The organism is Bacteroides sp. BFG-637, from assembly GCF_024793605.1.
Taxonomy (GTDB): Bacteria; Bacteroidota; Bacteroidia; order Bacteroidales; family Bacteroidaceae; genus Bacteroides; species Bacteroides vicugnae.
This window is the reverse complement of record NZ_JANUPD010000002.1, coordinates 4,210,014-4,671,386: the sequence shown is the minus strand read 5'-3', so window position 1 is coordinate 4,671,386 and position 461,373 is coordinate 4,210,014. Positions and strand designations below refer to the sequence as shown.

General features: G+C 41.0%; 331 protein-coding genes, 5 tRNA genes and 50 pseudogenes (2 of these 386 running past the window's edge). 172 read left to right on the top strand and 214 right to left on the bottom strand.

Going from position 1 to position 461,373, the window contains the following annotated elements; translation table 11 throughout:
- Together NXX38_RS18130 and NXX38_RS18125 are read right to left on the bottom strand one after the other, a co-directional pair.
- A protein-coding gene (locus tag NXX38_RS18130; RefSeq protein WP_217722579.1) for a DNA polymerase ligase N-terminal domain-containing protein crosses the window boundary here: on the bottom strand, positions 1–501 show its 5' portion. The gene continues 114 nt to the left of window position 1, outside the view; 501 of the gene's 615 nt are visible here — the first part of the coding sequence; its start codon is at positions 499–501; the stop codon falls past the left edge of the window.
- 186 nt (positions 502–687) lie between these two features.
- Positions 688–1,479 (bottom strand): head GIN domain-containing protein, encoded by a 792-nt coding sequence (locus NXX38_RS18125; protein WP_195650385.1) that lies wholly within the window; start codon positions 1,477–1,479, stop codon positions 688–690.
- A gap of 165 nt (positions 1,480–1,644) precedes the next feature.
- On the opposite strand from NXX38_RS18125, the gene NXX38_RS18120 reads away from it, so the two are divergent.
- From NXX38_RS18120 to NXX38_RS18090, 7 genes and pseudogenes are all read left to right on the top strand, one after another.
- On the top strand, positions 1,645–4,113 hold the full coding sequence (locus NXX38_RS18120) for a glycoside hydrolase family 95 protein (protein ID WP_258981994.1): 2,469 nt from the start codon (positions 1,645–1,647) through the stop codon (positions 4,111–4,113).
- 13 nt (positions 4,114–4,126) lie between these two features.
- The gene (locus tag NXX38_RS18115) at positions 4,127–5,332 is read left to right on the top strand and encodes a glycoside hydrolase family 105 protein (RefSeq protein WP_234132207.1); all 1,206 of its coding nucleotides are present in this window, start codon (positions 4,127–4,129) and stop codon (positions 5,330–5,332) included.
- A gap of 116 nt (positions 5,333–5,448) precedes the next feature.
- A complete protein-coding gene (locus NXX38_RS18110) occupies positions 5,449–6,915 on the top strand; it encodes a glycoside hydrolase family 140 protein (protein ID WP_258980549.1) in 1,467 nt (488 codons plus the stop codon).
- A 118-nt stretch (positions 6,916–7,033) separates the two neighbouring features.
- Positions 7,034–8,890 carry a family 78 glycoside hydrolase catalytic domain gene (locus NXX38_RS18105; RefSeq protein ID WP_258980548.1) on the top strand — a complete coding sequence of 619 codons (1,857 nt, stop codon included), beginning with the start codon at positions 7,034–7,036 and terminating at the stop codon, positions 8,888–8,890.
- Complete coding sequence (locus NXX38_RS18100; protein WP_258980546.1) at positions 8,863–10,485, top strand: exo-alpha-sialidase; 1,623 nt, start codon at positions 8,863–8,865, stop codon at positions 10,483–10,485. The genes NXX38_RS18105 and NXX38_RS18100 overlap by 28 nt, the downstream gene beginning before the upstream one ends.
- On the top strand, positions 10,415–10,900 hold the full coding sequence (locus tag NXX38_RS18095; protein ID WP_258980537.1) for a sialidase family protein: 486 nt from the start codon (positions 10,415–10,417) through the stop codon (positions 10,898–10,900). The genes NXX38_RS18100 and NXX38_RS18095 overlap by 71 nt, the downstream gene beginning before the upstream one ends.
- 112 nt (positions 10,901–11,012) lie before the next feature.
- Positions 11,013–11,901 (top strand): annotated as a pseudogene (locus NXX38_RS18090) (SDR family NAD(P)-dependent oxidoreductase).
- Positions 11,902–11,999: 98 nt separating this feature from the next.
- On the opposite strand, the gene NXX38_RS18085 reads toward NXX38_RS18090, so the two are convergent.
- The 12 genes and pseudogenes from NXX38_RS18085 to NXX38_RS18030 all read right to left on the bottom strand — a co-directional run bounded on the left by NXX38_RS18085 (position 12,000) and on the right by NXX38_RS18030 (position 34,696).
- The gene (locus tag NXX38_RS18085) at positions 12,000–12,779 is read right to left on the bottom strand and encodes a patatin-like phospholipase family protein (RefSeq protein WP_148366775.1); all 780 of its coding nucleotides are present in this window, start codon (positions 12,777–12,779) and stop codon (positions 12,000–12,002) included.
- Positions 12,780–12,986: 207 nt separating this feature from the next.
- Positions 12,987–14,950: pseudogene (locus tag NXX38_RS18080) on the bottom strand (DUF3826 domain-containing protein).
- A gap of 56 nt (positions 14,951–15,006) precedes the next feature.
- A complete protein-coding gene (locus tag NXX38_RS18075) occupies positions 15,007–16,341 on the bottom strand; it encodes a glycoside hydrolase family 28 protein (RefSeq protein ID WP_258980535.1) in 1,335 nt (444 codons plus the stop codon).
- A gap of 94 nt (positions 16,342–16,435) precedes the next feature.
- A complete protein-coding gene (locus NXX38_RS18070; protein ID WP_258980533.1) occupies positions 16,436–19,258 on the bottom strand; it encodes a glycoside hydrolase family 78 protein in 2,823 nt (940 codons plus the stop codon).
- 49 nt (positions 19,259–19,307) lie between these two features.
- Positions 19,308–22,628, bottom strand: coding sequence for an MGH1-like glycoside hydrolase domain-containing protein (locus tag NXX38_RS18065; RefSeq protein WP_258980531.1), 3,321 nt, complete (start codon positions 22,626–22,628; stop codon positions 19,308–19,310).
- A gap of 32 nt (positions 22,629–22,660) precedes the next feature.
- Positions 22,661–23,584: a glycoside hydrolase family 43 protein gene (locus NXX38_RS18060; protein ID WP_167511862.1), complete on the bottom strand. Its 924-nt coding sequence runs from the start codon at positions 23,582–23,584 to the stop codon at positions 22,661–22,663.
- A 205-nt stretch (positions 23,585–23,789) separates the two neighbouring features.
- Entirely contained in the window at positions 23,790–24,458 is a 669-nt protein-coding gene (locus tag NXX38_RS18055) for a DUF3826 domain-containing protein (RefSeq protein WP_148366779.1), read from the bottom strand.
- A gap of 60 nt (positions 24,459–24,518) precedes the next feature.
- Positions 24,519–26,258 (bottom strand): thrombospondin type 3 repeat-containing protein, encoded by a 1,740-nt coding sequence (locus NXX38_RS18050; RefSeq protein ID WP_148366780.1) that lies wholly within the window; start codon positions 26,256–26,258, stop codon positions 24,519–24,521.
- Positions 26,259–26,464: 206 nt separating this feature from the next.
- Positions 26,465–28,679, bottom strand: a pseudogene (locus NXX38_RS18045) (RagB/SusD family nutrient uptake outer membrane protein).
- A gap of 12 nt (positions 28,680–28,691) precedes the next feature.
- Complete coding sequence (locus NXX38_RS18040; protein ID WP_195650373.1) at positions 28,692–32,078, bottom strand: TonB-dependent receptor; 3,387 nt, start codon at positions 32,076–32,078, stop codon at positions 28,692–28,694.
- 30 nt (positions 32,079–32,108) lie between these two features.
- Entirely contained in the window at positions 32,109–33,632 is a 1,524-nt protein-coding gene (locus tag NXX38_RS18035; RefSeq protein ID WP_195650372.1) for a DUF4992 family lipoprotein, read from the bottom strand.
- 176 nt (positions 33,633–33,808) lie between these two features.
- On the bottom strand, positions 33,809–34,696 hold the full coding sequence (locus NXX38_RS18030; protein ID WP_167511867.1) for a sugar phosphate isomerase/epimerase family protein: 888 nt from the start codon (positions 34,694–34,696) through the stop codon (positions 33,809–33,811).
- A 36-nt stretch (positions 34,697–34,732) separates the two neighbouring features.
- Here NXX38_RS18030 and NXX38_RS18025 point away from each other — a divergent pair, with 36 nt between their 5' ends.
- Positions 34,733–34,903, top strand: a complete 171-nt coding sequence (locus tag NXX38_RS18025) for a hypothetical protein (protein ID WP_165860938.1) — start codon at positions 34,733–34,735, stop codon at positions 34,901–34,903.
- Positions 34,904–34,995: 92 nt separating this feature from the next.
- On the opposite strand, the pseudogene NXX38_RS18020 reads toward NXX38_RS18025, so the two are convergent.
- The 13 genes and pseudogenes from NXX38_RS18020 to NXX38_RS17965 form a co-directional block, all read right to left on the bottom strand.
- Positions 34,996–37,270, bottom strand: a pseudogene (locus NXX38_RS18020) (GH92 family glycosyl hydrolase).
- Between the two features lie 7 nt (positions 37,271–37,277).
- Positions 37,278–38,246 carry a 1,4-beta-mannosyl-N-acetylglucosamine phosphorylase gene (locus NXX38_RS18015; protein ID WP_117933585.1) on the bottom strand — a complete coding sequence of 323 codons (969 nt, stop codon included), beginning with the start codon at positions 38,244–38,246 and terminating at the stop codon, positions 37,278–37,280.
- Between the two features lie 20 nt (positions 38,247–38,266).
- Positions 38,267–39,591 (bottom strand): annotated as a pseudogene (locus NXX38_RS18010) (MFS transporter).
- Positions 39,592–39,687: 96 nt separating this feature from the next.
- Positions 39,688–41,871, bottom strand: a complete 2,184-nt coding sequence (locus tag NXX38_RS18005) for a DUF4838 domain-containing protein (RefSeq protein ID WP_258980525.1) — start codon at positions 41,869–41,871, stop codon at positions 39,688–39,690.
- A gap of 158 nt (positions 41,872–42,029) precedes the next feature.
- The gene (locus NXX38_RS18000) at positions 42,030–43,163 is read right to left on the bottom strand and encodes a DUF1735 and LamG domain-containing protein (RefSeq protein WP_258980524.1); all 1,134 of its coding nucleotides are present in this window, start codon (positions 43,161–43,163) and stop codon (positions 42,030–42,032) included.
- 31 nt (positions 43,164–43,194) lie between these two features.
- Positions 43,195–44,331 carry a glycoside hydrolase family 18 gene (locus NXX38_RS17995; protein WP_148366788.1) on the bottom strand — a complete coding sequence of 379 codons (1,137 nt, stop codon included), beginning with the start codon at positions 44,329–44,331 and terminating at the stop codon, positions 43,195–43,197.
- 25 nt (positions 44,332–44,356) lie between these two features.
- A complete protein-coding gene (locus NXX38_RS17990; protein ID WP_148366789.1) occupies positions 44,357–45,928 on the bottom strand; it encodes a SusD/RagB family nutrient-binding outer membrane lipoprotein in 1,572 nt (523 codons plus the stop codon).
- A 14-nt stretch (positions 45,929–45,942) separates the two neighbouring features.
- Positions 45,943–48,708, bottom strand: a complete 2,766-nt coding sequence (locus NXX38_RS17985) for a SusC/RagA family TonB-linked outer membrane protein (protein WP_254883847.1) — start codon at positions 48,706–48,708, stop codon at positions 45,943–45,945.
- 279 nt (positions 48,709–48,987) lie between these two features.
- The gene (locus NXX38_RS17980) at positions 48,988–50,169 is read right to left on the bottom strand and encodes a DUF1735 and LamG domain-containing protein (protein ID WP_234132224.1); all 1,182 of its coding nucleotides are present in this window, start codon (positions 50,167–50,169) and stop codon (positions 48,988–48,990) included.
- A 21-nt stretch (positions 50,170–50,190) separates the two neighbouring features.
- On the bottom strand, positions 50,191–51,321 hold the full coding sequence (locus NXX38_RS17975) for an endo-beta-N-acetylglucosaminidase family protein (protein WP_234132223.1): 1,131 nt from the start codon (positions 51,319–51,321) through the stop codon (positions 50,191–50,193).
- A gap of 42 nt (positions 51,322–51,363) precedes the next feature.
- Complete coding sequence (locus tag NXX38_RS26805) at positions 51,364–52,215, bottom strand: SusD/RagB family nutrient-binding outer membrane lipoprotein (protein WP_309600940.1); 852 nt, start codon at positions 52,213–52,215, stop codon at positions 51,364–51,366.
- Positions 52,196–53,002 (bottom strand): SusD/RagB family nutrient-binding outer membrane lipoprotein, encoded by an 807-nt coding sequence (locus tag NXX38_RS26800; protein WP_309600939.1) that lies wholly within the window; start codon positions 53,000–53,002, stop codon positions 52,196–52,198. Before NXX38_RS26800 ends, NXX38_RS26805 begins: the two co-directional genes overlap by 20 nt.
- Positions 53,003–53,024: 22 nt before the next feature.
- Positions 53,025–56,327 (bottom strand): SusC/RagA family TonB-linked outer membrane protein, encoded by a 3,303-nt coding sequence (locus NXX38_RS17965; protein WP_258980512.1) that lies wholly within the window; start codon positions 56,325–56,327, stop codon positions 53,025–53,027.
- Between the two features lie 379 nt (positions 56,328–56,706).
- On the opposite strand from NXX38_RS17965, the pseudogene NXX38_RS17960 reads away from it, so the two are divergent.
- The 6 genes and pseudogenes from NXX38_RS17960 (at position 56,707) to NXX38_RS17930 (ending at position 66,410) form a co-directional block, all read left to right on the top strand.
- Positions 56,707–57,941 (top strand): annotated as a pseudogene (locus NXX38_RS17960) (phage integrase SAM-like domain-containing protein).
- Positions 57,942–58,702: 761 nt separating this feature from the next.
- Entirely contained in the window at positions 58,703–61,504 is a 2,802-nt protein-coding gene (locus NXX38_RS17955; protein ID WP_229128685.1) for a SusC/RagA family TonB-linked outer membrane protein, read from the top strand.
- Positions 61,505–61,521: 17 nt separating this feature from the next.
- Positions 61,522–63,072: a SusD/RagB family nutrient-binding outer membrane lipoprotein gene (locus NXX38_RS17950; protein ID WP_148366793.1), complete on the top strand. Its 1,551-nt coding sequence runs from the start codon at positions 61,522–61,524 to the stop codon at positions 63,070–63,072.
- Between the two features lie 27 nt (positions 63,073–63,099).
- Positions 63,100–64,234, top strand: a pseudogene (locus tag NXX38_RS17940) (glycoside hydrolase family 18).
- Positions 64,235–64,242: 8 nt separating this feature from the next.
- Positions 64,243–65,433, top strand: coding sequence for a DUF1735 and LamG domain-containing protein (locus NXX38_RS17935; protein ID WP_148366795.1), 1,191 nt, complete (start codon positions 64,243–64,245; stop codon positions 65,431–65,433).
- Between the two features lie 23 nt (positions 65,434–65,456).
- Positions 65,457–66,410, top strand: coding sequence for a DUF4999 domain-containing protein (locus NXX38_RS17930; RefSeq protein WP_258980506.1), 954 nt, complete (start codon positions 65,457–65,459; stop codon positions 66,408–66,410).
- A 1,018-nt stretch (positions 66,411–67,428) separates the two neighbouring features.
- Here the strand turns inward: NXX38_RS17930 and NXX38_RS17925 are convergent.
- Positions 67,429–68,421 carry a FecR family protein gene (locus NXX38_RS17925; protein ID WP_195649723.1) on the bottom strand — a complete coding sequence of 331 codons (993 nt, stop codon included), beginning with the start codon at positions 68,419–68,421 and terminating at the stop codon, positions 67,429–67,431.
- A gap of 160 nt (positions 68,422–68,581) precedes the next feature.
- On the opposite strand from NXX38_RS17925, the gene NXX38_RS17920 reads away from it, so the two are divergent.
- From NXX38_RS17920 to NXX38_RS17890, 7 genes are read left to right on the top strand one after another with little or no spacing between them, the layout of a single operon-like run.
- Positions 68,582–69,190 (top strand): RNA polymerase sigma-70 factor, encoded by a 609-nt coding sequence (locus NXX38_RS17920; protein WP_004300457.1) that lies wholly within the window; start codon positions 68,582–68,584, stop codon positions 69,188–69,190.
- Positions 69,187–69,813 carry a YhcH/YjgK/YiaL family protein gene (locus NXX38_RS17915; RefSeq protein ID WP_148367169.1) on the top strand — a complete coding sequence of 209 codons (627 nt, stop codon included), beginning with the start codon at positions 69,187–69,189 and terminating at the stop codon, positions 69,811–69,813. The genes NXX38_RS17920 and NXX38_RS17915 overlap by 4 nt, the downstream gene beginning before the upstream one ends.
- Before the next feature lie 8 nt (positions 69,814–69,821).
- Positions 69,822–72,992 carry an exodeoxyribonuclease V subunit beta gene (locus NXX38_RS17910; RefSeq protein WP_258980503.1) on the top strand — a complete coding sequence of 1,057 codons (3,171 nt, stop codon included), beginning with the start codon at positions 69,822–69,824 and terminating at the stop codon, positions 72,990–72,992.
- Positions 72,989–73,606, top strand: coding sequence for a radical SAM protein (locus NXX38_RS17905; RefSeq protein ID WP_148367171.1), 618 nt, complete (start codon positions 72,989–72,991; stop codon positions 73,604–73,606). The genes NXX38_RS17910 and NXX38_RS17905 overlap by 4 nt, the downstream gene beginning before the upstream one ends.
- Positions 73,607–73,610: 4 nt before the next feature.
- Complete coding sequence (locus NXX38_RS17900; RefSeq protein WP_148367172.1) at positions 73,611–74,327, top strand: energy transducer TonB; 717 nt, start codon at positions 73,611–73,613, stop codon at positions 74,325–74,327.
- Between the two features lie 27 nt (positions 74,328–74,354).
- Positions 74,355–75,155, top strand: a complete 801-nt coding sequence (locus tag NXX38_RS17895; RefSeq protein WP_409012872.1) for an energy transducer TonB — start codon at positions 74,355–74,357, stop codon at positions 75,153–75,155.
- Positions 75,156–75,184: 29 nt separating this feature from the next.
- On the top strand, positions 75,185–78,064 hold the full coding sequence (locus NXX38_RS17890; protein ID WP_258980502.1) for a PD-(D/E)XK nuclease family protein: 2,880 nt from the start codon (positions 75,185–75,187) through the stop codon (positions 78,062–78,064).
- A gap of 97 nt (positions 78,065–78,161) precedes the next feature.
- On the opposite strand, the gene NXX38_RS17885 is transcribed toward NXX38_RS17890, so the two are convergent.
- The gene (locus tag NXX38_RS17885; protein WP_148367175.1) at positions 78,162–79,295 is read right to left on the bottom strand and encodes a hybrid sensor histidine kinase/response regulator; all 1,134 of its coding nucleotides are present in this window, start codon (positions 79,293–79,295) and stop codon (positions 78,162–78,164) included.
- Between the two features lie 19 nt (positions 79,296–79,314).
- On the bottom strand, positions 79,315–80,244 hold the full coding sequence (locus NXX38_RS17880) for a UDP-glucuronic acid decarboxylase family protein (protein WP_148367176.1): 930 nt from the start codon (positions 80,242–80,244) through the stop codon (positions 79,315–79,317).
- Positions 80,245–80,444: 200 nt separating this feature from the next.
- Here NXX38_RS17880 and NXX38_RS17875 point away from each other — a divergent pair, with 200 nt between their 5' ends.
- Entirely contained in the window at positions 80,445–81,404 is a 960-nt protein-coding gene (locus NXX38_RS17875; protein ID WP_258980501.1) for a hypothetical protein, read from the top strand.
- Between the two features lie 237 nt (positions 81,405–81,641).
- Entirely contained in the window at positions 81,642–82,601 is a 960-nt protein-coding gene (locus NXX38_RS17870; protein WP_195649788.1) for a hypothetical protein, read from the top strand.
- Between the two features lie 95 nt (positions 82,602–82,696).
- On the opposite strand, the gene NXX38_RS17865 is transcribed toward NXX38_RS17870, so the two are convergent.
- From NXX38_RS17865 to NXX38_RS17825, 9 genes and pseudogenes are all read right to left on the bottom strand, one after another.
- Positions 82,697–83,653 carry a FimB/Mfa2 family fimbrial subunit gene (locus NXX38_RS17865; protein WP_258980500.1) on the bottom strand — a complete coding sequence of 319 codons (957 nt, stop codon included), beginning with the start codon at positions 83,651–83,653 and terminating at the stop codon, positions 82,697–82,699.
- 132 nt (positions 83,654–83,785) lie between these two features.
- Positions 83,786–85,432, bottom strand: a complete 1,647-nt coding sequence (locus tag NXX38_RS17860) for an Mfa1 family fimbria major subunit (protein ID WP_148367181.1) — start codon at positions 85,430–85,432, stop codon at positions 83,786–83,788.
- Between the two features lie 38 nt (positions 85,433–85,470).
- Positions 85,471–86,988, bottom strand: coding sequence for a DUF3868 domain-containing protein (locus tag NXX38_RS17855; RefSeq protein ID WP_258981989.1), 1,518 nt, complete (start codon positions 86,986–86,988; stop codon positions 85,471–85,473).
- Between the two features lie 4 nt (positions 86,989–86,992).
- A complete protein-coding gene (locus NXX38_RS17850; protein ID WP_148367183.1) occupies positions 86,993–87,565 on the bottom strand; it encodes a DUF3575 domain-containing protein in 573 nt (190 codons plus the stop codon).
- 11 nt (positions 87,566–87,576) lie between these two features.
- A complete protein-coding gene (locus NXX38_RS17845; RefSeq protein WP_258980498.1) occupies positions 87,577–89,391 on the bottom strand; it encodes a DUF4906 domain-containing protein in 1,815 nt (604 codons plus the stop codon).
- A 425-nt stretch (positions 89,392–89,816) separates the two neighbouring features.
- Positions 89,817–90,359 (bottom strand): ParB/RepB/Spo0J family partition protein, encoded by a 543-nt coding sequence (locus tag NXX38_RS17840; protein WP_148367187.1) that lies wholly within the window; start codon positions 90,357–90,359, stop codon positions 89,817–89,819.
- Positions 90,356–91,659 (bottom strand): annotated as a pseudogene (locus NXX38_RS17835) (DUF3440 domain-containing protein). Before NXX38_RS17835 ends, NXX38_RS17840 begins: the two are co-directional and overlap by 4 nt.
- A 3-nt stretch (positions 91,660–91,662) precedes the next feature.
- Positions 91,663–92,070 (bottom strand): hypothetical protein, encoded by a 408-nt coding sequence (locus NXX38_RS17830; protein WP_148367191.1) that lies wholly within the window; start codon positions 92,068–92,070, stop codon positions 91,663–91,665.
- A 112-nt stretch (positions 92,071–92,182) separates the two neighbouring features.
- Positions 92,183–92,590, bottom strand: a complete 408-nt coding sequence (locus NXX38_RS17825) for a hypothetical protein (RefSeq protein ID WP_148367194.1) — start codon at positions 92,588–92,590, stop codon at positions 92,183–92,185.
- Between the two features lie 232 nt (positions 92,591–92,822).
- Between NXX38_RS17825 and NXX38_RS17820 the strand changes: the two genes are divergently transcribed.
- The 3 genes from NXX38_RS17820 (at position 92,823) to dnaB (ending at position 95,406) form a co-directional block, all read left to right on the top strand.
- On the top strand, positions 92,823–93,125 hold the full coding sequence (locus tag NXX38_RS17820; protein ID WP_148367195.1) for a DUF4248 domain-containing protein: 303 nt from the start codon (positions 92,823–92,825) through the stop codon (positions 93,123–93,125).
- 263 nt (positions 93,126–93,388) lie between these two features.
- Positions 93,389–94,006: a hypothetical protein gene (locus NXX38_RS17815; protein ID WP_148367197.1), complete on the top strand. Its 618-nt coding sequence runs from the start codon at positions 93,389–93,391 to the stop codon at positions 94,004–94,006.
- 8 nt (positions 94,007–94,014) lie between these two features.
- Positions 94,015–95,406 carry a replicative DNA helicase gene (gene dnaB / locus NXX38_RS17810; RefSeq protein WP_258980496.1) on the top strand — a complete coding sequence of 464 codons (1,392 nt, stop codon included), beginning with the start codon at positions 94,015–94,017 and terminating at the stop codon, positions 95,404–95,406.
- A 123-nt stretch (positions 95,407–95,529) separates the two neighbouring features.
- Here dnaB and NXX38_RS17805 read toward each other — a convergent pair whose 3' ends face one another.
- Positions 95,530–95,748, bottom strand: a complete 219-nt coding sequence (locus NXX38_RS17805) for a DUF4248 domain-containing protein (RefSeq protein ID WP_148367201.1) — start codon at positions 95,746–95,748, stop codon at positions 95,530–95,532.
- A gap of 282 nt (positions 95,749–96,030) precedes the next feature.
- On the opposite strand from NXX38_RS17805, the gene NXX38_RS17800 reads away from it, so the two are divergent.
- Positions 96,031–97,035 (top strand): beta-ketoacyl-ACP synthase III, encoded by a 1,005-nt coding sequence (locus NXX38_RS17800; RefSeq protein WP_148367203.1) that lies wholly within the window; start codon positions 96,031–96,033, stop codon positions 97,033–97,035.
- Between the two features lie 73 nt (positions 97,036–97,108).
- Here the strand turns inward: NXX38_RS17800 and NXX38_RS17795 are convergent.
- Positions 97,109–97,182: transfer RNA gene (locus NXX38_RS17795), tRNA-Asp, on the bottom strand.
- A 152-nt stretch (positions 97,183–97,334) separates the two neighbouring features.
- On the opposite strand from NXX38_RS17795, the pseudogene NXX38_RS17790 reads away from it, so the two are divergent.
- Positions 97,335–98,650: pseudogene (locus tag NXX38_RS17790) on the top strand (aminotransferase class I/II-fold pyridoxal phosphate-dependent enzyme).
- Positions 98,651–98,744: 94 nt separating this feature from the next.
- On the top strand, positions 98,745–99,335 hold the full coding sequence (locus NXX38_RS17785) for a YqgE/AlgH family protein (RefSeq protein WP_148367207.1): 591 nt from the start codon (positions 98,745–98,747) through the stop codon (positions 99,333–99,335).
- A gap of 4 nt (positions 99,336–99,339) precedes the next feature.
- Here the strand turns inward: NXX38_RS17785 and NXX38_RS17780 are convergent, their stop codons facing one another.
- From NXX38_RS17780 to recR, 3 genes are read right to left on the bottom strand one after another with little or no spacing between them, the layout of a single operon-like run.
- Positions 99,340–99,876 carry a GNAT family N-acetyltransferase gene (locus NXX38_RS17780; RefSeq protein ID WP_195358045.1) on the bottom strand — a complete coding sequence of 179 codons (537 nt, stop codon included), beginning with the start codon at positions 99,874–99,876 and terminating at the stop codon, positions 99,340–99,342.
- Positions 99,873–100,331 (bottom strand): hypothetical protein, encoded by a 459-nt coding sequence (locus tag NXX38_RS17775; RefSeq protein ID WP_148367211.1) that lies wholly within the window; start codon positions 100,329–100,331, stop codon positions 99,873–99,875. Before NXX38_RS17775 ends, NXX38_RS17780 begins: the two co-directional genes overlap by 4 nt.
- Before the next feature lie 26 nt (positions 100,332–100,357).
- Positions 100,358–100,975: a recombination mediator RecR gene (recR, locus tag NXX38_RS17770; protein ID WP_195649733.1), complete on the bottom strand. Its 618-nt coding sequence runs from the start codon at positions 100,973–100,975 to the stop codon at positions 100,358–100,360.
- A 91-nt stretch (positions 100,976–101,066) separates the two neighbouring features.
- Here recR and NXX38_RS17765 point away from each other — a divergent pair, with 91 nt between their 5' ends.
- From NXX38_RS17765 to NXX38_RS17735, 7 genes and pseudogenes are all read left to right on the top strand, one after another.
- Positions 101,067–102,518 carry a sodium:solute symporter gene (locus NXX38_RS17765; protein WP_195649734.1) on the top strand — a complete coding sequence of 484 codons (1,452 nt, stop codon included), beginning with the start codon at positions 101,067–101,069 and terminating at the stop codon, positions 102,516–102,518.
- Between the two features lie 7 nt (positions 102,519–102,525).
- Complete coding sequence (gene yihA / locus NXX38_RS17760; protein WP_148367218.1) at positions 102,526–103,131, top strand: ribosome biogenesis GTP-binding protein YihA/YsxC; 606 nt, start codon at positions 102,526–102,528, stop codon at positions 103,129–103,131.
- Positions 103,132–103,146: 15 nt separating this feature from the next.
- A complete protein-coding gene (locus NXX38_RS17755; RefSeq protein WP_148367220.1) occupies positions 103,147–103,746 on the top strand; it encodes a DUF4923 family protein in 600 nt (199 codons plus the stop codon).
- A 98-nt stretch (positions 103,747–103,844) separates the two neighbouring features.
- Positions 103,845–104,240: a DUF1573 domain-containing protein gene (locus NXX38_RS17750; RefSeq protein ID WP_004300420.1), complete on the top strand. Its 396-nt coding sequence runs from the start codon at positions 103,845–103,847 to the stop codon at positions 104,238–104,240.
- 104 nt (positions 104,241–104,344) lie between these two features.
- Positions 104,345–106,332: pseudogene (locus NXX38_RS17745) on the top strand (OPT family oligopeptide transporter).
- 6 nt (positions 106,333–106,338) lie between these two features.
- Positions 106,339–107,895: an N-acetylmuramoyl-L-alanine amidase-like domain-containing protein gene (locus tag NXX38_RS17740; protein ID WP_258980483.1), complete on the top strand. Its 1,557-nt coding sequence runs from the start codon at positions 106,339–106,341 to the stop codon at positions 107,893–107,895.
- Between the two features lie 2 nt (positions 107,896–107,897).
- Positions 107,898–108,815, top strand: a complete 918-nt coding sequence (locus tag NXX38_RS17735) for a PorV/PorQ family protein (RefSeq protein WP_258980481.1) — start codon at positions 107,898–107,900, stop codon at positions 108,813–108,815.
- Here the strand turns inward: NXX38_RS17735 and lipB are convergent.
- Positions 108,772–109,455 carry a lipoyl(octanoyl) transferase LipB gene (lipB, locus tag NXX38_RS17730; RefSeq protein WP_074557218.1) on the bottom strand — a complete coding sequence of 228 codons (684 nt, stop codon included), beginning with the start codon at positions 109,453–109,455 and terminating at the stop codon, positions 108,772–108,774. The genes NXX38_RS17735 and lipB overlap by 44 nt on opposite strands.
- 66 nt (positions 109,456–109,521) lie before the next feature.
- Between lipB and NXX38_RS17725 the strand changes: the two genes are divergently transcribed.
- The gene (locus NXX38_RS17725) at positions 109,522–110,361 is read left to right on the top strand and encodes a helix-turn-helix domain-containing protein (RefSeq protein ID WP_195649737.1); all 840 of its coding nucleotides are present in this window, start codon (positions 109,522–109,524) and stop codon (positions 110,359–110,361) included.
- 140 nt (positions 110,362–110,501) lie between these two features.
- Here the strand turns inward: NXX38_RS17725 and NXX38_RS17720 are convergent, their stop codons facing one another.
- From NXX38_RS17720 to NXX38_RS17705, 4 genes are all read right to left on the bottom strand, one after another.
- A complete protein-coding gene (locus tag NXX38_RS17720) occupies positions 110,502–112,673 on the bottom strand; it encodes a heavy metal translocating P-type ATPase (protein ID WP_258981988.1) in 2,172 nt (723 codons plus the stop codon).
- 137 nt (positions 112,674–112,810) lie between these two features.
- Entirely contained in the window at positions 112,811–113,134 is a 324-nt protein-coding gene (locus NXX38_RS17715) for a heavy-metal-associated domain-containing protein (RefSeq protein ID WP_074557212.1), read from the bottom strand.
- 73 nt (positions 113,135–113,207) lie between these two features.
- On the bottom strand, positions 113,208–115,430 hold the full coding sequence (locus NXX38_RS17710) for a TonB-dependent receptor (protein WP_074636526.1): 2,223 nt from the start codon (positions 115,428–115,430) through the stop codon (positions 113,208–113,210).
- Between the two features lie 124 nt (positions 115,431–115,554).
- Complete coding sequence (locus NXX38_RS17705) at positions 115,555–115,953, bottom strand: hypothetical protein (RefSeq protein ID WP_074557273.1); 399 nt, start codon at positions 115,951–115,953, stop codon at positions 115,555–115,557.
- Positions 115,954–116,150: 197 nt separating this feature from the next.
- On the opposite strand from NXX38_RS17705, the gene NXX38_RS17700 reads away from it, so the two are divergent.
- From NXX38_RS17700 to gcvP, 6 genes are all read left to right on the top strand, one after another.
- Positions 116,151–117,236 (top strand): metallophosphoesterase, encoded by a 1,086-nt coding sequence (locus tag NXX38_RS17700; protein WP_234132235.1) that lies wholly within the window; start codon positions 116,151–116,153, stop codon positions 117,234–117,236.
- A 74-nt stretch (positions 117,237–117,310) separates the two neighbouring features.
- On the top strand, positions 117,311–117,544 hold the full coding sequence (locus tag NXX38_RS17695; protein ID WP_074557207.1) for a YecH family metal-binding protein: 234 nt from the start codon (positions 117,311–117,313) through the stop codon (positions 117,542–117,544).
- 144 nt (positions 117,545–117,688) lie between these two features.
- The gene (locus NXX38_RS17690) at positions 117,689–118,540 is read left to right on the top strand and encodes a DUF3298 and DUF4163 domain-containing protein (protein WP_074557205.1); all 852 of its coding nucleotides are present in this window, start codon (positions 117,689–117,691) and stop codon (positions 118,538–118,540) included.
- A gap of 112 nt (positions 118,541–118,652) precedes the next feature.
- Positions 118,653–119,273 carry a 16S rRNA (guanine(527)-N(7))-methyltransferase RsmG gene (gene rsmG / locus NXX38_RS17685; RefSeq protein WP_217722242.1) on the top strand — a complete coding sequence of 207 codons (621 nt, stop codon included), beginning with the start codon at positions 118,653–118,655 and terminating at the stop codon, positions 119,271–119,273.
- Between the two features lie 43 nt (positions 119,274–119,316).
- The gene (locus NXX38_RS17680) at positions 119,317–119,955 is read left to right on the top strand and encodes an MBL fold metallo-hydrolase (RefSeq protein WP_004311627.1); all 639 of its coding nucleotides are present in this window, start codon (positions 119,317–119,319) and stop codon (positions 119,953–119,955) included.
- 108 nt (positions 119,956–120,063) lie between these two features.
- Positions 120,064–122,913 carry an aminomethyl-transferring glycine dehydrogenase gene (gene gcvP / locus NXX38_RS17675; RefSeq protein WP_195649741.1) on the top strand — a complete coding sequence of 950 codons (2,850 nt, stop codon included), beginning with the start codon at positions 120,064–120,066 and terminating at the stop codon, positions 122,911–122,913.
- A gap of 204 nt (positions 122,914–123,117) precedes the next feature.
- Here gcvP and NXX38_RS17670 read toward each other — a convergent pair whose 3' ends face one another.
- The 16 genes from NXX38_RS17670 to NXX38_RS17595 form a co-directional block, all read right to left on the bottom strand.
- Positions 123,118–123,687 carry a nitroreductase gene (locus NXX38_RS17670; protein WP_074636536.1) on the bottom strand — a complete coding sequence of 190 codons (570 nt, stop codon included), beginning with the start codon at positions 123,685–123,687 and terminating at the stop codon, positions 123,118–123,120.
- Between the two features lie 67 nt (positions 123,688–123,754).
- Positions 123,755–124,840, bottom strand: coding sequence for an HpaII family restriction endonuclease (locus NXX38_RS17665; protein WP_258980458.1), 1,086 nt, complete (start codon positions 124,838–124,840; stop codon positions 123,755–123,757).
- A 79-nt stretch (positions 124,841–124,919) separates the two neighbouring features.
- A complete protein-coding gene (locus NXX38_RS17660; RefSeq protein WP_254883833.1) occupies positions 124,920–125,723 on the bottom strand; it encodes a C39 family peptidase in 804 nt (267 codons plus the stop codon).
- Positions 125,724–125,764: 41 nt separating this feature from the next.
- Positions 125,765–126,382, bottom strand: coding sequence for a YigZ family protein (locus NXX38_RS17655; RefSeq protein WP_074636540.1), 618 nt, complete (start codon positions 126,380–126,382; stop codon positions 125,765–125,767).
- A 250-nt stretch (positions 126,383–126,632) separates the two neighbouring features.
- Entirely contained in the window at positions 126,633–127,880 is a 1,248-nt protein-coding gene (locus NXX38_RS17650; RefSeq protein ID WP_148367242.1) for a DUF1015 domain-containing protein, read from the bottom strand.
- A 162-nt stretch (positions 127,881–128,042) separates the two neighbouring features.
- Complete coding sequence (locus NXX38_RS17645; RefSeq protein WP_099145779.1) at positions 128,043–128,963, bottom strand: NAD(P)-dependent oxidoreductase; 921 nt, start codon at positions 128,961–128,963, stop codon at positions 128,043–128,045.
- Positions 128,964–129,061: 98 nt separating this feature from the next.
- Positions 129,062–130,129: a 3-phosphoserine/phosphohydroxythreonine transaminase gene (gene serC / locus NXX38_RS17640; protein WP_099145780.1), complete on the bottom strand. Its 1,068-nt coding sequence runs from the start codon at positions 130,127–130,129 to the stop codon at positions 129,062–129,064.
- A 205-nt stretch (positions 130,130–130,334) separates the two neighbouring features.
- On the bottom strand, positions 130,335–131,663 hold the full coding sequence (locus NXX38_RS17635) for a DEAD/DEAH box helicase (RefSeq protein ID WP_195649742.1): 1,329 nt from the start codon (positions 131,661–131,663) through the stop codon (positions 130,335–130,337).
- Positions 131,664–131,667: 4 nt separating this feature from the next.
- Positions 131,668–131,847 (bottom strand): hypothetical protein, encoded by a 180-nt coding sequence (locus tag NXX38_RS17630; RefSeq protein WP_148367246.1) that lies wholly within the window; start codon positions 131,845–131,847, stop codon positions 131,668–131,670.
- A gap of 247 nt (positions 131,848–132,094) precedes the next feature.
- Positions 132,095–133,369, bottom strand: coding sequence for an NADH:ubiquinone reductase (Na(+)-transporting) subunit F (nqrF, locus tag NXX38_RS17625; protein ID WP_148367248.1), 1,275 nt, complete (start codon positions 133,367–133,369; stop codon positions 132,095–132,097).
- An 18-nt stretch (positions 133,370–133,387) separates the two neighbouring features.
- The gene (gene nqrE / locus NXX38_RS17620) at positions 133,388–134,014 is read right to left on the bottom strand and encodes an NADH:ubiquinone reductase (Na(+)-transporting) subunit E (protein ID WP_148367250.1); all 627 of its coding nucleotides are present in this window, start codon (positions 134,012–134,014) and stop codon (positions 133,388–133,390) included.
- A gap of 30 nt (positions 134,015–134,044) precedes the next feature.
- Positions 134,045–134,686: an NADH:ubiquinone reductase (Na(+)-transporting) subunit D gene (locus NXX38_RS17615; protein ID WP_148367252.1), complete on the bottom strand. Its 642-nt coding sequence runs from the start codon at positions 134,684–134,686 to the stop codon at positions 134,045–134,047.
- Positions 134,687–134,707: 21 nt separating this feature from the next.
- Positions 134,708–135,382 carry a Na(+)-translocating NADH-quinone reductase subunit C gene (locus tag NXX38_RS17610; RefSeq protein ID WP_148367254.1) on the bottom strand — a complete coding sequence of 225 codons (675 nt, stop codon included), beginning with the start codon at positions 135,380–135,382 and terminating at the stop codon, positions 134,708–134,710.
- Positions 135,383–135,395: 13 nt separating this feature from the next.
- A complete protein-coding gene (locus tag NXX38_RS17605) occupies positions 135,396–136,568 on the bottom strand; it encodes an NADH:ubiquinone reductase (Na(+)-transporting) subunit B (RefSeq protein ID WP_004306321.1) in 1,173 nt (390 codons plus the stop codon).
- Between the two features lie 121 nt (positions 136,569–136,689).
- A complete protein-coding gene (locus NXX38_RS17600) occupies positions 136,690–138,039 on the bottom strand; it encodes a Na(+)-translocating NADH-quinone reductase subunit A (protein ID WP_008999400.1) in 1,350 nt (449 codons plus the stop codon).
- Between the two features lie 204 nt (positions 138,040–138,243).
- Positions 138,244–139,644 (bottom strand): C1 family peptidase, encoded by a 1,401-nt coding sequence (locus NXX38_RS17595; RefSeq protein WP_234132242.1) that lies wholly within the window; start codon positions 139,642–139,644, stop codon positions 138,244–138,246.
- Between the two features lie 218 nt (positions 139,645–139,862).
- Between NXX38_RS17595 and NXX38_RS17590 the strand changes: the two genes are divergently transcribed.
- From NXX38_RS17590 to NXX38_RS17560, 7 genes and pseudogenes are all read left to right on the top strand, one after another.
- Positions 139,863–141,092 carry a BamA/TamA family outer membrane protein gene (locus tag NXX38_RS17590; protein WP_217722250.1) on the top strand — a complete coding sequence of 410 codons (1,230 nt, stop codon included), beginning with the start codon at positions 139,863–139,865 and terminating at the stop codon, positions 141,090–141,092.
- A gap of 137 nt (positions 141,093–141,229) precedes the next feature.
- A complete protein-coding gene (locus NXX38_RS17585; RefSeq protein ID WP_148367258.1) occupies positions 141,230–141,976 on the top strand; it encodes a TolC family protein in 747 nt (248 codons plus the stop codon).
- An 11-nt stretch (positions 141,977–141,987) separates the two neighbouring features.
- Entirely contained in the window at positions 141,988–144,213 is a 2,226-nt protein-coding gene (locus NXX38_RS17580) for a hypothetical protein (RefSeq protein ID WP_258980447.1), read from the top strand.
- Complete coding sequence (locus NXX38_RS17575; RefSeq protein WP_258980446.1) at positions 144,203–145,513, top strand: O-antigen ligase; 1,311 nt, start codon at positions 144,203–144,205, stop codon at positions 145,511–145,513. The genes NXX38_RS17580 and NXX38_RS17575 overlap by 11 nt, the downstream gene beginning before the upstream one ends.
- Positions 145,510–146,435: pseudogene (locus tag NXX38_RS17570) on the top strand (glycosyltransferase family 2 protein). Before NXX38_RS17575 ends, NXX38_RS17570 begins: the two are co-directional and overlap by 4 nt.
- Positions 146,436–146,462: 27 nt before the next feature.
- Positions 146,463–147,656, top strand: coding sequence for a glycosyltransferase family 2 protein (locus NXX38_RS17565; RefSeq protein WP_148367266.1), 1,194 nt, complete (start codon positions 146,463–146,465; stop codon positions 147,654–147,656).
- Positions 147,657–147,765: 109 nt separating this feature from the next.
- Positions 147,766–148,908: a glycosyltransferase family 1 protein gene (locus NXX38_RS17560; RefSeq protein WP_258980445.1), complete on the top strand. Its 1,143-nt coding sequence runs from the start codon at positions 147,766–147,768 to the stop codon at positions 148,906–148,908.
- A 94-nt stretch (positions 148,909–149,002) separates the two neighbouring features.
- On the opposite strand, the gene NXX38_RS17555 is transcribed toward NXX38_RS17560, so the two are convergent.
- The 3 genes from NXX38_RS17555 to NXX38_RS17545 are packed head-to-tail and all read right to left on the bottom strand — an operon-like array spanning position 149,003 to position 150,343.
- Complete coding sequence (locus NXX38_RS17555; RefSeq protein WP_258980444.1) at positions 149,003–149,452, bottom strand: N-acetylmuramoyl-L-alanine amidase; 450 nt, start codon at positions 149,450–149,452, stop codon at positions 149,003–149,005.
- Positions 149,453–149,456: 4 nt separating this feature from the next.
- Positions 149,457–149,762, bottom strand: a complete 306-nt coding sequence (locus NXX38_RS17550; protein ID WP_032852146.1) for a hypothetical protein — start codon at positions 149,760–149,762, stop codon at positions 149,457–149,459.
- 56 nt (positions 149,763–149,818) lie between these two features.
- Complete coding sequence (locus NXX38_RS17545) at positions 149,819–150,343, bottom strand: HU family DNA-binding protein (RefSeq protein WP_258980443.1); 525 nt, start codon at positions 150,341–150,343, stop codon at positions 149,819–149,821.
- 293 nt (positions 150,344–150,636) lie between these two features.
- On the opposite strand from NXX38_RS17545, the gene NXX38_RS17540 reads away from it, so the two are divergent.
- Positions 150,637–150,894 carry a DUF4248 domain-containing protein gene (locus NXX38_RS17540; protein ID WP_004311607.1) on the top strand — a complete coding sequence of 86 codons (258 nt, stop codon included), beginning with the start codon at positions 150,637–150,639 and terminating at the stop codon, positions 150,892–150,894.
- A gap of 157 nt (positions 150,895–151,051) precedes the next feature.
- On the opposite strand, the pseudogene NXX38_RS17535 reads toward NXX38_RS17540, so the two are convergent.
- The 3 genes and pseudogenes from NXX38_RS17535 to NXX38_RS17525 all read right to left on the bottom strand — a co-directional run bounded on the left by NXX38_RS17535 (position 151,052) and on the right by NXX38_RS17525 (position 153,983).
- Positions 151,052–152,855, bottom strand: a pseudogene (locus NXX38_RS17535) (toprim domain-containing protein).
- A 19-nt stretch (positions 152,856–152,874) separates the two neighbouring features.
- Entirely contained in the window at positions 152,875–153,027 is a 153-nt protein-coding gene (locus NXX38_RS17530) for a hypothetical protein (protein WP_258980441.1), read from the bottom strand.
- Positions 153,015–153,983 (bottom strand): DUF4373 domain-containing protein, encoded by a 969-nt coding sequence (locus tag NXX38_RS17525; protein WP_258980440.1) that lies wholly within the window; start codon positions 153,981–153,983, stop codon positions 153,015–153,017. The genes NXX38_RS17530 and NXX38_RS17525 overlap by 13 nt, the downstream gene beginning before the upstream one ends.
- A gap of 152 nt (positions 153,984–154,135) precedes the next feature.
- Between NXX38_RS17525 and NXX38_RS17520 the strand changes: the two genes are divergently transcribed.
- From NXX38_RS17520 to NXX38_RS17460, 13 genes and pseudogenes are all read left to right on the top strand, one after another.
- Entirely contained in the window at positions 154,136–154,474 is a 339-nt protein-coding gene (locus tag NXX38_RS17520; protein ID WP_148367282.1) for a hypothetical protein, read from the top strand.
- Positions 154,475–154,549: 75 nt separating this feature from the next.
- Positions 154,550–155,666: pseudogene (locus NXX38_RS17515) on the top strand (glycosyltransferase family 1 protein).
- Between the two features lie 41 nt (positions 155,667–155,707).
- Positions 155,708–156,655 carry a glycosyltransferase gene (locus NXX38_RS17510; RefSeq protein ID WP_148367287.1) on the top strand — a complete coding sequence of 316 codons (948 nt, stop codon included), beginning with the start codon at positions 155,708–155,710 and terminating at the stop codon, positions 156,653–156,655.
- A gap of 14 nt (positions 156,656–156,669) precedes the next feature.
- Positions 156,670–158,122: pseudogene (locus NXX38_RS17505) on the top strand (lipopolysaccharide biosynthesis protein).
- A gap of 43 nt (positions 158,123–158,165) precedes the next feature.
- Positions 158,166–159,290 carry a glycosyltransferase family 4 protein gene (locus NXX38_RS17500; RefSeq protein WP_148367291.1) on the top strand — a complete coding sequence of 375 codons (1,125 nt, stop codon included), beginning with the start codon at positions 158,166–158,168 and terminating at the stop codon, positions 159,288–159,290.
- A 25-nt stretch (positions 159,291–159,315) separates the two neighbouring features.
- Complete coding sequence (locus tag NXX38_RS17495; protein ID WP_148367365.1) at positions 159,316–160,482, top strand: glycosyltransferase family 4 protein; 1,167 nt, start codon at positions 159,316–159,318, stop codon at positions 160,480–160,482.
- Positions 160,479–161,330: a glycosyltransferase family 2 protein gene (locus NXX38_RS17490; protein ID WP_148367293.1), complete on the top strand. Its 852-nt coding sequence runs from the start codon at positions 160,479–160,481 to the stop codon at positions 161,328–161,330. Before NXX38_RS17495 ends, NXX38_RS17490 begins: the two co-directional genes overlap by 4 nt.
- A 4-nt stretch (positions 161,331–161,334) precedes the next feature.
- Positions 161,335–162,240 carry a hypothetical protein gene (locus tag NXX38_RS17485; protein WP_258980434.1) on the top strand — a complete coding sequence of 302 codons (906 nt, stop codon included), beginning with the start codon at positions 161,335–161,337 and terminating at the stop codon, positions 162,238–162,240.
- A 563-nt stretch (positions 162,241–162,803) separates the two neighbouring features.
- Positions 162,804–163,502, top strand: a complete 699-nt coding sequence (locus NXX38_RS17480; protein WP_258980432.1) for a hypothetical protein — start codon at positions 162,804–162,806, stop codon at positions 163,500–163,502.
- Complete coding sequence (locus NXX38_RS17475; RefSeq protein WP_309569320.1) at positions 163,394–164,233, top strand: LTA synthase family protein; 840 nt, start codon at positions 163,394–163,396, stop codon at positions 164,231–164,233. Before NXX38_RS17480 ends, NXX38_RS17475 begins: the two co-directional genes overlap by 109 nt.
- A gap of 8 nt (positions 164,234–164,241) precedes the next feature.
- On the top strand, positions 164,242–165,456 hold the full coding sequence (locus tag NXX38_RS17470) for a glycosyltransferase family 2 protein (RefSeq protein WP_258980431.1): 1,215 nt from the start codon (positions 164,242–164,244) through the stop codon (positions 165,454–165,456).
- Positions 165,457–165,476: 20 nt separating this feature from the next.
- Positions 165,477–168,098, top strand: coding sequence for an ATP-binding protein (locus NXX38_RS17465; RefSeq protein WP_258980429.1), 2,622 nt, complete (start codon positions 165,477–165,479; stop codon positions 168,096–168,098).
- Positions 168,099–168,175: 77 nt separating this feature from the next.
- Positions 168,176–169,276: an endonuclease/exonuclease/phosphatase family protein gene (locus NXX38_RS17460; RefSeq protein ID WP_258980426.1), complete on the top strand. Its 1,101-nt coding sequence runs from the start codon at positions 168,176–168,178 to the stop codon at positions 169,274–169,276.
- 353 nt (positions 169,277–169,629) lie between these two features.
- Here NXX38_RS17460 and NXX38_RS17455 read toward each other — a convergent pair whose 3' ends face one another.
- From NXX38_RS17455 to ettA, 3 genes are all read right to left on the bottom strand, one after another.
- Positions 169,630–171,189: a hypothetical protein gene (locus tag NXX38_RS17455; protein WP_258980425.1), complete on the bottom strand. Its 1,560-nt coding sequence runs from the start codon at positions 171,187–171,189 to the stop codon at positions 169,630–169,632.
- 303 nt (positions 171,190–171,492) lie between these two features.
- Positions 171,493–174,798: a TonB-dependent receptor domain-containing protein gene (locus NXX38_RS17450; RefSeq protein WP_258980424.1), complete on the bottom strand. Its 3,306-nt coding sequence runs from the start codon at positions 174,796–174,798 to the stop codon at positions 171,493–171,495.
- A 216-nt stretch (positions 174,799–175,014) separates the two neighbouring features.
- A complete protein-coding gene (gene ettA, locus NXX38_RS17445; protein WP_148367308.1) occupies positions 175,015–176,706 on the bottom strand; it encodes an energy-dependent translational throttle protein EttA in 1,692 nt (563 codons plus the stop codon).
- A gap of 120 nt (positions 176,707–176,826) precedes the next feature.
- Here ettA and NXX38_RS17440 point away from each other — a divergent pair.
- Positions 176,827–176,899: transfer RNA gene (locus tag NXX38_RS17440), tRNA-Lys, on the top strand.
- 110 nt (positions 176,900–177,009) lie between these two features.
- On the opposite strand, the gene NXX38_RS17435 is transcribed toward NXX38_RS17440, so the two are convergent.
- From NXX38_RS17435 to NXX38_RS17425, 3 genes are all read right to left on the bottom strand, one after another.
- Complete coding sequence (locus NXX38_RS17435) at positions 177,010–177,960, bottom strand: helix-turn-helix domain-containing GNAT family N-acetyltransferase (RefSeq protein WP_217722283.1); 951 nt, start codon at positions 177,958–177,960, stop codon at positions 177,010–177,012.
- A gap of 126 nt (positions 177,961–178,086) precedes the next feature.
- Positions 178,087–179,919, bottom strand: coding sequence for a PAS domain-containing sensor histidine kinase (locus NXX38_RS17430; protein ID WP_258980417.1), 1,833 nt, complete (start codon positions 179,917–179,919; stop codon positions 178,087–178,089).
- A gap of 233 nt (positions 179,920–180,152) precedes the next feature.
- Positions 180,153–181,538, bottom strand: a complete 1,386-nt coding sequence (locus NXX38_RS17425; RefSeq protein WP_258980415.1) for a GDSL-type esterase/lipase family protein — start codon at positions 181,536–181,538, stop codon at positions 180,153–180,155.
- Positions 181,539–181,629: 91 nt separating this feature from the next.
- Here NXX38_RS17425 and NXX38_RS17420 point away from each other — a divergent pair, with 91 nt between their 5' ends.
- From NXX38_RS17420 to mtgA, 3 genes are all read left to right on the top strand, one after another.
- Complete coding sequence (locus NXX38_RS17420) at positions 181,630–182,982, top strand: MATE family efflux transporter (RefSeq protein ID WP_148367312.1); 1,353 nt, start codon at positions 181,630–181,632, stop codon at positions 182,980–182,982.
- 164 nt (positions 182,983–183,146) lie between these two features.
- Positions 183,147–183,863 (top strand): OmpA family protein, encoded by a 717-nt coding sequence (locus NXX38_RS17415; RefSeq protein WP_148367314.1) that lies wholly within the window; start codon positions 183,147–183,149, stop codon positions 183,861–183,863.
- Positions 183,841–184,584 (top strand): monofunctional biosynthetic peptidoglycan transglycosylase, encoded by a 744-nt coding sequence (gene mtgA, locus NXX38_RS17410; RefSeq protein WP_148367316.1) that lies wholly within the window; start codon positions 183,841–183,843, stop codon positions 184,582–184,584. Before NXX38_RS17415 ends, mtgA begins: the two co-directional genes overlap by 23 nt.
- Positions 184,585–184,675: 91 nt before the next feature.
- Here mtgA and NXX38_RS17405 read toward each other — a convergent pair.
- Positions 184,676–185,178 (bottom strand): annotated as a pseudogene (locus NXX38_RS17405) (RNA polymerase sigma factor).
- A 240-nt stretch (positions 185,179–185,418) separates the two neighbouring features.
- Between NXX38_RS17405 and NXX38_RS17400 the strand changes: the two are divergent.
- The 3 genes from NXX38_RS17400 to NXX38_RS17390 all read left to right on the top strand — a co-directional run bounded on the left by NXX38_RS17400 (position 185,419) and on the right by NXX38_RS17390 (position 187,610).
- Positions 185,419–185,979: a LemA family protein gene (locus NXX38_RS17400; protein ID WP_074557147.1), complete on the top strand. Its 561-nt coding sequence runs from the start codon at positions 185,419–185,421 to the stop codon at positions 185,977–185,979.
- A gap of 45 nt (positions 185,980–186,024) precedes the next feature.
- The gene (locus NXX38_RS17395; RefSeq protein WP_258980411.1) at positions 186,025–186,987 is read left to right on the top strand and encodes a M48 family metallopeptidase; all 963 of its coding nucleotides are present in this window, start codon (positions 186,025–186,027) and stop codon (positions 186,985–186,987) included.
- 125 nt (positions 186,988–187,112) lie between these two features.
- Positions 187,113–187,610 (top strand): DUF4251 domain-containing protein, encoded by a 498-nt coding sequence (locus NXX38_RS17390; protein WP_074557144.1) that lies wholly within the window; start codon positions 187,113–187,115, stop codon positions 187,608–187,610.
- An 8-nt stretch (positions 187,611–187,618) separates the two neighbouring features.
- On the opposite strand, the gene NXX38_RS17385 is transcribed toward NXX38_RS17390, so the two are convergent.
- On the bottom strand, positions 187,619–188,242 hold the full coding sequence (locus NXX38_RS17385) for a trimeric intracellular cation channel family protein (protein WP_074557143.1): 624 nt from the start codon (positions 188,240–188,242) through the stop codon (positions 187,619–187,621).
- A 93-nt stretch (positions 188,243–188,335) separates the two neighbouring features.
- On the opposite strand from NXX38_RS17385, the gene wecB reads away from it, so the two are divergent.
- The 4 genes from wecB (at position 188,336) to NXX38_RS17365 (ending at position 194,649) form a co-directional block, all read left to right on the top strand.
- Positions 188,336–189,424, top strand: a complete 1,089-nt coding sequence (gene wecB / locus NXX38_RS17380) for a non-hydrolyzing UDP-N-acetylglucosamine 2-epimerase (RefSeq protein ID WP_074557142.1) — start codon at positions 188,336–188,338, stop codon at positions 189,422–189,424.
- A 316-nt stretch (positions 189,425–189,740) separates the two neighbouring features.
- Positions 189,741–192,317, top strand: coding sequence for a DUF5686 and carboxypeptidase-like regulatory domain-containing protein (locus NXX38_RS17375; RefSeq protein ID WP_195650421.1), 2,577 nt, complete (start codon positions 189,741–189,743; stop codon positions 192,315–192,317).
- A gap of 6 nt (positions 192,318–192,323) precedes the next feature.
- Entirely contained in the window at positions 192,324–193,595 is a 1,272-nt protein-coding gene (locus NXX38_RS17370) for a replication-associated recombination protein A (RefSeq protein WP_074557141.1), read from the top strand.
- Positions 193,596–193,692: 97 nt separating this feature from the next.
- Entirely contained in the window at positions 193,693–194,649 is a 957-nt protein-coding gene (locus NXX38_RS17365; RefSeq protein WP_099145810.1) for a D-2-hydroxyacid dehydrogenase, read from the top strand.
- Positions 194,650–194,817: 168 nt separating this feature from the next.
- Here NXX38_RS17365 and cydB read toward each other — a convergent pair whose 3' ends face one another.
- The 3 genes from cydB to NXX38_RS17350 are packed head-to-tail and all read right to left on the bottom strand — an operon-like array spanning position 194,818 to position 197,802.
- Positions 194,818–195,960 carry a cytochrome d ubiquinol oxidase subunit II gene (cydB, locus tag NXX38_RS17360; protein WP_004300336.1) on the bottom strand — a complete coding sequence of 381 codons (1,143 nt, stop codon included), beginning with the start codon at positions 195,958–195,960 and terminating at the stop codon, positions 194,818–194,820.
- A gap of 37 nt (positions 195,961–195,997) precedes the next feature.
- A complete protein-coding gene (locus NXX38_RS17355) occupies positions 195,998–197,545 on the bottom strand; it encodes a cytochrome ubiquinol oxidase subunit I (RefSeq protein ID WP_074557140.1) in 1,548 nt (515 codons plus the stop codon).
- Between the two features lie 20 nt (positions 197,546–197,565).
- Positions 197,566–197,802, bottom strand: coding sequence for a DUF4492 domain-containing protein (locus tag NXX38_RS17350; RefSeq protein WP_004300334.1), 237 nt, complete (start codon positions 197,800–197,802; stop codon positions 197,566–197,568).
- A gap of 218 nt (positions 197,803–198,020) precedes the next feature.
- Here NXX38_RS17350 and NXX38_RS17345 point away from each other — a divergent pair.
- The 7 genes and pseudogenes from NXX38_RS17345 (at position 198,021) to NXX38_RS17315 (ending at position 205,237) form a co-directional block, all read left to right on the top strand.
- Positions 198,021–199,419: pseudogene (locus tag NXX38_RS17345) on the top strand (TolC family protein).
- Between the two features lie 19 nt (positions 199,420–199,438).
- Positions 199,439–200,657 (top strand): annotated as a pseudogene (locus NXX38_RS17340) (efflux RND transporter periplasmic adaptor subunit).
- Positions 200,658–200,824: 167 nt separating this feature from the next.
- Positions 200,825–201,568, top strand: a complete 744-nt coding sequence (locus NXX38_RS17335) for an ABC transporter ATP-binding protein (RefSeq protein WP_004300330.1) — start codon at positions 200,825–200,827, stop codon at positions 201,566–201,568.
- Positions 201,569–201,688: 120 nt separating this feature from the next.
- Positions 201,689–202,909, top strand: coding sequence for an ABC transporter permease (locus NXX38_RS17330; RefSeq protein ID WP_099145813.1), 1,221 nt, complete (start codon positions 201,689–201,691; stop codon positions 202,907–202,909).
- A 48-nt stretch (positions 202,910–202,957) separates the two neighbouring features.
- On the top strand, positions 202,958–204,019 hold the full coding sequence (locus NXX38_RS17325; RefSeq protein WP_099145814.1) for a sensor histidine kinase: 1,062 nt from the start codon (positions 202,958–202,960) through the stop codon (positions 204,017–204,019).
- 42 nt (positions 204,020–204,061) lie between these two features.
- Positions 204,062–204,760, top strand: a complete 699-nt coding sequence (locus NXX38_RS17320; RefSeq protein ID WP_258980409.1) for a LytTR family DNA-binding domain-containing protein — start codon at positions 204,062–204,064, stop codon at positions 204,758–204,760.
- Positions 204,761–205,024: 264 nt separating this feature from the next.
- On the top strand, positions 205,025–205,237 hold the full coding sequence (locus NXX38_RS17315) for a hypothetical protein (protein ID WP_099145872.1): 213 nt from the start codon (positions 205,025–205,027) through the stop codon (positions 205,235–205,237).
- Positions 205,238–205,259: 22 nt separating this feature from the next.
- Here the strand turns inward: NXX38_RS17315 and NXX38_RS17310 are convergent, their stop codons facing one another.
- The 4 genes from NXX38_RS17310 to gnd all read right to left on the bottom strand — a co-directional run bounded on the left by NXX38_RS17310 (position 205,260) and on the right by gnd (position 210,198).
- On the bottom strand, positions 205,260–206,210 hold the full coding sequence (locus NXX38_RS17310; protein ID WP_148367326.1) for a Dyp-type peroxidase: 951 nt from the start codon (positions 206,208–206,210) through the stop codon (positions 205,260–205,262).
- Positions 206,211–206,254: 44 nt separating this feature from the next.
- Complete coding sequence (gene pgl, locus NXX38_RS17305) at positions 206,255–206,986, bottom strand: 6-phosphogluconolactonase (RefSeq protein WP_167511895.1); 732 nt, start codon at positions 206,984–206,986, stop codon at positions 206,255–206,257.
- Entirely contained in the window at positions 206,983–208,479 is a 1,497-nt protein-coding gene (zwf, locus tag NXX38_RS17300; RefSeq protein WP_148367371.1) for a glucose-6-phosphate dehydrogenase, read from the bottom strand. Before zwf ends, pgl begins: the two co-directional genes overlap by 4 nt.
- A 243-nt stretch (positions 208,480–208,722) precedes the next feature.
- A complete protein-coding gene (gene gnd / locus NXX38_RS17295) occupies positions 208,723–210,198 on the bottom strand; it encodes a decarboxylating NADP(+)-dependent phosphogluconate dehydrogenase (RefSeq protein ID WP_217723604.1) in 1,476 nt (491 codons plus the stop codon).
- Positions 210,199–210,307: 109 nt separating this feature from the next.
- On the opposite strand from gnd, the gene NXX38_RS17290 reads away from it, so the two are divergent.
- The 5 genes from NXX38_RS17290 to NXX38_RS17270 all read left to right on the top strand — a co-directional run bounded on the left by NXX38_RS17290 (position 210,308) and on the right by NXX38_RS17270 (position 216,921).
- Positions 210,308–211,477, top strand: a complete 1,170-nt coding sequence (locus tag NXX38_RS17290) for a dicarboxylate/amino acid:cation symporter (RefSeq protein WP_074559687.1) — start codon at positions 210,308–210,310, stop codon at positions 211,475–211,477.
- A 93-nt stretch (positions 211,478–211,570) separates the two neighbouring features.
- Entirely contained in the window at positions 211,571–212,641 is a 1,071-nt protein-coding gene (gene gmd / locus NXX38_RS17285; protein WP_117933029.1) for a GDP-mannose 4,6-dehydratase, read from the top strand.
- Between the two features lie 100 nt (positions 212,642–212,741).
- A complete protein-coding gene (locus NXX38_RS17280) occupies positions 212,742–213,812 on the top strand; it encodes a GDP-L-fucose synthase (RefSeq protein WP_074559690.1) in 1,071 nt (356 codons plus the stop codon).
- Positions 213,813–214,064: 252 nt separating this feature from the next.
- Positions 214,065–215,723, top strand: coding sequence for an AMP-binding protein (locus tag NXX38_RS17275; protein WP_148367330.1), 1,659 nt, complete (start codon positions 214,065–214,067; stop codon positions 215,721–215,723).
- 49 nt (positions 215,724–215,772) lie between these two features.
- Positions 215,773–216,921, top strand: coding sequence for an LA_2272 family surface repeat-containing protein (locus NXX38_RS17270; RefSeq protein ID WP_074559694.1), 1,149 nt, complete (start codon positions 215,773–215,775; stop codon positions 216,919–216,921).
- 219 nt (positions 216,922–217,140) lie between these two features.
- On the opposite strand, the gene NXX38_RS17265 is transcribed toward NXX38_RS17270, so the two are convergent.
- From NXX38_RS17265 to NXX38_RS17255, 3 genes are all read right to left on the bottom strand, one after another.
- On the bottom strand, positions 217,141–219,135 hold the full coding sequence (locus tag NXX38_RS17265) for a fructose-1,6-bisphosphatase (RefSeq protein WP_148367332.1): 1,995 nt from the start codon (positions 219,133–219,135) through the stop codon (positions 217,141–217,143).
- A 205-nt stretch (positions 219,136–219,340) separates the two neighbouring features.
- Entirely contained in the window at positions 219,341–221,005 is a 1,665-nt protein-coding gene (locus NXX38_RS17260; protein WP_148367334.1) for a putative transporter, read from the bottom strand.
- A gap of 261 nt (positions 221,006–221,266) precedes the next feature.
- Positions 221,267–221,710, bottom strand: a complete 444-nt coding sequence (locus NXX38_RS17255) for a hypothetical protein (protein WP_195650426.1) — start codon at positions 221,708–221,710, stop codon at positions 221,267–221,269.
- A 213-nt stretch (positions 221,711–221,923) separates the two neighbouring features.
- Between NXX38_RS17255 and NXX38_RS17250 the strand changes: the two genes are divergently transcribed.
- The 4 genes from NXX38_RS17250 to NXX38_RS17235 all read left to right on the top strand — a co-directional run bounded on the left by NXX38_RS17250 (position 221,924) and on the right by NXX38_RS17235 (position 225,555).
- Positions 221,924–223,498: an AAA family ATPase gene (locus NXX38_RS17250; protein ID WP_258980398.1), complete on the top strand. Its 1,575-nt coding sequence runs from the start codon at positions 221,924–221,926 to the stop codon at positions 223,496–223,498.
- Entirely contained in the window at positions 223,473–224,900 is a 1,428-nt protein-coding gene (locus NXX38_RS17245; protein WP_175486923.1) for a VWA domain-containing protein, read from the top strand. The genes NXX38_RS17250 and NXX38_RS17245 overlap by 26 nt, the downstream gene beginning before the upstream one ends.
- Before the next feature lie 427 nt (positions 224,901–225,327).
- Positions 225,328–225,414 (top strand) — tRNA-Ser (locus NXX38_RS17240).
- A gap of 66 nt (positions 225,415–225,480) precedes the next feature.
- Positions 225,481–225,555 (top strand) — tRNA-Glu (locus tag NXX38_RS17235).
- A gap of 149 nt (positions 225,556–225,704) precedes the next feature.
- On the opposite strand, the gene NXX38_RS17230 is transcribed toward NXX38_RS17235, so the two are convergent.
- Complete coding sequence (locus NXX38_RS17230) at positions 225,705–226,442, bottom strand: DUF3845 domain-containing protein (RefSeq protein WP_074559704.1); 738 nt, start codon at positions 226,440–226,442, stop codon at positions 225,705–225,707.
- Positions 226,443–226,548: 106 nt separating this feature from the next.
- On the opposite strand from NXX38_RS17230, the gene NXX38_RS17225 reads away from it, so the two are divergent.
- Positions 226,549–227,133, top strand: a complete 585-nt coding sequence (locus tag NXX38_RS17225) for a Crp/Fnr family transcriptional regulator (RefSeq protein WP_074559707.1) — start codon at positions 226,549–226,551, stop codon at positions 227,131–227,133.
- Positions 227,134–227,135: 2 nt separating this feature from the next.
- Here NXX38_RS17225 and NXX38_RS17220 read toward each other — a convergent pair whose 3' ends face one another.
- The 3 genes from NXX38_RS17220 to NXX38_RS17210 form a co-directional block, all read right to left on the bottom strand.
- Entirely contained in the window at positions 227,136–228,038 is a 903-nt protein-coding gene (locus NXX38_RS17220) for a helix-turn-helix domain-containing protein (RefSeq protein ID WP_074559709.1), read from the bottom strand.
- Between the two features lie 92 nt (positions 228,039–228,130).
- Positions 228,131–229,873, bottom strand: coding sequence for a bifunctional UDP-sugar hydrolase/5'-nucleotidase (locus NXX38_RS17215; protein ID WP_258980395.1), 1,743 nt, complete (start codon positions 229,871–229,873; stop codon positions 228,131–228,133).
- The gene (locus NXX38_RS17210; protein WP_074559723.1) at positions 229,870–231,798 is read right to left on the bottom strand and encodes a HAMP domain-containing sensor histidine kinase; all 1,929 of its coding nucleotides are present in this window, start codon (positions 231,796–231,798) and stop codon (positions 229,870–229,872) included. Before NXX38_RS17210 ends, NXX38_RS17215 begins: the two co-directional genes overlap by 4 nt.
- A gap of 118 nt (positions 231,799–231,916) precedes the next feature.
- Between NXX38_RS17210 and NXX38_RS17205 the strand changes: the two genes are divergently transcribed.
- On the top strand, positions 231,917–234,049 hold the full coding sequence (locus NXX38_RS17205) for a Tex family protein (RefSeq protein WP_148367346.1): 2,133 nt from the start codon (positions 231,917–231,919) through the stop codon (positions 234,047–234,049).
- Here the strand turns inward: NXX38_RS17205 and NXX38_RS17200 are convergent.
- Positions 234,021–234,918: pseudogene (locus NXX38_RS17200) on the bottom strand (CPBP family intramembrane glutamic endopeptidase). The gene NXX38_RS17205 and the pseudogene NXX38_RS17200 sit on opposite strands and share 29 nt — an antisense overlap.
- A gap of 103 nt (positions 234,919–235,021) precedes the next feature.
- On the opposite strand from NXX38_RS17200, the gene NXX38_RS17195 reads away from it, so the two are divergent.
- Complete coding sequence (locus NXX38_RS17195; protein ID WP_217723623.1) at positions 235,022–236,071, top strand: leucine-rich repeat domain-containing protein; 1,050 nt, start codon at positions 235,022–235,024, stop codon at positions 236,069–236,071.
- 207 nt (positions 236,072–236,278) lie between these two features.
- On the opposite strand, the gene NXX38_RS17190 is transcribed toward NXX38_RS17195, so the two are convergent.
- From NXX38_RS17190 to NXX38_RS17180, 3 genes are all read right to left on the bottom strand, one after another.
- A complete protein-coding gene (locus NXX38_RS17190; RefSeq protein WP_167511929.1) occupies positions 236,279–236,380 on the bottom strand; it encodes a smalltalk protein in 102 nt (33 codons plus the stop codon).
- 113 nt (positions 236,381–236,493) lie between these two features.
- Positions 236,494–236,970: an N-acetylmuramoyl-L-alanine amidase gene (locus tag NXX38_RS17185; RefSeq protein ID WP_148367953.1), complete on the bottom strand. Its 477-nt coding sequence runs from the start codon at positions 236,968–236,970 to the stop codon at positions 236,494–236,496.
- 53 nt (positions 236,971–237,023) lie between these two features.
- On the bottom strand, positions 237,024–237,539 hold the full coding sequence (locus NXX38_RS17180; RefSeq protein WP_167511927.1) for an HU family DNA-binding protein: 516 nt from the start codon (positions 237,537–237,539) through the stop codon (positions 237,024–237,026).
- A gap of 293 nt (positions 237,540–237,832) precedes the next feature.
- Here NXX38_RS17180 and NXX38_RS17175 point away from each other — a divergent pair, with 293 nt between their 5' ends.
- From NXX38_RS17175 to NXX38_RS17160, 4 genes are all read left to right on the top strand, one after another.
- Entirely contained in the window at positions 237,833–238,078 is a 246-nt protein-coding gene (locus tag NXX38_RS17175) for a DUF4248 domain-containing protein (RefSeq protein ID WP_148367949.1), read from the top strand.
- A gap of 502 nt (positions 238,079–238,580) precedes the next feature.
- Complete coding sequence (locus NXX38_RS17170; protein WP_167511925.1) at positions 238,581–238,817, top strand: hypothetical protein; 237 nt, start codon at positions 238,581–238,583, stop codon at positions 238,815–238,817.
- 128 nt (positions 238,818–238,945) lie between these two features.
- A complete protein-coding gene (locus NXX38_RS17165; RefSeq protein ID WP_258980390.1) occupies positions 238,946–241,138 on the top strand; it encodes a VapE domain-containing protein in 2,193 nt (730 codons plus the stop codon).
- 129 nt (positions 241,139–241,267) lie between these two features.
- Entirely contained in the window at positions 241,268–243,019 is a 1,752-nt protein-coding gene (locus tag NXX38_RS17160; RefSeq protein ID WP_258980389.1) for an ATP-binding protein, read from the top strand.
- A 163-nt stretch (positions 243,020–243,182) separates the two neighbouring features.
- Here the strand turns inward: NXX38_RS17160 and NXX38_RS17155 are convergent, their stop codons facing one another.
- Complete coding sequence (locus NXX38_RS17155; RefSeq protein WP_234132270.1) at positions 243,183–243,740, bottom strand: YdeI family protein; 558 nt, start codon at positions 243,738–243,740, stop codon at positions 243,183–243,185.
- Positions 243,741–243,847: 107 nt separating this feature from the next.
- On the bottom strand, positions 243,848–245,467 hold the full coding sequence (locus NXX38_RS17150) for an ABC-F family ATP-binding cassette domain-containing protein (protein WP_195359096.1): 1,620 nt from the start codon (positions 245,465–245,467) through the stop codon (positions 243,848–243,850).
- A 292-nt stretch (positions 245,468–245,759) separates the two neighbouring features.
- Here NXX38_RS17150 and NXX38_RS17145 point away from each other — a divergent pair.
- From NXX38_RS17145 to NXX38_RS17135, 3 genes and pseudogenes are all read left to right on the top strand, one after another.
- Positions 245,760–246,321 (top strand): annotated as a pseudogene (locus NXX38_RS17145) (nucleotide exchange factor GrpE).
- A 92-nt stretch (positions 246,322–246,413) separates the two neighbouring features.
- Positions 246,414–247,616: a molecular chaperone DnaJ gene (dnaJ, locus tag NXX38_RS17140; protein ID WP_258981983.1), complete on the top strand. Its 1,203-nt coding sequence runs from the start codon at positions 246,414–246,416 to the stop codon at positions 247,614–247,616.
- 330 nt (positions 247,617–247,946) lie between these two features.
- Positions 247,947–249,086, top strand: a complete 1,140-nt coding sequence (locus tag NXX38_RS17135; RefSeq protein WP_008999257.1) for a DNA alkylation repair protein — start codon at positions 247,947–247,949, stop codon at positions 249,084–249,086.
- 120 nt (positions 249,087–249,206) lie between these two features.
- On the opposite strand, the gene NXX38_RS17130 is transcribed toward NXX38_RS17135, so the two are convergent.
- The 8 genes and pseudogenes from NXX38_RS17130 to NXX38_RS17095 form a co-directional block, all read right to left on the bottom strand.
- Positions 249,207–249,599, bottom strand: coding sequence for a type II toxin-antitoxin system HicB family antitoxin (locus NXX38_RS17130; protein WP_004297896.1), 393 nt, complete (start codon positions 249,597–249,599; stop codon positions 249,207–249,209).
- A 36-nt stretch (positions 249,600–249,635) separates the two neighbouring features.
- Positions 249,636–249,824, bottom strand: coding sequence for a type II toxin-antitoxin system HicA family toxin (locus NXX38_RS17125; protein WP_007753884.1), 189 nt, complete (start codon positions 249,822–249,824; stop codon positions 249,636–249,638).
- Positions 249,825–249,911: 87 nt separating this feature from the next.
- Positions 249,912–251,630, bottom strand: a complete 1,719-nt coding sequence (locus tag NXX38_RS17120) for a RagB/SusD family nutrient uptake outer membrane protein (protein WP_309569423.1) — start codon at positions 251,628–251,630, stop codon at positions 249,912–249,914.
- An 11-nt stretch (positions 251,631–251,641) separates the two neighbouring features.
- Positions 251,642–254,386 (bottom strand): SusC/RagA family TonB-linked outer membrane protein, encoded by a 2,745-nt coding sequence (locus tag NXX38_RS17115; RefSeq protein WP_234132272.1) that lies wholly within the window; start codon positions 254,384–254,386, stop codon positions 251,642–251,644.
- Positions 254,387–254,484: 98 nt separating this feature from the next.
- Positions 254,485–256,560 (bottom strand): family 20 glycosylhydrolase, encoded by a 2,076-nt coding sequence (locus tag NXX38_RS17110; RefSeq protein ID WP_148367939.1) that lies wholly within the window; start codon positions 256,558–256,560, stop codon positions 254,485–254,487.
- A pseudogene (locus tag NXX38_RS17105) lies at positions 256,560–258,885 on the bottom strand (family 20 glycosylhydrolase). The gene NXX38_RS17110 and the pseudogene NXX38_RS17105 overlap by 1 nt, the downstream one beginning before the upstream one ends.
- A gap of 34 nt (positions 258,886–258,919) precedes the next feature.
- The gene (locus NXX38_RS17100; RefSeq protein ID WP_258981981.1) at positions 258,920–261,514 is read right to left on the bottom strand and encodes a glycosyl hydrolase 2 galactose-binding domain-containing protein; all 2,595 of its coding nucleotides are present in this window, start codon (positions 261,512–261,514) and stop codon (positions 258,920–258,922) included.
- Positions 261,515–261,667: 153 nt separating this feature from the next.
- A complete protein-coding gene (locus NXX38_RS17095; RefSeq protein WP_234132276.1) occupies positions 261,668–263,302 on the bottom strand; it encodes a sialidase family protein in 1,635 nt (544 codons plus the stop codon).
- An 80-nt stretch (positions 263,303–263,382) separates the two neighbouring features.
- Between NXX38_RS17095 and NXX38_RS17090 the strand changes: the two are divergent.
- The 16 genes and pseudogenes from NXX38_RS17090 to NXX38_RS17015 all read left to right on the top strand — a co-directional run.
- Positions 263,383–263,880 (top strand): annotated as a pseudogene (locus NXX38_RS17090) (MFS transporter); the annotation flags it as partial.
- A gap of 132 nt (positions 263,881–264,012) precedes the next feature.
- A pseudogene (locus NXX38_RS17085) lies at positions 264,013–265,193 on the top strand (AGE family epimerase/isomerase).
- Positions 265,194–265,240: 47 nt separating this feature from the next.
- Entirely contained in the window at positions 265,241–268,240 is a 3,000-nt protein-coding gene (locus NXX38_RS17080; protein WP_309600947.1) for a TonB-dependent receptor, read from the top strand.
- Positions 268,241–268,253: 13 nt separating this feature from the next.
- Positions 268,254–270,140, top strand: a complete 1,887-nt coding sequence (locus NXX38_RS17075) for a RagB/SusD family nutrient uptake outer membrane protein (RefSeq protein ID WP_258977632.1) — start codon at positions 268,254–268,256, stop codon at positions 270,138–270,140.
- A 17-nt stretch (positions 270,141–270,157) separates the two neighbouring features.
- Entirely contained in the window at positions 270,158–272,167 is a 2,010-nt protein-coding gene (locus NXX38_RS17070) for a family 10 glycosylhydrolase (protein WP_258980379.1), read from the top strand.
- A 23-nt stretch (positions 272,168–272,190) separates the two neighbouring features.
- On the top strand, positions 272,191–272,589 hold the full coding sequence (locus tag NXX38_RS17065; protein ID WP_258980377.1) for a hypothetical protein: 399 nt from the start codon (positions 272,191–272,193) through the stop codon (positions 272,587–272,589).
- Positions 272,590–272,617: 28 nt separating this feature from the next.
- A complete protein-coding gene (locus tag NXX38_RS17060; RefSeq protein WP_258980376.1) occupies positions 272,618–273,112 on the top strand; it encodes a hypothetical protein in 495 nt (164 codons plus the stop codon).
- Between the two features lie 343 nt (positions 273,113–273,455).
- Positions 273,456–273,986, top strand: a complete 531-nt coding sequence (locus NXX38_RS17055; protein WP_258980374.1) for a hypothetical protein — start codon at positions 273,456–273,458, stop codon at positions 273,984–273,986.
- Positions 273,987–274,449: 463 nt separating this feature from the next.
- On the top strand, positions 274,450–274,944 hold the full coding sequence (locus tag NXX38_RS17050) for a hypothetical protein (RefSeq protein ID WP_258980372.1): 495 nt from the start codon (positions 274,450–274,452) through the stop codon (positions 274,942–274,944).
- Between the two features lie 15 nt (positions 274,945–274,959).
- Positions 274,960–275,274, top strand: a complete 315-nt coding sequence (locus tag NXX38_RS17045; RefSeq protein ID WP_258980371.1) for a hypothetical protein — start codon at positions 274,960–274,962, stop codon at positions 275,272–275,274.
- A 126-nt stretch (positions 275,275–275,400) separates the two neighbouring features.
- On the top strand, positions 275,401–275,850 hold the full coding sequence (locus tag NXX38_RS17040; RefSeq protein WP_258980368.1) for a hypothetical protein: 450 nt from the start codon (positions 275,401–275,403) through the stop codon (positions 275,848–275,850).
- 28 nt (positions 275,851–275,878) lie between these two features.
- Positions 275,879–277,286, top strand: a pseudogene (locus tag NXX38_RS17035) (DUF5009 domain-containing protein).
- 7 nt (positions 277,287–277,293) lie between these two features.
- Entirely contained in the window at positions 277,294–279,132 is a 1,839-nt protein-coding gene (locus tag NXX38_RS17030; protein WP_258980366.1) for a sialate O-acetylesterase, read from the top strand.
- Between the two features lie 128 nt (positions 279,133–279,260).
- On the top strand, positions 279,261–279,545 hold the full coding sequence (locus NXX38_RS17025; protein WP_258980359.1) for a phosphodiester glycosidase family protein: 285 nt from the start codon (positions 279,261–279,263) through the stop codon (positions 279,543–279,545).
- Positions 279,546–280,313: 768 nt separating this feature from the next.
- Positions 280,314–280,580 (top strand): family 10 glycosylhydrolase, encoded by a 267-nt coding sequence (locus tag NXX38_RS17020; RefSeq protein ID WP_258980358.1) that lies wholly within the window; start codon positions 280,314–280,316, stop codon positions 280,578–280,580.
- Between the two features lie 304 nt (positions 280,581–280,884).
- Positions 280,885–281,999 (top strand): annotated as a pseudogene (locus tag NXX38_RS17015) (SGNH/GDSL hydrolase family protein).
- Positions 282,000–282,661: 662 nt separating this feature from the next.
- Here the strand turns inward: NXX38_RS17015 and NXX38_RS26975 are convergent.
- From NXX38_RS26975 to NXX38_RS16865, 20 genes and pseudogenes are all read right to left on the bottom strand, one after another.
- Positions 282,662–284,077: pseudogene (locus tag NXX38_RS26975) on the bottom strand (DUF5009 domain-containing protein).
- Between the two features lie 224 nt (positions 284,078–284,301).
- Complete coding sequence (locus NXX38_RS26970; RefSeq protein WP_409013810.1) at positions 284,302–284,400, bottom strand: hypothetical protein; 99 nt, start codon at positions 284,398–284,400, stop codon at positions 284,302–284,304.
- A gap of 75 nt (positions 284,401–284,475) precedes the next feature.
- Positions 284,476–284,796 carry a hypothetical protein gene (locus tag NXX38_RS16985; protein ID WP_258980355.1) on the bottom strand — a complete coding sequence of 107 codons (321 nt, stop codon included), beginning with the start codon at positions 284,794–284,796 and terminating at the stop codon, positions 284,476–284,478.
- Positions 284,790–285,224 (bottom strand): hypothetical protein, encoded by a 435-nt coding sequence (locus NXX38_RS16980; RefSeq protein ID WP_258980354.1) that lies wholly within the window; start codon positions 285,222–285,224, stop codon positions 284,790–284,792. Before NXX38_RS16980 ends, NXX38_RS16985 begins: the two co-directional genes overlap by 7 nt.
- Positions 285,225–285,552: 328 nt before the next feature.
- Positions 285,553–285,768: a hypothetical protein gene (locus NXX38_RS16975; RefSeq protein ID WP_258980353.1), complete on the bottom strand. Its 216-nt coding sequence runs from the start codon at positions 285,766–285,768 to the stop codon at positions 285,553–285,555.
- Positions 285,769–286,352: 584 nt separating this feature from the next.
- Positions 286,353–286,616 (bottom strand): hypothetical protein, encoded by a 264-nt coding sequence (locus tag NXX38_RS16970; RefSeq protein WP_258980352.1) that lies wholly within the window; start codon positions 286,614–286,616, stop codon positions 286,353–286,355.
- The gene (locus NXX38_RS16965) at positions 286,613–286,783 is read right to left on the bottom strand and encodes an alpha amylase family protein (protein WP_258980350.1); all 171 of its coding nucleotides are present in this window, start codon (positions 286,781–286,783) and stop codon (positions 286,613–286,615) included. Before NXX38_RS16965 ends, NXX38_RS16970 begins: the two co-directional genes overlap by 4 nt.
- Before the next feature lie 240 nt (positions 286,784–287,023).
- Positions 287,024–287,209, bottom strand: a complete 186-nt coding sequence (locus NXX38_RS16960; protein WP_258980348.1) for a hypothetical protein — start codon at positions 287,207–287,209, stop codon at positions 287,024–287,026.
- A 20-nt stretch (positions 287,210–287,229) separates the two neighbouring features.
- A complete protein-coding gene (locus NXX38_RS16955) occupies positions 287,230–287,655 on the bottom strand; it encodes a hypothetical protein (protein WP_258980347.1) in 426 nt (141 codons plus the stop codon).
- A gap of 498 nt (positions 287,656–288,153) precedes the next feature.
- Positions 288,154–288,231 carry a hypothetical protein gene (locus NXX38_RS16950; protein WP_258981978.1) on the bottom strand — a complete coding sequence of 26 codons (78 nt, stop codon included), beginning with the start codon at positions 288,229–288,231 and terminating at the stop codon, positions 288,154–288,156.
- Positions 288,228–288,449 carry a calcineurin-like phosphoesterase C-terminal domain-containing protein gene (locus tag NXX38_RS16945; RefSeq protein ID WP_258980345.1) on the bottom strand — a complete coding sequence of 74 codons (222 nt, stop codon included), beginning with the start codon at positions 288,447–288,449 and terminating at the stop codon, positions 288,228–288,230. The genes NXX38_RS16950 and NXX38_RS16945 overlap by 4 nt, the downstream gene beginning before the upstream one ends.
- A gap of 5 nt (positions 288,450–288,454) precedes the next feature.
- Positions 288,455–288,727: a hypothetical protein gene (locus NXX38_RS16940; RefSeq protein ID WP_258980344.1), complete on the bottom strand. Its 273-nt coding sequence runs from the start codon at positions 288,725–288,727 to the stop codon at positions 288,455–288,457.
- Between the two features lie 371 nt (positions 288,728–289,098).
- Positions 289,099–289,287 (bottom strand): metallophosphoesterase N-terminal domain-containing protein, encoded by a 189-nt coding sequence (locus NXX38_RS16935; RefSeq protein WP_258980343.1) that lies wholly within the window; start codon positions 289,285–289,287, stop codon positions 289,099–289,101.
- A 135-nt stretch (positions 289,288–289,422) separates the two neighbouring features.
- Positions 289,423–289,782 carry an alpha amylase family protein gene (locus NXX38_RS26795; RefSeq protein ID WP_309600938.1) on the bottom strand — a complete coding sequence of 120 codons (360 nt, stop codon included), beginning with the start codon at positions 289,780–289,782 and terminating at the stop codon, positions 289,423–289,425.
- Between the two features lie 24 nt (positions 289,783–289,806).
- Positions 289,807–290,022 carry a hypothetical protein gene (locus tag NXX38_RS26790; RefSeq protein WP_309600937.1) on the bottom strand — a complete coding sequence of 72 codons (216 nt, stop codon included), beginning with the start codon at positions 290,020–290,022 and terminating at the stop codon, positions 289,807–289,809.
- Positions 290,023–290,034: 12 nt separating this feature from the next.
- On the bottom strand, positions 290,035–290,730 hold the full coding sequence (locus NXX38_RS26785) for a family 10 glycosylhydrolase (protein WP_309600936.1): 696 nt from the start codon (positions 290,728–290,730) through the stop codon (positions 290,035–290,037).
- Between the two features lie 879 nt (positions 290,731–291,609).
- A pseudogene (locus NXX38_RS16925) lies at positions 291,610–292,329 on the bottom strand (DUF5018 domain-containing protein); the annotation flags it as partial.
- A 224-nt stretch (positions 292,330–292,553) separates the two neighbouring features.
- Positions 292,554–294,156: pseudogene (locus NXX38_RS26780) on the bottom strand (RagB/SusD family nutrient uptake outer membrane protein).
- A gap of 40 nt (positions 294,157–294,196) precedes the next feature.
- A pseudogene (locus tag NXX38_RS26965) lies at positions 294,197–297,359 on the bottom strand (SusC/RagA family TonB-linked outer membrane protein); the annotation flags it as partial.
- A 42-nt stretch (positions 297,360–297,401) separates the two neighbouring features.
- A pseudogene (locus NXX38_RS16865) lies at positions 297,402–298,458 on the bottom strand (DUF4434 domain-containing protein).
- A 59-nt stretch (positions 298,459–298,517) separates the two neighbouring features.
- On the opposite strand from NXX38_RS16865, the gene NXX38_RS16860 reads away from it, so the two are divergent.
- From NXX38_RS16860 to NXX38_RS16815, 10 genes are all read left to right on the top strand, one after another.
- The gene (locus tag NXX38_RS16860; RefSeq protein ID WP_258980329.1) at positions 298,518–299,591 is read left to right on the top strand and encodes a DUF4434 domain-containing protein; all 1,074 of its coding nucleotides are present in this window, start codon (positions 298,518–298,520) and stop codon (positions 299,589–299,591) included.
- Positions 299,592–299,629: 38 nt separating this feature from the next.
- Positions 299,630–302,785: a TonB-dependent receptor gene (locus tag NXX38_RS16855; protein WP_258980328.1), complete on the top strand. Its 3,156-nt coding sequence runs from the start codon at positions 299,630–299,632 to the stop codon at positions 302,783–302,785.
- Between the two features lie 12 nt (positions 302,786–302,797).
- Complete coding sequence (locus NXX38_RS16850; protein ID WP_258980327.1) at positions 302,798–304,429, top strand: RagB/SusD family nutrient uptake outer membrane protein; 1,632 nt, start codon at positions 302,798–302,800, stop codon at positions 304,427–304,429.
- Between the two features lie 19 nt (positions 304,430–304,448).
- A complete protein-coding gene (locus NXX38_RS16845) occupies positions 304,449–306,143 on the top strand; it encodes a DUF5018 domain-containing protein (protein ID WP_258980326.1) in 1,695 nt (564 codons plus the stop codon).
- A 70-nt stretch (positions 306,144–306,213) separates the two neighbouring features.
- On the top strand, positions 306,214–307,557 hold the full coding sequence (locus NXX38_RS16840) for an alpha amylase family protein (RefSeq protein WP_258980325.1): 1,344 nt from the start codon (positions 306,214–306,216) through the stop codon (positions 307,555–307,557).
- Between the two features lie 33 nt (positions 307,558–307,590).
- Positions 307,591–308,742, top strand: a complete 1,152-nt coding sequence (locus tag NXX38_RS16835; RefSeq protein ID WP_258980324.1) for a calcineurin-like phosphoesterase family protein — start codon at positions 307,591–307,593, stop codon at positions 308,740–308,742.
- Positions 308,699–309,019 (top strand): calcineurin-like phosphoesterase C-terminal domain-containing protein, encoded by a 321-nt coding sequence (locus NXX38_RS16830; RefSeq protein ID WP_258980323.1) that lies wholly within the window; start codon positions 308,699–308,701, stop codon positions 309,017–309,019. Before NXX38_RS16835 ends, NXX38_RS16830 begins: the two co-directional genes overlap by 44 nt.
- A 10-nt stretch (positions 309,020–309,029) precedes the next feature.
- The gene (locus tag NXX38_RS16825) at positions 309,030–311,627 is read left to right on the top strand and encodes an alpha amylase family protein (protein WP_258980321.1); all 2,598 of its coding nucleotides are present in this window, start codon (positions 309,030–309,032) and stop codon (positions 311,625–311,627) included.
- A gap of 35 nt (positions 311,628–311,662) precedes the next feature.
- Positions 311,663–312,646 (top strand): phosphodiester glycosidase family protein, encoded by a 984-nt coding sequence (locus tag NXX38_RS16820; protein ID WP_258980319.1) that lies wholly within the window; start codon positions 311,663–311,665, stop codon positions 312,644–312,646.
- Positions 312,647–312,858: 212 nt separating this feature from the next.
- Positions 312,859–314,271: a DUF5009 domain-containing protein gene (locus NXX38_RS16815; RefSeq protein ID WP_258980318.1), complete on the top strand. Its 1,413-nt coding sequence runs from the start codon at positions 312,859–312,861 to the stop codon at positions 314,269–314,271.
- A gap of 699 nt (positions 314,272–314,970) precedes the next feature.
- On the opposite strand, the pseudogene NXX38_RS16810 reads toward NXX38_RS16815, so the two are convergent.
- From NXX38_RS16810 to NXX38_RS16725, 18 genes and pseudogenes are all read right to left on the bottom strand, one after another.
- Positions 314,971–316,042, bottom strand: a pseudogene (locus NXX38_RS16810) (SGNH/GDSL hydrolase family protein).
- Positions 316,043–316,047: 5 nt separating this feature from the next.
- Entirely contained in the window at positions 316,048–317,235 is a 1,188-nt protein-coding gene (locus NXX38_RS16805) for a glycoside hydrolase family 10 protein (protein WP_258980317.1), read from the bottom strand.
- Positions 317,236–317,297: 62 nt separating this feature from the next.
- Positions 317,298–319,628: a phosphodiester glycosidase family protein gene (locus NXX38_RS16800; protein WP_258980316.1), complete on the bottom strand. Its 2,331-nt coding sequence runs from the start codon at positions 319,626–319,628 to the stop codon at positions 317,298–317,300.
- 7 nt (positions 319,629–319,635) lie between these two features.
- Positions 319,636–321,040 (bottom strand): annotated as a pseudogene (locus tag NXX38_RS16795) (DUF5009 domain-containing protein).
- A 28-nt stretch (positions 321,041–321,068) separates the two neighbouring features.
- Positions 321,069–321,959 (bottom strand): hypothetical protein, encoded by an 891-nt coding sequence (locus NXX38_RS16790; protein WP_258980315.1) that lies wholly within the window; start codon positions 321,957–321,959, stop codon positions 321,069–321,071.
- Positions 321,960–321,974: 15 nt separating this feature from the next.
- Entirely contained in the window at positions 321,975–322,754 is a 780-nt protein-coding gene (locus tag NXX38_RS16785) for a hypothetical protein (RefSeq protein ID WP_258980314.1), read from the bottom strand.
- Positions 322,755–322,933: 179 nt separating this feature from the next.
- Positions 322,934–324,727 (bottom strand): DUF5018 domain-containing protein, encoded by a 1,794-nt coding sequence (locus NXX38_RS16780; protein WP_258980313.1) that lies wholly within the window; start codon positions 324,725–324,727, stop codon positions 322,934–322,936.
- Positions 324,728–324,760: 33 nt separating this feature from the next.
- Positions 324,761–325,384, bottom strand: coding sequence for a hypothetical protein (locus NXX38_RS16775; RefSeq protein ID WP_258980312.1), 624 nt, complete (start codon positions 325,382–325,384; stop codon positions 324,761–324,763).
- 56 nt (positions 325,385–325,440) lie between these two features.
- Entirely contained in the window at positions 325,441–326,760 is a 1,320-nt protein-coding gene (locus NXX38_RS16770) for a hypothetical protein (RefSeq protein ID WP_258980311.1), read from the bottom strand.
- 17 nt (positions 326,761–326,777) lie between these two features.
- Positions 326,778–328,199, bottom strand: a complete 1,422-nt coding sequence (locus tag NXX38_RS16765) for a RagB/SusD family nutrient uptake outer membrane protein (protein ID WP_258981973.1) — start codon at positions 328,197–328,199, stop codon at positions 326,778–326,780.
- Positions 328,200–328,255: 56 nt separating this feature from the next.
- Positions 328,256–328,663, bottom strand: a complete 408-nt coding sequence (locus tag NXX38_RS16760; protein WP_258980310.1) for a hypothetical protein — start codon at positions 328,661–328,663, stop codon at positions 328,256–328,258.
- Between the two features lie 13 nt (positions 328,664–328,676).
- Positions 328,677–330,449, bottom strand: a complete 1,773-nt coding sequence (locus tag NXX38_RS16755) for a SusC/RagA family TonB-linked outer membrane protein (protein ID WP_258980309.1) — start codon at positions 330,447–330,449, stop codon at positions 328,677–328,679.
- Complete coding sequence (locus NXX38_RS16750; protein WP_258980307.1) at positions 330,376–330,573, bottom strand: hypothetical protein; 198 nt, start codon at positions 330,571–330,573, stop codon at positions 330,376–330,378. The genes NXX38_RS16755 and NXX38_RS16750 overlap by 74 nt, the downstream gene beginning before the upstream one ends.
- Positions 330,560–331,705, bottom strand: a complete 1,146-nt coding sequence (locus NXX38_RS16745; RefSeq protein ID WP_258980305.1) for a SusC/RagA family TonB-linked outer membrane protein — start codon at positions 331,703–331,705, stop codon at positions 330,560–330,562. Before NXX38_RS16745 ends, NXX38_RS16750 begins: the two co-directional genes overlap by 14 nt.
- A gap of 20 nt (positions 331,706–331,725) precedes the next feature.
- Positions 331,726–332,904 (bottom strand): AGE family epimerase/isomerase, encoded by a 1,179-nt coding sequence (locus tag NXX38_RS16740; RefSeq protein ID WP_258981972.1) that lies wholly within the window; start codon positions 332,902–332,904, stop codon positions 331,726–331,728.
- A 131-nt stretch (positions 332,905–333,035) separates the two neighbouring features.
- Positions 333,036–334,440, bottom strand: a pseudogene (locus NXX38_RS16735) (sugar porter family MFS transporter).
- A 5-nt stretch (positions 334,441–334,445) separates the two neighbouring features.
- Positions 334,446–335,544 (bottom strand): annotated as a pseudogene (locus NXX38_RS16730) (DUF4434 domain-containing protein).
- Positions 335,545–335,588: 44 nt separating this feature from the next.
- Complete coding sequence (locus NXX38_RS16725; protein WP_148366358.1) at positions 335,589–337,463, bottom strand: FAD-dependent oxidoreductase; 1,875 nt, start codon at positions 337,461–337,463, stop codon at positions 335,589–335,591.
- Between the two features lie 334 nt (positions 337,464–337,797).
- Between NXX38_RS16725 and NXX38_RS16720 the strand changes: the two are divergent.
- Positions 337,798–339,007 (top strand): annotated as a pseudogene (locus NXX38_RS16720) (ROK family transcriptional regulator).
- Positions 339,008–339,224: 217 nt separating this feature from the next.
- Here NXX38_RS16720 and NXX38_RS16715 read toward each other — a convergent pair.
- A tRNA-Thr gene (locus NXX38_RS16715) sits at positions 339,225–339,297 on the bottom strand.
- 108 nt (positions 339,298–339,405) lie between these two features.
- Positions 339,406–341,448 (bottom strand): annotated as a pseudogene (locus tag NXX38_RS16710) (toxin-antitoxin system YwqK family antitoxin).
- A gap of 104 nt (positions 341,449–341,552) precedes the next feature.
- Between NXX38_RS16710 and NXX38_RS16705 the strand changes: the two are divergent.
- The 7 genes and pseudogenes from NXX38_RS16705 to xpt all read left to right on the top strand — a co-directional run bounded on the left by NXX38_RS16705 (position 341,553) and on the right by xpt (position 348,734).
- Entirely contained in the window at positions 341,553–342,134 is a 582-nt protein-coding gene (locus tag NXX38_RS16705) for an epoxyqueuosine reductase QueH (protein ID WP_258980302.1), read from the top strand.
- 27 nt (positions 342,135–342,161) lie between these two features.
- Positions 342,162–343,039, top strand: a pseudogene (locus NXX38_RS16700) (DNA/RNA non-specific endonuclease).
- A gap of 412 nt (positions 343,040–343,451) precedes the next feature.
- Positions 343,452–344,489, top strand: coding sequence for an endolytic transglycosylase MltG (gene mltG, locus NXX38_RS16695; RefSeq protein ID WP_258980301.1), 1,038 nt, complete (start codon positions 343,452–343,454; stop codon positions 344,487–344,489).
- Between the two features lie 83 nt (positions 344,490–344,572).
- Positions 344,573–346,165, top strand: coding sequence for a thiamine pyrophosphate-dependent enzyme (locus NXX38_RS16690; RefSeq protein WP_217722784.1), 1,593 nt, complete (start codon positions 344,573–344,575; stop codon positions 346,163–346,165).
- A gap of 3 nt (positions 346,166–346,168) precedes the next feature.
- A complete protein-coding gene (locus NXX38_RS16685) occupies positions 346,169–346,750 on the top strand; it encodes an indolepyruvate oxidoreductase subunit beta (protein WP_258980300.1) in 582 nt (193 codons plus the stop codon).
- Positions 346,751–346,764: 14 nt separating this feature from the next.
- Positions 346,765–348,072 (top strand): phenylacetate--CoA ligase, encoded by a 1,308-nt coding sequence (locus tag NXX38_RS16680; RefSeq protein WP_148366349.1) that lies wholly within the window; start codon positions 346,765–346,767, stop codon positions 348,070–348,072.
- 89 nt (positions 348,073–348,161) lie between these two features.
- Complete coding sequence (xpt, locus tag NXX38_RS16675) at positions 348,162–348,734, top strand: xanthine phosphoribosyltransferase (RefSeq protein WP_008999223.1); 573 nt, start codon at positions 348,162–348,164, stop codon at positions 348,732–348,734.
- Here the strand turns inward: xpt and NXX38_RS16670 are convergent.
- From NXX38_RS16670 to NXX38_RS16585, 18 genes and pseudogenes are all read right to left on the bottom strand, one after another.
- Positions 348,721–349,497 carry an EFR1 family ferrodoxin gene (locus NXX38_RS16670; RefSeq protein ID WP_258980299.1) on the bottom strand — a complete coding sequence of 259 codons (777 nt, stop codon included), beginning with the start codon at positions 349,495–349,497 and terminating at the stop codon, positions 348,721–348,723. The two genes, xpt and NXX38_RS16670, sit on opposite strands and share 14 nt — an antisense overlap.
- Positions 349,498–349,855: 358 nt before the next feature.
- The gene (gene rplT / locus NXX38_RS16665) at positions 349,856–350,206 is read right to left on the bottom strand and encodes a 50S ribosomal protein L20 (RefSeq protein ID WP_004297540.1); all 351 of its coding nucleotides are present in this window, start codon (positions 350,204–350,206) and stop codon (positions 349,856–349,858) included.
- Positions 350,207–350,304: 98 nt separating this feature from the next.
- A pseudogene (gene rpmI / locus NXX38_RS16660) lies at positions 350,305–350,501 on the bottom strand (50S ribosomal protein L35).
- 69 nt (positions 350,502–350,570) lie between these two features.
- Positions 350,571–351,182, bottom strand: coding sequence for a translation initiation factor IF-3 (infC, locus tag NXX38_RS16655; RefSeq protein ID WP_004307244.1), 612 nt, complete (start codon positions 351,180–351,182; stop codon positions 350,571–350,573).
- A 72-nt stretch (positions 351,183–351,254) separates the two neighbouring features.
- Positions 351,255–353,195: a threonine--tRNA ligase gene (thrS, locus tag NXX38_RS16650; RefSeq protein WP_195650686.1), complete on the bottom strand. Its 1,941-nt coding sequence runs from the start codon at positions 353,193–353,195 to the stop codon at positions 351,255–351,257.
- A gap of 82 nt (positions 353,196–353,277) precedes the next feature.
- Positions 353,278–355,308 (bottom strand): tetratricopeptide repeat protein, encoded by a 2,031-nt coding sequence (locus NXX38_RS16645; protein ID WP_148366344.1) that lies wholly within the window; start codon positions 355,306–355,308, stop codon positions 353,278–353,280.
- 76 nt (positions 355,309–355,384) lie between these two features.
- Positions 355,385–355,938: pseudogene (def, locus tag NXX38_RS16640) on the bottom strand (peptide deformylase).
- 45 nt (positions 355,939–355,983) lie between these two features.
- Positions 355,984–356,400, bottom strand: coding sequence for a Holliday junction resolvase RuvX (ruvX, locus tag NXX38_RS16635; RefSeq protein ID WP_004307247.1), 417 nt, complete (start codon positions 356,398–356,400; stop codon positions 355,984–355,986).
- 74 nt (positions 356,401–356,474) lie between these two features.
- Positions 356,475–357,615: pseudogene (locus NXX38_RS16630) on the bottom strand (OmpA family protein).
- A 317-nt stretch (positions 357,616–357,932) separates the two neighbouring features.
- Positions 357,933–358,900, bottom strand: a pseudogene (locus NXX38_RS16625) (PCMD domain-containing protein).
- Positions 358,901–358,925: 25 nt separating this feature from the next.
- Positions 358,926–360,032: a sulfotransferase gene (locus NXX38_RS16620; RefSeq protein WP_087318915.1), complete on the bottom strand. Its 1,107-nt coding sequence runs from the start codon at positions 360,030–360,032 to the stop codon at positions 358,926–358,928.
- Positions 360,033–360,114: 82 nt separating this feature from the next.
- On the bottom strand, positions 360,115–361,575 hold the full coding sequence (gene cysN / locus NXX38_RS16615) for a sulfate adenylyltransferase subunit CysN (protein WP_258980294.1): 1,461 nt from the start codon (positions 361,573–361,575) through the stop codon (positions 360,115–360,117).
- 92 nt (positions 361,576–361,667) lie between these two features.
- A complete protein-coding gene (gene cysD, locus NXX38_RS16610) occupies positions 361,668–362,576 on the bottom strand; it encodes a sulfate adenylyltransferase subunit CysD (protein ID WP_004297523.1) in 909 nt (302 codons plus the stop codon).
- Between the two features lie 7 nt (positions 362,577–362,583).
- Positions 362,584–363,192: an adenylyl-sulfate kinase gene (cysC, locus tag NXX38_RS16605; protein ID WP_217722788.1), complete on the bottom strand. Its 609-nt coding sequence runs from the start codon at positions 363,190–363,192 to the stop codon at positions 362,584–362,586.
- Between the two features lie 15 nt (positions 363,193–363,207).
- On the bottom strand, positions 363,208–364,761 hold the full coding sequence (locus tag NXX38_RS16600) for an SLC13 family permease (protein ID WP_148366340.1): 1,554 nt from the start codon (positions 364,759–364,761) through the stop codon (positions 363,208–363,210).
- Between the two features lie 11 nt (positions 364,762–364,772).
- Positions 364,773–365,597, bottom strand: coding sequence for a 3'(2'),5'-bisphosphate nucleotidase CysQ (gene cysQ, locus NXX38_RS16595; RefSeq protein WP_167511825.1), 825 nt, complete (start codon positions 365,595–365,597; stop codon positions 364,773–364,775).
- Between the two features lie 252 nt (positions 365,598–365,849).
- Complete coding sequence (locus tag NXX38_RS16590) at positions 365,850–366,320, bottom strand: SPOR domain-containing protein (protein ID WP_258980293.1); 471 nt, start codon at positions 366,318–366,320, stop codon at positions 365,850–365,852.
- A 140-nt stretch (positions 366,321–366,460) separates the two neighbouring features.
- A pseudogene (locus NXX38_RS16585) lies at positions 366,461–367,230 on the bottom strand (SDR family oxidoreductase).
- A 201-nt stretch (positions 367,231–367,431) separates the two neighbouring features.
- On the opposite strand from NXX38_RS16585, the pseudogene NXX38_RS16580 reads away from it, so the two are divergent.
- From NXX38_RS16580 to NXX38_RS16570, 3 genes and pseudogenes are all read left to right on the top strand, one after another.
- Positions 367,432–367,640, top strand: a pseudogene (locus tag NXX38_RS16580) (YtxH domain-containing protein).
- A 32-nt stretch (positions 367,641–367,672) separates the two neighbouring features.
- Positions 367,673–368,035: a phage holin family protein gene (locus NXX38_RS16575; RefSeq protein ID WP_004297511.1), complete on the top strand. Its 363-nt coding sequence runs from the start codon at positions 367,673–367,675 to the stop codon at positions 368,033–368,035.
- A 3-nt stretch (positions 368,036–368,038) separates the two neighbouring features.
- Positions 368,039–368,295, top strand: a pseudogene (locus NXX38_RS16570) (hypothetical protein).
- Between the two features lie 7 nt (positions 368,296–368,302).
- On the opposite strand, the gene NXX38_RS16565 reads toward NXX38_RS16570, so the two are convergent.
- The 5 genes and pseudogenes from NXX38_RS16565 to NXX38_RS16545 form a co-directional block, all read right to left on the bottom strand.
- Entirely contained in the window at positions 368,303–369,856 is a 1,554-nt protein-coding gene (locus NXX38_RS16565; RefSeq protein WP_258980292.1) for an ATP-binding protein, read from the bottom strand.
- 164 nt (positions 369,857–370,020) lie between these two features.
- Positions 370,021–370,164, bottom strand: coding sequence for a DUF86 domain-containing protein (locus NXX38_RS16560; protein WP_409012871.1), 144 nt, complete (start codon positions 370,162–370,164; stop codon positions 370,021–370,023).
- Between the two features lie 55 nt (positions 370,165–370,219).
- Positions 370,220–370,514: pseudogene (locus tag NXX38_RS16555) on the bottom strand (nucleotidyltransferase family protein).
- Between the two features lie 243 nt (positions 370,515–370,757).
- Positions 370,758–372,248 (bottom strand): group II intron reverse transcriptase/maturase, encoded by a 1,491-nt coding sequence (gene ltrA, locus NXX38_RS16550; RefSeq protein ID WP_258978446.1) that lies wholly within the window; start codon positions 372,246–372,248, stop codon positions 370,758–370,760.
- 198 nt (positions 372,249–372,446) lie between these two features.
- Entirely contained in the window at positions 372,447–372,632 is a 186-nt protein-coding gene (locus NXX38_RS16545) for a hypothetical protein (protein ID WP_258980291.1), read from the bottom strand.
- Positions 372,633–373,252: 620 nt separating this feature from the next.
- On the opposite strand from NXX38_RS16545, the gene tnpB (NXX38_RS16540) reads away from it, so the two are divergent.
- Both tnpB (NXX38_RS16540) and tnpC (NXX38_RS16535) read left to right on the top strand, forming a co-directional pair.
- The gene (gene tnpB / locus NXX38_RS16540) at positions 373,253–373,621 is read left to right on the top strand and encodes an IS66 family insertion sequence element accessory protein TnpB (protein ID WP_167511782.1); all 369 of its coding nucleotides are present in this window, start codon (positions 373,253–373,255) and stop codon (positions 373,619–373,621) included.
- A 73-nt stretch (positions 373,622–373,694) separates the two neighbouring features.
- On the top strand, positions 373,695–375,284 hold the full coding sequence (tnpC, locus tag NXX38_RS16535) for an IS66 family transposase (RefSeq protein WP_195650751.1): 1,590 nt from the start codon (positions 373,695–373,697) through the stop codon (positions 375,282–375,284).
- 542 nt (positions 375,285–375,826) lie between these two features.
- On the opposite strand, the pseudogene rfbB reads toward tnpC (NXX38_RS16535), so the two are convergent.
- The 37 genes and pseudogenes from rfbB to NXX38_RS16350 form a co-directional block, all read right to left on the bottom strand.
- A pseudogene (rfbB, locus tag NXX38_RS16530) lies at positions 375,827–376,951 on the bottom strand (dTDP-glucose 4,6-dehydratase).
- A 57-nt stretch (positions 376,952–377,008) separates the two neighbouring features.
- Positions 377,009–377,743 (bottom strand): WecB/TagA/CpsF family glycosyltransferase, encoded by a 735-nt coding sequence (locus NXX38_RS16525; RefSeq protein ID WP_258980290.1) that lies wholly within the window; start codon positions 377,741–377,743, stop codon positions 377,009–377,011.
- A 20-nt stretch (positions 377,744–377,763) separates the two neighbouring features.
- Positions 377,764–378,318 (bottom strand): glycosyltransferase family 4 protein, encoded by a 555-nt coding sequence (locus tag NXX38_RS16520; protein WP_229128710.1) that lies wholly within the window; start codon positions 378,316–378,318, stop codon positions 377,764–377,766.
- A 2-nt stretch (positions 378,319–378,320) separates the two neighbouring features.
- Complete coding sequence (locus NXX38_RS16515; protein ID WP_258980289.1) at positions 378,321–378,839, bottom strand: glycosyltransferase family 4 protein; 519 nt, start codon at positions 378,837–378,839, stop codon at positions 378,321–378,323.
- Positions 378,840–378,841: 2 nt separating this feature from the next.
- Positions 378,842–379,729 carry a hypothetical protein gene (locus NXX38_RS16510; RefSeq protein WP_258980286.1) on the bottom strand — a complete coding sequence of 296 codons (888 nt, stop codon included), beginning with the start codon at positions 379,727–379,729 and terminating at the stop codon, positions 378,842–378,844.
- Between the two features lie 27 nt (positions 379,730–379,756).
- Positions 379,757–380,584 carry an MBOAT family protein gene (locus NXX38_RS16505; protein ID WP_258981968.1) on the bottom strand — a complete coding sequence of 276 codons (828 nt, stop codon included), beginning with the start codon at positions 380,582–380,584 and terminating at the stop codon, positions 379,757–379,759.
- Positions 380,581–380,838: a hypothetical protein gene (locus tag NXX38_RS16500; protein ID WP_258980283.1), complete on the bottom strand. Its 258-nt coding sequence runs from the start codon at positions 380,836–380,838 to the stop codon at positions 380,581–380,583. The genes NXX38_RS16505 and NXX38_RS16500 overlap by 4 nt, the downstream gene beginning before the upstream one ends.
- A 357-nt stretch (positions 380,839–381,195) precedes the next feature.
- Positions 381,196–382,176 (bottom strand): glycosyltransferase family 2 protein, encoded by a 981-nt coding sequence (locus NXX38_RS16495; protein WP_258980281.1) that lies wholly within the window; start codon positions 382,174–382,176, stop codon positions 381,196–381,198.
- Between the two features lie 216 nt (positions 382,177–382,392).
- Positions 382,393–383,487 (bottom strand): glycosyltransferase family 4 protein, encoded by a 1,095-nt coding sequence (locus NXX38_RS16490; protein ID WP_258980279.1) that lies wholly within the window; start codon positions 383,485–383,487, stop codon positions 382,393–382,395.
- Complete coding sequence (locus tag NXX38_RS16485) at positions 383,484–384,680, bottom strand: glycosyltransferase family 4 protein (RefSeq protein WP_258980278.1); 1,197 nt, start codon at positions 384,678–384,680, stop codon at positions 383,484–383,486. The genes NXX38_RS16490 and NXX38_RS16485 overlap by 4 nt, the downstream gene beginning before the upstream one ends.
- A gap of 12 nt (positions 384,681–384,692) precedes the next feature.
- Positions 384,693–385,592, bottom strand: a complete 900-nt coding sequence (locus tag NXX38_RS16480) for an acyltransferase (protein WP_258980277.1) — start codon at positions 385,590–385,592, stop codon at positions 384,693–384,695.
- Positions 385,593–385,676: 84 nt separating this feature from the next.
- Positions 385,677–386,876: an O-antigen ligase gene (locus tag NXX38_RS16475; protein WP_258980276.1), complete on the bottom strand. Its 1,200-nt coding sequence runs from the start codon at positions 386,874–386,876 to the stop codon at positions 385,677–385,679.
- A gap of 19 nt (positions 386,877–386,895) precedes the next feature.
- Complete coding sequence (glf, locus tag NXX38_RS16470) at positions 386,896–388,032, bottom strand: UDP-galactopyranose mutase (RefSeq protein ID WP_258980275.1); 1,137 nt, start codon at positions 388,030–388,032, stop codon at positions 386,896–386,898.
- A 1,043-nt stretch (positions 388,033–389,075) separates the two neighbouring features.
- Positions 389,076–389,225, bottom strand: a complete 150-nt coding sequence (locus NXX38_RS16465) for an acyl carrier protein (protein WP_258980274.1) — start codon at positions 389,223–389,225, stop codon at positions 389,076–389,078.
- Positions 389,226–389,411: 186 nt separating this feature from the next.
- A pseudogene (gene tnpC / locus NXX38_RS16460) lies at positions 389,412–391,002 on the bottom strand (IS66 family transposase).
- A gap of 73 nt (positions 391,003–391,075) precedes the next feature.
- Positions 391,076–391,444 (bottom strand): IS66 family insertion sequence element accessory protein TnpB, encoded by a 369-nt coding sequence (tnpB, locus tag NXX38_RS16455; RefSeq protein ID WP_167511782.1) that lies wholly within the window; start codon positions 391,442–391,444, stop codon positions 391,076–391,078.
- A complete protein-coding gene (tnpA, locus tag NXX38_RS16450; protein WP_217723764.1) occupies positions 391,428–391,760 on the bottom strand; it encodes an IS66 family insertion sequence element accessory protein TnpA in 333 nt (110 codons plus the stop codon). Before tnpA ends, tnpB (NXX38_RS16455) begins: the two co-directional genes overlap by 17 nt.
- A 262-nt stretch (positions 391,761–392,022) precedes the next feature.
- Complete coding sequence (locus NXX38_RS16445) at positions 392,023–392,736, bottom strand: SDR family NAD(P)-dependent oxidoreductase (protein WP_258980273.1); 714 nt, start codon at positions 392,734–392,736, stop codon at positions 392,023–392,025.
- On the bottom strand, positions 392,733–393,134 hold the full coding sequence (locus NXX38_RS16440; RefSeq protein ID WP_258980272.1) for a MaoC/PaaZ C-terminal domain-containing protein: 402 nt from the start codon (positions 393,132–393,134) through the stop codon (positions 392,733–392,735). The genes NXX38_RS16445 and NXX38_RS16440 overlap by 4 nt, the downstream gene beginning before the upstream one ends.
- A 15-nt stretch (positions 393,135–393,149) precedes the next feature.
- Positions 393,150–394,157 carry an acyltransferase gene (locus NXX38_RS16435; protein ID WP_258980271.1) on the bottom strand — a complete coding sequence of 336 codons (1,008 nt, stop codon included), beginning with the start codon at positions 394,155–394,157 and terminating at the stop codon, positions 393,150–393,152.
- A 1-nt stretch (position 394,158) separates the two neighbouring features.
- Positions 394,159–395,859 carry an HAD family hydrolase gene (locus NXX38_RS16430; protein ID WP_258980267.1) on the bottom strand — a complete coding sequence of 567 codons (1,701 nt, stop codon included), beginning with the start codon at positions 395,857–395,859 and terminating at the stop codon, positions 394,159–394,161.
- Positions 395,860–395,890: 31 nt separating this feature from the next.
- On the bottom strand, positions 395,891–396,604 hold the full coding sequence (locus tag NXX38_RS16425; RefSeq protein ID WP_258980266.1) for a serine acetyltransferase: 714 nt from the start codon (positions 396,602–396,604) through the stop codon (positions 395,891–395,893).
- Positions 396,601–397,160, bottom strand: a pseudogene (locus NXX38_RS26960) (glycosyltransferase). The gene NXX38_RS16425 and the pseudogene NXX38_RS26960 overlap by 4 nt, the downstream one beginning before the upstream one ends.
- A gap of 590 nt (positions 397,161–397,750) precedes the next feature.
- A complete protein-coding gene (locus NXX38_RS16410; protein ID WP_258980264.1) occupies positions 397,751–398,767 on the bottom strand; it encodes a glycosyltransferase family 2 protein in 1,017 nt (338 codons plus the stop codon).
- Positions 398,760–399,833, bottom strand: a complete 1,074-nt coding sequence (locus NXX38_RS16405; protein WP_258980262.1) for a glycosyl transferase — start codon at positions 399,831–399,833, stop codon at positions 398,760–398,762. Before NXX38_RS16405 ends, NXX38_RS16410 begins: the two co-directional genes overlap by 8 nt.
- 42 nt (positions 399,834–399,875) lie before the next feature.
- Positions 399,876–400,811 (bottom strand): acyltransferase family protein, encoded by a 936-nt coding sequence (locus NXX38_RS26955; RefSeq protein WP_409013817.1) that lies wholly within the window; start codon positions 400,809–400,811, stop codon positions 399,876–399,878.
- 70 nt (positions 400,812–400,881) lie between these two features.
- Positions 400,882–401,607: an acyltransferase gene (locus NXX38_RS16400; protein WP_258980261.1), complete on the bottom strand. Its 726-nt coding sequence runs from the start codon at positions 401,605–401,607 to the stop codon at positions 400,882–400,884.
- A 14-nt stretch (positions 401,608–401,621) separates the two neighbouring features.
- Positions 401,622–401,876 (bottom strand): hypothetical protein, encoded by a 255-nt coding sequence (locus NXX38_RS16395; protein WP_258980259.1) that lies wholly within the window; start codon positions 401,874–401,876, stop codon positions 401,622–401,624.
- Positions 401,877–402,081: 205 nt separating this feature from the next.
- The gene (locus NXX38_RS16390) at positions 402,082–403,050 is read right to left on the bottom strand and encodes a hypothetical protein (protein ID WP_258980257.1); all 969 of its coding nucleotides are present in this window, start codon (positions 403,048–403,050) and stop codon (positions 402,082–402,084) included.
- Positions 403,051–403,056: 6 nt separating this feature from the next.
- Entirely contained in the window at positions 403,057–403,965 is a 909-nt protein-coding gene (locus NXX38_RS16385) for an acyltransferase family protein (RefSeq protein WP_258980255.1), read from the bottom strand.
- Between the two features lie 1,018 nt (positions 403,966–404,983).
- Positions 404,984–405,889 carry a glycosyltransferase family A protein gene (locus tag NXX38_RS16380; RefSeq protein WP_258980239.1) on the bottom strand — a complete coding sequence of 302 codons (906 nt, stop codon included), beginning with the start codon at positions 405,887–405,889 and terminating at the stop codon, positions 404,984–404,986.
- Between the two features lie 5 nt (positions 405,890–405,894).
- A complete protein-coding gene (locus NXX38_RS16375) occupies positions 405,895–407,337 on the bottom strand; it encodes a lipopolysaccharide biosynthesis protein (RefSeq protein ID WP_258980231.1) in 1,443 nt (480 codons plus the stop codon).
- Between the two features lie 36 nt (positions 407,338–407,373).
- On the bottom strand, positions 407,374–408,687 hold the full coding sequence (locus NXX38_RS16370) for a UDP-glucose/GDP-mannose dehydrogenase family protein (RefSeq protein ID WP_258980229.1): 1,314 nt from the start codon (positions 408,685–408,687) through the stop codon (positions 407,374–407,376).
- A gap of 36 nt (positions 408,688–408,723) precedes the next feature.
- Complete coding sequence (locus NXX38_RS16365) at positions 408,724–411,150, bottom strand: polysaccharide biosynthesis tyrosine autokinase (protein ID WP_258980227.1); 2,427 nt, start codon at positions 411,148–411,150, stop codon at positions 408,724–408,726.
- A gap of 23 nt (positions 411,151–411,173) precedes the next feature.
- Positions 411,174–411,935: a polysaccharide biosynthesis/export family protein gene (locus NXX38_RS16360; RefSeq protein WP_258980224.1), complete on the bottom strand. Its 762-nt coding sequence runs from the start codon at positions 411,933–411,935 to the stop codon at positions 411,174–411,176.
- Positions 411,936–412,000: 65 nt separating this feature from the next.
- A complete protein-coding gene (locus NXX38_RS16355) occupies positions 412,001–413,407 on the bottom strand; it encodes an undecaprenyl-phosphate glucose phosphotransferase (protein WP_258980219.1) in 1,407 nt (468 codons plus the stop codon).
- A gap of 201 nt (positions 413,408–413,608) precedes the next feature.
- A complete protein-coding gene (locus NXX38_RS16350; RefSeq protein WP_167511822.1) occupies positions 413,609–413,758 on the bottom strand; it encodes a hypothetical protein in 150 nt (49 codons plus the stop codon).
- Positions 413,759–413,919: 161 nt separating this feature from the next.
- Here NXX38_RS16350 and NXX38_RS16345 point away from each other — a divergent pair.
- Positions 413,920–414,550 (top strand): annotated as a pseudogene (locus tag NXX38_RS16345) (BT4734/BF3469 family protein).
- A gap of 28 nt (positions 414,551–414,578) precedes the next feature.
- Positions 414,579–416,411 (top strand): DUF3987 domain-containing protein, encoded by a 1,833-nt coding sequence (locus NXX38_RS16340; RefSeq protein ID WP_258980218.1) that lies wholly within the window; start codon positions 414,579–414,581, stop codon positions 416,409–416,411.
- Between the two features lie 133 nt (positions 416,412–416,544).
- On the opposite strand, the gene NXX38_RS16335 is transcribed toward NXX38_RS16340, so the two are convergent.
- On the bottom strand, positions 416,545–416,763 hold the full coding sequence (locus NXX38_RS16335; protein ID WP_004297475.1) for a DUF4248 domain-containing protein: 219 nt from the start codon (positions 416,761–416,763) through the stop codon (positions 416,545–416,547).
- Positions 416,764–416,983: 220 nt separating this feature from the next.
- Here NXX38_RS16335 and NXX38_RS16330 point away from each other — a divergent pair, with 220 nt between their 5' ends.
- The 3 genes from NXX38_RS16330 (at position 416,984) to NXX38_RS16320 (ending at position 418,130) form a co-directional block, all read left to right on the top strand.
- Positions 416,984–417,472, top strand: a complete 489-nt coding sequence (locus tag NXX38_RS16330) for a DNA-binding protein (protein ID WP_148366283.1) — start codon at positions 416,984–416,986, stop codon at positions 417,470–417,472.
- A 120-nt stretch (positions 417,473–417,592) separates the two neighbouring features.
- Positions 417,593–417,700 carry a smalltalk protein gene (locus NXX38_RS16325; protein WP_004297473.1) on the top strand — a complete coding sequence of 36 codons (108 nt, stop codon included), beginning with the start codon at positions 417,593–417,595 and terminating at the stop codon, positions 417,698–417,700.
- A gap of 4 nt (positions 417,701–417,704) precedes the next feature.
- Positions 417,705–418,130 carry an N-acetylmuramoyl-L-alanine amidase gene (locus tag NXX38_RS16320; protein WP_148366281.1) on the top strand — a complete coding sequence of 142 codons (426 nt, stop codon included), beginning with the start codon at positions 417,705–417,707 and terminating at the stop codon, positions 418,128–418,130.
- Here NXX38_RS16320 and NXX38_RS16315 read toward each other — a convergent pair.
- From NXX38_RS16315 to NXX38_RS16300, 4 genes are all read right to left on the bottom strand, one after another.
- A complete protein-coding gene (locus NXX38_RS16315) occupies positions 418,123–418,872 on the bottom strand; it encodes a polysaccharide biosynthesis/export family protein (RefSeq protein ID WP_234133809.1) in 750 nt (249 codons plus the stop codon). The genes NXX38_RS16320 and NXX38_RS16315 overlap by 8 nt on opposite strands.
- A gap of 32 nt (positions 418,873–418,904) precedes the next feature.
- Positions 418,905–419,483, bottom strand: coding sequence for a UpxY family transcription antiterminator (locus NXX38_RS16310; protein ID WP_148366277.1), 579 nt, complete (start codon positions 419,481–419,483; stop codon positions 418,905–418,907).
- Between the two features lie 336 nt (positions 419,484–419,819).
- Entirely contained in the window at positions 419,820–420,785 is a 966-nt protein-coding gene (locus NXX38_RS16305) for a tyrosine-type DNA invertase cluster 3b (RefSeq protein WP_195650653.1), read from the bottom strand.
- Positions 420,786–420,887: 102 nt separating this feature from the next.
- On the bottom strand, positions 420,888–421,859 hold the full coding sequence (locus NXX38_RS16300) for a type I phosphomannose isomerase catalytic subunit (RefSeq protein ID WP_117515077.1): 972 nt from the start codon (positions 421,857–421,859) through the stop codon (positions 420,888–420,890).
- 259 nt (positions 421,860–422,118) lie between these two features.
- Between NXX38_RS16300 and NXX38_RS16295 the strand changes: the two genes are divergently transcribed.
- Genes NXX38_RS16295 through galK form a run of 3 tightly spaced genes read left to right on the top strand, consistent with a single transcriptional unit; the run spans position 422,119 to position 425,783 of the window.
- Positions 422,119–423,216 carry an aldose epimerase family protein gene (locus NXX38_RS16295; protein ID WP_074556472.1) on the top strand — a complete coding sequence of 366 codons (1,098 nt, stop codon included), beginning with the start codon at positions 422,119–422,121 and terminating at the stop codon, positions 423,214–423,216.
- Between the two features lie 50 nt (positions 423,217–423,266).
- On the top strand, positions 423,267–424,577 hold the full coding sequence (locus NXX38_RS16290) for an MFS transporter (RefSeq protein WP_074556471.1): 1,311 nt from the start codon (positions 423,267–423,269) through the stop codon (positions 424,575–424,577).
- A 51-nt stretch (positions 424,578–424,628) separates the two neighbouring features.
- Positions 424,629–425,783 carry a galactokinase gene (gene galK / locus NXX38_RS16285; protein WP_195650654.1) on the top strand — a complete coding sequence of 385 codons (1,155 nt, stop codon included), beginning with the start codon at positions 424,629–424,631 and terminating at the stop codon, positions 425,781–425,783.
- A gap of 118 nt (positions 425,784–425,901) precedes the next feature.
- On the opposite strand, the gene NXX38_RS16280 is transcribed toward galK, so the two are convergent.
- Positions 425,902–427,884: an alpha-L-arabinofuranosidase C-terminal domain-containing protein gene (locus NXX38_RS16280; RefSeq protein ID WP_258980215.1), complete on the bottom strand. Its 1,983-nt coding sequence runs from the start codon at positions 427,882–427,884 to the stop codon at positions 425,902–425,904.
- 378 nt (positions 427,885–428,262) lie between these two features.
- On the opposite strand from NXX38_RS16280, the gene NXX38_RS16275 reads away from it, so the two are divergent.
- The 10 genes from NXX38_RS16275 to rpiB all read left to right on the top strand — a co-directional run bounded on the left by NXX38_RS16275 (position 428,263) and on the right by rpiB (position 442,441).
- Positions 428,263–429,402, top strand: a complete 1,140-nt coding sequence (locus NXX38_RS16275; protein ID WP_148366267.1) for an aldose epimerase family protein — start codon at positions 428,263–428,265, stop codon at positions 429,400–429,402.
- Positions 429,403–429,427: 25 nt separating this feature from the next.
- Complete coding sequence (locus NXX38_RS16270; protein ID WP_148366266.1) at positions 429,428–431,122, top strand: sodium:solute symporter; 1,695 nt, start codon at positions 429,428–429,430, stop codon at positions 431,120–431,122.
- A gap of 23 nt (positions 431,123–431,145) precedes the next feature.
- Positions 431,146–431,823, top strand: coding sequence for an NrtR DNA-binding winged helix domain-containing protein (locus NXX38_RS16265; protein ID WP_074556461.1), 678 nt, complete (start codon positions 431,146–431,148; stop codon positions 431,821–431,823).
- Positions 431,824–431,828: 5 nt separating this feature from the next.
- Positions 431,829–432,512, top strand: a complete 684-nt coding sequence (locus NXX38_RS16260) for an L-ribulose-5-phosphate 4-epimerase (protein ID WP_074556460.1) — start codon at positions 431,829–431,831, stop codon at positions 432,510–432,512.
- Positions 432,513–432,547: 35 nt separating this feature from the next.
- A complete protein-coding gene (araA, locus tag NXX38_RS16255) occupies positions 432,548–434,077 on the top strand; it encodes an L-arabinose isomerase (protein ID WP_148366378.1) in 1,530 nt (509 codons plus the stop codon).
- Between the two features lie 22 nt (positions 434,078–434,099).
- Positions 434,100–435,695 carry a xylulokinase gene (locus tag NXX38_RS16250; RefSeq protein ID WP_148366264.1) on the top strand — a complete coding sequence of 532 codons (1,596 nt, stop codon included), beginning with the start codon at positions 434,100–434,102 and terminating at the stop codon, positions 435,693–435,695.
- Between the two features lie 146 nt (positions 435,696–435,841).
- Complete coding sequence (locus tag NXX38_RS16245; RefSeq protein ID WP_258980214.1) at positions 435,842–438,244, top strand: glycoside hydrolase family 127 protein; 2,403 nt, start codon at positions 435,842–435,844, stop codon at positions 438,242–438,244.
- A 66-nt stretch (positions 438,245–438,310) separates the two neighbouring features.
- Positions 438,311–439,855, top strand: a complete 1,545-nt coding sequence (locus tag NXX38_RS16240; RefSeq protein WP_148366260.1) for an alpha-N-arabinofuranosidase — start codon at positions 438,311–438,313, stop codon at positions 439,853–439,855.
- A 142-nt stretch (positions 439,856–439,997) separates the two neighbouring features.
- Positions 439,998–442,007, top strand: a complete 2,010-nt coding sequence (locus tag NXX38_RS16235; protein ID WP_258980213.1) for a transketolase — start codon at positions 439,998–440,000, stop codon at positions 442,005–442,007.
- Positions 442,007–442,441, top strand: coding sequence for a ribose 5-phosphate isomerase B (gene rpiB, locus NXX38_RS16230; RefSeq protein WP_004309178.1), 435 nt, complete (start codon positions 442,007–442,009; stop codon positions 442,439–442,441). Before NXX38_RS16235 ends, rpiB begins: the two co-directional genes overlap by 1 nt.
- A gap of 111 nt (positions 442,442–442,552) precedes the next feature.
- On the opposite strand, the gene NXX38_RS16225 is transcribed toward rpiB, so the two are convergent.
- Positions 442,553–443,032 (bottom strand): DUF456 domain-containing protein, encoded by a 480-nt coding sequence (locus NXX38_RS16225; protein WP_074556510.1) that lies wholly within the window; start codon positions 443,030–443,032, stop codon positions 442,553–442,555.
- 256 nt (positions 443,033–443,288) lie between these two features.
- Between NXX38_RS16225 and NXX38_RS16220 the strand changes: the two genes are divergently transcribed.
- From NXX38_RS16220 to NXX38_RS16155, 14 genes and pseudogenes are all read left to right on the top strand, one after another.
- Positions 443,289–443,570 (top strand): tol-pal system YbgF family protein, encoded by a 282-nt coding sequence (locus NXX38_RS16220; protein WP_008999149.1) that lies wholly within the window; start codon positions 443,289–443,291, stop codon positions 443,568–443,570.
- Positions 443,571–443,604: 34 nt separating this feature from the next.
- Entirely contained in the window at positions 443,605–443,832 is a 228-nt protein-coding gene (locus NXX38_RS16215; RefSeq protein ID WP_004297419.1) for a ferredoxin family protein, read from the top strand.
- Between the two features lie 11 nt (positions 443,833–443,843).
- Positions 443,844–444,923, top strand: a complete 1,080-nt coding sequence (locus NXX38_RS16210; protein WP_074556453.1) for a 3-methyl-2-oxobutanoate dehydrogenase subunit VorB — start codon at positions 443,844–443,846, stop codon at positions 444,921–444,923.
- A 101-nt stretch (positions 444,924–445,024) separates the two neighbouring features.
- Positions 445,025–445,198: a hypothetical protein gene (locus NXX38_RS16205; protein WP_008999147.1), complete on the top strand. Its 174-nt coding sequence runs from the start codon at positions 445,025–445,027 to the stop codon at positions 445,196–445,198.
- Positions 445,199–445,210: 12 nt separating this feature from the next.
- Positions 445,211–445,975, top strand: coding sequence for a thiamine pyrophosphate-dependent enzyme (locus NXX38_RS16200; RefSeq protein WP_005677852.1), 765 nt, complete (start codon positions 445,211–445,213; stop codon positions 445,973–445,975).
- A 20-nt stretch (positions 445,976–445,995) separates the two neighbouring features.
- Entirely contained in the window at positions 445,996–446,538 is a 543-nt protein-coding gene (locus NXX38_RS16195; protein WP_074556452.1) for a 2-oxoacid:acceptor oxidoreductase family protein, read from the top strand.
- A gap of 120 nt (positions 446,539–446,658) precedes the next feature.
- Positions 446,659–448,710: a putative porin gene (locus tag NXX38_RS16190; RefSeq protein WP_195649081.1), complete on the top strand. Its 2,052-nt coding sequence runs from the start codon at positions 446,659–446,661 to the stop codon at positions 448,708–448,710.
- Between the two features lie 17 nt (positions 448,711–448,727).
- A pseudogene (locus tag NXX38_RS16185) lies at positions 448,728–449,568 on the top strand (transporter substrate-binding domain-containing protein).
- Positions 449,555–453,790, top strand: a complete 4,236-nt coding sequence (locus NXX38_RS16180; protein ID WP_258980207.1) for a two-component regulator propeller domain-containing protein — start codon at positions 449,555–449,557, stop codon at positions 453,788–453,790. Before NXX38_RS16185 ends, NXX38_RS16180 begins: the two are co-directional and overlap by 14 nt.
- A gap of 166 nt (positions 453,791–453,956) precedes the next feature.
- A pseudogene (locus tag NXX38_RS16175) lies at positions 453,957–455,215 on the top strand (glycoside hydrolase family 88 protein).
- Between the two features lie 64 nt (positions 455,216–455,279).
- Positions 455,280–457,769: a glycoside hydrolase family 2 TIM barrel-domain containing protein gene (locus NXX38_RS16170; RefSeq protein ID WP_258980205.1), complete on the top strand. Its 2,490-nt coding sequence runs from the start codon at positions 455,280–455,282 to the stop codon at positions 457,767–457,769.
- A 35-nt stretch (positions 457,770–457,804) separates the two neighbouring features.
- Entirely contained in the window at positions 457,805–458,974 is a 1,170-nt protein-coding gene (locus tag NXX38_RS16165) for an alginate lyase family protein (RefSeq protein ID WP_258980204.1), read from the top strand.
- A 19-nt stretch (positions 458,975–458,993) separates the two neighbouring features.
- Positions 458,994–460,196, top strand: a complete 1,203-nt coding sequence (locus NXX38_RS16160) for an alginate lyase family protein (protein ID WP_258980203.1) — start codon at positions 458,994–458,996, stop codon at positions 460,194–460,196.
- A 23-nt stretch (positions 460,197–460,219) separates the two neighbouring features.
- A protein-coding gene (locus NXX38_RS16155) for a TonB-dependent receptor (protein WP_258980202.1) crosses the window boundary here: on the top strand, positions 460,220–461,373 show its 5' end (the start). The gene runs 1,963 nt beyond the window's last position; only the first 1,154 of its 3,117 coding nucleotides appear in the window; its start codon is at positions 460,220–460,222; its stop codon lies beyond the right edge, outside the window.

Below are 461,373 nucleotides of genomic sequence, written 5' to 3'. Positions count from 1 at the left end.
CGTATGGATAAGGGTAAACAGGCCTTTGAGCTTATGACCATGTAATTTGAATTCAAGTATTCCGTTTTTAATGGCAGCGGAAATGTTACGATTATTACCGACACAAGCATAGGTTCCGCTATCCCATATTTCCACTGTACCCGCTCCATAGTTGCCTTCGGGGATAACTCCCTCAAAGTGTGCGTAACTCAAAGGGTGATCTTCTACTTGTATAGCCAGTCTTTTATCTTTCGGATTCATGGAAGGGCCTTTAGGAACCACCCAGCTTTTCAACACTCCATCCACTTCCAGACGGAAATCGAAATGAAAATGACTGGCTTCATGCTTTTGGACAACAAAAACAGGTATCCGGCTTGGAGTTTCCACTGTATCCGCCGTCGGTTCGGGAGTCTCACTGAATTGTCTTTTTGCCTGGTACTCTTTGAGGTTGCTGAAAGAGGGATCTGCCTGCTTTTCCACCATTTTTGTACTTTTTCCTTCATCGGGAGAATTCTTTGCCATAATCTGTATTTTTTCAGGTGAATAAAAAACGAATGATTAATTGTCACAACAATCAGCATATCTGTTTGTTGCCGGAATTCATCTATTTTAATGGCTTTAAAACCGTATTTACGTTTGTTTATAGCAAAAAGCGGGTAAATATGTAACATTGCACATATTTACCCGCTTTCTGCAGGATCTAATTTCTTACTTGCCGGAAATTGAGTCTTTCTTACCTTGCTTATTTACAATAGAAGGACTTCCTTTGTATTCAATATCTCCGCTGCCACTGGCTTTTGCGTCCAACTGTTTGGAAGCGTAACAAGATATATCGCCGGAACCTGAAACTGTAGCAACGACATTAGTAGCCGTCAGCTTGTCGGCACTGATATCACCGGAACCATTCACAGTCAGCATAGCCATTTGAGTGGCACCTTTTATTTTCACGTCACCGGAACCGCTAACTATCGTTTTTACAGTAGTGGCCTTCACATTCTTCACGTCAATATCTCCACTACCTTTTACAAAAGCGGAAAGATTGGTGTATTGCAGATTTTCAGCTTCAATATCTCCGGAACCTGTTATATTCAGATTTAAGTCAGCTCCTTTGATAGTACCTTTCAGATATACATCGGCCGAGCCTTTAATATCGACATTATCCAATGAAGGAGAAGAGGCAATCACTTTCAACCGGCGTTCTCCGCTAAGAATCTTAACGCCTTTCTTTATATTTACCTGTAGCACTCCATTTACCGTAGATACTTCCAACAGGTCAACCAGATTATCCGAACCATATATAGAAACTGTTGTTTTAGAACCATTACTCTGACGATACTCAACGTCGGGACTACCCAGAACTCTGATTGAACTGAAATTGCTCACATTATTCAGTTCTTTCGTGATATATTTCTTACTAGGAGTAACGGTCTGTGCCTGTATTCCTGTAAAGCACAAGAACATCAGCACCACTAACATAGATGTAACATTAAAACTTTTCATAATTTTTTCTTATTAAATATTCTACTGACAAATATAGGAAGTATATTTCAAAGTATGGCAACTGAAAGAATAATAAATCATTCCTACTTCTTAGTACCTGCATAGTGGGTACAAAATCCCCCATTAAACGTCCTTTTATAAAAGTATAAAAGCAGTTAGATGGAAATGAATAAAAAAAGATTAATCGGGTACCTGTTTGTACTGATGTCTGTGGGCTGCATTCATGCGCAGGAGACGAATGTGTCTGCACAAGAATATAAACTATGGTATGACTGCCCGGCACAGGTATGGACAGAAGCACTACCTTTGGGAAATGGACGCCTGGGAGCCATGGTTTATGGGACACCAGGGACAGAACAAATACAACTAAACGAAGAAACGATCTGGGCAGGACGCCCCAATAACAACGCCAATCCGGACGCGCTGGAGTATATACACAAAGTGCGTGAACTTGTTTTTGCCGGAAAATACCTGGAAGCACAGACTCTCGCTACAGAAAAGGTGATGGCAAAGACGAATTCCGGAATGCCATATCAAAGTTTCGGTGATTTGCGAATTGCCTTTCCCGGTCATACCCGTTATTCCAACTATTATCGGGAGTTAAGTCTGGATTCAGCCCGTGTGATGGTGCGTTATGAAGTAGACGGAGTGCAATATCAACGCGAAACGATTACTTCATTTACCGATCAGGTAGTAATGGTGCGCCTGACAGCCAATCGTCCCGGACAAATTACATTTAACGCTCAACTGACTTCGCCTCACCAAGACGTAATGATCGCTTCTGAAGCAGGAAACTGCGTAACTCTTTCAGGAGTATCCTCCTTGCATGAGGGGTTGAAAGGGAAAGTGGAATTTCAAGGCAGATTGACTGCTAAAAATAAAGGTGGAGAAATAGCTTGTGCCGATGGGATACTTTCTGTTGAGAAAGCCGACGAAGCAATCATCTATGTATCTATTGCGACTAATTTCAATAATTATCAAGACATTACCGGTAATCAAGTAGAACGGGCAAAAAACTATTTGGAGAAGGCAATGGTTCATCCATTCATCGAATCGAAAAAGAGCCACGTTGATTTCTACCGGCAATACCTGACACGCGTTTCTCTCGATTTAGGAAAAGACCAATATGCAAATGTGCCAACCGATAAGCGTGTGGAAAATTTCAAGAACACCAATGATGCTCATCTGGTTGCCACTTATTTCCAATTCGGACGTTATCTGTTGATCTGTTCTTCCCAACCGGGAGGACAGCCCGCCAACCTGCAAGGAATCTGGAATGATAAATTATTCCCTTCCTGGGACAGTAAATATACCTGTAACATCAATTTGGAAATGAATTACTGGCCTTCGGAAGTAACGAATCTAAGTGAGTTGAATGAACCGTTATTCCGCTTGATAAAAGAGGTTAGCGATACAGGAAAAGAGACGGCTAAGGTTATGTATGGAGCTAACGGATGGGTATTACATCATAACACGGATATATGGCGCATCACAGGGGCGGTTGATAAAGCTCCTTCAGGTATGTGGCCCAGTGGTGGTGCATGGCTTTGCCGGCATCTCTGGGAACGTTATCTATACACCGGAGATATTGAGTTCCTGCGTTCTGTTTACCCGATACTGAAAGAGTCCGGACGTTTCTTTGATGAAATCATGGTGAAAGAGCCGGTACACAACTGGTTGGTAGTCTGCCCCAGTAATTCACCGGAGAATGTACATTCGGGGAGTGACGGAAAAGCCACTACAGCTGCCGGATGCACCATGGACAACCAATTGGTCTTCGATCTTTGGACAGCAATTATATCTGCTTCTCAAATACTGGACACAGATCAGGAATTTGCCACTCACCTGGCCCAACGTCTCAAAGAAATGGCTCCTATGCAAGTAGGACATTGGGGACAATTACAGGAGTGGATGTTCGACTGGGATGACCCGAAAGATGTACACCGCCACATTTCTCATTTATACGGACTATTCCCCAGCAATCAGATTTCTCCTTATCGTACTCCTGAATTATTCGATGCAGCACGTACTTCTCTGATTCATCGCGGCGACCCGTCGACCGGATGGAGCATGGGATGGAAAGTTTGCCTCTGGGCTCGCCTTCTTGATGGTGACCATGCTTACAAACTGATTACAGATCAGTTGACCCTTGTGCGCAATGAAAAGAAAAAAGGAGGTACCTACCCTAACCTGTTCGATGCGCATCCACCATTCCAGATTGATGGAAACTTCGGTTGTGCCGCAGGTATTGCAGAAATGTTGATGCAAAGTTACGATGGTTTTATTTATCTGCTTCCTGCACTTCCTACCGTCTGGCAGGAAGGTTCTATCAAAGGAATCATTGCACGTGGAGGTTTCGAGCTTGATTTGAGCTGGAAAAACGGGAAAGTAAACCGTCTGGTTGTGAAATCTCATAAGGGAGGTAACTGTCGCTTACGTTCACTCAACCCATTAACAGGCAAGGGGCTGAAGCGTGCCAAAGGTGAAAACCCGAATCCTCTTTATGCCGTTCCCACTATTCCCGAACCATTGATTAACGAAAAGGCAAACCTGAATAAGGTGGAAATTGCAGAGACTTATGTCTATGATCTGCCTACCAAAGCAGGACAAGAATATGTATTGATTGGAAAATAATAACTCGACCGATATGAACAAAAACTTATTAAAACTGATGGTGGCTTGTGGAACGGTTTGTTTCCTGGCATGCACAGCACCTCAAAAAGTAGAAACAGAAAAATGGAGTGAACGCATGGCACGTTCCGAAATGAAACGTTTCCCCGAACCCTGGATGATTGAAAAAGCTAAGAAACCACGTTGGGGATATACCCACGGACTAGTAGTGAAATCCATGTTGGAAGAATGGAAACATACCGGAGACAGCACATATTATGATTATGCCAAGATCTATGCGGATAGCTTGATTGATGCCGACGGACGTATCAAAACCATGAAATATCTTTCATTCAATATTGATAACGTCAACGGTGGAAAGATTCTTTTCGATCTTTATGCACAGACCGGAGACGAACGTTATAAAATTGCCATGGATACCTTGCGCAAACAAATGGCAGAGCAGCCCCGCACCAGTGAAGGAGGGTTCTGGCATAAATTGAGATACCCTCATCAAATGTGGCTGGACGGAATCTTTATGGCTTCTCCTTATCTGGTTCAATATGGGGCCACTTTCAACGAACCGGCTTTATTTGACGAAGCAACGAAACAGATTCTTTTAATAAATAGTAAGACTTATGATCCTGCAACAGGATTGTATTATCACGGATGGGATGAAAGCCGGGAACAGAAATGGGCAAATCCAGAAACGGGTTGCTCTCCTAATTTCTGGAGTCGCAGCATCGGATGGTACGGAGCGGCTATCGTAGATGTACTGGACTTCCTGCCACAGGAAACTGCCGGACGCGACAGCATTATACAGATTTTGCAAGGATTGACAAAAACGCTTGTGAAATATCAGGATCCTCAATCCGGAACCTGGTATCAGGTGACCGATCAGGGAGCACGGGAAGGTAATTATCTGGAATCATCTGCTACTGCCTTGTTTGTCTACACTCTCGCCAAAGCTATCAATAAAGGATATCTTGGCAACGAATATATCGAACCGACAAAGAAAGCCTTTGATGGAATGGTAAAGACATTCACCCGTCTTGAAGAAGATGGTAGCTATACAATCACTAACTGCTGTGCAGTGGCAGGATTGGGCGGAGACTCGAAAAGATACCGTGACGGCTCATTTGAATATTATATCAGTGAACCGATCATAGAGAATGATCCGAAATCGGTCGGTTCATTTATTCTGGCTGCCATTGAATATGAGAAAATGACAGAGAAAAAATAATTTTTAGACACGGATTACACGAATTTCACGGCTTTTGAAATATGACTAGCAACAGCGTAATTTGTGTAATCCGTGCCTAATATTCGAAAACAATAAACTAAAAACGATAAAATACAATGAGAAAATTTAAGATTCTTCCTCTCTTATTGCTGTTGCTAACTTTAGTTATCCCGGCAGCGGCACAGAAGAAAACGCAAAAGACGTACATTCCCTGGAACAACGGAAAGCTTGTAGTTTCCGAAGAGGGACGTTACCTGAAACATGAAAACGGTGCTCCTTTCTTTTGGTTAGGCGAAACGGGATGGTTATTACCCGAACGCTTGAACCGGGATGAAGCCGAATATTATCTGGAACAATGTAAACGCCGCGGATATAATGTGATTCAGGTTCAAACATTGAATAATGTTCCGTCTATGAATATCTACGGACAGTATTCGATGATTGACGGATACAACTTCAAAAACATCAATCAAAAAGGTGTATACGGTTACTGGGATCACATGGATTATATTATCCGTACAGCAGCAAAGAAGGGTTTGTATATTGGTATGGTCTGTATTTGGGGAAGTCCTGTGAACCGGGGTGAAATGACTGTTGACCAAGCAAAAGCATACGGTAAGTTTCTGGCAGAACGTTATAAGGACGAACCGAACATTATCTGGTTTATCGGCGGAGACATCCGTGGCGATGTAAAAACCGCCGAATGGGAAGCTCTGGCCACTTCTATCAAAGCTATCGACAAGAATCACCTGATGACATTCCATCCGCGTGGAAGAACAACTTCTGCTACTTGGTTTAACAATGCTCCTTGGTTGGATTTCAATATGTTTCAAAGCGGACACCGCCGCTACGGGCAACGTTTCGGAGACGGTGATTATCCTATTGAAGAAAATACGGAAGAAGATAACTGGCGTTTCGTAGAGCGTAGCTTGGCTATGAAGCCAATGAAACCCGTGATTGACGGTGAACCGATTTACGAAGAAATTCCTCATGGCCTGCATGATGAGAACGAATTGCTCTGGAAAGACTATGATGTACGCCGGTATGCTTACTGGTCGGTATTTGCCGGTTCTTTCGGACATACATACGGTCATAATTCTATCATGCAATTTATCAAACCGGGTGTAGGTGGTGCTTATGGCGCTAAAAAACCTTGGTATGAAGCACTGGATGATCCGGGTTACAATCAAATGAAGTATCTGAAAAACCTGATGTTGACTTTCCCGTTCTTCGAACGTATACCCGATCAGTCTGTCATCGTAGGACAGAATGGAGAACGTTATGACCGAGCTATCGCTACACGTGGTAATGATTATCTGATGGTATACAACTACACCGGACGTCCGATGGAAGTTGATTTCAATAAGATCAGTGGTGCGAAGAAGAACGCTTGGTGGTACACTACGAAAGATGGCAAGCTGGAATATATTGGCGAATTTGATAATGGAGTGCACAAATTTCAACATGACAGTGGTTACTGCAGTGGAAACGATCATATCCTGATTGTAGTGGACAGCAGTAAAAACTATATGGAGAAGGATTGGACAGAATTACCAAATGCACAACAAAAATGGAATAAATAAATAATTATATTATGAGGCACGGATTACACGGATTTCACGGTTGCTTTGCGCAATCATATTTCTAAAAACCGTGTAATCCGTGTAATCCGTGCCTAAATTTATAGATGAAAACCTACTTATGAATAAAAGAATATTTATATTATTCCTATTTTCCCTTCTGCTCTTTACCGGGTCCATATACGCAGCCATAGGTATCACTGACCTGCGAACAGAACAGTTGAAAAATCCGGCAGGTATCGATGTGCGCCAACCTCGATTGAGTTGGCGCATCGAATCGGATGGACAGAATGTGATACAAACTGCGTATCACATTCTTGTTGCATCTTCCCCGGAGCTATTGGAACAAGGGAAAGGGGATATCTGGGATTCAGGAAAGATTGAATCTGACGCTTCCCAATGGATCGCTTATCAAGGAAAAACGCTAAAGCGTAATGCTCCCTACTATTGGAAAGTGAAAATCGACACCAACAAGGGGACAACAGATTGGAGTACTCCGGCTTTCTGGACTACAGGACTGTTTAATGAAGCAGATTGGCAAGGGCAATGGATTGGTTTGGATAAAGCCGCTCCCGGAGACAGCGAAACACAATGGAGCCGCTTGGCAGCCCGCTATCTCCGCAAAGAATTTGCATTGAAGAAAGAAGTGAAACGTGCCACAGTACACATTGCCGGAATGGGATTGTATGAACTGTTTATCAACGGACAACGTATCGGCAATCAAGTTCTGGCTCCTGCTCCTACCGACTATCGGAAAACGATTCTGTACAACACCTATGATGTCACATCGTTGCTTCAAACAGAGAATGCTATTGGAGTAATTCTCGGAAATGGTCGTTTCTATACGATGCGCCAAAACTATAAACCGTATAAGATACCGACTTTCGGCTATCCTAAACTTCGGTTGAATCTGATTGTGGAATATGCAGACGGCAGCAAAGAAACGATTGCTTCAAACACCACTTGGAAATTGACAACTGACGGTCCTATCCGTAGCAATAATGAATACGATGGTGAAGAGTACGACGCCCGTAAAGAGTTAGGAAACTGGACTCAAACCGGGTATGATGACAAAAACTGGATGCCGGCACAACGTGTGAGCATTCCTTCGGGAACATTGCGTGCGCAAATGATGCCCGGTATGAAAGTCACAGAAACGTTGAAACCTGTTTCCATTAAAAAGCTCGGCAATAAATATATCTTGGATATCGGTCAGAATATGGCAGGATGGGTACGTTTCCGAGTTAAAGGACAGGCTGGTGACAGTATCCGCCTCCGTTTCGCAGAAAGTCTGCAAAGCAATGGTGAACTTTACACCAGAAATTTTAGGGATGCCCGTTCTACAGATGTATATGTTGTCAGTGGACGCGAAACAAAAGATGCTACCTGGGCACCTCGTTTTATCTATCATGGATTTCGCTATGTAGAAGTTAGCGGTTATCCGAATGCGAAGGCTGAAGATTTCGTTGCTGAGGTAGTAGAAGATGAAATGGAGCATACCGGAACTTTCAACTGTTCTGACGAGACTCTGAATAAGATTATCCGTAATGCATTCTGGGGAATCCGGAGTAATTATAAAGGTATGCCGGTAGACTGTCCACAACGGAATGAGCGCCAGCCATGGTTGGGCGACCGTACCATGGGGTGTTGGGGAGAGAGTATGCTTTTCGATAATTATGCCATGTACACCAAATGGACGCGTGACATTCGCGAAGCACAACGTGAAGATGGCTGTATTCCTGATGTGGCTCCGGCATACTGGAATTATTACTCGGATAATGTGACTTGGCCTGCCGCTTTACCTATGGCCTGCGACATGCTTTTCACTAACTTTGGAGACAAACGTCCGATCGAGGAGAATTATCCTGCTATCAAAAAATGGGTATCTCATATCCGCGAATACTACATGACAGAGGAATATATCATCACCAAAGATAAATATGGTGACTGGTGTGTTCCCCCGAATCACTGGAGTTGATTCACAGTAAAGACCCATCCCGCAAGACTGATGGAGATTTGATCGCAACCGCTTATTATCTAAAGGTACTGCAACTGATGCACCGCTTTGCAAGTCTGCAAGGACTGGAAGCTGACGCAAAAGAATGGGAAGATTTGGAACATCGCATGAAAGATGCATTCAACGCCCGTTTCCTACACGTAAAAGAAAGCACCTCACTCGTGCCGGGACATGCCTTATATCCGGATAGTATTTTCTATGGCAACAACACGGTTACTGCCAATATTTTGCCACTTGCCTTCGGACTGGTTCCTAAAAATCAGATCAATGCGGTAGCCCAAAATGCCGTGGCTTCTATTATTACGACCAATAAAGGACATATAAGTACCGGAGTAATCGGCGTACAATGGTTATTGCGTGAATTGAGCCGCCGTGGACATGCCGATGTAGCTTATTTACTGGCTACCAATAAAACATATCCTTCTTGGGGATATATGGTTGAAAAAGGTGCTACCACTATTTGGGAATTATGGAATGGTGATACAGCCAATCCTGAAATGAACAGTGGTAATCACGTGATGCTTTTAGGCGATTTATTACCTTGGTGTTTCAATAATCTGGCAGGTATTCGTGCAGACCGCTGGAAGTCCGGTTACAAACATATCGTTTTCCAACCGGCTTTTGAAATCCAGGAGTTAAGCAATGTGGATGCATCATACATGAGCATCTACGGGAAAATAACCAGTCGGTGGGCAAAGACTCCTATTCATCTGGAATGGGACATCGAGCTTCCTGCCAATACAACAGGTGAAGTGCACCTACCGGATGGACGGAAGGAAAAGATCGGATCGGGAAAATATCACTTCAGTGTAGACATCCCTACCCGGAATACGGCTATTCTAAGTGATGAATTCCTGTACGAGAAAGCTTCTTTCCCCGAATGTCACGGAGCTACGATTGTAGAATTGAAGAACGGTGATCTCGTAGCTTCTTTCTTCGGAGGAACCAAAGAACGCAATCCGGATTGTTGCATCTGGGTATGTCGTAAGCCGAAAGGTTCCAAAGAATGGACTGCCCCCAAACTTGCCGCTGACGGTGTGTTCTTGCTCAAAGATTCACAAGCTGCATTGGCTGGAATCGATTCAACTTGTACACCTGTGAAAGATGAGAAAGGAAAACTTATTGCCCGCAGAAAAGCTTGTTGGAATCCGGTTCTTTTCCAGATTCCCGGAGGTGACTTGATTCTGTTCTATAAAATAGGTCTGAAAGTGAGTGACTGGACAGGATGGCTGGTTCGTTCACGTGACGGAGGAAAGACTTGGAGCAAACGCGAACCGCTTCCGGAAGGTTTTCTTGGACCTATTAAGAATAAGCCGGAATATATCAATGGGCGTATCATCTGTCCTTCCAGTACGGAAGGAAGTAACGGATGGCGTATTCACTTCGAGATTTCCGATGATAAAGGCAAGACCTGGAAGATGGTAGGGTCCACTGGATGCCGAGTTATCCGTCCCCACCCAAAACCGCAAAAAAGGTGGCATGAATGTGGACGATCAAGAAGGAGGAGAAGCGATCAGAGGAGAAGGAGCCAAACCTGTTTATGCGATACAACCTAGTATTCTGAAGCATAAAGACGGGAGATTACAGGTACTCTGCCGTACACGTAATGCACAAGTAGCAACTGCATGGAGCAGCGATAATGGTGATACGTGGAGTAAAGTAACGCTGCTGGATGTTCCGAATAATAATTCCGGAACGGATGCTGTGACAATGAAAGACGGCAGACACATACTTATCTACAATAATTTCTCTACATTACCCGGAACTCCGAAAGGTCCGCGTACTCCGCTTTGTGTAGCCGTATCAGAAGATGGCATCAACTGGAAGCCTGTTCTTACATTGGAAGACAGTCCGATCAGCCAATACTCTTATCCTAGTATTATCCAGGGAAAAGACGGAAAACTGCATGCCATTTACACTTGGCGTCGCCAACGAATTAAATATGCAGAGATAGATTCGACGAAGTTTTAAATTGAACCGTCATCTGAATAAAATCGACCGCTCCTTTGTCCGCAAAAGAGCAGTCGATTCTTTGTATTTATCCATTTTATATTTTACATTTGCCAATAAATAAAAAAGAACGATGGCAGATAATTATATAGAAAGACAACAGGAACAATATGGAAGCCAGAAAGGCTGCTTGGAAACAAGCACAGAAATATGGTAAGAAGAAATCTACAACAGTTCATCCGGCTGAATCGGCTTCGTGTACTCCAATGACCTCCAAATCAGCCCCCTCCAAAAGAAGAGTATTTATAACAGGAGGAGCGGAAGGAATAGGCAAGGCAATGGTAGAAGCTTTTTGCCTGTCCGGCAATCAAGTCGCTTTTTGTGATATAAATGAAATAGCGGGACAAGAGACTGCAAAAGCAACAGGATCTATATTCCATAAAGTCGATGTCAGCGATAAGGATGCACTTGAAAGTTGCATGCAACGTATTCTTTCCGATTGGAAGGATATTGATATCATTGTCAACAACGTCGGTATCAGTCAATTTTCGTCGATCACCGAAACGAGCGTAGAGGATTTCGACAAAATTCTTTCTATCAATCTACGCCCTGTATTTATCACCTCCCGCCTGCTTGCCATACATCGTAAAGAGCAGTCCTCTCCTAACCCATACGGCCGGATTATCAATATCTGCTCCACACGTTACCTGATGAGTGAACCGGGAAGTGAAGGTTATGCAGCTTCTAAAGGTGGTATCTATTCTTTAACTCATGCACTGGCTTTATCGTTATCCGAATGGAATATCACCGTCAACTCTATTGCTCCGGGATGGATACAAACTCATGATTATGACCAACTCCGACCGGAAGATCATTCACAGCATCCTTCGCGACGGGTAGGTAAACCGGAAGATATTGCCCGTATGTGTTTGTTTCTCTGTGAAGAAAACAATGATTTCATCAATGGAGAAAATATCACGATTGACGGAGGAATGACGAAAAAGATGATTTATCCGGAGTAACTTGAGATGATATTATTACCTCTGTAACAGATATAATAATATCTATTATTGCCCAATATTATATTTATCAGATACAATGATATGTCTTTATCATATCATTAATCACCATGAGACTCTTGCAACACGCTTCGGGTAACTTCCACTCCTGTCTTCACTATCGAAGCTGCATGATGAAACTCCAACATATCATAGGTATCGCCGGACATCTGAATTAAGATATCCGGCTGACAACGCTCTATCTGGTAACGAGTGATTTGTTGCATCATCATTCTTGAAGATTCTGTCAATAGATTATAAGGAGATATTTTCTTTTTCTTTCCGGAATCGAGGGGTGCATTCACATCGACAGCTATCAGGATATCTCCTTCAATGCGTTTTACATGAGCCAATGGAAGAGGATTCAGAATGCCTCCGTCAATCAGAACCATACCGTCTTTTCTCAACGGACGGAAAAGCATGGGGATGGAAATAGATGCACGGATAGCTTCATGTAAGCTCCCCCTGTCAAACCTCACTTCCTGATCGCGGACAATATCCGTAGCCATTGCTACATAAGGGACAGGCAGGTCTTCAATATTCATGTCCGGAATAATCTGTTTCAGTTCTTTGATAAAACGGTCACCTTTCACCAATCCATCCCGGCTTAAGGTAATATCCGCCAATTCCCACATCTTACGTTTATCCCAACTATATAGCCATTCCTTACATTCTTCCATCTTTCCTGAAGCGTACATCGCCCCCACCATAGCTCCCATCGAGCTTCCTGCAATAGAAGTGATCTCAAAATTGTGACGGAGCAATTCTTCAATTACTCCTATATGTGCTATCCCACGTGCTCCTCCCATAGAAAGGACCAATGCTACTTTTTGCTTATCCATATCATCTACATTTCAAATAGTTATCTACAAAATAACACATTTTCAGCGAAAAAGATGTTTAGTAATCGCGAAGAAATAATTTATAGCAGCGTTTTATGAGAGCTAAAGCTATGCTTTGTCTGTTGCAAAGCATAGCTCTATTATATTCTTCTTAATTGTCCCGGATTATACTCCGATATATAGGAAGGAAAAAGGTCTTACCCCTATTTATTTCTTTTCTTGGGCCTTTTTTTCTGCGTTTCGCTTATTCACATAATCCTTGAACATCTGACGCCAGTTACGACCGTGCTCATTGAAATACTGTTCGCATTTGGTTTTATAAATTTCGAAGATAGCAGAGATCTGCTTCATATTCTTATAGTCAATAGCCTGTTCGCGAGCCAGCTTCAACTGTTCCAGGATGTAAGCAGTTTCCTCCTCTGTCATATTGGGCACAATGGCCTGATAACCTTTCAAGGTAAAAGCAACTTTACCTACCGTATATTTATCGAGGATTTGTTCTATCTGTTCTTCAGTCAATACTCTGCGTAACTCTTTCATTAGCCTTTCATGTACTTCTTTCGGCATAGCAGAATCTGCAATCATTTCACGGTCGAGCTTGGAAAGCGGCTTGCCTGTAAGAGGATTGATACCCTCGGGAATTGTTGTATAGGGATGCTCATTGTGCCAGTCGCGAACTTTACGAAGATGGTTATAAATAGCTGTTGCCGCAAAACCTGCCTTTTTCTCATCATCCAACTTTAAAGAAGCTACCCAGTCCATAGCTTTCTTTTCAAGAGAAGCATCTGATTTTAAATCAGCAAAGGCCTTCTTGTCAAAATAGGCGGCTACCTTGTCAAATGACCGGATTGCACCTTCGGGAAGCAAAGCTCCTTTTTCTCCAAAACTATACATAGCAGATTCCGGTTCAATGGTAACTTTGCTTTCATCTAGCATCTTTTTGTCCAACTTGAACACGTCTGCGAAGAAATCATAAACGGCATTCCGTTTGTTCGGACCAAAGTCATGTTTCTCTTTGGGGAGATGTATATTCGTTACTTTGTCTTTCGCGTTATAGAATCCATAAATTCGTTGCAAATAAGGAAATTCAAGAGTAGGAACACTAGCCGTCCAGTCGCCACCATCAGATACAACGAGTTGTGGACGAGGGGCAAAAGTAGCAGCTAGTTCCGCATTACAGGTTCCTCCCGCAGAAAGTTGAATAGGCATTCCGCTTTCACACGGACAGCCACCGTCAAAGTGAGAAGCAAGGCTCACCACGGGAGCAGAAGCAGTAAAACGGTCATCTAATACACTCAACAAAACAGTATGAGTGCCCCCGCCAGAACCACCATTCGTACCGATACGACTGGTATCAATATCCTTACGGGAAGCAAGCATAGACTCAAGAATCAACAAGCCATTCATTGCCTGAATAGTGTGCGCCGCACTACTACGATGTGCCGCACTGCCAACTTGTAAAGCCGACTCTCCCCATCCGAACAAATCATAATCCACACAAATAGCTCCCATACGTGCTAAAGTGCCCATACGTTGTTGCTGGTCCTCGCGATAACGTCCGCCACCAAAATGTCCGTTAGGACAAATAATCAACGCATGTTTTCCTTTTGATTGAGGTGTGTAGATAGAACCGCAAACATATAAGCCGGGAAGTGTTTCAAGTGCAAAATTCTGCACTGTATAGCCATCAAATTTACGTATCTTCGAAAGAATAGGTTTGGATTTAACGCATTGAGCTAGTAAAGTATCGATACCTAAACGCTGACGCACTTCTTTTTCAAAGAATCAGCACGAAGTTCAAAAGCCTGTCGATCCACATAAAGAGTATTCAGATAAGCCAGCATTTTTTCTCCGTCTGCATCCGTACGACGTGGATATTCATACGCTTTTAGCTTATACATATTTCCTTTCTGTTTGACAAATTTATAATCGAAAGGTGCCAATACATTCGTCAGGGATTCTTCTACAGAATAAGGACGAATACGAAAGTCGGCATAAGGCAGTACTTTTCCTACCGTATCAATATCATATTTCAGACGGACTCCGAAACGGTTTTGAATATCCGTCAGTACTTCATTCAAGGGACGGGCAAATTCCGTCTCGTATGTTTGTGTCTGCGCTTCAGCCGAAAGAGATGCGGCAAGAAGCATCGTAAAAAGGATTCGTTTCATTTTTAATTATTTGATTCTAAGTAAGTCATCATAAAGACACCAGGTGCAGAGCAGGATTACATTTTAATCTCTTCACCATTGACAATCACATCATCCATCGTGATACGCTCACAATTTTCGAAGATACATTTCTGTTTTCCTCCCTGAATATGAATATCACGCAAAACAATGTCAGATATCGGTGCTTCTTCCAAACCCACCATTTTGATTGGAGTCTTTACATCTGTCACAGTCATTCCACTGATATGTACGTTACGGAAGATCGGAGTGCGTTCACTCTTTGGTTCTGCAGGCATTTTACTGTATTTCAAATTCAGCACGACCGCCTCCTGTTTAATATTGCTCATAACAACGTTGCTAACGCGAATGTCTTCAACAACTCCTCCCCTTCCACGGGTTGATTTGATGCGGATTCCACGATCCGTTCCATCAAATACGCAATTGGAAATAGTCACTTTACGCACACTCCCACTCATCTCACTGCCGATAACAACGCCTCCATGACCCGAAAGCATGGTACAGTTGGTTATGGTGATATTTTCGCAAGGTACTCCCAAACGACGGGCCTGCGCATCTCTTCCGGACTTGATGGTTATGCAATCGTCCCCCACTGATATATGGCAGTCACTGATATGCACATTACGGCAGGATTCCGGATTAACCCCGTCTGTATTTGGTGAAGGGGCATTATCAATAGTTATACCCTTTATTGTTACATTATCGCAAAATTCAGGATTCACCGTCCAGAAAGGAGAATTGATAATTTTCACTCCTTCAATCTTTACTTTCTTACAACGGACGGGCTGGATAAACGGAGGACGGAAAAAGCGACGCTGCAACGTAGTTACATAATCCTTATTCGTTTCAGCATAAATCGCTGTCGTATCGTTTGCTGCATCCCACATCGGCTGATATTTATTCATATCACGCATGCCGTTATCTTTCAAATCAATCATGACACGAAAGAATTCCATCCACCATTTCTTTCCCTGTCCGTCCAAAGTTCCTTCTCCTTTGATGGTAATATTCTCGGCATCTACCGCATAGATCAAAGGCTGGAAACTTTTCATCATCACTCCTTCGTGACGAACCTCTACAAAAGGAAGATAGTCATCGAAGTTGTCAGAAAAAAGCAAAGTAGCTCCGGCTTCCAACTCCAGTGTAATGTTGCTTTTCAGATGAATACTTCCTGTCAGGTAAGTCCCGGCAGGAAAGAAAAGAGTACCTCCGCCACCACGGTTCAAACGATCAATCGTTGAATTGATTAGCTTTGTATTAAGAGCCTTACCATTTGCTTTTGCACCGGCCTTCAACATATCCACACGCTCGGCACGAAGAACTGTGGTTGCACAGAAGCAAAGAAAGACGAGAAGAATTGTCCGTAAATTCATAATCGATATTATTAAATTATATTTCATCATTGCCTTCTAAAAAATCATGAATACATTGTTTTTTTAATTCTACAAATATATGCAAAAGGTTCTTTCATTTTGCACAAACCAATTGATATGTTCCACTCTGTATCTCTTTGGGTTCTTTTTCTCCCGGAAGATAAACAACAGCCGTAGTATTCACCGGAACAGATATGTTTAAAGTGAAAGTTCCATTCTGGCTAGTCCAATCCACAACAATAGTACCATATAAAGTTTCATACGATGCTTTGACATATTTCAAATCTCCTACAGGCTGGGGAGCGATGATAAACTTTTGATAAGTAGTAGATGGACGAATACCGACCAGTGAATTAAAGAACCATTCATCAATCTGTCCCATCATAAAATGATTCCAGGAAGAACCTTGGCGGGGATCCCATTGCTCGGTTAAGGTTGTTGCACCGAATTTCAACTGGAAGCCATATCCGGGAGCTTCTTCGTGGTTGAACATCTTATAAATAAGTTCGTGCTGACCATTACGCGCCAGTGTCTGAATCAGATAGCGGTTACCCACATCACCGGTCGTTAAGCGATTGCCATGTGCTTCCACATCTTTAATCAGATTCATAAGTACTTTCTCATCCAACTTTGCATCCGGTTGATAACTGCCTTGTTCATCTGAATCCTGCGTCATCTGGAGGAATAACGGAAGTGCATTACTACATTGGCTCCCTGTACCATACTGTGCTGTCTCTTTATTGAGAAAACATTTATTAAATGCGGCAAGTATTTCATGTGCCAAAGAAGTATAATAATGAATGTCAAAGTCATTGCCAACCATTTTCGCAGCTTTTATTAAATACATTACTGTCATATAATAATGTGCGGTAGCCACCAGGGGAACCGGTGTGTTCCTAGAGAATCCGGCACGAAAATCTCCATAATCATACCAATCTCCCAAGCCGAAAGAAAGAATACCCATCTCTGCACGAGTCTTCAAATAATCCACATAACGGCGCATATTCGGATAATATCTCCTAATCAACGAGTCATCTCCATACGTCTCATAGTACATAAATGGGAAAATAACCAGAGAACCACCCCATTCCGGAGATTCGGCAAAAGCATCCATACCCGGACCTTCAAAAACCACGTATTCCGGAGCAGTTGTCGGCATGGCACCGTTGGCATGTTGCGCATCTGCCATATTCTGCATAATCTGCGGAGCATAAGCTGTCAAATCATAGTTGTATAATAACCCAGGACCATTCAGATGCACCTGTTCCAGCCAGCCTAGTTTTTCACGATGCGGACAATCTGTAAACACAGACTGCATATTGCTACGCACTGCTTTTTCGATCAATCGATGGGCAGCATTAAATATCCGGTTGGATGATTCGAAAGTGGAAACTTTCTTAGCCGAATTAAATACGAAACAGGATTGAATATTCTTCAACACAGGCAACTTCTGCGGATTCTTTTGTCCTTTTAAGACAGCCCCCTCGACTTGAATATATCTAAAACCGTAATAAGAGAAACGAGGATGCCAGGTTTCGTCACCTTCACCTTTCAGTGTATATTCATAATAGTGTTGACGTCCCGTCTGTCGCTGATTACAGGCACCTTCATCCATCAATGCTTCGGCTACGAGCAGAGTCACTTTCTGTCCACGTTTACCACGTACTGTTATTTCCGGAAAGCCAGCCAGATTTTGCCCCATATCCAACACGAAAGCAGAAGGATCGACAGTTCTTTTAGTCGATTTAGAAGCTGAAGCAACCTGTTCCGCATTTAGTTTGGTTACCTTTTGAATATCATATCGTTCCATGATTTTCACTGGAGGAGCCATCTGTGGACGTAGTATTCCTTTAGGAGCTTCCTGTATAACTACCGGACGCCAATGACTATCATCAAAGCCAACCTGATTCCATCCTTTTTGCTCACGACGTGCATCATAATCCTCACCTCCATATATGCAATTGAAGGTCACCGGACTAAAATCATATTTCCAGTCATTGTCAGAACGGAGTGTAGTAGATGTTCCGTCTTCGTAATTAATAACCAGTTCAAATAAAAGTGTAGGAGGCCCAAAACTTATCTGTAATTTGCGATAACGTCCTCCCTGCACATTATAGAATCCATTCCCCAATAAGATTCCCACAACATTCTCACCATGCCGTAATTGTTCCGTTACATCATATGTGTTATAGTAAACAGTTTTATCATAATCACTCCACAGCGGAGCAAATTCACTGTTGCCCACTTTCTTGCCATTCAAAGAAAATTCATAGAATCCCAAGCCACAAACGTATGCGGTTGCCTCTACTATTTTCTTGCTTGATTGACGGTTTGTATTCCCTTCTGCCTTATCTCCCACCTGGAATGTTCTTCGCAAACAAATACTTTTCTTTGCTAAAGTATCCACTGCTTCCCAAGCTGCCTTTACCTCCGGTTTCTTCAACTCTCCACCGTGAAACTTGCGTCCTTCCGGTAAATGAGCATTCTGACGAGTGATAGCTCCAATCCATTTTCCTTCGGAAAGTCTTGAGGAAGCAGAGCGGAACTGTGCTTCACGGCTCCATTCAGAGGGTGCATCTGTCTCATCCCAAACACGAACACGCCAACTATAATTGAACGGATTATCAGGACGTATATCTGCCCCTTTTATAGAAACCAGCTGGCTCTGCGAAGAATAGACTTTTCCACTATTCCAAATTTGACGTCCTGTAAAAGCTTCCCAAATGTCAATCTCATAAGCGGATTGTCGCGTTCCATTTTCCGGCGATTCCATCACCCATCCCAAACGAGGTGCCCCCTCAACTACAACCAAACCTTCCTGCATTTCACAAGTAAGACGGCTGATTGTTATATTCTTCGCCTGCATGAAACATGGCAGACAAAGCAGTATTAAAAGAAAATAATTTCTAAAATTCATCTTTCATATATCTTTATTTGATAAACGATAAATCCGTGCCTAAAATTTATCATTCAAGAACATTTGCACAAACGATTCTTGTCAATGTATCTGCATGACCGACTTCTTTACCATCCACAAAAATGCGTAAGCCTTTTCCACAATAATAACGATCGCCGTTCTTATCCCAAAGAATCGTCAGATTATGACCGTGATATAGTACATTATCCAAGCAGAACCAATCCCATTTGTCGGCAGGGATCAATGGATTTACTTCAATTGTATTATCCAGACGCGGACGAAGTCCAATCAGCCCTGTAATCATCAGATCGTTGAAAGTAGAATGATTATAGTAACGGCTACGTTCCTGATCCCCTTTCAACCAATAACCGGTCACTTCATCCAGATATTCGCCAATGTAAGGACGACCACGATGATACTGTGATTCCACATACAATTCCATCTGACGGAAATATACACTGTCAGACAATACGGTCTGCGGATAATTATTCATAAAGTTAGCCATTGCTGTCAATGTCTGTGCAGAAGCAAACGGCCAGATAGCTCCGTCCCACTCACACTTACCCACTCCACGTGTACGGAATTCCGGATGACGACGTTCTGCAGTAGTTAATCCGTAAGGAGCAGAGAAACCTTTTTCATCCAGAATCTCTTTCCAGGCAACTTCATATTTCTTTGTCGTATCCGGCAGGTTGAAATACCAGGGAATATATCCGATTGCTTCACGGACATTTGCTGAAGAGTCTGTACGCATCGTTTCAAAAAACTGGTGACGGGTATTCCACAACTCATTTTCTACCAGATTTCTTAACGTGTCTGCTCTCATACCATATTTCATAGCCATCCCCTCGTCACCGGAAAGAATTCCCATACATGAAAGTGCTTTGGCATTGCCATACATATAACTATTGATTGTCGGGCGGGCATATTTTTTCTTCCGTCCACCACTGATAGATTCCTCCATACCATCCTGTACATCCCCCTGCCAGTACAATCCATTCTTCAAACGGTTCGTACGTTCCCAACGTTGATATTCAGTTTCCAGATCTTTTTTCATATCCAGCATAAAATCTTTATCCCCATCTACCATATAACGGGCCAATACAGCATCCGCATTCCATGAGCTGAACTTATCCATTTTCTTCATCGGACCGCCGTCATTGCCACGATACCATGTATGAATAATCTGATCCAGATATTTCGGGTCACGTAACCAACGGCTCTCATAAATATGATGTCCGATCGCACAAGCGATCAGGTTATATTTATCAGAATAGGAACGCTGAACGAGGAACTCCGTCATACCATATCCCACAGGAGTTTCTTTGATATGCTTACGCAATGACCACCAACGATAATAATACATCTCTTCAAAGTTATGTTGCGGACATTCAAACAAAGGAATATTTTCCTCCATCCATTCCGAGGCTTTTGCATTAGGAATTGCCTGAACGATGTTCTCATCTTCCATACTGTTGAAATAGTCGGCATAATGACTGAAGTCGGCATACTTTAAGAAAGCAGAAGACGCGTCTTTATCTGTAGAAGATGTTTTCACATTGGCAATACCATATTCTGTCAATGAGTCTTGTGCACCTGCATTTGGCAGATCATAAGTCTGATCGGCAGGAGTATCTACAGTCGGGAATGTACGAGGCGTACCAGTACGGAATACGATCCGTTCAATAGCAGCCACAGGTGCGTAGAACATACGCAGCCCTACTCTTTTACCATCTACATATACTTGAATATTACGATCGGCAGTAGAAAGGACCGCTTCTACATGATAAACCTTTCCTGCTTCATATTTCATCATGTTGGCAAACCGCGAGCCACCTTTCATTCGGAAAATTCCATTATCAGTAAGTTCCATACGGGAACATGCTATTCCGTTCTCATCCAGGAATTCAATCTGAAGGATGCCTTTATCATTTTGCCCGGCTTGCAAATCGAATGAGACTTTCAACTCTTTAGAAGCCGGTATTTTACGTTCCACTTTAGCATAATCAAACGGGTCTTTATCTTGCAGTTTCAGCCATTGACCTTCCAGAGAAACCGGAGCCCAAACCGGAGAATAAATATTCCAGTCAGTCAGTTCTGCAATTGATTTATTGTTTGAGAAATCATCGTCCGCATGTGCTGAAGCATTTATCTCTACCGGAACAGGAATGCGGGAAATCCACATATCTTCCTTATTCACACTGTAAGAAACCCATAAATCACCATCTGCAGGTATTCCATTACCTTCCTGAATACCACGTGGATATTGGGGACCGTATGATTTATAATTTCCTCCATAGCGCATGGGAGTGATTTCACCATGTACCAAATTTAATGTCTTATATTCCAATCCATCTTTACTCAAAGAGATGGCTAGCGGCCAACGAAATTCCGACGGATTATATACGGTAGCATACGTTCCGTCACTTAGACGTTGTCCCCAGATTTTTGCATTGCTATTGACAAAACCTTTTGCACGAAGCACCGGTTCCGCCCAGGTATGTCCGCCATCCTCACTGATAGAAGTAAGTGCGTGTTTCCAAAGACTGGCAATACGTCCATCCGGCAATGTATAGCAATTGAATGCTTTATATCCTTTCTTCAGCGGAATGATAGGATCTTCACGGTCAGCTTCTTCCACCCACTGCATCATATACAGCGGATTATCAAGAATTTCCTGACAAGCTTTTACAAGCTCACGATCCTTACTTTTTTTAAAATATGGATAATCGGTATTCTTTTCATTAAATCCATGATTATAATAAATGAAATAGATCGGTCCGAAAGAGCCGTCTTTCTTTATTTCACGAACTACGCGGCCAATACCGTTTCCATCATTGGGGTCATCCTTTTTATCCAAAGCAACTCCATAATTCCCCATTGTAATCAGTTTGCCGGATTTAGAGACATAAAATCCAACACGTTGGTGCATAATGGCAATCAGATCTTTGGCCTGCACACCCGGACGAGACTCTTTGGTATATCCATCGGGCACTTTATAAGGAGGAAATACAATTTCCGGATTCGTCCAGTGATATCCATCCTTCGAAGTCATCAGAAAAGTCTGTGAAGGCGGTACGTGCTCATCAGAAGGATCTGCCAGATATTGATAGAAAAATTGCCCATTCCAATAAGCGAGCATCGGTTGGTGATTATAAGTCCATCCATTACCGTTCGAAGCATCCGGATGTTCGCGATTAGCACGCACCAATTGAATATTATGTACTCCGACTACCGGAGACAGTTGCCCGTCGTGATAAGCAGGATTCGATAATTCTTTTCCTGTATAATGGATTCTATCTTGTGCAAAGGCTGTAGTAGTCAACCATCCGGCAGCCAGTACAAAAAGAATTTTAGCAGAGTTGTTCATGATTTATTTCTGATTTTAAATTAGTTCCGGATTTATTTCTTTTCTTCCAGCAATGCCTTTACTACTGATTCCGGAGCTTTGAATATTGTTCCATGCTTATGCCCCACAGGGATGCTTACTTCTTCTGTTACGTCTGTAAAGTTCCGGAAATCCTTTGTACGCATAGCACCATATATTTTTTTCTTATACACATCAAAATAGATTAAATAATCATCGCCCAACTTCTCTACAGACGGTCCTTCTACAAAGGATTCTGTAAAAGGCTGTGATGCCGGCGAATAAGGTCCGGTCATAGAATCGGAAAAAGCGATTTTCAGATTGCGCTCCGGACGGGTATTATCCTTAAGCACCATGACATAGTCATTCTTCGCCCGTTTCACTATGACAGCATCAATGGTGCTGAATCCCGGGTCGTACAGAAGTTTTGCTTTCGAAACTGTCTTAAAATCTTTTGTAGTGATATAGTATAAACGATGATTGTTATTCTCTTCCTCTATCCCCTTTTCAAAACGCCCGGGGACACAAGAAGCCCATACAACCATAAACTGTTCACTCTCGTCGTCATAGAAAATCTCCGGAGCCCATACATTAATGGTAGTCGGTTCGTCTGCCATTACAGGAATCATCTGTTGCTCCGACCAATGAATCAGGTCTTTGGAATGTGCGTAACCAAATCCCAAATCGCCTTTCCAACTGGTAGTCCAGACCAAATGGTAGGTTCCATCCGGAGTGCGCACCATTGAAGGATCCCTCATTAGTTGATGCTGCCCCAATTCCGGTTTCAACCAGATTCCCGGAATACTGTCCCAATGTATTCCATCCTCACTATATAAGTATCTCAATCCCTCATCAGCCGGTTCATGAAATGAAGTGAACATATAGTAGTCTTTGTTACCTCCACAAGAAGCCAAAAACAGAAGACTTATTGCAGCTAATGTATTTCTTAACTTTTTCATTTCTATATTCTATAATTGTATCCTTTATACAGAGGAGACGATAATAAGTCTAATTTGTACTCAAATATAACAGAAGAATCATTAGATTCAAAATTTATATATGATAAAAGGGCGACTCTCCGAGCCACCCTTTCCACCATCAAACAAACTAACCATTTACAATGGGAAAGAATTTCGCTTCTTTTTATAGTATCTTATTTTTTTATTATAGAGAACCTCCACGGGCTTTTACACGTTTATACCATTCCTCACGTTCTTTCTTCAGGTCATATCCACGTTTAGCCAGATAATTATTGATACGTCCTTTGTACTTTCCGAAAGCAGCATGTTTCTTGTTCGAATTTTCGGCATCCAATGCGAATTCACGTGCCTCTATCAGCCAAGCATATATCTGGGCTTTTTCTTCTTCTTTCAAAGTCGGAATCATGTCCAGATGTGAGTCATAAGTCACTTTCACCACTCCATAAGTCATGCCATCCTTCACTGCCTCTATTTGCTTTTCATCAAGAAAGAGGGATAAATCGGCAGGAAAAGCGAAATGTGAACGGTATAATGCCGCATCTTTTTCATTTTCGGCAGCTTTCAGTGCTTCATTTTTAGCATCACCAGTCAACCCTGAATCTTTTACCTTCTTGACTTTTGCATCCCGTACTTCATAAATATCATTTAATTCGAAGTAACGATTGGCTATGATATTCCGAACGTCTTCGGCTATTTTCGCATCTGTAAGCCCAAGTTTATCAACGATCTTCTGTGACCGACCGACAATAGACTTCACATATTCAGGATCACGATTCTCTTTATTCAAGTCGACTGTCTGTGCGGACATCCAACCGGAAATAAAAAGCAATGATAGTATCAGTATCTTTTTCATTGATATTGTTTTTAAAGCAAGATGCCGAAAGAAAACTTGACCCCGGCACCTTACCTGCGATTACATTAATTTTCCTTTTTCAGCCAATGTATCGTAGTTGTTCTTCATATCTCTCCAATCTACTTTGTGCTTTGTGCTGATACCGTTGATATATTTTTCAATATTAGTATATCCGTCACCTGTACAATCCTTATTAGCATCACTCGGATCATTCGGATTCAAGCCATTGGCAATTTCCCATTCATCCGGCATACCGTCACCGTCTGTATCTACATAAGGAGTACCTTTATATTCAGGGAATCCACCCATCTGACGGATATCAGTAATAATACCCTGCTTATAAGAATCTTTAGGCAAACGACGATACTTAAATTGTCCGTCTTCACCCATTGATTTAGGAGACAGACCGGTTAGATCGCCATAAGCATCTTTCGGAAGTTTCTTTTCATAATAAGGGATGCCCGTTTTCACTTCTTCAATCACACGTTCATCTACAATATCACGACAAGGGATAGTTGCACCTGCATGTTTCAATACATAATCATAGGCATCATTTGCACCCATAATATTAATATACGGCATTTCAAACGGTTGATAGCTCCGTATGTTTTCAGTATACCCGTCAGTATTTGATTGGTCTTCAATCTGAATACCACCTTTCCAGTTGTCTGCTGTAATGGCAGGATAACCTTCCATAATGTTTCCATCAGCATAAACTCGTCCGTAGACGTGATGATCCAGTTTGCTGCGTCCTGATTCCGGCTTCAAAATACGATGTCCTACATTAGAGTCTTTCGGTGTAGCAGGTCCCGGTTTGTAGTAGTTATTAATCATATTGAACATAGCGGTATAATCACCACCATCAGAAGAACGGTGAACCCAGTTGAACACTACATTATTGACAAAGTTGAATATTCCATTCCAGCCAATAGAAGGGTTACGTCCTGCATTACTAGCCCATAGGTTACGGGCAAATGCACAGTTTTCACCTCCCAAAGTGCTACCAAATGCATGGTTGTATGTATCCAATGCTTTTGCAGAGATTGTATTCTGAATAGTCACATTTACAGTAGGAAGTTTTAAATCTTTGCTTTCATATTGACCTTCACTAGGATCATACATATGACGGTAGAAAGATATATTTTCATCCAAACCCCACGTACAAGAACAGTGGTCAATCATAATATTACCAACCGGATTTCCTCCGAAAGAGTCATCACGATGCCAAACCTTTGTTTCTCCACGGCGGAAACGCATATGGCGTACAACAACATCATGCGTATCTACCCAAAATGATTCGCCGGCAATGCAAACGCCATCACCGGGAGCTGTCTGTCCTGCAATAGTAACATAGGGAGCACGAACTATAATCGGAGACTCCAAACGGATAATACCTGCCACATTGAACACGATAATACGAGCGCCCCCTGTTTCACAAGCTTCACGGAAAGAACCGGGTCCACGATCATTCAAATTAGTCACAGTAATAACTTTACCGCCGCGACCACCGAAACTATACATACCGCCACCTTCTGCTCCAGGAAATGCCGGAATATTCGCTTGTGGCAAATCACATGGACGGCTAGCCCAAGGAATATAAGGACGTCCCTCCTTTGCTTCTTTCTGCACTATTGGCAGTGCCTTCGCCCATGCTTCATCAGAGCGCTTCCGCTCTTCAGTCATCATCTTTTTATAGTTTTCTTTGGCTTCGTCGGTTATTTGTGGGTATTGCGCCCATGCAACAGTCGGAGTCAACATTGCAGCAGCAAAAGCTGCTAATAATACATGTTTCTTCTTCATTTTTATTTGGTTTAGTGAAGTTGTTAATTCAAAAATACAATAATAAGACGAAAGAGAAAAAGATTTGTAATCAGTAGAGCAGAAATTATTATTCAAAATATGTTTTTCTACATAACTCAAATCTTTATAAAAGAATAACGTCTCTAATCCTCCTATTCAAGAGGTATTAGAAACGTTATTATATAGACAAATTGGAGATTATGAACTTATTCTGCTAATGGATCGAAAGTACCATTAGCACCACCATTGTTATAATCTGCCCAACCAATAGTTTGTGGCAATGTTTGATTAGCTTTTTGAGCTCCTTCTGCAAAACCCAGGAAATAATACCGAGGAAGGAAATTCATATATTTCGGTGTATGATCAGTAGTATATGCATCTCCCTTCTTCATTTTACGTGTTAGATAAGTATTATAAAACTCAACTAACTTATTCTGTTGACTTGAAATATCCGCCTGTCTCAAATCTAATGCATCCGGACGTGTTACATCTTTTAATGGATCTGGATTTACCCCATTTATTTCCCACGATGTACCACCAAGTCCTTTACTCTCATGAGCGCTGCTTACACGGAATTCAAGATTATCGCGACGCTGTCCATTTAGTTGTTTAAAACCTAAATAAGTACAAGTATTTCCATTCCAACCAGATGGGAGCCATGTGTCAGGTGCTCCTTCTGCTCTTTCCGCACCACCATCAAACAACATCCAACGACGTAAGTCATCAAAACGTTTACCTTCATAAGCCAACTCAATCTGACGTTCATACAAGATGGCGGCAAAACATGCAGACTGATCACTTGACAAATTGGTTTGCAGGCCAAAATTATTTGCTGATGTATATCCCACACGAGCACGTATCTTCTTCAACTGTTCAACAGCTACTCCCATTTCACCGGCACCACATGCTGCTTCCGCATAATTCAACAACACTTCAGCATAACGAATTTCCAAATATGGACTACCACTAAATTTAAAGCCGTTTGCTTGGCTAAATTTGTATCTGGCATTTGAATTTACATCTAAATCATCCGAACGTTTACGTATATAAAAACCTTTGGCATTCGTCAACAGGTTATCTGCACCATATGTATTGGAACTACTAGCTTCCTCATTATCTCTATCATTTTCATTAGCATACCAAACATAGTTCCACAAATTATACTTATCTCCTGTATAAGGATTATTATTGCTTGAGTTCTTTGGATCACCACTGAAAGCCCAACGTACTCCCGGAAAAGCAAATGTCCTATAAAAACGAGGATCACGATTAGCAAACGGAACATTTTTATCATAAACGATAGAAGATTGCTCTAATGTAGTATAAGTATTGCATGTAGAAGGTCTCTTACCATCAGCCATAGGGAACATATCAACCATCATGGCTGAAGGAGTTTTACCACCTCCTCCCATAGCATTTGATGGTCGAATACCATGTTCCCATGAATTATTTTTGCTAAAATCAGGTACTCCCCCCGTCGCTATGTCATTATACAACGTTACAAATACCGCTTCTGTATTACCATCAACCATAGAAAATACATTCGCCCAGCCTGAAGCATTCGTTCCGACATTACTTTCATTAACTAAACCATAGCCACAAGCATTTATTCTAGGTAGATCAGTCGTAATTTCATTATAAGCTTTCCTCCAGCGTTCTACGTCATTTTTACGATTAAACAGTGGACTTGCATATAACAAAAGAGCCCGTCCTTTCAATGCAAGTGCTGTACCAGAAGTAACACGTCCAAAATCGCTAGAAGGCCATCCGCCATTTTCTGTAAATGGAAGCAAGTAACTGTGCAGAACGTTCCAAGTCTCCACAAATAAAATCAATACAAGCTTTTGTCGTAGAACGAGGAACAATAGCTCCTGCCACTGGCTCCTGCACTTCCGTAATTATGGGCACTCCACCATACCACTTCACTAAATTATAGTAACACCATGCACGAAAGAAATAGACCTGTCCTAATAGTTCATTCTTTTCTTCTTCTGAAAGAGTACTATTCTCTATACCATAAATAACATCATTGCAATTACGAATACGCCCCCAAACACTTGCCTGAATATTATTACCACTATTATGGAAATAATCAGGAACCGTATTATTTCCACTTTGGCTAGTCATCGGAGCATCAGGATCTACAAATGATCCAAACCCACTGTACTCTTCTGTAGACTTAGATTGGAGATCAGCTGCTCCTGTACTGTTATATTTCCAGCTTGGTTCTAAACTCGTATTAGGCAAGCACCAAGCATATATATCATCCACACGTGCCTTTGCGCCACTAAATGTATTATATGTACTTGCATCAACATAATCGTAATTTTTTTTATCTTGTAGAAACTCATCACTACATGAAGTGAAAGTGCCTATTGCCATTAAAGCAACACTGAAAGCTATTATATTTTTTCTTTTCATCGCTATTTCTTTTTAGAATGTCACATTTACACCAATAGTAAACTTACGCAAAGTAGGATAACTACCATAAGAAGTCATTGGATCTATAAAATTATCAGGATAAGGATTATAGAAACTAAATAAATTCTGCCCCGTCACATTGAAACGACAACTTTCAATACCTATTAATCTTGTAAACTTAGATGGTATACTATATGCAAGTGTCAAACGATTCATACTAACACGAGTTCCACTCACTCTCCAATATGTAGAATTCACACTATTAACACTACCCCATCTTAAGTTTGGATATTTTGCATTGCGATTAGCTTTTACAACCACATTCCCTGACGCATCAACTACATCATTATAAACGAACATATTATCTGTGTTCCAGAAAGATGGCATATTGGTATATTCCAAATCTGTATAAGAACTCGATCCAGAGCCGACCATATTGCCGATCTTAAGTGCTGATGTTGGAATAAAACTATATCCTCCCCAACTTGCGCTTATCTGTGCAGATAAAGAAATTCCTTTCCATTCCGCACTCAAATTGGTAGTGAAACCATAAGGGTTATTTCGGTTTGATAAACGAACTTGATCATTTTCATAACTTACAACTCCATCTGGTCCGGCATAGGTTCCATCAGTCTGTTCTGCACCACGAATATCTTTATAGATCAACATACCAGGCTTTACATTATCTTTGGTCATACCCATATATGATGTAATATTATATTTAGCAAAATATTCATCAATATCTTGATAACTGCGAAACATGCCAAGACACTGCATTCCCCATGTTCCCATATCCGTACGACTTCCCTCATGAATCTTCATATAACGTTGATTGGTTTCCCAGTCCATCATAAGCACTTTATTATCCGTATACCCTGTATTAACAGACACCTTATATTTAAAATCTTTCCCTATTCTATCTCTCCAAGTCACAGACAATTCCATACCATATGTATTTAACTCTCCGTAATTAAAATTCGCTGACTGTGTTCCTACCGTACCTGGAATAGAAGCAGAATATGGAAGTAACATTTCTCGATTCCACTCATAATAACCATCAATATTGAATGACAAACGATTATTCAAGACGTTGAAGTCCAAACCAAAATTTGCCTTATATGACTTATCCCAATGTGCATTACGGTTAACAGCAGAAATCTCCTTATTAATTGTTATATGATTACCAGCATTTGTTGATGTGTTGACACCAAATATAGGTCCTTTATCTTTATCAACTGCATAATTTTGCATCCATTGCCATGCTTTCGTATTATCTCGACCTGTCAAACCAAACGAAGCACGTACTTTCAAATAGTCGACCCACTTCACACTCTTCTTAAACCATTCCTCTTGTGATATTATCCAACCAGCAGAAACGGAAGGAAAAACACCCCAATAATTTTCAGGAGCAAACTTGGTTGATGCGTCCGAACGAAGCAAGAACTCTAACAAATACTTGTCAGCATATGCATAGTTCACACGACCAATATATGATAATGTTCCAGACTCCGCACGCTTGAATTCAGTAGTAGATGCACTATTATATTGAACAAGATTGGATTGTCCATTTGTAAATTCATAAGGATTAGTAACCTGTCCTACCAAATATTCACTTTCAGCCTCCGACTTTTCAATAGAGAATAAAGCACCTATATGATGATTACCAAAGTCACGGTTATAAGTTGCCGTAAAGTTCATCTGATAATTATCGGCACGACTCATCGTACGAGATAAATAGGGATCTCCACTGGCATTATTGATAGCAGAACCATTATTAGCAAGTAAGAAATTATTTTCTCCCAGTAACTCTTCATATAGAGATTCCTGTCCTTGAACAGGTGTATATAAATGATTTCCACTTCCTGCACGTTTGGACATATAATAAAGTTCATATGATGAACCATATTGATTATTTTTTGTTGAATTGATACTCTTTGAATAAGAGAATTTCAGTTTTAATCCTTTCAGCCATTTATTCCATCCAAAATCATATTCCAAACCGGCATTAATATTCATATTCGATGTTTCTGTCCTATTATAATCCCCTGCATTCTGAAGTAGAGAAAATGAATAATTCTGTGAAGAACTTATTTGCGAATTACTAATACCATAAGGCACAATTGGAATACCATTTACTTCTTCAGGAATATAATACGGACGAACTAATAAAAGATTATAGTCTTTCTCATCATTACTACCTCCTACCTTTACATTCGGTTTGTTTTTCTTTCCATAATCACCAGAAACCTGAAGACTTGCTTTTAACCATTTACTAATCTTCACATCAACACCAGCACGATAGTTCCAACGGTTATAATCCAAATTTCCTAGATTACCATCTTGATCAAAATAAGATATTCCCCCAAAATAATTAGCTCTTTCCGAACCACCGGTCATATTAATACTATGCTTTTGTGTCAATGCTGCTTTCCAATATTTATCCAACAGGTCGTAATTCAGCCCTCTCATTGCATTCAACTCATCTGCCTGAAATAAATCATTCTGCAAATTAATAGATACGTCAGTCGGATCAGCCGCACGCACGGCATTCCAAAGTTGACCATATTGATAAGCATTCAACATCTTAGCACGCGAAACTTCATCCACAACGCCAAAAGTTCCACTATATGAAATCTTAGGTGCACCTTGTTTACCCCTCTTTGTGGTTACCAATATAACACCATTAGCAGCACGGGCACCGTATACTGCAGCTGCAGCATCTTTCAAAACTGAAATACTCTCAATTACAGATGGGTCTAAATTATTAAATGCTGTTGCTCCCAAGTTTTCTGTCACATCACCAATCTTCACTTCTACCGGATAAATATACCCATCGATAACATATAATGGTTCTGAAGCTGTTCCACCAATATCTGATAAAACATCATTCTGACGAATGTTAATCCGTGCATTTTCACCAGGGCGTGCATCTCCACCACTAACACTTAGTCCATTTACCATACCACTCAATGTACTTGCCAAGTTACCAGAAGCAAGGTCCTGAATATCATCCATTGGCACAGTAGCAATGGCTCCTGTTAAATGCGCTTTTTTCTGTGTACCATAACCGACTACCACTACCTCATCCAACTGTTGAGTATCTTCTTTCAGTTCAATCTTAGTCTGCTTAAAATCTGATAATACCTGCGTTATATATCCTATATAAGATATTTCAACCTGTTTCCCTGATGGAACAACTACCATAAATTTACCATCCAAATCAGTTATTGTTCCAGTAGCTGTTCCTACCACTTTCACAGAAGCCCCAATGATAGGTTCTCCCGTCGTATCTACTACTACCCCCTTGAATGTCATGTTTTTCTGGGCCAAAGCAGGTAAAGCTATCACAAAAACCAGAAATATGCCAAGACACAATTTGATTATGTTATTATGTTTCATTATTATAGCATTATAATTTATACTTTATATTTATTTATACCAACGAGGATCACCACTTTTATTTTTTACAGCTTCTGCACCCTTAGGCTCAAAATTAACACCACCGTTAATTTGTGATAAGTCCAATTCCTGTAAGAAAGGACCTACGAACTCTGGGTCTTCAAGTGTAGCAAACGGATTTCCATTATCATCTTTTCGTCCTCCTGTATCATTACCGTTAGGAGTTCCACCATCAACTCCCCAAATAGTATTACCAACAGTTGATTTCTTATTATTACTTTGAAGATATTGATATAAACGATATACATCATAGAATATATTATATTCAACCTTCTGGGTTATTGAAGTCTTATCATTAGGTATATTATTACCAAAATCTTTATTTGAAAATGTTTTGCAAAATGTATTATTAATAATAATATGAGTTGAAGTATTATCGCTCTTTCCAAAATATTTCCAAGGTTGTGAGTTGTTTTGATAACGAATAAAATAAGCTGAACTATTTTTTACTAAATTATAGAATGTACAGTTCTTTATTGTCATATCTTTAATTGTACCTGTAGCACCATATAAATTAATAACCCCATTAGAACCAGAATTATTCATTTGTACGATACAATCCGTTATACGGAAATCACGTAAAGTCCATGGTTTCTTATTGCCATAAAGCAAGCTATTTTGTAGGTTTTTGATATTACATTCTTGAATAATTACAGGTTTATTGATGATATAACCATCTTGATTAGCTTCATCCTTATCATAACCTAAGCTCTTTATTGAGATCGTTTCACTTGGTTCCCCACTAAGAGTCAAAAAACCAGCTCCAGTCATTTCCGAGCAATCAAAATTGATAAATTTAATTTTCAATCCAGCTTGCGTTACCAATCCTCCATTAGCACCAATTTTTACTATTGGTCGATTCTCTTTATCAGTACTACGAAGCGTTATCACATTCAATCTAAAATCAACTACACCATTCAGGACATAAGCTTTACCAGCTTCTAAAGCAAAAGCTTGCTCTTTATCACTATCTTTCAATTGATTATTAATATACTCTGCTATATCTTCCCCTACAGGAATTGTTGTAGCAGGTACCAATGCTACATATTTAAAATCAGTGCTCTCTTGCGCTTCCTTATTATTCAGTTTTTCATTTCCAAGAGTCTTAATCTTTATTTTATAGGTGGCATCTTCCGTTTTCGTAAAAACGACAGACGAACCATCTACAATACTATCCTGCATCACAACTATAGGATTTTCTGCAGTTACTGTAGGATCTGCCGGATCTTCTATAAGAGATACATTAAGCAAATATCCTCCTGCTCCCATAACTACTGGCCATGTTATCTTTACACTTTCCGAGCCATCAGAGTTTGTCAAAGTTGAAAAGCTATTATCGTCGAGAATGGGCGATTCTAACTGTGTATTTGTCACACCTCCAGAAAAGGTTTCATTATCGTTAAAACCTTTAGCACAAGAAACAAATAAAAGAATTGCTGATAAGCCCCATAACTTCCCGGCAATCTTCATTTTAATCTTCATCTTACTCTTCATAGATTAAATTTTAATTTAAACAAAAATAATATATTATATCTTCAAAATCCAAAAGTTCTTTTTAAGGAAAGACGTACAATCAAAAAATATGTAATCACTTAAAAGGATAAAAAATAGATTTTGCGCTTTTTTCTCTCCCTTGTAATATTAACTATATCATAATCATCCTCCTATCTTTACTGAAACACTTCTTTCAAATACTTAATATTCGTGCCATAATTCTTCTTCACGTTTCGTACATCATCCTTATCACGTGAACGTTCTACTACTAGCCATCCACTCCATCCCATCTTGTCCAAAGTCTTTTTCACCTTATTCATGTCCAATCGTTCATTAAAAGGTAGAGTCACTCCATCTGTATCCGTACAGTGAATCTGGCAAATATTCTTTTTCCCCAGAATCTTCAATTCCTTACATAAATCCCTTCCATTCTCCAATGCATTTTGAAATTTAAAATAGATCTTGATTCCCGGAGAATTAATTTCTTTCAGCAGTTTCACATCTCCTTTAGCATCCAGTTGAGTTTCAATGCCGATAACTACTCCTTCAGAAGCAGCCATATCTCCCATCTCCTTCAAACGTTTTATAACTTCAGTTCGAAGTGCCGGATTCTTTTCCCATCCAGTTTCGATTCCCCCCAAAGGAAGAAAAGCTACCTTAGTATTCATTACTTTCATTGCATGAAAGCAGTCTTGAACCAACTCTTTATAATTAGCACGTTCCAGAAAAGACTGCCCGTAGAAACCGGACATAGCAATGGAAGAAACCTCTAATTGATATTTTTGAGCAGTTTCACGAAACAGTTGCTGAAAATGAGGTTCCCGCAATTTGTTATCAAACATTTCTCTCTTGCCAAGGCCACCCATATCCAACTCAACGCCGTCACCATTCAATTCGTGTACCAATTGAAATGAACCGATTTTCTGACGCTTCAAAATCATCCAGTCACATACAGCTATTTTATAACGTTGTTCCTTTTGCTGCGATCCGGCAATCGCTAATAGAGGGAAACACTCTGCAAGTATTAATATCCAAAGGATATGTTTGAATAAATTTCTTCTTATTTTCATCTTATTGCCTACAATTTACATAGTAGACGTATGAAAGAGATTTTTGTAATCACCTATAAAACAGAGAATAACTATAAATGTGGCAGAATGTGGCCTAATGAAAATAAGATAATGACGGTATCCGGAAGAAATAGTGACGCTATCATAGCCGGATACCGTCACTATCCCGAGCATATGGCGTCGCTATTTTCCGAGAAGTAATAATAAAAGTAAATGTAAAAAAATAGGCTGCCGGACCATAAAAGTCCGACAGCCCTGTCAACCCAAAAACGATACCTATGAAACACTGTGTGTTATTTCAATTCAAATTTTAAATATTTGCCGTGAACAAGTTCATCATGTGTGATATGATATTTATTGAACTTTTTTGCCATTCAGCAGTACCTTATCAATATATAAAGTTCCTGGTTGAGTGCGATTAGCTTCAATAATTAACTCTTTCTCTTTATACCATTTCGGATCTAACCGAATCGTTACCTTATTAAAAACCGGAGTCGTCAATGTGTATTCAGGCAGTCCGGGACAATCAGGATAAAAACCAATCATATTGAAAATAGCCCAAGAAGACATCGTTCCCGTATCATCGTTTCCCGGGATACCATCAGGTTTGGTAGTAAAGTACTTGTCTATTAAACGTTGCGTCTCTTTCTGTGTGCGCCATTCTTCACCTTTAAAGTATGAGAATAAATGGGCATAAGCAATATCCGGTTCATTTGCCGGGTCATAAAGCCCTTCGTCAAAAACCATTTGTAGCTTATCAATAAAAGGTTTCTTCCCACCCATTAGTTTTGCCAGACCATACACATCATGTGGCACATAGAATGTATAATTCCAGGAATTACCTTCATGGAAACCGGGATTCGGTTCAAAGTTCTCTCCTTGTCTCGGATTGAACGGACTGTAAAATGTTCCATCAGGAAGAATCGGACGGAAAGTACCAAATTCTTTGCTATAATAATGTTTATATCCTAAAGAACGCTTGTAGAACATCTCTGCATCTTTCTTTTTGCCTAAAGCCTCTGCAAAACGGGATAGTGCAAAATCGGCAATATAATATTCCAATGCATGAGATACAGAATTGTCATACTGTTCGCGAAGGGGCACATATCCCTTGGACATATAATCATCATTATCGGGACGCATCAAGTTTTCCGCTCCCGGTAACGTAGCAGACTTGTACATTGCTTCATAAGCCAGATCAACATCAAAATCACGCAAACCTTTCATCCAGGTATCTACAATCACCGGAATACTCGGGTCACCTTCCATTGTCAATGTTTCCCTGCCATATAACTCCCACTTAGGCAACCATCCATGTTCACGATACATATCAAGCATTGTACGTACCATTTCCATCTGACGTTCCGGATAAACCAAAGTCAACAATTGATGAACATTGCGGTAAGTATCCCAAAGAGAAAAGACAGTATAGCGATCTCCTTTTGTTGTCAGAATCTTATCACTTTCCATTGCCGGATATTCTCCGTTTACATCCTGCAAAATATTAGGATGAATCAGCAAATGGTAAAGTGCTGTATAAAATACAGTCTTTTGAGCATCCGTACCACCTTCTACAGTTATACGTGATAAGTCATCATTCCATTTGGAGCGTGCTTCAGCATGAATCTGCTCGAAATTCTTTCCAGCCTGTTCACGATTCAGATTCAACCGGGCATTTTCTATACTTACAAAAGAAACTCCCATTTGTACTTCTACCTGTTCACCTTCTTCTGTGTCGAAGGAGAAATAAGTACCGATGTCATCTCCTGCTATTTCTTTTCCGTAGCGAGTATAAAGTTTATATTTTCCCTGATCCGGATCCCATTCAGCCTCAACACCCGTCATCGCACGTTGTTTCTTCCAATACCCTGTTGCAGAAGGGCTCTTTTTAACTCGTAATACAAAGTAAATAGGAAATACAGCTTGAGGGTTATAACAGAATGTACCAAGCAATTTGACTCCTTCCACCTCACAATCGCTTACACGACGAAGCATGGCACCACTCTCATTCGTTAATCCTTCACCTAAATTCAACAATATATGACTTTTTCCTTTTGGAAAAGTAAAACGGGCAATGCCGGTACGCGGAGTAGCCGAGACTTCCGTTTTTACATTATATTTAGTCAGATAATTAGAATAATAACCCGGTGAAGCCTGTTCATCCTTATACTTACTACCATATTCTTTATAATCCACATTCAATTCTCCGGTAGTAGGCATCAGCAATAAAGAACCTAATTCCGGACAACCGACTCCACTCAAATTCACATGAGCATATCCGGTAAAGAAACAGTTTGTATATTCATAAGGCGTAGACCACCACCGGGCGTCTTTATCATAGGTATTTTCAGAAGATCCCATCACATTGAAAGGAACCACAGACATCATACCATTCGGACAAATCGCTCCGGGATTGGTAGTCCCGAAATTAGTAGTTCCGATAAAAGGATCTACATAATCTATCAAAAGACTTTTATCCGTATTTTTTAGGGGAGGGCTTCCCCCTTCCCCCGCATAAGCGGAAAGAAGGGAAAAAGCAAGTGTGTAAGTTAATATAATACGTTTCATATCTTAATTAAATGATACTCGTTCGTTTAGTAAAATCGATAATCTCTTTTATATATCCGAAAGCCATACCTACCACCGTATCTGCTGCACCATAATAAACAGCCACACGTTCACCATCCTGCAAAGCAGCACAAGGGAATACCACATTGGGAACATCACCTTGAAGTTCATAAGGAGCAGCCGGACCAATCAGGTATTCACGTGTACGGTAAAGGACTTTTTCCGGATGATCTTTATCTAGTATAGCAGCTCCCATAGCATAACGGAAACCGTTGCAGGTAGTAATAACGCCATGATAAAACAGCAACCAGCCTTCGTCAGTGAGGAAAGGCACTGATCCTGCACCAATCTTCGTACACTGCCAAGCACTTTCCGGGAAAGGAGTCACTTTCATTACACAGCGATGTTCACCCCAATATTTCATATCCGGGCTATAACTGATATATATATCACCGAACGGAGTATGTCCATTGTCACTCGGGCGACTTAACATCGCATACTTGCCATCAATTTTCTGTGGGAAAAGTACGCCATTACGGTTGAAGGGCAGGAATGCATTCTCACATTGGAAAAATTCCTTAAAGTCAAAAGTGTATGCAATACCAATTGTAGGACCATGATAACCATTGCACCAAGTCACCCAATAGCGATCTTCAATCCATGTAACACGGGGATCATATTTATATTCCGACTCAATCATTTCTGTATTACCAGCCTTAAACTGGATAGGTTCATGATTGATATCCCAATGAATACCATCCTTACTGAAACCTGTGAAGATATTCATTTGCACCGCTTTGTTATCACAACGGAATACACCGGCAAAACCATCCTCAAAAGGAACAACAGCACTATTGAATATACTATTAGATGAAGGAATATGATAACGTCCGATAACCGGATTTTGTGAGTAACGCCACATAACGTCCGTACATCCGACAGGACGATCTTCCCAAGGAATTTGAATTTTATTCATAATCGTTATTTTTTATATTATTATTTTTTTGAATCATCATACGTGAAAGGGATGAAATAAGTAATCAGGAAAGCTGGAATAGTTGCAATTAATACATAAATAAAGAAATTTCGATACCCAAGCAAGTCGCTAAGATAACCGCTCACCATTCCCGGAAGCATCACTCCCAGGTTCATGATTCCTGAAGCAAATGCATAATGCGACATTTGATGTTTTCCTGGAGCAATCTGTTGCATCATAAACAACGTCAGTCCGACAAAGCCAAAACCATAACCAAAATATTCCATTGTTATACAAGTTCCGATTAGATATACATTAGTAGGCTGTGCAACTGCCAAAAAAGTATAGGCTACGAACGGAAGATTAAAAATACAACAGAGAGTGAATAGTGTCTTTTTTAGTCCGAACTTAGAGACATAAATTCCTGCCAACAATGAACCTAGAACGAAAGCTGCAGAACCAAAGATACCATTCAGCGTACCGATCTCGGTTAATGACAATCCTAAACCACCTACATCTCTTGAAGCACGCAAAAACAGCGGAGCTATTTTCATGATAAATCCTTCTGCCAGTCGATACAAGATAATAAAAGCGATGTAATAGAAAATATGTTTCTTAGTAAAGAAATTCCCTATTACTGCTATCAATTCTTTTTTATTTCCGAAGTCGTCTTTTTAGTTGTTACGGGCACTTGTGTAGAAGGCAAGATTCTGATATGATAAATACCGATCAGTACCATTATTGCAGCAATCACGCCGAAAATAATCATCCATGCAGATGAATATGCCCCTTTATTAGCATCTATTGAAGCACCTTCTATCGCTCCAAAATGTTCTGCCAATGCTCCTGCCATAGCAACCAATCCTCCATTAGCGACCAATTTGGCTACATTATAAAAAGCACCTTGCACTCCGATATATTTTGCCTGATCTTCTTTGTTCAATTCAGCCATATATACACCATCACAAGCAATATCGTGTGTGGCTCCACTAAAAGCTATCACTGCCATCGTAGAGATACTTATAGCGAAAAAATAATCGAAGAACAAAGAAAAGGCTACTACTCCAAACAGTACACCGCTCAACAATTCTGTAATTAATACGAAGAATTTTTTCGTTTTATACATTTCAAGAAAAGGGCTCCACAAGAACTTCAATGTCCAAGGCATCATAATTAGAGAAGTCCAGAATGCAATTTGCGTATCCGAAATTCCCAGATCCTTAAACATGAAAACGGAAACCAAATTAATAGCAATAAAGGGAAGTCCCATTGCAAAATAAGCGGTAGGCACCCAGCAAGCCGGGCTAATAGTGTTTCGTTGAGAAGCAGTTTTATTCTGTTGCATAAATCATAGTATATAGATGAAAAAATCCATTTTTCTAACCCATCTATATATAATACAACTAAAAGGGGGAAACTACTAACGTCTCCCCCTACTTTTTTATTTTATTATCACTTCGTCTATAAAGAACCACGAAGGATGTCCTACACCGTAATGCCAAGTCGGGCATTCTTTCGTCCCGGTAACTTCTACTTTTACATAACGAGCTTTTACCGGTTCAACTGACTCTACCTTGACTCCACGGAATTTCACCTCCCCCGTACGCTCTTCCGGCAAATCAATCGTTTTCCAATGTGTATAATGCTCACCGTCATCAGTATACGAATAAACCACCTTTAAAGGGAAAAGAATCCATGCCCCTATTTGATGAAGAAAATCCGTTTCCACACTATGTATTTCTTTCGTTTCACCTAAATCTATAACAAATGCACCATCCGTTCCTTCCCAACCAATCCAACTATCAACAAAGGTTGCTCCACCAAACAAACCGTCAACCAATGCAGTCTTTCCTAACGCTGCATATTTTCCGGTAGGGGGAGTTATATAAGTAACCTTTGCTCCCAAAGCCAGACTATTCTCCTTTTGTGGCATGTAACGTTCCCGATACAATTTACAGTAGTCTATCGGTGAATTGGAACGCTCATTTAAGGTCGGGACTTGAAACTCTTTCACACGTTCCTCAAAAAGATCCAACTTCTTATTTATATCTACCAGGTCTTTTTCAGTCTCTGTCCGTGCGATCTCCAGTTCTGAATACTGAATTGGCAGACGCGCCCGTTGAACTCGCTTCAAGAAATCCGGCTCTGTTGCGACAGCCTTTTCGGCCAAATCAAATAAATGATTATAACGACGCATCAAAGCAGGCTTCAACATGCCATATTTATGTGATACAGGAGAATCATAAATCCATAATCTCTGTCCGCTACCTATTAATGCACCTTCCATAAGCTTTATGTATTGATAAAGATGTGGCGCAGCTTCACCATAATATCCATGTAGGAAATGTTGCATCAAAGAATCTACATTAGCTTCGGGATTCCACATTAACTTTGAAACTAAATAGGCACGAAGTTCGGCAAAATCTCCTCCCCTGCTCCCTGCTATTTGAGAGAAATGCATAGTGGCATGATTCTTCTTGAAAAGACGGATATTATCCTGTAAAATATGGAAGTTAGGAAAAGGGGCCAGATAATTATCAAAATTAATACCATAATCCCATACGAAAATATTATTGGTTATTTTAGACCATCCCTCCATGGCTTTCACAAATTCCTTTCCCGAAGCATTCTCTGTCAAGGTTACCTCACGATCGCAGTCAATATCACACAACATAATATTCACATTCGGCAAAGGCTTCACATGCTTCGGTGGATTCATCGTATACAGATAAGCCAATGTAGAAAACTCCTTATCCGGAAAACGAGCTGCCAACTTATTCAGAAAAGTAATCACACTTCCCGATAGTGCCCCTTCATAATCATCAATTGCCTTACAATCATCACAGGTGCAATTCGTATAATTACCATCATTCTGACTAACGGACATGATATGTTTATCGGGATTAGCTTTGAAAATAGAGTCAACACGTTGAGCTACAATCTCAAAAACTTCCGGATTACTCAAACACCACTGACTGGCTTTTCCCGGATGACGTTTTCCTTTAAAATAAGAATAATACTCCGGATGTTCTTTCCCATAAACAGATGAAGGCAGAAGCTTGTCAAATGTATGTACCCAATAACCGGCAGCAAACACTTCATTGGGTTCCTCTAAACGATTCCACCACTTATAAATAGAATCTGTACGGATGGCATAACATTGTGTCTGACGATAACGAAAGGCCGGGTTTTCGACTTTATTAATCAAGGGCAAGGTCACCGTCTTTTGAGGAGTAAAAGAATATTCATTCTCTCCCCAATAATCGACTCCCAGATATTGTTCCAACAAAGTGACAACTCCATATACAACTCCTTTTTCTTTTCCTGATATCCTTAAAATACCATTTTGAGTAGAAATAGAGAAACCATCTTCCGTCACTGTTTGAGGAGTTTGACCGCCAATCAGTATATCTCCTTTTCGAGGCGTTTTATCATATTCAATAGGAAGCCTGCTTTTCGAAATATGATAGAGAAAATGTTGTAAGAGCTCCGCTGATGTCTTACTATTTGGCATTTTGTCCTGCACAATGATACGAGCATTACTCTTGCCATCTTTTACTAGTGTTATTTGTGCTGAAACAGTACTACATACCATCAGCAAAACAGATAATAACCAATGTTTCATGTTTGTTAGAAATTAAGTTTATACGAGTATTTATTATAAATACAGTTCAGAAGAATAAAGTTCTAATAATTTATGAATACTTTAACATATAAAAAAAAGGATATGCCCTAAACTGGACACATCCTTCTCTTTTATATAAATTATTTACCTAGTACATTCTATTTATCAAATCTGATATTATGTTCCCACTTTTGAAGAGCACCATTAGAAGTTGCATCATGTCCGTTGCCTGTTGCATCTCTAAAGGAAGTGCCATCTCCTTCATCCATTGGCCAAAGAGCTATCAAATTCGGATTCTTAGGATTTACCTCAAAATACATATTGTTCACGATCTCCGATTCTGTACGCGCTACTTTCCACAGACGAACCTGGCTCATAGCACAATTATTACGGAAATAGCTACCACTATCAACTATTTTCATAAAATCAAAACGAACGTTTCCACCTTTTGGTGCAGGAGGGTCAAAGAATGTATCTTGTTTTCCATTTCTATAAATAGTAAGTGTTGTTCCATTATAAACGAAAGCCCAATGATACCAAGTATTTACCTCCAAATCACTAGCTGTTTGTTTCTGTCCTCCCAAGGACTTTATCTGTAGATAATTGTATGGTCTATTAGCATCCCCAAAACGGATATAAATTTCATGATCATTACTGCCGGATGTGAAAATAGCTTGGTTATTTATACTATAACCATCCATACGTACCCAAGCTTCCAATGTCCATGCATCCACCGTAATACCCCAATCTGTTTCAGGCAATGTTGTTACATTTCCGGCATTACCACGTAATACTGGAACAGAAACATTCAAAGGTTTTGCCAATACATAAATGAATCTACTCTGAACTTTTGATTTTGGAATATCACCTTTTAGAACATTTCCTAATGTGAGAGGAATGGCATAAGTGATACCATTAGTCACAAAATCATCTACATGAAGTCGATAACTGGCACTAATTTCACCTGCCGGAATCGTCACTGTAGCATTCTTCGGAAGCATATTTTCGGGCAACACTTCATATTCTGTACCGCTGGTTTCATTGTACTCGGCCAATAATTCAGGAGAGAACTGAATTTCCACTTCTACGTCTTCCTCAACTTTTTGGGCCAAACGCACGACAACGTTAATGTCTGCACCGTCATCCATAGTAACAGTAGTGGCAATGTCTGTACCAGCTGCATCTGTTATGTAAAGACTATTTGCCTGTACCTTGTATTCTGCATTCTCACATCCTGTAAGAAAGAATGCTGACAATACAATCATAAGACTTGATAAATAGATATATTTCATAATTTTCATTCTTATAAAATTCATTTAATCATTATTCCTCACTAACCGCATTCATGCGATCATAGAAATTTCTGTATATATTCGTAATTCCCTGGCGTAAGAAGTAATATTCCGGTGAGCCATCATAATCACCCTTACCCTGTGCATAGTCAAATCCTACCCTATAAAGACCACATCCGCCAATCAATTGATCTATCTCATAAGGTTTTCCATTAACAGTATAAGTACTTTTATATACGTAATTTGACATACCGAGGAATCCTCCTCCAGAATTGGCATAGGATTCAAAATTTTCGGTTGCTATGGTTCTGCGGACAATTTCATCCGGAGTGATGATCCCTTGCTGTATCCAATCATCCATATCACGTAACACTCCCGTCATTCTGTAATCTGCCATTCCACCATAAGCCTGCAATACAAAATAGTCTACATAATATGAAAGCCATTCTTTATCCATACCGGTTCGGATTCCGACCTCACCGTCAATTAAGAAAAGGAGACGTTTCTCTGGCATAGGACGGTCTCCACGATCGCGATTAGGATCCATAGCACCATGTCCAAACCAATAAGAGAGTTCCTCTACAAAGATGGTTCTCTGTACTTTATTTGACCAAAGCGGACCTACTCCCATTCCACCACCCGGTTCATAGTCCCAATCATAGCCATCATATCCACATTCGAGACAAGCTCTGTAAAGATCTTCGGCATAGGCTTTAATTGCAGGTCTTACTTTTTCCGGATCACTGCTAGTTCCGGCTTCGTGATAAATTTCTTTATCCGGAAGGTCATCGCCAATGTTTTGAGAAAATAAAGTAACGACCACCTTTGTACCTTTCACTTTTTGCACATATTCCATATCAGCCTTTCGTTCCGGAGTCAATTCAAATTTCGGATGTCCCCCCCAGTTGGAAGCAATGGTGACGGAATCAGGCAAACCTCTCAAGCTATTTTCACCGGTAGGAGAAGTTCCCGTCCAATTGTCGAACCATACAAACACTTGTGGAAGGCCCGGTGTCTCTTTCCATTTACGCAAAGCAGCAAAATATTCATCAGTCTTGACGGTTTGATTCAAATCAACATCATTAATAGATTCCACATCCGTACATCCAACGAAGAATGTTGCGGCAAATGCAAATCCTAATGCATTCTTTATATGCTTTATATTCATATTCTATATTTTATCAGGTTAAAAATTAGTTCTTTTTTGCCCACCACAAATCCGTAGCTCCAGTGTCCGGACCACCTAACATCGTTGCAATAGCTGCCGATACATTAGCAGAATTACTGGATTTTTCTGTTGTAGGATATGGCAAACGGCGAACCATACGTTTACTATCAATGTCACCTATATAGCCAACAGAGCTTAGATTGTCACGTGCAGTGAACAGCTCAGGATAGCCGGTACGACGATAATCACACCAAGCTTCAATTCCCAATGGATAGTTGGCAATCCATTTTTGAGTAATAATCTTCTGGAGCTTATTACTTCCGTTTTCCCACGCAACAGTAGGTACATCAGTAAATGAAATATTGTTTTGAGAATTCCATCGATCTGTATACCCTTGAGGAACAACTGTGCTTGAAAGGTAATCACCAATCTCTACACCATGTTGATTCATTGAAACCTGAATGCCCTGTTCATAGTAACTCTTAGCCGCTGCTGCTCCACCTGCAATCCATCCCTGTAAAGCTGCTTCCGCTTTCAAGAAATATGTTTCTGCCGCATAGAAAACCGGCATAGGAGAAGCTTCTGTAACAGCTGGTTTGGAATACCTTGCGGCACTACCTTCAACACTTTTACTTGTATCTTTAATGCCCATACGTACACCACGATACTCTCTATATGAAGTCGAGGTATTCATATATTTGCTAATACGCGGATCATTATATCCATTCATGTATGCGGAAAGTGTCGCATTGATAGCTAAGTCACCCCAATCAGAAGCGATCCAGAACGGATTATATGGCATAGAGGGGAAAAAGGCATTATCCTCATTAGATTCTATTACTCCCCCGTTAATCGCTTCCGCCATCATTTGTTTAGCATATTCCGTATCTTCAGTATTAGAGGCAATACGCACAGCCATGCGAAGTTTCAAAGAATTAGCATATTTGATCCATTTGCTAAAATCACCATTATATATGATATCATATTCGGCAACAGGCACTTCTTTTCCTTCATTTTCTTGAACAAAAGCCGAAAGCACATTAATACTACGTGTCAAATCATCAAACATATTATGATAGAGTGTTTTCAAATCATCGTATGCCACCTGAAATTCTCCTTTTCCCATTTCAGAATAAGGAATAGGACCATAAATATCGGCAACACGAAGCATAACGCCTACCCGAAGAATAGATGCCCACGCATAAATATACCCGGTACCCCCGGTAGATTCTTTTATTGTCTGAAAATTTGGATAAAATTCCGTAAACATATCTTTGTAAGGAACATCTACCCAGTCGGCACTAGGATTGAATGTTCCGAAATTAGTGCCATTCCAAGGAGCAGTTGTCGCGAAATACCCGCCATACTGTCCCACCATTTGTTCGGTGTGCTGACTGTTATTTTCCTGGCAGGCATTCAATAAACGAGTCATAGACACAAACAACGTACCTACCCGCTCTGTCGGAGTCATATCCTCTGGATACACGTCCGTTGGATGTGTATTTAATTCATCAAAGTTTCCCGTACACGAAGCGAATAGCAGAGTAGTAGTAAAAGCTGCCACGCTTACAGTCTTGATTATCTTGATTTTTTTCATTATTCGTTGCTTTATTAGAATTGTACTTTTATACTAAATCCCATGTTTCTTAAGCTAGGCTGCATGAAATAATCCACACCAGTATAGAAAGTGCTGGTAGATGACGCAACCAATTCAGGATCGAACGGTGCCTTGCAATATATCATAGCGAGGTTGTTTCCAATTAAACCTAATGTCACATCAGCAATGTTATATAACCATTTTTTAGGAAGTGTATATTCAAGACTAACCTCCTGCAAACGGATATTGGTTGCTTCGTACACATAATGGTCACCTTCACCAGTACCAGCCGCTACTATACCCAAATAATCTTTAGCAGACACATTTCTGTTGTTGATCATTACACCTCCAGCCTGACGAAGTTGCGCGCTATATTCGGAAACGCCACAACGGTCAAGAAACGCTTGTGTATTAGACACAACCAAACCACCAAAACGTCCACTTAACAATACATTCAGACGTATACCTTTATAAGTAAATGAATTTCTCCATCCTAAATTAACTTTTGGAAGCAATGAACCAATTTTCCGATATTCAGTCTCCACCATACTCGGCAAACCAGTCTTGGCATCCAAATAAATATAACCATTATTATCGCGTTTGAAGTCACGGTTGATATACAAGTCTCCCATAGAACCACCCTCTGTCAGACGTACTACCGGTGAAGTTGATCCTCCTAATCTAGCTTTGTCTACATAAGGCATTTCAATCGGTTCACCTGTTATTCTATTAGTTACACCATCTGCCAGCCTTTTGATTTTATTTTTATTATAAGTAAAAGTAAAATTACTGGACCAACCAAAATCACGCCATTCATTTTTGTATCCCAAAGCCATCTCTATACCCTGATTCTGTACACTACCTGCCTGGATGTTGACAGCTGTATAACCAGAACTTGCCGGAAGAGGTGCAGCAAACGTTTGGTTACGCGTATCAGAGTTGTAATAGGTAATATCAAAATTCAATGTATTTTTGAAGAAACGCATATTCAATCCCGCCTCATAAGATTTGGTAATTTCAGGTTTCAAATCAGAGTTCGGATACAGGGATTCTGCTTTGTATTGATCTAGTTGGTCGTCATACGTATAACGCACCTTTGTTAAATATGGATCATAGGCATTACCCACAGAAGTGAAAGAGAAACGCGCTTTCAAGAATGAAAACCATTCGGGCAAATCAATAACTTCACTCAAAATACTTGAAATACCAATAGAAGGATAGAAGAATGGTTTATTTCCTCTTTCTGAAAGAGCTAGAGAAGAATCCCAGTCAGCACGTCCGGTAAGACTTAAGTAGAGAAAACTTCTCCATCCAATTTCCGCATTGGCAAAAACTGATTGAGTCTGACGCTTTAAACCATCAGCATTTACTTTATAATAACCGCTGCGTGTCAGATTTTCGATAGTAAAATGGTTAGTCACATTATTCAAGTCTCCATGTAAAGAAGTCAATTCCATACGGAGATCTTTAATAGAAGCACCCAAATTGGCTGTTACATTAAACTCATTGAATGTTTTGTTGAAGTTCGCCAATACATCCGCATAAACTTGTCTGTCCAGACGGTTTTCTTCTTTATATCGCCCTTTCGAACCAGCAAAGTTACCAACTGTACCAGCGTGGAATTTTTCTGTATATTTACTTTCGGTATTATCAATGCTCACACGTCCTTGCACATTTAACCCATCAATGATGTTATATTGTAGGCTGGCAGCCAACTTATAACGTCTTCTATCATTCTCACGGTTCATGCGATTCATAATCCAATAAGGATTCTGAGATGAAACACCTCCTAAATCACCATATGGCCAATACTGTGTATTTACCCCCGATAAATCATCATAACGTTCATATACAGTTACATCAGAAAAGTCTTCGCCACGTGGAAACAAATACAAAGAAGTAAGCGGGTTGAAATACTGTCCTTGAGATACCATATTCTTATCGTTTTGAATAATATAGTTGGCACTTGTATCCAAAATAAACTTATTATTCAGAAAATTGGTAGTATTACGAAATGAGAAATTATATCTATCGTAGTCATTATTAGGCATAATGCCTGCTGCATTAGTTGTAGCTACAGAGATATAACTTTGACTCTTATCATTGCCAGTGGAAAGAGAAAGTGTATTAGATACATTACTTCCTGTGTTAAAGAACTTTGCAGGATCGTATCTCTTATCCGTTTCCAATCCCCAGCTCATCACTTCCCCCGTCATATTACCATAAGTATTCTGAAACTTTGGCATCATCATAGGATCGCTGAATGTAGTATTATTACTATAAGTCACAGTTGTCTTGTCAGCACGCCCTTTCTTAGTAGTAATTAAAACAACTCCATTAGCCCCTTCATATCCATATAATGCAGCTGCAGAAGGTCCTGTCAGCAATGACATACTTTCAATATCATCCGGATTAATGTCAGCTATTGATTCACTGCCCGGTTGCGTTGCCATCGCTCCATCACCACCAGAAGAAGCGCGATTGTACATTGGAATACCATCAATCACATAGAGTGCATTATTGTTTTGCGTGATAGATTTAGCGCCTCGCATTACCACCTTTACACCACCACCAGGACCTGAAGCACTAGAATTAATCTGCACTCCCGCTGCCTTACCAGCCAGTGCTCCCATAAAGTTTGTACTTTTTACAGTTGTAAGTTCATCCCCTTTCACCTGTTGTACATTATACGTCAAAGCTTTCTCCGAGCGCTTGATACCCAATGCAGTAACAACAACTTCATCCAATACTTGCGTATCTTCTCCTAAAGTTACTTTCAGAGGTTGAGCATTGGCAAGCGTGATTGCTTGGGAGAAACTGTGAAATATAAATATCTACCATAAAAAAATGATACAATATTACTACTGCGGCGATTTCTCTGCTGTCTCAAAAAAAAAATTATATTAATTGGAATGCACGATTATTGTCAAACGCAAATATTTACATTCTATCAGGTCGTGTAAAGTTGGATAAAACGATAAGAGTCCGGCAAAATGCCGGACTCTTATTTACAAATAACCGATTTTTTAATCAATTATTTTTTTTAGATACTCCATCTATTATTCAGCAGGGAATACATACATTTCACCATTGTTGTCATCAAACTTTCCAACCATTGGAAGGTCTAGCTTACTCTTGTCTCCATTATAGTAAGTAGCCCAGTTCCATATTTTAGTTGCATCGTCACTGATAACACCTGTCTCGTGATCGCGTTTTTGTCCATTACATGGATAGTAAAGTAGTAATCCTTGTTCGTCCGGATTTACCATCTTCCATGTATATCCTTTTATTTGTTGTGCGGTACGGGCAATATCCCAGAAACGGACTTCACGTACAAATTCATTAGAACCTCCCAACCAGAAACCTGTCAGCCCATATTCTCCGATTCTAATTTCACGTGATGCCACTAAGTCACCATTTACGTATACTAAGGTCATTTTGCCATCATAAACAAATGTAAGCATATACCATTCATTTGCTTTAGCTGCAAATTTACTTGATGGTACATCAATTTGTGATGCGCCTGTTTTTATTTGCAACTGATTAGGATTAATCGTCACATCTCCAAAACGAGTAAATATTTCATCAAGAGGACTAGAGTTAGGTGCCACTTTTGTTCCCCCAATGGATTTATTATTTGCATTATATGCAGACCGTTTAATCATAACCTCCATAGTCCACTGCTTAACTTTAAAGTCTTGTGGAAACATATCACCACTTTCACTTCCGGCATTATTCATAAGAAGTGCTTTGGTACGTGTACGTTTTTCTAAAATGATTAAAGCTTCCTCTTCATTTGGAACAAGAGTGACAGAGCCTTTAGACAAACGAATTGGTAATGCATAGTCTCCTTTCAAAGAAAATTTTAGGTCTTTCAATGAAACAGGAATAGACTGCATAGCCAAATTCGGCTTAAAAGTCATCACTGAAGGTATTTCATACATTTCAGACGGTAACATCAAATAGGATGTACCATTCTTTCTATTATATTCATCAAGCTGTGCCTGATCACCAACTTTCAAAGGAACTTCACATGCTTTATTCTCTTTTACAGCTAAGCCTACTTTTATATCTTTGATAAAATATTCCTTACCCTCTTCTACAAAAATCTGAATGGGACCATCAGCAGCTATATACGCACCTTGATCACTTCCGAAATCTTTTTGAGTATCTGTATACAATTCGTTCTGGCAACCTGCTAGAAGCAACGTACCAAACAGAGTCATAACTATTTTTTTCATTTTTCTTTCTGATTAAAATGTTTATTCAAATGTACCCGGATATACTTGGTTACCGTAATAAAGAGCGGTTCTAAGCCATTTATAAGAGGGTTCGTTAGCAAAGTCATATTCCATATGGAACGTACCAATGCCACCTATTCGTTTACCACTTGGAAGATTAAGTGTTGCATAATCAAATATTTGTGTTCCATTTTTTCCATTGAACTCCGTTCTAACCGAAGTATATCTTTGATTTGCGCTCCAATTAGCAGCATTATTCCCGGGATCAATACCTCCGCATCTCCAACACTGCTCAAATTCAACCGTGATAATTGTTTTGCGCTCCCAATCATCCAAATTAGGTTTATTGATTTTATTAATTACAGTGCTCGTATTTCTTTCCCAATAACACTGGTAAATATAATGGTCTATCAATTTGGATGTTTCTGTAGACAAAAGATCCGGCTGACCATCCATAACCAACATTCTTCCAGCAGGACGTAAACGAGCGCTTAGTGTCTCAATAAAAATCTGCATATTATTATTGCCAGTAGGGCTAATTGTCTGAGAAGTTGCTAAAGTACCACGATGACCATATCCTGGTTCATAGTCTATGTCAAAACCATCCAGATTAAATTTTTCAATACTATCACAAATGGCATTTGCATACGCTTTAACTCCCTCTTGAAAATTGCCTTTTCCTTTATCAGTTACCCAATATTCTGTAGCTGTCAATCCTTGAGGAGTCAACTGATCTCCCAAGTCTTGAATAATCCAGCATAATAAAGCCTTTCCTCCTTTCACTTCCTGGAAGAACTTTAAATCATTTTTTTGTTCATCAGATAGTCTTCCTCTTGTTCCCCAAAGAGATACAAAATCTACACTATCGGGTAACATCTTCAAATAATTTTGGGCATTTGTACCTTTTCCTGTCCAATTACCAAACCAACCAAACCCTTTTACATGAGGAGTCGTACGGTATTCTCTAAGTTGGCGGTAATATTCGCGTTGCGAAGGCATCAAATCCGCTTCGCTTTGAGCATCAATAAGAGGAATAAAACGATTTATTTCCTCTTGTTCTGGAAACACTTCACGTTCGGTGTCTGTCCAGTCAGAACATGCTGTAAAGCCAAGGACTGCAATACCGATGTATATATAATTACGTAAATTCATACTATTAATTGTTGTTTATTGATTATTAAAACAATTGATTGATTAATTTTGGACAGGTCTGTTAGTACGTACCCACCAAAGTTTAGTACCACCTTTATCCGGACCATTCAACAATGTAGTGATGGAAGACATATTGGGATTACCACTATATTCTTTTGCTGCAAAACTGAAACGTTCTGGAGCTCTGGTTTTCTCTGTCGCACCTATCTTATTGTACAGAGTATTATCAAATACACTAGCCAAATAAGGAAATCCAGTCCGACGATACTCTGTCCAAGCTTCTACCCCATTAGGATAAAGAGCCAGATATTTCTGTGTGATAATCCGTTGCAGTTTCGTTTCCTCTGAAGCTGCATCATCCCATTTAGGAGTTATATTTCCTGCAGTAATATCAGAATTATAGGATTTGCCACCAGCATAGTAATAGTTACTTGGCGAATTTAGTGTTGCAGGTTGTGCACTATTGTTTAAATAGGTAGTGGCTGCTGCTTCTGCAATGCCCCATTCATCCATAGACAGTCTTACTCCTGCCTCATATAAGTCTTTCACATTTCCTTCAGTTAAACCATACAATGCAGCTTCGGCCTTCAAAAAGAAAGTTTCGGAAGCTCTGAACCAGTATAAAGGATCTGCGTTTTCTACTTTCGGGCAAGAAGCGAACTCTGCGGTATTGTCGCCTTCGGCCTTGCCTAAGGTATTACCGGGAGCAATACAATAGTATCCACTAACCTTGTTGTATGTACCCTTTGTGTAATATTTGTCTATTCGGGGATCGTTATAACCTGTTAAGTAAGACCAAGCTGTGGCACCCATGCGGTTTTCTTTGTAATCGATTGTTGCGATTAAAGAGTTTAATAATGGGAATTTACTTGTATTACCAATTTTTGCTTCCATCTGTTTTACTTTCAATCACGCCTCCATTCCTCGGATTCAACGCTTTCTGAATATATTCTACAGCTAAATCTTTGTTGACAAAGTGAGTACGAACTGCCATTCTCAACATTAATGAGTTGGCCAATTTAGTCCATTTAATTGGATCTCCGTCATAAATCAAATCGTACTTCGGCATAATCTTAGAAGTCGATTTGTTCAGAATATCAGCACAAGTAGCTAAATCTTTCAACATAGCTTTATATACGTCTTCCTGCTTATCCAACATTGGAGCGATGTCACCATTTCCTGCGTTAGAATATACAATAGGGCCAAAACAGTCGGTAGCTCTTAACCAACCAGCAACTCTTACGACATTAAATATTGCCATAATTTCTTGTTTCTCTGGTTCTTCGCTATTTCCAATCTTTTGATATATTTGCACCCAAGGCTGATATACTTTCATATAAAGTTGTTCGTATGCATAACTCATTCGATTGTCAGCAAAATCCCATGTAGCTTCTGTACTTAGTTTCCAGTTATTATTCATGCCAAAAAAGCCGATATATTGGGCTGATGACATCACATCTGTAACTGCCAGATCATTACCCGGATCAGTTGTTTTACTTGGCGAACCGATGGGAATAACACGTTGCTGCATTTCCATCAACTGAGTTCCGTAGATTAATCCACCTGCTTCCAGTTCTTCGTCTGTTACACCAGTAGTACTTTTATTGATATCTATATAATCCTCGCAAGCTGTTAATAAGCCTAGCGAAAAGACCACTAATAAGTATTTCTTAAATTTCATAATTTCAATTATTAATAAATAATTAGAATCCAAATTTCAAACTAAAACCATACGTACGACTGCTAGGCAGCATAAAATAGTCATAGCCTTGACCAAATGTACCTGTAGATGCTGTTAATTCAGGATCATAAGGAGCCTTATTATAGATCATCCATAAGTTAGTACCATACACGGAAATATTTACGTTCTTCACTACATCACCGAACCACTTGTTAGGTAGGGTATAACCGATACTAGCTTCTTGTAGACGAACGTTTGTTGCAGAATATACATAATATGAGTCTAAGTCATAAATAGTCCCATAATAATCTTCCGGTTGCATCTTTATATTACCTAGCATTACATAACCTGCGTCGCGAGCATTAGCTGATGCTTTAGATACACCAAAACGGTCTAAGGTGGCTTGGGTCTTTGAGATTACGTTACCACCGATTCTTGCAGTAAACATGACATTAGCATTAATACCCTTATAGTTGAATCCATGTCTCCAGCCTAAGTTCCATTTAGGATTGACTGACCCGATCTTAAACGGTGTAGTCTTTTCTGTAGCCAAGGTCTGTCCTGGATTGTAGAGAACATATCCTTCTTCATTCCTTTCAACTCGGCGGTCGGCATATAACGCACCCACTTCACCTCCTTCACGGAGACGGAAGCGTCCCAGTTGAATATCACTTAAATCCAGCAATTCGCCATTAACAGGGTTCTTTACATTAGAAGCTAACTTCTTAATTTTGTTTCTGTTGGCAGTAGCTGTGAAAGTAGTATTATAATTAAATTCACCGAATGTCTGATCATAGCCTAATGTCATCTCAATACCTCTATTCTGTACATTACCAGCTTGAACATACATATATTTATATCCACTGCTTCCTGGCATATCAGCTTTCAATAACTGATTGTAAGTATTAGAATGATATACTGTCACACCCAAAGTAATTGTATTGTTAAACCATCTGGTATCGATTCCTAATTCGTACGAACGAGTACGTTCAGCTTTCAAATCACTCAAAGGATAGTATTCGAAAGGAGATACAGTACCATTTTCTAGTTTATGAGTAATCGTTCCTGGTGTCAGACCTGTAAATGGAATCGGAGAACCTACTTCTGTAAATGAGCCTCTAACTTTGAAATAACCTAATACAGGATTGATACTTTCACGAATATTATCAGGCAAAAGCTCGGTAACAATAGCAGAAAGACCTACTGATGGATAGAAAATCCATTGCTCTTTACTATTAACCAATTGCGATGGTTTATCTGCACGCCCAGTTAATGTTAAATACAAGGCTGAATTCCATGCAAGTTCTGCGGATGCGAAAGTTGCAAAGTTTTGCGTACGAGAATCACCTCCTGTTTCAAAAGGACTGGCTACAGATGGATTTACATTTCCATAAGTGAATTTGTTGGGTACCAATAATAAGTCTCCACCATATCCATGTCCTTTGGTATCATATTCTTCGAAAGATACACCCGCATTCACTGTAGCATGATAAACTTGGGCAAACTGTTTGTCAAAGTTTATCATGATATCTGCATATTTCTGTTTGTAAAATTCATTTGAGTATTTATAACGGCCATTTTCTCCGGCAAAAGTACTGGTAGTAGATGCATAGCGTCTGTCTTCTGATTCGGAATATGTATTATCCATACGGAGACGACCTGCAACATTCAAAAAACTTGTTATATCATATTTCAAGCTCGAATACAACATGTAGCGGTCTTTAACTTCAGGACGCAAGTTACGGTAGGCAATCCAATATGGATTCTGTACATCCATACCCATACTACCTGGTTGCCAACTCTGTGCATTATATCCCAATTCATTATCATAGCGTTCGAAATACTTTTCACTTTCAAAGTTCATACCTCGCGGATATAGATAAGCTCCTACGATAGGGTTAAAGTATGTACCAAAAGATACCATGTTATTGTAGTATTCGCGAACATAGCTAGCAGATACATCTAATGTTAACTTATCATTCAGGAATTTTGCAGTATTGCGGAATGTTACATTATAACGGTGATATTTATTATTTTCAACCATACCATTAGAGTTCACTGCGGAAGCAGAAATATATGTCTGATTTTTCTCTGTTCCCATTGAAAGGTTGAACGAATTATTGAAAGTAGCTCCTGTATTATAGAAGTCTCTAGGCTCCCAGGAATATGGATTCTCCATTTTTTCTCCCCAAGAAAAGTAATTACCCGAAACATTTCCATAAGTGTTCTGAAATTCCGGCATTACGAATGGATTGGCAAATTCTACTGAAGAGGATACATTCAAACGCATAACGCCTTGTGCACCTTTCTTTGTATTGATTAAGATAACACCATTAGCTGCGTTTGCACCATACAACGCAGCAGCTGATGGCCCGGTCAATACAGATAAGCTTTCAATATCATCTGGATTGAAATTAGCTATACCTTCACCGGAGGTCATTCCTACAAAGCCTGTACCGTCTCCCGAACGATCAGCTTTATTTCCGATAGGTACACCATCCACTACATATAGTACATTGTTCTGACCTGCAATGGATTTATTACCGCGCATCACAACGCGAGTACCACCACCCACACCGGATGCACTACGTTGGATGTTTACACCAGCAACTTTTCCATTCAAACTATTCATAAAGTTGGCGTCTTTCACTGTTGTCAGTTCATCACCTTTTACTTGCTGTACATTATAGCTTAATGCTTTCTCGGAACGTTTGATACCTAATGCTGTAACAACTACTTCGTCCAGCACTTTTGTATCTTCACCCATTGAGATTTTCAGAGGTTGAGCATTGGCAAGCGTGATTGCTTGGGAGGCATAACCGATATAAGATACTTCAAGTACATCACCTTTGGCAGCCTGTATTTTGAAATTTCCATCCATATCAGTGATAGTACCATTTGAAGTTCCTTTTACCAGAATACTAACTCCGATCAATGGTTCTCCTTTTGAATCGGTAACAGTACCACTCGCCATAATTGGAGTTTTTTTCTGCTGATCTTCTTTATTACTCTTTGCAGAAAGTACAATATGATTATCTACTATTGAAAAACTGACATTAACTCCTCTGAACAACTGATTCATTACATTATTCAGAGATTCTTTTGTTACCTTGATGGATACGATGCGATTTATATCGACATCATTTGTGTTATAGACTACTGACATTGAGGTTTGTCTCTCAACTTCTTTCAAAGCAGTATTTAAGGGTACTTTTGATAGATTAAGAGTGATCGTTCGTTCTTGCCCATAAACTGAAGCAAAACACGAAGCCAACAAAAGGAAGAATAACAAGTATGAGAACTTGTGTTTTATAATTTCTTTCATCTTATTCTTTTTAATTAGAAATAGTTTTTAGAGAGTTTAATTAGTGGCGGTAACTAAAATTACCGTTTTCACACAAAGGTTTCATGTATCTCTGTTTCTCATAATTAATAAATTTAAAGGTTACACTTAAAATAAATTCCATAAGCGCTTATTCAATAGTAATACATTCTATGTTGTAACCTTACTAAACGAAGATAAGATTTTTTTTTGAAAAAAATATAATAGAAGCAAATTCCTAATTGAAAAATAAATACTCAAATATTTGATAAATAGAATCTTATACACTTATTGAAATCAGGCTGATTTATTATATTTGCATACATTTTGCATACAAATCATGTATATTTCAGTTAATGTATAGATATAAACATTCATTTTTATGTTCAAATATTCAAGAGATGGAGTCTCTGTATTAACCATATTAGATACCAGAAGAGTGAAAAAGAGCGGGTTGTTTCCTATTAAAGTTCAAGTGGTATTCAGAAGAAAACAAAAGTATTACTCAACAGGAAAGGAACTTTCAAAAGAAGATTGGAACCGACTGCTAAAAGCGAAAAGCAGGTTATTGACAGAGATACGAAGTGATATAGAAAGTAGTTTTTCTAATGTAAAACAGCACATTAATGAACTAATACAAAAGGGTGAATTTAATATTGAGACTTTAAGTATTAGGTTAGGAAGACAAATGAAAGATATGAACCTGCATAGTGCTTTTAATCTGAAAATGAAAGAACTAAAAGACAATGAGCAGGCAAGTACTTATCTAAGTTATCAGAGTGCACTAAAAAGTTTAGAGAGTTTTGGCGGAACATATATTCCTTTAGAAAGAATTACAGTAGATTGGCTCAAACGATGTGAGCGTTTCTGGCTTTCAAAAGGTAAGAGCTATTCAAGCATTAGTATTTATTTCAGAGCTTTAAAGTGCATACTAAATCGTGCTATACAAGATGGCATATTAAAAGAATCATCATTTCCTTTTGGAAAAAATAAATATGAGATTCCTGAAGGCTGTGGACGTAAATTAGCACTCACTCTTGCTGATATAAAAAAATAATGTCCTATCAAGATGGAACAAAAGATATAGAAGAGTTTCGAGATCTATGGGTATTTTCTTATTTATGCAATGGTATCAATTTCATGGATTTACTATTTCTTCAGTATTCAAATATTGTAGATGGAGAGATATGCTTTGTACGTTCTAAAACTTCGAGGACAGCTAAACATAGTAAAGAAATACATGCAATAATAACTCCGGAAATGTGGAATATCATTCATAAATGGGGGAATCTTAGAATTAATCCACAAACATATATCTTTAAATACGCTGACGGAACAGAAAATGCGTTTGAAAGAGTTAGGCTAGTGAGGCGTATTGTTACTAAATGCAATAGAAGACTCAAAAAGATAGCTCAAAATACAGGGATTTCTCAATTAACAACCTACACCGCTAGGCATTCATTTGCAACAGTTCTAAAACGTGCAGGTGCTAAGACTTCTTATATTTCAGAAAGTTTGGGGCACTCCAATTTAGCTGTCACAGAAAACTATCTAGCCTATTTTGAGAAAGAAGAAAGAATAAGAAATGCTCAATTGCTTACCGACTTTAATATTTAAATTAGAATAGTGCATGCAAATTGTATGTACATTCTTTATTTTCTCTAGTTTTTCAATACAACAATTTGTGAAAAAACAGAAGAGATAAATGGACTTTTCATATTCATTTTTAATTACAGGAAAATTATGTTATATATCAATTAGACAGTTTTACGTCAAATTTTATAAATATGCCATTTGCATGATGATAATGTTTATAAAGTCTATAAGTATCTGTTCTACATTTTACTTACTTGAAGCATAGCTTTAGGGAACGAAAAGCTATGCTTTAGGTAGGCTAAAGCTATGCTTTGGAGAATTGGTAAAACAATATTTGATTTTCCTACATATATGTTTTTTTCTATCCCCTTCACCTTTTTCTGAACACCCGGTGACTAGGCCGTTTATGGGTGAAGGGGGACTCTTCATCGTTACATTCATATCGAAAGAATGTTGTAACAGTACTTTCTAAAATCATTGCGTTAATTGTAAAAAACACTGTGATGTTTTTTACAATCATCCCAATGTTTAAAAAAAATCCCAATAAAAAATAATCTATGAGCATATTTCATTTCCAAGTAAGGTGAAAGAATCGCCTTTCACCCGTAAACGTCCTGTTTATCGGGAGTCCGGAAGAAAGGTGAAAGATAATAAATATTATTGGTGGTGATGAATTGTAGAGACAAGACACTGCAATCATATGCATAATGCTGTTTAATTTTGAACAATTACTTATTGATAAATAATAAAGGTGTTATATATTTTATTCCCTAATCATAATAATGCACAGTTTCTCCCAAGCAATCACGCTTGCCAATGCTCAACCTCTGAAAGTAACTTTAGGAGAAGATACGCAAGTATTGGATGAAGTTGTTGTTACTGCATTGGGTATCAAGCGTGCAACAAAGGCATTAAGTTATAATGTACAGGAAGTAAAAGGTGATGAATTGACAGCTGTAAAAGATGCCAATTTTATGAATTCACTATCAGGAAAGGTTGCCGGTGTTCAGATTAATAGTGGTGCAACCGGTGCTGGTGGTGCCACACGTGTTGTTATGCGTGGAATGAAATCTCTGACTAAAGATAACAATGCATTGTACGTGATTGACGGTGTACCTATTTTTAATACAGGGAAAAGCGGTGGTGAAGGGTTATTCGGAGACATGGGAGGATCAGATGCCGTTGCTGACTTAAACCCGGATGATATTGCTAGTATCAGTATGATGACCGGTCCTTCAGCGGCAGCATTATATGGTTCTGCTGCGGCAAACGGTGTTGTTTTAATTACTACTAAAAAAGGCCAAACAGAGAAAACTACCATAACAGTATCCAACAGTACTACCTTTTCTAAAGCATATATTATGCCGGATATGCAGAACCGTTATGGCACAAGTTCCGGATTATTCAGCTGGGGAGAATTGACAAACCGTCGATATAACCCATCTGACTTTTTTGAAACAGGATCCAATGTTATCAATTCGGTAGCATTATCTACAGGAAATACCAAAAACCAGACCTATCTTTCTGCTTCTACAACTAACTCTGGTGGTATTCTTCCGAACAACTCCTATAACCGTTATAATTTTACGGCACGTAATACCACCCATTTTCTAAATGATAAGCTTACTCTGGATATCGGTGCACAATATATCGTTCAGAACAACAAAAACATGGTTTCTCAAGGACAGTATTATAACCCTCTCCCATCACTGTATCTATTCCCTCGTGGAGACAACTTTGACGAAATTCGTTTGTATGAACGTTATAATACTAACTACGGCTATATGGAGCAATATTGGCCTTATGGTGATGCAAGTTTGTCATTACAAAATCCATATTGGATACAAAATCGTATCAACCGTACTTCCAACAAGAAACGTTATATGATGAACGCTTCTTTGAAATGGCAGGCTACAGATTGGCTCAATGTTGTCGGTCGTGTCAATCTGGACAACTCCGACTACCGGAATAAAAACGAAAAATCAGCTTCTACATTAACAACATTCTGTGGTGTAAGCGGTGGTTTTGAAGATGCTATGCGTCAGGAACGTTCTTTATATGCCGATTTCCTGGCCAATATAGATAAAACATTCGGTGATTTTCATTTAACAGCCAATGTTGGTGCTTCCATATATCATACTTCAATGGATCAGTTATATATTGCAGGCGACCTGGTTATTCCCAACTTCTTCCAGATCAACAATATTAATTTCTCCGCCAACTATAAACCGGACCCTACCGGATATGAAGATGAAATTCAAAGTATTTTTGCCAGTGCTGAATTAAGTTGGAAAAATCAACTGTATTTAACTGTAACCGGACGTAATGACTGGGATTCAAAACTTGCATTCTCCAAACAGAAATCTTTCTTTTATCCGTCAGTCGGTTTATCGGCTTTATTATCAGAAATGGTTAAACTACCAGAGGTGATTTCTTATGCTAAAATACGTGGTTCGTATACAGTGGTAGCCTCTTCCTTTGATCGTTTCCTTACTAATCCGGGTTACGAATACAACAGCCAGACACATAACTGGGCGAATCCGACCGTATACCCGATGGACAATATGAAACCTGAAAAGACTAAATCCTGGGAAATCGGTTTGAACTTGAAATTCTGGGGAAATCGGTTTAATTTAGACGCTACTTACTATCGTTCTAACACATTAAACCAAACATTTAAGGTGGATATCCCCTCTTCTTCCGGATATAAACAAGCGATTGTACAGGCCGGTAACGTGCAAAATCAGGGTATTGAATTAGCTTTAGGATTCAGTGATAAATGGGCAGGATTCGGATGGTCTTCTAATGCTACCTTCACTTTAAACCGTAACAAGGTGAAACGACTGGCAAGCGGCAGCGTGAATCCTGTGACAGGAGAAGCTATCCAAATGGATGAAATGAATGTGGGTTGGTTAGGTAAAGAGAATGTAGCTCCCCGCGTCATCCTGACAGAAGGAGGTTCCATGACCGATATCTATGTATACAACCAACTGACAAAAGACAATAACGGTAATATAAAAGTCGATCAGAATGGTAATCTGGGTATCACTTCATCAAACACTCCGGTAAAAGTCGGTAATCTGGATGCTGATTTCAACCTCGGATGGACCAATCATTTCAATTACAAAGGAATCGACTTGGGAATTGTATTATCAGCCCGTGTAGGCGGATTAGCTTATTCGGCTACTCAAGGTATTTTAGATTATTATGGAGTGTCGGAATCATCTGCAACAGCTCGTGATAATGGTGGTATTCCTATTAATAACGGTAAAGTTGATGCCCAAAAGTATTACCAAGCTATCGGTACGGGTGAAGGTGGCTATGGCCGTTATTATCTATATAGTGCAACCAATGTACGTTTGCAGGAATTGAGCTTAAATTATACACTTCCTAAAAGATGGTTTAAAAATGTGGCGAATATTACTTTAGGTGTTGTAGGACGTAATTTATGGATGATCTACTGTAAAGCTCCATTCGACCCGGAATTGTCTGCCTCTACCTCCAGTAACTATTATATGAATGTAGACTACTTTATGCAACCCAGCTTGCGTAACTTCGGTTTTAATGTGAAAGTTCAATTCTAAAAGAAAAAGCTAATGTTATGAGAAAATATTTAAGAAATATCACAGTCGGTGCCGCTCTATTGTTACTGGCAGGAAGCTGTACCGATAAATTTGAGGAGTATAATACGAATCAATATCAAATTCATGATGCAGACCCTGCTACTTTGATGAAGTCTATGATTGAAACAATTGTGAATATTCAGCAGAATGACTCTCAAATGCAGGATCAGATGGTGGGACAGTTAGGTGGCTATTTATGCTGTTCTAACACATGGAGTGGTACAAACTTCAGCACATTCAATCAGAGTGACGCCTGGAATGCCACCCCTTGGAACACTCCGTTTGAAAAAATATACGGAAACTTTTTCCAGATACAGGAAGCAACTAATTCTACCGGACACTATTATGCTTTCGCCTGCATGATACGTGCCATAACGATGCTTCGCGTTGCAGATTGTTATGGACCGATGCCTTACAGCCAAGTAAAGAAGGGGAATTTCTATGTATCTTATGATACCCAGGAACAGGTCTATACTAATATATTAAGTGATTTAGCCAATGCAGCTGATGTTTTGTACAACTATTATGTAGAAACAAATGGTAATGCCCCATTGGGAGCCAATGATCCGGTTTTCGATGGAAATTATTCAGGCTGGGCTAAGCTAGCCAATTCAATGCGTTTACGTGTTGCAATGCGAATCAGCGGAACATGGCCAAGCATTGCTCAAGAGGCAGCTGAAGCAGCAGTAACACATAAGGCAGGATTGATTGAAAGTAACTCGGATAATGCTATGCTTTCTTGTGGCACACAAAGTAATCCATATCAACTGGCAGCTGTAAGTTGGGGTGATCTGCGTGTGAATGCAAATATTGTAGACTATATGAATGCATATGACGATCCACGTATGCCGAAGTTCTTTAATAAGTCTACCCTTACCGGAAAAACAGATGAATATGTAGGTATGCGTACTGGAGATGCTGATTTTAAAAAGGCAGACGCAGCGGGATTCTCTATTCCTGCATATACGGCAACTTCTAAATTAATGGTTTTCTGTGCTGCAGAAACGGCTTTTTTACGTGCAGAAGGAAAATTGCGTGGTTGGAATGTCGGTTCTAAAACAGCAAAAGCCTATTATGAAGATGGCATTAATTTGTCAATGGAACAGTATCAGGTTTCAGCCACTGAATACTTGAAGATTGACGAGGCTCCTGTCGTATCACATGAAAGTGATGCTGTGCAAAATGCTACTGCTACAATTACCAATACAGTAAGTGTGATGTGGGATGACAACGAGGCTGATAACGTAAATGGAAAGAATTTCCAACGTGTCATTACTCAAAAATGGATCGCCAATTATCCATTAGGATTGGAAGCATGGGCTGAATATCGTCGTACAGGTTATCCGGAACTTTATCCTTGCATTGACAATTTATCTGATTGTGGTGTGAGCAGCCAACGCGGTATGCGTCGTCTAAGCTTCCCTTATACAGAGGCACAAAACAATAAAGCCAATTATGATCAGGGAGTAGCAGAACTTGACGGTGCTGATAATGAAGCTACTGACTTGAAGTGGGCTAAGAAGAACTAATTTATATAATGCATAAAAAGGACTTTTATGAAGAAAATTTATTTATTATACATTGTACTCATATCACTGGCAACGACCTCATTGATCGGTTGCAATGACTGGACGGAGTCGGAAGCAAAAAACTTTTCCCGAATCAATCGTATCGGATGAATATTATGCGGCCTTGCGTGCCTATAAGCAAACAGATCACCAAGTTGCCTTTGGCTGGTTTGGCGGCTGGAGTGGTGAAGGTGCTTTTATGAAAAGCTCTCTAGCTGGTATTCCGGATAGCGTAGATATTGTTTCTATTTGGGATAATGGAACAAATCTTTCTGAAGCTCAACGCAAGGATATGGCTTTTTGCCAGAACATGAAAGGTACAAAAATTATATACTGTTCAATTATCGGTGGTGTAGGAGACAAACTGACTCCACAGAACATACTGGATAATTGGAAAGAAATGGGATATAATAGTAAACAGGAAGCTATTAATGATTTTTGGGGATACCCGTCAGACGAGAGTAATATAGAAGCAGTAGAAACTTCAATCCGCAAATATGCAAAAGCGATTGTAGATACTTTAAATCTATATGGTTATGATGGATTTGATATAGATTACGAACCAGTGGCCGGACCCTACACCGGAAATATTGTCAATTCAGATGAACATTTGTTTTTCTTTATTGACGAATTAGGCAAGTATCTGGGACCGAAATCCGGGACTGGAAAACTATTGGTCATTGATGGTGAACCTCAAAGAATTAGTACCAAACCTGAAATTGGGACTTACTTTGATTATTTCATTATTCAAGCCTATAATCCGGGTGGTGATTCTAATTTGGATGGAAGACTTATTGATGGTAACGTATGGGGACCGGCATTAATAGCTACTTTTAATGGGGTGATGAGTGAGGAAGAAATCACCAGAAGAACTATAATGACTGAAAACTTCGAAGCGACCGATGCTGCGATGGATGGCGGTTATCCCTATACCGACCGTTATGGGAATAGTATGAAATCTTTGGAAGGCATGGCACGTTGGCAGCCTAGAAATGGTTTCCGTAAAGGTGGGGTAGGAACTTATCACATGGAAGCAGAATTTGGTACTTCACCGGAATATAAGAATATACGTCGTGCCATCCAGATTATGAATCCATCATCACATTCATTACTTAAAAATTAATGTAAACTATGAAACGTATGAATTATATAAGAACTTTATACTTCTCTGCAATTATAGCAGGCTTAGGAAGTATGGTAAGTTGCGGAGATGCGAAATATGATGCTTTAGACACACATGCTTATATTGAAGAAGCACTTTCAAGTACAAGCCAAAAAGTAACTGTACAAGCCTCTGGCGAAAGTTTTACTACTCTAAATGTGCATCTTAGCAATCTTTCTTCTACAGACAACCATTATAAGTTGGTCACGGACCAATCTGTATTGGATGCTTATAACCACATTAATGGAACCGGATATATAATGTTGCCCGAAGGATATTATACACTACCGGAAACTATTACAGTGAAAGCCGGACAGTATGCCACTGATGCCCTCTCTATTGCCTTGAAAGCTTTTAGCCAGGAAATGATGAAGTCAGGAGAATCATATGCGCTGCCTGTAAAACTTGTATTGCAGGATGGAAGCATTTCACCAATGGAAAATACCGGAACTTTTGTTATTTTAGCTGAAAGTATTATTGAGTTTTCAGCCCCGATGTTTACCGGTTCTGCTAATTTAACTTCTAATAAATATGCAGAATCATCTGAAACGTATGCACAATATACGATAGAGGTTCGTTTTCAAGTAAGTAATATGAATAATCGAAATCGTGCTATTTTTAGTAATGGTAACGGTGATGCCCTGAATAATATCTTGTTGCGTTTTGAAGACCCGCAGTCTGATAATGAAAATTTCAAGGCTCATTCATTAGTACAAGTTGTGGGCCGTAATAGTCTTTATTTGAATCCAAGCAATTCTTTTAAGCCTAATGAATGGCAACATCTAGCTCTAGTATGCGATGGTTCATCTTACCGTCTTTATATTAACGGAATAGATTCAGGTGTCTTGAGTATTCCATCGGGACCCACTATTTTTTCCAGTATAAGTTGGTTTTCTGCCGATACATGGTGGAGTGGTTGTAAGATCTTGATGAGCGAAGCACGTATTTGGTCTGTAGTTCGTTCCGCTTCTCAAATTCAGAATAACATGACTCAAGTTAGCCCAAAATCTGTGGGTCTGGAAGCTTATTGGCGATTCAATGAAGGACAAGGCAATGTATTCGAAGATGCAACCGGCAAAGGTCATACTTTGACTACTTCTGTTACTCCTACCTGGATTGACGGTATTTTATCTACAGATAAATCTACCGAATGGAAATAGTAATAATTTAATCGTATGTACATATGAAAAATATATTTCAATCACTATCAATAGCAACTCTACTCGGCTTATTTGTACCGTTCATTTCGTCCTGTAGCGATGATGAAGAAGTTTTTAACGAGTGGAATGCTACGTATGTGTCTCTACAGAGAAATGACTATTTATCGGGGAATGTAAAAAAGTTCAATCTGACTCATGATGCGAATGGAATCGGAGGAGATGAAATTAAGATGGCTTTTACTGTAAAAACACAGAAAGCAGTCTCTACAGATATGGTTATCGCATTAAGTGCAAAAAGTGAAACAGAAGGGCTTGATGCAAGCCAGATCGTTTTAAGTTCCTCACAGGTTACTCTCAAAGAAGGACAGATAACTTCTGAAGAAATCACTGCGACGGTTGATCCGACGATATTTGCCAGTATCATGGAAAAAACAAGTTTCTCTTTCAGTGTCTCAATCAGTAATGTAACGACCAATGATAAGAACACTGTTATTAGCAGTAGCTTAAGTACATTACCTGCCATTATTAATAAAGCTGCCTACTGCAATCTAAAAAGTGGTACTCCTGACAATAGCCAACTTATCAATAATCGTGCAGGTTGGATTATTAATGTAGAAGAAGGAGTAGAAGGCGCACCCAATAATTTAATCGATGGCAAGACTGGAACTGACGTTGCTCTAAATAATAAAGGATTCTGGTTTACCGTTGATTTAGGAGAAACTAAGCTTTTAACAGGTATCAAAACGAATCATTGGGGATATGCATTTGCTCCTAGAGAAGTGGAAATATTACAGTCTGAAAATGGTACGACATGGAAATCATTGAGTTCATTAACAATACCCAGTAATAGTACACAAAACATTACGTTCATCTCTCCTATTACTACGCGGTATCTGAAATATCAGATTATCACTATCTCTACAAACGGTCGTACGGATGTTACAGAATTTAATGTTTACGAACCCAAAAGTGAATAAACATAATGAATAGATAACATAGAAATGATAGAATAAAGGGTAACCCATTGGATTACCCTTTTTCTTAGAAACATACCTCACAAACATACAGGTCAGTCCGAAAACCACGCTTTAGTTCAAACCCGTACCGATTTGAACTAATTCATTGTGTAGGAGTTTAAACTAAACATTACATAATAAAAAAACTACCTATCATACTATCATTTATTTTAGTAATATTCTAATTATCAAAAGAATAAGTATGATAGATAACTCTAAAAAAATGTATCTATCATACTTTTACCAGTAAAAACGGGTTATCTATCATCTACAAAATAGCCGTATAAATATTCTATAATAAGCATAAGACGGCTTGTTTTTGTCACAATGAAACTATATAAATCCGAATATCGCAGCTCAAAAATCCCACTTAAACGGCGATAAGTTTATAGCCCACAAGTGTGGGCTGTATAGCCTGCATATGTAGGCTGTATGGTTTACATGCGTGGGCTGTACGGCACACACTTGTGAACTATAGAAATACTGCCGCTCCCCATAGATAATTAAGCTGTCAAATACTGGTTATCATCCTATAAAGTGTGCATTCGTATGTCTTTAAATGGATTATCTCACCCAATGCTACACTAAAACAGATACAGTACAGGAATGATAGATGTCCCTTTTTGCTGATAAAAGTATGATAGATACATTTTTTTAGAGCTATCTATCATACTTATTCTTTTGATAATTAGAATATTATTAAAATGAATGATAGTATGATAGATATTTTTCCACTATGTATGACCGAATCCGTACAGTTTCACTCATTTTCGCACTGTTTCATTCATTTCCGTACCGTTATGAGTGAAATTATAAATAAGGAATTAGGCACGGATTTCACGGTTTTAGCGTAGTGAGTGCGCAAAGCTACCGTGTAATCCGCGTAATCCGTGCCTAAATTTATGATCTGTTTAATTCAAAACGGTACGGTTTTGAGCATAATTGTGATATGTATTCAGCGACAAAAAACTTTATTATCTTATTTCTTCATCATCCGGACAATCCGTCCGTCTTTCTTGTAAGAGAAATGATTAGTATGCATTAAAACATTCAGTATTTCATCAGCAGTGCTATCAGTAGAGAATTCACCGGTAAACCGTTCTGATTTCAATGTTTCATCCTTATAGATAAATTTGATGTCGTACAACTTCTCCATAATATTGGTTATTTCCAATAAAGATTGTTGCTTAAATTCCAACTTGCCATTAATCCAGAGAAGCACATCTGTAGGCTGGTTATATTCAATTAACTCTGCTTGATAAGTATCCGTATTCACATTCAATGTCTGTCCCGGTTTCAACAAATAGCCATTCTCTTCCGTTCGCGGAGAATCTATCCGTACCAGTCCTTGAAGCAAGGTAGTCACTACCCTATTCTCATCTTGGCGTGCACGCACATTAAATTTCGTACCAAGCACACAAGTCTTGATTTGTTTGCTATTTACTATAAATGGAGCATGTTTATCATGGGACACTTCAAAATAGGCTTCACCCGACAAATCAATTTGACGATCCGAACTCCAAAAAGAATTATGATAAACGATTTTTGAAGATGCATTCAGCCATACCTTACTACCATCCGGCAACACAGTCTGCGCTCTCTGTCCGGCAGCAGTTATCACCTCATAATCCGAAAGCTTATTAGAAAGTAATCCCCAGGCAATTCCACCGGCAAAAACGAGTCCGGTAAGAAAAGCAGCCGCCACAGTTGCATAACGTCCCCAACGGATCGAGATACTTTTCCGCTTAGCCTTTTTCTCCTTTTCTCTGATAGCTGATTTAAATTGCTCCAATGACGCCTCTGTATCTACAGTATTCATCACCGCTATACGCTCACCTACAAAAAGAGTGTAATAAAGTTGCTCCAAAGCTTTCCGGTTTTCCGGTCCTTCCTCGCACCAAGCCTCCACCCGAGCAGCTTCTTCATCATTACATTCGCCTTGCAGGTAATTCACCAAGATAGTTTCATCCATGCTCTTTTATCTTTTTACAAAAAAACTATAATACCTTTGTAGTAATACAGTTGTGAGTACAAATATACTAAAGAGAAAAAGAAAAAAAATATTTTTCTCGCATTTTTATTTCATTTATCTACTTCTTTCATTATTTTTGTCTTACATAAATTAAAAGAGAATGTCACAATCTCCGATATATTTGGATATTAATAATAATAAGTCCGTTATCACTGCCCTAAAAGCAGGAGAAGAAAAAGTTTTTGACGTCGTCTACAGACATTATTTCCGTAGGCTATGTGCTTTTTGTTCCCAATATGTAGGCGAGCAGGAAGAAATAGAGGAGATTGTACAAGAAACGATGATGTGGCTGTGGGAAAATCGTTGTACTCTTATGGAAGAGCTGACACTCAAAACACTTCTTTTCACAATTGTCAAGAACAAAGCTCTCAACCGTCTTTCCCATTTTGAGATCAAACGAAAAGTTCATCAGGAAATCGTTGATAAATATGATAGTGAGTTCAATAACCCGGACTTCTATTTGAGTGATGAGCTTTTCCGTTTATATGAAGAAGCACTAAAAAAACTTCCGAAAGAATATCTCGAAGCTTACGAGATGAACCGCAATCAACATCTGACGCATAAAGAAATTGCCGAGAAGCTGAATGTATCTCCACAAACGATTAATTACAGGATTGGACAAGCCTTAAAGTTATTGCGAGTAGCTTTAAAAGACTATCTACCCTTATTCATACTTATTTTCGGACCTAATTTTTTCGAACAATCATGAAATCAAAATTCGTATTTAGTAGTTCAAGCCTGTTTATCGGACTTTTTCTTTTCTTCTTCACTGAAAACGTGTGTTCACAAGAATCCGCAGATAACTGGACTCTTAAACAAGCCCGTCAATGGACACAAAAACAAGAATGGGCGAACGGATTGAAGGCAATGCCTCATAAAACGACCGATTATCAGGAATTTGCGTCACAATATCATAAGAACAAGAAAGTATGGGACAAAACTTTCCAATGGCTAGCTACCCACGACCTTGTGAATATGCCTGCCGGACGATACGAAGTGGATGGCGAACATTGTTACATCAATGTACAGGATGCAACAACGCAAGATGTCAGTAAGCGTAAAATCGAAGCACACCGCCACGGCATTGATCTGCAATATGTAGTGAAAGGCACCGAACGTTTCGGAATTACTTCAGCAGAATATGCAGAGCCTATCACTGAATACAAACCGGATGTTACTTTCTACAAAGCCAAGAAAATAAAATATGTAGATTCCACTCCGGATACATTCTTCATGTTCTTCCCCAAAAACTTCCATCAGGCATTGGTAAAAGCTGGGAAAGAACCGGAGGACATACGGGTCATTGTTGCTAAAATCGAATATATCCCATAAACAGAAACATGAGTGAACTTTTAGTCTATAAAGCCTCCGCAGGTTCGGGTAAGACATTTACCTTAGCAGTGGAATATATCAAACTGTTAATTCTCAATCCCCGCGCCTACCGGCAAATTCTCGCTGTCACCTTTACCAATAAAGCAACAGCAGAAATGAAAGAACGTATTCTTAGTCAGCTTTACGGCATACAGATAGGCGATAAAGATTCCGAAGCCTACCTCAACCGAATTAAAGAAGAGACAGGAAAAACCGAACAGGAGATACGGGAAGCGGCAGGCGTCGCCCTTAGCTATATGCTGCATGATTACAGCCGATTCAGGGTAGAGACTATCGACTCATTTTTTCAATCTGTCATGCGCAATCTCGCACGGGAACTGGAACTTAGCCCGAATCTGAATATCGAGTTAAATAACACCGAAGTTCTTAGTGATGCTGTAGATAGCATGATTGAGAAACTAGGCCCCACTTCTCCCGTCCTCGCATGGTTGCTCGATTATATCAACGAGCGAATTGCCGATGACAAGCGTTGGAACGTATCGGACGAAGTAAAAAGTTTCGGACGCAATATTTTCGATGAAGGTTATATTGAAAAGGGAGAAGGACTCCGGCAACGGTTACGAAACCCGGATACCATCAAAGAGTATCGCAAGCAACTGAAAGCTCTGGAAACGGAAATACTGGAGCAAATGAAAGGATTCTACGACCAATTCGAAGGAGAACTGGATGGACACGCACTGACTGCTGATGATCTAAAAAACGGTTCACGCGGAATCGGAAGTTATTTTCGTAAACTTAATAATGGTATTTTAGGCAATGATATCCGTAATGCCACAGTAGAAAAATGTCTGGAAGACGCAAAGAACTGGGCAACCAAGACTTCTCCCCGCTACGCGGACATCATTAATTTAGCCAACTCCAGTCTCATGCAAATTCTGGAAGATGCTGAAAAGTTACGTTCCAAGAATAATTTGTTACTGAATAGTTGCCGATTATCCCTGCAACATCTCAACAAAGTGCAACTCCTCGCCAATATCGATGAAGAAGTACGTCAGTTGAATCACGACAACAATCGTTTTCTATTATCAGATACGAACGCCCTACTCCATCAACTGGTGAAAGACGGTGACTCTTCTTTTGTATTCGAAAAGATAGGAACGAATATCCATAACGTCATGATAGATGAGTTTCAGGATACCAGCCGGATGCAATGGGGAAATTTCAAATTGCTCTTACTGGAAGGATTGTCTCAAGGAGCAGACAGTTTGATTGTAGGAGACGTTAAACAATCCATTTATCGTTGGCGAAATGGCGATTGGGGAATTCTCAACAGCCTGAATGACCACATCGAACATTTCCCGATCCGCGTCAAGACATTGGCTACCAACCGGAGAAGTGAAACCAATGTGATCCGGTTTAATAACCAAATCTTCACAGCTGCCGCCAACTATCTGAACGGAGTATATAAGCAACAGTTAGGCAAGGATTGTGAGGATCTGCAGAAAGCCTATGCCGACGTTGTGCAGGAATCTCCACGAAGTACAGAAAAAGGATATGTAAAAGTCTCTTTTCTCGAACCCGACGAAGAACATGATTATACCGAACAGACATTAATTAGTCTGGGAGAAGAAGTAAAACATCTCCTCACCTCCGGAGTACGACTTAATGATATAGCCATCCTGGTACGGAAAAATAAAAGTATTCCCCGAATCGCCGATTACTTCGATAAGGAGCTACACTATAAAGTGGTATCAGACGAAGCCTTCCGCCTGGACGCCTCTCTCGCCGTTTGTATGATGCTGGATGCACTGCGATTCCTTTCCGATGAAAACAATAAAATAGCACGTGCCCAACTGGCCGTAGCCTATCAAAACGAGGTTTTACAGAAAGGACTGGATTGGAATACTCTCCTACTCCTCCCTGCCGGGAATTATCTTCCCGCAGCTTTTCTTGAAAAGATAAAGGAACTAAGGCTAATGCCTCTCTATGAGCTTTTAGAGGAACTTTTCAGCATATTCGAGATGAATCTTATTAAAGATCAGGATGCCTATTTATTCGCTTTTTTTGATGCCGTGACCGATTATCTGCAAAGCAACTCTTCCGAGCTGGACGGATTCATCCGGTATTGGGACGAAACATTATGCAGTAAAACAATTCCAAGTGGAGAAGTAGAAGGTATCCGGATTTTTTCCATACACAAATCCAAAGGATTGGAATTCCATACCGTGCTCCTTCCTTTCTGCGACTGGAAGCTGGAGAATGAAACCAATAATCAGCTTGTATGGTGTGCCCCACAAACAGCACCGTTCAATGCATTGGATATTCTTCCTATTAACTATTCCACCCAAATGGCTGAATCGATTTATGGTAACGACTACCTGCAAGAACGTCTTCAACTTTGGGTAGATAACCTCAATCTACTATACGTTGCTTTTACCCGCGCAGGGAAAAACCTTATTATCTGGAGTAGAAAAAGCCAGAAAGGCACCATGTCCGAACTATTGGCAAACACCCTACCGATAGTAGCCCAAGAAGAAGGGATTGACTGGGAAAAAGACTGTTACGAGCAAGGGAAACTGTGCCCTTCAGAAGAAGAAAGAAGAAAGACATCCACAAACAAGCTAACCCAGAAACCAAAAAAACTCCCTATCCGGATGGAATCCATGCGGCATGATATTGAATTTCGTCAGTCCAACCGCTCTGCTGACTTCATTCAGGGCATTGAAGAAGAAGATTCGGACGACCGCTTTATCAACCGCGGACGCATGTTACATACTTTATTTTCTGTCATCGAAACGGCAGAAGATATCGATCCGGCCATCGAACGGCTTATTTTTGAAGGAGTTATCAGAAATGATGAGAAAGAGAAGGTGGCTCGTGAAGTTGCAAAGAAAGCTTTTTCTTCCCCTGAAATTCAAGATTGGTATTCCGGAAAATGGACGCTGTTTAATGAATGTGCTATTATCTATAAAGAAAAAGGAGTTTTGCAAACCCGTCGTCCGGACCGTGTAATGATGAAAGACGATCAGGTTGTTGTAGTCGATTTCAAGTTTGGTAAGGAAAATCCTAAATATAACAAACAAGTGAAAGGATATATGCAACTTCTTACCAAGATGGGATATAAAAATATCACCGGCTATTTGTGGTATGTGGATGAAGAAAAAATAGAAAAAGTATGAAAGCTGTTCCTCTCATCGGCATTGCCCGCCATCGACTAACGATTGACGGTGAAGGAGTTACAACATTAGTTGCTTTCCATGGCTGTCCGTTGCGTTGCAAATATTGTCTCAATCCAACCTCTCTACAACCTGATGGCGTTTGGGAGAGATATGATTGTAACCAACTCTACGAGGAAGTACGTAAAGACGAACTTTACTTTCTGGCGAGCTGCGGAGGAGTCACATTTGGAGGTGGAGAACCATTATTGCAAAACGAGTTCATCCGGCAGTTTCGCCAACTTTGCGGACCGGAATGGAGAATCACTGTCGAAACGTCTCTCAATGTTCCACTACAGAATGTAGAAGAGTTGATTTCTATTGTAGATAATTATATCGTCGACATCAAAGACATGAATAATGACATTTATCAGCGATATACCGAAAAAGGTAATGAAAGGGTTTTATGCAATCTCCGGTATTTAATCGAAGAAGGCAAAGCCGGGAAAATTATCATTCGGACACCGCTCATTCCTTCTTATAATACAGAGAAAGATGTAGACTACAGCATAGAGCTTTTGAAAGAAATGGGAATCACCCAATTCGACCGATTCACCTATAAAACCCCTAATGATTAATGCCATGGCACGAGGAAAACAAACCTGTAAAATTTTAAAAGAGATTCGTCGGCAAATAGCCGAAGCGAATGATATTGAATTCATCACCTCTGAATGTCAGTATCAGGGAGATTGTTTGGGCACTTGCCCAAAATGCGAAGCTGAAGTTCGATATCTGGAGCAACAACTTCTCAACCGCCAAAGGTCCGGATTAAGTGTAAAAATAGTGGGCGTATCTCTTGGGCTATCTGCTGCATTGATTTCTTCTCCTCTATATGGACAAGAAGCGATAAAGGACAGTCTAAGTAACAGTTGTGATTCACTTCCTAAAGTTGAAGTTACGGGTGGAAAAACAGAAAAAATACATCAGGTAGCAGGAACCACCATTACTGCAGAGGAGCTAAAAGCCTTGTCGTTGAAAAAAGAAGAGGCTATGTTTGGGATCGTCGAGGCAATGCCTGAATTTCCTGGAGGTCAAAAAGCATTAATGGCATATATAGCCAAAAATACAAACTATCCTCAAGACGCACCTTGTATTTCAGGACGTGTTATTGTTCAGTTCACTATTACTAAAAAAGGGAAGATTATAGATGCAAAAGTTGCTCGTGGGATTCATCCGGTTTATGATAAGGAAGCATTGAGAATTATAAAAAAAATGCCAGCATGGAAGCCCGGAACTCAAATGGGAAAACCTGTAGCTGTAAAGTATACAGTTCCAATCGTATTCAGAGCCAAACAATAATATCTCCTTTTCAATATAGATAATACCATGAAACGAGGAAAGCAAACTTGTAAAATTTTAAAAGAGATTCGTCGGCAGATAGCCGAAGCGAATGATATTGAATTCATTACTTCTGAATGTCAGTATCAGGGAGATTGTTTGGGTACTTGCCCCAAATGCGAAGCTGAAGTTCGATATTTGGAGCAACAACTTGAGCGAAAGCAGGTATCGGGAAAAGCAATCACAGTATTAGGCATATCTGCAGGCTTGATAGCCATGACTCCAATGACTTCATGCACCAATTCTGCTAATAAAGGAATGAATAAAGAAGTGTCTAGTGACACCACCTCCTATGGAGATCTTATTATGGGAGAACCTGCCCCCACTTTAGCAGAAGACACCATCATTGCCTCCATAAAAGATGTGCCACCTCCTCCACCACCAGCGCCAACACCCGACGATGTGATAGGAGGAGAGGTAGTAGTAGGATTTGTTTCCCCCGATATATCAGATACTTCATTGTCAGCGAGTGATACTCTGAATATAGCTCCGGTTATGCCTGAATTTCCTCGAGGCCAACAAGCTCTCATGCAATTTATTGCAAAAGAAATCCAGTATCCTACAATAGCACAAGGAGAGATGGGGGTGGGACGCGTTATAATTCAGTTTATTGTTGATAAAGAAGGAAATGTAGTCAATCCTAAAGTTGTACGCAGCGTAGATCCTTACCTGGACAAGGAAGCATTACGCGTCATCAACCAAATGCCCAAATGGAAACCCGGAGAATTGGAGGATGGTACTAAAGTAGCCGTCTATTTCACTGTTCCGGTTATGTTCCGACTACAATAAATATATGAATTAGAAAAAACTTAATCAATATGCAATCATTTCTCCAACTAGTCGCTCATGATTTATATACCAAGATAGGAAACGACCTGTCACGTACAGCACTCATTTTCCCTAATAAACGTGCTAACTTGTTCTTCAATGAATATTTAGCAGGAGAATCCGATCAACCGATCTGGTCACCAGCCGCCATGAGTATCAGCGACCTGTTTCAGAAACTATCCGTACAGAAAAGTGGTGATCCTATTCGATTGGTATGCGAACTTTATAAAGTGTTCAAAGAGGAAACACAGAGTCAGGAAACATTGGACGATTTCTACTTCTGGGGAGAGTTGTTGATTAGTGATTTTGATGATGTAGATAAAAATATGGTCGATGCCGACAAATTATTCAGTAATCTACAAGATTTGAAAAATCTGATGGACGACTATGAATTCCTTGACAAAGAGCAGGAAGAAGCCATACAACAGTTTTTTCAGAATTTCTCCATTGAAAAACGGACCGAACTAAAAGAAAAATTTATTTCCCTTTGGGACAAGCTAGGTACTATCTACCATCGTTACCGGGCGAACCTGACAGAGTTAGGCATTGCTTACGAAGGCATGCTCTACCGGAACGTGATCGAACAACTTGATACTGACCAACTCAAATACGACAAATACATATTTGTCGGGTTCAATGTATTGAACAAAGTAGAAAATGACTTTTTCAGAAAACTGAAAGATGCGGGCAAAGCACTCTTCTATTGGGACTATGATATTTTCTACACCCAACAAATCAAAAAACATGAGGCCGGAGAATTCCTGAAACGTAATCTCGGGGAATTTCCGAACGAACTCCCGGAAAGCTTTTTCAACACCTTCAAAGAACCGAAGAAAATACGATCTATTTCCGCTTCTACCGAGAATGCCCAGGCACGTTTCCTTCCCGAATGGATTAAGGCGATAACAAACGATCATTCGCAAATTGCCATAGAAAAGGAAAAAGAAAATGCCGTAGTGCTTTGTAATGAAGCTCTGCTTCTCCCCGTGCTTCATTCCATTCCACAGGAAGTGAAAAACGTCAATATCACCATGGGATTCCCATTGGCACAAACTCCCGTTTATAGCTTTATCAATGCCGCAATGGAATTGCAAACCAATGGTTACCGCTCCGACACCGGCCGATTCACTTACGAGGCAGTATCTGCTATATTGAAACATCCCTATACCCGGCAATTATCATCTCATGCCACTCCCCTGGAACATGAGCTGACCCAAACCAACCGTTTTTATCCACTTCCATCGGAACTTAAACAAGATGATTTTTTAGCTACCCTCTTCACTCCCCGTAATGGTATAAGAGAGCTATGCGATTACCTGATTGAATTAATCAAAAACATTTCAACCATTTATCGCAAAGAAGGAGAATACAATGATATTTTCAATCAACTATATAGAGAATCGCTCTTTCAAAGCCATACCAAAATCAACCGTCTCTATAGTTTGATTGAAAGCGGAGAGTTAAATATACGCACCGATACTCTGAAACGACTGATTACCAAAGTACTGACATCTTCCAATATTCCTTTCCACGGAGAACCGGCTATCGGAATGCAAGTCATGGGAGTATTGGAAACACGTAATCTGGACTTCCGGAATCTCATTATATTGTCTCTCAACGAAGGACAACTTCCAAAATCCGGAGGAGATTCCTCTTTTATTCCCTATAATCTCCGGAAAGCATTCGGCATGACCACTATCGAACACAAAAATGCAGTGTATGCCTACTACTTTTATCGACTGATACAACGGGCAGAGAATATCACGCTACTCTACAATACTTCTTCGGACGGTCTCAACCGTGGAGAAGAATCCCGTTTCATGCTGCAATTACTTGTAGAAGGTCCGCATGATATCACTCGCGAGTATCTGGAAGCCGGACAATCTCCGCAAAGTACCCAAGAGATACGAGTAGAAAAAACACCTGAAGTACTAAGACGACTCTATCGTGCTTACGATAGCACTAATCCAAATTCAGTGATTCTCTCTCCTTCCGCCCTTAATGCTTATCTGGATTGCCGGTTGAGATTCTACTACCGCTATGTAGCGGGCTTGAAAACACCGGACGAAGTTAGTGCAGAAATTGATTCCGCCCTATTCGGAACCATTTTCCACCTCTCCGCCCAATTGGCATACACCGATCTGACCGCAGCCGGAAAAACGATACATAAAGAAGATATCGAACGCTTATTACGCAATGAGGTGAAACTACAAAGCTACGTTGACCAAGCCTTCAAAGAAGAATTATTCAAGGTCTCTCCCGAAGAAAAACCGGAATATAACGGCATACAACTTATCAACTCCAAAGTAATTGTTTCCTATCTGAAACAATTGCTGCGCAACGACCTTTTATATACTCCTTTCGAAATGGTCGCTATGGAAAAGAGAGTTTCAGAAGAGATAACTATACAAACAGGACAAGGACCGTTCACTCTCCGTCTGGGTGGCACAATAGACCGTATGGATGCAAAAGAAAGTACCCTGCGGATTGTTGACTACAAAACAGGAGGAAGTCCTAAAATACCTGCTAATATCGGCCAACTGTTCACCCCATCGGAAACACGCCCGAACTATATCTTCCAGACTTTTCTGTATGCCGCTATCATGAGCCGGAAACAATCATTAATGGTAGCTCCTGCCCTACTCTACATTCACCGGGCAGCATCGGAAAGCTATTCGCCTGTTATCGAAATGGGAGAACCCCGTAAACCCAAAATACCGGTAAACAACTTTGCTTTCTTTGAAGATGAATTCCGCGAACGCCTGCAAGCATTATTAGAAGAAATATTCAACGAAGAAGAGCCTTTCACGCAGACAGAAGATACTAAAAAATGTTCATATTGCGATTTTAAGGCTATCTGCAAACGATAGGCCGAAAACAGAGTATACCCAATAATAAGGGCACGGTTTACATATTCATGCAAACCGTGCCCTTATTAATTCTAATCCGTATTATCTATAGTTATTCTTATTTCTCCAACAATGGGATTGAGAAACTAAATGTAGACCCGTCTCCCTTTTTTGAAGTAAACCACAGTTTACCGCCATTCTTGACAACAAAGTCCTGGCACAATAATAATCCGAGTCCCGAACCTTCCTCATTGTTTGTACCAAAGGTACTGAAATGAGTATCGGTATGCAACAACTTCTTCTGATTTTCATCATCGATACCGCAACCGCTGTCTTTCACACTTACGATTGCCATACCGTCTTCTTCTGCCAATGACACCACTACTTCCGAACCTTCATTGCTAAACTTAATCGCATTACTGATTAAATTACGGATCACAGTCTTAATCATGTCAATATCAGCACGGACAGCCATATTTTCCACAGTCACATCCTGTACAATCTTAATATTCTTCAGACTGGCCACCATCGTAAAGATTTCGCTTACGCCCTCTACCACTTCTACCATATCAATATCCTGATAAACCACTTTCAGTTTACCAATCTGGCTCTTCGTCCATTTCAGCAGGTTATCAAGCAATGAGAATACATCTTCAGTTGTCTGATTGGCCATCGTTAGCAATTCATACATCTCCTCACCAATCGTTTCGCTTGGCAGATTCAGAATCAGCATATTCAATACCATCTTGATAGATCCCATAGGCGAACGCAAGTCATGCGCAATCACAGAGTAGAGCTTGTCACGTCCCATAATAGTCTTACGCAACTCTTCCGTTTGTGCAACAATGATTCTTTTCGCTGCGACTAACGAAATCTGGTGTGTCACACGAATAATCAGCTCTTCTTTGTTGAATGGCTTTGAGATAAAGTCGTTACCACCCACCTGAAATCCTTTGACGATATCCGCCGTACTGTTAAGAGCAGTCAGGAAGATAATGGGAATTTCAGCCATTTCGGGATCCGCTTTCATTTGTTGAGCCACCTCAAATCCACTGATATCCGGCATCATCACATCCAGCAATACTAGATCCGGATTTTCCTTCTTCACTTGTTCCAACGCCTGTGTCCCATTACCGGCAGTCACAATTTTGAATTTCTCGTTGGTCAAAAGTACCTTTAATAAAAGGACATTTGATATTACATCGTCCACAATAAGGACTTTATATTCGGAAGGATTAATTTCCATATTCATAATTTTCTTTTTTTATGCTTCAGACATTTTTAAAATATTCAATCATACGCTTCAGCCCCTCTTCCAGTTCAATGGTAGGCTGCCAACCCAGTTTCTCTTTAGCCAATGTAATATCCGGTTGTCGCTGTTTCGGATCATCATCCGGCAAAGACTTAAATACAATTTTCGAAGATGAGCCAGTCAGACTAATGATCCTTTCCGCCAGTCCCAACACCGGGAACTCATTCGGATTCCCCAAATTCACAGGTCCTGTAAACCCATCCTCCGTATTCATCATTCTTATCATTCCCTCAATCAAATCATCAATATATTGGAAACTACGTGTTTGTTTTCCATCACCATATATAGTTATATCCTCATTATTCAACGCTTGAAGAATAAAATTAGAAACAACCCGGCCGTCGTTCGGTAACATTCGCGGACCATATGTATTAAAAATACGGATAATCTTCACACGCACACTGTTCTGACGGTGATAATCCATAAATAACGTTTCTGCGCAACGCTTCCCCTCATCATAACAAGACCGGTAACCTACCGGATTCACATTCCCCCAGTAGCTTTCCGGTTGCGGATGAACGATCGGGTCTCCATATACCTCGCTCGTGGAAGCTTGCAAAATCTTGGCATCCAGCCTCATTGCTAATCCCAACATATTAATAGCCCCCATCACAGATGTTTTAGCTGTTTGAATCGGGTCATGTTGGTAATGGATAGGAGATGCGGGACATGCCAAATTATAGATTTCATCTACTTCTGCCGAATAAGGATAAGTGACATCATGCCTCACCACCTCAAAATGATGATTATCCATCAAATGAATGATATTATCTTTCGAACCCGTAAAAAAATTATCCAGGCATATCACGTCGTGACCTTCGTTTATAAGCCGAGTACAAAGATGAGAGCCTATAAAACCGGCTCCGCCACTTACCAATATTCTTTTCATTCTAAGTTTTTCTATTGTTTACTAAAGAGACGCTGTCTCTTCGTTTTGTTTATGGACACAAATGTAACCGATTTGCATAAAATAAACAATTTTCGGAGAGGATATTTTAAAAAAAAGAAGATTTAAATAGTTTCAAATTCCGAAACAACTTGCCACAGTGAAATGTTTATAATACAAAAGTACATTTTATTTAGACTATTATGACGATAAATGACCCTAATACAAACCTGATAGAGGCGATGAAAGAAAAGCTTCCGGCAAAAGGTAAACTGGCAGATATACTAATGGATACACTATACATAGGCAAAGAAGCCGTATATAGAAGATTACGCGGCGAGGTACCTTTCACACTACAGGAAGCAGCCCTTGTTTCAAGGAAACTTGGCATATCGCTGGATAAGATTATAGGAACCAGCTTCAAATCGAATGCAATGTTCGACATAAACATCGTAGATTATGATGATCCGTTTGAAAGTTACTATAATACCTTATATAAATATGTATCATTGATCAATACGATGCAGGATGATCCGGAGTCTACCATGGGGACTTCTTCTAATATTATCCCCCAGACTTTCTATCTGAAATATGACCTTTTGGCAAAATTCCGTTTTTTCAAATGGATGTATCAAAACAAATATATTCAGTGCAACAATTTCGATGAACTGGAGATTCCGGTAAAATTACTCAATATCCAGAAAGACTATGTGGATATGACCCGTCATATTCATTCCATAGATTATATCTGGGACAGCATGATTTTCCAGCATCTCATCAATGATATCCAATACTTCTCTGATGTTCATCTCATTTCGGATGAAGCGAAAATGCAGATTAAAGAAGAGTTGTTTCTACTTACAAACGAATTGGAAGAACTCGCTATGCGAGGAAAAACCAAAGATGGCAATACAGTCCGTATCTATGTGTCTCACATCAATTTTGAGGCAACATACAGTTACGTGGAAACCAATTCGCTACAGCTTAGTCTGATACGCATTTATTCCATCAATTCTTTGACTACCCTGGACTATGAGATATTCCATAGTTTAAAAGAATGGATTCAGTCATTAAAGAAATTCTCTACCCTGATATCCGAAAGTGGTGAAATGCAACGTATCCATTTCTTTAAACAACAACGGGAAATCATTGATACTCTTTAATTTCCATTTTTTCGTAAAACAGAAGCAAATAAATTATAGAATTACAATAAATGAAAGTAGATAACCTCATTATCTACTTTTTTTCATTATATGCCCCCGCTCTTTTATTTTCTTTCCAATCAGAAAATAAGCATATAACTCATAGCCGTTTTTCCACACTAATCTTTCACTTACAAGCCTTAATTTTGCATAAAATGTATCACAGTGATTATTAATATTAAATGCGAGGAACAGACAATGAAAAATGGTATTCTAAATGAATTAATAACAGTTATGAAAGAGAGGGTTCCCAAAGGGCAAAATCTTGCCAGTAATTTGGCGGATATCCTATGTATGGGCAAAGAAGCTGTATACCGCAGACTTCGGGGTGAGGTGTCTTTTTCGATAGAAGAAGTAGCCATCATATCTCACAAATTGGGAATTTCTATCGATCAGGTAGTCGGCGATCACCATTCTAACAAGGTGACTTTCGACCTCAACCTGCATCATTCTTCTAATGCGATAGATAGCTATTACGAAATACTTAATCGTTATCTACAGATATTTGATTTTGTAAAAGAAGATAATAGCACGGAAATATATACGGCTTCCAACCTTTTACCTTTTACACTTTATTCTTCCTTCGAGAATCTGTCTAAGTTTCGTCTTAGCCGATGGATCTATCAGCACGGACAAATCAAGACTCCACACTCTTTGGCGGATATGCAGGTAGAGAAGAAAATCGTGCAGGCGCATAAGAAGTTGAGTGAAAGCGTGAAGCAATGTCCTAAAACCTTTTTTATCTGGGACACCAGTATTTTCCATTCTTTCGTCAATGAGATCAAGTACTTTGCCAGTTTGCATATGATTACCCCAAATGATGTAGCGAACCTGAAAGAAGAACTATATCAACTACTGACGTATATAGAAACGTTATCAAGTAAAGGTGAATTCGGCGAAGGACGGAAAGTGTATTTCTATTTATCCAATATAAACTTCGAAGCGACTTACAGCTACATCGAAAAACTGAACTACCAGATTAGTCTATTGCGGATATATTCGATCAATTCTATGGATTCACAAAGCCCGCATATCTGTCAGATGCAACGTGACTGGATTCTATCTTTGAAACGTCACTCCACTCTGATCTCGGAAAGCGGAGAAGCACAGCGTATCATATTTCTACAAAATCAAGAAAGTATAATTGATACCTTGTAAAAAGAACCGGCTAAGTTAATTAACTTAGCCGGTTCTTTTTTTATCCCTTACTATACTTATGCATTCTTTCAGGGGTTTCTCTTTATTTGTTGATATTACAATTCTCCTTCAGTCTGCGAATAAACAGTCCATCCGTTAATCACGATTCTCATGGCAAGCCATGAATCAGAGATGAAGAAAACGATATGATAGTTACTTTGGCGATCAAAATATTCCTGCATTCCGATTTTCTTATCCTCCATATTAGTCATAGCAAGATAATCAATCAGATTAATATCGAATACCTTTTTTGCAGAAGATTTCTCCGTCACCACTAACCGGGTTTTCCGGTCCTTCATCAATCGCATCGTATTAAGGTCTACTGAAGCAGCAGCAGAATTCACCTGATCTCTGCGATAAGGCTGGAAGCTAAGCATATCATCCTCCAACAAAGAGTTATCATGCCCCAGATACCCATTGGATTCCCGAATCTCATAATCATAATCATCCACGTTGAGTTCCCAGTTATTGGTATAACCCTGGAATATAAAACGTACCCGTTTTGTATCCCTTATCAGGTTAACCGTCTCTGTCTGATGACTTTTTCCTGTAAAGTTTACATCGATAATCTCACCATACCAAAGCGTTTCCAACTCTTTATTGATGATAAGAGACTCTTCGCGTTTCAACTGCAATCTTAGATCGGAAATTGTAGAAACACCGGGAGTTAACGAAGTAATATCGTATGAATCACGTGCACCTGCCCATGCCATAAACTGATACTCGCCTACAGGCAATGCTACCTCCATCAGATAATTTCCCGTCGATAATGAACTTCCTTCTTCTGCCTGTTTAAATAAAAACTTTCCGTCCTTATTAAACACATAAAGCTCTACTTTATCAACCTGCGTATGGAAAGCGTCTGCAAATTCCATATTATAGTCATATTTGAACTTTACAAACAAACGGCATTCCGGCAAGTCTTCATTAAAGTTATCACAAGAAGTCATTATCCAGGAGCTAATGATGAGAATCCCGAAGGTGACATGGCGTACAAGGCTTTTTAGGTTCATATTTCTATTCTTCTAATTCTATCAAACTATAAAGTTTTCTATTGTTTGTTTTCTATTTTTTATTGTTTGTTTTGAAGGTAAAGAGAGTGTCCCCTCTTTACCTCAAATTATATTAAAACAATGAATTTCATATTATAGTGGTTCAACTTGACTGTACCAAGTCCATGGATTAACCTCAATCTTGATAGACAAGTAACGGTCTTCTTCTTCATCCGGTGCACTAGGATCCGGATCGGGGATGATTGGATATCCCGGATTATTTATTTTATTTACAGTAATATCATAAACAGAGTTACGAACGACACCAAACTCACCCAACTTATTCATGATGGTAGGACTATCATCATGCTTAATCATGACTTTATAGTAACAAATACCTTCTGAATAGTATTCAACACCTTTCAGGTTCTTGCCCCCTTTACTTGCTGTTGAAATTTGGGTAGCAAGATTGCTAAACTCCAGTGTAAGTTCCTCTGCCATTTCTTCTGCTGTTTTAGCATCATCCTTATCAGCAGGAATCGTTACTTGGGTATTAAGAAGTGCGTTTATATACTCATTATAAGAATCTGTGATATCCGTAGCATATTCAGACGGTTTACCATGTTTATATTTACCGACCAATTCTTTTTCAATATAAGTCAATATCGAAGCTTGAGTATAGAATATACCATTCATGTTAAACCAATCCGTTCCGTTAGCTAAAGTCACCTTTGAACCATCCTCGTTAGTAATAGTAGTAGGAGCATAACCTACTTTCAGTAATACCTGCGTTGTATAGGCATGTACATTGAAGTTTACAGCATCAGTTTGATTCTGTGTATTTTCAAGACAGTATTTAACAGACGTATTTACTTTATTCCAATCTATATCCTCTTTTTTAGTAGCAGATGACACATAAAAATAGTTGCCAGCATACACCGTTTGATCATCATCATCCCATGCGCCAATGTCATTGACTACCCCAAAATTCGGATCTATTCTGTACGAACCGAGACTATACTGGTCATAAGGAGTCCATGTATTCATGGCTGTCTTCATTCTTTTTGATGCAGGATAGAATTTCTTGTTCGTCACGTTCAAATACCACTCTGTTTCATCCGAGTCTATAGTTGCCGTTTCACTAAGTTCTTCACCACTGTCAGGTTTCACATATACCCGCACTTTTGCCGATATACGGTCAATTCTAATTGCCAGAGGAGAGCTTGTTGCTGCTGTTGGCGTATTATACAAAGTCAATACTTCCGGATCTCCATTCGTTTTTGAAGGTTCCAGGTCACCTTTAGCATTTGTCATAACAAATCCGCCTGATTTTGCTACCCCAGTAGTCACCTCGGTTTCTGCCGTAAGCGTTATTACCTTATTTACATTCTCATAAGTATCACCTTCCTGAATGGTCCGACCCAGATTCTGCGGATTAGCAATAATCAATACAGCCTCCGAGCTAGAAGGTATTTTAAATGCATTTGTTCTGTTAGGCAGGTTATTGATGTCCTCTGTTCCAAAATCTATAATTTTCGTTACGATACTTGCATCAGTATGTCCATCAAAGAAAACCGCATAAACCTTAGTAATCGTACTTTCATCGGGCGTACCATTTTCTTGATTGGGGTTGTTCAATGCACGTGTTTTGGTTGATTGTACACTTAAAGCCACCCATGCATCTCCATCAGAGTTAGTTACATCAGTCCCGTTTTCCCCATCAGGAACGATGTCCTCATTACTACATGCTGCAAATGCAATAGCAGCAAGTGCCAGCATAAAAAAGTTTTTTTTCTTCATTGTTTTTTTACAATTTAATAAAAGCGTTTGTAATTAATTTATTTATCCCTATTTTTATTTTCAATTTCAGCTGCATTTGTTCTCTTCCTAGCCAATTCTTCCAAATTATGTCCGGCAGCTTCCAGACCCGATCCGGCAGCTATTTTTAAATACTTTTCTCCTTTCTCATATTCTCCTTTTAATAACATTAGTACCCCGATGGCATTATTATATTCTGATAAATTAGTATTCGAGTATACCATACCCAGATAACGTTCTGCCGATGACAGGTCATTACGCGACAAGGCGGCAGCAGCGGCATTCATATTAGCAATCTCATCTTTCGGATAGAGCCGGACAGCCGTCTCGAATATATCAATGAAATCTTGCGAACCAACCGGATAGGTATTAGCTACCAAAAACATCTCATTCAGACTTAAATTCTGCGGACAGCTTTTAATGACCTCTTTCGCTTCATCTATATTAAAATTCTTAACCTCATAATTCACTTTACAGATAGCTACACGAAGACTCGGAAAAATATATTTCAGCATATACCGGTAAGGCACTCCCCCATGAAGTTGCATCAACTTAGTCTCTCTTCCTTTCTCTATAGGTATATTCCTTATAATTTCCAGCACTTCATCTTTATATTCCATTTCCATTGTATTCAGTGCTTCTTCCAAACCTTCCCAGTTCTCACCGCCAAAGATGATATAATATTGGTTTCTTGGGAAGTCATATCTGGACGCCAGATACTCCCGGAGTGCCATGGCACGTCCTTCAGACAAGCGTTTGTTAGTTGCCAATGTCCCTTCCGGAGAAGCATAGCCTATGATGTCCAAACGATTAACCTTCACACTAGGATCAGACTTCAATTCGTCAATCATCTTACGAATTTTAGCCAACTCTTGAGGATTGTTCATATATTCGGGACGTATGTTCACCTTATTCACTTCAAAATCAAGGAAACACTCTGCCTGTATATCACGACGTTTGATTTCTTCAGCCTTTGGTTGCAAATATGCCAATTGAGGTGATACCACGTATGGCAACAATACACGTTCCAACGTAACCTTATCAAACTGCTCCACATCCATCAATGCTGTTTCACCACAACCACACTCATCATGCTGCACATCCAGACGCGCATCTTCCATCCAAGGTTCAAAACGCACCACATATCGATAGTGAATCGTATCATTTCTCAATTTGCTTCCTTTTTCCACCACATAAGGCTTCTCATAGGTCTTCTTCTCTTTGGCACTCATCACAGCAAGTTCACGTTCATAAGCCAGATATTCATCACGACCTTTAATAGATACCTTCGGAAGATTCAAAGTACGTCCCGGAGATACCAGTTGAGGAATAAAATCCACTCCGCGCGCCGATTTAACCTTCACATTATTCAAGCTAAAGTCTATATTGATATGAAGAAAGTTTCCTTTTTGTTCCAGTTGAACCGGCTTCACTGCAATGTTGCCCTCATAAGAGCGGGATTGTGCCATGACATTCTTTATATTCAGGCTGCAAACCACTAACATACATACGATAAAACCTATATTTCTTTTCATCATCATTCTATTTAATTATATAAATAAGCGACACACTTGCTTTAGTAGGTCCAAAGTAATTCTTACTACTTTCTTTCTCCTTCGTACCGCAAGTGGTACAGGGATATTTATCATATACAATATGGGCATATCCCACTCCAACAGATGCTTCAATACTCCATCGTTTTTTCAAGATCCAAGAATGTCCCACTGAAAAACCGCCTCCATATAAATGTCCCTGATAGCGATTCTCTTGCATATTTTTGCTGATGAAAGACCAATTAGGCCACCCTCCCACATTGAAATCCGCATAATGCCCGTGTATTCCGATAAACGTACGGCGGAAGCGTTCGCAAAACCAATAACGAACTTCGGGTTGTATTCCCCAATGACGCAACCGTTTGCCATCGGAAGGTTTCCATGGATTATAGTTGACCGGGATATCCAGTGTCCATTTACGTGCCAATCCCAACTCCAGCCCTAAGTTCATGGTAGCGGTAGCGTCATACAAAAGGTTGCTTTTAAGAGCAACTTTTTGTGCCTTACTCTCGGAAAGAATACATCCGAGCATGAATAAAATGAGTAAACTTACTTTCTTCATTAACACCATGTTTACTTCCCTAATTGAGTAATATCTAATTTTATACGTTGCACGGAGTTTACACTAACACCACCAACAGACGCCATGGTAGTTAGATGCACAATGCCGGATCTGGGAGTTGCGCTTGTATTAGGTAACACTTCAACATATATTCTCCCGTCTTCTACGATAATATGATCTTCTCCTGTATGTCCTTCCGGCATTGCAGAAGAGTATAAACGAATCCACTCCTTAGGATTGTCAGTCCCCTCTTCTACCTGGCCAGTAAGACAGAAATAGTTTATTTCGCTTACCACCGGATCGGTATTATTAGTAGGCATAAACTTAAGCGTGCTTCCTCCTGCGGAAATCGCTTTTCTTTGTCTGATATGAACTTTTTTTTCCAAGTTTCCAAGTTTTAATGTTATATACGCATTTTTCTTATCATCAATTCCCTCTTCATAACCCATCAACTGGTTAGTGACTCCAACTGTTACCGGTGTTATTACCGGATTTGTTCCATTGGAAGTTACTATCGGCACTTTAAATGGTCCGCTTAGCTGAAAGGCTCCTGATACTTCCTGTTTATTATCTGTTATTGTCCGAGCATCCGGAAAATCCTTTGTACAGTCAGTAATCACACTAAAGACATCATAATCCTTCACATTTTCACCACTGTAATAGGCTATAAAAACCGAGTTGCTCACACCCAGATAATAGTCATTATTGGCCAGGATCTCATAAGATTCACTATCATCTACCATAATCTCAAAATCAAGACCAGTATTAGACGGCTTCGCAATCTTCGCATCACTTACCGTATCGTAGCCGGGTCCTTTAGCTCTGTTAATCGTAAATGTGTATGAATGATTACGCTCTATATCCATTGCCTGCAGGCTACTATTGAGCAGTGACATCTTATAATAATAGTCTTTATTGTCATAAGTACCTTGAATAATAAGATATGTATTATTCTGCACATCGGACTCGTACATATATATGGGGAATTTCTCTGTACTCTGCACGTCAGTTGCAATCGTTTCCGCTTTTATCAAAGGAAGTGAGTAAGCAGCATCATATTGGTACTCTGTCAGATTGGCTGTATTATTCATTAATGCTCCATCAGCATCATGCAATTCACCCTGCCGGGGTACATTCATGACAGCAGTCACTCCTTTCAAAATAAAGTTAGATGCTTTATTGACAATGACAATCTTAGCAACCACACGGGTAAGCAATAATGAACTTCCATCAGTATTGGCTATCTTCGTGGTATTGTCTATTTGATCCACTTCCAATCGGTAACTCATCGGAATCGTCTCTTCATCACTACTATACGGTATAGTAGTAAGCGGATTACTATCCAATGGTTTAGTCAGTAACTTGCTACAAGCTTCTCCATAAGTAGTCACTCCCGGAGTTAACTTGGAAAGCAAAGCTGCCTGGTTAAAATCATATCCCGTAGATGCATTTCCATAATAGAACTGATCCAACGGATTAGCAAGTATTAGTAATTGGTATTTGTTACCAGCAGGCTGTCCAGTCAATAACACATATCGCTTGCTTATCATTTCAAAAGCCTGTACAGCTTCTATAAAGGTGGCTCCTGTCCCCTGTCCCTTAAAGACCAGTATCCATGGAGTTTTACCGACCTCACTTTCCAAAGCTCTGGTCGGAGGCAAAGAGTACGATTTTGCCCTGGCAAAAATCTCTATTTGCACTTTTTCTTTCAGTACTTCCTCTTCATTCTCTTGGCCCATTGTGCTTACATCATGCTCACACCCAACCATAAATAGAAGAAGAATCAAATAGAAAAAAACAGTTATATATCTCTTACTCTCTCTCATTACCTTATTAAACACCTCTTAAACACCTCATTCTTGGCGATATCAAATTTTATCCAAATCTCATATTGCAAATTTCGGAATATTAAAGGAGATACAAAATTGTATTCATTTCTGATACAGATAATCAGATTCCAGAAGTAAGACTATTAATGCTATTTACAGTCGAAGGGATTACGCATTATAAAAGAAGAATGTTGATGGAAAGTATTTTTTGCGATATGCGTACCTTTTTAAAGAAAACAGTTTCGCTTATTGAAACTGCACTAACAAAATATGCTAATAGTTTTTTATGTCATTTAGATATAATTCAGGCACAAATTAAGCAAGATAAACGACCATTTTATACAATAAAACAGCTTAATAACTTGTATAATTTGTGCCTAAATGACAAAATGTTCAATTTCTGTATATATATAGCTATCAGATTATAAGCTTTTGCGTTCTGTTTCCGTAGGAGCCACCTCATCAGGAATACTGAATTCGCGATTGGCAAACAGATCGGCAAGTCCTGAAATTTGTTTCAGGCGCAACAATTCATCACGATCCATACCGATATTTTTCATAATCCATTGATCGGACATACCTGCCTTGTCAAGCTCTGCAACGATGTTGCACATCAATTCAATGTTATGCATTCCGCGGGCACGGTTGTGCCGGATTGTCGAACTCATACGGTTAGACAGGTCCTTGTCTATCACCACAATCGGCAATAAACCGTTTTCACGCTTATAGATTCGTTGGGAAGTTTTCAATACCGTATAACGATGGTAACCATCTACCAGGATATAATTGTCCGCCTCCTTATCATAATAACATACACAAGGCATCGTAAAACCATCTTCCCAAATAGAAAGTTCCAGCAACTTCATTTCGGGTGGTGCTACGACATTCGGATTATAATCGTTCGCACATACTTTTTCTACGGGTACCGCTTTTACCTCGTAAACAGGGCTTTTATCTACACTCATGATACTATGATTCTATATTGTTCCATAACTTGACTTCTTTTACTCATCTCCTCTTTTGTCGGTGAGAATCCCATGTATTTGCAAGCATGGTCATTCTTGAGGATACAGACACACATCCGCTTATACGTGGGTATTTCCTTGAACTCCGGAATATCAATATCATCCTGATATTCCATACGCACCGGTTTCTTCAATGTTTTGTAGTTGCTGTTGTCCATAACGATGATCGGCACTTTCGCATCAATCAGCTTTTGGATAGTGGCATCACTTAGACATCCGCCTTTTGTCCGCCAGAAATTCACACTCACCGAAAGTTTCCGGAGATAATTCTTCCTCGCCCGCTCCGGCAGAGTGGATAACAAAAAATACATAAACTCGCGCCATGTATATCCTTCGGGAAGTTTCACCGACTGCCATCCCATTGCATGAGTACCACCATACATACCGGTAAAGTTCACACCGTTCACCCTTCCCACCATTTTCCCCAGGTATTGGGATCAAGCACCCGGTAAAGCTGTAAACTCTCTTGTGCCTCATTAATAAAGGGACTTGCTACACGCTGACGCTCCAGATTGACTCCGGCACGATAATAAAGATCGTATAAAACATTATAATCCCACTGGAATTTTCCATTGGCAGTCCATACATCCGTTGTCTTCCAGTCATAAATAGGGTAGGCATTGTAAATATCATTCCCCACTTTTGAAGTCCATTTGTATTTATGATACATCTGGAATTTACGGCTCATATAGATACATCTCCACCGATTGAAACTTTCCTGTGTACGAATCCCGATCAGACAACAAGTGCGCACTGCATCATTTTTATTATGTATCCATTGCGCAAAACGCATCTGAAATTCATAATCCCACATGGTTGTATTATAAAAAGGAAAATCTTCTTTGGTCATTGCTTTTTTAGGCATGGAACGAACCCATATATTCTTTTTGCTGTCCTCCCACGGACGCCAAAAAGATTGATACATCGAGGTGCAGGTAGCCACACGGAAAGGGATGCACACCCGGTATACATCCAAAATATCCTTATTGGCCTCCAGCATCCGGTCTACATAGTCAATAGTCATTTTATACTGGATTTCATAATCCATGTGAAAAACTCCCAAACGTATCTTCAAATTATTCTTCCGGATATAATCGATGCACATATTCAGCAATACCCCACTATCCTTACCTCCGGAAAATGACACATATATATTATCGAATTCATTAAATATAACTTTCAGTCGTTCTTGTGCTAGTTCATATACATTCTTTGTGCCTAATATTTTCTTTTTCGCCATAAGTCATCTATACATTTTAACATACCGTGTCCACTTCTTGTCCATGGATACAAATTCAAACTTTTCAAATGTTTCTTTATCTTGTACCAGTGTGACCGAATTGAGTAACCAACTCTGGGGTCCGAACTCCGCAACAATGGCAGGCAACAGATGCGACAGGATTTCCTCCCGTACGGTGCCTTCTGCCTTCACGTAATAATTATTGATTACAGCTTTCTTCCGGTTTTTCTGTTCCACGGGGACAAAGCCCACCACTTCTTTATCTTCAATCGCAATGAACCACACATACTCTTCGCCCGTCTTGAAAGGGTAATTATTGTTTGCGCGTATCACTTCGGGATCCATCACCATCGGCGCTAAAAGCCGATATAAATGTTTGTCTTTTCCTTTTAATCGTATTATCTGTATCATATCATTCAAAAATGGACACACAAAAATAAGGAAAAAATATCAAATCCGTCATTTCTGTTCCTAAAACATTTGTTTTTCACACTATTATCTCTATATTTCAATATTTTTGAAATCACCCATACGCCATTCCTCTTTCACGTTTAAAGTAAGTCAGTATAGTGGCAAAGCTTAAATATTCCCGTCCGGGAGTATGCAACCGACTTTTAAACTGATAGCGGGCAAAGATGACTTCGCATGCCAATTTATATTTGAAATGCAGTTTTAAACGGTGCTGTAAAAACTCAAACACCCGGCATAGATATGCAAACACCTCTTCCACCCGGGCATTGGGAATCACTCGTGGCGCACGATTTGCATCCGCTATATGCTCCATCTCACTAAGCACATATTCCAGTTGCTCAATTTCCTCACTGGTGTTTTGCATTGTACACTTCATTTGTTCCATTTTCTCTCTCTGATGGATGTATTGCTCCCGCTTTCGTTGTAAACGATCTTTTATTAGACCTATTCCTTTCAACATTATAAAATTTAGTTATATATAAATGGTTTTACATTACTGATTATTAATCGACAAAATCGCCATATAAAATCTAATTTCGAATGCAAATATAGAGAAGATTGTTTAAATAATTAGATTTTTATTTAAAAATATTCGTACTTATTTCACATTTAAATTACCAGTATCAGAAAAACGGTTTTTCCATCCAATGAAATGAGTTGTATTTTTGCGGCGTACTAAAATATTTTAAACAATGGATAATCAATCTTTTGACTGGCTGCTTCACGGTTGCCACGTACTGTCCGAGGTGGCAGTAGCTTATTTCCCCAACTATCAGTATAATTGTTCAGCGGTGAAAGCATTCCGCCGGACCATCAAAGAACATGCGGTATTACTGTCCCAACTCACGGAAGCGGGATTCACCCCGCATACTACGACACTCACTCCGCAGCAAATTGCCATTATTGTAAGGTTCTGGGGAATGCCTTCATTAGTATCTGAAATGATAAAAAAGAATTCATATCTCGCTGTCCCGAAAATGAAGAAAAAGATATAATGTATTTTAATACATTCTTTTCTTATTTATATATTAATGGACTAAGGGGTGGTCGAAGTGCAGAAATAGCAAGTCGGCTTCCCCCTTTAGCAGGGCGTTTAAAGAGAATGCAGGAGGGCGTTCTGGAAGGTTCAAAATATTGGCACACAATCAGAGCAATCGTTACATGAGCCAAAATTACAATATTTAGCCATTTATAACCTGAAAATTGTACAACTCAACCGACCAGGCTACCTTCGCAGCGAATTAAAATAATATGAAGCATGATTAAATCTACAGCAGAAATGCTAAAAAAGGGATATCTCCTCTTCCCTAAAGTCTTATTCGAGGAGCAAATAAAAGTGACTAAAGGTGCAACGGGTTATTTTGACGCGTTTATTCTGGTATTAACCCATGTCAATTATAGCACTGTAGAGTGCCACATCCACCATTACACCTTTCAATGCCGGCGGGGTGAATCTGTAATCTCCATTGCCCACTGGGCAGAACTATTTGGGTGGAAACGTAGCCGCACACGGTATTTTTTTAATAAGATGTATGATGAAGGTATTATTGAAAGGGTGGTTAATCCGTATATCACTCATATCCGTATACCCGACTACGATCTGCTGGTTGGGCAGAAACGCCGCGAGAGCATCCGTGCCGAAGCTGATGGCATCACTTTCGATGCGTTTTGGGAAAAATTTCATGAGATTACCCGGAAGCCTAAAACCAATATCGGCCGTGCCCGCCGGGAATGGAAAAAGTTATCTGTCAACGAACGTTGTCTTAGCCTGAATCATATTGATGAGTATTATGATAATCTAACAGATATCAAGTATTGTATGCAGGCGGCTTCCTATCTGTCAAATAAAGCATTTATGAATGAATATGATTATTAGAAAAGAAAATGAGTGAAATAACAAACCCGCAGGACGTCGAACTTGAGGAAATCGTACTCGGCGCCTGCTTGCTGGAAAGTAAAGCCATCACACTGGTTGTGAGCATATTGCGACCGGAAGTGTTTTATACTGAAACGAATCGTGAGATTTATGCTGCCCTGCAGAGTCTGTATCATGCCGGTCAGGCAATTGACATCATGACTGTAAAAGAAGAACTTGCCCGACGTGGCAAGCTCGAATTGATAGGAGGACTTTATACACTGGTGCGCATCAGTTCACGTGTAGTGTCAAGTGCACACTTGGAATATCACGCACGGATTCTCAAACAGAAATATATCCGTCGTGAAGCAATTTTGGGATTCCACAAACTGCTCGCACTGGCAGCCGATGAAACAACTGATATAGACGATACGCTGACAGATGCCCATACCCTCCTCGACCGGTTAGAAAATGAATGTGGTACTGCCGAACATCTCCGTTCCATGTTGCAACTTATGGAGGATACCATAAAATTGATAGAGGTCCGCATGGCCAATAACAAGAACGGTGTTACAGGACTGCCTACAGGATTTGCCGACCTTGACCGGCTGACATGCGGCTGGCAACCCGGTGAGGAGATCGTTATTGCTGCCCGTCCTGCAGTAGGTAAAACGGCATTCGCGCTGCATCTGGCACGTACCGCTGCTTCTGCCGGTTATCATATCGCTGTGTATAGTCTTGAAATGTTAGGTGAGCGTTTGGGAGATCGCTGGTTATTGGCTGCTACTACAGGAGTGAACCCCGACCATCTCCGCAGCGGACAACTGACTCCCAGTGAACTACGACAAGTACACGAGGCATCCACCGAACTTTCCCGTCTACCCATCCATATTGACGACAATCCGTCTGTAAGCATGGATTACGTTCGTTCTTCTGCAAAACTGCTGCAAAGCAAAGGTAAATGCGATGGTGTCATTATCGATTACTTGCAACTCTGTGACATGAAAAGCGACCAGCACAATCGCAATCGTGAACAGGAAGTGGCACAAGCTAGTCGCAAGGCCAAAATGCTGGCAAAGGAGTTGAATATACCTGTGATACTACTCAGTCAATTAAACCGTAATGTAGAAGGACATCCCGACAACCGCCCCAACTTAAGCGATCTTCGCGAGAGTGGAGCTATCGAACAGGATGCTGACGTCGTACTGATGCTTTCCCGTCCTGCCCTCTCCGGACGTACTACAGACCGTAAGAGTACGTACTCTACCGAAGGGCTGGGTGTAATGGATATTGTCAAACACCGTAACGGGACAACACGTGAGCTTTATTTCAGACATGACCCGAGTATGACGAAGTTGGAGGATTACGTGCCCGGAATAGATTGGATGAAAAAGAACACGACTGCTGAACCCGTAAAATAACATAGTGCTTTGTAAGGTCTAAAGCTTAGCTTTAGAGGTCGTAAAGCTATGCTTTAGGCCATGCAAAGCGCCGCTTTACGATCTCTTCATTTTTCATGTTTCAACTGTCCTTTTTTACAGGTCTCATGGTTCTCCCAATGCATCTATAATGACTCTTACTTCCAGTGGTGTGTAAGAGCGGCAGTTAGGCTGGTAGCCCAAGTCATACAGGCGTTGTAAAAGCCCCGGACATAATTGGATCCATTTTTTCATTTTTCGGTAAGCAGCGATGTCGGTAAGTTCGGGAGAATAAAGTAATGCCAGTTCCATACGGCCATAGGCACGTATTGTGAATTCTTTCATGATGAATATGCTTTGATTTATATCTACAAAATTAACAAAATATTTTCACATATACAATGCTTTTCCCGATGAATAACTGACTATTACTGCACATTACTTTTAACAAAAATCGCCTGCTAAAAATAAAACGAAATTTGGTCAAATATTCCTTTTTATTAATTAAAAAGGCTACAGTTTCACAAACTACTATTGGAATTCAGTCTCTTTTCCATATATTTGCGCCCGCATTTCTGATTTTCGAATGAACCTCCTTATTCAAATTACCAAAACTAGATAAAACGAATGGAAAAAATAAACGCAGTAATTACAGGAGTCGGAGGATATGTACCCGATTACATCTTGACCAACGATGAGATTTCCAAAATGGTAGATACTACCGACGAATGGATTATGGGGCGTATCGGCATTAAGGAAAGACATATTTTGAAAGAGGAAGGACTGGGAACTTCTTACATAGCTCGTAAAGCTGTCAAACAGTTAATAGAACGCACCCAAACAAATCCGGATGATATTGATCTGATAATTGTAGCTACAACAACCCCTGACTATCGTTTTCCTTCCACGGCTTCTATTTTATGTGAAAGACTGGAGCTGAAAAGAGCTTTTGCTTTTGACATGCAAGCTGTTTGCAGCGGTTTCTTATATGCACTGGAGACTGGAGCTAATTTTATCCGTTCCGGAAATTATAAGAAAGTGGTAGTTGTAGGCGCTGAAAAAATGTCGTCAATAATAAACTATACCGACCGTGCAACTTGTCCGATTTTCGGTGATGGCGGAGCAGCTGTCATGCTTGAACCTACCACTGAAGATTTAGGTATTATGGATGCTGTGTTAAGAACAGATGGTAAGGGATTGCCTTTTTTGCACATTAAAGCGGGTGGCTCTGTATGTACTCCTTCTTATTATACATTGGATAATCAAATGCATTATATCTATCAGGAAGGGCGTACTGTATTCAAATATGCAGTATCCAACATGGCTGATGCCTGTGAATCTATCATTGCAAGAAACCATCTTAGCAAAGACAACATCGACTGGGTAATTCCCCATCAGGCTAATCAACGTATTATCGCTGCCGTAACACAACGTTTGGAAGTTCCTGTCGAAAAGGTCATGGTCAACATTGAACAATATGGTAACACTAGCGCCGGTACTCTCCCACTCTGCCTCTGGGATTTCGAAGATAAACTCAAAAAAGGAGATAATCTAATTCTTACAGCATTTGGAGCAGGATTTGCATGGGGAGCCATCTATGTGAAATGGGGATATGATGGAAAAAAGGGATAGCGATATTCGCTATCTTCAAAATAAAGAATCCTCTGATTTCTAGTAAATCAGAGGATTCTTTTATTTCCTAATGCGGTGCGTACGGGACTCGAACCCGTGACCCCATGCGTGACAGGCATGTATTCTAACCAACTGAACTAACGCACCAAAATATTCACTTTAGCATCTCTCTCGATTGCGGATGCAAAGGTAGATATTTTTTTGAAACCTGCAATAGCTTCAGTATCTTTTTTCTGAAAAAGTGGGTTTATTAAGAATTATCGTGTACATTTGCAGCTACTAATAAAATAGAAAATAGAATGAAAAATACACCAATTGAGCGACATCTGATTGATGAAACCATCAATGAGTTTCAAATTGTCGATTTTTCCAAAGCTACCATTCGTGAAGTGAAAGCTATTGCTTCAAAAGCAGAAACAGCATCGGGAGTTGAATTTATTAAAATGGAAATGGGTGTTCCGGGACTTCCCCCTTCCGCAGTAGGCGTGAAAGCGGAAATTGAAGCGTTACAAAATGGCATTGCCAGCCTATATCCCGATATCAACGGATTGCCGGAACTAAAAAAGAGGCATCCAACTTTATCAAAGCATTCATCAATGTTGATTTAAGTCCGGAAGGTTGTGTGCCTGTCACCGGTTCCATGCAAGGTACATTCGCTTCATTTCTTACTTGCAGCCAATGTGACGAAAAGAAAGATACGATTTTGTTTATCGATCCGGGGTTTCCGGTACAGAAACAGCAGTTGGTTGTAATGGGACAAAAGTTTGAAACATTTGATGTGTATGACTACCGTGGAGAAAAACTGAAAGAGAAACTGGAAAGCTATCTGAAAAAAGGAAATATATCAGCCATCATTTATTCAAATCCCAATAATCCCAGCTGGATTTGCCTGAAAGAAGAAGAATTGAGGATTATCGGTGAATTGGCAACACAGTATGATGTGATTGTTCTGGAGGATTTGGCTTATTTTGCCATGGACTTCCGCCAAGATTTAAGCAAGCCGTATCAACCTCCTTTCCAGCCATCGGTTGCCCATTATACGGACAATTACGTATTGCTGATTTCCGGTTCGAAAGCATTCAGCTACGCCGGGCAACGTATCGGTGTAAGCTGCATCTCTGATAAACTATACCACCGAAGCTATCCGGGACTGACCCAACGATATGGTGGCGGAACTTTCGGAACGGTTTTCATTCACCGTGTGCTTTATGCGCTTTCTTCAGGAACCAGCCATTCTGCACAGTTCGCCATGGCCGCCATGCTGAAAGCCGCCAATGAAGGACAATATAATTTCCTCAACGAAGTGAAGATATATGGTGAAAGAGCACAGAAATTAAAAGAAATCTTCCTCCGTCACGGTTTTCATCTGGTATATGACAACGATCTGGGCGACCCGATTGCAGACGGATTTTATTTCACCATCGGATATCCGGGAATGACCAGTGGCGAACTGGCGAAAGAATTGATGTACTACGGAGTAAGCGCTATCTCATTAGTAACTACAGGAAGCCATCAGGAAGGATTACGCGCGTGTACCTCTTTTATTAAAGAACACCAATATGCTCAACTGGATGAAAGAATGAAACTATTTGCTGAAAATCATCCGATAGCCTGATTATTTGATATGAGATATTCATAAAAGCCATTCTTAAAATGAAAAAAAACGGAAAGAACGATTGTTATTCCGTTTTTTTTCTTACATTAGTGGCATGAATATCGACTCTGACATATTTAAGATTCAATCGAATAATGTGTTGCCATCGAGAGGAAAGATTTTAATATCGGAACCTTTTCTGCGTGACGCAACGTTTGGCAGATCCGTAATTTTACTGGTCGATCATACGGATGAAGGAAGTATGGGATTGGTGATCAACAAACAACTGCCATTATTCCTTAATGATATCATCATGGAATTTAAATATTTGGATGAGATTCCTCTATACAAAGGTGGACCTATTGCCACTGACACCTTATTTTATCTCCACACATTATCTGATATACCAGGATCCATTTCTATCAGTAAAGGGCTTTATCTGAATGGAGATTTTGATGAAATAAAGAAATATATATTACAAGGGAATAAAATCAGTGAATGCATTCGTTTCTTCTTGGGATATTCCGGCTGGGATAGCGAACAATTGAGTAACGAAATCAGAGAAAACACTTGGCTGGTGTCCGAGGAAGAAAAATCATATCTGATGAAAAACAATATTAAAGATATGTGGCGGAAAGCTTTAGAGAAATTGGGCAGCAAGTATGAAACGTGGTCACGTTTCCCACAAGTGCCCACTCTCAATTAGTATCTCATTTCTTAGGATTCAAACATTGGAGAAGCAATGCGTCTTTGTAACAGCCCTCCACCTGCAACCAGTTTTTTAAGATTCCGCATTGAACGAAACCACAAGAGGTGAACAGTTTTACACATACTTCATTATCCGTCATGACATGTGCATAGAGCTGACTTAAAGACAGAAAATCAAAAGCGTATTCACAAAGTAATTTCAATGCGTCAGTAGCATAACCTTGTTGCCGATAATCCTTATGGACGGCAATCCCCACTTCTCCCCGCGAATGAAGAGGTACAAAGTCTGTAATATCAATTGTACCGAGTATGCACTGGTCAGATTTGCGTACAATCATCAGCCGCAATTGCTTATCGGCAAACACATCGCACTGTGAGCCTTCGATGTATTGACGAAGCACATAACGGGAATAAGGAACCGTAAAATTGCTAATGTCCCACATGGAAGGGTCATTTTCCATCTCGTACATAATATCCATATCTTCCGGTTCCACTGCACGAAGATAAATACGTTCATTCATTAAGAAAGAGTGTCTCATCGTTTTTCGTCTTTTGCTATGTGAAGCTCGTTACGTAATCTTTTCTCACTGGGAAGACAAAAAAGTGATGCCGTCAAACCAATCAGCATACAGAGATTGCCCGTACTGCTTAATGTCAGATAGTAACACAAAAGATTCACTACAATAGCTACTTCAAGCACTCCCAAACGAACAATATTCCATTGCACATATCGCTTCAAAGCAAGCGTGATAGTCATATAATCTATCTTCTTTTTAAGCACCAAGCTAAACAATTTGAGAGAAAGAGGCACACACAAAGCTGTGAGCAAAATGCCGATTGTCTCAAAATAGTAGATAGCTTGTGCATTATCTGCCAAACCTCCTACGGGAAAGAGTTCAAACTCTCCTGCTCCAAGCAAAAAAGCCGGGAGCACCCAAAAGAAAACATAACTAATATTCAAATTTCTAACAGCTCGTTTTATCTGTTCTTCCATGTTCGTTCTTAAATAATTAATAATGATTATACTGTTCCGGTAAAAAGTGTCCGGTTCACAATGCTGCGTCCCAGAGTTACTTCATCGGCATATTCAAGTTCATCGCCAACAGATATACCACGGGCAATTACACTTAGTTTCACGCCCAGCTTATCCAACTTGCGATAGATGTAGAAGTTGGTAGTATCACCCTCCATCGTGGTACTTAAAGCCAGAATGACCTCTTTGATTCCACCTTCAGTTACCCGCTGCACCAGACTTTCAATCTGAAGATCACTCGGTCCGACTCCATCCATTGGAGAGATAACTCCTCCCAAGACATGATAAAGTCCGCGATACTGCTGTGTTGCTTCCACTGCCATTACATCACGAATATTTTCCACCACACAGACAGTGGAAGCATCCCGTTGCGGATTGGCACAAATCTGGCAAGTTTCAGTATCGGATATATTATGACATACTTTGCAATACTTCACCTCACGTTTCAAAGTAATGATAGAATTCCCGAAAGCTTCCACAGTAGCCGTATCCTGACGGAGCAGATGCAGGACAAGCCTCATGGCTGTCTTACGCCCGATACCCGGAAGTTTGGAAAATTCGCCGACTGCCTTTTCAAGCAGTATAGAAGGATATTGTTGATTCATAGATAATAATTGCTGTTCTATCGATAAAACCTTGCAAAGATACAGATTATTGTTTTTAATACCTACAAAAATTACTACCTTTGCATCTGTTATGATGATACTTGTCACTATTATTTGCTACTTTGCGGCATTACTACTAATAGCCCGTATCACCGGACGCAGGGGCGGATCGAATGCAGCGTTCTTCAAGGGAGAGAACCAGTCACCTTGGTATATAGTCTCTTTCGGAATGATTGGCGCCTCTATCTCCGGAGTCACTTTTGTCTCTGTACCGGGAATGGTGCGCGGAATGGATATGACTTACATGCAAACGGTACTCGGATTTTTTTTCGGGTACATGGTTGTGGCTCACGTCTTACTCCCTTTATATTATAAACTAAATCTGACAAGCATCTACGGGTATATCGGCAACCGTATCGGATTGCGTGCTTATCGCACAAGCTCTTTTTTCTTTCTATTATCGCGCATGCTGGGAACCGCAGCCAAACTTTATCTGGTCTGCCTCATTCTACATACTTATGTATTTCAAGAAATGCATGTCCCTTTTTGGCTGATTGCTGTCGGCTCTGTTACACTGGTTTGGATATATACTCATAAAAGCGGAATAAAGACCATCGTGTGGACAGATACCTTACAAACATGTTGCCTGATTGCCGCCCTGATCTTTATCATCTATTTTACGATCCAAAGATTAGACCTTGACTTTAACAGTATTGTCCAAACAATCCAAAGTAGTGAACATAGCCGTATTTTTGTATTTGACGACTGGGTATCGCGGCAAAACTTCTTCAAACAGTTTTTCAGCGGTATCTTCATCGTTATCGTGATGACCGGACTGGATCAGGATATGATGCAAAAAAATCTTTCATGCCGGAACCTTCGGGAAGCACAAAAAAACATGTATTGCTACGGCTTCTCATTCATCCCACTAAATTTCCTTTTTCTATGTCTGGGAATTCTATTGATAGCACTAGCAGGACAAATGCAGCTCGAGCTACCGGCAATGAATGATGATATACTACCCATGTTTGCAGCACAAGGTTATCTGGGTCAACCCGTATTAATACTCTTCACAATCGGTATTATCGCAGCAGCTTTCAGTAACTCGGACTCCGCTCTGACAGCAATGACAACCAGCGTATGTGTAGACCTGCTGAATACGGAAAAAGACACAGAAGAAGTGGCACGTCGCAAAAGGGATAAGGTACATTTACTGCTATCAATCTTATTGGCATTCTTCATTTGCCTGGTAGAAATGCTCAATAACAAAAGTGTAATTGACGCTATATATATCATCGCCTCCTACACGTACGGTCCCCTACTCGGAATGTTTGCCTTCGGACTCTTTACCCGAAGACAAACAAATGACCGATGGGTCCCTCTGATAGCCATCCTTTCACCACTACTCTGTTATCTTGCCGACTGGTGGATTGGAAAAGAAACCGGATATAAATTTGGTTATGAATTGCTAATGTTAAATGGAACGCTTACCTTTGCGGGCTTAATGTTTATGTCTAAAAAGGAGCTACAAAGAAATAAATGACAAGAAGATGGAAATAACAAGTGCTGAATTTGTGATTAGCAATACGGACGTGAAGAAATGCCCGGCCGGAATTTTCCCGGAATATGCCTTTATAGGCCGTTCAAATGTGGGAAAATCAAGTCTTATCAATATGCTGACTAACCGTAAAGGACTGGCTATGACTTCCGCCACTCCGGGAAAAACAATGTTAATCAACCACTTCTTTATCAATAAGAACTGGTACCTCGTTGACCTTCCTGGATATGGCTATGCCCGACGCGGACAAAAAGGAAAAGACCAGATACGTACCATAATCGAAGATTATATCCTGGAACGGGAGCAAATGACCAATCTTTTCGTCCTGATAGACAGTCGGCTGGAACCTCAAAAAATAGACCTGGAATTTATGGAATGGCTGGGCGAGAACGGTATCCCTTTCTCCATCATCTTCACCAAAGCCGACAAACTCAAAGGTGGACGCTTAAAAATGAATATCAATGCCTACTTACGTGAGTTGAGTAAGCAATGGGAAGAACTCCCTCCTCACTTCATTTCTTCCTCGGAAGACCGTTTGGGGCGTACAGACATACTCAACTACATCGAAAACATAAACAAGAATCTCAACACTAAATGAAAAAAAAGAATGAAAATGAAAAAGAGTTTTTTATCGATTGCCTTAATGGCAGTATTTATGCTAATGGCGACTAACAGCCAAGCACAATCATGGTCAGACTTATTGAATAAGGACAACATCTCAAAGGTAGTGAATGCCATAACTGGAAATACCGAGTCTATCGATATGACCGGAACATGGAACTACAAAGGTTCGGCTGTAGAATTCGAATCGGACAACTTGCTGATGAAAGCAGGAGGAGCAGCCGCAGCTACTATGGCTGAAAGCAAACTGAATGAGCAATTAAGCAAAATAGGTATTAAAGACGGTCAGATGAGCTTCACCTTCAATGCCGACAGCACTTTCACCAGCACAGTGGGTAAGAAAACATTGAAAGGAACTTATTCTTACAATGCTTCAACCAAACAAGTAGACCTGAAATATCTGAAACTGCTGAATCTGCATGCAAAAGTGAATTGCAGCTCCAGTTCACTGGAATTACTGTTCAACTCGGACAAGCTACTGAAGCTGATGACTTTCATCGGCAGCAAAAGCAACAGTACCGCACTGAAAACAGTTAGTTCACTCGCTGAAAATTACGACGGAATGATGCTGGGATTCCAACTCTCAAAATAGCAAAAGAGAACCGTTTAATACTATTTCGCACTCTATAAAGTATATTTTAGGGGAAAAAGCATTATCTTTGGCATTCGTAATCAAAAAGAGAAGGAAAAATGAAAAAGATACTTTTTTTAATGACCCTGTTAGTAATGGGTGTAAGCTTTGCATTTGCGCAAACAAATGCAGATATCAAGTTTGACAAAACAACTCACGATTTCGGTAAGTTTTCTGAAAACAGTCCGGTTGTCAGTTGCACATTTACCTTTACTAACATCGGTGATGCTCCTTTGGTAATCCATCAAGCTGTAGCCTCATGCGGATGTACAGTACCTGAATATACAAAAGAGCCCATCATGCCGGGCAAAAAGGGAACAATCAAGGTGACTTATAACGGAACAGGCAAATATCCGGGACATTTCAAAAAATCAATCACCTTGCGTACCAATGCCAAAACAGAGATGGTAAGATTGTATATCGAGGGCGATATGACAGCAAAAGATGCAAAGTAGGAAAAAATAGACTATTACATAAAGGAGAATCTTTCGGTTCTCCTTTTTTTTGTTTACTTTGAGGACGGAAATGTAAATTGACACATTAGCAAATTATAAAAACTATGAAACAAGAAGAAGACAAATTCACCGGGTTACCCGAGAATGCGTTCAGAGAGTTGAAACCCGGGGAAGTGTACAACCCGTTGATGGGTCCCTCAAAAAATTATCCGGAAGTTAATATCTGGTCAGTTGCATGGGGCATTGCCATGGCAATCCTTTTTCAGCCGCCGCTGCCTATCTGGGGTTGAAGGTCGGACAAGTATTTGAAGCCGCTATTCCGATTGCCATCATTGCCGTAGGAGTTTCCGGAGCCGCAAAAAGAAAAAATGCGCTGGGAGAAAATGTAATTATCCAGTCTATCGGAGCTTGCTCCGGTGTCATTGTTGCCGGAGCGATCTTTACCCTCCCCGCTCTTTATATTCTTCAAGCCAAATATCCAGAAATGACGGTTACTTTCATGCAGGTATTCATCAGCTCCTTACTGGGTGGCGTATTGGGTATCTTGTTCCTGATTCCTTTCCGAAAATACTTTGTTAGTGATATGCATGGAAAATATCCTTTTCCGGAAGCAACAGCCACTACACAAGTGCTGATCTCCGGAGAAAAAGGGGGCAGTCAGGCTAAACCATTGTTGATGGCAGGTATGATCGGTGGACTATATGACTTCATCGTAGCTACCTTCGGATGGTGGAACGAGAACTTTACCACCCGTGTTTGCAGTGCCGGAGAAATGCTCGCAGAAAAAGCGAAGTTAGTATTCAAAGTAAATACCGGTGCTGCTGTACTCGGTTTGGGATATATCGTCGGACTGAAATATGCTTCCATCATTTGTGCCGGTTCATTGGCTGTATGGTGGATTATCATTCCGGGAATGTCTGCTATCTGGGGAGACAGTGTATTGAATGCCTGGAACCCGGAAATTACATCTACCGTAGGAATGATGAGTCCGGAAGAGATATTCAAATATTATGCCAAGAGCATCGGTATCGGTGGTATCGCTATGGCAGGTGTGATTGGTATTATCCGTTCCTGGAGTATCATCAAAAGTGCTGTCGGACTGGCTGCTAAAGAGATGGGTGGCAAAGGAAATGTAGAGAAAAGCATTATCCGCACGCAGCGGGATCTTTCAATGAAGATTATCGCTATCGGTTCGATCATCACATTGATACTAATCGTATTATTCTTCTACCTCGACGTTATGCAAGGAAATCTGTTGCATACGTTGGTAGCTATCGTTTTAGTTGCAGGCATCTCTTTCCTGTTTACTACAGTAGCCGCTAATGCCATTGCCATTGTAGGTACTAACCCGGTTTCGGGAATGACGTTGATGACACTGATTTTGGCCTCCGTAGTAATGGTAGCTGTCGGTCTGAAAGGTCCTTCGGGTATGGTTGCCGCATTGGTGATGGGTGGTGTGGTATGTACTGCACTGTCAATGGCAGGAGGTTTCATCACCGACTTGAAGATTGGGTACTGGCTCGGAAGTACACCCGCCAAACAGGAAACATGGAAGTTTCTGGGAACGATCGTATCAGCTGCAACAGTGGGTGGTGTAATGATTATCTTGAATAAGACATACGGATTTACAAGTGGTGCACTGGCTGCTCCACAAGCCAATGCAATGGCAGCCGTTATCGAACCGTTGATGAGTGGTGTAGGCGCACCCTGGTTGCTATACGGCATCGGTGCTGTCTTAGCGATTATTCTGACTCTTTGTAAAATTCCTGCATTAGCTTTCGCACTGGGTATGTTTATTCCATTGGAACTGAACGTACCGTTGGTAGTGGGTGGAGCTGTTAATTGGTTTGTGACAACCCGTAGCAAAGATGCAAGCCTGAATACGGAAAGAGGGGAAAAAGGAACCTTGTTGGCATCCGGTTTCATTGCCGGAGGTGCATTGATGGGAGTAATCAGTGCTGCAATGCGCTTTGGCGGAATCAATCTGGTCAATGAAGCATGGTTGAACAATACTTGGTCTGAAGTGTTGGCATTAGGAGCATATGCATTATTGATTCTTTACTTTATAAAGGCTTCAATGAAAGTTAAATAATTAATTATGAGGAGACTCTTATCCATCATAGTATCGCTTATAACTGCAATAACATTTGCACAACAGCCCGTCGAGCTACCTTTGTGGCCCGACGGTGCTCCCAACTCCAGTGGGTTAACCGGAGAAGAGCAGGAAGTACGTCCTCATTTTGTCACAAATGTCACATACCCCACTATGACGGTCTACCATCCGGAAAAACCAAATGGGATGGCCATTATCATGTGTCCCGGAGGCGGTTATCGTGGACTCGGTATGGATGGAGAAGGGTATGATATGGCCCCTTGGTTTTGCGGACAAGGTATCACCTATATTGTATTAAAATACCGGATGCCGAACGGACATAGCGAAGTCCCCATATCAGATGCTGAACAAGCAATTCGCATGGTACGGCAACATGCCAAGGAATGGAATGTCAATCCTCATAAGGTAGGAATAATGGGAGCCTCTGCAGGGGGACATTTAGCTTCTACAATCGCCACTCATTATAATTCGGAAACACGTCCGGATTTTCAGATATTACTTTATCCGGTGGTCACGATGATGCAAGTCACCCGGGGAAATACAAGAGAGGCATTGCTCGGAAAGAATCCCACGATGGAACAGATACAGAAATTCTCGGCCGAACTGCAAGTAACTCCCGATACTCCTCAAGCATTTATAGCTCTTACCTCCGACGATCCTTCCGTACCGCCTTACCATGGAGTAAACTATTACCTTGCTTTACAAAAAAACAAAGTTCCGGCCACTCTCCACATCTATCCTACCGGAGGACATGGCTGGGGATTTCAGGACAGTTTTAAATATAAGCAACAATGGACACAAGAATTAGAGAAATGGTTGTGCGACGGTGTTGTATTCCCGGAAGATTCGGAACCTATGTTACGGATCGGGAAATCTTACCTGGGAACCAAATATGTGGCCAACACATTAGACCAAGACGAAAAAGAAACGCTAGTGATTCGGACTGATGCGGTAGATTGCCTCACTTTTGTAGAATATACACTTGCACAGGCACTCGGCTCTTCCTTTGCTGACAATCTGCAGAAAATACGCTATCGGGATGGCATCATCAACGGATATCCTTCCCGGTTGCATTACACTTCTGAATGGATTGAAAACGGCGTTCGCCACGGATTCCTCACAGATATTACTGCCAAGAACAGTCTACATACAAATAAATTAGCTCTTTCATATATGTCCGCTCACCCCTGGCAATACAAAAAAATGGCTGATTCGCCGGAAAATGTACTACAAATGGCCGAACATGAAAAAGCTATTTCCGGAAAAGTGGTACATTGGCTGCCGAAAAACGAATTGCCGGAAGCCGGATTGCCTTGGATTATGAATGGAGATATTATTGCTATTACAACGAAAATGTCCGGATTGGATATAGCTCATGTGGGAATAGCAGCATATAGACATGGAAAACTACATCTGCTACACGCTTCTTCTACATTGGGAAAAGTTGTTGTCAGCGATGAACCTCTCAATCACATGCTAAACAACAATAAATCATGGACAGGCATACGTGTTGTCCGGATGTCTCACTCTAAAAATAACTGATTATGAAACGAGTAAAACATTTCCTTCTCGTCTCGTGCTTATTCCCCACTTTGCTGGGAGCACAAGAAATGGCAAACGCCTACTTTCTGGAACTTACTCCGGACGCCCAATCGGCAGGTATGGCAGGTACAGGATTAGCTACCACCGATAACGGTAGTACAGCTATCTTTCATAATGCTTCTACCATCGCCTTCTCACAGGAAGTGATGGGGGCGAGTTATTCATACGCCAATATCAACAAAGACTATGCGCTACATAGTGCCTCCCTTTTCTATCGGATCGGCAGGGAAGGCATACATGGATTTGCTATAGGTTTCCGGCATTTCAAAGATCCCAAAGTATTTGATTACCGTCCGCATATATGGGATCTGGAAGCTGCCTATTTCAGAAATGTAGCCAAGAATCTATCTATGTCATTAACGTTCAGATACCTGCAAGCCAAAGCCGCAGAAGGTGCAGACACCAAGAATAGTGTTTGCCTGGACTTCGGTGCGACTTACTATCGCAGCATGGCTCTGTTGGACGAAATGGCTTCCTGGAGCATTGGTTTCCAAGCTGCCAACTTAGGCAAAAAACTGGATGGACAGAAGTTACCTGCCAGATTAGGCTTAGGAGGTACGATCGACCTGCCATTCAGTATAGAAAATCGTTTGCAGGTTGCGCTCGACTTTAATTACCTGCTTCCTTCTGAAATCCGTCATTTACAGGCCGGTATAGGAGCCGAATATAATTTCCTGAAATATGGTGTTATCCGTGCAGGATACCATTTTGGAGACAAAGACAAAGGAATAGGTAACTACGGCACTTTAGGCTGCGGAATCAACTTCTGGCCGATACGTGCAGACTTCTCTTATGCCTTGGCTGACAAGGATTGCTTTATGCACCGCACTTGGCAGCTGGGAGTTGGAATAGTTTTCTAAGCTCATCTTCGAGGCGTTGCTTCACTTCGTCCATCGGCACATCGTGCTTTAATTCCTGACGAAGAGAAGTGACGCCTTTATCTATAAACCCACAAGGGTGAATATAGCTGAAATAACGCAAATCCGTATTCACATTCAAAGCCAGTCCGTGCATAGTGACAAAGTGACTGCTCCTCACTCCGATAGCACAAATCTTACGTGCACGGGGCGTATCACCCTCCAGCCACACTCCTGTTGCTTTCTCTAAACGGCCGGCTTCAATGCCATAAGAAGCACATACACGAATCACCGCTTCTTCCAACAGATGGACGTATTCTTTCAATCCTAACTGAAATTCTTCAAGATTCAGTATCGGATAGCATACCAGTTGTCCGGGGCCATGATAGGTAATATCCCCTCCCCGATCAATATGATAAAGAGTAGCGTCAATAGCTTTCAGCTGTTCACCACTCAACAGCATATTATTTTCTTTCCCGCTACGCCCTAATGTATAAACATGGGGATGCTCGCACATTACGACACGATTTTCATAACTCCCGCCCTGAACTTTTGCCCGGACAATCTCATCAAACCATTCTGTCTGCCGTTGCCATGCTTCGGCATATGGGATAAAATTCCAATCAATAAAAACTGTTTTCATGAAAACAAAGGTAAGAAATAAAAAGAAAATGTGTACATTTGTTGGCCTAATATAACAAACACAACTATGAAAATGGACTTTCCACAGGTAGACTTGCCTACCGAAGTATTAGCATGGACGAATGTTACGGAAGACATTCTCAATATTTATAAGCAATCGTGCCGGTTGCAGGCATGTATTGTTGCCATCTGTACCGAAGGTTCGATGAAAGCCTCCATCAATCTGCTTGATTATGAAATTCGTCCTAATGACCTGATAACATTGTTACCGGGAACAATCATCCAGTTCCGGGAGAGAACAGAAAAAGTATGCCTTTGCTTTGCCGGTTTCTCCGCCTTTTGTGCCGGACGAATCAATCTGATGAAGAATATTGGTAATGCATATCCCAAACTGATAGAACAGCCGGTGGTTCCTCTTAATGAAGAAGTAGCCAGTTATCTGAAAGACTATTTTGCTCTATTATCACGGGCCAGTTGCAATGAGAACTTCGAAATGGATTCCGAATTGGTTGAGTTATCCCTTCAGACTATCCTGACAAGCATACGACTGATATATCATAAATTTCCGGGTGAGAACAGCAGTTCGAATCGCAAAAAGGAAATCTGCCGGGAATTGATTCAAGCCATCACCGAGAATTATAAGAATGAACGTCGTGCACAATTCTACGCAGACAAACTGGGAATCTCGCTTCAGCATCTAAGCACAACCGTGAGACAAGTGACAGGTAAAAGTGTATTAGATACTATTGCTTACATTGTAATCATGGATGCCAAAGCGAAACTGAAAGGCACTAATATGACTATCCAAGAAATAGCTTATTCTTTAAACTTCCCCAGCGCCTCATTCTTTGGTAAGTATTTTAGGCGGTACGTAGGAATGACGCCATTGGAATTCAGAAACAGATAATTCTTATGAAGAGCGATAGAGGATAAAATTATAAACAACGAATTACAAAAAAACGAACGGTGAACAAATTGCGCATGATCCGCAAAGTATTCACCGTTTATTATTTACTTACAGTTTGTTTTCTTTTTACAGTCGCTTACTCATTTTCTTCCCAAGCTCAATGAATTGAGCACTACACTCACACTGGAGAAGGCCATTGCAGCACTTGCCAACATCGGATTCAATAACAACTCATTCAATGGAAATAAGATACCGGCAGCAATAGGAATCCCGATCAGATTATAAATAAACGCCCAGAAAAGATTCTGATGAATCAGTTTGACCGTCTGCTTTGACAGCTGAAAAGCTTTAGGAAGCAGCAATAAATCCGATGTCATCAAGGTTACCATAGCTACGTCCATAGCAATATCAGTTCCTTTCCCCATGGCAATGCTCACGTCAGCCAGTGCCAGAGCCTGCGAATCATTGATACCATCTCCTACCATAGCGACTTTCTTTCCCTGCATTTGAAGCTCACGCACAAATTCGGCCTTATCGTCCGGCAGAGCGTCAGCAACAAAACGTTCAATTCCTAAACGGGAAGAAACAGCTAATGCCGTCCGCTGCCCGTCACCCGTCAACATACAGATGTCAATACCTTGACGTTTCAGTTCTTTTACCGCTTCGGCAGAAGTAGCCTTTATCGGGTCAGAAACAGCAATGATAGCCAATAACTCGTTTTCGCGTCCAAAGTAGATAATGCCATTGCCATCCGATTCATAGCGAACCAGCATTTCAGCCATCACATCATTTACTGTCGCACTGAAATCTTTTAGGAGTTTATGACTACCTACCCAGTAGGTATGTCCTTCATAAGAGACTTTGATTCCTTTTCCCGTAATACTTTCGAAACTATCCAACGTAGCAGGTTTTATTTTCTCTTCATCCTGAAGTGCAGAAACGATAGCACCGGCAAGCGGATGCTCCGATTTCATTTCTGCGGCTAAAAGCACATCTTTGAAATGAGGTTCCTGCGATTGTGCCCATAACCATCCGGTAGCAGTAGGGTGTCCTTCAGTCAATGTCCCGGTTTTATCCAGTACAACGACATCCACTTTACGCATTTGTTCCAAAGCTACTGCATCTTTAATCAGAATATGCTGGCTGGCAGCTTTACCTATTCCCACCATCAATGCAGTAGGCGTAGCAAGTCCCAAAGCACACGGACAAGCAATGACAAGAACAGAAACAGCCGACAGAATACCATAAGAGATATATTCACTACCACCGATGGCAATCCATAAAACAAATGTCAGGATGGCAATACCCAATACGACAGGTACGAAAATTCCAGTAATACGGTCGACGATACGTTGCACGGGAGCTTTGCTACCCTGTGCTTCCTGCACCATGGAAATGATGCGGGCAAGCACCGTTTCACTACCTACCTGTGTGGCGTGTATGATAAATGAGCCACGCTGGTTGATCGTTCCTGCCAAGACTTTATCGCCTTTCTTCTTTTCTACCGGAACCGGTTCACCACTAATCATGCTTTCGTCAACATACGAATCGCCTTCGGAGAGTTGACCGTCCACAGGTATCTGTTCTCCCGGACGTACAACAACCATATCACCTATCTGGAGGTTCTCGATCAAAATCTCCTCTTCCACTCCATTGCGCAGAACCCGGGCAACTTTAGGCTGCATTCCCATCAACTTGCGAATAGCAGTCGAGGTATTGCCTTTAGCACGCTCCTCCATCAATTTTCCGGTAAGAACGAAAGCGATAATCACTGCAGAAGCCTCATAATAGACGTGCGGTTCCAATCCGCGAGCATACCAAAATTCGGGGAAAAAAGTATTGAACAGACTGAACAGAAAAGCAATGGAAGTACTAAGTGCAACCAGTGTATCCATATTGCTCCGTCCCAGTTTAGCCTGTTTCCAAGCCCCGGTAAAGAAACCACCTCCAAAAAAGACCATGACAGGGATAGCAAGTAGCATTTGAATCTCATTAGAGTATGGTACATGCATCAGTATCATGGAAAATACCAACAACGGTACTACCAAAATCCAAGCCCCAATCACTTTCCACTTCAAACGAGTGTAACGCATCTGCTGCTCCTCTTCCCGGCGTTCCTCTTTGTGGGCTTCTTCCACAATCAGATCATAACCTGCCGCAAGCACAGCCGCACGGATTTCTCCGGGAGTCAGCTGGTCTTTCTCATAAGAAACGGTCAATGTATTGGTAGCAAAATTAACGGAAGCCTCAATGACTCCCGGCAATTTTTTCACTGTTTTTTCTACATTATTGGCACATCCTGCACAATGCATATTAAGCACAGGAAATGCCTTTTTTTATTGTGTTACCCATATAATTATTATTTATGGTCTTCCCTTCCTCCCGGAAAGAAGTCGGGGAAGAACCATTGTTTGTTTATAGAAACAAGCTAATACAGGTATTTGTTCAATTACTTCTTATCAGTCTTCTGATCGTCTTTCTTTGTTTCTTTTACAAATTCAGCTTCATAATTAAACTTGTTAAATCCTGCTTGCAAGTTCTTTACATTCGTTTTTTCAGCATCATACGTGATAGTCACCAATTTAGTTTTTACTTCGGTCGCAATATCCTTCAATCCTTTTTCAAAACGCATATTGTCTTTTACTTTCTTTTCGCATTTCTCACAATGCATCTGGGACACTTTAAATACGACTACACGAATATCTTTTGCCAATACAGCTGCTACACTCAAAAGAGCCACCACGCAAGTGGCCATCCATCTTTTTGTTTTCATTTTTCCTATCAGTTTAAAATTAGTATTCTTTATTTTCTATGCGATCGTTTCGCTACTCACTATTCTCCTGTTTTTACTCACTATTCCTAGCTAAATTAAAACGTATTCCGATATATCCTTTTGCCCCGTGTACCGGTCCCCATATCATCGTGGAATCAAAGTTGCTTCCCCAAGGATTTGCCGCATCGATAATCGGATTCTTTTGTTTGAAATTGGTCAGGTTCTCGCCTCCTACATAGATAGACCAGCGGCGGAAGTAACGTGTCACCTGTAAGCTCAACTGCTCAAAACTACCATAACGGCGTTCCCAAGACAACTGTCCATCTCCCAATTCATAAGGAGTAGGCATCCTACCTCCACCATTCAGTTGCAGTGTTGCATCAAACTGCCAAATTCCCAGCGGAGTCTGGTAGGAAGCAGTGAGCAAGCCTTTGTATTTGCTGGTTAGAGGTTTCTCCATTCGCACTCCCTTGTAAGTCGTTTTTGCATCCGTGAGTCGGTAAGCTCCTGTCAAGGTAAATCCTTTAAAGAAAGGATAACTTGCTTCCACCTGAAATACATGCGAGTAAGAACGTCCATCCAAATTATAAAAAGCCACTTCATGAGGGTTGCTATCCATATCCACGATTACTTGTTTCAAGAAATCCGTGTAATAGTATTCCGCATTTACATTCAGCGTCTTGCCGAATATAGGAATATAAGTAGATACACTGGCACCGTAATTCCATGCTTCTTCCATATCCAGATTCTTTGCTATTTCTACCTTACGACTACTGGAAAGCAGATAATTGTTTTCTGCCAGCACATGATTGGTACGATACCCTTTTCCGGCAGAAAGACGGAAGTTCACATAATCATTCGGATTGTATTTAAGATGTGCACGCGGAGTCACAAAGAAACCATGTTCGTTACTGTAGTCTCCACGCAAACCCGCCATCACCATCCATTTATCATTCAGGTTCAACGTATATTGCACGTATGCACCGGGAACAGCTTCCTTTTCAAAAGCTTTGAGAGGATTATCCGTATTATTCTCCAAACGATAATGCTGGTCGTAAGCGTCATAATTGAAGCTTAATCCTGCAGAAAAGCTGTTCTGCGGATTAAATTCCGTTTCAAACATCAGCGAAGCATAAACGTTGGTTTGATCCACATTATACAGTTTGCGCCCATACGTAGCATCCTGATTGTGCAAAGTAGCGGAAAGAATCAAAGCCAGATTCGTATTCTTCTCCTTATTAAATATGTACGCATTCTTGGTGAAGAATTCATAACGTTCCGTATCAATCCCCACTTTATATAAATCACCGGAGTGTATTGCCCCTCCATGATTGGCTTGTCCGCTGGTACGTGTTTCGGAAAGAGCTTTGATACCTGCCTGAAAAACATAATGGTCGCCCATATATGCCCATCGGTTCCACACGTTATACTGCTCTACTTGAGGAATATCCACAAATCCGTCATCATTACCATCATGTGCTTTAGTCTCATTTTCATAATGCGCCAGCAGAGAAGTGCTCCATCGTTTGGAAAGTTTCAATGTAGCATCTGCATTGGCTTCATACCGGTTGGTAGTGCTTGCAAAAAGATTGGCAGATACCCAGTCGGCTTCCGGCAACTGCGGCTTCTTAAATTCCACGTTAATCTGTCCCGTGATGGCTTCATAACCATTTTTTACTGAAGATGTTCCTTTGGAAACTTGTATACTCTGCATCCACGGACCCGGGACATACCCTAGTCCATAAGGAGAAGCCGCTCCACGATAATTCGGAATATTTTCCGTCAACATCTGCACATAAGTGCCGGACAGTCCCAACAATTTAATCTGCTTGGCCCCTGTTGCTGCATCAGAATAGCTCACATCTACCGAAGGATTGGTCACAAAACTTTCACCCAGATTACAACAAGCAGCTCTACTCAGTTCAGCACTGCTTATCATATCTTCGTTCATCACGCTACTGCGTAATTTCATCGTTCCTAATTTGCGAGTGACAATATTCACCTCATTCAATTCCACTCCATCACGAAGCACAATATCCAACTGCTGATTTTTACTGCTCACATGAATGGTATCATTCTGGAAACCAATAAAACTGATTATTAACATGTGGCTTTTGGAAGGTTTTACAATAGAAAAACTACCATCTTCCTTAGTTGTCACTCCTTGTCCTGTATTCATCCAGAACACATTTGCACCCGGAATAGCCTCCCCAGCACTATCTTTCACTGTTCCCCGTACTTGCGCATATATATTACCGGCAAATAACAGGAACAGTCCTATTATCATATATTTCATTCTTTCTAAAGTTACTTTCGAGATACAAAATTAATTCATTTCTCATGCAACTTAGTTGCATTCAGTTTTGCTTTACTTTCATATTCAATAGAAAGCAAAGGAATAAATAAGAAAGAAATAGTGGCTAAATAATATAAGTGGAATATAACGCCAGCTTCTGCCTCGAACAGAGAGGTGGCGGAGAGGTCAGACTATCATATTCTACCGGTTTATCCGCATAGGTCGGAGTCAACAGATAGCAAAAATGCTCACACAAAAGATCGACTACTAAAGCAGATGTTGTCAGTTCAGTAGCATGTTTCATCAAATCGAGCTTATAGATAGTAGCTGTACAACCTTTATCTTTACAACCTTTTTTTGAATCACAAGTATGAGCCTTTTTACACTTCGGACAGCCTGTATCACAACAGCTCTGCACCGTTTCACAACGGGCGCAGCAATAACGCACAATAGAGACTCCGCCTCCTGAATAGATAATCAGGAGAGAGAGGATGAGTGCTGTTATGTAGGCTAGTCTTTTCATTTCAGAGGACAAAGATAAGAATAAAAACAGATTTTCCTATAATTTTTCGTAATTAAGATTCAATCAATCCGTTACAGACACCATTCCCTTTCCTTTATTTGGCTATTTTAGAGTCATATCAGCACTATTAACTCTTTTTACTCAACAATAAAACCTATCTTTGCCCCAATAATTCCTCTGATTTTTAAGTAAACACTATGCTTACATATTTACTGATTATTATCACTCTTTATCTGGTAGGTAATGCCTACATATTTATCAGAGCAAAACAAGCTCTGAAGGTTAAATCTCTCGGAGTAAAAATATTCCTGACCGTTTTATTCTGGATATGTGCTTTATCCTTTTTCGGCACGATGCTGGCTCGTAACCTTGAGATACCTGTCTTTATCTCCCATTCGATGTACACCATTGGAACAAGTTGGCTGATATTTACTTTATACATGGCATTATTCCTACTTTTGTTTGATATCTTGAAATTATTCAAAGTTGTCTGCAAATATAGGTTCTATCTGTCTTTAGTGTTCACGTTGGGACTGCTGGGATATGGAGTGTATAACTATCATCATCCGGAAACCAATGTAGTCAGCATTTTAACCAATAAACAATATGAAGATACTCCCCAAGCAATTAAAATCGTTGCAATCAGCGATGTTCACTTGGGAAATGGTACAGGGAAAGCCGCATTAAAAAAATATGTGGAAATGATAAATGCGCAGCATCCCGACTTGATACTGATTAGTGGCGACTTGATTGATAATAGCGTCGTACCTCTTTATACAGAGAATATGGCGGAAGAATTGGGCGACTTGAAAGCTCCTATGGGTATCTATATGGTTCTCGGCAATCACGAATACATTAGTGGTATCGATGAAAGTATCCGATATATAAAAAGCACTCCAATACAATTATTGCGCGATTCAGTAGTCACACTTCCTAATGGCATCCAACTGATAGGACGTGATGACCGCCATAACCGAAAGCGTCGTTCCCTGCAAGAATTAATGGTGAATGTCGATAAAAGCAAACCTATCATTTTATTGGATCATCAACCTTTTGATTTAGAAGAAACAGAAGCTGCCGGCATCGACCTGCAATTCAGCGGGCATACACACCACGGACAAATATGGCCTATTAGTTGGGTGACCGAATCTATATTCGAGCAAAGCCACGGTTATCGCCAATGGGGAAACAGTCACGTGTATGTATCTTCCGGATTATCTCTTTGGGGACCACCTTTCAGAATAGGAACGTATAGTGAAATGGTTATTTTCAATTTTCAATGAATATTATGCAGTTTTGTCACATATGTTACAGTTTCTGAGTAATCTCTGCCCTATCTTTGCAGAAAAAAAAGATTATGGAACAATTACATGCTCATGAAGTCCTCCACATGATGGAAGGAAATAGCTACTCGGAATCATCATTGCGGGAAGCAATCATTAAGAAGTTTGGCTCACAGCAACGTTTTTATACTTGCTCGGCAGAAAACATGGATGTAGATACCCTTATCGAATTTCTCAAAATGAAAGGGAAGTTTATGCCTGCTGAAGATGGATTCACAGTAGATATCACTAAAGTTTGCAAGCATTGATTGGCGGATAATATCCGCCAATCCCATTTTAGGGGATAAATAGCTGCAAATTTTTCTGTTTTTATTAGCCCGATTCACGAATTTCATCTATATTTGTCAATAGTGAATGATAAAACAAATGTTGAATTTACAGAAAAAACGGGTATGAAAAAACAATATGTCAGTCTGCTTGCAATTATACTTTCGGTAAGCGGCTTTTTGTTTTCTTGTCATGACAAGATGAACAAAAACACAGGTGCGTTACAGTTTGATAGCATTCAAGTGAATAAGACAGCGCACCTCTTCAATGATACAGCCAAACCGGCCTGCAATATTATTATTAATTTTGCTTATCCGGTAAAATCATCGGATGATATGCTGAAAGACAGTCTGAATACTTATTTCATTTCGGCCTGTTTCGGTGATAAATACATCGGTGAAAAACCGGAAGAAGTTGTAAAGCAATATACCGAGAATTATATCAGCGAATACCGTCGCGATCTCGAGCCTATGTATACCGAGGATGAGAAAGACAAGGAAGACGAATCTTCCATCGGTGCCTGGTATTCTTATTATAAAGGTATAGAGAGCCATGTGCAACTGTATGATAAAGACCTGCTTGTATACCGCATCGACTATAACGAATATACCGGAGGTGCACATGGTATTTACATGGCAACTTATTTAAATATGGACCTCACCCTGATGCGTCCGCTCCGTCTCGATGATATTTTTGTCGGAGACTACAAAGATGCATTGACCGACCTGATCTGGAATCAGCTCATGGCGGACAACAAAGTGACCACTCACGAAGCATTGGAAGACATGGGATATGCTTCAACCGGTGACATCACTCCGACAGAGAATTTCTACCTAAGCAAAGAAGGAGTCACCTTCTATTATAATGTATATGATATCACTCCTTATTCTATGGGACCTGTAAAGGTAACAATCCCATTTGCTATGATGGAACATCTATTAGGCAGTAACCCGATTCTGGGAGAGCTGAAAAATTAAAATTCATAAAAAGCTGAACACCAATGAATACCCTGTTGTTATCACTTCCATGTGACAAAATAGGATATTCATCCACATCTATCATTCAAAACTTATAATTCAAAATTCAAAAGTGGAAATCATACTGAAATATTTTCCTGATCTGACGGAAGAGCAGCGCAAACAATTCGCAGCTCTATACGCCCTCTACACTGACTGGAATTCAAAAATCAACGTTATCTCCCGCAAAGACATTGAGAATCTATATGAGCATCACGTGCTCCATTCATTAGGCATTGCCAAAGTCATCCAATTCCGCCCCGGAACCAGCATCATGGACTTGGGTACAGGAGGAGGTTTTCCCGGCATTCCTTTAGCAATCCTGTTTCCCGAGGTAAAATTCCACCTCGTAGACAGCATCGGCAAGAAAGTACGTGTAGCAACCGAAGTGGCAAATGCCATCGGACTGAAAAATGTGACTTTCCGCCATGCCCGTGCAGAAGAGGAGAAACAAACGTTCGACTTTGTTGTCAGCCGTGCCGTAATGCCTTTGGCGGATTTGATTAAGATTATCAAAAAGAATATCTCTTCGAAACAACAGAATGCATTGCCCAACGGACTTATCTGTCTCAAAGGCGGTGAACTGGAGCACGAAACAATGCCGTTCAAACATAAAACGGTCATTCATAGCTTGAGCGACAACTTCGAGGAAGAGTTCTTTAAAACAAAAAAAGTGGTATATGTTCCGATTTAAACAAGACTATATGTTCTGATAGATGATAAATCATAGAGAAACCATGAAAATAAAAAGATTTGAATTTAATATGTTTCCCGTAAATTGCTACGTATTATGGGATGACACTAAAGAAGCAGTCGTAATTGATCCGGGCTGTTTCTATGAAGAAGAAAAGCAGGCACTGAAAAAGTTCATTCTGACCAATGAACTGAATGTAAAGCATCTGCTGAATACTCATTTACACCTGGATCATATCTTCGGAAATCCGTTCATGCTGAAAGAATTCGGATTATCGGCAGAAGCAAACAAAGCAGACGAGTACTGGATTGACGAAGCACCGAAACAAAGCAGAATGTTTGGTTTTCAGTTGCAGGAAGAACCTGTACCACTGGGCAAATACCTGCATGACGGAGATATCATCACTTTCGGACATACCAAACTGGAAGCGATACACGTGCCCGGACATTCACCCGGCAGCTTGGTGTACTATTGCAAAGAAGACAACTGCATGTTCTCCGGCGACGTCCTGTTCCAAGGCAGCATCGGCCGCGCTGATCTCACAGGAGGTAACTTCGATGAACTGATAGAGCATATTTGCAGCCGTTTATTTGTTCTCCCCAACGAAACAGTCGTTTATCCGGGGCACGGTGCTCCCACGACTATCGGAATGGAGAAAGCTGAAAACCCATTTTTTAGATAATAAAAAAGAATAAGTATCAAGTATTAGGTATTAACAAGGTGAATCGCCCATTAACTGCGGTAATACTTAATACTTGATACTTAACACTTAATTTAATACTTGATTATTATGAAAACCGATTTGTTAGCTAGCCGTCACATCGGCATCAATGAACAAGATACAGCCATAATGCTCCGCAAAATTGGCGTGAACTCACTGGACGAACTGATTAATCAGACAATTCCCGCCAATATACGGCTGAAAGAGCCACTAGCATTGACTAGTCCGCTGACGGAATACGAATTTGGAAAACACATCGCTGAACTGGCAGCTAAAAACAAACTATATACTACATATATCGGTTTGGGATGGTACAACACGATCACTCCGGCCGTTATCCAGCGGAATGTATTCGAAAACCCGGTATGGTATACTTCTTACACTCCGTACCAGACAGAGGTATCGCAAGGACGTCTGGAAGCATTGATGAATTTCCAGACAGCCGTATGTGACCTTACTGCCATGCCACTCGCCAACTGCTCACTTTTGGACGAAGCAACTGCCGCCGCCGAAGCCGTAAGCATGATGTATGCCTTACGCTCTCGCGCACAACAGAAAGCCAATGCGAACGTAGTCTTCGTAGACGAGAATATTTTTCCGCAGACATTAGCTGTTATGACTACACGTGCCGTACCCCAAGGCATCGAACTACGTGTAGGCAAATATAAAGATTTTGAACCTTCACCGGAAGTGTTTGCCTGTATTCTGCAATATCCGAACTCACATGGAAACGTAGAGGACTATTCCGAATTTACCGAAAAGGCACATGCTGCAGACTGCAAAGTAGCTGTTGCCGCTGATATTTTAAGTCTCGCCCTGCTAACTCCTCCGGGAGAATGGGGAGCAGATATTGTATTCGGAACCACACAACGTCTGGGTACTCCAATGTTCTATGGCGGTCCGTCGGCTGCTTTCTTTGCTACCAAAGATGAATATAAACGGAATATGCCGGGACGAATCATCGGATGGTCCAAAGACAAATATGGCAAGCTCTGCTACCGAATGGCTTTACAGACACGTGAACAACATATCAAACGGGAAAAAGCAACTTCAAATATCTGTACCGCACAAGCACTATTAGCTACTATGGCAGGCTTTTATGCTGTTTATCACGGTCAGGAGGGTATCACTACAATTGCATCGCGTATACACAGCATTACTGTATTTCTTGAAAAGCAATTAAAGAAATGCGGATATACACAAGTCAACGCTCAATACTTTGACACCTTACGTTTCGAATTGCCCGAACACGTTTCGGCACAGCAAATCCGTACGATAGCACTTACCAAAGAAGTTAATCTGCGCTATTATGAAAATGGCAATGTCGGTTTCAGCATTGACGAAACAACAGACGTGGCAGCTGCCAATGTGTTGCTCTCGATTTTTGCCATTGCCGCCGGAAAAGATTATCAGAAAGTGGACGATATTCCGGAAAGAAGCAATATCGACAAGGCTTTGAAACGTACAACGCCTTTCCTGACACACGAAGTATTCAGCAAGTATCACACGGAAACAGAGATGATGCGTTACATCAAACGTCTGAACCGCAAAGATATTTCTCTTGCACAATCTATGATTTCCCTCGGTTCATGTACAATGAAGCTGAATGCAGCCGCGGAAATGTTGCCTTTAAGCCGTCCCGAGTTTATGGGTATGCACCCGCTGGTCCCGGAAGACCAGGCAGAAGGTTATCGTGAATTAATCAAGAACCTAAGTGAAGATTTGAAAGTTATCACCGGATTTGCAGGAGTCAGCCTACAACCCAATTCGGGTGCCGCGGGAGAATATGCAGGCCTTCGTGTGATTCGTGCCTATCTCGAAAGTATCGGTCAGGGACACCGGAACAAAGTCTTGATTCCGGCTTCGGCTCACGGAACAAATCCTGCGTCAGCTATACAGGCAGGCTTTGTGACTGTTACCTGTGCATGCGACGAGCAAGGGAATGTAGAAATGGCCGACTTGCGTGCAAAAGCAGAAGAGAATAAAGATGATTTGGCTGCACTGATGATTACTTATCCTTCTACACATGGTATCTTCGAAACCGAGATAAAAGAGATTTGCGACATCATTCACGCCTGTGGTGCACAAGTATATATGGATGGAGCCAACATGAATGCACAAGTAGGATTAACCAATCCGGGATTCATCGGTGCGGATGTCTGCCACTTGAATCTTCATAAAACATTCGCTTCCCCTCATGGTGGCGGAGGTCCGGGAGTCGGTCCTATCTGCGTAGCCGAACATCTGGTTTCTTTCCTTCCCGGACACGGAATCTTCGGCAACTCACAAAATCAAGTATCAGCAGCTCCATTCGGCAGTGCAGGTATTCTGCCTATCACATATGGATATATCCGTATGATGGGTGCGGAAGGACTGACACAGGCAACTAAAATTGCGATCCTGAATGCCAATTATCTGGCTAGTTGTCTGAAAGATACCTATGGAGTTGTTTATCGGGGAGCCAACGGTTTCGTAGGACACGAAATGATTCTGGAATGCCGGAAAGTACATGAGGAAGCAGGTATCTCGGAGAATGATATTGCCAAACGTCTGATGGATTATGGTTATCATGCTCCTACCCTCTCTTTCCCTGTCCACGGTACGTTGATGATTGAACCGACAGAAAGTGAGAGTCTGGCAGAACTAGACAATTTCGTAGATGTCATGCTGAATATCTGGAAAGAAATTCAAGAAGTAAAGAATGGCGAAGCGGATAAAGATGATAATGTATTGATTAATGCTCCTCATCCGGAATACGAAATTGTAAGTGATCGTTGGGAACACTCATATACACGCGAGAAAGCAGCCTATCCTATAGAAAGCGTACGTGATAATAAATTTTGGATAAATGTAGCTCGCGTAGATAACACCTTGGGAGACCGCAAACTGTTGCCAACCCGATATGGATCTTTTGACTGATATGTCCTTTTGAAACAGGGCAGACAGTCTACCTAAATCAGGAAAGATAGTATAAAAATAAAGCGGCGTTTTAGGAGTCCTAAAGTGCCGCTTTAAGTATCGTAAGACACCGCTTTAAGCGTATTGAGGTGTCGGACCAAGAACATCAAGGTACCGCTTCAAGAATAATGAAATGTCGTTTCACAAATAGAGTGCCGGGTATTTCTATTCCACGATGGTTATCGCACCGGCTTTTATCTTTTTCTCTTTCATCGGAATCTTAGGATCGGCATATCCCAGAGCTACACAACCGTAGACTTTATGATTGGCAGGAACACCTAAAGCAGTAATAAATTCACGAACCTCCGGATCGTCACATGTTGTTCCCAACTGATTGATCCAACAAGAGCCGATACCTAAAGACTGGGCAGCCAGAAACATATTTTCTATAGCACAGGCACAATCCATACCAGCCCACCATTGAGTAGGCTCATTAGATACAATCACTAAAGTCGGAGCATGATAATAGCAACAATAAGTCTTGCTATGTCCACGTTCCTGCAAACGAGAATCGTCGCTTTTTGCAAAAGCTCCTTTAATCCGTTCATTCAGTTCTGTCAACTTATCCATATTTTGAATAGCTGTAAAATGCCATGTTTCCAAATGCATTCCACTCGGTGCATAAGTTGCAGCTTCCAAAATGGCCTGCAAATCCTCTTCTGAAACTTGCTGGCCTGTATAAGCCCGTACGCTACGGCGTGCTTTCATGTTCTCTAAAACTTCATTTGTTTTCATGGATAACAAGTATTTTATATAAGTATGTCATCATTATTAGTTTGACTCATCAATGCTTCGTACTTTTCTACCGTTTGACCAGCCCAATCTTTGCATTCAGTTTGAAATAATAGACTCCATTCTCCCTCTCCAAAAATCCGTATTTGTCTTTCTCTAAAGATCCTTTTTCTAAACGAGTATTTAGAAACAAGAAATCCTCCATTATTTGCTTTTCCGATTTATGATAACAGAGCACTTCTCCACTTCCATCCACCAACAGAATACCTTCCACAGCCGAATCCAATCCATTGTAAATCTTTGCAGGACGCATTCCCAATGCTAATGCCATCAAGAACTGCTTCATCTTGAATTCATAGAACTTATGCTTATTGATTAGTTCATCTTTAATCTTCAACGGATTCATTTGTTTGATAATTTCTGTCAACTCACCAATACGGGAGATGCCATCCAAATGCATGATACGAACCATTTCTGTCAGTACACGTGGAAAATGCAGATCAATCATCAACAGATTACTGCGGAACACACGGTCGGCTACATCAGCGTATTTAAGTACGCCACCCAAACGTTCGATCATCATCATCCGTTCGGCAACCTCATTCGGAGATTCAGGCAAAGCATTGATTTTATTCACTGTTGGAGTAGCAAATTTGATTCCGCTCTGTTCCAATTTAAGATTCGCTGCACGTCCTCCGTCCAGCAATGGATTCATTGCGCCCAATCGTGAGCGGACATTGAACCCTCTTAACGGAGCTTTCGGATGCCAAAATGCAACGGAAAAATCTGTGCGATCTTCTGTTTTTGCTTCCAAATCGAAAATGGCAGCTTCGTCTAAAAACTCTTCTACTCCTTCCGGAGAAGCAACATCATTTTCCGAAGAAGATTTCACTGCCTGCAATATCAGATCAGCTACAATACCAAAATCTTCACGAGGCATGGACTTACTCCCATTCTCTCCTTCTATACGAATCGTATCTTCTTCAATATAATATTGACGTGTTCCATCATGTTCTTCCCGTTGAATCATTGCAACAGGCCAAAATGTATCTCCCTCCTTTGCTTCTGCCGTGCCTAACACTACTTTTCCGTCTGCTAAGAGACGAAAGAAAGAATAGAGTTCGCACCATTCTTTTTTGGTTGCTTCAAATGCCATATATTTTTGTTCTTCTTTATTTTACTACAAATGTTTTATCTTAATCCTACTACTGAATTTTCCTAACTATGAGTTGCTTCTACTGATTGATAACCTGCGGTAAGGCTACAGACGACACAACCGGAGGAACTATATGAGTCACCTCCTCCAATGGAGGGAGCTTGCCTACTTGTGCAAACAGGGAATTTCGTATCCATTCTCTAGGAGTGACTATGATAAATCGTCCCGTCCAACAACCATCAAAATAGGAAGGGTTACCCGGCTGTTTCTTAATAGGATAACAGATGTTTTCTCCTTTAGTCCGCATCTCCGGCGAACGTCCGGGATCATTCACCCACACATGTTTATCATCAATGCCGCGAAGTACCATCCAATGCCCTCTCGGACCGGGACGCAAACCACGAACTGCGCCTGTATATCTCACATTCACAAGCACAGGAATGCCACGATCAATATAATCTTTCAATATCCGGTAATCTTTCTGCTGGAAATGTTCGGCACTTATCATGTTTTCATAATAACGTGTCAACGAATCAATTTCAAAAGAATAATATCCTCCCTGCCCTATCGAAGTACGGCGACGGAAAGGAGCACGTTTTTTCAGAAAGTAATTCCGCTGATATTCAATTAGTTTCTTTTCTGCATCCTGGGCTGTACGTTGTGTATCAGCCGTCATTCCCTTAAAATAATCAAAGACCATTAACGAAGAAGCCAGAGAGCAATGCGAGTAAGGACATCCCGCGATTTTCTGCGAATACCACGGAACAGGAATATTATTAGGAGCCAGTTTTTGAGCTTCCTGTACTTGTGCCTGCGCCTGAACGCTTATCCATACAAAGGAACTTAAAAACAGACTAAAAATTATGTGACATTTATTTATCATGCGATCCACTCTCTATCTCTATTACCACTCTAATACTTTACCTACAACATATTCTCATCATCAAGGATCCGCGCTGTCTCCACCTTCTCCAAACGTGCACGCAACTTAGACATCATCGAACGACGAATCCGCAATGTCATGCTACAATCCATATCATACGACTGATTAAGAATCTCCGGTTCTTCTTCTTTCACAATGCGCATAACATCGTTCATAAAAGGATATTCAAACATTACCGTCACCTCCTCATCTACCGTCTTTTCTATAATGGTAGCGGCAGCAATAGCTTCAGCAGCAGCAGCCTTGTAAGCAACGATCAATCCGCTCGTTCCCAATTTGATTCCTCCAAAATAACGGACTACTATAATCAGTATATCCGTCAGTTCATTCGAGTTTATCTGTCCGAGAATGGGTTTACCCGCTGTTCCGGAAGGTTCTCCATTATCATTGGCACGGAAATCCTTTCGTGCAGCTCCCAACATATAAGCATAGCATACATGCCGTGCATCATAATACTTTTTCTGATACGTTTCAAGATGCATCTTTATCTCATCGAGAGTACGCACAGGAAGGGCTATAGCAATGAACTTGCTTCGTTTTTCCGTATAAATACCTTCGGAAGGCTCAATGATGGTTTTATAAGTATCTTCAGCAGTCATGTTGCAAAGATACGGCTTTAATAAGAAAAGTCAATCTATCGTTTGGAAATATTAATGTTCCACTTATCAATGACAGGTAGTTGGGGGGATTGAAAATAGTGACGCTATCCAATAAAAATAGTGACGGTATACCACAACGATACCGTCACTATCCCGGGCATATCCCGTCACTATTTTTTCTACATCAATCAAGCGTCACATCTATTGATATAATTCCCGTCAACAATGATTTTCGCATAACAGATATTTCTTAATCTAACTTATGAATCACCAGCCCTGAACGGAGTTTCGGTTCAAACCAAGTAGTCTTCGGCGGCATAATATTGCCTGTATCTGCAATATCCATCAACTGTTTCATAGATACAGGATAGAGAGCCAAAGCCACTTTCATTTCACCACTATCCACACGTTTCTTGAGCTCTCCCAATCCACGGATACCACCTACAAAATCAATACGTTTATCAGAACGCAGATCCTTTATGCCTAAAATTTCATCCAAAATCAGGTTGGAAGAGATTGTAACATCAAGCACCCCAATAGGGTCGTTATCATTATACGTACCGGCCTTAGCGGTCAAGCTATACCATTTACCACCCAAATAGAGTGAAAAATTATGCAAGCCGGACGGTTTATAGATGTCCGCGCCTTTTTCTTCTACTACAAAGTTTTTATCAAGTGCAGCCAAGAATTGTTCAGGAGTCAAACCATTAAGATCTTTCACCACACGGTTGTAATCAATAATGGTCAACTGATTTGCCGGGAAGCAAACAGCCATAAAGTAATTATATTCTTCATCACCGCGATGATTTGGATTCAGTTTTGCTTTCTCTGCTCCCACCAATGCAGCAGCGGCAGAACGGTGATGCCCGTCAGCAATATAAAGGGCAGGCATTTTAGCAAATTCGGCAGTAATTGCAGCAATATCTGCCTCCTGGTCGACAATCCAGAAAGTATGTCCAAAACCATCACCCGGAGCGATAAAGTCATAAACCGGCTTATTTGCTGTATATTTCTTTATTATAACATCCAACTTCTCATTGTCAGGATAAGCAAAGAAAACAGGTTCAATATTAGCGTTGTTCACACGTACATGTTTCATACGATCCTCTTCCTTGTCACGACGGGTAAGCTCATGCTTCTTGATAACCCCGTTCATATAATCCGGGACATAAGCACCGACTACCAACCCATATTGTGTTTTCCCGTTCATCGTCTGGGCATAGATATAATAGTTTTCCATCTTATCCTGCACCAACCAGCCTTTGTCCTGAAACAGTTGGAAATTCTCGGCAGCTTTAGCATACACCTGTTCGTCATGTTCATCCGTACCAACAGGGAAATCTATTTCCGGTTTAATAATATGATAAAGAGACTTCTCGTTACCTTCCGCTTCTGCGCGGGCTTCTTCAGAATTCAATACATCATAAGGACGTGAAGCGACCTGTTCTACGAGGTCTTGCGGAGGACGAATGCCCTTGAAAGGTTTGATTATTGCCATGATATTAGTATTTTATATGTAAAAAATTAAAGCCACAGACTTCTTGAAAATCTGTGGCTCAAATATACTACTTATTTCTAAAAAAGACATTCTGCAACGGATTGTTTTTATTCAGATACTACCATAGTTATCCTAAAAAATCCGGCTGACTTATTCAGAATCTTATTTGTTTACTCTAAATTTCTCGCAACCATCTTTCAAGAAGCCAACAATTTGTTGAGCGGCAGCAATACCGGCATTGATATTTGCTTCAGCAGTTTGAGCCCCCATCTTCTTGGGAGTTGAGAAATAACGTCCGGCAAACTTTTCTGCAAACTCTGCGTTAGCAGCAGGCATGATATCTGTGATATATTTGAAGTCTGCACGATCTTCCATCAATTTAATCAGTTCTGCTTCATTAATCACTTCCTTACGGGCAGTGTTTACCAACATAGCACCTTTCGGCATATCTTTCAACAGAGCATAATTGATAGAGTTCTTTGTTTCGGCAGTTGCCGGAATATGAAGAGATACCACCTGGCAAGTCTTATACAATTCTTCTGCAGAATCAAGTGCTTTCACACCATCTTTTTCGATTACTTCTTTCGGACAAAATGCATCATAAGCATACACTTCCATTCCGAAACCTTTGGCAACACGAGCTACATTGCGACCTACGTTTCCATAAGCATGAATACCCAATTTCTTGCCCATCAATTCCGTACCGGAAGTTCCGTTATAGAAGTTACGGACAGCATATACCATCATACCCAAAGCAAGTTCGGCAACAGCATTAGAGTTCTGTCCCGGAGTATTCATCACACATACATTGTGAGCAGTGGCAGCAGCCAGGTCAACGTTGTCATATCCTGCACCGGCACGGACTACGATTTTCAATTCTTTAGCAGCATCCAGCACCTCTGCATCAACAATATCGCTACGGATAATGATAGCATTAGCATCTTTTACTGCATCCAGCAATTGAGCCTTATCAGTATATTTCTCAAGTAAAGCAAGCTCAAATCCGGCTGCTTCTATTTCTTTACGGATACCATCTACTGCAACTTTAGCAAACGGTTTTTCAGTAGCTACAAGTACTTTCATAATCTAATTCTGTTTATAAAGACTCACCACAGATTACCCAGATTCTCACAGAATTAAAAAATCTGCGTCCGTCTGTGTAATCTGTGGTGAAAATATTATTAATGAAGTTTTTCAAATTCCTGCATGCAGTCGATCAAAGCCTGTACGCTTTCTTTCGGCAGAGCATTGTAGCAAGATGCACGGAAACCACCTACAGAACGGTGTCCTTTGATACCTACCATGCCTCTTTCAGTAGCAAACTTTAAGAAGTCCGCTTCAAATTCCTTGTATTCAGGAGCCATTACGAAACAGATATTCATGCGTGAACGGTCTTCTTTGGCAGCAGTACCAACAAACATTTTGTTACGATCGATTTCAGCATACAGCATATCAGCCTTTTCGATGGCACGACGTTCCATTTCTTTCACACCACCCTGTGCTTTGATCCAGCGCAGGTTCAACAATGCAGCATAGATAGGCACTACCGGAGGAGTATTGAACATAGAACCGTTATCAATGTGTGTCTGATAGTTCAGCATTGACGGGATGTAACGGGAAACCTTACCTACAGCGTCATTCTTAACGATAACGAATGTAACACCTGCAGGAGCCAGATTCTTTTGTGCACCACCATAAATACAGATATATTTAGAAACGTCGATCGGACGTGAGAAAATATCAGAAGACATATCGGCAATCATCGGAACTGGAGAATCGAGGTCTTTCTTCAATTCTGTACCGTAAATTGTGTTGTTAGTCGTGATGTGGAAATAATCTGCGTCTGTTGGGATTGTATAATCTTTGGGGATATAAGTATATGTAGCTTCAGCAGAGGAAGCAACTTCTACAACTTCACCAAACCCTTTAGCTTCTTTCATTGCTTTCTTTGCCCATACACCAGTGTTCAGGTAAGCAGCCTTTTTTTCGAGGAAGTTATAAGGAACCATGCAGAACTCCATACTAGCACCTCCGCCCAAGAACAGTACCGAATAGCCTTCGGGGATATTGAGTAATTCCTTGAATAATGCCTCTGCTTCGTCAACCACAGGTTGGAAGTCTTTGGCGCGGTGGCTGATTTCCATCAAAGAGAGACCAGAGCCGTTGAAATCTAAAATAGCCTTCGCTGTATCCTCTATCACCTCACGCGGAAGAATGGAAGGTCCTGCATTGAAATTATGCTTTTTCATTTGAAGTTTGTTTTTGGTTTAACAATTTCGTTACTTTTGTCTTTTGACCTTGCGAATTTACGAATTTATTTCCGCTGAACAAATCTTTCCTTATAAAAATACTGTTTTAAAGCAGATTTCCCTTTCTTTTTATTGGTTTATACAGGATATATACACCATTTTGTTATCCATAGATGTCAAGTAAGGTATCTTACAGAAAAGATCTTTACTTCGCTTCTTCTATAATAGTCTTCATTCCTTTGATTTTCTCCCCCTGAATCAGATTCAAGAGCTGCTTCACCTTAGCCCGGCGAATAGCAACGAAAGCATAATGCTCTTTGACGTCAATCGCTCCGACATCTTCGCGGGTCAGATTTCCTTTTTTATATAAGAATCCGGCAATATCCATCCGGCTAAGTTTCTCCTTTTTTCCTTTACCTATATAAATGGTAGCCCAAACCGATTTCGGAGGACGGGGAGGATTTTCAGGTAACACTACTGTTTCCATATCTTCCGGAATATAAGGAGGAAGTTTCTCTTCGGCATGCAAAATCAGATAGGACGTTCCGGTAGCATCCCAACGTGCTGTTCGTCCATTGCGGTGCGTAAAAGCTTCTTCATTCACCGGCAAATGATAATGAACAATATGTCCTACCTCCGGAATATCCAGTCCACGGGCAGCCAAATCGGTAGAAATCAACACATGACAACTGCCGTTACGGAATTTGTAGAGCGCACGTTCGCGGTCCGGCTGTTCCATACCACCATGGAAACGTTCTGCAGACAGTTTTTTATCCGCCAATAACTGATGCACACGATCCACTGCATCCCGATGATTACAGAATACGATGCTCGAACTGCTTCCCAATGTACAAAGCAGATTATATAAAGTATCAATCTTATCTTTGGAAGGAGAAAGCACCTTCATCAGTTTCAAACGGGCCCCCTGTTCTTCAGAAGCGTCCGAAAGAAAATCCAACTTCACCGTGCGGTTCAATCCTGTAAATTCAGGAATCTCTTCAGCATCGGTAGCCGAAAGTAATATACGTTTTTTTAATCCCGGAAGCTGCGTGATAATCTCTGCCATTTCATCATGGAAACCAAACTCCAAAGATTTGTCAAATTCATCGATAATTAAAGTCTCAATGGTTTCAGGATTGAAATTTCCTTTCGACAGATGGTCGGTGATACGTCCCGGAGTACCGATGATGATAGCAGGATGATTACCCACTATACTCTTCTTTTCTTCAGCGATAGGATGTCCACCATAACAACAACAGGTTTTCCAGGGAGTCCCCATTGCTTTGAACACAGAGTCAATTTGTAATGCCAACTCACGTGAAGGAACCAGAATCAGCACCTGCACGCTGTCATCATTCGGTTTTAGGGTAAGAAGCAAAGGCAACAGATAGGCCAATGTCTTGCCCGATCCTGTCGGTGACAACAGTATAACGTCTTTTCTTCCGGTAGCTTGTTCAAGTGATGCTTCCTGCATCGGATTCAGCTCTTTAATCTTCAAATTGCGGAGAGCCGACTGTATAATTTCATTTTTCATACAATTAAACTTTAGCCATGCCGGTCAATATATAATAACCTTTCAGGTTGTTCTCTTTCATGTAAATGGTTACTTCTGTCCTACAAGCTGTTACTAATGCATATCCCGTTAAGTTCGAACTCATTGCTTTAACAAATGAATACTCTGTATCATTGTGGATGAAAGATATACGATGATATTCCATAACCTATTGTGTTTAAAAATTCTATTGTGTAGCCAAATATACGAATATAATAGATAAGTACAGATAAAAAAGGAGAACTATCTTTTAAACAGACATAAAATAGATAGAAAACATAGCGGAAAGACATCATGGAATACCCTAAAAAAGAAGCGGGAAATCCAAGAAGCACTACTGCTTTTCAGATTTCCCGCTCTGTTTTATATATTCTTTCCGGTCATTTTACCGACCGATTGTTCTCTTCCGCGAATTATCCTCCGAAGTTATCGAACATCAGGTTCTGTGCCGGAACGCCAAGATCGTCAAGCATCTTCTCAACAGCTTTCGACATCGGGCCAGGACCACACATATAGTATTCAATATCTTCAGGAGCTTCGTGATTCTTCAGGTAAGTTTCGTAGATTACGTTGTGAACGAATCCCGGAGTATACTTCACGCCTGCAGCATCAGCAGCAGGATCCGGACGGTCGAGTGCCAGATGGAAAGTAAAGTTCGGGAAATCCTTTTCGATCTGCAGGAAATCTTCCAGATAGAACACTTCATTCAATGCACGAGCACCGTAGAAGTATGACATCTTACGATCAGTAACGTGCAGCGTCTTGGTCAAGTGCATGATTTGTGCACGCAACGGAGCCATACCGGCACCACCACCAATCCACATCATTTCCTTGTTAGAATCCAGAATCGGGTGGAAGTCTCCGTAAGGACCGCTCATTATTACCTTATCACCTGGTTTCAGGGTAAAAATATAAGAAGAAGCGATACCCGGCATTACGTCCATAAATCCAGGACCCTGTTCTTTCGGTTTGAACGGCGGAGTAGCGATACGTACTGTCAACATGATACGGTCACCTTCGGCAGGATAGTTGGCCATAGAGTAAGCACGAATTGTTTCTTCGTCATTCTTACATTTCAGTCCCATCAAACCGAATTTCTCCCATGCAGGCAGATATTCGTCACCGATCAATTTTTTATCAATGTCCTTGTCATAATCCATTGAGAATTTAGGAATCTTGATTTGTGCGTAAGAGCCCGGGATAAAGTCCATGTGTTCGCCTTTAGGCAAAGCAACGATAAACTCTTTGATAAACGTAGCCACGTTCTTGTTGGAGATTACTTCGCACTCCCACTCCTTCACACCCAAGATAGATTCGTCGATCTTGATAGCCATATCACTTTTCACTTTCACCTGACAGCCCAGACGCCAGTGGTCTTGTTGCTGTTTACGGCTGAAGTGAGGAACTTCAGAAGGCAGGATTTCTCCACCACCTTCGAGTACCTGGCATTTGCACTGTCCGCAAGAACCCTTACCACCACAAGCAGATGACAGGAATACTCCGTTTACAGACAGCGTATTGAGCAAAGTAGAACCGGAAGCCACTTCCAATTCCTTTTCGCCGTTGATTGTCAGTTTCACGTCTCCTGATGGCACCAAGAAATTCTTGGCAACCAACAAGATTACAACAAGCAACAGAATAACCACAAGGAATACCCCAATGCTCGCTAATATTAAATTCATATCCATTGTCTTATTCCTTTCTTTTTAGATGTTCAAACCAGAGAAACACATAAATGCGATTGCCATCAGACCTACTGTGATAAATGTGATCCCCAATCCTTTCAACGGAGCAGGTACGTCAGAGTAAGCCATTTTCTCGCGGATAGCAGCCAGACCTACGATAGCCAGTAACCAACCGATACCGGAACCCAATGCATAAGAGAGAGCATCCCAGATATCTCCAATGTATTTCGGATCGCTTGGAGCGAGATTGATACGTTGCTGCATAAACAGAGAAGCACCCATGATAGCACAGTTAACGGCAATCAACGGCAGGAAGATACCCAGTGAAGCATACAGCGACGGACTGAAGCGCTCTACCACCATCTCCACCAACTGCACGATACCGGCAATAACGGCAATGAAAAGAATAAAGCTCAAGAAACTAAGGTCGACACCTTCAATGATAGCATTAGCAGCCAGCACTTTGGTTTGCAACAAGTAGTTCACCGGAAGCGTTACCAGTAACACGAAAGTCACAGCAATACCCAGTCCTACGGCAGTCTTCACATTCTTCGAAACAGCCAGGTATGAGCACATACCCAGGAAGAATGCGAATATCATATTGTCCACAAAGATAGAGCGGACGAATAAACTTAATAAATGTTCCATATCTTTTAATTAAGAATTAAGAATGAAGAATTAATTACTTTCTTCTTGCAGTTCTTTGTGACGTGCACGTTGATACCATATAATGCAAGCTACGATAATCAATGCCATCGGCGGCATCAACATCAAACCGTTATTTACGTATCCGATATTCCGGATAGGCTCATAGTTCAGGATATTGAAACCGAGCAATGTTCCCGAGCCAAGTAGTTCGCGGAAGAAAGCGACGATTATCAAAATTTTGGCATATCCCAAACCATTACCTACACCGTCCAAGAAAGACTCCCAAGGACCATTCTGCATGGCAAATGCTTCCAGACGCCCCATCAGGATACAGTTAGTGATAATCAAACCTACATATACAGAAAGCTGAACACTTACATCATAAGCATACGCTTTCAGAACTTCACTTACAATAGTTACCAAAGCGGCTACCACTACCAACTGAACGATAATACGGATACGGTTAGGAATGGTTTTGCGCAACAATGAAATAACGACGTTAGCAAATGCAGTAATCACTGTTACTGAAAGTCCCATTACAATAGCAGGCTCCAGTTTTGCAGTGACAGCAAGTGCAGAACAGATACCGAGCACCTGTACGGTTACCGGGTTATCAATTCCCAACGGAGCAGAGAATACTTCTTTATTTCTCTTTGAAAACAGTTGTCCCATATTCTATCTTTCTCCTCCTTATTATTTAGTTAAAAAACTCAAGTAACTATTCAGGCAAGTCTTCAGCATGGCATCTACACCTACAGAAGTGATTGTACCACCAGAGATACCGTCCACCTGATATTCAGGTTTTTCCACCTTGCCATTCTTCACAACTCCAAGAGCAATAGAGCCATCCTCCAAAGTCTTCTTTCCAACGAATTCATTCTGGAAATGTTCGGTTGCAATTTCAGCACCCAAACCCGGAGTTTCACTAGCGTGTGAGAAATAAGTACCGTAAACGGTATCTTTATCCTCGTTCAGTGCAACATATCCCCAGATAGCTCCCCAAAGACCGGCACCATAAACAGGAACCACATATTTGGTCTGACCGTCCACTTCGCATACAAACACGTGCAGACGTTGTTGTTCTTTCGCTTCTTTCTCGTAGTTGGTAGCAAATTCACCTGTATTTTCAGTCAGCGTACCGTCTACGTTCATCAGCATGTCCCCTTTCACATATTTCTTATATTCAGCATCCGCATCTTCCACATTTTTAATGTTCAATGCAGCGAGTATCTGTTTCTTAGTGTCCAACTGCACATTCTTATCTTGTGTAGATTTCAATGAAGAACTAACGAATGCCAGCAGGAATGCTACGATAATAACCATTACCGAAGCATAAATGATAGTATAACTATTACTATTCGTATTCATTTTCTTTCGGTATTTATTGGTTAGACTTGATAGCGCGTTTTTCGCGACGGCTGATGTTACCCTGTACTACACAGTAGTCGATCAGCGGAGCGAAGATGTTCATCAGCAGGATGGCAAGCATCATACCTTCCGGATAACCCGGATTCAGTACGCGGATAACGATAGCCATCACACCGATCAGGAATCCGAAGATATATTTACCTCTTTCCGTACGAGCGGAAGTCACAGGGTCAGTAGCCATAAATACGGCACCGAAGCAGAAACCACCGAGAACGAGGTGTTCGTACCAAGGCATTTGAGCCATTGTGTTGTTTTCCATGCCGATTGAGTTGAATACCCATGCCATAAATGCACCACCGACAAATACGGAAATCATTGTCTTCCAACTAGCAACGCCTGTCCAAAGCAAGATAACCGCACCAATCAGAATAGCGATCACGCTGGTTTCACCGATAGAACCCGGAATCAGACCTGTAATCATATCCATGTTGAATGCAGGAACACTACCAGATGTAGCAGCTTGTCCCAGCGGAGTGGCAACGGTAAGTCCGTCTACGCTTTGTCCCAGACCGAAAATGCTGTCGCCTGATACCCAAACGGCATCACCGGACATCTTAGTCGGATATGCGAAAAACAGGAATGCACGCGTAATCAACGCAACGTTGAATACGTTCATACCTGTACCACCGAATACTTCTTTTGCAAAGATAACAGAGAATGCAGTAGCTACGGCAAGAATCCACAGCGGACAGTCAACCGGAACGATCATCGGGATCAAGATACCGGAAACGAGGAATCCTTCCTGTATTTCTTCTTTCTTCCATTGAGCTACCACGAACTCAATACCCAAACCTACTACATAAGATACGATAATTTTAGGCAGTACTGCCAGGAATCCGTATGCAAACATTTCGATAAAGCTGCCAGTAGCACCCGTGTGAGTGAAATGCTGGTAACCTACGTTATACATACCGAACAGCAAAGCCGGTACCAACGAAATAACCACAATCGACATGATGCGCTTGCTATCAATTGCGTCATGTATGTGCGTTCCCGTTTTCGCAGTCTTGTTGGGCACGAACAGGAATGTTTCGAAGCCGTCAAACACCGACTGGAATGCGTGGAATTTGCCGCCCTCTTCAAAGTTCGGCTTTATCTTATCGAGATAATTTCTTAACGCTTTCATTTATTAAATTGAGAATTGAAAATTGAGAATTGAGAAATAGCTACGCTGTGTTTACCAGAAGACAATTTCATAAAGTCTCAACTATCATTTTTTAATTTTTAATTTTTAATTCTTAATTCTCCTATGCCATTTCCGAACGGAGCATATCAAGTCCGGCACGAACGATGCGTTGCAGTTCCATCTTCGAAGAGCAGACGAATTCGCAAAGAGCGAAATCTTCAGGAGCCACTTCATAGATGCCAAGTGCTTCCATACGGTCGATGTCACCGGCGATGATTGCTTTAATCAGATATTCGGGCAGGATATCCATCGGGAATACCCTATCGTATTCACCCGACATAATCATGTGACGTTCGCCACCTTTGATGCGGGCATCCAGCGTATATTCCTTCTTACCCATCAACCAGCTGAAATAAGAATGGTTGGCACTGAACTGGTTGAAGCGCGGCATGATCCATCCGAGCATTTCGTGAATGTCGTCACCTTCGGGGATCACAGTCAGTTGGCTGTGGAATGCTCCCAAGAATCCGTTCGGAGATACTTGCTTTCCTGTCAGCACATTACCGCTGATATAGCGTAAGTCTTTGTCTTTTGTTACATTACCGGCAAACACGTTGGTGAGCAATGCGCCTACCCGGAGTTTGCAGTATGCAGGTTTCAACACTTCGGAACCTGTCACAGCTATTGTACGGGTGAAATCTACACGACCTGTATTGAAAAGGCGGCCAATGAAGATTACGGCTTGCGGATCAATAGTCCATACCGTTTCTCCCTTGGATACGGGGTCGAGATGGTTGATCTGAACACCTACATTACCCGCAGGGTTCGGTCCGTCGAAAGCGGTGATTGTAACATTCTTAGCCTGTGTCAGTGCAGCAGCGTTCTGTTTCACACTGATATTCAGATAGGTTTTTGCCAGTTTGGCAAGAGCATCAAGTCCTGTCTGGAAGTTTGTTTCTTCACCTTTGAGGGCAAACTCAAAATCCGGAGCTAACGGATTAGTGTCGAATGCGGATACAAAGATTCCTTTCGGAGTGACCGTCGGATCAGCAATGATGTCATAAGGGCGCTGTTTGATAAACGCGAAAAGTCCGGCTTCCAACAAAGCGGTTTTCACAGCTTCAGCATCCATCGAAGCAACATTCTTTTTTCCAAAATCTTCATAGTCCTGCTCTGCAGCAGCTTCCACTACGATGTTCAACACCTTACGACGAGCACCACGTTCAACACTCGTCACCACGCCGCTCACCGGCGAAACAAATTTCACTTCAGGATGATACTTGTCGATAAACAAGGGTCCACCAGCCATTACATACTCCTGCTCTTTCACGACTACCTTAGGCGTCACTCCAGGAAAGTCATCGGGTACGAGTGCGTAGAACCCCGGTTCTTTTACTGTTGCGTACGTTTCAGCAGCTTTACCTTTCAGGTTTATGTCAAGGCCTTTACGTAACTTTATTACATTTGCCATGCTAGATAAAATAATGGTTTCATAAATTTGCCGCAAAAGTAATAAATAAGATTGGGATTCGGGAGGAAAAAAGAAAGGAATTACGGAAAAATATCCGTAATTCCTTTCGTGTTCGTGCACGTTCTTTCTTTTGCCTCTTTGAAGCAAAAGAAAGAACCAAAGAAAAATTAGAGACCTCGCGGCATACAGGTCTATGCAAAGTGGTTATTCCTCTCCGGCAAACATAGGGTCCCAGGCAGGAAGTCGAATAGGCTTCTGTTTCAACACCTCAAGTGCTTTTTTCGATGCGTATTTCGTTTCTACTACCAGACGGAACATATATTCATCAAACCAGTCATCCGTCATGATGAGATGTCCTTGATAACCGGAGGTTGCTCCCCAACTATTTTCAACCATCCATTTCGTCGGTTTTCCGTTTTTGTCAAGATCGACGGCCATAAGAGTCATGGCGTGACTGGAGCCACTGGCGAAACTTTGGATGCGTTGCTTCTTGTTCATGCCAAAAGAAGTACCCATAAGGGATTCGTAATCGTAGTTTTTGACATCCAGTAAACCACGATCGGAGTTTAGGAATTTACCTACATCGCAAGAAAAATACATCATTGTGCTATCCTTGAGAGAAGAAATAGCCATTTCTTTGATGTCCTCGATGGGGAGATTGACATACGTCCAGTTTTTGCCGTCGTAACGGTGGCGGTCGTAGTCTATCTCATAACATTTATAATATTCACGGCTCGGATCGTTCATTAACATGACATAATTGTCAATCAGTTTTTCGTCACCATACTTCTTCAGGAAAGAAAGCGGAGTGTAAGTTTCGGTAGATACAGGCTCGCCTTTAGCGTTGTATTCAGTCCAGGTAAATTCAGTGGGAGGAACACCGAGATTCAGCACTAACATGCGATAGATGGTGCTCAACATTTCTGTTTTTGTTTTCTCAAGGGCAGCAGGTTTGGCACCTTGCGCAGCGAGATCACGGAGTTGAAGCCCCTGCTCACGAAGTTTCAGGGCGATCAGACCTGCCATGCGGGAGGTATTTTCACTGCTATTGGTTTCCGGCATCACATCTTTGGGAACAAGCCCGTATTTACTGACGATATCGGCTACACCGGTGAATGTTCCACCGTCACTCAAAGGATTGCGTAAGAGCCATTCCACCATTTTATCGTCCATCGGCTTACTGCTGGTGTCGATAATACCTTGTAGAAAGAGATTAGCTTTCTCCAGCTGATCGAAGAAGAAAGGATAAGTTTGCGAGAATTCGAACGAGCCGAGGTTATGCTTGGCAATCGCTTTGGCACGCATCACATTCAGACCAGTGAAAAGCCAGCAACGACCGGAAGATTTCTGATCGGTAATACCTTTGGAAGGCACTTTGATGGAGAAATGTGTATCCATCCCCTTCAGGTTATCCTGGTTGAGAGCCAGTTTACGGATGTCGTTGCTGCCGATAGCGTTGCGGATAGCCTTGTCGGCAGGAGTGTTTGCGTAACTCTGCTTGATTTGTTGCATCATGGAGTCGCTGATGCCACCTTTCACTTCTTGCGCTTGTGTAGAATAAGAAAAAGCACAGAAAACAAAAATTGATAAAATCTGTTTATTCATTGATATAAGTAATTAATTAATAGGCTGACGGATCATGATACACTAATAAATACAGTTTGAATGTATGAGATTAAATCATGCGATTTTATTTATCAGCATATCGGAAAACATCATATTCCGCAAAAATACGATTCTTTTTTAGATTTATTATCTAAGAATATCAAAACTAATTGGAATAAAAGAGTTTTCTTTGCAGTCAAATTCCTCACAGAGAAATTATGAAGAAATATATAATAGGAATATTGATGATGCTTCCATCCATCAATATGATGTCAGCCGCGGCTAACAGTACGGCAGTAAAGAGCGATGTAGATATTGAAGACATCCCGTCAGATACCATTCCTGCCCTTTCAAAGCGCGAGTTGCGCCGCCAGCGTGTAGCAAAACGAAATTTGCACTATAACATATTAGGTGGTCCCAGCTACACACCGGACTTCGGTGTATTGGTAGGCGGTAGTGCCTTGATGACGTTCCGGATGAATCCGAGTGATACCACCCAACGACGTTCGGTAGTGCCAGTGGCCATTGCCTTGATGTTCAAAGGTGGGCTGAACTTGATGACAAAACCACAACTTTTCTTTAAAGGAGACCGCTTCCGTATCTTCGGAACTTTTTCTTATAAAAATACGATCGAGAACTTTTATGGCATCGGCTATTCCACTAATAAAGATTATGAACGTGGAGAAGATACCAGCGAATACCGTTACAGCGGCATCCAAGTAAACCCCTGGTTCCTGTTCCGTCTGGGAGAAAGCAACATTTTTGCAGGTCCCCAAGTCGATTTGAACTATGATAAAATTACCAGGCCGGCTGCCGGAATGGTTAATGAACCCTCGTATATGGCGGCAGGAGGTACAGAAAGCGGATACGAAAATTTCAGCTCCGGACTCGGTTTCCTGCTGACGTATGACACACGTGATATTCCCGCAAATGCATATAACGGAACCTACCTCGACTTCCGGGGAATGATGTATAATAAAGTATTCGGAAGCGATAATAACTTTTACCGTTTGGAAATCGACTATCGTCAATACAAAACAGTAGGCCGCCGCAAGGTGATAGCCTGGACAGTGCAAAGCAAAAACGCATTCGGAAATGTGCCCCTAACAAAATATGTACTTAGCGGAACCCCCTTCGATCTTCGCGGTTACTACATGGGACAGTTTCGCGACAAGTCCTCGCATGTCCTGATGGCCGAATACCGCCAGATGATAAATACGGACAAAAGCACTTGGGTGAAAAAGATGTTAAGTCATATAGGATATGTAGCCTGGGGAGGATGCGGATTCATGGGCCCCACTCCGGGCAAGATAGAAGGTGTGCTTCCCAACCTCGGACTGGGATTACGCATTGAAGTTCAACCCCGTATGAATGTACGTCTCGACTTCGGAAGGGACATGGTGAACAAGCAGAATCTGTTCTACTTCAACATGACAGAAGCCTTCTAATACCATTTTAGCAACGATCTGTGCACAATTTACACGCAAGATTGCAAAATAGATAATAAAAGACTGTACATAAATGAAATTAATCCTTATATTTGCGCAAGCTATAACACAGCAAGAGCAAATAATAGGATTTTTTTATGAAGCAATTTATATGTTTTTTTTCGGGGCTATTACTTCTATTCATCTCTACCACCCGTGTAGTTGCACAAGAAGTGTCTGACTATTCTCAACTAAATGAAGAAGATTATAGTAAAATAATTCTCCCCCCACTATCCGTTTTATTCGAAAACGCCAAGAACAGCCCTATTTATGAGATGGCGGACGTAAAAGCGAGAATCGAGCGCAAATTACTCCAAAAAGAGAAATGGTCATTTCTAGGTTTCTTCAGTTTACGGGGAAGCTATCAATATGGAATGTTCGGCAATGAGTCCACTTTTACGGACGTGGCAGTCGCTCCATACCTCACCTACTCCACCCAGGCACAGAATGGTTACACGGTAGGTGCAGGTTTAAGTATTCCATTGAACGATTTATTCGACCTCAAAGGACGAGTTAGCCGCCAAAAGCTTACGCTCCGGAGTGCAGAACTAGAACGAGAAATGAAGTATGACGAAATCAAAAAAAGTATTATTGAAATGTACACAATGGCAACTTCGCAGATGAAAGTTCTTCAAATGAGAAGTGAAAGTTTGGTGCTAGCTAATGTGCAATACGAGATTTCTGAAAAGAACTTTGCCAATGGGACTATTGAATCTACCGATTTATCTACAGATAAGGAAAGACAATCTCAAGCCCGTGAGGCATATGAGAATAGCAAGTTCGAATTAACAAAGAGTTTAATGATACTCGAAGTTATTTCACGCACTCCCATCATACGAAAATAAAAGACTAAGATATGAACTATATCATTTCTATCATACGAACCCTATTTCGCCATCGTTGGCTGATATTGATAGGAACCGCTTTCTTCACATTGCTGGTTATTTACTACACACGGCATATGCAAGGAGGATATGATGTAAAAGCTACATTATATACAGGGGTAGCTTCTGGTTATAATCTAGAGAGTGATAAACGTACAGACTGGGCAACAGTACAAAACTCAATGGACAATTTGATCAGCATCATGCAGGCCGAAAGTACGTTGAAGAGAGTATGTCTACGGTTATTTGCGCGAATTCTTATTCAGGGAAACCCAGATAAAGAAAATAACGGTATTACTGCTTCAAGCTATAACTATACTTACAATCACTTGAAAAATAGTCCGAATGGGGCTGAAATTCTAAAACTAATCGACAAGTCGAGTGAAGATAAGACAGTAGCTAATCTGGAAAAATATATGCGTCCGCATAAAGATAACTATATCTATGGACTATTTTACTACAATCACCCCTTTTATAGCTATAATGCCGTGAAAAACATCAAAGTACAGCGTCGATTGACTAGTGATTTGTTGGATATCAGCTATTCATCCGGTGATCCGGGCATCGTCTACAATACAGTGAGTATTCTAATGGACGAATTTGTAGAAGAATATCGTCGCATTCGTTATGGAGAGACGGACAAAGTAATCAAATACTTTGAAGAAGAGTTGAAGCGCATCGGAAAGAAACTAAACTTAGAAGAAGAAGACCTAACGAAGTATAATGTAGAGAAACGCATCATCAACTACCTTGACGAGACCAAGGAAATAGCTGCCATCAGCAAAGAATACGAGCTAAGAGAGCAGGATGCACTTTTTGCTTTTAATAGTAGTAAATCCATGCTTGAAGAACTAGAGAAGCATATGGACAGTAATGCAAAACAGGTGCTCAAGAACATGGAATTTGTAGACAAACTGCGAGAAGCTTCCAACATTACTGGTAGAATATCGGAGGCCGAAGCGATGACTGTTTCCCAAAAAACAGACGATCAGACCTTGGTAAATGAAAAGAAACGGCTCTCTGAAGTCAAGCAAGAATTAAATGACTTAACATCCTCCTATATCGGTCATAAATATACCAAAGAGGGCGCCTCACGAACCAATATCATCGACCAATGGTTGGAACAAACTCTACTATACGAGAAAGCCAAAGCTGAATTACAGATTGTACAGAATGCACGTAATGAATTGAATGACCGATATGTCTTTTTCGCACCAGTAGGTACTACCATCAAGCAAAAAGAGCGTATGATAAATTTCACCGAACGCAACTATCTCACTGTACTTCAAAGTTATAATGAAGCCTTATTGAGAAAGAAAAATCTAGAAATGACATCTGCCACTTTGAAAGTACTCAACGAGCCAACTTATCCGATTTCGTCCAACTCAACCAATCGGAAACAGATTGTTATAGCTGCTTGTGCTGTCAGTTTTCTCATCATAGTCGCTTTATTGTTACTAGTCGAAATGCTTGACAGGACTTTACGAGATTCCAGCCGTACCAAGCGAGTCACCGGATTTAAGGTAATAGGCGCTATTCCCAATACAAGCCCCTCTCGCTATGGAGGTCTGACCAAGACTTATGTTCAGCTTTCCGTAAAAGAATTAAGCAATTCAATACTTCGCTTCCTGACTAAGCGCAAGTCTCCCGGCGTGTTCATCATCAACCTTTTCAGCACCAGTGACAATTCCGGAGAAGAAGAATTGGGGAATTTGATTTGTGGATATATGCAAAGCCGGATGTTAAATACCAGATTTATCACCTACGGAGTAGATTTCAATACAAACTCGACCCAATTTCTACTAGCCAAGAGTATTACAGACTTTTACACTTTGCAAGGAGAAGATGTGCTGATAGTTGCTTATCCGCCATTGTCGACCAGCAATATTCCAAGTGCTCTGCTACATGACGCCAACGCCAATATCCTAGTGGCTTCGGCAGACCGTGGCTGGAAAACTATTGACAAGCAACTTTGCGAACAACTCACACAGCAACTGGGTAAGACGGATGTTCCATTCCGTATATGCCTCACAAATGCGAATCGTGAAGCAGTAGAGGACTTTACAGGACAACTTCCACCCCATACATTGCTGCGCAGAATCGGCTATCGTCTCAGTCAGTTATCATTAACAGAAAAAATCATATTCAATCTCAGAAGAAAAGCCAAAGAAGCAGAAGACGAGGACGATGACGAATAAGGTAACCGCTTTCCACCTCCTGCTTGCCGCACAGTTCGCACTAATCGCGGCAAGTATGTTCGTAAACATCAAGATAGGATTATTCTCAATGGTGCTTATCTTATTGTTTACTACGATCTGTCTGATACAACTCAGCAATGACGAGCGCACTAACTGGAAACTCGGACAAAATATAATGTCCTATTTATTCATTGTCTGGTTATTGTATTATATACTGGAGATACTGAATCCAAACAATGTGATGGCAGCTTGGAATATTAACCTCACTCCTTATGCTCTCATCCCCTTGATATGTGCATTCGTCGTTCCGATCGTAATGCGTACCAAGAAAGACATTGAACTACTATTAATTATATGGTCAATATTTGTTTTGATATTCACCCTAAAAGGTTATTGGCAGAAGAATCATGGGTTCAGTTCTAAAGACCTTTATTTCTTACATGTAGTGGGAGGTGCACGTACTCACATTATCTGGTCAGGCATTCGTTATTTCTCTTGTTTCTCTGATGCAGCCAATTACGGCGTTCATGCCGCCATGTCTGCTGTGACCTTTGCCATTGCCTCATTCTTTGTTGACTCCAGATGGAAACGCATCTACTTCCTTTTTATTGCTTTTTGCGGCATTTATGGAATGGGAATCTCCGGAACCCGCTCTGCCATGGGCGTCCTTATGGGTGGCATGCTGATGATAACCGTCATAGCAAAGAATTGGAAAGCATTATTGGGAGGTATATTCATATCTATCAGCGTTTTCGCATTTTTCTATTATACCAACATCGGGAGCGGAAACCAATACATTCACAAAATGCGTTCCTCTTTCCATCCAACCGAAGATGCTTCATACCTCGTACGTGTCGAAAACAGGATGCGAATGAAAGAATTGATGGCAAAGAAGCCTATCGGATATGGTGTTGGGCTTTCAACCGGAAATTTCGAACCGAAAGAACAAATGCCCTATCCTCCAGATTCATGGTTAGTCGGTGTATGGATAGAAACAGGAATTGTCGGACTCATTCTCTATCTGGGCATACATAGCATTCTATTCGCTTGGTGCTCATGGCTACTGATGTTTAAAGTACGCAATAAGAGCTTGCGCGGATTAGTGGCAGCCTGGCTTTGTATGGATGCCGGTTATTTCATTGCGGCCTATGTCAACGACGTAATGCAATATCCCAATCCACTGACTGTATATATAGGATTCGCACTCTGTTTTGCCGCTCCTCATATAGACAAGCGCATCAGTGAAGAAGAGAAAGAAAAAGAACTAGTAGCCACTCAAAAGACTGACGAACAAATATGACAAACAATATTCCAGACATATCATTTATCACAATCTGCTACAATGGATTCAAAGACACATGCGAACTGATAGAATCACTACAGAAAAAAGTACATTCTGTAAGTTATGAAATCATAGTCGTAGACAATGCTTCACACGAAAACGAAGCAGCTAAAATACGCCACCTGTATCCCACCGTTGTCGCTATCCGCAGCAATGAGAACAGTGGTTTTTCCGGCGGAAACAATATCGGCATCCGGGCAGCAAAAGGCAAATATATATTCCTTATCAATAATGACACCTACATCGAATCCGACAACATCGCATGCTTAATAGAACGATTAGAAAGTCGTCCGGAAATAGGAGGTGTATCTCCCAAGATACGCTTTGCATTTCCACCGCAACACATACAGTTTGCCGGCTTCACCCCTTTGTCACGAATCACGCTACGCAATAACATGCTGGGCTTCGATTGTCCGGACGACGGAACATTCGACACTCCCCACTCTACCCCTTACCTGCATGGGGCAGCCATGATGCTCAAACGGGAAGTCATTGAAAAAGCAGGAATGATGCCCGAGATATTTTTCTCTACTATGAAGAACTAGACTGGAGCACAAGCATGACCCGTGCCGGATATGAGCTATGGTACGATCCTCGTTGCACCGTTTTTCATAAAGAAAGCCAGAGCACTGGACAACTCAGTAAATTGCGTACTTATTATCTGACACGCAACCGTCTGTTCTATGCCCGACGCAATCTGAAAGGGTTCAACCGCATCGCCTCCATTGTTTATCAGAGTACCGTGGCTGCTACAAAGAATAGTCTGGCTTTCATACTCAAAGGTCGTTTCGACCTGGCGGCAGCCATATTTTATGGAATAAACTCCGGACTTTTTCGCCCGTCATCCGATAAAACGAGCATTGTCTCACCTGATAAATAAAACGTTGTGTCATAAATTCCAACTACTATGAATATCGTCGATTGGATTCTTTTTGTACTTTTCGCGCTTTGCGTATGTTATCTGTTGCTATACGCCATTGCTTCCAAGTTCTACCGGGCACCTCAATTTTCAGAAGCCCGTACCCTCCGACGTTTCGTCGTACTCTTCCCGGCTTATAAGGAAGACCGGGTGATCGTCTCTTCCGTACGCAGCTTCCTGGGACAGGAGTATCCGAAAGAGATGTTTGATATCATCGTTATCTCTGACCAAATGCAGTCTGCCACCAACGAACTCTTACGCTCCTTGCCTATCCGACTGCTGATAGCCGACTATAAAGACAGCTCCAAAGCCAAAGCACTGACAATGGCAATGGATGCCATCGACGGAATACCCTACGATGTAGTAGTTATCATGGACGCTGATAATCTGACTTCCCCGAACTTCCTGACAGAGGTAAACCGTGCATTCGATAGCGGTGTGCGGTGCATACAAGCCCACCGGACCGGCAAAAATCTGAATACAGACATTTCTGTTCTGGATGGCATCAGCGAAGAAATCAATAATGGCATCTTCCGCAGCGGACACAACGCACTAGGACTTTCAGCTGCATTATCCGGTTCAGGAATGGCTTTTGAAGCCGACTGGTTCCGACAAAACGTCCGACTTCTTGAAACAGCAGGCGAAGACAAAGAACTAGAAGTACTTCTTCTGCAACAACGCATTCACACCACCTACTTACCGGAAATTCCAATCTATGACGAAAAAACGCAGAAAGAAGAAGCCATCAGCAATCAGAGAAAACGCTGGATAGCTGCCCAATTCGGCATTCTCCGCAGTTCATTTTCCGGATTACAGAAAGCAATCCGCCAAGGTAACATTGACTACTGCGACAAGATAATTCAGTGGATGCTTCCTCCGAGACTGATCCAAATGGCAGGTGTTTTCGGACTGACATTCATTTTCACAGCCATCGGTATCTGGTCAAGTCTGAAAGGCGATTCCGGAAACGAATGGATGATAGCCATAAAATGGTGGATATTATCCATAGCCCAGATAGTAGCGATGATATTGCCCATACCAGGAAATCTGCTTAACAAACAATTGGGTAAAGCGGTCATAAAAATCCCGATGCTGGCGCTCACTACCATCGGCAATTTGTTCAAGTTGAAAGGAGCTTATAAGAAGTTTATCCATACAGAACATGGAGAAAACCATTCTTAAAGAAAATTTTCTTGAGAAACAGGAGAATATTTATAAAGAAATGAGACTCCCTAGAAACAAAAAACTTATATAAAAGAGAAAAACATCCCCACCACTAAAAAGAAAGAATATGAAAATAGCCATTGAAGCCCAGCGTATTTTCCGCCCCAACAAGCATGGAATGGATTTTGTCGCTCTTGAAACAATTCGGGAACTACAAAAAATGGATCATGAAAATGAATACTTCATCTTTGTCAGTCCCGGTGAAGACAAGTGTCTGGAAAGTTCCGACAACCTACATATCATCGAGCTAAAATGCCCTACTTATCCATTGTGGGAACAGGTAGCCCTGCCGCGTGCAGTAAAAAGCATCAGGCCCGACTTGCTGCATTGCACCAGCAACACGGCTCCTCTGCATTGCCCTGTGCCTCTGGTTCTAACATTGCACGATATAATCTATCTGGAAAAGCGCCAGTCGTCCAGCCTGTCGTGGTATCAGGAGATGGGATGGCATTATCGCCGGTTAGTCGTTCCGCGCATACTCCCCAAGTGTGAGAAAATTATTACCGTTTCGCAGTTCGAACGGAAACGGATTCTTGAAGCGTTACATCTGCCGGAAAAGCAATTAGTGTCTGTATATAACGGTTTCAACAGCCATTTCCATTTGCAGCCCAAAGCTCCGGAAATTACCCGGAAATATATCGATGCAGACGAATATCTGTTTTTCCTGGGAAACACGGATCCGAAAAAGAATACTCCGAGAGTACTGAAAGCGTACAGCGAATATTTGAAAAAATCAACAAAGAAGTTACCATTACTTATTGCCGACCTTAAAGAAGATGCCATTGACCGGATATTGGAAGAAGAAAAGATGATGGATATCAAAAGTTATCTCCGCTTCCCCGGATACATTGCGAATACAGACCTTGCAGCGCTCTACGGTGGTGCATTCGCATTTCTATATCCCTCACTTCGCGAAAGTTTCGGTATCCCGATGCTGGAGGCGATGGCTTGCGGAACACCAATCATTGCAGGAAATACTTCAGCAATGCCCGAAATTGCAGGCGATGGGGCTTTATTGGTTGATCCATTCAATCCCGAAGATATCACGGCAAAAATTTTGAAACTAGAAAATGATGAGACATTCTACCAGCAACAAGTAGAATACGGGCTTAAACGCAGCCAGATGTTTTCGTGGAGAAACACAGCAGAATCGTTATTGAATATATATAAGGAACTTTCTTTATCAAACATATGCCCCGTGTCTAAGTAAGACTCACTGTAAGATAACCTAAGAAACGATAAAACGAGAAAAGACTTGTGACCGAGTATATAAATACTTGTCACAAGTCTTTCTGTAGAGTACATTACATTTTTGAGCAGAATTCTTTCACCTCAAAGCACGGACAAGCCTTGATCCACTCTTCGGGTTCGATCTCTCCGTTTCCGTTCAGGTCCGGACTCAAATCCCGATGTCCGCACACTCGGCAGCCGGGATAATCGCGCAAGAGCGTAAGGATCAATACGTGCATTGAATGAATCTGCCATTCGGTGCGGGTATCGGCAGGGCGACCATGGCAGTCGAGTCCGCCTTCATAGCAGATACCTATTGAATGAGCATTGTATCCCTTTGCATGCGCACCGATTCGTTCAATCTTGCGGGTAGTCTTTATATCTCCATTTTTGCGGATATAAAAATGATACCCCGTCCCGTTGAAACCACGCCGACGGTGGCACACTTCCAAATCTTCTTCCGTAAAATCCCTGTCCGCCCTTGAGGCGGAACAGTGGATCACAATCAAGTTGATGGTTCGCATAAACTCATCCCTCCGTTTCAGCAACCATCTGTACTCGTTGCACACATTCTTTGCTGCTACACTGCAGTGCCGCAGCCTGCGTCAGCTGTCCTCTCAACGAAAAGATCTCCGCATGCATTTCTTTCACTTTCGAACTAAGGTCGAAATAATCTTTCAACACTTTCTCCAACTGCTGCATCAAAAAAGTATATTGATCTTTCACCAGTTCGCTGAACTCTTTCACTTCTTGCGCCATCATCTGGCGCTTCTTGCGACTACTGCCCAGAAAGGGCAGAATCGTCATAATGATTTCGATGATTTTATCTAACATTTTAATAGATTGAGATGATAAATTGATAAATGGAGCACAAAGTCAACCAAAGCAGTTTATGCTGCCGGATCCGGAGCTTCTCCACCGCCGGAATCGCCGTCTCCCTCACCGTCGTCACCGGAGCCGCCACCGCCATCCCCAGCGGCGGATTTCTTATCCGTATACAATTCGAACATCATGTTATTATCCCCTCCACGAGTAGTTGCCGTGCTGTCATTGGCAAGGCGCAATGAGTTGTCGACTTTGAAACGGAGATTGATGCGAGTGATATTTTTCACCGTACAATCCTTTTCCTGTTCCACACCCGGACAGGTCAGCGTGGTATAAAAAATACCCAGCCCATCCACTTTCACCTTATTCCCCGCCACAAGCACTTTTTTCATCGCACGGACAAAGGACTTCATAACGTGCGACACGTCTTCCACCGAAAGCGAGCCGATAGATTCGATTTCCTGTGCCAGTGAATCGATTGAATAGATTTTCGACTCCCCAGCCTTGGGCTTGAGAAGATACATCATCGGTGATTTATCATCACCAAGCCGTTTTCTGCGCTTGTAGCGCACAACTGTAACTGTTGCCATATTAAAAAAATGTTTCTACGAAAAGAAGTACATTCTCCTTTTCTGTTAGTAAAACAAAGATACGACAACAGAATAGCGACCACCGGATTACAACGGACTACAACGGATTCTGCCGGATTAAAACGGATTATACCGGAATATATAGGATTATCTCCTAGTTTTCGAGAATCGGTATTCCTATTATTTTCGATTCTTTTATGAATACACCCGAACATCTGCTCCCAAAATTTGCCTATCCCACTAAAAATGAGTAACTTTACTTCAAATACAGTAATCCAAAAGCACAACTATAAATGAAAACAAAAAACAAGATTCTCCCCGAACAAGAAGAAGAAAAAACATTCCAATACCGCACCTATGGGAAAGGCGAACTTGCCTTGTTGTACCTCCCCAATATCCTGCAACAAAGCGCAGTAGACCGATTCAACGAATGGATCGAAGCTGCACCCGGACTAAAAGAACGGCTCCTGGCCACCGGCATGAATCCACGTAGCAGATACTACACTCCCGCACAAGTAAGACTCATCGTCGAAGTACTCCAAGAACCTTAAATTAGATGATAGGTGATAAATGATAGGTGATAGTTGATTGAGCGACATATAGCTGATAATCGGTAAGCTCTGGCTATTGACATGCTTATCCCGCATAACTATTGTCTATTGCTTATTGTCTGCCATCTATCATTTATCAACTATCACCTATCATTTATCACCTATCCCCCATTAAATCTTTTTCCGGTAGCCAGCAGGAGTTGTCGAACATCGTATTTCGGACACGCTGGTCAACGGAGAGAGAAGGGTCATGAGATTCTTCACAGGGCAGGTATCGTCCGCTTACGGGATCGTAGATGAAGGATACCATTCCACCGACACCGAGATGCTTGAATTTCACCTTGTCCACATATACGCGGGTGACGCCGACCTCCTTATCGCGCTCCACAATGATGCCGTAATCCGCTTTGTTATAGAAATCGGCAGAGCCGTTGATGTCATACATTTCCACACGAGGGGTAATGCCCGTGACAGGGTTACGGTTCATTTTACGAGGATGGACTACGACCACAAGCAGGCAATTATGTTGCACGGCAAATTCTGTGAATTTATTCAACAGGTTGGAAATATATTGCGTTTCCGTCTGTCCCGGCTGCGGGTTGTGGTCAAAACGGTTGAGCGGGTCGAAGACAATGATGCGGCAGCCACGGCGGACAACGAGTTCATGAGCCTTGGCCAGTACACGATCCGGAGAAACATTACCTTTCAGAGAGATATGAGAGACATTTTCAGTCAGAAAATTTTCCGAGTTTGCAAGAAGCCCCTCCGTCATGCCACATCCGTTTTGAAAACGGTGTCCGGTGAGTTTCTCAATCAGTTTGCGGAGATGATAGACGATAGGAGTATTTTCCGGGCTAAAGAACCCGATTTTCCATTGATGCCGCAGGCAAAGACGCAACACTAATTCGTCCACCCATTCGGATTTCCCTGTACCGGGAACTCCGGTGACGTAGACACTTCGCCCACGTTCATACGTGCAGATCTTATCCATTTCCTCCCATCCCGTTTCCGCTCCGGGACCGAAGCCATTGTCGAAAAGAGCCCGCAGGTCGTCATGCAAGTCGGCAGCGGTGAAGATACCTTCGAGCGGAACTTCTGCTGCCTGTTCGATGGCGATACGGAGACTGGCGATACCATATTTACAGAGATGCTCGTTGGCATCTTTGCACTCCGGACCGTAAGTCACCACCCGGCAGCGTTCAGCTCCCAGCCGGTTGATGAGTTCATTGCGCAACCGGATTCCGGCAGAATCGGCGTCGACAGCAATGATGATTTCTTCCAGATCCTCGAAGTGCGTCTCCATGGAAGCGGTCGAGCCAGGAGAGGTTCGAATTGGCTCCGGCCGGCACGGAGATGACACTCTGAAATCCGGCGGCGATGGAGGAAGCAGCATCCAATTCACCCTCGTGGATGATGCAGGAAGTCTGCCCCAGGATGGAGTCGATGTTGTAGGGAATCAGTTCGGCACCCTGCACCATTTTGAAGAGTTTCGGGAGAGCACGAAACTTGGTGTTGATCAGTTGCTCCCCCTCAAAGTAGTTGAAACAGATGCAACGTTCCTTTTTGCCGGATTGCGGCATAAATTCCTCCTGTTCGGTGATGCGCAGGGCGGCTATGACGGACTGCGGGATGCAACGCGTCTCCACCAGCCAACGCTCCGTTTCTTCGGAAAGCGTGGTTTTCGAGACATCAAACACCGGACGCTGGAAATGCTGCGGAATGGCTGCCGCACGACGTTTGCGAGCTGCCGCACGCTCGGCATTCTTACGCTCTTCCACATCATCGGGAACATAGAAATCAGCTCCACAATGGTAACAGTGGCAATGTCCCGTGTCGACGTTGACACGTAGCGAACGGTCGCGCTTGTTTTTCCGGGTAGGAAGACATTTTTTACAAATCGTTTTGAGGACTCCACTCGATTTACCGTGGATGTCGACATCATAGTTGGCAAAATTTCTCATAATTCTTTTCCTTTTTTCATTAAAAAAATAGTTTAAAATAATCATTCACACGCAGAGGACTTACCTGCCGGACGAGTGTCTGCCACCTGACGGACGAGCTTCCGTTACCTATCAGACGAACATCGGCCACCTGCCGGACGAAACCAGCCATCTGCCGGATTAATGCGCCCATCGTTTCTTCACATCATCCCACACAGCCGACGCATCGGGACGTGGCGGCGCATCAGCCGGAATGAGATGTCCCAGATACGTTCGCTGCCCGTCGACGACGCTTTCAAAGTGGTTTACACCCTTGTCGACCGTATTCTCAAGCTCTTTCAGCAAGGTTTCCCTCAACGTGCGGCAAGTAACGGAACCGGCTGCGATATAATTTGAAAAATACCGTTTCACGTCCTCCGGGAAAAGCAGTCCGGCTCCCTTGTCATAAAGGCGGATATGTTTTTTGAAGATTTCCAGAATAAGTTTTTGATGGTCAACAAAGAGCTTTCCCAAACCGGAATGTTGCCCGGCCAGCTCCATATATGACTGGAAAGTAGAAAGTTGATCCACCAACTTTTCCCAAGGCAACACGGGTTGTAACGGACAATGATTGCCTTCATCCGTCAAACGGCTCACACGGGACGTTTTTTTTATATTACTACTGTTATTATTTACAACAGAAATATTTCCTTTACTCTTCTCTTCTTTACTCTCCTCTTCTCTACTCTTCTGGTTTTCATTGGCTTTTCTCCCTTTATCGACGGGCGTTTCAGCACGTTCTACCACCTTTTTCGGACGCCCTCCTTTTTTACCGTTTTCGCTATTCGTTTTCCGCTTCTCTTCCAAGCTTTTCATCACCCTATCCAAGTAGGAAGAACGAAACATCTGCCGTTCCTCATCCACTTCGAAGAGATCGAATTCGCGAAGCACCCGCTCCACCGCCACTTCATCCATATCATACCGCCGGGCCATAGCCTTCAGTAAAACCGGTTTGCACGACGCCTCGTAAGCATCTTTAGTGCGCAGATGCAACAGCAACATCACATAAATTCCGAGTGCTTCCGCAGCATTCATCTCCGACATCATACTGGCAATATTGTCGTCATTCAACAAATTTACCTCCAAATTGAAATACTGATCTTTCTTCATTTTCAATCATCATTTATTCATTATTCCACATTTAATACTTCCGGGGCGCAAAGGTGCGAAATGTATTTTATTCCAGCTATCGCAAAAATGAGAGGGAGATTATATATTTTTTATCAGATCTTTGCCAAAAATTATTAATAACCCCAAACAATATGGATACAAAACGCAACCAAACTTTGGAAGAAATAGAAGAAAATAAAATAGTAAGCGAACATTACCAGAACAGAATAATGCTGATAAAAAAGCTCCTGAATACGTCACAGCTAGCCACAGTAGACCTATGCGTGCATATCAACATCAGTGAAGCCTCCTACTACCGTTACATAAATTTCACCAGTTATATGAAAGCAGACATTTTCATACATGCTTGCCTCTTCCTCAAGCAATATATCGAAAGCAACCACATTCCTTATACCCAAGAAGAAAAACGGCTTATAAAAACATTAGACCTGTTTCAGAGTTCCTCAAATAGTAACTTAAACAGCAATTAAAACACAGAAAAGAAGAAACTTATCATAAGTTTTATTACATTTGCCGATGTAATAAAAGTCTTTAAAACTCAAAAAATGAACGATAGCGAAACAGACAGCCAATCAATAAACGCACTGATCGTTTTCAGAGAAAACGGAGAAACCGACAATCTATTTGTTCCTATCTTATGCGATGCTATCAAAATGGCTGGAATTGATGTGAGATGCTCCCAAAAAAGAATTCTGGGAATCGGACACGACTTATGACATCATCCATTTCCAATGGCCGGAGGAGGTAGTGGGATGGACATGCGAAGACCCCGACGTCATCCGCCGACTGAAAGAACGTATTGCCTTTTTCCGCTCGCGGGGGACTCATTTCATATACACACGGCACAACATCCGCCCCCACTATGCAAATGATATCATCAGCCGGGCCTACGACATCATCGAATCGGAAAGTGACATCGTGGTACACATGGGACATTACAGCCAGACGGAATTCATGCAAAAATATCCCGACAGCCGGAATGTCATCATCCCGCACCACATCTACCAATATACCTACAAGGAAGATATCAGCATAGAGCGCGCGCGCCAATATCTGAACCTGCCACAAGAAGCATTCATCGTCACCGCCTTCGGGAAGTTCCGCAACTGGGAAGAAAGACGCATGGTGCTCGGAGCATTCCGTGACTGGGACGAAGAACAGAAACTACTGATAGCCCCTCGCCTATACCCCTTTTCAAGACGCAATAACTATGGCAGAAATGTCCTCAAGCGATGGACTTCACGAATCGGATACTATATACTCATACCGTTGTTCAACCGTATGTTCAGACTACAAGCGGGAGCCAACGACGAACCGATAGACGAGTGTGACCTCCCTTATTATATGGCTGCCTCTGACGTGATATTCATCCAACGGAAAAATGCACTAAACTTTGTAAATATTCCCCTTGCTTTTCTCTTTCACAAGATAGTCGTAGGACCAAATACCGGCAATATGGGCGAACTTTTAAACAGTACAGGCAATCCGACTTTCAACCCGGATCATAAAACAGATATCATACGGGCACTGAAAAAGGCTTGGCAGTTATCTACTTTGGGAAAGGGAGAAATGAACTATGCCTATGCACTAGAAAACATGAGCATAGATAAAGTGGGCAAACAATATGCCAAAGTATATAGAGATTTGAACAGCAGCTTGTAATGCCACTGCTAGTATCAATAATTTATCAGCATACGAAAAGCATGAAATATAATGAAATAAAAGTCAGTGTCGTCATCCCTGTTTATAACACTGAAAAATATGTTCGTCAAGCAGTGGAAAGCGTGATGTATCAAAGCTTGAAAGAATTAGAAATAATAATTGTAGATGACGGATCGACAGACGAAAGTTTAAGAATAGTAGAAAAATTAGGTGACACTGACAAGCGTATACAAATATATGTACAAGCGAATCAGGGACAATCAATTGCGCGTAACATGGGGATCTCACACGCACACGGAGAATATATCTATTTTATGGATAGCGACGATCTGCTGGAAAAAGATGCTTTGGAACTGTGTTACCATAAATGCAAAGAAAAAAAACTTGATTTCGTCTTTTTTGATGCTTTAGTTTTCTTTGAAAACAACGTTGAAAATGCTCCAACACTGAATTACAAACATACAGAAAAATTAGAAGACAAAATCTATACCGGCCAAGAAGCACTTAAAGTTCAATTACAAAATAAAGAATATACTCCTTCCGTCTGCCTGCACTTTATTCATAGAAATGTTATAGAAAAACATAATCTATCATTTTATCCAGGAATCGTACACGAAGACCAACTGTTTACTACCTTGCTTTATTTACAAAGCACGAAAGCAGCTTGCATTAAACGAACTTTTTTTCATCGTCGTATGAGAAAAGATTCTACAATGACGAGTAAATTCGCAATGCGAAACATAAAAGGATATCTTGTCGTCACAGAAGAGATTCTTAGCTTTAGAAGACAGACTACCGAAAATAAAAACAAAGAAATTATTGATTTATATTTATCCCAAATGCTTGACGCTGCCATGTGGCAAGCACATTCACTCAAATTACCGGAGCGGATCAAACTCGCACGATTGTGCCTGCAAAAATATAAAAAATATGTATCGACAAAAACGATAGGGGCATTACTTTTCAAATTCCTATTTGTAAATCATTAAAAAAACGGTCAACAATGGCTAGCAACATTAAAAATCAACTCCTTTCAGGAGTATTCTATACCGCACTGGCCAAATACAGCGGCATTGTCATTTCTCTTGTAGTAGCAGGAATACTGGCCCGCCTCCTCTCTCCGGACGACTTCGGAATCGTAGCCGTTGCCACTGTAATTATCGCTTTTTTCAGCCTCCTCACCGATATGGGAGTATCTCCCGCCATCGTACAACACAAATCGCTGACAAAGGATGAACTATCAAATATTTTCTCGTTTACCGTATGGACTGGTATCGGAATCAGCATCCTGTTTTTTGCCGCTTCCATGGATGATTGCCGACTATTATGAAAGCGAAATCCTGCGAACACTGTGTCAACTGCTGTCCGTTAATCTATTCTTTGCCTCCGCTACCATCGTACCAGGAGCACTATTCTATCGGAACAAGGAATTCAAATTCATCGCTATCCGTAGTTTCGTTATCCAGATTTCCGCAGGTGCGGCAGCCGTGACCGCCGCCCTCTGCGGAGCAGGACTATATGCACTGATTATCAACCCAATAGTATCCAGCATACTGATATTCGTCATCTCCTACCAACGCTATCCGCAACGACTGCATTTCACGCTAGGCCTGACGGTGCTCCGGAAAATATTTTCCTATTCCGCCTACCAGTTTCTATTCAACGTCATCAACTACTTCAGCCGTAATTTAGACAAATTGCTGATTGGCAAATACATGAGTATGTCCGACCTCGGGTATTACGAAAAATCCTACCGTCTGATGATGCTTCCCTTACAGAATATCACTCAGGTCATCACTCCTGTGATGCACCCCATCTTCAGTGATTTTCAGAACGACAAAGCAAAACTAGCCACCTCTTATGAACGTATTCTCCGATTCCTCGCTTTCATCGGATTACCTCTTAGCGTGCTGCTCTTCTTTACAGCAGAAGAAGTGACGTTGATTATTTTTGGAGACCAATGGCTGCCCTCCGTACCCGTTTTTCGGCTACTCTCCCTGTCCGTAGGAATTCAAATCATACTCTCATCCTCCGGCTCCATTTTTCAGGCGGCAGGTGATACACGAAGCCTATTTGTATGCGGAATGTTCTCGTCTACGCTCAATGTAGCGGGTATACTACTGGGAATATTCTATTTCGGAACGCTTACGGCAGTGGCAAGTTGCATTGTAGTCACATTCACGATCAATTTCATACAATGCTACTGGCAGATGTACCGGGTGACATTCCAGCGAAGTGTCTGGCCGTTCATTCATCAGCTTATTTCTCCGTTAGTTATTAGCGTGCTGATGGCATTAGTCCTCACCCCTATGCAATATGCACTGGATGGAATGAATATTTTTGTGACAATTATCGCTAAAGGTATCGTTAGTTTTATTATCTTTGGCACATATATACAGGCCACGCATGAGTATGACATTATCGGTAAAGTGCGAAGCATCCTGTGTAAGAGATAACTAAAAAGAACAGAATAAACAATATAAGAGACTTGAACAACCAATGAAAGCCTTGTTCCTTATATTCCACGGCTTCGACAAAGCCAACGGAATTAGTAAAAAAATACACTATCAGGTAAAAGCCCTCAAAGAATGTGGGCTAGATGTTCGTTTATGTTATTATGACATAAGCCTTTCTGGTGAACGCCGTTGGATGGTAGACAATGTAGTGATTGCTGAATTGGGACAAGGAATGTTTGCGAAAATTCGCAAACGACTGGGTCTAAACTGCATAGCAAACTACGTACTTCGCGAAAATATACATTTTGTCTACATCCGTTCATATCATAACGCAAACCCTTTCACCATACATATGGTGAAACGTATGAAGAGAAAAGGAGCAAAAGTGGTCATGGAGATACCTACTTTCCCTTACGATCAAGAGTACATCACATGGCCTATGAAATTCAAAAGGCTCACTGATCGTACTTTTCGCCATCGCCTAGCCTCTTTCCTTAATGGAATAGTAACCTTTTCAAACGCTAAAAACATCTTTGGCGAACGAACAATTCGCATATCTAATGGAATTGATTTTGATGCCATTCCTATGAAGAAACAAATGAATGACACGACCCATGAGCTACATTTAGTAGGAGTAGCCGAAGTACACTACTGGCATGGATTCGATCGGCTTATCCGTGGATTAGCTGAATATTATTGTACGAATCCTGACTACAAAGTTTATTTTCATATCGTGGGACCATTATCCGGCGAACGTGAAAGGCAAGAAATTCTTCCCATCATTCGTGACAATAAACTAGAACCTTACGTTATCCTTCATGGGCCACAGCATGACCAGCAGCTTGACGCCATGTTTGAGCAAGCAGATTTTGCTATTGGCAGTTTAGGTCGACACCGTAGTGGTATCACACATATCAAAACTTTAAAAAATCGTGAATATGCTGCACGAGGATTGGCATTCACTTATTCAGAAATCGACGAAGATTTTGATAAAATGCCTTACATTTGGAAAGTATCACCAGATGAATCACCTATTAATATTCAACAGTTAATCACCTTTCAAAAGTCTCTGACTATGACTCCGCAGAATATTAGAGAATCTGTCCGTCCATTATCCTGGACAGCACAAATGAAAAAAGTCATCAATGAACTGGACATCAGACCATAAGATACAATACTTGGAAAATAATCCTATGAATAAAAAAGTAAAAATAGCCTACTGCATCCCCTCGCTCTATTATCCTAGTGGAATGGAGCGTGTACTTACACTAAAAGCAAACTATTTCGCAGAACATTTAGGGTATCACATACATATTATATTGACCGATGGAAAAGGAAAAGAACCTTACTATAAGTTGTATCCCTCCATCACCACACATCAGCTTGACATCAACTATGACGAATTATATGGTCTTTCCTTATTGAAACGAATTCACAGATATTGGAGCAAACAAAAATTGTTTAAAAAAAGGCTGGAGACATGCCTCAATGAGATTGAACCGGACATTACCATCTCTCTCTTACGACGTGATATAAACTTCATCAATAAGATGAAAGACAAAAGCATAAAGCTTGGAGAAATCCACTTCAACAAGTCCAATTACCGGGAATTCAGCGACAACCGCCTTCCTAGTTTCATTCAGCGTGCCGTCAAAAAATACTGGATGTGGCAACTCATCCGGCAGGTGCGACAGCTCAAGCGTTTTGTCGTCCTCAGCCATGAAGATGCTGCCGAATGGACAGAACTCAATAATGTAACCGTAATCTACAATCCACTCCCGTTTTTCCCAAAACAACAATCGGATAATACCCCCAAACAGGTCATTGCCGTAGGCAGATATGTCCCTCAAAAAGGATTTGACCGTTTGATATCTGCTTGGAGCATTGTCAATAAAAAACACCCAGACTGGATTCTCCGTATCTATGGTGATGGTATGCGGAAACAACTTCAGGACCAGATCAACGAACTAGAAATTAGCTCCAGTTGTATTCTGGAGCATAGCACACCGAATATTGTCGATAAATACTGCGAAAGTTCTATCTTCGTCCTTTCTTCGCGTTATGAGGGATTTGGCATGGTTATTATAGAAGCAATGGCATGTGGAGTACCTCCTGTCTCATTTACATGCCCCTGCGGACCACGTGATATCATCAGCGACGGAATAAACGGACTATTAGTAGAAAACGGTAATATAGAGGGATTAGCAGAGAAAATATGCTATCTGATAGAAGATGAAAATGTACGACAAAAAATGGGACAGCAAGCTCGAATGGATATAGAACGTTTCAGGATCGAACCAATCGCAGAACAATGGAAAACATTGTTTGAAAGTATCATTGAAAAAAATAAAAAATTATGAAATGGTATACTAAATATCTGCAAGTTTACGAACAACCTTTCGCTTCAGCGCCAAAGGAAGCAGTAGATTTCGTAAAAACTAAATTGCAGAAATTATCGGAAAACAAACAGCCCTTAGCATCTGTCATTCTCATCTGCTATAATGAAGAAAGACGTTTGCTAAGCTGTTTATGGTCGCTTTGCGACAACATATGTGACTTTCCGATCGAAATTCTGGCTGTCAACAACAATTCTTCCGATCGAACTGAAAGTGTGCTCCAACAGCTGGGAGTCATTTATTTCAATGAGCTTAAGAAAGGACCGGGGCATGCCCGCCAATGCGGATTAAATCAGGCAAAAGGAACATACCATATCTGTATTGACACCGATACCATGTACCCGAACAATTACATCAAGACACATGTAAAAAAACTAATGCAACCAAACGTAGCCTGTACGTTCAGCCTTTGGAGTTTTATTCCTGATGAGCAACACTCTAAATGGGGATTATGGTGGTATGAATCATTAAGAGATTTTTACCTGCGCATTCAAGCCATACAGCGTCCGGAACTTTGCGTACGTGGCATGACATTTGCATTCAAGACAGAATTAGGCAGGCAGCTAGGATTCCGCACAGATATCATTCGTGGTGAAGACGGTTCACTAGCTTTAGCGATGAAACCATATGGAAAACTCGTCTTTATCCATTCTTCAAAAGCACGAGTTATGACTGGATATGGAACAGTAGGAGCCGATGGAGGACTGTTTAACAGCTTTAAAGTGCGTTTTATCAAAGGATTAAAAGGTATTGGAGGAATATTCACCAGAAAGAAAGAATATAAAGATAAAGACAGCAACTTAATCAAATAAGCAAATGAAAATAATAAGAAAAATTATTCTAGTTGTTATTTGTGTAGTATTAATTGACTATATATACCAGTATAATCAATTCCAAAAGTATAATCAGGCTCCATTAATTATCAAGACTCCGGAAGGTAGTAACCAACCCTATCACCCATCAGTAATATACATTCCGGAAGGATGGAATGGATATAAATACTGGATGGCAGAAACTCCATATCCCTTAGGCGAGGATGGCAATTGGAAAGGATTGCCTCCTTATAGAGAACGATGGGAAAATCCATGTGTGCATGTATCTAAAGACGGAATACATTGGAAAGATTTTGAAGACTCTCAAAATCCAATAGATGATTTAGATGAAAACAACATCATCAATAAAGATTATTTTTCAGACCCACATTTAGTCTTTTATAAGGACACTTTAGAGTGCTGGTATCGCATCAGCCATCTAAAAAATAATGCTACTTATATATTACGCAAATATACTCTCAATGGAAAAGACTGGTCTCCCCGAGAGATGATGATAAATCTACAGGATACCTCTATCATAAAAAATGAAACAGGTAATATGGTTATAAGCCCTGTAATACATAAAAGTACTAATGGATATGTAATGTGGTATGTGAACAGTATAGAAAAACCAAGAGAAATCTGTAGAAGTTTTTCTACAGATGGAAAAAAGTGGAGCAAAAAAGAAACATGCCATCTACCTGACAATTCTGTTACTCCTTGGCATATTGATTTAGCATATATAGACAAAAAATATTATCTACTCATATATGATTATGATACTAATAACTTAGTATTATACTCCAGTTCCGACGGCTTATCATTTAACAACAAAAAATATATATTATCCAAAGCTCCAATGCTGGGTTCTTTTTTATTCATATGGTTTATATCGAAGTTCACTTATTAAGGACAATGAAAAATATAAGCTATATTTTAGTGCTTTTGAGAAAAGAACTGCTATAGGGCTAATGGAAGGAAATTCAATAAGCACATTACACGCTACTTCCGTAGAGGGAAAATATATACCTTTCTACAAATTTCCAATTGTATATTTGAGGAATAAAAAACAGTCTCTAAAGGAACTATTTCAATAGCATAATCGAAAACAAACAATACAATTAAGATTGGCAATACCTTTAGCGCATGCAAAAGTATTTACAGATAAAAAAGTGAGATAGAAATATGAATATAAAAGTATTAATCAAACAATTTACATTCCCCTTGTTGTTAATATTGCTGTGCTATATTAATTTACAATATATGCACTACTCAATTCTTATCGACAAGTATTCTCTTACCCCATTCTCATATCTGGAAAATATCATTCATGCTTTTATCGATACATGTCTATTATTCTTTATTCCGCTTTATCTAATTGGGAAAAAGACTTATTTATTTTTCATTCCATATACTATCATTACAATGCTGGTAATCGTAAATGTATCTTATAGTAGATTCTTCTATACATATATGCCTCCAATATTATATGGTGAATTCAACAATCTTGACGGACTATCAGCTAACGTATTTGCAACAATTAGATTCTCTGACATTACAATACTGATAACAACTTTTGCAAGTATCTTATTTTATAAACAATATCATAGAGGTTATTCTGAAATAAAAAGAAAAACACGAAGAATCTTTTCTCTTTACATATTAGGAATTGCATTTATTCTATTGGGAGGATTAACTGCTATTGCGACAATACATTGGTCATCATTAAACTACAAATATGTCCACCCTTTTAAAAATAGTCCAACAGAAAGTATATTCAAATTCGGAATAATTTATGGGACCATTATACAACGTGCATCGAACAACAAACAAGACTGTAACCCAGAAGAAGTGGCAAAACTGGAACCATTCTTTTACGAATCAAAATATAGTATTAAATATCCACCAAGAGAAAATATTATTCTCATTCTTGTGGAATCCTTTCTATCGTTCCCCACAAATCTAAAAATAAATGGAATAGAAATTACTCCTACTCTCAACGAATTAGTAGAAAAAGGAGCATACTACAATAATAACATGACTTCTCAGATACAATTAGGTGAATCGAGCGACGGACAATTCACATACCTCAACGGACTTACACCCAAAAAAAAGGTGTTACCATCTACGATTATTTTAATAATACTTTCGTATCCTTTCCAAAACTTTTAAAGAAACAAAAACCTGGAATCGAATGTAGAATGGTTATTCCTACTTCATCAAAAACGTGGAGACAAGATGGAGTATGTATCCAATATGGGTTCGACAAACTCTATTCACGAAAGGAATATACATTGAGTAATTATAAAGAAAATTGGTTAAATGATAAACTTCTTTTTGAATATGCAGCAAGCATAGACAAAAATAGCAAACAACCTTTTTTCTCACTTATCCTCACATCATCAACGCATTCTCCATATACCAAAGTATTTGAAGACTACCTAATTCCATTCCCTGACACATATTCAGAAGAATTAAAAAATTATCTATCTAATGTGCATTATATGGATAAATACTTAGGTAAGTATTTGAATTTCTTAAAAGAAAATCATCTTTACCACAATTCTCTAATTATAATAGCCAGCGACCATTCCATTTCAAATGACTGGCTTAAATCCAAAGAAGAAGATAATGTTTCTTTTCAAATCCCATTGTATATTGTAAACTCTCCACAAAAGATCGACAAAAAAAGCGATTATGCTATCACGCAAGCTGATTTATTTCCAACCCTTCTTGATTTGGCAGGTATTGATTCTAAATGGAGAGGAATCGGAAATAGTTTACTTTGCCCTGATTCTATTTTGAACACAGAAAAAGAAAAAAAACGAATAATATATAGAGAAAAAATTTCTGATATTATATTAGATAGTGATTATTTTAAAGGAAAAGAAATAACTAAATAAATATAGCTATGAACGAAACCATTACCCCTTGTCTTGAAATTATTTTCTGGCTTGCCCTGTTCGTTGTGTTCTACACCTATTTGGGCTACGGAATTGTGCTTTATATTCTTGTCAAGTTGAAAGAGCTTTTCGTGAAGCCTGTGAAGTGTTCGTTGCCGGCATCGGACGCAGATCTGCCGGAAGTTACCCTCTTCATTACGGCATTCAACGAAGAAGATGTAGTGGACGAAAAGATGGAAAACAGTCTTGAGCTGGATTATCCTGCGGACAAGCTGCACATCGTATGGGTGACGGACGGAAGCGACGACGGTACGAACGAACGACTGCAGACCCGTTGGCAGGGAAAAGCGACCGTATATTTCCAACCGCTCCGGCAAGGTAAGACGGCTGCAATGACACGTGGAATGACGTTAGTGGACACTCCGCTCGTTGTCTTTACGGATGCCAACACGATGGTGAACCGGGAGGCCATACGAGAAATCGTGCTTGCTTTTCAGGATCCGAAAGTGGGCTGCGTGGCTGGTGAAAAACGGATTGCCGTGCAAACCAAAGACGGGGCGGCTGCCGGTGGTGAAGGTATTTACTGGAAATACGAATCAACCCTGAAAGCACTTGATGCACGACTCTACTCTGCCGTAGGGGCAGCAGGCGAACTGTTTGCCGTGCGTAACGAGCTATTCGAAGCGATGGAACCGGATACGTTGCTCGACGATTTTATTCTTTCACTCCGGATCACAATGAAAGGTTACACCATCGCTTATTGTACGAATGCTTATGCCATCGAAAGTGGTTCGGCAGATATGCGAGAAGAAGAAAAACGGAAAGTGCGCATCGCTGCGGGAGGATTGCAGTCTATCTGGCGGCTTCGTCCGTTGCTGAATCCTTTCCGTTACGGGATACTTAGCTTTCAATATACGTCGCACCGGGTATTGCGATGGTCTATTACTCCGTTCCTGTTGTTTGCCCTCCTCCCACTGAATATTGCGATTCTGCTGTTAGGCGGTTCCACGATCTTTTACGGAGTGCTGCTTGCCATGCAGGTTCTTTTTTACGGGTTAGGATATGGGGGATATTACCTATCTACGAAACAGATAAAAAACAAGTTGCTCTTTATCCCCTACTACTTTTTATTCATGAATATCAATGTGCTGAAAGGCATTCGCTATCTCAAGAAGAAAAAAGGAAGCGGAGCTTGGGAGAAGGCGAGGCGTGCCGAAAAGTAAGAACAAATAAAAAAACAGACATGGACAGAATATTACATGATGCGAATAACGCACAAAGAATATTGAAACTGATGGCAGATACAATGCTATTGGTTGACAGGCATGGCGTCTGCGTAGACATTGAGCCTCATTGTGATCTATGGTTTCTGCAAGAGGATATACTTTTAGGAAAAAATATATTTGAGCTTTTACCGGAATATACAAGAGAGAGGGTGATACCCATCTTTCAGATTGTACTCGAAGAGCAGCGAAGCATCAGCAAGAACTTCAAGCTGGTACTGAATGATGAAATTTTCTACTTCAAATGTCTCATGTTTCCGTATGACGGCATGGTGCTTTGCCAATATCGTGACATCACGCAAAGAAGTAACGTGAAACGTCAGTTGGAGCAGGCGAATCTTACTCTAAGGGCCATCCAGAAGGTTGCCCAGATAGGACAATGGACATATAATACGAATCAGAACGTTTTCCATTATTTGGGTTATACAGGCGTTTTGTGTGAGGAAAGTGTGCAGAATCTCGCCATTGAAAAATATGTGGAGCTGATTGTAGAAGAAGACCGTCAGAGTTTCAGGGAATGGTGTCGCATGAACGGGAAGGAACTCAACATGGAGAGCATCAGCTATCGTGTGCGCCTGAACGGGGAAATCTTCTATATGCGTATCCAGACTTATCTGCGTGAAGAGTGCTCCGACGGTAGTTTCAACATCGAAGGGTATATTCAGAACATCACGGACATACAGCATCGCCGAAATGACATCAACACGCTGACGCACGCTATCAACAATGCCAAAGAAAGTATCTTTGCCGCCAAGCCCGATGGCACGATCATCTTCGCCAACCGTCGTTTCCTGCACAATCATGGTATTCCCGAAAGTGAGGATATCAGTCAGTTGAAAATCTACAACATCGCCGCAGATATGCCTACGCAAGAGGCTTGGGACAAACGCTGCAAAGATGTCATACATGGTGGCAGCAGTAACTTTATGGCTCACCATCCGTCGAAAATCAATAGAGAGATATTGGCTTACGAATGTACAATGTACAACGTTACCAATGATTCCGGTGAAGAGAGTTACTGGTCGTTTGCCCATGATATTTCCGAACGGATCCGGTATGAGGCCCAAATCAAACGGCTGAACCAAATCATGGATACGACGATCAACAATCTCCCCGCGGGGATTGTTGTAAAGGAGATCAATAATGACTTCCGGTACATTTACCGGAATCGGGAGGCTTACAACCGTGATCTTTACAAGAACGATCCTGTCGGCAAGAATGACTTCGATTTCTATCCGCCTATCGTGGCCGAGAAGAAGAGACAGGAGGATATTCAAGTGGCCACCAGCGGAAAAGGTATGCACTGGACGGTGGAAGGAAAGGACCGGAACGGAAACCTGATTATCCTCGACAAGCGGAAGATCCGGGTGGACGGAGACGAATTGTCTTCGCCTATGATCGTCAGTATCGAATGGGATGTCACGGAACTGGAAATGATGAAGCGGGAGCTACTGTCTTCGAAGGAAAAAGCGGAAATGTCTGATAGTTTGAAATCGGCTTTCCTTGCCAATATGAGTCATGAGATACGTACTCCGCTGAATGCTATTGTGGGGTTCTCGCATCTCATTGCCGAAAGTGATGATGCGGAAGAACGAAAGACGTACTACAACATCGTAAACGCGAACAACGAGCGTCTTTTGCAACTCATCAACGAGATTCTCGATCTCTCGAAGATTGAATCGGGGACTATTGAGTTTTCTTTCGGACCTGCCAGTCTACATAATCTCTGCCGGGAAGTGCACGATGCGCATATATTCCGTACTCCGCAGGGAGTGAGTCTTGTCTATGAGCCTTCGGACGAGAGTCTGGTGATTGAAACGGACAAGAACCGGGTGTTCCAGGTGATTTCGAATCTGATTGGGAATGCTGTTAAGTTTACGAAAGAAGGAAGTATCTGTTATGGTTACAAGCTGGTGGATAACCAGATTGTTTTCCACGTAACGGATACAGGAACGGGAATTGAACCGGAGAAAGTGGGACGTGTGTTCGAACGTTTTGCCAAGCTGAACAATCATGCACAGGGCACTGGATTGGGATTATCTATCTGTAAATCTATCGTTGAGCGTCTCGGGGGCAAGATTTCCGTCAGCTCCGAATTTGGTAAGGGAACGACGTTTACATTTACTCTGCCGTATACGGTTGCAGAATCTGTGAGCGTAGATTCGGAGAAAAAGAATGGTGATGAGACGAGTGAAGGTATGAGCAGTGCTGCAAATACACGGCATGCCTGTATTTTGGTTGCCGAAGATACGGACAGTAACTTTGATTTATTGGAGGCTATCTTAGGTAAGGAGCACCGGATTATACGTGCACATGACGGAATGGAGGTTGTCACGATGTTCGATGAGGTGAAACCTGATCTTATCCTGATGGATATCAAGATGCCGAATTTGGATGGATTGGAGGCTACGAAGATCATTCGGGAACTGTCTGCCACTGTGCCTATCATTGCTCAAAGTGCCTTTGCCTATGAGCAGGACCGGAAAGCGGCGAAGGAGGCCGGATGCAACGATTTTATAGCTAAACCGATAGTGGATGATAAGCTAAAAGCTATGATTCATAAATGGCTGTCGCCTCCGTAAAAGGGCACATATTGTAGAGTACATATTATATAGAAAACGATTTAATAGTGATATAATTACCCAATAATTCAGATTAGATGAAAGCCTTTTACAGACTGTTTTATTACATATCCATCGTGCTGACCAGTATTTTGGCAGGAGTTACCATTGCGGGCGCCTTCGTAGGTAATACCGCACCGGATAGTTTCAAATTTATGCCTTTCATCGGTTTGATATTACCGATACTTTTGTTGGCTAATCTTGCTTCTGTCATTTACTGGACAATCCGTTGGCGGTGTTGGGTTTTCATCCCTCTGATTGCTATATTTAGTAACTGGAGCTATATTAGTTGTGTGATTCAATCTCCTTTTTTCAGCCCGGCTTCGGCTCCAATGGTCAAAATGAACGCGTATACTCCTGGTATTCTAACTGTTGCTACTTACAACGTTGATGCTTTTAATCATGAGCATACCGGTTATTCATGCAAAGAGATAGCCTCTTACATGAGAAATCTGCAAGCAGATATTCTCTGTTTTCAGGAGTTTGGCATTAACGATGAGTTTGGTGTAGACAGTATAGCTGCGGTTCTTTCTGATTGGCCGTATCATTTTATTCCTATTTCTCCCGAGGGAAAACATTTGTTGCAGCTGGCTGTTTTCAGCCGCTACCCCATCAAGGAGGAGAATCTTATCGTCTATCCTGATTCGAAAAATTGCAGTCTCTGGTGTGATATTGAGATTAATGGCCGTACTATCCGCCTGTTCAACAATCATCTCCAAACAACGGAAGTGAGCCAGAACAAGCGCAAACTGGAAAAGGGACTCCGCACGGATGATTCTCAAAGGGTGGAACGTGCTGCTTTGGGATTGATTGACGGATTGCATGAGAATTTCCGGAAACGTGCCGCACAAGCTGATATCCTAAAACAACTGATAGCTGCCTCCCCCTATCCTACTATCGTCTGCGGTGACTTTAACTCTCTGCCGTCTTCGTATGTTTATCACACTGTAAAAGGTGATAAGTTGCAGGATGGTTTTCAGATGAGCGGTCATGGGTATATGTATACTTTCAAGTTTTTCAAGCATCTGTTAAGAATCGACTATATTCTCCATTCACCGGAACTGAATAGTACGGACTACTTCTCTCCGGATCTTAATTATAGCGATCATAATCCGGTGGTGATGAGGGTGAAGTTATAATTTACATATAAAAAACAATCATATTATAGTATAAGTAGAAAAAACTTACGACTACAAGTTTTTGCAATCATTTATAAAATTCAATAAGATACCTTCTCAAAAGAATACCATTTATTTTTACTAACTTCCAAGAGAGCTACATACTAAAGTATGAATCTAAAATTTAAAAGACATAATAAATGAAGGACAAAGACTATAAAAGGCTACTCTTTATCCTTCAAATTATAGAAAAAATTCCTAGCACAATAAGTTTAAATAAAACAGAAAAAGGATAGATAGGAATATTTAATTTAATTCTTTCCGCCTTTAATTTTTACTATTCTCGCTATAAAATGCTATATTCATCAATATTGCTAACATCCAATATATGTATCTCCTTCTAACGTCATTGCAAATGATTTCATTATAATAGACGAAGGAGCGCCATTCTTTGGCGATACTTTTATAGTAAAACGTAAAACTGGATCTTCCTTAAGAAACCATGAATTACCTAAATCATCAAAACGTGCACTAAGAACTGTTAAAGGATTCACCTCACCATTCCATAGTATATCCTGCCTCACTATTTCAACATCTGCAAGATTATCCACTTCAGGATTTATTACCAGCAAATCAGAATAATCAAATCTTGTCGGTAATATATAATAAATTCTATAAGAAAACATTGTATCTCCATAAGGTCCTTCAAATTCAGAACGTTCACATTCTGGATAAACAGTATATATAGGTTTTTTAACCATATTAAAAACACCCAAATTTTTATTATATAATGGTATATAACCAACAGCATCAGAAGATATTTTCGTGCCTGGTATCCAAAATGTCATAGGAGTAGAAGGGAATGCTCCTCCTTCTCTGCCAGTTCCAGTTAATGTCATATTGACCTTCATTGTCATGCTTATTGGAGTCTCAGTACTTCCCCCACCAATAATAGCACTAAGTAACTTTATAGCAGCACTAGGCAAATCTCCTCCTGCAGCAGACAATGCACTTGATATTCCTTTTGATAAGTCTTTAAAAATAGATTTACCTAATCCTAATTTATTCTCTCCTGTATCTGCATTTATTGTATTATGAGTAATAAAATCTTGTCCAATCCCAGCAAGTACTCCTGTACCTACTACCTTTCCAACACCAATTAATGGAGTGAATAAATCAGGTCCAGATACTCCTCCTATTATGCCATTCAATTTACCGACTGCTGTTCCACCTAACTCCACTTCTTGAATATTATAATAATTTAAGTTCCAATTTAATTGAGCTTCATTATATGGAACATTCATTAAATTGGGATCAAAAGCCATTTCATATTGCATCATATACCATCTATTTGCAGCTAAAGGTAATGAACCATCAAATGGAGCTGGTTGTATTTGTACATAATGAGTATTTATTTTATCAACATCAACCACTTCTTGCCCTAAAAAGCTTAATAAACTAGTTGTATGATTAGAAACAACAGAAATTCCATCTTGGATATATGAAGAGGTAGTAACAAATGGGGTTGTTAAATATAAATATACACGCATTATTCCTCGGTACTTATTATAAAGTATAAAATAAGGATTTACCAAAGGAGCAGTTACATTCGAATCGAATGTATTATACAATAATTCCCATCCATCAAAAGACTTTCTATCGTTAAGAACGTCAAGTCCATAACTCCCAGCCAAACTTCCTTGCCCTATCCAAGGGACAGGAATTCGAGACTGCATTGAAGGAGTAGGCATCCAATCTATATTTTCCCAATCAAATGAAGGAGTCGGCACAGCTCGTGTTTGAACATTCGTCGCATTAACGTTATCATTAAACTCTTCGAATTCATTGTCACTACAACTACCAACAGAGAAACCTATAAAAAGGCTTAGAACGAACAAATAAATAAAATACAAAGGACTAACAATTGCTTTCATTATGTTCTAGTTTAAAGTTAATGACTTGATATGAAAAACAAAATGTCGATTGAATACGACAATAGAGAGAGGTTTTTATATTTCCATAGGCTATTTGTTTATGTGTCTTTCAAATATAAGGAATAAAACTGACAGCACAAAGATAAAAGCAACTTATTTTAAAACATAGACATATAATATACATGTAAATAATAAACTCGGCAACAGATCTATATATATACTCCACTTTATTCTTATAATATAAAGAAAGCCGAACAATTAAAAGATTGCCCGGCTTTCTTTATTATGATATTTAAACTACTATTAATTGAAAATATAACGTACACTAAACTGTACTGAATAAGTAGATTTAAAGCTTTGGAAATCACGATAAGTACTTGTCAGCGTCTCACCAGCATTCTTATTCATAGTGAATTCTCCATTTTTATATTGCAACAAGCTAGAATTGATTACTTGCTTATAAAGTCCCCAGCTATTATTCAACAAGTTAGGAAGATTTTTGATATCAACTCCTACTTGCAACAAGTTTCGCTTACCACCAACGTTTAAATAGAAGTCTTGATTCAATTTAAAGTCAACCTGATGATGCCATGGCATAACAGCTCCACCTCTTTCAGCATATTTACCTTTGCGATTCTTCAGATATTTATCTTGGTTAATATAATTCCAGAAATCATCTCTTTGTTGTGTAGCAGGATAAGAAGCAGCATCACTAAACTTCCAGTTATCCAATTCTTCACGCGTTGCAGGAATATACAATAAGCTATTTGCACCCGCATCACCAACAACATTACCAGAGAAAGTATATGAGTAACGGCTATATCCCCATGTTCCGGCATATCCCATCTGCATTCCTTCATATAATAAAGAAACACTGGTTGCAAAATGCTTACCATATTCTTTCTTATAACCAACTGTAGCCAAAATACGGTCAGGAGCTACATAAGTGCCATAACCCAATTCGTGTTCATTAATACCATTTACTGAATAAGTATTAGTTTTATAAGCAGAAGTTACCTGGTCACCAATACCATCGCTATATGAACGAGATTTTGAATGTGTATAAGCAAATGATAAATCTAAACCAAAATCAAAGTTCTTACGCAATTGAGCTGAAATTGAATAGTAATATGCACCTTTTTTCCAATTTTCTAAAAGATAAACATTCTGACCTTTATTATATATCTTATATGTATCACGAACGTCATTTGGAGAAAGAGTTAATTTTGCATCTTGTACCTCATAACCACGATTAGTTATCACAACAGGATTATAATCACGACTGTAAATTCCTTCTAATGTAAAATTAATATCACCCGGCAATCTCATATCAAGGGCTAATGAAGTCTTCCAAGTAGAAGGCATCTTCAAATCTTTATCAATAATGGTAGGGTCTTTAGGAAGCTCTACTTTTGAATGTGACTGACCGCCATAGAGATCTTTCAATATCTCATCACGATTTGCATGGAAGCCTGGTTTGTATTGAGCAGTAGCAGCATCCGTATAATAATAAGTAGTTTGTCCCACGCCTGAATTTCCCACAGCAGAAATCAACCATACGAAAGGCATACGCCCAACAAATAGACCTGTACCACCACGAAGAACATACTTACGGTCTCCTGTTATATCCCAATTAAAACCAACACGCGGCGACACAGATACTTTCGCACTCGGAAGTTGATCTGTAGAATAATGCTGACCACCAAAATCTAATTTGGCAAACTCTTCATTATAATTATTCTTTAAAGAAGGATAAGTTGGCAATTCAAAACGAAGTCCACCTGTTACTTTAAAGTTTTCTGAAACAGAGATTTCATCTTGCAAATACAAAGAATATTGTTGGAATTTCAATTCTGCAAGGAATTGAGACATATCAGGTGAATTTGAGTGGGTTATAGCAAAAGCGTATGGGGTTTTATTATTTACAAAATCACTCCAAGTTGAATAAACATAGTAACCAGCACCTCCTAGCATATAACCATTAATAGCTTTCGTATGCTCATATTGGAAACCAGCCATAAACTTATTAATACCTACATTCCAGTTGAACTCATCTGTAATAGTGAATACTTTTGTCTGACGCAGATTACCTGCAGTAAAAAGGTCTGCGCCAAAATTAGCATATACGGCACCATCTTGTAATATATCAACAGTTGGGAAAAGAGGGCCATCAAATGAACGAGGCTCATCTTGATAGGAATATGCAAAACGCAACATATTATTCATTGCTCCTTGAGCCATACGCGAGTTCCATTCACCTGCAACAGAAGTAAAATCACGCACTTGATAATAGTTGGAATTAGAAAAACTTAATGCATATTTAGATGTGCGTCCCTGTCCTGAAGCAATGTCACCAACAGGCTTACCATCTATAACTTCATTAGATTTACCTCCTGGATAAAGATCTGACGAATACAATGGATTGGTTGAACTAGTAGGGAAGTTAGAATCTTTAGTATGCGTTCTGGTAAAGCGGAAACTAACCTTATTATCTTGATTGGCATTCCAGTCAATACGAGCCATAATACGATAAGCAGGAGTATCCGTTGAATAATCATTATACTTTCCTGGATCAAAATCGTATTTTTTTAATAAGAAACTGCGTATGTCATCCATATCACTTTGAAGAGGGCGATGTACATTACCACTGCTATAGCTTTCTCCAAGTGCAGTACGAGGACGATAACTTGATCCCGCAGTTACATTGTCTTCATATTCTCCATTCACAAAAAAGAACAACTTATCTTTTATAATCGGACCACCAAAGCTTGCGCCATAAGTATAATATTGAGCTTTGGAGCGTAAAAGTTCATAATCATCAACCTTGCTTCCTTTTAGATTCTCATTATTAAAATACATATAGGCAGTTCCACGGAATTGATTATCTCCTGAACGGGTTACTGCATTAATTGCACCTCCTGTAAAACCACTCTGACGAACGTCGAACGGAGTTACAGCCACTGTAACTTGTTCCAAAGCATCCAAAGAAATTGGAGACCCGTTAGCCGGAAGATTACCTCCTAATCCGAATGTATTATTAAAAGCAGCACCATCAACTGTGACAAATGACTGACGATAGTTACCACCACCTACTGCAAAACCGTTACCAACATCAGCACCTTGTGGAGAAAGACGCATGATATCGCTGATACTACGAGAAATAGTCGGAGTACTATTAATCATATCACGATTGGCATTCATAATAGCACCTGCTCTGTCAGACTTCATATTACTCTCTTTAGAAGCAGTCACTACTACTTCGTCCAACAGTTCTGAACTCTCTTTTAAAGAAACATTTAAAACATAATTCTCTCCCAGCAAAAGATTAATTCCCTTGTAAATTGCTGTTTGATAACCAACATAAGAAATTTCTACTTTGTAAGGGCCGCCGGTACGCATACCCTGCAGATTAAATTGACCACTGACGTTAGTCACTGTACCATAACGAGTGCCTGATGGTTCGTGAACCGCAACGACTGTTGCTCCAATGATTGGTTCATCTTGTGCGGTCACTTTACCACTCATCGTGGCTGTTGTAACCTGCGCGCTCATCGTGACAGCAATAAACAACATTACTAGCACTAAGAAAGATCGCATTCTCTTTAACATAAATGTAGTTGATTAGTTAATATAAATTGTTTGCTTTTAAAAACTGTGCACAAATATAATTAATAATATTTAGAACTACATTACGATTATACTACAATTTTTTAAGAGAGATAAACGTTTTACTACCTTATAAAATGATAAAGGCTCTACAATATTTGCAGAGCCTTTTATTTTGAAACAGAAAGCATTAGAAATGCTTCAATCTATTACTTTATACTAGTCAGTCATTAACTTTCTATAACGAACACGCTTCGGCTCTTCATTTCCCAAACGTTTCATTTTATTTTCTTCGTATTCTGAATAAGACCCTTCGAAGTAGAATACATTGGAGTCTCCTTCAAAAGCCAGAATGTGTGTACAAATACGGTCGAGGAACCAACGGTCATGCGAGATAACTACGGCACAGCCGGCAAAATCTTCCAGACCTTCTTCCAAAGCACGCAGTGTGTTTACGTCAATATCATTGGTAGGCTCATCGAGCAACAGTACATTGCCTTCTTCTTTCAAAGCCATCGCCAAGTGTAAACGGTTTCTTTCACCACCGGACAGTACACCGCAAAGTTTTTCCTGATCGCCTCCGGAGAAATTGAAACGGGAAAGGTATGCACGCGCATTGATGTCACGTCCTCCCATGCGGATCAACTCATTGCCACCGGAAATTATCTGGTAAACACTCTTATTCGGATCAATGTCTCTGTGTTGCTGGTCTACATACGCCACCTTTACAGTCTCTCCTACTTCAAATTCTCCTTTATCTACTGTCTCCAATCCCATAATCAGACGGAACAGTGTCGTCTTTCCCGCACCATTGGGACCGATCACACCGACAATACCATTAGGAGGAAGCATAAAGTTCAAATCGTCAAACAACAGTTTATCGCCGTATGCTTTAGCCACCTGTTTCGCTTCAATGACTTTATTACCCAGACGCGGACCATTCGGAATGAAGATTTCAAGTTTTTCTTCTTTCTCTTTCACGTCTTCATTCAGCAACTTGTCATAAGAGTTAAGACGTGCCTTACCCTTTGCCTGACGGGCTTTCGGAGCCATGCGCACCCATTCCAACTCACGTTCCAGTGTTTTGCGACGTTTGCTGACGGTCTTTTCTTCCATTTCCATGCGTTTTGTCTTCTGCTCCAACCAGGAAGAGTAGTTACCTTTCCAGGGAATACCTTCACCACGGTCCAGTTCGAGAATCCATCCGGCTACATGATCGAGGAAGTAACGGTCGTGCGTCACGGCAATAACCGTACCTTCATATTGCTGAAGATGTTGTTCCAACCAGTCAATAGATTCTGCATCCAAGTGGTTGGTAGGTTCGTCCAGCAAGAGCACATCCGGTTTCTGCAACAACAAACGACATAAAGCTACCCGGCGACGTTCACCTCCGGACAGGTTTTCTACCGGCTGATCTTCAGGCGGACAACGGAGAGCATCCATCGCACGTTCCAGTTTGCTATCCAGATTCCATGCATCAGTCGCATCAATGATATCTTGCAGTTCGCCCTGACGGGCAAAAAGAGCATCCATCTTATCCTGATCCTCGTAGTACTCCGGTAAACCGAACTTCTGATTGATTTCTTCGTATTCTGTCAGTGCGTCAACAATGGGTTGCACACCTTCCATTACTACTTCTTTTACTGTCTTTGTGTTGTCTAAATAAGGTTCCTGTGCCAAGTAACCCACGGAATATCCCGGAGAGAACACCACTTCTCCCTGATAGGATTTCTCCAAACCGGCGATGATCTTCAATAACGTTGATTTACCGGAACCGTTCAAACCGATAATACCGATTTTCGCTCCATAGAAAAACGACAGGTAAATGTCTTTCAGCACATTCTTATTGGGGGTGAAAGCCTTGCTCACTCCCACCATCGAGAAGATAATTTTTTTATCGTCAGCAGCCATATGTATGATTATATATTGTTGATAATGGCACAAAGATAAGAAAAATGTTTGAATTCTTTTGGAGTTATAAAAAAATGTTCTACCTTTGCACCCGCATTCGAAAGAAAGCACTGAAGGACCGATTCGCTAGCTCAGCAGGTAGAGCACAACACTTTTAATGTTGGGGTCCTGGGTTCGAGCCCCAGGCGGATCACTGAAACACAGAACAGAAAAGATAACTCCTACAATATCAAGGTATTGCAGGAGTTTTTTTATATTATATCCGTAATCAATAATCACTATCATATTTTCTAAAAATGATAGTCACACTTTTCTCTGCAACTCTTTCACCATATGAAAAGGTGCGTCCTGATAAAGCCCTGACTTATCTAATGCACTACTTATATGCTTATATCCGCATTTTTCATACATAGCAACAGCATTTCCAAACTCGTGATATGAAACAATATACATATGTGTATATCCTGCCTTTATTGCTCGTTGTTCTATTAGCTGCAGTAGACGTTTTCCAATTCCTTTTCCCCTAAGTTCCGGTTTAAAATGGAATTTTGACAATTCAGCATACTCTTGGGGCAGGCCTTTAGTTGGATAAAAGCCGGCACCACCCAATATTACACCGTCACATTCAACCACCCAATATTCTGCATTTTTTATATTAAAAGTCTGAAACATCATATCTGTATGTGGATCATCATAAAATGTACCGACTTTAGGAGCGTCATGTTCTTCAACTGAAGCACGAAGTACACAAGCAATTGAAGTATTATCTTCTTCCTCTATTGGACGTATAACAATGGGCGCAACCTTCTTAACTGCAAGATTTGTTTCCTTTTCGTTCATTGTATTATAAATGAAGTCCATACTATTTATTATCTTTTGCAGTTGGTTATCATTCAGGTGTGCAAAGATTTCCTCCACAGATTGATTAGCGGCAGCATTTAAGCGATGATAAATTTCACATCCTTTTTGTGTGAGATTTATCAGCCCCATGCGACTATCTCTTTCTGTTCCTTTTCGACATATATACCCTTTTTGTTCCAGTTGTTTTAATAAACGGGAGAGCAAACCTTTATCCATGTTTAACTCACTGGATATATCTTTGGAACTTCTATCAGGGTGCAAATAAACATCCTGAATAATGCGAACCTCGGGAAGTCCAAATTCACTTTCTAAATAATACTTATTAAGTACGCCTAACAACTTTGTATAGAACCTATTAAAGGCTCTTATACTATTCAAATGTTCCTGTTTCATGGCGCAAAGATACGCCCTTTAGTTGACTTTGTCAACTAAAGGAAGAAATATATTATTTATCACAAACTTTCATGGCAACAGTCATGAACAAAGGGGATCTTTCTTTTTTATATTTTCCCAATATACTTATTCAACAGGCATAGAATGGCACGGTAATTCGATTACAAAAGTAGTACCTGTTCCCAGTTGGGAATCTACTATTATCCGTCCGTTCATCTTTTCGACAATCAACTTACAGATGGATAAGCCCAAACCTGCCCCTTGAGCAAAAGAGTCCAACTTCTCAAACCTTTCGAATATCTTTTCAAGCATATTCTGCGGAATACCCCGGCCGGTATCTTTAACACCGATTCGGACAAACTGCCGGTCTACCTCATAGAAGACTTCCACATATCCGGTGGTGGTGTTCTTTAAGGCATTCGAGAGGAAGTTTCTCAATATCAGCTTAATGCGCGGCCTATCCAGTTCCGCCAAAGAATCATGCTCCGGATAGTGGGTCAGGAGTTCAACACCGGAGGGTACTTGATGAATGTGCTCCGCTACACTCTCGTCAAGAAGTTCGGTAAGATTGACCCAATCCGGATGCAGTTCCAGATAACCGGACTCTATCTTAGAAAGATCAATCACATTATTAATCAGATCAAGCAGAAGTTTGTTGTTATGACTGATCTGGGAATTATAAAATTCTTTTTCCGCCGCATTTTCCGTACTGCCCAACAAACTTGAGAATCCAATAATGGCATTTAAAGGAGTACGGATCTCGTGGCTCATATTAGCCAGGAAAGCAGACTTTAAACGATCGGATGACTCGGCTTTATCACGTGCTTTGACAAGCATTTCTTCTGTTTTTTTTAGCTCTGTAATATCATAATTAATGCTGATAATTTCAATCATCCGGTCTTGCGGAGCGTATCTCTTTACTAACAGATTGACATACATCCATGTGCATGTGCCGTCCTCCCTAAGGATACGCATCTCTTTACCTAGTTTGACAGCAAGTCCCTTTCGTGCATCGTCCAGAAACTGAATCAGCAGGGCACGGTCGTCGGGATGAAAATGCCGGTATGTACCAAGAATCTCGGATAACGGAGTTCCATCCGATTCACCCACATTTCTGTACCAGTTTTTTTGGGCATAGCCGTGTCCATTCAAAACATTAAAGTGAGCATAACCGACCTTGGCATAATCGCCAACCAGTTCGAAAAACTCCTCAAACTCCTGTATTTTATTATAGGCTATGGTTGCTTCTGTCTTATCTGCATTAATCAACAAATAATTGATCGGTTGGCATTTGCTATCATATAATGTAGTCACTTTAGTCACCAAATCAATCGTGCCTTCCTTTCGGGAGCTCTGATAATAGGTTCCGACTTTCGAGAAGTCATAACGAAAAGTAAAGTCGGCATCCTCATACATCTTCAACCGTTCTTTCATCTCCTTCGGGAAAATTGGGTTCTCGAAAATATTGATACCCAAGATGTCTTCTTTCTTCTCCACATGAAACATCTCCAATTCCCTATCGTTCAAATCCACCAACGTCCCATCCATATCATACAACTCGACACCAATGGGTAAATGCTTGAAAATGTTATATAAGAGACGTTCACTGTATTGCAAGGCCTGATAAGCAGATGCCATATCAGGACCATCCTGCACTTCGGCTATTCCATAAACAATTTCATTTCCGTCTTCGTCTGTTTCTCGAAAGCAAATCTTACTGCGTATCCAAACGGCTCCTTTTACTGTATCGAGCAAATATACCGTTTCCGGTCTTTGATGCACACCAAAAGAATGAACAGTTGTAGGAGGTTGCTCTTCTTTCAAAATACGTTTATTGAAATCTTCAAAACTGATCATTCCGGTCTGATCCAGACCTAACAACTCCAATATAAGTTCAGAACATTCATAACTTGCAGTTGATAAATTGGCTTTCCACCACCCCATGTTAGCGTTAGCCATCAACTGCGAGAAAAAAAGTAAAATCTTGTAGTCTATTCATAACGCTATTTATCATTTTAATATTTTTCGGGCGCAAAAATAGATATTACCGCCAAACCGGACTTTCAAAAAGATACTTTTTTAGCATATTATAAGAAGATTATTCGTCATTAAACTAAAAAACAAACGGTTGGAACAATCTCTTTGAGAGAAAGTTCCAACCGTTTGTTTGGGGTAGTTCTCGCGTTTCTGTTTTACTTTTTCAAGGACTGATAAACGGCTTTTGCCATCACTTTAGCGCCTTCTTCATTCGGATGAATCTTATCAGGGAACAAATCAGGCATTCCGTCCATTGCCGCATGAAGATCGATAACAAGCAGGCCATTTTTCTTAGCAACCTTCCTTATCATCGGAATAATTTCTTTAGAGATAATATCATCGTTAATATTATCTCCGGTCTGATAGGCTTTGGAAGGATAGCAAAGATAAATCTTCGGTTGAGCAGGCAATGCTTTGAAAGCATCTACCATCGTCTGCAAATCTTTCGTGAAGTCTGCCTTATACTTCCAATTGAATGATTTACTGTCATTTGTACCCAATTTGATAACAACGATATTGGGATTGAAAGCCAGTGCATCCCGATAAGCCTTCTCATTCATATAAGGATGATCGCCCTTGTTCAACAGAGTGCGTGCACTTACTCCGAAATTCTTTACCCAATAAGCCTCCCCCAACATACGACTTAACACAGCCGGATAACTGTCACGATTGCGATTCTTGATACGTGCCCCATACGTAATGCTATTGCCGATGCAAGCTACACGGATAGCATCTTTATGAGGCACTTTGAAACTACGGAGCCAGGATGTCAGTTCATTCAGCATTTCATTCTTGTAAAGAAAACCTTCACGAATCCCCCATCCATGCCCGCCGGAAGGATAGATATGAAGTACTGAAGGAACATTGTTCTTGTTCAGAGCCAGATAATAATTAACTCCATTAGCAGGTGGAACGACCTTATCGTCATCACTATATACGATAAAAGCACGCGGCGTATCTTTCGTCACTTGCTTTTCATTGGAATATTCTGTTTCCAGTTCGGCAGAAGCATCTTTACCCAATAGATTATCATGAGATCCCATGTGGGTATATGACTTATCCATCGTAATCACAGGATAGAAAAGAATCTGGAAATTCGGACGAAGTTCCGGTTTAGCATGAGTGGCAATAGTGGATGCCAGATGTCCGCCGGCAGAAGAGCCCATAATACCGATGTCATTCGGATTCAGATTCCATACATCAGCACTGTCACGCACAATTTTCATAGCAGCTTCGGCATCCGAGATTGGCAGTGTGCGGTCGCCTTTCGGCATCCGGTATTTCAAAACAATCAACGCAATTCCTTGTTTGTTGAAATAGGGTGCCCAATCATACCCCTCGTGGTTGACTGCCAAACCGCTATATCCGCCACCCGGACAAGCGACCACGGCACGCCCCGTTGCCAGTTCCGGTGCAGGAAGGAATACGCGAAGTGAGGGTTGTTCGATATCAAAAGGTTTCGGAGCATTCTGTGCTACCACTTGTGAACCTGCCAGTAAGATAAATAACAGGAGAAAAATAGTAGAAAATTTCTGTTTCATAGTATCTATATACTTTGTTTAATGAATAATTAGACGTGCGAAGATAGTAATTTTACGTATCTTTGCACCTCATTTTGAATAGAAAAATTATATGCAAGGAATAAAGAATCTGACAAAAGGCCCAATCAACCGTCAACTGTTTAATCTGGCAATGCCAATCATGGCAACGTCGTTTATTCAAATGGCATATAGTCTCACAGACATGGCATGGGTAGGACGGTTGGGAAGTGAAGCCGTAGCCGCCATCGGTTCCGTCGGAATCCTGACGTGGATGTCCGGTTCTATTTCCTTATTAAATAAGGTGGGATCTGAAGTGAGTGTCGGACAATCCATCGGTGCACAAAGCCAGGAAGATGCCCGCCACTTCGCGTCCCATAATATCACGATTGCTTTAATTATTTCCATTTGCTGGGGCGGGCTCCTTTTTATATTTGCAGAACCTATCATACGTATTTACGAACTTGAAGAACATATCACGGCCAATGCCATTCAATATCTGCGGATTGTTTCTACCGGATTACCTTTCGTTTTCCTTTCCGCTGCCTTCACCGGAATTTATAATGCAGCAGGACGTAGCAAAATCCCGTTCTTTATCAGTGGCACAGGATTGATTTTGAATATCATTCTGGACCCACTCTTTATATTCGGTTTCGGACTGGGAACAAACGGTGCGGCATATGCCACTTGGATTGCGGAAGCAAGCGTTTTCCTGATTTTCATCTATCAGTTGCGTTGCAGGGATGCCCTGCTGGGCGGTTTCCCTTTCTTCACCCGGCTAAAGAAAAAGTACACGCGGAGAATCCTTAAACTGGGATTACCCGTAGCCACCTTAAATACACTGTTTGCCTTCGTCAACATGTTCCTCTGCCGCACTGCCTCTGAACAGGGAGGACACATCGGCTTAATGACGTTCACCACCGGGGGACAAATCGAAGCAATCACCTGGAACACCTCACAGGGATTCTCCACCGCACTAAGTGCCTTCATCGCCCAAAACTATGCTGCCGGACGAATCGAACGGGTACTTAAATCCTGGTACACCACCCTATGGATGACGGGAATCTTCGGTACACTCTGTACTTTGCTATTCGTTTTCTTCGGAAACGAAGTTTTTGCCATATTCGTGCCCGAACAGGCAGCCTACGAAGCCGGAGGTGTATTCCTTCGGATCGACGGATATTCCCAACTCTTCATGATGCTCGAAATCACCATGCAGGGAGTTTTCTACGGCATCGGACGCACCATACCTCCCGCCATTATCAGCATCAGTTGCAACTATATGCGTATTCCGCTTGCTATCCTGTTTGTGCGGATGGGCATGGGAGTGGAAGGAATATGGTGGGCAGTCTGCGTCACCACCGTTGCCAAAGGTTTAATTCTTTTGAGTTGGTTCATTATTATTAAAAAGAAGTGCTTAAGTATTCCTTCAACGATAAAAGGATAATGATCATTTTCCTTTATTAACAAACAAAGGGATTCATCCGAGTTATTTTAACTTAAAAAGTACACGCTTGCCAAATAATATGTATCTTTGCATTGTTATTTATAATACGAAGCGATTCGTATAAAAACATTATTTATAAACCAATTTAAAAAAACATCAACATTATGAACAAGATGAAATTTATGGTTCTCTTCATGAGTATTGCCATGATTTTTGGTAGCTGTGGAAGTATGAACAACACTGGTAAAGGTGCTGCTATCGGTGGTGGTTCGGGTGCTGCACTGGGTGCAATCCTGGGAGGTGTTATCGGTAAAGGTAAAGGCGCCGCTATTGGTGCTGCTATCGGTACGGCAGTAGGTGCAGGTACGGGTGCTCTTATCGGTAAGAAGATGGACAAAGCAGCAGCAGAAGCAAAACAAATTGAAGGCGCACAAGTAGAACAGATAACAGACAACAACGGATTGCAAGCCGTGAAAGTAACATTCGATTCGGGTATTCTTTTCACTACCGGTAATGCAACTCTAAGTGCTGCTGCTAAATCTGCTTTAAGCAAGTTTGCCAACAATGTGCTCAATCAGAACCGGGATATGGACGTGTCTATCTACGGATACACCGACAACCAGGGCTGGAAAAACAGCACTGCCGCACAAAGCCAGCAGAAAAATCTGAACTTGTCACAAGAACGTGCACAGAGCGTGTCCAGTTATTTGTTGAGCTGTGGTGTTTCCACAAATCAGATCAAAGGTGTACAGGGAATGGGTGAAAGCGATCCCGTTGCAAGCAATGACACTGCTGCCGGTCGTGAACAAAACCGTCGTGTAGAAGTATACATGTACGCAAGTGAACAGATGATTAAAGATGCACAGGCAGCTGCTAATTAAAAAAATTCTGCGCTATACGCGCAACCTGCTGATTTTCTTCTTTGCATCCACCCTGTTGGCAGTGATTGTGTATCGGTTTATGCCGGTTTATGTCACTCCGTTGATGGTTATCCGAAGCGTTCAGCAGATTTTTTCAGGAGATAAACCCACGTGGAAGCACACGTGGGTTTCTTTTGATAAGATATCTCCCAACCTGCCGATGGCGGTCATAGCCTCCGAAGACAACCGTTTTGCCGAACACAACGGATTCGATCTTGTAGAAATCAAGAAGGCGATGAAAGAGAACGAAACACGCAAACGGAAACGCGGAGCAAGCACCATCAGTCAGCAGACAGCCAAGAATGTGTTCTTATGGCCGCAATCTTCATGGGTACGCAAGGGACTCGAAGTCTACTTTACGTTTCTCATCGAACTGTTCTGGTCGAAAGAACGGATCATGGAAGTCTATCTCAACTCTATAGAAATGGGAAATGGCATCTACGGCGCACAAGCTACCGCAAAGATCAAATTCGGAACAACAGCCGCCCAGCTGACCCGGGGACAATGCGCACTTATCGCCGCTACCCTGCCCAATCCGATACGGTTTAACTCGGCGAAACCTTCGTCATACATATTAAAACGACAAAAGCAGATATTACGGCTGATGAATCTGGTTCCAAAATTTCCACCTGAAGAAAAAGCCGTTGAAAAGAAAAAAGGCAAAAACAAAAAAAGCAAGTGACAATTGAATCATAAATAAAAAGAAAGGAGCAACGAGGATCTATCCCCTTGCTCCTTTTGCTTATAAGCTTGTTTGTATGCGTTATCCTCATTTATACAAAATCTTTCAACTCTTGTTGTAAACGTTGACGGGTGAAGAATATACGGCTCTTCACTGTACCTAATGGTAATCCTAATTTTTCTGCAATCTCACGGTATTTGAAACCTGATACATGCATGGAGAAAGGAATCTTATACTCCCGGGGAGTGCGTTGACGATGCGATGCATCTCTTTCAGGTCATAAGCACCTTCGGTACTTTCAAATCCTGAATCTTGTGGCAGATTTAAGTGATAATAATTATCAGTGGTATCAACAAAGGTCTGATCGCGTACTATTTTGCGGTAGTTATTAATAAAGATGTTACGCATGATTGTGTACATCCATCCTTTGAAATTTGTGTCCGGAACATATTTCTCTTCATTGTCTAATGCTTTTAAAGATGTTTCCTGCAATAAATCATTTGCTTCTTCACGGTTGGCCGTTAATTTATAAGCGAAACGAAGCAACTCCTCCTGTACTCCAATTAAATCTTTTCTGAAACTTAAACTTTTCATACTTTAATGGTTTTATGGTTAATATTTCGTTTTTCTCGACGTTTGCAAGTTTAAAGGTTTTTTGTGTATCCAACAGGGGATAATTCGTCATTTTTTAGGGGGTTATTCTATCAAATGATAGATTTTAGGTGCTTTCTGATAGTTTTTAGGTGGTATTTAGTAAATATATCCTCTATCTCTTGGTTAAAAGAACCAAATAGATTACTTTTGATTTTATATTACTAAATAAAACAAAAGGCTATGACCATACTTATTATTGTAGGAATTATTGTATTGCTGGGCATTATTTTCGCCTCCATGTACAACTCATTAGTGAAATTGAGAAACAATCGTGAAAACGCATTTGCCGACATCGATGTGCAGTTGAAACAACGTCATGATCTCATTCCACAACTGGTAGACACAGTGAAAGGATATGCCGCACATGAGAAAGAAACGCTCGACCGGGTGATTCAGGCACGTAACGGTGCAGTCAGTGCAAAAACGATTGACGATAAGATAGCTGCCGAAAACCAATTAAGCTCCGCTCTTGCCGGATTGAAGATTACCCTCGAAGCTTACCCCGATCTGAAAGCTAATCAGAATTTCCTGCAATTACAGGAAGAAATTTCTGACGTAGAAAATAAACTGGCTGCTGTCCGCCGCTACTTCAACTCGGCCACTAAAGAATACAATAATGCCGTGCAGACATTCCCGTCGAATATAATAGCAGGAATGACCGGATTCCAAAGAGAAATAATGTTCGACTTGGGAAAAAACGAACGTGCGAATCTGGAGCAGGCACCTAAAATTAGTTTCTAAAACCTTTATTTACACCGTCCATCCAATTACAAAAGTCGAACACGCATGCAATACGTCGGAATCCAAACACAGCAGAGCCGGAATAATCTGCGCTCTGCGTTTCTGCTATTCCTGTTTCCTTGTCTCGTAGCGGCACTCCTCTATTTATCCTGTTACCTGTTGGTTCTTTTGGGATACGGAAAGAGTATGGAAATAGAAATAATGCCAATGGTCAATCATTTCTTCTTCTCTTCGTTGCCATATACCATGGGGATCGTATTAATTTGGTTTCTGATTGCCTATTGGGCTAACACAAGTATTATCAATTCCGCCACCGGTTCCAAGCCGTTGAACCGTCGGGAGAATAAACGAGTTTATAATCTGGTGGAAAACCTCTGTATGTCTCAAGGCATGAAAATGCCGAAAATCAATATCATCTATGACAGTTCCCTGAATGCATTTGCCAGCGGTATCAACGAACGCACATACACCGTTACCCTATCGGAAGGTATCATCCGGAAACTAAATGATGAGGAACTGGAAGCGGTAATTGCGCACGAGCTAAGTCACATCCGTAACCGTGACGTGCGCCTGCTGATTATTTCCATCGTCTTTGTCGGGATCTTTTCCATGCTGACAGAAATCACATTTTATGCCATCACGCACATACGCGTGCGTAGTAACAATAAAGGTAGCGGCGGCGTGTTCCTCTTTATTCTTATCGCTTTAGTGATAGCCGCCATCGGCTATCTCTTCGCAAGCCTGATGCGCTTTGCCATTTCACGCAAACGCGAATACATGGCAGATGCAGGTTCGGCAGAAATGACGAAAAACCCATTAGCACTGGCCAACGCTCTCCGCAAAATATCGGCAGACCCTGCCATCGAGGCAGTAGAAAGGAAAGACGTGGCACAATTATTTATTCAGAATCCCAAAAAGAATTCTAAAAGTATATTCAGCGGACTTAGCGGGTTGTTCGCCACTCATCCTCCTATCGAAAAGCGAATTGAAATACTGGAACAGTTCTAAATCGGGCTAAACTTATAAAAGACAGGGATTTCTGTTTAATTTTCATTAAAAGAAACAGAAGTATCCCTGTCTTTTTAGTATATTTGGTTGTTATACATATATACATCAACCTAAATACAACTGATATGAGAACGAAGAAACAAATCTTTATGCTGTTATTAGCCTTATTAATGGGAATCCCTACCCTTTCGGCTCAAAGTAAGAAGGAAAAGAAGGAACAGAAAAAAGAAGCGGTAAAGAAACTGATTGAATCAGAAAACTACAAGATAGATGTCAACACTGCCATGCCGATGCGCGGACGCTCCATCCCTTTGACGTCTTCCTACTCACTGACAATCAGAAATGATTCTGTTATTTCTTATTTGCCTTATTATGGACGGGCTTATAGCATCCCGTATGGCGGAGGTGACGGACTGAATTTCAAAGCCATCCTTAAAGAATATAATATGGAAATGGACAAGAAAGGGAATGCCGTTATCAAATTCGTTGCACGTAATCCTGAAGACAGATATGAATTCAGAGCCAAAGTCTTCCCCAACGGTTCGGCAAGTATCGATGTCAATATGCAAAACCGTCAGTCCATTAGTTTTCAGGGAGAACTGGATATAAAGGAGGAAAAGTAATGCCGTCCTTATTCTTCCGGCTCTTCACTACCTTTTAATATAGGCAGGCAGATATGATATTTGACAGCTAAGATGCGGGTCAGGAATACCGCCAGTCCGCCAATCAACTGACAGGCGTATGATTCCAGACCTGTGGCGTCGCAAATCCAGTATGCAATACCACCTACGACGCAGGCCATTGCATAAATTTCTTTTCGGAAAATGAGAGGTATTTCATTGATAAAAACGTCACGAATCACTCCACCTGCTGCTCCCGTAATGCTACCCATGATAATCGCCACCCAGAAAGGATAGCCTAAAGCAATGCTCTTGCCTACACCTACCACGGTAAACAATGCCAAGCCGATAGTATCGAAAATAAAGAAAGTATTATTGAGCCGTATGAGCGAACGTCCGAAACAGATCACCCACAGCAAAGCCAGTCCCGTACAAATCAGATATATAGGATCAGTCATCCATCCCGGTGTCACATCGAGCAGGACATCACGGATGGTACCGCCACCGATAGCTGTAGCAAGTCCTACCACATAAGCACCGAACCAGTCGAAACGTTTCGCCGAAGCCAGCCGGATGCCACTAATAGCAAAGGCAAATGTGCCTATAAAATCAAGAATTTGAACGAATGTGGGCATATATTTGTTATTTTGTATGCAAAGTAACAAATAAATTCCGTAAGAAAATGTACTTTTGCTTCACGAATTAAACCGAATAAGATAGGAAACAATATGAAAATAACAATTGTTGCGGGGGCACGCCCCAATTTTATGAAGATAGCTCCCATTACACGCGCTATTGAGGCCGCACGGGCGCTGGGTAAAAGTATCTCTTACCGACTGGTATATACAGGAAGGAAAGACGATACAAGTCTGGATGCTTCTCTCTTTTCGGACCTTGATATGAAAGCTCCCGATGTTTATCTGGGAGTGGAAAGCAGTAATCCAACGAGTTTGACAGCCGGAATCATGATAGCCTTCGAACAGGAACTGACGGAGAATCCGGCACACGTAGTTCTCGTGGTAGACGATCTGACTGCCACCATGAGCTGTGCCATCGTTGCCAAGAAACAAGGAATCAAGGTAGCGCATCTCGTAGCCGGAACCCGTTCTTTCGACATGAAGATGCCGAAAGAGGTCAACCGCATGATTACAGATGGAATATCCGACTATCTATTCACTGCCGGCATGGTTGCCAACCGCAACCTGAACCAGACAGGAACGGAAAGTGAAAATGTATATTATGTAGGCAACATTCTCATAGATACCGTTCGTTACAACCGGAACCGTTTGCTCAAACCGATATGGTTTTCCGTATTGGGACTGCAAGAGGGAAATTATCTCCTGCTCACCCTCAACCGTCGCGTATTGCTGAACAACAAAGGAAACCTGCGTCAGTTGCTGAAAACAATCATTGAAAAATCTGCCGGTATGCCTATCGTAGCACCGCTGCACACATACGTACGAAATGCCATCAAAGAATTAGGCATCGAAGCTCCGAACCTCCACATAATGCCGCCACAGAATTACCTGTTCTTCGGTTATCTGATAAACAAGGCAAAAGGAATCATTACGGATTCGGGCAACGTGGCCGAAGAAGCAACATTTATGGGTATTCCATGTATCACGCTCAACACGTATGCCGAACATCCCGAAACATGGCGCATGGGAACCAACGAACTTGTCGGGGAAGATCCTGCCCTGCTTGCCAAAGCAATGAACACCCTGATGCAAGGTGAATGGAAAAGAGGCGAACTTCCCGAGCGTTGGGACGGGCGTACAGCAGAACGTATCGTGCAGATATTGACTGATAAAAAATAGTACTGCTACAGGGATACATTTCATCTTCCGGCACGTTACTTTCCATTTCATGCCGGAAGACTTTATTTACCCCGTAAGGGAACTGTTGTTTCCCCGTAGAGAAACAAGAGTTTCCCCATAGGGGAACAAAGGTTTCCCATAGAGAAACAATCACTATCTACGCGGGAAACTAATTTATCGAAAGGTGAATTGCCCCATTCCCTTTCATTGACGGACAACCAAAGCTTGTAAACAACAAAAAACGATGGGTAAAAAAAGTTATATATTCTGTTATCCTTAGAGTTATTTGTTAACTTTGCGCCCTACTACGTACGTTATGAAACAACGATATAGCAAAATACTTATACTGTTCTTACTCGTATTGGCAGCTTCAAATGCTTTTGCGCAGCAAATAAAAGGGGTAGTCACTGATTCTGTTACCCACGAGCCATTGATGTATATCTCTGTTTACTATCAGGAAAAGAGAGATATGGGTACCATCACCAATATTGACGGAGAATACAGTCTTGAAGCCCGCAGAAACGGAGGAACTCTTGTGTTCTCCGCTGTAGGTTATATCAGTAAAACAGTTAAAGTCGGTTCCAACAATCAGACGGTAAACGTTAAGCTGGCTCCGGATAATGTGCTCCTGAACGAGGTTGTAGTGAAACCTCAAAAGGAAAAATACTCCCGTAAAAACAACCCGGCAGTCGAATTCATGAAGAAAGTAATCGAACACAAAAAGGCACAAGTCCTTGAAGTGAATGAATACTATCAGTACGACAAGTACGAGAAAATGAAGATGTCTATCAACGACCTCACGCCGGAAAAACTGGAAAAAGGAATCTACAAGAAATATTCATTCCTAAAAGATCAGGTGGAAGTTTCGGAAACAACCAATAAATTGATTCTCCCGATTTCCGTACAGGAGACGGCTTCGCAAACCATCTATCGCAAAAATCCCGAAAACAAAAAAACGATCATCAAAGGCAAGAACTCCAATGGTATAGAAGAATTCTTCTCCACAGGAGATATGCTCGGCACTGTACTGAAAGACGTATTTGCTGACATCAATATCTACGACGATGATATCCGGTTGCTCCAACAGCGCTTCGTGAGCCCTATCGGTAACAATGCCATCTCATTTTATAAATATTATCTGATGGACACATTGATGGTAAACAGGCGCGAATGTGTCCACCTCACGTTTGTTCCGCAAAACTCGCAGGACTTCGGATTCACCGGACATCTTTACGTATTGAACGACTCTACTTATGCCGTTCAGAAGTGTACGATGAACCTGCCTAAAAAGACAGGGGTAAACTTCGTCAACCGCATGGACATCGTGCAACAGTACGAGCAACTTCCTAACGGCAACTGGGTATTGGCGGATGATGACATGACCGTAGACCTATCCTGGAATTCCAACAAAACGGCAGGCGGATTGCAGGTGGAACGAACTACAAAATATAGTAATTATAAATTCGATCCTATCGAACAACGACTGTTCCGGTTGAAAGGCAGCGTGATAAAAGAAGCGGATATGCTTTCGAAAAGCGATGAATATTGGGCAAGTGTCCGTCAAGTACCGCTGACGAAGAAAGAAAGCTCGATGGATGTATTCGTCAACCGCCTCGAACAGATACCGGGATTCAAGTACATCATCTTCGGAGCGAAAGCACTGATTGAAAACTTTGTGGAAACAGGAAGCAAAGGCCATCCGAGCAAAGTGGATATCGGCCCTATCAACACCATGATTTCGAGCAACTACATTGATGGTACCCGTTTCCGGTTGAGCGGCATGACAACGGCTCATTTCCATAAACACTGGTTCTTGAACGGATACGGAGCTTACGGTCTGAAAGACGAACGCTGGAAATATAGCGGTACGGTGACTTATTCGTTTAATAAACGCGATTATGTTGTCTGGGAATTCCCGAAACATTATCTTTCGGCTACGTACAGTTATGACGTAATGTCTCCGATGGATAAATTCCTGTTCACGGATAAAGACAATATCTTCCTGTCGGTAAAAACAACGACAGTAGACCAAATGTCGTATATGCGCGACGCTACCATTAATTATGAACTTGAAACGCTGACAGGATTCGGAGTGAAAGCCATGCTGCGCCATCGCAACGACGAACCTACCGGCAAACTGGAATATCTGCGCAATGATGCCGCACAAACCCGTGTACATGATGTCACGACTTCGGAAGCAAGTCTGACGCTGCGTTATGCTCCGGGCGAATCATTTGTCAACTCCAAACAACGCCGCGTGCCCGTATCGCTGGATGCTCCTATCTTTACATTGACTCACGCCATGGGTTTCAAAGGAGTACTAGGCGGAGATTACAGTTTTAACCGTACGGAAGCAAGTGTGTGGAAACGTTTCTGGCTTCCCTCTTCCTGGGGAAAGATTGACTGTAGCTTAAAAGCAGGTGCTGAATGGAACACGGTTCCTTTCCCATTGTTGATCTTGCCGGAAGCTAACTTGTCCTACATCACCCAGCGCGAAACGTTCAACTTGATTAATAACATGGAATTCCTGAACGACCGTTACGCTTCCATGTCATTATCTTATGATATGAATGGAAAACTATTCAACCGTATTCCCCTTATCAAGAACTTGAAATGGAGGGAAATGTTCCGCGTACGTGCCTTGTGGGGAACATTGACGGATAAGAATAATCCGTTTAAGAGCAACAATCCCGATTTGTTCCGTTTCCCGACACGCGACGGTAAGTTCACCAGTTTCGTAATGGACCCGAAAGTGCCGTATATCGAAGGAAGTGTAGGTATCTACAACATTTTCAAGTTGCTGCACATTGAATATGTACATCGTTTCACTTACCGTGATAATCCGGGTATCAACAAAAACGGTATTCGTTTCATGGTATTAATGGTATTCTAAAAAATTATGCAACCTTTAGCAGAACGGTTACGGCCAAAAACTTTGGATGAATATATCGGTCAGAAACATTTAGTTGGACCGGGAGCCATCTTGCGGAAGATGATTGACGCAGGACGCATCTCTTCTTTTATTCTCTGGGGACCTCCCGGAGTAGGTAAAACGACTCTTGCACAGATCATTGCCAACAAACTGGAGACGCCTTTCTATACTTTGAGTGCTGTAACTTCCGGTGTGAAGGATGTGCGCGAAGTGATAGACCGTGCCAAGAGCAACCGTTTCTTTTCGCAGTCCAGTCCGATTCTGTTTATCGATGAAATCCATCGGTTCAGCAAGTCACAGCAGGATTCACTGTTAGGAGCTGTAGAGAACGGAACAGTCACGCTGATTGGTGCAACAACGGAAAACCCGTCGTTCGAGGTCATCCGCCCTCTCCTGTCCCGTTGCCAGCTTTATGTACTCAAATCTTTGGAAAAAGAAGATTTGCTGGAACTTCTGCAACGTGCCATCACTACGGATACCGTGCTGAAGGAACGAAAAATTGAATTGAAAGAAACAACAGCCATGCTGCGCTTCTCCGGTGGAGATGCCCGCAAACTGCTTAATATATTGGAACTTGTTGTACAATCGGAGACGGAGGAAATAGTTGTCATCACCGATGAAATGGTGACCGAACGCTTGCAACAGAATCCACTGGCTTATGACAAGGATGGAGAGATGCATTATGACATTATCTCGGCTTTCATCAAGTCTATCCGCGGCAGCGATCCTGACGGAGCGATCTACTGGCTTGCCCGTATGGTAGAAGGAGGCGAAGATCCTGCTTTCATTGCCCGCCGGCTTGTGATCTCTGCTTCCGAGGACATTGGTTTGGCAAACCCGAATGCATTGCTTCTCGCTAATGCGTGCTTTGATACATTGATGAAAATCGGTTGGCCCGAAGGACGGATTCCTTTGGCTGAAACAACGATTTATCTGGCTACCAGCCCTAAAAGCAACTCGGCATACAGTGCAATTAACGATGCATTAGAGTTAGTCCGGTCAACTGGTAATCTGCCTGTCCCCTTGCATCTGCGCAATGCTCCGACCAAACTGATGAAACAGTTGGGATACGGACAGGAATATAAATATGCACACAGCTATGAAGGTAACTTTGTCAAACAGCAATTTCTTCCGGACGAATTGAAAGACAAACGGATATGGCAACCGCAAAACAATCCGGCAGAGCAGAAACATGCCGAGCGAATGATACAGTTGTGGGGAGACAAATTTAAGAAATAAGTGTTCGTAAAATAAGTCACTCCCTTCTGTAAGAAAAGCTAAAAGCAAAATAAAGCAGTAGGAAACATTATAACATATTAATAATATTGAAATTGAAATGAAGATTGTAGTTTTAGACGGCTATGCCGCCAATCCCGGAGATTTATCCTGGGAGGGTATGAAGGTGCTTGGAGAATGTACAATTTATGACCGTACAGCTCCGGAAGAGGTATTAGAACGTGCAGCCGGTGCAGAAGCAATTCTGACTAACAAGGTAATCATCAATGCAGACCACATGGCTGCACTGCCCGAACTGAAATATATCGGTGTGTTGGCTACCGGATACAATGTGGTAGACACAGCTGCTGCAAAAGAACGGGGAATCGTCGTTACTAATATTCCTTCATACAGCACCGCTTCCGTTGCTCAAATGGTATTTGCGCATATCCTGAACATCACTCAACAAGTGCAACACCACTCTGAAGAAGTGCATAAAGGTCGTTGGACCAACAACAAGGATTTCTGTTTTTGGGACACTCCGTTGATGGAACTGCGGGAAAAGAAAATCGGTCTGGTAGGACTGGGAAATACCGGATATACCACAGCGCGTGTTGCGATCGGTTTCGGTATGCAAGTGTATGCATTGACTTCTAAATCGCACTTCCAGTTACCACCGGAAATCAAGAAGATGGATTTAGATCAGTTGTTCAGCGAATGTGATATTATCAGTTTGCACTGCCCGCTTACTCCGGAGACACGCGAAATGGTAAATGCACGCCGTCTCGCCATGATGAAGCCGACAGCTATCTTAATCAACACCGGTCGCGGCCCGCTTATCAACGAACAAGACCTTGCAGACGCTTTGAACAGTGGCAAAATTTATGCAGCCGGAGTAGACGTGCTTTCTACTGAACCGCCTTGTGCCGACAATCCATTACTAACTGCAAAGAACTGCTACATCACTCCGCACATTGCCTGGGCAACCATCGAGGCTCGTGAACGTCTGATGAATATTGCAATCAGTAACCTTCAGGCTTATATCGCCGGAAAGCCGGAGAATATAGTCAACAAATAAAAAGCGATCTATTTGAAAAGATAGAAAAGGCTTATACATAAAAAAACTCCCCTCATTTAACTTCTCTACCATGACATAGAGAATTAAATAAGGGGAGTTTATTTGCTCCTGCAAGAATCTCAATGTTGAAATTCTATACAGACAACATATTATGAGTCGAACAAAGTATTAATATGAGTGTCCTCCTTCATCCATTTCCTTCTCGGTTATTTTGTGACGATCGATACTACGCCAAGCATAGAAAATATATGCAATTACGAACGGAACAAGAATAGAGACATAGGCCATTGTCTTTAGCGTAAATTCGCTGGAACAGCTATTGGCTAAAGTTAATGAGCTTTGCAAGTCTGTATATGACGGATAATAAGCAGTGTTGTTGTACCCTGCTACCAGCAATAAAGATAAAACAGTCAGTACCGTACCGATTCCCGTAAACCAGATTCCTTTGTCAAACGTCTTTTTAAGCAATGTCTTTCCAATGCCGAAAAGAACCAGTACCACACCAATCAGGAATAAAGCTAGCACTACCGGCATTTCGATAAAGTTAGTGAGATACTTATATGGTTGCATATAAATTTCCTGTGTATCCGGATTAACGGCAAAACCATCAGATACCAATGTACGAATGACAAATGCCAAAAAGAATACAAGGAACAAAACTGTATTATTGCGTACTGCACGACGACATTTATCGGTCAACTCTTTATCATCAATATTATTAATGAAGTAGAGCGATCCCAACACACGCGCAAGGAAGAAGACAGCCAATCCAAGAATTACATTCCAAATGTTGGTCAACGCATCCAATCCGTGCCAGCCATTTCCCCAATGACTGATTACCGGCATAATGGTATCCGTCATATTAGCCTTATTAATATAGAAATCAGAACCGGTAAAGAATGTAGCCACTGCCCCACCAAGTAACACAGGACCTACCACTCCATTAATCACCAAAAAAGTCCGGTATGTCTTTTTACCTAACAGATTTCCGGCCTTACTCTGAAACTCATAACTGACAGCCTGCAATACAAAACTGAAAAGTATAATCATCCAAAGCCAATATGCACCACCGAAACTGGTACTGTAAAACAACGGGAAAGAAGCAAAGAAAGCTCCCCCAAACGTAACCAATGTAGTAAACGTAAACTCCCACTTACGTCCGGTAGAATTCACCATCATCTTACGATGTTCTTCGGTTTTACCCAGACAGAACAACAATGAATTACCTCCTTGTACAAACAATAAGAACACGAGTATGGCCCCTAACAAGGAAACGACAAGCCACCAATATTGTTGCAAAAATATATACATATAGCTAAAATATTAAGTAATAAGTAATAGGTAATTATCAATTCTCCGGTCCTTTTTTGATAGCCTTTACCATAATTCCGACACCTGCAATCAGCATCACTGTAAACAGGAGCAGGAAGATAAAGAAAGTCGTTTGTACAGAGCTTACATCCAGCTTGGAGATGGCAGCCATTGTCGGCAGCATATCGCGGATCGCCCACGGTTGACGGCCACATTCGGCAACCACCCATCCGGCTTGTCCGGCGATGTATCCCAAAGGAATCGTCAGCAGAGCAATCCAGTGCATCCAACGCATCTGGCTTAAATCTTTCTTATAGATAAAAAAGAGAACGACAATAAAGAACAGGATGAAGTATCCGCCCAAGATTACCATTACACGGAACGCATAGAAGTTCAGAGGAACATTCGGAACCAGTTGGTTCACATCTTTGATATATCCGTAACCGAAATATGGAATATTCTCCTGCAATACTTTATATGCAATTTGAGCATCCTCCTCGTGTCCTGCACTCTTTGCAGCACGATAGGCAGCCAATGCACCGATAGCCGTTTTTCCACGTTCTATCTTCTCGGCAGCAGAAAGAGCTGTCGATCCGTCTTTCTGTTGATAACCACCCTCGATGATATTCGTAATGCCCGGAACGTAGCCGTTTACATCACGTTCTGCAAGGAAAGAAAGCATACTGGGGATTTCAAAACGGAAGAGGAAAGGATCTTTTCCATCATTGTAAGTCTTCTTTTCCGGATTCAATACTCCTATTCCAACCAGACCTACATGGGTGCCGCCTTCATACAAACCTTCCACAGCAGCCAGTTTCATCGGTTGCGTCTGGGCAATCTGATAACCGGAACCGTCACCTGTCCAAGCAGAAAGCAATGATGCCACTAATCCGAAAATAGCACCAATCTTGATGCTGGCAAGCGCAAACTCACGATTACGTTTCTTCAGCAGATACCAACAACTGATGCCGACTACAAAAACAGCGCCCAGCACCCAGCCGGACAATACCGTATGGAAGAATTTATTGACCGCTACGGGTGACGTAGCCACTGCCCAGAAATCTACCATCTCATTACGAACCGTATCGGGATTGAATTCCATGCCTACCGGATGCTGCATCCATGCATTGGCTACGAGAATCCACCAGGCAGAAATCGTAGCTCCCAAGCCTGTCAGCCAGGTGGAAGCCAAGTGGAAACGTTTACTTACTTTTCCCCATCCAAAGAACATGACGGCGATAAATGTGGCTTCCATAAAGAATGCCAAAATTCCTTCTATAGCCAACGGAGCACCGAAGATATCCCCTACAAACCACGAATAATTGCTCCAGTTCGTACCGAACTCAAACTCCAGAATCAAACCGGTTGCCACACCAATGGCAAAGTTTATACCGAAGAGTTTCATCCAAAACTGGGCAGTCTTTTTCCAAAATTCATTGCCTGTTTTATAATACAGCGTCTCCATGATTCCCATCACCACTGCCAGTCCGAGTGTGAGAGGAACAAAAATCCAGTGGTACATGGCTGTCATCGCAAATTGGGCTCTCGACCAATCGATCAGCGAGGTGTCAATACTTTCAATCATAATCCTATGTAGTTTAAGAGTTAAAAATCAGTAGATTTACCGGGGATGGCACGTTCTATCAGTTCGTTTCCCACGTATGTTCCCTTGTCGTCATCCGTAGGATGGTCACGGAGGAAATCAGGGAAAAAGAACATTTTAAGGATGAAGAACATGACGAATAATTTCAGCAGAATGATAACCCAAAGGGTACGCCCCAAGGTCATACTACGGAAGCCCTCCAAATAGAAGTTCCAGATCGTAAGCAGTGTATTCTTCATATGTTGACGTTATAATTTGTAATGAGTACAAATATACATTTTTTATAATTAAAACAAACAACTAGTCAAAAAAGTTGTGTGATTTGTTGTGTTTTTCTTCAAAAACCTGCCTATCGACAGAAAAAAAACATTTAACGGCGAAAATCCGTCATCCGTCTATCGTTTTTGCGGCATATATAATATGTACGTACCTTCGCCAACAGTAAATCAATAGAAGTATGAATATGATAAATGTAAGAAGATTGACAGTGATGACATTTCTTGGAGCAGGTATGCTGTCCGGCATATCCGCCCAAGTTTCTCCGCTGCAAGTCGATACGCTGAAAGAAACGAAAATTCCGGCTCAATGGGATTTGCAGTCATGCATCGACTACGCAAAAGAGCAGAACATCACGATTCGCAAGAACCGGATCACTGCGGCCAGCACGCAGATTGATGTGAAGACAGCTAAGGCTGCCTTGTTTCCCAGTCTTTCGTTCTCTACCAGCCAGCAAGTGGTGAACCGTCCGTATCAGGAGACGAGTAGCCGGGTGAGTGGCAGCGAAATTATCAGTAGTAACAGCAAAACAAGCTACAATGGTAATTATGGACTGAATGCGTCGTGGACTCTATATAATGGTAACAAAAGACTGAAAACCATCCAACAGGAAAAGTTGAACAATCAGGTAGCCGAACTGGACGTAGCGACTTCCGAAAATAACATTCAGGAATCTATCGCCCAAGTGTATATCCAGATTCTTTATGCAGCCGAGTCTGTTAAAGTAAACGAAAGTACCCTGCAAGTTTCTATTGCGCAGCGCGACCGCGGACAGGAACTTCTGAACGCCGGAAGCATTGCCAAAAGCGATTTTGCCCAACTAGAAGCACAAGTGAGCACAGACCGATACCAACTTGTCACAGCGCAAGCCACTCTTGAAGATTACAAATTACAACTGAAACAACTGCTCGAACTGGATGGGGAGAATGAAATGAACATCTATCTCCCCGCCCTGTCCGACGAAAATGTACTGGCTCCATTGCCTACAAAAAAAGATGTGTACATTAGTGCATTGAGTCTTCGCCCCGAAATTGAAGCGAGCAAACTTAATGTAGAAGCTTCCGAACTGGGTATCGATATTGCCAAATCGAGTTATTTTCCCACGATCAGCCTTAGCGCCGGAATCGGCACCAACCATACCAACGGCAGTGACTTCACTTTTGGAGAGCAAGTGAAAAACGGATGGAACAATTCCATCGGATTATCTGTCAGTGTGCCGATCTTCAATAACCGTCAAACTAAAAGTGCCGTACAGAAAGCTAAACTGCAATACGAGACGAGCATGTTATCCTTGCTCGACGAACAAAAGACGCTGTACAAAACCATTGAAGGACTCTGGCTGGATGCTAACAGTGCACAGCAACGCTATGCAGCAGCAAACGAGAAGTTGAAGAGTACACAAATCAGCTATGAGTTGATTAGCGAACAGTTTAATCTGGGAATGAAGAATACCATAGGAACTTCTTACTGAAAAGAATAACTTGCTGCAAGCACAGCAGGAACAGCTTCAGGCTAAATATATGGCCATACTGAATATGCAACTGCTGAAGTTCTATCAGGGAGATCAATTAGCAATCTAAATAAAAGCATAATAAACGAATGAAAACTAAAAAGATTATCTTAATCGCTGTGGCAGTCGTTGTGGTAGCAGGTGCAGGAATCTGGTTCTTTGCAGGTTCACCGGCCAAGCACAAAGTCACCTACGCCACTGCCAACGTGAGCAAAGGCGATATTTCAAATTCGGTGACTGCTACCGGAACCATCGAACCGGTGACGGAAGTAGAAGTCGGTACACAGGTTTCCGGTATCATCGACAAGATTTACGTAGATTACAACTCGGTAGTAACCAAAGGACAGTTGATTGCCGAAATGGACCGTGCCACATTGCAAAGTGAACTGGCATCACAACAGGCAACGTACGATGGTGCAAAAGCCGAATATGAATATCAGAAGAAGAATTATGAACGCAGCAAAGGCTTACATGAAAAGTCACTGATTAGTGATACGGATTTCGAACAGGCCCTCTACAACTACCAGAAAGCAAAAAGCAGCTATGACAGCAGTAAGGCATCGCTCGCAAAAGCGGAACGTAACCTGGCTTATGCTACTATCACCTCACCGATTGACGGAGTAGTCATCAGCCGTGATGTGGAAGCAGGACAAACCGTTGCTTCCGGATTCGAAACTCCGACACTGTTCACCATTGCTGCCGACCTGACACAGATGCAGGTAGTAGCCGATGTGGATGGAAGCTGATATAGGCGGCGTAGTAGAAGGCCAGCGTGCCAGCTTCACGGTAGATGCTTATCCGAATGATGTATTCGAAGGTGTAGTTACACAGATTCGTCTGGGAGACGCAAGCAGCACGAGCAGCACAAGTACCACTACTACAGTGGTTACTTATGAAGTTGTAATCTCTGCTCCCAACCCTGATCTGAAACTGAAACCGCGTTTGACGGCTAATGTCACGATCTATATTCTTGATAAAAAGGATGTATTGTCCGTTCCGAACAAAGCACTGCGATTCACACCGGAAAAACCTCTAATCGGCAATAATGACATCGTAAAAGATTGCGAAGGCGAACACAAACTCTGGACTCGTGAAGGAACTACATTCACCGCTCATCCGGTAGAAATCGGAATCAGCAACGGTATATCTACAGAGATTATCAGTGGTATTTCCGAAGGAACAAAAGTTGTGACAGAAGCTACCATAGGAGCAATGCCCGGTGAAAATGTAGCCGCTGAAGGGAATCAGGAAAGTGGCGGAGAAAGAAGTCCGTTCATGCCTAGCCGTCCGGGAAGTAAGAAGAAATAATAATTATTAAAGAGGGTGCCATAATGAATAATAAAATGCAGATTAACGCGATTTATCGCAAAAATAATTGTATAAGTCGTTGATTAATATATCAATATAATTGAAATAATCTGCGATAATTTGCGTTAATCTGCGTTTTGACACACTCTCTTAACACATTATTTACGATGAAAAAAGTAATTGAAATACAAAATATCAAACGTAACTTTCAGGTAGGCGACGAAACTGTCCACGCATTGCGGGGCGTTTCGTTCAATATCAATGAAGGGGAGTTTGTCACCATCATGGGGACTTCCGGTTCGGGGAAATCCACGCTGCTTAATATATTAGGCTGTCTGGACACCCCAACCAGCGGAGAGTATCTGCTCGACGATATTCCTGTACGTACGATGAGCAAGCCTCAACGTGCGGTACTAAGAAACCGGAAGATTGGCTTCGTGTTCCAAAGCTACAACTTGTTACCTAAAACAACGGCTGTAGAAAATGTGGAACTACCGCTTATGTACAACTCTGCCGTGAGCGCTTCCGAACGCCGTCGCCGTGCCATCGAATCCTTACAGGCTGTAGGATTGGGAGACCGCCTGGAACATAAATCCAACCAGATGTCCGGTGGACAGATGCAACGCGTTGCCATTGCACGCGCATTGGTCAACAATCCGGCAGTGATTCTTGCCGACGAAGCGACCGGAAACCTCGACAGCCGTACCTCTTTCGAGATACTTGTACTATTTCAAAAGCTTCATGCAGAGGGACGTACGATTATCTTTGTCACACATAATCCCGAACTTTCGCAATATAGCAGCCGGAATATCCGTCTGCGTGACGGTCAGGTTATAGAAGATACGACCAATCCGAAAATTCTGTCTGCCGCCGAAGCGCTGGCCGCATTGCCGAAAAACGACGAGGATTAATAATTATTCAATGTGCCGATATACTAATGTGCCGATTGGCTGTACAATAAACAGCTTGGGTGACTATACCTTCAGGAAATTACCCCATTAGTATATGGACAAATTAGCAAATTATTCATTATGAATGGAACTAATTTATTTAAGATAGCTCTCCGGGCATTGGCGAACAATAAGCTGCGTGCTTTTCTAACCATGCTCGGTATCATTATCGGTGTTGCTTCCGTCATCACGATGCTGGCTATCGGACAAGGTTCGAAGAAAAGCATCCAGCAGCAGATTTCCGAGATGGGATCGAACATGATTATGATTCATCCGGGAGCCGATATGCGTGGAGGTGTCCGTCAGGACCCGTCTGCCATGCAGACTTTGAAGCTTGCCGACTACGAAGCCTTGCGCGATGAGACAAGTTTCCTGTCCGCCATCAGTCCCAATGTTTCATCATCGGGGCAACTCATTGCCGGAAACAACAACTACCCGGCTTCCGTGAATGGTGTCGGAACAGAATATCTCGACATCCGCCAACTGACTGTTGAAAACGGAGAGATGTTCACAGAAGCCGACATACAAAGTTCGGCCAAAGTGTGTGTGATCGGAAAGACGATAGTAGACAATCTTTTTCCGGACGGAAGTGATCCGGTAGGTAAGATTATTCGTTTCAGTAAAATACCGCTTCGTGTGGTAGGTGTGCTCAAAGCCAAAGGCTACAACTCTATGGGACAAGACCAAGATGCAGTAGTGCTTGCACCATACACCACAGTGATGAAACGTCTGCTTGCCGTTACATATTTGCAGGGAGTGTTTGCCTCTGCCCTCACCGAAGATATGACGGATTATGCTACTGACGAAATCAGTACGATCCTCCGTCGCAACCATAAACTGAAAGCTTCGGATGACGATGATTTCACCATCCGTACCCAACAGGAATTGAGCACGATGCTCAACTCAACCACCGACCTGATGACAACCCTGCTGGCTTGTATTGCAGGCATTTCGCTGGTAGTGGGTGGTATCGGAATTATGAATATCATGTATGTATCCGTTACGGAACGCACCCGTGAAATCGGTCTGCGTATGTCCGTCGGTGCACGTGGAGTCGATATTCTAAGCCAATTCCTTATCGAGGCCATCATGATTAGTATCACGGGAGGTATCATCGGAGTAATTATCGGTTGCGGGGCCAGCTGGATTGTCAAGAGCGTAGCGCATTGGCCTATCTATATCCAGCCGTGGAGCGTATTCCTTTCCTTCGCAGTATGTACCATTACGGGCGTCTTCTTCGGATGGTATCCGGCTAAGAAAGCAGCAGATTTAGACCCGATAGAAGCCATCAGATACGAATAATTGATTGACAACCGTCGGTTGTCAATTAAAAAAATTATCTTTGTCTTTATGAAACAAACCTTTACATCCGCACGTCGTCCCCTGGAGATACTGATACACATTATCAGCTGGGGGATTATGTTCGGTTTCCCGTTCTTCTTCGTTGAACGTGGAAACGGGAACATTAACTGGATGGCCTATATACGCCATCTTGCTGTACCACTCTCTTTCATGATTGCGTTCTACGTGAATTATTTCATTCTTGTTCCCCGTTACCTGTTTCAGAGTCAGGCCAAAAGATATATCGTCTACAACATTATCTTTTTATGTGTCATCGGCATTTTGTTACATCTCTGGCAAAGCCTGACATTCGATCCGTCATTTATGCCCAAATCCAAAAGACCGGGAATGCCTCCGGGATGGTTGTTCTTCCTTAGAGATATGTTGAGTCTCGTATTTACTATCGGCCTAAGTGCCGCTATCCGTATGAGCGCGCGATGGACGCAGAATGAAGCTGCCCGCAAAGAAGCGGAACGAAACCGTGCGGAAGCGGAACTGAAAAATCTACGGAACCAACTGAACCCTCACTTTCTGCTGAATACGCTGAATAATATCTATGCACTGATTGCATTTGATTCGGACAAGGCGCAACAAGCAGTTCAGGAGTTGAGCAAACTGCTTCGTTATGTGTTATATGATAATCAACAGACATACGTTCCTCTCTGCAAGGAGGTTGATTTTATCCGGAATTACATTGAACTGATGCGCATCCGCTTGTCGGCCAATGTACAGATGATTACTAAATTCGATATTCAGCCCGACAGCCAGACGCTTATAGCCCCGCTTATCTTTATCTCATTGATAGAGAATGCTTTCAAGCATGGCATCTCCCCTACTGAATCGAGTTTCATCAGTATTCATCTTTCGGAGAATGATAAGGAGGTGATTTGCGAAATCCGCAACAGTAATCATCCAAAGACAGTGGAGGATAAAAGTGGCTCGGGTGTGGGACTAGAGCAAGTCAGCCGCCGGTTGGAGATTCTTTATCCCGGGGCTTATACTTGGTCGAAAGGCATCTCAAAGGATGAAAAAGTATACGAATCGAGATTAAGCATCAAGATCAAAGAGTAGATTTCAAAACATTGGATATAAAAACTTTAGATATAAAATAGTATGATATTACGTTGTGCAATTGTTGACGATGAGCCGTTAGCTCTTAGCTTGTTAGAGAGTTACGTGAATAAAACCCCGTTCCTGCAACTCATAGGAAAGTATTCCAGTGCGGTTCAGGCAATGAAAGAATTGCCTGGCGAAGAGATTGATCTCCTGTTTCTGGACATCCAGATGCCGGAGCTTAATGGTTTGGAGTTTTCGAAGATGGTAGATCCGCACACCCGCATTGTGTTTACCACTGCTTTCGGACAGTATGCCATCGACGGTTATCGTGTCAATGCACTCGATTACCTGCTGAAACCGATCTCATACGTCGATTTCCTGCAAGCCGCCAACAAAGCCCTTCAATGGTTCGAACTTGTACAGAAACCGGAAGAGATAGACAGTATCTTTGTGAAAAGTGACTACAAACTGGTGCAAGTGGACTTGAAGAAAATCATGTATATCGAAGGACTGAAAGATTATATTAAAATATATACGGAAGATGCTTCCAAACCCATTCTATCACTGATGAGTATGAAAGCAATGGAGGAACTTTTACCTTCCAGCCGTTTCATACGTGTGCACCGCTCATTCATCGTACAAAAAGATAAGATACGCGTGATCGACCGCGGCCGTATTGTTTTTGACAAGACATATATTCCTATCAGCGATAGTTACAAACAAGTTTTTCAGACTTTTCTTGACGAAAGGAGCTGATTATTCATGAATTTATCGGTAAAAAAGTGATTTTTGTCGATTATAGTTTGTCAAAACCCGTTTTATATCTACCTTTGCAAAGAACAGAAAGGGATTGTGAAATTCCAAGAATAGAATAGTTTAGTTAAGTCTAGTTTAGTTTTTGTGTTGATAGCTCCCTCGTCAGCGGACGAACTAGGGAGCTATTTTTTATTTATTACAGGAATATAATTGCATAAAATATACATATTTTCCATAACTTTGCAGTGACAAAGGATCACACAAATGGAATATAGTGTAGAAGAACTAAAAAGTGAATTAATAGAGAAATGCAAGAGCGAAGGTATCCTATATGCAACGGTTGCAATGGACCGTCATACTAAAGAAATGATTCTTCCTGATACTTTACAAGGAGCTCTGAAACATCCGGAATTCTTCGTATGTACTTGCAAGAAAGTAAAAGACCAATATGTAGTGGAGGAGATTACCAAAGTGTAATCCTCCTCCAGTCTTTTATTTTTTATTCGCCCAGTTCACCCAGTAAATCGTAGGAAGGAGCAAAGAAAAGTGTTCCCGTTACTGCTGTACTAAAGTCCAGTAAACGGTCGGTATTGCCTACCGGATTGCCAATAAACATACTTTCCAACATCTGCCGGGTAGTAGTGAACGTACTTGCATAGCCGATGAAGTAGGTACCATATTCTCCTTTAGACGTATTGGCGAACGGCATATTGGCACGCACTATTTTCAGGTCATCACCAATATTAGTGACGGCATTATGCGCATTTTGAGGTTTCTCCTCGTCAGACAGTTCGACATCGTTAAACTTGCGACGCCCGATCACTTTCTCCTGTTCTTCCACAGGCAAGGAGTTCCACGCAACCATATCATGAATATACTTCTGCACAAAGACATAGCTACCTCCTGCAAAATCAGCATCTTCCTCTCCTACAACTGCAAAATGATAGGGATTTTCATCAACTGCCGGATTCTCCGTTCCGTCTACAAAGCCGATAATGGCCTTGCCGTCCATATATCTGAAACCGTGAGTTTCATCAACAGGCTCAACTACGCCTTGAAGTTTCTCATCGATGATAGATGCAAACTCAAAACATAATCCCATCTGTTTTGCACGGATATGAAACAATAAGTCGCCCGGAGTAGAAACTGCTGTATGCTTCTCGCCTTTTATCTCTTCGAAAGTGTTCAGTTCTTTGGGTTTTCCCTGTTCCGGGAAAAGACGGCTCCAGGCATCAGCTCCAAATCCCATGGTACAACTGAACATCATATCGGGAAAACGGTTACGCATACTGCGAATCAGGGCCGAAAAATTGGCACACACATCTTTTACTTTGTCAAGAGTTTCAGGCGAATCTTTTAAAGCATAAACAATAAAGATAACATTTTCGCCTTGTTTCCCAGCTACGTCTTGCGGGATATTACCACCAAATGAATGTTGATAAGGATTCATATTCTTCTTTTTTCTATTAGTTTCGTCAATGAAATAGTTATGTTCTAACTCTTCTTTTTATTAGGATCTTCAATACATGCGGCAGCCCCTTTATCCATAAACAATTCTACATTTTGAGCATGATGAGCTACATAGGCTGCGGGACCAGTGTCTCCCGAATGGCAGATTTCTTCTACTACATCGGCTTTGTTTTTTCCGGTAATCAGGAAAATGACATAGCGGGCATTCTGAATGGGATATCCCGTCATTGCGATACGCTTCTGCCCGTTACGGGGATGTGCACTGACCACATAAATAGAGTTTGAAGTCAGCAAATCTTCTTGTCCGGGAAAGATGGAAGAAGTGTGTCCGTCATCTCCGGCCCCCAACAGTATAATATCGAATTCGGGCCAACCACGTTTAAACGGCACTTGCTGCCGGACTAACTCCGAATAGCGAACCGCCTCTTTCGCAGGCTTTTCCTCTCCACGGATGCGGAATACATTCTCATAAAGAATAGGAGTTATGCCCAGAAGAAGGTTGCGCATCATTCCGTAATTACTGTCCGAATCATCGGGAGGCACACAACGTTCATCCACCCAATAAATCCGCATACGGTCCCAAGGGGTGATTTCCAGATATTCATTCGCCCATAAATCGAACATCAGAGCAGGGGTATTACCACCGCTGACTGCGATATTGAACACTCTGTCCGGCTCTTCATTCATGATTTCCACCAGGCGGAGTATCAATGCTCGTGAAGTTTCAATAGATGAGGGAAAAACTGATATTTTCATAATTCACAATATTGATCTGTATTTGTCAAATTCTTACAAGGATTCGTCCAGTCGGCCCCATGTTCATGCATCATCGCTTCGCTTTCCAAAGGCCCCCACGTACCTGCGGGATAACCGTAAAGAGGCGCGTCGGGATTATCTTTCCAATAGCGCAGCACCGGATCGAAAAATTTCCATGAGGCTTCTACTGCATCACTTCGAGTAAATAAAGTCGGATCGCCCTGAATACAATCGTCTATCAGACGGGCATAAGCGTCGCCACTAGGCACACCGCCCAACTGTGCATAACTGAAATCCATCGTCACCTGACGGACTTCGAAGCCTGCACCGGGGACTTTCATTCCGATCTTGAGCACTATTCCTTCATTCGGTTGCAAACGAAGAATCAATTTATTCGCCCGCGGACAGTTGCCACCGGCACAATGAAACATCTGATGAGGTGTTTCACGGAAATGAACAACGATTTCCGTTACTTTCGTCGGCATTTGTTTTCCTGTACGAATGTAGAACGGAACGCCACTCCAGCGCCAGTTACTGATGCCCAGTTTCATGGCAATATAAGTTTCCGTGCGCGAATCGGGAGCCACTCCTTTTTCTTCACGGTATCCCTTTTTACTACCGGAGGCTGTATATTGTCCGCGAACAATATGTTCGTTCAAATCGACATCGTTCAATGGAGTAAGAGATTCGTAGACCTTCACCACTTCATTACGGAAATTGTCTGCATTGAAAACAGCAGGCGGTTCCATAGCCGTAAGGGCTACAAGCTGTATCAGATGGTTCTGCACCATATCCCGCAGCGCACCTGCCGTTTCATAGAACCCGCCACGTTGCTCGATACCCAGATTTTCTACGGCTGTAATCTCAACGTAGTCGATATAGTTACGGTTCCAGAGAGGTTCGAAGATACCATTGGCAAAACGGAAAGCCAGTACATTCTGGGCCGTTTCCTTACCGAGAAAATGGTCGATACGGTAAATTTGATGCTCATTGAAAACAGAGGCATACGTTTTATTCAGTTCAAGTGCCGATTCGAGATCATAGCCGAAAGGTTTTTCGACGATGATGCGCGAATGGGGAGTGTTAAGTCCGGCAGCTTTCAAGTAGATGGGCACTACTCCGTAAAGTGATGGCGGAGTAGCAAGGTAGAACAGCAAATTGTCCGGATCTACCTCGTTAGTCAATTCCACCAGACGTTGGCGGAGTTGTGGGTAACCTTCTTCTTTTGCCGGGTCCATCGGTAAATAGTAGAGATGGGAGACAAACGAAGCCATAAGAGCTGCGTCCTGTTCTTCGGACTTGACGAACTGTTGCAGTTCTTCTAATATATAGGAACGGTAGTTATCGTCAGAATAGACCGTACGCCCGATACCCAATATGGAAAACTCTCCGGTCAACCGGTTTTCACGGTAAAGGGAGTAAAGGGCAGGCATCAGCTTACGCTTGGTCAAGTCACCCGACGCACCGAAAATTATCATTGCAAATTTATCCATCATTCAAGAATTGTTTTGATTTATGTTTTGAAATGGTAAATAATCATTTATGAGTCCACCACAGAGGACACGGAGAACACAGAGTTCTTCTCTCTCTTTCTGCAAGTAAAACAGAGCGATAAATACAATTATAAATACGTGAAACTCTGTGTTACTCCATAGTAAATAAAAATATAAAACCTCTGTGTCCTCCGTGTCCTCTGTGGTGAAATATAATTTATCATTTCAAAACTATTTTTCTATTTAAACATTATATGTACCCGATTTCGTATCTCCTCCGTGGCCTGTCCAGTTCTCGTGGAAGAACTGTCCGCGCAACTCATCCTTACGCTCAAAAGTGTGCGCACCGAAATAATCGCGTTGTGCCTGCACAAGGTTGGCGGGCAGATCGGCAGAAGTGAGCGAATAGAAATAGTTCAGGGCAGAAGAGAAAGCAGGAACGGGAAGTTCTTCTTTCATGGCTTCCGCCACCAGACTCTTCCATCCGGGAAGCAATGTCTTCATTTCTTCTTTAAAATAAGGAGCCAACAACAAGTGTTTAGGCTTGTCGGTGGCTTCGAAGGCAGCAGCAATATCGTTCAGGAATATACTGCGGATGATGCATCCCCCACGCCACATACGTGCAATGGAAGCCAGGTCGAGATGCCAGCCGAAAGCGTCGGAAGCACGTTGCAACACGGCGAATCCCTGGGCATAAGAGACGAGTTTGGAAGCATAAAGAGCAGAAAAAATATTCTTTACGAGTTCCGCCTTATTATATATAGGTTGTGTATGTTGACACTGGAATTGCTTGGAAGCCAAGTGACGCAAGTCTTTCTGTGAAGAAAGGCTTCGTTCGAATACCGCCGTGGCAATTAGCCCTAACGGCATACCGAGTTCCATCGCATTGATAACCGACCATTTACCGGTTCCTTTCTGTCCGGCTGCATCCAGAATTTTATCAATGAGATAACCTCCGGATTTGTCTTTATGCCGCAGAATGTTGGCGGTGATTTCAATCAGATAACTGCGAAGTTTGCCTTCGTTCCAACGGGCAAAGACATCAGCCATTTCCTCATTGGTCAGATCAAGCAACTTTTTCATCACCCAATAGGCTTCGGCAATCAGTTGCATATCACCATATTCGATACCGTTGTGAATCATCTTCACAAAATGACCGGAGCCGGCAGGACCCACCCATTGGCAACAAGGAGTGCCGTCCGGAGCTTTTGCCGCAATACTCTGAAGAATCGGTTTCACTTCAGGCCATGCTTTTTCCGAACCGCCGGGCATAATAGAAGCGCCATTCAAGGCTCCCTCCTCACCACCGGACACACCGCTACCGACGAAAAGAAATCCCTTTGATTCCGCCAGTTGGACACGACGGTCGGTATCTTCGTAATTAGAATTACCGCCATCAATAAGAATGTCTCCCGGTGAAAGCAACGGGAAAAGCTGATCCATCAGTTCGTCTACCGGACTTCCGGCACGAACCATCATCATAATCTTACGGGGAATAGCTATCGAATCTACAAATGCCTTTATATCCGTGAATCCTTCGATGTTTTTACCTTTTGCACGACCATTCAGGAAGCGCTCTACCACCCCCTCTTCTACTCCGGGAACAGTACGGTTATATACCGACACGTGCCATCCCTTACTCTCCATGTTTAAAGCAAGATTCTCGCCCATCACAGCCAAGCCGATAAGTCCGATATCTGTTTTATTCTGATTTGCCATAACTTGTATATTTTGAATATTCTTTATCTTAGTAACATTTAAAATGCACATTTGTTCGCAAGATTTTAGATTAAAACATTATTTTTGTAGTCTACAAATAAAATCAAGGATGAAGAAGATTAAAATCGGTTTGCTGGCACGCATCGTTATCGCCATCATTTTGGGTATTGCCATCGGCACAGTTTTCCCGGCTCCGCTAGTGCGAATATTTGTTACGTTCAATGGCATTTTCAGTGAATTTCTCAATTTCTCTATCCCATTGATTATCGTCGGGCTGGTCACTGTGGCTATTGCCGACATCGGGAAAGGTGCAGGAAAAATGCTGCTCCTGACTGCTTTGATCGCTTACTTCGCTACTCTTTTTTCCGGCTTTCTCTCCTACTTCACAGGAGTCACAATATTTCCCTCACTTATCGAACCGGGTGCACCACTTGAAGAAGTAAGCGCAGCGCAGGGAATCCTCCCCTACTTCTCCGTTTCCATTCCGCCACTGATGAACGTGATGACAGCCCTGGTTTTAGCTTTCACACTGGGGTTAGGACTGGCGTCACTCAACAGCGACGCATTGAAAAATGTGGCACGTGATTTTCAGGAAATTATCGTACGAATGATAAGTGCCGTCATTCTGCCTTTGCTGCCGCTTTATATTTTCGGCATATTCCTCAACATGACACATTCGGGACAAGTATATTCTATCCTGATGGTGTTTATTAAAATTATCGGAGTCATCTTCGTTCTTCATATTTTCCTGTTGGTTTTTCAGTATTCCATTGCGGCATTGTTTGTGCATAAAAATCCATTCAAATTGCTTATCAAAATGCTGCCGGCTTACTTCACGGCATTGGGCACACAATCATCCGCAGCCACCATCCCCGTGACGCTGGAACAGGCCAAAAAGAACGGAGTATCTGCCGAAGTGGCCGGATTCGTGATTCCGCTATGTGCCACCATCCATCTATCGGGCAGCACATTGAAAATCGTAGCCTGCGCACTGGCATTGATGATGATGCAGGGAATGCCGTTCGACTTCCCCCTGTTCGCCGGGTTTATCTTTATGCTGGGTATCACAATGGTAGCCGCTCCGGGAGTTCCGGGTGGAGCAATCATGGCTTCCCTGGGGATTCTGCAATCCATGCTCGGTTTCGACGAATCGGCACAAGCTTTGATGATTGCGCTTTACATCGCCATGGACAGTTTCGGCACTGCCTGCAATGTGACGGGAGACGGAGCTATCGCTTTGATTATCGACAAAATAATGGGAAAAAACCGTGCTGAATAACTGTGCTGAAAAATAATTGGAAAGTCACTTGGCTGGGTCACAAAAAATGCCGACATTTGCACCCACATTTTCAATTATATAAATAATTAGCGTATGAAAAAAGCCCTAATTTCAGGCATCACCGGACAAGATGGTTCTTATCTTGCCGAATTTCTATTGCAAAAAGGTTACGAAGTACACGGTATACTCCGTCGTTCTTCTTCGTTCAATACAGGACGTATTGAACATTTGTATTTTGACGAGTGGGTGCGCGACATGAAACAGAAACGTACGATTAATCTGCATTATGGGGATATGACAGATTCTAGTTCGTTAATTCGTATTATTCAACAGGTGCAACCGGATGAAATCTACAATCTCGCAGCTCAAAGCCACGTGAAGGTTTCGTTCGACGTTCCGGAATACACTGCCGAAGCAGATGCTATCGGTACGTTGCGTATGCTCGAAGCTGTACGCATCCTGGGACTGGAAAAGAAAACCCGCATCTATCAGGCTTCTACTTCCGAATTGTTCGGTAAGGTGCAGGAAGTTCCACAAAAAGAGACAACTCCATTCTATCCCCGTTCTCCGTATGGGGTAGCCAAACAATATGGTTTCTGGATTACTAAAAACTACCGCGAAAGCTATGGTATGTTTGCAGTAAACGGTATTTTGTTCAATCACGAGAGCGAACGCCGTGGTGAGACGTTCGTTACCCGTAAAATTTCGCTTGCTGCCGCACGTATCGCACAGGGCGAACAGGACAAACTGTATCTGGGTAATCTGGATGCACGCCGCGACTGGGGATATGCCAAAGATTACATCGAATGTATGTGGCTGATCCTGCAACATGATGTTCCCGAAGATTTCGTTATTGCTACTGGAGAAATGCACACGGTGCGCGAATTCGCAACGTTAGCATTCAAAGAAGCAGGGATCGAACTTCGTTGGGAAGGTGAAGGCGTAAATGAAAAAGGTATCGATGTAGCTACCGGAAAATCTCTGGTAGAAGTTGATCCGAAGTATTTCCGTCCATCAGAAGTAGAACAGCTGCTGGGCGACCCGACAAAAGCTAAAACACTGTTGGGTTGGGATCCGCGTAAAACATCATTCGAAGAACTGGTAAGCATCATGGTTCGCCACGATATGGAGAAAGTGAGACGAATGATTGCTACCAAACACTAAATGAATTTCATTTCACCACAGAGGACACCGAGGACACAGAGGAAAAAATAAAATCCTCCGTGTCCTCTGCGTCCTCTGTGGTGAACTAATAAAAGATAGAATGGAAAAGAATGCAAAGATATATGTGGCAGGACACCGCGGACTTGTGGGATCTGCTATCTGGAAGAATTTGCAGGATAAAGGATACACCAATCTGGTAGGCCGCACTCACAAAGAGCTTGATCTGCTGGATGGCGCGGCTGTCCGTAATTTTTTCGATGAAGAACAACCGGAATATGTATTCCTTGCTGCTGCCTTTGTGGGTGGTATCATGGCGAACAGCATCTACCGTGCCGACTTCATCTATAAGAATCTGCAAATTCAACAGAATATCATCGGAGAGAGCTTCCGCCACCATGTAAAGAAGTTGCTCTTTCTGGGTAGCACGTGTATTTATCCACGTGACGCCGAACAGCCGATGAAGGAAGACGTATTGCTTACTTCACCGTTGGAATATACCAACGAACCGTATGCAATCGCTAAAATTGCCGGACTGAAAATGTGCGAAAGTTTCAACCTGCAATATGGAACGAACTACATCGCTGTGATGCCGACAAACCTTTACGGACCGAATGATAATTTCGACTTGGAACGCAGTCATGTACTGCCTGCCATGATCCGTAAGATTCATCTGGCACACTGTCTGAAAGAAGGAAACTGGGAAGCTGTACGTAAGGATATGAATCTGCGTCCGGTGGAAGGTGTGAATGGCGACAGTCCGAAAGAAGAAATCCTGGCTATTCTTCAAAAATACGGAATCAGCGAAACGGAAGTCACTCTTTGGGGTACAGGTACTCCACTCCGCGAGTTCCTTTGGAGCGAAGAAATGGCGGATGCCAGTGTCTTTGTTATGGAGCACGTAGACTTCAAAGATACCTATAAAGAAGGTAGCAAAGATATCCGCAACTGCCACATCAACATCGGTACCGGTAAGGAAATCACCATCCGCCAACTGGCCGAACGTATTGTAGAAACTGTAGGGTATCAAGGAAAACTGACCTTCGACAGCAGCAAACCGGACGGCACTATGCGCAAGCTGACCGATCCTTCGAAACTGCACGCTTTGGGGTGGCACCATAAAATTGAAATCGAGGAAGGCGTACAAAGAATGTACGAATGGTACTTGAAATAAGAATCTAAAGAATCAATCAATATGCTATGAGCAGAATTATTTTTGCTTATAGCATATTTTTTTTGATTATAGCATAATGTTTTTTGGTTATAGCATAATTAAATTAGCTATAAGCATAATCTTTCTTCCTACCGGCCTGTCGCGATCTCACCGCATCGCCCTTCTTCCATTTCCAAAAATTCTTCCCTCTTAATTCTTCATTCTTAATATAATTGCTATATTTGCACAAATTAATACCAAATGTGCAAAACAATGGAACAAAGTTTTATAGCCTACATTGAGAATAGTATCAAAAATAATTGGGACTTGGATGCCCTGACCGATTATAAAGGTGCAACATTACAGTATAAAGACGTAGCTCGCAAGATCGAAAAACTCCATATCATTTTTGAAGAAAGTGGAATCCGCAAAGGAGATAAGATTGCTGTTTGCGGAAGAAACAGCTCTCATTGGGGAGTCACTTTCCTTGCTACACTGACGTATGGGGCAGTTGTTGTACCCATCCTCCATGAATTTAAAGCGGACAATATACATAACATCGTCAACCATTCCGAAGCAAAATTACTGCTTGTAGGAGATATGGTATGGGAAAACCTGAATGAGTCGGCAATGCCGCTACTGGAGGGTATCCTGATGATGAACGACTTCACCCTGCTAGTGTCACGCAGCGAACGACTGACTTATGCACGCGAGCATCTGAACGAAATGTTCGGCAAAAAATATCCGAAGAATTTCCGCACAGAGCATATCGCTTATCATAAGGATGAACCGGAAGAACTGGCTGTTATCAATTATACCTCAGGAACAACAAGTTACTCGAAAGGAGTAATGCTCCCCTATCGCAGTCTGTGGTCGAATACCAAATTTGCTTTTGAAGTGTTAGACCTGCAAGCCGGAGATAAGATCGTATCCATGCTCCCTATGGCACATATGTACGGACTGGCTTTCGAATTCCTTTATGAGTTCTCCGTGGGTTGCCACATCTACTTCCTTACTCGCATGCCGAGCCCGAAAATCATTTTCCAAGCTTTCGAAGAGGTGAAACCGAATCTGATTGTTGCCGTACCGCTTATCATCGAAAAAATCATCAAGAAGAGCGTACTTCCGAAACTGGAAACTCCTGCAATGAAGATCTTACTAAAAGTACCTATCATCAATGACAAGATAAAAGCAACGGTACGCGAAGAAATGATTAAGGCATTCGGCGGAAACTTCAAAGCTGTTATTGTAGGAGGTGCTGCTTTCAATCAGGAAGTAGAACAGTTCTTGAAAATGATTGATTTCCCTTATACAGTAGGATATGGAATGACGGAATGTGGTCCGATTATCTGCTACGAGGATTGGAGAAGATTCAAACCGGGTTCATGCGGAAAAGCTGTGCCACGTATGGATGTGAAAGTGTTGTCATCTGATCCCGAAAACATTGTTGGCGAAATCGTATGTAAGGGCCCGAATGTGATGTTGGGATATTACAAAAACGAAGAAGCTACCCAAGAAGTTATCGACAAAGACGGATGGCTGCATACAGGTGACCTGGCTTTGATGGATGCCGAAGGAAATGTTACGATCAGAGGACGCAGCAAGAACCTGTTATTGAGTGCCAGCGGACAGAATATCTACCCGGAAGAAATTGAAGATAAATTGAACAACCTGCCATACGTGGCTGAAAGTATTATCGTTCAGCAAAACGAAAAACTTGTCGGACTTGTTTATCCTGATTTTGACGACGCTTTCGCTCACGGTCTCAAGAATGAAGACATCGAGCAAATAATGGAAGAAAACCGTGTGGCACTGAATGATATGCTACCGGCCTACAGCCAAATATCCAAGATGAAAATCTATCCGGAAGAATTCGAAAAGACACCGAAGAAGAGCATCAAACGTTATTTATATCAGGAAGCAAAAGGCTAATATAAAGTTAGCTGCATAGAGATATAACTTAAACCGAAAAGAGAAAGGAATGAAGATAAAGAAAACAATATTCACGGCAGCTATACTAATGGCTGCCGTTTGTTTACCGGCACAGAACAAGAGTGCAGGTATTAATATATCCATCTGGAAAGATATTTGTACGCAACCGCATGACAGTACACAGACGACTTATGTGAACATCGGTCTCCTGTCTACAATGAACCGTCTGAACGGTGTGGGCATCAATGCATTGGGAAGTGTGGTACATGGTGACATGAACGGAGTACAGATCACCGGATTAGCCAATCTGGCAGGTGGAACAATGAGGGGTGTCCAGCTGGCCGGTATCAGTAATATCAGCGGTAACAACACCGTAGGACTTTCTGCTGCCGGATTGGTAAATATCACCGGTGACAGAACGCAGGGAGTAATCATATCCGGCTTAACCAGCATCGGAGGAGATAATACCTCGGGGGTAATGATGAGTGGTTTCATGAATGTGACGGGCAATATGGCTTCGGGGCTACACTTTTCCGGAGCGGCAAATATCACCGGACAGAGCTTCGGCGGTTTGATGGCTTCCGGACTTTTGAATGTGGTAGGCGAACACATGAACGGCTTGCAGATTGCAGGTATTGCCAACATAACCGCATCGAAACTGAATGGGGTGCAAATAGCATTATGTAATTATGCAACGCAGGCACGCGGGCTTCAAATTGGCCTTGTCAATTATTACAGGGAAGATATGAAGGGGTTCCAACTCGGACTGGTGAATGCGAATCCTGATACAAAAGTGCAAATGATGGTGTATGGTGGAAATGCAACACCTGCCAATATAGGTGTACGTTTCAAGAACCAATTGTTTTATACTATTCTGGGAGTCGGCTCCATGTATCAGGGGTTGAATGATAAGTTTTCGGCAAGTGCATCTTATCGTGCCGGTCTGTCATTTCCTCTTTACAAAGGCTTATCCATCAGCGGAGACCTTGGCTACCAGCATATCGAGGCGTTCGATAACAAAGACGAGGTGATTCCGAAACGTTTGTACGCATTGCAGGCACGTGCCAATCTGGAATATCAATTTACCAAGAAGTTCGGTATCTTTGCGACAGGCGGTTATGGGTTAACCAGATTCTATAATAAATCAAGCAATTATGATAAAGGAGCGATTATAGAAGCAGGTATTGTTCTTTTCTAAACAAGAATCGGGCAAGATATACTGCTGAAAAGATTAAAACACTAATATCAAGATATTGCTTTACTAATGATAATTCGTTCCACCTGGATGTTTGTTTCGTTCCACCATGGTTTTCCTTTCGTCCCATCCGGGTCACCGTTTAGTCCCACCTAGGTGGAACGAATCACTCAATGCACTAAAAGTTATTGAATTTCATATTGCAAAGGAATAACATTCATTTCAAACCTTCTCCTTTATCAGACCAGTACGATAAGCAACAAGCAATTTCTTCAAATCCTGTATTTGAGTCACCAGTTCTTTTCCCTTATCGGTATCTTTCACCATCATTCGTTGCGAATTAAATTCGAGAACAAAGTTGGTCGATTTGATATCAAGCCCCTCTTCAATGGCTTTCTGACGGGACTGGAACGGTTCATGCTGTACGAGCTGCATACCATGAGAATGATAAACAAGTGTATATCCCGCAATTCCCGTTTCCGGTTGATAAGCTTTCGAAAAGCCACCATCAATAACGAAAAGCTTGCCATTGGCTTTCATGGGTTGTTCTCCCTGAATCGTTTTCACAGGCACATGACCGTTGATAATATGCGAATGAGGCCCTAAAACTCCAAACTCTGTCAAAATCTGGTCACAAATATCTTCCCGGTTACGCAATGTGTAATAATAGCCCTTCTTTTCTTTATGTAACTCTTTATCTTCTAGGAAATAACGCTCAAAAGTCGCCATCTTATCCTTATCAAACAAGGGAGCCTCCGGACCACACCACATATACCAGATATAATCCATAGCAAATTCCTTATCCTCCTCTCCTTCTTCATCGAAGTAAGCGGTACGGATCAGTTGATCGGCTTTATCCAGCAATTTATGTCCCCAGTATTCCTTTCCACGTATTTTGACATGCTTAAAACTGCCATCCTCATTCAGAGGAACAGAAGCATGATAAAGAAGATTCGAGTTTGAAACCAGATACATGCCGCCATAAGTAAACAGACAACGCATATGCTTCTTCAATTTCTCGCTATTCATAAATGAATAATGAATCTTTTCTACCAATTCGCGTTCTTCTTCAGTCAACCGGTAAGGATTTGCCGGGTCTACAGTCGGGAAGTTGGTATCGCGCAAAGCATATTCTTTTCCTTCGTACACAAAGACACCACGTTCAAAATCAATCTTCTCCAGAAGTTTACGATTAGCCATTCCGAATTCCGGACGGCGGTCGATGATTTCAGCTTCCAGTTTAAACTGGATAATGGTAATGGCTTTATGCATTTGAGTAATCAGACGCAAAGTCTTCTCATTATAATGAGCATCGGCAAAGTTCATTTTCGGCATGAAGATCGTGCAAGGATCATCGGCATACGTATCCATTGCAAAAGTAGCCAATGGAAGCAAATTGATTCCGTACCCGTCTTCAAGCGTACCCAGATTACCGTAGCGCATGGACATACGTATCACATTAGCGATACAACTATCATTACCGGAAGCTGCTCCCATCCAAAGAATATCATGATTTCCCCATTGGATATCGAAGTTGTGGTAATTACACAATGTATCCATAATGATATGCGCACCGGGACCACGGTCGTAAATATCTCCTACGATATGAAGAGAATCAATAGTCAAGCGCTGAATCAGATTACACATAGCGATAATGAAATCGTCGGCACGCTTCGTAGTGATAATCGTGCTGATAATTACATTAATATAAGCATGCTTGTTCGGTTCGATAGACGATTCGTGCAATAACTCCTGAATGATATAAGAGAATTCGGCAGGCAGTGATTTACGAACCTTCGAACGGGTATATTTGGAAGACACGTTCTGACAGACCTTCACCAGTTGGTTCAGCGTAATCAGATACCAATCGTCCAGATCCTTTTCACGGGCCTTCACCAATTGGAGTTTCTCTTCGGGATAGTAAATCAACGTGCAGATTTCTTTCTTTTCAGCTTCACGGAGAGTATTGCCGAATATTTCATTTACTTTACGTTTTACCGCACCGGAAGCATTTTTCAGTACATGCTGAAAAGCTTCATATTCTCCATGAATATCAGTCAGGAAATGTTCCGTCCCTTTAGGTAGATTTAAGATAGCCTCCAAGTTGATTATTTCCGTACTGGCATCGGCAATGGTAGGAAAACTTCGGGAAAGCAGTTGCAGGTAACGGAGATCACTCACAATGCTTTCAGGAGTTATGTTACTTTGAGCAGTCATTCTATTTACTATTTTACTATTTACAATTTATTAATTGGCAACTTATTATTCATTGACAACTTACCATTTAGTAACTCAAAAAAGGAATTTATTAACTCCTCTCCTTTTCTAGTTACAAATTTATCTATTTTAAACGATTCCTGATTAAGAAATGACTTCTTTTTATTTACAAATCCATCATTTCTCAATTTTCAATTCTCAATTCTCAATTTAACAAGAACATCAACAACACTTGAGCGATAATTACCCGCAGGAACATACACAGCGGATAAACAGTCGCATAGGCTACGGATGGATTGTCGCTGGGAATGGTATCGTTCACATAGTTCAGTGCCATCGGATTTGCCATACTTCCGCACAACATACCGGATACAGTACCGAAATCAATCTTCATCATCTTGAAAGCTACAAACCCGACCAACACGGTTGGAACAATAGTCAATCCGGCCCCCAAAGCGATCCATAACAAACCTTCCGGACGGAATACGGTGTCGAAAAAATGAGCTCCGGCATCCAGTCCCAGACAAGCAAGATACATGGAAAGCCCCAAGGCACGCAGCATCAGATTCGCACTACGGGTGGTATAGGTAATCATGTGTATCCGCGGTCCAAAAGTTCCCAGAAGGATACCAACGATAATCGGTCCACCCGCCAATCCCAGCTTCACAGGAGTACTGACACCCGGAAAGGAGAAAGGAATAGCTCCCAATGCCAAGCCAAGTACGATGCCGATAAACACAACAACCAGATTGGGTTCTTTCAAGCTTTTTACAGCATTTCCCAATACTTTCTCCACATTCTGAATAGCAGCAGCCTCTCCCACTACCGTCAGGCGGTCTCCTAATTGAAGTATCAATCCCGGAGTAGCAAGCAACTGCACACCCGACCGATACACGCGGCTGATGTTAATCCCATAATGGTTTCTCAATCGGAGTGACCCGAGTTTCTTACCATTCAGTTCGGGACGGGTAACGACAATACGCTGCGAAATCAATTCACTATCAATCGCATTCCAGTCAATGTCCTCTTTATTCCAATCCGTATTTTCCTGTTCACCAAAAAGCACGGTCAAGGCCAAAGCATCTTTCTCCGCAGTTACCACCAGCAAACGGTCACCTTCTTTCAATATCTTGTCAGAAGTCGGAATACTGACATGTCCGTCACGCCATAAGCGGGAGATGACAAACTTCGGGTAGCTCATGCGAGCTATATCCTTGATGCTTTTATTGAAAATAGCAGGATTGTGTACTTGAAACGCTGCAATGTAGGTTTTGTTCGCATCGTCTTTCTCTTTTATCTCCAAGTCTTCTTTGCGAACCAGCACTTTGCGAATTAATAAAACGGCAAGGATTACACCAACGACCCCCATCGGATAGGCTACCGCACATCCTAAAGCAGGAGTACTGCTGTCCATTCCCATCTGTTTCAGCGTCTGTTGTGCGGCTCCCAACGCCGGAGTATTCGTGGTTGCTCCACAGAGGATACCGACCATATCAGGAAGAGAGACGCCTGTTGCATAACTGGCTACCACCGTCAACAAGGTTCCCAACAGAACAACTCCCATTGCCAACATATTCAACGTCACCCCTCCTTTGCGGAAAGAGCTGAAGAAACCGGGACCGACTTGCAAACCGAGAGAATAAACGAAAATGACCAGTCCGAAACTTTCTGCGTAGTTCAACATCTGCGGATCGACCGAAAGCCCGAGATGGCCGGCGAGGATACCTGCAAAAAAAACAAAAGTGACTCCCAGGGAAACTCCCCAGAAATGCACTCTTCCCAAGCCCAGACCAATGGCAGAAATCAGTGAAAGTACCACAACAGCCTGTAAGGCAGAATGTTCGATAAATAGACTATATAACCACTCCATGTATATAAAAACTAATAGGGCGCAAAGATAAAAACTATTTAGTCCGGTTCAAAACTTTTAAGCTTTCATTTCACGCCCTATTGATACCCTGATTCATATATCCTGAAATCTTATTGATTCCCCTTTTACTTCGTTACCTATTATTTTGTTCCTAATAACTATCCTATTTCTATCTTAACTTCCTTATCCTTCTCTTTTCACCTGCATCTTGTTATCCTTCAAACGATCTTTTCCCTCTGTTTCTTTCCTCTTTATCTTTCATCATTTCCCCTGAAACTCTACAAAGTTATTTCGTCCGTCCAGATAACCGCTTAACCTGTTTCCACCGATGTACACATCATCCAGGTATGAAACATCATTCGGTCCGTATGACATACGAATGGAAGTCTGCGCATAATTCTCCCAGCTCCAACGGAAATTATATTCATATTGCTCTACTGCTCCGTTAGGATATTCCACCCGTATATAGTCAATTCCGGTACGATCTAAAAAGAAGTCCAGTTCCTGACGGCAATAGTTACCGTCCATGTCCCGGTAGAAACTAACCCAAGTACGGCTACATAAATCAGCCGAACGATTATAGTACCCTGCACCATTATGATCATCATCATAGAAACTATCTATTTCCACTTCGCAAGAGGTAAAACTTACCATCAATACGGCCATCAAAGCCAAACCGAAGTATTTAAATGTGTTCGTTTTCATATTCCTTTATTTTTAACGGTTCTCTAATTATTATCTATCATTAATCTTTCGATAGAACAAAAGTAGAGAATGAATTTTCCTTATAAAACTGAAAACTCCTACTTATCGGGAGGAAATTGCCTAAATCTGTGGGTAAATCCCCCCAATGAAGTCTATTTCAAAGAATTCTTGTATCTTTGCCTCCTGCTAACAACACATGAAATCATCTGTCGCATGAAGTCAATCAAATCCCATATCACCCAACTACTGAAATCCCTCAATGAGGGAGTATTCGAAAAAGAACATACCATCGCACTCTCCCTATTATCTGCCATGGCAGGTGAAAGTATCTTTCTATTGGGCCCTCCGGGAGTAGCCAAGAGCTTAGTGGCGCGCAGGCTCAAACTGGCATTTAAAGATGCGGATGCTTTTGAATATCTGATGTCCCGTTTCAGTACACCGGATGAAATATTCGGTCCCGTGTCCATCTCAAAGTTGAAAGATGAAGATACATACGAACGTATTACACAAGGATACTTGCCGACAGCATCAATTGTCTTTCTGGATGAAATATGGAAAGCCGGTCCTGCCATCCAAAATTCTCTTTTGACGGTAATCAATGAAAAGATATATCGCAACGGACAATTTACGGCGCGTGTTCCTCTGAAAGCGCTGATTGCCGCATCCAACGAACTACCCGCAAAGGGTGAAGGACTGGAAGCCTTATACGACCGTTTCCTGATCCGCCAGTTTGTGGGATGCATTGAACAGGAATATGCTTTCGACCAGATGATCTCTTCTACACGGGAGGTAGAACCTGAAATCCCCGCAAAACTCCAGGTAGACGATGAATTATACAATCAAATACAAGCTGAAAGTGAGAAAGTAGGTATTCACTATACCATCTTCGAGCTGATTCACAATATCAAACGAGAAATCGAACAGTACAATACGGGACGGGATGAAAACACCCCTCCCATCTATATATCCGACCGCCGTTGGAAAAAAATAGTAGGTCTGCTCCGCACCTCGGCCTATCTGAACGAATCGCCGGGGATTCACTTCTCCGACTGCTTGCTGATGAGTGCCTGCCTGTGGGATGAAGTTTCACAGCTCCCCATCATCGAAAACATAGTGGAACAGTCGATTGCACGGGGAATCAACACCTATTTATTGGGAGAAAAACGGCTGGAACAGAAACTGGATACGTTGAAAGAAAACATGAAGTCCGAACACAGCTTACGGGAACTTAGCGATCCGGGAATCCAGGTCGTAGATACCTTCTATCATCGCATAGAAGGTTACCACATTGCCGGAAATTTACTCATCTTTGCTTCAGATTACCAGTCTTTGAAGAAAGACAGTAACCGGCTGTTTTATATCCAGCAGGATAAATTCCGTCCGGTCAACAAAATCCTGAAAGCCTACGATTTCGTAAAGAACAGAAATATCGCACAAAAGAATATTTACTCCCTCCGAAAAGGAAAACGATCCGTTTTCGTCAACAATCAGGAGTATCCACTACTATGTTATGACAATTGCGAACCTTTGCCAGCACAGCAGGACGACAGCACTCCGTTCGAATTTACATTGCAGGAAGTGATAGATTTACTTCATCAAATGGAAGTAGAATATAAAACAATCTCCGAGCGGGAAACAGCATACACCAAGGAACATCTTTTCTTAAGTTCATCGCAAAAAAGCAAGATTAAGCGAATCTTGGGAGAGACTGCACATATCATAGAGAACTACCGGAATGAACTTCGCATCATCGCTCATGCCCATGAACAAGAGAACAGAGAGTATTAGGCTCAAACACCTGCAAGACATTTATTACGAAAAATTGCAGGGAATAGCCTATGATGTGTACGACGAACAACTGCACAATCAGATTATCCGTCCCGAAGAACTGGATGCGGACATTCACCTGTATTTTCGTCACACACAACCCTCCCTGCAAGATTTCTACTCCCGCTATGCATCGCAATGGGAATACTTTCATGAGATGAATGAAGCATCGGACGCAAAGTTTCTTCAATTCCTGAAAAACAGCGCATACCCCTTCTCCATGAAATATCACCTGGTAGACCTCAACGTAAAATACTATCTCCAACGTTTTGATGTAATCAGCCCGCGTTCCAAAGAATGGAAAGCGTTGCGGACTCTCTTTTTCGACAAGTGGCATACGCTGCTCTCGAACAATGAGTTCAACTATCAGATGGAACATATCGAGCAACTCTGTGAGGATTTCTACCGCATTCAACTGTCATTAGCCAAAAATCTTCCGGTACGCGGTGGCTCACGCCTCGTCTGGCTGCTTCGCAATCATAAACAGATAGCGGAACAGATTTTAGAATACGAAGAAACGATCAAACGGAATCCCGTTATCCGCGAACTGGTAGAAATCTTAGGCAAGAAACACCAAAGTAGCCGGAAACGTTTCAAAATGACCGCAGGTATTCATCGGGAACAAATTATATCTCACGCCACCCGAAGCGATATTGCAGGCATTTGTGAAGGAAATGATTTGAATAGTCTTCTCCCTCTGGAATATTGTTATCTGGCGGAAAAGAGCCTGCAACCCGTATTTTTCGAGCGTTTCATAGAGAAGAGACTACAAGTTATCGATTATCAATCGCACGAGAAGCAAACCATCAATGATAAGAAAACAACAGGAAATGAAGTTTCCGAAGAAGCTGAAGGCCCTTTCATCGTTTGTCTGGACACTTCCGGTTCTATGGCAGGAGAACGGGAAAGAATCGCGAAATCTACTCTACTTGCCATTGCCGAATTGACAGAAGTACAACATCGGAAATGTTACGTCATCCTTTTCTCCGATGATATCGAGTGTATTGAAATAACCGATTTAGGAAGTAGCTTCGACCGCCTTGTCGATTTCCTAAGCCAATCTTTTCATGGTGGAACAGATATGGAACCGGTCATCACGCATGCTCTGCGAAAAATCAGCGAAGAAGGATATATGGAAGCAGACATCATCACCGTATCGGATTTTGAGATGCGTCCCGTCGATAAACTGCTATCCCGGTCCATAGAACATGCAAAAGCAAAACAGACAAAGATGTATGCCATTTCTTTAGGAGGCAAAAGTGCAGAGACCAGTTATCTGAAATTATGTGATAAATATTGGGAATATAGTGTTCAAAACGCTGAAAATCTTAATAAAAATAGAATTGAAGAATCAAATATTTAATCAATGTTATAAAACATCTCTTTTTTCTTGTTTTATTTGCAAATTCACCAGAAGTCCGTATATTTGTACTGTGTTTTTCATAGTATTAGATTTAAGGTTAACAAAAGATTGGCTGTCTGGGATAGATAGCCTTTTTTTATGCCCTTTTCCAAGGTTAAATATACCGTCACTATCCAATCCCGATGATTACCCTATCCCATGAAGATACCGTCACTATAATGAACGGATAGCGTCAATATGTTTCAAGTCGTCCGCCCATCGATAAAATTTAAAAGCTTTCGAAAAAAAATTCCTCCGTTTAACATTTGAAACATAGCAGGTTATCTCATTTTACAAAAAACACGTAAAAAAATCTTGCTAAAAGATTTGCGTAGTCCAAAAGTTCCCCCTATATTTGCACCGCATTTGAGAGAGAATGCGGGTTCAAGGAAGTTTGGGTGAGTGGCTGAAACCACCAGTTTGCTAAACTGACGTACTCGTAAGGGTACCGGGGGTTCGAATCCCCCAGCTTCCGCAAAATCTCAAAATAAAAAAGAGCTAAGTTTTGTAGACTTGGCTCTTTTTAAATCTATCAAATTCCGGTGGGTTCGTCTAACGGTTAGGACACATGCCTCTCACGCATGTAATACGAGTTCGATTCTCGTACCCACTACCACTTGATTATCAGCCTCTTACAAACAAGTAAGAGGCTTTTTTATTGCCTTATATCTATATCAAAGTATCGTTTTTAGGCGTTATAAATGGGTATTATTAAAAAAAATGGTGCAAATTTTGCGTAAATTTTCATCTCGCATAATTATCGCGCTATCCCATTAATGGACTCTCTTTTTCTTTATAGATCTCGAAGTAAGATTCCTTATCAATCCTCAACCGGACTCTGTCCTCCCTTTTCTGACCTGCCAGATTCACAAACAGATTGAAATACAGTTGGCTGAAAGAAAGGTTGGAACGGTCATAAGTTATATCGAACGTCCAAGTTCTGCGGAAAGAATCGAACGTAGCATACGATTGTTCACCCCCTTTACACATAAACACTTCCGGGAAAGACGTAGGAGGATAAGGCTGGAATAAGCCGGCTAATTGAGCATAAATATAATCAATCATCCATTCATCTCCTGTTAAGGTCAATTCTCCTTTTAAACGGAGTTTGATGGCATAACTGGCAGTCACGTCAGGCGAAGTATAAACAGGGACCTGGCTTTCTGCCGGATAGTTGCCGTCTTTATACCCAAGACTCATCGTTAGTTTGGATTGACCGACACCATTAAAACCACTCACCTCCTGATCCGTCAACCGGTTTTTCAGACTAACCATAAATGTCAATTTACCGAGCGTCGGATCACCCGGATATTGCGCGAGCGTGTCCAGTACATAATCTTCGGTATTATAACTACGGGCTATCAAATCACCCTTTCCAGCCTCCAAAGCCGGACCGCCTCTTTCCACATCCACGTTGCCAACCGGATAATAAATAGCATCATTATCCCTTACACAACCACTAAAACAGAACAGCAACACTGCCAACTTTATTATCTTATTCATTATCAACTACATTTTGATTTTGCGGACAAATATACATCTTTTTTGTACCACACATGATTTATGTCAACCGTTTTTAGTATTTTTGCACACACCAAGACAAAAAGACATGGATACACTATTAAGAGATACCGTAAATGCTGTTGTTAATTCCCGCTTTCCGGAAATGAGCATAGAAGGAAGACGGCAGATAGAAAACATATTGATCCGTGAAGAATTTCCCAAAGGAGCAATAGCGCTGAATGAAGGAGAAGTAGCTCACGAACTCGTTTTTGTTGGCAAAGGTATGCTTAGGCAGTATTATTACAAAAATGGAAAAGACATAACCGAACATTTCTCATACGAAGGCTGCATCGTGATGTGTATCGAAAGTTTCTTGAAACAAGAACCTACGCGGCTGATAGTGGAAACTCTGGAACCTTCCATCATTTACCTATTCCCCCGTGATATGATACAAAAGTTGGCAAGAGAAAATTGGGAGATCAATATGTTCTACCAGAAGATACTGGAATACTCCCTAATCGTATCGCAGATTAAAGCAGACTCCTGGCGTTTTGAATCCGCCCGCGAACGCTATAACCTCCTGCTCGAAACACATCCGGAAATCATCAAACGTGCACCTTTGGCGTACATCGCCTCCTATCTTCTAATGACACCGGAGACATTAAGCCGTGTACGTTCCGGTGTTTTATAAATTTAGCGGCTTTTCCGGTATTCCTTAGGAGACATACCGGTGTAATGTTTGAAATATTTTCCAAAGAAAGACTGGTTTGCAAAATTCAGCCGGTCGGCAATCTCTTGTATATTCATACTTGAAGAATTCAGAAGTGCTTTCGCCTCCAGAATCACCAATTCGTCAATCCACTCTCCCACTGTTTTCCCACTGACCTCTTTCACTACTCCCGAAAGATGCTTCGGTGTCAGACATAACTGATCGGCATAGAATTTCACACTGCGTTCAGACTGGTAGGACTCTACTAAAAACTCATAGAAACGTTCAAAAATATATTCTTTCCGACTTTTATTCTTCACTGTGACAGTATTGGCAGGTACATGGTTATTAAGAATATTATACAGTTCGAAAAAGAACCCCTGCATCAATCCCATCACAACCTCTTTACGGTACACCCCCTCCTTATTTCTCAATCTCTTCCTGATAAACATATGATATTCCTTCACAACCTCCTGCTCGTGCGAGTGAAGGGCGAGACACGGATAGTCTTTCAGATAGAGAAATAAGGAAAGCACATTCCCTATTTTAGGCAACACCTCCAACATATTCTTTGACACAGCAAAAAATATTCCCTTAAAATCGGGACTAAAGCACCGCTGTTCAATAATCTGGCTGGGCAACGCTATCACCATCAATCCGGGAGACAACTCAAATTCACGCAAACTAATATTAAATGCACCAGTACCTTCCAGGCAAAGCCCTACAGTCAGCACTTCCAGTTTGGTAGGTCCATTATACAATGATATAACGCTCTCCGTATCGAAAAGTGCTATATCATTATCCATAACATCAATATGGTCGGCATCTATATGTTTGGAATGAACTACCGAAGAAATACCTATTTTAGGAACACTCTGAATATCCATACTCTCTCTTTTTGCGACAAATATACCAGCATTTAATCAGATACACAAGCCATTCAGGAGTATTATCGGACATAATGAACACTTTTGACTACTTATTGAACAGACCGGAATAGATATTCATAATCACGTCTGGCAGCCGGCACTGTCCATTTCTCCGGAACAAACTTCCACTGATTCAGGGCTTTGGGGTCCATCTTACCTTTCTTTTCGATATAATTCATCAAATAGAAACGAAGGTCTTTATCCGTAGAGAAAATAATACGGTCTTTCAATTTCTCCTGCGGAATACCCGATCCTTTCGTCAACAGTTCTCCACCGCCATTACCACGATAAGAATTTAAGGCCACTTTATATATCTTATCCATACGGAAAGGAGAACCGTCGGCCATACTCGTAATCGTAATCTTTTCTCCCTGCGGTTTAGTCACGTCCACCGTATAAATAATGCCGGAAGCCGAGTCGAAATTAAAACTGAAGTTCCGGAAAGAAGCCCTGTCTTCCGCACCTTCCCGAGGTTTCTCCTTGAACCAGAGCAGATGATCTTCCGGTGACTTCATCCGGTTCGTCCACATATAATAAGACATCTCCAGAAACTCCTTAATCTCCTTCCCGGACAACGTCATCACGTACAACATATTCTCGTACTTATATAAGTTGAACATATCACTGACAAACACATCCCCCTTCTTTATCTCCGCATCAAACGAAAGCGGAGCGGCAAAAGAGATGTCAGCTCCGGTAATGTCGAGCTGTAAGGTATGTATCAAATCGATAAAAGCGGAAGGACCGAAGAAAGCAGGACGAGTAGAGATACTCTCGGTAAAAGTTCCGATCTTCTTGGATACAAACTTCTGCACCGCCTCATATTGCGGAGCAAAATACTTCATGAAATCCTCGCTGATTCCGTAAGTTTCCGTCTCCGTCAACTCCCCCTTGATATCCTTGCTCTGCACCTTTCCATCTTTCAATTTCAAGGTCACATCGATATTAGACAATACAATTCCATTGCTGGCCGGATCGATAATCAACACCGAATCTCCGGCCACGTTCATCACCTTCTTACATTCGCGGGCATGATCGTGTCCCATCAATACAATATCGAATCCCGGGACATTCTTCGCAACGTTGAGAGAAGCATTCTCATTGTATTTACCCGACATTTTGAAAGCCTCCTGTCCGGCATGAAACAATCCGATCACTACATCGGGATTCTCTTTTTCATGGATAATCTTCATCCATTTGCGTGCCGTCTCTTCCATATCGTCGAAACGCAACCCTTTCCACAGATTTTCAGAAAGCCATGCAGGGATGGCAGGAGTAATCATACCCAATACCACGATCTTCACCCCCTCACGTTCCAACACCTTATAAGGAGCCAGATGGGGCTTTCCCGTAGACGTATCAATGATGTTGGCACCCAACACAGGGAAGTCACAAGTGGCTATCCAACGGTCGAACACGGCACGCCCCGTTTCCACATCATGGTTTCCCATATTGCCGGCATCATATTTCATATAATTCATCATTTCCGAACAAAGATGAGGAGACACCGTATCTATATAATTATAGTAATAGGCAGTAGGCTGCCCCTGCAAAATATCACCATTATCCAGCAATATCAGATTCTCTTTATACTGTTCGCGCTCCTTCTGCACGAAAGAATAAATACGTGCCAGACTCCCCTTCCACTCGTGACGGGTTATAAAATTGTAAGGATAATAATTACCATGTACGTCACTTGTTTCCACAATCTTCAGCTTCACTACCTTTTCCTGCGCCGCAACAGACAGTACGAGACAGAAAAGCAAGCCATAAATAAATCCTATTCGTTTCATTCTTTTTCTATATTTAGCGGATGCGAGAATACGAACCGTGCCCCACCGGTATAGTCAGGGTCGATCCATATACTTCCTCTCCATTTATGCACAATCAATTTACAGATAGACAATCCCAATCCGGTTCCCTGGGCATACTCATTCAATTTTTCAAAACGCTCGAACACAAGTCCCTGTTTTTCTTTCGGGATGCCGCATCCGGTATCCGTTACCGAGAAAATAGCCATTTGCTTTTCCTCATTCACAGAAAAGTCCAATGTAATCTTCCCGCCTTTCGTAAATTTGTCAGCATTGGACAGCAGATTAATGATTACCTGTTGCATACGCTGCACATCCGTCACCATCCGGAAAGTTTCAAAAGAGGTGGAAAACAAGAACTGATTGTCCGACGACTGCCGTGAAAAACTAACAGAGGCAACCACCTGACTACACAATTGCACCACATCACATTCCTCCCACGTTAAAGTCACCCGATTAGCCTCCAGACGTGAAAGATCGAGAATATCATTAATCAGACGAAGCAACAAATCCGAATTGGTTTTGATAATCTGATAATAAGACTGCTGTTCATCCTCCGTGCTATCACCCATTGCCAGTACATCCGAGAAGCCGACAATCGAGTTCAACGGTGTCCGTATCTCATGACTCATATTAGCAAGGAAAGCACTCTTCAGACGATTAGACTCTTCCGCCCTGTCTTTCGCTACACGCAAATCCTTCTCCGATTTCAGAAGCTCGTCTTTCAAACGTTTCGTACGGAAATAATAGAAGAGAGAGATACATAAGCCAAGTACCAGAATCACGAACAAAGCACAAGCAGACCATATCTGATAAGTATATTGCTGATAGAACGAAACCGACTGGTTGACAAGCTGCACTTTAAAAGGCAACACATTCGGGTGCAGCCCCCACTCTTTCACCTTCCGGCTATCCAATACCGCTTTGCAGCCGATGACCGAAAGATGCTTTTCCGTATCCTCCGGATGCTGATCCATCCGTATAGATTCCAGAGCCATTTCTCCTCCCACTTTCCGATAATCGGGCAGCACTCCTCCTATCGCCCAATAACCGAGACTCACCGATGAAGGAGTAAAAGCCGGGATGGTAGGAGTAGCTTCCATCATGGCATACGTAGCATTTCGCATGAAATACCCTTCGTTCATGTCCACACGCCACGTTCCCACCAAGATAACTGTGTTTTCGGGCAGCTGTCTCAATTCCTCAACGATGGTATAAATAGAATGTGTCCGGCCGTCCATCAGAATCAAATCCAGATCGGGGAAGTTCTTCATTTCTTTTCGCACCAACGCTTGCATGGTCACCCCGCCATAAGTATTGTCCGAGATAAAAGCAATGTGTTTCGTTTTCGGGTAGAAAGCTTGAATCATGCGGATATTACCTTCTATATTATATTGGTTGATAAATCCCGATTCCAGTTCGGGAATATCCAGATGATCCTCAAATATATCGATAGATTCGGGCATCCAGCGATCAAGGTTTTTCACCGTATCTTTCGGCAATATCACCACATTGCTACTGGCCAGACTGCACATCACAGGCACTTTCACCTGCATTTCATCCCTCTGCGACAAATAAGCAGCCCATGCCTCCTGTCCCAACAGGATAATTTGCGCCGGATGCTTTTCCCCCTGATATTTAGCCAGAATCTGCGTCATCATTTCGCTCCATAACGGAGCTTCCGAGAAGCTTTTACAGTTCATGTTTTCGATGATAATGTCGCGCTGTCCCCCCAATTTACTATATTCATCCATATAATCGGAAATAGTGACCGAGGTTTGATGCGCAGCCGGATTATAGGAGCAAATAATCAGAATAGGTTTCTTATCTTTAGAGACAGCCAATACTTCCGTTGACTGCAGAAGCCAAAGGAAACAGATAAAAAGATATCCAAGACGTCCCAGCATAATCATGCAGTTTTGATGTGTTAATTCATTAATTAAGTTGCAAATATAGTAAAACTTGTCGGGTTTAGCAGATTAATATGTATTTTTGTCGCTCATTTACTCTCAAAAAATACAAATTATGGAATTATTTCACAAGATGATTTCCGGTTTTTTGGGTATACCGGAAAGACAAATAAGTAGTACGCTCCATCTTTTGGGTGAAGGTGCTACGATTCCCTTCATCAGCCGTTACCGTAAAGAAGCCACCGGCGGACTGGATGAAGTGCAGATAGAGCAAATCAAAGAGCAACACGATAAGTTGTGCGACATAGCCAAACGGAAAGAAACGATTCTCGGCACCATCAACGAGCAGGGAAAACTGACTGCCGAACTGGAGAAACGTATCAACGACACTTGGAATCCTACGGAACTGGAAGACATTTATCTTCCTTATAAACCCAAGCGGAAGACACGTGCCGAAGTAGCCCGTCAGAAAGGGTTGGAACCGCTTGCCATCCTCCTGATGTTGCAAAGGGAAAACAACCTTAGCGCTAAGGCTGCCTCCTTCGTGAAAGGAGACGTGAAAGATGTGGAAGATGCCCTGAAAGGCGCCCGTGACATCCTTGCAGAGCAGGTGAACGAAGACGAACGTGCCCGCAACGCGGTACGTAATCAGTTCAGCCGTCAGGCAGAGATTAGTGCCAAATTGGTGAAAGGAAAAGAGGAAGAAGCAGCGAAATACCGGGATTATTTCGATTTCTCCGAAGCACTGAAACGCTGCACGTCCCACCGCCTGTTGGCCATCCGCCGGGCAGAGTCGGAAGGCCTGCTGAAAGTATCTATCCAACCCGACGACGAGGCATGTATCGAACGCTTGGAACGTCAGTTCGTACGTGGCAACAACGAGTGTAGCCAGCAGGTGGGCGAAGCTACGGTCGATGCTTACAAGCGTCTGCTCAAGCCCTCCATCGAAACAGAATTTGCCGCTCAATCCAAAGAAAAAGCCGATGAGGAAGCGATTCGGGTATTCACCGAGAACCTCCGCCAACTTCTTCTCGCCCCTCCATTGGGACAAAAACGGGTGCTCGCCATCGACCCCGGATTCCGTACGGGATGTAAAGTTGTCTGCCTCGATGCGCAAGGCAATCTGTTACATAATGAGAATATCTATCCGCATCCTCCGGTGAACAAAACAGGAGAAGCTGCTTCCAAACTCCGTAAGATGATTGAGGCCTATCAGATAGAAGCCATCTCCATCGGCAACGGAACGGCAAGCCGTGAGACAGAAGATTTCATCAACAGCCAGAGCTTCGACCGTCAGATACCCGTGTTTGTAGTCAGTGAACAGGGAGCTTCCATTTATTCGGCTTCGAAGATTGCCCGCGACGAGTTTCCCGATTATGACGTAACGGTGCGTGGAGCAGTCTCCATCGGCCGCCGCCTGATGGACCCGTTGGCAGAATTGGTGAAGATAGATCCTAAATCCATCGGTGTAGGTCAATACCAGCACGATGTAGACCAGACAAAGCTGAAAAAAGCACTCGATCAGACCGTAGAGAATTGCGTGAACCTGGTCGGCGTAAACCTGAATACGGCAAGCAGCCATCTATTGACTTACATCTCCGGACTGGGACCGCAACTGGCTCAAAACATCGTCAACTACCGGGCGGAAAACGGAGCTTTCGGTTCGCGGAAAGAATTGATGAAAGTTCCGCGCATGGGCGCCAAGGCTTTCGAACAGTGTGCCGGATTCCTCCGCATCCCCGGAGCCAAGAATCCGCTGGACAACACCGCCGTGCATCCGGAAAGCTACCACATCGTAGAGCAAATGGCCAAAGACCTGAAATGTACCATCGACGAACTGATAGCTGACAAGGAACTCCGCCGGAAGATTAACATCTCCGCCTACATCACCCCTACCGTCGGCCTGCCCACCTTACAGGACATTCTGCAGGAACTCGACAAGCCGGGACGTGACCCGCGTAAGGCTATCAAAGTCTTCGAGTTCGACAAGAACGTGCGCACCATAGCCGATTTGCGCGAAGGAATGATTCTTCCGGGCATCGTAGGCAACATCACCAATTTCGGGGCGTTTGTCGATATAGGTATTAAGGAGAACGGACTGGTGCACCTCTCGCAATTAGCGGAACGGTTCATTTCCGATCCGACGGAAGTGGTATCCATCCATCAACACGTCATGGTCAGAGTGATGAATGTAGATTATGACCGGAAACGGATTCAGCTTAGTATGATCGGGGTACCGCAAGACTGATTGCTTCTCTTTTTTCTCCCCACCACACAATTAGAATCGTAAAAACAATCATAAGTACTGTGCAAATGAGCGAGCCTTCAAAACCGAAGGCTCCGCCATTCAGTACGTTTTCTTCGGGCATACGCAAAGTCAGCATGCTCGTCGTGAAATTATTTCCGCTTACCTGATAACCCAGAATCGGACCCTGAATCCAATTCCAGAAAAGATGAAGAGAGATAGGGAAACACAGATTACGGGTATATAGATAGGAAGCACCCAGCAGCATACCGGCAAGCAATAGATTTAGCATCGGCAGGAAAGCTATTTCCGGATTAAAGATATGCATAAACGCGAATAATGCCGACGAGATGAAGAGTGCCAGGAATTTATTCATATTGGTATGGAAGCAGACGTCCGAGGATATAGCCGCGCATCAGAATTTCTTCAAACAACGCCACTAACAGGAAAAACACCCACGACCCCAATAAATCCAACGGCTTAAACTGGAAACCGGTGACTTCTATTTCTCCCAAAACAACAGAGATTCCGAAACCCAGCAAATAGAGCAAGATTGCCACCAGGAGGCCATACCACAGTCCGTTGGTATGTCCTTTTAGGGAAAGTCCCAAATCAGAAAACGGACGACGTTCGAGACGAAGCAAGATGACGGCGGCAGTAAGAACGGCCAAAAGCATACCGGCCTCCACGAAAATATACCCTACTACTCCCGGATGGCGAGCCTCCACTCCAAGAACCAACGACAGGCCTCCGCTGACCAATGTCCCATACAATCCAATAAATATGAAAAGTACCACAATAAACAGCGGGATACATGCCCACACAGGAAGTCTTTTGGGTTCTTTCTTCCCATCTATGTTGTCTGCCTCCATTTTTACAATTTGTTAATCCGGCTACAAAATTAGATATAAAACATAAAAAAACATCATGTATTCTCTATTTTTCCTATATTTGTCAGAACAAATCTACAAAATTATGAAAATTAAACTACTATTGATAAGTTTCTTACTGGCCGCTAATGCATTAGGAGCCGCCGCCCAAGTGAGTAAGACGTATTATGTGAGTAAGCCCGGTACGCTGATTTCCATGATGACTGAAGAGGAAGCCAACAGTGTCACCCACCTCACACTGACCGGAAAACTGAATGCAGAGGACTTCCGGCATCTCCGTGACGAATTTGCCAATCTGAAAGTATTGGATATTTCGAACGCGGAAATCAAGATGTACAGCGGAAAAGCCGGTACTTATCCCAATGGAAAATTCTACATTTATATGCCGAACTTCATCCCTGCCTATGCTTTCTCGAATGTGGTAGGCGGAGTGACCAAAGGTAAAGCCACACTGGAAAAAGTGATCCTTTCCGAGAAAACGAAGAATATCGAAGATGCTGCCTTCAAAGGCTGTGAGAATCTGAAAATCTGCCAGATCCGGAAAAAGACAGCTCCCAACCTGCTGCCGGAAGCATTGGCAGACAGCGTTACCGCCATCTTCGTTCCTCTGGGCAGCAGCGACGCTTACCGCTACAAAGACAGATGGCAGAATTTTGCTTTCATCGAAGGTGAACCGGTAGAGACTACCCTGCAAGTGGGTGCAATGGGTAAACTGGAAGAAGAGATCCTGAAAGCCGGACTGCAACCCAGAGACATCAACTTCCTCACCGTTGAAGGGAAACTGGATAACGCTGACTTCAAACTTATCCGCGATTATATGCCGAATCTCGTATCGGTTGATATTTCCAAGACAAATGCAACGGCTATCCCCGACTTCACTTTCTCGCAGAAGAAGTATCTGCTGAATATGAAATTACCTCATAACCTGAAATCAATCGGACAGCGTGTATTTAGTAATTGCGGCCGTCTGTGCGGCACGCTGGAATTACCGGCCAGTGTAACGGCTATCGAGTTCGGTGCTTTTATGGGATGCGATAATCTTCGCTACGTATTGGCTACGGGGGATAAGATCACAACACTGGGAGATCACTTGTTCGGGGAGGGAGTTCCGAGTAAGTTGGTTTATAAGAAATAAAAGAGTTACCCGATCTAAATAAAAAATTATATACGCTTCAAAAACACAACAGTAGACGTACGAAACTTGAATTACATTATTGTTTTATAATATGTATGAATATGAATAGGCAAGATTGCCAATAATATGAAAACTAAAAAATAAATACAAAAATCAGTAACTAAAAAGGGCGGGAAGTAGTGCACGTACTTCCCGCCAAAATATAGGTTACAGATTCATCGCATTCGCACCAAATACGCCTGCTACTGCCGAAGCCACCGCAATGACTACCTTTAAAATAGTATCCCAAAGGGATCTTTTGACTGCCATAACTTTACACACCTCCTTTCCACGCTCTTTAGTTCACCACAGAGGACACAGAGGGCACAGAGGAATATTTATTTCCCTTCTCCGTATACGCTGCGGTGGTTTGTTTTTTTATACTAATTTTCCTCCGTGTCCTCTGTGTCCTCTGTGGTGAAACCTTCCGCTTTCACCTCAAAACACGGACACGCTTTAATCCATTCTTCCGGTTCTATTTCCCCGTTTCCGTTGCGGTCGGGACTTAAATCCCGGTGACCGCACACCCGGCTACCGGGGAAAGTCTCAAGCAATTGATGTACAAGCAAATGAAGTGTTGCCCGTTGTTCCGGTGTCCGCGTGTCCGCCGGACGACCATGACAGTCCAGCCCACCTTCATAGCAGATGCCTATCGAACAAGCGTTGAATCCTTTCACGTGCGCACCGATGCGTTCAATCGGTCGGGTGATGTGCACCGTTCCGTCTTTGCGGATGTAGTAGTGATATCCTGTTCCGTTAAATCCACGCCGACGGTGTTGCGTTTCCAGATCATCCGGGGTGAGCGAACGGTCGGCACGGGTGGCGGAACAGTGAATCACGATCAAATCAATCTTTCTCATTATAGTGCCACTGTTTTTCTTATCAGTTGTAAGCATTATCTACGCTCTATGGCTCAAGCTGCCGGATCCGGAGCTTCACCACCGCCATCACCACTACCTCCACCGGAGTCTCCTCCTCCACCTTCTTCACCGGAATCTCCACCTTCGGTTTTCTTTTTCTTGGGTGCATCGAGGTCAAGAAACTCGATTTTCTCACCGGCACGGGTAGATGTCAGATTAGGACGGACGCTGCTGGAAGGACGGAAATTGATATTCACGCTCCTGATGTTCTTCATCGTACACTCTTCTTTCGTATCCGCCCCCAGTGTGGTAGCGGAAAGACTGAATACACCGAAGTCGCGGATATTGACGGACTTACCGTCGAACAACGCTGCACGCATCGCTTCAACAAGATTGGTTAGCACACTCTGGATATCGCCCAGCGACAAGGAACTTTTCTCTTTCATCGTGTAAGCGAGTTTATCCAGGTCTACACTCTGTCCCTGCGTCACAAGTTGTGGGTGATACTTCACCACCCCATCAACCTCTCTCGGATCTTTACGACCCATTCTTTTAAATGGTATTGCCATGATAAATTAAAAATTGAGAATTAAAAATTAAAAAATAAATGTTACAGATTGCGGTTAGCGCAATGGTATCGGAAGAGAGGAACGAGCTCTGTTTCTTTTCTTTCGATACCTCAAAGGTAGTGTATTACAGGGGAATGGAATGACGTACTTTGTCTCCGATTGGCTTACTTCGTCTTACTTTCATTTAGAATGTATTTACTTTCATTCAGAGTGATTTTATTTTACTTATACATTTGGAGTTCCTATGGATTTTTTGTATATTTGGAATACTATAAACATAATTTCCCGAAGATATGAAAGCTGAAACTGAAGAGGCGGCGGAAGAGCCGTTTGTCATACGTCCGTATTTGAAATCGGAGCTGGCGCATTTATATAATCCTTATGTACCGTTGGTGTATGCCATGCGGAAAATGAGGGAGTGGATCAGAAATAACAATGAACTATATGACGCAATGTATAGTGGCGGTGAAGGAAAAAACGACCACGCTTACAGCGCAAGGCAGGTACGGCTCATTGTGAAGTATCTCGATGAGCCATGAATCTCTTTATGGCAAGTGCTGATTAGCTATAATGAAAATAAAATTAGCTATAATGAAATCGAGATTAGCTATAATGAAAATGAAAGCGGCTATAAGGGATTCTGTGCAACACACAGCATCTTGAGGATAAACAGGCCATATGAGTTTTCTTTATATAATAATGTCCACGTGCGCAGGCGCGGGAGAATATTCTTTTAGATAGAAAAAAGCGTGTATTTGAGGGTGAGGGGTTCACCCTCAAATACACGCTTTTTCCATCAAATAAAATCTATAAAGAGAATAAACAACATAAGTAAATGATAGGAACAAAATAAAATGTACCTTTGCGTCTTTTTAAAACAACATTTTTTAACAACATTGAAATAACACTTAAAATCATGAGAAAAAAGACATTTTTTCCGAAGGCTTCGTTTACCTGAACAAGCAGGCTATAACGCTCGAAAAGGGAGAATTCCCCCAAGTATCCCAGTTTATCACACAAACGCTTGACACCGTCAATAATTTGTATAACAACAGGATAGATGTAAGTCCGCGCGAACGCAAGAAGTATCTCCTTCCCTTTGTCCATCTCTGCTATGATCACGATTCTCCTTTTAACACTAAAGGTCCCAAATTCTTTGCACAATTGTTGTTTATGACTGTTAATTTCAAGAAATATGATGATTCGGACGAATCATTAAGCGTAGAAGAGATTGACTATGAGATACAAAGACTAAAAAGAACGCTTTTTGACGATTAACATTTAAGAGCCGACTGTTAAAAAACTGCTTTTTGAGTACCAAAAGCAGTTTTTTTTTATCTACAGGAAAAGCCGTCCTTTGCAGTGTGTTAATATTGACACGACTTAAATTCATATCAACAAATCAAATGGAAAATATCGTAATAACCACATACAGAGGATTATCACTTGTATCAGGAAATATCAGCATCCGGCAACTGTTCGAATTTATCCGGGGAGATGTCTATCGGGACAGAATCCGGAGACTTCGGGAAGCAATGGAGGCGGGAGACACGGTGAAAGCAGACCGTATGAAGAAGCAACTGCCCTACCGCACCATCACGGCCACTTACGTAAAGGAAAGACTGGCTTACAGCCTAGACAAGTATCAGGACATCATCACGGTCGACTGTGACGATATGCCGGCAGAAAAGCTCCCGGAATTCCGCCAACTGGCGAACGATTGCCCCGACACATTAGGAAGCTTCATCAGTCCCCGCATGCACGGGTTGAAAATCTTTGTCTACCTCACCGGCAAAGAGGCGGAAGCCTTACGTGCCGAACTGAACGCGCTGGGAACCGTCGACTTCCCTACCCTCGAACGATATCACCACCGAATGTACGCCCTGGCAAGCAGCAAATACGAAACACTGCTCAATACCAAAGTAGATACAAGCGGAAGCGATCCGGGACGCGGATTCTTCGTGTCGCATGATCCGGACGCTTTCTTCGCTCCCGAACGACTGGAAAACGTAAAGCCGCTGACCGTAAAAGTGACACTGCCCACCGAGGAAGAGTGCAAAAACAAGAAACGCAAAAATCCGGCAAAACGTTCTCCCCTCCTTCCCGTGCAGGAGAACGCGTCGCCCATCGACCTGCAAGTGCAACTCGACTTCCGGAAAGCGCTGGAATACACCCAACGCAAAGAACGTCTGGAGACAGGCAACCGGGACAATTTCTTCTATTGTCTGGGCAACCAGTGTTACCGTCGGCATATCACGGAAGAGGAAGCCGTCAGTCTGGCACACAGCCATTTCGGCGAACTCCCCGATTTCGACCTCGAACTCCCCCTGCACAATGCTTACCAATATACCTCAAAGACTGACTGTGCGGAAGAAGAAGAGAAAACACCGAGAATCTGCCAGGTAATCAAATTTATGGATGAACACTACGAAATCAGGAGGAACGTAGTGAAAGAGCAAATCGAGTTCCGGAAACTAATACCCGGTGTTCCCCCCACAGAGCTGCCGCCTTTCAGCACACTTCGCGTAAAGGATGTCAACACATTCTATATCAACGCGCAGATGAAGAAGATATACATCTCACAAGCTAATTTGAAAGCGCTGGTAGACTCGGACTATGCCAAGCCATTCAACCCATTTGTCCATTATTTCACCTCACTCGAGGCATGGGACGGGAAAACAGACCACATCGGGCAACTGACAAAAACAGTAAAAGCGGCAGATCAGGCTTTTTTTGAAGACAGTTTCCGCCGCTGGCTGGTGGGAATGGTGGCATGCGCCATCAATGACGAAGTGCAAAACCACCAGTTGATGTTACTCCACGGCGCACAGGGAAAAGGCAAGAGTACCTTTATCCGCCGTCTCCTCCCGCCGGAACTCAAGGATTATTATCGCAACGGCATGATTTATCCCGAAAACAAAGACCATCTCCTGCAAATGTCGTCCTGCCTGATCATCAACCTGGATGAGTTTGACACGCTCTCTCCCGCACGGATGCAGGAGTTGAAAAGTCTCATCACGCAAGATGTGATGAACGAACGGAAGGTTTACGACATCCAGAATTATACGTTCACCCGCCGCGCCTCGTTCATCGCCAGCACCAACAACCCGCACTGCCTGCCGGACATTGGTGAAAACAGGCGTATCCTGTTCAATACGCTTCTGAAAATAGACTATCACACGCCTGTCAACCATCAGGGGATATATGCACAAGCATACGCACTCTACCGGCAGGGATTCCAATATTGGTATGAGAACCAAGAGATTACGTTTCTCAACAACCGCAACGAGGCGTTCCGCCAAAAAGATCCGATGGAAGAGAATCTTTTCTTCTATTTCCGGGCTGCCAGGCCGAACGATATACAGGCGAAATGGTATCCCGCCTCCTACCTGCTGTCGGTATTAAGCGTGAACGGGCGTACACAGGCCAACGCACAGATGAAACAAATGCTGGTCACGGTACTGGAGAACAACCATTTCCACTCACGGAAGACCTCCAACAATGTCACAGAATATTGGGTGGTGGAGTATACACCCCAGGAACGTACAGAAAATTCAATACGACCGCAAGTTCCGGTTCAAAAAGGATTAGAGTTATAATCAATCTGCCAAGCAGCAGTTTTTCTACAAAATAACAGATAAACGGATAAATTAATGGCATTAACGATGTCACATTCATCCGTTTTCCGTATATTTGCTACGATATGAATTAAAGAAAGGAATCGCAATATGATGAAACAAATACCATACGGATTGACGGATTTCGGAGCCATCATCAAAGATAATTTCTATTATGTAGATAAAACCATGTTTATTGAAAAAATAGAGAAGCAACCCCGTTATCTGTTTCTGATCCGTCCCCGACGCTTTGGAAAAAGCCTCACGCTGGCAATGCTGGAAGCTTATTATGACGTTCGTTACGCTGACCAGTTCGACGAATTGTTCGGCCAGCTGTATATCGGGCAACATCCTACGCCGATACATAACCAGTTTCTCATCATGAGATTCAATTTCTCGGAGGTGAGTTCGAATATCAATGAGGTGGAGGAATCTTTCCGGCTGCATTGTTGCGGGAAGCTTTCCGATTTTGTTTACAGGTACGAACATCTGCTGGGAAAAGATATCTGGAAAGTGCTGGATGAAAAAACAAAAGAAGAGCCCGGCGCTTTTTTGTCAGCTATTAATACCTACGCTACCCGCAAGGGAGACATCAAAATTTATCTCCTGATTGATGAATACGATAATTTCACGAATACCATTCTCTCGACTTACGGCACGGACTTATATCGGAAAGCGACGCATGGCGAGGGATATATCCGGAGATTCTTCAATGTAATCAAAGCCGCCACGACGGGAATGGGTTCTGCCCTCAATCGTCTGTTTATCACGGGAGTAAGTCCGGTAACAATGGACGACGTGACAAGCGGATTCAACATCGGCACGAATATCACAACCGATCCCTGGTTTAACGACCTTGTAGGTTTCAGCGAGAAGGAACTGCGCGAGATGCTGGCGTATTATAAGGAGCAAGGCGCTCTTTCCATGTCAATAGATGATGCGGTGGCAATGATGAAACCCAACTATGACAATTATTGCTTCAGTGAGAATAAATTAACGGATTGCATGTTCAACTCGGACATGGTGCTCTATTGCATGAAGTCATTGATATTGCACGGAATCAAGCCAAAAGAGATTGTCGATCCCAATATCCGTACCGACTTTAACAAGCTTGCCTACCTCGTCCGTCTTGACCACGGACTAGGAGATAACTTCTCCGTCATCAAGGAGGTTGCGGAAAAGGGAGAAATAATAACCGAAATTGTCACTCATTTCTCCGCACTGGAAATGACGGACGTGAGCAACTTTAAATCTTTGCTGTTCTATTTCGGACTGCTTTCTATTAAAGGGGTCGATATGATGGGGCGTCCCATCCTGCACGTTCCCAATCTGGTGGTTCGCGAACAGCTATTCAATTTCCTGATTCAAGGATATGCCCGTCATGATATCTTCAAGCTCGACGTGAACCGGTTGCTTACGCTGTTTGAGAATATGTCTTTCAAGGGAGAATGGGAACCGTTGTTCGAATTTGTAGCAGAGGCCATTCGGGAGCAGAGCCGCATTCGGAAATATATAGAAGGGGAAGCTCATATCAAAGGATTCCTCCTAGCCTATCTAAGTATGTTCCGCTATTATCAACTGTATCCGGAATATGAAATGAACAAGGGTTTTGCCGATTTCTTCTTTAAACCCAGTCCGGTGGTACCCGTATCTCCACCCTACACTTATCTGCAGGAAGTGAAGTATGCGAAAGCCGATGCACCGGAAAAGGAAATAAGGACGCTTGCCGATAATGCGCGGGAACAGCTGATTCGCTATAGCAAGGACGAATGCGTGGCGGAAGCTCGTGAAAAAGGGAAACTGAAACTGATTACGATCGTGTGGCGCAGCTGGGAATTGGTGCTGATGGAAGAGGTGTTATAGGGTTATTTGTCGCATGAAATGTGCGGGTGAGTCTTATTAATAAAAAATTAGGCACGGATTACGCGGATTTCACGGTTGCTAATCATTTGTAATTAACAAAAAACCGTGAAATCCGCGTAATCCGTGCCTGAATTTAAATATAATTGGATATAGAAAAACATACCTAGTAGTATTTTTCGATTCCCCCAAATCCTTTTATCATTTTATTTTCCTTCGTTTTGTGGATGAAGTTGTTCAATCGCTTTTCAAATTCTTCCGGCCGTTTCCTTGCGGCTTCAATGTACGCAATTCGGATGCGCCTATACGCATCGGAAAATTGGAGGTAATTCTCCCATACTGTTTTATCCTCTTTCAGTTTTCCGATGATATCATTCGGAAAAACGAAAGGAGCTGACAATACTTTTCGTATATTATCTTCCCAATCAGGGTGAATCATTTGATGTTCCAGCAACCATTTCAGTCTCTCTTTGTTGGCTTGCGAATAGGAACTTTTAGGGTTTCTGGGCGTGAAATGCTGGATTTTATGTTCTTTGTCGAGCGCCTTTATAGTGCTGTCGATCCATCCGAAACAAAGGGCTTCTTCGACGGCGTCGTTGTATGTAACACTTTTTTCGCCCGAAGATTTGGAGGGGAATACAAACCAAACGTCACTGGCGGTTTCAAAGTTGTCCGCCAGCCATTTTCGCCAATCTCCTCTATTTTCAAAATATTTTATTTCCATAGTGCTAAAAAGAACAGCAACCCATTGTTGAGAATAGGTTGCTGTAAAAATAGGTTATTCATCAGACTTCATGTATGGGAGTCAGGGGCCTTTATTCGTCCGGTCACTTATTTGTCTCCGTACATCTTCGCCCGCAATTCCTTAATATGGTCGGAAGTGATATATTCGTCATACTCCATCATCTTGTCGATGATACCGTTCGGTGTCAGTTCGATGATGCGGTTGGCAACGGTCTGGATAAATTCGTGGTCATGAGACGAGAAGAGGATATTTCCCCTGTACGTCTTCAGGTTGTTGTTGAATGCCTGAATAGATTCCAAGTCCAGATGGTTGGTCGGAGTGTCCAGAATGAGGCAGTTGGCATTGCGCAGCTGCATACGGGCAATCATACAACGCATCTTTTCACCTCCGGAGAGTACGCTTACTTTCTTCAGCACCTCTTCGCCGGAGAAAAGCATACGGCCGAGGAAGCCTTTCATATATACCTCGTTGCCTTCTCCAAACTGGCTCAACCAGTCTACCAGATTCAGGTCGGAATTGAAGAAGTCGGTGTTATCCAGCGGCAGGTAAGCAGTGGTGATGGTTACCCCCCAGTTGAAGGTCCCTGCATCCGGTTTCATGTTTCCGTTGATAATTTCGAAGAAAGCAGTCATCGCGCGCGGATTGCGTGACAGGAATACCACCTTGTCACCTTTCTCTACATTGAAGTTCACATCGTTGAAGAGCACTACGCCTTCTTCCGTCTTCTTGCTCAATCCGGACACTTCCAGAATCTGGTTGCCCGGCTCGCGTTCGGGAGTGAAGATGATGCCCGGATACTTACGTGAAGAAGGTTTGATTTCTTCTACATTCAGTTTCTCCAACATCTTCTTACGGCTCGTTGTCTGCTTGCTCTTCGCTACGTTCGCGCTGAAACGGCGGATAAATTCTTCGAGCTCTTTCTTCTTCTCTTCAGCCTTCGCCTTCTGGTTCTGTTGCTGACGGAGAGCCAACTGGCTGGATTCGTACCAGAAACTATAGTTACCGGCAAACATATTGATTTTTCCGTAGTCGATGTCTACGGTGTGCGTACATACAGAGTCGAGGAAGTGACGGTCGTGGCTTACCACCAATACGGTATGCTCGAAGTTGGCAAGATATTCTTCCAACCAAGTCACTGTTTCCATATCCAAGTCATTGGTAGGCTCATCGAGCAAGAGGTTGTCCGGATTTCCGTACAATGCTTGCGCCAGCATGACACGCACTTTTTCCTTACCACTCAATTCACCCATCAATACGTAATGCTTATCTTCTTTCACGCCCAGTCCGCTCAACAGCATGGCTGCGTCGCTTTCCGCATTCCATCCGTCCAACTCGGCAAATTTTTCTTCCAATTCGGACACTTTCAGTCCGTCTTCGTCTGTGAAATCTTCTTTTGCATACAATTCTTCGCGTTGCTTCATGATGTCCCACAACACGGTATGACCCATCATGACGGTATCCATGACGGTATATGAGTCCCACTTGAAGTGGTCCTGGCTCAACACCGAAAGACGTTCGCCCGGTCCGAGCGCAATCGTACCTGTTGTCGGGTCCAGATCTCCGTAAATCGTACGAAGAAACGTAGATTTTCCCGCACCGTTCGCACCGATAATACCATAACAATTACCACTCGTAAACTTCAGGTTTACGTCATTAAACAACACTCTTTTACCAAACTGAACCGATACGTTCGAAACTGTAATCATCTTATTATTTACTATTTTACTAGTTACTATTTACTATTTGAGCGTGCAAAGGTAGACATTTAAAATGAATTATGAGCTATCTGATATGTGCCAATCTGACATAAAAGTGTTACCTTTGCTGCGTTTTTTGGCAAAACGGCCAACTTGGCAAAGTTTTTGCAGACAAAATCTGTGACATCCGGTCAGTCCGGTATGTTTATAAGCGGTATCTTGCATAGATAACGTGTGTTTCTAAATAGTAAATAGTAAATAATAAAATAGTAAATACCAAGATGGATCCGAAAGAAAAAAAGTGAAGGAAGAGGAACTGAATGTGGAAGAAACTCAAAATCCTGCGGAAGACCAACCGCAAAACGAACAAACGGAGGAGTCTGCTCCGCTGACTCATGAAGAGGAGTTGGAAAAGGAACTGGAAAAAGCTCAAGAAGAGATTGAAGAGCAAAAGGATAAATATCTGCGCCTGTCTGCCGAGTTCGACAATTATCGTAAACGTACTTTAAAGGAGAAGGCCGAACTGATCCTGAACGGTGGCGAGAAGAGCCTTGGCAGTATTCTTCCGGTAGTGGACGACTTCGAACGTGCCATCAAGACGATGGAAACGGCAACGGATGTCAATGCCGTAAAGGAAGGGGTAGAATTGATTTACAATAAATTTATAGCTGTCTTGGCTCAAAATGGCGTGAAAGTCATCGAGACGAAAGACCAACCGTTGGATACTGATTACCATGGAAGCCATCGCGGTAATCCCCGCACCGTCGGAAGCACAGAAAGGTAAGATTCTGGATTGTGTGCAAACGGGATATACACTGAACGACAAAGTGCTCCGCCACGCCAAAGTGGTAGTAGGGGAATAAGGATTGATTACGGATTATGAATGATGAAAAACGAGGGACTTCCCGCAATAATTCATCATCCATAACCCGTAATTCGTAATTCATCATTCATAATTTTAAAAGAAGCATGGCAGAAAAAAAGAGATTATTACGAAGTATTGGAGGTGACGAAGACAGCCACAGTAGAGGAAATTAAGAAAGCGTACCGTAAGAAAGCAATCCAGTATCACCCTGACAAGAATCCGGGGGATAAGGAGGCTGAAGAGAAATTTAAGGAGGCGGCCGAGGCTTACGATGTGTTGAGTAACCCGGAAAAGCGTTCGCGTTACGATCAGTTCGGTCATGCGGGAGTGAGCGGTGCGGCAGGTAATGGCGGTCCGTTCGGTGGTTTCGGTGGCGAGGGGATGTCGATGGATGACATTTTCTCTATGTTTGGCGACATCTTCGGTGGCCGCGGCGGCGGTTTCGGGGGAGGCTTCGGAGGTTTCAGCGGATTTGGTGGCGGTGGCGGTTCACAGCAACGCCGGTATCGCGGCAGTGACCTTCGTGTGAAAGTGAAGCTGACGTTGAAGGAAATCTCTACCGGAGTAGAAAAGAAGTTTAAACTCAAAAAATATGTGCCGTGTGACCAGTGTCATGGCACGGGGGCCGAAGGTGATGGCGGTTCGGAAACTTGTCCTACTTGTAAGGGTAGCGGCTCGGTGATCCGTAACCAGCAGACCATTCTGGGCACTATGCAGACTCGCGTCACTTGCTCCACTTGTGGCGGTGAGGGTAAGATTATCAAGAACAAATGTAAGAAGTGTGGTGGCGACGGAATCATTTACGGTGAAGAAGTGGTGTCGGTGAAAATCCCTGCCGGAGTGGCAGAGGGTATGCAGCTCTCTATGGGTGGCAAAGGAAATGCCGGCAAACACAACGGTGTGGCAGGCGACTTGCTGATTCTCGTAGAGGAAGAACCGCATCAGGACTTGATTCGCGACGAGAATGATTTGATTTATAATCTGTTGCTTAGTTTCCCGACTGCTGCCCTGGGTGGAGCCGTGGAAATTCCGACTATCGACGGCAAAGTGAAAGTGAAGATTGATTCGGGTACTCAACCGGGTAAAGTACTTCGTTTGCGCGGCAAGGGATTGCCGAATGTGAACGGGTACGGAACGGGGGATTTGCTCGTCAATATCAGTATCTATGTGCCGGAAGCGCTCAATAAAGAGGAAAAGAGCACGCTCGAAAAGATGGAGGCTTCGGACAATTTCAAACCTAACACGTCGGTGAAGGAGAAGATTTTCAAGAAGTTCAAGAGTTTCTTCGACTAATTTTTTGCTATGAGTATGGGTACATAATTAGTTTATATAGTAATTTAGGCACGGATTACACGGATTTCACGGTTTTTAGTGTTGTCATTACTGAAAAACAACCGCGTTAATCCGTGAAATCCGTGCCTAAAAAAGATAGAAATTTATTAGTGACAAGTACTTAACATATAAAAGTGAGCTGCAATCTTTATTTGTAGCTCACTTCTGTTTTTGGGCTTATCCTTCCTTTTTCACTCTGTTCGGTTAAATAAGTCGATAAAGAATTGTCTTTTTAAAAAAGGGCATATATTTGTGTAGCAAATAAATAGATACTAAATATAGACTTCAAGTATGGCAGAACCTTTTAAGAATATGTATAACGAGCAATTTTTCGATCTATTTACGAAAGATTTGAAACTTGTTATCGATGATTTTGATGCTCACGGGTTTGTTTCTCAAGTTATGGATGATGAATGGGAAGGCAGGGAACTTAAACAGCGCTGCATACATATCACTACCATTCTGAAAAAGTTTTTGCCGGCAGACTACAAAGAGGCAATCGCTAAGATTCTTGAGTTGTTGGATCATGTAAAAAGTACGCGGCCTGATTTTTCGGTGATAGACGATACGAAGTTTGGATTGATGCTGGAGTATGGGGCGATTCTGGATAATTATGTCGAGCAATATGGGTTGGATGATTATGAAACGTCTGTCAAGGCGATAGAGAAAATCACGCAGTTCACAAGTTGCGAGTTTGTGACTCATCCTTTTATTATAAAATATCCGGATGAAATGATGAAGCAGATGTTGGTTTGGTCGAAACACGAGCATTGGGGAGTAAGGCGGCTTGCGTCAGAAGGTTGCCGTCCGCGTTTGCCTTGGGCGATGGCTTTGCCGAATCTGAAAAAAGATCCGACACCTATTATTCCTATTTTGGAGAATCTTAAAAATGATCCGGCAAGATTTGTACGGTTGAGTGTTGCCAATAATTTGAATGATATTGCGAAAGATAATCCGGAAATAGTCATTGATTTGGCAAAGAAATGGAAAGGTGAGTCGAAAGAGGTAGACTGGATTATAAAACACGGTTGCCGGACGCTCTTAAAGCAAGGGATTCCGGAGGTGATGGAGTTGTTTGGCTTTGATTCTATCAGAAATAATATTAGTGTGGAGGATTTTCAGATTTCAAGTCCTAAGGTTAAAGTCGGGGATTCGTTGGAGTTTGGTTTTAACTTGTTGAATCATAGCAATAAGACAATCAAAATACGGCTTGAATATGGTATTTATTACCAAAAAGCAAATGGAACGCTGACGAAGAAAGTTCATAAAATCAGTGAAAAAGAATATACCGGAAATTCTACCACACGAATAACGCGAAAGCACTCTTTCCGTGTGGTTACGACGAGAAAATTCCATCTCGGGCTTCATCAAATTGCTATAATAATCAATGGGAGTGAATTTGAAAAATATGATTTCGATTTGATTGAGTAATTCGATTGCTGCAACAAATAATATAAATCCTCGATTCTCCCGATGAAAATCGAGGATTTTTTATTTGGGGTCGTCTTTATCTCACACTGGCTGGAAGTTGAATATATAGCACTCTATGTATTACAATAAATTGATTGCCGATAACTCCTTTGATAAAGCCTGAATACCTTTTTGTATTTTTTCAAGTTGTTGCCTGCGAGGCTTATGCACTCCGGCAGCATAATGCCATAATTGCCGTTCATTAATACCCGTAATCCGACTCAATGCAGCCTTAGTGAAGATGTTGCTATAATAGTTTATAAATGTAGCAGCATCAATCTTGAATTTTAATTCAAACTCTCCGGACAATACTTCACAGGGATTGGAATTATCTTCCAAATACAATTCAATCGCCTCTCGCATGTTGTCCTCAATCTCTCTCATGTCATTGCCAACAGTGATAACCGGAGCATCTTCAATATAAGCACTCAAGTTCTTTCCTGCGTGTTCCACAATTACTTCTACTGTTTTCATATCTCCTCCTATATTAAATTACAGAAAACAAGGGGGCTACTTTAGCCCCGCTTGTTTCAAAATGCTGTAATAAGTGCCTTTCTCAACGCCTTTGCTATTATGATTCGGTACAATAACTACCCTACCGTTCTTCTCAAACTTCATGTGGCTACCTTTCTGACCTTTTAGAACAAAACCGTTTTCCAGCAACATAGTTACAACGTCTTTAACTGATTTGTAACTCATAACGCTTTGGACTTAATTACTGCACAAATATAGTAATTATATGAACACTATCAAAAGAAGTATTCATATTTTCACTATGATTTCTTCCTAATACCCCGGATTCTGTTTCAACCTCTCATTCATCACCCGTATTTTCTCCGGTATAGGAAATACAGTTGTATATCCACTTGCTTCATCCGGCAGTTGCGGACGGCTGCTGTAAGCTCTTGTAAACTTCCCGAAGCGGACTAAGTCCTGTCGTCTCCATCCTTCCCAAGCCAGTTCCAGCTGACGTTCGGCAAGGATATTCTCTAAAGTGGCAGTGCGGGGAGAAGCGTTGACACGGCTACGAATTTCATTGAGTTCTTCATCTCCGTTTGCTCCGTTCCGGACTTTCGCTTCACTTTTCATCAATAAAGCGTCTGCATAGCGGAACAATACAATGTCATTCTCCATCAACTTACCGTCTTTTGTGGCAGTCGGGTCGACTTCATACTTTTTCATGCGGGCTCCTGCGGTTTGTTCGTATGGGGTATCTGTTATATCCAGAGATACTTTCCAGGGCAGATATTCCAGTACCGTTCCATTATCCAGTTTGATTATGTTTCCTTTCAGGTCGTGGACAATTCCTGCAAAATAGCAAATATCAAAACGGGGATCTTGTTCCGCGGTTTCATAACCGAAAGTTTCAAGGGCTTCAATGGTGGCGCTGGGACCGTTCTCACCGCTTAGTCCGTAAGCCTTGGCGTGATTATAGTGGCGGGAACGGAAGAGATATTGCATCTGGTTGGTATACAGAGTTTTGTTCATCGGGATAGTGAAGACATTCTCTACGGACGGTTCGTTGAATATGGAGAAATTCGTTTCGTATTCCGGTTCCAGTTTGTAGCCCATAGTCTTGAGTTGGTCACAGTAGTAGATGACTGTTTCCCAAGCATTGAGTTCGCTGCCGTTCACTGCGAACTTTATATTTTTCCCATCCGGGCGTTGTCCGTCCGTCCAATCATTGTCTGTATAAACTTCGGAGTTCAAAGCCAGTTTGGCCAGTAAGAAACTTACCACGGGGCGAGTGATACGGCCATAGTAAGGGCCGGACTGGTTGCTATGTGCATCGCTCAACAAAGGAGCCGCCTCTTGCAATTCCTTGACAACAAAGTCAAAGACCGTTTTCCGTTCACTTTGCACTACATCTTTCATTGCTACGGAAGAGGATTGAACTAGCGGGATGCGTCCGAACAAATCCATCAGGTAATAATAATACATAGCCCGCATGGCACGTACTTCAGCGCGGTATGCCGGTAGTTCCGTAGCGGAATGAGTTTCGGCGAATTTGTCTATCCGTTCCAGTGATTTGTTACTTAACATGACGACTTTATAGAGATATTCCCATGTAGCCTGAATGGCATCATTCTCTATTCCCCAATCGTGCAGGTAAAGTCCTTGCCAAAAACCACCGTCATACCAGTCACCTCCACGGGTGGGGATAATGGCTTCGTCGGAAGTAAAGGTGTTCAGGTCGTAGACTCCCCTACCCGTTCCCTGCAATCCCTGACTATCACTATAACCGCCTACGTATGTATAAAGCGAAGCTACTGCATTGAGATATACTTCCGAGATCGTATTGTAAACGTCATCTTCGGGTAACTTATCTTTCGGATTTTCCTCCAAGAACTTATCACATGAGAATAAGCCCAGACACGCTATAAGAAGGAATACCAACACTTCCGAAGGACGTAAGTTCTTCTTTGAAAACAGTTCCGCTATCCTTGAAAGCTGTTCTTCTTTCTGCAAAAACCGACTTTTATTTTTCATATATTGTTTCATCATCTCCTCCTCCATTAAAAGTTAATACTCAATCCCAATGTGTACGTCCGCGCCAACGGATATCCCCGTTTATCATCCACGCCTAAAGTGGAGTTCACCGTGGAACTGTTAATCATGGGTGAAAGTCCCGAATAACCGGAAATGGTTGCCAGGTTGTTGACTGTAAATGCCAGACGCAGGGAACGGACATATTTCTTCAGTTTCTGCACTTTCTCAATCGGCACGTTCCAACCCAGCGTCACATAGTCGAAGTTGACATAATCTCCTTTTTCCAACCAATAGTCGGTGGCGGTTTGATCCTTGATGTTCTGTTTCGGGGCTTTCTTCATTACGTTATAGTCGGGAAATATATTCATGTTCATATAGGTCAGGGAAGTTCCGTTGTAGATTTTATGTCCGAAAGCTCCGTTAATCTGCAAAGACAGGTCGAAACGCTTGTAGCGGAAACTGATGTTGGAGCCAAGAATCGTTTTAGGTACGGCTTGTCCTGCCACGTAGCGGTCTTCACCATCTTCAAGGCTGACACCTCCGCCATTCAGGTCGGCGATGCCATAGGTGTATCCACCGTTTCCGTCGGATTCGAGTCCTGTACTGTGGGGAAGATAGAACACGCCCAACGGTTGACCCACCATCTGATATACGATATGGTTGTATCCTCCGTGAAAGCCGGCTCCGTCGAGGCCGGCAAGACTTTTATATTCGGGGGCAGAAAGCATTTCACCATTGTGCATACCGCTTAAAGAGAGCAGTTTGTTGCGCTGGAAAGTGATATTGGCATTGATATTCAGTTCCATATCCTTCGTCTTCAAAGGGGTGATGCCGATGGCGATTTCCGTACCCCAGTTACGCATGGAACCGATGTTGGCAAGCAAGGTGTTATAGGTGAAAGGCGGTACGCTTACGTTGTAAAGGTAAAGCATGTCTGTGGTTCGGGAGTTGTAATAGTTGGTGGAAAGCAGCAGGCGGTTGCCGAAAAGAGCTACGTCGATACCGGTATTAAAGGTATGTTTCACTTCCCATTTCAGGTCGGGATTCGTGTTCCGCAAGTCTCCTAAAGATACGACGGCGGAGTTTCCGACGGGGACTACACCGTTCGGCTTTACAAGGTTCAATGTAGTGTATGAGTCAATCCCGCTCTGATTGCCTGCCAGACCATAGCCGATACGGAATTTCAGATTGTCTACCATCGGCAAGTGCTTCATAAATTCTTCCTCACTAATCACCCATGCGGCAGATGCGGAGGGGAAGAATCCCCATTTATGGTTCGCTCCGAATTTGGAGGAAGCATCTGTACGGGCGTTCAGCGTCAATACGTAGCGGTCGGCATATGTATAGTTGAAACGTCCCATGAAGGATGCCAGACGGGGTTGGTCGTAGTATGAATTAGTGCCTTCCCACAAGCGGAGTGCGCCTGCCTGAAGATTATTATACCCGAATTTGTCGGTGCTGAAATTGCTTACTGTCGTATAATATCCCGTGTAGGTTTCTTTTTGAAGTTCGGCAAGTGCCAGCACGTCAAAGAAATGTTTTTTCCAGTTTTTCTTATAGGTCAGCATCATGTTGCCCAACAAGGATTCTCGCTTTTTGGTTCCTTTGTAAGCCTGACCGTTCGCCCAGACGGAGGTGGGGAGGTATTGCGAATTTTCCACGATATTATAGGTATAGGCGCCGAAGAGGTTTAGTTTCAGTCCTTCCAGCAGATTGAAAGTCAGACGGGCGTGCGTGCTGATGTGCGAAGTGGCATCATCATCCTGCACTTCCATCCATGCCAATGGATTGGTGATTTGGCTGGCGGTCGTTATTCCGTCCCAGGAATTGGTGACGGGGTCTTTATGGTTGGGATAGGTGGGGTTGAATGTGGCTGCCGAATAGAACGTTTTCTGATAATCCACCAGATTATGATTCTTCTGAATGGAACCGAACATTCCCAGCTCGCAGTTCAGGAAGCCGTCGAACATCTGCTGATTCATGTTCATATTCGAAGTGAAGTTTTTCATGTCTTCATTCAGAATCACTCCCTGACGGTCCATGAAACCGAGGGAAACACGATAGCTGGATTCACTGGAACCACCATAAAAGGCGACGTGATGGTTTTGTTGCAGTCCTGTCTGTTCAATCTCTTTCTGAAAATCGGTGTTATTTCCTTTGTCCAGAATGGAAATGCCACGCTCCGAAGCCACACGACGGAATTCATCGCCGGACAGCATTTTCAGATTCTTGTAGACGGTGGAAACTCCGAAGCTACCGTTGTAGGCTACCTGTGTTCTGCCGCTCATTCCTTTTTTGGTGGTGACCTCAATCACACCGGAAGCTCCTCGTGAACCGTATTGTGCGGTTTCGGAAGCGTCTTTCAGAATGGTGAAGCTCTCAATATCCGTAGGGTAAATGGAGGTGAGCATACTCAAGTCGCCAAATACTCCGTCAACAATTATCAAAGGGTCGTTGCCACTGGTCAGTGAGGTGGTTCCCCGCAGGCGTACCGCATCCAAGGCTGCCGGACCGTTTGATCCGCGTTGGATGGTCAAACCCGGCACACGTCCGCGGATTGCTTCCAAAGGGTTCGTTATCTGGTCTTTATTCATCTGTGTCTCCGTAATCTTCTCTACGGAACCGGAGAGGTTTTTCAAACTTCCGGTGGCATATCCAACAGTTATCAATGAGTCTATGGGCGTGACGGGAATCTTCTGCGCCAAGGTGCTCTCGCACGGGATTACCAGAAGAAGAAGGCTGTAGAAAATGAGTCTAGCGTGTTGTACCATATTCTTAGTTTTTAAGGTAATAATACAAATATAACAATAAAAGAGGGAATCTGGTTGAGTAGATTCCCTCTTTTATTCATAAATGATATTGACAATGTCTATTTCACGATTATCTCATCCGTAAATATCCAGCCTCCGAGTTCGCTTCCGGCCTGTGCCTGATAACGTACGTATCTTCCTTTGGCTTCTCCCTGCCATGAAATATCCGTAAAACGGATGGGTGTTTCTTTACTTACTTCAAAGTGTTGTTTTTGCAGCTCCGTGAAGTTAATTCCATCATCGGAAATGGAAATAATCACTGTCTCCGGCAGGAATACTTCCGCGCCGACCACTTGCATAAAAGCGGCGGTGACGGAATGGATAGGGGTTTCTTTTTCCATATCAATCGTCACATCGAGACGGTTGTCCGAGATAAATCCTTGCCATGAACCATCACCATAAGTCCAGTCACCACGTATGCCGTCTGTCAGGGCTGTGTTGCCTTGTGCGGGATAATGGGGGCTGTAGGGGGAGTTATAGATCACTTTTTTACCGAGTGCCAAATGGCTGACTGGTTGAAGAGATTCGGGACGGCTGCCGATTTCTTTGCTCAAATCGAAAGGATGGTATCCTTTTTTCTGTAAATCGGCCACTGCTGACAGTGCACGGGTATGGAAATCGGACCATGACTTACGTTCCGGAGCCGACCAGGCTACTTCCGCCAATGCCAGTATACGAGGGTAAATCATATATTCCACGTGTTCGGGAGTGGGGATATATTCCACCCATAGGTTGCCCTGCACACCGTAGACTAACTTTGCCTGCTCCGCAGTTAAGGAAGCGGGAATAGGATCGTAGGCATATACTTTCTTCAATGGCAGGTAGCCGCCGATAGCTTCCGGCTGGGAGTATGGGGCGTCCTGATAGCTGTCCAGATAACAGTATGCACCCGGCGTCATGATGGCATGATGGCCGGAGGTGACGGCAGCGATACCACCCTCTTCTCCACGCCATGACATGACGGTTGCATTGGGCGCAATGCCTCCTTGCAGAATCTCGTCCCATCCCAAGAGACGGCGTCCGTGATTGTTGAGGAACTTTTCGATACGGTGTATCAGATAGCTTTGCAGCTCGTCTACATTGGCCAGATGCTCGTCTTTCATTCTCTTCTGACATTTCGGACAGGTCTTCCAAGCCGATTTGCCGGCCTCATCACCTCCTACATGAATGTATTCGGAAGGGAAAAGTTCCATAACTTCCGTCAGTACATTCTCCAGAAAGGTGAAAGTTTCTTCATTGCCGACACAGAAATCGGAGTTCTTGTAAGGTTCTCCCGAACAGGATAGCTGCGGGTAGGCAGCCAGCACTTCTTCCGAATGGGAAGGCATTTCAATCTCCGGAATCACGGTGATGTAGTGCTGACGGGCGTATGCCAGTATTTCACGAATATCGTCCTGGGTGTAATAGCCTCCGGAAGCTCCGGGTTCATCGTAACGGAGGTATTTACGTCCGCCGTTCCACCATTTCTTCCAGGTGGGGTCTGTACGCCAAGCTGCAAAATCGGTCAGTAAAGGATATTTCTTAATTTCAAGCCGCCAGCCTGCCGCATCGGTCAGATGCAGGTGCAAACGGTTGATTTTGTAATATGCCAATGCGTCTATCTGCTTCTTTATAAACTCTTTGGTAGAGAAATGGCGGGATACGTCCAGCATCAGTCCGCGGTAAGCAAAACGCGGGGTGTCTTCTATCTCGACAGAGGCTACGGAATAGCTGCCTGTGCCCGCCGGTTGCATCAGCTGTAACAGGGTTTGCATTCCATAGAATAATCCGGCTCCCGAAGTTGCCCGGATCTCAATTCGTTGAGGGGTGACGGAGAGTGTGTAGCTTTCCGGTGATGGCAATTGGGGGGTCTTGGGGGTTATCAATAAGAAAAGCATCTGTTTCCTGTCTTTCATTCTCGCTTCTTTCAATTGAACAGGCAATGCTTTCAGGTAATTCTCCCAGAGTTCCGCTTCTCCACCTTGCAGGTTTGTATAAAGTTTAGTCTTTTCTGATAGTAAAAAAGAGCCCGTCCCCTGCTCCATTTTTAATGGGACAGGTATGACGGACTGTGCCAGAATGGGATGTGCATGGAAGCACATCCCCAATATCCATAAGAAAAGACAAACTTTAGGGTATTCTTTTCTTATATTCATTAATCAATTTTGATTTCGTCTACAAATAAAAATGCGTTTTTACCTTTTCCTCCATGCCATGCCGGAAGTGATTTCTCCGGTGAAGCAATGACTCTCACGTATTGGGTGGTCACAGGATCAAAGGTTAGTTTATGCTCAACGATTCCGTCTTTGTCTGTCTCTTTCATCTCCGGGTATTCTTCGGAAGCAATCTTTTTGAAGTTCTTGCCATCATCTGAAGTTTCTACGGACAGGTTTCTGGCATCAAATACCCAGTCTCCTTTTGCTACATTGGTAGAGATTGCCACGCTTGAGATTTCAGTAGGTTGCTGGAGGTCGATAGTCATATCCATGTCATTTCCGTTGAAAGCGATCCAACGACCTGACCTGTAGCTGCTATTTCCTTTCAGACCGTCTACCAAAGTGGAAGCTCCTTTGAACAGGTATTGTTCATTAATAGGCTGATTGGCTACAATCGGCTTCCATGCTGGATTTGCTGAAATCAATCTTCTCCGTCACAGTCTTGCTTTCGCCGTTGGGACGGATGGCTTTAGCGGACAGGGTGACATTTTCCTTAATTTTCAATACTCCTTCGTAAACGGGGGAAGTGGCAGTAGGTTCTGTGCCGTCTAACGTATAGTAAATAGGAGCACCGTCGATGGTAGACAGGGTAACGTCCATTGTTCCTTCTGCCGGATTCGGGTCAAACTCGGCTTGTACGTCAAATACGTGTTTAGCGTAATTGTATCCTTCTGCATCGTACCACTTAATCAGTTGTGGAAGACGGGACAGGAAGTCGGCATAGTTTTTCTTTTCGGGGCTGGACCACTGAATTTCACACAAAGCAGCCCAACGAGGCAATACCATGTATTGTGCATGTGGGAAAGTAGCGATGTATTCTGTCCAGAGGTTGGCTTGCACTCCCTTGATGTATTTCTGTTCTTCGGGAGTAAGAGAAGCCGGCATCGGCTCGTAGCTATACACTCTTTCCATGGGCAGATAACCACCGATACCGAACGGTTCGTTTTCTACGTCTTTAGCTTGGTAGTAGTCGAAATACAGGTAGGTGTTCGGTGTCATGATGACATCGTGTTTCTGCTTCGCAGCTTCGATACCACCTTTCTCACCACGCCATGACATCACGGTAGCATTCGGAGCAAGTCCGCCTTCGAGGATTTCATCCCAACCGATGATTTGACGTCCATGGTCGTTCAGGAATTTCTCAATATGGTTGATGACAAAGCTCTGCAAACGTTCTTCTTTGCTGTGGTTCTGATCTGACTTCAGTCCCAATGCTTTGATACGTGCCTGGCATTTCGGACATTTTTCCCATCTTACTTTCGGACATTCGTCACCACCTACATGAATATATTCTGACGGGAAGATTTCAATCAATTCACCATAGACATCTTCCAGGAATTTCAAGACCTGGTCGTTTCCGGCGCATAGCACATCTTCGGATACACCCCATTGTCTCCATACTTCGTACGGACCACCGGTACAACCCAGTTCAGGGTAAGCAGCAAGGGCAGCTTGCATGTGTCCCGGAAGGTCGATTTCGGGAACAACGGTGATGTAGCGTTCGGCTGCATAATCTACGATTTCTTTGGCTTGTTCCTGGGTGTAGAATCCACCGTAAGGTTTGCCGTCGTATTCGCCGGAGTTACGTCCGATGACTGTTTCTGTTCTGTTAGCACCGATTTCAGTCAGTTTCGGGTATTTTTTGATTTCCAGACGCCAGCCTTGATCGTCGGTGATATGCCAGTGGAGGCGGTTCATGTTATGCAAAGCCTGCATGTCGATGTAGGTCTTTATTTCGTCCACAGTAAAGAAATGACGGCTGGTATCGAAATGCGCGCCACGATAGCCAAAGCGGGGAGCGTCATTGATTTCTACGGCTGGCATGGCAATATCCGCACCGACAGCCACAGGCAATGATTTGCGCAGGGACTGGATGCCATAGAATACACCGGCTTCCGTAGGACCGGTAATCGTAATTCCGTCACCGGTAACTTTCATCTGGTAGGATTCCGGATTTTCGTTCTCCGTGCCTAATGCCAGTATGATTGCGTTTTTACCTTCTGTTCCGGCTTCAATGGCGAAATCTTTTCCGGTAGCCGTTTTCAGGTAGTCTGCCAGAAATTGTGCGTTGCGTTGCATCTTCTCGTTTCCTTCCGGATAGAGAATCTTCACACTGCTCTTCAGGATGAAGGGACTTCCTTGAGCGGTTACAATCTCTTGTGGCATGGGGATGATCTGGTAGTTGGCTTCCTGTTGCGCCGATTGGCAAGAGGCAAAAAGTCCTGCTAGTGCCAGACATCCGGTTAATTTAAAGAGTTGTTTCATAAACTAAAAAATTAGGTGTTAAGTTATTAATAGATTAATTATAAGTTTCACGAATATGTTTGATTGTCAAGGGCAGCTCCTCTCCTTTCTTTATTTGGGGAGAAGTGATGACGACCGTTTTACGTTCCCCGGGAAGAAGGTCGAAAAAGTTGTCGCTGAAACGGGCTCCCTGCAATGGGATTTCAATAAAGACATCTTTTGCAAGAGTGGGAGAAAACAATGTCAGTTCACACATGCCGTCTTTCTGTTTCATCTTGCAGGAAACGGTTGTTTCAGGCAGAAGCAGGTCTTTTGTTTTTCTAAAGAAGTATACGGTTTCGGCAAGAGTATTTCCTGCCTTGTCTTTCAGGGTCAGTTGCATGAAACAGCGTTGCTGTTCTTCCGGTGATAGCCAGATATCGGGTTTTATACGGTACACACATTGGGAAGTGTTAGCCGGAACTGACAATGTGTTGAGTCGTATCGGCTTGCCTTGTTTCTTTCCGTCAAAGTCTGTTACTTTCATTTCCAACGTCAGGTGGTCTTTGGTGTCCGGACAGTCGGAAATCAGGTAGATACTGAGGCTGTCGTTCTGCCGGATAGGATTGATGAGAATTGGAGCAAAGGCTCGTTTGGCTTGGTAATGCAGGGCTTTCCAGTTACCATAATAGTCGATACTCGACCAAGATACTACCGGCCAGCTGTCATTCAGTTGCCAATACAGGGTGCCCATACAGTAAGGACGGTTCCGGCGGTGCGCTTCCAGTCCGTGACGCATTCCTTGTCCTTGCAGCACTAGTCCGACATAGACAAAGTCTTCAAATTTTTCGGGGATGATATAGTCGCGCTCCATGTAGGTACGAATCAGGGCGTTGCCGATGCTGCTTTTCTGATGAGCATTCATCACTTCCGATTCTATCTGATAATCTTCCGGAGCGGCGAAAGTGGAGATGGTCTTCATTTCCGGGAAGGACTGGAAACCGAATTCGCTCATGAAACGGGGCAGGTCTGTATCGAGTGACTCGAATGTTTTTTGACCATACCAGACTCCCCAGTTATGGCTGTCTCCTATCCCCCAGGATTCGGGACGTCCCCAGTTGGCAAAATATGGGGAGCTGTGTATGTAGAAACGGTCGGCATCCAGTTCCTTCACCTTGGCAGGAAGGAGCTGATGGAACAGTTTGTCGTAGCCTCGAAACATTTCCTGATAGATTTCGGGCGGGAAGTTCTTGTCGAATCCCCAATATTTTAAGGCTTCCAGTATTTCGTTATTGCCGCACCACATCGCCAGGGAAGCATGATTGCGAAGGCGACGGATATTATAGCAGGCTTCCGCCTCTACCCTTTTCAGGAAGGTGGGGTCGGACGGATAGGGAGTGCAGGCAAACATGAAGTCTTGCCACACCAGTATTCCGTTTTCATCTGCCAGGTCATAGAAGCGATCATCTTCGTACGTCCCACCTCCCCATACACGAATGACATTCATGTTCGCTTCGCGGATGTCGCGGAATAAGGTTTGGTAGCGTTCGGTAGTGACGTTAGTCAAGAGTGCATCCTGGGGGATGTAATTGGCTCCTTTGGCAAACATCGGTACACCGTTTACTTCAAAATAGAAGGATTCTCCGTCTTTATCTTTTTCATTAACGAGGCGAACGGTACGCAGTCCTATCCGGTGCGATTGCTCGGCTACGACTTTATCTTCTACTATGATTTGAGCGGAGAAATCATACAGGGCGGGCTTTCCCCATCCATTCGGCATCCAACGTACGGGGGATGCCACTTCGGAAGGTATGGAAACATGATTGATTCCGGGCTGTAAGGTGATTGCCTGGCTGATGCTTTTTTCTGCACTTCCTTCGAATGAGGTATTGATTCTCACCTCTGCCTGAAGTGGGCGGGGGAGTATGTTGTTTATTTCTAACTCATTAGACAGGTTTGCGAGCTGGTCGGTCAGTGCGAGTTGCTTTACATGGTAGTCACTGATAGAAGCTGCGTCATAAAAACGGATGGTCACCGGACGCCAGATGCCGCTGGTCACCATGCGGATTCCCCAATCCCAGCCATAGCTGTAAGGGGCTTTACGGGAGAATACGCTTAAATGTTTGTCGTGATGGTCGTTGTCTGCCGGATAGTTGAATCCGTTCGAGTTATATTGAGGCAGTGTCTGCCGGATGGGGGAATGAAAATAGATGTGAAGAAGGTTTTCTCCGATACGGAGTTGGGACTTGACGGGTATGGTATAGCCGACAAACATGTTATCGGCTTTCAGCAACAGTGCTCCATTGAGGTATACATCGGCGTATGTGTCAAGGCCTTCAAAAACCAATTGGGCGTCATCCCGTTTCAGTTGTTCGGGGGTAACTGTAAAAGCAGTCCGGTATTCCCAGTCTTCATTTTCCACCCACTGAATCTTTTGTTCATTGATGCCATAAAAAGGATCGGGTATTTGTTTATGGTAGATAAGGTCCTGATGAACGGTGCCCGGAACCTGTGCCGATTGCCACAGCTCTGTTCCTGCCTGGGAAAATTCCCAACCTGTATTTAGAACGACAACTTCGGAATTGTCATTGCTCTGTGCATATGCCATACTGCAACAGCATAGTAATCCACATGCTATTTGAGCCTTTTTTCCGATCAAATTAATCATCATAGTGGGGGCATTAGATATTAACGGATTCAAAGATATTGTTTTTTCAGCAAATTTCACTGATAATTTAACAAAATATGTTGTTTTTGCATGCTACGATAAATATACGGCTTTATTCTTTTATCATACCAGATAGTTTAACCGCTATTATATCTATCATTTCACTCCTAACAAATCTGTTAATTTCACCGTCTGAAAAGTCATGTGTGCCACACTGCTCTCATATAGAATACCGATTGTCTCTTTATCAATCATCGTCAGGCAACTATATCCCCATCCTTCTGCTTCGTCGAGCATGATTTGATGTTCGGGCAACCAGGTAAATCCTTTATCCAGACTTGCTTTTATTGTTATATGATTGCGCCCTTTAGTCGTATCCGGATTTGAAAACAACAGGAGGTCTTTATTCAAAACGTTGTCCTTGGCATCGACATGAATCAAGCTGGCCATACATACCGGTTCCTGAAGTGCCTTACGTGAAGACGGATGTTCTGTCCAGGTTTTTCCCAAATCTTTGGTTAGGGCGACAGCACGGCTTCCTCCTCTATTATCACGCATATTCAGCATTAATACTCCCGGTTCTATTTCAGCAACTTGTGCTTCCGTCGTATTAGTCCGTGCCGGATGATGCATTTTCCATGTTTTTCCCCGATCTTTACTATACATGATTCCTGCATTCGGGATACGGGTAGAGTCGATAAACTGTGTTGGAAAGACTAATGTACCGTCGCTCATCGTTATTCCTCGTCCGGGACCTTGAAGCAGAAAATACCAGGAGGGGTCTTTTACCTGTTCTGTTATATTGATCGGTTTCGACCAGGTTTTACCATCGTCTGTGCTCTTTGCCAATACCAGCTGTGCGGTATGGTTTATATCCATTCCCGGATGGGAGCTCCACCAGGCACGTTGATTACCCATACCATGAGTCCATGCGGCAACCACCCAGACGGTATTCGTTTGGGTATCTACCAAAATAGAGGGATCTCCTACCCCATTCTGTGCTTTAGGTAAACCACCGTACTCACCAAATGAAAGCGGAAGACGCATCTTCTCCCAGCTCTTCCCTCCGTCAGTGCTACGACTTAAACCCACATCTACATATTCCTGTAAATCGACACTACTATTATATCGGACATCGTACACTCCCAATAATGTTCCTTTATTGGTTGTCACCAATCCGGGAATACGGAAGGAAGCAGAACCATCATTACCGGCATGACGGACTCCGACTGCCATCCGGTGAGTAACATTCTTCGGAGAAATAGATTTACAATAGAGTTCTTTCCCGTCCACTTTTACAGCACGTAAATCAGAGACTACTTTAGTATGCAAAGAGGCATCTGTTTTCATCTGCAAACTGATCCAAAAAAAGTTGACACCTGGAAATAAATTGTAATTACCTCTTAATACGACTTTTTCTGATGGTCCGACCTCTGCACATTTTATGGAATAGGAAGGATTAGCCGCCAATGTCGCACCCGGTCGATGGCTGGATATGTACTCTACAGGGGCAAAGCGATTTTTGTTTTGATCTTGTAAGGCCTCTGTTCCTCCATAATAGAGTTTGATTGCCTGAACATCCGCTAAATTGGTACTTTTACTGAAATCTAAAACTACTTCATCGAGCATCTTGCTTTCCTTTACATCCAACCGGATATAGAACAGAACATTGTCCTGCCGCTCTATCAAAACCGGGATTTGTGTTTCATGAATAAACACTGTGTCTGAAGCTTTTACGTCAAAAGAATAGCCTAATAAGACAAGGAAAAGTAAATAAAAAATTCTTCTCATAATGGGGGTATTAGTTAGTTTAACGCGATAAAGATAAAACTTTTCTACCATAATACAGCTATGCAAACAGTTAACTTTCATTTTACCAAGTTCTGGTAGGACTAGTCAACACCTTGACCACCGTTCTGGCTCTTGTCATCATTGATAAGGTAGGCCGCAAGAAGCTGGTTTATTACGGAGTTTCGGGAATGGTTGTTTCTCTGATTCTCATCGGCCTGTACTTCCTCTTCGGAGATTCCCTGGGAGTATCCAGCCTCTTCCTGCTTATTTTCTTCCTGTTCTATGTATTCTGTTGTGCCGTGTCTATCTGCGCTGTGGTGTTCGTGCTCCTCTCGGAGATGTATCCCACCAAGGTTCGCGGACTGGCCATGTCGATAGCAGGATTCGCTCTCTGGATCGGAACGTACCTGATCGGACAGTTGACCCCCTGGATGCTCCAGAACCTTACCCCCGCCGGAACATTCTTCCTGTTCGCCCTCATGTGCGTGCCATATATGCTGATTGTCTGGAAACTCGTGCCGGAGACTACCGGGAAGTCACTGGAGGAGATTGAAAGATATTGGACCCGTTCGGAATAGTAAAACAAAAAGACCTTATAATTAATCAACTAACAAATGAGAAATATGGATAGTAAAAACTACGTTGGTTATTCAACAGACATTTCTTCAACCGTTGGATTGCCTATACCGATCTATAATGGAAATAATGGTATGGATTTCAAGAAATTGGCGAATCTATATCAGGAATGAACTGATGAATAATGTTCTTCCTTTCTGGCTTGAACACTCCCAAGACCATGAATATGGTGGTTACTTCACCTGCCTGGACCGTGAAGGAAAAGTGTTCGATACGGATAAGTTTATTTGGCTTCAATGTCGTGAAGTATGGATGTTTTCCATGCTTTACAATAAAGTGGAAAAACGCAAGGAATGGCTGGATTGTGCCGTTCAAGGTGGTGAGTTCCTAAAAAAATATGGACATAATGGTAACTATAACTGGTATTTTTCCCTTGATCGTTTGGGTAGACCATTGGTAGAACCGTATAATATATTCTCGTATACATTCGCCACCATGGCTTTCGGACAGTTGAGTCTTGCAACCGGTAATCAGGAATATGCAGATATTGCCAAAAAAACTTTCGACATTATCCTTTCCAAAGTGGATAACCCGAAAGGCAAATGGAACAAGCTTCATCCGGGTACCCGTAATCTGAAGAACTTTGCCCTGCCGATGATCCTCTGTAACCTGGCACTGGAGATAGAGCATTTATTGGATGAAACGTATCTAAGAGAAACAATGGATACTTGTATTCATGAAGTAATGGAAGTTTTCTATCGTCCTGAACTTGGTAATATCATTATTGAAAATGTGGACATAGATGGAAATTTGGTCGATTGTTTTGAAGGCCGTCAGGTGACTCCGGGGCATGCCATTGAAGCTATGTGGTTTATCATGGATCTGGGCAAGCGTCTGAATCGTCCAGAATTAATAGAGAAAGCCAAAGAGACCACTCTCACAATGCTTGATTATGGTTGGGACAAGGAGTATGGGGGCATTTATTATTTTATGGATCGTAATGGTTGTCCTCCTCAACAATTGGAATGGGATCAAAAGCTCTGGTGGGTGCATATCGAGACACTTGATATCTTTACTGAAAGGCTATCAACTGACCGGAGATAAACGGTGTCTGGAATGGTTTGAAAAGGTACATGACTACACATGGGAGCATTTCAAAGATCAAGAATATCTTGAATGGTATGGCTACTTGAACCGAAGAGGAGAAGTATTGCTACCACTCAAAGGTGGAAAATGGAAGGGATGTTTCCATGTGCCAAGAGGGCTATATCAGTGCTGGAAAACATTAGAAGAAATAAAAAATATAGTATCCTAATTAGTTCTAAATTTAATATTATGAGAAAAATTCTGTTTTTAATTTTAATGCTAAGTTCTGTCAGTATACAAGCACAGAATTTAATTGTGAAAGGAGTTGTCTCTGATGAATCCGATGTATTGCCAGGAGTAAGTATCTTTGTTGAAGGTACGTCTAAAGGAACAATTTCAGATATTAATGGAAAGTATTCTATTGAAGTAAAGAAAGGAAGTAAATTGGTTTTCTCTTATGTCGGTTATCGGACAGAAGAACTAGTAGCAAATACTCCTGTACTAAATGTAAAGATGAAGACTGATGCTATCCAGCTGGAAGAAGCAATAGTTGTGGGATATGCTAAACAGAAAAAGGCTACATTAACCGGAGCCGTATCTTCTGTTAGTTCTGAAACTATAACAAAAAGAAGCGTAGCATCCTTATCTACTGCTTTACAAGGTGCTATGCCCGGTGTGACTATTCAGCAAACTTCCGGTGAACCTGGTGGTGATGGTGGTTCTATTCGAATTCGCGGTATCGGTTCTATTAATTCAAATACGGATCCGCTGGTTTTAGTTGATGGAATTGAAATGAGTATCGACCAAGTAGACGCCAATACAGTAGAGAGCATTTCTGTTCTGAAAGATGCAGCTTCTGCATCAATTTATGGTTCCCGGGCATCTAACGGTGTTATCCTTATTACAACTAAAAGAGGACAAAAAGGAAAAATAACAACTACGTATAGTGGCTATCTGACAATTCAGCGCCCAACTAATATGCCCGAACCGGTGGCTGCATGGGAGTATTTACAAGCAGAACTAAATGCTTGGGATAATGCAGAAATTACAGTATCCGATGCACAAAGAGCTCAACAACTGCAACAGATAGAAGAACAAAAAACATTACGTCCAGATAATTGGAACAGGTATGATACAGATTGGAAAGACGAAACGATGAAAAGTCATTCAATCATGCATAACCATAATGTAACAATTAGTGGTGGTAGTGACAAACTGACTTTCTTTGGTGCCGGTACTTATTTATACCAGGATGGTTTGATACCTAATGATAATTATAGTCGTACCAACCTTCGTTTAAATGCAGACGCTCAAATACTTCCATGGGCTAAGTTTAGTATTGAAACAGCATTAAGACAAGGTAAAAAAGTAAATCCGGGTTTGAGTACTCCTAAACAGATTATCAATCAGTCTTTATATATGTTGCCCACTCTTTCTGCTGCCAGAGAGCTGGATGGAAATTGGGGATATGGAAAAAATGGAATGAACCCTACTGCGCAGGCATATGATAGCGGAGAAAAAATAAGCAAAGGCACGGATGCCGTAGTAAATGGTACGTTAACTCTAACTCCTATTAAGGGATTGGAACTTGTAGGACAATACTCTCGTCGTCAATCCACAAGTAGAGAACGAGCTTTAATAACCCCATATACAACGTCTTTAAAAGGCCAAATTATGGGATCATATCCAACAGATGATTCATTAACAGAGAGTTGGAGTGAAACCGTTAGAAATTATTATCGTGCACAAGCTTCATATGAAAATAAATTCTTTGACCATTATGGAAAAATATTAGTCGGCTTCCAGGCAGAAGATAATCTGAGTACTTCCTTCTCTGGTGGAAAAAGAGGTTTCGATCTAGGACGTTATTATTTAGGTAATGGAGATTCTGCAACTGCAACTTCTTCAGGTGGAGCAAATTCATGGGCTATGATGTCGTGGTATGCTCGTTTGAATTACAACTATAAACAGCGCTATTTACTGGAGGTGAATGGTCGTTACGATGGTTCTTCCCGCTTTACTAGAGATAATCGATGGGGATTTTTTCCTTCGGTATCTGCCGGTTGGGTCATATCTGAAGAAAATTTCATGAAACCTACTCGTAAAGTACTTGACTTTCTAAAAGTACGTGCTTCTTATGGTCTTTTAGGAAATCAAAACATCGGTAATTATCCTTACGCTGCAACCATTGCCACCGGATACGGATACTATTTAGGCGGTGACGAAGCAGACAAAGAATTAGTATCAGGTGTTGCCCAAACAACGTTAGCCAATTCGGATATTAGTTGGGAAAAATCAAAGCAGATAAACTTTGGTATTGATTTTAGTTTGTGGAATGGTTTGTTAAGCGTTACTGCAGATTATTATATCAAAAATATTTACGACATGTTAATGAAGTTTCCATTACCATACTATGTAGGAATGAGTCCGGCGTATACCAATGCAGGAGATATGTCCAACAAGGGTTGGGAAGTAAGTGTCAGTCACAAAAATAAATTAAATGACTTCACGTATGGAGTAACATTTACTTTAAGTGATAACCGAAACAAAATTACCAATCTAAACGGACTTAATTCTCAAGATAAAACAATGGTAGAGGGTTATCCTAATAAAGGCATTTGGGGATATGTGACTGACGGATATTATAAGGACTGGGATGATGTCAATAACTCTCCTAAATTAGGGGATGCACGCCCGGGATTTGTTAAGTATGTTAAAGTTTATCAAGGGGAAGATTCCGATCCTATGACAATTGATACTCGGGATATGGTTTATCTTGGTGACCCATTCCCACACTTTGAATATGGCGTAACATTAAATGCTGGTTGGAAAAATTTTGATTTTACAGCATTTTTCCAAGGAGTAGGACAACGTGTAAATTACATGAGCGGAGTTGGTCTTAAACCTTTTGCTAATGGTTCAAATCTTTTCAGACATCAAATGGATTCATGGACTCCGGACAATCAAGATGCAGCATACCCGATTTTGGTTCCTGAAGCCAATGCAGGTCCTAACTATCAAAAATCTGATAAATGGGTACGAGACGCTTCTTACTGTCGTTTGAAGAATGTTGTTTTAGGTTATACTTTGCCTAATTCATGGACTAAAAAATTAAATATTGGTAGCTTGAGAGTGTATGCTAGTGGACAGAATCTATTTACTATTAGTAATTTCTATAAGGGATATGACCCGGAGGTTGCATATAGCGGCTCTGTTGGTGGGGAATTCTACCCCATTATGCAAACATTTACGTTTGGTATTGATTTAAAATTTTAAATAATCAGATATTATGAAAAAAGCAATCAAATATATATTTAATAACAAGGTTCTGGCAAGTGGAGCTTTGATATTATCATTAGGGATAGCGGGCTGTAGTGACTATTTAGACAAAGAGCCTATGAGTGAATACTTATCATCCAACTTTTACAATAACGATGGTGCAATAGCACAAGGTGCTAATGGGTGTTACCAACGTCTACTGATGGACCATAGTAATACTAGTAGTATACCTTATTGTATATTATGGGATATGTATACTCCTTATGGTATCGAACGCGCAGACAATAGTTCTATTGGCGTTGGCAATATTGAGTTACGGACGAATTTCACAGTAGAACAAACGTGGTCTATTCTATACACTTCTGTAGCAAGATGTAATTCTGTGTTAGATGGAGCTAAACCTTTTTATAATGAATTAAGTGATAAGGCCAAAACCTACCTTGCAGAAATTCAGGTTTTAAGATCTCATTATTATATTCAACTAGTTTCTTTATGGGGTGATATTCCATATTTTACATCTGCAGTCACAGAGGAACAAACAAAACAAGTCTCTCGTACACCTTGGAAAGAAGTTGTAGATGATATATTAAAAACATTGGACGAAGCTGCTGATATTTTACCTTGGACAGCGGCCAATTATGGACGCGTCGATAAATCGGTAGCATTAGGACTGAAAGCCAGATTGGCTTTATATGCCGGTTCATGGTGTAAATTTGGTTTTGGTATGGACGGTGAAAAAGATCAGGCTAAAGCTACAGAATACTTTAAGATTGCAGCAGCAGCTTCTAAAAAAGTTATAGATGAAAGTGGACGCGATCTGGCTACTACTTATGCAGATCTGTTTACGCGGATAGGGCAACTAAAAGAAGACGTAAAAAAAGAAACAATGTTGTTTATGATGTTTTCCAACCAAATTCATTCATTTACCCAATACATGTCTCTAGGCGAACAAGTTCGCATGATTGGACAAAGTGGGCGTTTTCCTACTCAACAGTTAGTAGATACCTATGAAATGAAAAATGGTAAACGTATTGATGAAACAGGTTCTGGATATAACCCCAAGAAACCATTTGAAAGTCGTGATCCCCGTTTAAAAGAAACAGTTTACACTCATCATGACGTTATCATCGGTAATACTGGTGGAGATAATAAAATGAAATTCTTGATGGAAGTTTATAATCCTCAAACTACTTCTTGGGATAAAGACGGTAATGAAAAGTTGGTTGCCAACTTAGATTATGCGGGTGCTGTTGCTCAATATGGATATGTAAGTAGTGGTGTGGGATTTGCCTGGAAGAAATATAACCATTTTGATGATGAGGCAAACGCTAATCCGAGCTATAATATCCTGATTATGCGATTTGCAGAGATTCTTTTGACGTATGCCGAAGCAAAAATAGAACTTAATGAATTAGATGCAACGGTAGTAAATGCAATTGATCGCGTCAGAGCTCGTGTAGGTATGCCTGGCATCTTAAGTGTTGATCCGACACGTGAGAATGATCAACTAAAAATGCGTCAAATTGTACGTCGTGAACGTAAAGTGGAATTAGCCAAAGAGGCATTAATGTTATTTGATATGCGTCGTTGGAGAACAGGTGATATTCAGAATGCTGAACCCACTTATGGTTATCCGAAAGCAACAGGTGTAGATCCGGCTACAGGCAAATATCCTGATGGATATGAGCAGGCTACTCCGGATATGGTTCCTTCTTATGGCTCTTCAGGATCGGACAGAGATATCAATGATATTGCTAGTTATGCTGCATTTGGTGATAAATTAAGATCTCGTGATAAAGGTCGTAGTTGGAATAATAGGCACTACTTATGGCCTATTCCACAAACAGAGCGAAATAAATGTCCTTGGTTAGAACAAAATAAAGGATATGGTGAGTAACATATAATGTGTTTATTATGAATAGATTAATTATTATATTATCATTACTGTTAGTGCCGGTTTTTATATCGGCACAGACTGTAGTGACAATTGAAGCTGCCAGTCCGGATCCTACATTAACTGTGCGTGGTCTTGAAAAGCAGATAGACTTATTCAATAATTCTGCCTGGGAAAAGCAAGAAAAAGGAATTGTCTTATTATCTACGGAATATAAAAAAGCTATAAAATCGACTCAAAGCACATATACAGCCGTAGTGATAAATGGAGATATGAAAGTGATTAAAGTCCTGAATGGTGTAATCTCTAAAGATGCTCAACCAGCATTTAGTGCTCCTTTGGATATAACATTGGGACAGGCAGAGTTTGCATTAATTGGTTATGATACTGATTATCTAAAGGATGGTTACCGTAAATTTCTTGCCGAGAACTTCCATGTAGGAGATGTTGTAAAGCTGCGGATTGATGGTGAAGTACACTCATTGGATAAAGTGATTGCTTTTTCCAAAGGAAGTATTCCGCCTCAAATAGAGTTGGATAATGATTTCTTATTTACCGTTGTAGGAAGTAAAACTACATTAAGCGGCTGTATTGCTAATTATGATAAAAAAGCCAATTATCAGTTGTTTATAGAAAACCGAACAGAAACAAAACCAGTAGCTGTTACAACAAAGGGGCTATTTCGTAATCAGTTAACTCTGAATGATGGTACTAATTTCTTCAATTGGATATTGAAAAAAGAAGGGAAAGAAATTACTCGTAAGTCTGTTGCCATATTCTCCAAAGTTCCAAATCAACAACAGAGTGAATTGGTTATGTGGGTGGAGCAGTTTCCTAATGCAAAGGTATTGACTAATAGAGAAGCTGTAGCCACTATGGTTAATAACGTAAAGAAAGCAGGGTTCACTTCCATTGGATTAGATGTAAAAGGACCAGAAGGATATGTTTCTTACCGCAAAAACGATCTTTCAAAAACTCCTTATCTAACTGCAACCAAAAATCCGAATAAACAAGTGAAGGATGATGGATTTGATTTGCTGGAAGTTGTACTCCAGGAAGCACATAAGATTGGACTCAAAGTCTATACTAGTTTTAATTTCTTCACAGAAGGGAATATTACTGTAAATGATTACGCTATTCTTCATGAACATAAAGATTGGGAGGAAATAGTGCAACGCCCCGAAGACAAAGGTAAACTGTTGAAAATCACAGAAAGTACAAGAGGGAAAGAAGCTGCTAAAGGTAAACTATTAGCTTTAGCTTTTGTAAATCCTTCTAATAAAGAAGTGCAGGACTTTCAATTGTTGCGCGTGGAAGAAGTTCTAAAAAATTATGATATAGATGGTATCGTATTAGATCGCTGTCGTTATGATAATTTATATGCCGACTTTAGTCATGTGACTCGAAACGCATTTGAAGAATACCTAGAGAAAGAAGGCAAAATTTTAGAGAACTTTCCCGCTGACGCTTTCAAAATAGACAAAGAAGGCACATTAGTAAAAGGTCAATTCTTTAAAGAATGGATTACTTTCCGCTCTCAAACTATTTGTGACTTTACCGGACGTATTCGCTCATTAGTAGATAAGTATAAGACTGAAAAGAATCCGAATTTAAAAATGGCAGCTTATGTAGGGTCCTGGTATGAAGTATATTATCAAAATGGAGTAAACTGGGCTAGTAATCAATTTAAATATGATGATCGATTATCATTTCCAGATAGTGAAATCTACGGAGAAAATTACAATAAAACAAGTTACTTAAACAATCTTGACTTTCTGATGATCGGAACTTATTATAAAACGCCTAAAGAAGTCAATCGATACATTACTCTAGGGAATATCCTTACATGTGGACAAATTCCATTGTTGGGTTCAATGAGTTTGCCTGATTTAAGTGTTTCCGATCAGGGAAAAGTGTTTGGGGCTTCACTAAAGAATTCATCAGGTCTAATGATTTTCGATAATTGTTATGTTGATTGGAATACTTTTTTCGAACAAATGAAAATAGCTTTTTCCATTAAGAAAAAATAATGAACATATAATACTCGTGAAAGATGAAAAAACTAATAAACTTAATATTCAGTATGATGTGTATTACTACACTCTTTACTGTAACTTTTAGCTCTTGTTCAGATGATGATGAAAACAGAGCTTATGAATCTGTGCAAATAGTAGGAGTCAAAGTGAATAATGAATTATACACACCTTCTTCTGTCAGTGCAGCAGAGACGACTGTATTGATTCCCGCCGGAGTCGATTTATCTAAAGCTAAATTACAATTATTGGTTATAAATGGTACTGCCAATTTTGTAAACGATCAAGAGTATGATGCTCGTAAGCCTCTTGATTTGACATTAAATGGATTTGATGGAACCACTGTGCAGACAAAATTGCGTATCCAGTCTCCTCCTAAATTAGTGTCTTTTATAATAGAAGGAATGACTGTCCCCTAATAGTGATATTCATACAGGTGAAGAATCGTTGATTGTCCAAGTTCCGGAAGAAACTGACCTTACGGCACTAAAGGTTACCATGGAATATATCAATGGGACAATTATGGACTTTCAGAATGGTGTTACATTAGATTATACCAATCCGAGAAGTTTTAAAATAAAGGGCATAGATGAAGAAACAATTTACACTTATGAGTTTATTATCACTACGGAAAAAGTAGGTCCTGCATCTATAAAAGCAATGACTATCAATGGTATTGAAACTGATTATGTGCTTACAGATGATAAGAATGTCGCAGTTCCATATATTCCGGCGTTGATGGATTTCACATCTGTAAATGTAGAACTAACTGCTGGATTCGGCAATAAAATAGATGAATCTTTCACTGGACAAGGATTAAATTTGATGAATGGTAACAATAAGGTTTCAATCAAAGGAAGCAATGGTGTGACGACAGAGTTCACAATTGACATACCTCAAATTTCTGCAGAACCTGTATTCAAAAAGACTATACAGAACTAGCCGGATTTGGATCTGACAACCTAATTAGTGTAGGAATTAGTGATCCATATATTATTGCAGGCAACCATTCTTCAACTAAGAAAACCCCAGCATATTTTGATTATACAGGCAATAAGATCGAGAATTTGGAATGAAACAGGGTTAAGTATTGCAGGACATGGTATACGTTTAATGGCTACAGATGACAAGGGCAATATTCTTGGAACCTCATTAGCTTTATCTGGAGACAAAACCTGTATTATATCGTTGGAGTAATGTAACAGCAGAAGCTAAAGAATTTATTTCATATGATAAATCAGCGCTGGGTGAATCTGCGACTCCTCGTTTAGCTGGTATTGGCATCATGGGTGATTTAGATGGTGATGCCACAATAGTTGCTACTAAAGCACAGTCAGTAGATGTATATGTTTGGAAAGTCACAAATGGAGTCGTGAATCCTACTCCTCAAAAATATGCATTCCCTGTTGCTACTCCAAGTTACTATTGGAGCGTGGTTCCGATGCCTATAGGTATGAGCGGATATATGGGATTCTTTAGTACAAGTGCAACTAATGGACTTATTTGGATGAACAGTACTATGGGAGAAGTTTCCAGAAGTTCCGGAGTTAGAACCAGTGGTGGAGATGTAATAACAATTAATGGCCGTGTGTATGTAGCATATACAGCATATTCGGGAGATCAAAAAGGTGTTATGCGTATCTGTGATATAACTGATGGTAAATATAATCAAATATTCAATTATACAATGGAAGCATCGGGGGCTAATGGTAATAGTACAGCTTCTGCTTGTTTAATGGTGAAAAACAATGAATTATATGCAGTATTTGGCTGTACTGGTTCCGGCTTATACTTCTACCGTATAGCGTGTAGATAATAATTAATAAACAGGACCATATCTAATTGATATGGTCCTATTTAATCTCTTTATTAATATGAAACAGAATTATAATTATATATTTTTTCTTACTTGTCTCATTATAGGAGGTACATCTTGTTCTCATAAATACAGAACATCCTCTCCCAAGTCAGTAGAAGCATTCTTTAAGAATGAAGTGAAACCGGAAAAATTCATAGAATGTTTTCCCGGAGCCTATTATCGTAAGGTAAACTCCAGCAAGGATGTTTGGTTGGGAGTTGGGGGCACCGTTACACTCCCCCAATTATCATTCGATCAAACTAGAAAAACACTAAGAAACCGGGCCAGTTTCTTGATAATCCATCTGTATATTTAGGAGGAAACATGGGAGATCAGGAGACCGACTTCGGGTTAGCTTTGGGAGGTTATCCGTGAAAAAGATGGTAAACTATCTAAAGAAAGGAAAGCTTTTCGTCCGTTTATGAGACGCAGTGAACATATTAACGGACAAGAGCCGAATTATGCACAAGCACCACCGGAAGATAAATATTATTGGTATCCAGGCGAGAAAGTTACAATGTATTTTCAAGTACTAGAACCCCATAAAGTACATTTTGTAATAGAAGGAGCTGGGAAACGTTTTGAATGTGACTATGATTGTGAAGGTTATATTCCGGGCGAATTGGGTACCTTTAAACGGGTAAATGCCATTGATCAGGTTGCGAATGAAGGTAAACCGGCGCAAGCTACAAAAACAAAGGTGCTGAATAGTCGGTGGGATGAGAGTTATTATTTTAGAAAAAATAAAGATGAAATAGTGAAAGTGCCGATTCATGAAGGACGTTTCACAGATATGCGTTGCCCGGACACTCATTTCTTTGAAATAATATCAACTGACGAAGATCGAAAAAAGGAGCAGAAACTATTAGTATTAATGGAAATGGATACTAATCCTCAAAAGAATATTATTGATTAACAAAAATGATGTAAGATGAAAAAATATTTATTCTATTCATTATTCGTGATTTTAGCTATGGGCTTTTACAACTGTTCCAGTAGCGACGATGGGGAACCGGAATCAGAACCAGAACCCACAGATCCAATTAACACTTACTTTAAAGACGAGGTAAAGCCACAAGCGAGTGTTGCTTGCTTTGCCGGTGCCTATTATCATAAAGCCGTAACAAGTAAAGATTTATGGCTAGGCATCGGAGGAACTATAAAGTTACCTACAGCTACTTTTGACGAAGATCGTAAGAATCTAGTAAACCAGGACAATACCTTGATAATCCTTCTATATATTTAGGAGGAAATATGGGTGGACAGGAGACTGATATAGGTTTGACTTGGGAAGTTATAAAAGATGAACAAGGCAATATCAGCGCTGAAAGAAAAGCATTCCGCCCGTTCATGAGACGCACAAGTCATTCAAGTGGACAGGCATCTAACTATTCAAATGCTCCTGCGCAGGAAAGAATATTATTGGTATCCGGGTGAGGAAGTTACAATTTCTATTCAGATCATAAGAAGTGGAGTTCTCAAATTTATTGTGGACGGTAATGGTAAGCATTATGAGTCAGAATATGAATGTGCTGGATACAAACAAGGAACTCGTGGAGAATTTAAACGTGTAAATGCTATTGACCAGGTATCTAATGAAGGAAAACCGACACAAGCTACGAATACAAAAGTTGAAGGTGCTCAATGGAAGGGAAGTTTTTTATTCAGGATGTATGACGGTAAAATAGTAAAAACTCCACTTCATACAGGAAGATATACTGATATGCGTTGTCCGGATGCTATGTATTTCGATATTAATTCAACGGAAGCAGAACAGAAGATTGGTGCGGAATCTGTAGAGATTAATGGTGCAGGATATTAACAAATAGATATATTTCAAATAATAAGTCATGAATAAACGAGCCTTCTCTCTTGATGCATTAAGAGGATATGCCATTATTACTATGGTTTTATCGGGTACCATTGCTTCAGGAGTATTACCAGGATGGATGTACCATGCACAAGTGGGTCCCCGCTCTAATTTTTGCATTTGCCCCATCATTTTATGGAATAACATGGGTTGATTTAGTTTTCCCATTCTTTTTATTTGCAATGGGAGCAGCTTTCCCTTTTTCTATTGGTAATAAGCTGGAAAAAGGAGAATCTAAATTAAAAATAGCGTGGGATTGTATATTACGTGGATTCCGGTTAACTTTCTTTGCTATTTTTATCCAGCATATGTATCCTTGGGTAACATCTTCTCCTCAAGATGTGCGGTCGTGGTTGTTGGCCCTATCGGCATTTGTTCTTATGTTTCCCATGTTTATGAGAATTCCGGTTAAAATGTCTGAGATGGTTGCGTGGAGGGATACAACTATCTGCTTATATGTTAGGCGTTTTCATGTTACTTACTGTAAGTTATGCTAATGGCAGAGAATTTAGCCTGTCATATAGTAATATTATTATTCTAGTTCTGGCAAATATGTCTATTTTCGGTTCTTTGGCATACTTGTTTACGGCAAATAATAAATGGGCCAGAATAGCTATTCTCCCATTTATTATGGCTGTTTTTCTAGGAAGTAAAACTGACGGATCTTGGGTGAAGGACCTGATGAACTATTCTCCGATTCCCTGGATGTATAGTTTTTATTATTTGAAATACTTGTTCATTATTATTCCCGGAAGTATTGCCGGTGAATACTTAAAGGAATGGCTACAAAATAGAACAGAGGCTGCTTCATCTTTAGAAGAGAGAAAGGAAAATCCCCTTAATTCTATTGTTAACTACTGGGGTTATTATCTTTAACCTTTATGGTCTGTATACACGTCAGTTATTATTAAACTTGTGTGGTACAGTTATTATTTTAGCCTGCATTTATTGGCTTCTGAAAACAAGAAGTAACAACATGGATTATTGGAGAAAACTATTTGTTGCGGGAGCTTATTTACTTATGCTAGGCTTATTCTTTGAAGCTTATGAAGGCGGAATCCGTAAGGATGATTCAACCTACAGTTACTATTTTGTTACTGCCGGTCTTGCTTTTTATGGCGATGATTGCTTTTTCAATTCTATGTGATATCTATAAATATCGGCGACTGACACGTCCATTGGAAATGGCAGGACAAAACCCTATGATTGCCTATGTAGCTACTAATTTGGTAGTAATGCCTATGTTAAATCTGATAGGAGTAGCATCATATTTAACCTATCTTCAGCAAAATGCCTGGCTCGGTTTCTTACGAGGAGTTATTATCACTGCATTGGCGACATTAATAGCTATAATTTTCACAAAACTTAAATGGTTCTGGAGAACATAATCGAGATATGAAACTACTAACAAAGAAAATAACGTATATCATCTTAATTCTGTGTGTCTATTGCTCTTATGGTGAAGCTAAAATTCAGCTCCCCTCCATTTTAGGTAACGGGATGGTGCTCCAACAAAAGTCAGAAGTAAGGCTGTGGGGGAAAGCTACACCTAATAAGAAAGTTGCCATATATACCTCATGGAACGCACAACAGCAGGAAGTGAATAGTAATAAAAAGGGAGATTGGATGGTAACCGTCACAACTCCGGAAGCTGGAGGTCCGTACACTATTCGTATTTCAGACGGTGAAGAGCTGTTATTAGATGATATTTTGATTGGAGAAGTCTGGCTGTGCTCCGGCCAATCGAATATGGAAATGCCCGTGAAAGGTTTTCGGGGGCAACCTGCTGCAGAATCACAGAATACGATAGTAAATGCAAATCCTAATCGTTCATTGCGATTGTTTACAGTGCAACGTGCATACAGTAGTATTCCGGAAGAGGATGTAACAGGGCAATGGGAAAAAAACACTCCAAAGTCTGTTTCTACTTTTAGTGCCGTAGCTTATTATTATGGCGATCAATTACAGAAAGTTTTAGGAATACCGGTAGGGTTGATTCATGCCTCCTGGAGCGGGTCTTCAATTGAGCCATGGATTAGTAAAGAAAATCTCCTGCAATTTCCCGAAGTTGATCTGACTCCGGCAGAGAATCCACAATTGAAATATGCTAACGGTACTCCTACCGTATTATACAATGCCATGATTAAACCGCTGGAGAATTATAATATTAAAGGAATGATATGGTATCAAGGAGAGTCTAATTCTGCACGACCGGAACAATATCAGCGTTTGTTTGCTGTGTGGGCCAAGCAAAACAGAGCATTGTTCCGTTCGAAAGACTTGCCTATCTATTATACAGAAATAGCACCTGTTGCTTCACCTGTAGACCGACCGTTTCAGAGGGCCATCTTCCGAGAAGTGCAATTGGAAAGTATGCATGAAGTTTCTAATACAGGTATGGCATTCACAAACGATCTTGGTTCGGAGAAATTCATTCATGCGCCCAAAAAACGAGAAATCGGACAACGCTTAGCATATTGGGCATTAGCTAAAACATATCAATTAGAGGGATTTGAATATAGTGGTCCTATCCATCGTTCATATATGAAGAACGGAAAGATAATTGAAATTCTCTTTGATCATGCAGATGATGGACTAAACCCGGAAAATGAGCCTTTAGTAGGGTTTGAGATTGCAAGTGAAGATAGTATATTTTATCCTGCCAATGCCGAAATCATAAATGGAACCTCTCGTGTAAAAGTATGGAGTGACAAAGTGGCTCAACCGGTTTATGTACGTTATGCTTTCCGTAATTTTCTGCGTGGAAATCTGGTAAACAATGCCGGATTACCAGCAGCTCCTTTTCGGATGGACTTGCGAAAAATGGATTTTCAGAATCCTGAAAAGTTAGGATGGACCCGTGTCACTACTTTTGGGAAGTTGCCCGAATACATCAGTGTTTATCACTCTCCGGACTGGATTGAAAGTACACGAACAAATGCTTATATAGCAGTTATAGATACCAAAAAAGGAGGGAGTTTGGATGTTGGAGGTGCAGATAGTGGGGTAAAAACTCCGACAGAATTCTACCAGTCAGAAAAAAGAAAACCATCTATTGTATTAAATGGAGGATATTTTGCTAATGGAAAGACTGTTAGTCTTATATGCAAAAATGGAAAAATCTTATCTGACAACATATCTGTAGTGAATCGCTTATTGGAAGGTAAAAAAGACTGCATATTACCCTACCCGTTCAGTTTTCAGTCTTTATACAGATGGGACATATCATGTTGACTGGATATATAAATCGGCTCAACAAACCTATGCGTATGATATGCCGGCCTTAAACAGCTCCACACGTCTTCCGTTACCTGTGCCATCAAAAAGGCTTTCCAAAAGGGGCAAAAGTCTGGACCGCCGAAATGGGAATTGGTGCAGGTCCTATATTAATCAAGGATGGAACGATTCGTAATAGTTGGGTAGAAGAACTATTAGACGTTGCAAGTGGTATAAATCCACAGACTTGTCAGCCTCGTTCTGCAGTAGGAATTACGCAAGACGGGAAGTTGATTTTATTTGTTTGTGAAGGACGCGAACAAACACCGGATATTTCAGGTATGACTCCAGCCCAACTTGCTCGGTTAATGAAATCATTCGGGTGTGTAGATGCACTTAATTTAGACGGAGGGGTTCGAGCTGTATGTTGATTAATGGTAAAGAGACTATAAAACCATGTAATAAATATCATCAACAACGACCGGTTGCTACTGTGTTATTTGCAAGATAGTATAATCTAAAAACTATAATAGGATAAGGATAGTTAAGTTATCAATTAATCATTTTTTATTCATGAGTAAAAAGTTAACGTTTTGTATATGTCTTTCGATTTTATTTATTAGTCTACAAAGTATAGCAAAAACAACAGAGCAAGGGATTCGGGAGTCTGGGTTCCTGCTCCCCGTTTCACCCCCTGTATTACATTCCTATCAGGGAGTGAAAGATTTTGTAAAGACATTGGATGAGTTGAATATGAATTCTATATTTCTTGTATCTTATGCGGAAACTAAAACGATATATAGAAGTGACGTGTTGATGCATTATTCTACTTATAAACACAAGAAGAAAGTTATTTACTAAGTAGATATTCAAAGCAATATCAAAGTCCAACCAATGATCCGGTACGTGATTTGATTGATGGAAGCTCATAAACACGATATAAAAGTGTTTTTCTGGTTTGAGTATGGCTTTATGGGAGAAGGACGTCCGATATCACTTAATAATCCTTTGTTAGCAAAGAACCCCCACTGGCTAGGAATAGACAATCAACAACAACCTGCCAATTATAATCAACATGATTACTATTTTTAATGCCTATAATCCTGCCGTGCAGAATTTCTTAATAGAACTTATAGAAGAAGCATTGATGCTTTTATCCTGATTTAGATGGTATTCAAGGGGATGATCGCTTTCCTGCTATGCCTCGGAATTCCGGATATGATACCTATACAGTTTCTCTTTATCAATCACAACATCAAGGGAATAATCCTCCTGTAGATTATAATAATACGGAATGGGTACATTGGCGTTTGGATATTTTAAATACCTTTGCAAAACGATTATATAAAAGAATCAAAGCAAAGAGCCCAAATGTAATGATTAGTTTCGCCCCGAACCCTTACCCTTGGTGTGAAGAGAATCTGATGCAGGAATGGCCTCGTTGGTGTAAAGAAGAAAGTTTGTGATCTGTTAGCTGTTCAGTGTTATCGCTATAGTGTTGACGCTTATCGTGCTACGGTTTCAGAAGTTTTGAAGTATATACATCAGAATAATCCAAACCAATTGTTTGCACCTGGCATGATTTTGATGGAGGGGAGTAATTCCAAAATGTCACCGGAACTATTACAAAAGCAACTTCGTATAAACCGGGAGTTGGGGATTAATAGTGAAATTTATTTTTAATAATAAAGGGATTGATAATCCTTCTGTTAGGAAAGTCTTAAAACAGACATATTATCAGAAGATTAAATTTCCAGAAAATTAAATGCTATGATAAGATATATTTTAATTGGACTTTTACTTTGTGGACAAGCCATAAGCTTTGCCCAAATAATATACTATGATGCATCAAACTTCCCTCTATTAGGAAAAGCAACAGAAAACAATGGAGTACGATATGAAAGGTTTCCTGACTCATTAGAACACATATCACGTCCTCCTCTTTGGTACTTAAGTCGTAATTCGGCAGGAATGGCAATACGATTTCATAGTAATTCCACTCATATAGCAGTGAGATGGGAGAATCTCTTCAATAATCATATGAATCACATGACTGATACAGGAGTGAAAGGACTTGATTTATACTGTTAGGAAGGTAATAGAAAATGGAGATTCATAAATAGTGCCCGTCAAATGGAAAAACAAATCAAGCAACAATCATTGCTAACATGCAACCGGAAGAGAGGAATATATGCTTTATGTTCCTCTCTATGACGGGTTTGGTTTCCTATCTATAGGGATTGATTCGTTAGCTACTATTGATAAACCTTTAATTGATTATCCAATCCGCCAGAAGCCGGTTTGTATTTTATGGAACCAGTATTCTTCAAGGAGGTTGTGCTTCACGTCCCGGAATGGCACATACAAACATTATATCAAGAAGATTAAATCATGAATGTATCAATCTACTGGGATTCAGTGAAATGCATTGCTAGATTTAGAAGTTGCCAAAGTAATAACCGAGGTAGATGCCAGTGTTTTTGTTTTTAGACTTTGTACCTAATGCTTCTGTAGAACAGATGAAAGAACGTATGGGAGACATTCTATCACATCATTCGTAGTAAGCATCCGGATACGCCCTGTATTTTCATAGAAGATCCTATATTCACCCATACATTTTATGATGAAAGAATTGCTAAGGAGGTACAAAGAAAGAATGATACGCTAAAAAGGAGATATTCAACCGACTAAAAAGATAAATGAGAAAAATATCATTTTAATCTCTTCAAAGAATATGCTGGGAGAAGATGGAGAAGCCTACAATTGATGGTATTCATTTCACTGATTTAGGCATGATGAGATATGCTGATCTTGTCTGTCCAATCATAAAAAAGCAATCAAATAAAATAGTGTCGCTATCGGCTTGGTATGGCGTCGCTATATAGGAAGCTTATAGCAACGCTATCCTGTTGACATAGCGTCACTATTTTAATAATCTTAATAGGTGGCTTTTTCGTACGCTATATCAATAGAAACAAATCTTCCAAATATCAAAATGATAAAATGTCATTTGATATTTGGGACTCTATATAATCGAATTTATTCAGTCTCAATGCGAGGGAGTGGAAAAGAATCGTACGGATTAGTGATTTGTATAATTCAGGAATCGAAGAAATTCTTCTATTATAGAACGCAATCATTATTATTGAATATTATGCGCTGCATAATGAATGCATTTATCAATACATACATGCTTTTGTTTGATTAAACAGAGTCCTAAAAGCACTTCTAATAAATCGAAATCACTATTTTTACGAGTAAAATATGCTTCCTTTTAAATGCACGTGGCGTTTCTTATAAACCAACCTTGTGTTTCTTTAAAACCAACCGTACGTTTCATTAGAATCAACCGTATGTTTTTCACAAATAATACGGTAATTTATATGCAAATGACCGTTCTTTTATTCGTAATTATGCATATAAATACCGTATTTTTATTTGTTTACTTCCTCTACTTCTTTTCATTTACAAAGGATAGGAAATAGTAGAATCAATAAAAAAGCGACCGAAAGCAACTCTTTTTAATATATAATAATCACATTGATATTTACGTTCTCCAAAACCATTGATTTTGTGAAGAACATAGTCACTAAAACTGCCAAAGAAGTAAGAATTACTCCTTGGAGAAAACCTAACCAAGCACTATGTTGAAAATAAGATAACAATGGAAGCAACGCATAAATATGTTGCCAATGGCATAATCAATAAATCGCCGACCTCATAAGCTATCATTGGGTTCTGACCGGACATGACTAAAAAACGAGTACTTTTGACACACCAGAAATAGTCACAAATAATACTTAGAAATAAAAGAGCCAGGAAAGCCAGCCCGGCAGGTAACAAAGAAACAACTAAAAGTTGTCGGATCTTTTTTAATGCCATCCTGAAAAGGTTCAAAACACAAACCCAAAAGAATGGGAAAGATCCTGCATTAAACAACTTTTCCATAATAGGGCTATCCCATCCACCTTGTGTGGAAATATACATTTACCTGTTAGTAGCAATAAAACTGTAACCACCAGATTAATAACCAAATTACGAGTGTAGAGACTGTAAAGATTACTAATGATAAGAACTGATGGATAATATCATCGATGATACTCATTTTAGATAAGGAGATGTAGCATAATCACCGTCTCTTTTTGATATGTTTTCATCCACTCCGCTAAATATTCGCCAGCTATACTGCCGGGAATAACGATAAATAAGTATTTCAAGTAAATCAAACCAGTACATCCATAGCAAAGGAGTATAATTAAATACACTCTGTGTCCACGAACCATCCACTGTACTCCCTAATATCATCATTGCCAGTAACAATATCCAGAACTCCTAAACTGTATCCAACGATTATGCATTGTGAAAATGTAAAGAATAGAGCCGAAAACAGCCATATTAGCCAACAACAAAATGATGATATTACTGGAGAATAGGCTGAATGTCTACCATCTGCATAAGGAGTTGGTTGCTAACTATGATGGCAACAATAATGTAAGACTCCAACTTTTATTGAAGTATGTGCCCAATCCGGCATCTTCCAAGGAATACGCATAAACATGGGAAATAGAACAATAAAACAGAGTATAGCCAGCAACCATGCCCTCATATCTTGTGGAGAGCTTAACATGTACGGATAAAAATGGCTAAATAAAAATAGCAAAGAAAGTCAACTGAATCCCCGTTTGACAGCTTCATAAACAAGTTTCGGTTTTGAATCACCTTTTCGAACATTACGTTTCCTTATGGAAAAAGAAACGCGCGGCTCCATAGCGAACAAGAACAAGGAAACGCAAAGGTCTACCCAAGTAATGCCGGTAACAACGGATTAAACACATGATCTGGCGGAGGCGTTTGCGCATGACTCATCCAACCAGGAAGAACATGCGTTACGATGGTAACCGAAAGTACCATAATGTGCATATCCTCTTAAAGCACATCACAAAGCTAAAGCACGCTTATTCATACGTCAACAATTACAATAGTTTTATTGATAATAAATTTTATATATTGCCATCACCTACATAATTCTCTCTTCCCTTTTCTATCATACATTTACAAACTACGTCAATAATTAGTTATGAGAAGAAATATAATGATATAAAAAATTTGTTCTGCTAATATTATATGAATACGTACAGAACAAATTCTATTGTTAAATAGCCTGAATGAAAGACATTTATCATAGGCCTACCGCTGTAACTTCTGTACGTTGTTGCCATCCGTACCTTTATGTTTCACTTTTCCATTAATTAACATGCAACTGGAACCACCTCCATCTAAATTCATTGCATCTACACATCCTAAAAGATTTTTAAGATTTTTGCGACTTCAGCAGTGGTATATCCTGCACTACCCCTGGTGTCATTTCACGCCCTTCACAAACAAATAAGATAAGTTTGTTTGTCTTTGGTTATTCCTATAGCTGAACGAGGTTTGATTTGAATCTGCGCTGATCTTTAGCAATTCTGCAACATATGTATCTTTGATAGCCCCATCTTTGATAAGCATTGGACCACCACCAATAGCATTCTTTGCTTTTAATACGCTGCCACCGGCCGGGAGTGTAGCAGAAGGAACTTCTTTAGGAGTTTCACCATATTTATTTTCGGCTTGGTTGTGTGGATAGGAATAAGTAATATTTGTAGTTTGTAGTATAAGTCCAAGTGGTCTTATAGCTACCATCTGTCATAAGTCCAAAGGCAGCTCTTGTAGGATAATAAATCGTTACCCAGTCCTCTGAATCCGATTGATTGTTCGGACAAAATCACTTGGCCGTCACGACAAATCATACTCAATGATGAACCATCCCAAAAGAAACCTCCATTTAAAATGACAGAATGTTGTGACTGCTCATAAAACTGCGAAGGAGTTTTAGAACCTGTCTTTTCACCTAAAACAGAGAATGAAACACTCATATCCTTTACTGCAATATAAGCTACAGCTTTTTTAGATTCAAATTGTTCCGGTGACTTATAAATACTAATATAAGTCGGAAGTTTACCTAATTGATATTGGGCTGTCCATCCTAACTCTACAATACCCGGATTGGTTTCTTCCGGTGTCTTATCCCATTCCCATTCATGTTCAGGATAACTTTCAGCTTTATGCAACAATTGTTGAAGTCAATATAGTCAACAACAATAAAGACTATAAAATTAATTCGTTTCACAATCAATAAATTGTATTAGTTGGGTTAATAAATATTTCATTCATAGGCTGTTGCAGAATCAATAGCCTCTTTCAATTCATTCCACCAGTTATTTCGGATAATGTGCACAATATCGAATATCATTACTCCGTCCTGATTGCTTTCAAATTCATGCGTACAGCTTTTCTAAACTGTCCAGTCATCTTTTTACTAATCTTCTACGTATAATCCACCTGATACGAAGGAACGGCTCCTTTTAATAGATATTTTGAATGATATGCAGCCACCTTCTACACAAAAATATTCTCCGATAGACACTTGACTGTCGATCTCATTTTATGCCGTCCCGATGATTTGTAATAATCATCTAAAGAAACATTCCAATAATGATTGCCAATAGTATAAAAGTCGAGCAATTCGGCAATGCCATAATTCTTATAATTAGGAGTAGCCCAGTGGAAATCACGATGGACATCGTAGGTGCGGCTCGCCCAAGTGACACCCACTTCAAAGTATGGGATACCAAGCTCCTGTGTACACTCCCAACATACAGTCGGGGTTTATACTTTTAATTGCCTGACGAGCATCTTTCATGAAATTATAAATTATAGATGCACGCCATTTCTATCCATTGAAAATAGTAAGGTCCGGCTACACGGTCAATCTCTCCGAAGCATTTGGACGCCATTCATAAATATCTTCAGGATATTTATTCAGCTTTACCAAGATACTTTTCAAACATTTTTCTTGATTCAAGGTGAAAAGTCGGCGTCGATGCAATCATAACGGGCACGATCACCAGCATAATCCCATCAAAAAGAGTAATTCTTCACCATCTCTTTGATGATATTTATTTCATATTGCTGCACTGCTTTCAAAGCAGGATTCAAAAATAGAGTTGCCTTACCTTTCAATTTCTGTCATAGGCAATAGTCGCTTGCGGGGGACATAATTGACTCCTTGCCATTTTTATGCTTTGTATAAATATCTCCTCGTTTCACAATGTTTTGTCCGTCAGCAAGCGCCATACATTCAAATTAGCAAAAATCTTCAAATCATAGGCACGAGCAGCATCAATGAAGGAAATTATTTATAAAATCGAAATTAGGACGGTCGAAATTCTTCCAATTTCTTTAAAAAATTGTTGTGGCGTATTTACTAGGATAAGCACTTCTCCAGTATTGTCTTTTATATCCAGTACCAGATAGGTAATACCTATTTCATGACACTTATCCACATAGTAACGGATGGAATCCGGATAACTAAAGCGTGTAAAAGTTAGCAGAACAATCCAGCCACATGACTTTGGCTTCCAGAGCATTAACTTTGGTTGTAACGCTCCTCCGGCTATCATTCCGGCTTCAATTTCCTTCCATAAGTTTTCTGAATGATATGGACAATATCGAACACCATTAACCCATCGGATTTCTTCAAATTCATGGCAATAGTTTCCGGAAGTTTAGAAGGATTGTCGTAGAATTGATCAACCAAGATACCTCCCATAAATTTGTTTCCTTTCAATATCTGATGTAAATGCTGGCAAGATCCCTCTACACAATACCAGGTGCCAGATTGAGCCTGTGAGTCTGTTTCATTTCCAAATACTTTTATTATTTCGCAATGATTCGCTAATGGTTACTCTGTATAATAATTACCTGTTGCATATAAATCAATTAATTCTGCATAATCATAATTTTTATAAGCTGGTGAGCCTAATCAAAATCTTTATTTGGATCATATTGATTACTTGCAAAAGTTAACTTACACTTCATAATAAAGAAGGATACCATGCTCCTGTATACGTACCGAAAGAGAAATATTCTTATTGACGGCTTTTTTACTTCTTTGCGGGCACGTGCCATAAAAATCTGTGATTGTTTTCGTTCTCCATTCTATCCATTGAAAATATTTACCGCGTGCCGGATTGGTAACGTTTGTTTGTATCAAGTTTCCACTCAAATATATCTTCAGGGAAAACGCTTCAATTTCTCTCCAATATACTCTTCGAACTTCTGACGAGAAAGATGCGAGAAATCAGCGCTAATACCATCTATATCGTACTCGGTCGGCGTTAAACCATCCAAATCGGGGTGCTTGGCGACTAACTCTGTAAGGATACGAAGAATGTATGCACAATATTCTTCATTTACAGGATTGGTCGTAGCTCCATATTTATGTTTTTCTTGTGTAATAGAATAATACCTTTGTCCAGGTATATACCATGGAAGCCCATTCGGATGATTGTTGTATACAACTCCACGATCAAAATAATTGGGACCGGCACAGAATACGTTCAGTGAAGCATGAATCTCAAGTCCTAACTCGTGTCCTTTCTTTATGAAATATCCCAAATAATCAAAACTACCTGCTTTGGCACCTTTCCACTCTTTCATGCGAGGGCATAAGCGCTTTCATACAATACCTCTCCTGGAATGTGGACGAACATCTACAATAGCATGTGTAAAAAACCTAAAACCTTTATTTTGCTAGATAAAAATCTATAGAATCAGGATTATTGAATCTTCCAAATTTGCTTCTGCGTCCAAACCACATCAGAGCATGGGGCTTAGATTTTCCTCTTGTTTACTATCATTGATGGTCGATATTAGCGTCCTTGACTGTATACCTTGTATAGATAATGCCAATATGATTAGAAATCCTATATATTTTTACTTATTCCATCGTATAGACTTTATTTATTATTATTCAGATTAGCTCGATATATGTTACCGAAGCGATCTGTCGCAATCACCTCTATTTTTGCATTCTTGTCTTTTACAGTAGCCCTGAACATATGCTCGTTAGGGTAGCTTAAGAAATCCATTTAAACTCTAATTTTTCCTTATCTGCAGAAGAGCTTCCGCTGCCGGATCCGCACATACTGAAACAAATCATTTCCCCATCACTTTTCCATTTTCAAGCCATTCCACTTTCCATTTCACATCCCAATTCCAAATATTAGCAATCACATCATCTGGATATTCTTTGGAACTCCCGGGAGCGTAAGCTGGCTCATCTGATATTCTTTAGGAAAGCCTGCACTTTTGAAATACCAAGTCACATGATCGTTATCAACTTCATACACACCATATCCTTGCGGGGTTCCATCCAGACAAACCGTCCCCTTGCCTCCAAGTGCCACATACAGCTGCTGTGATATGTTCAAATAGTTGTTCGGAATGTTCAAGATTTCTATTGTAGTGTGTATGTCCTGTCAAGAGATGAGCACGGTAGGGCTTTAATATTTTCATATAAAAAAGCAGCATTGCTGACTCTACCTGCTATATTTGCATTTGAATATTCAAATGGAATTTGACCCACTTCAAGGCGACTGGGAATGTGCATGGCTACAAAGACTAATGAGCCTTCTTTAATATATGACAAATCCTGCTCTAACCATGAAAGTAGCTTTTCTTCAATATATCCCTGCATAGAAATAATCTCTAGCCAAGTAAAATACATCATTCAGAACTATATAGTGAGCTTTACCTTTATTAAAAGAATAATAAGATGGTCCGAAAATTTCCTCGAATTTTCGATATGACGTTCATGCGAACGACCGTATAGAGTCATATCATGGTTGCCAATGACTCTATAAAATGGAATGTCCAAACGGTTAAAGAGAACGGATGTAGTCAGGATATAGTTCAAGGCTTATCTCCTACAAGATCTCCGCAATCGATACCAAATATTTCTTTTTCCTTTTTTAGTTTCAATAAAATCAATGCAATCATCTAAAATCTGATTGTAGGGTTGCAAATTGTCTTTTGAAAAGTTGTGCATCAGCGTGCACCATAAAGGTATGTGTGTTATCATCATACGGATTTCTTTTCAGTTCAAAAGTCATACCCTGTTACCTTTCCGGTTTGTATCGGTTGATAAAATAGAGGCATACTATATTCTCGTTGGGGTAAATACCCTGCTGGAGTAGATAAATAAACAAAGGAGGCATTATCTGTCATCGGAATTATATATTCTCCTTTATGGTTTGTTTGAGCGAAGTGAATGCCATCTGTGACAACCACATCTTTATTCCTTTTCCGTCACATGATACCTTTCCACTAATTGTTTGTGCAAAGAGAGCTGGAGCGAAAAAGCATATTATTAGCGTAGATACCGCTTTCATATATTTTAGATAGCAATGCATATACATGTATTTTTTAATTTATAGCTAAATTAATTCCTTCTTTAGCGTATTGCCACTGATTAGCAAGTTTTAGATGAATCATATCAAATAAGAAATATCCATCACAAGCATCCATACAAGCTTTTACAGAGTTTACAATCGACGTTGTTCTCTTGTGCTTGGTAGCGCGATTGTCAGGGTCCCAATTACCAACATCAGGTCCTCCGACAACTAACGGACAAGTCCCTTTGATCTTGGCTTTTGCCAGGAACAAAAACCAGGACATAGTCCATTCGGTAGTGCCATATACGTTTAATGGAGAAGCGTAGGCACCGATAAGCATGTGATCCATAAGTCCGGCATATCCATAATTCTTATATTTTTTGTCGCCCATTTGTAGGACGTAGAAGGGTCATATTCAGGGTTGGCCCAATTGACGCCCACATCGTAATAAGAAAGAATACCACCCGCCGACATATACTCCGAACTGAATACTGGAATTCACAGATTTCACAGTTTTACGTGCTCTTGCCATAAAGTCATACATTACTTTTACGCGGAATTCCAGCCATTGTGTTAAATAAGCAGGATAGGCTGCTGGTAGTACTTTCGTTCCCACAAGATAAGATCTCATTGGGATAGATATTTATTTTCTTTTCAATATATTCTTCAAATTTCTTTCGCGTATAATCAGAAAAAATCGCTTTGTAAATCCAGGGAATCGTCCTCTGTCGAGAATGATGCCATCGATATTATATTGCGCCAAGTCTTTCAAGATATCACAAACATATTGTTGTACCTCTTCACGTACCGGATTAAAAAATTTGATACTTTCATTTGTGTGCATTACACTAACGATACCGGAAGCCGTGTTCATTTGCGTGGCCCATTCAGCTTTAGAGGCATCACGATACATGACTCCTGTTCCATTATTTGTCGTATTTCCACCAACCATTGTATTAATTGCAGCATGGACCTTTAAACCTAGTTTGTGCCCTTCATCAATAAATACTTGTAAATAATCCCATTCTGCTGTACGTTGTACCTGGGTGTATCGCCCCGAAATCCAAGCATATAAGTATTTTACCGGATCGGCTACATTCGTTTTAAACAGTACATCGCCGGTAGTGGGACGCACATCTACTACAATGTCTGTGAATCCAGCATCTTTAGCCAAGTTCAGGTCTCTGATGATATTCTCTTTACTATTGGCAAAATCAGGAAAATTGGCAGCTGCATCAATCCAGATATAGCGAGGTTTGGATTTTACAGGTGTCACCGGAAGTTCCGGTTCTTCCCATTCCCATAGAGAGGAAGTATCATCTTTCGAACATGAACACAAGGATAAAGCCCAGTAATAAAATAATCAGGGACTTTTTCATTATTTGAATAGTTAAAAGGCTACCTCAAGTCATAAAGACTTTATGACCGGAGGCAGCCTTGTTAATTTAATTATTTAACTAAATGTTCCACATCAATACAGTCAAACTCATAAGCAGCTACCCCTCCGTTAGTTCTAACAGATATAATGTCATTTTCATTCCATCTGTGGAAACTCTCAAGTTTATATCAGCTACATTATTTGCATTTGAGTTGTTCCAGATAGGATTAGTTTGATATATAAATAAGTTAGGATCTTTGGGATCTCCTGCTAAATTGCCAGGCACTGTTACATCATACAATAATCCATATGTATTATAATTCCAGAACTGGTCAGCTACAGCAATATACCTTGCTCCATTAAATTCTGCTATGTCAAGTTGTTGAAGTATATGTCCGGAATCATTTAGAGGGCACCTTCAACGGTAACATTGGCGAGATTATATAGTGCATTTTGAACCGTCTTGGATTAAAGAAGCCAAATGCTCTCGGTTGACTACCATAACCAACACAGAATATACCTTGACTTAAATCTGTTCCAAACGTAACAGCATCACCTAAATAATTCCATCCAATGATGGTAGGATCCGCAGTGAATAATTTAGGCTCTTGTGATTGCAATACTCCATTTTTCACTTCCCAATAAAAGTATCTTGCTTGATATTTCGACACTAGATAAAATGATAGCATCACCATCCAAACTACCACACACGGAAAGTTTTCTTCCTGTCGGATAAATATGAGACGTTTCTATATATTTTTGAGGTTCTCCTGTTCCTGTTATACGATAAATAGTTTGTACAGCTTGCGCACCGCCTCCCTGTATTTCTTAAATTGGTAATCAATAGATTGTTATTGGCATCGTGGCTATACAGAAATTGGCCAAACCACTCTTGAACGGCAAGTTGATAGTGCCCACATATTCACCAGTATTCCGATTGAAATATTTTAAGTCAGAATTTCTGGTATTTACAAATAAGTAATTGGAAGAAGAAGCGATAGCAACAGTATTGTTGTCTGTTCCATTGATACCCATATCACCTAATGCTTTGCTCCATATCAGTTTACCACTTCCTTTTCTCATTCCTTGCGGTAATTTATTAGGCTCTACTACTCTTACTGCGTATGTTGCTTTGTCTTTTCCATTTTGCGCAGTTACCGTTACATTAAATGGCTCATCATAATTCAATGTTTCTGTAGTAGGATCTGGAGAAATAGTAGCACCATGAGAAACTTTCACTTCGGCTAAAGAAGTGCCTACGGGGTCAGTACTAATTAATGAGATTGACTTGTTTTCTTCATTTATAATTCCATGGAACTCCAAAGAAGGGATATTGTATTGTGTAATAGCACATTCATTATTCTTACGTATTTCACATACAACTTTGTACTGAACCTGTTCTTTTTGTTTTGTAAGGTTACAGTAATATAGTTCTCTTTCGTTAAATCCATATAACAAACAGAAGGCGTGACATACGTTATTATCCAACCCTGCTTCCATTCGCATTTTAACCAGCTTGTCTGTTGGAAACAAGTTATCAGACTCCTTCGGATAATTATAAGGACAAACAAATTGTTATTGTCCGATTAGCGTAATCCTATCTCACCTACAAAATTGTTGTTCTCACTATCATCATCCAGTAGAAATGCTTTGAGACTATTAATACCATTGTGTGAAGCGGATGGTGCTAAGTCTTCCGGGCTTTGGCATGCACTTATTCAAAGATAAATGCAGCCATTATGATTAAAAATATTTTATTTTTCATTGCATTATTCTTTTAGGTGTTATTTCCATTCATCATATTGTTCTATCAACGAGTTATTCCTCATTTCATCAGTTGGCTCAGGAAATACGTACAGTTTTTTAGGAATTTTCTGTCTTTATTGTCTGCTTCTATATATTCATACGTATCACCTGTGATTTTCATTCCATGCACACGATAACCTGTATATTCTGTATGAACTAATTTCCAGCGGCGCATATCCCAATATAAATGTCCTTCATAAGCTAATTCAACTTTTCGTTCGTTTCTATAATCATTAAACCAAGTTTCACCAGTTGAACTCTTTCCGGGAAGTCCCACATTTTTACGAGCGCGTACATCATTCATGGCTTTTTGGGCTTCATCTATTTTTATTTAATCTATATGCAGCTTCTGCTTTATTTAGAAGAACTTCTGCATAACGGATTTCAACCCATGGTTGATGGCTCTTCTTGCCCTTTAAGTCTGTCAATGATTTATCCATTAATTTTCTAAGGAAATATCCAGTTGTCGTTTTTCCATAAGAATATCCTTGTACTCCATAATCTATATAAGCACCATTTGTACCATTGACACTACAATCCATTTTACGCCCCTTCCACATAGAGCCACGATAAATAACACTTGCTGCAAAGCGAGGCTCCAACTGATCATAAGGAGGAGGAGTGTTAGTAATACCATGCCAGGTGTCCAATCTACTTTCTGTCCGTTTTTAGTCTCATAAGATTCTACCATTTCCTGCGTAGGAGTACCTAAAGCACCATAATCCCAACCATCACATTGAGGAACATGATACTGGTCGAAGTCATGATTAGGACCTGTATCCTGATCGTAATCAAATTCAAGAATAGACTCCACGTTGTTACCTTTCCATGCTTGGGCATAGTCATCAACCAAATCATATAGTTTTAATTTTATAACCTCATTAGCTGCATTATATGCGTCCTGCCAGCGTTCTGCATAAAGCATAGCACGCGATTTAAGAGCATAAGCTGCTCCTTTCGTGACTCTGTTCTTATTAGCGGCATTCCACGCTTCAGGTAGATAAGTACTTGCGAAATCAAAGATCATCTGCAATAAGTTGCCAGGTATCTGCTGCGCTGCTACGAGCTTTGTTATTGGTCATATCCAAATCAGTGTAAGAATAACACCTCCATGGCGTTTGGCTAATTGGAAGTAAATATATGCCCGGAAGAAACGAGCTTGTGCTTCCCATATTTCATTTTTTTCTTTAGGAAATTTAGAATACTTTTTCTTCATAACCAGAAACTGGTTTATCTGCCTTATGTTACCATAAGCCTTGTCTTTATCCCAAATATTAAGTCTGTATTCATCCGGTAGAATAACATCCGGATTTGTCACATATTCATTGGGCCATCCACCTCTGTCACCTAATGTGATAGAGCCGTATTTAAATGTTTCGGTTAAACTTTCAGTCAGACTACCTCTAAACTGATAATCTCCAAACTGACCATACTTGTGAAGGAAAGTATAGAAGGCATTCACATTTTGTCTACATACTCTTCTTTTTCCCATACAATTTCATCACTCACTTTTGACGTCTGTTCCACGCCGTCCAGCCAATCATTGCAGGAGGTCGAAATAAACCCTGAGGTTAACGCCAGGTATATATGTAATATTGTTTTTTCTCATATCTTTTCTTTTTTAGAATGTTAAGTTAATACCAAAAGTATACGTCCGCTGCTGTGGGTAATAACCATTATTTACAGCAGGTGATTCTGGATCGATATTGTATTTGGTAAGTCCGCTAATTGTAAAGAGGTTGTATCCTTCTATATAAAGTCTGACTTTTTCTACACCTAACTGATTGATCCAGCGTTTTGGAAAGTTATATCCAATTTGTGCTGTCTTCAGACGCATATAGTTTCCGTTTCTATATCAATATGTAGACGAATAACCATTCTGATTATTAGGACCTTCTACTTCCAGACGAGGGAAATCTGCATCTCTGTTATCCGGTCTCCAAGAGTTTTTCTACCAGATAAACAGGTGAGTTTCCTTTCTGATAAAATGGTTTGGTGAATGATGTATGGTCCATTGTCCCTGCCTCTGCGAAGCATCCTCGGCTGTATATTGTCCGGTTAATGCTATTTCATGACCAAGTCCCCACGAGAATAGTAAATCAAAAATCGAAGCCTTTCCATTCTCCGAAAAGATTCAGAGAGCCGTTATGGGTCGGACGAGCACTCTTTCCTATATACCCCATATCTTGTTGCATTGGAAATGATGCCATCGCCATTTCTATCTTGATACCTAATATATCCTGGTAGCGGCATTCTTCCTGCTATGATGGGAGAGTTGGCAGCTTCTTCTTCATTCTGAAATAATCCCAGCATGGCTACAAAGCCATATTTAGCTCCGATCTGCTTTCCTGTAAGTTTTTGGTATCTGGAGTGTTTTCGGCATCACCAGAGTATTTCAACCATCTTCCATAGGCATGCGAGCCAGATTAATTTAGCACCATAATTGAAACTACCTATTTTGTTATGAATGGTTTAATGTAATATCAAATCCTTTATAATCAGCCTTGTTTATATTAGCTTGAGTGAAATAATAACCACCTATAGATGGGGGATAGGAACCACCAATAGTCGCCAGTTTATCAAATTCGTATTTATAGAATACATCAAATTCAACTCCTAATAATCCATTCCATAAAGTGGCATCAAAACCGACATTGTAATTCATACATTGCGCCCACGTCAGGTTAGGATTACCAAGTGTAGCACAATAAAAGCATACTTTGGCTGCCACTTCCAATTACAACTGCGTTATTGCTGATTCCCATTGAGTTACTCCATTGGAAGGCCGATAATCACGCTACTTATTTGCTGTTTTACCAACTCCTCCTCTTAATTTGGGGTTATTCACCATGGCAAATTGAAGCAATTTTCGTTATTATTCTCCATCCTAAAGACAATCTGGTAAAGGTAATCCAACGCTTGTTCATTCCTCCAAATAAATAACTACCATCATAACGGAGAGATGCTTCTGCATAGTATTTATCCGCATAGCTATAATAGAGTGACCAACAAACCCTGCCACATGACTATTACCACTATAACCTCCGACTTCAGGATGTTTAGTTGAACCATCCCAGTTTGATTGGTCAGCCTCACTTCTAATTCATCCAACTCAATAAAGTCCAGACCATAGCCAGCAGCACTAAATGTGTTACTTTTTATTTCACGAGTTTCTGCTAATAATAAAACACTGACATTGTGTTTGCCAAAAACATTATCGTAGTTAATACTTGACTGTGTAGTAAATGTATAACCACGCGCTGCTGATTCACTAAGACTAATTGTATTGCCTGCCGGATCATCCCCCAAGTGATAATTCAGAGTGGTAGATTCGGCTGGTGGCAATTCCATGACCATGACCTTATAAGGATTTGTCAAAACTTTGCTAAAATTGTAGTTCAGGTCATAGGCACCTTGGAATTTGAAACTCAATCCTTTTAGCCAAGGAGCATCATACTTTAGGCTGAAGTTTGATTGGATATAGGAAGAATGTGATTTGTTATAACCAGAGTCAAATGCAGATGCAACAGGAGATACATGTCCGGTAGCTTGTGGAGTAACCACATAGTAAGTTTCTCCATCTTTTTCATAAGTATCCAGGGCATATGGAAGAGCACGTATAGCTTGCAACGGAAGATTTAGCCAACTATCAGGGTTAGCCGAATAACGTGGTTGTTTACGAGTTTCTACACGTCCGGAAATTCCTAAAAGTAAAAGTTAGTGATTTGGTTAATTTGGCGTCGATGTTTGAGCGCAAATTTAATCTGTCATAATTGAAATTTGTCAATATTTCCTTTCTCTTTCAGATAACCGATAGAAGCAAAGAAATGAAGTCTTTCTGTGCCACCTGATGCAGAAACATTATGATGTTGACGAGTTCCGGTTCCAAAAATCTTGTCGTACCAGTTAGTATTTCCCCATCCATCTACACCATCTTTCATTTTTTGGACCATGTCTTTTGTGAATAATGCCTCTTTACCGTCAAGGTTTAGCGCTTTATTATACCAATAAGCGTATCCCGGTCCATCCAGCCATTCTTGCTGCTGTGTATTTTTACTGATACCATATTCACCCGAATAAGAAATAGACATTTTTCATTTCTTCCTTTTTGGTTGTTACAATAAAGGCACCATTAGCATCAAGCCATAAACAGCAACGGCTGATGCATCTTTTAAAACAGAAACTGATTCAATTTCATTTGGGTCCAGACCATTAAAGTCAGCAGCAGTTCGTCTGATGCCATCAATTACATAAATAATATCACTTTGTCCACGTACTGTTAAAGATGCATTATCTGATCCCGGCTGTCCACTAGTTGCACCGCTGATATACCAGCGACACGAGAACCGATTACATTACTGATACTCATTGTTGGAGCTCTCAATATTTCTTTATCAGAAACGGTAGACACAGCACCTGTAATACTTGCACGCTTTTGTGTACCATAACCAACAACAACAATCTCATCCAAAGATGCTACGTCATCTTTCATTATTATATTAATGACATGTTTGCCAGCTATCTTTATTTCTTGAGTTGCCTTACCAATATATGAGGAGACCAGCACGTCATTTGATTTTGCATTAATGCTGTATTTGCCATTTACATCAGTGATGGTACCGTTGTTGCTTCCATGTACTGCAACTGTAACACCTGGTAATGGTTCATCATTACCGTCTTTAACAGTACCGCTTATCATACTTTGTGCAAGGACGCTTGCCGTGCATGCAAAAAGCATAATAAACAATGAGGTCAAGAAGCCTCTGATTCCATTTGTTTTTTTTTCATTACTATTAAAATTTTAAGGTAAATAAATAGGGTAATTGTTAGATTCTAAAGTGTTCACAATATCTATCAAACAGATGTCCAGCTTGTAGATAAGTGGAGTTCGGACTCATAAAATGAGAAAATTCAAAAGTAATTGCGTTTTCCATTCCAGCTCTGCGAGCAGCATCCAGTTTTAATAAAAGTTTTTCCCATTTGATGGGTAAAAAACGAATAGGCATATCGCGATCAAATGATTCGATATTTGTCCAACATCTTATGTTGTATTTATCAGCCAACTTTTATTAATAACCAAGTAATCATATAGTTCATGATAATCAACTTGTCCATCCTGAAAAGCCATTATATCAACAGCACCATTAACATTGGATAGTATTTCATCCCACTCTTCTTCGTGTTCTTTCACCGACAAGGCCTTATCACCTGACATTACCTGATCTGTTTTGACACCATGGATGTTAGGAGAAACCATTGTTGGGGAGATTATGGGAAACAGCTTTAGCATGTTTGCCGACTTCAGCATAGATTTTAGACATATTTTTTGTTCTACGACTTATCTCCTTGTGAAAGATACCAGCCTTGGAAAGATTTGTGATGACCATATTTATTCCAGACTTCATCAATTAAAAGCCATATTCAAAATCTATTTCCTTTTGGAAATAATCCTTCCTGCCAATACTTTCCCGAGTCATACATTCCGAAATAGAATGCCATATCCTATTTATCAGCCAATGTCAGGAACATCTCAACTAAATCTACTGGAGGATAATAAACATCTTCCTTATCCAATAGGCATCGAAAAGGAGAAGCAATCCATTTGCCAGAGACCCGCACGAATGAGTACTACAGTATTAATTCCCATATTTCTTCATTGCTTTAAAGTCTTGGTCCCATTCTTTTGTACCCCAATTCTGATGTGGAATATCCCAGCTTATTTCATCTAAGAAAGTGGCTTTTATTGGCATTCCTTTCAAGGCATCAGGAGTTGCAAATGTATTGAATCCTTCTTCATTACCAAGTATCCTTCTTTAAAGGTGAGCACGCAGTTATAAATTTGCTGCCTGCTAATAATGAACATGTGGCAAATGCTGTTTTTATTAAAGAATTACGTCGTCCGTTTTCATGTTATAATTTATAAATTCCAATATAATAAAAACATGAAAAACGGACGACGTAATTTTTTAAAAACAGCATTTGCCACATGTTCATTATTAGCAGGCAGCAAATTTATAACTGCGTGCTCACCTTTAAAGAAGGATACTGGTAATGAAGAAGGATTCAATACATTTGCAACTCCTGATGCCTTGAAAGGAATGCCAATAAAAGCCACTTTCTTAGATGAAATAAGCTGGGATATTCCACATCAGAATTGGGGTACAAAAGAATGGGACCAAGACTTTAAAGCAATGAAGAAAATGGGAATTAATACTGTAGTACTCATTCGTGCGGGTCTTGGTAAATGGATTGCTTCTCCTTTTCGATGTCTATTGGATAAGGAAGATGTTTATTATCCTCCAGTAGATTTAGTTGAGATGTTCCTGACATTGGCTGATAAATATGATATGGCATTCTATTTCGGAATGTATGACTCGGGAAAGTATTGGCAGGAAGGATTATTTCAAAAGGAAATAGATTTGAATATGGCTTTAATTGATGAAGTCTGGAATAAATATGGTCATCACAAATCTTTCCAAGGCTGGTATCTTTCACAAGAGATAAGTCGTAGAACAAAAAATATGTCTAAAATCTATGCTGAAGTCGGCAAACATGCTAAAGCTGTTTCCCATAATCTCCCAACAATGGTTTCTCCTTACATCCATGGTGTCAAAACAGATCAGGTAATGTCAGGTGATAAGGCCTTGTCGGTGAAAGAACACGAAGAAGAGTGGGATGAAATACTATCCAATGTTAATGGTGCTGTTGATATAATGGCTTTTCAGGATGGACAAGTTGATTATCATGAACTATATGATTACTTGGTTATTAATAAAAAGTTGGCTGATAAATACAACATAAGATGTTGGACAAATATCGAATCATTTGATCGCGATATGCCTATTCGTTTTTTACCCATCAAATGGGAAAAACTTTTATTAAAACTGGATGCTGCTCGCAGAGCTGGAATGGAAAACGCAATTACTTTTGAATTTTCTCATTTTATGAGTCCGAACTCCACTTATCTACAAGCTGGACATCTGTTTGATAGATATTGTGAACACTTTAGAATCTAACAATTACCCTATTTATTTACCTTAAAATTTTAATAGTAATGAAAAAAAACAAATGGAATCAGAGGTTTCTGACCTCATTGTTTATTATGCTTTTTGCATGCACGGCAAGCGTCTTTGCACAAAGTATGATAAGCGGTACTGTTAAAGACGGTAATGATGAACCATTACCAGGTGTTACAGTTGCAGTACATGGAAGCAACAACGGTACCATCACTGATGTAAATGGCAAATACAGCATTAATGCAAAATCAAATGACGTGCTGGTCTTCTCATATATTGGTATGGCAACTCAAGAAATAAAGATAGCTGGCAAACATGTCATTAATATAATAATGAAAGATGACGTAGCATCTTTGGATGAGATTGTTGTTGTTGGTTATGGTACACAAAAGCGTGCAAGTATTACAGGTGCTGTGTCTACCGTTTCTGATAAAGAAATATTGAGAGCTCCAACAATGAGTATCAGTAATGTAATCGGTTCTCGTGTCGCTGGTATATCAGCGGTGCAATCAAGTGGACAGCCGGGATCAGATAATGCATCTTTAACAGTACGTGGACAAAGTGATATTATTTATGTAATTGATGGCATCAGACGAACTGCTGCTGACTTTAATGGTCTGGACCCAAATGAAATTGAATCAGTTTCTGTTTTAAAAGATGCATCAGCCGTTGCTGTTTATGGCTTGGATGCTAATGGTGCCTTTATTGTAACAACCAAAAAAGGAAGAAATGAAAAAATGTCTATTTCTTATTCGGGTGAATATGGTATCAGTAAAAATACACAGCAGCAAGAATGGCTGGATGGACCGGGATATGCTTATTGGTATAATAAAGCGCTAAACCTTGACGGTAAAGAGGCATTATTCACAAAAGACATGGTCCAAAAAATGAAAGATGGTGTAGATGGATGGGGAAATACTAACTGGTACGACAAGATTTTTGGAACCGGAACTCGTCAACATCATAATGTTTCTGCATCAGGTGGCACAGAAAGACTTCATTTCTTTGCTTCTATCGGTTATCTGAAAGAGAAAGGAAATATTGACAATTTCAATTATGACAGATTAAATTTGCGCTCAAACATCGACGCCAAATTAACCAAATCACTAACTTTTACTTTAGGAATTTCCGGACGTGTAGAAACTCGTAAACAACCACGTTATTCGGCTAACCCTGATAGTTGGCTAAATCTTCCGTTGCAAGCTATACGTGCTCTTCCATATGCTCCTGATACTTATGAAAAAGATGGAGAAACTTACTATGTGGCTACTCCACAAGCTACCGGACATGTATCTCCTGTTGCATCTGCATTTGACTCTGGTTATAACAAATCACATTCTTCCTATATCCAATCAAACTTCAGCCTAAAGTATGATGCTCCTTGGCTAAAAGGATTGAGTTTCAAATTCCAAGGTGCCTATGACCTGAACTACAATTTTAGCAAAGTTTTGACAAATCCTTATAAGGTCATGGTCATGGAATTGCCAACAGCCGAATCTACCACTCTGAATTATCACTTGGGGGATGATCCGGCAGGCAATACAATTAGTCTTAGTGAATCAGCAGCGCGTGGTTATACATTTACTACACAGTCAAGTATTAACTACGATAATGTTTTTGGCAAACACAATGTCAGTGTTTTATTATTAGCAGAAACTCGTGAAATAAAAAGTAACACATTTAGTGCTGCTGGCTATGGTCTGGACTTTATTGAGTTGGATGAATTAAGTAGGCTGACCAATCAAACGGGGGATGGTTCAACTAAACATCCTGAAGTCGGAGGTTATAGTGGTAATAGTCGTGTGGCAGGGTTTGTTGGTCGTGTCAATTATAGCTATGCGGATAAATACTATGCAGAAGCATCTCTCCGTTATGATGGTAGTTATTTATTTGGAGGAATGAACAAGCGTTGGATTACTTTACCTGGATTGTCTTTAGGATGGAGAATTAATAACGAAAATTGGTTCAATTTGCCATGGGTGAATAACCTTAAATTAAGAGGAGGAGTTGGTAAAACAGCAACAAGTAGCGGATTATCGGCCTTCCAATGGAGTAACTCAATGGGAATCAGCAATAACGCAGTTGTAATTGGAAGTGGCAGCCAAAGTATGCTTTATTATGCTACACTTGGTAATCCTAATCTGACGTGGGCGCAATGTATGAATTACAATGTCGGTTTTGATGCCACTTTATGGAATGGATTATTAGGAGTTGAATTTGATGTATTCTATAAATACGAATTTGATAAACTGGCGACTATTGGTGGTACCTATCCCCCATCTATAGGTGGTTATTATTTCACTCAAGCTAATATAAACAAGGCTGATTATAAAGGATTTGATATTACATTAAACCATCATAACAAAATAGGTAGTTTCAATTATGGTGCTAAATTAATCTGGTCGTATGCCTATGGAAGATGGTTGAAATACTCTGGTGATGCCGAAAACACTCCAGATTACCAAAAACTTACAGGAAAGCAGATCGGAGCTAAATATGGCTTTGTAGCCATGGGATTATTTCAGAATGAAGAAGAAGTTGCCAACTCTCCCATCATAGCAGGAAGAATGCCGCTACCAGGATATATTAGGTATCAAGATAGAAATGGCGATGGCATCATTTCCAAAGAACAAGATATGGGGTATATAGGAAAGAGTGCTCGTCCGACCCATAACGGCTCTCTGAATCTTTTCGGAGAATGGAAAGGCTTCGATTTTGATTTACTATTCTCGTGGGGACTTGGTCATGAAATAGCATTAACCGGACAATATACAGCCGAGGATGCTGCAGAGGCAGGGACAATGGACCATACATCATTCACCAAACCATTTTATCAGAAAGGAAACTCACCTGTTTATCTGGTAGAAAACTCTTGGAGACCGGATAACAGAGATGCAGATTTCCCTCGTCTGGAAGTAGAAGGTCCTAATAATCAGAATGGTTATTCGTCTACATATTGGTATAGAAACGGAAACTATATGCGTCTGAAGACAGCACAAATTGGATATAACTTTCCAAAACGCTGGATCAATCAGTTAGGTGTAGAAAAAGTCAGACTTTATATAGAAGGATACAACCTCTTTACAATTAGCGGACTTACCAAATACAATATCGATCCAGAATCACCTGCTGTAAATAATGGTTATTACCCACAGCAGCGGACGTATACTTTTGGTATTAACTTAACATTCTAAAAAAGAAAAGATATGAGAAAAACAATATTACATATATACCTGGCGTTAACCTTAGGGTTTATTTCGACCTCCTGCAATGATTGGCTGGACGGCGTGGAACAGACGTCAAAAGTGAGTGATGAAATTGTATGGGAAAAAGAAGAGTATGTAGACAAAAATGTGAATGCCTTCTATACTTTCCTTCACAAGTATGGTCAGTTTGGAGATTATCAGTTTAGAGGTAGTCTGACTGAAAGTTTAACCGAAACATTTAAATACGGCTCTATCACATTAGGTGACAGAGGTGGATGGCCCAATGAATATGTGACAAATCCGGATGTTATTCTACCGGATGAATACAGACTTAATATTTGGGATAAAGACAAGGCTTATGGTAACATAAGGCAGATAAACCAGTTTCTGGTTATGCAGAAAAAGTATTCTAAATTTCCTAAAGAAAAAAATGAAATATGGGAAGCACAAGCTCGTTTCTTCCGGGCATATATTTACTTCCAATTAGCCAAACGCCATGGAGGTGTTATTCTTTACACTGATTTGGATATGACCAATAACAAAGCTCGTAGCAGCGCAGCAGATACCTGGCAACTTATTGCAGATGATCTTGATTTCGCAAGTACTTATCTACCTGAAGCGTGGAATGCCGCTAATAAGAACAGAGTCACGAAAGGAGCAGCTTATGCTCTTAAATCGCGTGCTATGCTTTATGCAGAACGCTGGCAGGACGCATATAATGCAGCTAATGAGGTTATAAAATTAAAACTATATGATTTGGTTGATGACTATGCCCAAGCATGGAAAGGTAACAACGTGGAGTCTATTCTTGAATTTGATTACGATCAGGATACAGGTCCTAATCATGACTTCGACCAGTATCATGTTCCTCAATGTGATGGTTGGGATTATGGTGCTTTAGGTACTCCTACGCAGGAAATGGTAGAATCTTATGAGACTAAAAACGGACAGAAAGTAGATTGGACACCTTGGCATGGTATTACTAACACTCCTCCTCCTTATGATCAGTTGGAGCCTCGCTTTGCAGCAAGTGTTATTTATCGTGGCTCTATGTGGAAGGGGCGTAAAATGGATTGTAGTGTCAATGGTACAAATGGTGCTTATATAGATTATGGAGTACAAGGATATTCTTATGGAAAAACGACAACTGGATATTTCCTTAGAAAATTAATGGATGAATCATTGACAGACTTAAAGGGCAAGAAGAGCCATCAACCATGGGTTGAAATCCGTTATGCAGAAGTTCTTCTAAATAAAGCAGAAGCTGCATATAGATTAAATAAAATAGATGAAGCCCAAAAAGCCATGAATGATGTACGCGCTCGTAAAAATGTGGGACTTCCCGGAAAGAGTTCAACTGGTGAAACTTGGTTTAATGATTATAGAAACGAACGAAAAGTTGAATTAGCTTATGAAGGACATTTATATTGGGATATGCGCCGCTGGAAATTAGCTCATACAGAATATACAGGTTATCGTGTGCATGGAATGAAAATCACAGGTGATACGTATGAATATATAGAAGCAGACAATAAAGACAGAAAATTCCTAAAAAAACTGTACGTATTTCCTGTGCCAACTGATGAAATGAGGAATAACTCGTTGATAGAACAATATGATGAATGGAAATAACACCTAAAAGAATAATGCAATGAAAAATAAAATATTTTTAATCATAATGGCTGCATTTATCTTTGGAATAAGTGCATGCCAAAGCCCGGAAGACTTAGCACCATCCGCTTCACACAATGGTATTAATAGTCTCAAAGCATTTCTACTGGATGATGATAGTGAGAACAACAATTTTGTAGGTGAGATAGATTACGCTAATCGGACAATAACAATTGTTTGTCCTTATAATTATCCGAAGGAGTCTGATAACTTGTTTCCAACAGACAAGCTGGTTAAAATGCGAATGGAAGCAGGGTTGGATAATAACGTGTATGTCACGCCTTCTTTGTTATATATGGATTTAACGAAAGAGAACTATATTACTGTAACCTTACAAAACAAAGAACAGGTTCAGTACAAAGTTGTATGTGAAATACGTAAGAATAATGAATGTGCTATTACACAATACAATATCCCTTCTTTGGAGTTCCATGGAATTATAAATGAAGAAAACAAGTCAATCTCATTAATTAGTACTGACCCCGTAGGCACTTCTTTAGCCGAAGTGAAAGTTTCTCATGGTGCTACTATTTCTCCAGATCCTACTACAGAAACATTGAATTATGATGAGCCATTTAATGTAACGGTAACTGCGCAAAATGGAAAAGACAAAGCAACATACGCAGTAAGAGTAGTAGAGCCTAATAAATTACCGCAAGGAATGAGAAAAGGAAGTGGTAAACTGATATGGAGCAAAGCATTAGGTGATATGGGTATCAATGGAACAGACAACAATACTGTTGCTATCGCTTCTTCTTCCAATTACTTATTTGTAAATACCAGAAATTCAGACTTAAAATATTTCAATCGGAATACTGGTGAATATGTGGGCACTATCAACTTGCCGTTCAAGAGTGGTTTGGCCAATTTCTGTATAGCCAATGATGCCAATAACAATCTATTGATTACCAATTTAAGAAATACAGGAGGCGGTGCGCAAGCTGTACAAACTATTTATCGTATAACAGGAACAGGAGAACCTCAAAAATATATAGAAACGTCTCATATTTATCCGACAGGAAGAAAACTTTCCGTGTGTGGTAGTTTGGATGGTGATGCTATCATTTTATCTAGTGTCGAAATATCAAGCAAGATACTTTATTGGGAAGTGAAAAATGGAGTATTGCAATCACAAGAGCCTAAATTATTCACTGCGGATCCTACCATCATTGGATGGAATTATTTAGGTGATGCTGTTACGTTTGGAACAGATTTAAGTCAAGGTATATTCTGTGTTGGTTATGGTAGTCAACCGAGAGCATTTGGCTTCTTTAATCCAGACGGTTCAAAAAATGCACTATATAATCTCGCCAATGTTACCGTTGAAGGTGCCCCTCTAAATGATTCCGGACATATACTTCAACAACTTGACATAGCAGAATTTAATGGAGCAAGGTATATTGCTGTAGCTGACCAGTTCTGGAATTATAATACATATGGATTATTGTATGATGTAACAGTGCCTGGCAATTTAGCAGGAGATCCCAAAGATCCTAACTTATTTATATATCAAACTAATCCTATCTGGAACAACTCAAATGCAAATAATGTAGCTGATATAAACTTGAGAGTTTCCACAGATGGAATGAAAATGACATTATATCTGTTAGGAACTAACGGAGGGGTAGCTGCTTATGAGTTTGACTGTATTGATGTGGAACATTTAGTTAAATAATTAAATTAACAAGGCTGCCTCCGGTCATAAAGTCTTTATGACTTGAGGTAGCCTTTTAACTATTCAAATAATGAAAAAGTCCCTGATTATTTTATTACTGGGCTTTATCCTGTGTTCATGTTCGAAAGATGATACTTCCTCTTCATGGGAATGGGAAGAACCGGAACTTCCGGTGACACCTGTAAAATCCAAACCTCGCTATATCTGGATTGATGCAGCTGCCAATTTTCCTGATTTTGCCAATAGTAAAGAGAATATCATCAGAGACCTGAACTTGGCTAAAGATGCTGGATTCACAGACATTGTAGTAGATGTGCGTCCCACTACCGGCGATGTACTGTTTAAAACGAATGTAGCCGATCCGGTAAAATACTTATATGCTTGGATTTCGGGGCGATACACCCAGGTACAACGTACAGCAGAATGGGATTATTTACAAGTATTTATTGATGAAGGGCACAAACTAGGTTTAAAGGTCCATGCTGCAATTAATACAATGGTTGGTGGAAATACGACAAATAATGGAACAGGAGTCATGTATCGTGATGCCTCTAAAGCTGAATGGGCCACGCAAATGAACACGGCTTCCGGTATCGTTAGTGTAATGCACACAAATGAAAGTATCAAATTTTTTAATCCGGTACGTGAAGAGGTACAACAATATGTTTGTGATATCTTGAAAGACTTGGCGCAATATAATATCGATGGCATCATTCTCGACAGAGGACGATTCCTGGATTTACAAAGCGATTTTTCTGATTATACGCGAAAGAAATTTGAAGAATATATTGAAAAGAAAATAAATATCTATCCCAATGAGATCTTATCTGCGGGAACGAAAGTACTACCAGCAGCCTATCCTGCTTATTTAACACAATGGCTGGAATTCCGCGTAAAAGTAATGTATGACTTTATGGCAAGAGCACGTAAAACTGTGAAATCTGTGAATTCCAGTATTCAGTTCGGAGTATATGTCGGCGGGTGGTATTCTTCTTATTACGATGTGGGCGTCAATTGGGCCAACCCTGAATATGACCCTTCTACGTCCTACAAATGGGCGACAAAAAAATATAAGAATTATGGATATGCCGGACTTATGGATCACATGCTTATCGGTGCCTACGCTTCTCCATTAAACGTATATGGCACTACCGAATGGACTATGTCTGGTTTTTGTTCCCTGGCAAAAGCCAAGATCAAAGGGACTTGTCCGTTAGTTGTCGGAGGACCTGATGTTGGTAATTGGGACCCTGACAATCGCGCTACTCAAGCACAAGAGAACCAAGCGATTGTAAACTCTGTAAAAGCTTGTATGGATGCTTGTGATGGATATTTCTTATTTGATATGATTCATCTAAAACTTGCTAATCAGTGGCAATACGCCAAAGAAGGAATTAATTTAGCTATAAATTAAAAATACATGTATATGCATTGCTATCTAAAATATATGAAAGCGGTATCTACGCTAATAATATGCTTTTTCGCTCCAGCTCTCTTTGCACAAACAATTAGTGGAAAGGTATCATGTGACGGAAAAGGAATAAAAGATGTGGTTGTCACAGATGGCATTCACTTCGCTCAAACAAACCATAAAGGAGAATATATAATTCCGATGACAGATAATGCCTCCTTTGTTTATTTATCTACTCCAGCAGGGTATTTACCCCAACGAGAATATAGTATGCCTCTATTTTATCAACCGATACAAACCGGAAAGGTAACAGGGTATGACTTTGAACTGAAAAGAAATCCGTATGATGATAACACACATACCTTTATGGTGCACGCTGATGCACAACTTTTCAAAAAAGACAATTTGCAACCTTACAATCAGATTTTAGATGATTGCATTGATTTTATTGAAACTAAAAAAGGAAAAGAAATATTTGGTATCGATTGCGGAGATCTTGTAGGAGATAAGCCTGAACTATATCCTGACTACATCCGTTCTCTTAACCGTTTGGACATTCCATTTTATAGAGTCATTGGCAACCATGATATGACTCTATACGGTCGTTCGCATGAAACGTCATATCGAAAATTCGAGGAAATTTTCGGACCATCTTATTATTCTTTTAATAAAGGTAAAGCTCACTATATAGTTCTGAATGATGTATTTTACTTGGCTAGAGATTATTTCTATGCAGGATATATTGAAGAAAAGCTACTTTCATGGTTAGAGCAGGATTTGTCATATATTAAAGAAGGCTCATTAGTCTTTGTAGCCATGCACATTCCCAGTCGCCTTGAAGTGGGTCAAATTCCATTTGAATATTCAAATGCAAATATAGCAGGTAGAGTCAGCAATGCTGCTTTTTTATATGAAATATTAAAGCCCTACCGTGCTCATCTCTTGACAGGACATACACACTACAATAGAAATCTTGAACATTCCGAACAACTATTTGAACATATCACAGCAGCTGTATGTGGCACTTGGTGGCAAGGGACGGTTTGTCTGGATGGAACCCCGCAAGGATATGGTGTGTATGAAGTTGATAACGATCATGTGACTTGGTATTTCAAAAGTGCAGGCTTTCCTAAAAGAATATCAGATGAGAGCTTACGCTCCCGGGAGTTCCAAAGAATATCCAGATGATGTGATTGCTAATATTTGGAATTGGGATGTGAAATGGAAAGTGGAATGGCTTGAAAATGGAAAAGTGATGGGGGAAATGATTCGTTTCAGTATGTGTGATCCGGCAGCGGAAGCTCTTTGTGCAGATAAGGAAAAATTAGAGTTTAAATGGATTTCTGCTACTCCTAACGAGCATATGTTCAGGGCTACTGTAAAAGACAAGAATGCAAAAATAGAGGTGATTGCGACAGATCGCTTCGGTAACATATATCGAGCTAATCTGAATAATAATAAATAAAGTCTATACGATGGAATATAAAAAATATATAGGATTTCTAATCATATTGGTATTATCTATACAAGGTATACAGTCAAGGACGCTAATATCGACCATCAATGATAGTAAACAAGAGGAAAAATCTAAGCCTGCTCTGATGTGGTTTGACGCAGAAGCAAATTTTGGAAGATTCAATAATCCCGATTCTATAGATTTTTATCTAGCAAAAATAAAGGTTTTAGGTTTTACACATGCTATTGTAGATGTTCGTCCCATTACAGGAGAGGTATTGTATGAAAGCGCTTATGCCCCTCGCATGAAAGAGTGGAAAGGTGCCAAAGCAGGTAGTTTTGATTATTTGGGATATTTCATAAAGAAAGGACACGAGTTAGGACTTGAGATTCATGCTTCACTGAACGTATTCTGTGCCGGTCACAATTATTTTGATCGTGGAGTTGTATACAATAATCATCCGGAATGGGCTTCCATGGTATATACTCCGGACAAAGGTATTATTCCTATTACACAAGAAAAACATAAATATGGAGCAATGACCAATCCTGTAAATGAAGAATATTGTGCATACATTCTTCGTATCCTTACAGAGTTAGTCGCCAAGTATCCCGATTTGGATGGTTTAATGCTTGATCGAGTACGATATGATGGTATTAGCGCTGATTTCTCGCATCTTTCTCGTCAGAAGTTCGAAGAGTATATTGGAGAGAAATTGAAGCGTTTTCCTGAAGATATATTTGAGTGGAAACTTGATACAAACAAACGTTACCATCCGGCACGCGGTAAATATTTCCTTAAATGGATAGAATGGAGAACGAAAACAATCACAGATTTTATGGCACGTGCCCGCAAAGAAGTAAAAGCCGTCAATAAGAATATTTCTTTCGGTACGTATACAGGAGCATGGTATCCTTCTTATTATGAAGTGGGGGTTAACTTTGCAAGTAATCAATATGATCCAAATAAAGATTTTGATTGGGCTACACCAGCTTATAAAAATTATGGTTATGCAGAATTAATTGACTTATATGCAACAGGTAATTATTATACAGATGTAACCATTAGCGAATCATTGCGAAATAATAAAAGTATTTGGAATGAAACAGACTCACAGGCTCAATCTGGCACCTGGTATTGTGTAGAGGGATCTTGCCAGCATTTACATCAGATATTGAAAGGAAACAAATTTATGGGAGGTATCTTGGTTGATCAATTCTACGACAATCCTTCTAAACTTCCGGAAACTATTGCCATGAATTTGAAGAAATCCGATGGGTTAATGGTGTTCGATATTGTACATATCATTCAGAAAAACTTATGGAAGGAAATTGAAGCCGGAATGATAGCCGGAGGAGCGTTACAACCAAAGAAAAGCTCTAAAGCCAAAGTCATGTGGCTGGATTGTTCTGCTAACTTTATACGCTTTAGTTATCCGGATTCCATCCGTTACTATGTGGATAAGTGTCATGAAATAGGTATTACTCATCTGGTACTGGATATAAAAGACAATACTGGAGAAGTGCTCTATCCTAGTAAATACGCCACACAAAAAAGAAATTGGAAGAATTTCGACCGTCCTAATTTCGATTTTATAAATACCTTCATTGAGGCTGCTCGTGCCCATGATTTGAAGATTTTTGCTAATTTGAATGTATTTGCTGACGGACAAAACATTGTGAAACGAGGAGATATTTATACAAAGCATAAAAAATGGCAAGGAGTCAATTATGTCCCCCGGAAAGGACTATTGCCTATGACAGAAATTGAAGGTAAGGCAACTCTATTTTTGAATCCTGCTTTGAAAGCAGTGCAGCAATATGAAATAAATATCATCAAAGAGATTGTGAAGAATTACTCTTTTGATGGGATTATGCTTGATCGTGCCCGTTATGATTGCATCGACGCCGACTTTTCACCTGAATCAAGAAAAATGTTTGAAAAGTATCTTGGTAAAAAGCTGAATAAATATCCTGAAGATATTTATGAATGGCGTCCAAATGCTTCGGGAGAGATTGACCGTGTAGCCGGACCTTACTATTTTCAATGGATAGAATGGCGTGCATCTATAATTTATAATTTCATGAAAGATGTTCGTCAGGCAATTAAAAGTATAAACCCCGACTGTATGTTGGGAGTGTACACAGGAGCTTGGTATCCCAGTTACTTTGAAGTGGGTGTCAATTGGGCGAGCCGCACCTACGATGTCCATCAGGATTTCCACTGGGCTACTCCTAATTATAAGAATTATGGCATTGCCGAATTGCTCGACTTTTATACTAATGGCAACTATTATTGGAATGTTTCTTTAGATGATTATTACAAATCATCGGGACGGCATAAAAATGAGACTGACAGTCAAGTGTCTACCGGAGAATATCTTTGTGTAGAAGGTGGCTGCAAATATTCAAAATATCTATTAAAAGGAGCCGTTCCCGTATCAGGTGGATTATACGTAGAAGATTATAAAAATGATGCTGGACAGTTTAGAAAAGCTGTACGCATGAATTTGAAAGAATCAGACGGAGTAATGATATTCGATATTGTGCACATTATCCGAAATAACTGGTGGAATGAATTGAAAGAGGCTATTGATTCTGCAACAGCCTATGAATGAAATATTTATTAACCCAACTAATACACTTATTGATTATGAAACGAATTAATTTTATGTCTTTATTGTTGTTGACTATATTGACTTCAACAATTGTTGCATGTGCTGAAAGTTATCCTGAACATGAATGGGAATGGGATAAGACACCGGAAGAAACCAATCCGGGTATTGTAGAGTTAGGATGGACAGCCCAATATCAATTCGGTAAACTTCCGACTTATATTAGTATTTATAAGTCACCGGAACAACTGGAATCTAAAAAAGCTGTAGCTTATATTGCAGTAGCTGATATGAGTAAAGCTTCATTCTCTGTTTTAGGTGAAAAGACAGGTTCTAAAACTCCTTCGCAGTTTTATGAGCAGTCACAACATTCTGTCATTTTAAATGGAGGTTTCTTTTGGGATGGTTCATCATTGAGTATGATTTGTCGTGACGGCCAAGTGATTTGTCCGAACAATCAATCGGATTCAGAGGACTGGGTAACGATTTATTATCCTACAAGAGCTGTCTTTGGACTTATGACAGATGGTAGCTATAAGACCACTTGGACTTATACTACAACTACAAATATTACTTATTCCTATCCACAACCTGCCGAAAATAAATATGGTGAAACTCCTAAAGAAGTTCCTTCTGCTACATTCCCGGCCGGTGGCAGCGTATTAAAAGCAAAGAATGCTATTGGTGGTGGTCCAATGCTTATCAAAGATGGGGCTATCAAAGATACATATGTTGCAGAATTGCTAAAGATCAGCGCAGATTCAAATCAACCTCGTTCAGCTATAGGAATAACCAAAGACAACAAACTTATCTTATTTGTTTGTGAAGGGCGTGAAATGACACCAGGGGTAGTAGGATATACCACTGCTGAAGTCGCAAAAATCTTAAAATCTTTAGGATGTGTAGATGCAATGAATTTAGATGGAGGTGGTTCCAGTTGCATGTTAATTAATGGAAAGGAAACTATTAAAGGTACGGATGGCAAACAACGTACAGTAGTTACAGCGGTAGGCCTAAGATAAATGTCTTTCATTCAGGCTATTTAAACAATAGAATTTGTTCTGTACGTATTCATATAATATTAGCAGAACAAATTTTTTATATCATTATATTTCTTCTCATAACTAATTATTGACGTAGTTTGTAAATGTATGATAGAAAAGGGAAGAGAGAATTATGTAGTGATGGCAATATATAAAATTTATTATCAATAAACTATTGTAATTGTTGACGTATGAATAAGCGTGCTTTAGCTTTAGATGCTTTAAGAGGATATGCAATTATTACGATGGTACTTTCGGCTACCATCGTAACGCATGTTCTTCCCGGTTGGATGAGTCATGCGCAAACGCCTCCGCCAGATCATGTGTTTAATCCGTTGTTACCCGGCATTACTTGGGTAGACCTTGTGTTTCCTTGTTTCTTGTTCGCTATGGGAGCCGCGTTTCCTTTTTCCATAAGGAAACGTACTGGAAAAGGTGATTCAAAACTGAAACTTGTTTATGAAGCTGTCAAACGGGGGATTCAGTTGACTTTCTTTGCTATTTTTATTCAGCATTTTTATCCGTACATGTTAAGCTCTCCACAAGATATGAGGGCATGGTTGCTGGCTATACTCTGTTTTATTGTTCTATTTCCCATGTTTATGCGTATTCCTTGGAAGATGCCGGATTGGGCACATACTTCAATAAAAGTTGGAGCTTACATTATTGCTGCCATCATGTTAGCAACCACCTCTTATGCAGATGGTAAGACATTCAGCCTATTCTCCAGTAATATCATCATTTTGTTGTTGGCTAATATGGCTGTTTTCGGCTCTATTCTTTACATTTTCACAATGCATAATCGTTGGATACGCTTAGGAGTTCTGATATTGCTACTGGCAATGATATTAGGGAGTACAGTGGATGGTTCGTGGACACAGAGTGTATTTAATTATACTCCTTTGCCATGGATGTATCGGTTTGATTACTTGAAATACTTATTTATCGTTATTCCCGGCAGTATAGCTGGCGAATATTTAGCGGAGTGGATGAAAACATATCAAAAAGAGACGGATGATTATGCTACATCTCCTTATCGTAAAATGAGTATCATGTTGATGATATTATCCATCGTTCTTATCATTAGTAATCTTTACGGTCTCTACACTCGTAATTTGGTTATTAATCTGGTGGTTACAGTTTTATTGCTACTAACAGGTAAATGTATATTTCCACACAAGGCGGATGGGATAGCCCTATTATGGAAAAAGTTGTTTAATGCAGGAGCATTCTTACTTCTTTTGGGTTTGTGTTTTGAACCTTTTCAGGATGGCATTAAAAAAGATCCGACAACTTTTAGTTATTTCTTTGTTACTTCCGGGCTGGCTTTCCTGGCTCTTATATTTCTAAGTATTATTTGTGACTATTTCAGGTGTGTCAAAAGTACTCGTTTTTTAGTCATGTCCGGTCAGAACCCAATGATAGCTTATGTGGTCGGCGATTTATTGATTATGCCATTGGCTAACATATTAGGCGTTGCTTCATTGTTATCTTATTTTCAACATAGTGCTTGGTTAGGTTTTCTCCAAGGAGTAATTCTTACTTCTTTGGCAGTTTTAGTGACTATGTTCTTCACAAAAATCAAATGGTTTTGGAGAACGTAAATATCAATGTGATTATTATATATTAAAAAGAGTTGCTTTCGGTCGCTTTTTTATTGATTCTACTATTTCCTATCCTTTGTAAATGAAAAGAAGTAGAGAAGTAAACAAATAAAATACGGTATTTATATGCATAATTACGAATAAAAGAACGGTCATTTGCATATAAATTACCGTATTATTTGCGAAAAACATACGGTTGATTCTAATGAAACGTACGGTTGGTTTTAAAGAAACACAAGGTTGGTTTATAAGAAACGCCACGTGCATTTAAAAGGAAGCATATTTTACTCGTGAAAATAGGATTTCTTGATTTATTAGAAGTGTTTTTAGGACTCTGTTTAATCAAACAAAAAGCATGTATGGATTGATAAATGCATTCATTATGCAGCGCATAATATTCAATAATAATGATTATGCTCTATAATAGAAGAATTTCTTCGATTCCTGAATTATACAAATCACTAATCCGTACGATTCTTTTCCACTCCCGGCATTGAGACTGAATAAATTCGATTATAGTGCAATTCAAATATCAAAATGACATTTTATCATTTTGATATTTGAAGATTTGTTTCTATTGATATAGCGTACGAAAAAGCCACCTATTAAGATTATTAAAATAGTGACGCTATGTCAACAGGATAGCGTTGCTATAAGCTTCATATAGCGACGCTATACCAAGCCGATAGCGACACTATTTTATTTGATTGCTTTTTTTATGATTGGACAGACAAGATCAGCATATCTCATCATGCCTAAATCAGTGAAATGAATACCATCAATTGTGGCTTCTCCATCTTCTCCCAGCATATTCTTTGAAGAGATTAAAATGATATTTTTCTCATTTATCTTTTTTAGTCGGTTGAATATCTCCTTTAGCGTATCATTCTTTCTTTGTACCTCCTTAGCAATTCTTTCATCATAAAATGTATGGGTGAATATAGGATCTTCTATGAAAATAATAGGCGTATCCGGATGCTTACTACGAATGATGTGATAGAATGTCTCCATACGTTCTTTCATCTGTTCTACAGAAGCATTAGGTACAAAGTCTAAAACAAAAACACTGGCATCTACCTCGGCTATTACTTTGGCAACTTCTAAATCTAGCAATGCATTTCCACTGAATCCCAGATTGATACATTCACGATTTAATCTTCTTGATATAATGTTTGTATGTGCCATTCCGGGACGTGAAGCACAACCTCCTTGAAGAATACTGGTTCCATAAAATACAACCGGCTTCTGGCGGATTGGATAATCAATTAAAGGCTGATCAATAGTAGCTAACGAATCAATCCCTATAGATAGGGAAACCAAACCGTCATAGAGAGGAAGATAAAGCATATATTCTCTCTCTTCCGGTTGCATGTTAGCAATGATTGTTGCTTGATTTGTTTTTCCATTTGGACGGGCACTATTTATGAATCTCCATTTTCCTATTACCTTCCCAACAGTATAAATCAAGTCCTTTCACTCCTGTATCAGTCATGTGATTCATATGATTATTGAAGAGATTCTCCCATCTCACTGCTATATGAGTGGAATTACTATGAAATCGTATTGCCATTCCTGCCGAATTACGACTTAAGTACCAAAGAGGAGGACGTGATATGTGTTCTAATGAGTCAGGAAACCTTTCATATCGTACTCCATTGTTTTCTGTTGCTTTTCCTAATAGAGGGAAGTTTGATGCATCATAGTATATTATTTGGGCAAAGCTTATGGCTTGTCCACAAAGTAAAAGTCCAATTAAAATATATCTTATCATAGCATTTAATTTTCTGGAAATTTAATCTTCTGATAATATGTCTGTTTTAAGACTTTCCTAACAGAAGGATTATCAATCCCTTTATTATAAAAATAAATTTCACTATTAATCCCCAACTCCCGGTTTATACGAAGTTGCTTTTGTAATAGTTCCGGTGACATTTTGGAATTACTCCCCTCCATCAAAATCATGCCAGGTGCAAACAATTGGTTTGGATTATTCTGATGTATATACTTCAAAACTTCTGAAACCGTAGCACGATAAGCGTCAACACTATAGCGATAACACTGAACAGCTAACAGATCACAAACTTTCTCTTTACACCAACGAGGCCATTCCTGCATCAGATTCTCTTCACACCAAGGGTAAGGGTTCGGGGCGAAACTAATCATTACATTTGGGCTCTTTGCTTTGATTCTTTTATATAATCGTTTTGCAAAGGTATTTAAAATATCCAAACGCCAATGTACCCATTCCGTATTATTATAATCTACAGGAGGATTATTCCCTTGATGTTGTGATTGATAAAGAGAAACTGTATAGGTATCATATCCGGAATTCCGAGGCATAGCAGGAAAGCGATCATCCCCTTGAATACCATCTAAATCAGGATAAAGCATCAATGCTTCTTCTATAAGTTCTATTAAGAAATTCTGCACGGCAGGATTATAGGCATTAAAATAGTAATCATGTTGATTATAATTGGCAGGTTGTTGTTGATTGTCTATTCCTAGCCAGTGGGGGTTCTTTGCTAACAAAGGATTATTAAGTGATATCGGACGTCCTTCTCCCATAAAGCCATACTCAAACCAGAAAAACACTTTTATATCGTGTTTATGAGCTTCATCAATCAAATCACGTACCGGATCATTGGTTGGACTTTGATATTGCTTTGAATATCTACTTAGTAAATAACTTTCTTCTTGTGTTTTATAAGTAGAATAATGCATCAACACGTCACTTCTATATATCGTTTTAGTTTCCGCATAAGATACAAGAAATATAGAATTCATATTCAACTCATCCAATGTCTTTACAAAATCTTTCACTCCCTGATAGGAATGTAATACAGGGGTGAAACGGGGAGCAGGAACCCAGACTCCCCGAATCCCTTGCTCTGTTGTTTTTGCTATACTTTGTAGACTAATAAATAAAATCGAAAGACATATACAAAACGTTAACTTTTTACTCATGAATAAAAAATGATTAATTGATAACTTAACTATCCTTATCCTATTATAGTTTTTAGATTATACTATCTTGCAAATAACACAGTAGCAACCGGTCGTTGTTGATGATATTTATTACATGGTTTTATAGTCTCTTTACCATTAATCAACATACAGCTCGAACCTCCTCCGTCTAAATTAAGTGCATCTACACACCCGAATGATTTCATTAACCGAGCAAGTTGGGCTAGAGTCATACCTGAAATATCCGGTGTTTGTTCGCGTCCTTCACAAACAAATAAAATCAATTTCCCGTCTTGCGTAATTCCTACTGCAGAACGAGGCTGACAAGTCTGTGGATTTATACCACTTGCAACGTCTAATAGTTCTTCTACCCAACTATTACGAATCGTTCCATCCTTGATTAATATAGGACCTGCACCAATTCCCATTTCGGCGGTCCAGACTTTTGCCCCTTTTGGAAAGCCTTTTGATGGCACAGGTAACGGAAGACGTGTGGAGCTGTTTAAGGCCGGCATATCATACGCATAGGTTTGTTGAGCCGATTTATATATCCAGTCAACATGATATGTCCCATCTGTATAAAGACTGAAAACTGAACGGGTAGGGTAATATGCAGTCTTTTTACCTTCCAATAAGCGATTCACTACAGATATGTTGTCAGATAAGATTTTTCCATTTTTGCATATAAGACTAACAGTCTTTCCATTAGCAAAATATCCTCCATTTAATACAATAGATGGTTTTCTTTTTTCTGACTGGTAGAATTCTGTCGGAGTTTTTACCCCACTATCTGCACCTCCAACATCCAAACTCCCTCCTTTTTTGGTATCTATAACTGCTATATAAGCATTTGTTCGTGTACTTTCAATCCAGTCCGGAGAGTGATAAACACTGATGTATTCGGGTAACTTCCCAAAAGTAGTGACACGGGTCCATCCTAACTTTTCAGGATTCTGAAAATCCATTTTTCGCAAGTCCATCCGAAAAGGAGCTGCTGGTAATCCGGCATTGTTTACCAGATTTCCACGCAGAAAATTACGGAAAGCATAACGTACATAAACCGGTTGAGCCACTTTGTCACTCCATACTTTTACACGAGAGGTTCCATTTATGATTTCGGCATTGGCAGGATAAAATATACTATCTTCACTTGCAATCTCAAACCCTACTAAAGGCTCATTTTCCGGGTTTAGTCCATCATCTGCATGATCAAAGAGAATTTCAATTATCTTTCCGTTCTTCATATATGAACGATGGATAGGACCACTATATTCAAATCCCTCTAATTGATATGTTTTAGCTAATGCCCAATATGCTAAGCGTTGTCCGATTTCTCGTTTTTTGGGCGCATGAATGAATTTCTCCGAACCAAGATCGTTTGTGAATGCCATACCTGTATTAGAAACTTCATGCATACTTTCCAATTGCACTTCTCGGAAGATGGCCCTCTGAAACGGTCGGTCTACAGGTGAAGCAACAGGTGCTATTTCTGTATAATAGATAGGCAAGTCTTTCGAACGGAACAATGCTCTGTTTTGCTTGGCCCACACAGCAAACAAACGCTGATATTGTTCCGGTCGTGCAGAATTAGACTCTCCTTGATACCATATCATTCCTTTAATATTATAATTCTCCAGCGGTTTAATCATGGCATTGTATAATACGGTAGGAGTACCGTTAGCATATTTCAATTGTGGATTCTCTGCCGGAGTCAGATCAACTTCGGGAAATTGCAGGAGATTTTCTTTACTAATCCATGGCTCAATTGAAGACCCGCTCCAGGAGGCATGAATCAACCCTACCGGTATTCCTAAAACTTTCTGTAATTGATCGCCATAATAATAAGCTACGGCACTAAAAGTAGAAACAGACTTTGGAGTGTTTTTTTCCCATTGCCCTGTTACATCCTCTTCCGGAATACTACTGTATGCACGTTGCACTGTAAACAATCGCAATGAACGATTAGGATTTGCATTTACTATCGTATTCTGTGATTCTGCAGCAGGTTGCCCCCGAAAACCTTTCACGGGCATTTCCATATTCGATTGGCCGGAGCACAGCCAGACTTCTCCAATCAAAATATCATCTAATAACAGCTCTTCACCGTCTGAAATACGAATAGTGTACGGACCTCCAGCTTCCGGAGTTGTGACGGTTACCATCCAATCTCCCTTTTTATTACTATTCACTTCCTGCTGTTGTGCGTTCCATGAGGTATATATGGCAACTTTCTTATTAGGTGTAGCTTTCCCCCACAGCCTTACTTCTGACTTTTGTTGGAGCACCATCCCGTTACCTAAAATGGAGGGGAGCTGAATTTTAGCTTCACCATAAGAGCAATAGACACACAGAATTAAGATGATATACGTTATTTTCTTTGTTAGTAGTTTCATATCTCGATTATGTTCTCCAGAACCATTTAAGTTTTGTGAAAATTATAGCTATTAATGTCGCCAATGCAGTGATAATAACTCCTCGTAAGAAACCGAGCCAGGCATTTTGCTGAAGATAGGTTAAATATGATGCTACTCCTATCAGATTTAACATAGGCATTACTACCAAATTAGTAGCTACATAGGCAATCATAGGGTTTTGTCCTGCCATTTCCAATGGACGTGTCAGTCGCCGATATTTATAGATATCACATAGAATTGAAAAAGCAATCATCGCCATAAAAGCAAGACCGGCAGTAACAAAATAGTAACTGTAGGTTGAATCATCCTTACGGATTCCGCCTTCATAAGCTTCAAAGAATAAGCCTAGCATAAGTAAATAAGCTCCCGCAACAAATAGTTTTCTCCAATAATCCATGTTGTTACTTCTTGTTTTCAGAAGCCAATAAATGCAGGCTAAAATAATAACTGTACCACACAAGTTTAATAATAACTGACGTGTATACAGACCATAAAGGTTAAAGATAATAACCCCAGTAGTTAACAATAGAATTAAGGGGATTTTCCTTTTCTCTTCTAAAGATGAAGCAGCCTCTGTTCTATTTTGTAGCCATTCCTTTAAGTATTCACCGGCAATACTTCCGGGAATAATAATGAACAAGTATTTCAAATAATAAAAACTATACATCCAGGGAATCGGAGAATAGTTCATCAGGTCCTTCACCCAAGATCCGTCAGTTTTACTTCCTAGAAAAACAGCCATAATAAATGGGAGAATAGCTATTCTGGCCCATTTATTATTTGCCGTAAACAAGTATGCCAAAGAACCGAAAATAGACATATTTGCCAGAACTAGAATAATAATATTACTATATGACAGGCTAAATTCTCTGCCATTAGCATAACTTACAGTAAGTAACATGAAAACGCCTAACATATAAGCAGATAGTTGTATCCCTCCACGCAACCATCTGAGACATTTTAACCGGAATTCTCATAAACATGGGAAACATAAGAACAAATGCCGATAGGGCCAACAACCACGACCGCACATCTTGAGGAGAAGATGTTACCCAAGGATACATATGCTGGATAAAAATAGCAAAGAAAGTTAACCGGAATCCACGTAATATACAATCCCACGCTATTTTTAATTTAGATTCTCCTTTTTCCAGCTTATTACCAATAGAAAAAGGGAAAGCTGCTCCCATTGCAAATAAAAAGAATGGGAAAACTAAATCAACCCATGTTATTCCATAAAATGATGGGGCAAATGCAAAATTAGAGCGGGGACCCACTTGTGCATGGTACATCCATCCTGGTAATACTCCTGAAGCAATGGTACCCGATAAAACCATAGTAATAATGGCATATCCTCTTAATGCATCAAGAGAGAAGGCTCGTTTATTCATGACTTATTATTTGAAATATATCTATTTGTTAATATCCTGCACCATTAATCTCTACAGATTCCGCACCAATCTTCTGTTCTGCTTCCGTTGAATTAATATCGAAATACATAGCATCCGGACAACGCATATCAGTATATCTTCCTGTATGAAGTGGAGTTTTTACTATTTTACCGTCATACATCCTGAATAAAAAACTTCCCTTCCATTGAGCACCTTCAACTTTTGTATTCGTAGCTTGTGTCGGTTTTCCTTCATTAGATACCTGGTCAATAGCATTTACACGTTTAAATTCTCCACGAGTTCCTTGTTTGTATCCAGCACATTCATATTCTGACTCATAATGCTTACCATTACCGTCCACAATAAATTTGAGAACTCCACTTCTTATGATCTGAATAGAAATTGTAACTTCCTCACCCGGATACCAATAATATTCTTTCTGCGCAGGAGCATTTGAATAGTTAGATGCCTGTCCACTTGAATGACTTGTGCGTCTCATGAACGGGCGGAATGCTTTTCTTTCAGCGCTGATATTGCCTTGTTCATCTTTTATAACTTCCCAAGTCAAACCTATATCAGTCTCCTGTCCACCCATATTTCCTCCTAAATATATAGAAGGATTATCAAGGTATTGTCCTGGTTTACTAGGATTCTTACGATCTTCGTCAAAAGTAGCTGTAGGTAACTTTATAGTTCCTCCGATGCCTAGCCATAAATCTTTACTTGTTACGGCTTTATGATAATAGGCACCGGCAAAGCAAGCAACACTCGCTTGTGGCTTTACCTCGTCTTTAAAGTAAGTGTTAATTGGATCTGTGGGTTCTGGTTCTGATTCCGGTTCCCCATCGTCGCTACTGGAACAGTTGTAAAAGCCCATAGCTAAAATCACGAATAATGAATAGAATAAATATTTTTTCATCTTACATCATTTTTGTTAATCAATAATATTCTTTTGAGGATTAGTATCCATTTCCATTAATACTAATAGTTTCTGCTCCTTTTTTCGATCTTCGTCAGTTGATATTATTTCAAAGAAATGAGTGTCCGGGCAACGCATATCTGTGAAACGTCCTTCATGAATCGGCACTTTCACTATTTCATCTTTATTTTTTCTAAAATAATAACTCTCATCCCACCGACTATTCAGCACCTTTGTTTTTGTAGCTTGCGCCGGTTTACCTTCATTCGCAACCTGATCAATGGCATTTACCCGTTTAAAGGTACCCAATTCGCCCGGAATATAACCTTCACAATCATAGTCACATTCAAAACGTTTCCCAGCTCCTTCTATTACAAAATGTACTTTATGGGGTTCTAGTACTTGAAAATACATTGTAACTTTCTCGCCTGGATACCAATAATATTTATCTTCCGGTGGTGCTTGTGCATAATTCGGCTCTTGTCCGTTAATATGTTCACTGCGTCTCATAAACGGACGAAAAGCTTTCCTTTCTTTAGATAGTTTACCATCTTTTTCACGGATAACCTCCCAAGCTAACCCGAAGTCGGTCTCCTGATCTCCCATGTTTCCTCCTAAATATACAGATGGATTATCAAGAAACTGGCCCGGTTTCTTAGTGTTTTTTCTAGTTTGATCGAATGATAATTGGGGGAGTGTAACGGTGCCCCCAACTCCCAACCAAACATCCTTGCTGGAGTTTACCTTACGATAATAGGCTCCGGGAAAACATTCTATGAATTTTTCCGGTTTCACTTCATTCTTAAAGAATGCTTCTACTGACTTGGGAGAGGATGTTCTGTATTTATGAGAACAAGATGTACCTCCTATAATGAGACAAGTAAGAAAAAAATATATAATTATAATTCTGTTTCATATTAATAAAGAGATTAAATAGGACCATATCAATTAGATATGGTCCTGTTTATTAATTATTATCTACACGCTATACGGTAGAAGTATAAGCCGGAACCAGTACAGCCAAATACTGCATATAATTCATTGTTTTTCACCATTAAACAAGCAGAAGCTGTACTATTACCATTAGCCCCCGATGCTTCCATTGTATAATTGAATATTTGATTATATTTACCATCAGTTATATCACAGATACGCATAACACCTTTTTGATCTCCCGAATATGCTGTATATGCTACATACACACGGCCATTAATTGTTATTACATCTCCACCACTGGTTCTAACTCCGGAACTTCTGGAAACTTCTCCCATAGTACTGTTCATCCAAATAAGTCCATTAGTTGCACTTGTACTAAAGAATCCCATATATCCGCTCATACCTATAGGCATCGGAACCACGCTCCAATAGTAACTTGGAGTAGCAACAGGGAATGCATATTTTTGAGGAGTAGGATTCACGACTCCATTTGTGACTTTCCAAACATATACATCTACTGACTGTGCTTTAGTAGCAACTATTGTGGCATCACCATCTAAATCACCCATGATGCCAATACCAGCTAAACGAGGAGTCGCAGATTCACCCAGCGCTGATTTATCATATGAAATAAATTCTTTAGCTTCTGCTGTTACATTACTCCAACGATATAATACAGGTTTGTCTCCAGATAAAGCTAATGAGGTTCCAAGAATATTGCCCTTGTCATCTGTAGCCATTAAACGTATACCATGTCCTGCAATACTTAACCCTGTTTCATTCAAATTCTCGATCTTATTGCCTGTATAATCAAAATATGCTGGGGTTTTCTTAGTTGAAGAATGGTTGCCTGCAATAATATATGGATCACTAATTCCTACACTAATTAGGTTGTCAGATCCAAATCCGGCTAGTTCTGTATAGTCTTTTTTGAATACAGGTTCTGCAGAAATTTGAGGTATGTCAATTGTGAACTCTGTCGTCACACCATTGCTTCCTTTGATTGAAACCTTATTGTTACCATTCATCAAATTTAATCCTTGTCCAGTGAAAGATTCATCTATTTTATTGCCGAATCCAGCAGTTAGTTCTACATTTACAGATGTGAAATCCATCAACGCCGGAATATATGGAACTGCGACATTCTTATCATCTGTAAGCACATAATCAGTTTCAATACCATTGATAGTCATTGCTTTTATAGATGCAGGACCTACTTTTTCCGTAGTGATAATAAACTCATAAGTGTAAATTGTTTCTTCATCTATGCCCTTTATTTTAAAACTTCTCGGATTGGTATAATCTAATGTAACACCATTCTGAAAGTCCATAATTGTCCCATTGATATATTCCATGGTAACCTTTAGTGCCGTAAGGTCAGTTTCTTCCGGAACTTGGACAATCAACGATTCTTCACCTGTATGAATATCACTATTAGGGACAGTCATTCCTTCTATTATAAAAGACACTAATTTAGGAGGAGACTGGATACGCAATTTTGTCTGCACAGTGGTTCCATCAAATCCATTTAATGTCAAATCAAGAGGCTTACGAGCATCATACTCTTGATCGTTTACAAAATTGGCAGTACCATTTATAACCAATAATTGTAATTTAGCTTTAGATAAATCGACTCCGGCGGGAATCAATACAGTCGTCTCTGCTGCACTGACAGAAGAAGGTGTGTATAATTCATTATTCACTTTGACTCCTACTATTTGCACAGATTCATAAGCTCTGTTTTCATCATCATCTGAACAAGAGCTAAAAGTTACAGTAAAGAGTGTAGTAATACACATCATACTGAATATTAAGTTTATTAGTTTTTTCATCTTTCACGAGTATTATATGTTCATTATTTTTTCTTAATGGAAAAAGCTATTTTCATTTGTTCGAAAAAAAGTATTCCAATCAACATAACAATTATCGAAAATCATTAGACCTGATGAATTCTTTAGTGAAGCCCCAAACACTTTTCCCTGATCGGAAACACTTAAATCAGGCAAACTCATTGAACCCAACAATGGAATTTGTCCACATGTAAGGATATTCCCTAGAGTAATGTATCGATTGACTTCTTTAGGCGTTTTATAATAAGTTCCGATCATCAGAAAGTCAAGATTGTTTAAGTAACTTGTTTTATTGTAATTTTCTCCGTAGATTTCACTATCTGGAAATGATAATCGATCATCATATTTAAATTGATTACTAGCCCAGTTTACTCCATTTTGATAATATACTTCATACCAGGACCCTACATAAGCTGCCATTTTTAAATTCGGATTCTTTTCAGTCTTATACTTATCTACTAATGAGCGAATACGTCCGGTAAAGTCACAAATAGTTTGAGAGCGGAAAGTAATCCATTCTTTAAAGAATTGACCTTTTACTAATGTGCCTTCTTTGTCTATTTTGAAAGCGTCAGCGGGAAAGTTCTCTAAAATTTTGCCTTCTTTCTCTAGGTATTCTTCAAATGCGTTTCGAGTCACATGACTAAAGTCGGCATATAAATTATCATAACGACAGCGATCTAATACGATACCATCTATATCATAATTTTTAGAACTTCTTCCACGCGCAACAATTGAAAGTCCTGCACTTCTTTATTAGAAGGATTTACAAAAGCTAAAGCTAATAGTTTACCTTTAGCAGCTTCTTTCCCTCTTGTACTTTCTGTGATTTTCAACAGTTTACCTTTGTCTTCGGGGCGTTGCACTATTTCCTCCCAATCTTTATGTTCATGAAGAATAGCGTAATCATTTACAGTAATATTCCCTTCTGTGAAGAAATTAAAACTAGTATAGACTTTGAGTCCAATCTTATGTGCTTCCTGGAGTACAACTTCCAGCAAATCAAATCCATCATCCTTCACTTGTTTATTCGGATTTTTGGTTGCAGTTAGATAAGGAGTTTTTGAAAGATCGTTTTTGCGGTAAGAAACATATCCTTCTGGTCCTTTTACATCTAATCCAATGGAAGTGAACCCTGCTTTCTTTACGTTATTAACCATAGTGGCTACAGCTTCTCTATTAGTCAATACCTTTGCATTAGGAAACTGCTCCACCCACATAACCAATTCACTCTGTTGTTGATTTGGAACTTTGGAGAATATGGCAACAGACTTACGAGTAATTTCTTTCCCTTCTTTTTTCAATATCCAATTGAAGAAATTAGTACCATCATTCAGAGTTAACTGATTACGAAATAGCCCCTTTGTTGTAACAGCTACTGGTTTTGTTTCTGTTCGGTTTTCTATAAACAACTGATAATTGGCTTTTTTATCATAATTAGCAATACAGCCGCTTAATGTAGTTTTACTTCCTACAACGGTAAATAAGAAATCATTATCCAACTCTATTTGAGGCGGAATACTTCCTTTGGAAAAAGCAATCACTTTATCCAATGAGTGTACTTCACCATCAATCCGCAGCTTTACAACATCTCCTACATGGAAGTTCTCGGCAAGAAATTTACGGTAACCATCCTTTAGATAATCAGTATCATAACCAATTAATGCAAACTCTGCCTGTCCCAATGTTATATCCAAAGGAGCACTAAATGCTGGTTGAGCATCTTTAGAGATTACACCATTCAGGACTTTAATCACTTTCATATCTCCATTTATCACTACGGCTGTATATGTGCTTTGAGTCGATTTTATAGCTTTTTTATATTCCGTAGATAATAAGACAATTCCTTTTTCTTGCTTTTCCCAGGCAGAATTATTGAATAAGTCTATCTGCTTTTCAAGACCACGCACAGTTAATGTAGGATCCGGACTGGCAGCTTCAATTGTCACTACAGTCTGTGCCGATATAAAAACCGGCACTAACAGTAATGATAATATAATAATTAATCTATTCATAATAAACACATTATATGTTACTCACCATATCCTTTATTTTGTTCTAACCAAGGACATTTATTTCGCTCTGTTTGTGGAATAGGCCATAAGTAGTGCCTATTATTCCAACTACGACCTTTATCACGAGATCTTAATTTATCACCAAATGCAGCATAACTAGCAATATCATTGATATCTCTGTCCGATCCTGAAGAGCCATAAGAAGGAACCATATCCGGAGTAGCCTGCTCATATCCATCAGGATATTTGCCTGTAGCCGGATCTACACCTGTTGCTTTCGGATAACCATAAGTGGGTTCAGCATTCTGAATATCACCTGTTCTCCAACGACGCATATCAAATAACATTAATGCCTCTTTGGCTAATTCCACTTTACGTTCACGACGTACAATTTGACGCATTTTTAGTTGATCATTCTCACGTGTCGGATCAACACTTAAGATGCCAGGCATACCTACACGAGCTCTGACGCGATCAATTGCATTTACTACCGTTGCATCTAATTCATTAAGTTCTATTTTTGCTTCGGCATACGTCAAAAGAATCTCTGCAAATCGCATAATCAGGATATTATAGCTCGGATTAGCGTTTGCCTCATCATCAAAATGGTTATATTTCTTCCAGGCAAATCCCACACCACTACTTACATATCCATATTGAGCAACAGCACCCGCATAATCTAAGTTGGCAACCAACTTTTCATTACCGTCTTTATCCCAAGAAGTAGTTTGAGGATTATAAACTTCCATCAAGAATTTCATTTTATTATCTCCACCAGTATTACCGATGATAACGTCATGATGAGTGTAAACTGTTTCTTTTAAACGGGGATCACGACTTTCAAATGGTTTCTTGGGGTTATATCCAGAACCTGTTTCATCAATACGTTTACCATTTTTCATTTCATAGGTATCTACTAACTGTTGAGTAGGAAAACGCCCACTTTGTCCAATCATGCGAACTTGTTCGCCTAGAGACATGTATTGGGTAAATGAATGAATTTGGTTGGAAAACATCATAAACAACATTGTTTCTTTTTTTACGTCTTCTTTTAGTTGCCCTATCCGCGTAAACAGATCTGCATAAGTAGTAGCCAGATCGCGTCCACTTTCATCTATAACTTTTTTAGAAGCTGCTGCTGCAATCTTAAAGTATTCTGTAGCTTTAGCCTGATCTTTTTCACCGTCCATACCAAAACCAAATTTACACCATGAACCGGCATATAAAGCCAATCTGGCTTTCAGTCCTAATGCTACCGATTTATCGACGCGTCCATAATTGGCCGCTGTCCAAGGTAAAATATCAGCAGCTTCGTCCAATGTTTTTAATATATCATCTACAACTTCTTTCCAAGGTGTACGAGAGACTTGTTTTGTTTGTTCCTCTGTGACTGCAGATGTAAAATATGGAATATCACCCCATAAAGAAACTAGTTGAATATAATAATGAGATCTTAAAACCTGAATTTCTGCAAGGTAGGTTTTGGCCTTATCACTTAATTCATTATAAAAGGTTTAGCTCCATCTAACACAGAATTACATCTTGCTACAGAAGTGTATAGAATAGACCACGTTTGTTCTACTGTGAAATTCGTCCGTAACTCAATATTGCCAACGCCAATAGAACTATTGTCTGCGCGTTCGATACCATAAGGAGTATACATATCCCATAATATACAATAAGGTATACTACTAGTATTACTATGGTCCATCAGTAGACGTTGGTAACACCCATTAGCACCTTGTGCTATTGCACCATCGTTATTGTAAAAGTTGGATGATAAGTATTCACTCATAGGCTCTTTGTCTAAATAGTCACTACAGCCCGCTATCCCTAATGATAATATCAAAGCTCCACTTGCCAGAACCTTGTTATTAAATATATATTTGATTGCTTTTTTCATAATATCTGATTATTTAAAATTTTAAATCAATACCAAACGTAAATGTTTGCATAATGGGGTAGAATTCCCCACCAACAGAGCCGCTATATGCAACCTCCGGGTCATATCCCTTATAGAAATTACTAATAGTAAATAGATTCTGTCCACTAGCATACACTCTCAAGCTACCAATATTTAATTTTTTAGTCCATGAATTAGGCAAAGTATAACCTAAAACAACATTCTTCAAACGACAGTAAGAAGCGTCTCGTACCCATTTATCAGATTTTTGATAGTTAGGACCTGCATTGGCTTCAGGAACCAAAATCGGGTATGCTGCATCTTGATTGTCCGGAGTCCATGAATCCATTTGATGTCTGAAAAGATTTGAACCATTAGCAAAAGGTTTAAGACCAACTCCGCTCATGTAATTTACACGTTGTCCTACTCCTTGGAAAAATGCTGTAAAATCAAAATTTTTCCAACCAGCATTTAATGTTACGCCATATTCAAAGTGTGGGAATGGGTCACCAAGATAAACCATATCCCGAGTATCAATTGTCATAGGATCGGAATCTTCCCCTTGATAAACTTTAACATACTTAACAAATCCCGGGCGTGCATCCCCTAATTTAGGAGAGTTATTGACATCATCCCAGTCCTTATAATATCCGTCAGTCACATATCCCCAAATGCCTTTATTAGGATAACCCTCTACCATTGTTTTATCTTGAGAATTAAGTCCGTTTAGATTGGTAATTTTGTTTCGGTTATCACTTAAAGTAAATGTTACTCCATACGTGAAGTCATTTAATTTATTTTTGTGACTGACACTTACTTCCCAACCCTTGTTGGACATATCTCCTGCATTGGTATACGCCGGACTCATTCCTACATAGTATGGTAATGGAAACTTCATTAACATGTCGTAAATATTTTTGATATAATAATCTGCAGTAACGCTTAACAAACCATTCCACAAACTAAAATCAATACCAAAGTTTATCTGCTTTGATTTTTCCCAACTAATATCCGAATTGGCTAACGTTGTTTGGGCAACACCTGATACTAATTCTTTGTCTGCTTCGTCACCGCCTAAATAGTATCCGTATCCGGTGGCAATGGTTGCAGCGTAAGGATAATTACCGATGTTTTGATTTCCTAAAAGACCATAAGAAGCACGTACTTTTAGAAAGTCAAGTACTTTACGAGTAGGTTTCATGAAATTTTCTTCAGATATGACCCAACCGGCAGATACCGAAGGAAAAAATCCCCATCGATTATCTCTAGTAAAGCGGGAAGAACCATCGTAACGACCATTCACCTCCAGTAAATAGCGCTGTTTATAGTTGTAATTCAAACGAGCATACCACGACATCATAGCCCATGAATTTGCTCCACCTGAAGAAGTTGCAGTTGCAGAATCTCCATTACCTAAATAATAACGTCCTAGATCGAAACCTCTTTTTCCACCAGAGAAGGAAGTACTCAGATTATCTTCTGCCTGGAAGCCGACTAATATTTTTCCATAATGGTCAAAGAATTTATTTTCATATGAAGCTTGTGCACGATAATAATTTCTAACGGTTTCACTCCAACTCTCTGTTAATGAATCATCTGTTGGATATGATCCCATAATTTGGCCTTTTAAAGACGTTGTATATGGGGTTATTAAAGCTCGTTCTCTACTTGTGGATTGACGACGAGAGTATTGTCCTACAAGTTCCAATCCCTTAATAGGAGTTAGAGTTAACGTACCATTTACTACGGCATCCGTGCCTTTGCTTATTTTTTTCTCCGCTATCATATGCCTGCGCAGTAGGGTTCATTCCATTTTTTCCATATCCCCAATTTCCATCCAGCTCTCTGGCAGCAGAAAGAGTGGGCAACATATATAAAGACTGATTGATAATCTGTTTAGGAGTACTCAAACCCGGATTTACTTTTTTTACCTTGTCTTAATGCTGTTTCAATACTAAACTTAGCCCATGGAAGTATTTGAGCGTCTGCATTTAAACGAAGGTTGGTACGACTATAATTATCATTAGGTATCAAACCATCCTGGTATAAATAAGTACCGGCACCAAAGAAAGTCAGTTTGTCACTACCACCACTAATTGTTACATTATGGTTATGCATGATTGAATGACTTTTCATCGTTTCGTCTTTCCAATCTGTATCATACCTGTTCCAATTATCTGGACGTAATGTTTTTTGTTCTTCTATCTGTTGCAGTTGTTGAGCTCTTTGTGCATCGGATACTGTAATTTCTGCATTATCCCAAGCATTTAGTTCTGCTTGTAAATACTCCCATGCAGCCACCGGTTCGGGCATATTAGTTGGGCGCTGAATTGTCAGATAGCCACTATACGTAGTTGTTATTTTTCCTTTTTGTCCTCTTTTAGTTGTAATAAGGATAACACCGTTAGATGCCCGGGAACCATAAATTGATGCAGAAGCTGCATCTTTCAGAACAGAAATGCTCTCTACTGTATTGGCGTCTACTTGGTCGATACTCATTTCAATTCCATCAACTAAAACCAGCGGATCCGTATTTGAATTAATAGAACCGATACCGCGAATTCGAATAGAACCACCATCACCACCAGGTTCACCGGAAGTTTGCTGAATAGTCACACCGGGCATAGCACCTTGTAAAGCAGTAGATAAGGATGCTACGCTTCTTTTTGTTATAGTTTCAGAACTAACAGAAGATACGGCTCCGGTTAATGTAGCCTTTTTCTGTTTAGCATATCCCACAACTATTGCTTCTTCCAGCTGGATAGCATCAGTCTTCATCTTTACATTTAGTACAGGAGTATTTGCTACTAGTTCTTCTGTCCGATAACCGACATAAGAGAAAACCAATTTACTTCCTTTCTTTACTTCAATAGAATACTTTCCATTAATATCTGAAATTGTTCCTTTAGACGTACCTTCAACAAAGATACTTACTCCTGGCAATACATCGGATTCATCAGAGACAACTCCTTTCACAATTAAATTCTGTGCTTGTATACTGACAGAACTTAGCATTAAAATTAAAAACAGAATTTTTCTCATAATATTAAATTTAGAACTAATTAGGATACTATATTTTTTATTTCTTCTAATGTTTTCCAGCACTGATACAGCCCTCTTGGCACATGGAAACATCCCTTCCATTTTCCACCTTTGAGTGGTAGCAATACTTCTCCTCTTCGGTTCAAGTAGCCATACCATTCAAGATATTCTTTATCCTTGAAATGCTCCCAAGTGTAGTCATGTACCTTTTCAAACCATTCCAGACACCGTTTATCTCCGGTCAGTTGATAGCCTTTCAGCAAAGAAATAAGTGTCTCGATATGCACCCACCAGAGCTTCTGATCCCATTCCAGTTGTTGAGGAGGACAACTGTTACGATCCATAAAATAGTAGATACCCCCATATTGCTTGTCCCAGCCATAATTAAGCATCGTGAGAGTAGTCTCTTTGGCTTTCTCTATCAATTCAGGACGATTCAGGCGCTTGCCCAGATCCATGATAAACCACATAGCTTCAATGGCATGCCCCGGAGTCACCTGACGGCCTTCAAAACAATCGACCAGATTACCGTCAATGTCCACGTTTTCAACAATGATACCTCCGAGTTCGGGACGATAGAAAACTTCCATCACTTCATGAATACAAGTATCCATTGTTTCCCGCAGATACGTTTCATCCAATAAATGCTCTATCTCCAGTGCCAGGTTACAGAGGATCATTGGCAAGGCAAAGTTCTTCAGATTACGGGTACCCGGATGAAGCTTGTTCCATTTGCCTTTCGGATTATCCACTTTGGAAAGGATAATGTCGAAAGTTTTCTTGGCAATATCTGCATATTCCTGATTACCGGTTGCAAGGCTCAACTGTCCGAAAGCCATGGTGGCGAATGTATACGAGAATATATTATACGGTTCTACCAATGGTCTACCCGAACGATCAAGGGAAAAATACCAGTTATAGTTACCATCATGTCCGTATTTTTTTAGAAATTCACCACCTTGAACGGCACAATCCAGCCATTCCTTGCGTTTTTCCACTTTATTGTAAAGCATGGAGAACATCCACACTTCACGACATTGCAGCCAGATGAACTTATCCGTATCGAACACTTTTCCTTCACGGTCCAGGCAGGTGAAGTAACCACCATACTCGTGATCTTGGGAGTGTTCAAGCCAGAAAGGGAGGACACTGTCCAGAAGTTCATTCTTGTACAGACTTGCCAGTTTCTCGAAATCCATACTATTATTTCCATTATAGATTGGTATGGGCAATTCAGCAGTGAAAGAAATGTCCGCTGAATGACCAATGTTGTTCTTACTATCCATATTTATAAGATGTTAGTTTATTGTTATTAAGGTCTGTTTTATATTTATTCCGAACGGGTCCAATATCTTTCAATCTCCTCCAGTGACTTCCCGGTAGTCTCCGGCACGAGTTTCCAGACAATCAGCATATATGGCACGCACATGAGGGCGAACAGGAAGAATGTTCCGGCGGGGGTAAGGTTCTGGAGCATCCAGGGGGTCAACTGTCCGATCAGGTACGTTCCGATCCAGAGAGCGAATCCTGCTATCGACATGGCCAGTCCGCGAACCTTGGTGGGATACATCTCCGAGAGGAGCACGAACACCACAGCGCAGATAGACACGGCACAACAGAATACATAGAACAGGAAGAAAATAAGCAGGAAGAGGCTGGATACTCCCCAGGGAATCTCCGAAGAGGAAGTACAGGCCGATGAGAATCAGAGAAACAACCATTCCCGAAACTCCGTAATAAACCAGCTTCTTGCGGCCTACCTTATCAATGATGACAAGAGCCAGAACAGTGGTCAAGGTGTTGACTAGTCCTACCAGAACTTGGTAAAAAAGAGAATCTCCACCTGAAAGTCCTGCATTTTCAAAAATAGAAGGGCCGTAATAAAGCACTGCATTCACTCCCATAAATTGCCCTAAAATAGCAATACAAACACCGATAATAACAGCTTTGAAGATTCCAGGCTTCATTAACAACGACCATTCCGATCTTGTTTCAGAGGTCAGTACAGATTTCGTTTCTTTTAATTGACTTTTCGCTTCTGTAATTGAATTGTATATTCTTTCCAGTATATTCACAGCTTTTAAATCTTTACCACGTACGATTAACCAACGAGGGCTTTCCGGAATAAAGAATATGATAATGAAAAATAAGATTGCGGGCAATGTTTCCATCCCTAACATACCTCTCCAAACTTCAGTAATAAATACTTTATTCAACCAGTCTACACTTAATTGAGTTCCACTCTCTGCCCATGCCAATAATTGATAATTAATCAAATAGGCCCCTAAGAAACCTACCGTTACAGCTAATTGATATAGCGATACCAAACGCCCTCTATACTGTGCCACAGATACTTCAGATATATAAAGAGGAGAAACGATGGAAACAACCCCTATCCCTACTCCACCTATAATCCGATAGATCACTAACTGAGAAAAATCGGCACATAGAGCACATCCTAAGGCTGATGTAGAAAACAATACGGCTGAAATAACCATCGTAAGTTTTCTTCCTAACTTATCACTTAAGATTCCCGCAAAAAGAACACCCACAATAGAGCCGACTAAAGCACATCCTACATACCATCCCTGTTGCAATGTATCTAATTGAAATAGTTGAGTTACCCGGGCAATTGTTCCCGATATAACTGCAGTATCATATCCGAACAAAAAGCCTCCCAATGCTGCCACGACAGAAAGGAATATAAGATAACCAAAATTGATTGTAGACTTCACCATATTTATTTTATTTCAAAATATTCTTTATATCTGTCATATAAATGCCCCGCTTGCAAATAAGCTGATTGCGGACTCATAAAATGAGAAAATTCGAAGGTGATAGCCTTATCATATCCAGCACGTTTTGCCGCTTCCAATTTCATCCGAAGTTTATCGAACTTAATGGGTAGAAAACGAATAGGCATATCACGGTCAAAAGATTCGGCATTTGTCCAACATTGCATACCATACTTATCTGCTAACTTTTTATTGACAGAAAAGAAGGCATCCAGTTCATCATAATCAATATGACCATCTTGAAAAGCGCATGCGTCTACCACCTCATGAATTCCATCAAAAATTTCATCCCACTCTTTTTCGTGTTGTTGTACAGAAACGGCATCTTCCTTAGTCATCTTTGTCGTTCCCATTATTGCTTTTTTGCCATCGATCCAAGGAGATATAAAAGTAGGCAATCCATTGGATACATCTTTACATTGTTTACCTAATGCATAAAAAGCACCAATTGCTCCTTTTGTTGCCCGGCTAATTTCACCACTGATGTACCATCCACCAAAACTTTTATACTTAGAACCATAGTTTTTCCAAACCTCATCAATCACATATTTATTATCTTCTACTTCCCAGGTCATATCTCCTGTGTCCCAGTATTTACCCGAATCATATAATCCAAAATAGAATTTCATTCCATACTTTTCAGCTAAACGCAAAAACATATCTACCAAATCAACAGAAGGCATATAGCAACCTTTTTTTCAGCAAATAAGGAGAAGGGAAAGTTACAAATTTACGATAGCCCGAACGAATCATTATTACTGTATCAATTCCTATATTTTTCATGTGCTGAAAATCCAAGTCCCATTCTTTCTCACCCCAGTTCTGATGTGGAATGTCATGCGATATCTCATCCAGAAAAGTTCCGGTAATTTTTAATCCATTGTTTTTAGGAACAATGAGTTTACTTTCCAGACCATCGGTTGCCACTATTGTACTAGCATTAGCTTTTGAAGTACAAGATTCAAACAATGTTGGCACAGCCAAAGCCGACGCACCAGCCAATGTGGCTTTTTTTAGAAAATTTCTTCGATCTAATGTTTTCATATTAGTTTAATTAAAACAGCTGTTAACATTTATATTTTTATTACCTATTGAATATACTGTCCTGTAATATCTATTTTTTTATTATTGAAAGGATCTAATATCTGATCTATCAAAATAGCCATTTCACCCCGTAGAATATTTCGATTCATATCTAAATCTTTCAAGCCAAATTCACTCCAGATTTCTTCAATCCTACCCTTCTTCAACTCAATACTTTCTTTTTCAGCAATCCCTTCTATCATCTCTACCGCTTTCTGAATTGATATGGTATTATTACCTTCAAAATTTTGCTTATCAACAAAGGGATACACATCTCTTAGCCCTTCCAACTCATTTGCCAATAACAAAGTATCTGCTCTAAACCACGTTTGATTTGCCCAGTCAACACTTTTACCTATACCTTTTAAAATTCCTGTAGAACCTACACGCTGTAATGATTTAAACATTGGATGATCCATTGCAACATCTAAATAAGGTAATAAATATCCTTTCGCATCCAAAATTACATTTTGCACTTCCCGAACAGACACTTCACTAATATTCTTATTTTCTTTCACTGCAAGAGCTGCCAATGCTCCCGCTGCCTGTCCAATCTGCATTACCATAGGTTGCAAGCGAGTGGTACCATTAATTATATTGGAAACGGATATTGATTTTTCAGCAACAATCAAACCTTCAACATCTTTTGGAATCAGGGTTCCTAAAGGCAATCCATACGAAGGTACCGGATGAAAATAGAGATTAGGCAATTCTTCATATCCATGATAACGGGTATGATGATGATCTACTGGATAATTTCCAACAGCAATGCAAGTGCGATAAAGTGGTTGAGACTGGTTGAACGGCTCACAAACATGATTTAAATTAAAACGAACCAATCCATGGATTCTTCTTGACTCCCTATGATAAGGAATAAATGGCAGTTTGTCGGCCGTAGGATATTCATCATCAGCCAATCCCAATGTATTAAAGCCTAACTCATGTTGCAGGAAATAAACAAAACACATTGTATAATGCTTGGCATATTTCAAAGCTTCTTCACGTTCCTCACGAGTCATCTCAATCAGGTTAACATAATAATCATTGCCTTCTATCGGCCAATTTATCATATACTTATTATTAGGAAGCTTCCCATATGTTATCATCATTTCCTTAGACCATACACGATCCGGTTCTTTAGGTGTGACACAAACAGGACTGGCGCACGCACAAGCAAATTCATCTTTATTGTATCCTTCAGGGCAAGGAATCGTCACATCCTTACCATAATCTTTCAAGATTGCAACGTATGTAATATCCTGAACTATATTATTTTTCTCTTCCGGGGCAATATCTTCTTTAGTATCATGACGGCTTTCCATGCCGATATCATATTTCACACCGCACATTTTGGCTATATCACCCAATTCCGTACCATCAATCAAAATCTTAGCGCATACTTTTTTAATCGTATTATCCTTCATCTGAATTTGAGCAATCCAAGAATCATCTTTTCTTTCCAATTTTACCAGAGTAGCATTATGCCATACTTTTAAGTTTTTCTCTACGCCAACCATCTCATGGAAAATTTTATTTCCAACTGAAGGTTCAAATAACACTCCACTCACCCAACCGGTTTTTAAAGAATCAAGTCCTCCATAATAATCTGCTAAATGTCCGCGAAACTCACCAAACAAACCAGCCGGCAAATCATAATTTCCATCAACAGCACTTACACCTGCGGAAGTAAGCATTCCCCCCAACCATTCTGTTTCTTCCACTATCAATGTCTCAACTCCCATTCGAGCAGACTGAATACCAGCAGTTACGCCACTGGCACCCCCACCAATAATTAACACATCAACAGAATCATCAGAACGAGAGCATGCTGTGAAACATAAAGCAAACAATAGACACAAACCTAAAAAATAGTTTCTCATACTAAATTCATTTAAGGATACAGACTTTTATTAATAATATCACGGCACAAATATAGTTATATTTATTAAATAAACAATAGATAATAAAATATTTTATTAATAAAAACATTATTGATAGCATAATTAATTAATAGAAGGGGTAATTAATTCACCAATCATCATATTCCATTTATTATACCCATAATCGATCACCCTTATATTATCCTGTATATAAACTCATTAGATAACATATATATAGTATAACATCCAAGATATTCTAATTTTCAAGGTTCTAAAACCGTAAATTAATAAAAAAATTAATTATCTTTGTGTGAATTACCAAATAAGCATAGTTATGAACCAACAATTCTTGAAAGAAATAGAAAAGGGCTCTAAAAGCGCTCTCGTCAAAAAGAGAATTATTACACATTATATATATAATGGCAGTTCTACAATTCCCGATCTTTCAAAAGAGCTGGATTTAAGTGTACCAACTGTCACCAAATTTATTGGCGAAATGTGTGATGACGGATATATTAATGATTATGGAAAATTGGAAACTAGCGGCGGACGCCATCCAAACCTTTATGGACTTAATCCCGAATCCGGTTACTTTTTAGGTGTAGACATTAAAAGATTCGCTGTCAATATCGGCCTGATAAATTTTAAAGGCGATATGGTGGAACTGAAAATGAATATACCTTATAAATTTGAGAACTCAATTGAAGGGATGAATGAGTTATGCAAACATATTCTCAATTTTATAAAGAAACTCACTATTAATAAAGAGAAGATCTTAAATATTAATGTAAATGTATCGGGTCGTGTAAATCCTGAATCAGGATATAGCTTCAGCCAGTTTAATTTTTGAGGAGAGACCATTAGCAGATGTATTATCCGAAAAATTAGGATATAAAGTGACTGTTGACAATGATACGCGTGCCATGACCTATGGAGAATATATGCAAGGCTGTGTAAAAGGAGAAAAAGATATCATTTTTGTAAATGTAAGCTGGGGAGTAGGGATCGGAATTATTATTGACGGGAAGATCTATACTGGAAAATCCGGTTTCTCCGGTGAGTTTGGACACATGAGCGCTTATGATAATGAAATAATCTGCCATTGCGGCAAAAAAGGATGCCTGGAGACAGAAGCCTCCGGTTCAGCACTGCACCGTATTTTATTGGAACGTATTCAGAACGGGGAAAGCTCCATACTATCGACTCGAGTCGCCACAGAAGAAAATCCGATCACTCTTGATGAGATAATTGCTGCCGTGAATAAAGAAGACTTGCTTTGCATTGAAATCGTAGAAGAAATCGGGCAGAAACTGGGAAAACAGATTGCCGGACTAATCAACATCTTCAACCCGGAACTGGTAATTATAGGGGGAACTTTATCTCTGACCGGCGATTATATCACCCAGCCCATAAAAACAGCCGTACGCAAATACTCACTCAATCTGGTGAATAAGGATTCAGCCATTATAACATCCAAATTGAAAGATAAAGCTGGCATTGTTGGCGCTTGTATGCTAGCACGCAGCAGAATGTTTGAAAGCTGATTATCTTCTACGCTGGGAGAAAAAGTTATCTATAAAGCGAACGATATAGACTACTGCCACTCCGGCAACTACTAAAACAATAATACGACTCAACATAGATTACATTTTTATATTTCACATCTATTACATACACTGAATTTTCCTTTCATAGGAAATTGGATATTTTATAAAAATTAGAACGCTGATTATTAGTTAATAATCAGCGTTCTAATTTGAGAGCCGCTAGCCAGACTTGAACTGGCGACCTACGCGTTACGAATGCGTTGCTCTACCAACTGAGCTATAGCGGCGTTTGTCTCTCGTTTACGGCGTGCAAAATTACAGCTTTATTTGAGAAAACAAAAAGAATCCGATTATTTTTTGAGCTTATTTTTTAAATCAACTTTTGTTGACGTAATCTAAAACTTTTCTTTGCGCTCAAATTTCCCGTCCTCGGTATAATATTTCCATGTACCTTTCGGTTTATTATTTGCATACTTTCCACGAAGTTTCAAGGTACCATCTTCATAATATTCACGGTAACGGCCGTGACGTTTCCCTTCTTTTACTTCCGCTTCACTCTTCAATGCGCCTTCCGGATAGAACTCCCGCAACACATTCCCTTCAAACTTTTCGACATAGAAACGTTTCAGTTCGCTCATCTGCTCTTTCTCGGTTTCAGCATCTTCGTTCATTTCCTTATCATCTTCATCAGTAGCAATAGCAACGGCAACCTCTTCCGGTTGATATGGGCTATAATCCATCACATACTGCAAAGAAGCCGAGTGATCCTCTCCTATAATCTGCATAGTCCAGTAAGGGAATGAATACAAAACGTCTTTGTTTGATTGTATTTCATTCCATGTGGCAGGATTCATCATCGGTTTCAACTGGGAATAAAACTTGCGCACATCTGTATATAAGAAAATGGTAGGAACTTGATTTTAAATATGACAGTGCATTTTCAAAACCCGGATTATTTTTCAATAAATTCTTCTGCTCGTAATCTTCTACAAAGGAAAGTAAAGAAGCAGCTTTATTACTAAAAACGACATAATCGTCAACATAAGTATAGTATGGCTTCTCAAATTTATCAAATAGCTTCCCAAAGAACAAGCGGAAAAAGCCTTTCATCTCGATATAATTAATCTCGAAATCCTTATAATTAGCAGTCTTAATCTTAACCGGAGTACGTCGCTTAATCTTCTTTTCAATGAATTCCATGTTCTTACGGGCATCTTTAATACTTTTAGCCCTGATAGCCAGAATCAGTTCGGGATCATGCCCTAACAAACCTGGTTCGGATTGGGTAATAGCAAACTCTCCTGACATCCAACTCAAGAAGTTTTCTTCCAAAGATATACCGAATAGCCCTTCTTCTTTTTCCGGGAACTTTGATAAGAATCATACAGCTGTTTATTGTGAACCGACAGTGCATTCTCCAATTCCTTTACAAAAGTTACCGGACTATTGAAACCTATATTCGTATAAAGAGCTGTCCGCCCGGACAGAATCTCATGCGCTTTCATTTTATGTTTTCCCGAATTCAACAAAGCAGTGACATAAGGATCGGCAGAATCTTTTTTCAACGTATATCCTTTCACCTCCATCCTTTCCTTATTCATATTTAAATAAAGTCCCGCAAAATTCATGGAATTGCTAAACAGATCGATATACTCATTTCTTGTACCTAAATAAATAGACATAAATTGAGGTACACGCGCATAATTGATAAAGACCCTGACAAGCCCCTTACCGGAAACCAACTTCTCTGTTTCAATAAAAGACTGATCAAGCCCGATTTTAGGTTTATTACGAGAATCAATAGCCGACTCGACAAGTCCGGATGTATAAGAACCGACCAAATGATTATCGACAAAAGCAATATAGAAAATATCCCTCGTCTCGGGATCGCGCATTTCAAGGATATTAATGCCATTATGCATCCGGTTAGTCACAGTAAAACCACTCATAACCAATACGGTTTCAACCTGGTCTTTCAATAAGTCCATCTTTGATGTCTTCTGCATATCCAGGATAAGTAGAAAATCCCAATTAGTGGGACGAGTCTTATGGAGCGAAATAAGCATATCCCGCTCACCAACAAGCGACAATAATACCTTATTGCTTTTGACAACGGAATCCAGCTTCTCCACACTTTGCGTCACCTCCTCAAAAGATTTCGCTTTCTTCAGGCATTGCCACGTCTCGCTTCCACTAAACTTCTCCCAATCTTCAATCGGAGCCGATGACTGAATAATAAATGCCGCATCTTCCGGAACCAGATAGATCTGCTGAATATTCCGATCAGGCGAGACAAATAAATAAACCACGGAATATACAACATATACCGCCAAAGCCAATGCAGCCACAACTAAAGTTCTCTTCACTATTTTCGAGGTACTTTTTTTCTTCTCCGGGCCTGCATATTGCTCTTCTTGCCCGCAATTTAATTCATCCATTATTGAGTTGTTATAAACTTGAATGGACAAATATACAAAAAAAACTATTCTGAATAAAACATAAACCATTGACTCGTATCGTAAATATGTACTAACTTTACCGCATGAAAAAGAAATTCCAACTCGAAGTTCCGGGAGGAGCCGATAAGGTCTTACTTCATACCTGTTGCGCTCCTTGTTCATCAGCCATTATTGAATGTATGATGCAACATCACATTACCCCTGTTATCTATTATTGCAATCCTAATATCTATCCGCTGGAAGAGTATATGATAAGAAAAAACGAATGTACACGCTATGCCCAATCATTGGGATTGGAGATAATAGATGCTGATTACGATCATGAAAACTGGCGATGTCATATAGCAGGAATGGAGCAGGAACCCGAAAGAGGAGGACGCTGCCTGCGTTGCTTTAAACTACGCTTATTGGAGACCGCCCGTTATGCACACGAACATGGCCTTTCCGTAATAACCACAACGCTTGCTTCCAGTCGTTGGAAAAGTCTGGAGCAGATTAATGAAGCCGGACAATATGCCACTGCTTCATACCCGGATGTCACATACTGGGAGCAGAATTGGCGGAAAGGCGGACTTAGTGAACGACGCATTGCCATCATTAAAGAGTATAACTTCTACAACCAACAATATTGCGGTTGCGAATTCAGCATGAGAAAAGAAGAATAAAACGAACCCGACATCAGCAGCTAACCAATGAATCGAAGTAAAAAAAGTAAAAACAGAAAGCTATTCAAAAAGAAATCACATTCCAATAACAAGTTAGGATGTATCATCGCCATCATTGTGCTCATTCCTATTCTTTTTGGCGTCTATTTGTATTGCCAACAGATTAATATCCAGAAAAATAATGAACTGCAAACCGATGCTTCCCTTCAAATTCCACTTGGCAAAGATCTGGAGACACCCATATCATTAGCTCCCCGGCAAGAACAAATCATCCGGCATAGCGGATATACCGTATCATATAACAAAGATTTAAAGATCCCCAACTGGGTCTCTTACGAATTAACCCGGGAAGAAACCAAAGGAAAAGAAAAAAGAGGCAATCGTTTCATTGCCGATCCATTAGTGACAGGTCCGATTGCCACGAATGCCGACTACACCCGTTCAGGATATGATAAAGGCCACATGGCTCCTGCAGCAGATATGAAATGGAGCCCCGAAGCCATGAAGGAATCATTCTATTTCAGCAATATGTGTCCACAACATCCACAGTTAAACAGAAGAGGGTGGAAAAATCTGGAAGATAAAATCCGGAATTGGGCCATAGCAGATAGTGCCATTATTATTATATGTGGACCTATTATTGAAAAACAGCCTAAAACGATTGGAAAAAATAAAGTCGTAGTACCTCAACAGTTTTTCAAAGTAGTCCTATCCCCTTTTGTCAAACCGATACGGGCCATCGGCTTCTTATTCAACAACGAGCAGGCAGTAGAACCTCTATCTTCATATGTAGTCACAGTGGATAGCATCGAGAGCCTGACTAATATGGATTTCTTTGCCCCCTGCCCGACGAAATAGAAAACAGGATAGAAGCGGACGCTAATTATTCCTTATGGCCGAACTAACTTGCAAAACTCATTCAGCTGAAACGAATTTATCTCCATACGCCAATAGTATTCTGTTACAACAGTCCTTCACCTTATTATAAAAGGATGCCGTAGCGATTCTAACGGTTTCACACGGTATCATCAAGTAATTCAATTAGTCCCACATATTATGGGAAAGTATTCTTTTATATTGTGGGAAAGTATTCCCACAATATATGGAACTAATGGAGTTACTATACAAAAAAGGAAATACTATAAAGATCCGGATAAATCAAGAAAGGTGAAACGCAAGATGAAGAAACAGCTTCATAAACCGCACCAAAAGAAAACAAACTTTTGATGCGGTCGCCCTGTGATTCATCATGTAAAGAGAACAATCCTATCCAAATTCTTTTTATCTTTGGCGAACTTTTTAAATATACCTCAAAAGATGAAGAGAAAAAAGAGAAACATTCTATTATCCATTCTAATCGGAGCATTCCTCCTTTGTGCAATTGCCGGAGGCACCTTTTATTACTATCTGTTTGCTCCTCAATTTCATCCATCTAAAACTGTATATATTTATGTAGACCGGGATGATACAGCCGATTCTATCTACCATAAAATAAAAGAATTCGGGCACGTCAATAAGTTCGCCGGATTCCGGTGGATGGCAAAATACAAAGATTTCGATCAGAATATCCATACCGGACGTTATGCCATTCGCCCCAATGACAATGTCTATCATGTATATAGCCGCTTTTCCAGAGGTTATCAGGAGGCGGTCAACCTTACTATCGGAAGTGTCCGGACATTAGACCGGTTAGCACGAAGCATTGGGAAACAACTCATGATAGACTCTGCCGAAATCGCCAGCCAGTTATTCGACTCTACTTTCCAGGCTCAAATGGGATACACAACCATAACACTCCCCAGCCTTTTCATACCTGAAACCTATCAGGTATATTGGGACATGAGCGTAGACGACTTCTTTAAACGAATGAAGAATGAGCACGAACGCTTCTGGAACAAAGAACGTCTGGCACAAGCCACCGCCATCGGCATGACACCGGAAGAAGTCAGCACTCTTGCTTCCATCGTCGAAGAAGAAACCAACAACAATGAAGAAAAGCCAATGGTAGCCGGATTGTATATCAACCGTTTACATCAAGATATGCCTCTGCAGGCAGATCCTACCATCAAATTTGCACTGCAGGATTTCGGTCTGCGCCGAATCACCAATGAGAATTTGAAAGTCAACTCCCCCTATAACACCTATATAAATATCGGACTGCCTCCAGGCCCCATCCGTATCCCTTCTAAAAAGGGAATAGACAGCGTATTGAACTATACCAAACATAACTATATCTACATGTGCGCCAAAGAGGATTTTTCCGGAACTCACAACTTTGCATCCAATTATGCCGACCACATGGCAAATGCAAGAAAATACTGGAAAGCCCTGAATGAAAGAAAGATTTTCAAGTAAATTTGTAATAAAACGAACGGAAAAGCCTATCTTTGCCCGATAGATTAACAAACTGTGATCAACACTAAATAAAAGAAATATATATGAGCAAGCAACTCTTACTTGGCGATGAAGCCATTGCACAAGCTGCACTGGATGCCGGACTTTCTGGTGTTTATGCCTATCCTGGTACTCCTTCAACTGAAATTACGGAATATATTCAAATGGCCCCAATAACGACCGAACAGAATATACACAGCCGTTGGTGCGCCAATGAAAAAACAGCGATGGAAGCTGCGTTGGGTATGTCATTCGTTGGTAAACGGGCATTAGTTTGTATGAAGCACGTAGGTATGAATGTAGCTGCCGACTGTTTTGTCAACTCTGCCGTCACAGGCGTGAAAGGCGGATTGATGGTGATAGCAGCAGACGACCCCAGTATGCACTCTTCGCAGAACGAACAAGACAGCCGTTTCTACGGAGATTTCTCACTGATCCCCATGTACGAACCCAGCAATCAGCAGGAAGCGTATGATATGGTATACAGTGGCTTCGAATTCTCTGAAAAATTGGGCGAACCGATCTTGATGCGTATGGTAACCCGCCTTGCACACTCCCGCTCCGGAGTAGAACGCAAAGCACAAAAACCACAGAATGGTATCTCTTTCAGCGAAGATCCCCGTCAGTTCATCTTGTTGCCGGGAAACGCCCGCAAACGCTACAAAGTATTGCTTGCCCGCCAAGACGAATTTATCAAAGCCTCGGAAGAATCACCTTATAATAAATATACAGATGGTCCTAACAAAAAGTTAGGAATTATCGCTTGCGGTATAGGTTACAATTATCTGATGGAAAACTATCCTGAAGGTTGTGAATATCCGGTACTTAAAATCGGCCAGTACCCATTGCCTAAAAAGCAATTACATCAATTGATTGACTCCTGTGACGAAATCCTCGTTCTGGAAGACGGACAACCATTTGTAGAAAAACAATTGAAAGGTTATCTGGGCATCGGCGTTAAAGTAAAAGGACGCTTGGACGGCACTCTGTCACAGGATGGAGAATTAAATCCGGACTCTGTAGCCCGCGCCGTAGGCAAAGAGAATAAATCTGAATTCGGCATTCCTTCTGTTGTAGAAATGCGTCCGCCTGCACTTTGCGAAGGTTGCGGACACCGCGATATGTATATCACATTGACCGAAGTTCTGAAAGAAGAATACCCATCTCATAAAGTATTCAGTGACATCGGCTGTTACACGCTAGGTGCGAATGCTCCTTTCAACGCAATCAACTCATGTGTAGACATGGGCGCCTCCATCACGATGGCAAAAGGTGCGGCTGACGGAGGGCTTTTCCCGGCTGTAGCTGTCATCGGAGACTCCACATTCACTCATTCCGGAATGACCGGACTACTAGATTGTGTGAACGAGAATGCCAGTGTAACCATCGTCATCTCCGACAATGAAACTACTGCCATGACAGGTGGACAGGACTCTGCCGGAACCGGACGTATCGAAGCGATCTGTGCAGGTATCGGAGTAGATCCGGCTCATATCCGTGTCGTTACTCCGCTGAAGAAAAACTATGAGGAGATGAAGCAAATCATTCGCGAAGAGATCGAATATCGTGGTGTATCTGTCATTATTCCACGCAGAGAGTGTATCCAGACATTAGCACGCAAAAAAAGAAGTAAGTAAGCCATGAAGAAAGACATTATATTATCAGGAGTCGGTGGACAGGGAATTCTGTCTATTGCTACAGTGATCGGCAAAGCTGCCTTGAAAGAAGGATTATATATGAAACAAGCAGAAGTGCACGGAATGAGCCAACGCGGAGGAGATGTTCAATCCAACCTCCGTATCAGCGACCAGCCGATTGCTTCTGACTTGATCCCATCAGGTAAATGCGACCTTATTATTTCATTGGAACCCATGGAAGGATTGCGCTACCTCCCCTATCTTAGCCCTAACGGTTGGTTGGTGACTAACGAAACTCCGTTTGTCAATATCCCCAATTATCCGGAAGCAGACAAAGTAATGACAGAAATCAATAAGCTGCCTCACAAAATTGTGTTGAACGTAGACAAAGTAGCCAAAGAAGTAGGCTCCGCCCGTGTTGCCAACATTGTCTTATTGGGAGCAACGATTCCATTCCTCGGCATCAATTACGAGAAAGTGCAAGACAGCATTCGGGAAATCTTCCAGCGCAAGGGAGAAGCAATTGTAGAAATGAATCTTAAAGCATTGGCCGCCGGCAAGGAAATTGCAGAAAAGCTAATGTAATAACAGACATTATCATGAGTACACAATACTGGGAAGAAGAACTAGAAACCATGAGCCGGGAGAAGTTGCAGGAATTACAACTTCGACGGCTCAAGAAAACAATCAATATAGCTGCGAACTCCCCATATTACAAAGAAGTTTTCAGCAAACATGGCATCACAGCAGATAGCATACAATCATTAGACGATATCCGCAAATTGCCCTTTACTACCAAAGCCGATATGCGTGCCCACTATCCTTTCGGGCTGGTAGCAGGTGATATGAGCAATGATGGTGTACGTATTCACTCTTCCAGTGGTACTACCGGAAACCCGACAGTTATTGTTCACTCACAGCACGATCTCGACTCCTGGGCCAACCTGGTAGCCCGTTGCCTATACGCAGTAGGAATACGCAAGACCGACGTCTTCCAAAACAGCTCCGGATACGGTATGTTTACAGGAGGGCTGGGTTTCCAATACGGTGCAGAACGCCTGGGCTGCCTGACAGTTCCCGCTGCAGCAGGAAACAGTAAACGACAGATTAAATTCATCAACGACTTTAAGACTACCGCTTTACATGCTATTCCCAGCTATGCCATCCGCCTTGCCGAAGTCTTTCAGGAAGAAGGACTTGATCCCAAAGGAACCACACTGAAAACGCTGGTTATCGGTGCCGAACCTCACACCGACGAACAACGCCGGAAAATAGAAAAGATGCTGGGCGTAAAAGCATACAACAGCTTCGGTATGACAGAAATGAACGGCCCCGGCGTTGCTTTCGAATGTCAGGAACAAAACGGAATGCACTTCTGGGAAGACTGTTATCTGGTAGAAATTATCGATCCTGAAACAGGAGAACCCGTTCAGGAAGGAGAAATCGGAGAATTAGTGCTTACAACTCTCGACCGTGAGATGATGCCGTTAATCCGCTATCGCACCCGCGACTTAACCCGTATTCTTCCGGGGAAATGCCCCTGCGGCCGCACGCATATCCGTATCGACCGTATCAAGGGACGCAGTGATGATATGTTCATTATCAAGGGAGTAAATATCTTCCCGATGCAGGTAGAAAAGATACTCGTACAATTCCCCGAATTAGGCAGCAATTACCTGATTACACTGGAAACGGTCAACAACCAAGACGAGATGATCGTCGAAGTAGAATTAAGCGACCTTTCCACTGACAATTATATTGAACTGGAGAAGATCCGCAAGGATATAACCCGCCAATTAAAGGATGAAATATTGGTGACTCCCAAAGTTAAACTGGTAAAAAAAGGCTCTCTCCCACAAAGCGAAGGAAAAGCCGTCCGAGTGAAAGACTTAAGAGACAACAAATAACGATTCAAAATTCCATGTGCTAATATACCAACCGCTGTTCACCATGCGGAATGGAATATTAGCACATTATTTAATTAATATCATACAGCATGCAATTACTTAAAAAAAGAATTCTGCAAGACGGAAAGTGCTACGAAGGAGGTATCCTGAAAGTAGACGGTTTTATTAATCATCAAATGGACCCTGTCCTGATGAAATCAATCGGAGTTGAGTTTGTCCGCCGTTTTGCAGCCACAAACGTAAATAAGATTATGACGATCGAAGCCAGCGGCATCGCCCCTGCTATCATGACAGGCTACCTGATGGATTTACCAGTTGTATTTGCAAAGAAAAAGTCTCCTAAAACCATCCAGAATGCACTAAGCACCACCGTGCACTCATTCACCAAAGACCGTGATTATGAAGTCGTTATCAGTGCAGATTTTCTCACCCCGAACGACAATGTTCTTTTCGTGGATGACTTTCTCGCATATGGAAATGCCGCATTGGGCATTATTGACCTCATCAAGCAATCCGGAGCAAATCTGGTAGGAATGGGCTTCATTATTGAAAAAGCCTTCCAAAATGGCCGTAAAATGCTCGAGGAACAAGGTGTCAGAGTAGAAAGTCTGGCCATCATTGAAGACTTATCCAACTGCTGTATTAAAATCAAAGACGAGTAGATTGATTGGGGTTGACATACTGCCCCTTATCTTTCGTCCTTTTTCCATATTGCACCGCATGCTGCGGACAAACATGATAACATGCCAGGCATGAGGTGCAATCCATTCCCCAAACAGGCCTTCCGTCCACAACTTTAACATTCTCCACCGGACAAATCTTCTCACAACGCTTGCACCCAATACAAGCATCGGTAGCATAAAAATGCTTGGGAGACATCTGAAAACGATTAAACAACGGATTTATAATCCTCGTCTTGATAAAAGGCATACTCCCTTCATGACAGAGAAACATCTCTTCCCTCTTACTTATCAAAGCATTTATTTTACTGACAGTCGAAACAGCCTCCGCTAGTTTTTTCTCTTCCAACTCTTTATTATCCACGTCAAAACCGGGAAGCAAGACATAATTATTAGGCATAGTCACCGAAAAACCAGCGTGACATTCCCAACCTTTATTCTTCAATGCCTTCGCCAGCACTTGCTGGGTAAGCCCGGTATCATCACCACAGGAACAAACAAAAAACAAATATTGTCCTTTATATCCCTTTAAAGAAAGTTGTCGAACAAAGTTCAATACAATTTCAGGAGGTCCCCACGAATAGATAGGAAATACAAAGCCGATCTTTTCATCTGCCTGCAAACTAAACTCCAATGCTCCATTCTTTAGCGCATCGGGAATAAAAAACAACTCTTCTTTTTGCTCTTTGGAAAGCTGATTTGCAATCCACTTAGAATTACCTGTACCGGAGAAATAAAATATCATAGAAAAGTATATAAAAAAGCCGCATCGACGATGTGATGAAACTCTGATAGAACAAGATTTGAGCGCTCGCCCTCTTTGTAATCCACCGGCTTAAAGCTGTCCCGAAGGATGTGGCCCGCCATTGAAGAACGAAGCTTTCTCGGTGCATCAGATTAATTTGAAGAGTTTCCCGATCCAGTCGATACGGCTAATATTTTTGTATCACAAATGTAATAAGAATCTATGAGACTAACAAGAAAAAAAAGGAATTTGTTTACCTACTAACATTTTTTTCACTCCCTTTTATCCGCCTAACAAAAGAAAAGTGTCAGTTACTGGCTTAGTAACTGACACTTTGTAACTCGTAAACTATTGATGCTTAAGCAGCTTTAGCCTTAGCAACTACAGCTTTGAAAGCTTCCGGGTGATTCATAGCTAAATCAGCCAAAACCTTACGGTTTATTTCAATACCGGCTTTGTGCAGACCGCCCATCAATTTAGAATAAGACATTCCTTCAAGACGTGCAGCAGCGTTGATACGTTGTATCCAAAGAGCGCGGAAGTTTCTTTTCTTATTTCTACGGTCACGGAACGCGTAAGTCAAACCCTTTTCCCAAGTGTTTTTAGCTACGGTCCATACATTCTTTCTTGCACCAAAGTAACCTCTGGTCAATTTCAAAATTTTCTTTCTTCTTGCTTTTGAAGCAACATGATTTACTGATCTTGGCATAGTTTTACTTTTTTTGAATGTTAGCGCCGCTACTTCACGCAGCGAACTTCAGGCTAATGCATTCGGTTAATACTTTAATAATACTTTTACGCTTTTGATTACTTCATTGCTAAGAGTTCCTTAACCTGGCTTACATTTGTTGTATCAACAGTTGTAGAGTAGCACAGATTTCTTTTTCTCTTCTTGGATTTCTTAGTCAAAATGTGACTGTGAAAAGCGTGCTTTCTTTTGATTTTACCTGTTCCGGTAAGGGTAAACCTTTTTTAGAACCGGAGTTAGTCTTCATCTTTGGCATCTTACTTGTTTTTAAATTATTAAATATATAATGGCAACGCACTATACCTGCGCGTTACGCATCCTTTTCTTATTCTTCGCTCGTTTCCGGCTTCTCTGCTTTTTGTGCAGGAGCAGCAGGTTTCGGTGCTCCGGCTGTTGCAGGCTTTTTAGGAGCTTCTTTCTTCTTCGGAGAAAGCTGTATAGTCATACGCTTACCTTCCAGTATCGGCATCTGATCTACTTTAGCATAGTCTTCCAAATCATTCGCAAAACGAAGCAACAATACTTCACCTTGTTCCTTAAAAAGGATAGAACGACCTTTAAAGAATACATAAGCCTTCACCTTATCACCGTCTTCCAAGAATCCTTTAGCATGCTTCAACTTAAAGTTGTAATCATGGTCATCTGTCTGGGGACCAAAACGAATCTCCTTCACATTAACCTTCACCTGCTTCGCTTTCTGTTCCTTCTGACGTTTCTTTAATTGATAAAGAAATTTAGAATAATCAATAATACGACAAACAGGGGGTTGAGCATTAGGAGAAATTTCCACTAAATCCAATTCTTTTTCTTCAGCCATTTTCAGAGCCTGAAAGATTGGATATACTTTCGGTTCAATATCATCGCTTACTATGCGAACTTCCTTGGCACGAATCTGTTCATTGATTCTGTATTGCCCTTTTAGAGTGTCATTCTTCATTAAAAACGTTTACTTCCTGGTTTGATCTTTTTATTGTTATACTAAATATTTTATTCTGAAACGGCTGCAAAGTTACCATTTATTTATCATATTCTGAACTTCTTCGTTCAAAATTTTAGCAAATTCTTCAAATTTCATGGTTCCTTTGTCACCTTCGCCTTGTCTACGAACAGAAACTTCACCATTTTCAGCTTCTTTTTCACCGACAATCAGCATATAAGGAATGCGTTTCATTTCATTATCACGAATCTTACGACCGATCTTCTCGTTACGATCATCTACAATCGCACGGATTTCGTGTATTTTCAGATACATCTTCACCTGCTCTGCATATTCATTGAACTTCTCACTGATCGGCAGAATAACTACCTGTTCCGGTGTCAGCCACAATGGGAATCTACCGGCAGTGTGCTCAATCAATACGGCAACAAAACGTTCCATTGATCCGAACGGAGCGCGGTGAATCATCACCGGACGGTGCTTCTGATTATCAGAGCCCATATACTCAAGTTCAAAGCGTTCCGGCAAGTTGTAGTCAACCTGAATTGTACCCAGCTGCCAACGACGACCAATAGCGTCTTTCACCATAAAGTCGAGCTTAGGACCATAAAAAGCAGCTTCTCCATACTCAATCTTAGCAGGCAAGCCCTTCTCCGCACAAGCCTCGATAATAGCCTGTTCCGCTTTTTCCCAGTTATCATCGCTACCAATATACTTTTCACGGTTCACCTTATCACGCAAAGATATCTGTGCTTCAAAATTCTGGAAATCCATAGAACGGAACACAATAGATATAATATCCATCACACGAAGGAACTCATCTTTCACCTGTTCCGGACGACAGAAGATATGCGCATCATCCTGCGTAAAACTACGAACACGAGTTAAACCATGTAACTCTCCACTTTGTTCATAACGACAAACCGTACCAAATTCAGCTATACGCAACGGAAGGTCTTTATAAGAACGTGGGAAGTTCTTGTAAATCTCACAGTGGTGAGGACAGTTCATTGGTTTCAAGAAATACTCTTCCCCCTCTTCCGGAGTATGGATAGGTTGGAAGGCATCCTTGCCATATTTTGCATAGTGGCCCGAAGTCACATACAGCAACTTATTACCGATTGGCGGAGTAATCACCTCCTGATAATCGTAACGTGTCTGGATACGACGCAAGAACTCCTGCAGACGCAAACGCAATGCAGTACCTTTCGGCAACCACATAGGAAGCCCCTTACCTACAGTTTCGGAGAACATAAACAACTGCATCTCCTTACCGATCTTACGATGATCACGCTTCTTCGCCTCTTCCAACAACACCAGATACTCATCCAGCATTTTCTTCTTCGGGAACGTGATACCATAAATACGTGTCAACATCTTACGGTCTTCATGACCACGCCAGTAAGCACCAGCCACAGAAGTTAATTTAATAGCCTTGATCGGAGCAGTCGTCATCAAGTGAGGACCACGGCAAAGGTCAGTAAACGCACCCTGTGTATAAGTCGTAATGTGTCCGTCTTCCAGTTCGGAAATCAATTCACATTTATATGTTTCGCCACGATCACCAAACATTTTCAGAGCATCCGTTTTTGCGATGCTTTTTCTGACTACGTCTTCTTTCTTTGCAGCCAGTTCCAACATTTTAGCTTCAATGGCAGGAAGGTCACTTTCTTTTATTACCGCCTCACCCGGATCCACATCATAGTAGAATCCGTTTTCAATAGCCGGTCCGATACCAAACTGGATACCCGGATAAAGTTCCTGCAAAGCTTCCGCCAACAAGTGTGCACTTGTATGCCAGAATGCATGCTTACCTTCTTCATCATCCCATTTATAAAGAACAAAATTAGCATCTTCATTAATAGGACGTCCTAAATCATAAGTCTCGCCGTTCACGCCACATGCCAGCACTTCCTGTGCCAGACGCGAGCTGATACTTTCAGCAATCTGTAAACCGTTCACTCCTTCGTTATACTCACGAACGGAGCCATCGGGAAATGTTATCTTTATCATAATATGATGATGTTATATTTTCATAATTTGAACGCAAAAGTAACTAAATCTTTTGAGTTTTCTGTTTTTTATCAAAAAAATGTTATTCCGATTGATCCGTAAAACGTTTGATAACATTATAAGCGGAAACAATCCCCAACTCACCGGCTTTACTCAAATCTGAAATACCCAGCTTATTATTTCCTAAGAAAATATGAGTCAGTCCACGGTTGAAATAAGCATCCGCAAAATCAGGATTCAGCTCAATCGCCTTATCGTAGTCGATAATTGCGGCACGGTAATCTTTCAACATGGCAGAAACATTAGCACGATTATAATATGCGTATACAAAGTCCGGAGCCAGATTAATCACCTTATCCAAGTCTTTTCTGACCACTTCATAATCTACCGCAGTAATCTCTTTACGCTTATTATCACCCGGAACAACATCTGTTTCGACAGCTTGTTCAGCCTTCTGATATTCCAACTGTTTACAACGGATCAGTGCACGCATAAAATATGCCGGGAAGAAATCACCATCCAGCAAGATCGTCTGGGTCAAATCGGAAACCGCACTCGAGAAATCCTGCACCAGATAAAAATCAATCGCACGGGCAAAACGTTTCGAAGCATTCTTATCATCTTCCACAATCGCCGATGTATGCGTATCAATCAAGGCAAAATGAACTTTCACCTGTTCTTCCGTCAACGGAGCTTCCATATTTGTGATACGAAGACGTTTCGGAAGTATACCTGTACGGTTCATGTCTTCAATATATTTGTGGAAGTTCACCGAACGCTTCACGTCACTCATCTTCTCATAATAAGTCAAAGCGAACATCGGTTCCAGCGTTATATTTACGTTCTTATCCTGCACACGACCACGATAATCACTTGTATAGCGTTGTTCGGCTTCAGAATCATCCGCAATCACTATCTTACGATAGTTATTCATATTCTTATCGGATTTCTTACGGGTCTTCTCTCCACCTTCCTCCTCATTTTCCTTATCCTTGTTCTGCGCTACATCTTTATTCGTCACACCATTCTGCTTGTCGATCTGCGCCTTCATGACCTTAAACTCGTCCTGCTCCGCGCCCTTCTTATCTCCAATCTTTCTGCGAGCTTCCGAACGCTGATAATATCCGGCCAAGAAGTTCGGATACTGATTGATAACGGTGGTGTAATCTTGTATAGCTCCGCGATAATCACCCGTTTGCGCACGAAGCAAACCACGGTTAAAGACAGCCATCATATTATCCGGTTCCATCTTGATGACAAAGTCGAAGTCTTCGATAGCCCGGTTATCATCTCCTACCTGTGCACGTAACAATCCGCGGTTATAATGACCGATAAAGTTATTCGGGTCAATATCCAATGCCAGATCATAATCGCTCATGGCCCCTCTTAAATTATTCTGATGAAAGCGTGCCAATGCACGGTTTATATAATTTCCTGCATTCTTAGCACTCAACGGAATAGCACGGTTGAAATCCGCTTCTGCTTCCGCATACTTAGCCTGCTGTAATTTAACAATCGCTCTTGCAGCCCAAGCATCCGGATCATATTTATCCAGTTCAAGCGCCTTATTGAAGTCATTCAAGGCAGCAATTGTATCTTTCTGTTGCAAAGACACTTCCCCCCTCATCAAATAAGCACGGGTATAGCGTGGAGACACCTTCAACAAGCTTTCCAAATCCTCTTTCGCAGAATTATAATCCTTCTTCTGGATATGAGATAATGTCAGGTTATGCCATAAGGTAATATTCTCCGGATCATAATGCAATGCTTTCTTATAATCCTCAATCGCCCCATCAAATTTACTCTGACGAATCCTTGCCAAACCACGAATCTGATAAGCACCTACCACAAACGGATTGCGTTGGATAGCTGCATCACAGTCCGCTTCAGCACCCTGAAAATCCTCCAGATTCAGTTTGGCCAATGCCCTGAAGAAATAAGGTTCATACAGATAAGGCTTAGCGTTAATGACCTGGTTAAAGTACTGAATAGAAAGCACATAGTCCTCAAAATAAAGAGCATTTCGGGCAATAGTCATCACCCGATCCGTATTTATTTGAGCACACACCAGCGTTGGGAACAGTAATAAAACTGTTAAGATTCTTTTTACCATTGATATTTTATGCTTGTAAACGAAGCAAAAATAATGCTTTTCGCTTACTTAACAGGGATATAAACGTTTTTTATCTTTATTTCACCTGTTTCATCTTATATGAACTGCGCGCTTTTCCCTTCAACATCGTATTCAGCTTTCCTTTAATCATCTGCTTACGAAGCGGTGAGATATGGTCGATGAACATCTTACCATCCAAATGATCGAACTCATGTTGCATCACCCGAGCCAGATAACCTTCCACCTCTTCCTCATGCTCCACAAAATTCTCGTCCATATATTTCACGCGAATTTTATTACCTCTTTTCACTGTTTCATGAATACCGGGAAGGCTTAAGCATCCCTCTTCCATATTCACTTCTTCCCCCCAACTTCCAATATGTGGGGATTGATATAAGCCTTATTGAAGTCTTTAAATTCAGGATATTCCTCCGAAAGCGGATCCAATGTAATCGTGACCACGCGAATAGGCAAACCGATCTGTGGAGCAGCCAATCCTACGCCGTCCGCATGTACCATTGTTTCGAACATGTTCTCAATCAACTCTTTCAGATTCGGATAATCCGGTGTTATGTCCTCTGCAACCTTTCTCAATACAGGTTGACCATATACATAAATAGGTAAAATCATATTTTTATACTCTACTAAAAAATTAAGTTATTCTTATGTTCTATACTAAAAACGTTTACTCTCCAAATATGTTTGCAAAATAATAGTAGCACTTATCTCGTCCACCAATGCTTTATTTTGCCGGTCCTTTTTCTTCAAGCCGGCCTCCAGCATGGTACGGTGTGCAAGAACAGAAGTGAAGCGTTCGTCCACATATTCGACCGGAAGGTCCGGATAGCGTTTTTTCAGCGAACGAACAAAAGGCTCTATATTCTTCATATTCTCCGAAACCTCATTATTCATTTGCTTGGGCAATCCAATAATAATCCGCTCCACCGGTTCTTTAGCTATATATTCACCGATAAAGTTCAGAAGTTCATGCGTGGGCACCGTTGTCAATCCGTTTGCGATCAACTGCATTGTATCGCTCACAGCTATTCCGGTACGCTTTCTTCCATAATCTATTGCTACTATTCTGCTCATGGGGTACAAAAATACAAAAAAGACGCTTCCCATGAAAGGAAACGTCTCTTTTATTCTATTATTTCAAATGTATATTATTCTTCAACAATAGCTACACGGCTCAACTTAGCATCATCATAGAACATGTTGCCTACGCCACCCTTGTAATCAACCTTCAATTGAGAAGCAGGAACACCAAATTCATTAACCATCAGGTCACGAACAGCTTCAGCTCTCTTCTTACTCAACTTCATGTTGTATTCAGCAGAACCAGTACCCTTATCAGCATATCCTGTTACAGTAAATACTTTATCAGTTGCTTTGATACCCTTAGCCATAGCTTCGATATTCATGTATTCTCTCTTGCTGATGTTGCTCTTTCCGATATTGAATACAACAACCAGACGTGGAACGAATCCAGCTTCTTTCTTAACGATCACTTCCGGTTTCTTGTTACGAGCTTCAACCAAGTCACGTTTCAAAGATTCGTTTTCACCCTTCAGGGCGTTCACTCTGTCTCTCATGTCGTTCAACTGGCTTTCCGGAACCATTGGTACAGTAGGAACAGCATCCCAACCACGTTTCTTAAACTTGTAAGTAACACCTACAGTCAGACCGGCCAATCCTTCAGGACCTGAATTGCCGAATGCGCCTTTCATCAAAAGTCCGCGCAATTCAACGTTGAGATCCAAAGCAGAAGACAGGCGGAAACGGTTGATCAAACCGGCATTGATACCCAATTCGTCATAACCCGAACCTTTTCCTGAATGAACAAATCCAGCTCCTACATAAGGAATGAATGAATACAGACGATCTTCTCTATAACCACAAATCATATTGGAAAGATTCAGCATTACATCTCCATGGAAGTTCATCACATTCCATTTTTCTTTGTAATAGCCATTAGAATACTGTCCTCCGTCTACAAGCGGACCATTAGCATCAGGAGTAGCACCTTTAGCCTGAAGACCGTTATAAGCAACACGTAATCCGATACCCGGAGTAAACCACTTACCTACAGCAATGTCAAGTGCCGGAGCAAGACGTTTTCCGAAGTCAGCTTTACCATCATTGTCGCCAAAATACATTTGTGCGCCAACGCCACCACTAATAAACCAGTTAGCACCAAAGCGATTCGTTTCCACTCTATAACTCTTTGCTGCATTTTCTTTTTTCTTGTGCAGGCAGACATACAGAGACTGCTGCCAATAAAATAAACAATAAACCCTTTTTCATCTCAATTTATTTTAGTAAATAATATATTTCAATTGTCTTACAAGATAGAAGCACAACCCAAATGCTCTACACCTGACTAAGAGACAATAAACATCATCCTTCTTTCTAAATTTAGTGCAAATATAGATATTTAATATAACACAAACAAAAAAACACGTAAATTTTCATTCATCCATAGTTTTTTATAGAACGATAAAAGTGTCATATAACACCAGGAGGCATCTGAAGGCATTTATAATAGAAGAATTAAAACAAAAAAAAATAGTCAATGATAAATTATATCACTGACTATTTCCATTCTTCAACTATATACCTTATTAATATACCAGTTTCACATTGTCAATCCATAGCGTATTTCCCGGAGAACCAATATAGGCTCCTCCATGACTGGACGTGAACTGAAGACACATATGAGTCGGAACATCATTTTCATCTCCCCAGGCCACCTCATGAATAGGCACACTTTCACCTTTGCTGTTCACCGTATAGTTTTCGGTCACTTGCAGACGCATCATATGAGACTTATATTCCGGACGGTTCGTTATGTCACCATACATAATCTCATAGGTTGCATTATTTTTCCAATCCGTAGAATGATAGTAATAAGTCACCATTGTCCCTATCCGTTTCGCATACACATTACCATTGGCATCCTCCCAGCGTTTTTGCAAAAACAGGATAGCTGCCGGATAATCTTTTCCGGGAACATCCGTAATCTTGCTGAAACCGGTAGCACGAATACGATTCTCCCGGTCAGACATCTTCACTTTGTAATCAAACTGAAGGGCAACCGGTTTCTTTGTAAACGGAATGCCGGTCTGCAACATTTTCTGCGGATTTTTAGTACCCTTAATCGGCTCATGCACCGAACCAGTGAAAATAGAACCGGCCGCCAGTACTGTGATATTAACCAATCCCATCACTTTCACACTTTCCATGCGCGTATCCAAACGTGCACAATATCCATCCCCCGTTTCTCCGGGAATACCGAAGTATTAGTTTTCGTTATACCGGCAACCTTCGCCATTACATTTGAAGTGCCCCAAGGCGATCCGCCCATATTCTTATAAACCTGATCTCCCTTAATCACCGTCGTCGGCCCTATCGCATATACATTCTTTGTATTTCCACCAATAATGCTCGACTCCTTTATCTGACGGTCCACCCATTGATCCATGTCCCCAAAAGGAAGCATTTCAACTTTATGTTGCGCCATCAAAGACAAGGAAGAAATAAATGCAACGAAACCTGTCATCAACAGGCGATGAACGTTTTTCTGAATCATCAATACTTTTCCTTTCTTTTTCTTCTTATAAATTATAATCCCATTGTTTCAAAGCAAAATCCCAGTTCTCTTCTACCAAACGAATCGTACGGTCGTCATATTTATACTTATTCTTCTTATATCCCTTCTTTCCGCCCACATATTTTTCTATATCACTACGTGCTTCGGCAAATCCGGGGATAGAAAGAGACTGATAAATATTCTCCGTCATTCCCATCGCATCCGCTTCGAAATCTTCAAACTTCACTTCCATCAAGTTACCTTCCGGAATAAATTTCTTATCCGATTCATACTTATGATAAAGCTTGGCATAAATAGAAAGGATATTTTCCTCTAATTGTTCATTGCTGACATCCTGCAATTTCAGCGGCTGAATCGTATTTGTAAAGAAACTGCGTGTAGATTCGAATACAGTATACGGATTACGCATCAGGTAGATAAACTTAGCATTCGGGAACATTTTCACCAGTTCCTTCACCCTGCCGGTATGCGGAGGATTCTTGCTAAGGAATTGAGTACCATGGGTATTCCACAAAGAGATCTTAATCAACTTCGTAAACACCTCTTCAAACACTCTCAATTCAGCATCCGTTATATCATCAAATAAAAGATATTTATCAGCATATTCCTGTTGATATTTCGGCAAAAACCAGAAATTATAATATGTATAAGGCATCATGTTCGACAAAGCAAACTCCTCCTCTTGGGGAAGATCCACTGCCAGCTCCATATTATCCGTCGGACGCTTATCCGGCATCAGCCAACTCATATTCTTTTTGAAGAAAGGCTGTCCCCACATCATCAGATGAGGAAATACAGTCTGATAAGTAGTGTTATACCCAAAATGCTTGTCACAAGAGAACACATTATGTACAAATGTAGTTCCACTCCGCCAGTGTCCCAAAATGAACACCGGATCATGCTCCAATGGCTGATCAGCCAGCAACTTCTCGTAACGCCTGTCTTGTAATGACGCCAATGGAGAAAGCAATCGGCACACAGCCTTCGTCAATCGGTATTTACCTTTGTAGGCTGCGTCAATTTCACGACCGGCGGTGATAGCCTTGAATGTCTTCCAGTCGGCACCTACCAATGTATTAATCGGAAGTTTATTAAATTCGAGTAATCCCACTTTATTAATTAGAAATTAAAAATCAAAAATTAAAGACGACAGGATACTGTCATTTTCAGTTTTCAATTTATTGTTGAACAATCTATTTTATTAGTCGCACTGCAAGACCCTGGCGTTCCAGTTCCTTCACAGCTTTTTCTACCGCTTCGTAATGTTCCGGAGCAATTCCCAGTTTTGCCATATCCAATACCGGAATACCCTCCGTGTCACTCATATCTTTCATTTCCACACGGTCGATAATCATACCTACTGCCGAAGTATTATTAGTGATCGGGTCAATCAGGATAAATGAGCCACAAGATTTATTCTTCTTATAAGGATCAAAAAACAATTCCTTAGCCGTAGTCAGCACCACACGGGCAATCTGATTCAACTGCAAAGGCAGCGTTTCTTTAGTCAGCTGACCATTCTCCAGAGACAGATGCTCCATGGTATTCACGTCCACCTTATATTTTATCGTATCAATTCGCGTACGGCTCAAATTGGTAGTCTGCTTGATAAAGAACGACTTATTTACATCCATCGGTTCTTCATCCATCCAGACCATCATAGCATCAAAGTTACGATCCACCGTCGGCTGATTATCAGGATGCACCAACATTTCGCCGCGCGACACGTCGATCTCATCCTCCAAAGTCAAAGTCACAGACTGCGGTGGGAAAGCGTAATCCAATTCCCCGTCATAAGTCACGATACTCTTCACCTTAGACGTTTTTCCGGAAGGAAGTGCCATCACCGTATCCCCCTTGCGAACGATACCGGATGCAATTTTACCACAGAATCCTCTGAAATCCAGATTCGGACGAAGCACATACTGAACCGGGAAACGGAAATCCGTAAAATTATGGTCATTATCAATCTGAACCGTTTCAAGGAAATCGAGCAAAGAAATCCCCTTGTACCATGGAGTACGTTCAGATTTATCCACCACATTATCCCCATCCAATGCAGAAAGTGGAATGCAGTTGACGTCAGGAATACCTAATGGAGCAACAAACTTCTTATAGTCAGCCACAATCTCGTTAAAACGCTCTTCCGAGAAATCCACCAGGTCCATCTTATTGACAGCCAATACCACATGCTTGATTCCCAGCAAAGATACCAGGAAAGTGTGGCGACGAGTCTGGGTTATCACTCCGGTACGGGCATCCACCAGAATAATAGCCAAGTTAGCCGTAGATCCTCCGGTAATCATATTGCGGGTATATTGCTCGTGTCCCGGAGTATCCGCGATGATAAACTTACGGCCATTCGTTGAGAAATAGCGATAAGCAACATCAATCGTAATCCCCTGTTCACGTTCAGCCTTCAATCCATCGAGCAATAACGCATAGTCAATATGCTCACCTGCATTTCCCACCCGTTTGCTATCACGCTCCAACGCATCCAACTGATCCTCGTACAGTTTCTTACTATCAAACAACAAGCGTCCGATCAACGTTGATTTTCCATCATCTACCGAACCCGCAGTCAACAGTCTCAACAAGTCTTTCTGTTCATCCTTGTCCAGAAAAGCTTTTATATCTAATTTATTATCTGCCATTACTTCTTAAATTAAAAATTGAGTATTGAAAATTGAGAATTAAAAACTACACACTATTATTTTTTAATTTTTAATTCTCAATTCTCAATTTCCTAAAAGTATCCTTCACGTTTCTTTTGTTCCATGCTACCCTCCTGGTCAAAGTCAATCACACGGGTAGTACGTTCACTCTTCGTTGTAGTCATCATTTCCTCCACAATCTCTTCAATCGTAGCAGCTCCACTTTCCACCGCCCCTGTCAGAGGCCAGCAGCCCAATGTACGAAAACGAACCATCTTCATTTCAATCTGGTCACGGTACTTTTCAGGCAAACGGTCATCATCCGCCATAATAATATTACCATCCAAATTAATCACCGGACGCTCCTTAGCATAATATAGCGGAACGATCGGAATATTCTCCAAACGGATATACTGCCAAATATCCAACTCAGTCCAGTTGCTAATCGGGAATACACGGATACTTTCCCCCTTATGCACGCGGGCATTATAAATATCCCACAATTCAGGACGCTGATTTTTCGGGTCCCATTGATGAAACTTATCCCGGAAAGAGAAAATACGTTCCTTCGCACGTGACTTCTCCTCGTCACGACGTGCACCACCAAATGCAGCATCAAACTTATACTTATCCAGCGCATGAAGCAAAGCCTGTGTCTTCATCAAGTCCGTATGCACCTTACTTCCATGCGTAAAAGGTCCTACCCCTGCATGAAAAGCCTCCATATTACTTTCAACGATCAGATTCCATCCATACTTCTTCGCATATTCATCACGAAACTGAATCATCTCCTTGAACTTCCATTTCGAATCGATATGCATCAACGGGAATGGCACTTTACCCGGATAAAACGCTTTTTCAGCCAAGCGTACCATCACCGAGGAATCCTTTCCGATACTGTAAAGCATCACCGGATTCTCAAATTCCGCCGCCACCTCGCGGATAATATGAATAGACTCGGCTTCGAGCTCCTTCAAGTGGCTTAATTTATATTCTTCCATATTTATTTCATTTTATACACTTCACTTTTGGCAAAACAAGCTCCAACAAACGGTTCACCGACTCCTCCAAAGTCAATTTGGAAGTATCCAGTGACAAAGCCGGATGTTCGGGAACCTCGAAAGGTGCGGAGATTCCTGTAAAATTCTGAATTTCCCCTTTCCGTGCCTTCGCATACAACCCTTTCACATCACGTTTCTCACATTCCTCCAGCGGAGTACTAACGAAAACCTCCAGAAAATCATCCTTACCAATAATGTTTGCAGCCATTTCGCGAATATCATTATTAGGGCTAATAAATGCAGCAATCGTAATGATACCGCTATCCAGAAACAACTTCGACACTTCCGCTATGCGACGGATATTTTCCACCCGGTCCGTTTCGGAGAATCCCAGGTTATTATTAATTCCAGTACGGATATTATCCCCATCCAAGATACGGCAAAGCAATCCGCGCTCATGAAGTTCACGTTCCAATGCAATGGCAATCGTGCTCTTTCCGGAACCGCTTAATCCGGTAAACCAGATCATCACACTGTGTTGCCCCAAAAGCTCTTCTTTGTCCTGCCGCGTCATCATGCGGTCAAATATCGGATATATATGATTCTTTTCTTCCATTTACAAATTTATTTATTAAAAGTTCCAGATCAACGGGATCAGAATAATAGAGATTAAGAAAGTAATGATATTAAGCGGCAATCCGATACGTACAAAATCCGTAAACTTATAGTTACCGATACCTTGCACAATCAAATTAGTCTGATAACCAATCGGTGTCGAGAAGCTGGCAGATGCAGCCATACAGATCACCACAAAGAAAGGTGTAGGACTGACTCCCAATTGGGCAGCAATCGACAATGCCAACGGGAAAGCCAAGGCAGCAGCTGCATTATTCGTTATCAGTTCCGTAAACAAATTCGTAATGATAAACAACATTGCGAGCAACACATGCGGGCCATAATCATCGCTCAACCCGATAATAAACTTCGCAACGCTATCCGCCACACCGGAGTTCACCATCGCCTTACTGATGGCAAAAGCACAAGCAATAGTAATCAGAATATCCCACGAAATATATTTAGTATATTTACGGGCAGGGAACAGATTCGTCCATGCCATAATAATAGTAGTAATAGACACAAAGAAAAACATATCCAGCTTGATATCCGGAAACATCTCCTTAGTTACCGGAAGCTCACCCACCGTTGCGCCGACAATCATCAGAACCAGCAACAGCAAAGCAAACCAACGCTTCTTCTTCCCGGTAGTATCCGGCTCATTCCCGTTCGTCAACAAGACAAATACAGAAGATTCCCCCCATGTCGGGATAAACGTATCATCAGCCATCACAACCAATGTATCTCCTTCGTGAAGCACCACATCCTCCAGATTCGACACAAAACGCTGTCCGTTACGTGTTTTAATCTCTTTTACCTCCGCACCGTAATGACGCTGGAAATTAAAATCCTTCAGTTTCTTATTGATACCGGGAAAACGGGCCCCCAAAACAGCCTCTACCCGATGTAACTTCTCCCCTTCCTCTACTTCCTCATCCGGCACAGCCGTATCCGGACGTGCATCCGGCAAAAGACGTTTGGAGAAAAGAAATATATAAACGATTCCGGCAATAGCGATAAAAATGCCCACCTTTCCGAGTTCGAACATCGAAAAGCCTTCAAATCCGGCCTCCAATATCATTCCATGCACCACCAGATTGGTAGAAGTACCGATCAAGGTACAGATACCTCCCAAAATAGTCACATAAGAAAGAGGAATCAGAAACTTCGTAGCCGGGAGATTCACCGACTTAGCCCAATGTTTGATAATCGGGGCAAAAATAACCACCACAGGCGTATTATTCAGAAAGGCGGAAATAAATGCCACCGAAGGTAAGATACGCAACTGTGCCTTAAATACGGTCGTCTTTCCTTGCGGAAGCAACTTTTTAATCACTTGTCCCAATGTGCCCGACTGGCGAATCCCCTCACTCACCAGAAACAGCAGAGCAACGGTAATCATCCCTTTATTACTAAATCCTTCCAGCATCTCTTTAGGAGTCAGGATGCCGGCACACAGAAACAAAACCACTACCGAAAAAAGTATCATGCCCGGACGCATCTTATCTGCTACCAAAGCCGCTACCATTCCTAATAGGGATAATAGTACAAATACAATTTCAAATGTCATATAAACATTATTTAGTGTTCTCTTTTTGGCTCAACGATAAACCACGGATTCAATAAATCCTCCTTATTATATCGTAGAGGTTCTTCCTCTCCAGCCTGATATACTTCCATCCCTGCAGCACGGGCTATCGCATGCCCGGCAGCCGTATCCCACTCCATCGTCGGAGCGAAACGCGGATATACATCAGCCTTACCTTCAGCAACCAGACAGATTTTAATAGAACTTCCGCTCGAAATCAACTCCACACTGCCGTGTTTCTTCTTCAAATCTGCAATATATGATTCAGTTTCAGGCGACAGGTGCGAACGGGAAGCAACCACGATCAAATGATCGTGCACCTCCTTCAAAGGTATCTGTTCCGACTTCCCAATCAGCTGTTCCAATGCCACGCCGTCATCTTCCAGACTGACAATACCGGAACATTTATAAGCCCCTGCACCTTCGATCCCGAAATAAAGTTCTTTTTTAACAGGCACATAAATAACACCGAACACAGGTACAGCGTTCTGCACCAAAGCGATATTTACCGTAAATTCTCCATTGCGCTTAATAAACTCCTTCGTTCCATCCAGCGGATCTACAATCCATAAAGTATCCCATCCTCGACGGATCTCATACCCTAAATGCTTCCCTTCTTCACTAAGAACAGGAAAAGGAGTATCGTTCAGAATAGCCACAATCGCTTCATGCGCTTTTCTGTCTGCTATAGTTAACGGAGAGTTGTCAGCCTTCCTCTCTATCTCAAAGTCCGATGCCGGATCATTATAAATAGAAAGAATCTTTTCACCCGCTTTTAGAGCCGCATCAATAGCAGCCATAACATATTTTTGTTCCATTCAATCTCTAAAATTAATGCCCTATTCACATTCAGGCAATACATCCTCCAAATTAAGAGTTGACAAAAGTAAAAACTTTCTTTGCTATAAAAGTTTCCCCACTATCATTTATAACTTCTTTTAGTAGAAAGATAAAAATATCTAAACGAAAAAGCCACTCATTTTCAATAAAAAAGCAGTAACTTCCCAGTTACCGCCTTCTTATTCGGAAAAAAACGTTCGTTCTTTCCAATATATATTACCAAAAAGAAATCAATATACACGATACAGCAACCAAGCACCCTGGAAATCCGAACGGTTCGGATATTTAGCCTTGAATGCATCGCGAGCTTCAGCAGCAGCAGCCTTGTCAGCAAAAGAGTTCACAATCACACGATACATTGCCTTATCAGCATTAAATGCAATCGTAGAGTGATATCCCTGTCCGTCCAACCAATCTTTCAGGCCTTCAGCATTCGCTTTCACCCCAAAGCTACCTGCCACAACGCTATAATCTTTCAATCCTTCGTTACCGGAAACCACTGTAACCTTTTCCTGACGAACGCCGGATGTATCTGCCACTTTAGTAGTTGTCACAGGAGCTGCAACCACCGGAGTAACCTCTACCGGAGCTTCCACCTGCGGTTCTGCCAATTCTTGCTGTTTTGCTTTTTCGTAAGCTTTCTTATAGGCACTTTCGCTGGATTTACAAGATGCAAATGCCAGCACCAAGCATACTCCCATTCCTAATACGACTAATTTTTTTCATAATCCTATACTCTGTTTTAATTAATAATTCAATATTCTCGTCTATTATATTTAGTTTCGGGCAACAAAATAATAGAAATTTTATCATCCGGCAAAGAAATCCATCAAAAAAACGTCTATTCCGGCTTCTTCTTATACGAAATAGTGCCTGTAGCCTGATAAGTAGGCATCAAAAGTACCTCCGCAATCTGAATATGTGCAGGAGCCGACGCGGCAAAATAAACAGTTTCTGCAATATCATCTCCCGTCAACGGACGAATCCCTTTATAAAAATTATCGGCAGCCTCCTTATCTCCCCGATAACGCACCACTGTAAAGTTTGTCTCCACCATTCCCGGTTTTATATTCGTCACTCTCAACGGAGTGTCCACCAGATCGATCCGGAGCCCGTCCGAAAGAGCTTTCACGGCAGCTTTCGTTGCGCAATACACACTTCCACCCGGATAAGCGGCATCCCCCGCAATAGATCCTATATTAATAATATGTCCGCGTCCGCGTTCCACCATACCGGGCACCACCAAACGCGTCATAGCCAGCAGTCCTCTTATATTCGTATCGATCATGATATCCCATTCATCCAGGCTACCCTCGAATTCCTTATCCACACCGATCACCAGTCCGGCGTTGTTCACCAACACATCAATCGCCTTCCATTCTTCGGGCAATGATTCCAAAGAGGCGGCAGCCAATTTCCGGTCGCGCACATCAAAAGGCAATAAATAAACCCGGACACCATACCCCCTTCCAGTTCAGCTTTCAGTTCTTCCAGTTTCGATACGGTACGGGCATTCAGAATCAGGTTCCATCCCTCCTTCGCAAATTTACGGGCACAACCTTCACCAATTCCGCTACTGGCACCGGTTATAAAAACAATCTTAGCTTCCATTATGTTTTGATTTACAATATTCGAAAGCAAAAGTACGCCTTAACCTTCAAAGGATAGCTACGAAAGTCAGTTAAATAAGATTAAACCATAAAAGAAAAAAAGAATTATAAAACGAGGCACTTTTTTTTCAGTTTTCACGAACAACCTTTCGATAAAAATGTTATATTTGTTGTATCATAATCATTTTAAACATTATACATTATGAAAGGATTGAATGTTTTAGCAGCTTTTTGGGTGGTGCAGCCGTAGGTGCAGCCCTTGGTATTTTATTTGCTCCTGAAAAGGGAGAAGATACCCGTCATAAAATCGCAGAGATTCTTCGTAAAAAAGGAATCAAGCTTAACCGCAGTGAAATGGAAACTCTCGTTGACGAGATCGCTGCCGAGATGAAGGGAGAAATAGCAGAATAAGTAAGTAACCAAAGACTAAAAACAGAGCGACCATGTTTGCAGACGATAAAAGTATTGAGAATTTTCAGCAGTTGTTTTTCGAGTTCAAGAAATATCTGGAGCTTCAAAAAGAATATACCAAATTAGAATTGACGGAGAAGTTAACCATACTTTTTTCCACGTTAATTATGATATTAGTACTTATTATCCTTGGCATGGTTGCCCTGTTTTATCTGCTTTTTGCTCTTGCTTATATATTGGAGCCTTTAGTGGGCGGTCTGATGTCGAGTTTCGCCATCATAGCAGGCATCAATGTTGTTCTCATCGCCCTGGTTATTATTTTCCGCAAGCAGCTCATCATTTCTCCAATGGTGAACTTCCTCGCTAATTTATTTTTAACCGATTCAAATAAATAAATTATGAATGCGCAGACCCCGCAGAAATTTACATTAGAAGAGATTGCCGAACGTAAAAAGAAGCTTTTAAATGAGATCCATGCTCAAAAAAAGCCATGACAGCTACTACACGCGAAATATTTGCCCCACTTGCTCCGGCAACCAACAAGGCGGATGCACTCATGCGTTCGTTCAATACCGGTATGGCTGTATTTGATGGCGTAGTGATGGGAATCAAGATTATGCGGAAGATACGGACGTATTTTAGGAATTTGAGATAAAAAAGAGCTACTCTTCCACTATCCATTTTTCTATATTTCTTGTTTGCGAACTAAAGTTCACCCCCACTTTAAAAAGCTTACGATTATCCGCTTCAAAAGGAAGTGAATAATGCTTCTCGTTAATCTGTCTCAAAGCTTCTTCTGCCGTGCCATTCAGTTTAAATTCCATGACATATATAAATTTGTCCGTCTGCAAAACAAGGTCGATGCGTCCTTCGCTTGTATGATATTCCACTTTAGTATAAAAGCCTACGAGTTTGAAAACGATAAAAAGCACATTTTCGTAATGCAACTCCTGCTCGCGAATCACGTCATAGCCTGTATCTGCAAAGAAACTTTGCAAACGACGGAAGAAAGAGTTATAATCACCAGATTCCACTTCACGGACAAACTTCTGAATCTCAAACGGAGACTCCACCTTATTCACGTTCGCATAATAAGGAAGCAGGAAACGAACAAACCCCTCTTCCACTTCACGATTCGGAAAACCTAAACGATATATACCAAAACGTTCGTCATACCCCTTAATGGTGAGATATCCGCTCTGATAAATCACTGGAAGGGGATTACTAGATTCCGAGTCAATGCTGTTCAGCACCTGTTCGTCTGTTTCCTCATGAGCCATCCGTTCCAAATCATAGTGATGCTTCTTCAACAAGTTCACCAGATAAGTGGGTGTCCCCGTCTCAAACCAGTAGCTGCCGAACTTCATCTTATCAAACGTGTTCAACAGACTGAAAGGGTTATAGATTCCTATAGTATGTTCCACAAAGTGGTAACCATCATAACATTCTTTCAATTCTGCGCACACCTGCTCATAACTCATCTTCTGCTTTTCTGCCAACTGATGCAATTCCTCCTCCAGATTGTCATGTATTTCTTTCTCCGTGATACCGCAAATATCCACAAAGCGTTCATCCATTGAAATATCCTTCAAATTATTCAAGTCACTGAATACGCTCACCTTGCCAAATTTTGTCACCCCGGTCAGCAACGCGAACTTGATACAACCATCCATCGTCTTCAAAGCGCCATAAAAAGGCTTCAATGTATCCCGAAATTGCTTCTGTAAGTCCTCATTGCCAATTGCCTGCAACATCGGCTTGTCATATTCATCCACCAGAATAACTACCCGTTGTCCAGTCTTTTCATAAGCGCGCTCTATAATACCGGCAAAGCGTAGAGAGAACGAACGTTCCGATGGTTCGGCACCATAAAGTTTTTCCCAAGCGGTCAACGATTTATCTAGAATATTATCCAGACTCTCCGGAACATCATACTTCTCAATATTAAGGTCGAGATGCAAAATTGGATGTTCTATCCAATCTTTTTCGAGCTTCTCCACCATCAGTCCAGCAAATAGTTCCTTCTTCCCTTGAAAATATGCTTCCAGGGTAGAGATCAGCAGACTCTTTCCAAAACGGCGCGGACGACTCAAAAAGTAATAACTCCCGGTCTTTACCATCTGATACATCAAGGCCGTTTTATCAACATAGAAATAACCGTCTTGACGGATTTTCTCGAAGTTCTGGATACCAATAGGATATATTTTATTGCTCATACATGTACAACCTTTTAATTATGGTGCATACAAATATACAGCTTTCATTCTATAACACAAAGCTAGCAGTGATTTTAATTCTATGATAGAAGAAACTTTGGGGTGAATTATATTCAGATGCAGAAGGTACGGACATATTTTAGAAATTTGAAATAAAAAATCATTTAGTCAATCGCTTGATTGGATACTTTCAAATCGTCTATGATTTGTTGTAACACATCTTTTAACTTCGGCAAATCATGTTTTATCACGTCATAAACAATTTCAGCATCTAAATCAAAATAATGGTGTGCGATTATATCCCTCATTCCCATTACACCTTTCCAATCCATCTCTGGATACAATGATTCTATTATCTGACTTTTACACATAAATTCCATCTTTATTGATACACCCCCTCAATAATTCATCCATATTATTTCGCAACCGAACCACATCAACAGGACATTTCAATAGTTTTTCCAATTCTTCTTTAATATGAACTAAAGTAAAGATAGAAGGTCCTATCAATTTCAACACAAATATCGACATCACTACCCTCATGTTGTTCACCACGAGCAACGGAGCCAAATATCCCCATGCGAGAAATACCATATTTAGCAGCATTCTTTCGCATATACTCACGAAGCAAAGATAAATATTCTACAGTAGTCAACATAATAAATTGCTTTGATCTATACTACAAAGAAATGCATTTTCTTTCAAAAACACAATAGATAATCAATAAAAAACATTCTAATTCTTTGTTATGTAGGTCGGCGGCATTGCTGCCGCTTTCCCCATTAAGAACTGTACGTGCGACTTTCACCGCATACAGCTCCGATAATTCTAAATTTAATTCTCATAAAATTAAATCGGCTCATAATCATCTTGCGATGACTTGTTTCCGATAAAGTTTTCTTCACGCACGTTGACGGGCACTTTTGAGTTTCCGCCTTTCGAAGTATTCGTCCCATGATGGGTCGAACGGATTGGCCTCGCATCTTATCTTTGTGTGTCGCTTGATTGGAATTTCTGTCAGTTGCTGTAATGTGAACTTATCCTTTATTTCTCCACATACATATTCAAAACCGAAAATCCAATTTCTGCCACCTTTTCGGATAAAATACTTCTTCCTTATCCATTTCCTTGACTTGTCGGTATGTCTGCGATATGACCATCTTTTAAGTTGATTTATTAAGATATGGTCACATCGGCAGAACACCTCCTTTGATACCACATGGCTGTAGTAGTTACCCCATCCCTTTATTATAGGATTGAGTTTCTCTATCAGCTCCTGCTGGGATGATGCCTTACCTTTGGTCAGCACAACCTCATGCAGCTTGTCAGTGAAACGTTTCTGACTTTTCTTTGACGGCTTTATTAACAATGTGCCGTTGTACTTCCGGACATTGAAACCTAAAAAGTCAAATCCGTCACTGATATGTGTTATCAGTGTCTTCTCATCGGATAGGGTAAGTCCTCTTTCCTTTAGAAAAACTGTCAACATTTCCTTTATTTCAAGTAACGTTTTCCTTTTGTCAGCAGTGACAATGAAGTCATCCGCATATCTTACGAGATTGACTTTGGGGCAGTAAAGTTTTCCATTGACATAACTTGCCTTGTACTTCTCTTTGAGCATCCTTTCCATGCCGTCAAGAGTTGCATTTGCAAGTGTCGGTGAAATAATGCCGCCCTGTGGTGTCCCTTCAATAGTCGGTTGAAGCAGTCTGTTGAATACAACTCCACTTTTCAGCCATTTTCTTAATATCTGCCTGTCGATTCGTACGTTATCGAGAAGCCATTCATGGCTGATATGGTCGAAGCAGCCTTTTATGTCTCCCTCCAATATCCATTCGGGAGAGCAATCCCTGCTTAGCCATCTGTGAAGCGCATCTATCGCATCTGCCGTACTTCTGAACTTTCTGAATCCGTAAGAGTTTGCATCCGCTTCACTTTCCGTTATGGGTTCCAATGCCATAAGATACAGTGCCTGCATGGCTCTGTCTTTCATGGTCGGTATTCCCAACGGTCTTGTCTTGCCGTTTGCCTTAGGTATGTTAACTCTTTTCAATGGGAGGGCTTTATATCCTCTCCGTGTCAAAGAACGTATAGCTTCTATTTTATTGGCATCGGTATCCCACTTTATGTGGTCAACCCCTGCCGTGCGTTTACCTTTATTGGAGGTCACTTTCCTTACTGCCAATGCCTTGGCTTCGAACGAAGTGACAAGCAGGTGCTGCAAGGCTTTAACCTTGTTGTACCTCTTTTCTTTATGAGCCTTTGCTATTCGGACTTGCAGCTTTCTGACCTTTCGTTCACATTTGGAGAAGTCAATGCTTTTCCATGTTGTGTTACGCTCGGCTGAAGATGCACACTCGGCTTTCGCCTTGCTCCTTTGCTGTTTCTTCATTTCGTTAAAGTTCTACAATCGTTTCACAAAGAATTACCCTGCGGAAGTCTGCCTGCTTTCGCATGAGGTGACGTTTAAACCTCTATCTTCCGCATTACACGGAAGCGTTCGCTTTCTCCGCAATCCTTTACCCGCACATCATTCGGCTTCTCTTGCGATTGGCTTACCTGCCCGATAAAGGACAGGAGAGATACGGGCTTACCAAGTTCCGTACAAGTAACTTACGACCGACTTAAAGTCCGCCCATCCACCGGCAGTGCTGCATCCGTGTAGTCCTGAAAAGAGAGAACTATCCTGACTGCCCGCCATTTTGGCTATAGCTTGTAAATATCCGTAAGCTATTCTTTTGTTACGATGGTGCAGCGGTTCACATACGTTACTCATATCGGTCAGCCTAACAGCCTATACATTGGATATTTCTGCATAGAACCATATTGTCAAGAGGGCTTCGCACCAAACAATTACTCGTAAAGCACGCCTCTTTAGGCTACTGTTGACGGAACAACAGGTTCAGACATTATGCTGAACAATTACTTGTACGACTTCTTGTCGCACCTATTATACAAAACTAGAAATCTGAATATTATCTTTAATCGTAAGCATCCGATAAAGTACCCGTTTTCTCTGTCATATTTTCATAGCACCTTTGCCTGTGCAATATTGCATGAACTTCTAACATATTTTCATTATGACAAAAGAACAATTTACCTCTTTACAGGAACTGCATCGTTTAAGCGGTCTGAGTCTTCTGAAATTTCTGCAACGTGAACATGTCAGTTACTCCACGTACAATTATTAGAAACGTAAATCTTCCAGTGTTCCCGATCACGAGACATCTGCTCCCCAATCAGTCTTAGCCCCCATCAGCCTGACGTCCCCCTGTATTGCTTCCTCCTCTTCTGTTTCCGGAATGACCCTGTTGTTTCCTAATGGCGTCCGTGCCCATTTGGGTGCCGGTATGGAAGAGGCCGCTTCCCGTTTGATTAACCAATACGCCTGTTGCCATGTTCTGCCTGAATGATACGATGCGGTATTTTCTCTGCCCCGGCAGGACTGATATGCGCAAGGGTATCAGTTCTCTCTGCGGTGTGGTACACGAGCGTATGGGCTGCAGTGTCAGGAACGGTGATGTATTCATCTTCATTGGCAGCAGCCGTAAATTGATGAAGCTTCTCCATGCCGAGGATGGCGGTCTGGTGATGTATGTCAAGCGCCTTGAAGCCGGTCATTTCAAGATTCCCGAATATGACGAGAAATCGCGCAGCTATCCGATGGAATGGCGCGATCTTGTCATTATGGTGGAAGGAATCCGTGAATCTCCCGGGCAGCGTTTGAGACGTCTGAGGGCGGAACGAAATGTATATACTGTATAAAAATAGATGTCGTATTCCTTGTCTGTCCGGGATATATTTTGTACATTTATAGTGTAATTAAAAGAAACGGATTATGACTCAGGAAGAGATGCTTTCACAGATGAACTCAATGCTGCAGTCCCTGCAGCAGGTGAACGCATCCCAGGCTGAGACCATTATCAGGCTTACCCGGCAGAATGAATCCTTACAGAACCGTCTCAATGAGCTGACGGCTCAAGTCGCATGGCTGAACCGCCAGCTTTTCGGTCACAAGTCAGAGAAACTCCCGTCTCTTGATTCCAACCAGCCTGACCTGTTCGGTGACTTTCTTCCTGATAACGCGGCTGAACTGGAAAAAGCGCGTGAAGTAGCGGTGCAGACAATCACAAAAGAAACGGTGGAGAGCAAGAAACGGGAACGGAATAACCGCAGGATAATGGAAGGTCTTCCCGTACTTGAAAGGGTAATCATCGAGCCGGAAGACATTGACCTGGAACTGTACAGGAAGATTGGTGAGGAAGTGACCCGTGTGGTGGAACATAAGCCCGGACAACTTTATATAAAGGAGATTGTACGGCCCAAATATGCCCTTAAAGACAACACTTCACTTCCACCGGTCGGCAGAAAAGGAGTGGAGATAGCCGCCATGCCGCTGTTGCCTATATACAAAGGAATAGCGGGACCTACACTTTTGGCGGAGATACTCCTGCAGAAATATGAGTATCATCTTCCCTTCTACCGCCAGGTGAAACAGTTGCATCACCTGGGCTTCAAAGCTAGTGAAAGTACCATAGACGGATGGTTCAAGCCTGCGGTTGAACTTCTCAAGCCACTTTACGAGGTACTCAGGCAGGAAATCATGAAATCCGACTACATACAGGGGGATGAAACGACCGTACCTGTACTGGACAAGGCAGGACATCAGACCAACAAGGAATACTTGTGGATGGTCAGGGCGGTAGTCGAACGACTGGTGCTTTTCCATTATGACAAAGGATCACGGTCAGGTACGGTGATAGGGCAACTGGCTAAAGACTTCAAGGGTTATTTCCAATGTGACGGCTTTGAGGGTTACGAATCGGCTTTCAAGGTCAACCCGAATGTGCGCCTTGTTAACTGCATGGCTCATATACGCAGGTATTTTGAGCAGGCACTTGCTGAAAACAGGCAGATGGCGGAACATGCCTTAAAAGAAATACAGCTTCTATATCGCATAGAACATGACTGTGACCAGAAGCAGCTTACAGAAAATGAACGAATGGGAAAACGTCAGGAACTTGCCGGACCTATTATGGATGCCTTGAAGCTATGGATGGAAACAGAAGGGATAAAATACAGCCCAAACAGCCTGACCGGAAAGGCGATAACCTATGCCTATACCCGCTGGGAGAATATGATGAGGTATCTGCAGGATGGACGTATCCATATTGATAACAATCTGGCGGAAAATGCCATCCGACCAATCACATTGGGTAGAAAGAACTACTTGTTCTGTGGAGACCATCAGGCGGCCGTCAGCATGAGTGTCGTCTGTTCGTTACTGGCTACGTGCAAAGCGCATAAAGTAAATCCGCGCACTTATCTGAATGACGTTATAGCAAGAATGCCATATATGCAGAAGGCAAATTATGAGGAACTGCTACAAATGTTGCCACACAAATGGAAGGAAAAGAATAAAGAATGATGGAGATACAACGATAGATGGCTGCTTACCAGGAAAGGAGATACAGCCATTTTTTATAGTGTACTTTATCGGATGCTTACACTTTATCGGATGCTTACGATGCTTACGCCACACAAATGGAAGGAAAAGAATAAAGAATGATGGAGATACAACGATAGATGGCTGCTTACCAGGAAAGGAGATACAGCCATTTTTTATAGTGTACTTTATCGGATGCTTACGCCACACAAATGGAAGGAAAAGAATAAAGAATGATGGAGATACAACGATAGATGGCTGCTTACCAGGAAAGGAGATACAGCCATTTTTTATAGTGTACTTTATCGGATGCTTACCTTTAATCAATAAACATGCTATTAAAAAGTAATATATCAACGATCTTCACAGACAGTTGATATATTTAGAATACATATCAGCATTTGCCAATATGAGGGGACAGATCAGGAATATACCGCTGTATTTTTTCCCAACCTGCAGAATGTAGGGGATTCATGTGTGTAGCATGAAGTTAGGGACCCTACATATTTCGTTATTATTATATGCTATTTAGACTTGTATATACCTTCGTAATAGCTCTCGTAAGCAGCACTGATAACATTTTCCATCCACTCCTGATTATCCAGATACCACTGCACCGTCTTCTCAATGCCCTCTTCAAACTGCAGACTAGGCTCCCAGCCTAATTCATTCTTCAGTTTCGTAGAATCAATGGCGTAGCGCAAGCCATATCCCACGTGATCCATTACATAAGTAATCAACTCCTCACTGTATCCTTCAGGATTACCTAATAATCGGTCTACAGTCTTAATAATCAAATGGATAATATCCTATGTTCTTCCATTCGTTAAAGCCACCGATATTATATGTATCCGCTACCTTACCATTGTGAAAAATTACGTCTATCGCCCTTGCATGATCTACCACATAGAGCCAGTCATGCACATTCTCCCCCCTTGCCATACACCGGTAACGGTTTGCGGTGACGAATATTGTTAATAAACAGCGGAATCAGTTTGTCGGGAAACTGATAAGATCCATAGTTGTTCGAACAGTGGGTCACAATAGTCGGTACATCATAAGTATCGTGAAAAGCACGTACAAAGTGATCGCTACTCGCTTTCGAAGCCGAGTAGAGTGAGTGTGGGTTATAATTTGTTGTCTCTTTGAAAAACTCATCGCCATATACTTCGTGTGCTGATATATCCAAGAGCTTTCCTTCCGGGTATGTCAATCCTAACGCTCCATACACCTCATCAGTTGAAATATGATAGAAACGCTTATCCTCATAGCCTTCCGGAAGATACTCCCAAGTTAATCTTGCAGCTTGTAATAAAGAGAGAGTGCCAAGAACATTCGTACGAGCAAAAGAAAACGGATCTTTGATAATACAGTCCACGTGACTTTCGGCAGCTAAATGAATGACTCCATCTACATGATATTGCTTGAAAATTTTCAGCATCATTTCAAAGTCACAAATATCCGCTTTTACAAAAGTGTAGTTTGGTTTATTCTCCTATATCTTTCAGATTAGTCAAATTCCCCGCATAAGTCAATTTATCCAGGTTAATAATATGGTAATCGGGATACTTGTTCACAAATAAACGTACCACATGACTACCAATAAATCCGGCACCACCAGTAATAATAATATTTCTTTGAAAGTCCATATTCGATAATTAAAAATCAGCAATAAATAATGCCATTACTGGTTAAAGCCATACCTCTCACCCCATTATATAACCATATTTTTCTTTACATATATTCCATAAAAACAACACATTACCCACCAGATATCTACGCCACATCCTTTTAGGTTCTTTTATCAGTCGGTAAAGCCATTCCAACGAATGTTGCTGCCACCATAACGGAGCCCGTTCAGTAGTACCTGCAAAGAAGTCGAACACTGCCCCTATAGTGCCCACATGGCAATGAATATTCAACTTTTGCCAATTACTATAAACCCATTTTTCCTGCTTGGGAGCAGTCATGCCAATCCACAACAAATCTGGATTTGCCTTGTTAATAGCTGCCACAATAGCTGCATTATCTTCCTGTGAAAATTCCGGCTTATAAGGAGGTGAATAAGTCACTACTTCTAGGTTCGGATAGTCTACTGCTGCCCGTTGTTTTATCAATGCCAACACTTTCTCCGAACTACCCATAAACATACATCGCCCGCCTTTCTCATTAAGGCGATTCATTTCAAAAACAAAAAGATCCCAACCGGCTATTCGTTCCCGTGGTTGGCTTTGCATCTTTAACCATTTACAAACTTTTACAATACTTGCTCCGTCAGGGATAAGTACATCTCCTTTTATTAGCGCCTCGGCAAAAAGCGAATCCTTTAGTGCAGTGTTGTATGAGTGCGCATTTATGGTATTTATCAAAAGTTTACCCTGCGGCAATGTTTTTAATTGGTCTACGTTCTCTACAATAGGAAGTTCTTTCAACTTGATCATATGAATATCTACTCTAAATATTATACCAATTTCTTAAGAATGTCACACATACGTTCCTCAAAACGTTGCAGCGTGAACTCACATTCAAATTTCATCCTACCTTTGCGCCCCATCTCACGACACAGATCACGATGTTCCATACAATAAGCCACCTTCTCGGCCAAAGCCAATGCATCCTTCATGGGAACAATATATCCTGTCTCACCTTCATCAATAATATCCACTATTCCCCCTTCATGACTAGCAATGCAAGCCACACCATGTTGCATTGCTTCCAGCAAAACCAAAGGGAAACACTCATTGTAAGTAGGAAGTATAAAAAGGTCTGCCTGCATCCAATACATCTCCTTATCATTGCCATACTTCGCACCATGTGCTACCACTACATCCTCTAATCTATACTTCTGCAAATAGGCAGCAAACTCCTCCTCGCCAATATCACTCCATTTTCCTACGAAATTGCACACAAAGTCATATCCTCTATCTTTCAAGATATGGCACGCATCTAGTAGCGTCCACACTCCTTTCTCCAACATCATATTCGAGAGAAAGAAAATATTAAACCTGCTATCCATTCTCATTCGTTTATGTCAGGAATACCATTCGGACAAATCAGTACATTCTGCCTATCCACATATTTCTCCACATCCTCGTAGAGTGCTTCGGATAGTAATATCACCTTCACCCCTTTAAAAAGTCGTGGATATATCCACTTATTAGGCCAGTGGTCTTGAAATGTCCTTACTCCTTGATTATGAAAATGGATCACCACCTTACACCCCATCCCCTTCAACATTTGTACAATAACAAACTCTTTATAGAGTGCAATTCCGTGTGAATTTGGCGTAACATATACCAACTGTGTTTTCATCTGTTTCACCATTTTACGTATAGATTTCAGCATTTCCAAAAACGATATTAGCTTCTTCAACCCCACTTTACCGATATCCTTAATATCCTTGGCTGTGGCCAGATTGATATAATGGCAATCGAAAGCCTCATTTATCATTTTACTATCATGAATATATTTCCCCATCATGGCCGCACCATGTACAGGCGGTGGCATGTGAAGAATAAAAAGAATAGACGGTTTCATTATTAATTGAAATTATTTTTGAGTAGATATGCTATCTCACGACTGAATTTATCTGCACCTGTAGAATTTAAATGGTCTGTGGTATGAAACAATTTCTGATTATCATAAGCAGCTTGATTCAAGAAAGAATAATAAGGTATATTATTTCGCTTGCATAGCGAGTCAGTAATAGCTAATAACTTCGTCTCCACCACATCGGCATACATAGGTGAAGTCACCATGATTAGCATTATCTGCTTTGTTTTACACACCCCTATAATATACTCCATTGCTTCCACCTTACGGTTATCAATTGCCACACTATTTGTATATTCCTTTTTCTCTTCTTTCAAAAATCCCGATAAAGGCTGAAAACCATTTGTATGAAAAACTCTGCGATCTTTCAAATTCTTCACCATTTTGAAGAATTTGGAGTTATAAGGATAGATGGCTGACCAACACTTGTACTTTTCCCAAGGACTCTTCATACTAATTATCTCTTGCCAAGAAGCATGATGTTGATAAGGCAACAATCCTGATAAGCAATCATAATCCCCTTCACCTACTGCCATGTCATAAGGTGTCACCTCTAATACAATCGTCTTCGGTGTATATCTATCCAACATTAGGTCCAACTGCACCCGTTGATACACAAGAAAACAACCACTGCGTCCTGCATTATAGCAACTCATATCTAAAGAATCCTGCAATATCTCCGGATTGTAATGGTTACGAGCACGTGACGACCCTAATATTACCAAGTTTGCAGTTTGCTCATCCAACGCTTTAGTCGTATAATAAAAATCCTCACCCTTTTGGTTGAAATACATCCATTTCAAACTATACCCTATTCCTCTGTCTGCCACTAGTAACAGAACAAATAGCAAGAGCGCCTTGCCTATATATCTCATACCCTGTTTACTTATATCCATTGTTGCTTAGAATTGAAAGTAGATAAACTGTCCACCATCAAAAACTCCTACACTTAGAATTATCATTGATAGAACCACATACGAAGCAAAGCGAATAGTTATCGAGTCATTCTCTAGTAACGGATGCTTTCCATTTTTCTCTTCAAGCATATCACACCCCATCAACACACCTACCCCCATCGTGCCATAGAGTAACACAGAAAGGTCGGGTTTATAAAGAACTCCTGCTGGTAGTACCATCTTGCTAATAGCTAGTAATGCATCCTCCAATGTATGTGCTTTGAAAAAAGTCCATGTAACTGTCATTAGTACAAAAGTCAGTAAGATATTAAAAGCCTTTAGCCATATACTATCCTTTCTCAATCCACAGCACAAACGCGTCTGTTCTTTGATAGGCTTCATTACATTACCTATCACTTGAAAAAGCCCATTCAGTCCACCCCAGATCACGAAAGTCCAGTTAGCTCCATGCCACAACCCACTCACTACAAAAGTTATCATTAGATTCATCCTTGTACGCCATTTGCTGCAACGGCTACCACCCAAAGGAATATAGAGGTAATCCCTAAACCAAGTAGAAAGTGAAATATGCCACCTACGCCAAAAGTCTTGTACACTGGTTGCCATATAGGGTCGTGCAAAGTTCACAATCAATCGAAACCCCATAATACGTGCACACCCTAAAGCAATAAAAGAGTATCCAGCAAAGTCACAATAAATTTGAAAAGTGAAAAGTACAGCAGCTACTAATATCGATACCCCTGTGTGATGTTCTATATTGCCAAATACAGTATCTGTATACAAAGCCAACCTATCCGCTACCACAACCTTCATAAAATACCCCACAGCATCCAGCGTAATCCTTGTGTAATATTATTTGCATCAGGATAATGCTTTTCTTTAAACTGTGGAAGCAGTTCTTTAGCTCTTCCAATAGGACTGGCCGCTATTTGTGGGAAGAAAGCTAAAAACAAGACATAATATTCTAATTTCTTTTCAGATTCTACATTTCCCCTATACACATCAATTGCATATCCACAAGCCTGAAAAGTATAAAATGAGATACCCACCGGAAGAAGTAAATCCAAATGTGATACCTCCATTCTACATCCTATACTCGCGAGCACTCCCCATATTATCTCATTAATGAAATTCAAATATTTGAATACAAAAAGCCCCGCAAATGTAAATAACAAAATAACAGCCAGCCCCTATCGGCACGTTTCCTATCCTTTTTACTTACCATTTGTTTCGTTCCATAATATGTAACCAGTGTTACAAATCCCAAAAACAGCGCATAGGTGGGATTCCAATTCATGTAGAACAGGTAACTTACGAGTAATAAATACCACTGTCGTACCCTATGCGGTAAGACAAAAAAGGATATTGCTACTATTGGAAAGAACAGTAGAAAAGAGAAACTATTATAAAGCATATTTTATAATTTACCTACGATGATACTCCCTATATTGCAAAAATTTGGCCAACATCCACCAAGTTAAAGGAGTATATTTAGCTAAATTCATCAATTTCCCAATGGGATCTTTTATAAAGTACTCGCCATACTTTAACGCTTCACTTCTACTCAGTGCCAACCTACCATCAAGAAGCTGGCAATAAGTTAAATTGCGTGACACTCGCCCTTGCACCATTTTATATGAGTCTGGCATCTCCATTTCAAATGTAGAGACAATACGACATTCCCATACTGAAAGTGCGGGCGCATTAGCCCAACGGCATTTCATCTTGTTCAACCACCCTTGACTCCAAGTTACATCGCCACCATCACTAATGTAGAGCACTTTAGGTATCAATCCCCACTTACCGAACGTTGAGATATAATTCCAATATTCATAATCTTCAGAAACACGAAGATCTGTCCTCATACCACCGCTTTGCAACGCCACTTCTCTACGAATAGTTGTAGAGCAGGTACCCACAAAGCAATCACAAGCCCATTCCGCAAAGAAATCCCTTATCACATAAGGTTCTTTCACTAAATCCTCTGAAAGCCAAATAGGATTGTAAGACACATGCCCCCCTAATGAACTAATATTCTTACAGCCCACTGCTACAGCCACACATTCCAAATGTGCATCAAGAAAACTCACTGATTCTTCAATATACCCATCCTCCCAGTAGTCGTCTGCATCAATAAATGTCACATACCTACTTTCAGCATGTTCCACACCATTATTGCGAGCCACCGAAGGTCCTGCATTTTGTTGACGCAGTACTCTGATACCCCCATTATCATGAGCTTTACTAAATTGTTCAATAAGCCCAACCGAATTATCGGTTGAACCATCATCAATACAGAGCACTTCAAATTTATATTTAGTAGTCTGCTTAAATATAGAATCTAATGTCCGTTCAATCAGTGCAGATGCATTATACACTGGTATAATTACAGATAAATCTATCATAACATATCCTAATAAAACTTTCTACAAATTATTAGTTTTTCAGAAAATTCATAAAGTGAAAATGTAAATCCCAAAAGACAAACAATAGAAAAGTGGTTTGTCAATCACCAATATTATTAAAAACAGTTTGCATATTTAACAATACCTCCAAAATAACCTTAGTTTCATTCATAACATTTTCAGAGGTATCAACAAATATTGTTTCCCATAATAACATCATTTCGCGATCTCTTTATATAGATTCTCATACTCGCTTTGCATCTTTGCCATTGAAAAATGACTCAACGAAAAATCATATACTTTTTGTGTAAGCTTCTTATAATCTTCACAAGATGGCAAGTTATTGAAAATCCTTCGAAAATCTGCCACATTATTATTACGAACAGCCAATGCCCAACCTTCTGGTACAGTTTCATCAAGACCAGCACAAAGATTGATAATAGGTAAGGTATGAGCCATCATTGCTTCTACCGCAATCAAACCAAAGCCTTCATAATTAGAAGGCATAAAAAGATAGTCAAATGATGATAAGCACCTACTTAATCCATAATATTTATCAAGTAAGGTTACATTTTTCAACCCTATGCAAGCTGTATGAAGTTTTTCCTTCATACTCCCATCTCCAATTATAGTGAATTGAAACCTATCATCATCCTTTAACTCTAAAACAATAGCAATCAACTCATCTATACCTTTTTGATGCTCTAATCTGCCTGCAAACAACACATTAATTTTATCTTCCTTTATTCCCTCAAATAATTCTTGTCTAACTTCTTCAAGACCATTATAAATAATTGGAGGTAATTCACCACCATACTTTTGCTTATAGCTTTTTTGTGTAGCATGGGATATTGCTACACTACAGTGATGTTTAATATAAAACTTCTCTACCGCATAACCTATCTTACTCCAGTCATTCCACAACTGTGTATTATGTATTGTACGTACATAGCGTGGACGAATCCAAAAGAACAACCAAGCCATTTTGCGAAACACCCAAAGTGCAAAGTCCGGAACTTCGGTATGAGAATGAATAACACTTGGTTTATACTTTAAATAAATAAACAGAAACCAACTCCAGAACAAGCATATTGCAAGTTTATTTTTACAAAATGGAGAACAATGATATTGAACATTGCAAAATTCCAATTCCTTTTTCAAAGAATTAGAAAATTCCGAAGCGGCTTTAACCACCTCCACAATATGGTATTCAAAGTTTGAATTTGGGGATTTTGAGATATTGACCGCTACGCGCTCAGCTCCTCCTAAATCAAGATGTGATATAATATGAAATACTACTTTTCTTTTCATTTTTTCATTATAGCATCAAATTCTCGCTGTGCACAATGCTCAGTATCAAACTCATGTTCTATCTCTACAGAAGCCTTACCCATAGCTTGCAAATCCCTAGCATGAAAATTGCCAAGTGCTGTCACAATAGTTTCTTCCTTGAATGTATCAAATATAAAGCCATTGACACCCTCCTTAATTAATTCCACATGACAACCATTATAAATAGAAGTAGCCACAGGCAAGCCGCATGCCATAGCTTCTGGTATCACCAAACTCCAATTATCTTCAACAGTAGGATTAATAAACACATCCGCAACAGCATAATATTTATATATATCACTATAATTTACTCTACCAGTGAATACGATCGATTTCTCATCAGCATACAGTTTCTGAAATCTTTCTAATAAATCACCTTTACCAACAAGTAGCAAAATATCATTTGGATATACCTTGATATGCTTTTCCCATGCATTTAGCAAAAAACTTATACCCTTGCGCTCAACTATCTGACCAATGAAAAGGTAGATTAATGGTCGAAGACTACAACTATAAACAATGACTTTCTCTTTCTTTTCTTTTAATTCTTTAAGTAGTTCATAGTCAGCGTCATGGTCTAAATCACGAATTGCATTAGCAAGTCCGGCACTATCAGCACTCATACCAGTAATATGTATTTTCTCCCTCTTTATATTCAGTGACTCTAAATATTTTTTCGTCTCACTACCATTCACTAAATAACCCGTCATGAATATATCAGTAAACTTCCTATGCCATTTATGCAAAAATGTCGAATTGCGCTCTGTCCACGGAGTACGTTCATAGCCCATATAAACAGGTATACGATGCAAAGTAGCATAAAGTGTTACCAGTGGAGTCCACTGAAAAAAGCCTTCTGTTATCAAAACATCAGGTTTTACCTTGCCAACCGCTTTTATCAATCCCCGTGTTATAGGAATTTTCTTCCCATGTTCATAACTCATTCTTTTAAATGACATTTCCTTAGTACAAAACAGATGATCACCATTAAATGCAATAGCATTTTCACCCAATTCCTGATGAATCTTTTCTACCAAATCTTCACGATGTATCAACTGATACCTCCTAGGTGAGTACATCACATAAAATTGTCCATCAAAAAGTCTCACCAATCGTTTAAAAAATGGTATTCGGTAGTCCAAAAACACCGATGTACAATACAGAACTTTCATATATCACAATTTTTAAATTCTCCCTCCCGTCATAATGTTCAAAACATTGGGAATATAACGGCGCATAAGATTGCCTATAAATAGAAAAATGATTAATACAATAATTGGTGCAATAAAATAAACTGCAAGTGCAGCAACCTCATTCTCCGGGTATAGGGAAGCAATAGTTAACTTTATTGCTTTCAAAGGATATACATGATTTACATATACAAAAAAAGACAAACTAGATAACGGCAAAACAATAGACTTAAAGCGATCTGAGCATAATGGTAACAATTGCCAAAAAACAAAAATCCCCAACAATGTATTTACCTTATGTATCCCAATGCCCCAACATGGCCGAACAAATGAAATAATTATCCATAAAGCGAATAGTACGGTCAATAACTTTATATTGATTTTATGCTCCAAATACTTTTCATAGTAACAGAATAATCCTCCAAATAGAAAGAACATAATTCCTTCCGTAGATAAAATAGAACAATCAACAGTTCTCCACGTATAAAAGGCAACTAACAACGTTACTACTAATACCATTTTATTTTTAAGATTATAAATCCATCCGTAAAATGGCACAAGAAGCATAAAAATCATTAATGTCCTAACATACCACAGCGGTCCATTCCATTCACTTAAAACAAGGTCATATAGAATATCATGAGGATCTGTCTTGTGATATTGCCCAGCTACTATTTGTTCAATCAGACCTATAATATTCCATATTAAATAAGGAATAAGTAGCGTATATCCCTTTTTTTTTAACATTGTCAAGTATTCCCCCTTTTCGTAATATGAATGTTTAAAAAAGAAGAAGCCTGATACTAAAAAGAAATAAGGAACAGCTATTTCTGTAACGGTTGAAGAACCACTTTCAATAACACCAGCCAAAAGATCCCCTCGCCACTCCCCCAAAACGCCATATGGTTAAGCGAATGACGAAGTATCACCATGATAGTACAAAGGAAACTGGCCATTTTTATTCTATCACTCAAATCTTTATTCATAATATTTTACTTTATAGTAATAATATGAAAGAACAACAAGACCAAAATAAACGATAGTAATAGAGCATGTCTTTCCAGATAAAAAGCCGTAGGAATAACTATTTATTATTGCACAAATAGTAGCACATAAAATACCAAGGTAGCCTAACTTTGCACGATTCTTAAATGCATTTAAAGTATGTACACCTAAATGAAAAACAAATAATAGTAAGCCAATAATCCCCAAGCTACCATACATTCCTACAAAATTACTATGGGCATCACTTGTTGTTTCTCCTAAAAATTCAGTTCCAATTGCACGTTCGATACATGCAAATCCCCAACCAATCAATGGCCTCTCTGCAATTTTTATTTTTATAAGCTCCCACAACACAGTTCTACCCGAAGCTGTATTAATTGATTCCATTGTTTTTCCCGGCATCAACCACATCATTAAAGATTCTACTAGGTTAGGATTCAAATATAATGTAAGACTTATCCCAATAAATACAAATGATAAAAATAAATTGCCAGAAAAAAGCAAAGCTATCCCCAAAGCCCCCACAGCAGAGGCATTAGCACCGCTACTTGTACTTGTTATCATCACGATAAGACTAATGATCATTGAAGCCATTAAAAAGCCCCTTCTATCCCTATCTTTACATTTGTTAGACAAGTATTCGCCAACACAATAAGAAAATGTAAGAGCTCCCGTAGATGCTCCTGGAAGAAAGTGTATAAACGGAGAAAAACCAAATGCAACAGCACGCGCTCCTATAGATTCAAAAACTGCTACACATATACAGACTATTATAAAAAGCTTTTCCATTTGTTTGAAAGTCCTACAAAGTGACATTATCCATATCCAGAGCATTATCATCACTAAATTCTGGAAAGCCAAGAAGAATGCAAACGATGGAATGAATGCCCATAATGTGCTTATTACAGCAAAACTGTATAACCACAATAATGACCGAATTTGGATAGGCGTTTGTTGGTAAGAAAAAGAGAATAAATTCGGACTTTTCCTATATAATATAGCTAATAATCCAAACAAAGACACTATTTGTATTGCTTTTCCTATACCAGACCCATCTTCTGGTATAAAATCAATACGGTATATCCATAAAGCAAAGAGAATAAAAATCAATTTATACTTACTCTTTAGCACTGTTATTATACCACAAAATATGTCTTTTAATAAACCTGTCATATTCTTCTATAAATCCTTTTTACACCTCACAACGCATTGCCAATTCTATTACTGGCGCCATATCATAATACTTATAGTCTGCTAAACGCCCACCAAAAATGATATCTGTCTCCGCTTTTGCCATTTCACGATATTTATCTGCCAGTCTATTATTCTGCGCATCATTCACCGGGTAGTATGGTTCCATACCAGGTTTCCACTCTATAGAATATTCCTTACTTATGACAGTTTTCGAACAGGTCTCTATTTCAGCACCAAACATTTCAAAGTGTTTGTGTTCTATAACTCGGGTATAAGGTATCTCCCGCTCTGTGTAGTTCACCACTGCATTACCTTGGTAGTTAACTGTGTTTTCAATACAAGTTTCAAATACCACTGTGCGATACTGCAATTGTCCGAATTTGTAATCATAAAATTGATCAATAGGACCTGTATAGACTAGCTTTTTAGCTATCCCACGCCAGTTCATACAATTAATGGAATTCGCTGTGTCAAAAAAGTCACATTCTAGCTGCACATCAGTACCCTCAAATAGACTATCAATCAACTTGTTATATCCCCCCACAGGTATACCTTGGTATCTATCATTGAAGTAATTATTGTCAAAAATCATACGTACCGGTAAACGACGAATGATGAAAGCGGGAAGTTCCGTACAAGGACGCCCCCATTGTTTCTCTGTATAACCTTTAATCAATGCCTCATAGATATCCCTTCCAATAAGCAGCTGTGCTTGTTCTTCAAGGTTGGCAGGTTCTCTTCCATTCAATTTTGCCAATGCCTCTGCACGTTGTTGTTCCAACTTTTCCTGCGCCTCCTGCGGAGTACATACTCCCCACATTTGGTAGAAAGTATTCATATTGAAAGGTAAATTATACAACTTACCTTTGTAACTAGCCACAGGCGAGTTGGTATAGCGATTAAACTCCGAGATAGAATTTACGAACTCCCACACAACCTTATTTGATGTATGGAAGATATGTGCACCATACTTATGCACATTGATGCCAGCGATGTGCTCACAGTATACATTGCCACCAATGTGATTTCGCTTGTCAATTACTAAGCACCTCTTTCCTGCCTTTTTAGCACGATAAGCAAATACTGCTCCAAAGAGTCCTGCTCCTACTATTAAATAATCATATTTTATTGCCATATTTCTTAATCATTTTTCTAATAATTGTCCCCGAAAACATTATACTTTTATGTATTTGGCTGCCACTGGCAGTATTATTATACTCAAAATAAAAGCAGTCCAAAATTCCGGGATATTGATTTCGTCATATCCTAAATAAATAAAAAAGCTCTGTACACTATAAATAATTAGACGATGAACAACCAAATATATCATACTGTCTCTGCCTACATATTTCAGTCCAACTACATCTATCATTGGATAAACGCCGGAACAAATAATTGATTGTTATAATACAAAGTACACTATGAATCATCCATATAAAGTAGCTACCATATAACACTTTATTATAAAACAGATCCACCGCAGATGGATATACAATGTATAGTAGCAAAGTAATAGCTATTATAAATTGTATTTTACCATCTACTTCTAAAGTTCTGTTAGAAAGACAATTGCCCACTGTAAAAAAGAACAGTGCAGTACTGATATTTCCTAAATAGCGAGGTTCTGTAATAGGAGCATATAAATTACACAAGAATCCAACCAAAGCTGTTACAAATAACACTATTCCAAAGTGTATCTTGTAATTTACGCATAAGGTATATAAAACTCTTATTACAAACAACGACAATAAGAACCAAAGAGGTTCATTACCTGCCACACAACCATATCTCAACAACGCCTTAAATGGAGACAAAACATAGTGTACCCAGTTATAATCACGCTCAACAAATAACCTTATGCAAAAACAGAGATGACCGATTATAGAAAATATAATAAAGGGTTTTAATAAACGACAATAACCTTTGGCAACAACATTCTTAATACTATCCATTTTCCAAAACATACCTGCCTTGAAAAAAACCATGGCATGAAAAAGAAAAAAAGAAAGTTTTCCAAATCCAGCACTTCATATCCCAAATATCCACGAAGATGAAAGGATATCATATGAAGGATCATCAATCCTCCAACACTGTCTAATGAAGTATCTCTTTGAGACATTTTGACTATGGCAATGATTGATAATACTGATGTATTTTTGAATAAAGAACCTCAAATTGTTATATCTTTGCCGCAATAGCTTCACACATCTCTCCTACGTTCCTCCAACTAGAGATATCTGCAGCTGTGAATTTTAATTTAAAAGACTTCTCTATACTCACCACAAGCTGAATATGACTCAGTGAATCCCACTCCTCTATAGTAAGCATCCGATAAAGTACACTATAAAAAATGGCTGTATCTCCTTTCCTGGTAAGCAGCCATCTATCGTTGTATCTCCATCATTCTTTATTCTTTTCCTTCCATTTGTGTGGCGTAAGCATCCGATAAAGTACACTATAAAAAATGGCTGTATCTCCTTTCCTGGTAAGCAGCCATCTATCGTTGTATCTCCATCATTCTTTATTCTTTTCCTTCCATTTGTGTGGCAACATTTGTAGCAGTTCCTCATAATTTGCCTTCTGCATATATGGCATTCTTGCTATAACGTCATTCAGATAAGTGCGCGGATTTACTTTATGCGCTTTGCACGTAGCCAGTAACGAACAGACGACACTCATGCTGACGGCCGCCTGATGGTCTCCACAGAACAAGTAGTTCTTTCTACCCAATGTGATTGGTCGGATGGCATTTTCCGCCAGATTGTTATCAATATGGATACGTCCATCCTGCAGATACCTCATCATATTCTCCCAGCGGGTATAGGCATAGGTTATCGCCTTTCCGGTCAGGCTGTTTGGGCTGTATTTTATCCCTTCTGTTTCCATCCATAGCTTCAAGGCATCCATAATAGGTCCGGCAAGTTCCTGACGTTTTCCCATTCGTTCATTTTCTGTAAGCTGCTTCTGGTCACAGTCATGTTCTATGCGATATAGAAGCTGTATTTCTTTTTAAGGCATGTTCCGCCATCTGCCTGTTTTCAGCAAGTGCCTGCTCAAAATACCTGCGTATATGAGCCATGCAGTTAACAAGGCGCACATTCGGGTTGACCTTGAAAGCCGATTCGTAACCCTCAAAGCCGTCACATTGGAAATAACCCTTGAAGTCTTTAGCCAGTTGCCCTATCACCGTACCTGACCGTGATCCTTTGTCATAATGGAAAAGCACCAGTCGTTCGACTACCGCCCTGACCATCCACAAGTATTCCTTGTTGGTCTGATGTCCTGCCTTGTCCAGTACAGGTACGGTCGTTTCATCCCCCTGTATGTAGTCGGATTTCATGATTTCCTGCCTGAGTACCTCGTAAAGTGGCTTGAGAAGTTCAACCGCAGGCTTGAACCATCCGTCTATGGTACTTTCACTAGCTTTGAAGCCCAGGTGATGCAACTGTTTCACCTGGCGGTAGAAGGGAAGATGATACTCATATTTCTGCAGGAGTATCTCCGCCAAAAGTGTAGGTCCCGCTATTCCTTTGTATATAGGCAACAGCGGCATGGCGGCTATCTCCACTCCTTTTCTGCCGACCGGTGGAAGTGAAGTGTTGTCTTTAAGGGCATATTTGGGCCGTACAATCTCCTTTATATAAAGTTGTCCGGGCTTATGTTCCACCACACGGGTCACTTCCTCACCAATCTTCCTGTACAGTTCCAGGTCAATGTCTTCCGGCTCGATGATTACCCTTTCAAGTACGGGAAGACCTTCCATTATCCTGCGGTTATTCCGTTCCCGTTTCTTGCTCTCCACCGTTTCTTTTGTGATTGTCTGCACCGCTACTTCACGCGCTTTTTCCAGTTCAGCCGCGTTATCAGGAAGAAAGTCACCGAACAGGTCAGGCTGGTTGGAATCAAGAGACGGGAGTTTCTCTGACTTGTGACCGAAAAGCTGGCGGTTCAGCCATGCGACTTGAGCCGTCAGCTCATTGAGACGGTTCTGTAAGGATTCATTCTGCCGGGTAAGCCTGATAATGGTCTCAGCCTGGGATGCGTTCACCTGCTGCAGGGACTGCAGCATTGAGTTCATCTGTGAAAGCATCTCTTCCTGAGTCATAATCCGTTTCTTTTAATTACACTATAAATGTACAAAATATATCCCGGACAGACAAGGAATACGACATCTATTTTTATACAGTATATACATTTCGTTCCGCCCTCAGACGTCTCAAACGCTGCCCGGGAGATTCACGGATTCCTTCCACCATAATGACAAGATCGCGCCATTCCATCGGATAGCTGCGCGATTTCTCGTCATATTCGGGAATCTTGAAATGACCGGCTTCAAGGCGCTTGACATACATCACCAGACCGCCATCCTCGGCATGGAGAAGCTTCATCAATTTACGGCTGCTGCCAATGAAGATGAATACATCACCGTTCCTGACACTGCAGCCCATACGCTCGTGTACCACACCGCAGAGAGAACTGATACCCTTGCGCATATCAGTCCTGCCGGGGCAGAGAAAATACCGCATCGTATCATTCAGGCAGAACATGGCAACAGGCGTATTGGTTAATCAAACGGGAAGCGGCCTCTTCCATACCGGCACCCAAATGGGCACGGACGCCATTAGGAAACAACAGGGTCATTCCGGAAACAGAAGAGGAGGAAGCAATACAGGGGGACGTCAGGCTGATGGGGGCTAAGACTGATTGGGGAGCAGATGTCTCGTGATCGGGAACACTGGAAGATTTACGTTTCCAATAATTGTACGTGGAGTAACTGACATGTTCACGTTGCAGAAATTTCAGAAGACTCAGACCGCTTAAACGATGCAGTTCCTGTAAAGAGGTAAATTGTTCTTTTGTCATAATGAAAATATGTTAGAAGTTCATGCAATATTGCACAGGCAAAGGTGCTATGAAAATATGACAGAGAAAACGGGTACTTTATCGGATGCTTACCCTCTATATCATCAGAAGTAGTAGTATCTGTCAATACAATATCCTCGTTATCAAGCACATCACAGAAAATTTCTTGTACCTGCACCATAATTTCATTCTTTGTCATTTTCATTTATTTTTAAAGTTTATCCTAATAATTTGCGTATCATTTTTATATAAATCATGAAATTCATAAAATCCCCATACCCGCATTCACAGGGATTGTTACTCCATTCACATGTTTCGGTGCATACACCAAAGACTCAATCACCTGCGCCACATCTTCAGGCTTCAATATCTGTTTCAGTGGATGCTCTTCAGTCAACTGTTCTATCACACGTTCATCTGTTTCAGCAGTAAAGTCAGTCTGCATAAATCCTGGTGATACACAGTTGCTAGTAATACCTACCTTAATATACTCTTTACTCCATGTCTTCGCCAATTGAGCTACATACGCCTTAGTGGCACCATACATACCATAACCTAGTGGAGGAGTGCCTACAAGTGAAGATGTTAACACAGTTACGATATGACCATTCTTTCTTTTACGCATTCCCTCCAATGCAGCCTGTGTAATGGCAACTAAAGACAACACATTGCTTTGAAAATGCTCCATTAATTGTTCACTTTCCAATTTATGGAAGCGTATTCCTCTAGGTGAACCGACCCATGCATTATTCACCAACACATCAAGGTTCCATGTCTTAATAGCCGTCACAAGCCTTTCTACATCCTCCAACTTCGTCTGATTACACTTAAAAGCGATAGTATTTGCATACTTTTCTGTTATCGCAGTTGCTTTGATGTCCGAACTATAATAGGTAAAATATATAAGATTGTCGGCACATTGTGCCAATCGTTCAACAGTAGCTCTACCTAAGCCACCTGTCACTAAAATATTCATATCACTCCAATTTGTACATGCCCCTTTGACACCACCTGACTATGTTGATTACGAAAAGTAAACTTTAATTCCACTGTATTTACACTTTCAAAAACTTCTTCCACTTTTATTTCAGCATCTAACACATCATTCATAAACACTGGTTTCTTGTATTGAATATCTTGCGAGTGAATAATCACATCTGGAGATGGAAGACACATTCCAATCAGTGTACTCACAAACGCATTGATTATATTACCATACATCACACATTCTGGAAATCCCTTACTCTTTGCAAATTCCAAATCAGTATGTAGTGGATTCATATCACCACTACATATCTGAAATGCCTTGTATATCTCCTGTGTCACCACAAATTGATGAGTCACAAGTGACATGTTCTTAAAAAGTTCTATCATTTTTTCTTAAATGGTTTATACTGCTTTTAACTTGATTTTTTTATAAAATTTATCAACAGCCATCGTTGAGAAATATGCTAAGATGAATGACAAAGCAATAATTATTACTACGGCCATTACATTACCTCTGTATCCTATTTGGATAGCTGCATTTACAAATAGCATATGATATAAATATATCGCATAAGACACATCGTGCTTGATTTTGATTTTCTTAAATCTGTACGCTATGCCGAAGATACTGCAAGCCAATAAAACTGAACCTATTAATGTATATGGTACAATGATGACAGAGAAAGGATAGAGCTCATTTATAGCCAATGCAATTAAACTAACATACCAATAGTTAACAAGGAATGGCATAATAACACTAAAGAACTTTGCCACAAAACTACCAAACAAAAACATCCACAGATATGATAAAATTGATAATCCTATCACTTTATTTACTATCGCTGGCAAAAAATTAAGTAACTTCAATTCTATTATAACTCCACATACGATACTTAAAAGCATAACAATTATCCATTCCCTTATTGTTTTTTTATTTAACCACTTATACAAGAACCATATAGAGATATAAAATTGAATAATGATAGGAATAGTCCATAACGAAATATTCAAAGAGCCTATGCCATACGAATCAAACGCTGCAGGAGTATGATTGGGAAATACCGTTGATTGAAGTATTATCATCTGTAAATAATCATCTATGTCAACTCCTTCATAGAATAATAGTAAACACACTATTTCAATGATAATACTAAACCACAATTCGGGATATAATCTCAAGACTCTTTTTATACAAAATGATTTAAAATCCTTTGTTCTACCTATAGATAACCATATTAGGAAACCACTTATCAGAAAGAATACAGGCACGCCATTAATGGGGTTCACCAAACTACTTAATACAGGCACCTTAACAGCCATAAACCATCCTATGTGATACAACAACACATTGATACATGCATAGAGCCGAATAAAATTAAAACAATTATCTGTGGGATTGATGGTTTCCATATTACTCTATTATTCTTTTTATGTAGCACTCACAAGGTTTGTATGAGTTAACATCAAGTACATATTGCATAGTTTCTACCCCCTCTATCTTAGTGAATCCAAGATTTGGATAGTGTTGTTCTACCATTGCATTCTTAGCGGTAGGCAAGTATTCCCCCACAATCTTTATAAAGCCATTGATCTTAGCCCATTCCATAATAGTGTTGAGTGCAAAATTTTCCATGCCTCGCTTCAGCACTCGACAACTCATGAACCAAGTATCAACAAACAATGTTTCTGTATTCTTCTTATTTAGAATGATTACACATATAAGCCCATTATCACCAAACTTATCTTTTAACGTAAACGAGAAAGTAACATAGTTATCATTCTTTTCTATAGCAAAAATCTCTGCATCGGTGTAACGTACCGTGCGCAAATTAAACTGGTTACTACGTTGTGACAACTGTGCCACACGAGGAATATTGAACTTATCAAAGCCCTTTACAACGCTCACCATATCAAGTGACTTCAAGAAGTCTGCATCGTTAGTAAAACTCTTCTGCATCGATACACGTTTAGCCTCCACCTGGTACTGTTTGGTACGTTCCTTGTCATCCTCACTATACGAGGCAGTCTCGAAGAGATTCTGTGAGTAAAGGAATTCCAAATAGTCACTTGGATCTTCCGGCAATTCAGGTACAGTCACACCAGCCACATTCTCTCGCACCATACTACGTTCAAACGGATTATCATCGAGGAATACCATCGAGTCAAAGCTAATATTCAATATACTCTGAATAGTACGGATATTATCAGCCTTATTCTCCCAATTCGCCACGAACACAGCTATATCATCTAATTTCAATACCATTTCAGGATTTTTCTCAAATGGTTCCTTCGCCTTTTTCTCATCATTTTTAGAACACACTGCAATAATGATACCACGTTTTTTCAGCTTTTTTACCCACTGCTGAAACTCACTAAATGCTTTACCAATGCCTAATCCATGACCCACTTGAATATTTTCCCAACCATCATCGCCAACTATTCCACCCCAAACTGTATTATCAAGATCTAGTATCAGACACTTTTTGAACTTCCCCTCGACAGCAGCAATAATATCCACTGTTCGTGAAGCCACATAAGGTAGTGCGTCAAGGCTCAGTATCATCTCAGTGTTGACATATACCGATGAATCAAACATCATATCCCTCCCCTTCTTAGCGCTCACACCTGCAAGATCGCACACAAAAAGATTATGATATTGTTGCGAGAGGTTCATTAACTCGAAATTCAGTTTGGCAAGCTGATAGATAAACGAATTCTGTACTTTGCTGGCATAACTACCAAACACCGTATCATCTATCTCAGGATAGTTGTAGTAAATAATACGTCCTTTCACTTGTTCACACAACAGACGGATGAAATCTAGGCGTTCTTCAGCCAACAGTACTTGTTTGGCAGACTCTAATATACTGTATTTTTCCAACAACTTATGCGTTGACTGAAACACAATAGTGTAGTCAGCACCAAATTTATACAAATCGCTAGTAGGATCCATCACCTGACGTTCCACTTGGTTATACTCTGCCTCGAAAAGATTTACATTATAACCTCTTAGTAATCCCTCACCCTTTATTGAAGTAGCCAAAAACTGCGTAGCTGTATCTCCTAACAACGCCACCTTTATTTCTTTTGTATCAAGCTGCATTTTTTGCATGCTCTCTTGTATTCTTTTAGTGTATACATATTTACGACAAAAATTCTGCGATTTCCTCACGTTTGTTTATATAATGCTTATCATAATTCTTTCGAAGTTTTACCAAAGGTATGCGCTCTTCTTCAGGATATTCCTTTGCCTCAAACTCCAGCACCTCTTCCGGTGTCATATTGAAGCCTATAATCTTCGCAGGATTACCAGTCACAATAGCATACGGAGGCACGTGCTTCATTACCACAGCACCTGGAGCCACAGTAGCACCACGCCCAATCTTTATAGCCCCAAGTACCAATGCTCCAGCAGCAATGCGCACATTATCACCAATAACAGGCTGACCAACTTTCGTGCGATGCCCGATGCTCACACCTTGATTTATCCAACAGTTCTTACCCATCTTAGCAGGAGAAATAAGTGTATTATATCCATGTTGCACTATCAAACCTCCCCCCAATTCTCCGGTTGAAGTAATATCAAGAAATTGTTGTGGTGCAGCAAAAATGCACAATCCCTTCATCCACCAATGATGTTCTCTCCCCACACGAGCATAAAATATATTGCGAAACATAGTGTAGAAAGTCATTAGATAACAAAAGCTATAAAATGTAACTTCCTCTGTAGGCCAGCAGAATTGATTCAGATTTCGTAATAAATCCTGTTCCATATCATTGCGATTATGAGCATTCTTGAAATATAGCCAATGGAAAAAGAATCGCCAACTTGTCAGAATTATATATACTTTTTTCATTTTGATAATGTGTTAAATATGTTTATCCATTTTTGCGTTATATTTCCTATTGCAAATCGCTCGGAAGATACAAGTGCTTTTTGTTGCATACTTCTCAACATATCTTCATTATCCAACAGCTCCAAAAGATGCCGAGCGAAAGAAAATATATCGCCCCATTCAACTACATAGCCATTTTCTCCGTCATTCAATATATCCTGTATTGCAGGAAAAGTATTCATTACTATTGGTACAACTCCCATCTGTAATGACTCCAATAAAGTCATTGGGAAGCCTTCCCAAGTAGACGACATACAAAATATAGAAGACTTACGATAATACTCAAATGAGGTTTGCCGCCCCTCAAAAGAAACTTTTTTAGTCCATACAATTTTACTTGTTCTTCATAGAATGCTCGATCTGGGCCATCACCTACAATCACAAGTTGCCAATCATTTTCCTCATTCTCAACCTGTTTCCAAATCTTAAACAGTAATGATAGCTTCTTTTGCGGTTCATATAGTCTTGCTACCACCAAGGCTAACTTTTGTTTCTGCTGTAGCTCATTCTCTTCCATCTTATATTGAAATGATAGAGGATTATTCATGAATGTCATCTTATGATGATTATTTCCCAAACCTAGCACCTCTGCATAAGATTTAATGAGTGATTGAGATAACAGAACTGTCAAATCAGACACATCGTAGCTTTTTCTATGCCGTTTTCTTAATTTCCTACTACTTTGAAATGCGAACAAAGGGTAACCAATAGAAATAAGTACTTTCTTTATACCCAAAGCACCTTTGACTGCCTCTCTATAATGTTGCGCCTTACATTCTGTACTATTATGCAGACAAGTTATAAGTTTCGCTCCAGTAACATTGCACACTTCACGTAAAAATGGACTATAGTAAAGATTACTCTGATTAATAATAATGTCAATGTTGTACTTCTGTATATACTCAATATAAACTTGCTTATCATATTGTGCACTGATAAGTTGGCAGGGCAGATAATCCCACTTTAGATTCATCTCACAAGAATAAAGGTATATACAACGACATATTATACCTTGTTCTGCAAAACTCTTAGCAAGAATGTTTGTTACTCGTTCTATGCCCCCGCGCTGCGGATCAGGATAGAAATTTGTAATAAATAGTAATGACTTCATTGCAACACCTTTCTGGATACTCCTTTAAGTTTGAATTTCATATAGAGCCAACAAAATACTTTTGAATAGAAACGAAACAGTAGTTTATGCTTCACAAACTTAACAAATCGTAAATCTATGTGAGTCTTTAATAAAGCAAAGTTATCGTCATCATTAATAAAAGTTCTAGCATTGTCATAATGAATTGCATCATATCCAAGTTCTGGCACAAATGCACTATACAGGTTAGTTGCCATTCGATTACTCTTAATCCAACGCTTATATTCTATAGGAAAATGCTCTGTCAAACTGTAAAGCAATTGTTCAACTTCATCATTCAACCTATACGAATACAGCGAAGTATATATCATAGAAGCAGAGTTTACGCAATAATAATAGCATGGCATATCTATAGACTTAAATTTTTTTACCCTGTATGAAATTGCAACATTTATAATCCAATCCTCCCCAAGACTGATACCTGAGTCAACTAACTTCTGAAACATCCCTATATCAAACAAGTCCCTTCTATAGATACCACTATGGAGATAAGGAGGAATCTTCTGAACCATCACAGCCTTAAAGTACTCATCATTACTTGTAATAGTCCTACCATCATAATTATACTGTTCATACCATTGGTTACCTGTCTGCAAGTCTTCACGCATTATACGTCCTCTTACCACATCATACCCTTTTGAAATTTCACTATATAATACTTGCAAAGAACCCGATGCCATATAATCATCAGAATCTACAAAAATAACATATTCGCCTTTTGCTACCTCAAACCCAGCTAAACGAGCAGAAGGAAGCCCCCTATTCTCTTTGTGAATAATCTTAATTATATTTGGATACCTACTCTGGTACTTATCGCAAATGGCAGGACAGTTGTCAGGACTACCATCATCTACAAGTATCAACTCATAGTCTTGGAAGTTTTGCGAAATAACCGAATCGATACAACGGTGCAAATATTTCTCAACTTTATATATTGGTACCAACACTGATACCTTAATTTGTCTATCATCCATTTACGCACAATTCTACTGCATTATATATTGCATTTTTCAACTTAGCACCTGTTCTAACTTGTTTTGAGACTTCTTTTACCGAAGTAACAATTGTCAATAGTTCATCATTAGTCAAAGCAGCTATAGTAACAGGAATATCTTTAAGGCTATCAACACAAATACCCAAATGATATTTTCGCACATATTCTGCCATTGCACTCTTACTCCATACTATTACAGGACGATTTGCTGCCAAATAAAGTGAAAACTTGAATGGAGCATTTATCATTTGGTATTCTCCCATGATGCCATTACAGGTATTTACAGATTCTCCATCCCAAACCAAGCCCCAATTACCCTCAATTTCATTAATGCTACTTGGACTGAAACGGCCTTTATATATTATATGATGCGATAATGCAAAGTCGCACGATCCTCCATACAAATACATTTGGAACATTTCATCAAAAATGTCTTCTTTACAAAAATCTGCCAGAAATATGCTTTTATTCAGGTTTCCTGCAAAAATGAGTTTCACTTTACGTAAATCTGTTTGACATGGAATTTCATAATCTGATAAATAATCAAAAAATTCCAAAACAATAGCCGGACCCTCATATCCGTACTTTTTACATTCCTCAACCATTTTTTGAGAGTGCAAAATACACATGTCCGCAAGTTGAAATAGCAAACCATCTCCATAACTTTTTTCTTTATAGCGTAATGTATTCAAATCATGTACAAAAAAAACAACCTTATTCCCTCGTTGCTTAAAATACTTTGTTACAAATTCAAAATTCTCTGACTTAAGACTATATTGGGGATATTGCATAAATATAATTGATTCTTTTACAGCAAAACGTCCCATTGCAAACTGCAATTTGAGTAACGCATTATTCCATAGATGCTTTAAGCTACTTACCAAATTATTCCTACTGCCCGAAAAGGAAATATATTTTGGTGATAAACATACAACACCTGACTCTCCAAAAGATTGTACAGAGTCTTCTCTTGGTTTGGTAGATGCATCGTATGTTGTACTACATCTTGAATATTCAAGAAAATCAAAAAGATACGTCTTTGTCATAAATATGTTAAATTTCGTTTGATTGTATCTAATAAAGTTCTACTAGAACCATTTAAATTCCATTTTATGAAAAAAAATCGCTATTCCATAACTCATCATTAAAGCTACCCCAAACATACCTACAACGGAGATAATTGGATACATTATGTACAGTTGACTCACTAGTGAATTTCGAAGTAAAAGAACTATAATAAAATGATGAATCAGATATATTGCAAAACTACATTTATCTAAGGCTAATATTACTCTTGAAAAGATAGTATTCGTAAATGGTTTATCAGAAATAAAATGAAACAAGAGTAGATTAAACATTATATATAGAAGTGTCTGTTTAAAAGGAAATTCAAAACAAACACATGTTATCCATAACAAAATACTTATTCTCAATAACAAACGGTTCATGTTTTTTATCTGCTCATAATAGTTGCTTACTATCCAACCCGTAAAAAACCAAAACATATACGATACTATTTTACTCACATCAAATATCAAAAGATTTATATCGCCTAACCTACTTGCAAAAAACATCAGAGGAAAGGAAAATACAATAAGGATCCTAGTATCTACTTTTCTCAAAAATATTGCAATAGTAAAACATGAGAATAGTGTTGTTAAGAACCAGAGATGACCTGGTGAGCTATTTGGCCCCGCCAATGGTTCTATCACAGCGAAATAAAGAGTCATGAACAAAGCATATGGAACAAGAAGCCTATCAAATTTATTCAAAATCAACAATACCTTCTTCTCAACTTTATGTTTACGGGAAGAGAAGTAGAGCATGCCTGACATTATAAAAAACGTAGGAAGCATCTTGTCTGCAAGTACTATATTACACAGCCAATGTCCAAACGACTCTATTGTTGCATTATCATACATATTCCACCCACCATAACTTAAAAATGGACAAAAACAATGATATAGCACAATTATCAAAGTAGCAAGTACCCTTATACGCCTTATCGAATTACTATAACTCATTTTATTAATATTCATCTGCCTTTTTTAGTGGACTCATAAATTTGAGTTATTCATATAGTAAAAGACAATTTTATACAAATAAACCACTAATCTTAGAAACTAGCATTTTTGTCCAATTACTATATATAGGAGCTAGTATTAAAACAATAACAACCATTGTTACAAGCAATATCCATGGATTACCTATATACTCTGCCGCAAAATACAATACCACGCCATGCAAAAGATAAATTTCGAAAGAATAATTGTCTAACCAACTGAGAAAACATACACCGCTAATATCTATCTTGCGAAAAGCAAAGTAAACTGCCAAAGGCATAGCGTTGCTAGCAACAAACCACCAGCCCGGTAGCGAATGAATGTGACAACCATAACAGCCATAGAGACAGCACAGTATTGCGGCGGTTATTAATGTACGACAAAAGAAAGTTGAGTTGTATTTTTTTACAAAAGCAACGCTTACTCCCATTGGAAATGAAACAAGCGAGAGAGTCCATAATGACCAATGTAATACACTTGTACAAAGCATTAATACCAATGTGAATAACCAAACTAATACTAGTCCGTATTTAATATTCTTTATCCATCTAAAGGCAACAAAAAAGGTTACATAGCATGTAAGTAATGCAAAAATAAACCAAGACTTGGGTGAGGTACCATATCCTGCTACTAACCTCTTTCCAATCAAATGCCATGAGAAATCACCCACTAGTGCGAGTATCCCCCAATAGATAAGCGTAATAATGAGCACTGGAATAAACAACTTACTCAATCGCTTCCATAAAAAAGTTATCAAAATATACAATACCTTTATTCTGCAGCGACACCATTAGTCCATAGCCTGATAAAAAAAAAGAAGTAAGATACACTTGGTGCCCCCATCACGCCGAAGTTAGTAAACATATAACCAACACCAAAGTATGGCACAATATGACATGCCATCACCATCACTGCCAATATACCACGTAAAGGGATAGTATACGCAAGATTGAATGGCATATCTTCATGGAGGGACAATTGCCCATAAATTAGTGTAAGGATAAGTATCATTGTTGCTATTAACATATATTCACTTCTTTATTAGAGTCCTCCCCAAAAGTATACGATACATAACAAACCATATAAATTATAATCAATATACTTGATTGGTCAGATTGAATATTGTGGTAATCTTGTCATAAAAGTGAATATTCATTAATTCAAGAAAGGCTACTATCATTGTTATATTTACTACAAATCATTTCTTTCTGTACCACAATAACAGTTATACTCAAGAAAGCTTTCTGAAAATTTTCAATATTATACTCATCACGCTCCATTTCCATCCACATTTCTCCCTAAGTGCCATCATAATATGTCCTTCAGGTGATGACAAATACTCAAATTCAGGGCGTGATATAGGAGTAGAGTATTCATCAAATAACATTCTCACATTGTTTATCATCTCATCGATTTCACGAGTAAAGCCTTCATTGCGCACTCGCAAGTAGAAATCAGAACTGTAGAATGGATGGATATTATTGTGAGCAAAGAAACGAGCGTTAAAAAAATGGAGTATCTTGGCAGAGTAGAGATAACGGATACTAGCTGCAATCTGACAGTTGTATTCACCATCAAGCACACGAATCACCTGACCTGCATCAGCATCGGTTTTTAGTAATGCCGGCTGATCCTTTGGATTATTCTTCTCAATAGCAGAATAAGTCCAGTTCTTGTTCCACTGTTCAAAAAAACGATGTACCACCTCTGTATCCTTAGCATAAATAACACCGGAATTAAAATAATCCACCACATGGCTTACATCCTGTCCAAACAAGCGATACATCTCGCTGAGCATATAACCTCGGAATGGATATTCAGCAAAAGACACATGGAAGTCTGGCACTATAGCAAGCTCTGCCTCAATATTGTCAATATCATCAAGTGGATCGCAAATGACAGTATCGGTGTCGATGAACATGAAATCACCACTGACATGCTTGCGAATGCTAGTCTTGATAACACGTGAACGCTGCAAAAACGTATATTCTATAGGCGTATCAATCACTTTAATCTCTGTAGCCAGTGTGACTAACAGCGAACGGTTGCCAGTAAGTGACGCAGCAGTAACATCATCAACCAGTACCACCACCTCTGCATCTTTGTGATATTTTCTCAACGAATATACCGACACCAGACACTGCTCATAGTAAATATCCTCAGGAGAACTAACCAGAACGTAAACTATCTTTGTCTGCATAAATATTTATTTTATTTTGTCACCCAAGAATACTACCGATAATAGTTTACTCAAGCGAATGATAGAACTTAAAATTAAGCAACCGCTTATGATGATAAGTGCTAAAGCAACTCCACCAAATAACTCAAACAAGATGTTGTGTGATATACCATTTTCAATACCAAGCAAAGAACTTATCCACGATTGATTGCGAGGAAGAAAAAAGAAATGCAGAACATAAATGTCAAGTGTGTGGCGACCTATGTATAGCATAGCCTTCTGTATGACTTCAGGAAACGTCTCCTTGTATGCAACCACCAATGAATAAATGACATGCACAACAGATATCCCCATTAACCAATTGCTTATCAGCAGATTTACCTCTCCTGTTTTATTTATTGTCAACACACAAGATATCAATACGATAGAAAAGGCAAATAGAGCACTATGATAGGAAGCAATAAACTTGCTTATCGTTTCTTGATATGTCATGAAAAGTTGCCCGAATATAAAGAATATGAAAAACTCCTTCAAAGCATAAGCATTAATGTAGTTGGCATAGGTAAAATCAATATATATTGCAACTTTAGCTATCAGATAGGCCATAACCACAAGAATCGCATAAGCAGATACTCTAAATATGGGCCGTGTGACTTTGCGCACAAGATATGAAAAAGCATAAAACAGTATATAAAATTCAAAAAGCGACTCTAAAAACCAATATCCGAACTTATGTTGATCCTGTATCATATGAGTGATATCACTATGCCTAATAAGTAACGTAGCAAGTATACTACATGAGATAAAAGGCAAAAGTAATTGTCTGGCCTTATCTAAAAGTTTTAAACCAATGTCTTTCATCTTGCTTTGTGGTTTTGCAAACAAGCCACACAAAAAAAGAACAATGGCATTTCGCTGACATTGATAAATACACATACTAGCGACCGAGTGCTACTGCCTAATATTTCAGCATCGTATGAGACATTGTATAGATGACCAACAACTACAATAATAATGGCAATGCACTTCATGTAATCATAGGTATCAATGCGTTGCCTTTCTTTCATGATTAAATAGAAATTTATAACTGAAATACAAAAAGGTTGGTATCAATAAACTTACCAGTGACAACAGTGATGCAGGCAAATAATCTTCAAGTCTATAATGAATGAATTGGTGCAGATACATGATTACAATTGACGCAGAACCAATGGCACTCAATACTACATACAACACCTTATAGTTTTGAAAAAACTCTGATATTACGATTACTGCACCAATACTCAGTAGCGACAAAAGAGTCGATAAAACCGGAATACCCATGTTAGCATGTTTCATATCCATCAAATACCTATCTGGCAAAAAATACAATACAATTAGTAGGGCTATAGATAAGACTACAGTAGTACGAGTACAAAAACATCGAGCAGTGAACGATCGACATTGATAGCCTATGAGCATATATGTACAAGCTAGGGGCACGTTTTGAATAGATTGAAATGTACTAATATGAAAAAAACCAAGCATTATCGAAAAAACGTAAAGTATAATCATCCAATAAATTGGAGATAATCTATTATTTATCAAAATATTACAAACAACCAATGAAATAAAAAACACTGGCATATACCAAAATACACCATAATCATAAATCAAACTCTCTGTATCATATACATAGTGTTTCACGATCTGTATTACGCTTTCATTAGCTTGATATGGCAGAAATATTCCTGCAACAAGCAGCAAAAGAAAGAATTCCAAATGTGGTATGAGTAGTCTCTTTGACTTTCTGACAATAAATGTTTTATGTGCTACTGTAGGATGTAACGTATACCCCGCTAAAAAAAGAACATAGGCATATGAAATAAATAGAAAAACCTGTATTCTGGTATTATGTGTGCCACCGTTACAGCGATAATAGCAAATCCCTTGTAAACATCAATCCAGCATTGTTTCATTCGTGAAGCAGTTTGTAAAGATCATACTTCTCAAATACAGCTTTTAACTGGGTGTCATTAAGATTCTGACCACCATTGATATTGATTAAACCAACATCTTGCACATCCTCATTTACTACATAATCGTTACCATGCAAATCAGTAGAATGAACCAATTGGCTCTTAGTACCAGCTTTCAATGCCATAGCCTTAAACCATATATCATCAGCAAACTTGCAGATACTAAGAAAGGTATTTTCGTCTATAACCTCAGGAGCCATGCAATGAGGTGGATATAGTACACTTCCCACACCTGTTGGTAGATTGAAATGTGAAGGTACAGTGTCTGTGCTCTCCCATTCCCATAAAAAATAAGGCAACAAATTACCATTAGCATCCAGCCTCATTTTATGCATACGGTGACAATAAATGAAAGCGGGATTTTGTTGGTAAGCAACAATGAGATGCTCTAACACATCGTACTTATATATCAAATCATCGTCGATAGTGATAACAACAGCTTCCGGATATTTGCGTAATGCAGGCACAAGTTTCGTGTAAGAACGAATATCTTTGCAATACTCAACCTCCAAACCACGTTTCTGAAGTAATTGCAAATTTATTGGCAATGGTCTTTCTTTGTATGAATTATCTATCCATAATATAATGCGATTAGCTTTCATTGTTTGCTCCATAATACTCTCGATAGTAATAGCCACATCGTAAAAACGCCTGCCATAAGTGGTAAGTGATACGATAATTTCGTGGTCACAATACTTTGTATCAACAATACCTAATTCATGAAGATGCAAAATGTTCTGTTCCATCACCAATCTACGACGCAGATATTCTGCCGCACAAGAGGCTTTAGCTGAAGCCTTAAAGAGATTCCGATATTTTATGAAAATCTGTTTTAATAACATATTTACTAACTCTTAATAGATTTCAGAATGGCCTTAGGTGTAATATGCATTACCAAGCGAATAAAGAGAAACATTACAGCTATCGCCAATATAGTTTTCACAATAAAAGATAAATATATATTACTTATCGGCAACAAACAGTGTTGCATTACCATTACAACAAACAGTATTAAAGCACTTATAAATGGCTTGATCAAATGACACAACAAATTCCCAAACGAACAATGGAACACTGAATGATACATAGTGCGATAGGTCAGCATGAAATTAATGCAGAGCGAAATATTCCACGACCATGCTATCGCCTCAATAGTCTTGAACCAAAAAGCAGCAATAAACAGTGTAGAAACGGTAAAAAATGTGTTGCGTATTCCAGTTAAGAACATATATTTGGTAGAATTCGCTGATTGGAACACTCCACCAGATGATGATAATATCATCTGCAGCGGCAATGATAACGTCAATATTTGAAAGGCAGGAACTGCCAAATTCCATTTGTTACCGTATACAATGTTTATCAAATCATAAGCAGTGAAAAGCAAATATATTGCCAAAGGGAAACTTACATTACCAAGTATCGAGACAAGCTTTCCATATTTCTTTTCCATCTCACTTATATCATCCTGTAATGTAGACAGTACAGGTTGAAGAACAGGATTCAAGACTTGCGTTACCTTTGACAATGGCATCATCATCAAGCGATATGACTTATCGTAATATCCAAGTGAATCCATACTCATGAGTCTACCTATAACAAGTTTATCTAAGTTACGAGAAAAATAGTTGACCGCATCAAATAAAAACTGATATATAGAATATGAGAAAATTCTCTTCAGCGGAATCAGATTGAAATGCCAATCGATTCTTCGTGGATAGTAATACAGATTGATAACACACACACAGATGCTTGTAAATATTGGCGGTATGATAAGAGCATAAACACTCCATCCATGATATGCCACAATAATAGCAAAAATGCCACTAATGATTTGAAGAATAAGTGAGCGTGTTGCCACAAATTTGAATCGCAAGTCACGCATCATCAATGAATTAGGAACAAGATTAGCAGAATTCATCAGAAGATTGACAGCCAAAATCTGGCATATAGGGACAAGTAATTGGTTGTCGTAGAAGTTTGCTATGCTCCATGAAGAAACGAAGAATACTCCCCCCAACACTAATCCAAGTATGAGAGTGGCAGTAAATATAGAATCAAGATCTGTCTCCGTCAAATCTTTATACTGTATAATAGCAGGACCTATGCCCATAGAGACGAATAAAGCGAAAAAATCGATGATAACAGATGCAACCGTTACAACGCCATACTCCGAAGGACTCAATATACGAGCCAATATCGCTGAGATAATAAGCGATATAAAAAAAGCAGAGTACTTTTCTACAGCTGACCAAAACACCCCCGTCAGCATGGTTTGTTTAAGAGTTGACATCCAATTTTAAACTAATTAAAGCAATTATGTAACATTCTATTTTTCTCCTATTCGGGTATAACTAAATCCCATTTCTTCTAACTCCACGCGATTCCAAATATTACGTCCATCTACAATATACTTATCAGTCATCACCTTCTGAATCACGCTCCAAGTGGGTAAACGGAACTGTCTCCATTCAGTCATTAGCAGCAGGGCATCAGCGCCATCGGCACAGTCATATAGATTTTCAGTATAAATTACGACCTCACCGATACGACGTCTACACTCTGGCATAGCAATAGGATCAAAAACCCTCACAGTAGCACCATACTTTAGAAGTTTGTCTATTACGACCAAAGCGGGAGCTTCACGCATATCGTCTGTATCAGGTTTAAAAGCCAAACCTAATATAGCAATGGTTTTACCTTTTATATCACCCATCAAACGGATAAGTTTATCATAAACAATACTTTTCTGACGATCGTTAACACGCTCCACTGCTTCAATCACCTCCATGTGGTAACCGTTGTCGATGCCTGTATGCACCAGTGCTTTCACATCTTTTGGGAAACAGCTACCGCCATATCCGCAACCAGCATAAAGAAATTTCTGACCAATACGCACATCAGCTCCAATGCCTTTACGTACATAATCTACGTTAGCTCCCACTCGTTCACACAAATTGGCTATATCATTCATAAAACTAATCCGGGTAGCTAGCATGGCATTTGCTGCGTATTTAGTCATCTCTGCACTAGGAATATCCATAAAAATTACACGGAAATTCTGGAGCAAGAAGGGTTGATAAAGCTTAGTCATCACCTCTTCGGCCTTCTTGCTCTCAATGCCTACTACCACCCGGTCAGGACTCATAAAATCTTTAATAGCAGCTCCCTCTTTTAAAAATTCGGGATTACTGGCTACATCGAAGGGGACATCTACCCCACGCTTGTTTAATTCCTCCTGAATGACAGTTTTCACCTTTTGAGCAGTACCTACAGGTACAGTTGATTTAGTCACTAAAATCGTGTACTTGCTAATACTTTGTCCAAATTGACGAGCTACAGCAAGTACATACTTCAGGTCGGCACTGCCATCCTCATCTGGTGGAGTTCCTACAGCAGAAAAGACAACTTCTACATCATCCAAGACTTCAGTCAAGTTTGTCGTGAAATTCAGTCGCCCATAACTTACATTACGCTTCACCAACTCTTCCAGACCAGGTTCATAAATAGGCATGTCACCTGCTTTCAGTTTGTTTATTTTATCTGCGTCTACATCCACGCAAGTCACAGTGGCACCCATTTCTGCAAAACAAGTACCGGACACCAAGCCAACATAGCCTGTGCCTACAATTGCTATATTCATATATTATTATTGTTGAGTACTTATTATTTTAGGTATTTATTCTTCCTTTACTTTATGTTCTCCATAGCCGTAACCATAGCCATAACGCTTACCATAACCATAATATTTGCCATATTTGCCATAACCGTAATAATAACCATATTTCTTCTTTTGAAAATCAAGACCGTTAATAACGGTACAGATATTGGGAAGCTTATTATCAGCAGCCAACTCATTAATCAAAGTAAACTCTGCTTTTCGGCTATAATCAGCACGACACACATAAACAGACAAGTCCGCTACACGACCTACAAGCAAAGTATCGGTCACCATACCAACAGGAGCAGTATCCAAAATCACATAGTCAAAGTTCTTTTTCAAAACTTCAATCGCTTTATCTAAGCCATCACGAGCTAGCAATTCTGTTGGATTAGGTGGTACTGGTCCACCAGGAAGAATATATAAATTCTTACTAATATCCGAAGGCTGAACGAAATCCATTAGATTCTTTTCCGGATTCGACAGAAATTGAGTAATTCCCTGTTCTTTTCGCGGAATATGAAAAATTTTATTTAAACCGGGTTTACGAATATCAAGTCCCACAATCACTACCCTCTTTCCTAACAAAGACAGGCTGATCGCTAGATTTGAAGAAATAAAAGATTTACCCTCGCCACTCACTGTCGAAGTCACCAAAATTACTTTCTGATCATTCGTAAGCATAAACTGAAGGTTAGTTCGGATGTTACGGAAAGTTTCACTCATTAAAGTATTTTGATTCTCAAATACAGCAATAGAACCTGTTTTTTCGTTGGTTAACGGTACATCACCTACAATAGGCAATCTTGTTAATTTCTCAACATCGCTACGCCCCTCTATCTTGAATTTAGTAAGACCGATCAGGAAAATGATTCCAATAGGTAAACCCAATCCTACAACCAAAGCAATCATGTAAATTGTTTTAGGTTTAGGAGAAACTGGACCTCCTTCTGCTGCTGGCTCATCTATAATTTTAGCATTATTTGCAGTAGCAGCTAACGTAATAGCATTCTCTTCACGTTTCTGTAATAACATTAAATAAAGCCCTGCCTTGATTTCCTGTTGACGTGCAATACTTACATACTGACGTTCCTGTCCTGGAGCATCACTGATACGACGGGAAAAGCGACTAGCCTCACGATCCAGATCTGCCTTCACAATAAGTAAGCCCTGCAAAGTTCCATTAATAGCAGCCTGCACATTTGCTTTCATAGCACGAATACTCATATCCAGATTCACAATCATCGGATTGCTCTCTGTAGAAGTGCGAAGCAAACGTTTACGTTCGATAATCAATTCATTGTAGCGCTCTATTTGAGTAGTTAAACCATTATCAGATAAGCCTATATTACTAGGTAACACCTCATTTTCATTCGACGGATTATTTATATATTTAGTAAGATCACGCACCAAATTGATCTGTGTCCCATTTTCCACCCGCTTCTTTTCATATTCTGCATTTCCAGATACAGCTAACTGGGCATCACTGCTAATATCAGTTAACCCTGCATTTCTTTTAAATGCCTCCAGTTTATCCTCTGTACTTCCTAATTCTTCATCAATAATCTGAATACGTTCATTTATAAACTCTCTTGTTTTTTCAGCAACTTCATTTTTATCATTATTGGTATTTCGGTTATACATTTCCATCAACTTATTGATAAAATCTTGAGCTCGCTGTATATTTGTATTCATTAACGATACTACAGCTACAGAAGTTGCTTTAGAAGTCGGAGCTATGCTTAATGCCCATTGATATCCCTTTGCCACCCCAAATGGCTGACTAACTACGGCACTGATATTTCGCGTAACATTCTGCCCTTCTATCTTTCCATTTGATAAAGAATCTTTTAATGCAAACCCAAATGTACCTACATCTGTAGGTAATACCGCCGGAAGTTTCTCAAAATGTTTATTATACTCATTCAAACCCACTTTTAAATTTACATCCAAACCACCATCCTGAGTAAGCTTCATATCAATCATAGCTACACCCGGCAAATTATCTGCCTCTTGTGCTGTTAGATTCACAATTATCGGAGAGGTTTTATACAACTCTTTTTTAGGAAATTCATCCTCATCATAATAAGTTATATAGAGTTCCAGATTATTGACGACTTCTTTAAGTATCGTTTTTGAACGCAATACCTCAATTTCATTATCAATGCTTTGTGTAGAAGTAATCATTCCACCTATTCCCAAATTCTCCAAGTCAGAAACAGAACCACCTCCACCACCTTTTTTATCGTCTTTTATCATGATAGAAGCAGAGACTTGATACACCGGAGTCTGAAAATATAAATATCCCCAAGCACCAATTAAACAAATTAAAATAGAAGCCACAAACCAAGGCCAATGAATTATATACTTAAAGAGAAGTTCCTGATAATTGACTTTTTCTTCATCCACTTCATTCATGTTATTTTCGTACGAATTTTCTTTCATTTTTAATCATTTATTTTATGACTTTATCGTAATATAGTTATTAACAGGTTAGCTAATGAAACCAAAATAGAAACGCCAGAGAACCACAAACCTGTACTAGTTCCAACATCCGAATTCTTAGCCTTAGTCTTATTAGGTGTCACATAAATTATATCATTCTGCTGTAACTGATAATAAGGAGACAACACCGTTTCAACCTTATTCAAGTCCATAGTAATAATTTCTTGCTTGTTATCTTGCCCTGTTCGGATCAATTTCACATTATCGCGCATACCATAAATAGTCAAATCACCTGCCATAGCGAGTGCTTCCAGCAAATTAATCTTCTCGTTAGAAACTACAAAACTACCCGGACTAGCGACCTCACCCAGCACTGAAATCCGATAATTAACAATACGCACAGTTACAAGCGGCGCTTCTTTCAAATAAACCTTCAACTTATCTATAATCAGATTTTCTATTTCCAGTTTTGTCAATCCACCTACATGAATCTCGCCCAACACCGGAAAGTTGATATTCCCCTGATTATCTACCAAATATTGCTGTGGAGCATCAGTACCCGAGTTTACCAGATTGAAAGGTGCAGCCAGTTCCGGAGTAGAACAAGACACGGCAATCGTCAACAAATCCTTTGGCATTACCTTCACACCTGTCTGACGAACACTCTGTTCTGTATCATTCACAAAAGCTGTATCTTGTAAATAAGGTACTTTCTTATATGATTGGCAGGATACCAGCAAAAAAGCAAGTAACACACCCAAAGTCAATCGTTTCAGTTTTCTCATAACCACCTACTCATATTATTTTACAACTATTGATTTAATCTTTATTTCAATTTTCAACTCTCAACCTAATAAGCCTCTTTATCCCCACGGATGACATTATACACAGTCTTATACATGATATATAAGTCCAGAATGAACGTCCAATGTTCGATATACCAGATGTCACGTTGCACGCGTCCTTCCATCTGCCAAAGCTCTTTTGTTTCTCCACGAAAACCTGTCACCTGTGCCCAACCTGTAATACCCGGTTTAACAAAATGACGAACCATATATTTATTTATTAAATGGGAATATTCTTCTGTGTGCTTCAACATGTGCGGACGGGGACCCACTAAAGACATATCCCCTTTCAGTACATTAATAAATTGAGGAAGCTCATCCACATTCGTCTTGCGAATCAGATTACCGATACGGGTTTTACGAGGATCGTGTTCGGAAGCCTGAAGCGTATCACTTTGTGCATTCACCTGCATCGAACGGAATTTATAGCACCAAAATTCACGACCATCTTCACCACTTCGTTTCTGTTTGAAAAAGACAGGTCCGGGAGAACTTATCTTTATAGCCAGTCCCACAATGACATATATAATCGGGAAAAGGGTACAAAGGAACAGTAGCGAGCAAATAATATCAAAGCTACGTTTCACAATACGATTTTCCAATAACTCTAGTGGCTCACGACGGATAGAAAGTACCGGAACATTACCTAGCATTTCAAAATGCATTCTCCGTTTCAGATAGTTCCGGACATTGGGAACGCTGAAAAAACGAATCAGATGGTTCTCACAATAGTTGATAATCGGCACAATTTCAGCACTACGGGCGGAAGGAAGACTGCAATAAAGCTGGTCTACTTTTCCCGCATTACGGGTCAAATAATCAACGGCTTCGCATGGCTGTCCCAAATATGCTACATTCATAGGATAGCGGTCTGATGGAGAATCTTCAAAATATCCCAGTACCCGAAATCCGGATGTCGGATCATCCGTCATGGAATGATAAAGTTCCTGCATATTTTCATGGCTACCCACCAGTACTACCTTTCGGACATTTTCCCCACTTTTGCGATAAAGCTCCAGAATATAACGAAACGTCAGGCGATAAGAAATAATAACGATAATGAGAACTACGTAAAATGCCCCCAGCTGACGCAGGTTAACACATTCAAAATGGAAAATGTATGAGAGTCCCAACACCATCAATACAAAAGGAATCATGTTCCGTGCCACTCGAAGCATGATTTGCTCCGGACGAACCACCGGACGATGAAGGATCACTCCGGAACGAATGTTGCAAACCAGATAACATAAAGTCATCAAAGCCATGCTCTGGAAAAGAGGCATGGAAAACTCAAAAAGGGAACGGTTTCCCCAAAGAGAATCGAATACCCACAACAGTAAGTTCAGTAAGATAATGTCCCCTAAAAGGACAAAAGATTTTAGGACTTTATTAAAACGTTGGACTTCCTGCATAATATTATTTATCTTTTTTCATTCAATCATCATATGCTAGCTCTACCACTCCATTAGTACAGTTTTTATCATTGTTAGCAAGTTCCTCTTTCTTCTTTTTCCTGTACCGAAGATACATCAATGCCCACTTTTCTATTTTTTCAAGAATTTCTTCATCAGTAAGAGCGTTACAATAAAAATCAAGAATACCTTCGTAATACTTCAGATGTTTATCGGAGCCCCCCTTAGATCAGAGTAAGTCGTATGCCCCATGTGCATAGCATCACACATTGCTGTAATATTCACCCCCGCACGTCTCAACTCCTCCTCAATCAGGATTCCTAAAGCCTCGTGGCGAATTTCGTTTCGCATGTCCATTTCTTTGTTTTTTGTTAAATATGTAAGTTTCACGTTAATTATTTTCACATTGTTCCCGACATGTCGGGAACAGCATTTTAAAATCTTTGCTGATCTTCGCCCATGCTTTTGAAAGACAAAGCAATTACTGAATTAAAAACTTAAAAAATTAAATGATGACAAACGATTTCAGAATGTCTTATTTCATGCCTCCCATTGCTCCCATCAAAAATGAACAGGGACGGATTGTTACTCCTGCAACACTTATTCCCTCCTGCGAAGTCTCCGTAGAGCAGGTTTTTCAAATGATAACCTGCAACGAGAATCTCAAAATTCTGACCGGACAAGTACGCAATTCCGAAGATATACGGACCGCAAAAGCATCACTATTGCCTTATGTGACTCCCTGTGGTACGTTCTCGCGTCGAAACAGCAAATGTTTCGTAGCTTCTTCACATCTGGTGGTGGTAGATATCGACCATCTCGACTCCTATCAGGAGGCAGTGGAAATGCGCAGCACATTGTTTAATGACCACCTTCTGCATCCTGTACTCACGTTTATCAGTCCCAGTGGACGGGGTGTGAAAGCATTCGTACCCTACAATCATTTACCCATGGCTAACGACACAAACAGCATCATCGAAAATATGGAAGCTGGCAATGATGTTCACCGTGCTGCTCTATGGTACGGAAACACCTTCTCCATTCGGAGAAAAACGCAAAGGGGTAGACTTTTCCGGTAAGGACATTGTAAGGTCTTGCTTTCTTAGTCATGATCCGGGAGCGTTGTTTAGAAACAGTAAATAATCAAAATTATAAATTACAAATTAAAATTATGGACGAAATTGAATCGTTATGCCGCCTCTGTGAGGCGGTTGAAACTGCAGGAGCGGATATTGCCCCTACGTATGCTGAATATGTACAACTGGCGTTCGCCATTGCAACGGATTGCGGAGAAGCGGGACGCGAGTTTTTCCATCGGCTGTGCCGGGTGTCTGCCAAATACGAACGGGAACATGCCGAACGGATATTCTCCAACGCACTTACTACCCGGCATGGAGATGTCCATCTGGGCACTGCATTCCATCTTGCTGAAAGGACGGGTGTAACTCTCTGCAAAGAGGAAATGATGAACCACCGGAGAAATGCAGAAAATGCAGAAAATACACCGGCCAAAAATCTCACACACACGCACGTATATAATAAGGTGGACAATGAAGAACCGGACGAATCCGAAGAGCTGCAGGACGGTAGTGAACCGAACCAGCCATTGCCCTCTTTCACCGAAGCGGACTGGCCGAAAATCCTGTTGCTCATCATGAGTTATGCCACCAGCCCCACACAACGCGATGTCATGCTGCTCGGAGCATTGACCGCCATAGGTGCCAGCATGGAGCGATATGTGAGATGTCCATACGCCGGCAAACTCCAATCTCCTTGCCTGCAAAGTTTTATTGTAGCCCCTTCCGCCTCGGGTAAGGGAATTCTTTCGTTCATCCGGCTGCTTGTAGAGCCTATTCATGACGAGCTCCGCCAACAAGTAGCGGAAAAGGTCAAGACCTACAAGAAAGAGAAAGCCGCCTATGATGTCATGGGAAAGGAGCGCTGCAAAGTGGAAGCTCCTCAAATGCCCAAGAATAAAATGTTTCTCATTTCGGGTAATAACACCGGAACGGGTATTCTGCAAAATATCATGGATGCCAACGGCACAGGGCTTATCTGCGAAACCGAAGCGGACACCATCTCTGCAGCTATCGGCTCTGAATACGGACACTGGAGCGATACGCTCCGCAAAGCGTTCGACCACGACCGTCTGTCGTACAACCGACGCACCGACCAGGAATACCGGGAAGTAAAGAAAAGCTATCTTTCCGTCCTGCTTTCCGGTACACCCGCACAGGTAAAACCACTTATTCCATCGACAGAGAACGGTCTCTTCTCGCGCCAGCTGTTTTATTATATGCACGGTATATGGACATGGATCAACCAGTTTGAAAGTGGCGAAACCGATCTGGAAGCTGTCTTCACAGACATAGGTCTGGAATGGAAAAAGCAACTGGACCTGATGAAAGCACACGGGCTTCATACGCTCCGGCTCACTGATGAACAAAAGCAAGAGTTCAATGCTCTCTTTGCCGATCTGTTTTTCCGTTCGGGACTCGCCAACGATAACGAAATGAGCAGTTCCATAGCCCGACTGGCTGTCAACACGTGCCGTATCATGGCAGAAATAGCTATGATGCGTGCACTGGAATGCGACCAGCCTTATCAGTTCAAAGGTTCTTCCGCCCCTCTGCTGACTCCTGACAAGGAGATTGCTGCCGATAATATCAAAGACAGCATTATCACCCGTTGGGATATGACAATCACCGCTGAAGATTTCCATGCGGTGCTGGAGCTTGTAACTCCGCTCTATCGTCATGCCACACATATCTTATCTTTTCTTCCTTCCACAGAGGTCAAACATAGAGCCAATGCCGACCGGGATGCACTTTTTGAAATAATGGGCAACCAGTTCACCCGCACACAGTTGTTGGAGCAGGCTGAAAAGATGAAAATCAAACCTAACACAGCTCTTAGCTGGCTGAACCGTCTGATAAAAAAAGGATTGCTTATCAATACAGACGATAAAGGCGTTTATACGCGCACGCATGTGTGCGTGTGTTAGGGAGCCCCCGGAAAAAGTGCATTCTTTGCATTTATATAACAACAGGACGTTTCATGAAATCTAAAGCGGCGCTTTAGAGGTGGTAAAGCATAGCTTTACGATTGCTAAAGCGGTGCTTTACTTTTCCGCTCTTCTAAGGTTCTCCCAAGGCGTCTACAATCACTCTCACCTCCAACGGGGTGAATGAGCGGCGCTTTGATTCGTAACCTAAGTCGTACAGACGTTGCAGAAGTCCGGGACATAAAGAGATCCATTTCTTCATCTTTCGATATGCAGCAATGTCAGTTAGTTCCGGAGAATAAAGTTGAGCCAGTTCCATGCGGCCGTAGGCACGTATTTTGAATTCGTTCATAATGAATAAGTTTATGATTTACAGTTACAAAAATAACAAAACATATCCACATATCCTACGTTTTTCCATTGAATAACCGACTGTTACTGCGCATAATTGACAACAATCGTACGCAAGCGCATACTATTGATTTTCCAAGGTTTGAGGGTAGTATCTTTGTATTGTCGAAAGGGAAAAGAATCCCTCGGACACGATGTTTAACCCTTTAATTTATTGTTTTATGATCCGTTACAAAATTTATCAAAACCAACAACAGAAAGGCCTGAATGCAGGCAAGTGGTTCGCCCGTGCGGTAAGCGACGAGACGTTTGATTTGGCAAAGCTTGCCGAGCATATGTCGAAGCACAATTCACCGTATTCCGGTGGTGTCATCAAAGGTGTGCTTTCCGACATGGTTGACTGTATCAAAGAACTGCTGCTGGATGGCAAATGTGTGAAAATCGACGACCTTGCCATCTTTGGTGTGGGCATCCGCAGTAAGGCGGCTGATACGCTGGAAGATTTCTCACTGGAGAAAAACATCACTGGTATGCGTCTGAAAGCCCGTGCTACCGGTAATTTGTCAACCACCAACCTGAAACTCGACAGCCAGTTGAAGCAGCAGGCCGAATATCAGAAACCGACAACTGCCGGAGGAGGTTCTGATTCGGGTGACAACCCTGATCCGAAACCGGATGGTGGCGGTGAAGCACCTGATCCGGCTGCTTAAGGGATTCACCACGGAGGACACCGAGGACACAGAGTTTTTTCACCACAGATTATTTCTTTCCTCTGTGTCCTCCGTGGTGAATAAAAAAACTATTATCAATTTATTTAAAACTTCTTATCTATGAGTAATTCATCATCTCCCCGCTCCGTATGGAGCTTCATCATCAAAGTGATTATCACCGTTGCCACCGCTATCGGAGGTTTGATCGGAGTACAGAGCTGTATGTAGTCCTATGCGTACCATCACTCTGATTATCATTCATTGCAGTGCCACGCCGGAAGGAAAGTCCCTTTCGGCGGAGGCTTGCCGACAAGATCATATCTTGCACCGGAGATTCCGTGACATCGGCTATCATTTCTACATCACCCGGGACGGAGAAATCTGCCAGGGTCGTCCTCTGGAAAAGGTCGGGGCACACTGCCGTGACCATAACACCCATTCGATAGGTATTTGTTATGAAGGAGGGCTGGATATGGCAGGACGTCCCAAAGACACGCGTACATTGGCACAACGGGCTTCTTTGCTCGGTCTGCTCCGCGAATTGAGGAAAATATTTCCTAAGACGTTGATTGTAGGCCATCATGATTTGAATCCGATGAAGGAGTGTCCGTGTTTTAATTGTACGGAGGAGTATCGGGAATTAGGTGGTATTATCTAAGTATATTGACCAGCAAACTGGCAATAGACACCAGGATGGAAAATCCCGAAACCCACATCGTCGTACTTGTTCCTATGTCTGCGCTCTGCGCTTTGGTTTTATTAGGAGTGACATACAGGATGTCATTCTGTTGCAACTGATAATAAGGAGAGATTAACAAATCCGCGTCGTTCAGATTGAGTGTGACAAACTGTTTATGCCCATTCCTGTCTTCGCGGATTAGTTTTACATTATCACGAACACCATAAATTGTTAAATCTCCTGCCATGGCAAGTGCCTCGAGCACATTGATCTGCTCATTCACCACCGGATAAACACCGGGGGAAGCCACTTCTCCCAAAACCGAAACTTTAAAGCCGGACATACGGACTACTACCGTAGGACGTTCTTTCACGTAAGATTTCAGTCTCTCCGTTATCAGATTTTCAGCTTCACGACTTGTTAAACCGGTTAAAGAAAGTTTACCTAAAACCGGATAGTTGATATTCCCCTGGTCATCCAGCAGAAATGTACTGCCTTGTTCATTGAATGGCTGCGAAACAACCGGATCGGAAGTGGAAACAAAAATGGAAACCTCATCGCCCGGTATCAGTCTTGCGTCCTGAACAGGTGCAACTTGCGTATTCGCCTGTTTCAAAATCTCCGCATCCTGTAAATAAGGTACTTTCTTATAGGACTGGCAAGCCGAGAAAAAGAAGAAAAAGAATATCAGTGCAAAAGCACAGGATAATTTCGTATTCATGTAAATGGTGGATAAATAATGACTGACGGGTATTAGTTTTTCTCGCAGATAGCCTCGACATAACCAATAGGCATATTAACACAAGCGCATCCCAGCATATTCAGCCGGACAGCAATCTTGCTTTTGCCATCGACATTGACCAGTTCACCAACCAGCCCGGTCAGAGGTCCTTTCACAACACGGACCCTTTCACCACGTGCCAAAGGAGAACTGTTCATACAAATAGCTTCCTCTGAATAGTCGAGCATGAAACGGAAACGAGCCATCTGCTCATCAGGGATCACCGCCGGAGAACTCTCACCGCGCATCACCATATAACGGCTAACAGTAGAGAAACCCAGAACTTCTTTGCGTTCTTTCGGATTTACATGCACAAACACCATCATGGGCAGAAGAACGGACTCAACCATCTTGCGCCGGTCACTCCACTGGTGAATTTCTTGTTGGACAGGAACGAAATTCTCAATCCCCATTTTAGATAAACGCTCGGCTACTTTCTTCTCGTGGTGCATACGAACCAGAGCGACATACCAGCGTTTAGAGTGTGCTACGCCTTCCCCTGTCCCATCACTAGGCCCAGCACTAATTGATTTTGGTTTTGTTAAAATCATGTTTTTTTACCCCATGTTATTCCGTTACTTCTTAGGTAACGGACAATACATACACAAGGCACGCATCTCAATAAAAATGGAAATCACATATAGGAATAGGGCACAAGAATGGAACTGCCTAATACTCAACAGGAAAAATCCAGAGATTAGGCAATAAAAAAGTATAGAGCATGAAAATTAGATTATTTCATGTTCGGATAGTTTTTTTCCTTATATTTCAGATAAAACGAAAAAAAGTGGAAGAATATTTGCTTACTATCTATGTTTTTGTCTATCTTTGCGTCAAATTTAAGTTCCGTTACCTAAGAAGTAACGCACATATATCAATACTGACTACTAGCACTTTACACTTTTCTTTCTGTCTACACAACAGTTTCTGACGTAAGATAAATTCCCTTTATTTACCTCTGTACGTTCTTTAAGTCCAAAGCCCTTTAAATAGATTTGTGTTGTTTTTATAGATTTATGGCCCAATGATTCACTAATCATTTCAATAGGTACTCCCCGATACTTCGCTGTCGTTGCCCAAGAGTGGCGAAGTGTATAGGAAGTGACGGGAGATTGCAGACGTAAAGCTCTAGCCAAGTCTTTCAAACAATTATTGAACTGACGGAGAGCGGACTGATATTCCCGATACCCTTTTTCATCCTGACGTTTCTGTTTGCCGCTAAGAATGTCAAACAGATAATCCGGACGATCGGGTTGGGCATCTTCCCTGTTACGGAGCTGGTTGATCATTTCCCTGGCTGTATCAAGCACTTCCACACTCATCGGAGTTTTGGTTTTGATACGATTATACCGCAACACATTCTGATCCAAAGCCGATTTCTCCAAATGAGCCAAATCGGCAAACGACATTCCACAAAACTGGAACATCAGGGCAGCAATAGCCTGTGTACGACGCAATCGCTCCGACTTTGGATCTTCATATAGAAGCTTATGCAATTCGACAGCAGGCAGGGCTTTTTTCTGGCGGATATCCACACCTGTATAAACATCATGAAACAGTCGCGGCACATAAGACGCAATACCTGCTTCCACTCCCCGGTTGTAAATGCTACGAAGCATACGCATATACGTAGAAATCGTGTTGGGCTTCAAACCACACTCGTAAAGGTACTGCCCGTAACGCCGTAAACTTTCCCGGGTGACTTGTCTGAACGACACATTGAGCGTGCCGCAAAACTTGCTGAAAGAGAAGAGAGCATTCTTGTAAACATGTGCTGTAGAATGGCGTCCCTCCTTTCGCAAACGGCCGATGTAGAACTCTGCACACCGGCTAAATCCATTTTTGTTCCTCATTACATCATTTATTATTTTATATATTTCAAAAAAAATCATCCGGCTTTGTCCATCATGAGAACGGAACAAAGTCGGATGAATTCCATTTTGTACGATATTATCTTACACGTATGTTTCCAGCAGTTTCACATTTCCTCCTTCGGGAGTGATTGTGACATCTTGCGTGGTAGCAGGCAACAGGATAGATTCTCCTGCACTGACAGTCAGTTCATTACCTTCATTGTCTCTCATCTTGCAGGATCCTTCCATACAGATAAAGATTACGAATGAATCGAGTTCGGAATAGTCGCAACTGATTTCTTCAGTCATGTCATACAGAGAAGTCGTGAAGTAAGTGCAAGCAACCAATTCTACCGGTTCGTCCTTCAACGGTTCGTATTTAGTGCGATAGTCATCCAATACCTCATAGTTGATGGCTTCACGGGCTAAATCGGTGTGAAGTTCACGGGTTTTGCCATTCGCATCTTTACGGTTGAAATCGTAGATACGGTAAGTTATATCAGAGGTCTGCTGAATCTCGGCGATGAAAGAACCTGCCCCGATGCTGTGCACACGTCCGGCAGGAAGGAAGAATACATCACCCGGATGAATTTCATATTCCTGCAATACGTCGGTAATCGTATTGTTCAACACGCGTTCTTTATATTCTTTCGGGGTAATCTGTTCAGAGAATCCTGAACGCAATTTAGCTCCTTTGTCGGCATCTACCACATACCACATCTCGGTTTTTCCCATCGAATTGTGGCGTTTCTTCGCCAACTCATCTGTCGGATGTACCTGGATTGACAAATCCTGTTTGGCGTCGATGAACTTAATGAGCAGTGGAAATTTATTGCCGAAACGAGCATAATTCGCTTCTCCAACCAGCTCCTCGCGATACTTTCTGACCATATCGGCCAAGGTTAGACCTTTATCCGGACCATTAGCCACTACGGATTCATTGTTCTCAACGCCAGAAATCTCCCAGCTTTCTCCTACTCCTTTCAAGTCTGAATTCAAATGCTTGAATGGAATAATTTTGTCGCCCCCCCAAAGCGTCTGCTTCAGAATAGGTTCGAATTTTAATGGATACATTTTTGTTTTTCTTGTTATAAACTTAGATTAAATTCGCTCGGATTGTTACAATCCGGCAACAAACATACAAAAAATAGTTCAGTTTTTAAGAAAAGGAGGATGAAAATTCATTTAAGAAAGCATCTTTTATTCTTGCATTCGAAGAAGATGAAGTAATAAAGCTAAACTTTCCTAAAGCATCTACTATATTTAGCCGGAATAATTTGTGAGTAAGAAAGAATTTCCCTTTATTTGCAGGAAAATTTTAATAATACCAGACATGAATAACACATTCCCAACAGAAGGGAATCTATCAGGGCTTAGCCGGAAAGATTTCCAAAAGGATATAAATGATAAGAAAACTGATTTATTTATCCTCAAAAACGCAAAGGGAATGGAAGTAGCTGTAACCAATTACGGATGCGCCATTCTTTCTATCATGGTACCGGACAAAAACGGTAAGTATGCCAATGTAATCCTCGGACACGACAGCATCGACCACGTCATCAACAGCCCGGAACCTTTCTTAAGCACTACTATCGGACGCTACGGCAACCGTATTGCGAAAGGAAAATTCACTTTGTTCGGCGAAGAACATGAACTCACGATTAACAACGGACCTAACTCTCTGCATGGTGGACCTACCGGTTTCCACGCCCGTGTATGGGATGCTGTCCAGATTGATGAGAGTACGGTGCAATTCAACTATGTTTCTGCCGATGGCGAAGAGGGATTCCCCGGCAATCTGGAAATAGAAATGACCTACCGCCTGGACAACGAAGTAAATGCACTGAATATCGAATACCGAGCTACCACCGACAAAGCTACAGTCGTTAACTTGACTAACCACGGTTTCTTCAACCTCGCCGGTATTTCCAACCCTACTCCTACCGTCAACAACCACATCGTTACGATCAACGCTGATTTCTATACGCCTATCGACGAAGTTTCTATCCCTACCGGTGAAATTGCCAAAGTAGAGGGTACTCCGATGGATTTCCGTGCCCCGCACACTGTAGGCGAACGTATCGACGACAAATTCCAGCAACTGATTTTCGGTGCAGGATATGACCACTGTTACGTACTGAACAAGTTGGAAAGCGGTTCGCTCGATCTGGCTGCCACTTGCAAGGATCCGGAAAGCGGACGTATCATGGAAGTATATACCACCGAAGCGGGTGTACAACTCTATACAGGCAACTGGCTCAACGGATTTGAAGGTGCACACGGAGCTACATTCCCTGCCAGAAGCGCTATCTGCTTTGAGGCACAGTGTTTCCCGGATACTCCGAACAAACCGCATTTCCCATCGGCTACTTTGCTGCCGGGTGATGAATACCAACAGATCACTGTCTACAAATTTACGGTAGAAGAATAAGATTTGAAAAATAACTAACCTAATTTTATAAACTAACATTTTTTTGAACCATGACACAAGAAAAAAAGAATGGAAAAATCATTGCGATCATTACGATGATTTTCCTTTTCGGTATGATTTCATTTGTTACTAACCTCGCTGCCCCTATGGGTATCGTATTGAAAAACCAGTTCGACGTATCAAACGCATTAGGTATGCTGGGAAACTTCGGAAACTTTATTGCTTACGCAGTAATGGGTATTCCGAGCGGCATCCTGTTACAACGCGTGGGCTATAAGAAAACAGCACTTATCGCAGTAGCTATCGGCTTCATAGGCGTAGGTATCCAGTTCTTATCCGGCCATTCAAGCCCGGAAATGGCTTTCGCTGTTTATTTGATCGGTGCATTCGTAGCAGGTTTCTCTATGTGTTTGCTTAACACTGTTGTGAACCCGATGCTGAACAAACTTGGTGGCGAAGGTAACAAAGGTAATCAGCTTATCCAGGTAGGTGGCTCTTTCAACTCTGTAATGGCTACCATTACTCCGATGTTTGTAGGTATCCTTATCGCCGGATCTATCGAAAAAGCTACTATTTCTCAAATATTCCCTGTGATGTACACCGCTATGGCTGTGTTCGCTTTCGCATTCTTCGTGCTTTTGTTTGTACGCATACCAGAGCCTAACGCCGCTACCGCAACAGAACCTATCGGTAAATTGATGAAAGGTGCTTTGAAGTTCCGTCATTTCGTCCTGGGAGCTATTGCAATCTTTGTATATGTAGGTATTGAAGTAGGTGTACCGGGAACTTTGAATTTATTCTTGACAGACCCTGTAGAAAAAGGTGGAGCAGGTATCGCTTCTACAATCTCGGGATTCGTAGTAGGAACATACTGGTTCCTGATGTTGATCGGACGCTTGACAGGTGCTTCTCTTGGTGCTAAAATCTCCAGTAAGGCTATGCTTACATTTACTTCTGCTTTAGGTTTGATTCTGGTATTCCTTGCCATCTTCTCATCTACAGAAACAATGGTTGATCTACCTGTACTTCAACAAAGCGCTACCGGTAGTTTGTCATTCGGATTTGCAGAAGTTCCTATCAATGCCATGTATCTGGTATTAGTGGGCTTATGTACTTCTATCATGTGGGGTGGTATTTTCAACCTTGCTGTAGAAGGTTTAGGTAAATATCTGGCTGCTGCTTCCGGTCTGTTTATGGTACTGGTATGTGGTGGAGGTATCTTACCTGTAATTCAGGGATTAGTAGCCGATATCGCTGGTTTCATGCCTAGCTATTGGGTTATTATCGCCGCTTTGGCTTACCTGTTGTTCTACGGTCTGGTAGGTTGCAAGAATGTAAATAAGGATATTCCTGTGGAATAAACAATCACATAGAATAGAATTCAATTTATTCACCTTTAAAATATAAATATCATGGATACAGAATACGTAAGAAGTCGATTCATTAAACACTTTGACGGAACTACCGGCTTTCTATATGCTTCTCCGGGCCGTATCAACCTGATCGGCGAACACACTGACTACAACGGTGGATTCGTTTTTCCGGGAGCGGTAGATAAAGGGATGATTGCTGAAATCAAACCGAACGGTACTGACAAAGTAAAGGCTTACTCTATCGACTTGAAAGATTATGTGGAATTTGGCTTGAATGAAGAAGATGCTCCACGCGCCAGCTGGGCAAGATATATTTTCGGTGTATGCCGTGAAATGATCAAACGTGGCGTTGACGTGAAGGGATTCAATACTGCTTTCGCAGGTGATGTGCCTCTGGGTGCAGGTATGTCTTCTTCTGCTGCTTTGGAAAGTACATATGCTTTCGCATTGAACGAACTGTTCGGTGAAAACAAGATAGATAAGTTTGAATTGGCTAAAGTGGGTCAGGCTACAGAACATAACTATTGTGGTGTGAACTGCGGTATTATGGACCAGTTTGCTTCCGTATTCGGTAAAGCAGGCAGCTTGATCCGTCTGGATTGCCGTTCACTGGAGTATCAGTATTTCCCATTCCATCCGGAAGGTTATCGCCTGGTTCTGATGGATTCAGTGGTGAAACACGAATTGGCTTCTTCTGCTTACAACAAGCGTCGCCAAAGCTGTGAAGCTGCTGTTGCCGCTATCCAGAAAAAACATCCGCACGTAGAATTCCTGCGCGACTGTACAATGGCTATGCTGGAAGAAGCAAAAGCTGATATCAGCGCTGAAGACTATATGCGTGCAGAATACGTAATCGAGGAAATCCAACGTGTACTCGACGTTTGTGAAGCATTGGAAAAGGATGATTACGAAACTGTAGGTAAGAAGATGTACGAAACTCATCATGGTATGAGCAAGCTGTACGAAGTAAGCTGCGAAGAACTCGACTTCCTGAATGACTGCGCTAAAGAATACGGTGTTACCGGTTCACGCGTGATGGGTGGCGGATTCGGCGGTTGTACGATCAACCTTGTCAAAAACGAATTGTATGACAACTTCGTTGAAAAAACAAAAGCTGCTTTCAAAGCTAAATTCGGCAGAAGCCCGAAAGTGTATGATGTAGTAATCGGCGACGGTTCCCGCAGACTGGAATAAGAATTCATTCGAAATTAAATAAGTAAGAAGGGCGGCTTCCGTGAGGAAGCCGCCCTTACTTTTACAATTAACAAAAATTTAAAACCTATTACTTGGTATTCTGAGCTAACACATCTATTTATTTCTTCTTAAATTTATAAACAGCAAATGTAGTCGGTTCCAGTTCGGTAACAAACACGTTGCCTTCAATCGATACCGGAGTTTCCTGTGGAGTGATGGCGGAAGGTTGTTCAAGCGTGTTATCCTTGTCAAGATCAAGCGAATGAAGTTTGATGCAACGGCCGTCTGAAAGTACATCCTGTTTTTTCAAACCTTCAAAGTTCAATGAAATCGGTTGGACCGTGGCGGAAGTGTTAGCCACCTTAACAATCAGTTCATTCTTATCCTTATCATAAACAGCACTGGCAAAGAGTCCGTTTTGCCCTTCAGCTCCTGTTACATTTTTCTTATTCATGGTAAGCGGAAGCACGTTAGTTCCTTTGTTATGTGCAAACAACTGCTGTACATAATAGCTTGTAGTACGCACGGAATTCAGGTTATCAAACCAAATCATATCCGGACGCCATTGCCATCCTTCTACGTGAGCGAAAAGAGGAGCATAAGTAGCCATGTGTACGATGTCAGCGTTACGTTCCAATCCGGTCATAAAAGCAGCTTCAAGCAGAGCAGCATGGTAATGATTCCATTTTTTGCCTTTTCCGTGGCAGGCATATTCTCCGGCAAACACTTTCGGACCTTTACGGTCATAGTTGTCATAGCGTGCGCCTTGTGTCAGAAACCAGCTTTCAGGACGATAGAAGTGTTCGTCCACCAAATCAGCTTTCAGACGTTTCATTTCAGGCCACAAATAATCAAACTCTTTTCCTTCGGAATTCGGACCGGAGCTACCTACGATTTTGATTTCCGGATGAGCCTTACGAATGGCTTTGATAAACGGTTCAAGACGTTCGGGATATTCTTTTCCCCATTGTTCGTTACCGATACCGATAAACTGCAGATTAAATGGAGCAGGATGTCCCATATCGGCACGTACCTTCCCCCATGTAGTATTGACGTCACCATTGGCAAATTCTATCAAATCGAGTGCATCCTGAATATAGCTATCCAGATCACAAACTGCAACGTGAGCTTTCGAATCATTATTCTGATATTGACAGGAAAGACCGCAATTCAGAATCGGAAGAGGCGCTGCACCCATTTCTTCGGACAACAGGAAGTATTCGTAGAATCCTAATCCATAGCTCTGATAATAATCCGGGAAGAAACGATGGGTAAAGGTATATTGCCAACGGTTCTCATTCAAAGGGCGGTTTTCTACGGGACCTACCGATTTTTTCCAGTCATAACGGGTATTGAGGTCAGTACCTTCTACGATACAACCACCGGGGAAGCGGAAGACTCCGGGATGAATATCCGCCAATGCTTGTGCTAAATCTTTGCGAAGACCATTTTCATGTCCTTTCCAGGTATTGACCGGGAAAAGAGAAACGTGCTCCAAATCAACCGTTCCTTTAGAAGTAAGGAAAATGCGGAGTACGGATTTTGGATGGGTAATGCCGGACTTCAAGATGACTTGATACTTTTTCCATTCGTTGGAGTCAATCGTCAGATTCTCTGCGGCAAAAGCCTGACGTTCACCCATTGATTTAGTATCGACAAGTTCGATCCTCAATGTTTCTTTCGTACTTCCTTGCGGCAAACGCGCCCAAACAGAAAAGCGATACTCCTCTCCTTTCTTGACGCCAATACCGAAAAAGCCTTCGTTATCCAGGCCGGTATGTTTGTGTCCGTGTCCCGGATCGGAAAGGCGTACATAATGCGGATTACGTTCAAAAGGTCCGTCATCCATCAGTGTCACTTTGCCATAGGTATTCCATCCCATCAGATGCTGGGGGAACTCGAACGAGCGGTTCTTTACCAGTTCCGCGTATAATCCGCCATCAGCAGCATAGTTGATGTCCTCCAAAAAGAGTCCGTACATAGTAGGTTGGATTTCCGCTCCCAGCTTCTTCGTTTGTATCACCAACTCATTGGTTTGCGCATGAAGTGCAAGGTTAGTAAACAAGGCTAATACTGCCAATAAATTTGTGTATCTTCTCATGGTTCTCAATAAAAAATTATATATAGTTAAAATGCAAAGATAATCAGATTCTCAATTTTCCGCGTACCCGATTTTATCATAAACAGGTGTTTATCGGTCAAAAAGGATCAAATTCCATTCATTTGCACAAATTTCCATCTGGTATCCGTATTTATAATACGAAATCAGATAAAAAAACACCTATTTATTACAATCATATAATACAAATATGAACTGCAGGAAAGCGTATATTTATATATATAATAAGGTGTGGAAAAAATTATAAAACATACCATTTATGCTGCATAACATATAAGAGTGTATTTGACACACCAAACAAAAGTGTTACTTTTACACCCAAAATAAGATAAGCATCTCATTTACATTAAAAATAAAACCATGAAAAAACATTTTCTACTTGCAGGAATTGCCGTGCTGATGCTGGCTGCGTGCAATAACAAACCGGCTTCCGAGCTGACCTTGTCCGGTCTTGATCCGGTAAAATTTCAAACAGAAGTGAATAATGCCCAAACAGCTCTTTACACACTAAAGAATAAGGCAGGCATGGAAGTATGCATCACTAACTTCGGAGGACGTATCGTGTCTATCATGGTACCCGACAAGAACGGTCAGATGCAGGATGTAGTTTTAGGTTTTGACAGCATTGCTGATTATATCAATATTCCCAGCGACTTTGGCGCTTCTATCGGACGCTATGCAAACCGTATCAACCAGGGACGTTTTGTATTGGATGGCGATACGATCCAGTTACCACAAAACAATTACGGACACTGTCTGCACGGAGGTCCGAAAGGCTGGCAATACCAGGTTTATGAAGCCAATCTTATCGATCCGACAACACTGGAGCTGACTCGTATTTCACCGGATGGAGATGCTAATTTCCCGGGCAACGTAACAGCTAAAGTGACTTACAAACTGACTGATGACAACGCTATCGACATCAAATATAGCGCAACTACTGATAAAAAGACGATCATCAACATGACCAACCACTCTTATTTCAATCTTTCCGGTGATCCGTCTAAAATTTCAACCGACCATATCATGTATGTGAATGCAGACTACTATACTCCGGTAGACAGTACCTTTATGACTACAGGCGAAATTGCTCCGGTTAAAGACACTCCGATGGACTTTACTACTCCGAAAGCCGTGGGTAAGGAAATCAATAACTATGATTTCGTTCAATTAAAGAATGGAAACGGATATGATCATAACTGGGTATTGAACACTAAGGGAGATCTTTCTCAAGCAGCCGCCAAACTTACTTCACCCGAAAGCGGCATTACTCTGGAAGTATATACCAACGAACCGGGTATACAGGTTTATACAGGTAACTTCCTCGATGGAACCGTAACCGGCAAGAAAGGTATCGTTTACAACCAACGTGCTTCCGTTTGTCTGGAAACACAACACTATCCTGACAGCCCTAACAAGGCAGACTGGCCGTCTGTTGTTCTGGAACCGGGACAAACTTACAACAGCGAATGTATTTTCAAATTCTCTGTAGAGAGATAATATTAACTCATAAATCATTTTTATCGTGGAAGCATTAGATTGGCTAGTAATCGGAGTCTTTTTTCTGGCTCTGATTGGTATTATTGTTTGGGTAGTCAGACAAAAACAAAATGACTCGGCAGATTATTTCTTAGGTGGACGTGACGCAACATGGCTTGCGATCGGTGCCTCTATCTTCGCATCGAACATTGGCTCGGAGCACTTGATCGGACTGGCAGGAGCCGGAGCATCCAGTGGTATGGCTATGGCTCACTGGGAAATTCAAGGATGGATGATTTTGATTCTGGGATGGGTGTTCGTGCCTTTCTATTCACGAAGCATGGTATATACGATGCCGGAATTCCTGGAACGCCGCTATAATCCTCAATCACGTACTATCTTGTCTGTAATCTCTCTGGTTAGTTATGTCTTGACCAAAGTAGCCGTAACTGTATATGCCGGTGGTCTGGTGTTCCAGCAGGTATTCGGCATCAAAGAACTTTGGGGAATTGATTTCTTCTGGATTGCAGCTATCGGTCTGGTAGTGTTGACCGCAATTTATACCATTTTCGGAGGTATGAAATCCGTTCTTTATACTTCTGTTCTTCAAACTCCAATCCTATTGTTAGGCTCCTTAATTATCCTTGTGCTTGGTTTCAAAGAACTAGGCGGATGGGACGAAATGATGAGAGTCTGTGGTGCTGTGACCGTAAATGATTATGGTGATACCATGACCAACCTGATTCGTAGCAATGATGATGCAAACTTCCCATGGTTGGGTGCTTTGATCGGTTCAGCTATCATCGGATTCTGGTACTGGTGTACTGACCAGTTTATTGTGCAGCGTGTACTTTCAGGAAAGAATGAGAAAGAAGCTCGCCGTGGTACTATCTTCGGAGCTTACCTGAAACTGTTACCTGTATTCCTTTTCTTGATTCCGGGTATGATTGCATTCGCATTGCACCAGAAATATATCGGTGCCGGTGGTGAGGGGTTCCTTCCGATGCTGGCTAATGGAACTGCAAATGCCGATGCCGCTTTCCCGACATTGGTTGCCAAATTACTTCCTGCCGGGGTAAAAGGTCTGGTAGTATGTGGTATTCTTGCCGCTTTGATGAGTTCTCTTGCCTCTTTGTTCAACTCATCGGCCATGTTGTTCACTATCGACTTCTACAAGCGTTTCAGACCGGAAACTCCGGAAAAGAAACTGGTTGGTATCGGCCAGGTTGCAACAGTTGTAATCGTTATTTTAGGTATTCTTTGGATTCCTATCATGCGTAGTGTAGGTGATGTACTTTACACTTATTTGCAGGATGTTCAGTCAGTCCTGGCTCCAGGTATCGCTGCTGCGTTTTTACTGGGGGTCTGCTGGAAACGTACTTCTGCTCAAGGTGGTATGTGGGGACTGATTTCCGGTATGGTCATCGGCTTGACGCGTCTGGGTGCTAAAGTATACTATAGCAACGCGGGTGAAGTGGCTGATTCTACATTCAAATATTTGTTTTATGATATGAACTGGCTGTTCTTCTGCGGATGGATGTTCCTATTCTGTATGATTGTAGTAATCGTAGTTAGTCTAACAACAAAGGCCCCGACAGCAGAAAAGATTCAGGGACTGGTATTCGGTACAGCTACTAAAGAACAAAAAGCGGCTACTCGTGTCAGCTGGGATCACTGGGATATTATTCATACTGTAATAATCCTGTCTATTACAGCCGCTTTCTACTGGTATTTCTGGTAATTAAATAATTCACTACGACAACAATGAACAATTATTATAGCTCAAATCCGACTTTCTATGTCGGCATCGACTGTATCATCTTCGGTTTCTCCGAAGGGGAAATCAGCCTGCTCCTGTTGAAGAGAAACTTTGAGCCGGCAATGGGTGAATGGTCTCTGATGGGAGGATTCGTGCAGAAAGATGAAAGTGTGGACGATGCCGCCAAACGTGTATTGCATGAGCTCACCGGACTGGAAAACGTTTATATGGAACAGGTGGGAACCTTCGGAGCGATTGACCGCGATCCGGGTGAACGGGTAATCTCTGTGGCTTATTACGCGTTAATCAACATCAATAAATATGATCTGAATCTGGTTCGGAAACACAATGCTCACTGGGTGAAAATAAACGAGCTTCCCCCACTTATTTTCGACCATCCTGAAATGGTGGAGAAGGCACAGGAACTGATGAAACAGAAAGCGTCCGTGGAACCTATCGGATTCAATCTGCTTCCGAAACTCTTTACGTTGACTCAACTGCAAAGTCTATATGAGGCCATTTATGGTGAGACGATGGATAAACGGAACTTCCGTAAAAGAGTGGCTGAAATGGATTATATAGAGAAAACTGATAAAATTGATAAACTAAGTTCTAAACGCGGCGCTGCCTTGTATAAGTTCAATGGCAAGGCTTACCGCAAAGACCCGAAATTTAAAATCTAATCATTATGCTGGAAGAACTAAAAGAAAAAGTATTTCATGCCAATCTCGAATTGGTAAAGCATGGATTAGTCATCTTTACCTGGGGAAATGTTTCTGCCATTGACCGTGAAAGCGGATTGGTAGTAATCAAACCCAGTGGTGTAAGTTATGATGACATGAAAGCCGAAGATATGGTAGTAGTGGATCTGGATGGCAAGGTCGTTGAAGGACGGCTGAAGCCATCTTCAGACACCCCTACTCACGTAGTGCTTTACAAAGCATTTCCGGAAATCGGAGGAGTGGTACATACACACTCTACCTATGCAACAGCATGGGCACAAGCCGGATGTGACATTCCGAATATCGGAACCACTCATGCAGATTACTTCCATGATGCCATTCCCTGCACAGCGGATATGACGGAAGCGGAAGTGAAAGGTGCTTACGAGCTGGAAACCGGTAATGTAATAGTGAAACGTTTTGAAGGCTTGAACCCTGTACATACACCGGGAGTATTGGTGAAAAATCATGGTCCTTTCTCTTGGGGAAAAGACGCATACGACGCCGTACACAATGCTGTGGTTATGGAACAGGTAGCTAAAATGGCAAGTATCGCTTATGCGGTAAATCCCAATTTAACAATGAATCCGCTGCTGATAGAGAAACATTTCAGCCGCAAGCATGGCCCGAATGCTTATTATGGACAGTAAAACAATTAAAAATTATAAATTTAAACTATAACATGATGAATAACGTATTTGATCAATATGAAGTATGGTTCGTAACAGGAGCACAGCTTTTGTACGGAGGTGACGCAGTAATCGCAGTAGATGCACACTCTAATGAAATGGTTAACGGATTGAACGAATCCGGTAAACTTCCTGTAAAGGTGGTATACAAAGGAACAGCTAATTCTTCTAAAGAAGTGGAAGCTGTTTTCAAAGCAGCCAACAATGACGAAAAGTGTGTCGGTGTTATCACTTGGATGCATACGTTCTCTCCTGCTAAAATGTGGATTCACGGCTTGCAACAGTTGAAGAAACCTTTGTTGCACCTGCATACTCAATTCAACAAGGAAATTCCTTGGGATACCATGGACATGGACTTCATGAATCTGAACCAGTCTGCTCACGGTGACCGTGAATTCGGACATATCTGTACCCGTATGCGTATCCGTCGTAAAGTGGTGGTAGGTTACTGGAAAGAAGAAGAGACTTTGCATAAGATTGCCGTTTGGATGCGTGTTTGTGCCGGTTGGGCAGATTCACAGGATATGCTGATTATCCGTTTCGGCGACCAGATGAACAACGTAGCTGTAACCGATGGTGATAAAGTGGAAGCTGAACAGCGTATGGGTTACCACGTAGATTACTGTCCGGTAAGCGAATTGATGGAATATCACAAAGATATCAAGAATGAAGATGTAGATGCATTGGTAGCTACTTACTTCAAGGAGTACGATCACGATGCTTCTTTGGAAGATAAATCAACTGAAGCTTACCAGAAAGTATGGAATGCTGCCAAGGCTGAACTGGCTATGCGTGCTATCCTGAAAGCTAAAGGTGCGAAAGGGTTTACTACCAACTTCGACGATTTGGGCGACATTGAATACAATGGTTTCGATCAAATCCCGGGTCTTGCCTCACAACGTCTGATGGCGGAAGGTTACGGATTCGGTGCTGAAGGTGACTGGAAATCGGCTGCTCTTTACCGCACTGTATGGGTAATGAATCAGGGACTTCCTAAAGGCTGCTCATTCCTGGAAGATTACACTCTGAACTTCGATGGTGCAAACAGCTCTATCCTTCAGTCACACATGTTGGAAATCTGTCCGCTTATCGCTGCCAACAAACCTCGTCTGGAAGTACACTTCCTCGGTATAGGTATCCGCAAGAGTCAGACTGCACGTCTGGTCTTCACTTCAAAAGTCGGTACTGGCTGCACTGCTACTGTTGTAGATATGGGTAACCGTTTCCGTCTGATCGTGAACGACGTAGAATGTATCGAGCCGAAACCGCTGCCTAAGTTGCCGGTTGCTTCTGCTCTCTGGATTCCGATGCCAAACCTTGAAGTAGGTGCAGGTGCATGGATTCTGGCTGGTGGAACTCACCACTCTTGCTTCTCTTACGACCTGACAGCAGAATATTGGGAAGATTATGCTGAAATCGCAGGTATCGAAATGGTACATATCAACAAGGATACTACGATCAGCTGTTTCAAGAAAGAACTGCGCATGAACGAAGTTTATTACATGTTGAATAAAGCACTTTGCTAAACCTTAAAATATTGATTTCAACATGAAATTAGATGCAAAATCAACCATCGAGGCAGGTAAAGCTATTCTTGGCATAGAACTCGGTTCAACACGAATAAAAGCTGTCTTGATTGACCAGGAAAACAAGCCTATTGCTCAAGGTAGCCACACTTGGGAAAACCAGTTAGTTGACGGACTTTGGACGTATAGCATTGAAGCCATCTGGTCAGGGCTGCAAGATTGCTATGCCGATCTTCGTACGAACGTAAAGAATGCATACGGCATAGAGATCGAGACGCTGGCTGCCATCGGTGTCAGCGCCATGATGCATGGTTATATGCCATTCAACAAAAAAGAAGAAATCCTCGTGCCTTTCCGCACTTGGAGAAACACCAATACAGGCCGCGCAGCGGCTATTTTGTCCGAACTATTTGTCTATAATATCCCTCTGCGGTGGAGCATTTCCCACTTATATCAGGCTATTTTGGACAACGAAGCACATGTGAATGAGATTGACTTCTTGACCACTCTGGCAGGTTATGTGCATTGGCAGATCACAGGCAAAAAGGTGTTGGGAATAGGTGATGCATCGGGTATGCTTCCTATAGATCCGACTACTAACAACTATTCTGCCGAAATGGTGGCTAAGTTCGATAAGCTGATTGCTCCGAAAGAATATAGCTGGAAGCTGCAGGATATTCTGCCTAAAGTATTATCGGCAGGTGAAAATGCAGGTGTCCTCACACCGGAAGGTAGTAAAAAGCTCGACGTATCGGGCAATTTGAAAGCAGGAATACCCGTTTGTCCTCCGGAAGGAGATGCCGGCACCGGTATGGTTGCAACCAATGCTGTGAAACAGCGTACCGGAAATGTATCGGCAGGTACTTCTTCATTCTCTATGATTGTATTGGAGAAAGACTTGTCCAAGCCATACGAAATGATCGACATGGTCACAACTCCTGACGGAAGCCTTGTAGCCATGGTACATTGCAATAACTGTACTTCTGATCTCAATGCATGGGTCAACTTGTTTAAGGAATATCAGGAACTTCTGGGCATACCTGTAAATATGGATGAAATCTATAGTAAACTCTACCATATCGCACTTACCGGTGACACAGATTGCGGAGGTCTCCTTTCATACAACTATATTTCAGGCGAACCTGTAACAGGACTTGCGGACGGAAGACCGTTATTTGTACGTTCTGCCAATGACAAGTTCAATTTGGCCAACTTTATGCGGACTCACCTATATGCTTCAGTAGGCGTTCTCAAGATTGGTAATGATATCCTGTTCAACGAAGAAAAAATCAAAGTGGATAGAATTACAGGTCACGGAGGACTGTTCAGAACAAAGGGAGTAGGTCAAAGAATCCTTGCAGCAGCCATCAACTCGCCTATTTCGGTAATGGAAACAGCCGGTGAAGGTGGTGCCTGGGGGATTGCCTTGTTAGGTTCTTATCTCGTGAACAACGAAAAGAAACAATCTCTTGCCGACTTCCTGGATGAAAGTGTATTTGTCGGAGATGCCGGTGTCGAGGTATCACCCACACCCGAAGATGTAGCCGGTTTTAATACATACATCGAAAACTACAAGGCAGGATTGCCCATCGAAGAGGCAGCGGTCAAATTTAAATAGTTGACAATTGGTAATTCCTTGTTATATATTCACCAAGAAATTGCCGACAAATCGCTGTTTAGCAAGAACCAATTCTCACTAAATATTAACATTAACTATCCCCACCCCTCTCCTCTTTGGGAGAGGGAAAAGGGGAGACTATTACCATGAAAACCACCTCGTTCATACTTGGCCTTGTCCTGTCCGCCTCACTGGCTAAAGCACAAAATGCTCCACAGGTGTCTTACTTCCCTTTACAGAATGTAAAACTATTGGATAGCCCGTTCCTGCAAGCCCAACAGACTGATTTACATTATATACTTGCCTTAAACCCCGACCGTCTGCTCGCTCCTTTTCTACGCGAAGCAGGTTTACAACCTAAAGCTCCCAGCTATACCAACTGGGAAAATACCGGATTGGACGGACATATCGGCGGACATTATCTATCCGCCCTCTCCATGATGTATGCCGCTACCGGAGATACTGCTGTCTACAACCGCCTCCACTATATGCTGAATGAGTTGCATCATGCACAGCAAGCTGTAGGTACAGGATTCATCGGAGGAACTCCGGGAAGTCTCCAACTTTGGAAAGATATAAAAGCTGGAAAAATCCGTGCCGGAGGTTTCGACCTTAACGGCAAATGGGTACCTCTATACAATATACATAAAACGTATGCAGGATTACGGGACGCTTACTTGTATGCAGGAAGCGATCTGGCACGCCAAATGCTGATTGACCTTACAGACTGGATGATTGACATCACTTCCGGTTTGAGCGACGAACAAATGCAGGATATGCTTCGTAGCGAACATGGCGGATTAAATGAGACTTTCGCTGATGTGGCTGAAATCACAGGCGACAAGAAATATCTGGAACTGGCCCGCCGTTTCTCCCACAAACTTATCCTCGACCCGCTTATCAAAGATGAAGACAAGCTGACAGGTATGCACGCCAACACACAGATTCCCAAAGTGATCGGTTACAAACGAATAGCCGAACTTTCGCAAGATGACAAGAGTTGGAATCATGCTGCTGAATGGGATCATGCCGCCCGTTTCTTTTGGAATACGGTAGTCAATCACCGTTCCGTCTGCATCGGAGGAAATAGTGTCCGTGAGCATTTCCACCCGGCGGATAACTTCACGTCCATGCTGAACGACGTTCAAGGACCGGAAACCTGTAATACTTACAACATGCTCCGTCTTACTAAAATGCTTTACCAGAATTCTCACAATCCCAACAATACACAGGAGCCTGATCCCAACTACGTAAACTATTACGAACGTGCGCTTTACAATCACATTCTTGCATCGCAGGAACCGAATAAGGGTGGATTTGTCTATTTCACTCCCATGCGCCCGGGACACTATCGTGTGTACTCACAACCGGAAACATCCATGTGGTGCTGTGTCGGTTCTGGCTTGGAGAATCATACCAAATACGGTGAATTTATTTATGCACATCAGAAAGATACGCTTTATATCAATCTCTTCATCCCTTCACAACTGACCTGGAAAGAGCAAGGCGTAACTTTGACACAGGAAACCCGATTCCCTGACGACGGTAAGGTAACTTTGCGAATAGATGAAGCGCCCCAGAAAAAACGTACTTTAATGATACGTATTCCGGAATGGGCTAATCAATCCAAAGGCTATAGCATCAGCATCAATGAGAAAAGAAAAATATTCATTATGGCAAAAGGTAATCAGTATCTCCCTCTCTCCCGCAAATGGAAGAAAGGAGATATCGTTACTTTCAACTTACCGATGAAAGTCAACATGGAACAGATTCCCGACAAGAAAGATTATTATGCTTTCTTATACGGTCCTATCGTTCTTGCAGCTTCCACGGGCACTGAACACCTCGATGGTTTATATGCCGATGACAGTCGTGGCGGACATATCGCTCATGGCAAACAAATTCCATTACAGGAAGTTCCGATGTTGATAGGAAATCCCGATTCCATCCGTAAGTCTCTTCACAAAGAACAAGGTAGCCGGATCGCTTTCAGCTACAACGGAGATGTTTACCCTGCACAAGGCAAAGCATTGGAGCTTGTTCCCTTCTTCCGCCTGCATAATTCCCGCTATGCCGTTTATTTCCGGCAGACAAGCGAAGAGCAGTTCAAAGCCATTCAGGAAGAAATGGCAACGGCTGAACGAAAAGCAACCGAATTAGCTAATCAAACCATTGATCTTATCTTCCCCGGCGAACAGCAGCCGGAATCCGACCATGGCATCCAATATGAGCAGGCAGAAACCGGAACGAACACAGACCGGCACTTCCGTCGTGCCAAAGGTTGGTTCGGCTATCAACTGACAGTAAAAGAAGAAGCAAGCCGCATACTGATTACAATACGGAAAGATGACCGTAACAAAGTAGCTATTCTACTGAATAATGAAAAGTTGGCTGTTAATCCAATGATCAGTGAAGCAGATAAAGATGGTTTTATCACCCTTTCTTATGTCCTGCCTCAAAAACTGAATACAGGCAGCTGTCCGATACGTTTCATCCCTGACGGAACGGAATGGACACCTGCAATTTACGAAGTACGTTTACTAAAATAAACGTTCAAAAAGAAATAACCATCATCAAAATCAAACATCTATATAATCATTAAACAAATACCATTTATGAAAGCAAAACTATTAGTCAGTACGGCCTTTCTGGCAGCATCAGTATCTCTTTCCGCGCAAAAGAGTGCTACCATAACCGTACATGCCGACCAAGGCAAAGAGATTATCCCGAAAGAAATCTACGGTCAGTTTGCCGAACACCTGGGTTCATGTATCTACGGTGGTCTTTGGGTAGGCGAAAAGTCAGATATACCCAATATCAAGGGATACCGTACAGATGTATTCAATGCATTAAAAGACTTGGCTGTTCCCGTTCTACGCTGGCCGGGTGGCTGCTTTGCCGATGAGTATCATTGGATGGACGGCATCGGTCCGAAAGAAAACCGTCCGAAGATGGTGAATAACAACTGGGGCGGAACGATTGAAGATAACAGTTTCGGTACACATGAGTTCCTGAATCTTTGCGAAATGCTGGGTTGTGAGCCTTACGTAAGTGGAAATGTAGGTAGCGGTACCGTAGAAGAACTCGCCAAATGGGTGGAATATATGACCTCGGACGGGGACTCTCCCATGGCCAATCTCCGTCGTAAGAATGGTCGTGACAAAGCATGGAAGCTCAAATATCTGGGAGTAGGAAATGAAAGTTGGGGTTGTGGTGGCAGTATGCGTCCGGAATATTATGCGGACTTATACCGTCGTTATTCTACCTATTGCCGCAACTACGACGGCAACCGTCTGTTCAAAATTGCCAGCGGTGCAAGTGATTATGACTACAACTGGACAGACGTATTGATGAATCGTGTAGGACATCGTATGCAGGGGCTTTCTCTCCACTATTACACCGTAACCGGATGGAGCGGCAGCAAAGGAGCAGCCACTCAATTCAACAAGGATGATTATTATTGGACAATGGGGAAATGTCTGGAAGTGGAAGATGTGCTCAAGAAACATTGCGCCATCATGGATAAATATGACAAGGACAAAAAGATCGCTCTTTTACTCGACGAATGGGGAACCTGGTGGGATGAAGAACCGGGAACCATCAAAGGACACCTGTATCAGCAGAATACATTGCGCGATGCTTTCGTTGCTTCTTTAAGCCTTGACGTATTCCACAAATATACAGACCGCCTGAAGATGGCAAATATCGCGCAGATAGTCAATGTACTTCAATCTATGATTCTGACGAAAGACAAAGAAATGGTGCTCACTCCTACTTATTATGTCTTCAAGATGTATAAAGTACATCAGGATGCCACTTATCTTCCCATTGAGCTGACTTGCGAAAAGATGAGTGTACGTGATAACCGCACCGTTCCGATGGTAAGCGCCACAGCTTCCAAAAACAAGGATGGAGTGATTCACCTTTCTCTTTCTAATGTAGATGCTGACGAAGCACAGGAAATCACCATCAATTTGGGTGATACGAAAGCAAAAAAAGCAGTCGGAGAGATTCTGACCTCCGCCAAACTGACCGATTACAATTCTTTTGAAAACCCTAATATTGTAAAGCCGGCACCTTTCAAAGAGGTAAAAATCAATAAAGGAACAATGAAGGTAAAACTTCCTGCTAAGTCCATTGTTACTTTAGAGTTACAGTAATTTTAGGGGATTTACTTATTGTATCGCAAACAAGAAGACCGTAAAATTGTCGATAAAAAAGATAGCTCTTTTGGATTGTTAAATCCACATAAAGAGTTATCTTTGCGAACAATCTGACAGAAATCAATTAAATTTTAATGATATGAACGATAACAAACTTATGAATCGTGCAGCGGATAACATCCGTATTCTTGCTGCTTCAATGGTTGAGAAAGCCAATTCCGGTCACCCGGGTGGCGCCATGGGTGGTGCTGATTTTGTAAATGTACTCTTCTCTGAGTTTCTAGTATACGATCCTGAAAATCCCCGTTGGGAAGGACGTGACCGCTTCTTCCTGGATCCAGGCCATATGTCTCCGATGCTTTATTCTACACTGGCATTGACCGGTAAATTCACTCTGGACGAACTGAAAGAATTTCGTCAATGGGGAAGCCCTACTCCGGGACACCCAGAAGTGGATATCATGCGGGGCATTGAAAATACTTCCGGTCCGTTGGGACAAGGGCACACTTTCGCTGTGGGTGCTGCCATCGCTGCCAAATTCCTGAAAGCCCGTTTCAACGAGGTGATGAATCAAACAATCTATGCTTACATCTCTGACGGTGGTATCCAGGAAGAAATCTCTCAAGGTTCCGGACGTATTGCCGGTGCACTGGGACTGGACAACCTGATTATGTTCTATGACTCCAACGATATCCAGCTTTCTACTGAAACGAAAGATGTAACCGTTGAAGATACTGCCATGAAATATGAAGCATGGGGATGGAACGTACTTAGCATCAACGGTAATGATCCTGACGAAATCCGCGCAGCAATCAAAGAAGCACAGGCTGAAAAAGAACGCCCTACACTGATTATCGGCAAAACGGTTATGGGTAAAGGTGCACGCAAGGCAGACGGCAGCAGCTATGAAGCTAACTGCGCTACACACGGTGCTCCTCTCGGTGGCGACGCTTATGTAAATACAATCAAGAATTTGGGTGGTGATCCTACTAACCCGTTCGTTATATTCCCGGAAGTAGCCGAACTGTATGCAAAACGTGCAGAAGAGCTGAAGAAAATTGTAGCTGAGAAATATGCTGCAAAAGCAGCATGGGCGAAAGCAAACCCGGAACAAGCTGCCAAACTGGAACTTTTCTTCTCGGGCAAAGCTCCGAAAGTGGACTGGGCTGCTATCGAACAGAAAGCTGGTAGCGCTACTCGTGCTGCATCTGCCACTGTACTGGGCGCACTTGCCACACAAGTAGAAAACATGATCGTTGCTTCTGCCGACCTTTCTAACTCTGACAAGACTGACGGTTTCCTGAAAAAGACTCATTCTTTCAAGAAAGGTGATTTCAGCGGAGCATTCTTCCAGGCAGGTGTATCAGAATTGTCGATGGCTTGTATCTGTATCGGTATGTCACTCCACGGTGGTGTAATCGCTGCTTGCGGTACATTCTTCGTATTCTCCGATTACATGAAACCTGCCGTACGTATGGCTGCTTTGATGGAACAACCGGTGAAATTCATCTGGACACACGACGCATTCCGCGTAGGTGAAGACGGTCCTACTCACGAACCGGTAGAACAGGAAGCACAAATCCGCCTGATGGAAAAACTAAAGAACCACAAGGGACACAACTCTATGTTGGTACTTCGTCCGGCCGATGCAGAAGAAACAACTATTGCATGGAAACTTGCCATGGAAAATACGTCTACTCCGACAGGATTGATCTTCTCTCGCCAGAATATTGCCAACTTACCGGCAGGAACTGATTACGAACAGGCAGCTAAGGGTGCGTATATCGTAGCAGGTTCTGACGAAAATCCGGATGTAATCCTGGTAGCTTCAGGTTCTGAAGTGGCTACATTGGTAGCCGGCACAGAATTGCTGCGCAAAGATGGCGTAAAGGTACGCATTGTATCCGCTCCGTCTGAAGGTCTGTTCCGTAACCAACCGAAAGAATATCAGGAAGCTGTTCTCCCGGCAGATGCAAAGATTTTCGGTATGACTGCCGGTCTGCCTGTTAATCTTCAAGGTCTGGTAGGTTGCCACGGTAAAGTTTGGGGATTGGAATCTTTCGGTTTCTCTGCTCCTTACAAAGTGTTGGATGAGAAACTTGGATTTACTGCCGAGAACGTATATAACCAAGTAAAAGCAATGCTCTAATGAAAACAATCGGATTAGCATGCGACCATGCCGGTTTTGAACTGAAAGAATATGTTCGCGGCTGGCTGGAAGTAAAAGGCTGGGCTTACAAGGATTTCGGAACTAACTCTACCGCTAGCGTAGACTATCCGGATTATGCTCATCCACTGGCTCTTGCAGTGGAATCGGGAGAATGTTATCCCGGTATCGCTATCTGCGGCAGTGGAAACGGAATCAATATGACGCTGAACAAGCACCAGGGAATTCGTGCTGCTCTCTGCTGGAATGCAGAAATTGCGCATCTGGCTCGTCAGCACAACGACGCTAATGTTCTGGTCATGCCGGGACGCTTCATCAGCACTGAAGAAGCGGATATGATTTTGACAGAGTTCTTCTCTACAAAGTTTGATGGCGGTCGTCATCAGAACCGTATTGACAAGATTCCGGTAAAATAAAGCCTGAAGATAAATCAAACATGAGTAAAGCTGTTCTTCTTTTTGAAGGGCAGCTTTATTTTTATACTGATATCAGAGTTTCTTGTATATGAGGTTATGAAAGGAAAGTACTTATCGCACCAACCCCACAATAAACTGATAACAAAAATAACCGCAAACAACAAACTTTAGAAAAGTTCCGAATATAAATCCGATTAATGAACCTACACCGGATTTGAGTGCTTGGAAAAACTCTTTATTTCCCAATAATTCACCAATCACCGCTCCTAGAAAAGGACCAAGAATAATTCCCCAAGGCAAAAAAAGAAGGCCGACAAGAGTTCCTATAATACATCCCCAATTTCCCCATTTACTACCGCCACTATACTTGCTCCCCAGCATCGGCATGAAGTAATCCAATACTTGCAAAACGACCACAATCAAAAGCCACACAATTAATTGTGTTGTAGTATATTGCACTTTATCGGTAAGATCCAGAATGACCAGCCCTAAATAAGCAATGGGAGTACCGGGAAGAAACGGAAGGATACAACCCGCCAACCCAGCTATCATACAAAGCACGCCAATTACAATCAAAATAATATCTAGCATAGTCTGTTCTTTTTTAATTCTGCACAAAAATACCGTATCTTTCAGTAAAAACAAGCTAACATCAAGAATTTTTCTACCCCTTTCCCCTTCACTGCCTGCTTAATAATGACAAGAGCGTGTAGCATATCAGAGGATAATCCGCCTCTACTATACAATATACAATAAAGTCCAAACGTTGTAAATTTCCGTCTTCATTTGCCCCATTTACACAAATAAAAACTATCTTTGCGTTTCAGAATCCCGAAAGACGAAAGAAATGGAGCAAATAGACAACCTAAAAGAGCTTATCAATCAGGGGGATGTGGACACAGCGATTAAGCAATTGGACCAGCTTCTCCAGGACACTTCTGTCGAAAAAGAGAAAGATACTCTTTACTATTTACGGGGAAATGCCTACCGAAAAAAAGGAGATTGGAAGCGGGCACTGGACAACTACCAGTATGCCATCGAGCTCAATCCGGACAGCCCTGCCGTTCAGGCCCGGAAAATGGCAATTGATATCCTCAATTTCTACCACAAAGATATGTTTAATCAATAATCGAACTCAAAGATAACGTAATAAAATAAAGATTATGGCAAAAATCAAAGGAGCAATCGTAGTCGACACGGAGCGTTGCAAAGGATGCAACCTGTGTGTAGTGGCATGTCCGCTCGATGTAATCGCCCTCAATAAAGAGGTAAATATGAAAGGCTATAACTATGCCTGGCAAGTAAAAGAAGATACCTGCAACGGATGCAGCTCGTGTGCAACGGTTTGTCCGGACGGATGTATTTCAGTGTATAAAGTAAAAGTAGAATAAAAGAAAAGAATATGGCAGAAGAAGTTGTATTAATGAAAGGAAACGAAGCCATCGCCCATGCAGCTATCCGCTGCGGTGCGGATGGATACTTCGGATATCCTATTACTCCCCAATCGGAAGTGTTGGAAACGCTGGCCGAACTGAAACCGTGGGAAACAACCGGCATGGTAGTACTCCAGGCAGAAAGTGAAGTGGCAGCTATCAATATGGTATATGGAGGTGCAGGTAGTGGAAAAATGGTTATGACATCATCCTCAAGTCCTGGTGTAAGTCTGAAACAGGAAGGTATCTCTTACATCGCAGGTGCCGAACTTCCTTGTCTGATTGTGAATGTGATGCGTGGCGGTCCCGGACTGGGAACCATCCAACCGAGCCAGGCAGACTACTTCCAGACTGTAAAAGGTGGTGGTCATGGTGACTACAGACTGATAGCACTCGCACCGGCATCCGTACAGGAAATGGCGGATTTCGTAGCACTGGGATTCGAATTGGCATTCAAATACCGTAATCCGGCTATTATTCTTGCTGATGGTGTGATCGGACAGATGATGGAAAAAGTAGTTCTTCCTGCTCAAAAAGCACGCCGCACGGAAGCGGAAGTAATCGAACAATGCCCATGGGCTACTACCGGAAAGGCGAAAGGGCGCAAACCGAACATTATCACTTCTCTGGAACTGAAACCGGAAGCAATGGAAATCAACAACCTCCGCTTCCAGGCCAAGTATCGTAAAATCGAAGAAAACGAAGTACGTTTTGAAGAAATAAACTGCGAAGATGCAGAATATCTGATCATCGCCTTTGGTTCAATGGCACGCATTGGCCAAAAAGCAATGGAACTGGCTCGTGAAAAGGGTATCAAAGTAGGTATTCTGCGTCCGATCACCTTGTGGCCATTCCCGACAAAGGCAATTGCCTCTTATGCTGATAAAGTAAAGGGCATGCTTGTTACGGAACTGAATGCCGGACAGATGATTGAAGATGTCCGCCTGGCTGTTAACGGTAAAATAAAGGTAGAACATTTCGGACGCCTCGGCGGTATTGTGCCCGACCCGGATGAAATTGTAACTGCCTTGGAAGAAAAAATAATGTAATTAGACGATTAGACTATTTACGATTTACGACTAAAGTAACTATGGTAAGTCGCAAAATAATCTTAATCGTAAATCGTAAATAAAAAATAGTAAATAAAGCGATGAATCCCGATAAAATAAGAAACGTACTGAATATCCTCTTTATGATATTGGCCGTCGCAGCCATCATCATCTATTTTGTAGCCAAAGAAGATTTCAAAATGTTTATCTACGTATGCGGCGCGGCAATCTTTGTCAAGCTGATGGAGTTTTTTATACGGTTCACCAACAGATAAGGAGAAGAAGTTATGACTAAAGAAGAAATAATCAAACCCGAGAATCTGGTTTACAAAAAACCGACTCTGATGAACGATAACGCCATGCACTACTGTCCGGGCTGCAGTCACGGCGTGGTACACAAACTCATTGCCGAAGTAATAGAGGAAATGGGCATGGAAGATAAAACAGTGGGAATCTCTCCGGTAGGATGTGCGGTTTTCGCCTATAACTATCTGGACATTGACTGGCAAGAAGCAGCACACGGGCGCGCTCCTGCTGTGGCAACCGCTGTCAAACGCTTGTGGCCGGACCGTCTCGTATTTACATACCAAGGCGACGGTGACTTGGCCTGTATCGGTACAGCTGAAACCATACATGCTTTGAACCGTGGCGAAAACATTACGATTATCTTTATCAACAATGCCATCTATGGTATGACAGGTGGTCAAATGGCCCCGACTACACTGGTAGGAATGAAGAGTTCGACTTGTCCTTACGGACGTGACGTGGAACTTCATGGCTATCCGCTGAAGATTACTGAAATCGCTGCCCAATTGGAAGGAACCGCTTACGTAACCCGCCAGTCCGTACAATCCGTACCGGCTATCCGCAAAGCTAAGAAAGCAATCCGTAAGGCGTTTGAGAATTCCATGAGCGGTAAAGGTTCCAACCTGGTGGAAATCGTTTCTACTTGCAGCTCCGGCTGGAAGATGACTCCCGAAAAAGCAAACAAATGGATGGAAGAACACATGTTCCCATTCTATCCGCTAGGTGATTTAAAAGATAAAGAATAACGCTAAAAGTCAACAGAACAATGAAAGAAGAAATTATTATAGCAGGCTTCGGTGGACAAGGCGTATTGTCTATGGGTAAGATTCTGGCATATTCCGGTCTGATGGAAGGCAAAGAAGTGAGCTGGATGCCGGCTTATGGTCCTGAACAACGAGGTGGAACGGCCAACGTTACAGTTATTGTAAGCGACGACAAGATATCTTCACCGATTCTAAGTAAATATGATGCTGCCATCATTCTGAACCAGCCTTCACTCGAGAAGTTCGAAAGCAAAGTGAAACCCGGCGGTATCCTGATTTATGACGGTTACGGAATTATCCACCCTCCTACTCGCAAGGATATCAAAGTATATCGTATTGACGCAATGGATGCAGCCAACGAGATGAACAATGCCAAAGCATTCAACATGATCGTACTTGGCGGTTTATTGAAACTTCGTCCGGTTGTAACTTTGGAGAATGTGGTTAAAGGATTGAAGAAAACCTTGCCGGAACGCCACCACCACTTGATTCCTATGAACGAGGAAGCTATCAAGAAAGGGATGGAGTTAATCCGTGAGGTTTAATAAATTAAAAATTAAGAATTGAGAATTAAGAAATAATTGCTCGCCAAGTAAAGGATGCAACATATTTTTCAATTCTCAATTCTCAATTCTCAATTAAAGTAAGTATCTTTGCCTCCAATTATGAGACGAATCTTACTATTATATATATTACTTTCCGTTATAGGTTTGACGACTGTTCAGGCACAGTTCGATAATGGTCGCCAGAGAGTAGACGAAAACGGATACGACCAATACGGAAATCAGGTAGACCCTGCCATGATTCCGGACAGATTGGATAGTGCAAATGTCGAAGTACAGGGATTGCCTCCAAAATTGTATATGTGGCGTATCAAAAACCAGTTGGGCGACCGGACCATAGTACCGGCAGATACAGCCTTTCATCATTTCCAGAATTCAAACCTGACCGAAGGACTTACCGGACATTACAATTATCTGGCCAATATGGGTTCTCCCCGTATGTCACGCATCTTCTTTGACCGCCGTGACCCGGAACCGACTATTTTCATGGAGCCTTTCTCCAGTTTCTTTATTCGTCCTACGGAATTTAATTTTACCAACAGTAACGTACCTTATACGAATCTGACGTATCACAAAGCCGGTAATAAAGTGAACGGGGAAGAGCGTTTCAAATCTTACTTCTCTGTCAATGTAAACAAGAAACTGGCTTTCGGCTTTAATATAGATTACCTGTACGGACGAGGATATTACAATAATCAGAATACGGCGTATTTTAACGCAGCTGTTTTCGGTAGCTATATCGGCGACAAATATCAGATGCAAGCTATATACAGCAACAATTACCTGAAAACAAACGAAAACGGAGGTATTGAGGACGACCGCTATATCACTGCACCGGAAGAAATGGCGCAAGGTCAAAGAGAATATGAGTCAACCAATATTCCTACCGTACTAAATGCAACGACCAACCGTAACCATGACTTTTATGTCTTCCTGACCCAACGATATAATCTGGGATTCAGTCGTGACATACCACAGGCTGAAAATGACACCACTCCCGCCAAACAGGAGTTTGTCCCCGTTACCAGTTTTATACACACCATCCAGGTAGAACGGGCACGGCATACCTTCAACTCGAATGATGATATGCGCGAGAAGAATTATTATCAAAACACTTATTTAGACCCAGATAATCCTACGGCCAGAGACAGTACCACCTATGTAGGAATCAAGAATACCATAGGTATTGCTCTATTGGAAGGCTTTAATAAATATGCCAAAGCCGGATTGACGGCATTCGCTTCCTATAAAATCAGCAAGTATACATTGATGAATATGGAAGGAAATCCGTTGCCCGACAAATACAACGAAAATGAAATATTTGTTGGAGGAGAATTATCCAAACGTGAAGGAAATGTACTTCATTACCATGCTATCGGAGAAGTGGGATTGGCAGGAAAAGCCATCGGACAATTTAATGTAAAAGGAGATATTGACCTGAACTTCCCGTTATGGAAAGATACCGTCAGTCTGATAGCCCGTGGTGAAGTCAGCAATAAGCTTGCTCCTTTCTATATGCGCCATTATCATTCCAAGCATTTTATGTGGGACGACGATATGGACAAGGAATTCCGTACCCGTATTGAGGGGGAATTGAGCATTGCACGTTGGAGGACACGCCTGAAAGCAGGAGTTGAAAACATCAAGAACTATACTTACTTCAACCAAGAAGCAACACCGGAACAGAACAGCGGAAGTATACAGGTATTATCTGCAAGTCTTAATCAGGACTTCAAGTTGGGAATCTTCCATCTGGACAATGAAGTGACCTGGCAGAAATCCAGTGACCAGACTGTACTTCCCCTACCTGATCTCTCGCTATATCATAACTTCTATATGCAGTTCAAACTGGCGAAGAAAGTACTTAGTGTGCAATTGGGAGCCGACGTGCGTTATTTCAGCAAATACAATGCACCTGCCTATATGCCGGCCATTCAGAATTTTCATCTGCAACCGACAGACGACCAAGTACAGATAGGAGGTTATCCGATTGTGAATGTATATGCAAATTTACATTTAAAGCGTACACGTTTCTATGTAATGATGTATCACGTGAACCAGGGCATGAGCAGTCCGAATTACTTTTTGTCTCCGCACTACCCCATCAACCCACGTGTGCTGAAATTCGGTCTTTCATGGAATTTCTATGATTAACAAAAACTATACGGCTTATGGCATCACGCCCCAAATTGAGACTGTTCAGATATTTAGTGCCAGTGATTGTTGTATTGGCATTTATCTCCTCTTTCCGTCAATGCGGCAAGCAGGAAAAACCTGCGGGACATCCGCGTGATTATGCTGCCATTGCCAAAGAGGGTATCATACGTGTAGCCACTGAATATAATTCCATCAGTTTTTATGTAGACAGTGACACTGTTTCCGGTTTTCATTACGAACTGATCCAGGCATTCGCCCGGGACAAAGGGCTCAAAGCCGAAATAACACCTATCATGAGTTTCGAAAAGCGGTTGGAAGGATTAAGCGAGGGACGTTATGATGTGATTGCTTATGGCATATTAGCCACCAGCAAGTTAAAAGACTCTCTGCTTCTCACCTCTCCCATTTTCCTCAACAAGCAAGTGCTGGTGCAACGCAAAGAAACTGGAGAGAATGATTCGCTCTATATCCGTACCCAGCTGGATTTAGCCCAGCGAACACTTCCATGTCGTAAAAGGTTCTCCTTCTATTTTGCGTATTCAGAATTTAGGCAATGAGATCGGAGACACGATCTATATCAAAGAGATTGATAAATACGGTTCCGAACAATTGATATCAATGGTAGCGCATGGAGACATCGACTATGCCGTTTGTGACGAAAGTATCGCACTGGCAGCAGCAGATTCGTTGCCGCAAATAGATATTAATACAGCTATCAGCTTCACGCAGTTCTACTCATGGGCAGTCAGCAAACAATCCCCCGCCTTACTCGATAGTTTGAATACATGGCTGGATAAATTCCAAAAGGAAAAGGAATACCAAAAGATTTATAAGAAATACTATGATAAAGAATAACCTTATTTCTATTACACAAAAACTTCGATTCCATATACGTTCATTTTCTTTTATAGCTTTCTTGATTCTCCTGACTATCTGCTTTCCACGGACCCATGCCGCAGAAAGCGGGATATTCAATTTCTCGAATATCAATCTCAAGAATGGCTTGTCGCAACTATCAGTCCTTGCCATTGCCCAAGACTCCAAAGGGTATATCTGGTTTGCCACCCGCAATGGATTAAACAAATACGACGGGGAGAAATTTACTGTATACAAGCATGATAACGATGATCCTCATTCATTGTCGGACAATCATATCACCTGCCTGTTGCCGGACGATGCAAATGACGGATTGTGGGTAGGCACCAATAACGGGCTTAATTATATCAATCTCAAAACCAATCAGATTACCAAATATCAAACGAACGATTATCCAAACATGGCAGGAAACAACATTGCCGTTCTTCAATTTGACCAGTCCGGAAATCTGTGGGTTGGTACCCGAACGGGGTTATGTATATGGTACCCCCGTTCCGGGGAATTCAAGAAGAAATACTCCGACCAAATCCCGGAGAATGAAGCAATCATGCAGCTTTATATTGATGCAGAAAAACGGCTTTATATTGGTACCCACCGTCACGGATTATTTATCTGTACGCCTGAAATGGAGTTGATTCAGCAACTCAATAAAAGCACACTGCCTGCCCTGTCGGACGACGCAATCAGTTGTATTTTCGAAGACTCCCGGCATCAGATATGGATAGGAACAGAAACCAGGGGACTGAATAAATGGAACCCGAAGACCAAAGACTTATCCATCTACAATCAGAAAAACAGCGGACTGACAAATGACTATATCCGTTGCATCACCGAGCAGGACCAGAAATTGATTATCGGGACGTTTGACGGACTTAGTATTCTGGATTTAAGAAACGATGATATATCCAAGTACAACCGGTTCGATGCCAACCAGAACAGCCTAAGTCATTTTTCCGTCCGCAGTATCTACATCGACCGGGAAAAAACGCTCTGGGTAGGTACCTACTCCGGTGGTGTGAACTACTATAACCCGCTCAATAACCGATTCATCTTTTACCATCCGGTAGAGAATAACAACCAGAAGTTATATAATATCTTTGGCACGATGGTGTATGATTCCACTTCATTGTGGATTGCAACAGAGGGAGGAGGATTAATGCAGTTCGATCCCATCACCAAGAAATATACCAACTTCCTGATTGAACAGACCTCCCAAGGATTGTTTAACAAGAACATCATCAAATCCCTGTTACTGGACGGAGATTACATCTGGTGTGGCACAAGTACCGGAGGAGTCTATAAATTCCATATTCCCTCCAGAAAGTTCACATTAGTATATTCATTCGACCGGGAAAAAAATATAGCTATCTATACTTTTTATAAAGATGCAGAGAATAATCTATGGATTGGAACGACAGCCGACAAAGGACTGGTGAAACTGTCTCCGGACGGAAAAATCACGAATCAGTTCCCGTATGGCAAAGAGAAGAAGGAGTTTGTCAACTTTACCAGTCTCCGGAGTTTCCTGCCACTGAATGCCCATACCTTTCTGATAGGAACCCGGTCGTTCGGGCTCTACGAATATGATATGCAAAAAGGAACGGTGCTCCGTTGCAATATGTCAGAGACAAATCCCAATCAGAAACTCGAAAATAACTACATCACTTCCATGGTGCGCAAAGCGAACGGCGAAATCTGGTTCAGCACTTTCGGAGGAGGAATATACCTGTATAAACAAGGAACAGGCGTCGTCAAACATATTGGCAAGAAAGAGGGGCTACCCAATAATGAGGTATATGCCATGGTGGAGCACAATAATAACTTATGGATTAGTGTCGATAAGGAAATAGCCGAGCTGAATACCAAGACCGGGCAGATACGTAGTTATGACTGTTTTGTCGGTTCTGAAACGTTGGAGTTTACACCGCAGGGAGTCATCAGTCTGCCCCACGGTGAGATCTACTTTAGCGGAAGCAATGGTTTCCTTTCTTTTACCCCCGGCTCTCTCCTAAAGAATAACACCATGCCGCCGGTAGTACTGACCCAACTGACCGTAAACAATAAGGTTATCACACCGAATGATGATACTCATCTGCTGGATAGTGCCCCGGATGATACACAAACATTGGTACTTGCCTATAATCAAAATAATTTTTCCATTGCATACAGTGCCTTGAACTACATTTTGCATAAACAGAACCAATATGCCTATAAACTCTCCGGTCACGACGAAGACTGGAATTACGTAGGTAGTCGTAAAGAAGCATTCTATACCAACATCGCTCCGGGAAAATATACATTCCAGGTCATAGCATCCAACAATGACGGCGTATGGAATGAAACCGGAAAGAAAATGGAAATCATCATTCGCTCTCCGTGGTGGGGAACGCCACTGGCCTATATTCTCTATGTCCTATCCGCATTGGGAATCATGTTTACTATCGGCTATTATATGTACAGTAAGCATAAACTGGAACTGGACTTGCGCATGAAGCAAATGGAAAAACAACGCATGGAAGAATTCCATCAGACAAAGCTACACCTGTTCACCAACTTCTCGCATGAGTTACGTACTCCACTGACACTTATCATCAGTCCGTTGGAAGAGTTGATGAAACGGGCAGAAGTTCCCCAGTTTATCAGAACACAACTGGAAATGATTCTGAAAAATGCCCGCCGATTATTACTTCTCGTCAATCAATTGATGGATTTACAGAAGAACCAGAGTGGTAATCTTACTCTCCAACTGTCTCAAAGCGACCTGAATGCTTTCCTGCTCGAAATATTCTATACATTCAGGCAGATTGCCGAAAGCAAACGGATTCACTTTGAATATCAGGCCCCTCAAGGTGAGGTGACAGCCTGCTTCGATCAGGGCTTACTCGAAAAAGCTGTTTTCAATTTATTGTCGAATGCTTTCAAATTCACAGTACCGGGAGATACGATCACTCTGCGTTTATTGCTGATTACAGATATAGACACTCTCCGCCAAGAACATAGCGACTGGCTATCGGAACATTCTCCGCTTATCACCTCCCATCAGGGAAGTTATTTAGTGATTCAGGTAGCAGATACGGGAAAAGGAATTCCAGAAGATGAACGTACCCAAATCTTCACTCCCTTCTACCAGGTTGGTCACACGACAGGTAGCGAGAATATGAATGGCACAGGTATCGGATTAAGCCTGACTCAATCTGTTGTTCATCTGCATCACGGAGAAATTGGAGTCACAGCCAATACCCCCAAAGGAAGCGTATTCACTATCCTATTGCCAAACCACACCATGACAGAAGAAGAGGTAGCGGATGCCGTTGTTCTCCCGGAAGAAACCAATGAACAAGTAGAAAAGGGTATGTCCGGAGCCATTGATTCCGAAAACACCGTTTCCGGAGCCACTCCATCCCTACCCGGCAAAACAGTTCTATTGGTAGAAGACAACGAAGAGATACGAAGTTACGTAAAAGGACACTTGGAACAATATTACCATGTACTGGAAGCCGACAACGGTTCGGATGCTTTTGAAATTGTCCTGAAAGAATTTCCCGACCTAGTGGTGACGGACATTATGATGCCCGGTATCGACGGACTGGAACTTTGTTCACTTATCAAGAACAATTTGCAGACAGGACATATTCCCGTTATTCTACTCACTGCCCGCACGATGGTGATGCATGTCAAAGAAGGATTCTTGTCGGGAGCAGACGATTATGTAGTCAAACCATTTAATATTGATGTCCTGCTGGTACGTATCTACAATCTTCTGGCACAGCGGGAGAAGCTAAAATCCGTATATAGCAAAAACTTCTCCCTGCAATCCATGGGAATTGAAGTGGAAACGACCTCTGCCGATGAGAAATTCATGCAGAAACTATTCAAAATCATTGAAAAGTATCTCACTGACCCCGATTTGAAAGTAGACAAAATCTGTGAAGAGATGGGATTCAGCCGGAGCAACCTTTACCGGAAACTGAAAGCTATCACCGACCTGCCGTTGAATGACCTTATCCGTCATAAACGTTTGGAAATAGCTACACAAATGCTGAAGCAAACAGAAATGAACATTACCGAAATTGCAACGGCTACGGGATTCAGTACTCTTGCCTATTTCACGAAATGTTTCAAATCAGCTTACGGTGTTTCTCCATCGGAATATCAAAAGTCACATTCAGGCCATACAGATATTGATACCATCCGGAAATAGCCGATTTACAAAATCGTCCCAAACAATAAAAAATGTCCCAACAAGGCTTACAGAGCGGATTTTTTTATTTGTTTGGGATGAAAATGCAAACATCTGGCATCATTAGACAAACCGATTCTACTCTGTTTCCATACATTTGCAATGTTGTTCTACTTAATATAATCATATGGAAACAAAGATTAAAAACTACTTGTTGGTCTTCGGACTTGGAATCATCACACTTACCAGTTGTAATCACTCTAAAGAGCAAGATATCGTTGCTTCTAACTTCGCATTTGCCGAACAGCAATTAAAATACGCACTGACTCAAATAGACGAGGCACGTGCCAATGAATCACAAGAGAGTAGAGAAAAGAGAGAAAACAAAGGCTGGGGGAATTAACCAATCCCCGCAGTATCAAACCGGACGGTTCACTGGAACTGGTTGTTTCTAAAGACTGGACCAGTGGATTCTTCCCCGGTGAGCTTTGGTATCTATATGAGTACACGCACAATCCATATTGGAAAGAGCAGGCGCAGAAACATACAGAAATTCTGGAACGCGAAAAAAATAACGGAAAAACACACGACATGGGCTTCAAGATGTATTGCAGCTATGGAAACGGTTATCGTCTGACCGGAGATTCCACTTATAAAGATATTCTGTTGCAATCCGCACGCACCCTGATTACCCGTTACAAACCGGTAATCGGCTGTATCCGTTCCTGGGACCACCATGCAGACAAATGGCAATTCCCCGTTATCATCGATAATATGCTGAATCTTGAACTTCTGTTCTGGGCATTCCGCGAAACAAACGACTCCACCTATTATAATATAGCAGTCAACCATGCACTCACTACCATGAAGAATCACTTCCGTGAAGACAACAGCTGCTATCATGTAGTAGATTACGATACCATCAACGGAACGGTACGCAGCAAAATGACGCATCAGGGATATTCCGACGAATCGGCATGGGCACGCGGACAAGCATGGGCCTTATACGGATATACCATGTGTTATCGTGAAACCGGCAGACCCAAATTCCTGCAACAGGCGGAAAAAGTAGAGAAATACATCTTCAGTAATCCGACCCTGCCGGCAGACCTGATTCCTTATTGGGACTTCAACGCACCCGGAATACCGAACGAACCCCGTGACGCATCCGCTGCATCCTGTATGGCATCCGCTCTTTATGAACTAAGCACATACGTTCCCGAAAAGAAAGAACAATACAAGCAGGAAGCCGATAAGATTCTCCAGAATCTGACGCATAGCTATCGTGCGCAACTGAACGGGGATAAAGGATTCTTGTTGCTGCACAGCACAGGTTCCAAACCACACGACAGCGAAATAGATGTCCCGCTTTCATACGCCGACTATTATTTCCTGGAAGCCTTGCTCCGCAAAGCTAAATTGGAAAAGGAAGAAAGTCTTTTCTAAATCTTCCGGCAACTCTCACGATCACATCACTTTACTATTTATCCTTATTAGTACATTACTAATTATGAAAAGATTATCTTCCATATTCATCCTGTTCATTCTGCTGATACTCCCGTTAAATGCCATGATTCCGACTCAACAAAGAATCCGGCTGACAGACTCATGGGAATACCTGAAAGGTGACTTGGGAAGCATTTGGGAAGCAATACGTCCCGCTGACCCCGGTTCTTCCGAAGCAGTGCCTATCTGGCAACAGGTTACCCTGCCCCACTGTTTCAATGCAGAAGATGCAGTAGACCCGGATATCAATTATTATCAGGGCGCAGGATGGTATCGCACGCAGCTTTCTATCAAGAATCCATATCTCAATGGACGCATCCTGCTGGAGTTTGAGGGAGCAGGACAAAAAACGGAAGTGTATGTCTATACATATAAAGTAGCCAGTCACACAGGAGGCTACGACGGTTGGAGTGTCGATATCACCGAAGCCGTTCAGCAAGCCCTTGCCAACCCGGATTGCGCAAAACGCTTCAATGGCAGAATTCCATTATCCGTTCGTTGCGATAATACCAGAGATACGGAGATGATTCCGTCCGACCTGTCGGATTTCAACTTATACGGTGGTCTTTACCGCTACGTGAATCTGATTTACCAGCCCGAAGTGTCCTTCAGTAATATACAGATAGAAACCCCTGTAGAGAAAGATATGAAAAGCGCTTTTCTAAAGATACAAGGAACATTTCATAACCCGAATGATATTCGCCAGGCAAGCATTCACCTTTTATTAAAGGCACCTAATGGAGAAAAGGTATGGGAACAGACAACAACGATTCTTCCGTTGGGAACAAATCCTCTGTTCGAAACAACGATTAAGAATCCGATTCTGTGGAGTCCCGACCAGCCTCAACTCTATACCTGCGAACTGACATTGACTACTCCTCAAAGCAAACAGACTATTACAGAATCCGTCGGATTCCGTCACTTTGAATTCATTGAAAACGGACCTTTCCGGTTGAACGGAGAACGTCTGCTGTTAAGAGGAACCCATCGGCATGATGACCATGCCGGAGTAAGTGCCGCTATGACAGAAGAACAAATGGAAGCGGAAATGAAACTGATTAAAGAGATGGGAGTCAACTTTATCCGTTTGGGACATTACCAACAATCGGACATCATTCTCCGTTTATGCGATCAGTTAGGCATTTTGGTATGGGAAGAAATCCCCTGGTGCAGAGGTGGACTGGGAGGAGAGAAATATCAGGCACAAGCCCGCCGGATGCTGACCAACATGATTACCCAACACCATAATCATCCCTCCGTCATCCTTTGGGGATTGGGAAATGAAAATGACTGGCCCAATGATTTCTCAACATTCGAACAATCGGCCATCCGTGCTTTCATGAAAGAGTTGAATGACTTGTCACACCAACTCGATCCGTCACGTATGACTTCCATCCGCAGATGTGATTTCTGCAATGATATTGTAGATGTCTACTCTCCCTCCATTTGGGCAGGCTGGTATCGCGGACAATTCACAGACTACAAGAGCATTTCGGAGAACGAGATGAAACGGGTGAAACATTTCCTGCACGTAGAATGGGGAGGTGACTCACATGCCGGACGTCATTCCGAATATCCTTTCAACCCGCTACAGGCAATTACGAGTGGAAACAGTGCCGACGAACGGGCAGGCGACTTCGCCCTGCAAGGCGGAGATCCCCGTGCTTCCAGAGATGGCGACTGGTCGGAAACTTACATCGTAAAACTATTCGACTGGCACTTGAAAGAGCAAGAAACAATGCCTTGGCTGACAGGAACCGCCTTTTGGGTATTCAAAGATTTCTCCACCCCTCTCCGCCCCGATAATCCGGTGCCATACGTCAATCAGAAAGGAGTGGTAGAACGGGATCTCACTAAAAAAGAGGCCTACTACGTCTTCCAGTCTTACTGGACTAAACAGCCTATGATTCATATTTACGGTCATAACTGGCGGACTCGATGGGGCAAAGTGAACGAAGAAAAAGAGATTCTGGTATATTCCAACTGTGCAGCAGTAGAACTGTTCGTGAACGGCGTCAGTCAGGGAGTCAAGCAACGCAACAGCCAGGACTTTCCGGCAGCGGGACTTCACTGGAACTGCCTACTGAAAGCAGGAGAAAATAACATAAAAGCGGTCGCTGTGAAAGGCCCTGGTAAAGGTAACATGAAAGCAGCCATTACGGATGAAATAAGTTTCAACTACCAGACAGAAGAATGGGGCAATCCGAAACAACTGAAGTTGAAGACATACCCCGATAAAGGTTCTATCGTATGGGTGGAAGCCCAGCTGACTGACGACAAAGGGATCCCCTGCCTGGATGCTGCAAATGTAATCTCATTTGAAGCTGCGGGCGACGGAAAACTGATTCAGAACTTAGGAACATCCACCGGTTCCCGAAAAGTACAGGCTTATAATGGCAGAGCTGCGATTCGCGTTGACTTGAACGGTACATGCCAGATAGCCGTAAAATCACCGGGCATTCAAACTGCTTTCATCGAAGTGAAAGCTGAATAGCAGTGAAAGCTGAATAAGAAAAGGAGAAAAGTACCATGAGAAAGACAATAGTTTCAATAGGTTTCATTATATTCTTTGGCACTGCTACGGCAGTTGCCGGAGAAAACACAGCCGAACAGATCCGTCACCTTTTAGAAAAAGAAACGATACAACGGGCAGATGCCGCGCTTCATGAGAAACCGGTCACAGTGACCGCTACCCGCGCGACAAGAAGTGCCGGAGGTATCCATGACTTCTATTCGGAGGGCGACTACTGGTGGCCGAATCCGGAAACTCCCGACGGTCCTTATATCCGCCGGGACGGAGAAACCAACCCGGAGAATTTCACAGCACACCGGCAGGCCATGATTCGCATGAGCCAACTGGTAGGCGACCTTACTTCCGCCTGGATACTTACGGGTAAACAAGTATATTCCGATGCAGCCATGCAACATATCCGGGCATGGTTTATCACCCCGGATACACAGATGAATCCCAATCTGCTGTATGCACAGGCCATCAAGGGAGTAGCGACAGGACGAGGAATAGGAATTATCGATACGATTCACCTGATCGAAGTAGTGCAGTCGCTCCGGCTTATGGAAGCGAAAGGGATAATTGACAAGGAAGAACTGGGGACTATCAAACAATGGTTCTCCGATTATCTGACCTGGATGTCCACACACCGTTACGGAATCAAAGAAATGGAAGCGAAAAACAATCATGGTACCTGCTGGGTCATGCAAGCCGCTGCCTTTGCGTTGTTCACGGACAACCGGGAAATGATTCGTTTTTGCACGGAACGCTATAAAACAGTACTTTTACCTAATCAAATGGCTGCAGACGGCAGTTTCCCTTTAGAACTGGAACGCACCAAGCCCTATGGTTATTCTCTTTTCAACCTTGACGCAATGGCCACTATCTGCCAACTGCTCACTACCGAAGAAAAAAACATATGGAACTATACCACACCGGATGGCAAAAACATCGATAAGGGTATCGCCTGGCTTTATCCATACGTAAAAGACAAAAGTAGCTGGAAGAGACAACCCGACATCATGTTCTGGAAAGAATGGCCGGTGGCGCAACCGTTCCTGTTATTCGGCACATTACATCATTTCAACAAAGAATATTTCAAAACATGGATGCAACTGGAGCATTTCCCCACCAACGAAGAGGTGGTACGTAATCTTCCCATCCGTCACCCGTTATTATGGATTCAATAAACTAGAAAATCAATAGAATATGAAAAACTTATTAGTATGCACATTATTGTTCGCCTCTGCTTTCACACTGAACGCACAGGTAGCCAACACCCGCATCTATGCTGCGGAAAAATTAGCTAAAGTAAAAGAAAAAGCCGATTCACCTCTATATGCCCCTGCCGTCAAAACTCTTTTAAGAGATGCCGACAAGGCTTTGAAGATGACTCCGCCGTCCGTAATGGATAAAACGATGACAGCAGATAGCGGAGACAAACACGACTATATGAGCATGGGGCCTTATTGGTGGCCGGACCCATCCAAACCGGACGGTTTGCCCTATATCCGTAAAGACGGACTAAGAAATCCGGAATTGGATAAGCTCGACCGCAACAAACTGGGAGATATGTCGAAAGCAGTCACCACACTGGGACTTGCCTATTACTTCTCCGGTGATGAGAAATATGCGCAAAAAGCCGTAGACTTCCTGAATGTCTGGTTTCTGGATGCCAAGACAAAGATGAATCCGAACCTCACTTACGGACAAACCATCCCCGGAAAGAATAAAGGCATGGGACGTGGTGCAGGTATGATTGATATTTACTCATTCACAGAAATGATTGACGCCATGACATTGATGGAGAACTCGAAAGCATTTACTCCCAAAGTAAAGAAAGGGATGAAAGAATGGTTCACGCAACTAGTGGAATGGATGCAGACCAGTCCCGTAGCTGCCGAAGAACAGAGAGCAAAGAACAATCACGGTCTGGCTTATGACGTGCAACTGACAGCTTATGCTCTATATACAGGCAATCAAGATCTTGCAATGAAAACCATTCAGGAATTTCCCGAAAAGCGTTTGTTCGCGCAGATAGAACCGGACGGCAAGCAACCGTTGGAACTTGCACGCACCACCGCCCTAGGATATACCATCTTCAATCTGGGACATATGCTCGATATGTGTTCGATCGCCTCCACTTTGGAACAGGATATTTACACCGCCACCAGTCCGGACGGACGTTCCATTACGGCAGCACTGAAATTTCTGATTCCATATATCGGCAAACCACAGAGCGAATGGCCTTACCAACAAATCAAGGAATGGGACAAGAAACAGGAAGAAGCTTGCTGGATTCTTCGCCGTGCCTCCTTCTTTGATCCGAAAGCCGGATATGAAGCCATCGGCACTCAATTCCGCAAGACACCTGCCAACAAAAGAATTCATTTAATCTATAGTTTAGAATAAGAAACACTTAAAATACTAATCAGATGAAGAACAAATTTATTCATTACCCTTTGGTAATGGCATTGATGCTGTTATTCTGTGTTCCGTGCGTTACCGTCACTTATGCACAGTCGTTTACCGTCACCGGAACAGTGACCGACAGTCAGGGTGGAATCCCCGGAGCGAATGTGAAAGTAAAAGGTGGTACCGCAGGTACAATCACCAACATGGACGGTCAGTTTACGTTGAGTGTCCCCTCCTCCAAGTCTATCCTGGTGGTTTCATACATCGGATACATCCCACAGGAAGTTGCCATCAACGGTAAAAACAAATTGGATATTCACCTGCTGGAAGATACCAAGACACTGGATGAAGTGGTAGTCGTAGGTTATGGTGTGCAGAAAAAGTCCCACTTGACGGGATCTGTGTCCAAGATGGATATCAACAACCTGACAGATATTCCCGTGACCCAGGTAGACCAGTTATTACAAGGTAAAATTGCCGGTGTCAATATCCAGAACTCTACTTCCGAAGCGGGAGCCGCCCCACAAATCCGTGTGCGTGGTATGGGTTCTATCAGTGCCGACAGTTCTCCGTTGATTGTCATCGACGGCTACCCCACACCGGACGGTCTTTCCACACTCGATATGGCGGATATTTCTTCCATCGAAGTATTGAAAGATGCCGCTTCGGCAGCCATCTACGGTTCACGTGCCGCCAATGGCGTTATTTTGGTTACTACCAAGACAGGAAAAGCCAGTAAACCAAAATACAGCGTGAAAGCCTCCACTGGTTTGAAATGGGCTTATAAGTTACATCCCATCATGAGTTCACAGGATTATTGCAGCATGATCGGATATGAATCGGTATTGAAAAATAAAACAATGTCACAGACAGAGGAGGCTTTCGGCCTCATTGATAACTACACCGACTGGCAGAAAGAGGGATTGAACAGCAGTCCGCAGATTCACCAGGTGCAGCTCTCCGTATCGGGTGGCAAGAATGACATCACTTATTATATTTCGGGCAACTATGCACAGGAAGACGGTATCATGCTCAACAGCAACTATACCCGCCTGAACCTGCGTTCACGCATCACTGCCAAACTATCCAAGCGGGTAGACTTCAGCTTGAATCTGGCACCGTCGTACACCAAGACAGAAACTCCTGCCACCAACTTCATGGATTTCTATCGTAC

Bases quoted from the DNA above. Each gene is read 5' to 3' on its own strand.
- NXX38_RS17630 (WP_148367246.1), bottom strand. From the start codon at position 131,847: ATGGAATATCATCGTATATCTTTCATCCACAATGATACAGAGTATTCA.
- NXX38_RS17780 (WP_195358045.1), bottom strand. From the start codon at position 99,876: ATGAGACACTCTTTCTTAATGAATGAACGTATTTATCTTCGTGCAGTG.
- mtgA (WP_148367316.1), top strand. From the start codon at position 183,841: ATGCACAGGCAGCTGCTAATTAAAAAAATTCTGCGCTATACGCGCAAC.
- NXX38_RS17190 (WP_167511929.1), bottom strand. From the start codon at position 236,380: ATGGCAGTCAAAAGATCCCTTTGGGATACTATTTTAAAGGTAGTCATT.
- NXX38_RS16325 (WP_004297473.1), top strand. From the start codon at position 417,593: ATGAGTAATTCATCATCTCCCCGCTCCGTATGGAGCTTCATCATCAAA.
- NXX38_RS17590 (WP_217722250.1), top strand. From the start codon at position 139,863: ATGAAGAAATATATAATAGGAATATTGATGATGCTTCCATCCATCAAT.
- NXX38_RS17430 (WP_258980417.1), bottom strand. From the start codon at position 179,919: ATGGCTAACGCTAACATGGGGTGGTGGAAAGCCAATTTATCAACTGCA.
- NXX38_RS17195 (WP_217723623.1), top strand. From the start codon at position 235,022: ATGAAAATTAAACTACTATTGATAAGTTTCTTACTGGCCGCTAATGCA.
- NXX38_RS17465 (WP_258980429.1), top strand. From the start codon at position 165,477: ATGGACAGAATATTACATGATGCGAATAACGCACAAAGAATATTGAAA.
- NXX38_RS17310 (WP_148367326.1), bottom strand. From the start codon at position 206,210: ATGAATCCTTATCAACATTCATTTGGTGGTAATATCCCGCAAGACGTA.
- NXX38_RS17605 (WP_004306321.1), bottom strand. From the start codon at position 136,568: ATGAAAGCGTTAAGAAATTATCTCGATAAGATAAAGCCGAACTTTGAA.
- recR (WP_195649733.1), bottom strand. From the start codon at position 100,975: ATGAATCAACAATATCCTTCTATACTGCTTGAAAAGGCAGTCGGCGAA.
- NXX38_RS17710 (WP_074636526.1), bottom strand. From the start codon at position 115,430: ATGAAATATATGATAATAGGACTGTTCCTGTTATTTGCCGGTAATATA.
- NXX38_RS17610 (WP_148367254.1), bottom strand. From the start codon at position 135,382: ATGAATACGAATAGTAATAGTTATACTATCATTTATGCTTCGGTAATG.
- NXX38_RS16840 (WP_258980325.1), top strand. From the start codon at position 306,214: ATGAAAAAGTCCCTGATTATTTTATTACTGGGCTTTATCCTGTGTTCA.
- NXX38_RS16545 (WP_258980291.1), bottom strand. From the start codon at position 372,632: ATGAGTAACGTATGTGAACCGCTGCACCATCGTAACAAAAGAATAGCT.
- NXX38_RS17225 (WP_074559707.1), top strand. From the start codon at position 226,549: ATGGATACACTATTAAGAGATACCGTAAATGCTGTTGTTAATTCCCGC.
- NXX38_RS17955 (WP_229128685.1), top strand. From the start codon at position 58,703: ATGCACAGTTTCTCCCAAGCAATCACGCTTGCCAATGCTCAACCTCTG.
- wecB (WP_074557142.1), top strand. From the start codon at position 188,336: ATGAAAATAACAATTGTTGCGGGGGCACGCCCCAATTTTATGAAGATA.
- NXX38_RS17435 (WP_217722283.1), bottom strand. From the start codon at position 177,960: ATGAAACAGGAACATTTGAATAGTATAAGAGCCTTTAATAGGTTCTAT.
- NXX38_RS18015 (WP_117933585.1), bottom strand. From the start codon at position 38,246: ATGAATAAAATTCAAATTCCTTGGGAAGATCGTCCTGTCGGATGTACG.
- NXX38_RS17100 (WP_258981981.1), bottom strand. From the start codon at position 261,514: ATGATGATTAATTTGATCGGAAAAAAGGCTCAAATAGCATGTGGATTA.
- NXX38_RS16265 (WP_074556461.1), top strand. From the start codon at position 431,146: ATGAACAATTATTATAGCTCAAATCCGACTTTCTATGTCGGCATCGAC.
- NXX38_RS16815 (WP_258980318.1), top strand. From the start codon at position 312,859: ATGAATAAGCGTGCTTTAGCTTTAGATGCTTTAAGAGGATATGCAATT.
- NXX38_RS18105 (WP_258980548.1), top strand. From the start codon at position 7,034: ATGAATAAAAGAATATTTATATTATTCCTATTTTCCCTTCTGCTCTTT.
- NXX38_RS17695 (WP_074557207.1), top strand. From the start codon at position 117,311: ATGGAACAATTACATGCTCATGAAGTCCTCCACATGATGGAAGGAAAT.
- NXX38_RS18115 (WP_234132207.1), top strand. From the start codon at position 4,127: ATGAACAAAAACTTATTAAAACTGATGGTGGCTTGTGGAACGGTTTGT.
- NXX38_RS17900 (WP_148367172.1), top strand. From the start codon at position 73,611: ATGGCACGAGGAAAACAAACCTGTAAAATTTTAAAAGAGATTCGTCGG.
- NXX38_RS17560 (WP_258980445.1), top strand. From the start codon at position 147,766: ATGAAAATAGCCATTGAAGCCCAGCGTATTTTCCGCCCCAACAAGCAT.
- NXX38_RS16380 (WP_258980239.1), bottom strand. From the start codon at position 405,889: ATGTTATTAAAACAGATTTTCATAAAATATCGGAATCTCTTTAAGGCT.
- NXX38_RS16320 (WP_148366281.1), top strand. From the start codon at position 417,705: ATGCGTACCATCACTCTGATTATCATTCATTGCAGTGCCACGCCGGAA.
- NXX38_RS16590 (WP_258980293.1), bottom strand. From the start codon at position 366,320: ATGGGAGTATGCTTGGTGCTGGCATTTGCATCTTGTAAATCCAGCGAA.
- NXX38_RS17420 (WP_148367312.1), top strand. From the start codon at position 181,630: ATGCAAGGAATAAAGAATCTGACAAAAGGCCCAATCAACCGTCAACTG.
- NXX38_RS17765 (WP_195649734.1), top strand. From the start codon at position 101,067: ATGATGATACTTGTCACTATTATTTGCTACTTTGCGGCATTACTACTA.
- NXX38_RS17495 (WP_148367365.1), top strand. From the start codon at position 159,316: ATGAATAAAAAAGTAAAAATAGCCTACTGCATCCCCTCGCTCTATTAT.
- NXX38_RS16190 (WP_195649081.1), top strand. From the start codon at position 446,659: ATGAGACGAATCTTACTATTATATATATTACTTTCCGTTATAGGTTTG.
- NXX38_RS16490 (WP_258980279.1), bottom strand. From the start codon at position 383,487: ATGAAAAGAAAAGTAGTATTTCATATTATATCACATCTTGATTTAGGA.
- NXX38_RS16275 (WP_148366267.1), top strand. From the start codon at position 428,263: ATGAAAAAACATTTTCTACTTGCAGGAATTGCCGTGCTGATGCTGGCT.
- araA (WP_148366378.1), top strand. From the start codon at position 432,548: ATGAATAACGTATTTGATCAATATGAAGTATGGTTCGTAACAGGAGCA.
- NXX38_RS18035 (WP_195650372.1), bottom strand. From the start codon at position 33,632: ATGAAGAGTAAGATGAAGATTAAAATGAAGATTGCCGGGAAGTTATGG.
- NXX38_RS17370 (WP_074557141.1), top strand. From the start codon at position 192,324: ATGCAACCTTTAGCAGAACGGTTACGGCCAAAAACTTTGGATGAATAT.
- NXX38_RS17750 (WP_004300420.1), top strand. From the start codon at position 103,845: ATGAAAAAGATACTTTTTTTAATGACCCTGTTAGTAATGGGTGTAAGC.
- NXX38_RS17580 (WP_258980447.1), top strand. From the start codon at position 141,988: ATGAACTATATCATTTCTATCATACGAACCCTATTTCGCCATCGTTGG.
- NXX38_RS16165 (WP_258980204.1), top strand. From the start codon at position 457,805: ATGAGAAAGACAATAGTTTCAATAGGTTTCATTATATTCTTTGGCACT.
- NXX38_RS17565 (WP_148367266.1), top strand. From the start codon at position 146,463: ATGAATATCGTCGATTGGATTCTTTTTGTACTTTTCGCGCTTTGCGTA.
- NXX38_RS16395 (WP_258980259.1), bottom strand. From the start codon at position 401,876: ATGTTAATAGCAACAATGATACTTATCCTTACACTAATTTATGGGCAA.
- gcvP (WP_195649741.1), top strand. From the start codon at position 120,064: ATGAAAACCGATTTGTTAGCTAGCCGTCACATCGGCATCAATGAACAA.
- NXX38_RS26955 (WP_409013817.1), bottom strand. From the start codon at position 400,811: ATGAGTTATAGTAATTCGATAAGGCGTATAAGGGTACTTGCTACTTTG.
- NXX38_RS17220 (WP_074559709.1), bottom strand. From the start codon at position 228,038: ATGGATATTCAGAGTGTTCCTAAAATAGGTATTTCTTCGGTAGTTCAT.
- NXX38_RS17025 (WP_258980359.1), top strand. From the start codon at position 279,261: ATGGGAATTGGTGCAGGTCCTATATTAATCAAGGATGGAACGATTCGT.
- NXX38_RS17895 (WP_409012872.1), top strand. From the start codon at position 74,355: ATGAAACGAGGAAAGCAAACTTGTAAAATTTTAAAAGAGATTCGTCGG.
- NXX38_RS17350 (WP_004300334.1), bottom strand. From the start codon at position 197,802: ATGAAGAATACACTGCTTACGATCTGGAACTTCTATTTGGAGGGCTTC.
- NXX38_RS16755 (WP_258980309.1), bottom strand. From the start codon at position 330,449: ATGATAGCGGAGAAAAAAATAAGCAAAGGCACGGATGCCGTAGTAAAT.
- pgl (WP_167511895.1), bottom strand. From the start codon at position 206,986: ATGAAAATATCAGTTTTTCCCTCATCTATTGAAACTTCACGAGCATTG.
- NXX38_RS16200 (WP_005677852.1), top strand. From the start codon at position 445,211: ATGACTAAAGAAGAAATAATCAAACCCGAGAATCTGGTTTACAAAAAA.
- NXX38_RS18000 (WP_258980524.1), bottom strand. From the start codon at position 43,163: ATGAAATATATCTATTTATCAAGTCTTATGATTGTATTGTCAGCATTC.
- NXX38_RS17890 (WP_258980502.1), top strand. From the start codon at position 75,185: ATGCAATCATTTCTCCAACTAGTCGCTCATGATTTATATACCAAGATA.
- NXX38_RS18110 (WP_258980549.1), top strand. From the start codon at position 5,449: ATGAGAAAATTTAAGATTCTTCCTCTCTTATTGCTGTTGCTAACTTTA.
- NXX38_RS17915 (WP_148367169.1), top strand. From the start codon at position 69,187: ATGAAATCAAAATTCGTATTTAGTAGTTCAAGCCTGTTTATCGGACTT.
- NXX38_RS17290 (WP_074559687.1), top strand. From the start codon at position 210,308: ATGAAGAAGATTAAAATCGGTTTGCTGGCACGCATCGTTATCGCCATC.
- NXX38_RS16445 (WP_258980273.1), bottom strand. From the start codon at position 392,736: ATGAATATTTTAGTGACAGGTGGCTTAGGTAGAGCTACTGTTGAACGA.
- lipB (WP_074557218.1), bottom strand. From the start codon at position 109,455: ATGAAAACAGTTTTTATTGATTGGAATTTTATCCCATATGCCGAAGCA.
- NXX38_RS18125 (WP_195650385.1), bottom strand. From the start codon at position 1,479: ATGAAAAGTTTTAATGTTACATCTATGTTAGTGGTGCTGATGTTCTTG.
- NXX38_RS16350 (WP_167511822.1), bottom strand. From the start codon at position 413,758: ATGCGAAACGAAATTCGCCACGAGGCTTTAGGAATCCTGATTGAGGAG.
- NXX38_RS17755 (WP_148367220.1), top strand. From the start codon at position 103,147: ATGAAAAAGAGTTTTTTATCGATTGCCTTAATGGCAGTATTTATGCTA.
- NXX38_RS17480 (WP_258980432.1), top strand. From the start codon at position 162,804: ATGCCTCCAATATTATATGGTGAATTCAACAATCTTGACGGACTATCA.
- NXX38_RS16355 (WP_258980219.1), bottom strand. From the start codon at position 413,407: ATGCAGGAAGTCCAACGTTTTAATAAAGTCCTAAAATCTTTTGTCCTT.
- NXX38_RS17470 (WP_258980431.1), top strand. From the start codon at position 164,242: ATGAACGAAACCATTACCCCTTGTCTTGAAATTATTTTCTGGCTTGCC.
- NXX38_RS17740 (WP_258980483.1), top strand. From the start codon at position 106,339: ATGAGGAGACTCTTATCCATCATAGTATCGCTTATAACTGCAATAACA.
- NXX38_RS17830 (WP_148367191.1), bottom strand. From the start codon at position 92,070: ATGATACAGATAATACGATTAAAAGGAAAAGACAAACATTTATATCGG.
- NXX38_RS16800 (WP_258980316.1), bottom strand. From the start codon at position 319,628: ATGAAACTACTAACAAAGAAAATAACGTATATCATCTTAATTCTGTGT.
- glf (WP_258980275.1), bottom strand. From the start codon at position 388,032: ATGGCAATAAAATATGATTATTTAATAGTAGGAGCAGGACTCTTTGGA.
- NXX38_RS16740 (WP_258981972.1), bottom strand. From the start codon at position 332,904: ATGGATTTCGAGAAACTGGCAAGTCTGTACAAGAATGAACTTCTGGAC.
- NXX38_RS17990 (WP_148366789.1), bottom strand. From the start codon at position 45,928: ATGAAAAAAATCAAGATAATCAAGACTGTAAGCGTGGCAGCTTTTACT.
- NXX38_RS16485 (WP_258980278.1), bottom strand. From the start codon at position 384,680: ATGAAAGTTCTGTATTGTACATCGGTGTTTTTGGACTACCGAATACCA.
- NXX38_RS17175 (WP_148367949.1), top strand. From the start codon at position 237,833: ATGAAAGCTGAAACTGAAGAGGCGGCGGAAGAGCCGTTTGTCATACGT.
- NXX38_RS17600 (WP_008999400.1), bottom strand. From the start codon at position 138,039: ATGGCAAATGTAATAAAGTTACGTAAAGGCCTTGACATAAACCTGAAA.
- NXX38_RS17545 (WP_258980443.1), bottom strand. From the start codon at position 150,343: ATGGCAACAGTTACAGTTGTGCGCTACAAGCGCAGAAAACGGCTTGGT.
- rplT (WP_004297540.1), bottom strand. From the start codon at position 350,206: ATGCCAAGATCAGTAAATCATGTTGCTTCAAAAGCAAGAAGAAAGAAA.
- NXX38_RS16225 (WP_074556510.1), bottom strand. From the start codon at position 443,032: ATGCTAGATATTATTTTGATTGTAATTGGCGTGCTTTGTATGATAGCT.
- gnd (WP_217723604.1), bottom strand. From the start codon at position 210,198: ATGGCAAATCAGAATAAAACAGATATCGGACTTATCGGCTTGGCTGTG.
- NXX38_RS17670 (WP_074636536.1), bottom strand. From the start codon at position 123,687: ATGAAAACAAATGAAGTTTTAGAGAACATGAAAGCACGCCGTAGCGTA.
- NXX38_RS16440 (WP_258980272.1), bottom strand. From the start codon at position 393,134: ATGATAGAACTTTTTAAGAACATGTCACTTGTGACTCATCAATTTGTG.
- NXX38_RS17725 (WP_195649737.1), top strand. From the start codon at position 109,522: ATGAAAATGGACTTTCCACAGGTAGACTTGCCTACCGAAGTATTAGCA.
- NXX38_RS17950 (WP_148366793.1), top strand. From the start codon at position 61,522: ATGAGAAAATATTTAAGAAATATCACAGTCGGTGCCGCTCTATTGTTA.
- NXX38_RS17415 (WP_148367314.1), top strand. From the start codon at position 183,147: ATGAACAAGATGAAATTTATGGTTCTCTTCATGAGTATTGCCATGATT.
- NXX38_RS17925 (WP_195649723.1), bottom strand. From the start codon at position 68,421: ATGGATGAAACTATCTTGGTGAATTACCTGCAAGGCGAATGTAATGAT.
- NXX38_RS18050 (WP_148366780.1), bottom strand. From the start codon at position 26,258: ATGAAGAAGAAACATGTATTATTAGCAGCTTTTGCTGCTGCAATGTTG.
- NXX38_RS17880 (WP_148367176.1), bottom strand. From the start codon at position 80,244: ATGAAAAGAATATTGGTAAGTGGCGGAGCCGGTTTTATAGGCTCTCAT.
- NXX38_RS17575 (WP_258980446.1), top strand. From the start codon at position 144,203: ATGACGAATAAGGTAACCGCTTTCCACCTCCTGCTTGCCGCACAGTTC.
- NXX38_RS17735 (WP_258980481.1), top strand. From the start codon at position 107,898: ATGAAACGAGTAAAACATTTCCTTCTCGTCTCGTGCTTATTCCCCACT.
- NXX38_RS26800 (WP_309600939.1), bottom strand. From the start codon at position 53,002: ATGAAATTTAAGAAATACTTATTAGTGGTCTTTTCGCTAGGCTTATTA.
- NXX38_RS26790 (WP_309600937.1), bottom strand. From the start codon at position 290,022: ATGAGATCTTATCTTGTGGGAACGAAAGTACTACCAGCAGCCTATCCT.
- NXX38_RS16370 (WP_258980229.1), bottom strand. From the start codon at position 408,687: ATGAATATAGCAATTGTAGGCACAGGCTATGTTGGCTTGGTGTCCGGT.
- NXX38_RS17250 (WP_258980398.1), top strand. From the start codon at position 221,924: ATGAAGTCAATCAAATCCCATATCACCCAACTACTGAAATCCCTCAAT.
- NXX38_RS17800 (WP_148367203.1), top strand. From the start codon at position 96,031: ATGGAAAAAATAAACGCAGTAATTACAGGAGTCGGAGGATATGTACCC.
- NXX38_RS16825 (WP_258980321.1), top strand. From the start codon at position 309,030: ATGGAATATAAAAAATATATAGGATTTCTAATCATATTGGTATTATCT.
- NXX38_RS17655 (WP_074636540.1), bottom strand. From the start codon at position 126,382: ATGACTGCTGAAGATACTTATAAAACCATCATTGAGCCTTCCGAAGGT.
- nqrE (WP_148367250.1), bottom strand. From the start codon at position 134,014: ATGGAACATTTATTAAGTTTATTCGTCCGCTCTATCTTTGTGGACAAT.
- NXX38_RS17785 (WP_148367207.1), top strand. From the start codon at position 98,745: ATGAATATCGACTCTGACATATTTAAGATTCAATCGAATAATGTGTTG.
- NXX38_RS17065 (WP_258980377.1), top strand. From the start codon at position 272,191: ATGAAAAAACTAATAAACTTAATATTCAGTATGATGTGTATTACTACA.
- thrS (WP_195650686.1), bottom strand. From the start codon at position 353,195: ATGATAAAGATAACATTTCCCGATGGCTCCGTTCGTGAGTATAACGAA.
- NXX38_RS17030 (WP_258980366.1), top strand. From the start codon at position 277,294: ATGAAACTACTAACAAAGAAAATAACGTATATCATCTTAATTCTGTGT.
- NXX38_RS18060 (WP_167511862.1), bottom strand. From the start codon at position 23,584: ATGAAAAAGTTAAGAAATACATTAGCTGCAATAAGTCTTCTGTTTTTG.
- NXX38_RS17700 (WP_234132235.1), top strand. From the start codon at position 116,151: ATGCTTACATATTTACTGATTATTATCACTCTTTATCTGGTAGGTAAT.
- NXX38_RS16680 (WP_148366349.1), top strand. From the start codon at position 346,765: ATGAGTACACAATACTGGGAAGAAGAACTAGAAACCATGAGCCGGGAG.
- NXX38_RS17615 (WP_148367252.1), bottom strand. From the start codon at position 134,686: ATGGGACAACTGTTTTCAAAGAGAAATAAAGAAGTATTCTCTGCTCCG.
- NXX38_RS17635 (WP_195649742.1), bottom strand. From the start codon at position 131,663: ATGAAAAATGAAATTATACAGTCGGCTCTCCGCAATTTGAAGATTAAA.
- NXX38_RS17095 (WP_234132276.1), bottom strand. From the start codon at position 263,302: ATGAGAAGAATTTTTTATTTACTTTTCCTTGTCTTATTAGGCTATTCT.
- NXX38_RS17115 (WP_234132272.1), bottom strand. From the start codon at position 254,386: ATGGTACAACACGCTAGACTCATTTTCTACAGCCTTCTTCTTCTGGTA.
- NXX38_RS16310 (WP_148366277.1), bottom strand. From the start codon at position 419,483: ATGATTTTAACAAAACCAAAATCAATTAGTGCTGGGCCTAGTGATGGG.
- NXX38_RS17805 (WP_148367201.1), bottom strand. From the start codon at position 95,748: ATGAAAGAATTCACAATACGTGCCTATGGCCGTATGGAACTGGCATTA.
- NXX38_RS16745 (WP_258980305.1), bottom strand. From the start codon at position 331,705: ATGAGAAAAATTCTGTTTTTAATTTTAATGCTAAGTTCTGTCAGTATA.
- NXX38_RS16820 (WP_258980319.1), top strand. From the start codon at position 311,663: ATGAAACGAATTAATTTTATGTCTTTATTGTTGTTGACTATATTGACT.
- tnpC (WP_195650751.1), top strand. From the start codon at position 373,695: ATGACTCAGGAAGAGATGCTTTCACAGATGAACTCAATGCTGCAGTCC.
- NXX38_RS17450 (WP_258980424.1), bottom strand. From the start codon at position 174,798: ATGTTAAAGAGAATGCGATCTTTCTTAGTGCTAGTAATGTTGTTTATT.
- NXX38_RS17660 (WP_254883833.1), bottom strand. From the start codon at position 125,723: ATGATAAATAAATGTCACATAATTTTTAGTCTGTTTTTAAGTTCCTTT.
- NXX38_RS17500 (WP_148367291.1), top strand. From the start codon at position 158,166: ATGAAAGCCTTGTTCCTTATATTCCACGGCTTCGACAAAGCCAACGGA.
- NXX38_RS16670 (WP_258980299.1), bottom strand. From the start codon at position 349,497: ATGATATTTTATTTCTCCGGTACAGGTAATTCTAAGTGGATTGCAAAT.
- NXX38_RS17840 (WP_148367187.1), bottom strand. From the start codon at position 90,359: ATGAGTGTAGATAAAAGCCCTGTTTACGAGGTAAAAGCGGTACCCGTA.
- NXX38_RS17645 (WP_099145779.1), bottom strand. From the start codon at position 128,963: ATGAAAGTACTTGTAGCTACTGAAAAACCGTTTGCTAAAGTTGCAGTA.
- NXX38_RS17650 (WP_148367242.1), bottom strand. From the start codon at position 127,880: ATGGCAATAATCAAACCTTTCAAGGGCATTCGTCCTCCGCAAGACCTC.
- NXX38_RS16205 (WP_008999147.1), top strand. From the start codon at position 445,025: ATGAATCCCGATAAAATAAGAAACGTACTGAATATCCTCTTTATGATA.
- zwf (WP_148367371.1), bottom strand. From the start codon at position 208,479: ATGGATAAATTTGCAATGATAATTTTCGGTGCGTCGGGTGACTTGACC.
- NXX38_RS16305 (WP_195650653.1), bottom strand. From the start codon at position 420,785: ATGAGGAACAAAAATGGATTTAGCCGGTGTGCAGAGTTCTACATCGGC.
- NXX38_RS17855 (WP_258981989.1), bottom strand. From the start codon at position 86,988: ATGATGAAAAGAAATATAGGTTTTATCGTATGTATGTTAGTGGTTTGC.
- NXX38_RS16280 (WP_258980215.1), bottom strand. From the start codon at position 427,884: ATGAGAAGATACACAAATTTATTGGCAGTATTAGCCTTGTTTACTAAC.
- ltrA (WP_258978446.1), bottom strand. From the start codon at position 372,248: ATGAAGAAACAGCAAAGGAGCAAGGCGAAAGCCGAGTGTGCATCTTCA.
- NXX38_RS16250 (WP_148366264.1), top strand. From the start codon at position 434,100: ATGAAATTAGATGCAAAATCAACCATCGAGGCAGGTAAAGCTATTCTT.
- NXX38_RS17720 (WP_258981988.1), bottom strand. From the start codon at position 112,673: ATGCATTGTGCAGGATGTGCCAATAATGTAGAAAAAACAGTGAAAAAA.
- NXX38_RS16335 (WP_004297475.1), bottom strand. From the start codon at position 416,763: ATGAACGAATTCAAAATACGTGCCTACGGCCGCATGGAACTGGCTCAA.
- NXX38_RS18075 (WP_258980535.1), bottom strand. From the start codon at position 16,341: ATGAATTTACGGACAATTCTTCTCGTCTTTCTTTGCTTCTGTGCAACC.
- NXX38_RS18055 (WP_148366779.1), bottom strand. From the start codon at position 24,458: ATGAAAAAGATACTGATACTATCATTGCTTTTTATTTCCGGTTGGATG.
- gmd (WP_117933029.1), top strand. From the start codon at position 211,571: ATGAAAAAAGCCCTAATTTCAGGCATCACCGGACAAGATGGTTCTTAT.
- NXX38_RS26970 (WP_409013810.1), bottom strand. From the start codon at position 284,400: ATGAATTTAGATGGAGGTGGTTCCAGTTGCATGTTAATTAATGGAAAA.
- NXX38_RS17905 (WP_148367171.1), top strand. From the start codon at position 72,989: ATGAAAGCTGTTCCTCTCATCGGCATTGCCCGCCATCGACTAACGATT.
- NXX38_RS17055 (WP_258980374.1), top strand. From the start codon at position 273,456: ATGGGTGATTTAGATGGTGATGCCACAATAGTTGCTACTAAAGCACAG.
- NXX38_RS16210 (WP_074556453.1), top strand. From the start codon at position 443,844: ATGGCAGAAGAAGTTGTATTAATGAAAGGAAACGAAGCCATCGCCCAT.
- NXX38_RS17595 (WP_234132242.1), bottom strand. From the start codon at position 139,644: ATGAATAAACAGATTTTATCAATTTTTGTTTTCTGTGCTTTTTCTTAT.
- NXX38_RS16690 (WP_217722784.1), top strand. From the start codon at position 344,573: ATGAGCAAGCAACTCTTACTTGGCGATGAAGCCATTGCACAAGCTGCA.
- NXX38_RS17885 (WP_148367175.1), bottom strand. From the start codon at position 79,295: ATGAATATGGAAATTAATCCTTCCGAATATAAAGTCCTTATTGTGGAC.
- NXX38_RS16685 (WP_258980300.1), top strand. From the start codon at position 346,169: ATGAAGAAAGACATTATATTATCAGGAGTCGGTGGACAGGGAATTCTG.
- NXX38_RS17155 (WP_234132270.1), bottom strand. From the start codon at position 243,740: ATGGAAATAAAATATTTTGAAAATAGAGGAGATTGGCGAAAATGGCTG.
- NXX38_RS16780 (WP_258980313.1), bottom strand. From the start codon at position 324,727: ATGAAAAAACTAATAAACTTAATATTCAGTATGATGTGTATTACTACA.
- NXX38_RS17320 (WP_258980409.1), top strand. From the start codon at position 204,062: ATGATATTACGTTGTGCAATTGTTGACGATGAGCCGTTAGCTCTTAGC.
- NXX38_RS17930 (WP_258980506.1), top strand. From the start codon at position 65,457: ATGAAAAATATATTTCAATCACTATCAATAGCAACTCTACTCGGCTTA.
- NXX38_RS16235 (WP_258980213.1), top strand. From the start codon at position 439,998: ATGAACGATAACAAACTTATGAATCGTGCAGCGGATAACATCCGTATT.
- NXX38_RS17050 (WP_258980372.1), top strand. From the start codon at position 274,450: ATGAGACGCAGTGAACATATTAACGGACAAGAGCCGAATTATGCACAA.
- NXX38_RS17125 (WP_007753884.1), bottom strand. From the start codon at position 249,824: ATGAGTTACAAATCAGTTAAAGACGTTGTAACTATGTTGCTGGAAAAC.
- NXX38_RS18025 (WP_165860938.1), top strand. From the start codon at position 34,733: ATGAAAGAGATTTTTGTAATCACCTATAAAACAGAGAATAACTATAAA.
- NXX38_RS17385 (WP_074557143.1), bottom strand. From the start codon at position 188,242: ATGCCCACATTCGTTCAAATTCTTGATTTTATAGGCACATTTGCCTTT.
- xpt (WP_008999223.1), top strand. From the start codon at position 348,162: ATGCAATTACTTAAAAAAAGAATTCTGCAAGACGGAAAGTGCTACGAA.
- NXX38_RS17865 (WP_258980500.1), bottom strand. From the start codon at position 83,653: ATGAACCTAAAAAGCCTTGTACGCCATGTCACCTTCGGGATTCTCATC.
- yihA (WP_148367218.1), top strand. From the start codon at position 102,526: ATGGAAATAACAAGTGCTGAATTTGTGATTAGCAATACGGACGTGAAG.
- rpiB (WP_004309178.1), top strand. From the start codon at position 442,007: ATGAAAACAATCGGATTAGCATGCGACCATGCCGGTTTTGAACTGAAA.
- NXX38_RS16855 (WP_258980328.1), top strand. From the start codon at position 299,630: ATGAAAAAAAACAAATGGAATCAGAGGTTTCTGACCTCATTGTTTATT.
- NXX38_RS16520 (WP_229128710.1), bottom strand. From the start codon at position 378,318: ATGGATAGCAGGTTTAATATTTTCTTTCTCTCGAATATGATGTTGGAG.
- NXX38_RS17530 (WP_258980441.1), bottom strand. From the start codon at position 153,027: ATGGGCGCATTAATCCGGCAGATGGCTGGTTTCGTCCGGCAGGTGGCC.
- tnpB (WP_167511782.1), top strand. From the start codon at position 373,253: ATGTTCTGCCTGAATGATACGATGCGGTATTTTCTCTGCCCCGGCAGG.
- NXX38_RS17165 (WP_258980390.1), top strand. From the start codon at position 238,946: ATGGAAAATATCGTAATAACCACATACAGAGGATTATCACTTGTATCA.
- NXX38_RS16340 (WP_258980218.1), top strand. From the start codon at position 414,579: ATGGACGAAATTGAATCGTTATGCCGCCTCTGTGAGGCGGTTGAAACT.
- nqrF (WP_148367248.1), bottom strand. From the start codon at position 133,369: ATGGATATGAATTTAATATTAGCGAGCATTGGGGTATTCCTTGTGGTT.
- NXX38_RS17215 (WP_258980395.1), bottom strand. From the start codon at position 229,873: ATGAAACGAATAGGATTTATTTATGGCTTGCTTTTCTGTCTCGTACTG.
- NXX38_RS16195 (WP_074556452.1), top strand. From the start codon at position 445,996: ATGAAAGAAGAAATTATTATAGCAGGCTTCGGTGGACAAGGCGTATTG.
- NXX38_RS17690 (WP_074557205.1), top strand. From the start codon at position 117,689: ATGAAAAAACAATATGTCAGTCTGCTTGCAATTATACTTTCGGTAAGC.
- NXX38_RS17490 (WP_148367293.1), top strand. From the start codon at position 160,479: ATGAAATGGTATACTAAATATCTGCAAGTTTACGAACAACCTTTCGCT.
- NXX38_RS18085 (WP_148366775.1), bottom strand. From the start codon at position 12,779: ATGGATAAGCAAAAAGTAGCATTGGTCCTTTCTATGGGAGGAGCACGT.
- NXX38_RS16375 (WP_258980231.1), bottom strand. From the start codon at position 407,337: ATGTCAACTCTTAAACAAACCATGCTGACGGGGGTGTTTTGGTCAGCT.
- NXX38_RS16425 (WP_258980266.1), bottom strand. From the start codon at position 396,604: ATGAAAAAAGTATATATAATTCTGACAAGTTGGCGATTCTTTTTCCAT.
- NXX38_RS16805 (WP_258980317.1), bottom strand. From the start codon at position 317,235: ATGAGTAAAAAGTTAACGTTTTGTATATGTCTTTCGATTTTATTTATT.
- cydB (WP_004300336.1), bottom strand. From the start codon at position 195,960: ATGTATATATTTTTGCAACAATATTGGTGGCTTGTCGTTTCCTTGTTA.
- NXX38_RS16385 (WP_258980255.1), bottom strand. From the start codon at position 403,965: ATGTGTATTTATCAATGTCAGCGAAATGCCATTGTTCTTTTTTTGTGT.
- NXX38_RS16435 (WP_258980271.1), bottom strand. From the start codon at position 394,157: ATGGAAACCATCAATCCCACAGATAATTGTTTTAATTTTATTCGGCTC.
- NXX38_RS16940 (WP_258980344.1), bottom strand. From the start codon at position 288,727: ATGATGTATTTTACTTGGCTAGAGATTATTTCTATGCAGGGATATATT.
- NXX38_RS17460 (WP_258980426.1), top strand. From the start codon at position 168,176: ATGAAAGCCTTTTACAGACTGTTTTATTACATATCCATCGTGCTGACC.
- NXX38_RS16835 (WP_258980324.1), top strand. From the start codon at position 307,591: ATGAAAGCGGTATCTACGCTAATAATATGCTTTTTCGCTCCAGCTCTC.
- NXX38_RS16160 (WP_258980203.1), top strand. From the start codon at position 458,994: ATGAAAAACTTATTAGTATGCACATTATTGTTCGCCTCTGCTTTCACA.
- NXX38_RS16505 (WP_258981968.1), bottom strand. From the start codon at position 380,584: ATGAAGGTTGTGGTAGCGGATAGGTTGGCTTTGTATACAGATACTGTA.
- NXX38_RS16260 (WP_074556460.1), top strand. From the start codon at position 431,829: ATGCTGGAAGAACTAAAAGAAAAAGTATTTCATGCCAATCTCGAATTG.
- NXX38_RS17870 (WP_195649788.1), top strand. From the start codon at position 81,642: ATGAAAAATGGTATTCTAAATGAATTAATAACAGTTATGAAAGAGAGG.
- NXX38_RS17335 (WP_004300330.1), top strand. From the start codon at position 200,825: ATGAAAAAAGTAATTGAAATACAAAATATCAAACGTAACTTTCAGGTA.
- infC (WP_004307244.1), bottom strand. From the start codon at position 351,182: ATGAAGAATGACACTCTAAAAGGGCAATACAGAATCAATGAACAGATT.
- NXX38_RS16515 (WP_258980289.1), bottom strand. From the start codon at position 378,839: ATGAAACCGTCTATTCTTTTTATTCTTCACATGCCACCGCCTGTACAT.
- NXX38_RS16170 (WP_258980205.1), top strand. From the start codon at position 455,280: ATGAAAAGATTATCTTCCATATTCATCCTGTTCATTCTGCTGATACTC.
- NXX38_RS16465 (WP_258980274.1), bottom strand. From the start codon at position 389,225: ATGCTTACTATAGAGGAGTGGGATTCACTGAGTCATATTCAGCTTGTG.
- NXX38_RS17325 (WP_099145814.1), top strand. From the start codon at position 202,958: ATGAAACAAACCTTTACATCCGCACGTCGTCCCCTGGAGATACTGATA.
- NXX38_RS16180 (WP_258980207.1), top strand. From the start codon at position 449,555: ATGATAAAGAATAACCTTATTTCTATTACACAAAAACTTCGATTCCAT.
- NXX38_RS17245 (WP_175486923.1), top strand. From the start codon at position 223,473: ATGAACAAGAGAACAGAGAGTATTAGGCTCAAACACCTGCAAGACATT.
- NXX38_RS17715 (WP_074557212.1), bottom strand. From the start codon at position 113,134: ATGAAAACAAAAAGATGGATGGCCACTTGCGTGGTGGCTCTTTTGAGT.
- cysC (WP_217722788.1), bottom strand. From the start codon at position 363,192: ATGGAAGAAAAGAATCATATATATCCGATATTTGACCGCATGATGACG.
- NXX38_RS17995 (WP_148366788.1), bottom strand. From the start codon at position 44,331: ATGAATATAAAGCATATAAAGAATGCATTAGGATTTGCATTTGCCGCA.
- NXX38_RS17425 (WP_258980415.1), bottom strand. From the start codon at position 181,538: ATGAAACAGAAATTTTCTACTATTTTTCTCCTGTTATTTATCTTACTG.
- NXX38_RS17550 (WP_032852146.1), bottom strand. From the start codon at position 149,762: ATGTTAGATAAAATCATCGAAATCATTATGACGATTCTGCCCTTTCTG.
- NXX38_RS16390 (WP_258980257.1), bottom strand. From the start codon at position 403,050: ATGCAGACAAAGATAGTTTACGTTCTGGTTAGTTCTCCTGAGGATATT.
- NXX38_RS17540 (WP_004311607.1), top strand. From the start codon at position 150,637: ATGAAAACAAAAAACAAGATTCTCCCCGAACAAGAAGAAGAAAAAACA.
- NXX38_RS18065 (WP_258980531.1), bottom strand. From the start codon at position 22,628: ATGAACAACTCTGCTAAAATTCTTTTTGTACTGGCTGCCGGATGGTTG.
- NXX38_RS17075 (WP_258977632.1), top strand. From the start codon at position 268,254: ATGAAAAAAGCAATCAAATATATATTTAATAACAAGGTTCTGGCAAGT.
- NXX38_RS17365 (WP_099145810.1), top strand. From the start codon at position 193,693: ATGAAGATTGTAGTTTTAGACGGCTATGCCGCCAATCCCGGAGATTTA.
- NXX38_RS17485 (WP_258980434.1), top strand. From the start codon at position 161,335: ATGAAAATAATAAGAAAAATTATTCTAGTTGTTATTTGTGTAGTATTA.
- NXX38_RS17850 (WP_148367183.1), bottom strand. From the start codon at position 87,565: ATGAAGAAAGTAAGTTTACTCATTTTATTCATGCTCGGATGTATTCTT.
- NXX38_RS17815 (WP_148367197.1), top strand. From the start codon at position 93,389: ATGATTAAATCTACAGCAGAAATGCTAAAAAAGGGATATCTCCTCTTC.
- cysQ (WP_167511825.1), bottom strand. From the start codon at position 365,597: ATGGAACAAAAATATGTTATGGCTGCTATTGATGCGGCTCTAAAAGCG.
- NXX38_RS17280 (WP_074559690.1), top strand. From the start codon at position 212,742: ATGGAAAAGAATGCAAAGATATATGTGGCAGGACACCGCGGACTTGTG.
- NXX38_RS16970 (WP_258980352.1), bottom strand. From the start codon at position 286,616: ATGATAGCCGGAGGAGCGTTACAACCAAAGTTAATGCTCTGGAAGCCA.
- NXX38_RS16575 (WP_004297511.1), top strand. From the start codon at position 367,673: ATGTTTGCAGACGATAAAAGTATTGAGAATTTTCAGCAGTTGTTTTTC.
- NXX38_RS16705 (WP_258980302.1), top strand. From the start codon at position 341,553: ATGAAAAAGAAATTCCAACTCGAAGTTCCGGGAGGAGCCGATAAGGTC.
- NXX38_RS16240 (WP_148366260.1), top strand. From the start codon at position 438,311: ATGAAAGCAAAACTATTAGTCAGTACGGCCTTTCTGGCAGCATCAGTA.
- NXX38_RS17275 (WP_148367330.1), top strand. From the start codon at position 214,065: ATGGAACAAAGTTTTATAGCCTACATTGAGAATAGTATCAAAAATAAT.
- NXX38_RS16845 (WP_258980326.1), top strand. From the start codon at position 304,449: ATGAAAAATAAAATATTTTTAATCATAATGGCTGCATTTATCTTTGGA.
- NXX38_RS16405 (WP_258980262.1), bottom strand. From the start codon at position 399,833: ATGACAAAGACGTATCTTTTTGATTTTCTTGAATATTCAAGATGTAGT.
- NXX38_RS17110 (WP_148367939.1), bottom strand. From the start codon at position 256,560: ATGAATATAAGAAAAGAATACCCTAAAGTTTGTCTTTTCTTATGGATA.
- tnpA (WP_217723764.1), bottom strand. From the start codon at position 391,760: ATGACAAAAGAACAATTTACCTCTTTACAGGAACTGCATCGTTTAAGC.
- NXX38_RS17525 (WP_258980440.1), bottom strand. From the start codon at position 153,983: ATGAAGAAAGATCAGTATTTCAATTTGGAGGTAAATTTGTTGAATGAC.
- NXX38_RS17980 (WP_234132224.1), bottom strand. From the start codon at position 50,169: ATGAAAAAAATAGTTATGACTCTGTTTGGTACGTTGCTTCTAGCAGGT.
- NXX38_RS17130 (WP_004297896.1), bottom strand. From the start codon at position 249,599: ATGAAAACAGTAGAAGTAATTGTGGAACACGCAGGAAAGAACTTGAGT.
- NXX38_RS16985 (WP_258980355.1), bottom strand. From the start codon at position 284,796: ATGGTAGCTATAAGACCACTTGGACTTATACTACAAACTACAAATATT.
- NXX38_RS17185 (WP_148367953.1), bottom strand. From the start codon at position 236,970: ATGAGAAAGATTGATTTGATCGTGATTCACTGTTCCGCCACCCGTGCC.
- NXX38_RS17825 (WP_148367194.1), bottom strand. From the start codon at position 92,590: ATGTTGAAAGGAATAGGTCTAATAAAAGATCGTTTACAACGAAAGCGG.
- NXX38_RS17330 (WP_099145813.1), top strand. From the start codon at position 201,689: ATGAATGGAACTAATTTATTTAAGATAGCTCTCCGGGCATTGGCGAAC.
- NXX38_RS16215 (WP_004297419.1), top strand. From the start codon at position 443,605: ATGGCAAAAATCAAAGGAGCAATCGTAGTCGACACGGAGCGTTGCAAA.
- NXX38_RS16600 (WP_148366340.1), bottom strand. From the start codon at position 364,761: ATGACATTTGAAATTGTATTTGTACTATTATCCCTATTAGGAATGGTA.
- NXX38_RS16645 (WP_148366344.1), bottom strand. From the start codon at position 355,308: ATGGTAAAAAGAATCTTAACAGTTTTATTACTGTTCCCAACGCTGGTG.
- NXX38_RS17315 (WP_099145872.1), top strand. From the start codon at position 205,025: ATGGAATATAGTGTAGAAGAACTAAAAAGTGAATTAATAGAGAAATGC.
- NXX38_RS17375 (WP_195650421.1), top strand. From the start codon at position 189,741: ATGAAACAACGATATAGCAAAATACTTATACTGTTCTTACTCGTATTG.
- NXX38_RS17120 (WP_309569423.1), bottom strand. From the start codon at position 251,630: ATGATGAAACAATATATGAAAAATAAAAGTCGGTTTTTGCAGAAAGAA.
- NXX38_RS17555 (WP_258980444.1), bottom strand. From the start codon at position 149,452: ATGCGAACCATCAACTTGATTGTGATCCACTGTTCCGCCTCAAGGGCG.
- NXX38_RS18040 (WP_195650373.1), bottom strand. From the start codon at position 32,078: ATGAAACATAATAACATAATCAAATTGTGTCTTGGCATATTTCTGGTT.
- NXX38_RS16955 (WP_258980347.1), bottom strand. From the start codon at position 287,655: ATGAAAGAGTGGAAAGGTGCCAAAGCAGGTAGTTTTGATTATTTGGGA.
- NXX38_RS16860 (WP_258980329.1), top strand. From the start codon at position 298,518: ATGAAAAACGGACGACGTAATTTTTTAAAAACAGCATTTGCCACATGT.
- NXX38_RS17020 (WP_258980358.1), top strand. From the start codon at position 280,314: ATGCCTCGGAATTCCGGATATGATACCTATACAGTTTCTCTTTATCAA.
- NXX38_RS17910 (WP_258980503.1), top strand. From the start codon at position 69,822: ATGAGTGAACTTTTAGTCTATAAAGCCTCCGCAGGTTCGGGTAAGACA.
- NXX38_RS18120 (WP_258981994.1), top strand. From the start codon at position 1,645: ATGAATAAAAAAAGATTAATCGGGTACCTGTTTGTACTGATGTCTGTG.
- NXX38_RS17080 (WP_309600947.1), top strand. From the start codon at position 265,241: ATGCTAAGTTCTGTCAGTATACAAGCACAGAATTTAATTGTGAAAGGA.
- NXX38_RS17150 (WP_195359096.1), bottom strand. From the start codon at position 245,467: ATGATTACAGTTTCGAACGTATCGGTTCAGTTTGGTAAAAGAGTGTTG.
- NXX38_RS17160 (WP_258980389.1), top strand. From the start codon at position 241,268: ATGATGAAACAAATACCATACGGATTGACGGATTTCGGAGCCATCATC.
- NXX38_RS17390 (WP_074557144.1), top strand. From the start codon at position 187,113: ATGAGAACGAAGAAACAAATCTTTATGCTGTTATTAGCCTTATTAATG.
- NXX38_RS26795 (WP_309600938.1), bottom strand. From the start codon at position 289,782: ATGGGCGACAAAAAATATAAGAATTATGGATATGCCGGACTTATGGAT.
- NXX38_RS17230 (WP_074559704.1), bottom strand. From the start codon at position 226,442: ATGAATAAGATAATAAAGTTGGCAGTGTTGCTGTTCTGTTTTAGTGGT.
- NXX38_RS16365 (WP_258980227.1), bottom strand. From the start codon at position 411,150: ATGAAAGAAAATTCGTACGAAAATAACATGAATGAAGTGGATGAAGAA.
- NXX38_RS16330 (WP_148366283.1), top strand. From the start codon at position 416,984: ATGATCCGTTACAAAATTTATCAAAACCAACAACAGAAAGGCCTGAAT.
- NXX38_RS16760 (WP_258980310.1), bottom strand. From the start codon at position 328,663: ATGAAAAAAGCAATCAAATATATATTTAATAACAAGGTTCTGGCAAGT.
- NXX38_RS17070 (WP_258980379.1), top strand. From the start codon at position 270,158: ATGAATAGATTAATTATTATATTATCATTACTGTTAGTGCCGGTTTTT.
- NXX38_RS17975 (WP_234132223.1), bottom strand. From the start codon at position 51,321: ATGAATTTACGTAATTATATATACATCGGTATTGCAGTCCTTGGCTTT.
- NXX38_RS17935 (WP_148366795.1), top strand. From the start codon at position 64,243: ATGAAACGTATGAATTATATAAGAACTTTATACTTCTCTGCAATTATA.
- mltG (WP_258980301.1), top strand. From the start codon at position 343,452: ATGAAGAGAAAAAAGAGAAACATTCTATTATCCATTCTAATCGGAGCA.
- NXX38_RS17775 (WP_148367211.1), bottom strand. From the start codon at position 100,331: ATGGAAGAACAGATAAAACGAGCTGTTAGAAATTTGAATATTAGTTAT.
- NXX38_RS17665 (WP_258980458.1), bottom strand. From the start codon at position 124,840: ATGGCATTTGAAGCAACCAAAAAAGAATGGTGCGAACTCTATTCTTTC.
- NXX38_RS17180 (WP_167511927.1), bottom strand. From the start codon at position 237,539: ATGGCAATACCATTTAAAAGAATGGGTCGTAAAGATCCGAGAGAGGTT.
- NXX38_RS17210 (WP_074559723.1), bottom strand. From the start codon at position 231,798: ATGCTGGGACGTCTTGGATATCTTTTTATCTGTTTCCTTTGGCTTCTG.
- NXX38_RS16850 (WP_258980327.1), top strand. From the start codon at position 302,798: ATGAGAAAAACAATATTACATATATACCTGGCGTTAACCTTAGGGTTT.
- NXX38_RS16295 (WP_074556472.1), top strand. From the start codon at position 422,119: ATGAATAACACATTCCCAACAGAAGGGAATCTATCAGGGCTTAGCCGG.
- NXX38_RS17920 (WP_004300457.1), top strand. From the start codon at position 68,582: ATGTCACAATCTCCGATATATTTGGATATTAATAATAATAAGTCCGTT.
- NXX38_RS17705 (WP_074557273.1), bottom strand. From the start codon at position 115,953: ATGAAAAGACTAGCCTACATAACAGCACTCATCCTCTCTCTCCTGATT.
- NXX38_RS17845 (WP_258980498.1), bottom strand. From the start codon at position 89,391: ATGAGAGAGAGTAAGAGATATATAACTGTTTTTTTCTATTTGATTCTT.
- NXX38_RS17680 (WP_004311627.1), top strand. From the start codon at position 119,317: ATGAAAATAAAAAGATTTGAATTTAATATGTTTCCCGTAAATTGCTAC.
- NXX38_RS16290 (WP_074556471.1), top strand. From the start codon at position 423,267: ATGACACAAGAAAAAAAGAATGGAAAAATCATTGCGATCATTACGATG.
- NXX38_RS17135 (WP_008999257.1), top strand. From the start codon at position 247,947: ATGGCAGAACCTTTTAAGAATATGTATAACGAGCAATTTTTCGATCTA.
- ettA (WP_148367308.1), bottom strand. From the start codon at position 176,706: ATGGCTGCTGACGATAAAAAAATTATCTTCTCGATGGTGGGAGTGAGC.
- NXX38_RS16220 (WP_008999149.1), top strand. From the start codon at position 443,289: ATGGAGCAAATAGACAACCTAAAAGAGCTTATCAATCAGGGGGATGTG.
- NXX38_RS16475 (WP_258980276.1), bottom strand. From the start codon at position 386,876: ATGACAGGTTTATTAAAAGACATATTTTGTGGTATAATAACAGTGCTA.
- NXX38_RS17455 (WP_258980425.1), bottom strand. From the start codon at position 171,189: ATGAAAGCAATTGTTAGTCCTTTGTATTTTATTTATTTGTTCGTTCTA.
- NXX38_RS16300 (WP_117515077.1), bottom strand. From the start codon at position 421,859: ATGTATCCATTAAAATTCGAACCTATTCTGAAGCAGACGCTTTGGGGG.
- NXX38_RS16245 (WP_258980214.1), top strand. From the start codon at position 435,842: ATGAAAACCACCTCGTTCATACTTGGCCTTGTCCTGTCCGCCTCACTG.
- cysN (WP_258980294.1), bottom strand. From the start codon at position 361,575: ATGGCAGATAATAAATTAGATATAAAAGCTTTTCTGGACAAGGATGAA.
- NXX38_RS17255 (WP_195650426.1), bottom strand. From the start codon at position 221,710: ATGAAAACGAACACATTTAAATACTTCGGTTTGGCTTTGATGGCCGTA.
- NXX38_RS17260 (WP_148367334.1), bottom strand. From the start codon at position 221,005: ATGGAGTGGTTATATAGTCTATTTATCGAACATTCTGCCTTACAGGCT.
- tnpB (WP_167511782.1), bottom strand. From the start codon at position 391,444: ATGTTCTGCCTGAATGATACGATGCGGTATTTTCTCTGCCCCGGCAGG.
- NXX38_RS16495 (WP_258980281.1), bottom strand. From the start codon at position 382,176: ATGATAGATTTATCTGTAATTATACCAGTGTATAATGCATCTGCACTG.
- dnaB (WP_258980496.1), top strand. From the start codon at position 94,015: ATGAGTGAAATAACAAACCCGCAGGACGTCGAACTTGAGGAAATCGTA.
- NXX38_RS16430 (WP_258980267.1), bottom strand. From the start codon at position 395,859: ATGCAAAAAATGCAGCTTGATACAAAAGAAATAAAGGTGGCGTTGTTA.
- NXX38_RS17400 (WP_074557147.1), top strand. From the start codon at position 185,419: ATGACCATACTTATTATTGTAGGAATTATTGTATTGCTGGGCATTATT.
- NXX38_RS16565 (WP_258980292.1), bottom strand. From the start codon at position 369,856: ATGAGCAATAAAATATATCCTATTGGTATCCAGAACTTCGAGAAAATC.
- NXX38_RS17875 (WP_258980501.1), top strand. From the start codon at position 80,445: ATGACGATAAATGACCCTAATACAAACCTGATAGAGGCGATGAAAGAA.
- NXX38_RS17860 (WP_148367181.1), bottom strand. From the start codon at position 85,432: ATGAAGAAAAAAAACTTTTTTATGCTGGCACTTGCTGCTATTGCATTT.
- NXX38_RS16725 (WP_148366358.1), bottom strand. From the start codon at position 337,463: ATGAGAAACTATTTTTTAGGTTTGTGTCTATTGTTTGCTTTATGTTTC.
- NXX38_RS16510 (WP_258980286.1), bottom strand. From the start codon at position 379,729: ATGAGATATATAGGCAAGGCGCTCTTGCTATTTGTTCTGTTACTAGTG.
- ruvX (WP_004307247.1), bottom strand. From the start codon at position 356,400: ATGAGCAGAATAGTAGCAATAGATTATGGAAGAAAGCGTACCGGAATA.
- NXX38_RS18070 (WP_258980533.1), bottom strand. From the start codon at position 19,258: ATGAATTTTAGAAATTATTTTCTTTTAATACTGCTTTGTCTGCCATGT.
- NXX38_RS17270 (WP_074559694.1), top strand. From the start codon at position 215,773: ATGAAGATAAAGAAAACAATATTCACGGCAGCTATACTAATGGCTGCC.
- NXX38_RS17395 (WP_258980411.1), top strand. From the start codon at position 186,025: ATGCAATACGTCGGAATCCAAACACAGCAGAGCCGGAATAATCTGCGC.
- serC (WP_099145780.1), bottom strand. From the start codon at position 130,129: ATGAAAAAGCATAATTTCAATGCAGGACCTTCCATTCTTCCGCGTGAG.
- NXX38_RS26805 (WP_309600940.1), bottom strand. From the start codon at position 52,215: ATGGAAGCAAAAATTGGTAATACAAGTAAATTCCCATTATTAAACTCT.
- NXX38_RS17265 (WP_148367332.1), bottom strand. From the start codon at position 219,135: ATGACTGCTCAAAGTAACATAACTCCTGAAAGCATTGTGAGTGATCTC.
- NXX38_RS17355 (WP_074557140.1), bottom strand. From the start codon at position 197,545: ATGATTGAAAGTATTGACACCTCGCTGATCGATTGGTCGAGAGCCCAA.
- NXX38_RS16360 (WP_258980224.1), bottom strand. From the start codon at position 411,935: ATGAGAAAACTGAAACGATTGACTTTGGGTGTGTTACTTGCTTTTTTG.
- NXX38_RS16560 (WP_409012871.1), bottom strand. From the start codon at position 370,164: ATGAGGGATATAATCGCACACCATTATTTTGATTTAGATGCTGAAATT.
- cysD (WP_004297523.1), bottom strand. From the start codon at position 362,576: ATGGAAGAATATAAATTAAGCCACTTGAAGGAGCTCGAAGCCGAGTCT.
- NXX38_RS17205 (WP_148367346.1), top strand. From the start codon at position 231,917: ATGGAATTATTTCACAAGATGATTTCCGGTTTTTTGGGTATACCGGAA.
- NXX38_RS17585 (WP_148367258.1), top strand. From the start codon at position 141,230: ATGAAGCAATTTATATGTTTTTTTTCGGGGCTATTACTTCTATTCATC.
- NXX38_RS17520 (WP_148367282.1), top strand. From the start codon at position 154,136: ATGGATACAAAACGCAACCAAACTTTGGAAGAAATAGAAGAAAATAAA.
- galK (WP_195650654.1), top strand. From the start codon at position 424,629: ATGGATACAGAATACGTAAGAAGTCGATTCATTAAACACTTTGACGGA.
- NXX38_RS17510 (WP_148367287.1), top strand. From the start codon at position 155,708: ATGAAATATAATGAAATAAAAGTCAGTGTCGTCATCCCTGTTTATAAC.
- NXX38_RS17820 (WP_148367195.1), top strand. From the start codon at position 92,823: ATGGATAATCAATCTTTTGACTGGCTGCTTCACGGTTGCCACGTACTG.
- NXX38_RS16790 (WP_258980315.1), bottom strand. From the start codon at position 321,959: ATGAAAAAATATTTATTCTATTCATTATTCGTGATTTTAGCTATGGGC.
- NXX38_RS17965 (WP_258980512.1), bottom strand. From the start codon at position 56,327: ATGAAAGAAATTATAAAACACAAGTTCTCATACTTGTTATTCTTCCTT.
- NXX38_RS16410 (WP_258980264.1), bottom strand. From the start codon at position 398,767: ATGGATGATAGACAAATTAAGGTATCAGTGTTGGTACCAATATATAAA.
- NXX38_RS17045 (WP_258980371.1), top strand. From the start codon at position 274,960: ATGAAAAAATATTTATTCTATTCATTATTCGTGATTTTAGCTATGGGC.
- NXX38_RS16525 (WP_258980290.1), bottom strand. From the start codon at position 377,743: ATGATCAAGTTGAAAGAACTTCCTATTGTAGAGAACGTAGACCAATTA.
- NXX38_RS16770 (WP_258980311.1), bottom strand. From the start codon at position 326,760: ATGAATAGATTAATTATTATATTATCATTACTGTTAGTGCCGGTTTTT.
- NXX38_RS18005 (WP_258980525.1), bottom strand. From the start codon at position 41,871: ATGAAACATTGGTTATTATCTGTTTTGCTGATGGTATGTAGTACTGTT.
- NXX38_RS16315 (WP_234133809.1), bottom strand. From the start codon at position 418,872: ATGAATACGAAATTATCCTGTGCTTTTGCACTGATATTCTTTTTCTTC.
- NXX38_RS16830 (WP_258980323.1), top strand. From the start codon at position 308,699: ATGAGAGCTTACGCTCCCGGGAGTTCCAAAGAATATCCAGATGATGTG.